Origin of the sequence: Haloferula helveola (assembly GCF_037076345.1) — a bacterium.
Classification (GTDB): Bacteria; Verrucomicrobiota; Verrucomicrobiia; order Verrucomicrobiales; family Akkermansiaceae; genus Haloferula; species Haloferula helveola.
In genome coordinates this window covers 461,371-922,743 of sequence record NZ_AP024702.1, presented here as the reverse complement: position 1 = coordinate 922,743, position 461,373 = coordinate 461,371, and the positions used below count along the sequence as shown (strand labels likewise).

344 protein-coding genes, 8 tRNA genes, 3 rRNA genes, 2 pseudogenes and 1 riboswitch (2 of these 358 cut by a window edge) are annotated in these 461,373 nt (G+C 62.9%); of the genes and pseudogenes, 189 read left to right on the top strand and 168 right to left on the bottom strand.

The window, feature by feature from the left end; translation table 11 throughout:
- The 3 genes from HAHE_RS03250 to HAHE_RS03240 all read right to left on the bottom strand — a co-directional run.
- Positions 1–318 carry the 5' end (the start) of a hypothetical protein gene (locus HAHE_RS03250; RefSeq protein WP_338688598.1) on the bottom strand. The gene continues 2,103 nt to the left of window position 1, outside the view, so 318 of the gene's 2,421 nt are visible here — the first part of the coding sequence; it begins with the start codon at positions 316–318; its stop codon lies beyond the left edge, outside the window.
- A 19-nt stretch (positions 319–337) separates the two neighbouring features.
- Positions 338–3,235 carry a BNR-4 repeat-containing protein gene (locus HAHE_RS03245; RefSeq protein ID WP_338688596.1) on the bottom strand — a complete coding sequence of 966 codons (2,898 nt, stop codon included), beginning with the start codon at positions 3,233–3,235 and terminating at the stop codon, positions 338–340.
- A gap of 61 nt (positions 3,236–3,296) precedes the next feature.
- Complete coding sequence (locus HAHE_RS03240; RefSeq protein WP_338688595.1) at positions 3,297–4,037, bottom strand: PEP-CTERM sorting domain-containing protein; 741 nt, start codon at positions 4,035–4,037, stop codon at positions 3,297–3,299.
- Positions 4,038–4,196: 159 nt separating this feature from the next.
- On the opposite strand from HAHE_RS03240, the gene HAHE_RS03235 reads away from it, so the two are divergent.
- Entirely contained in the window at positions 4,197–4,739 is a 543-nt protein-coding gene (locus tag HAHE_RS03235) for a sigma-70 family RNA polymerase sigma factor (protein ID WP_338688594.1), read from the top strand.
- Positions 4,736–6,343, top strand: coding sequence for a LamG-like jellyroll fold domain-containing protein (locus HAHE_RS03230; protein ID WP_338688593.1), 1,608 nt, complete (start codon positions 4,736–4,738; stop codon positions 6,341–6,343). Before HAHE_RS03235 ends, HAHE_RS03230 begins: the two co-directional genes overlap by 4 nt.
- Positions 6,344–6,447: 104 nt before the next feature.
- On the opposite strand, the pseudogene HAHE_RS03225 reads toward HAHE_RS03230, so the two are convergent.
- From HAHE_RS03225 to HAHE_RS03215, 3 genes and pseudogenes are all read right to left on the bottom strand, one after another.
- Positions 6,448–7,365, bottom strand: a pseudogene (locus HAHE_RS03225) (phosphatidate cytidylyltransferase); the annotation flags it as partial.
- Positions 7,352–7,987, bottom strand: a complete 636-nt coding sequence (locus HAHE_RS03220) for a lysophospholipid acyltransferase family protein (RefSeq protein ID WP_338688590.1) — start codon at positions 7,985–7,987, stop codon at positions 7,352–7,354. The gene HAHE_RS03220 and the pseudogene HAHE_RS03225, both read right to left, overlap by 14 nt.
- Positions 7,984–8,685, bottom strand: a complete 702-nt coding sequence (locus HAHE_RS03215) for a CDP-alcohol phosphatidyltransferase family protein (RefSeq protein ID WP_338688588.1) — start codon at positions 8,683–8,685, stop codon at positions 7,984–7,986. The genes HAHE_RS03220 and HAHE_RS03215 overlap by 4 nt, the downstream gene beginning before the upstream one ends.
- A 257-nt stretch (positions 8,686–8,942) precedes the next feature.
- Between HAHE_RS03215 and HAHE_RS03210 the strand changes: the two genes are divergently transcribed.
- A complete protein-coding gene (locus HAHE_RS03210; protein WP_338688586.1) occupies positions 8,943–10,001 on the top strand; it encodes a type IV pilus twitching motility protein PilT in 1,059 nt (352 codons plus the stop codon).
- 11 nt (positions 10,002–10,012) lie between these two features.
- The gene (locus HAHE_RS03205) at positions 10,013–11,065 is read left to right on the top strand and encodes a PilT/PilU family type 4a pilus ATPase (RefSeq protein WP_338688584.1); all 1,053 of its coding nucleotides are present in this window, start codon (positions 10,013–10,015) and stop codon (positions 11,063–11,065) included.
- Positions 11,066–11,245: 180 nt separating this feature from the next.
- Here the strand turns inward: HAHE_RS03205 and HAHE_RS03200 are convergent, their stop codons facing one another.
- The 5 genes from HAHE_RS03200 to HAHE_RS03180 form a co-directional block, all read right to left on the bottom strand.
- On the bottom strand, positions 11,246–12,061 hold the full coding sequence (locus tag HAHE_RS03200) for a 3-ketoacyl-ACP reductase (protein WP_338688582.1): 816 nt from the start codon (positions 12,059–12,061) through the stop codon (positions 11,246–11,248).
- A gap of 68 nt (positions 12,062–12,129) precedes the next feature.
- Positions 12,130–13,281: a Gfo/Idh/MocA family oxidoreductase gene (locus HAHE_RS03195; RefSeq protein ID WP_338688581.1), complete on the bottom strand. Its 1,152-nt coding sequence runs from the start codon at positions 13,279–13,281 to the stop codon at positions 12,130–12,132.
- Between the two features lie 71 nt (positions 13,282–13,352).
- The gene (locus HAHE_RS03190) at positions 13,353–14,165 is read right to left on the bottom strand and encodes a sugar phosphate isomerase/epimerase family protein (protein WP_338688580.1); all 813 of its coding nucleotides are present in this window, start codon (positions 14,163–14,165) and stop codon (positions 13,353–13,355) included.
- A gap of 77 nt (positions 14,166–14,242) precedes the next feature.
- Entirely contained in the window at positions 14,243–15,610 is a 1,368-nt protein-coding gene (locus HAHE_RS03185) for a hypothetical protein (RefSeq protein WP_338688578.1), read from the bottom strand.
- A gap of 85 nt (positions 15,611–15,695) precedes the next feature.
- On the bottom strand, positions 15,696–16,241 hold the full coding sequence (locus tag HAHE_RS03180; RefSeq protein WP_338688576.1) for a helix-turn-helix domain-containing protein: 546 nt from the start codon (positions 16,239–16,241) through the stop codon (positions 15,696–15,698).
- Between the two features lie 145 nt (positions 16,242–16,386).
- Here HAHE_RS03180 and HAHE_RS03175 point away from each other — a divergent pair, with 145 nt between their 5' ends.
- Both HAHE_RS03175 and typA read left to right on the top strand, forming a co-directional pair.
- Positions 16,387–17,349, top strand: coding sequence for an FAD-dependent oxidoreductase (locus HAHE_RS03175; RefSeq protein WP_338688574.1), 963 nt, complete (start codon positions 16,387–16,389; stop codon positions 17,347–17,349).
- Between the two features lie 124 nt (positions 17,350–17,473).
- Entirely contained in the window at positions 17,474–19,297 is a 1,824-nt protein-coding gene (typA, locus tag HAHE_RS03170; protein ID WP_338688572.1) for a translational GTPase TypA, read from the top strand.
- A 57-nt stretch (positions 19,298–19,354) separates the two neighbouring features.
- On the opposite strand, the gene HAHE_RS03165 is transcribed toward typA, so the two are convergent.
- Both HAHE_RS03165 and HAHE_RS03160 read right to left on the bottom strand, forming a co-directional pair.
- A complete protein-coding gene (locus tag HAHE_RS03165; RefSeq protein WP_338688570.1) occupies positions 19,355–20,353 on the bottom strand; it encodes an MBL fold metallo-hydrolase in 999 nt (332 codons plus the stop codon).
- A 32-nt stretch (positions 20,354–20,385) separates the two neighbouring features.
- Positions 20,386–20,751 carry a Dabb family protein gene (locus HAHE_RS03160; RefSeq protein WP_338688568.1) on the bottom strand — a complete coding sequence of 122 codons (366 nt, stop codon included), beginning with the start codon at positions 20,749–20,751 and terminating at the stop codon, positions 20,386–20,388.
- A gap of 107 nt (positions 20,752–20,858) precedes the next feature.
- On the opposite strand from HAHE_RS03160, the gene HAHE_RS03155 reads away from it, so the two are divergent.
- The 3 genes from HAHE_RS03155 (at position 20,859) to HAHE_RS03145 (ending at position 23,050) form a co-directional block, all read left to right on the top strand.
- Positions 20,859–21,545 carry a DUF4190 domain-containing protein gene (locus tag HAHE_RS03155; RefSeq protein WP_338688566.1) on the top strand — a complete coding sequence of 229 codons (687 nt, stop codon included), beginning with the start codon at positions 20,859–20,861 and terminating at the stop codon, positions 21,543–21,545.
- Between the two features lie 63 nt (positions 21,546–21,608).
- The gene (locus HAHE_RS03150; protein ID WP_338688564.1) at positions 21,609–22,007 is read left to right on the top strand and encodes a TM2 domain-containing protein; all 399 of its coding nucleotides are present in this window, start codon (positions 21,609–21,611) and stop codon (positions 22,005–22,007) included.
- 62 nt (positions 22,008–22,069) lie between these two features.
- Positions 22,070–23,050: an alkaline phosphatase D family protein gene (locus HAHE_RS03145; RefSeq protein WP_338688562.1), complete on the top strand. Its 981-nt coding sequence runs from the start codon at positions 22,070–22,072 to the stop codon at positions 23,048–23,050.
- A gap of 12 nt (positions 23,051–23,062) precedes the next feature.
- On the opposite strand, the gene HAHE_RS03140 is transcribed toward HAHE_RS03145, so the two are convergent.
- The 5 genes from HAHE_RS03140 to HAHE_RS03120 all read right to left on the bottom strand — a co-directional run bounded on the left by HAHE_RS03140 (position 23,063) and on the right by HAHE_RS03120 (position 33,717).
- Positions 23,063–23,791, bottom strand: a complete 729-nt coding sequence (locus HAHE_RS03140; protein ID WP_338688560.1) for a hypothetical protein — start codon at positions 23,789–23,791, stop codon at positions 23,063–23,065.
- A gap of 158 nt (positions 23,792–23,949) precedes the next feature.
- Entirely contained in the window at positions 23,950–24,486 is a 537-nt protein-coding gene (gene ilvN, locus HAHE_RS03135; protein WP_338688558.1) for an acetolactate synthase small subunit, read from the bottom strand.
- Between the two features lie 101 nt (positions 24,487–24,587).
- Positions 24,588–26,315, bottom strand: a complete 1,728-nt coding sequence (ilvB, locus tag HAHE_RS03130; RefSeq protein WP_338688557.1) for a biosynthetic-type acetolactate synthase large subunit — start codon at positions 26,313–26,315, stop codon at positions 24,588–24,590.
- A 374-nt stretch (positions 26,316–26,689) separates the two neighbouring features.
- Positions 26,690–32,344: a GDSL-type esterase/lipase family protein gene (locus HAHE_RS03125; RefSeq protein WP_338688556.1), complete on the bottom strand. Its 5,655-nt coding sequence runs from the start codon at positions 32,342–32,344 to the stop codon at positions 26,690–26,692.
- Between the two features lie 413 nt (positions 32,345–32,757).
- Positions 32,758–33,717, bottom strand: coding sequence for a DUF72 domain-containing protein (locus HAHE_RS03120; protein WP_338688554.1), 960 nt, complete (start codon positions 33,715–33,717; stop codon positions 32,758–32,760).
- Between the two features lie 96 nt (positions 33,718–33,813).
- Here HAHE_RS03120 and HAHE_RS03115 point away from each other — a divergent pair, with 96 nt between their 5' ends.
- From HAHE_RS03115 to HAHE_RS03095, 5 genes are all read left to right on the top strand, one after another.
- Positions 33,814–34,164: a hypothetical protein gene (locus HAHE_RS03115; protein ID WP_338688552.1), complete on the top strand. Its 351-nt coding sequence runs from the start codon at positions 33,814–33,816 to the stop codon at positions 34,162–34,164.
- 43 nt (positions 34,165–34,207) lie between these two features.
- Positions 34,208–36,295 carry a DUF455 family protein gene (locus HAHE_RS03110; RefSeq protein WP_338688550.1) on the top strand — a complete coding sequence of 696 codons (2,088 nt, stop codon included), beginning with the start codon at positions 34,208–34,210 and terminating at the stop codon, positions 36,293–36,295.
- A gap of 379 nt (positions 36,296–36,674) precedes the next feature.
- Positions 36,675–40,790, top strand: coding sequence for a beta strand repeat-containing protein (locus tag HAHE_RS03105; RefSeq protein WP_338688549.1), 4,116 nt, complete (start codon positions 36,675–36,677; stop codon positions 40,788–40,790).
- A 198-nt stretch (positions 40,791–40,988) separates the two neighbouring features.
- Positions 40,989–49,595 carry a DUF6288 domain-containing protein gene (locus tag HAHE_RS03100; protein ID WP_338688547.1) on the top strand — a complete coding sequence of 2,869 codons (8,607 nt, stop codon included), beginning with the start codon at positions 40,989–40,991 and terminating at the stop codon, positions 49,593–49,595.
- 173 nt (positions 49,596–49,768) lie between these two features.
- Positions 49,769–51,853, top strand: coding sequence for a prolyl oligopeptidase family serine peptidase (locus tag HAHE_RS03095; protein ID WP_338688545.1), 2,085 nt, complete (start codon positions 49,769–49,771; stop codon positions 51,851–51,853).
- Positions 51,854–51,893: 40 nt separating this feature from the next.
- On the opposite strand, the gene HAHE_RS03090 is transcribed toward HAHE_RS03095, so the two are convergent.
- From HAHE_RS03090 to HAHE_RS03075, 4 genes are all read right to left on the bottom strand, one after another.
- Complete coding sequence (locus HAHE_RS03090; protein WP_338688542.1) at positions 51,894–52,940, bottom strand: zinc-dependent alcohol dehydrogenase family protein; 1,047 nt, start codon at positions 52,938–52,940, stop codon at positions 51,894–51,896.
- 59 nt (positions 52,941–52,999) lie between these two features.
- Positions 53,000–53,839, bottom strand: a complete 840-nt coding sequence (locus HAHE_RS03085) for a PP2C family serine/threonine-protein phosphatase (RefSeq protein ID WP_338688541.1) — start codon at positions 53,837–53,839, stop codon at positions 53,000–53,002.
- 4 nt (positions 53,840–53,843) lie between these two features.
- Positions 53,844–54,656, bottom strand: a complete 813-nt coding sequence (locus HAHE_RS03080) for a serine/threonine-protein kinase (RefSeq protein ID WP_338688539.1) — start codon at positions 54,654–54,656, stop codon at positions 53,844–53,846.
- Between the two features lie 112 nt (positions 54,657–54,768).
- Positions 54,769–56,016, bottom strand: coding sequence for a sialate O-acetylesterase (locus HAHE_RS03075; protein ID WP_338688537.1), 1,248 nt, complete (start codon positions 56,014–56,016; stop codon positions 54,769–54,771).
- Positions 56,017–56,143: 127 nt separating this feature from the next.
- On the opposite strand from HAHE_RS03075, the gene HAHE_RS03070 reads away from it, so the two are divergent.
- The gene (locus tag HAHE_RS03070) at positions 56,144–56,311 is read left to right on the top strand and encodes a hypothetical protein (RefSeq protein WP_338688535.1); all 168 of its coding nucleotides are present in this window, start codon (positions 56,144–56,146) and stop codon (positions 56,309–56,311) included.
- Positions 56,312–56,352: 41 nt separating this feature from the next.
- On the opposite strand, the gene HAHE_RS03065 is transcribed toward HAHE_RS03070, so the two are convergent.
- Positions 56,353–58,950: a fused MFS/spermidine synthase gene (locus HAHE_RS03065; RefSeq protein ID WP_338688532.1), complete on the bottom strand. Its 2,598-nt coding sequence runs from the start codon at positions 58,948–58,950 to the stop codon at positions 56,353–56,355.
- A gap of 358 nt (positions 58,951–59,308) precedes the next feature.
- On the opposite strand from HAHE_RS03065, the gene HAHE_RS03060 reads away from it, so the two are divergent.
- Entirely contained in the window at positions 59,309–60,874 is a 1,566-nt protein-coding gene (locus HAHE_RS03060) for a hypothetical protein (protein ID WP_338688529.1), read from the top strand.
- A gap of 11 nt (positions 60,875–60,885) precedes the next feature.
- On the opposite strand, the gene HAHE_RS03055 is transcribed toward HAHE_RS03060, so the two are convergent.
- Positions 60,886–63,642, bottom strand: a complete 2,757-nt coding sequence (locus HAHE_RS03055) for a DUF6288 domain-containing protein (RefSeq protein WP_338688526.1) — start codon at positions 63,640–63,642, stop codon at positions 60,886–60,888.
- Positions 63,643–63,906: 264 nt separating this feature from the next.
- Here HAHE_RS03055 and HAHE_RS03050 point away from each other — a divergent pair, with 264 nt between their 5' ends.
- Positions 63,907–64,257 carry a hypothetical protein gene (locus HAHE_RS03050; RefSeq protein WP_338688524.1) on the top strand — a complete coding sequence of 117 codons (351 nt, stop codon included), beginning with the start codon at positions 63,907–63,909 and terminating at the stop codon, positions 64,255–64,257.
- A 194-nt stretch (positions 64,258–64,451) separates the two neighbouring features.
- On the opposite strand, the gene HAHE_RS03045 is transcribed toward HAHE_RS03050, so the two are convergent.
- Positions 64,452–65,555 carry a hypothetical protein gene (locus tag HAHE_RS03045; RefSeq protein ID WP_338688521.1) on the bottom strand — a complete coding sequence of 368 codons (1,104 nt, stop codon included), beginning with the start codon at positions 65,553–65,555 and terminating at the stop codon, positions 64,452–64,454.
- Between the two features lie 12 nt (positions 65,556–65,567).
- A complete protein-coding gene (locus tag HAHE_RS03040; RefSeq protein ID WP_338688519.1) occupies positions 65,568–65,837 on the bottom strand; it encodes a MoaD/ThiS family protein in 270 nt (89 codons plus the stop codon).
- A 137-nt stretch (positions 65,838–65,974) separates the two neighbouring features.
- Between HAHE_RS03040 and HAHE_RS03035 the strand changes: the two genes are divergently transcribed.
- The gene (locus HAHE_RS03035; protein ID WP_338688518.1) at positions 65,975–66,565 is read left to right on the top strand and encodes a TetR/AcrR family transcriptional regulator; all 591 of its coding nucleotides are present in this window, start codon (positions 65,975–65,977) and stop codon (positions 66,563–66,565) included.
- Between the two features lie 63 nt (positions 66,566–66,628).
- Positions 66,629–67,369: an SDR family oxidoreductase gene (locus tag HAHE_RS03030; RefSeq protein WP_338688516.1), complete on the top strand. Its 741-nt coding sequence runs from the start codon at positions 66,629–66,631 to the stop codon at positions 67,367–67,369.
- A 63-nt stretch (positions 67,370–67,432) separates the two neighbouring features.
- On the opposite strand, the gene HAHE_RS03025 is transcribed toward HAHE_RS03030, so the two are convergent.
- From HAHE_RS03025 to proC, 5 genes are all read right to left on the bottom strand, one after another.
- Positions 67,433–68,356 (bottom strand): sugar phosphate isomerase/epimerase, encoded by a 924-nt coding sequence (locus tag HAHE_RS03025; RefSeq protein WP_338688514.1) that lies wholly within the window; start codon positions 68,354–68,356, stop codon positions 67,433–67,435.
- 91 nt (positions 68,357–68,447) lie between these two features.
- Positions 68,448–69,125, bottom strand: a complete 678-nt coding sequence (gene rsmI / locus HAHE_RS03020) for a 16S rRNA (cytidine(1402)-2'-O)-methyltransferase (RefSeq protein WP_338688512.1) — start codon at positions 69,123–69,125, stop codon at positions 68,448–68,450.
- A 55-nt stretch (positions 69,126–69,180) separates the two neighbouring features.
- Positions 69,181–69,687 (bottom strand): LPS assembly lipoprotein LptE, encoded by a 507-nt coding sequence (lptE, locus tag HAHE_RS03015; RefSeq protein ID WP_338688510.1) that lies wholly within the window; start codon positions 69,685–69,687, stop codon positions 69,181–69,183.
- Positions 69,688–69,715: 28 nt separating this feature from the next.
- Positions 69,716–70,642 carry a tetratricopeptide repeat protein gene (locus HAHE_RS03010; RefSeq protein WP_338688508.1) on the bottom strand — a complete coding sequence of 309 codons (927 nt, stop codon included), beginning with the start codon at positions 70,640–70,642 and terminating at the stop codon, positions 69,716–69,718.
- Positions 70,643–70,685: 43 nt separating this feature from the next.
- Positions 70,686–71,486, bottom strand: coding sequence for a pyrroline-5-carboxylate reductase (gene proC / locus HAHE_RS03005; RefSeq protein ID WP_338688507.1), 801 nt, complete (start codon positions 71,484–71,486; stop codon positions 70,686–70,688).
- A gap of 84 nt (positions 71,487–71,570) precedes the next feature.
- On the opposite strand from proC, the gene HAHE_RS03000 reads away from it, so the two are divergent.
- Positions 71,571–73,259, top strand: coding sequence for a hypothetical protein (locus HAHE_RS03000; protein ID WP_338688505.1), 1,689 nt, complete (start codon positions 71,571–71,573; stop codon positions 73,257–73,259).
- A gap of 13 nt (positions 73,260–73,272) precedes the next feature.
- On the opposite strand, the gene HAHE_RS02995 is transcribed toward HAHE_RS03000, so the two are convergent.
- Both HAHE_RS02995 and HAHE_RS02990 read right to left on the bottom strand, forming a co-directional pair.
- Complete coding sequence (locus HAHE_RS02995) at positions 73,273–74,502, bottom strand: 4-hydroxy-3-methylbut-2-enyl diphosphate reductase (protein ID WP_338688504.1); 1,230 nt, start codon at positions 74,500–74,502, stop codon at positions 73,273–73,275.
- 64 nt (positions 74,503–74,566) lie between these two features.
- Entirely contained in the window at positions 74,567–75,265 is a 699-nt protein-coding gene (locus HAHE_RS02990) for a TIGR02206 family membrane protein (protein ID WP_338688503.1), read from the bottom strand.
- Positions 75,266–75,337: 72 nt separating this feature from the next.
- Here HAHE_RS02990 and rlmB point away from each other — a divergent pair, with 72 nt between their 5' ends.
- Entirely contained in the window at positions 75,338–75,916 is a 579-nt protein-coding gene (rlmB, locus tag HAHE_RS02985; RefSeq protein WP_338688501.1) for a 23S rRNA (guanosine(2251)-2'-O)-methyltransferase RlmB, read from the top strand.
- Complete coding sequence (locus tag HAHE_RS02980; protein WP_338688500.1) at positions 75,913–76,719, top strand: hypothetical protein; 807 nt, start codon at positions 75,913–75,915, stop codon at positions 76,717–76,719. The genes rlmB and HAHE_RS02980 overlap by 4 nt, the downstream gene beginning before the upstream one ends.
- Here the strand turns inward: HAHE_RS02980 and HAHE_RS02975 are convergent.
- The 3 genes from HAHE_RS02975 to metX all read right to left on the bottom strand — a co-directional run bounded on the left by HAHE_RS02975 (position 76,706) and on the right by metX (position 79,858).
- The gene (locus HAHE_RS02975) at positions 76,706–77,422 is read right to left on the bottom strand and encodes a ZIP family metal transporter (RefSeq protein WP_338688499.1); all 717 of its coding nucleotides are present in this window, start codon (positions 77,420–77,422) and stop codon (positions 76,706–76,708) included. The genes HAHE_RS02980 and HAHE_RS02975 overlap by 14 nt on opposite strands.
- Positions 77,423–77,431: 9 nt before the next feature.
- Positions 77,432–78,559, bottom strand: coding sequence for a hypothetical protein (locus HAHE_RS02970; RefSeq protein WP_338688497.1), 1,128 nt, complete (start codon positions 78,557–78,559; stop codon positions 77,432–77,434).
- A gap of 153 nt (positions 78,560–78,712) precedes the next feature.
- Entirely contained in the window at positions 78,713–79,858 is a 1,146-nt protein-coding gene (gene metX, locus HAHE_RS02965) for a homoserine O-acetyltransferase MetX (protein WP_338688494.1), read from the bottom strand.
- 91 nt (positions 79,859–79,949) lie between these two features.
- On the opposite strand from metX, the gene HAHE_RS02960 reads away from it, so the two are divergent.
- A complete protein-coding gene (locus tag HAHE_RS02960; RefSeq protein ID WP_338688492.1) occupies positions 79,950–80,513 on the top strand; it encodes a DUF1802 family protein in 564 nt (187 codons plus the stop codon).
- 300 nt (positions 80,514–80,813) lie between these two features.
- On the opposite strand, the gene HAHE_RS02955 is transcribed toward HAHE_RS02960, so the two are convergent.
- Positions 80,814–82,241: a sulfatase gene (locus HAHE_RS02955; protein ID WP_338688490.1), complete on the bottom strand. Its 1,428-nt coding sequence runs from the start codon at positions 82,239–82,241 to the stop codon at positions 80,814–80,816.
- Between the two features lie 116 nt (positions 82,242–82,357).
- Between HAHE_RS02955 and HAHE_RS02950 the strand changes: the two genes are divergently transcribed.
- Positions 82,358–83,323 carry a lysophospholipid acyltransferase family protein gene (locus HAHE_RS02950; RefSeq protein WP_338688488.1) on the top strand — a complete coding sequence of 322 codons (966 nt, stop codon included), beginning with the start codon at positions 82,358–82,360 and terminating at the stop codon, positions 83,321–83,323.
- Positions 83,320–84,531 carry a polysaccharide deacetylase family protein gene (locus tag HAHE_RS02945; protein ID WP_338688487.1) on the top strand — a complete coding sequence of 404 codons (1,212 nt, stop codon included), beginning with the start codon at positions 83,320–83,322 and terminating at the stop codon, positions 84,529–84,531. The genes HAHE_RS02950 and HAHE_RS02945 overlap by 4 nt, the downstream gene beginning before the upstream one ends.
- Here the strand turns inward: HAHE_RS02945 and HAHE_RS02940 are convergent.
- Positions 84,497–85,132, bottom strand: coding sequence for a class I SAM-dependent methyltransferase (locus HAHE_RS02940; protein WP_338688485.1), 636 nt, complete (start codon positions 85,130–85,132; stop codon positions 84,497–84,499). The genes HAHE_RS02945 and HAHE_RS02940 overlap by 35 nt on opposite strands.
- Positions 85,129–85,911, bottom strand: coding sequence for a glycosyltransferase family 2 protein (locus tag HAHE_RS02935; RefSeq protein WP_338688484.1), 783 nt, complete (start codon positions 85,909–85,911; stop codon positions 85,129–85,131). Before HAHE_RS02935 ends, HAHE_RS02940 begins: the two co-directional genes overlap by 4 nt.
- A gap of 94 nt (positions 85,912–86,005) precedes the next feature.
- Here HAHE_RS02935 and queD point away from each other — a divergent pair, with 94 nt between their 5' ends.
- On the top strand, positions 86,006–86,371 hold the full coding sequence (queD, locus tag HAHE_RS02930; RefSeq protein ID WP_338688481.1) for a 6-carboxytetrahydropterin synthase QueD: 366 nt from the start codon (positions 86,006–86,008) through the stop codon (positions 86,369–86,371).
- Between the two features lie 59 nt (positions 86,372–86,430).
- On the opposite strand, the gene HAHE_RS02925 is transcribed toward queD, so the two are convergent.
- Complete coding sequence (locus tag HAHE_RS02925; RefSeq protein ID WP_338688478.1) at positions 86,431–87,378, bottom strand: hypothetical protein; 948 nt, start codon at positions 87,376–87,378, stop codon at positions 86,431–86,433.
- A gap of 206 nt (positions 87,379–87,584) precedes the next feature.
- Here HAHE_RS02925 and HAHE_RS02920 point away from each other — a divergent pair, with 206 nt between their 5' ends.
- The 3 genes from HAHE_RS02920 to HAHE_RS02910 all read left to right on the top strand — a co-directional run bounded on the left by HAHE_RS02920 (position 87,585) and on the right by HAHE_RS02910 (position 90,829).
- Positions 87,585–89,045, top strand: coding sequence for an arylsulfatase (locus HAHE_RS02920; protein WP_338688475.1), 1,461 nt, complete (start codon positions 87,585–87,587; stop codon positions 89,043–89,045).
- A gap of 94 nt (positions 89,046–89,139) precedes the next feature.
- Entirely contained in the window at positions 89,140–89,457 is a 318-nt protein-coding gene (locus tag HAHE_RS02915; RefSeq protein WP_338688473.1) for a hypothetical protein, read from the top strand.
- A gap of 91 nt (positions 89,458–89,548) precedes the next feature.
- Positions 89,549–90,829 (top strand): AI-2E family transporter, encoded by a 1,281-nt coding sequence (locus tag HAHE_RS02910; protein ID WP_338688471.1) that lies wholly within the window; start codon positions 89,549–89,551, stop codon positions 90,827–90,829.
- 29 nt (positions 90,830–90,858) lie between these two features.
- On the opposite strand, the gene HAHE_RS02905 is transcribed toward HAHE_RS02910, so the two are convergent.
- From HAHE_RS02905 to HAHE_RS02890, 4 genes are read right to left on the bottom strand one after another with little or no spacing between them, the layout of a single operon-like run.
- Positions 90,859–91,731, bottom strand: a complete 873-nt coding sequence (locus tag HAHE_RS02905) for an NAD-dependent epimerase/dehydratase family protein (protein WP_338688468.1) — start codon at positions 91,729–91,731, stop codon at positions 90,859–90,861.
- Between the two features lie 57 nt (positions 91,732–91,788).
- Positions 91,789–93,261 (bottom strand): DUF7133 domain-containing protein, encoded by a 1,473-nt coding sequence (locus HAHE_RS02900; RefSeq protein ID WP_338688466.1) that lies wholly within the window; start codon positions 93,259–93,261, stop codon positions 91,789–91,791.
- Positions 93,258–94,733, bottom strand: coding sequence for a c-type cytochrome (locus HAHE_RS02895; RefSeq protein ID WP_338688464.1), 1,476 nt, complete (start codon positions 94,731–94,733; stop codon positions 93,258–93,260). The genes HAHE_RS02900 and HAHE_RS02895 overlap by 4 nt, the downstream gene beginning before the upstream one ends.
- A gap of 46 nt (positions 94,734–94,779) precedes the next feature.
- The gene (locus HAHE_RS02890; RefSeq protein ID WP_338688461.1) at positions 94,780–96,120 is read right to left on the bottom strand and encodes an N-acetylmuramoyl-L-alanine amidase; all 1,341 of its coding nucleotides are present in this window, start codon (positions 96,118–96,120) and stop codon (positions 94,780–94,782) included.
- 56 nt (positions 96,121–96,176) lie between these two features.
- On the opposite strand from HAHE_RS02890, the gene HAHE_RS02885 reads away from it, so the two are divergent.
- From HAHE_RS02885 to HAHE_RS02825, 13 genes are all read left to right on the top strand, one after another.
- Positions 96,177–96,989 carry a TIGR00282 family metallophosphoesterase gene (locus HAHE_RS02885; RefSeq protein ID WP_338688459.1) on the top strand — a complete coding sequence of 271 codons (813 nt, stop codon included), beginning with the start codon at positions 96,177–96,179 and terminating at the stop codon, positions 96,987–96,989.
- Between the two features lie 226 nt (positions 96,990–97,215).
- Positions 97,216–97,290 (top strand) — tRNA-Thr (locus HAHE_RS02880).
- A 40-nt stretch (positions 97,291–97,330) separates the two neighbouring features.
- Complete coding sequence (tuf, locus tag HAHE_RS02875) at positions 97,331–98,515, top strand: elongation factor Tu (RefSeq protein ID WP_338688457.1); 1,185 nt, start codon at positions 97,331–97,333, stop codon at positions 98,513–98,515.
- 120 nt (positions 98,516–98,635) lie between these two features.
- Positions 98,636–98,711, top strand: a tRNA-Trp gene (locus HAHE_RS02870).
- A gap of 38 nt (positions 98,712–98,749) precedes the next feature.
- On the top strand, positions 98,750–98,980 hold the full coding sequence (locus tag HAHE_RS02865; protein ID WP_338688454.1) for a preprotein translocase subunit SecE: 231 nt from the start codon (positions 98,750–98,752) through the stop codon (positions 98,978–98,980).
- Between the two features lie 36 nt (positions 98,981–99,016).
- Entirely contained in the window at positions 99,017–99,586 is a 570-nt protein-coding gene (nusG, locus tag HAHE_RS02860; RefSeq protein ID WP_338688451.1) for a transcription termination/antitermination protein NusG, read from the top strand.
- A 42-nt stretch (positions 99,587–99,628) separates the two neighbouring features.
- Positions 99,629–100,057: a 50S ribosomal protein L11 gene (rplK, locus tag HAHE_RS02855; protein WP_338688448.1), complete on the top strand. Its 429-nt coding sequence runs from the start codon at positions 99,629–99,631 to the stop codon at positions 100,055–100,057.
- Between the two features lie 90 nt (positions 100,058–100,147).
- Positions 100,148–100,849 carry a 50S ribosomal protein L1 gene (gene rplA, locus HAHE_RS02850; RefSeq protein WP_338688446.1) on the top strand — a complete coding sequence of 234 codons (702 nt, stop codon included), beginning with the start codon at positions 100,148–100,150 and terminating at the stop codon, positions 100,847–100,849.
- 14 nt (positions 100,850–100,863) lie between these two features.
- Positions 100,864–101,376, top strand: coding sequence for a 50S ribosomal protein L10 (rplJ, locus tag HAHE_RS02845; protein ID WP_338688444.1), 513 nt, complete (start codon positions 100,864–100,866; stop codon positions 101,374–101,376).
- Between the two features lie 140 nt (positions 101,377–101,516).
- Positions 101,517–101,903, top strand: coding sequence for a 50S ribosomal protein L7/L12 (gene rplL, locus HAHE_RS02840; RefSeq protein WP_338688442.1), 387 nt, complete (start codon positions 101,517–101,519; stop codon positions 101,901–101,903).
- Positions 101,904–102,096: 193 nt separating this feature from the next.
- A complete protein-coding gene (rpoB, locus tag HAHE_RS02835; RefSeq protein ID WP_338688440.1) occupies positions 102,097–106,041 on the top strand; it encodes a DNA-directed RNA polymerase subunit beta in 3,945 nt (1,314 codons plus the stop codon).
- Positions 106,042–106,082: 41 nt separating this feature from the next.
- A complete protein-coding gene (gene rpoC, locus HAHE_RS02830; RefSeq protein ID WP_338688438.1) occupies positions 106,083–110,243 on the top strand; it encodes a DNA-directed RNA polymerase subunit beta' in 4,161 nt (1,386 codons plus the stop codon).
- 115 nt (positions 110,244–110,358) lie between these two features.
- Positions 110,359–111,483, top strand: a complete 1,125-nt coding sequence (locus HAHE_RS02825; protein ID WP_338688436.1) for a glycosyltransferase family 4 protein — start codon at positions 110,359–110,361, stop codon at positions 111,481–111,483.
- Here the strand turns inward: HAHE_RS02825 and HAHE_RS02820 are convergent.
- The gene (locus tag HAHE_RS02820; RefSeq protein WP_338688433.1) at positions 111,457–112,758 is read right to left on the bottom strand and encodes a DUF1552 domain-containing protein; all 1,302 of its coding nucleotides are present in this window, start codon (positions 112,756–112,758) and stop codon (positions 111,457–111,459) included. The two genes, HAHE_RS02825 and HAHE_RS02820, sit on opposite strands and share 27 nt — an antisense overlap.
- A gap of 54 nt (positions 112,759–112,812) precedes the next feature.
- Positions 112,813–115,089 (bottom strand): DUF1592 domain-containing protein, encoded by a 2,277-nt coding sequence (locus tag HAHE_RS02815; protein ID WP_338688430.1) that lies wholly within the window; start codon positions 115,087–115,089, stop codon positions 112,813–112,815.
- 127 nt (positions 115,090–115,216) lie between these two features.
- On the opposite strand from HAHE_RS02815, the gene HAHE_RS02810 reads away from it, so the two are divergent.
- From HAHE_RS02810 to folP, 5 genes are all read left to right on the top strand, one after another.
- The gene (locus HAHE_RS02810; RefSeq protein WP_338688427.1) at positions 115,217–116,287 is read left to right on the top strand and encodes an NAD(P)-dependent oxidoreductase; all 1,071 of its coding nucleotides are present in this window, start codon (positions 115,217–115,219) and stop codon (positions 116,285–116,287) included.
- Positions 116,284–117,024 carry an alpha/beta hydrolase gene (locus tag HAHE_RS02805; protein WP_338688424.1) on the top strand — a complete coding sequence of 247 codons (741 nt, stop codon included), beginning with the start codon at positions 116,284–116,286 and terminating at the stop codon, positions 117,022–117,024. The genes HAHE_RS02810 and HAHE_RS02805 overlap by 4 nt, the downstream gene beginning before the upstream one ends.
- 375 nt (positions 117,025–117,399) lie before the next feature.
- Positions 117,400–120,819 (top strand): hypothetical protein, encoded by a 3,420-nt coding sequence (locus HAHE_RS02800; protein ID WP_338688422.1) that lies wholly within the window; start codon positions 117,400–117,402, stop codon positions 120,817–120,819.
- A 14-nt stretch (positions 120,820–120,833) separates the two neighbouring features.
- Positions 120,834–121,760, top strand: a complete 927-nt coding sequence (locus HAHE_RS02795; protein WP_338688420.1) for a hypothetical protein — start codon at positions 120,834–120,836, stop codon at positions 121,758–121,760.
- Positions 121,761–121,778: 18 nt separating this feature from the next.
- Complete coding sequence (gene folP / locus HAHE_RS02790; protein WP_338688417.1) at positions 121,779–122,657, top strand: dihydropteroate synthase; 879 nt, start codon at positions 121,779–121,781, stop codon at positions 122,655–122,657.
- Here the strand turns inward: folP and HAHE_RS02785 are convergent.
- The 4 genes from HAHE_RS02785 to HAHE_RS02770 all read right to left on the bottom strand — a co-directional run bounded on the left by HAHE_RS02785 (position 122,654) and on the right by HAHE_RS02770 (position 126,488).
- Positions 122,654–123,247 carry an ACP phosphodiesterase gene (locus HAHE_RS02785; RefSeq protein ID WP_338688415.1) on the bottom strand — a complete coding sequence of 198 codons (594 nt, stop codon included), beginning with the start codon at positions 123,245–123,247 and terminating at the stop codon, positions 122,654–122,656. The two genes, folP and HAHE_RS02785, sit on opposite strands and share 4 nt — an antisense overlap.
- Entirely contained in the window at positions 123,244–124,791 is a 1,548-nt protein-coding gene (locus HAHE_RS02780) for a xylulokinase (protein WP_338688413.1), read from the bottom strand. The genes HAHE_RS02785 and HAHE_RS02780 overlap by 4 nt, the downstream gene beginning before the upstream one ends.
- A 174-nt stretch (positions 124,792–124,965) precedes the next feature.
- Complete coding sequence (locus tag HAHE_RS02775; RefSeq protein ID WP_338688412.1) at positions 124,966–125,724, bottom strand: hypothetical protein; 759 nt, start codon at positions 125,722–125,724, stop codon at positions 124,966–124,968.
- Positions 125,721–126,488, bottom strand: coding sequence for a hypothetical protein (locus HAHE_RS02770; RefSeq protein WP_338688409.1), 768 nt, complete (start codon positions 126,486–126,488; stop codon positions 125,721–125,723). The genes HAHE_RS02775 and HAHE_RS02770 overlap by 4 nt, the downstream gene beginning before the upstream one ends.
- Positions 126,489–126,722: 234 nt before the next feature.
- Here HAHE_RS02770 and HAHE_RS02765 point away from each other — a divergent pair, with 234 nt between their 5' ends.
- Positions 126,723–127,118 (top strand): hypothetical protein, encoded by a 396-nt coding sequence (locus HAHE_RS02765; protein ID WP_338688406.1) that lies wholly within the window; start codon positions 126,723–126,725, stop codon positions 127,116–127,118.
- Positions 127,119–127,137: 19 nt separating this feature from the next.
- On the opposite strand, the gene HAHE_RS02760 is transcribed toward HAHE_RS02765, so the two are convergent.
- On the bottom strand, positions 127,138–128,961 hold the full coding sequence (locus HAHE_RS02760) for a hypothetical protein (protein ID WP_338688403.1): 1,824 nt from the start codon (positions 128,959–128,961) through the stop codon (positions 127,138–127,140).
- A 230-nt stretch (positions 128,962–129,191) separates the two neighbouring features.
- Positions 129,192–130,457, bottom strand: a complete 1,266-nt coding sequence (locus tag HAHE_RS02755) for a DEAD/DEAH box helicase (protein ID WP_338688402.1) — start codon at positions 130,455–130,457, stop codon at positions 129,192–129,194.
- 250 nt (positions 130,458–130,707) lie between these two features.
- Here HAHE_RS02755 and HAHE_RS02750 point away from each other — a divergent pair, with 250 nt between their 5' ends.
- The 7 genes from HAHE_RS02750 to ppk2 all read left to right on the top strand — a co-directional run bounded on the left by HAHE_RS02750 (position 130,708) and on the right by ppk2 (position 137,146).
- The gene (locus tag HAHE_RS02750; RefSeq protein ID WP_338688401.1) at positions 130,708–131,940 is read left to right on the top strand and encodes an MFS transporter; all 1,233 of its coding nucleotides are present in this window, start codon (positions 130,708–130,710) and stop codon (positions 131,938–131,940) included.
- 83 nt (positions 131,941–132,023) lie between these two features.
- Entirely contained in the window at positions 132,024–132,185 is a 162-nt protein-coding gene (locus tag HAHE_RS02745) for a DUF1328 family protein (protein WP_338688400.1), read from the top strand.
- Positions 132,186–132,209: 24 nt separating this feature from the next.
- Positions 132,210–132,359, top strand: coding sequence for a hypothetical protein (locus tag HAHE_RS02740; protein ID WP_338688399.1), 150 nt, complete (start codon positions 132,210–132,212; stop codon positions 132,357–132,359).
- Between the two features lie 39 nt (positions 132,360–132,398).
- The gene (fumC, locus tag HAHE_RS02735) at positions 132,399–133,793 is read left to right on the top strand and encodes a class II fumarate hydratase (RefSeq protein ID WP_338688398.1); all 1,395 of its coding nucleotides are present in this window, start codon (positions 132,399–132,401) and stop codon (positions 133,791–133,793) included.
- A 67-nt stretch (positions 133,794–133,860) separates the two neighbouring features.
- Positions 133,861–135,246, top strand: coding sequence for a cytochrome-c peroxidase (locus tag HAHE_RS02730; protein WP_338688396.1), 1,386 nt, complete (start codon positions 133,861–133,863; stop codon positions 135,244–135,246).
- A gap of 46 nt (positions 135,247–135,292) precedes the next feature.
- Positions 135,293–136,303 carry an NAD(P)/FAD-dependent oxidoreductase gene (locus HAHE_RS02725; RefSeq protein ID WP_338688394.1) on the top strand — a complete coding sequence of 337 codons (1,011 nt, stop codon included), beginning with the start codon at positions 135,293–135,295 and terminating at the stop codon, positions 136,301–136,303.
- Positions 136,304–136,348: 45 nt separating this feature from the next.
- Positions 136,349–137,146 carry a polyphosphate kinase 2 gene (ppk2, locus tag HAHE_RS02720; RefSeq protein WP_338688392.1) on the top strand — a complete coding sequence of 266 codons (798 nt, stop codon included), beginning with the start codon at positions 136,349–136,351 and terminating at the stop codon, positions 137,144–137,146.
- An 11-nt stretch (positions 137,147–137,157) separates the two neighbouring features.
- Here the strand turns inward: ppk2 and HAHE_RS02715 are convergent, their stop codons facing one another.
- The 3 genes from HAHE_RS02715 to HAHE_RS02705 all read right to left on the bottom strand — a co-directional run bounded on the left by HAHE_RS02715 (position 137,158) and on the right by HAHE_RS02705 (position 141,480).
- Positions 137,158–138,261 carry a M20 family metallopeptidase gene (locus HAHE_RS02715; protein WP_338688389.1) on the bottom strand — a complete coding sequence of 368 codons (1,104 nt, stop codon included), beginning with the start codon at positions 138,259–138,261 and terminating at the stop codon, positions 137,158–137,160.
- Positions 138,262–138,266: 5 nt separating this feature from the next.
- On the bottom strand, positions 138,267–139,655 hold the full coding sequence (locus HAHE_RS02710) for a hypothetical protein (protein ID WP_338688388.1): 1,389 nt from the start codon (positions 139,653–139,655) through the stop codon (positions 138,267–138,269).
- A 109-nt stretch (positions 139,656–139,764) separates the two neighbouring features.
- Positions 139,765–141,480, bottom strand: a complete 1,716-nt coding sequence (locus HAHE_RS02705) for a peroxidase family protein (protein ID WP_338688386.1) — start codon at positions 141,478–141,480, stop codon at positions 139,765–139,767.
- 125 nt (positions 141,481–141,605) lie between these two features.
- On the opposite strand from HAHE_RS02705, the gene HAHE_RS02700 reads away from it, so the two are divergent.
- From HAHE_RS02700 to rrf, 7 genes are all read left to right on the top strand, one after another.
- The gene (locus tag HAHE_RS02700; protein ID WP_338688384.1) at positions 141,606–142,328 is read left to right on the top strand and encodes a response regulator transcription factor; all 723 of its coding nucleotides are present in this window, start codon (positions 141,606–141,608) and stop codon (positions 142,326–142,328) included.
- The gene (locus HAHE_RS02695) at positions 142,325–143,893 is read left to right on the top strand and encodes a HAMP domain-containing sensor histidine kinase (RefSeq protein WP_338688382.1); all 1,569 of its coding nucleotides are present in this window, start codon (positions 142,325–142,327) and stop codon (positions 143,891–143,893) included. Before HAHE_RS02700 ends, HAHE_RS02695 begins: the two co-directional genes overlap by 4 nt.
- 544 nt (positions 143,894–144,437) lie before the next feature.
- Positions 144,438–145,961 (top strand): 16S ribosomal RNA (locus tag HAHE_RS02690).
- A 233-nt stretch (positions 145,962–146,194) separates the two neighbouring features.
- Positions 146,195–146,270 (top strand) — tRNA-Ala (locus tag HAHE_RS02685).
- Between the two features lie 43 nt (positions 146,271–146,313).
- Positions 146,314–146,390 (top strand) — tRNA-Ile (locus HAHE_RS02680).
- Between the two features lie 286 nt (positions 146,391–146,676).
- Positions 146,677–149,507: ribosomal RNA gene (locus HAHE_RS02675) — 23S ribosomal RNA — on the top strand.
- A gap of 257 nt (positions 149,508–149,764) precedes the next feature.
- Positions 149,765–149,880, top strand: a 5S ribosomal RNA gene (gene rrf, locus HAHE_RS02670).
- Together the 16S, 23S and 5S rRNA genes with 2 tRNA genes alongside form the textbook arrangement of a ribosomal RNA operon.
- 149 nt (positions 149,881–150,029) lie before the next feature.
- On the opposite strand, the gene HAHE_RS02665 is transcribed toward rrf, so the two are convergent.
- Complete coding sequence (locus HAHE_RS02665; protein WP_338688381.1) at positions 150,030–150,698, bottom strand: hypothetical protein; 669 nt, start codon at positions 150,696–150,698, stop codon at positions 150,030–150,032.
- 140 nt (positions 150,699–150,838) lie between these two features.
- On the opposite strand from HAHE_RS02665, the gene HAHE_RS02660 reads away from it, so the two are divergent.
- Positions 150,839–151,339: a hypothetical protein gene (locus tag HAHE_RS02660; RefSeq protein ID WP_338688379.1), complete on the top strand. Its 501-nt coding sequence runs from the start codon at positions 150,839–150,841 to the stop codon at positions 151,337–151,339.
- A 6-nt stretch (positions 151,340–151,345) separates the two neighbouring features.
- Here the strand turns inward: HAHE_RS02660 and lptB are convergent, their stop codons facing one another.
- From lptB to HAHE_RS02620, 8 genes are all read right to left on the bottom strand, one after another.
- Positions 151,346–152,086 carry an LPS export ABC transporter ATP-binding protein gene (lptB, locus tag HAHE_RS02655; protein WP_338688377.1) on the bottom strand — a complete coding sequence of 247 codons (741 nt, stop codon included), beginning with the start codon at positions 152,084–152,086 and terminating at the stop codon, positions 151,346–151,348.
- Positions 152,087–152,106: 20 nt separating this feature from the next.
- Complete coding sequence (locus HAHE_RS02650) at positions 152,107–153,417, bottom strand: hypothetical protein (protein WP_338688376.1); 1,311 nt, start codon at positions 153,415–153,417, stop codon at positions 152,107–152,109.
- Between the two features lie 7 nt (positions 153,418–153,424).
- Positions 153,425–154,249 (bottom strand): 3-deoxy-8-phosphooctulonate synthase, encoded by an 825-nt coding sequence (gene kdsA, locus HAHE_RS02645; protein ID WP_338688374.1) that lies wholly within the window; start codon positions 154,247–154,249, stop codon positions 153,425–153,427.
- 25 nt (positions 154,250–154,274) lie between these two features.
- Positions 154,275–154,538 (bottom strand): DUF1844 domain-containing protein, encoded by a 264-nt coding sequence (locus HAHE_RS02640; protein WP_338688372.1) that lies wholly within the window; start codon positions 154,536–154,538, stop codon positions 154,275–154,277.
- Positions 154,539–154,608: 70 nt separating this feature from the next.
- On the bottom strand, positions 154,609–155,547 hold the full coding sequence (gene nadA, locus HAHE_RS02635; protein WP_338688369.1) for a quinolinate synthase NadA: 939 nt from the start codon (positions 155,545–155,547) through the stop codon (positions 154,609–154,611).
- A gap of 51 nt (positions 155,548–155,598) precedes the next feature.
- Positions 155,599–155,898: a hypothetical protein gene (locus tag HAHE_RS02630; RefSeq protein ID WP_338688366.1), complete on the bottom strand. Its 300-nt coding sequence runs from the start codon at positions 155,896–155,898 to the stop codon at positions 155,599–155,601.
- 94 nt (positions 155,899–155,992) lie between these two features.
- On the bottom strand, positions 155,993–156,601 hold the full coding sequence (locus tag HAHE_RS02625) for a polymer-forming cytoskeletal protein (RefSeq protein ID WP_338688364.1): 609 nt from the start codon (positions 156,599–156,601) through the stop codon (positions 155,993–155,995).
- 51 nt (positions 156,602–156,652) lie between these two features.
- Complete coding sequence (locus tag HAHE_RS02620) at positions 156,653–157,591, bottom strand: tetratricopeptide repeat protein (protein WP_338688361.1); 939 nt, start codon at positions 157,589–157,591, stop codon at positions 156,653–156,655.
- Positions 157,592–157,742: 151 nt separating this feature from the next.
- Here HAHE_RS02620 and lpxB point away from each other — a divergent pair, with 151 nt between their 5' ends.
- On the top strand, positions 157,743–158,870 hold the full coding sequence (gene lpxB, locus HAHE_RS02615; RefSeq protein ID WP_338688359.1) for a lipid-A-disaccharide synthase: 1,128 nt from the start codon (positions 157,743–157,745) through the stop codon (positions 158,868–158,870).
- Here the strand turns inward: lpxB and HAHE_RS02610 are convergent.
- Together HAHE_RS02610 and HAHE_RS02605 are read right to left on the bottom strand one after the other, a co-directional pair.
- Positions 158,848–159,135, bottom strand: coding sequence for a hypothetical protein (locus tag HAHE_RS02610; RefSeq protein WP_338688358.1), 288 nt, complete (start codon positions 159,133–159,135; stop codon positions 158,848–158,850). The two genes, lpxB and HAHE_RS02610, sit on opposite strands and share 23 nt — an antisense overlap.
- An 8-nt stretch (positions 159,136–159,143) precedes the next feature.
- On the bottom strand, positions 159,144–159,764 hold the full coding sequence (locus HAHE_RS02605; protein ID WP_338688355.1) for a RibD family protein: 621 nt from the start codon (positions 159,762–159,764) through the stop codon (positions 159,144–159,146).
- 77 nt (positions 159,765–159,841) lie between these two features.
- Between HAHE_RS02605 and HAHE_RS02600 the strand changes: the two genes are divergently transcribed.
- From HAHE_RS02600 to HAHE_RS02590, 3 genes are all read left to right on the top strand, one after another.
- Complete coding sequence (locus HAHE_RS02600) at positions 159,842–160,210, top strand: glutaredoxin (protein ID WP_338688354.1); 369 nt, start codon at positions 159,842–159,844, stop codon at positions 160,208–160,210.
- Between the two features lie 46 nt (positions 160,211–160,256).
- A complete protein-coding gene (locus HAHE_RS02595; protein ID WP_338688353.1) occupies positions 160,257–161,546 on the top strand; it encodes a glycosyltransferase in 1,290 nt (429 codons plus the stop codon).
- Positions 161,547–161,643: 97 nt separating this feature from the next.
- The gene (locus HAHE_RS02590; RefSeq protein WP_338688352.1) at positions 161,644–170,061 is read left to right on the top strand and encodes an SDR family NAD(P)-dependent oxidoreductase; all 8,418 of its coding nucleotides are present in this window, start codon (positions 161,644–161,646) and stop codon (positions 170,059–170,061) included.
- Here the strand turns inward: HAHE_RS02590 and HAHE_RS02585 are convergent.
- Positions 170,046–171,416, bottom strand: a complete 1,371-nt coding sequence (locus HAHE_RS02585) for an MBL fold metallo-hydrolase (protein WP_338688350.1) — start codon at positions 171,414–171,416, stop codon at positions 170,046–170,048. The genes HAHE_RS02590 and HAHE_RS02585 overlap by 16 nt on opposite strands.
- A gap of 114 nt (positions 171,417–171,530) precedes the next feature.
- Here HAHE_RS02585 and HAHE_RS02580 point away from each other — a divergent pair, with 114 nt between their 5' ends.
- The 31 genes from HAHE_RS02580 to map all read left to right on the top strand — a co-directional run bounded on the left by HAHE_RS02580 (position 171,531) and on the right by map (position 195,906).
- A complete protein-coding gene (locus HAHE_RS02580; protein ID WP_338688348.1) occupies positions 171,531–172,148 on the top strand; it encodes a class I SAM-dependent methyltransferase in 618 nt (205 codons plus the stop codon).
- A gap of 119 nt (positions 172,149–172,267) precedes the next feature.
- Positions 172,268–172,342, top strand: a tRNA-Met gene (locus HAHE_RS02575).
- A 96-nt stretch (positions 172,343–172,438) separates the two neighbouring features.
- Positions 172,439–175,630: a DUF1553 domain-containing protein gene (locus tag HAHE_RS02570; protein ID WP_338688346.1), complete on the top strand. Its 3,192-nt coding sequence runs from the start codon at positions 172,439–172,441 to the stop codon at positions 175,628–175,630.
- Complete coding sequence (locus HAHE_RS02565; RefSeq protein ID WP_338688344.1) at positions 175,627–177,093, top strand: DUF1501 domain-containing protein; 1,467 nt, start codon at positions 175,627–175,629, stop codon at positions 177,091–177,093. Before HAHE_RS02570 ends, HAHE_RS02565 begins: the two co-directional genes overlap by 4 nt.
- Positions 177,094–177,219: 126 nt before the next feature.
- Positions 177,220–179,469, top strand: coding sequence for a sialate O-acetylesterase (locus HAHE_RS02560; RefSeq protein WP_338688342.1), 2,250 nt, complete (start codon positions 177,220–177,222; stop codon positions 179,467–179,469).
- 373 nt (positions 179,470–179,842) lie between these two features.
- Complete coding sequence (gene rpsL / locus HAHE_RS02555; RefSeq protein WP_338688340.1) at positions 179,843–180,223, top strand: 30S ribosomal protein S12; 381 nt, start codon at positions 179,843–179,845, stop codon at positions 180,221–180,223.
- 28 nt (positions 180,224–180,251) lie between these two features.
- On the top strand, positions 180,252–180,725 hold the full coding sequence (gene rpsG, locus HAHE_RS02550; protein ID WP_338688337.1) for a 30S ribosomal protein S7: 474 nt from the start codon (positions 180,252–180,254) through the stop codon (positions 180,723–180,725).
- A 37-nt stretch (positions 180,726–180,762) separates the two neighbouring features.
- Positions 180,763–182,904: an elongation factor G gene (gene fusA, locus HAHE_RS02545; protein ID WP_338688334.1), complete on the top strand. Its 2,142-nt coding sequence runs from the start codon at positions 180,763–180,765 to the stop codon at positions 182,902–182,904.
- A gap of 42 nt (positions 182,905–182,946) precedes the next feature.
- A complete protein-coding gene (gene rpsJ / locus HAHE_RS02540) occupies positions 182,947–183,255 on the top strand; it encodes a 30S ribosomal protein S10 (protein ID WP_193212347.1) in 309 nt (102 codons plus the stop codon).
- A gap of 50 nt (positions 183,256–183,305) precedes the next feature.
- A complete protein-coding gene (gene rplC, locus HAHE_RS02535) occupies positions 183,306–183,947 on the top strand; it encodes a 50S ribosomal protein L3 (protein ID WP_338688330.1) in 642 nt (213 codons plus the stop codon).
- Positions 183,948–183,980: 33 nt separating this feature from the next.
- Positions 183,981–184,589, top strand: coding sequence for a 50S ribosomal protein L4 (gene rplD, locus HAHE_RS02530; protein ID WP_338688328.1), 609 nt, complete (start codon positions 183,981–183,983; stop codon positions 184,587–184,589).
- A gap of 22 nt (positions 184,590–184,611) precedes the next feature.
- Complete coding sequence (gene rplW, locus HAHE_RS02525; protein WP_338688327.1) at positions 184,612–184,896, top strand: 50S ribosomal protein L23; 285 nt, start codon at positions 184,612–184,614, stop codon at positions 184,894–184,896.
- 40 nt (positions 184,897–184,936) lie between these two features.
- On the top strand, positions 184,937–185,779 hold the full coding sequence (gene rplB, locus HAHE_RS02520) for a 50S ribosomal protein L2 (protein ID WP_338688324.1): 843 nt from the start codon (positions 184,937–184,939) through the stop codon (positions 185,777–185,779).
- Positions 185,780–185,801: 22 nt separating this feature from the next.
- A complete protein-coding gene (gene rpsS, locus HAHE_RS02515; RefSeq protein WP_338688322.1) occupies positions 185,802–186,071 on the top strand; it encodes a 30S ribosomal protein S19 in 270 nt (89 codons plus the stop codon).
- A 21-nt stretch (positions 186,072–186,092) separates the two neighbouring features.
- On the top strand, positions 186,093–186,812 hold the full coding sequence (locus HAHE_RS02510; protein WP_338688319.1) for a hypothetical protein: 720 nt from the start codon (positions 186,093–186,095) through the stop codon (positions 186,810–186,812).
- Between the two features lie 42 nt (positions 186,813–186,854).
- Positions 186,855–187,241 (top strand): 50S ribosomal protein L22, encoded by a 387-nt coding sequence (rplV, locus tag HAHE_RS02505; RefSeq protein WP_338688316.1) that lies wholly within the window; start codon positions 186,855–186,857, stop codon positions 187,239–187,241.
- A gap of 27 nt (positions 187,242–187,268) precedes the next feature.
- Positions 187,269–187,982 carry a 30S ribosomal protein S3 gene (gene rpsC, locus HAHE_RS02500; protein ID WP_338688314.1) on the top strand — a complete coding sequence of 238 codons (714 nt, stop codon included), beginning with the start codon at positions 187,269–187,271 and terminating at the stop codon, positions 187,980–187,982.
- Positions 187,983–188,017: 35 nt separating this feature from the next.
- Positions 188,018–188,437 (top strand): 50S ribosomal protein L16, encoded by a 420-nt coding sequence (gene rplP / locus HAHE_RS02495; protein WP_338688312.1) that lies wholly within the window; start codon positions 188,018–188,020, stop codon positions 188,435–188,437.
- 22 nt (positions 188,438–188,459) lie between these two features.
- On the top strand, positions 188,460–188,663 hold the full coding sequence (rpmC, locus tag HAHE_RS02490; protein WP_338688310.1) for a 50S ribosomal protein L29: 204 nt from the start codon (positions 188,460–188,462) through the stop codon (positions 188,661–188,663).
- A gap of 32 nt (positions 188,664–188,695) precedes the next feature.
- Positions 188,696–188,965 carry a 30S ribosomal protein S17 gene (gene rpsQ, locus HAHE_RS02485; RefSeq protein WP_338688308.1) on the top strand — a complete coding sequence of 90 codons (270 nt, stop codon included), beginning with the start codon at positions 188,696–188,698 and terminating at the stop codon, positions 188,963–188,965.
- A gap of 40 nt (positions 188,966–189,005) precedes the next feature.
- The gene (gene rplN / locus HAHE_RS02480) at positions 189,006–189,371 is read left to right on the top strand and encodes a 50S ribosomal protein L14 (RefSeq protein ID WP_338688307.1); all 366 of its coding nucleotides are present in this window, start codon (positions 189,006–189,008) and stop codon (positions 189,369–189,371) included.
- A 25-nt stretch (positions 189,372–189,396) separates the two neighbouring features.
- Positions 189,397–189,621, top strand: a complete 225-nt coding sequence (gene rplX / locus HAHE_RS02475; protein ID WP_338688305.1) for a 50S ribosomal protein L24 — start codon at positions 189,397–189,399, stop codon at positions 189,619–189,621.
- 68 nt (positions 189,622–189,689) lie between these two features.
- A complete protein-coding gene (gene rplE / locus HAHE_RS02470; protein WP_338688303.1) occupies positions 189,690–190,265 on the top strand; it encodes a 50S ribosomal protein L5 in 576 nt (191 codons plus the stop codon).
- Positions 190,266–190,295: 30 nt separating this feature from the next.
- The gene (rpsH, locus tag HAHE_RS02465) at positions 190,296–190,694 is read left to right on the top strand and encodes a 30S ribosomal protein S8 (RefSeq protein ID WP_338688301.1); all 399 of its coding nucleotides are present in this window, start codon (positions 190,296–190,298) and stop codon (positions 190,692–190,694) included.
- A 27-nt stretch (positions 190,695–190,721) separates the two neighbouring features.
- Positions 190,722–191,261: a 50S ribosomal protein L6 gene (gene rplF, locus HAHE_RS02460; protein WP_338688299.1), complete on the top strand. Its 540-nt coding sequence runs from the start codon at positions 190,722–190,724 to the stop codon at positions 191,259–191,261.
- A 23-nt stretch (positions 191,262–191,284) separates the two neighbouring features.
- Positions 191,285–191,641 (top strand): 50S ribosomal protein L18, encoded by a 357-nt coding sequence (rplR, locus tag HAHE_RS02455; protein WP_338688296.1) that lies wholly within the window; start codon positions 191,285–191,287, stop codon positions 191,639–191,641.
- Positions 191,642–191,659: 18 nt separating this feature from the next.
- Entirely contained in the window at positions 191,660–192,352 is a 693-nt protein-coding gene (gene rpsE, locus HAHE_RS02450; RefSeq protein ID WP_343218195.1) for a 30S ribosomal protein S5, read from the top strand.
- Between the two features lie 41 nt (positions 192,353–192,393).
- Positions 192,394–192,849, top strand: a complete 456-nt coding sequence (gene rplO / locus HAHE_RS02445; protein WP_338688293.1) for a 50S ribosomal protein L15 — start codon at positions 192,394–192,396, stop codon at positions 192,847–192,849.
- Positions 192,850–192,952: 103 nt separating this feature from the next.
- Positions 192,953–194,458, top strand: a complete 1,506-nt coding sequence (secY, locus tag HAHE_RS02440) for a preprotein translocase subunit SecY (RefSeq protein ID WP_338688291.1) — start codon at positions 192,953–192,955, stop codon at positions 194,456–194,458.
- A 7-nt stretch (positions 194,459–194,465) separates the two neighbouring features.
- On the top strand, positions 194,466–195,128 hold the full coding sequence (locus HAHE_RS02435) for an adenylate kinase family protein (protein WP_338688288.1): 663 nt from the start codon (positions 194,466–194,468) through the stop codon (positions 195,126–195,128).
- Positions 195,112–195,906, top strand: a complete 795-nt coding sequence (gene map, locus HAHE_RS02430; RefSeq protein ID WP_338688286.1) for a type I methionyl aminopeptidase — start codon at positions 195,112–195,114, stop codon at positions 195,904–195,906. The genes HAHE_RS02435 and map overlap by 17 nt, the downstream gene beginning before the upstream one ends.
- A 28-nt stretch (positions 195,907–195,934) precedes the next feature.
- Here map and HAHE_RS02425 read toward each other — a convergent pair whose 3' ends face one another.
- Positions 195,935–196,960: an N-acetylmuramoyl-L-alanine amidase gene (locus HAHE_RS02425; protein WP_338688284.1), complete on the bottom strand. Its 1,026-nt coding sequence runs from the start codon at positions 196,958–196,960 to the stop codon at positions 195,935–195,937.
- Between the two features lie 187 nt (positions 196,961–197,147).
- On the opposite strand from HAHE_RS02425, the gene HAHE_RS02420 reads away from it, so the two are divergent.
- Positions 197,148–198,212: a hypothetical protein gene (locus HAHE_RS02420; protein ID WP_338688282.1), complete on the top strand. Its 1,065-nt coding sequence runs from the start codon at positions 197,148–197,150 to the stop codon at positions 198,210–198,212.
- Between the two features lie 3 nt (positions 198,213–198,215).
- Positions 198,216–199,805 carry a hypothetical protein gene (locus HAHE_RS02415; RefSeq protein WP_338688280.1) on the top strand — a complete coding sequence of 530 codons (1,590 nt, stop codon included), beginning with the start codon at positions 198,216–198,218 and terminating at the stop codon, positions 199,803–199,805.
- An 11-nt stretch (positions 199,806–199,816) separates the two neighbouring features.
- On the opposite strand, the gene HAHE_RS02410 is transcribed toward HAHE_RS02415, so the two are convergent.
- Together HAHE_RS02410 and HAHE_RS02405 are read right to left on the bottom strand one after the other, a co-directional pair.
- Positions 199,817–200,710, bottom strand: coding sequence for a thiamine pyrophosphate-dependent enzyme (locus HAHE_RS02410; RefSeq protein ID WP_338688278.1), 894 nt, complete (start codon positions 200,708–200,710; stop codon positions 199,817–199,819).
- Between the two features lie 13 nt (positions 200,711–200,723).
- Positions 200,724–202,493, bottom strand: coding sequence for a 2-oxoacid:acceptor oxidoreductase subunit alpha (locus HAHE_RS02405; RefSeq protein WP_338688275.1), 1,770 nt, complete (start codon positions 202,491–202,493; stop codon positions 200,724–200,726).
- A 144-nt stretch (positions 202,494–202,637) separates the two neighbouring features.
- Here HAHE_RS02405 and HAHE_RS02400 point away from each other — a divergent pair, with 144 nt between their 5' ends.
- The gene (locus tag HAHE_RS02400; protein WP_338688273.1) at positions 202,638–204,299 is read left to right on the top strand and encodes a GH39 family glycosyl hydrolase; all 1,662 of its coding nucleotides are present in this window, start codon (positions 202,638–202,640) and stop codon (positions 204,297–204,299) included.
- 52 nt (positions 204,300–204,351) lie between these two features.
- Here the strand turns inward: HAHE_RS02400 and HAHE_RS02395 are convergent, their stop codons facing one another.
- From HAHE_RS02395 to HAHE_RS02355, 9 genes are all read right to left on the bottom strand, one after another.
- Positions 204,352–207,990 (bottom strand): sulfatase-like hydrolase/transferase, encoded by a 3,639-nt coding sequence (locus HAHE_RS02395; RefSeq protein WP_338688270.1) that lies wholly within the window; start codon positions 207,988–207,990, stop codon positions 204,352–204,354.
- Positions 207,991–208,079: 89 nt separating this feature from the next.
- Complete coding sequence (locus HAHE_RS02390; RefSeq protein ID WP_338688267.1) at positions 208,080–210,032, bottom strand: cadherin repeat domain-containing protein; 1,953 nt, start codon at positions 210,030–210,032, stop codon at positions 208,080–208,082.
- A 23-nt stretch (positions 210,033–210,055) separates the two neighbouring features.
- Positions 210,056–210,601 (bottom strand): PEP-CTERM sorting domain-containing protein, encoded by a 546-nt coding sequence (locus tag HAHE_RS02385; RefSeq protein ID WP_338688264.1) that lies wholly within the window; start codon positions 210,599–210,601, stop codon positions 210,056–210,058.
- 389 nt (positions 210,602–210,990) lie between these two features.
- Positions 210,991–212,565 (bottom strand): LamG-like jellyroll fold domain-containing protein, encoded by a 1,575-nt coding sequence (locus HAHE_RS02380; protein WP_338688263.1) that lies wholly within the window; start codon positions 212,563–212,565, stop codon positions 210,991–210,993.
- The gene (locus tag HAHE_RS02375; RefSeq protein ID WP_338688262.1) at positions 212,562–213,068 is read right to left on the bottom strand and encodes a sigma-70 family RNA polymerase sigma factor; all 507 of its coding nucleotides are present in this window, start codon (positions 213,066–213,068) and stop codon (positions 212,562–212,564) included. The genes HAHE_RS02380 and HAHE_RS02375 overlap by 4 nt, the downstream gene beginning before the upstream one ends.
- An 82-nt stretch (positions 213,069–213,150) precedes the next feature.
- A complete protein-coding gene (locus HAHE_RS02370; protein WP_338688261.1) occupies positions 213,151–213,507 on the bottom strand; it encodes a hypothetical protein in 357 nt (118 codons plus the stop codon).
- Positions 213,508–213,542: 35 nt separating this feature from the next.
- Positions 213,543–213,731, bottom strand: a complete 189-nt coding sequence (locus tag HAHE_RS02365) for a hypothetical protein (protein WP_338688258.1) — start codon at positions 213,729–213,731, stop codon at positions 213,543–213,545.
- A gap of 176 nt (positions 213,732–213,907) precedes the next feature.
- On the bottom strand, positions 213,908–216,727 hold the full coding sequence (gene ppdK / locus HAHE_RS02360) for a pyruvate, phosphate dikinase (protein ID WP_338688256.1): 2,820 nt from the start codon (positions 216,725–216,727) through the stop codon (positions 213,908–213,910).
- Between the two features lie 176 nt (positions 216,728–216,903).
- A complete protein-coding gene (locus tag HAHE_RS02355) occupies positions 216,904–218,526 on the bottom strand; it encodes an esterase/lipase family protein (RefSeq protein WP_338688253.1) in 1,623 nt (540 codons plus the stop codon).
- Between the two features lie 190 nt (positions 218,527–218,716).
- Between HAHE_RS02355 and HAHE_RS02350 the strand changes: the two genes are divergently transcribed.
- Positions 218,717–219,616 (top strand): YihY/virulence factor BrkB family protein, encoded by a 900-nt coding sequence (locus HAHE_RS02350; protein ID WP_338688250.1) that lies wholly within the window; start codon positions 218,717–218,719, stop codon positions 219,614–219,616.
- 6 nt (positions 219,617–219,622) lie between these two features.
- On the opposite strand, the gene HAHE_RS02345 is transcribed toward HAHE_RS02350, so the two are convergent.
- From HAHE_RS02345 to HAHE_RS02335, 3 genes are all read right to left on the bottom strand, one after another.
- Positions 219,623–220,849, bottom strand: coding sequence for a mechanosensitive ion channel family protein (locus HAHE_RS02345; protein ID WP_338688247.1), 1,227 nt, complete (start codon positions 220,847–220,849; stop codon positions 219,623–219,625).
- Between the two features lie 163 nt (positions 220,850–221,012).
- Positions 221,013–222,569 (bottom strand): FG-GAP-like repeat-containing protein, encoded by a 1,557-nt coding sequence (locus HAHE_RS02340; protein ID WP_338688245.1) that lies wholly within the window; start codon positions 222,567–222,569, stop codon positions 221,013–221,015.
- A 170-nt stretch (positions 222,570–222,739) separates the two neighbouring features.
- A complete protein-coding gene (locus HAHE_RS02335; protein WP_338688243.1) occupies positions 222,740–225,253 on the bottom strand; it encodes a pitrilysin family protein in 2,514 nt (837 codons plus the stop codon).
- A 118-nt stretch (positions 225,254–225,371) separates the two neighbouring features.
- Here HAHE_RS02335 and HAHE_RS02330 point away from each other — a divergent pair, with 118 nt between their 5' ends.
- A complete protein-coding gene (locus HAHE_RS02330) occupies positions 225,372–225,758 on the top strand; it encodes a hypothetical protein (protein ID WP_338688241.1) in 387 nt (128 codons plus the stop codon).
- A gap of 6 nt (positions 225,759–225,764) precedes the next feature.
- Here the strand turns inward: HAHE_RS02330 and HAHE_RS02325 are convergent, their stop codons facing one another.
- The 4 genes from HAHE_RS02325 to HAHE_RS02310 form a co-directional block, all read right to left on the bottom strand.
- On the bottom strand, positions 225,765–226,424 hold the full coding sequence (locus HAHE_RS02325) for a GDSL-type esterase/lipase family protein (protein WP_338688239.1): 660 nt from the start codon (positions 226,422–226,424) through the stop codon (positions 225,765–225,767).
- Between the two features lie 98 nt (positions 226,425–226,522).
- A complete protein-coding gene (locus HAHE_RS02320) occupies positions 226,523–228,157 on the bottom strand; it encodes an ABC-F family ATP-binding cassette domain-containing protein (RefSeq protein WP_338688238.1) in 1,635 nt (544 codons plus the stop codon).
- A 70-nt stretch (positions 228,158–228,227) separates the two neighbouring features.
- Positions 228,228–228,815 carry a hypothetical protein gene (locus HAHE_RS02315; protein ID WP_338688236.1) on the bottom strand — a complete coding sequence of 196 codons (588 nt, stop codon included), beginning with the start codon at positions 228,813–228,815 and terminating at the stop codon, positions 228,228–228,230.
- 39 nt (positions 228,816–228,854) lie between these two features.
- Positions 228,855–229,775: a hypothetical protein gene (locus HAHE_RS02310; RefSeq protein WP_338688235.1), complete on the bottom strand. Its 921-nt coding sequence runs from the start codon at positions 229,773–229,775 to the stop codon at positions 228,855–228,857.
- A gap of 85 nt (positions 229,776–229,860) precedes the next feature.
- On the opposite strand from HAHE_RS02310, the gene HAHE_RS02305 reads away from it, so the two are divergent.
- Positions 229,861–230,979 carry a hypothetical protein gene (locus tag HAHE_RS02305; protein ID WP_338688233.1) on the top strand — a complete coding sequence of 373 codons (1,119 nt, stop codon included), beginning with the start codon at positions 229,861–229,863 and terminating at the stop codon, positions 230,977–230,979.
- Here the strand turns inward: HAHE_RS02305 and HAHE_RS02300 are convergent.
- Together HAHE_RS02300 and HAHE_RS02295 are read right to left on the bottom strand one after the other, a co-directional pair.
- Complete coding sequence (locus HAHE_RS02300; protein WP_338688230.1) at positions 230,902–233,574, bottom strand: CHAT domain-containing tetratricopeptide repeat protein; 2,673 nt, start codon at positions 233,572–233,574, stop codon at positions 230,902–230,904. The two genes, HAHE_RS02305 and HAHE_RS02300, sit on opposite strands and share 78 nt — an antisense overlap.
- Complete coding sequence (locus tag HAHE_RS02295) at positions 233,538–236,336, bottom strand: S8 family serine peptidase (protein WP_338688228.1); 2,799 nt, start codon at positions 236,334–236,336, stop codon at positions 233,538–233,540. The genes HAHE_RS02300 and HAHE_RS02295 overlap by 37 nt, the downstream gene beginning before the upstream one ends.
- Before the next feature lie 178 nt (positions 236,337–236,514).
- On the opposite strand from HAHE_RS02295, the gene HAHE_RS02290 reads away from it, so the two are divergent.
- The 3 genes from HAHE_RS02290 to HAHE_RS02280 all read left to right on the top strand — a co-directional run bounded on the left by HAHE_RS02290 (position 236,515) and on the right by HAHE_RS02280 (position 240,023).
- A complete protein-coding gene (locus tag HAHE_RS02290) occupies positions 236,515–237,960 on the top strand; it encodes a right-handed parallel beta-helix repeat-containing protein (protein ID WP_338688227.1) in 1,446 nt (481 codons plus the stop codon).
- Positions 237,961–237,999: 39 nt separating this feature from the next.
- A complete protein-coding gene (locus tag HAHE_RS02285; RefSeq protein WP_338688226.1) occupies positions 238,000–238,839 on the top strand; it encodes a hypothetical protein in 840 nt (279 codons plus the stop codon).
- 155 nt (positions 238,840–238,994) lie between these two features.
- Positions 238,995–240,023 carry a serine hydrolase domain-containing protein gene (locus tag HAHE_RS02280; protein WP_338688225.1) on the top strand — a complete coding sequence of 343 codons (1,029 nt, stop codon included), beginning with the start codon at positions 238,995–238,997 and terminating at the stop codon, positions 240,021–240,023.
- Positions 240,024–240,089: 66 nt separating this feature from the next.
- Here the strand turns inward: HAHE_RS02280 and HAHE_RS02275 are convergent, their stop codons facing one another.
- Together HAHE_RS02275 and HAHE_RS02270 are read right to left on the bottom strand one after the other, a co-directional pair.
- Positions 240,090–241,163 carry a hypothetical protein gene (locus HAHE_RS02275; RefSeq protein ID WP_338688223.1) on the bottom strand — a complete coding sequence of 358 codons (1,074 nt, stop codon included), beginning with the start codon at positions 241,161–241,163 and terminating at the stop codon, positions 240,090–240,092.
- Positions 241,160–242,428, bottom strand: a complete 1,269-nt coding sequence (locus HAHE_RS02270) for an APC family permease (protein WP_338688222.1) — start codon at positions 242,426–242,428, stop codon at positions 241,160–241,162. Before HAHE_RS02270 ends, HAHE_RS02275 begins: the two co-directional genes overlap by 4 nt.
- 122 nt (positions 242,429–242,550) lie before the next feature.
- On the opposite strand from HAHE_RS02270, the gene HAHE_RS02265 reads away from it, so the two are divergent.
- Positions 242,551–243,855, top strand: a complete 1,305-nt coding sequence (locus HAHE_RS02265; protein ID WP_338688221.1) for a hypothetical protein — start codon at positions 242,551–242,553, stop codon at positions 243,853–243,855.
- A gap of 248 nt (positions 243,856–244,103) precedes the next feature.
- On the top strand, positions 244,104–245,153 hold the full coding sequence (locus tag HAHE_RS02260; protein WP_338688220.1) for a PA0069 family radical SAM protein: 1,050 nt from the start codon (positions 244,104–244,106) through the stop codon (positions 245,151–245,153).
- Between the two features lie 61 nt (positions 245,154–245,214).
- Here HAHE_RS02260 and HAHE_RS02255 read toward each other — a convergent pair whose 3' ends face one another.
- Entirely contained in the window at positions 245,215–245,844 is a 630-nt protein-coding gene (locus HAHE_RS02255) for a protein-L-isoaspartate(D-aspartate) O-methyltransferase (RefSeq protein ID WP_338688219.1), read from the bottom strand.
- Positions 245,845–245,939: 95 nt separating this feature from the next.
- Here HAHE_RS02255 and HAHE_RS02250 point away from each other — a divergent pair, with 95 nt between their 5' ends.
- Complete coding sequence (locus HAHE_RS02250; RefSeq protein ID WP_338688217.1) at positions 245,940–246,410, top strand: EVE domain-containing protein; 471 nt, start codon at positions 245,940–245,942, stop codon at positions 246,408–246,410.
- A 22-nt stretch (positions 246,411–246,432) separates the two neighbouring features.
- On the opposite strand, the gene HAHE_RS02245 is transcribed toward HAHE_RS02250, so the two are convergent.
- From HAHE_RS02245 to HAHE_RS02230, 4 genes are all read right to left on the bottom strand, one after another.
- A complete protein-coding gene (locus HAHE_RS02245) occupies positions 246,433–248,373 on the bottom strand; it encodes a hypothetical protein (protein ID WP_338688215.1) in 1,941 nt (646 codons plus the stop codon).
- Positions 248,370–249,302 carry a hypothetical protein gene (locus tag HAHE_RS02240; RefSeq protein ID WP_338688213.1) on the bottom strand — a complete coding sequence of 311 codons (933 nt, stop codon included), beginning with the start codon at positions 249,300–249,302 and terminating at the stop codon, positions 248,370–248,372. Before HAHE_RS02240 ends, HAHE_RS02245 begins: the two co-directional genes overlap by 4 nt.
- Positions 249,303–249,462: 160 nt before the next feature.
- Entirely contained in the window at positions 249,463–250,278 is an 816-nt protein-coding gene (locus HAHE_RS02235; RefSeq protein ID WP_338688212.1) for a hypothetical protein, read from the bottom strand.
- A gap of 34 nt (positions 250,279–250,312) precedes the next feature.
- The gene (locus tag HAHE_RS02230; protein WP_338688211.1) at positions 250,313–251,668 is read right to left on the bottom strand and encodes an LptF/LptG family permease; all 1,356 of its coding nucleotides are present in this window, start codon (positions 251,666–251,668) and stop codon (positions 250,313–250,315) included.
- Positions 251,669–251,740: 72 nt separating this feature from the next.
- On the opposite strand from HAHE_RS02230, the gene HAHE_RS02225 reads away from it, so the two are divergent.
- Positions 251,741–253,771, top strand: a complete 2,031-nt coding sequence (locus HAHE_RS02225) for an ATP-dependent DNA helicase (protein ID WP_338688209.1) — start codon at positions 251,741–251,743, stop codon at positions 253,769–253,771.
- A 97-nt stretch (positions 253,772–253,868) separates the two neighbouring features.
- On the opposite strand, the gene HAHE_RS02220 is transcribed toward HAHE_RS02225, so the two are convergent.
- Positions 253,869–254,579 (bottom strand): type I 3-dehydroquinate dehydratase, encoded by a 711-nt coding sequence (locus tag HAHE_RS02220; protein WP_338688207.1) that lies wholly within the window; start codon positions 254,577–254,579, stop codon positions 253,869–253,871.
- Positions 254,580–254,750: 171 nt separating this feature from the next.
- Here HAHE_RS02220 and HAHE_RS02215 point away from each other — a divergent pair, with 171 nt between their 5' ends.
- The 10 genes from HAHE_RS02215 to gyrA all read left to right on the top strand — a co-directional run bounded on the left by HAHE_RS02215 (position 254,751) and on the right by gyrA (position 272,102).
- The gene (locus tag HAHE_RS02215; protein WP_338688205.1) at positions 254,751–255,374 is read left to right on the top strand and encodes an Amuc_1102 family pilus-like protein; all 624 of its coding nucleotides are present in this window, start codon (positions 254,751–254,753) and stop codon (positions 255,372–255,374) included.
- Between the two features lie 60 nt (positions 255,375–255,434).
- The gene (locus tag HAHE_RS02210) at positions 255,435–257,291 is read left to right on the top strand and encodes an Amuc_1101 family PilM-like pilus complex protein (protein ID WP_338688204.1); all 1,857 of its coding nucleotides are present in this window, start codon (positions 255,435–255,437) and stop codon (positions 257,289–257,291) included.
- Positions 257,292–257,309: 18 nt separating this feature from the next.
- On the top strand, positions 257,310–258,302 hold the full coding sequence (locus HAHE_RS02205) for an Amuc_1100 family pilus-like protein (RefSeq protein WP_338688202.1): 993 nt from the start codon (positions 257,310–257,312) through the stop codon (positions 258,300–258,302).
- Positions 258,303–258,322: 20 nt separating this feature from the next.
- On the top strand, positions 258,323–259,384 hold the full coding sequence (locus HAHE_RS02200) for an Amuc_1099 family pilus-like system protein (protein ID WP_338688200.1): 1,062 nt from the start codon (positions 258,323–258,325) through the stop codon (positions 259,382–259,384).
- An 89-nt stretch (positions 259,385–259,473) separates the two neighbouring features.
- Positions 259,474–262,074, top strand: coding sequence for an Amuc_1098 family type IV pilus outer membrane protein (locus HAHE_RS02195; RefSeq protein ID WP_338688198.1), 2,601 nt, complete (start codon positions 259,474–259,476; stop codon positions 262,072–262,074).
- A gap of 58 nt (positions 262,075–262,132) precedes the next feature.
- Positions 262,133–264,058 (top strand): transcription termination factor Rho, encoded by a 1,926-nt coding sequence (gene rho, locus HAHE_RS02190; RefSeq protein ID WP_338688196.1) that lies wholly within the window; start codon positions 262,133–262,135, stop codon positions 264,056–264,058.
- A 66-nt stretch (positions 264,059–264,124) separates the two neighbouring features.
- A complete protein-coding gene (locus tag HAHE_RS02185; protein WP_338688194.1) occupies positions 264,125–265,594 on the top strand; it encodes a thrombospondin type 3 repeat-containing protein in 1,470 nt (489 codons plus the stop codon).
- Between the two features lie 66 nt (positions 265,595–265,660).
- Positions 265,661–266,734, top strand: a complete 1,074-nt coding sequence (locus HAHE_RS02180; RefSeq protein ID WP_338688193.1) for a hypothetical protein — start codon at positions 265,661–265,663, stop codon at positions 266,732–266,734.
- A gap of 147 nt (positions 266,735–266,881) precedes the next feature.
- Complete coding sequence (gene gyrB / locus HAHE_RS02175) at positions 266,882–269,437, top strand: DNA topoisomerase (ATP-hydrolyzing) subunit B (RefSeq protein ID WP_338688192.1); 2,556 nt, start codon at positions 266,882–266,884, stop codon at positions 269,435–269,437.
- 34 nt (positions 269,438–269,471) lie between these two features.
- Entirely contained in the window at positions 269,472–272,102 is a 2,631-nt protein-coding gene (gene gyrA / locus HAHE_RS02170; protein WP_338688191.1) for a DNA gyrase subunit A, read from the top strand.
- A 128-nt stretch (positions 272,103–272,230) separates the two neighbouring features.
- Here the strand turns inward: gyrA and HAHE_RS02165 are convergent, their stop codons facing one another.
- Together HAHE_RS02165 and HAHE_RS02160 are read right to left on the bottom strand one after the other, a co-directional pair.
- Complete coding sequence (locus HAHE_RS02165; RefSeq protein WP_338688190.1) at positions 272,231–272,659, bottom strand: NADH-quinone oxidoreductase subunit A; 429 nt, start codon at positions 272,657–272,659, stop codon at positions 272,231–272,233.
- Between the two features lie 135 nt (positions 272,660–272,794).
- On the bottom strand, positions 272,795–273,106 hold the full coding sequence (locus HAHE_RS02160; protein WP_338688189.1) for a hypothetical protein: 312 nt from the start codon (positions 273,104–273,106) through the stop codon (positions 272,795–272,797).
- 179 nt (positions 273,107–273,285) lie between these two features.
- Between HAHE_RS02160 and ruvA the strand changes: the two genes are divergently transcribed.
- Together ruvA and HAHE_RS02150 are read left to right on the top strand one after the other, a co-directional pair.
- Positions 273,286–273,879 carry a Holliday junction branch migration protein RuvA gene (ruvA, locus tag HAHE_RS02155; protein WP_338688187.1) on the top strand — a complete coding sequence of 198 codons (594 nt, stop codon included), beginning with the start codon at positions 273,286–273,288 and terminating at the stop codon, positions 273,877–273,879.
- Positions 273,876–275,153: a hypothetical protein gene (locus HAHE_RS02150; protein ID WP_338688186.1), complete on the top strand. Its 1,278-nt coding sequence runs from the start codon at positions 273,876–273,878 to the stop codon at positions 275,151–275,153. The genes ruvA and HAHE_RS02150 overlap by 4 nt, the downstream gene beginning before the upstream one ends.
- A 68-nt stretch (positions 275,154–275,221) precedes the next feature.
- Here the strand turns inward: HAHE_RS02150 and rpmB are convergent, their stop codons facing one another.
- The 4 genes from rpmB to HAHE_RS02130 all read right to left on the bottom strand — a co-directional run bounded on the left by rpmB (position 275,222) and on the right by HAHE_RS02130 (position 280,303).
- Positions 275,222–275,485, bottom strand: a complete 264-nt coding sequence (gene rpmB / locus HAHE_RS02145) for a 50S ribosomal protein L28 (RefSeq protein WP_338688185.1) — start codon at positions 275,483–275,485, stop codon at positions 275,222–275,224.
- An 81-nt stretch (positions 275,486–275,566) separates the two neighbouring features.
- Positions 275,567–277,897 carry an alkaline phosphatase D family protein gene (locus HAHE_RS02140; RefSeq protein WP_338688184.1) on the bottom strand — a complete coding sequence of 777 codons (2,331 nt, stop codon included), beginning with the start codon at positions 277,895–277,897 and terminating at the stop codon, positions 275,567–275,569.
- Positions 277,898–277,946: 49 nt separating this feature from the next.
- Complete coding sequence (locus HAHE_RS02135; protein WP_338688182.1) at positions 277,947–279,374, bottom strand: Gfo/Idh/MocA family oxidoreductase; 1,428 nt, start codon at positions 279,372–279,374, stop codon at positions 277,947–277,949.
- On the bottom strand, positions 279,371–280,303 hold the full coding sequence (locus HAHE_RS02130; protein WP_338688180.1) for a PmoA family protein: 933 nt from the start codon (positions 280,301–280,303) through the stop codon (positions 279,371–279,373). Before HAHE_RS02130 ends, HAHE_RS02135 begins: the two co-directional genes overlap by 4 nt.
- 263 nt (positions 280,304–280,566) lie before the next feature.
- Between HAHE_RS02130 and HAHE_RS02125 the strand changes: the two genes are divergently transcribed.
- The 5 genes from HAHE_RS02125 to HAHE_RS02105 all read left to right on the top strand — a co-directional run bounded on the left by HAHE_RS02125 (position 280,567) and on the right by HAHE_RS02105 (position 286,465).
- Entirely contained in the window at positions 280,567–280,743 is a 177-nt protein-coding gene (locus tag HAHE_RS02125) for a hypothetical protein (protein WP_338688179.1), read from the top strand.
- Between the two features lie 62 nt (positions 280,744–280,805).
- Positions 280,806–281,354: an RNA polymerase sigma factor gene (locus tag HAHE_RS02120; protein ID WP_338688177.1), complete on the top strand. Its 549-nt coding sequence runs from the start codon at positions 280,806–280,808 to the stop codon at positions 281,352–281,354.
- Positions 281,347–282,249 (top strand): hypothetical protein, encoded by a 903-nt coding sequence (locus HAHE_RS02115; RefSeq protein WP_338688175.1) that lies wholly within the window; start codon positions 281,347–281,349, stop codon positions 282,247–282,249. The genes HAHE_RS02120 and HAHE_RS02115 overlap by 8 nt, the downstream gene beginning before the upstream one ends.
- Positions 282,250–282,319: 70 nt before the next feature.
- Positions 282,320–283,417, top strand: a complete 1,098-nt coding sequence (locus tag HAHE_RS02110) for an alanine--glyoxylate aminotransferase family protein (protein WP_338688174.1) — start codon at positions 282,320–282,322, stop codon at positions 283,415–283,417.
- A gap of 99 nt (positions 283,418–283,516) precedes the next feature.
- Positions 283,517–286,465: a PVC-type heme-binding CxxCH protein gene (locus HAHE_RS02105; protein WP_338688172.1), complete on the top strand. Its 2,949-nt coding sequence runs from the start codon at positions 283,517–283,519 to the stop codon at positions 286,463–286,465.
- A 22-nt stretch (positions 286,466–286,487) separates the two neighbouring features.
- Here HAHE_RS02105 and HAHE_RS02100 read toward each other — a convergent pair whose 3' ends face one another.
- Positions 286,488–287,252, bottom strand: coding sequence for a sulfite exporter TauE/SafE family protein (locus HAHE_RS02100; RefSeq protein ID WP_338688171.1), 765 nt, complete (start codon positions 287,250–287,252; stop codon positions 286,488–286,490).
- A gap of 107 nt (positions 287,253–287,359) precedes the next feature.
- Here HAHE_RS02100 and recN point away from each other — a divergent pair, with 107 nt between their 5' ends.
- Together recN and HAHE_RS02090 are read left to right on the top strand one after the other, a co-directional pair.
- Positions 287,360–289,009 carry a DNA repair protein RecN gene (gene recN, locus HAHE_RS02095; protein ID WP_338688170.1) on the top strand — a complete coding sequence of 550 codons (1,650 nt, stop codon included), beginning with the start codon at positions 287,360–287,362 and terminating at the stop codon, positions 289,007–289,009.
- Positions 289,006–289,548 (top strand): ATP-dependent zinc protease family protein, encoded by a 543-nt coding sequence (locus HAHE_RS02090; protein WP_338688169.1) that lies wholly within the window; start codon positions 289,006–289,008, stop codon positions 289,546–289,548. The genes recN and HAHE_RS02090 overlap by 4 nt, the downstream gene beginning before the upstream one ends.
- A gap of 10 nt (positions 289,549–289,558) precedes the next feature.
- Here HAHE_RS02090 and HAHE_RS02085 read toward each other — a convergent pair whose 3' ends face one another.
- The 3 genes from HAHE_RS02085 to HAHE_RS02075 form a co-directional block, all read right to left on the bottom strand.
- Positions 289,559–290,638: a succinylglutamate desuccinylase/aspartoacylase family protein gene (locus HAHE_RS02085; RefSeq protein ID WP_338688168.1), complete on the bottom strand. Its 1,080-nt coding sequence runs from the start codon at positions 290,636–290,638 to the stop codon at positions 289,559–289,561.
- Between the two features lie 58 nt (positions 290,639–290,696).
- Positions 290,697–291,602: a 30S ribosomal protein S6--L-glutamate ligase gene (rimK, locus tag HAHE_RS02080; protein ID WP_338688166.1), complete on the bottom strand. Its 906-nt coding sequence runs from the start codon at positions 291,600–291,602 to the stop codon at positions 290,697–290,699.
- Between the two features lie 78 nt (positions 291,603–291,680).
- Positions 291,681–293,351, bottom strand: a complete 1,671-nt coding sequence (locus tag HAHE_RS02075; RefSeq protein ID WP_338688165.1) for a hypothetical protein — start codon at positions 293,349–293,351, stop codon at positions 291,681–291,683.
- A gap of 77 nt (positions 293,352–293,428) precedes the next feature.
- Between HAHE_RS02075 and HAHE_RS02070 the strand changes: the two genes are divergently transcribed.
- A complete protein-coding gene (locus HAHE_RS02070; RefSeq protein ID WP_338688164.1) occupies positions 293,429–295,462 on the top strand; it encodes a beta-N-acetylhexosaminidase in 2,034 nt (677 codons plus the stop codon).
- Here the strand turns inward: HAHE_RS02070 and HAHE_RS02065 are convergent, their stop codons facing one another.
- The 8 genes from HAHE_RS02065 to HAHE_RS02030 all read right to left on the bottom strand — a co-directional run bounded on the left by HAHE_RS02065 (position 295,463) and on the right by HAHE_RS02030 (position 313,117).
- A complete protein-coding gene (locus tag HAHE_RS02065; RefSeq protein ID WP_338688162.1) occupies positions 295,463–297,790 on the bottom strand; it encodes a hypothetical protein in 2,328 nt (775 codons plus the stop codon).
- Positions 297,791–297,852: 62 nt separating this feature from the next.
- A complete protein-coding gene (locus HAHE_RS02060) occupies positions 297,853–301,536 on the bottom strand; it encodes a glycoside hydrolase family 2 TIM barrel-domain containing protein (protein WP_338688161.1) in 3,684 nt (1,227 codons plus the stop codon).
- 81 nt (positions 301,537–301,617) lie between these two features.
- Positions 301,618–303,024, bottom strand: coding sequence for a DUF1552 domain-containing protein (locus tag HAHE_RS02055; protein ID WP_338688160.1), 1,407 nt, complete (start codon positions 303,022–303,024; stop codon positions 301,618–301,620).
- 19 nt (positions 303,025–303,043) lie between these two features.
- Positions 303,044–304,891: a DUF1592 domain-containing protein gene (locus HAHE_RS02050; protein WP_338688159.1), complete on the bottom strand. Its 1,848-nt coding sequence runs from the start codon at positions 304,889–304,891 to the stop codon at positions 303,044–303,046.
- Between the two features lie 66 nt (positions 304,892–304,957).
- Entirely contained in the window at positions 304,958–306,133 is a 1,176-nt protein-coding gene (gene galK, locus HAHE_RS02045) for a galactokinase (RefSeq protein WP_338688157.1), read from the bottom strand.
- 11 nt (positions 306,134–306,144) lie between these two features.
- Positions 306,145–310,047, bottom strand: coding sequence for a glycoside hydrolase family 2 TIM barrel-domain containing protein (locus HAHE_RS02040; protein ID WP_338688155.1), 3,903 nt, complete (start codon positions 310,045–310,047; stop codon positions 306,145–306,147).
- 141 nt (positions 310,048–310,188) lie between these two features.
- Entirely contained in the window at positions 310,189–311,817 is a 1,629-nt protein-coding gene (locus HAHE_RS02035) for a solute:sodium symporter family transporter (protein WP_338688153.1), read from the bottom strand.
- A gap of 142 nt (positions 311,818–311,959) precedes the next feature.
- Positions 311,960–313,117 (bottom strand): aldose epimerase family protein, encoded by a 1,158-nt coding sequence (locus tag HAHE_RS02030; RefSeq protein WP_338688151.1) that lies wholly within the window; start codon positions 313,115–313,117, stop codon positions 311,960–311,962.
- 223 nt (positions 313,118–313,340) lie between these two features.
- Here HAHE_RS02030 and HAHE_RS02025 point away from each other — a divergent pair, with 223 nt between their 5' ends.
- Genes HAHE_RS02025 through HAHE_RS02010 form a run of 4 tightly spaced genes read left to right on the top strand, consistent with a single transcriptional unit; the run spans position 313,341 to position 315,099 of the window.
- On the top strand, positions 313,341–313,793 hold the full coding sequence (locus HAHE_RS02025) for a GAF domain-containing protein (RefSeq protein WP_338688149.1): 453 nt from the start codon (positions 313,341–313,343) through the stop codon (positions 313,791–313,793).
- A 30-nt stretch (positions 313,794–313,823) separates the two neighbouring features.
- The gene (locus HAHE_RS02020; protein WP_338688148.1) at positions 313,824–314,288 is read left to right on the top strand and encodes a protein jag; all 465 of its coding nucleotides are present in this window, start codon (positions 313,824–313,826) and stop codon (positions 314,286–314,288) included.
- Entirely contained in the window at positions 314,285–314,749 is a 465-nt protein-coding gene (locus HAHE_RS02015; RefSeq protein WP_338688147.1) for a DoxX family protein, read from the top strand. The genes HAHE_RS02020 and HAHE_RS02015 overlap by 4 nt, the downstream gene beginning before the upstream one ends.
- 2 nt (positions 314,750–314,751) lie before the next feature.
- Complete coding sequence (locus tag HAHE_RS02010) at positions 314,752–315,099, top strand: acyl-CoA thioesterase (protein WP_338688144.1); 348 nt, start codon at positions 314,752–314,754, stop codon at positions 315,097–315,099.
- A gap of 10 nt (positions 315,100–315,109) precedes the next feature.
- Here HAHE_RS02010 and HAHE_RS02005 read toward each other — a convergent pair.
- The 3 genes and pseudogenes from HAHE_RS02005 to HAHE_RS01995 form a co-directional block, all read right to left on the bottom strand.
- Positions 315,110–315,919: pseudogene (locus tag HAHE_RS02005) on the bottom strand (IS5 family transposase); the annotation flags it as partial.
- Between the two features lie 40 nt (positions 315,920–315,959).
- Entirely contained in the window at positions 315,960–316,769 is an 810-nt protein-coding gene (locus HAHE_RS02000) for an alpha/beta hydrolase (RefSeq protein ID WP_338688142.1), read from the bottom strand.
- 58 nt (positions 316,770–316,827) lie between these two features.
- Complete coding sequence (locus HAHE_RS01995) at positions 316,828–318,570, bottom strand: ABC transporter ATP-binding protein (protein ID WP_338688141.1); 1,743 nt, start codon at positions 318,568–318,570, stop codon at positions 316,828–316,830.
- A 137-nt stretch (positions 318,571–318,707) separates the two neighbouring features.
- Here HAHE_RS01995 and HAHE_RS01990 point away from each other — a divergent pair, with 137 nt between their 5' ends.
- The 3 genes from HAHE_RS01990 (at position 318,708) to HAHE_RS01980 (ending at position 320,660) form a co-directional block, all read left to right on the top strand.
- The gene (locus HAHE_RS01990; protein ID WP_338688140.1) at positions 318,708–319,535 is read left to right on the top strand and encodes a hypothetical protein; all 828 of its coding nucleotides are present in this window, start codon (positions 318,708–318,710) and stop codon (positions 319,533–319,535) included.
- Between the two features lie 35 nt (positions 319,536–319,570).
- Complete coding sequence (locus tag HAHE_RS01985; RefSeq protein ID WP_338688139.1) at positions 319,571–320,386, top strand: hypothetical protein; 816 nt, start codon at positions 319,571–319,573, stop codon at positions 320,384–320,386.
- 70 nt (positions 320,387–320,456) lie between these two features.
- A complete protein-coding gene (locus HAHE_RS01980; RefSeq protein ID WP_338688138.1) occupies positions 320,457–320,660 on the top strand; it encodes a hypothetical protein in 204 nt (67 codons plus the stop codon).
- A 19-nt stretch (positions 320,661–320,679) separates the two neighbouring features.
- On the opposite strand, the gene HAHE_RS01975 is transcribed toward HAHE_RS01980, so the two are convergent.
- On the bottom strand, positions 320,680–321,120 hold the full coding sequence (locus tag HAHE_RS01975; RefSeq protein WP_338688136.1) for a 23S rRNA (pseudouridine(1915)-N(3))-methyltransferase RlmH: 441 nt from the start codon (positions 321,118–321,120) through the stop codon (positions 320,680–320,682).
- Between the two features lie 111 nt (positions 321,121–321,231).
- Here HAHE_RS01975 and HAHE_RS01970 point away from each other — a divergent pair, with 111 nt between their 5' ends.
- Positions 321,232–321,537, top strand: coding sequence for an EF-hand domain-containing protein (locus HAHE_RS01970; RefSeq protein WP_338688133.1), 306 nt, complete (start codon positions 321,232–321,234; stop codon positions 321,535–321,537).
- Between the two features lie 12 nt (positions 321,538–321,549).
- Here HAHE_RS01970 and HAHE_RS01965 read toward each other — a convergent pair whose 3' ends face one another.
- Positions 321,550–323,130: a glycine--tRNA ligase gene (locus HAHE_RS01965; RefSeq protein ID WP_338688130.1), complete on the bottom strand. Its 1,581-nt coding sequence runs from the start codon at positions 323,128–323,130 to the stop codon at positions 321,550–321,552.
- A 97-nt stretch (positions 323,131–323,227) separates the two neighbouring features.
- On the opposite strand from HAHE_RS01965, the gene HAHE_RS01960 reads away from it, so the two are divergent.
- Complete coding sequence (locus HAHE_RS01960; RefSeq protein WP_338688128.1) at positions 323,228–323,800, top strand: DNA-3-methyladenine glycosylase I; 573 nt, start codon at positions 323,228–323,230, stop codon at positions 323,798–323,800.
- Between the two features lie 199 nt (positions 323,801–323,999).
- Here HAHE_RS01960 and HAHE_RS01955 read toward each other — a convergent pair whose 3' ends face one another.
- Together HAHE_RS01955 and cls are read right to left on the bottom strand one after the other, a co-directional pair.
- The gene (locus tag HAHE_RS01955) at positions 324,000–325,418 is read right to left on the bottom strand and encodes a DUF4139 domain-containing protein (protein ID WP_338688127.1); all 1,419 of its coding nucleotides are present in this window, start codon (positions 325,416–325,418) and stop codon (positions 324,000–324,002) included.
- 62 nt (positions 325,419–325,480) lie between these two features.
- Complete coding sequence (gene cls / locus HAHE_RS01950; RefSeq protein ID WP_338688126.1) at positions 325,481–326,914, bottom strand: cardiolipin synthase; 1,434 nt, start codon at positions 326,912–326,914, stop codon at positions 325,481–325,483.
- A gap of 576 nt (positions 326,915–327,490) precedes the next feature.
- Between cls and HAHE_RS01945 the strand changes: the two genes are divergently transcribed.
- The 12 genes from HAHE_RS01945 (at position 327,491) to aat (ending at position 337,962) form a co-directional block, all read left to right on the top strand.
- A tRNA-His gene (locus HAHE_RS01945) sits at positions 327,491–327,565 on the top strand.
- Positions 327,566–327,579: 14 nt separating this feature from the next.
- Positions 327,580–328,158 carry an HNH endonuclease gene (locus HAHE_RS01940; protein ID WP_338688125.1) on the top strand — a complete coding sequence of 193 codons (579 nt, stop codon included), beginning with the start codon at positions 327,580–327,582 and terminating at the stop codon, positions 328,156–328,158.
- Between the two features lie 87 nt (positions 328,159–328,245).
- Positions 328,246–328,302: transfer RNA gene (locus HAHE_RS01935), tRNA-Phe, on the top strand.
- 159 nt (positions 328,303–328,461) lie between these two features.
- Positions 328,462–329,235, top strand: a complete 774-nt coding sequence (locus HAHE_RS01930; protein WP_338688123.1) for a slipin family protein — start codon at positions 328,462–328,464, stop codon at positions 329,233–329,235.
- A 45-nt stretch (positions 329,236–329,280) separates the two neighbouring features.
- A complete protein-coding gene (locus tag HAHE_RS01925) occupies positions 329,281–329,862 on the top strand; it encodes a GNAT family N-acetyltransferase (protein WP_338688121.1) in 582 nt (193 codons plus the stop codon).
- Position 329,863: 1 nt separating this feature from the next.
- Entirely contained in the window at positions 329,864–331,390 is a 1,527-nt protein-coding gene (locus HAHE_RS01920; RefSeq protein ID WP_338688118.1) for an RtcB family protein, read from the top strand.
- A 2-nt stretch (positions 331,391–331,392) separates the two neighbouring features.
- Positions 331,393–332,154 (top strand): hypothetical protein, encoded by a 762-nt coding sequence (locus HAHE_RS01915; protein WP_338688116.1) that lies wholly within the window; start codon positions 331,393–331,395, stop codon positions 332,152–332,154.
- Between the two features lie 10 nt (positions 332,155–332,164).
- Entirely contained in the window at positions 332,165–332,560 is a 396-nt protein-coding gene (locus HAHE_RS01910) for a DUF2721 domain-containing protein (protein WP_338688115.1), read from the top strand.
- 29 nt (positions 332,561–332,589) lie between these two features.
- Positions 332,590–334,338, top strand: a complete 1,749-nt coding sequence (locus HAHE_RS01905; RefSeq protein WP_338688114.1) for an arylsulfatase — start codon at positions 332,590–332,592, stop codon at positions 334,336–334,338.
- A 32-nt stretch (positions 334,339–334,370) separates the two neighbouring features.
- A complete protein-coding gene (locus tag HAHE_RS01900; protein ID WP_338688112.1) occupies positions 334,371–335,945 on the top strand; it encodes an MGH1-like glycoside hydrolase domain-containing protein in 1,575 nt (524 codons plus the stop codon).
- 44 nt (positions 335,946–335,989) lie between these two features.
- Positions 335,990–337,387: an exodeoxyribonuclease VII large subunit gene (gene xseA, locus HAHE_RS01895; protein WP_338688109.1), complete on the top strand. Its 1,398-nt coding sequence runs from the start codon at positions 335,990–335,992 to the stop codon at positions 337,385–337,387.
- Entirely contained in the window at positions 337,384–337,962 is a 579-nt protein-coding gene (aat, locus tag HAHE_RS01890) for a leucyl/phenylalanyl-tRNA--protein transferase (RefSeq protein ID WP_338688107.1), read from the top strand. Before xseA ends, aat begins: the two co-directional genes overlap by 4 nt.
- A 33-nt stretch (positions 337,963–337,995) precedes the next feature.
- Here aat and HAHE_RS01885 read toward each other — a convergent pair whose 3' ends face one another.
- Positions 337,996–338,646, bottom strand: coding sequence for a hypothetical protein (locus HAHE_RS01885; protein ID WP_338688105.1), 651 nt, complete (start codon positions 338,644–338,646; stop codon positions 337,996–337,998).
- Between the two features lie 136 nt (positions 338,647–338,782).
- Between HAHE_RS01885 and sucC the strand changes: the two genes are divergently transcribed.
- Both sucC and sucD read left to right on the top strand, forming a co-directional pair.
- The gene (sucC, locus tag HAHE_RS01880; RefSeq protein ID WP_338688103.1) at positions 338,783–339,964 is read left to right on the top strand and encodes an ADP-forming succinate--CoA ligase subunit beta; all 1,182 of its coding nucleotides are present in this window, start codon (positions 338,783–338,785) and stop codon (positions 339,962–339,964) included.
- A gap of 37 nt (positions 339,965–340,001) precedes the next feature.
- Entirely contained in the window at positions 340,002–340,898 is an 897-nt protein-coding gene (gene sucD, locus HAHE_RS01875) for a succinate--CoA ligase subunit alpha (protein ID WP_338688101.1), read from the top strand.
- 285 nt (positions 340,899–341,183) lie between these two features.
- On the opposite strand, the gene HAHE_RS01870 is transcribed toward sucD, so the two are convergent.
- The 3 genes from HAHE_RS01870 to HAHE_RS01860 all read right to left on the bottom strand — a co-directional run bounded on the left by HAHE_RS01870 (position 341,184) and on the right by HAHE_RS01860 (position 346,286).
- Positions 341,184–342,851 (bottom strand): hypothetical protein, encoded by a 1,668-nt coding sequence (locus tag HAHE_RS01870; protein WP_338688099.1) that lies wholly within the window; start codon positions 342,849–342,851, stop codon positions 341,184–341,186.
- Positions 342,852–342,995: 144 nt separating this feature from the next.
- Positions 342,996–344,510: an alkaline phosphatase PhoX gene (locus tag HAHE_RS01865; RefSeq protein WP_338688097.1), complete on the bottom strand. Its 1,515-nt coding sequence runs from the start codon at positions 344,508–344,510 to the stop codon at positions 342,996–342,998.
- Between the two features lie 234 nt (positions 344,511–344,744).
- Entirely contained in the window at positions 344,745–346,286 is a 1,542-nt protein-coding gene (locus HAHE_RS01860) for a cryptochrome/photolyase family protein (RefSeq protein WP_338688095.1), read from the bottom strand.
- A 153-nt stretch (positions 346,287–346,439) separates the two neighbouring features.
- On the opposite strand from HAHE_RS01860, the gene HAHE_RS01855 reads away from it, so the two are divergent.
- From HAHE_RS01855 to HAHE_RS01845, 3 genes are read left to right on the top strand one after another with little or no spacing between them, the layout of a single operon-like run.
- Positions 346,440–347,627 carry a cysteine desulfurase family protein gene (locus HAHE_RS01855; RefSeq protein WP_338688094.1) on the top strand — a complete coding sequence of 396 codons (1,188 nt, stop codon included), beginning with the start codon at positions 346,440–346,442 and terminating at the stop codon, positions 347,625–347,627.
- Positions 347,628–347,646: 19 nt separating this feature from the next.
- Positions 347,647–348,549, top strand: a complete 903-nt coding sequence (locus HAHE_RS01850) for a glycoside hydrolase family 16 protein (protein ID WP_338688092.1) — start codon at positions 347,647–347,649, stop codon at positions 348,547–348,549.
- A gap of 55 nt (positions 348,550–348,604) precedes the next feature.
- Positions 348,605–350,617 carry a thioredoxin domain-containing protein gene (locus HAHE_RS01845; RefSeq protein ID WP_338688089.1) on the top strand — a complete coding sequence of 671 codons (2,013 nt, stop codon included), beginning with the start codon at positions 348,605–348,607 and terminating at the stop codon, positions 350,615–350,617.
- Here HAHE_RS01845 and HAHE_RS01840 read toward each other — a convergent pair whose 3' ends face one another.
- Positions 350,618–353,245 (bottom strand): MGH1-like glycoside hydrolase domain-containing protein, encoded by a 2,628-nt coding sequence (locus tag HAHE_RS01840; protein ID WP_338688086.1) that lies wholly within the window; start codon positions 353,243–353,245, stop codon positions 350,618–350,620. It lies immediately after the preceding gene.
- A 169-nt stretch (positions 353,246–353,414) separates the two neighbouring features.
- Positions 353,415–355,022 (bottom strand): choice-of-anchor I family protein, encoded by a 1,608-nt coding sequence (locus tag HAHE_RS01835; protein ID WP_338688084.1) that lies wholly within the window; start codon positions 355,020–355,022, stop codon positions 353,415–353,417.
- 245 nt (positions 355,023–355,267) lie between these two features.
- Here HAHE_RS01835 and HAHE_RS01830 point away from each other — a divergent pair, with 245 nt between their 5' ends.
- The 5 genes from HAHE_RS01830 to eno all read left to right on the top strand — a co-directional run bounded on the left by HAHE_RS01830 (position 355,268) and on the right by eno (position 360,255).
- Positions 355,268–355,798: a sigma-70 family RNA polymerase sigma factor gene (locus HAHE_RS01830; protein WP_338688083.1), complete on the top strand. Its 531-nt coding sequence runs from the start codon at positions 355,268–355,270 to the stop codon at positions 355,796–355,798.
- The gene (locus HAHE_RS01825) at positions 355,785–356,240 is read left to right on the top strand and encodes a hypothetical protein (RefSeq protein ID WP_338688082.1); all 456 of its coding nucleotides are present in this window, start codon (positions 355,785–355,787) and stop codon (positions 356,238–356,240) included. Before HAHE_RS01830 ends, HAHE_RS01825 begins: the two co-directional genes overlap by 14 nt.
- A gap of 9 nt (positions 356,241–356,249) precedes the next feature.
- Positions 356,250–357,038, top strand: a complete 789-nt coding sequence (locus tag HAHE_RS01820) for a PDZ domain-containing protein (RefSeq protein WP_338688081.1) — start codon at positions 356,250–356,252, stop codon at positions 357,036–357,038.
- A gap of 67 nt (positions 357,039–357,105) precedes the next feature.
- Positions 357,106–358,944, top strand: a complete 1,839-nt coding sequence (locus tag HAHE_RS01815) for a GreA/GreB family elongation factor (RefSeq protein ID WP_338688080.1) — start codon at positions 357,106–357,108, stop codon at positions 358,942–358,944.
- Positions 358,945–358,956: 12 nt separating this feature from the next.
- The gene (gene eno / locus HAHE_RS01810; RefSeq protein WP_338688079.1) at positions 358,957–360,255 is read left to right on the top strand and encodes a phosphopyruvate hydratase; all 1,299 of its coding nucleotides are present in this window, start codon (positions 358,957–358,959) and stop codon (positions 360,253–360,255) included.
- Between the two features lie 58 nt (positions 360,256–360,313).
- On the opposite strand, the gene HAHE_RS01805 is transcribed toward eno, so the two are convergent.
- The 8 genes from HAHE_RS01805 to HAHE_RS01770 all read right to left on the bottom strand — a co-directional run bounded on the left by HAHE_RS01805 (position 360,314) and on the right by HAHE_RS01770 (position 377,791).
- The gene (locus HAHE_RS01805) at positions 360,314–365,110 is read right to left on the bottom strand and encodes a cadherin repeat domain-containing protein (protein ID WP_338688078.1); all 4,797 of its coding nucleotides are present in this window, start codon (positions 365,108–365,110) and stop codon (positions 360,314–360,316) included.
- Positions 365,111–365,288: 178 nt separating this feature from the next.
- Entirely contained in the window at positions 365,289–365,735 is a 447-nt protein-coding gene (locus tag HAHE_RS01800; RefSeq protein ID WP_338688076.1) for an RES family NAD+ phosphorylase, read from the bottom strand.
- Positions 365,722–366,174: a type II RES/Xre toxin-antitoxin system antitoxin gene (gene parS / locus HAHE_RS01795; protein ID WP_338688074.1), complete on the bottom strand. Its 453-nt coding sequence runs from the start codon at positions 366,172–366,174 to the stop codon at positions 365,722–365,724. The genes HAHE_RS01800 and parS overlap by 14 nt, the downstream gene beginning before the upstream one ends.
- A gap of 79 nt (positions 366,175–366,253) precedes the next feature.
- Complete coding sequence (gene thiC / locus HAHE_RS01790) at positions 366,254–368,305, bottom strand: phosphomethylpyrimidine synthase ThiC (protein WP_338688073.1); 2,052 nt, start codon at positions 368,303–368,305, stop codon at positions 366,254–366,256.
- Positions 368,306–368,356: 51 nt separating this feature from the next.
- Positions 368,357–368,470, bottom strand: a riboswitch (TPP riboswitch).
- Between the two features lie 46 nt (positions 368,471–368,516).
- Positions 368,517–369,947, bottom strand: a complete 1,431-nt coding sequence (locus HAHE_RS01785) for a DUF1501 domain-containing protein (protein ID WP_338688072.1) — start codon at positions 369,945–369,947, stop codon at positions 368,517–368,519.
- 7 nt (positions 369,948–369,954) lie between these two features.
- A complete protein-coding gene (locus tag HAHE_RS01780) occupies positions 369,955–373,038 on the bottom strand; it encodes a PSD1 and planctomycete cytochrome C domain-containing protein (RefSeq protein WP_338688071.1) in 3,084 nt (1,027 codons plus the stop codon).
- The gene (locus tag HAHE_RS01775; protein WP_338688069.1) at positions 373,035–374,495 is read right to left on the bottom strand and encodes a DUF1501 domain-containing protein; all 1,461 of its coding nucleotides are present in this window, start codon (positions 374,493–374,495) and stop codon (positions 373,035–373,037) included. The genes HAHE_RS01780 and HAHE_RS01775 overlap by 4 nt, the downstream gene beginning before the upstream one ends.
- A gap of 17 nt (positions 374,496–374,512) precedes the next feature.
- Positions 374,513–377,791: a DUF1553 domain-containing protein gene (locus HAHE_RS01770; RefSeq protein WP_338688067.1), complete on the bottom strand. Its 3,279-nt coding sequence runs from the start codon at positions 377,789–377,791 to the stop codon at positions 374,513–374,515.
- Between HAHE_RS01770 and HAHE_RS01765 the strand changes: the two genes are divergently transcribed.
- The 4 genes from HAHE_RS01765 to HAHE_RS01750 all read left to right on the top strand — a co-directional run bounded on the left by HAHE_RS01765 (position 377,765) and on the right by HAHE_RS01750 (position 381,515).
- Entirely contained in the window at positions 377,765–378,499 is a 735-nt protein-coding gene (locus HAHE_RS01765; RefSeq protein ID WP_338688064.1) for a hypothetical protein, read from the top strand. The genes HAHE_RS01770 and HAHE_RS01765 overlap by 27 nt on opposite strands.
- A 69-nt stretch (positions 378,500–378,568) precedes the next feature.
- Positions 378,569–380,002, top strand: a complete 1,434-nt coding sequence (locus tag HAHE_RS01760; protein ID WP_338688061.1) for a DASS family sodium-coupled anion symporter — start codon at positions 378,569–378,571, stop codon at positions 380,000–380,002.
- Positions 380,003–380,054: 52 nt separating this feature from the next.
- Positions 380,055–380,849, top strand: coding sequence for a protein-disulfide reductase DsbD domain-containing protein (locus HAHE_RS01755; RefSeq protein WP_338688059.1), 795 nt, complete (start codon positions 380,055–380,057; stop codon positions 380,847–380,849).
- A gap of 63 nt (positions 380,850–380,912) precedes the next feature.
- On the top strand, positions 380,913–381,515 hold the full coding sequence (locus HAHE_RS01750; protein ID WP_338688057.1) for a thioredoxin family protein: 603 nt from the start codon (positions 380,913–380,915) through the stop codon (positions 381,513–381,515).
- A 52-nt stretch (positions 381,516–381,567) separates the two neighbouring features.
- On the opposite strand, the gene HAHE_RS01745 is transcribed toward HAHE_RS01750, so the two are convergent.
- Complete coding sequence (locus HAHE_RS01745) at positions 381,568–382,479, bottom strand: M56 family metallopeptidase (protein WP_338688055.1); 912 nt, start codon at positions 382,477–382,479, stop codon at positions 381,568–381,570.
- Complete coding sequence (locus tag HAHE_RS01740) at positions 382,476–382,847, bottom strand: BlaI/MecI/CopY family transcriptional regulator (protein WP_338688053.1); 372 nt, start codon at positions 382,845–382,847, stop codon at positions 382,476–382,478. The genes HAHE_RS01745 and HAHE_RS01740 overlap by 4 nt, the downstream gene beginning before the upstream one ends.
- 105 nt (positions 382,848–382,952) lie before the next feature.
- Here HAHE_RS01740 and HAHE_RS01735 point away from each other — a divergent pair, with 105 nt between their 5' ends.
- Both HAHE_RS01735 and HAHE_RS01730 read left to right on the top strand, forming a co-directional pair.
- Positions 382,953–383,768, top strand: coding sequence for a hypothetical protein (locus tag HAHE_RS01735; RefSeq protein WP_338688050.1), 816 nt, complete (start codon positions 382,953–382,955; stop codon positions 383,766–383,768).
- Positions 383,769–383,819: 51 nt separating this feature from the next.
- A complete protein-coding gene (locus HAHE_RS01730; protein WP_338688047.1) occupies positions 383,820–384,317 on the top strand; it encodes a hypothetical protein in 498 nt (165 codons plus the stop codon).
- Here HAHE_RS01730 and HAHE_RS01725 read toward each other — a convergent pair.
- The gene (locus HAHE_RS01725; protein ID WP_338688044.1) at positions 384,295–384,924 is read right to left on the bottom strand and encodes an outer membrane lipoprotein carrier protein LolA; all 630 of its coding nucleotides are present in this window, start codon (positions 384,922–384,924) and stop codon (positions 384,295–384,297) included. The genes HAHE_RS01730 and HAHE_RS01725 overlap by 23 nt on opposite strands.
- 104 nt (positions 384,925–385,028) lie before the next feature.
- Between HAHE_RS01725 and HAHE_RS01720 the strand changes: the two genes are divergently transcribed.
- Positions 385,029–387,401, top strand: a complete 2,373-nt coding sequence (locus HAHE_RS01720) for an MMPL family transporter (RefSeq protein WP_338688041.1) — start codon at positions 385,029–385,031, stop codon at positions 387,399–387,401.
- Between the two features lie 66 nt (positions 387,402–387,467).
- On the opposite strand, the gene HAHE_RS01715 is transcribed toward HAHE_RS01720, so the two are convergent.
- The 9 genes from HAHE_RS01715 to HAHE_RS01675 form a co-directional block, all read right to left on the bottom strand.
- Positions 387,468–388,028 (bottom strand): hypothetical protein, encoded by a 561-nt coding sequence (locus HAHE_RS01715; RefSeq protein ID WP_338688039.1) that lies wholly within the window; start codon positions 388,026–388,028, stop codon positions 387,468–387,470.
- 175 nt (positions 388,029–388,203) lie between these two features.
- The gene (locus tag HAHE_RS01710) at positions 388,204–389,568 is read right to left on the bottom strand and encodes a hypothetical protein (protein WP_338688037.1); all 1,365 of its coding nucleotides are present in this window, start codon (positions 389,566–389,568) and stop codon (positions 388,204–388,206) included.
- Positions 389,569–389,634: 66 nt separating this feature from the next.
- Positions 389,635–390,384 carry a glucosamine-6-phosphate deaminase gene (gene nagB, locus HAHE_RS01705; protein ID WP_338688034.1) on the bottom strand — a complete coding sequence of 250 codons (750 nt, stop codon included), beginning with the start codon at positions 390,382–390,384 and terminating at the stop codon, positions 389,635–389,637.
- Between the two features lie 118 nt (positions 390,385–390,502).
- The gene (locus tag HAHE_RS01700) at positions 390,503–392,653 is read right to left on the bottom strand and encodes a tetratricopeptide repeat protein (protein ID WP_338688032.1); all 2,151 of its coding nucleotides are present in this window, start codon (positions 392,651–392,653) and stop codon (positions 390,503–390,505) included.
- 114 nt (positions 392,654–392,767) lie between these two features.
- Entirely contained in the window at positions 392,768–395,941 is a 3,174-nt protein-coding gene (locus tag HAHE_RS01695; protein ID WP_338688030.1) for a PKD domain-containing protein, read from the bottom strand.
- An 84-nt stretch (positions 395,942–396,025) separates the two neighbouring features.
- Positions 396,026–396,715 carry a RadC family protein gene (radC, locus tag HAHE_RS01690; RefSeq protein ID WP_338688027.1) on the bottom strand — a complete coding sequence of 230 codons (690 nt, stop codon included), beginning with the start codon at positions 396,713–396,715 and terminating at the stop codon, positions 396,026–396,028.
- A 37-nt stretch (positions 396,716–396,752) separates the two neighbouring features.
- Entirely contained in the window at positions 396,753–397,748 is a 996-nt protein-coding gene (locus tag HAHE_RS01685) for an ABC transporter permease (protein WP_338688024.1), read from the bottom strand.
- Positions 397,738–398,667: an ABC transporter permease gene (locus HAHE_RS01680; protein WP_338688021.1), complete on the bottom strand. Its 930-nt coding sequence runs from the start codon at positions 398,665–398,667 to the stop codon at positions 397,738–397,740. Before HAHE_RS01680 ends, HAHE_RS01685 begins: the two co-directional genes overlap by 11 nt.
- Entirely contained in the window at positions 398,664–400,565 is a 1,902-nt protein-coding gene (locus HAHE_RS01675; RefSeq protein ID WP_338688017.1) for a peptide ABC transporter substrate-binding protein, read from the bottom strand. The genes HAHE_RS01680 and HAHE_RS01675 overlap by 4 nt, the downstream gene beginning before the upstream one ends.
- A gap of 195 nt (positions 400,566–400,760) precedes the next feature.
- Between HAHE_RS01675 and HAHE_RS01670 the strand changes: the two genes are divergently transcribed.
- From HAHE_RS01670 to HAHE_RS01620, 11 genes are all read left to right on the top strand, one after another.
- Positions 400,761–402,053 (top strand): ABC transporter permease subunit, encoded by a 1,293-nt coding sequence (locus HAHE_RS01670; RefSeq protein ID WP_338688015.1) that lies wholly within the window; start codon positions 400,761–400,763, stop codon positions 402,051–402,053.
- 1 nt (position 402,054) lies between these two features.
- A complete protein-coding gene (locus HAHE_RS01665) occupies positions 402,055–403,608 on the top strand; it encodes an ABC transporter permease subunit (protein ID WP_338688013.1) in 1,554 nt (517 codons plus the stop codon).
- Positions 403,605–405,788, top strand: coding sequence for an ABC transporter substrate-binding protein (locus tag HAHE_RS01660; RefSeq protein ID WP_338688011.1), 2,184 nt, complete (start codon positions 403,605–403,607; stop codon positions 405,786–405,788). The genes HAHE_RS01665 and HAHE_RS01660 overlap by 4 nt, the downstream gene beginning before the upstream one ends.
- A complete protein-coding gene (locus tag HAHE_RS01655; protein ID WP_338688010.1) occupies positions 405,781–406,794 on the top strand; it encodes an ABC transporter ATP-binding protein in 1,014 nt (337 codons plus the stop codon). The genes HAHE_RS01660 and HAHE_RS01655 overlap by 8 nt, the downstream gene beginning before the upstream one ends.
- Positions 406,791–407,828: an oligopeptide/dipeptide ABC transporter ATP-binding protein gene (locus tag HAHE_RS01650; RefSeq protein WP_338688009.1), complete on the top strand. Its 1,038-nt coding sequence runs from the start codon at positions 406,791–406,793 to the stop codon at positions 407,826–407,828. The genes HAHE_RS01655 and HAHE_RS01650 overlap by 4 nt, the downstream gene beginning before the upstream one ends.
- A gap of 8 nt (positions 407,829–407,836) precedes the next feature.
- Complete coding sequence (gene hisC, locus HAHE_RS01645) at positions 407,837–408,958, top strand: histidinol-phosphate transaminase (RefSeq protein ID WP_338688008.1); 1,122 nt, start codon at positions 407,837–407,839, stop codon at positions 408,956–408,958.
- Between the two features lie 37 nt (positions 408,959–408,995).
- Positions 408,996–411,947, top strand: coding sequence for a hypothetical protein (locus HAHE_RS01640; protein WP_338688006.1), 2,952 nt, complete (start codon positions 408,996–408,998; stop codon positions 411,945–411,947).
- Between the two features lie 4 nt (positions 411,948–411,951).
- Complete coding sequence (mnmE, locus tag HAHE_RS01635) at positions 411,952–413,292, top strand: tRNA uridine-5-carboxymethylaminomethyl(34) synthesis GTPase MnmE (protein ID WP_338688004.1); 1,341 nt, start codon at positions 411,952–411,954, stop codon at positions 413,290–413,292.
- Positions 413,289–413,984 carry an NAD-dependent deacylase gene (locus tag HAHE_RS01630; RefSeq protein WP_338688002.1) on the top strand — a complete coding sequence of 232 codons (696 nt, stop codon included), beginning with the start codon at positions 413,289–413,291 and terminating at the stop codon, positions 413,982–413,984. The genes mnmE and HAHE_RS01630 overlap by 4 nt, the downstream gene beginning before the upstream one ends.
- 91 nt (positions 413,985–414,075) lie before the next feature.
- Complete coding sequence (locus HAHE_RS01625) at positions 414,076–416,736, top strand: hypothetical protein (RefSeq protein ID WP_338688000.1); 2,661 nt, start codon at positions 414,076–414,078, stop codon at positions 416,734–416,736.
- A 100-nt stretch (positions 416,737–416,836) separates the two neighbouring features.
- Positions 416,837–416,924, top strand: a tRNA-Ser gene (locus HAHE_RS01620).
- Between the two features lie 1,094 nt (positions 416,925–418,018).
- Here the strand turns inward: HAHE_RS01620 and HAHE_RS01615 are convergent.
- From HAHE_RS01615 to HAHE_RS01590, 6 genes are all read right to left on the bottom strand, one after another.
- Positions 418,019–418,987, bottom strand: a complete 969-nt coding sequence (locus HAHE_RS01615) for a hypothetical protein (RefSeq protein ID WP_338687998.1) — start codon at positions 418,985–418,987, stop codon at positions 418,019–418,021.
- Positions 418,988–418,999: 12 nt separating this feature from the next.
- Positions 419,000–420,352: a DUF3987 domain-containing protein gene (locus HAHE_RS01610; RefSeq protein ID WP_338687995.1), complete on the bottom strand. Its 1,353-nt coding sequence runs from the start codon at positions 420,350–420,352 to the stop codon at positions 419,000–419,002.
- 153 nt (positions 420,353–420,505) lie between these two features.
- A complete protein-coding gene (locus HAHE_RS01605) occupies positions 420,506–420,703 on the bottom strand; it encodes a helix-turn-helix domain-containing protein (protein WP_338687993.1) in 198 nt (65 codons plus the stop codon).
- 69 nt (positions 420,704–420,772) lie between these two features.
- Positions 420,773–421,303 (bottom strand): hypothetical protein, encoded by a 531-nt coding sequence (locus HAHE_RS01600; protein ID WP_338687990.1) that lies wholly within the window; start codon positions 421,301–421,303, stop codon positions 420,773–420,775.
- A gap of 322 nt (positions 421,304–421,625) precedes the next feature.
- Positions 421,626–426,608 (bottom strand): DEAD/DEAH box helicase, encoded by a 4,983-nt coding sequence (locus HAHE_RS01595; RefSeq protein WP_338687987.1) that lies wholly within the window; start codon positions 426,606–426,608, stop codon positions 421,626–421,628.
- An 11-nt stretch (positions 426,609–426,619) separates the two neighbouring features.
- The gene (locus HAHE_RS01590) at positions 426,620–426,946 is read right to left on the bottom strand and encodes a hypothetical protein (protein ID WP_338687985.1); all 327 of its coding nucleotides are present in this window, start codon (positions 426,944–426,946) and stop codon (positions 426,620–426,622) included.
- Between the two features lie 114 nt (positions 426,947–427,060).
- Between HAHE_RS01590 and HAHE_RS01585 the strand changes: the two genes are divergently transcribed.
- Both HAHE_RS01585 and HAHE_RS01580 read left to right on the top strand, forming a co-directional pair.
- Positions 427,061–427,390 (top strand): hypothetical protein, encoded by a 330-nt coding sequence (locus HAHE_RS01585; RefSeq protein ID WP_338687983.1) that lies wholly within the window; start codon positions 427,061–427,063, stop codon positions 427,388–427,390.
- Complete coding sequence (locus HAHE_RS01580; RefSeq protein ID WP_338687981.1) at positions 427,390–427,698, top strand: hypothetical protein; 309 nt, start codon at positions 427,390–427,392, stop codon at positions 427,696–427,698. The genes HAHE_RS01585 and HAHE_RS01580 overlap by 1 nt, the downstream gene beginning before the upstream one ends.
- 19 nt (positions 427,699–427,717) lie before the next feature.
- On the opposite strand, the gene HAHE_RS01575 is transcribed toward HAHE_RS01580, so the two are convergent.
- Both HAHE_RS01575 and HAHE_RS01570 read right to left on the bottom strand, forming a co-directional pair.
- A complete protein-coding gene (locus HAHE_RS01575; RefSeq protein ID WP_338687979.1) occupies positions 427,718–429,055 on the bottom strand; it encodes a hypothetical protein in 1,338 nt (445 codons plus the stop codon).
- A 476-nt stretch (positions 429,056–429,531) separates the two neighbouring features.
- On the bottom strand, positions 429,532–434,541 hold the full coding sequence (locus HAHE_RS01570) for a beta strand repeat-containing protein (RefSeq protein ID WP_338687977.1): 5,010 nt from the start codon (positions 434,539–434,541) through the stop codon (positions 429,532–429,534).
- Positions 434,542–434,807: 266 nt separating this feature from the next.
- On the opposite strand from HAHE_RS01570, the gene HAHE_RS01565 reads away from it, so the two are divergent.
- Positions 434,808–437,855, top strand: a complete 3,048-nt coding sequence (locus HAHE_RS01565; protein ID WP_338687975.1) for a sensor histidine kinase — start codon at positions 434,808–434,810, stop codon at positions 437,853–437,855.
- Positions 437,852–438,502: a response regulator transcription factor gene (locus HAHE_RS01560; RefSeq protein ID WP_338687973.1), complete on the top strand. Its 651-nt coding sequence runs from the start codon at positions 437,852–437,854 to the stop codon at positions 438,500–438,502. The genes HAHE_RS01565 and HAHE_RS01560 overlap by 4 nt, the downstream gene beginning before the upstream one ends.
- Before the next feature lie 14 nt (positions 438,503–438,516).
- On the opposite strand, the gene HAHE_RS01555 is transcribed toward HAHE_RS01560, so the two are convergent.
- The 5 genes from HAHE_RS01555 to HAHE_RS01535 all read right to left on the bottom strand — a co-directional run bounded on the left by HAHE_RS01555 (position 438,517) and on the right by HAHE_RS01535 (position 447,246).
- The gene (locus tag HAHE_RS01555; protein WP_338687971.1) at positions 438,517–442,116 is read right to left on the bottom strand and encodes a hypothetical protein; all 3,600 of its coding nucleotides are present in this window, start codon (positions 442,114–442,116) and stop codon (positions 438,517–438,519) included.
- Positions 442,117–442,199: 83 nt separating this feature from the next.
- Positions 442,200–442,628 carry a response regulator transcription factor gene (locus HAHE_RS01550; RefSeq protein WP_338687969.1) on the bottom strand — a complete coding sequence of 143 codons (429 nt, stop codon included), beginning with the start codon at positions 442,626–442,628 and terminating at the stop codon, positions 442,200–442,202.
- A 50-nt stretch (positions 442,629–442,678) separates the two neighbouring features.
- Positions 442,679–444,547, bottom strand: a complete 1,869-nt coding sequence (locus HAHE_RS01545; protein WP_338687966.1) for a SulP family inorganic anion transporter — start codon at positions 444,545–444,547, stop codon at positions 442,679–442,681.
- 10 nt (positions 444,548–444,557) lie between these two features.
- A complete protein-coding gene (locus HAHE_RS01540) occupies positions 444,558–445,646 on the bottom strand; it encodes an LptF/LptG family permease (RefSeq protein WP_338687963.1) in 1,089 nt (362 codons plus the stop codon).
- A 55-nt stretch (positions 445,647–445,701) separates the two neighbouring features.
- Positions 445,702–447,246, bottom strand: coding sequence for a Na+/H+ antiporter NhaC family protein (locus tag HAHE_RS01535; protein WP_338687961.1), 1,545 nt, complete (start codon positions 447,244–447,246; stop codon positions 445,702–445,704).
- A 180-nt stretch (positions 447,247–447,426) separates the two neighbouring features.
- Between HAHE_RS01535 and HAHE_RS01530 the strand changes: the two genes are divergently transcribed.
- The 3 genes from HAHE_RS01530 (at position 447,427) to HAHE_RS01520 (ending at position 451,032) form a co-directional block, all read left to right on the top strand.
- Positions 447,427–448,047: a D-Ala-D-Ala carboxypeptidase family metallohydrolase gene (locus tag HAHE_RS01530; RefSeq protein ID WP_338687960.1), complete on the top strand. Its 621-nt coding sequence runs from the start codon at positions 447,427–447,429 to the stop codon at positions 448,045–448,047.
- Between the two features lie 132 nt (positions 448,048–448,179).
- Positions 448,180–449,526: a Trk system potassium transporter TrkA gene (gene trkA, locus HAHE_RS01525; protein ID WP_338687959.1), complete on the top strand. Its 1,347-nt coding sequence runs from the start codon at positions 448,180–448,182 to the stop codon at positions 449,524–449,526.
- 15 nt (positions 449,527–449,541) lie between these two features.
- A complete protein-coding gene (locus tag HAHE_RS01520) occupies positions 449,542–451,032 on the top strand; it encodes a TrkH family potassium uptake protein (protein WP_338687958.1) in 1,491 nt (496 codons plus the stop codon).
- Positions 451,033–451,041: 9 nt separating this feature from the next.
- Here HAHE_RS01520 and HAHE_RS01515 read toward each other — a convergent pair whose 3' ends face one another.
- Genes HAHE_RS01515 through HAHE_RS01490 form a run of 6 tightly spaced genes read right to left on the bottom strand, consistent with a single transcriptional unit; the run spans position 451,042 to position 455,350 of the window.
- Entirely contained in the window at positions 451,042–451,488 is a 447-nt protein-coding gene (locus HAHE_RS01515; RefSeq protein WP_338687956.1) for an XAC2610-related protein, read from the bottom strand.
- Between the two features lie 23 nt (positions 451,489–451,511).
- The gene (locus tag HAHE_RS01510) at positions 451,512–452,315 is read right to left on the bottom strand and encodes a hypothetical protein (protein ID WP_338687954.1); all 804 of its coding nucleotides are present in this window, start codon (positions 452,313–452,315) and stop codon (positions 451,512–451,514) included.
- Positions 452,312–453,550 (bottom strand): thymidine phosphorylase, encoded by a 1,239-nt coding sequence (locus HAHE_RS01505; RefSeq protein ID WP_338687952.1) that lies wholly within the window; start codon positions 453,548–453,550, stop codon positions 452,312–452,314. Before HAHE_RS01505 ends, HAHE_RS01510 begins: the two co-directional genes overlap by 4 nt.
- Positions 453,547–453,948, bottom strand: coding sequence for a type II toxin-antitoxin system death-on-curing family toxin (locus HAHE_RS01500; RefSeq protein ID WP_338687951.1), 402 nt, complete (start codon positions 453,946–453,948; stop codon positions 453,547–453,549). The genes HAHE_RS01505 and HAHE_RS01500 overlap by 4 nt, the downstream gene beginning before the upstream one ends.
- Positions 453,945–454,166 carry an AbrB/MazE/SpoVT family DNA-binding domain-containing protein gene (locus HAHE_RS01495; protein WP_343218228.1) on the bottom strand — a complete coding sequence of 74 codons (222 nt, stop codon included), beginning with the start codon at positions 454,164–454,166 and terminating at the stop codon, positions 453,945–453,947. The genes HAHE_RS01500 and HAHE_RS01495 overlap by 4 nt, the downstream gene beginning before the upstream one ends.
- Before the next feature lie 29 nt (positions 454,167–454,195).
- A complete protein-coding gene (locus HAHE_RS01490; RefSeq protein ID WP_338687947.1) occupies positions 454,196–455,350 on the bottom strand; it encodes a phosphopentomutase in 1,155 nt (384 codons plus the stop codon).
- Positions 455,351–455,544: 194 nt separating this feature from the next.
- Between HAHE_RS01490 and clpB the strand changes: the two genes are divergently transcribed.
- Positions 455,545–458,118, top strand: a complete 2,574-nt coding sequence (clpB, locus tag HAHE_RS01485; protein ID WP_338687945.1) for an ATP-dependent chaperone ClpB — start codon at positions 455,545–455,547, stop codon at positions 458,116–458,118.
- Positions 458,119–458,230: 112 nt separating this feature from the next.
- Positions 458,231–458,695: a hypothetical protein gene (locus tag HAHE_RS01480; protein WP_338687944.1), complete on the top strand. Its 465-nt coding sequence runs from the start codon at positions 458,231–458,233 to the stop codon at positions 458,693–458,695.
- A gap of 194 nt (positions 458,696–458,889) precedes the next feature.
- On the opposite strand, the gene HAHE_RS01475 is transcribed toward HAHE_RS01480, so the two are convergent.
- Both HAHE_RS01475 and ilvC read right to left on the bottom strand, forming a co-directional pair.
- Positions 458,890–460,590 (bottom strand): MFS transporter, encoded by a 1,701-nt coding sequence (locus HAHE_RS01475; RefSeq protein WP_338687942.1) that lies wholly within the window; start codon positions 460,588–460,590, stop codon positions 458,890–458,892.
- Positions 460,591–460,923: 333 nt separating this feature from the next.
- Positions 460,924–461,373: the 3' end of a ketol-acid reductoisomerase gene (gene ilvC / locus HAHE_RS01470; RefSeq protein WP_338687940.1), read on the bottom strand. The gene runs 597 nt beyond the window's last position; the window shows 450 of its 1,047 coding nt (coding positions 598–1,047); the start codon falls outside the window, past its right edge — the gene reads right to left on this strand; the stop codon is at positions 460,924–460,926.

Sequence of the window (461,373 nt, the reverse complement as noted above, 5' to 3'; positions counted from 1 at the left end):
GAAAAGCCCCCAGCGGAAGTCGGCGTTGGCCGCGCCTGACCCGAAGCCTCCGATAAAGATCACATCGTAGCTGATCGTGATGGAGTCGTTTTCGGCGGCCAGCGTGACCGGTGTGAAGCGCCCGATCAGGGCCGATGAGTCGGCATCACCGTCGGACGCGTCCCCGACGATCGGCACGGCGAGCGTGCCACCGAGCGACGGCGTGTCGTCGACATCCGGATTCGGGCTGGTCTCGGAAAGCGCCCACTCGAGGACAGTTTGGGCGGATAGCGAGGTGATCAGCGTCGTGGTCAGGGCTGCAAGGACGGGTAGTTTCATGTCAGGTGGGTATTTTGGTTCAGGGAAGGCTTACGCTGGCGCGGTAGAACGCCCGGACGGCCGGAGGCGATGGATCGGAAAGCGAGACGGGTCCGTCGGCGGCGAGCGGATCGGTCGCGGGGCCGACGGGGGTCCAGGTGATGAGGTCGGTCGAACGCCAGAGCTGGTAGATGCGGCCAGCTTTTCCGGACAGGTCGAGGTCGACCGGTCCGCCGTCCGGTTCGCTGAAAGTGTCGATGGCAAAGAAGTCACCGCCGTCGAATGCATCCGTTCCCGCCACGACCTCGTCGGAGTCGGCCTGCCCATCGCTGTCCGAATCATCGTCGTCGCTGCCGACCTGCTGCAGGGCGATGCCGTCGTACCAAGTCCGGCTGTTGGTGTCGGCGTCGTTGGCGAACTGATCGACGAACACTTCGACCGATCCGGCGGCTGGAAGAGTAACCCGGCCGACATAGCCTCGGTAAAGGCGACGGCTGGATTCCGAGTCGAGCACCGTGGTGTCGAACTCCGAAGCCGGCGCGTGTTGGGAGGACTTCCTTTGGAAAAAGGCGAGCGAGTCCTCAGTCAGACCGGCCATGAGGTCAAAGTCGTCGTTGGAGAGAGACCAGAAGCAGGCGAAGACGTCGTAGGTTCCCGGAGCCACTCCCGGGACGGTCGTCTTCAGAACCGGGCAGTCCTCGGCATACGGAACGGATTCGTTGGCGGTGAAGATCGTGCCGTTGTTGCCAAGCGACGGGTTCGTCCGGAGGTGCCACTGGTTGTCGTCTGCTCCGGCGCTGCTGCTGCTGGTGGTGTAGGTCGTAAGCGGGCTCCCGTCGGCCAGCGTCGTGTTCGTCAGATCGGCGTCGGTGTAGTGGAGGAGTGGCGCGGAAGACTCGGAGGGACGGTCCAGCCACGCGACGAGCGCGCAGTCCCAGCCGTTGTTGTTGGCGTTGAAGAACCAGCGGTCGTAATAGCCGCGCATCCACATGACGCAGGTATTGTCCTCGTCCCATGGCACGACCGACACGCGGAAGTTGTGGCACGACGAATCGCGGGTGATCTGGGTGTACTGCCAGGTCGCTCCGCTATCGCTGGTTTCGGCGCGGAAGATCTCGAAGTTGCGCCGGCCGTCGGCTTGCGAAACCAATGGCGCACCGGTCGCCGGATCGGCATTCGCGCTGAAGAAGCAGACGTTGGCATTCTTCGGGTTGATGGCGGAAAGCGGCGTGCCGCGGTGGGGAGTGCTGCCGTCCTGCTGGAGCGTCACGCTGAAGTCGCCGGTGAAACAGAGGCGGTTCACGATCCATGTCCCGCCTACGGGATCCCAGTGGCCGTAGAACTGGCGGAGGTCGGTGCTCGATCCGTTGCCATTCGCCCGCCATGTCCCGGCGAGATTGCCCGCGGCGTCATACTCGAGGTCGCGCGGCCACAGTTCTTCCATCGAAGTCCCGTCGTCGAGGTCGCCACTCATCATGACGGAGGTGTAGGAGCCGACCGGTGAGGCGCTGTTGTCGAAGATGTCGGCGTCCACGATCGATCCGTCCATCTTGTGGTTGCCGCCGTCTTTGATGTAGCCCGACCAGATGTTCTGCCCCGAGTTGTCCTCCGACGAGATCCACCAGATCGTGTCGACGCCGTTGGTGGCATACTTCGGGTAAGGCCGAATTTCCGGGTCGTCCTGACCGGTGTGCCTGCCGCCCCAGTTCCAAGTGACACCCAGATCGTCCGAGTAGATGAACCAGCGGTCCCAACTGTCGGCGAGATCGTTGCGGAAGAAGTTGTAGAGCCGCCCTTGTCCGGTGCCCTCGGCGCTGAGGTAGATCAGGTTGTGATAGGTGACGTCGTTGGGCTCGCTCGCTCCATCGGCCACACTTCGCTCGTAGATTTGCTCCGGGTCCCATGCGGTCGCGTCGCCGGGGTTGGTCGAACGCCGGATGTGGATCTCGTTGTTCTCCGAGTGCGATGACCAGGCGCTGACGTAATGGCCGTCGGGAAGCCTGATGAACGCCGCGGTGTTGTGATCGTCCTTGTCCTCGGCGGTATCGCCCGAGCCGATGTTGGAGGGTTCCTTGATCGGTGGAGGGCCGAGGAGAAAGGGCGTCCGCTGGCCGGTCGTGAGATCGAACTGGGTGCCGACGATGTCGCCGACCGAGCCGAACCAGTCCTTTCCCCGAACTCCTCCGGCAATCAGGCGGGGGAAGTCGATGATCGCCCGTTCGTCGGTGTACCATGTCCACGCGGCGTCGGGGTCGATGGAGATGAGCGTGCCCTCGATCTGGTCGGGCGGATCCGGCGCGGGTGGCGGTGTGCCGACTTCGTAGCCGATGCCTGCGAACCAGGTCCGGTCGTTGGAAGTGCCCGTGGAGGAGGCGGGAAAGTCGTCGATGAAGACCTCCAGCGACCCGTCGGTCACCTCGACCTGTCCGATCAGGCCGTAGAGCAGCGTGCGGCTCTCGCCACCGCTCGGCGGGGCGACATCGAAGCTCAGCGTCGCGGCGTCCTGTCCGGCGGTTCCTTTGGCTCCGGCCCGGTCGAAGATCGGGTTGGTATTCGGAGAAGGTGAAAAACCGGCCCGGATCGGAAAGTCGCCGGACGTGGTGACCGGGTAGTAGAAAACGTAGACGTTGTAGAGTTCATTGGGAACGGCGACCGATACCGCGATCTCGGCGCAGTCCTCCGCCACGGCGCTGCCGCTCGTGGCTTCCCAGATGCCGCCATTTCCCTGGGCCGATCGAAAGCGCCACAGGCCGTCATTGGTGGCGGAGCCGTCGGCTACGGTTCCTCCAGTAGTTCCGTCATCGCCATCGGCCCACGTGGCATCGCCTCCTCCTGAGGCGTTGTCGGTGTTGGCCAGGGTGGCGTCCACATAGGTCACACCTGCGTGAGATGTGGTGGCCAGGGAGAGGGCGAGGGCGATCGCGAATCCAGACTTCATGGGTATCGATTCAACCGGGGAGGCAGGGTTTGGATCGGTCTGCCCTCCGGACTGGCAATCGTCATCGCGGGCGTCGGCGGATGAGCAGGGTGAAGGCGCCCAGAACTCCGAGAAGGGCCGTCGAGGGTTCCGGAACGAGCTCGTAGCCGACGCCGTCGAAAAGCGTGCGGACCTGGGCGGTTGAGGTCAGGCCGGTCGTCGGTTGTGAATGGTCGACATAGACCAGGACTGTCGATCCGCCGCTCACGACCGCTTGGCCGACCTGCGCCGCGTGGAGATTCCAGGTGTTGAACAGGGTGGCCGTCGAGGGATCGGTTCCCGAGTAGGAGTAGCTCGATGCCAGGGCTGCGACGGTTGCGGCTTCCCCGTTGATGAGCGGATTGTCGGCGCCGTAGGTCGTCAGGTTGCCCGAGGTCAGGCCGGCGTCGATGTTTTGCGTGTTGTTGACCGAGTTGGGGTCGTCCCAGAAGAAGACGTAGATGTTGTAGGTGCCGTCGGCGAGACCCGGCAGCTCGATGGTGAGTTCGGGGATGGTGTCGCCCCCGTCCTGGCTGCCGTTGTCGCGGGCGTGGAAAATGGTGTCACCGACCCCGCGGCTCGCACCCGTGCGGAGGCGCCATTGATCCTGATCCTCGTCCGAACTGTCGGTGAGGTTGAGCCAGGCGGTGTCCCCGGCCGAACCGCCGGTCTCGTAGGTGTTGCCCGAGGCTCCGTGGACCGCATCGACGTAGGTGATGGCGGCGCTGAGTGAGTGCGGGATGAGTCCGGCAATGAAGGGGAGAACCAGGTTTTTGAGTCTCATTCATCTGGGAAATACCGAGCGGGAGCGCATCATTACTGGGGATCCGAAGAAATTTTCGGTCTGGCGGCGTGGCTGGTTACCGCAGGCCCGATTGTCAGGAATTTGCGGATAATGTTTGGCGCGAGACCGGTATAGTCAGGTGGTTCGTTCGCATTTTGTATGGATCCAAGAAGTTCCAAAGACGACGAGATCGTCCAACTGCTGGTGAAGCACCAGAACGCCTTGCGGGCGTTCCTGGTCTCCCTGATGCCGGGACGGACCGACATGGAAGACGTGATGCAGGAGACGTCGCTGGTGATCTGGCAGAAGCGCGACGAGTTCGAGCCGGGGACCGAGTTCAAGGCATGGATGTTCTCGGTGGCCCGCTTCCGCGTCATGGCCTACTGGCGTGACCAGAAGCGTCGTCGCGAGTCGGCGATGCCCGAGGAACTGCTCAACCGGCTGGCGGAGCAGGCGGCCGAAGAAGGCTTCGAGGGAATCGAGAAGCGTTCCGAGTTTCTCGGCGAGTGCATCCAATCCTTGCGTCCCGAAGACCGGGCGCTCGTCCTGCGACGGCATTTGGCCGGTGCCAAGCCGGGCCAGCTGGCGGAGGAAATGGGCCGCACCAGCAACAGCGTGCGGGTTTCGCTCCATCGGATCCGGAGCATCCTGAGGCACTGCATTCGCCGCCGGACCCATCTCGCGGAAGGAGGTGCCGCGTGAGCGAGCAGGATCCCCATCCAACCGAGGTCACTTCGAATTCGCTTTGGCGGGTGATCGGGGACTTCGAGAACGGCGCCCTTTCGCCAGAGGAGGAAGCGGAGCTGTTCGGGATCCTCGAAGAGTCACCACAGGCGAGATCGCTCTATCTTTCCTACTTCGAGCTCTCGGCCCTGTTGCAGATCAAGGCGGAGACGAAGAAGGAGGAAGGCACGCTGCCGATGCTGCCGGGTGCCCGGGTGCAGAAGAAGGTGCTCGGTTATTCGGTGCTCGCTGCCGCTGCGGTTATCATGCTGTTCGCGGGTATCGCGTGGTTGGTGGTGTTCGGCCAGCCCGATCCGAGGAAGGTTCCGCTCGCCGCGTCCGAAGGCAGCGCATGGTCGATCTCGAAGGCAGGCGAGACGGCGGACGGGGCACTCGAAGTCGTGGAAGAAGGATGCTCGCTCACGGTGTCGTCGGGGACCCTGACGGTGGATCTGGAGTCCGGAACGCGTTTCGTGATCCAGGGGCCGGCTTTCGTCCGCTTTCCGAAGCTGGAGGAGCCGGAACTCGAGCAGGGCTGGCTGTGGGCTGATACCGGCGATGGAGCGGAGCCGCTTCGCGTCGTCACTCCTACGATGGATTTCGTAGATATCGGAACGCGTTTCGGAGTCCGGGTGCGCGATGATCTTCAGGCGGAACTGCATGTCATCGAGGGAATCGTCGAGGCCCGCTTCCGCAAGGACGGCAGCCGGAGCAAGGTGCTCGCAGGAACGACCGGCATCTTGTTCGAGGCGGACGGTAGGAGCACGACAGTGCCGCTTGCTGCCGATCCTTTCCCCGGGCTTCCCGCGCTGCTGAATTCCGGGCCGACCTACGCCACCACCGTGATGGGGCAGGCCCCGCGCGGGTACTGGCGCCTTGACGAGAAGGTGGTCGGAGAGGCAGCCAACGAGGTCGAGGGCGGAACCACCGGGATGTACGCGGGATCGGTCGACCCGGCTGCGGCGGGTGTCAGGCCGGCTTCGGGATTCGACGGGTTCGCGAAGGACAACCGCGGGGCGTTTCTGCCCGCCGACAGCGACCGCTCGCTTCTCTACAGTCTCGACTCGCCCGAGGGGGTGTCACCCAAGGAAGGCTCCGTCTCGTTCTGGTTCCGGCGCAATCCGGACATCGGCCAGGCGGAGGTGCTCTGGTATGCCGGCGTTAACCAGGGGCGCGGGCTCGGGCCTCAGGAGGAAATGCACGCCTACCTTTCGGAATCGGGTCGGGTGCAGTTCTTCATGGAAGCGGGGGATCGCGATGTGCTTCTGTCGTCATCGAGGAGTTCGGCTGACGGCCAGTGGCATCACGTGGCGGCGAGTTGGGGTCCCGGTGCGGTGGAGCTTTACGTGGACGGCAAGCTGGCGGCGCGCGACGAGGAGTCGAGGGTCCGCCCGGGCAAGAGCCTGTCGGGGATCAACGTCCGCTTCGGCAAGACCGGATCCGGCTTCACCACTTTGGAGAAGAATCTCGTCCAGTTCCGCGGATGGGTCGACGAGGTCGCGCTCTGGAGCCGACCGATCACCGGGACCGAGGTCAGCCTTCAGTATCAAGCGGCTGTCGGTTCGGGTTCAGCCGGACGCTGACGGCATCGGACGTTTCCGGTCGGGATCGATCACTGCCAGAGGTGGAGGATGTTGTCGAAGACCTCGAATCGCCCGTGGGCCTCGTTCATGTCGGTGCTGAGGTAGTAGCCGCAGACGTGGAAGAAGAGGGGAGCGGCGAAGAGCAGCGAGTCGAGGCGGTCGAGTACGCCACCGTGTCCTGGGATCCCTCGCCCCCAGTCCTTGGCTCCGAGGGACCGCTTCACGGCCGACATCACGAGTCCGCCGAGAAATCCGGCGAGCACCAGCAACGCCGACATCGCGGCGGCGGCACCCGGATGGAATGGAGTGGCCCACCACAGGGCGGTGCCGATCCCGGTCGCCGCGAGGCCGCCGAAGATCAGTCCTTCCCGGGTCTTTGACGGGCTGACGCTGGGCGCGATCGGGTGCTTTCCGAACAGCTTGCCGAAGACATACTGCATCACGTCGCTGATCTGAGTGACCAGGACGACGAAGAACAGCAGCTTGGCATTCTGACCCTCGTATCCCGGGATGGGGAGGTAGAGGAGCATCGGCAGGTAGCTGAGGAAGTAGATGCAGGTCAGCACGCCCCATTGGATGCGGGCGGTCCTTTCCAGAAAGCGGTCGGTGTCGCCGCCAAGCGCACTCCGGATCGGGATGAAGACGAACGAGTAGACAGGAATCCAGATCAGGAACATTCCGTACCAAGGAGCCCAGGCGAAAAGGTAGTGCAGCGGCAGGACGATGAAGAAGACGAGCGCGAGCGTGCGGTGGTCGCCGCGCGGTGTGGGTGAAAGCGTGAGGAACTCACGCAGCGCCAGAAACGACAGCAGGGTGTAGAAGCCGAACACGCCGGTGCGGCCGAGGGCGAGTGACGAGCCGAAGACGAGCATCATCCACCACCACGCGCGAACCCGCTGGCGAAGGTTGATAAGGGTCGGAGTCGGCTCGCGTTTGCGGCACAGCGTCTCGGTGATCAGCGAGGCGATCACCAGGACGGCGACGACGCCGCCAATCAGGTACAGGAGTTCAGGATCCTTCATCGGGGGAAATGGTCAGATTGCCGCGGGAGAGTTCGATCACGGCCATGCGCGAGCGCTGGAGGAAGTCGGACTTGTCCTCACCGGGCGCGGGGCCGGCGATCGGTTCGCCGAATTCGACACGTCCCATCAGCGGGATCGGGACGTGCTCCCCCTTTGGCAGGATGCGGTTCAGGTTCTCGAGATACACCGGTACGAGCTCGATTTCCGGATGCCGCGACGCGAGGTGGTAGAAGCCCGGTTTGAAGGGTGCGACATGGCCGCTTCTGCTGCGGGTGCCTTCGGGGAAAAGGATGAGGTCGGCATCGTTCGCCACGGCTTCGTGCATCAACTCGACCGGGTTCTCTTTTCGCATCCGTGCCGGGTTGCGGGGAATGAGGACCGCGTTGAAAACCCGGTCCGCCAGACAACGGCGGAGCGCGTCGCCTTCCCAATACTCCGCGGCGGCGACTGGCCGCGTGCGGGCGCGCAGGAGCTTCGGCAAGGCAGACCAGATCACGACGAAGTCGAGATGCGACGAATGGTTGGCGAAGTAGAGGCGGGGTGCGGCCGGGACCGGAAGGTCACTCGCCAGCCTCACGCCGGTGGCGAGTCGGGTGAGGAAGGAGAGGGAGGCGCTCTTCATGATTCCCGCTTTTTCAATTCGGCGGCGAGCCGCAGGGTGCGGCGGAAGAAGGTCAGCATGGTGCCGATCGCGATGACGGCCAGAGCCCACCACATGATCCGTCCATCGGTGGCGCCCAACGGCTGGATCGCGGTGAGGATGGCGGCCAGGGTCAGGATCGCCATGCGGTGCGGCTTGGCGCACGGGCCGCAGAAGTCGTGTCGGCCGGTAAGCGAGGCACCGACCGCACGGATGTAGGCGGTCATCACCGCGGCGCAGCCCGCAGCCGCCCCCAGCAGGTCGGCATGGTCCTCTGAGTGGCAGATCGCGAGGCCCGCACACCCGAGCAGGATCACGTCGGCGAAGCGGTCGGGGATCTCGTTCCACAGCTCGCCGGTCGGAGTCTTGTGACCACCCTCGATCGCGACCATGCCGTCCATCAGGTTGCAAAGCAGCCGGAGCTGGATCATGGCCGCCCCGACGAGCCAGAAGACGACCCAGGCGCCTTCATCCTGATGTCCGGCGATGATGAAGGAGGCGCCGCCGAGAATCGCGAACACGAGGCTGGTGGCGGAGATGGCGTTCGGTGTGATGCCGGCCCGGCTCATCGACGCCGCCAGCGCGTGCGCCCAGCGCGTCGAGCGGGTTTTCAAAGGCCGGCGGCTCTCCGGGTCCATGCTCCCCAGCCTGTCAGCCGGGGGAGGCAGTGACAAGTTCATGGGGAACCATTGTCGGGGCGAGGGGAACCACGAATGGACTCGAATGGACACCAATTTTCCCTCAGGCATCGCGTCGTGATCGGCAGCAGTGGAGCTTTGTTGTATCGTAGGCGTATTGTTGGCCGGTCTGGCTGTGATTCGTGTCCATTTGTGTCCATTCGTGGTTCGTATTCTTCACGAGGGTCCCTCCAGGGTCGCGCAAGACATCTGCTATTCCTCCTTCCCGTCGCACCGGGTTTTGTTAGCTTCGCCATCGCATGCATGCGTCGATTCTTGAGCTCCTCACCACTGCCTTCACGGGCGGCGCGAGCGATGTGTTCCTGGTGGAAGGCGAGCGGCCGCGGGTGAGGAAGGACGGCGAGGTGATCATCGCCCACGGCGAGCCGATTGAGGAGGAAGCCATCGCTGGCGTCTGGCGCGAGTGCGGCATGGATCCGGATGAGGACAACGACGGGGACGCCAGCTTTGTCGTGCCCGGAGCAGGCCGTCTCCGGGTGAACAGCTACCGCACCTTGGGACGCATCGGCATGGTGTTGCGCCCGATCAAGAGCGAGATCCCGGACTTCGAGGAACTCGGTCTGCCTGGCGAACTCCTCACCAAGTGGCTCGGTCGCCGTTCGGGACTGATCCTCGTTTGCGGCCCGACCGGCTCCGGCAAGTCGACCACCGTCGCGGCCTGTCTCGAGTGGATCAACCGCAACCAGCAACGTCACATCGTGACGATCGAGGACCCGATCGAGTACCTTTTCGTCAACCAGCAGTCGTTCTTTTCCCAGCGGGAAGTGCAGCGCGATACCAGCGACTTCGAGACCGCTCTGCGCCAGGCGTTGCGTCAGAATCCGGATGTCATTTTCTTCGGTGAGATCCGTGATGCCGATTCGGCGCTTGCCGCGCTGCGTGCGGCCGAGACCGGGCACCTGGTGATTTCCACGCTCCACGGGTCGGGCGTCTCCGGTGTGCCGGTGGCGATGGAACGGCTCACGCGGATGCTTGATGCCGGGAGTTTCGGAACGACGCAGCTGCTCGCCCGGCAGCTGATCGGGGTGATCGCCCAGCAACTGCTGCCACGCCTTGATGGCGGACTGGTCGCGGTGCTGGAGTACTTCGAGAATGTCGCCGTGACCCGCAAGTTCATCACCGAGGGGGCGTTCTCCGAGGTGCGCGATTACCTCGACCGTGCCGACGGCAGCACGGCCTGTCCGTTCCTCCGCTACCTTGTCGCGGCGACGAAACAGAACATCGTCGACGTCGATGTCGCCCGTTCCGCCTGCGACCGGCCCCAGGACTTCGATCGGGCTATGCGTGGCATTTCCTGACCCATTTCACCATGAGCGAAGCCAAAGAGATCACCGACTACCTCCGCGAAACCGTCGAGCTTGGAGGTTCCGACCTGCACCTTTCGGCGTGGGCGCCTCCGGCCGCGCGAGTTTCGGGAAGCCTGAAGCCGCTGGAGGATTTCCTGTTCGATCCGGAAACAGTCGGTCGACTGATCGACCAGACGTTGAGCGAGGCGCAGCGGACGAAGCTCGAATCCGAACTCGAGCTCGACTACGCCCTCGCGCTCGAGGGGGTGGGGAGGTTCCGGGGCAACGTGCACGTCGTCCGAGGTGGACACGAGGCGGCCTTTCGTTTCATTCCTGAAGAGATTCCCGAGTTGGATAACCTCGGGCACCACGATGTGGTCGGACAGATCTGCCAGCTGCGACGCGGCCTGGTGCTCGTGACCGGCATTACCGGATCGGGCAAGACGACAACGCTTGCGGCGATGATTCGCCGGATTTCCGAGACGCGCTCCGGGGTGATCGTGACGATCGAGGATCCGATCGAGTATGTGTTCAGCCACAACTCCTGTCTGATCAAACAGCGGGAAGTCGGGCACGACACCAAGGGCTTCCCGGTCGCGCTGAGGCAGGCGCTGCGTCAGGATCCGGACGTCATCGTGGTTTCGGAACTCCGTGACCTTGAGACGATCCGCATCGCCCTGACCGCGGCGGAAACGGGCCACCTGGTGCTTGCGACCCTGCACACCCTGGACGCGCCGCAGTCGATTGACCGGTTGGTCGACGTGTTCCCGGCGGATCAGCAGGCACAGATCATCACGCAGCTTGCGGGTGTGCTTGAGGGAATCATTTCCCAGCGCCTGATTCCGCGGGCCGATGGGCAGGGCCGGATCCTGGCGTCTGAAGTTCTCAGGGCGAACCACGGCATCCGGGCGTGCATCCGCGAGAAGAAGTTCGAGCAGATCGTCGGTCTGATGGAGATCGCCTTCCGGGATGGCAACCGGACGATCGACCAGTCGATCATGGGTCTGCTCCAGGCCGGCTACATCACCGCCGACGAAGCGCTGCTCCACGCGAGGGAGCGGAAGAACTTCGAGTGACCGGAGGCATGGACCGCGCGAGCTCACTCGCGCATCTGCCGGACCGATGGGGCGCGAGTGGGCTCGCGCGGTCCTCGCCCGTGGCTCCGCGGCCCCCTGAAGGGGGAACTACGAACCCTCGTCGCGGGTCACTGGGGTTTGTAGTTCCTCCTTTAGGAGGTCTTCCGCGGAGGTATCGGATCAGAGCCGCGGAATCGTCAGGCCGCCGTCGATCATGATCGTCTGACCGGTCGAGTAGGGGAAGTCGCGACGTGCGAGGGAAGCGACCGCCTTGCCGACATCCTCGGGGAATCCCCAGCGCGGAGTGACGCAAAGTCCATCCGCGATCAACTTGTCATACTTTTCCGTCACGCCGCTGGTCATGTCCGTCTTGGTCACGCCGGGGCGGACCTCGTAAACCGGCAGGTCGAACTCGCCGAGCCGGGCAGCGAATAGTTGCGTGACCATGGCGAGCCCGGCCTTGCTGACGCAGTACTCGCCGCGGTTGGTGGAGACGACCGTCGCGCTGATCGAGTTGACGTTGATGATGCAGCCTTCGAACGATGCATCCGCCTGCTTCTGGTCGATCAACCAGTTGGCGACTGACTGTGTGAGGAAATAGGGGCCTTCGAGATTGATCGACATCAGGCGCCGGAAGCTGTCGAGAGAAGTCACCAGCACGTCCTTGCGCTCGGTCGGCGCAACGCCGGCATTGTTGACCAGGACGTTGAGCGCGCCGAACTCTGCACGGACCTTCGCAAGGATGGCTCCACGACCTTCGCCGGTTCCGACATCCCCTTGGCAGTAGATCACTTCGGGGGCTCCGGCTGTGCGGATCTGATCGAGGACCTCGGTGACCTGGTCTTCGGGCCGCATGCCGTTGATGGCGATGCGGTGTCCTTCCTTGGCGAGAGCGAGGGCGCAGCCGAGGCCGATGCCGCGGGATCCGCCGGTGACCAAGGCCGCCTTCGGCGGAGTGCCGAGTGGCGAGTGAGAAGTATCGAGTGGGGTAGGCATCGTTGGGGAAATGGACCGCGAGCTTCAGCTCGCATGGGCTCCGGGGCGAGCTGAAGCTCGCGGTCCCGTCAGGGTTTCAGCTCCGGGACCTCGACCCAGCGCCGTTCTTCGCTCGACTGCAGACCGAGTTCGGCGAGTTGGACGCCCTTGGCGCCTTCGAGGAGATTGTAGTGCCATGGCTCGTCGAGGACGACATGGCGCAGGAACATCTCCCACTGGATCTTGAAGGCGTTGTCGTAGGTTTCCTGCTCGGGGACCTTGCTCCAGCCAGCGTAGAAGTCGATCGGCTGGGGGATGTCCGGATTCCAAACCGGTCGCGGGGTATTGCCGTAGTGCTGGATCCAGCAGTCGCGGAGTCCGACAATCGCCGAACCCTTGGTGCCGTCGACCTGCATGGTCAGGAGGTCGTCGCGGCGCACACGCACGTTCCACGACGAGTTGAAGTGGCACACGACGCCGTTCTCGAGTTCGAAGGTGCTGTACGCCGAGTCGTCGGCGGTGCACTTGTAGGGTTTTCCGGCCTCGTCGATCCGCTCGGGAATGTGCGTCGAGGCGAGGGTGGAGACGCTCTTCACCGGACCGAACAGGTTGTCGATCACGTAGCGCCAGTGGCAGAGCATGTCGACGACCATGCCGCCGCCGTCTTCCTTGCGGTAGTTCCACGACGGGCGCTGAGGGGGAACGGTGTGGCCCTCGAAGACCCAGTAGCCGAACTCGCCGCGCACCGACATGATGTCGCCGAAGAATCCGTTCTCCTTGAGGCGCATGAATTTCACGAGTCCCGGGAGCCACAGCTTGTCCTGCACGACGCCATTCTTCACGCCGGCATCGCGGCAGATCTTGTAAAGCTCGTAGGCGTCCTCGGTTTTGATCGCGGTCGGCTTTTCGCAGTAGACGTGCTTGCCGGCGGCCGCGGCCTGCTTGACGGCGTCGAAACGGCGCAGCGTGCTCTGGGCGTCGAAGTAGATCTCGTAGCTCGGGTCGTTCATGACCGAGTCGAGATCGGTCGTGAACTTCTCGACGCTGGTCTTTTCGATGAGGGCCTTGAGCTTCGTTTCGTTGCGGCCGACGAGCACGGGGTCGGGCATAATCGTCTCGGTTGGCGAAACTTTGACTCCGCCCTGCTTGATGATCGCGTCGATCGAACGCAGCAGGTGCTGGTTGGTGCCCATGCGTCCGGTGACGCCGTTCATGATGATGCCGATGCGATGTGTTTTCATTGGAGTGTGGAGTGCGGGTTTGAAACCCGGTCTGCGTTGGGTTCCGGGTGCGGGTTGGAAACCCGCGCTCCTTATTGAACGTGCTGTTGGTAGGCTTGGATGATCTTTTGGAGGTAGTCGTCGGGATCGTGGGACCACCAGCGGTCGGAGAAGATCTCGACCTCGATCCAGCTGTCGAAGCCGGTCGCTTCGACGTCGCGGCGGATGCCCTTGATGTCGATGCAGCCCTCGCCCATCAGGCCGCGGTCGTTGAGGAGGTCGGTGGTCGGGGTGAGCCAGTCGCAGACGTGGAAGCCGATGATGCGCTGGCCGGCGCGGGCGATTTCCTTCTTCAGGTCGGGATCCCACCAGAGGTGGTAAACGTCAGCGGCGATACCGATCTCGGGTGGGGAGCCGAGGGTGTCGATGAGGTCGTTGGTCTGGCCGAGCGTGTTGATCGCACTACGGCAGTCGGCGTACATCGGATGGAGAGGCTCGATCGAGAGCTTCACGCCGGTTGCCTTCGCGTGTTCGATGCAGGCGGCGAGACCCTCCTCGATGTGTTTCCTTGACTCGGAAAGCGGAAGCTCGGTCTTGGCACCGCAGACGAGCACGACCTGCGGGGCGCCGATGGCGGCGGCCTCGTCGAGCGCGCGGAGGTTGTCGTCGATCGCCGATTGTTTCTCCTCCGGGCTCAGGTGGGGGAAGAAGCCGCCGCGCACGAGCGAGACGGCGCTCAGACCGTGGTCGTCGAGGATCTGGCGGGATTCGGTGAGCGGCCGGCCATCCAGCCACTGGCGCCAGACGCCGACGCCTTTTATGCCGGCCGCCGCATATTTGGCCGCGGCGATGGGGAGATCCCACGATTTGGTGGTGATCGTGTGGATGGCGAGGCGGTCGAGCATGGGAGGGGTGGGAGGGTTTGGGGAGCAGGATGCTCCCCGCACGGACTGGAGCGGGACGCTCCAGCCACGGCCGCGGGTCAGGCGAAGTAGGTGAGGTAGGGGCCGCCGTTGATCAGGCGCTGGAGGTAGACGGCGAGTTCCATGGCGTGGTAGTCGCCCCACATGCTGCTTTCGCCGTAGGGGGCCTTGTCCGGGTCGGGGCGGTTGTCCCAGCCGTTCGGGTGGTGGTAGATGCTGTGAAGCAGGAGGCCTTGGTGGGCGTCGTCGGTGGACAGGTAGGGTTCCCGGAACAGGCTCCCTGCGGTGACGAGGCCGGCGGTTTCGTAGCGGTCGGCTTTCCCGTCGTCGCCCTTGCTCCGGAGGTAGCGTGACAGGCGGAACAGTCCTTGGGCGGTGATCGCGCTGGCGGTCGAGTCAACCGGCTCCCATTCGTTGAACGGATCGGCGGGCTTGCTGAGATCGAGCTTGTGGGAGTTCGGTCCTGCCTGATCCCAGTAGGAAATGCCGTCGGCCGGAGTGTTCTCGATGAAGTTCTCGGCGATCGCGATGGCGGCCCGGAGCATCAAGGCCTCCCAACGGGCGCGGCCGCCGAACGGTTCGAGCGCCTTATCGGGAAGAGTGGCAAGGAACTCGAGTTCCTCGGCGAAGCCGACGGCCGCCCATGCCTGACCGCGGGTCCACGTGGAGAAGCCGGTATAGCCCTGCTGGGAGTTCGGACAGCGGTAGGCGCCGTCCTTCGTATTGAAGATCGCCTCGTGGGTCGTGCGGCCCGGAACGTCCCAGATGTCGCGGCCCTCGCCGTAGAAGACGGAGAAGTTCGCGGTTGATTCGATGTGCAGCAACGCGCGCTCGAGTAGCGAGATCGGCTTGTCGCCCTCGCCCATCAGGACATGGCCGAGCTGGTGGGCCTGCATCAGGATCCGGCAGGAGCGGATGGTGTCGACGAATAGCGAGTGCGGGCCGTTGAAGGAGTGGATGAAGCCGCCTCCCTGGCGCTCGGTCCAGCGCGCGGCCTGGACGGCGCCGCTGACCTTGATGGCGAGTTCGTAGAAGTGGCGTTCCCACTCGTTCTCCGGAATCCGTCCCTCGAGCATCAGCCTACGGAGGTTGCCGTAGGTCGAGAGGTTGTTGAACCCGTGGTCATGCACGCCGATGTGGCTGACGTGGCTGGCCATTTTCTCGACGGTGCGGTTGCGACCGGACTCGAGGCTGTTCTGGTCGCCCGTGGCGTCGAAGTGGAGGATCGCGATGCCGTAGCGGAATCCTTCGGTCCACTCGGTCCAGCCGCGGGTGGTGTACTTGCCATCGACGGTGAAAACCGGAGAGCCTTTCGACTCGTCGTATCCCGCATCGATCGAAGCGACCTTCTTGCCGGCCAGTTCGAAGACGCGTTCAAGGGCCGGCGAGAGACTTTCGAGGGAAGGAGCTTGGGTGAGGTCGATCATGGTTTGGGCCGCCGGAGGCGGCAGTGGCGAGTGATTGGTGGAAAGTAGAAAGTGGGAAGACAAAGGCCACGGCACCGACGCTCTGCTAGAAGCGGTGCGTTTTGGTCAGGTGGGCGATGATGAGCTCGGCGTCTTCGAGGATCTCGTAGGTGTGAGGAAGGACGGCGTCGAATTTGAGGGCCTCGCCCGGACCGAGCGTGTGCTGCTCGTGGCTGAAAGCGATGTGGACGCGGCCCGAGCGGACCCAGCAGATCTCGTAGTCGTCGCCGTGAGCCTCAGGGTGCTGGAGCGATCCGCCGGCGGTGGCAGTGGCGTGAAAGAGGTCGACGCCTTGGAAGGCGATCTTCTCGAAGTCGAAGGGGCCCGATCGGTAGCGGTGGACGGTTTTCCTGTGGGCGGTTGGGGATTCCGCAAGGGAGAGGAGGTCGGATGCGGAAAGCCCGAAGACGCGGGCCAGCCGGTGGAGGGTCTCAAGCTCGACCAGGTTCTGGTTGCGCTCGAGCTTTGAGAGACTAGCGATGGACAGTCCTGACCGATCGGAAACCTGCTGCAGGGTCAGGCCGGCCTGCTTGCGCAGATCGCGGATGACCGAGAAGTCGAGGGAAAGGGGGCTGGTTTCGGTGGTGGCCAACGAGATGTAAAAAACAGCAGCATTTTTATCGGTAAAGAAAAATCTTGTGGAGCCGGATCGATTTGCATGGAGGTGGGGCGCGACTGGGGTCGCGCGGTCCTTGCCGATGCTCGCCGGGTGGCGGCCGATGGGCTAGGGGATGGCGATGTCGGACGCGGTGGAGATTGTCGGAGCCGGGCTCGCCGGGTGCTGTCTGGCGTGGCGCCTGAGGGAGCGCGGGGTGGAAGCGCGGCTGGTGGACGACGGCCGGAGCGGGGCTGCGTCGAAGGTGGCGGCGGGACTGGTGAATCCGGTGACGGGGAAGAATTTCGAGCCGAGCTGGAGGATCGGTGAGTTCCTTCCTGAAGCGGTCGAATTCTTCGAGCGGGCGGGCGCGGAATTGGGGCGTCAGCTATGGTTTCCGCTGCCGGTGGTGCGGCTGGTCACGGAAAAGGACTGGAAGAAGGTCGCGGGGAAGCTGGATCGGCCGGATGTGGAATCTTGGGTCGAAAGGGTTGATGAGGAGGTCGACGGCTGGCGGGCCGCGGTGGTGTTGAAAGGAGGCGGGCGGGTGGATGTCAGTGGATTTTGCGAGGGAACGCGGGCGGCGTTTGAACATCGAACCCCGAACGTCCAACCCCGAACGTCGAAGGTTGTGAGATGCGGCGGTGTGTTTGACTTGGAGGCGGGAGTGTTGGGCGAACACCGAAGCGCGAAAGGCGAGATCCTGACGGTGAAGATTCCGGGTCACGATGGTTCGCGGATCCTGATCGGGGGTGGAGGTTGGCTGGTCCCGGTCGGTGAAGGGCTCTTCAAGGTGGGCGCGACCTACGAGTGGGATCAACTGGACGGCCAGCCGACGCAGGCGGGCCGGGAACGGGGCGAGGAAATCCTGCGGGCCTTGGGCGTGGGGGATTTCGAGGTCGTCGACCACGAGGCGGGGGTCCGGCCGATCGTGCGGCGCAGCATGCCGCTGATCGGGGAGGTGAATGGCGAGGTGGTGTTCAACGGCTTGGGGTCGAAAGGCTCGCTTTATGCGCCCGGAGTGGCGCGGAGGCTGGCGGAGTGGCTGGTGGACGGGGTGGAGATTGACGGGGAGTTGGATGCGGGGAGGTGGTTGGGTAGTTGAGAAGAAAAGGAGCGGGACGCTCCTGGCACGGACTGGAGCAGGATGCTCCAGCTACCTTGTGGCTTGCCATTTCGGGGCTTTGGTCCCATAGGGCCGCCGCAATTTCGCCGAATCCGCCGACGCCATGTCCTTGAATATCAGAAACCTCGCCATCATTGCCCACGTTGACCACGGGAAGACCACACTCGTGGACCAGCTCCTGCAGGCCGGGGGCACCTACCGGGACAACCAGGAGAAGCAGGAGCGGGCGATGGACTCGATGGACCTCGAGCGCGAGAAGGGGATCACGATCAAGGCCAAGAACACCGCCATTCTGTGGGAGGGCTACACGATCAACATCGTCGACACTCCGGGCCACGCCGACTTCGGTGCCGAGGTGGAGCGGGTGATGAAGATGGTCGACGGTGTGCTGCTGGTGGTCGATGCGACCGGCGGACCGCAGGCGCAGACGCGCTTCGTGCTGCGAAAGGCGCTCCAGGAAGGCCTCAAGCCGATCGTGGTGGTCAACAAGATCGACCGTGAGCTGGCGACGCCGATGAAGGTCCACGACATGGTGCTCGAGCTGTTCCTCGATCTCGATGCCTCCGAAGACCAGTTCGAGGCTCCGTTTCTCTATGGCTCGGCACGCGACGGCTACTTCATGGACTCGCCGGACGACGAGCGGAAGGACTGCGTGCCGCTGCTGAAGAAGATCGTCGAGTATGTGCCCGAGCCCGATGCCAGCGAGGACGCACCGTTCTCGATGCTCGTTTCGAACATCGACTGGGACGACTACGTCGGCCGTGTCGCGATCGGCAAGGTGCTCGGCGGCACCGTGAAGAAGGGTGATAACGTTTGGCTGCTCCGCAAGGACGGCACCAAAGTGCGCTCGAAGGTGATGAAGACCTTCTCCTACTCGGGCCTCGCTACGCAGGACTCGGAAGGCGGCAGCGCCGGAGGAATCGTCGGGATCGCGGCCGGAATCGAGGACATCGACATCGGTGACACGCTCGCCGCCAGCGAGGACGCAGAGCAGCTTCCCTTCGTTGCGATCGACCCGCCGACCGTGCAGATGGAATTCTCGATCAACGACGGACCGCTGGCCGGCAAGGACGGCAAGCACGTGACCTCACGCGCGATCTACGACCGCCTGATGCGCGAGGTGAAGACGAACATCTCGATCCAGGTTGAGGAAACCGGCCAGGCCGGCGTGTTCAAGGTCTCCGCGCGCGGTGCGATGCAGATCGCGGTGCTTGTGGAGACGATGCGCCGGGAGGGATTTGAGGTGCTCGTCTCGCGTCCGACCGTGATCTACCGCCGGGACGATGACGGACAGCTGCTGGAGCCGTTCGAGACGCTTTACGTCGAGGCGCCCGACGAATACTCGCAGGCGATCCTGAAGGCACTCAACAACCGCAAGGGGATGCTTGAGAACATGGAGGTCGAGGCAAGCGGCCGGACGCTGATCCAGGCGAAAATTCCGACCCGTGGGATCATCGGTTTCGAAAGCGAACTCGTGACCCTGACCTCAGGCCACGGGATCATGAGCCACCTTTTCGACGAGTATGCTCCGCATGCCGGGGAAATCACGACCCGCATCACCGGGACGCTGGTCTCCATGGAGAAGGGAGTCACCACGACGTATTCGCTGCAGGCGCTCGAGGAGCGGGGCATCCTGCTCGTTGGTCCAGGCGAGGAAGTCTACACCGGCATGCTGGTCGGTGAGAACCCGCGCGCCGACGACCTTCCGGTCAACCCGGTGAAGGAGAAGCACCTCGACAACATGCGTTCGGCCGGCAAGGACAAGACGTCCAAGCTCAGCCCGCCGAAGAAGTTCTCCCTCGAGCGTGCGATCGAATACATCGAGCAGGACGAGCTCGTCGAAGCAACTCCGAACCACCTGCGCCTGCGCAAGCGGATCCTCGACCCGCACGAGCGCAAGCGGATGGCGAAGGCTGCCAAGGCCTGAGGAGCGCTTGTTTTGTGACCCGCGGCATGGATGAAGCGGCTTGAAAAGCCGCTCTCCTCATTGCTGCCAGCGCCATGCTTCTGGCCACCAGCGGTAGCCGTTGGCTTCCGGGAGGATGTGGCCGATGCCGGGCCACGGAAGGTGGAAGCCGAAGCAACGGGTGCGCTTGGCGGCAGCTTCGGCCCAGAACTTCTTGCGGGTCACGACCGACTGCTCCGGGTCGTGGTCGAAGGCGATGGTCCAGTTCGGATCCGCGAACATCAGCAGGTGGTGATGCGCCAGATCCATCAGGTGCAGCAGTTCGTCATCGCCGGACGTGATGCGGAAGCAGGCATGGCCGGCGGTGTGTCCGGGAGCGGCATGCACCGTGACCAATCCGCCGAACAGCTGGTCTCCATCCTTCAGTGTCTCGGTGTTGGGCTCGAGGATGTCGAAATACTTGCGCGCGTCGGCGATCATTTTCGGCAGCGGCCCTTTGGCGCGTTTCGATTTCGAGAAATCGGGTTCGTTCGCCCTCCAGAAAGCCAGTTCATCCGGAAGCACGTGGAAAGCGGCATTGGGGAAAGCCGGCTTGCCGTCCGCCACGAAGCCATTGAGGTGGTCGGAGTGGGCGTGGCTGAGGAAGCCGGCGGTGACGTCGTCCGGAGCGATGCCGATCGATTTCAGACCGTCGGCGAACCAGCCGAGGCGCGGGCGCACCGGTCCGCCGAAGCCGGCATCGAAGAGGATAACCTCCTTATCCTTCCTGAGGACCAGCACATTGACGTAAAGCGGCAGTGCCCCCTCGGGCTCACCATGGTTGCCCATGACCTCACGCATTTCCGGATGCGCTTCCCGCGGCCACATCAGATCGAGGCCTTCGCCAAGCATCAGATTGGCGTCGGAAATCGACCACGCCTCGACCTCGCCGATCAGAAAAGGATAGACGAAGGGGCTGCGGAAGGGAGAGGCGTCCGGTGGTCCGGGAGGATTGGCGGCCGCCGCGTTTTGGCTGAACGAGGCGGCGAGGCCGGCGAGCGATGTGCCGATGAAGGTGCGGCGGTCTGGAACGGGCATGGCCCAGATTACGCCGCCGCGACTCCGGTCCTTTACTTGCTGACAAAGTCGAAGACAAAGGCGTCCTCTAGGTGGGGCCTGAGTCCCTTGACGAATTCCTGATGCGCCTCGTGCGGCAGATAGACGTCGAGCCCGGCCTTGTCCTTGAAGGTCACGATGAAGCCGTGGGTGAACCCCTTGGCTTTCTTTTCCGGGCTGATGTCGGTGCCCCACTCGAATCCGGTGATCGTGTCGATCTTCGAAGGCAGCGCGGCGAATTCCTTCTCGATCCGGGTGATTTCCTCGGCGGGCGTGCCTTCCTTGAATTTGAAGAACACGAGGTGGCGGTATTCGCTTTCGGCACGCGAGAATCCGGCGAGAGCGAGCAGGGCGACAACTGGCAGCAGGTATTTCAACATGCTCGCAGCCTCGGAAAGCGCGGCGGTTCTGTCAACCGGCCCGCTCAGGCGGACTTGCGGTGCCGGAATCTCCCGCTCAGGATCGCCCCATGGATACTCCTCCGCCGATGGCACCCACATCCGCCCAGCCGAAAACCTCCGGCCTTGCGATCGGGGCGCTGGTTTGCGGGATCCTCGGCTTCACGACGGCCGGGCTTTCCGGGCTGGCCGGAATCATCATGGGCCACATCAGCCTTTCGAGCATCAAGAAGTCCGGCGGAGCGCTGTCGGGCAAAGGGATGGCGATCGCAGGCCTGATCTGTGGATACCTGAGCTTCTTGATCCTTCCGGTCGCGGTGATCGCGGGTCTAGTGAGCCCGATGATCCTGCGGCAGAAGCAGGTGGCCGAGCGGACCGTGGTCATCAGCAACGTGAAGACGCTCGGTCTCTCGATGATCTCCTTCGAGCAGGCGTTCGAGGGCTTTCCGAAGGACGCTCTGGCGGATGAGGTGAACAAGCTGACCGGAGCGACCCTGCCGATGACCGGCAGCGATGTGCTGAACCAACTCGAGGCCTATTCCGTCGAGAATCTCTCGGAGTACCTGACCGTTCCCGACTATGCCGAGGGGAACTGGACCTACTTTCCTGATGCGGGTCTCTCCGATCCGCTCCTCGTTTCACCCGAGATGAAGGGCAAACTCGTCGTGCTCTACCCGGATGTCTCGGTATTGGTGGAGACCTCTAGTGGGCCGTTGGGCCAGTCGATCGAACAAGGGACCAGCGGCGGTGTCGAGATCCCCGCGATCCGGAAATGACGGGTTCCAGAATCCGTGGGTCTTTCCAATGGGCGCCGGACTCTTTCCGACGATGATCAGGACATGACAACGGCACCCACCCACAGCAAGGCGGTCGGCTACATCCTCTGGATTTTCGGATTCACCGGGTCGCACAGGTTTTATTTCGGCAAGCCGATCAGCGGAACGATCTGGTTCTTCACCGGTGGGCTGTTCCTGATCGGCTGGCTCATCGACGTCTTCCTGATTCCGCAGATGGAAAGGCAGGCGGCGAACCGGTATGCGGTCGGAAAGTACGACTACTCGGTTGCCTGGCTGTTCCAAACCTTCATCGGTCCGCTGGGCATCCACCGCTTCTACCTCGGGAAAATCGGCACCGGAATCATCTGGCTCCTGACGGGAGGCCTGTTTTTCATCGGCTACCTGTATGACTTCCTGACGCTCAATGGTCAGGTCGACGAGCGGAACCGGGAATCCGACTGAGCTTCCGGGCCTGTCACCAGCGCGGGCTTGCCATCCGCAGCGCGGGGGACTGAATGGCACCGATGAAAGCTCTCCGGTTTGTTCTCCTGTTGGCTGCGGGTGCCTTGTCTGCCGACGAGCCACCGATCCCCGCCTCGGCCCCGGTCGGGGAGATGGTCTTCGTGTCGTGCTTCAAGCAGACCATGGAGGCGCCGGCCTTTGAAGCGGCCGCCGCTCTGAAGCCGGATGTGTTCGTGTGGATGGGCGACAATGTCTACGGTGACACCGAGGACATGGCGGTTTTGCGCGCCAAGTATCAGGTCGCCCGCGAGCATCCGGCATACGCCGCGATCCGGGCGACTTCCCGCGTGATCGGGACGTGGGACGATCACGACTACGGAGCGAATGACGCCGGCAAGGAGTATCCGATGAAGAAGGAGGCGCAGCAGGTGTTTCTCGACTTCCTCGACGTCCCGGAAGCCAGCCCGCGCAGAACGCAGGAGGGCGTCTACAGTGTCGCCGACTTCGGCCCTCCCGGTCAGATGGTGCGGGTCATCCTGCTCGACACCCGGTACTTCCGCGATCCGGTCGGCTCGGATGGAACGATTCTCGGCGAGGCCCAGTGGCAGTGGCTGGAGAAGGTTCTTTCGGGCAGCACGGCCAAGGTAAACATCCTCGTGTCATCGATTCAGGTCCTGCCAAGCGAGCACCGGTGGGAAAAGTGGGCAAACTTTCCGAAGGAGCGGAAGCGTCTACTGGATCTGCTTGCGAAGCCGGAAATGCCTCCCGTGCTTCTCATCAGTGGTGATCGCCACGTGGCTGAACTCTCGCTCGATTCCCAGACCTGTGGCTACCCGCTCTACGAGATGACTTCGAGCAGCCTTAACCTTCCCCTTGGAAAAGGTGACGAGCCGAACCGCTACCGTGTGAGCGAGTTGTTCCGCCCTTCGAACTTCGGCACTGTCAGCGTCGACTGGAGCCGGCCGGTGCCGGTGGTCACGGCTTGCGTCCGGGATGAAGCCGGGCGGCCGCAGAGGGCGGTCAGTCTCACGCTGGAACGCTGAGCAATCAAAAACTCAGGCCGAGCGCCGGCGGCGCAGAAGCCCGAGCAGCCCGAGGCTGCCGAGCAGCGCGATCCCAGGCTCCGGAATGGACTCAATCATCACGTTGTCGAACGCGATGTCCTCGTCTCCGGAATCGAGGTCGATGGTGATACGGAGGTCGAGCGAGCTTCCGGTTCCGGAAATCGTCGAGAAGTAGCGGGTGAAGCTGTCCGTGATGACGGCTCCGTCCCCGATTCCATCGAAGTCGGTATCGATCAAGGGGGCGGTATTGAAGGTGGTGCCGTCGTTTTCGATCGCGAAGAGGTTCTGGAATCCTCCACCGTCGATTTGGAACTCCACGAGCACAAAGTCGTCTGCGCTGTCCCAGTCCTCGTTGGTGCCGTCGTCGTCCTCGGCCCAGAACGCCGAGAATCGCAGATTCCCGTATCCGGTGATGTCGATACCGGTCCACGTGATCGTCGCCTGGGCTCCGGCCGCGTTCGGATCGCCAGTACCGTTGGCGTCCATGTCCTGGCCTCCGAAGTAGCCGCTGCCCTGGAGATTGGAGTAGACTATGTTCGTTCCCACCGAGATTCCGTCGGGCGCGACCCGGCCGAAGTAGTCGTTGGAACCGTCACTCGTTTCCGAGATGCTCGTCGTGTAGCCCACGGTCGAATCCTCGAAATCCTCAAGAAGCAGGGTGACGCCGGGAAGAACCGAGGGACTGGCTGCGACGGCAAGGGCGATGAATCGGAGGTTCATGAGGGGAGTAGTAGGGAGTCTAGGCATCCCAGCGGAGCAGCCATGGTGCCGGGAAGGGGATCTCCGTCACAAGACTGTGACTTCGCCCGCTTCGGAAGCACGGAAGATGCCACTTGGGACGCTCTTTGAACGTCGCAGCGGCGGTTCTTCGGAGCTCCTCAGGTCACCACCTCGCCGCGGGCCATCACGACCTTGCCGGTGCGGACCGTTTCGATGATCTCGAACTGCGAGAACATCGCCACGGCGGCGTCGATCTTGAGGCTGTCGCCGTTGATCATGACGATCATCGAGGTCGGCGTGAGGTCGACGGTCTTGCCGCCGAAGTGCTCGCAGATCTGGAGCGCCTGGGAGCGGTCGTCGGGCGAGCACTTGAGCTTGATCAGCACCAGTTCCTTGGTGACCGAGTCGTCGCTGGTGTGCTCGAAGCAGTGGATCACGTCGATCAGCTTGCTGACCTGCTTGATGATCTGGTCGAGGCCGTCCGGGTCGCCGGAAATGCCGATCGTCATGCGCGAGTAGCGGATGTCGCGGCCGCGCGAGACGACGAGCGAGTCGATGTTGAATCCGCGGCGTGCGAAGACCTGGCAGATCCGCATCAGGACGCCGGCCTTGTTGTTGACGAAAACGGAAAGGGTGTGGGTCGCCGTGTCGCTATTCGGCGCCACGGGCGTGTCAGTGGTGACGATGGTGCTCATGGGAAAATCGAAATCTTAAACGTTAAACTTCAACAGGGTGAGGGCTTTTCCGGGTGCCAACACCTTCGGGTTTGGAGTTTTAAATTTGAGGCTTCCGACCGTCAGGTCGAACCGGTCGGCTTGGCCATCTTGGTCTTCGGCGGCTCGGTGAGCATGTCCTCGAGCGCGGCGCCGGCCGGAATCATCGGGAAGACGTTGTCGGTCTTCACGCACTCGGCGTGGATCAGGATCGGTCCCTCATTGTATTCGAGTGCCTTCTCCACCATCCGCGAAACGTCGGCCGGGCGCTTGATGTTCACGCTCGGGATGCCGTAGGCGGCGGCGAGCTTGCAGAAGTCCGGGTTGCCGGCGAGGTCGACGCCCGATTCGCGGTTCTCGAAGAACAACTCCTGCCACTGGCGGACCATGCCGAGGTAGTGGTTGTTCAGAACGACGATCTTGATCGGCAGCTTGTGGATGGCCGCGGTCGCGAGTTCGAACAGGGTCATCTGGAAACCTCCGTCGCCGGAGATCGAGATCACCGTCTTTTCCGGGCAGGCGAGCTGGGCGCCGATGGCGGCGGGGAAGCCGAAGCCCATGGTGCCGGCACCGCCCGACGACAGCCACTCGTAGGGCCGGTCGTTGAGGAAGAACTGCGCGGCCCACATCTGGTGCTGGCCGACGTCGGTCGAGACGATCGCCTTGCCTTCGGTCTGCTTGTAAAGCTCCTGGATGACCTGCTGCATCCGCAGGCCGCCCTGTTTCTTGAAGCCGAGCGGGTACTTCTTCTTGTAGCCGTTGAGGTTCGCGAGCCACTCGCTGGTTTCGAGCTTCGAGGTCCGCTTGTTGAGCTCGCTGAGCGCTGCCTTGGCGTCGCCGACGATCTGCACGTGAGGCACGATCATCTTCGCCATCTCGGCGCGGTCGATGTCGATGTGGATGATCTTGGCATTGCGGCCGAACATGTGCGGCTTGCCGATGATCCGGTCATCGAAGCGGGAGCCGACATTGAGGATCAGGTCGGCTTCCACCATCGCCTTGTTGGCGTAGGCGGTGCCGTGCATGCCGAGCATGCCGAGCGAGAGGTCGTGGGTTTCCGGGAACACGCCCTTGCCAAGCAGGGTGGTGGTGACCGGGCAGCCGAGTTTTTCCGCCAGCTCCATCAACTGCTCGCCGGCGCGGGCGATCATCGCACCTTGGCCGGCGAGGATCACCGGACGCTTGGCGTGGGAAATCATCTGCACCGCCTCGTCGACCGCGTCGCTGTCGATATTGAAGGCCTCCTCCGGATTGTAGCCGGGCAGGTCGATGTCAGGATCAAGGTCGCCGTTGAACTCGCCTTGGGAAATGTCCTTCGGGATGTCGATGAGCACCGGTCCGGGACGGCCGGTGGTCGCGATGTAATGAGCCTCGCGGGCGATCTTCGGCAGGTCGTTGGTCTCCTTGACGAGGAAGTTGTGTTTCACCACCGGCATCGTGATGCCGAAAATGTCGGCCTCTTGGAACGCGTCCTTGCCGAGCATCCACGTCACCTGCTGGCCGCAGATCACGAGCATCGGCACCGAGTCCATCTGGGCGGTCATCAGGCCGGTCACGGTGTTGCCGGCGCCGGGGCCGGACGTCACCAGCACCGCGGCGGGCTTGCCGGTCGCGCGGGCGTAGCCGTCGGCCATGTGCACCGCACCCTGCTCGTGACGGACCAGAATGAACTTCATCTTGGTCTTGACCGTTTCCAGCGCGTCAAAGATGGGGATGGCCGCACCTCCGGAGTATCCGAAGATGTATTCGATGCCGAGATCGTCGAGGGTCTTGATCAGGGCCTGGGCGCCGTCGAGTTGCTCCTTGCTCATGAAAGTTGGGGTTGCAGGGCGAAAGAGGGGGTATTTGCCGCCGATTTACAATGCGAAAATTGGCGATTCGGGTCCAAATGTTGGAATTGAATTAGCGGATCGTGCTGAAAGTTGAGGATTTTCGGTGAAGTTGCCGATTTCGCTCTCTGATTGGAGTGAAAGTCTAACGAGAGAACTTGAATCGGTACTGACGGATCCCGATGGTCCGCCTGCGTGGTTCGTAGTTCCCCCTTCAGGGGGCTGCGGAGCCACGAGCTGCGGAGGATGGGGGCCTGAGTCACGGGGAACTCGTCCCGCCTCCAGCCTCCTGAAGGCGGAACTGCAAACCCCGGTCGCGGGCCGGGTTCATGGGGACGGGCGTTTCACCACTTCCCCTAGGGCGAGGGGACCGGAGTGATCGCCTGATAGAAAGCCGCCGGGGCAGGGGGGGCGGGGTCGGTGAAGACCACGATGCCGTCGTCTCCCGCCACCGCCGTCGACAGGATGAACCAGTCGACGAGGTTCAGGCTCCGCTGAAACCCGTATTCGACCCCCGGTGTGAGGTGGAAGACGGCCTCGACCTGACCGGCGCCGGGCATGCCGCCCGGAAGGAAGCTGATCAGGTCACTGCCGTCGGGGTCGATCGGTTGGTAGGTGACCGACACGGAAACGGCCCCGACGACCGAGCCGCCCTGTCCGTCCTCGATCGTGACCGCAAAGCTGTCCGATCCGTAGAATCCTGGAGGCGGGGTGTAGGTGAGATCGGAAACTCCGAGGACGACATCGCCGTTTTCCACGCTGGGGTCGGCAGCGGATATGAGGTCAGGAGTGCCGCCGTCCAGGTCGCTGGCATTGGCAAGGATCGAGGCGATCGGGATCACCGCGCTGGTGCCCTGCTGCACGGCGAATGTGTAACCGCTGAAGGTGGGCGGCTGGTTCGCTCCCGAGACTTCAAGAACTGCGGTCTCTGAGGTGGTGGATCCGAGATTGGCCCCTGTGACGACCACCGAGTAGGAACCGGGATCGCCTCCGTCGACCGATGTCAGTTCAAGCCAGGCGGCATTGGTTCCGACCGGGGAGCCGTTGTGATACCACTGGTAGTTGAAGGGGCCGTCGCCTTCGACGATGACCGAAAAGGTGACGTCTTCGCCCGCGGCGACCGAGCGGTCGCAGGGGTGGACGAGGATCGTCGGTGCGGGGCCGGTGGCGGTGCCGCCCGGATGGACGAGCACGTAGAGATTCCGGGTCGCGTAGCTGGCGCCGTTCTCGGTCAGGGTCCAGTCGAGTCGTGACGGGTCGCCGGTGTTGTTGCCGATTCCCATTTCGCTGGCTCCACCGGAATTCGCGCCCCAGTTGTTGTAGGCGAAGAGCGTCTGTGAGGCGCCGTGGTTGTGGACCTGCATCGATCCGTGACCTCCGGGTGTCATGGTGTCCCCGAAGTCGTAGTCGGCACCGCTGGCACCGGGGATTCCGAGCGCGTTGACCTCGTCGTAATTCCCTCCCCAGAACTCGATGTTGCCGGTAGCGATGCCGTTGCCCGTGATGATGCCGGGAACGTTCGAGGCCACGTTCATGTTCGTCACGATCTGCTGGAAAGGCGTCGAGGTAACCTGGGAACTCGGGACGCCGGTCTCCGCGATCGCCGTCGTGTGCGGGTCGAACGAGGCGTAGACCCAGTCGCCGTCGAGCTCGAAGAGGTAGGCGACCCTGTCGAACAGGATCTCACCGTATTTCGCCTCGTCGACGCCGTAGGTGACCGCGTTGAAATTCCAGCGCGGTTTGGTGACGGGGACATCGAGGTGGTAGATCAACTCCATTCCGGGATCCGGCACGTTGGCCAGAATCGCAGGCGCGTCGTAGGCGGTGAAGTCGACCGTCGAACCCGGAACGATCTCGGCTCCCCCGGTCCGGTCGCGCACGCCGGTGACCTCGACCGTGTAGAGCGCTCCGGCGACTTGGGCGGCGGTGGTGACGGCGATCTCGCGATTCCCGGGAAGCAGGGTGGCACCGGTGATCGCGGGACCTCCGTCGATGAAGAAGTGGGCGGGGTCGGCGGAGTCATCCGTCAGCTCGCGGTCGAAGCTCACGATAAAGCGGTCGAGCGTGGTCGATCCGATCGCATTCTCGATTTCCGGAGCGCCGTCGGCGGGTAGGACGAGCACGTGGAGCCTGCGGACGAGGTCGTAGTCGCCGGCGTTGTAGGTAAATGTCCAGTCGGGGTCGTTGTTGGTCAGGGCGGGATTGGTGCCGATGCCGACGGCCAGTTCGTTGGTCGTGTTGCCGTTGTTGCCCCACTTGTTGAGGGCGAAGACCGTCTCGCCGGCTCCGGGATTGTGGATCTGCATCGACCCGTGGCCGTAGCCGGTTCCCGCACCACCGTCACCGAAGTCGAACAGCGCGCTGCTGGCACCGGGAATGCCGACGTCGTTGTTGGCGTTGTAGTTGCCGGGCCAGAACTCGAGGTTGCCTTGCAGTCCGCTGCCTTCGGTGACGTTGGGGCTGTTGGAGATCACCGTCATGTTCGTCACGTACTGCTGCCACAGCGCGCCGGACGCGACCGTCGGGACGCCGATTTGCCCGCGGTTCTGGGTGAAGGGATCCATCGAGACCCAAACGAAGGTGGGTTCCGGATCGCCGGTCTTCTGGAGCTCCATGTAATAGGCGACGCGACTGAATGCAGCGCTACCGAAGCTGTTGTTGAGCGTGTAGTCCGTGAAGCCGGCACCGGGCACGGCAAGGTTGCCGAGCTCCGGAATGTCCAGCGTGTAGACCAATTCGTATCCGGCGGATTCCGGGACGTTCGTGGTGACTTCGGCAGGCAGGTCGGACGGCAGCACCAGCACGTGCAGCGTGCGCTTGATGTAGCTGCCGGCGTTGTCCTCAAAGGTCCAGTCGGTGCCGTTGCCGGGGTTCGGGTCGTTGCCGATGCCGAGGCAGAGTGGATTGCCATCGACACCGAAGCGGTTCAGCGCCCAGAGGGTCTGCGCAGCGCCATAGTTGTGTACCTGCATGCAACCGTAGCCGACGGCCGTGGTGCGGTTATCGCCGAAGTCGAAGGTGCCGCCGTTGGCGCCTGGAACTCCGAGGGAGTTCCCTTGGTTATAGCTGCCGGGCCAGAACTCGATATTGCCGGTGCCGAGTCCGGTGCCGGTGACGATGCCCGGCTGGTTGGAAAGGACATCGAGGTTGTCGACATACTGCTGGAAGATCGCGCCGGACGCGTCGGTCGGGACGCCGATCCGTCCCTTGTCCTGGGTGAAGGCGTCCATCGCGGTCCAGATGTACTCGGTGGTGACGCCGTCATCGAGTTCGAGGAAATAGGCAACCCGCGAGAAGGTTCCGGGCTCGGCGCTGCGATCGATCGCGTAGCGGTTCGCGCTGTTGAGATTGCCGGTGGCTGGAATATCGAGCGAGTAGACCAACTCGTAACCGTCCGCCGCCGCACCAACGCTGTCCGTGATTTCCGGCGGAAGCGCTGCCGGAAGCACCATCACGTGGAGGGTGCGCTTCGTGTACTCCGTGCCGGCGTTGTCGGCGAAGGTCCAGTCGACGCCACCGTTGGTCGGACTCGGGTCGTTGCCGATACCGACGCAAAGCGGATTGCCGTCGACGCCGAAACGGTTCAGCGCGAACACCGTCTGCCCGGCGCCGTGATTGTGAACCTGCATGGACCCGTAGCCCGGGCTGGTGGTGAAGTTGTCGCCGAAGTCATAAGTTGCTCCGCTTGCTCCCGGTATCCCCGCGGTGTTTCCCTGATTGTAGCTGTTCGGCCAGAACTCGATGTTACCGGTCGCAAGGCCGAGTCCGGTCGTCAGTCCCGCTTTGTTGGAAATGATGTCGAGGTTGCTTACGAGTTGTTGGAAGCGCGCACCGGTGGAAACGGTGGGCACCCCGAGCTTGTCCTTTTCCTGGGTGAAGGGATCCATCGAAACCCAGACGTAGTTGGTCGTGGCGCCGGACTGCAGCTCCATGTAGTAGGCAACGCGTGAGAACGATCCCGGCTTGTCGCTGTTGTCGATCCGGTAGGCTGCGGAACCGAGCGCGTTGAAGTTGCCGGTGACGGGAATGTCGAGCGAGTAGACGAGTTCGTAGCCGTCCGCCGCCGCGCCGACACTGGCGACGACTTCGGCGGGGAGCGCGGCGGCCGTGACCGCGATGCTCGAGCCGGGTGCGATCACGTTGGCGTTCTGTGAGGTGTCGCGGAGGTTGTCGGCGGTCAGAGTCAGCGCTGCGGCGGGCAGGGGAGTGGTGTTGAGGATGACCGTGCGCCGGTCGTCTCCCACGCTGACGCTCAGGACCGATACGCCCTCGTCGACGGAGAAGTTCTCCGGTAGCAGCGTGTCGTAGCGGATCGGCTCGCTGAAGGTCACGATGATGCTTTCACCGTCGAATCCCGCTTCGGCGGAAACCAAGGTCGGTGAGGTGAGGTCACCGGTCGTGCGAACCAGAACCTGCAGCTTCTTGATCGTGTAATCGGCGGCGTTGTCGGCAAAGGTCCAGTCGGGGTTGCCGGACGGTTGGTTGCCGATGCCGACGCAGGCATTGCCGGCCGCACCGCCCCAGCGGCTGAACGAGATCACGGTCTCCGCGGCGGACGTGTTGTGGATCTGCATCGAACCGAAGTCGCCGGGCGAGATGTTGTCACCGAAGTCGTAGACTGCGTCGCTGGCACCCGGAACGCCTGCTCCGTTGGGCGCCTGGTAGTTGGTCGGCCAGAATTCGAGGTTGCCGGTCAGTCCTTCGCCGACATCCACGCCGGGGACGTTCGAGACGACATTCAGATTGCTTACCGACTGCTGGAAGGTCACCCCGGTGGCGAGTGTGGGCACCCCGATGTGTGCGGCGTCGGTGTCGAACGCGTCCATCGAAGCCCACGCATACTGGAGTTCGCCGCCCGGAGTCTGGAGCTCCATGTAGTAGGCGACCCGGTCGTAGGTGCCGATGCTGACGTGGGTGTCGACGCTGTACGGCACGGGCGCGATCTTGTAGTTCGCGGCGTTGGGGAGATCGAGCGAGTAGACGAGAGTGTAGCACTCGGACTCTTCGACGTTGTTGTCGTAACCCGGCGCGATCTGACTGACGAACTCGGCAGTCGACGCGGGGGCGATCGTGTTCGGAACCGGGGCGACGTCCTCAACGTTGCTGACCGTGAGCGTGTAGGTGGTCGAGGGAGCCAGCGGATCGGTCGTCAGGATCACGTCCCGCTCGTTGGAGGCGAGCACGGCGGAGATTACGCTGATGCCTCCGTCGAGTGAGTAGTTCGCGGCGTTCTCGGCGGTCGTCGGGTCGAGCTGCTTATTGAAATTCACCACCACTTCACCCGGCGATGGTGTGGCGTGGACGCGGACGAGTTCGGGTGCGACACCGTCTCCCGGATTCAGATAGGCATCGACCGCATCGAACCACGCCGCCGCCATCTTGTCGTAGCCGTTTTGGTCCGGGTGCAGGTTGTCCGGCATGTCGCTGAGCGGCACTTCGGAGCGCATGTCGAGGAACGAGACCAGATTGCCGGCCGCGATCTGGTCGTTGACGACGTCCTGCACGAACGGATTGAACTGGCTCTGGATGTCGGTGTTCTGCGGCTCGCCCCGTTCCATCAGATTGGTGACGATGATGTGGGCGTCGGGGCGCAGGCCCGCCATCTTGGTGATCAGGTCATCCAGTCGGTTGATCGCGTTCGGCGTGTCGAAGTTCTGGCCGAAGTCATTGGTTCCGATGTGCAGCAGGATGATGTCCGGGCTGATCGTGCTGAACCATGTCGGTGCATTGGCATCGAGCTGGTCGATGCGCCAGCCGCCGTGTCCTTCGTGTTCCTTCTCGACGAGCAGCTCGCTGTTCACAGTCAGGCTCCCGACGTAGTCGATATCGTAGCCAGCGGTGGTGAGCAAATCGTAGAGCGGGCCGCGGTAGCCGCCGGTCCCGTCGGGGCTGTCGAACGAGGAGCCGTTGGTGATCGAGTCGCCCATCGGCATGATGCGGATGACCGGGACGGCTTCGGTCAGAACGGGGGCAAGGCCAAGCGCGAGCGCAAGCAGGAAGGCTGCTTTCATGGGTTTTCGGAGGATTTGTTGAGCTGTGGGTTTATGCGGCCCGGATTGGATTCAGGCGCGCATTTGAGCAGATTGGGTCAGCATGCCGTGGCAGGTCCATCCCAAAGTAAGTGCGCCTCGCTCTGTCGCTCTCACCCCGGTCTGGAGGCTTGCCACGGTGGTTCGTAGTTCCCCCTTTAGGGGGCTGCGGAGCCCTGTGCAGCGGAGGATGAGGTGTTTTGTGAGTCACCGGAAACTCATCCCGCCCCCGGCCGCCTGAAGGCGGAACTACAAACTTCAGTGGCGGGGGTGCGGGACGGATTCGGGGGTCGGAGAGGGTGGCGCATGCCGCGACTTGGAGTGGCGCCGAAAAATCCTTTCCCGTCGGGAGCGCCTAAAGGCGGAACTACGAACCCCGGTCGCGGGCCTTGGCGTTACTTCCCGGCTAGCCCCTTCAGCGAGTCCAGCAGCGCCGCGATGGTTTGCAGCGAGTTCCCCTCGAGTCGGTTGTTCACGTAAACGTAGCCCTTGCGTTTCTTCGGCTTCTTTTCCGATTCGAGCACGAATCGCTCCGCCGCCTCGCGGGCTTCGGGCCGGACTTCCTGGGTCCGGTCGTAGGGCTGAAACGACTCGACCGCTTCCTTGTAGCGCCGTCCGGGCTTGAGCAGCAGGCGCATGCCGCAGGCGGCTGAAAGGGTCGACGGACTCCGGAGATCGAGCTGTTCGCCGCTGGGCGGCATCCGCTCCCAGTGGTTGTAGACATGGCCGACGCTTCGCCGGTCGAGCAGGTCGAAGTACTCGGGCCGCAGTAGCGACGGGTTGCGAAGCTCGACTCCAAAGTCCCACTCATCGGTCGGCAGCGCGGCGAGAAAGCGGTCAAGGGCGTCGAGGAAGTCGCGGCCTCGCTCGAAGTCGCCCTTTCGGAAGCGGGTGAACTCGAAGATCAGCAGCCCGGTCTTCTTCCGGTAAGGTGCCAACGGCTTCAGGAAGGACTGGAGAAACACGCCCGCATCGAGAAACACCGGATTCGTCTTCCCCGCGTGGCTGCCGTGGCGGGGGAGGTTCGGGAAATGGCGGGTCGTGACGGTATCGGTGACCTTGTGTGAAAAGCGGAAGCCGTCCGGCACCTGGTCATGGATCCCGGCGAGGAACTTTGGATCGGGAAAGCGGTAGAAGGAGGCGTCGACGCAGACGCTGGAAAAAACCTCCGCATATTCTGCCAGGCATTCGCGTTCGAACCGCGCGTTGCTGAATTTCGAACGGGTGAGGTAGCGCTGCTCTTCGTAGAGCTGGCCCAGCCAGCCGGGGTATTTCCACGAAGAGGTCCCGAGGAAGACCCCGTCCGCCGCGAGGGACGAGAGCAGGTCCTGCTGATCCGGGGAGAACGGCGACATGGGGGCAGGAGAGCATTGTCTTGCCGGGTGCGCACGCCTTCGTTAGATCCTTACCGACCGCCTTCCCGAGGAAGGCGTCCCATAACCCCAAAGACTATGTTCGAAATCATCGCTCAAACCAGCGCTCCGGCGCCCACCGAGATTCCCACTCCCAGCCCGATCGCATCCATTCTCGCCCTCCTGGTCGGGATCGGGATGTTGGTCTGCTGGATCATGGAGATCATGGCTGCGTTCAAGAAGGAGGAGAAGCCCACGATGGGCATCATCTCCCTCGTCGGCGGCCTGCTGTGCACCCCGCTGATCCCGCTCATCATCGGTTGGATCAACGCCAAGAAGTGGGGCATTCAGAAAATCATGCTGATCTGGACCATCCTGATCGTCGTCTTCGGCATCCTCTATGGCACGATCTTCGCGAGCATGATGTCGAGCTTGCCCACCCAACCGTAAGTCGATGACTTGCGGCGTTGCCGGCGGGCGCTAGCCTGCCGGCATGACGACCGTCCGCGAATTCGCCGAGCGAGTGCTCTTCGCGGATTCGCTGGACGACAAACTCGCGCCACCTCCGGCCTCCGGTCTGGAGGACTTGCGGCGCGGTGAAGCTCTTGAAACGCCTTCGGCCCCCGGTCGGCCGGAGGCGTTGCGTCTTTCGGGGCGCGGCGTGCGTGTCGCTTTTCCCAAAGCATCGGGCATCGATGACGACCGCGAGCGCGGCAAGCTGCTCCACTTCTTCGCCAACCACGAGCTGCTGGCGACGGAGCTTATGGCGCTGGTGTTGCTAAAGTTTCCCGACGCACCCGCGGAGTTCCGGGCCGGGGTGTTGAAGACGCTCAAGGAAGAGCAGATGCACACCAAGCTCTACCTGCGCCGCATGGCCGACTGCGGGGTGGAGTTCGGCGACCTGCCGGTGAACGGATTCTTCTGGAACATCGTCGCGCCGATGGCCACGCCGCTCGACTACGTCACGAGGCTGTCGCTCACCTTCGAGCAGGCGAATCTCGACTACTCGAAAGCCTTCGCGCGGGTCTTTTCGGAATCCGGCGACGCCGAAACGGCGGCCATCCTCGAGCGCATCCACCGTGACGAGATCAGCCACGTCCACTACGGTCTCGAGTGGTTCCGCCAGTGGAAGGCGAGGGGGGAGAGCGATTGGGACGGCTTCCGGCGCTGCCTCACCTTTCCTCTCACGCCGGCGAGGGCGAAGGGGATCCCGCCGTTCAATGCCGAGAGCCGCCGGTTGGCCGGGCTTGATGAGGACTTCATCCGACGGCTCGAGGTGTGCGAGTTCTCCCGCGGACGTACCCCGGTTCTTCATTGGTTCAATCCGAGTGCCGAGTCCCACGCCCGCGCCGCGGCCATGGGCAAGCGCTGGCAGCCTGACAAGGTATCGCTCTCCCTCGAGCACGATTTGGAGGTATTGATGTTCGCCTGTTGTCGTCGCGACGATGCCCTCCTCATGCGTCGCCCGCCCTCGGTCGAGCATCTCGCGCGACTCAAAGCCGCCGGTTTCGACCTCCCGGAGATCATCAAGGAGCGGGACCGTTCCGGTCCCGATTCCCCCGAGCCGTCCCGCAAGCTCTCCGGCCTCCGCCCGTGGGCCTGGTCGCCTGATGCCTCCGAGGCGCTGCGCCGATTCGCCGGCGACGTCGCTCCGGGCATGGAGCATCCGTGGCGGGAGCCGCTTCCAAGCGAGTGGTTTTCCAAAGCCATCGGTCTCAAGCTTGAGCAAGCCCTCGGTCCTGTTCCGGAGACGGGCCAGTTGCTGCACGATGCGGAGTCGGTGACCGAGGCGATCGCCCGCCATCTCAGTCCTTCCTCCTCGTTATCGTCCTCCTGCTCGTCCTCGAATCCGAACCCGGTGAACGAGAACGAGAACGAGAACGAGAACGAGAACGAGGACCCGACGACGCAGGCTCTGCTGAAAGCGCCTTTCGCCTGCTCCGGCCGGGGCCATCTCAGGGTCAACTCGCAGAGCCACCCGGAGAAAACCCGAGGCTGGATCGACAACACGCTTGCCGCCCATGGCGCGGTTGTCGTCGAACCCTGGCTCGACCGCGTGCTCGATTTTTCCGCGCTCTACGACGCGAAGCCGGGAGGGGCCGTGGAACTCCTGGGCTTCACGGTCATTGAGAACGATCCGGCCGGCCGCTTCGTCGGCATCCGGGTCGGTCCCAAGTGGGGAAACCTCATCCCCGAGTCCATCGCGGCGTTCCTCTTTCGTGAAGCCCGTGTCCTCGATCTCTACGGCAAACGGCTCCCGCCTCTCCTCGCCGACTTGCTCCCGGGCTACGAGGGTCCCCTTTGCATCGACGCCATGGTCCACCGCCGTGCCGACCGGTCATTGGCGTTGAAACCGATCGTCGAACTCAACGTCCGTTTCACCATGGGGCGCTTGGCTTGGGAATGGATGAAACGCAGCGGCAACCAGCCGTGTCGTCTTCGGCTCCTACGAAAGGCCGCAATGTCCGCCGCTGAAATCGAAGCGATGTCGACAGGTCGCAATCATCTTCTGAACGACCCAACCCGGGCCGAACGGTTTCTCGCCGAATGGTCCGTCGGCTTCGCGGCTCCGGACGAGTGATCCGGCTCGTTTTCTTTGGGATCGGTCTTGGTCAATGAGCCCGGTTCAACCCCCGGAAAGATCGATACGTCGGGGGTTTCGGCCGGCTGGCCAGTGACGGGATCCACCTATTTTCGCAGTCCTCGGAATCGCGAACACGCCGGTCATCGATGGGGTAGGTAAAGTGCCTTATGGCGCAAATAGGTGGTGGGAAAACGCGAAAAGGAGGGTTGAGGTAAAATGCATGATGGCGCAAATGAGCGCGAGTTATACGCAAAAGGGAAAAGGTTAATTCTGGCCTCATGAAGTCTGGCGGACAGTATGCGAGTTGGTAGTGCCCTGCGAAGCTCATTCTACTATGAAGCTAGTAGGAATCTCCCGGATAAAGCCAACCAGTACCATGAGAAAAATCCCAATTGAGAAATCTAGCGCAAAGAGCCTCGCTCGGGTCGCGTCGCTCGGCACCGCGCTTCTGGCGCTCTCCGCGCACGGGCAGGGCGTGATTGAAGTCGGCGGGGCCGGAGTCATTGGAGACACGGCCCTCGATCCCGGTTCGGTCATTCCAACCGAGACCTTGGGGAAATGGTCCGCGAACGGCGGAGATGGGAATACCTTTTCGTATCTCGAGAGCCCGACCGTGGTGGTCGCAAACAGCGGTCAGGTAACGCTAACCTTCTCCCATCGCTACAACTTCGAGTCGGGCTGGGACGGCGGCGCCGTTTATGTGAACGTGAACGGTGGCGGTTTCACCCAGGTGCTCTCCGGGGACTTCTCCTCGAACGGTTATGACGGCACTACCGCCGCTTCGGTCTGGGGTGCGGAGGAGGTCTTCACCGGAACGTCCACCGACTACGCGGTTCCCACGCTGATCACCAGCGTCGCCAGCTTGGGAACCCTCACGGCAGGAGATACTGTGGAGGTCGAATTCCGCGGCGGCTGGGACGCGAACACTTACCCCGCGGCTCCCAACTGGGAGATCGGTACGGTCAACATCGCCGACACCGGGGCCACACTGCTCGATGTGGATTTCGCCGCCGACGGCCCGGCCGGCTTCACCGCTTCGGCCGACGGTACGGCGTCGAGCCCATGGTATTACCCTCCGGCAACCCATCGTTTTGAGATCGATGCTGACCTGCTCACTTCGGACACCTACTCTCCCAATGGAGCCGAGACGGTCATTGATCTGAATGGCGCCAAGATCGAGGTGGCTCTTCTTTCCGGCACGTTGGATAACGGTGACACCTTCACACTCTTCGACACCACCGGCAGTGTAACCCTCACGGGTTCCGTCGGCACACTGACGCTGCCGCCCGGCACTTGGGACACCTCAAACCTGGAGACGGATGGCACGATCACCATTCTCGATACGGCATCTCCGCTGATCTACGAGCCCTTCGCGGATCTGGATTCGACGTTGAGCGGGAATACTCCCGGTCTGGGGCTGACCGGTACGTGGAATGCCGAAGCGCTCGTGGCGGACAGCAGCCTGACCTACGGCAAGCTCGGCTACCAGGGCGGGCGTGCCACCGCCAACCCCGCTGTGGGCAACGGGATCATCAACAACGAGATCAGCCCGGGCAGCACCCTGACCGACGCGGGCCTGATGAATGACGGAGCCACGCTCTGGGTCAGCGCGCTGATCCAGAAGCATCCGGACACGAGCGCGTCGACCAACGAACGGACGACGTATCTTGCCCTCGGCACCGGGGGTGCCGACGGCTTCGACCGAATCGGCGGCAACACCGGCAGCGGCTTCACCTTCGTGGTGAACCAGGGCAACAACGGCACTTCGGACCGTCTCCAACTGTGGAACAACGACAGCGACGGCAGCGGCGGTGCCGAGAAGCGGACCCCTTCCGGGGTATCCTGGGGCCCCGAGGGATCGACGGTCCTCGTGGTCGGCAAGATCACGTGGGGTGCGTTCGATCCCAATCCCGGGACCGCCGTCGATAATGACATTTTCGAGGTGTATATTCCGGACAAGGACCTGAACCTGGGGCCGGTGGTCGCCACGCTGACCGCCAATTTCGACCAGCTCGGCACCGTCAACGCGGACAACGCCTTCGATACGATCAGCATCGCGGGCAAGCGCGGAGGAACCGGTCAGAACAACGTTCCCGAGTTTGACGAGCTCCGCTTCGGCGCGACCTCCGCGGACGTTCTTCCGCTGGACTTCGTGGCGCCCGGGCTGGTGTCGACCGACAACGCGTCGGGAAGCAGCATCGAGCGGGTCGCCACTTTCGACGAGGAGATCTACATCGGAACCGGCGACATCCGCATCGTCAACGAGACGACCCCGGGCACGACGACGATCACCCTGCCGGATCCGCAGGTGGTGGTTGACGGCAACACGTTGACGATCACCCCGGCGGCGCCGCTGCCGGGCGGTGACACCTACCACATCGAGATCGATGCCGGAGCGCTGACCGACCGCAGCCTGAACCCCTTTGCCGGGATCTCCGACCCGGACACGTGGGAGTTCACCGTGGATGACACGCCTCCGAGCGTGACGACCTTCGCGGACAACACGCACCCGCTGCCGATCCTGACCAACGTCTCCGGACGCCTGGTCTACACGGTGACCTTCAGCGAGCCGATCGACGCGGGTTCGGTCGAGACCTCCGATTTCGGTGCGAGCGCCGGCAGCGTGCCGGTCACCGTCGACGCCGTGAACGCCACGGGTGACCCCGCGGTTTACGAGGTCGAGGTATCGACCGGCGGCACGTCGGGCAGCCTGACCCTGGAGATCGTGGCCAGCGCGGTGATCTCGGACCTCAACGGCAACGACCTCGACACGACGACGGCGATTCCCTCGGACAACACGCTGACGGTGAACGATCCTGTGGCCAACGCGGGGAGCGTTACCAACGACTTCCAGACGACCATCGCGTCGCAGCTCAATCCGAACACGACGGGGAGCGGCGAGGGCCGCTACTTCCACGTCTCGGTCAATGAGGACAATCCGGGCACGGGCTGGTACTGCGCCAACGATCCGACCGGGACACCGAAGCCCGCGGGAGTGCGCAACTACACCGGTCCTGTTATCGCCTACAAGATGCTGGGCAACAGCAACAACAGCGTCAGCGGCACCGCCGGAGAGGGGGGCGAACCCGACCGCATCACCTACGAGACCGATGACCTGACCTTCGACGGCTTCGGCCAGCAGCAGATGAGGCTGTGGACGGGGAACGATCCCGGTGCGGATCTGGCGACCGGCGACGGAACGGGCGCGAGCGGTTTCGCCAGTGTGGGCAACTACGGCTACCGGGACTGGCAGGGAGCGAAGGGTCTGGTGGATATTACCGGTCTGGCCTCGGGGTCGGTGCACATCTACTACGGCGCGTACAACTCGACGCCGACGCTCAAGATCATCCTGCACGACCTCGACAACGTGGGTGCGGACATCGTGATCGACGACGCGCACAGCGTTCTCGGAGGAGGCAACGGCGATGCGGCCAACAACGGGGAATACTACGTGGCGGAGATCGATTTCGTGACCGACGGCGTGTACGACGTGCTCGAGTATGAATGGTATTCGAGCAACGGCCGCGGACTCGGCACGGTGCTGACAGGACCGGATGTCGTTTCCGGCGACGACTACACCACGTGGGCGACGATCTACGCGCCGGCTGACCTCAGTGATCCGAACGGCGACTTCGATGGCGACGGTCTCAGCAATGACTACGAACGCCAGTTCGGCCTCGATCCGACCGATGGGGGATCGGTGAATCCCTTCACGACCCCATTTGACCCGGCTGGCGTGACAAGCTTCAGCTTCACCCGTCGGGACAACGCGCTGACGGGACTGTTCACGAGCATCGAGACGTCCTTCGACCTCGTAATGTGGACTGAAGACACCGGTGCAGTCGTGACCGAAGCCGGTGCGCCGGACGGGAACGGGATTGAAGTCGTGGATGTCACGCTGAGCCCCGGGCTGCTCACTTCGCCCCGCCTGTTCGTGCGGGTGAATCAGAACGAGGGAATCCTCCTCTCGGAGAACTTCGAGGGCGGCGACGGCGGATTCACGGTGTCCACAGCCCAGGGAACGTCCTGGGCGTGGGGAGCACCCAATTCCAGCGGCTTTGGTGGTAGCGTGACCGAGGGCTACGGCATGTCGACGAATTGCTGGGGCACCAACGTTGGCAACCCCGGTTACTACCTCGACCCGACCACGACGCGCCTGCGCTCCCCGGTGATCGACCTGACTTCCGTGGCTGATGCGGAGGTGACGTTCGCGGAGGCGCTCGACCTCGAAGCAGGCGACAGCGCGGTGCTCAACATCATCGACGATACCACCGACACGGTGATCGCCGCCGCGATCTACACCGCAGTCGACGGGGACACCAACAATGCAGATTGGGCCCTCGCCAACGGAGGAACACCGATTGCCATTCCGCCGGCAGCCCTTGGTCAGCCGGTACGTCTGGAGTGGGTGCTCGTCGGATTCGGTGGCGCCTCCGACGACTACCTCGGCTGGTACATCGACGATGTGACCGTTAAGGAGGTTGCTCCATAGTCGCGGCGGTCCAAACCGTTGTTGGAACACTGAAATGCCATTCACTCGGCGGCCTCCAGATGGAGGCCGCCGATTTCTCTCCCGGCGCAGGCGCCCATTAAAACAGAAACACCCCTCGAGTCCCAACCGTTTGCACCATCCTGTGCGGCCATACCGTCGGTCCGGGCTTCGGGATCCAAACAAAACACCCATACACCCATGACCCGCTCACGGAACCGCGTCGCCGGCCCCATCGCAGTCATTGCCACCCTCTTCCTTGGCATCACCTCGGTCCCGGCCGCCCCGCCGGACCTGACCGCTGGTGAACTCATTCCCGACAACCTGACAACGACTTGGAATCTCGGTCCGACCGGAATGCGGGGTTGGGTCTACTACGACACCACCGGGGGTGGAATCAACGGATCGGTCGAGAGTCGGCAGATCCAGGTGCGCGAAGTGGATGCGGGTTCGCCTGCGGACGGAGTTTTCCTGCCCGACGACCTCATCCTGGGCGCGAGCGGAACCGCTGCGGCCCCTGCCTTGTTTGGCATTGATGCGCGGAGAGCTCTGGCTGCGGCGATTGCCGACGCCGAGGCGCAGACGCCGGCCGACCTCCAGCTGATCCGGTGGCGCGCCGGGGTGCAGACTACGGTCACCCTGACCCTGCGCACCATGGGCGCCTACACCGCCACGGCGCCCTACAGTTGTCCGAAGTCGGAGAAGATCCTCGAGGAGGGGATGGACTACTACTACAACAACGAGAGCTCCGGCAGATACCGGATGGGAGTCTTGAGTCTTCTTGCCGCGCAGGATGACTTCTTTCCGGACCGGGCTCTCTACCTACAGGCCGCCGAGACCGAGGCGCGGGCGCTGATCAAAAGCGCGTCCGAGCTCGATGACTTGCGGAACTACACGGCGTCCACCGCTTACTCGGCTCCTTGGGGCCGGGTTCACGAGCTGATCCTTCTGGGGGAATACTACCTGATCACCGGGGACGCGCTGGTATTTCCGACGATCGAAGCCCTGGCCATCAACCTCGCCAAGGGAGTCAGCCACTACGGCACGATGGCGCACTCCCTCCGGCAAGGGGCGTATGATGCATCAAACCCGTACCGCCCGGTCAACACCGGCTACGGAGTGGTCAACTCGGTCGGAATGCCGTGCCTGCTCGGGGTGCAGTTGGCGAAGCAGTGCGGTGTCAATGATCCCGCGGTCGACGAGATGATCGATCGGGCGAAGATGTTCTACGCCTCTTATGTGAACCGGGGTTCCATACCCTATGGCGAGCACGAGGCCTACGATCCCAGGCACGAGAACAACGGCAAGTGCGCGCTGGCCGCCATCGTCCTGGACAACGATCCGGTCTACGAGGATCAGGCCGAGTTCTTTGTGAAAATGGCGTTGGCATCCGGCGATACCGATCGTGACGTGGGGCACACCGGGGCATTCTTCAACTACCTCTGGGCGCCGATGGGAGTGCAAAGGGGCGGCCCGTCGGCGGTCCAGGAGTACTTCGGCAAGATCAGCTGGATGCTCGATCTGCACCGCCGCTGGGACGGTGGATTCGATTACGATTCCTTCAGCGAGAACCGCGCGCCGAACGGAAGCGAGTACTACAACTTCCGCATGAGCACCGCCATGCTGCTGACCTACGCGCTGCCTTTGGAGAGTCTCCACATCACCGGGCGGGACAGCACCGGCGCGCTGGCCCTTACCGCGGGCCAGATCACGGACTCCATGGATGTCGAGGACTACGACGCGACCGCGCGGACCACCGCGGAGCTGGTGGATGATCTCGGTGTCTGGTCGGCCAAGGTCCGCCGGTTGGCGTCGGAAGAACTCGGAGGGAGGACCATCGACACCGCCACCCGCGACGATCTCCGGGCCAAGGCGCTGGATTTGGGAGGGACCTCGCGCTACGGAGCGATCCAGGCCATCGGCGAGACCGATGACACCGGCTTCACGGGCCAACTGGTATCCCTGCTCGAAGACGACGACGGCTACGTCCGGACCCTCGCGGCAAAGGCGCTCCACAAGTTTCACGGCTCGCACAAGGTGCCCTACCGGTCCACGATGATGACCACGCTGGTTTCCCGCGCCCGGGCCGCTTTCCCTGCCGACCCCGATGATCCGCTGCAACTCGATCAGGCGGCGTTGATCACCGCCATTTTCGGAGGCGGGGCTTTCGCCAACAACCGGTCCGAAATGGACACTCTCATCTCCGAGGTGGGAAGCGGACTGTTCTTCGACGCCCTGAAGGTGGCTGCGCGACATCCGACCGGGAATGCGCGCGGGCGAATCAGCAACCTTTTCAAGGTGCTCACTCCTGCCGAGGTGGAACTGATGGCGCCCGAGTTGGTGGACATGGTCGCCCTTGAGTCGCCCGCCGACCGGATGTTCAGCCTTGGCGTTCGCAACGAGGCGATGCAGGCCATGGCGAGAAGCCTGGTGGCGGAGGCTGTTCCAGCGGCGATGCGCGCGATGGACAACTCGAACGGGTGGGGCGGCTTTCATGAGAACCTGCTGAACGGGCTGGTCTTGTATGATGGTTCCTCGACCTTGGTGACCCCCGACCCGGATGTGGTCGCCTTTGCCCAGCGATACCTGACGGGAGGCACGGTGGAGGAAGCGCAGGCGGTGCTCGATGCCATCGACGCCGACCCGACTCCGTCGTCACCGTTCGTCTTCAAGAGCATCGCGTCGGCCGCGGCCGATGACCCGACCGTCGATGTCACCGCCAACTGGACCACGCTGCGGGTGACGGCGACCGACCTCGCCGAGGGCGACAGCATCTTTACCTGGACCCAGACCGCCGGTCCGGGAGCGGTGACCATCACGCCGAACGGCACCGACGCCACGGCGAGCGCCGTTTTGTTCGATGGAACGACGGGAACCTATCAGTTCGAGGTGACGATGTCCGACTCGCGCGGGCTCACCGAAGCCTACGAGACGGTGACCGTTGATCTCGTCGATTCGGGCGGCCCCGATGTGACGCCGCCCTTCCTTGATCCCGCGATCTGGTCGAGCGCCCCGGCACCCGCCGGCGATACGTCGATCACCATGACCGCGATGACCGCGGTTGACCCGTCGGGTGTGGAGTACTACTTCACTTGTACTTCCGGAGGAGGAAACGACAGCGGTTGGCAGGACAGCCCGAGTTATACCGATACCGGCCTGACGCCGGGCACGACCTACGGCTATACCGTGACCGTCCGCGACAAGAGCGCGGCGCAGAACACTTCGGCGCCTTCCGAGGAGTCCTCCGGGACGACCACCGGAACGGCCCCGCAACCGCCCCTGAAGGTGTTCATCCTTGCGGGCCAATCGAACATGGAGGGGCATGGTGAGATGAACCCGGCCTTCTCCCAAGGGACGCTGGATTACCTCGTCACCAACGATCCGGCCAACTACGGGCATCTCAAGGACGGTGCCAGCTGGGCCTTGCGGGACGATGTCTGGATCTCCTACAAGCGGGGCGGCACGACCTTGCTGAATGGCGAACTTTCCGCAGGCTACGGTGTCGCAGCCGACACCATCGGCCCGGAACTGCAGTTCGGGGTGGAATTGGGCGACTATCTCGGGGAGCAGGTGTTGCTCATCAAGACCGCCTGGGGCGGCAAGAGCCTGTATGTCGATTTCCGTCCCCCCACTTCCGGGTGGAGCGTGAATCCGCCCGTGGCGGCCGGGGATCAGGGATTCTGGTACCAGCAGATGATCAGTGATGTCACTGATGCGCTCGCCAACCTGTCGACCTACTTCCCGGATTACGCGACCATCGGCAGCTACGAGCTTGCAGGGTTCGGATGGCACCAGGGATGGAATGACCGCGTCAACGGAACCGCGGTGGCGGAGTACGAGGCCAACATGGAGAATTTCATCAATGACGTGCGCACGGATCTGGCCGCCATCCACCCGAGCGGGGCCGACATTCCCTTCGTCATTGCCACCACCGGCATCGGCGGGCCTGGCGAAACCGGCACCAATGCACTGGCATTGATGGATGCCCAGCTGGCGATGGAGGACTTCGTCAAGTATCCGGCGTTTGAGGACAATGTCGCGGTCGTCGACACGCGGGAGTTCTGGCGGGAAGCCTCGGAGTCACCTGCCGACCAAGGCTACCACTGGAATCGAAACGCGGAGAGCTACTTCCTGATCGGCCAGTCGATGGCCACCCACATGCGGGTGCTGCTGGACGGTGGAGACACCACACCACCGGACCCGAGCCCGTTGACCTGGGCAACCACGCCGACCGCTGCAGGCGAGGGGGAGATCACGATGGCCGCAACCACCGCGACCGACATCATCGGGGTGGAGTACTACTTCGAGGAAACCTCCGGCAATCCAGGTGGGGATGACAGCGGCTGGCAGAACAGTCCGACCTACCTGGACACCGGACTCAACAACTCGACGAGCTATTCCTACCGCGTCAAGGCGCGGGACAAGTCGCCGGACCAGAACGAGACCGCATGGTCGACGGTGGAATCCACTTCGACCACTCCGGCTGACACCACCGCGCCGACGCCAAACCCGGTGACTTGGGCCATTGCTCCAACGCCTCTCTCAAGCCGCGTCATCACGATGACTGCCACGACTGCGAGTGACCCGAGCGGAGTGGAATACTACTTCACCAACACCACCATCAGCGGCCACGAAAGCGGTTGGCAGGACAGTCCGAAATGGACGGACGTCAACCTCGACCCATCGACCAGCTACACGTATGAGGTCAAGGCGCGCGACAAGGCGGTAGCGGCGACCGAGACCGCTCCTTCGGCGCCGACTGTCGCGACCACTCTCGCCCCCCCTCCACCCGGGCCGTTGGTTTACGAGCCCTTCGACGATCTTGACCCCACCCTCAACGGCAATACTCCGGGACTCGGCTTGTCAGGCACCTGGAGCGCGGCGTCGGCCGTTTCGCCGGGTAGCTTGTCTTACGGCAGCCTCGCAACTTCGGGCGGTCGGGTGACGACCGGAGGTGGGCAGTTCCAACAGAACGGAATCTCGCCCGGCACCACCCTGACCGATGCCGGCCTGATGGTCGACGGCTCCACCCTTTGGTTCAGCGCGCTGATCGTGAACTACAATTCCGATCCCGCTCCCACGACGGACAACCGGACCTATCTTGCTCTCGGCACCGGCAACGCCGACGGCTTCGACCGGATCGGAGGCAATGCGGGCAGCGGTTTCACCGTGGCTGTGAGCAAGGTCAGTCCGGGCGGGGTTACGGCCCAGGCTTGGAACGACGGCAGCGATGGCACCGGTGGGGCGACGAGAGGCTCGACAGTGACCGTTGCCGACAACGCGACTTTCCTCGCGGTTGGGAAGATCACATGGGGGGAGTTCGGCGTCGAAGATGATGTGTTCGAGCTTTATCTGCCCGGCACGGACCTTGTTCAAGGTGCACCGATTTCCACGATTGCCGCGGATTTCGATCAGCTTGGCGTGGCGGATCCCGCGAATGCCTTCAATACGATCTCCTTCACCGGTGGTCGTCCGAATCTGGGCGTTCCCGAGGTCGACGAAATCCGCTTCGGCGCGACCTATGCCGACGTGGTGGTCGACGTCAATGACACCACCGCGCCGACACCCGATCCAATGACTTGGGCAAGCGTGCCTGTTGCGCTGGGCGAAGACCAGATCAGCATGACCGCCAGCACGGCGAGTGACGCGAGCGGAGTGGAGTATTACTTCGACGAAACCTCCGGCAATCCCGGCGGAACCGACAGCGGTTGGCAGGACAGCGCGACCTACATCGACACCGGCCTGGATCCGTCGACGACCTATTCGTATCAGGTCAGGGCGCGCGACAAGTCGTCCAACAACAACGAAACCGGAGTGTCGTCACTCGAGTCCGCTACTACGACCGTCGTGGACAACATGCCGCCGACACCTGACCCGATGACGTGGGTGTCGGTTCCCGCCGCGACCTCCGATACAACGATCACCATGACCGCCAGCACGGCGAGCGACCCGAGCGGGGTGGAGTATTACTTTGAGGAGACCACCGGTAACCCGGGTGGTGACGACAGCGGCTGGCAGGACAGCGCGGTCTACATCGATACCGGTCTGGATCCGTCGACCACCTATTCGTACCAGGTCAAGGCCCGCGACAAGTCGCCGGACCAGAACGAAACCGGATTGTCACCGCTGGAGTCCGCGACCACCGACGCTGCCACCGGGCTCCCACTCGTCTACGAGCCGTTTGCGGACCTGGATTCGACGTTGAGCGGGAACACTCCCGGTTTGGGTCTTACCGGCACGTGGAATGCCGAAGCGCTCGTGGCGGACAGCAGCCTGACCTACGGCAAGCTCGGCTACCAGGGCGGGCGTGCCACCGCCAACCCGGGTGTGGGCAACGGAATCATCAACAACGAGATCAGCCCGGGCAGCACCCTGACCGACGCGGGCCTGATGAATGACGGAGCCACGCTCTGGGTCAGCGCGCTGATTCAGAAGCATCCGGACACGAGCGCGTCGACCAACGAACGGACGACGTATCTTGCCCTCGGCACCGGGGGTGCCGACGGCTTCGACCGAATCGGCGGCAACACCGGCAGCGGCTTCACCTTCGTGGTGAACCAGGGCAACAACGGCACTTCGGACCGTCTCCAGCTCTGGAACAACGACAGCGACGGCAGCGGCGGTGCCGAGAAGCGGACCCCTTCCGGGGTATCCTGGGGCCCCGAGGGATCGACGGTCCTCGTGGTCGGCAAGATCACGTGGGGTGCGTTCGATCCCAATCCCGGGACCGCCGTCGATAATGACATTTTCGAGGTGTATATTCCGGACAAGGACCTGAACCTGGGGCCGGTGGTCGCCACGCTGACCGCCAATTTCGACCAGCTCGGCACCGTCAACGCGGACAACGCCTTCGATACGATCAGCATCGCGGGCAAGCGCGGAGGAACCGGTCAGAACAACGTTCCCGAGTTTGACGAGCTCCGCTTCGGCGCGACCTCCGCGGACGTTCTTCCGCTCGACACGGTCGCACCGCTGCTGGTTTCCACCGACAACGCGTCGGGAAGCAGCATCGAGCGGGTCGCCACCTTCGATGAGGAGATCTATATCGGAACCGGCGACATCCGCATCGTCAATGAGACGACGCCGGGAACGACGACGATCACCCTCCCGGATCCCCAAGTGGTGCTTTCGGGCAACACGCTGACGATCAGCCCGACCGGCGGACTGCCCAGCGCCACCTACCACATCGAGATCGATGCCGGAGCGCTGACGGACCGCGCCCTCAACCCCTATGCGGGTCTTGCCGATCCGGACGCGTGGGAATTCACCATCGACGACACGCCACCGAGCGTGACGACCTTCGCGGACAACACGCACCCGCTGCCGATCCTGACCAACGTCTCCGGACGCCTGGTCTACACGGTGACCTTCAGCGAGCCGATCGACGCGGGTTCGGTCGAGACCTCCGATTTCGGTGCGAGCGCCGGCAGCGTGCCGGTCACCGTCGACGCCGTGAACGCCACGGGCGACCCCGCGGTTTACGAGGTCGAGGTATCGACCGGCGGCACGTCGGGCAGCCTGACCCTGGAGATCGTGGCGAGCGCGGTGATCTCGGACCTCAACGGCAACGACCTCGACACGACGACGGCGATTCCCTCGGACAACACGCTGACGGTGAACGATCCTGTGGCCAACGCGGGAAGCGTTACCAACGACTTCCAGACGACCATCGCGTCGCAGCTCAATCCGAACACGACGGGGAGCGGCGAGGGTCGCTACTTCCACGTCTCGGTCAATGAGGACAATCCGGGCACGGGCTGGTACTGCGCCAACGATCCGACCGGGACACCGAAGCCCGCGGGAGTGCGCAACTACACCGGTCCTGTCATCGCCTACAAGATGCTGGGCAACAGCAACAACAGCGTCAGCGGCACCGCCGGAGAGGGCGGGGAGCCTGGGCGCATCACCTACGAGACCGACGACGTGACCTTCGACGGCTTCGGCCAGCAGCAGATGAGGCTGTGGACGGGGAACGATCCCGGAGCGGATCTGGCGACCGGCGACGGCACGGGCGCCAGCGGATTCGCCAGTGTGGGCAACTACGGCTACCGGGACTGGCAGGGAGCGAAGGGTCTGGTGGACATCAGCGGTCTGGCGTCGGGGTCGGTGCACATCTACTACGGCGCGTATAACTCGACGCCGACGCTCAGGATCATCCTGCACGACCTCGACAACGTGGGTGCGGACATCGTGATCGACGACGCGCACAGCGTCCTCGGAGGAGGCAACGGCGATGCGGCCAACAACGGGGAATACTACGTGGCGGAGATCGATTTCGTGACCGACGGCGTGTACGACGTGCTCGAGTATGAATGGTATTCGAGCAACGGCCGCGGACTCGGCACGGTGCTGACAGGACCGGAGGTGGTCGCGGGCGATCCGTTCGCGGACTGGTCGGTGCTGGACGGAGCGACGGGCGTGACCTTCGAAGGCGACGCCAACGGCGACGGGGTGAAGGACGGCCTCGCCTTCCTGCTCGGTGCGGCCAATCCGAATGTCGACGCCAACGCGGCGGGCCTGCTGCCGACGGTGACCGAAACCGCCGGCGGACTGGAGCTGAACTTCAGCTGCCTGCCGGTCGCCGACCGCGGCACGGCGAAGCTGTATGTGCAGCACGGAACCGACCTTGGCACATGGACGCCGTCACCGACGGGAGTGGAAGTGCGGGACGCGAGCGGGGGACCTGCCAGCAATGTGAGTTTCACGGTGACGCCAGGCACTCCGCTCAACAGCGTGACGGCGACCATTGATGCGGCAGCCGCCGGGGGAGGAGGTCGGCTGTTCGGCCGCCTGCAGGCCACCGAGTAATCCGGTTGCCGGCATGATCGAATTAAAACGCCGGTCCCGCTCCATGGGGCCGGCGTTTTTCATTTCGGAGGAAAATCCCGCACGCCGTGGCCGAGGTGCGGCATCGACTGCGCCTGAAAAAGTCGGTCCTTGGCCGTGACGCCGCCCGTTTCCATGCCAGAGTCCGGCAGTCCATGACCGCCGCTTTGATCGCACTTGCCACCGCCATTTCCTACCCCGACACCCGGACCGAAGAGACTGTCGAGACGCTCCATGGCAGCGAAGTCGCCGATCCCTACCGTTGGCTCGAGGACGACAATTCCGAGGAAACGAAGGCGTGGGTGACGGCACAGAACGAGGTTACCCAAGCCTACCTTGCCGACCTCACCCAGCGTCAGGAGATCCACGATCGTGTCGCCGGGTTGCTCAATTTCGAGCGCATCGGGACACCGCGGGAGTTCGGCGGGCGCTGGTTCTTCACCCACAACTCCGGTCTGCAAAATCAGAGCGTGCTGAAGACCTCGGCGTCGCTCGGGGGTGAGCCGGAGCTCTTGCTCGATCCCAATACATTGTCCGAAGACGGCACCGTCTCGCTCGCCGACTGGGCTCCCAGCGAGGACGGGAAGCTGCTCGCATGGGCACTGTCCCGTGGCGGTAGCGACTGGAACGAAATCCGGATTCGCGACGTGTCGACCGGCAAGGATCTCGATGACCATCTGCAATGGGTGAAGTTCAGCGGGATCTCGTGGCTGCCGGACGGCTCCGGATTCTACTACAGCCGCTACGATGCTCCGGGGGACAATGCCGAGCTGACCGCCAAGAACGAGAATCACCAGTTGTGGTTTCACAAGGTCGGCACACCCCAGTCCGAAGACCGGCTGGTTTACCGTCGGAAGGACCACCCCGGTTGGGGGTTCGGGGGCGGTGTCACGGATGACGGCAAGTTCCTCGTGATCCACGTGTTCGACGGCACGTCGACCAGCAACCGCTCGTTTTACCAAAAGCTCGGGGGGGAAGGCGGCGACGGCGAGATCGTCGAGCTGCTGAAGGATGCCGATGCCGCCTACGGTTTCATCGGAAACGTCGGCTCCCGCTTTTTCTACCGCACCAATCTCGATGCCCCGCGCTACCGGGTCATTGCGATCGATATCGAAAAACCGGCTCGTGACGGTTGGCAGGAAGTCATTCCGCAGACGGCTGAAAACCTCGACGAAGTCTCGCTCGTTGGCGGTCATCTTGTCTGCGGATACCTGAAGGACGCCCGCAGCGTGATTCGAGTGCACGACCTCGAAGGCAAGCACGTGCGCGATGTTGATCTTCCGGGGCTTGGCTCGGCTGGCGGGTTTCGTGGCCGGCTCGACGACACCCACACCTTCTATGGCTTCAGCTCGTTCACCGACCCCGGTGCCATCTACCGCTACGAGATCGCCTCCGGCAAAAGCGAGTTGTGGCGCAAACCTGACATCGACTTCGACGGCTCGGGCTACGTGGCGAAGCAGGTCTTCGTTCCGAGCAAGGATGGAACCAAGGTCCCCGCATTCATCGTTCACCAAAAGGGGATCGGACTTGATGGTTCCAACCGCGCGTTGCTCTACGGATACGGTGGCTTCAATATCCCGATGACTCCCGGGTTCTCCGTCAGCCGCGCCGTCTGGCTCGAACGCGGCGGAATCTTTGTCCTCGCCTGCATCCGCGGGGGTGGCGAGTACGGCAAGGAATGGCACGAGTCCGCGATCAAGCTCAAGAAGCAGAACAGCTACGACGACTTCATCGCTGTTGCCGAGTGGCTGACCGAGAACCACTACACTTCCCGTAAAAAACTGGCGATCCAGGGCGGGAGCAATGGCGGCCTGCTCGTCGGGGCCTGCATGACCCAGCGCCCCGAGCTGTTTGGCGCATGCCTGCCGGCGGTTGGTGTCATGGACCTGCTCCGCTTCCACAAGTTCACGATCGGCTGGGCGTGGAAGCGCGACTACGGCGATCCCGAGGACCCCGAGGAGTTCGCGAACCTGCTGAAGATCTCGCCCTACCACAACCTGAAGCCCGGCATCCGTTATCCCGCCACGCTCGTCACGACCGCCGATCACGATGACCGCGTCGTCCCTGCCCATAGCTTCAAATTCGCCGCCCGTCTTCAGGCGTGCCAGCCGTCCGACGCCCCGCCGGTCCTGATCCGCATCGACACCAGCGCCGGCCACGGCGCCGGCACCGCGCTCGACAAGGTCATCGATCTCGCCGCGGACCAGTGGGCATTCCTTGAGGCGAACCTGAAGGACTGAGTGGCGGACTCATAGGCCTGACTCCGGTGGTCGGGGCAGCCTACTCGAATCGCTCGACCAGCGTGATGCCCGGGGCGCCTTGATGACGTCCCATCGCCTCAAGTGCCGCAGGCACCTCGTGAAGCGCGATCGAGCGGGACACCAGTCGGGCAGGGGACAGCCGTCCGGACGCCACCATTTCGAGCATCTCCGGATATCTCGATGCCGCCATGCCGTGGCTTCCGATGACTCTCAGCTCCTTGGCGATGATGGACGGCATCGGCAGGGCAGGTGCGGCGTCGTCGCCGAACATCAGTCCGATCTGGATGTGCCTGCCACGCGGTGCGAGGGAGTGGATCGCCTGAATGCAGGTTTCGCGGCTGCCGATCGCATCGACCGCCACGTTCACGCCGCGGCCGTGGGTCCATTCGGCGATGCCCTCCAGATCACCGGCATTCAACACATGGGCGGCGCCGAACTCCCGGGCTTGCTGCAGGGCCTCGGTGCGCAGGTCGATCGCGATGACTTCGGCTCCAAGTGCCGCGCCGATCATGACTGCGGAAAGACCCACGCCTCCGCAACCGAAGACGGCTAGAGTTTCGCCGGGCCTCAGCGCGGCTTGGTCGGCATGAGCGAGAGCGCGGAAGGCGGTGGCGAAGCGGCATCCGAGAGAGGCGGCCTCGCCAAAGCCGACGGACTTGGGAAGTCCGACGAGATTGTGGTCCGCATGCGGCAACGCGACCAACTCGGCAAACACGCCAGGTCCGGAAAAGCCTGGCTGATACTGACTGGGGCAGACCTGCGAGTTTCCGGAAGCGCACTCGGGGCAACTACCGCAGCCACAGGCGAAGGGGGCTGTGACCCGGTCGCCCGGTTGCCAGCGTTCCACTCCTCGTCCGACCGCGACGACCGTCCCTGAGAACTCATGTCCGGGAATATGGGGAAGGGAGCGTATGTCCGCATCATGCCCTTGCCATGCATGCCAGTCGCTGCGGCACAGGCCGGCCGCCTTCACCTCGATCACTACGCCTCCCGGTGGCGGGCTCGGCTCCGCGACCTCGGCCAGTTCGAGGGGCTGAGCGAACTCGCGGACCTGGACACATTTCATGGCTGCAGTCTCCCCATGTCAGTCTGTCGGCGGCGAGCCGTGATTCCGATGAATGATGATCAACCTTTTTGCGAACGGTCGCGGCGGTAGGCGATCAGGCTGAGGTCGTCCGGCTTGCCGGGCTGCCCGGTGTCTTCGGAGTTCATCCGGGAAAGGGCGAGTTCGACCAGCCGGGCGACACCTTCCCGGAGCGGACCCTTGCGGATGGATTCGATGATCTCGCTGACGGTCAGGTTGTCGGTGAGGCCGTCGCTGGCGACGAGCACGGTGTCGAAACGAGCCAGCTCCAGCGGGGCACCGAGTTCGATCCTCATCTCGGGCGAGCCGACCATGTTCGAAACCAGATGGAGCTCGTCGTGCAGCAGCGCTTCGTCCTCGCCGAGCAGTCCGGCCTCGACCGCGAATCCGACCGGAGAGTGGGACACGCTCCGGAGCTTGAGTTTTCCGCGCTGGCCGACGACGAAAATGCTCGAGTCGCCGATGTGGTAGCCGCGCATCGCGGTGCCGGTGATCTCGACCGCCGCCAAGGTGGTGCCGGAGCCGGGCAGGTCGCGATGGATCTCGGCGTTGGCGCCCTCGATGCCGTCGAGGATGGCCGCACGGACCGGCTTCGCAGGGTCGGGCGGGGTGAATTGCGCGGCCAGCTGACGGACCAAAGCCGCAGCGGCCGCTCCGCCTTGGCGAGTGCCCCCCATGCCGTCGGCGACGACGAGCAGGTGCGACTCATCGCCTGCTCCGAGAATGGCGGCGGCGTCCTGGTTGATGCGGTCGGGCACCGGACTGGGGCGTGACAGGATCACCGCCGTGCCACCCGGGAGCTTGAGGGTCTTCGGTTCGTCGTAGTCGGCTTCCACAGCGAGCACCGGGCCGGCGGGATCCTTGGTCGATGCGCGGCTCACGGAGTTAGCGGAGGATGAGGGCGGTCTTCCGGGTTTGGCGATAGGCTGCCAGGAATGCTCCGGCATCCCGGAAACGCTTGCGCGGCTCGACGTCGAGTGCCCTTTTCAGCAAGGCGATGAACTCGGGCCGCGCCTTGCGCCGGAGCCGGTCGTAGCCCTTCGCCGGCCACTTGAAAGGATACTCGGGGACGTGCCCGGTGATCATCCGGTGGAGCAGCAAGCCGATGGCAAACACATCCGAGCGGGTCGACGCCCGCCCCATCGCTTGCTCTGGTGCCATGTAGCCGAGGGTTCCCGAACCCGAAGCGTTGAGGGTGCGGCGCGCCTGACGTGCGATGCCGAAGTCCGCCAGTCGCAGTGTCGGTCCCGGGAATACGATGAAGTTCTCCGGCTTGATATCGCAGTGGATGATGCGGCGGGCGTGCAGCGCGGCGAGGCCTTCGAGGCAGTTCTCGATGAACGTGCTCAGACTGGCGGAGGCGATCCGGCGGGTAAGCCGGTCGGCGAGGCTTTCCTGTCCGAGCGGATAGGCCATCACCAACAGGTCATTGATGTAGCTCGCATCCTTCAGTGAAAGCAGGCACGGGTGATCCACGCTGGCGGCGAGACGGGCCTCCTTCAGGAAACTCTCGATGAACTCCTCGTCGGCGAGATGAGGGTGGGGGATCTTCAGCGCAACGCGTCGCGCCTCGATCGTGTCGAGAGCCCGGTAGAGAGTCGCGTAGTGACCCTCGGCGAGGACTCCCTCAATCCGGTATTTCCCGAGCCGCGACTTGGTTCGCAGACGGGGTATGGGGAGTTTTTTGCGTAGAGCCATCGCGTCTCGGTCACTGTCGTGATGATGCCGGATCGGCAGGGTCCGGTGCAAAGACGAAATCGGACCTCGAATGCCGGCGGGGACCGCCATCCCCAACGAAGCGGAGGAAACTTCAGGGAGCTTCCTTGTCGCGAATCATGGCCAGGTTTGCTTCGGCGAGAGACTTCCCGATCTGGGCGAAGGTCTTCGCGCAGCCGAGATAGTGGTAGCCGGCGTTGGAGGCTCCGCGTTCCCATAAAGCGACCTCGGCGGGGCTGATGAGCTCGGCTTCGAGTTTCTTCAGATATTCGTTCTTCTGCTCCTGGGTCATCTGGCCGTCGGCGTTGGCGTGGTCCTTGTGCTTTGAGTCGAGGAAGTAGCGCATCTGGTTGATTTTCCCTCGCTTTTCCTCGATGGCGCCGAGTTCGTCGGACCAAAAGGGGGCCGTTTCCACGGCGCTGACGTTCCCTTTGAACTCGGGCATGCCCGCGGGCGCCGCCATCGCCTTGCGGAAATTTGTCATGCGAGGTGACTGATCCTTGAGCCCGCCGACTCCCATCACGCCGATCACGAAGGGCAACTCCGGCGCCTCCAGGTCCTTGCGCACGTCGCGGATGAACTGCGCCAGAAGTTCCGAGTAGAGGTCGAACTGATCCGGCTGGTTGTGTTTCGGGTAAACGTGTCCGTCGACCATGTCGTTGAAACCTTGGAACCAGACGAATCCCGAGAGCTCGAACCCTTGACCGGGATCGTAGTCCGGACAGACCTGTTTCGGGTCGGCGAGCACCTCTTTCACGTGCTCTATCATCAGTCGGTAGTAGAGTCCGGTCGCCGTTGCTTTGTCGGCCTTCCATTGCTCGAAGTCCTTCGGGATTCCGTGGCCTTCCTGTTTCGGATAATTCTCCAGCTGGAACGAGCTGAGCTCGTAAGGCCCGGAACCGGGAGGCCGGAAGTCGGTGTGCAGGCTCTTGCCGCCCCATGCGGCCTTGATGATGAGGACCGGCTCATCGAATGCCGCGTCCATGGTCAGCCCGAAGCCGAACTCCGGTCCGATCTTGTCGCCGGGCTTGGTGGGATCCTGTCCCCACATCGATCCGTAGCCCGCCGTCAGCCGCCCATGGAGGTCGAAATTCTTCTCTTTGGCACCGGTGAGGTAAGAGATCCAAGCACCGTCGCAAACGGTCGGCTTCCCGTCGTCTCCGCGCATGGTCTTGAGCAAGGGCGCGGTGGCCGGGTCGTCGCCGATGTAATCGAAGGTCGAGACCTTGGCTGTGCCCTCCATATTCGACTGTCCCGCGAGGATGAAGACCTTGAGCGGTTTCGCCTGCAGGCCCGATCCGGCGAGCACGAGGGATGTCAGAAGCGCAGTGGCCCGTTTCATGGCGGCCATTCTTCCTTTCGGTGCCGGGGCATGTCAAAGCGTGAGAACAGGCGGGCGCGACCGCTCATTCACTCGACTTGCCACGTTCGCCAGATCAGACTCCGACAGACGATCAACAAACGAAGTGATGCGAGTTGAGTACAGGATCTTTCGCGGCACGCTGGCCACTTGGGACACGCTTTTTCAGAGGGCGGCCGAGTTTGCCTCGACGGTCGGACCGGAGCGTCTGGTCACGATTTCGCATAGCGCGGATCACTCCGACGGCGTGGTGACGGTTTGGTATTGGACGGATTGACCTCCTTCCAAGTTGCGCATCCGGAGCGGCGTCCGGATGGTTCAGTCCGTGGCCGGTATGCCCGGATCCCTTGCCAGCCAGTGGCCGAGGAATGTCTCCCAGTTTTGGATCCATTGCTCCTCGTCGTCATGAACCCTGGCGATCCACGCGCGGTGGAAGGCGGAGCCCGCGAGGGGGAGGTGGCGGTTCGAGGGGCTGCGGGAAGAAAGGAAAGGATCCCCGGTGGGAGGAGTCCGCTGCTGGAGTTGGTCGATGATCCCGGCGAAGCGGGCCTCGAGAAATTGCGGCCGGTCGGCATCGGCGGGTTGGTGCAGGGAACGCGGCGTGCCGAACTCGATGACGGGACGGTCGTCGGTGTTGAGCGGATACCTTGAGAAGAGGTCGGCAGCCGCGCTCAGGTCGCCGCCGTAGAAGAGGGTGATCGTCTGCGGATTGATGGGCAGCATCAGGTTCTGCAGGTCGAGATGTGAAGCTCCCTCGACCGCCATGATCTTGTCGCGTTCGGCATGGAGTGAGCAGGCCGGCAGCGGGGCGGAATCGACGTGGCCGATCATGGCCGCGATCTCCGCGCCGGGCTGGAAGTTTCCGCGCCACAGGGAGACCTGAGGAAATACGTCGATCATCGTACGTGCGATCGTCCCGAACTCCCGCTCGGACATCTGGTAGAGCGGCAGCCACTGGACGAAGACGCCGCCCGGCTTGAGGCGATCGCGGACGATCCGGAAGTGCTCGCGGCTGTAGAGGTTTCCGGACCCCCGGCGGTAGGGGAGGAAGAGGTCCGCGATGATCATCGAGTAGCGCTCGGGATTTGCCAGCAGGTGGTTGCGGCCGTCGCCGATGATGATCTCGGCCCGCGGGTCCTCGAATAGGCCGTTGGTGAGATCGAAGCCCCGGGTGGTCGCGCCGGTGAAGTACTTCTCCGAAGCGTTGACGACGTCGGGCGAAAGCTCGCAAGCGACGACCCGCTCGACCTTCGCAAAGTCGTCGCGGTTCAACGCCTCGCCGGCGGTGACGCCGGTTCCCATGCCGAGGAAGAAGACGCTGTCGGTATCCGGCCACGCGAGCAGGGGGATTCTCGCCTGGAACATCTGCGAGCCGTAGGCCGCGGTGGAACCGAGGCTGTAGTTCGAGTTGATCCGGATGCTGAGTCCGGTTTTCGGGTCGTTTGCGTCTCCGGTGACGCTGACGGTGCCGTCACTTCCTTCCCACTTCTCGACAATCGGTCCCGCAACTTCCGCGCCGGACGGGGAGGGGAGTTTGGAGGGATCCAGAGCGGTAAAAACCACCACGAGCATGACTCCGGAGGCGATCCGCGCCGAGATCGAGGCGGCGCTCGCCCGGGAAGGCGTGATAAAGGCGGCAACGAGGTAGACCGAGGCGATCACCTGGACGGTGCTCCACAGCCCCAGCCACTCGAGAAGCAGAAACCCCGCGGCGAGTGAGCCGAGGATCGCTCCGATCGTATTGATGCCGGCAAGCCGCCCGATGCTCTTCCCGGCGTGGGTCATTGATGCCTCCTCTCCCTTCATGAGAAAAGGGAACACCGCTCCGAGCGGCAGGCAGGCTGGGCCGATCGTCGCGAATCCTGTGCCAAAAAGCCGGAGCACGTAGCCGGTGAAGGTGTGCCGGGTTTCAAGCATGGTCATGTTTCCCGTGATATTGATCGAAAGCAGGGGAGTCAGGGCGAGGGCGATGCCGCCCAGCGCAAGCAACCAGAGGAGCACCTGTGCGGGGGGCATTCCGCTGCGCGCCAACCGCGAGGCCAGCCACGCACCGAGCGAAAGGCACGTCAGCACCACGATGAGGACCGTCGCGAAACTGTAGACCGAATTCTCGTGGACCTGGGCCAGCATCCGCGTCCAAACGACCTCGAGTGCCAGAAGATTGAAGCCGGAGACGAAAGCCAGAGCCGAAAGGAGAAGGCGTGGCAGCGGCTTGCCCATCGGTTCGAGGTTCGCCGACGCCACTTTCGTGGATGCGTCCTCCGAACAATTGGCAAAGGCCGGTTGGTGCGAAAGACGTCGGGCGATGAGCGCGGTCACTACCGAAATTGCCATGGCGGTCAGGCAGGTCACGCGAAGTCCGAACCAGGCGACGAAGACGAATGCCGTAGCAAACGCCCCGCAGGCCGCACCCAGCGTGTTCACCGCATACATCCGGGCGGTGATCGTTCCGAACAACTCCCTGCTGCGGATGGCGGCCTGACCTAGGACGGGCAGCGTGCCACCCATCAGGAACGATGCAGGGAAGACCATCAGCAAGGTGGCGATGACTTTGAAGGCGGCGAGAGCTGCCCCGCTACCGACGAGGGGATAGACCCGGGGGACGACCGCAGGTGCGACGAGGACGATGATCCCCGCGAGCGCGATGCCCCATTCCAACCGGGAGTAGGTGCGCATCGGAGAGCACACATGCCGGGAGCGTCTGCCCCAGTGCCAGGCACCCGTCGCGAGTCCGCCGAAGAACAACGCGAGGGTCAGCGCCGCCGCCTGTGAAGTGCTGCCGAACAGGAGTCTGGCCTGTCGCATCCACAGAATCTGATAGGTCAGGCAGGCGAAACCGGACAAGCCGAGCATCAGCCAGAACGCTGCCCCGAGGGGATGGGCGACGATCCCGTCCGAATTTTCGGCGGTTTTCACGCAGTCGGCTCCGCGGCTCTCCGGACTGTTCTTCCGGCGTGCCGAGGCGGAGGGATTCGGTGAACGCTTGCGCTGCATACGGGCCTCAATCGGGTAAAGCGTCTGACCCGTTTTCGCCAGAGCCCGTACCGGATGCAATGTCGGTGTTCACGGCGGAAGGCTATCACCGGGTCGAGTGGCCGGCAACGTCCGTGGACTTCCGTTGGCTGGGTAGGGGGGACGGCGTGGTGGAGGGCGACCTTGATCCTGTGGCGGGATTTGGTAGGTACGGTTCTCGTCACCATCGTCACTCGGGAGTTCTTTTCCTGTCAACCGGGCTCGCCCGATCGTTCGTAAGCTCCCGAGAACCTTTGAGCCAATGAAGCCAACCTTCATCCCCCTGTTTGCTATTCTTGTCATCGGCGGCACCGCCGCAGCCCTTCCGCCGCTCGATAGCGACATCCATGCCTGGTTCGTCGCCGATGCCGGTGTCACGACCGATGGCACCGAGGTGCTCGAGTGGACTGATCAGGTAGGGGGATTTACGATGACGCCGCCGATCGACGGCCCCGAGTTGCTTCCAAATCAGGTGAACTCGCTTCCGTCGCTGTATTTCGATGGCTCGACTCAACTCACGGGTTCGCTGGGTGCCACACCGCTTAGCTCCGCTTCGATCTTCGCGTTGTTCCGCTGCACGCTTGAGAACGGAAACAACGACTACGTTTACACGCTCGGCACCGATGGTGGCAGCGGAAGCCAGATGGCGCTCTCACGCGACACCGGCAACCGGGCGTATCACTATGACGGAGCTCTGGAGAACCAGAGTGTCAACGGAGCGATGCCGGGGGACACGTGGTTCGTTTCCTCGCAGATCTTCGGAGAGGACGGGCCGAACAGCCACGATCTCTATCTCAATGGTTCCGCGGTCGTCCGTAGCAACGCGAGCGGACCCTACTCCGCGAATGTTACGGGCTGCGTGATCGGCAATTGGTCTTCCGGGCTTTATCGCCATGTCGGGGACCTGGTCGAACTCATCGTCTACGACCGCACTCTCAGTGAATCGGAACGAACGGAGGTGGAGGAATATCTCCGCCAGAAGGCTTCCATCCCGGCTTTCTTCAAGCCGGAGGCGGAAGTGCTGAGTGACTGGGAAGTCATCCAGTACGAGTTGGGCGCCCAACCGGACGCGAACTGGACCTTCGATCTCGGAGGCACCCGTGCCGACCAGTCGACGAATGCGGACGCCTCCATTCTGCTCAGCGACATCGACGTCGCCTACAAGGTCGTTTGGGGTCAATTCGGCTCGGGAAGCGCGCCGGATTTCATGGGCTTCGTTTTCGGCTATCAGGACCGGGGCCACTATTACCTGTTCGATTGGAAAAAGACGACGGACAGCTATCTCAGCTTCGGCGCCGCCACTTCCGGCATGCGCCTCACCGCATTTCATGTTGATGGGGCCGATCCGTCGGGACGGGACTTCTGGGCTTCGGATATCGCGGCCAACACCACCGTCCTCGAGCAGAACAACATCCCGTGGGCCGACGGCGTGGATTACGATTTCTCGTTGAGCTTCACGCCGGGTGCGTTCACGATCCGTGTCTGGGAAGGGGAGACGGTCATTCAGACATGGACCGTTGCCGACACCACCCACACATCCGGGCGGTTCGGATACTTCATCAACTCGCTTCAGAACGTCCGCTTCGGGCAGGTGTTCTCCCACGATATCGGACCGGTCTTCATCGACGGTATCGACCGCGCCGGAACCGATTTCTCGCTTCGTTGGTCGGGAGGCGAGCCGCCATACGTGCTCGAAACGAGCAGTGCTCTGGACGGATTCACCCCGGCGACCGGCCACCTCTGGGACCGGTTTCTCACGCTTCAGGCGCCGGGGCCGAGAGGTTTCTACCGGATCCGCAGCATCGGGTCCGAGCTCTCGGCTCCGTGAGGTGCGGCACCCTACTTCTGTCTGACGTAGACGTGGTAGCCGCAGTGCCAATCAGCCGGGACACCGGCGGTCGCTTCCTCCTCGGTCTTCGGAATGGCGTTGAAGCCGCCTTTTTCGACGACAAGGAAATCGACGCCGTCGACGGTTCGCACCTCCATCTTCAGGGCCTGGTCTTCGTTCACGCCGATCAGCATGTCGCCGGACCAGAAGTAACCGCTGAAGAACTTCGACCTTCCGACCTTGCCTCCGTCGGCGAGCTGCAGGATGTCCTTCGGGTTGTCGACCTTGGTGGGATCCTTGCCTTTCCTTCCTTTCAGGTAGGCCTTGATGCGATCGTCGACTTCCGAGGGCTTCGACGGCTGGGGCCAAACCGCCCATGCCCATGTGCCGACGATGTCCGGGTTCTTGCTGAAGTTGCCGTCGTAGGCATACATGTCGGACGGTTTGCCGCTGATGTGGGAGGCGACCGTGGTTTTCGGCAAGCGCCGGACGAATTCCATGCCGTCGGGGACCTGCTGGAGGATCGTGCCGATCCGCGATCGGACGGTTTGGGCGCCGCGGTTCATCACCGCACCCGTGTTGGGTTCGGTGAGAACGTCCGGGAAATCCCGGTAGGTTTCCTTCAGCAGGGGTGAGGCGAACTCCTTCACCTCCGGGCTGGCGGCCTGCACGGCATCGGCGATCGCCTTCAGGCTGCGGTAGGACGCGGAGTCCACCCGAAGGGCGGCAGCTTTCTTGATGATCACCGGAAGCACGGCCTTGTAGTGCTCGGGAGCGGTAGCGATTTTCGCCAAGGTACACACGGCGGCTGTCTGTAGCCAGGAGGAGTCGTAGTCGAGGAACTCGATCAGGCGGTCGCGGTGTTTGGCGATGACTTCGGGCTTGGCCCGCGCCAAGGCATCGATCGCGTGGAGCGCAACCCACCACGACTCGTCGGGGTTCTCGATCATCCTTCCCGCCAGATCGTACATTTCCGGTGTCACCTGATCCGGCGGGAGCGGTCGTCCCTTGAACATGCCGGTGAGTGCCAGAAGGCCGGCCTGGCGCAGGCGGGGGTCGTCCGACTTGAGAAGCGGCACCACCATCTCGGTCTTGCCGCGTTTCACGACCTGGTCCATCGCGATACTGCGCAAATCATACTCGGGATGCTGGATGTAGCGGATCAGGGTTTCATCCGTGAGGTTGGGATCGCTCAGCTTGTTGAGCACGGCGAGCGAGGCATCTGTCTCGACCTTTTCGTTCTCGAGGTCCTCGGTCGTCAGCGTTCCACCGGGGATCGGTTCGATCGAGTGGAACGTGTCGTCCGCCTCGTTGCCCCAAGGGCGGGGGAGCTCGAAGGTCTTGGCCCACTTGCTGCGCGGTGCGCCGAAGAGTTGCAGGTGCTTGCGCGGATAGGTGTAGGTGAGCGCGAAGTATGTGCCCCATGCCCGGCCGCCTTGTGACTCGGTAGCGGAGCGGTCGTAGCGGTCGTCCATGCCCGCGATTCCGATGCTGCCGTCGAAGCGGCGGGAGAGATCCATCACCCAGCGACGGGTGTCGAGGAACGAGCGGTAGGGCGTCGGGCGCTTCTCGCGCATCTTGCTGATCGCCGCGTGGTGCCAGATCTCACCCATGCCGCCACCGGTGTGGGCGGCGTGGAACCAGTTGGTGGCATAGAAAGCCTTCATCGCCGAGTTGTCGCGCGCCTTGGCGTAGACCGAGTCCTCGCCTTTCGGGTCGACCATCGCCGCGGCGGTCAGGCCGATTGCCAGTCCGCTGGTCTTGCCGTTGTCGCGGAAGCCGCCTTCCGGGAGCGTGTTGCCGTAGGCGACGTTGCCGTGTCCGGCGAAGCGGTAGAACTGGGTGAAGGCCTCGTTGAACATGTATTCGTCCACTTCGACGCCGCAGAGTTTGGCCATCAGCAGGAAGGTCATGCAGTTCACGCCGGACGCATGCACCTGCCCGGTGCCGACCGAGTAGGTGAATGCCGCCGGTGCGCCGCGACCGCTCCAGCCGCCACTGTACATGTTGACCCGGAGTTCCTCGGTCATCTGCTTGATCACCGGCAGCACGCTCTGGTCGCCGGTGCGGAGGTAGTATTCGCAAAGCCCCGGGCCTTTGTAGCCCTTCTCCCAATTCATGCCGCCGATGGTCTCGATGTCCTTCATCCAGCCCTTGACCACCTCGAGGTCTCCCTCATCACCGGTGGAGAGCAGGAACAGGACGGAGCCCCATTGCGGCTTCTCTTCCTTGGCGAGGACCTCGGCAAGTTGGCGGACGACCTTGTCCGACTTCGGACAGTCCATCGGCCACGTTTCGCTGTAGGGTCCCGTCACCGGAATGTTCACGGTGACATCACCGACATCCTTGATCTTGAGGACGACCTTGCCGTCCTTGGCCTCGGCCTCGGTGATGAGGTCGCCGAGGATCACCCGCGGGTCGATCTTCTCGAGCACGCGGCCGTTTATGCTTTCGATGATCTGACCCTTCTCAAGCTTGCCGGTTTTCTCGGCCGGCGAACCCGGTTCGACGTTGTGGATCTGCATCGTCATCCCCGGGCGGACCAGATTGATGCCGATACCCACCGGTCCGAAGTTCCGCACCAGCCACGGCTTCTTGTCGGTGACTTTTGGGTAGGGATTGAAGAGCGGAGTGGTTTCGGGCGTGTAGTAGCCATCGTCCTTCGCCATGAAGTCCTGCGCCCATGAGGTCGGGGCGATTGAAAGCGCGACAGAGGCGGCGCCAGCGGCGGCAATTGCGGAGAAGGATCGATTTCCTGTCATCTTCATGGGTGAGACTCTTGGTGGGTGTGGATTCCCGGGTTCGCAAATCGGAGGGAAATGCCGCAATTGCACGACTCATCCTCCCTTTGGCGGATACTACCGATCGCGGTCGGCATGGGAAGGAAAAGGAGCTTTGAAGTCGAAACGGGAAGGGGCTGCCGGTATTGGGTGGCTATCCGCAGGGGAGTGAGGCATCGGTGATGCGTTCTTGTCACCACCCTGCGGTCTTTCCCACGCTGGAGCCTGCCGGTGAGGTCGGCATCGAGTGACATGATCAAACCAATCGGAATACTTCTTGGCATCCTGCTGCTTGCGGGATGTGCGTCCGACGAGCACGACGCGATGCCCGACGATCCGATGCGGGTGCTGAAGACCCGCTCGGATGTCCCGCCCCCGACTCAGGAGATGGCCTCGCGCTCCGGTCACTCGCTGGAGCATCTTCGCCGGGGTCATTCGGTTTTCATGGTCAATTGCACCCGCTGCCACGAACCACGGATCGCGGTAGAGACGGGGGAACCCAGTTGGCACCCGACGATGCGCGGCATGTCATGGAATGCCGGACTCAAGCCGGCCGACGAGACCGCGCTGATCGACTACGTCCGGGCGGCCGCTCGCGAGTGAGGGCAACGCCGTCGTCGAAGGCCAAGCTGGCCTCACTGTTCGTACTCCAGCCCGGTGGAGGGCCGCCGGAGGATGGCCGATCAGAAGAGGTTTGAGGGTTCGGGAACGAAAAGCGAGAGGGCGAGTACGGCTGCCTGTGTCGGGGTTATCCGTGTCACCATGACGCCCACCCGACGGGGAAGGCTGCCTCACGCTCAGGCAAATCTCACGCAGTAGATTGGCGGGAGATGGGCGCTGAGATGCTGCCAGGAATCTCCCTGATCCTCCGATACCCAAAGCGAGCCGGTGGTCGACCCCATGGCGAGCCGGTGTCCTGTACGGTCGACGTCCAGTGCATGACGGAAGACGATGTCGTAGGCGGGCGTCTCCGGAAGCCCCCGTTCAAGCGTTTCGAAGGTGCGGCCACCGTCCCGGGTGCGCGTGACGACGAAGCGGGCGTCAACCGGGTGCCGGAATTCGTCCTTCTTGGCGGGCACGAACCAAGCGGTGTCCGGGGCCTCCGGATGGACCGCCACCGCGAAGCCGAAGCCGGACGGCTTCACGTCCCGGATTTCGTGCCACGAGCGGGCTCCGTCGTCGGAGCGGTAGATGCCACAGTGGTGCTGGACCCAGAGCCGGTCGGGAGCCGAGGGACACTGCACCATCCGATGCGGGTCCTGGGCTTCGGGGTCCGCACCGCCCTGGTCTTCGGGGACGAAATCAAAGCGCATGCCGTGGGCTCCCTGGGCCCACGACTCGCCACCGTCTTCCGTGCGCCAGACGCCCCCGCACGAGATCGCGACAGCGACTTTCATCGGGTCGTCGGGGTGGACGCAGATCGAGTGGATGCCCGGCCAGTCGTAGCCCCCGCCCGCCCATTTCGCGCGTTCGGGTCGATCCCACAGGCTGCGGACCAGGCTCCAGCTTTCGCCCTGGTCGGAGGATCTGAAAAGGCCTCCCGGCAGGGTGCCGCACCAAAGCTCACCGGTCCTGCCTGCCGACTCGAGGCACCAGACTTTCTCCAGCGACCACGGGACCGGGGTGTTGCGCCAAGGATCGAGAATGTCGGGAACGTCGTCGGGTTTCTCCGGGTAAGCCGGAGCGTCGAGTTCTTCCCACGATGAGCCGCCGTCGGCGGAGCGGTGAAACTTGGTTCCGAAGTGCCCGTGCTCGACCGAGGCAAGGATCACACCTTGGTGGTGGAAGAGCATCGGGACCTGGATGCCGAGGAAGGACGCACCGACGGGCTCCCATCCCGAGCTACGGCGTTCGTAGGAGAAAAGGCCCTTGCGGGTGCCGATGTCGATGCGGTCGCTCATGGTGAGTGGGGTTCAGCCGCCCGACAATGCCTGCATGAGGAAGATCTCGCCGTCGGGCGGCAGCGGATCCGAAAGGGTCGCGCGGTCCTTCACCGACTCGCCATTGACGAATACGGCGACATGCTTCCGCACGGCACCGCGATCATCCAGCAGGTAGCTGCGGAGCCTCGGGTGTTCGGTGAAAAGCGATTCCAGAGCCTCGCGAACCGTGTCTCCTCGGACTTCGCCCGGCGTGATGCCCACATGGGTCTGGAGGTGCGGCGACATGCTGATCGAAGCCATCTGTCACCTACCACAGCGCGTGCCGCATTCCAGGTCAAGGCGCGTGCGAAGGTGATGACCGGGCGTGATCGGTCGTGCGTCGGGCGCCTCAAAACTCTTTATTGACCGATCGGTCTAGGTTGCTAACCTGCGCCCAGATGAAGCCCGGCCCGCTCAAGCAGTTCGATCCCGACCGGGCATTGGTCGAGGCGATGCGTGTTTTCGGTGAGCGCGGGTATGAGGCGGCTTCCCTCAGCGAGCTCACCGCCGCGATGGGCATCGGTAAGAAGAGCCTCTACGACACCTTCGGAAACAAGCGGTCGCTCTTCCTCCAAGCCCTTGAGAAGTATACCCAGATCAACACCGAGCGGATCCGGAGTCTGCTGCTGGCGGAGGGCTCGCCCATCAGGAACCTGAGGAGTTTCATCGAGCAACTGAGAGTCCAGCATTCCGAGCCGGGCAGCCGGGGTTGCCTGATCGGGACCTGCATCGCCGACTTCGACGACGGCGACGAGCAGGTGTCCGCAGTGTTCGACCAGAAGTTGCAGCAGATTGAAGCGGTCTTCGCCGAGGCTCTTGAACAGGCGCGTGAGGCCGGGGAGCTGTCTCCCGAAACCGACATCCGGGACACGGCATCGATGTTGGTTTGCCTCACCCAAGGGTTGGCGCTCGTGGGACGTGTTAAAGGCTCACCCGAAACCGTCGACCGTGCCTGTACTGCGATGAACAACCTGCTCGCGAACCTCTGATCTCTTTTTTGCCTGAACCTAGACCGAACGGTCAAAACTACACCAACGAACAACAACCAGACCATGAATACCATTGAGAACAAGAGCGTCCTGATTACTGGAGCGAACCGTGGAATCGGCAAGGCGATTGCCGAAGTGTTCCTCAAGCGCGGAGCAGCGAAAGTCTATGCCGCAGTGCGGGACGTCGGATCGGCACAATCGCTCGTCGATGAATTCGGCGAGCGTGTGCAACCTGTCGCATTGGACCTTTCGGATGCGGCTTCCATCGAGCAGGCGGCCCGGGTTGCTTCGGATGTCGATATCGTCGTGAACAACGGCGGTGTGCTGAAGACCGCGAAGGTTCTCGAGAGCGGGGCTTTCGAAGCCTTTGCTTTCGAGATCGACGTCAATGTCTATGGACTCATGAGGGTGGCCCAGGCTTTCGCGCCGGTGCTTGCCGCCAATGGTGGCGGTGCCTTCGTGCAGCTCAATTCGGTGGCTTCGTTCAAGAACTTCCCGGATTTTGGCACCTACTCGGCGTCGAAGGCGGCCGCCTATTCGGTGACCCAATCACTGAAGGACCTGCTCGCCGCGCAGAACACGCAAGTGATCAGCGTTCACCCCGGACCGATCGCTACCGACATGGGAGACGCGGCCGGACTGAGCGAGATCGCCGAACCCGCCGAGCTGGTCCCTGAGGCGATCCTCGAAGCCCTCGAAAGCGGCGCGTTCCATGCCTATCCGGATTCGATGGCGAAGCAGGTCGGTGCAGCCTATGCGAGTTTCGCCGAGAACGTGATCGAAGCGGAGATGTCGGTTGGCTGAACCCGTCCGATCCAAGCGCCGGGGACGCTCGATGCCGAAGTGGTCCCGGCGTTCTGCGGCGCCTCAGCGATCCGGGAACAGATGCTTCCAGACCGCCAGCGCCTCGCGGATTTCCTCGGACTTCCGTGTCGGCGAGAGTTCCCATGTCAGCGGAGCACCTTCGGGGAAGAAGCCGAGCAGCGACTTGTAGTCGAGCTCGCCGGTGAAGGGTACGCGGTGGTCGCGGGCCGGCCACTGAACGTCGTGCACGTGGGCGCCGATCAGGTAGGGCGACATCCGTTTGAGCCACTCCGGGTGATCGAGCAGTCCGAGGTTGTGCTTGAGCTGCACGTGGCCGAAGTCGTGCCAGTAGCCGACGTTCGGGTGATCCTTGAAGTGTTCCTGAAGCTGTTCCATCTCGCGCTCGGTCGGCATGTCCTCGAAACGCGACCGCGACTCGACCGCCAGCTTCACTCCGAACTCCGCCGCTTTGTCGGCAAGCGTTTCGAGCGTCTCGATCGCCCGGCGGTAGTACAGGGGCGCGACCTTTTCCCGTTTTTTCACGAAGGCGATCCGCTCGGCAGCGAACTCGGATGTGTCGCGTAGCCCGTCGGAGACCATCGCGGTGAGCCGCTTGGTCCACTTTCTGGGATTCAGCGGAACCGATCCCATGTGCAGCACGACATACTGCGCCTTGAATTCGGCGGCGATCTCGAGCGTCCGGAGCGTCATGTCCATCGCCCGCTCGCGGTCGCCGGCGCGGTGCGATGTGAACTCGTAGGCGTCGGGCGCGTCGATCATCACCTCGACCGGCGACGGGAAGTAGTTGTGAACGCCGACGCAGGTGAACCGGCCGCCCTCGAAAGCCTTCCGTATCCCCGGAAGCTTGGCGATCGTCATGCCATGGGACAGCTCGATGTGGGAAATGCCGAACTCGACGATCTCGTCGATCATCGCCTCGCCGTCGTGGTGACGGGAGTTGTTCCAGCATGTCGAGAAGGCGAGCACTGGCGGAGGCTAGGCCTCCGAAGTTCCAAGTGAGAAGTGCCAAGTTCCCATCGAACTCCGTGGCGACGCCGCGTTGTTGTGATTCTGATCTTCAGGCACCGGCGATCAGGAAGACGATCTCTCCTTTCGGCGGGTGGGCACGGAAGTGTTCGAGGAGTTCGGGTGCGGTGCCGCGGTGGAAGGTTTCGAATTTCTTGGTGAGCTCGCGGGCGACGCAGCATCGGGCGTCGGGGAGATTCTCGGCGAGCAGTTCGAGGGTCGAGAGCAAGCGGTGGGGAGACTCGAAGAACAACGTCGTGCCATCGGCTTCGGTAGCGGCTTGCATCATCTTCAAGCGCTTGCCCTTCTTGACCGGCAGGAAGCCGTGAAAATGGAAGGCATGGACCGGTAGGCCGGAGCCGACGAGGGCGGTCAGAACCGCCGACGGACCGGGCAGCACTTCGAAATGAACATCAGCTTCGAGGCAGGCCTGGACGAGGCGGTAGCCGGGGTCGGAAACCCCTGGCATGCCGGCATCGGAGACGGCGGCGATGATTTCGCCGGACTGTGCGGCGGCGATCAATTCGGGGATCCGCCGTACTTCGTTGTGCTCGTGAAGCGAGACGAGCGTCTTGCCCGAAATGTCGAGGTGGGAGAGGAGCTTCGACGTGTGCCGTGTGTCCTCGCAGGCGATGCGGTCGGCTTTCTCCAGCGCTTCCACGGCGCGACGGGTGATGTCACCGAGGTTCCCGATCGGAGTGGGGACGAGGAGGACGCGGCCTTCAGGCATCGGGGGCGGTGTTGATGCCGGCTTCGTGGATGCCGGTTTCATAACCGGCGCTCCTTCAGAAGCCGTTGGCGATGCGCGAGACAAGCGCTTCGCTGGCACGCTGGAGGGCGTCGGGAAGGGCGTTGTTTCGCGAGGTCTGCAGGTTCGAGTCGACGAAGAACCGCGAGGTGCCGCTCGACGTGCCGGTGGCGAGGACCTTGTTCGGGTCCGCCGCGTCGCGGAGCGTCCAGTTCAGGGTCACGGTGTTCTGCAGTTCCTCGGGGCGGAGCGTGTCGAGCCGGGCGGAACGGATCTGGACGTAGTCGATCAGGTGCACCGTGCCCTCGAGGACGGCGTCGGCATCGGCGCGGGAGGCGATGCGATAGGTGCCGTCTTCGACGAGCGCATCGGCCACCGAGGAAGTGGCGATCGCTTCCGCACGCGGGTGGAGCGTGTCGTTCTTGAACATCGGCACCGCGATCGAGCGGACGTCCTGGAGCACGGCGGGCTTGGCGCCGTCGAGCTGGTAACCGGCGCAGGAAACGAAAGCGATCGGGAGGAGCAGGGCGAGCAGGCGGATCATGGGAAACGGGGAGTGGGAGGCCGGTGGATCAGTTGCCGCCGAGGGCGCTCAAACGGGCTTGGGCCTTGTCGTGAAGCTCGCCCGACTTCGTTTTCCGGACGACTTCCTGATAGTAGTATTTGGCCGATCCGATATCGCCCTTCTTCTCGTAGAACTGGCCGATTTCGTAGGTGTTCTGCAGGTCGCGGCCGCCGATGTTCGAGATCTTCTGGCGGGCCTCGCCGGCGCGCTTGTGGCCCGGGAACTGGCTGAGGTAGTCCTCGAAGGCCTCCTTGGCGCGGGCGAGGTTGGCTTGGTCCTGATTGCCGTCGCGCGCCTCTTCCAAAAGGATCTCGCCGATCCGGAACTGGGCTTCCGGAGCTTCGGGGGAGGTGGGGTAGTTTTCGACCACCGCCTGATAGGCCCGGACGGCTTTGGCGGTTTCGCCATCGCTGGCGTAGATCTCGCCGATCCGGTAGCCGGCCTTGGCGGCCACGGGCGAGCGCGGAGCGTTGCCGGCGACCTGCGAGAGCATCTCGGTCATCTTGTTGACCGAGAGTTTCGACTTCAGTCCGAGGAAGCTGTTGCGGATCTGGCCGTCGGCGGCGGCGAAGGCCATCGACGACTGACGGTCGAAGGCCTGCTTGTAGAAGCCGCTGCCCTGACGCTTGGTCAGGAGGTCCTGATAGGCTTCGAAGGCGTCGAGGGTTTCACCTTCCTGCTCGAGAAGCTGGGCCTGACGGAAGCGTGCTTCGGGGGCGCGGTCGGCGTAGGGGATCTCGTCGGCGATTTCGTCGTAGATCTTGATCGCCTTGCCGGACTTGCCGGCGTCGTCGGCCGCCTTTGCCTCTTGGAAAAGCGCCTCGGCGCGCGGGTTGTCGGCGGCGCCGGCGCCCACCATCGGGGGGAGCTCGGAGTCGCCGCCGCAGGCAGACAGCAGGGCGGCGGCGGGGAGGACGAGGAGGATTTGGCGCATGGCGGAACGCTAAGCGGTGCCGGGGAGGGGCGGGAAGCGAAAATCAGGCCTTTCCCAGCTCGGCGGAGCGTTGCGCCGCCATCGTCACGGCCTCGATCAGTGCATCCCGCACTCCGCCCGCTTCCATGGCTGCGAGGCCGGCGATGGTTGTGCCTCCTGGCGAGGCCACACGGTCCTTGAGCACCGCGGGATGGTCGCCGGTCTCAAGCACCATCGTGGCGGCGCCGCGCAGCGTTTGGGCGGCGAGTTCGAGAGCTTGGGCGCGTGGCAGGCCGCAGCGGACGCCTCCATCGGCAAGCGCCTCGATCATGAGAAAGGCGAAGGCTGGTCCGCTCCCGGAGAGCCCGGTCACCGCGTCGAGCAGGCTTTCAGGAACTTCATGGGCAATGCCGACCGAGCCGAGCAGGCTACGGGCGGCGGATGCGTCGTCGGAGCTGGCTTCGGTGCCCAGTGCAAAGGCGGCTGCGCCCTCGCCAACGAGAGCCGGGGTGTTCGGCATGCAGCGGACCACGCGGAATCCCGCGGGACTGTGGGACTGGAGCCAGTCGATCGAAAGGCCCGCAGCGACTGAGATGAGCAGGGCGCCCGAGGCTCCTCCATCGGCCAGTTGCCGTAGTGCGGCTTCGGCCTGATGGGGCTTGGTGCAGAGCAGGAAGGTGTCGCAGCCCGACAAACCGCCGATCTCCGCCACGGTCGAAGCACCGGTGGTCTCGGTGAACGCCTCGGCGGAGGCCGGGAACGGGTCGTAACCGAGCACGTCGCCCGCCGACACCGCCTTGGCGCGGATCGCTCCGCCGACCAATGCCGATCCCATTTTCCCGCAACCGATGACACCGAGTTTCATGTTCGCGATGCTAACGGTCCGTCCGGGTCCGGCCAGCGTTCATTTTGCTTGGTGCGGTCCCCGCGGGCTCGCATCGTCGCCGCCATGCGTGGATGGATTCTGCTGCTCGCCGCTGCGATGCCGTGTTTCGGACAGGAGCCGGACTTGGCTCCGGAAGACGTCCTTCCGGAAGTTCCCAAGGCGACCGAGGTGATTTCGGAAAAGGTCGCGACCCTGCCGCCACCGAAGCCGCCCGCGATCACCGATGCCGGTGTGAAGATGGCGATCACGGCGAGTTCGAAGGAGGTCGAGCAATCGGTGCGCTACGGCATGCACTGCCTCCAGACCGGTTGGGACTTCGAAGCCTACCGGCATTTCTGCATGGCGGTGAACGGTGACTCCGACTGCCTGATGGCGCACTGGGGTATCGGAATGTCGCTGCTGCACGGAAGCGACGGACTGCAGGAGGAACTCGACGCCGCGATGACCCGCATGCTCGCGCTGGTCGACAAGGGGGTTGGGACCGAACTCGAGAAGCGCTACGTCTTCGGTCTGGTCAACCTGCTGACCAAGGGCACCCAGGAAGCGGCGAACGCGTTTTCCGCGGCGGCCGAGGAGTTCCCCGGTGACCCCCAGATCGTGCTGTTCAAATCATTGCTCGGTCGTGGCGGTTACGACGCGCTCGGGGACCCCACGCCGGACGAACTCCGCGCGGAGAAGGATGTATTCGAGCAAACCGAGAAGCATCCCGATGCCTCCTATCTGAAGTATGCCTACCTTGCGATGAAGGCCGAGGCGGCTTCGCTGGAAGACGACCTGCCGATGGCGCGCAAGCTGTGCGAGGGAGACTCCGAATATGCGCCGTATTTCCATCTGCTCGGCCACTACGAGTGGCGTTGTGGCAACCACAGCCGCGCTGCCCAGGCATTCGGTCGGGCGGCCGATCTGTATGCCGCGTGGATGAAGGCGACCGGACTCAAGGCGGTTGACTGCGCGCTTTGGACCAAGGCTGAGAGCTACCGTGCGGTAGCCTTGGCTTCGAAGGGCGAGTACGAGACGGCCTTGGCGGTGGCGGATGGGATCGCCGCGATCCCGGTGCCGCTCGAACTTGCCCACATGTCCGGCGCCCGGATGCTGATGTGGGAGGGAAAGACCCTGCCCGTGCGGATCCTCATGAAGCGCGGCAAGCCGGGTGACATGAAGCGCGCGGCAGGCGTGCTGCCGAGCTTGGACAGCGTCAAGGGATACGGGAAGAAGTCGCTCGCCCTCTGGTCCTATCAGGTCCACTCGTCCGCCGTCGCAGGGCGTCTGGCACTTGAAAACGGTGAGCTGGATACCGCGCGGGAGGTCACCACCAACATCACGGGAATCGGGGAGAACTTCGTCCGGACACGTGAGATCGCCGCTGCCAACGGGGAACGCTCGCACTGGCTGCGGGCCTTCAAGGCGTTCGAGGTGATGGCGAGCGAACTCCGGGGCCTGACGGCGATGGCGGGGCCGGATAAGGACCGCGGCAGTGCCTTCAACTGGTACAGCGCGGCCGCCGACCGGCAGGTGCGCTCCAGCCTGATGATGCCGCCCTCCGTTCTCTTGCCGATGGAATACCGGCTGGCGGAGTACTATGAAGATCGTGATGAGCCGAACAAAGCGATCGAGTCGCTGCTGACCGGGCTCGACGAGTATCCGAACGACTGGGAGTTGCTGAACCGCCTCAAGGCCCTCTTCGCGAAACAGGGGATGAAGGACGAGGCCGCCGAGGTGGCCGCCCGTATCGAGGCGATGCTGAAGGAGTGAAGCGGGCCGCCTTTCAGGCGGCGCGCACTTCGTCTTCGGAGATCCCCCGCATCCCGAACACCCGAATGATCGCGTCCTCGATCAGGTTGTTGGGGCACGATGCTCCCGCGGTGATGCCGACGACCGCCGGCCCGTCGCCGAGCAGGGCTTCCGGGTAGCTGCTCGCGACCTCCTTCTTCTCGTGGAGGTCGTAGTGGACCAACTGCTCGAGCGAATCGAGGCACTTCGAGTTGCGGATGAAGAAGGTCGGCAGCTGCTGCTCCGCGATTTCGACGAGGTGGCTTGTGTTCGAGCTGTTGTAGCCACCGACGACCAGAAGCAGGTCCATCGGCTTGCGAAGCATCTCGAAAAGCGCGTCCTGGCGCTCCTGGGTGGCGCCGCAGATGGTGTCGAAAAACTTGAAGTTCGTCTCCTCCGTGTCGCGGTCGATGACTGCCTGGCGCACCCGACGTTGGATCTCTTCGGTCTCGCTCTTGAGCATGGTGGTCTGGTTGGCCACCCCGACGCGCTTGAGGTGCTGATCGGGATCAAATCCGGGCGACAGCGCGCCTTTGAAGCGGTCGAAGAAGGCGTCACGATCGCCACCTTCGCGGATGTAGCGGCAGAGGAAGTCGGTGTCATCGAGAGTGAGCACCACCACGTAGTGCCCGCTGCCGTCCTCGCCGAGTGCGCGCGAGGCGGTCGCCTGCGTCTCCTCATGGCCGGCCTTGCCGTGGATGATCGAGGTCATGCCCTCGTTGACGTAGGTCCGGACGCGGCGCCAGACCTTCATCACGTCGCCGCAGGTGGTGTCGACCACGTAGCAGCCCTTGTCGGCGATCTTCTCCATGAAATTCGTCGGGGCGCCGAAGGCGGGCACGATCACCACGTCCTCCGCCTCGAGGCGGTCGTAGTCGTCGGAAAGTTCCTGCCACGGCAGCGAGACGATGCCCATCTCGCTGAGCTGCTTGTTGACCTCGGGATTGTGGATGATCTCGCCAATCAGGAAGATGTTCTGCTCGGGGAACACGCGGCGGGCGGCGTAGGCGAGGTCGATCGCGCGCTCGACGCCGTAGCAGAAGCCGAACGACTGGGCGAGGCGCACTGTGGTGCTGCCGATGGTCAGCTCGCCGCCGTGGTTCTTGATCTTCTCGACGATCGATGACCGGTAGTGGGCCTCGACCTCGGCGGTGACCTTTTCCATCACGTCCGGACGGCGGACGTTCACGCGCTTGCGTTTCTCTTTCCCGGCGGATTGCGGCATGCGGAAAGGGTAGGATCGATGTCCGAACTTCCAAGTGCCAATGCGTGGCACCCGTGCCTACGGGCTAAAGGGCGGTCTTCCGGTCCCGCACCGGCAGGGCGAGGAGCAGGAAAAGGAGCATCGCGATCAGTTCCAGCCAGAAAATGTACATCGGGTGCGGACCGAGGTGGTCGAGAAGGCTCGGATTGATGGGCTTGCGGGCGAGAAAGCCGAAATTAGTATCCAGCATGGCGTTCACCGCCACCGCCACCACGACATAGAGATTCAACCAGCCGAATGCCTTGAGCGGGCTTTTCCACCACGGGATTTCAATCCGCCAGCCAAGCACCAGCGGGAGGTAGAAGGCCGCCGTGATCACCGCGAAGTGGTGGATGAAGAACGACAGGAACGCAGGGTGCGGCCAACCGATGTCGATCGCCGGTGTGGCGACACCTTGGACCGTTCCCGCGAGGCCCCAGAAGTAGGTGAGCATCGCGAGGGTCCGGTTCCGCGTGATCAGGGCGAAGCCGGCGAGGATGGCGGCGAGGTCGCAGAGATGGAGCGGCACGACATTGTCTATGTCGGTTTCGCGCTGCACGTGGGACCATGCCCAGCTGCCGAAGCCGACCGCCGTCAGGTTGAGGAAGGCGAGAACGGTGCGGGTGATTCTCTCACACTGCCCGCCTCGTCGGCCCAGGATCACGAAAACGGCCATCGCAGCAGCCCCGATCATGACGGTCATGCCATGCTGGGAGGTGAAGGGAGCGAACGGCGGCTCAGGCATGCGAAAGCGTAGAGCGGATGACCGCATCGGGAAAGCTTGCGGATGGGGCGGGCGAGTTTCCATGCTGCCGCCGTGAAACCCCGCCGTCACGGAAAGGAAGCCCGCGAGAACCGCCACGTCCGGCCGGCGACCGAAATCGCCGTGCCCTCGATGCACGAGGAGGACCTCATGCGGATCGTCGCGGAGAAGGACGCGCCTTTCCTGCTGGTGCTCGATTGCGTGCAGGACCCCCACAATCTCGGTGCGATCCTGCGGACGGCCGACGGCGCCGGAGTCGATGCCGTGGTCGCGCCGAAGGACAAGCAGGTCGGGATCACGGAGACCGTCCGCCGGGTGTCGGTCGGGGCTGCCGACCATGTGCCCTTCGTTCAGGTGACGAATCTCGCGCGGACCATGGAACGGCTGAAGGAGGCGGGGCTTTGGTTCGTCGGGACCTCCGACCGGGCGGAGAAATCGCTCTACGAACTCGATCTCAAAGGTCCGCTGGCGCTGGTACTGGGTGCCGAAGAGAAGGGGATGCGCCGGCTCACTGAGGAGAACTGCGACTTTCTCGCCAGCCTGCCGATGGCCGGGAAGGTCGAGTGTCTTAACGTTTCGGTCTCTGCCGGCGTGTGTCTCTATGAGGCGGTGCGGCAGCGTCACGCCGGATGAAAGAGCCGGTCCGCATCCTGTCGGATCTGCATCTCGGGCATGCGGCATCAACCATCCGCGACGCGGAGGAGCTACGGCCGTTGATTGCGGGCGCGGGCACGGTCGTTTTCAATGGCGACACCTGGCAGGAGCTGGCGTCCGCTTTCCGGCCGAAGTCGGAGCGCTTGCTGGCGGATCTCAAGGACCTCTGCGCCGAGCTCGGGGCCGAGCCGGTTTTCCTTTCCGGAAATCACGACCCCGGCTGGCCGGGGGCGGGTTGGTTGGAAATCGCGGGCGGCAAGGTGGTGGTCACGCACGGCGACGCGGTGCTTTGGTCGGGCTCCCCATGGAGCCGCGAGGCATTCAGCCGCGGGGCCGAAGTTCGGCGGCTGTGGGAAGAACACCGGGGGGCGGAAGACGACGCGGGCGAGCGTCTGCGGCTGGCACGGGAAGTGGCCCGAACGCTCAAGGCGGCATCGGTGCCAAAAGGCCGGTCGTTGTTTCGGCGGGTCATCGATGCCATCAGTCCGCCGCGCCGGGCATGGGAAATCCTCGCGATCTGGTTCCGTCACGGTTCGGTGAGCGCGGAGTTCGCAAGGCGCTATTTCCCTCAGGCCGAGTTGATCGTGGTCGGGCATTTCCACTGGCCCGGCATCTGGCGAGGGGATGGCCCGGTGGTGATCAACACCGGCGCCTTCGTGAACCCACACCCGGCTTGGTGGGTCGAGTGGCACGACGGATGGCTGCGCTGCGGCCGGGTGGTGGCGGGGCCTCCGCGACAACTCGGCGAGGTGACCGGGGTGTGGCGCTTCAGCCCGGATTGAGGAGAAGCTCGCCGATCAGGCCGAGGAGGAAGCCGGCGACGGCGCCGAGCGGGGGCGTCCAGTGGCGGGCGAGCTTGGCCTGCGGTGCGATGTCTTGGAACACGAGGTAGAGGATGCCCCCGGAGGCGAAGAGCATGATCGCCCCGATCAGCGCGTCGTGCCCTGCGAGCAGATGGTAGCCGGTGAGCCCGCAGATCGGGCCGAGCAGGGTGAGCATGCAGAAGATGAGCAGCACGTGGCGTGTCGAGTTCCCCGCATGCCGGACTTCACGGAAGGAGTTGAATCCCTCGGGAAGGTTCTGCAGTGCGATCAGCAAGGCGAGGACGAGTCCGGCACTGCCGCCACCCGCGGCGGCAGCACCGAGGGCGAGCGCCTCGGGAACGAAGTCGGCGAGCATCGCCGTGAGCTGGGCGGCGGGGCTGCCGTTCTTTGCCAGCCGTAGGTCGAGCCCCATGAATGCGAGACTGCCGGTCACCATCCACAGGGCCACCTGCCAGACCGGCACGGCTTTGATGCCTTCCGGGACGAGCACAAGCGCCACTGCCGCAAGCAGGGCGCCGCCGCCGAAGGCGATGATGAAGTGACGGAGCTCGTCCTTCATCCAGCGCGGCTGGATCGACTCGAACGAGGCCAGCAGGCCGCCCAGCGGAATGGTTGCTCCCGCCAGCAGGGTGAGGAGGATGATCGCGAGTTGCCCGTCCACGGCCGCAGTCTACTCCGGATTGGGGAGATCCTGGAAACGGGAAACTTTCCAGAAGCCGCGGCTACCCGTGAACTCGACCGGGCAGGTCATCGGACCGGGGGCTGTCGCGCGCATGCGGGCAACCTCGCGCCATTCGCAGAGATTCGAAGTAAAGTGGATCACGTAGTTCCAGCCGGTGTCGCCGTCGAAGACGATGTCGCCGAACTGCGGAGAGTAGGGCTGAAGGTCGGCGGCGATTGCGATGATCGGTTGGGCCGCCAGCACCTCCCGCCATCCGCGGTAGCTCTGGATGTCCACGGCGTCGGCGGGTCCGTAGGCGATTTCGAGCTGCTCCATCATGTCATGGAACGCGGGAACGTCGGGCCAGGTTCCGGGGACATCCGACTCGATGCCGACCCGGACATTCGGCACGTTGGCCAGTTCCCATGTCACGCCGCTGTCGATGTTGGAAAAGGTATCGCGGTCGAAGGGCATCAGGGAAATGCCGGTGAGCTCGGCCGAGATGTCGTCGAACCACTGGTCGCGCTCGGCGGCATCGGTCCAGCCGATCGAGCCGCCGGGGTAGGTGTCGAACCATACCGGAAGATCCGCGTAGATCGGAAAGGTCGGCATGCCGGCATCAACGAAGAGCTGGCGAACGGCGGCGTAGGTGTCGCGGAGGAGGAAGAGATAGTCGCGTTGCTGCGAGTCGGTCAGCGAGCCCCACTCGGGAAGCGCCTGCGGCTCGATGTCGAGATGGAGCGCGTCGAATTTCTCCGCCGCCAGCCGCCCCGGGGCGTTGTTGAAATCGATAACCCGCTGCTGGACCTTGTCGAGGAAGCTGGCGTGGTTGGCGGGGAAGATCCACGTGTTCTCCGACATCAGGAACTGCGACTGGATGCCTTCGGCCTGAAGCTTGGCGTTCCACGCCGCGATCGTGGCTGCCTCCGAAACGGGACGGACTCCGTAGCTGCCGTAGACCCGCTTGATCGAGCGGGCGTTGAAGAAGGCGATCGTCTGGTTTTCGAGGGTGTTGTTGCCGACAATGTTGGCCGAGCCGTAGGGGCTGCTGCTTGCCGCCCAGAACCAGAGCCCGCGATGTTTGGATGCGCTTGCCGGGAGGATCAGCAGAGCGAGGAGGATGGATCGAAAGACCACGATGGGAGCCTAATGCGGTCGACCCGTGCCTGTCGAACAGGTTCGGGATGGACCCTGGCTGTGGACCGCGAGCTTCGGCTCGCCCCGGAATTCAAGCCACCGGGCCAACGGGGCGAGCTGAAGCTCGCGGTCCATATTCCAAAGCACATCACCTCACTGCGCCAGGATCCACTGGATGTGGGGCGTGTAGAGGTGCGGCTCGAGGAGAAACGAATCGTGTCCCTTGTCCGAGTGCACCGTGATGTGCATCGGGTCGACTCCGGCCTCGCGCAGATGCGTGACAAGCTCCGCCTGCTCCTCGGGATAGAAGCAGAAGTCCGAGTCGATCGAGAACACCAGCCACTTCTGGTCGGCCGCCGCGCAACGTTCGAGCGGCTTGGCCGAGGTGTCGGAGGAAGCTTCGCCGGTCGGGTTGAAGTGCGACCAGAGATCGATGATTCGAAGGTAGGTGTTGGCGTCGAAACGCTTCACGAACTTCTTTCCCTGGGCGAGCATGTAGCTCTGGAACTGGTCGCGCACCTTGTACCACGCGAGCATCTCCTTTTCCGGGATGACATCGCGCCGTGCCCGTCGCTCGAAGGCATCGATGTGGACGAAGGTCTTGTGCGAGATCATCCGGGCCAGCGCGAGGCCGTAGTCCGGGCGACCGTTGTCGTAGTAGTTTCCACCGTTGAAGAACGGGTCGTTCTCGATCGCGAGGATCTGCTCGAAGAGAATCAGGCGGTTGAGAACGGTCGTCTTGTAGCCGGATGCGATCGAGATCACCCGTTGCACCCGATCCGGAAGCAAGGTGGCGAAGCTGAGCGCGACGAGTCCACCGACCGACGGGCCGACGGTGGCGTGCAGCGTTCCGATGCCCAGCGAGTCGAGCAGGCGGGCTTGGAAATCGACTTGGTCGGCCGCGGTGACCTGCGGGAAAGAACCGCCGTAAGGTTTGCCCGTCCGGGGGTCATCGGACGCGGGCCCGGTCGATCCGTAGCAGCCTCCGAGATAGTTCGCGCAGATGATGAAGTAGCGGTCGGTGTCGAGTGCTTTGCCGGGTCCGATCAGGTCTTCCCACCAGCCGTTGTGCATCTCCGGTTGCCAGAGGTCGCCGACCCCCGGGATCTCCGGGTTGCGGCCGCAGGCGTGGTGGCTGCCGGAGAGGGCGTGGAAGAGCAGGATCGCGTTCGACCGGTCCTCGTTGAGCTCACCCCAGGTCTCGTAGGCGATCGTGACCTCCGGCAACTCGCCTCCGGAACGCAGCCGGAACGGCGCGTCATCGCGAAAGGTGAGGAACTGGGTGGAAACGTCGGCCACGGGGAGGGCTGTCTAGGGTGTCGGACCCGCCGTGCCAAGTGTCGAAAGCGCGGGCTTTGACTTGCACCGGGGTCCGTTCCAGACTCGCCGCATGGCGAAGGGATTCAAGGAATGGCAGGTCATTTGCGACGCGCTGGCCAGCGGCCGGCAATCGATCATCCTGCGGAAGGGCGGCATCCACGAGGGCCGGGAGGGCTTCTCCTTCGGGGCCGAGTCGTTCTTTCTTTTCCCGACCCGCTTCCACAACCAGGACCAGTTCGTGCGCGAAGGGGCGGTCGATCCCAAACCGGAGTGGGAGGTCGGCGAGGAGATCGCGGTCACCCACCACTGCGACGCGTTGTGGGCGAGGACGCTGACCGACTGGGGGCAGGTCGCCGCCCTCGAGCCGTTCCACATCTGGACCGAGGAGACCGTCCGCCAGCGTTTCGATTGGGAAGGCAAGGGGATGGCGACCGGGAGCATCCATGTGGCGCTGGTGAGGGTGCGGCAGCTTGCCGAGCCGTGGGTGTTTCCCTACGAGAAGAAATACGGCGGATGCCGTAGCTGGATCGACATTCCCGAACCTCCCGACGGCTGGGATGCGAACTGCGGCTTCACCATGGGCGACGACGCCTTCGCGACCCTCGATGCCAAGCTGCACGAGGTGATTGGGTGAGATCTTCCACTCCTTGTCGAGACGCGCTTTCGGCCGGTCGGAGCCCCGGAGGGGCGTCGGCATTTAGCCACGGGGTTCACCCCGTGGTATGGGTTTGAAAGTCATTCAAGCTCCAGAGGAGCGCAGGCGAAGTTCGGTGTCGCCAGCAATGACCTCCCCGCCAACGCCCCTCGCGGGGCTGAAATTCCCCGATCGTACGGAAACCACGGGGTGAACCCCGTGGCTAAATGCCGACGTCCCTTCGGGACTGTCCCTCGGCCCGCGCCAGGGTGGTTCGGCACGGTCACATGATCGCAGTTCTCAATCCCAAAACGTGCCCTCGGATTCGAGGGACTTTTGGAAGGCATCAAGCACGCTCTTCAGTTCCGAGACTACCTCGGGCTGTTCCTTGGCGCGGTCGATGCGCTCGGAGGGGTCGACCTCGACGTCGAACAGCAGCGGTGTTTCCTCCGATGCGGTGAAGCCGTAGTTGTCGCCCGTTTGCGAATAGAGCTTGGTGTGCAGCTTCCACGGACCTTTGCGGGCACCGTAGATGCGGTTGTCGCCGGCACCGGTGTAGACGAACGAGAAATTGGCGACTTCGCCCGGAAACGTCACCGGATTCAGGAACGGCCGGAGGTCGCGTCCGTCGAGCGTGCGGCCTTCCGGCAGCGGCTCGCCGGCGAGCGCGAAGGCGGTGGGCAGGATGTCCATGGTCGAGGCAGGCGACTTTACGACCGTCGCCGGGGGAATGGTGCCGGGCCAGTACCAGACGCCCACCTCGCGGACCCCGCCTTCCCATGTCGAGCCCTTGCCGTCGCGGAAGGGGAGGGCGGATCCGACCAGAATCCGGGCTTCGTCGTATTTCGGATGCTTCGCCGTATCCTGGAAACGAATCCATGGGCCGTTGTCCGAGCTGAGGATCACCAGGGTGTTCTCCGCGATGCCTTCGCTCTCGAGGGTCCCGAGGATGGCTCCCGTCATCGCGTCGATCTCCTCGATGCAGTCGCCATAAAGTCCGCGCTTCGAAGTGCCCTTGAACTCGTCAGAAGCGAACACCGGGAGATGCGGCATGTTCGGAGCGACGTAGAGGAAGAACGGTTCGTCCTTGTGGCTCTTGATGAAGTCCACGGCGCGGTCGCGGTAGCGTCGGGTCAGGTTCTCGTGAAGCGGTTGCTTCGAGCAGATGTCCTTCTCGATGATTTCGTATCCGCGGACCGGATCGTTCCCCTCGGGATTCGATCGGATCAGATTCGCGCCCGGGTCGTAGTCGTTCGAGACATTGGTGCCTTCCCAGACGTCGAAGCCGTGGGCGAGGGGAAACGAATCCGGGGTCAGCTTGTTGCCCTTGTTCGGATTTCCCAAGTGCCACTTGCCGAAGAAGCCGGTGGCGTAGCCGCGGTTCTTGAGTCCTTCAGCGAGCGTGACCTCCTTCGGGTGAATGTGCTTCTTCGACCCCGGTCCGAGGACCCAGGTGCCGAGTCCGGAGCGGGCCGGGTTGCGGCCGGTCAGCAGTGCATAGCGCGAGGCCGAGCACGCGGGCGAGGCGGCGTAGAACTGCGGGAAGTTGGCGCCTTCCGCGACCATCCGCGAGACGTTGGGCGTGTGGATCGTCGGATTGCCGGTGTGTGAGAAGTCGCCGTAGCCGCAGTCATCGAGGAAGATCATGATCACATTCGGCTTCTCCAGTGCGGGTCGGGCGAGTGCGGGGAGACTGAATAGCAGGGGCAAGATCAGCAGGGTTCTCATGGGCACGGTCGGAAGGCCCCCTCCTACGTCGGATCGGACGCAGATCGCACGAAAAAGCTCGGTTTCCGAGGAAAGCGCATCGTCGGAGGGCGGTGCGGGAGCTTGCGGAAGTCGCGGTGGATCGCTTTTCTCAGCGGGCGTTGACGGAGGATCAGGAAAAAGGGGCGTGGAAAGAACGATTCGGGGTCTTCGGGGATCTGCCGACCCGTTTCCTGATCAGCGGGCTGAAGGTCGCGCCCTGGTTTCTCGAACCCCTTCTGGTCGCCGTCTGGACGTTGGTGTTCTTCGGTGTCGCAGGTGAGCAGCGGCGGGCGGTGGCGGCCAACCTGAAGGCCCTGTTTCCCGAGTGGGGCTCGCTGCGTTGTTTGGGAGGTGCCTACCTCGTGTTTTGGAACTTTGCCGGGACCTACGTCGATGCGATGCGCTGCGAGACCAAGACGGGCGAGGTCGACTGGGAGATCTCGGGCGAGGACTGGGCGGGACAGGTCGAGCAGATGTCGGACGGCTGCATCATCCTCACGGCCCACATGGGCAACTACGACATGGCCGCACCGGTGTTCTCCGAGAAATTCGGCCGACCGGTGTACGCGGTCCGCGCCCCGGAGCGGAACCCCGAGATGCAGAAGATCAAGGAGGCGGAACTGCGGCAGAAGGAAAGAGAGAACCCGCTCTTCCGGACCCTCTACAACAAGGGCGGTGACATGCTCGGCGTCGAGCTGGCGCGACTGCTGGGCGAGGGCAACGTGGTGGCGGTGCAGGGCGACCGGGTGATCTTCGAAGTCTCGCCGATGGAGGTCGAGGTCGAGCCCGGCCTAGTGATGGGGATGCCCCGCGGGCCGCTGTTCCTCGCCCAGATGTCGAAGGTGCCGGTGTTCCCATTGTTCATCCTCCGCGACGGCTGGAGACGCTACCGGGTCCAACTTTACCCTCGGCTCGAACTGCCGGCCCGACGCCGGGGTGCCGACGCGGACGAAGCGGCGAAACTCTGGGCGAAGGCGATTCTGGAAGCCGTCCGGCCGAACTGGTCGCAGTGGTTTGTGTTCGAGCCGGTATTCCGGCGTGAGGAAGGAGGCGCGAAGTGAGAGCGGAGTTGGATCTTGGAAAGCCGAACCGGGCGGTTTCGCCGTTGTTCCGCCTCGTCGGAGGCCCGGATGGCCCCCCGGAAGGGGATCGGACGAAACGCGGCGCCTACCCGGGAAGCAATCCTTTGGAATGCTGGACACTCGGCATCATATTTCCAGCTGTGGTGGGGGTCGCGGTGTTCGACGCGCTGTGGCGTCTCGGTGGCGCGTGGGTGGCATCGCTGCTGGTCGTTCCGGCGGTCTTCGTGTTGCTGCACGTGCTGGCTTTCGGGCTGCGTCTGCGGAAGCCGGACCAGGCATTCTGGGGTTGGGTGCTTCTTTTGACGCTGTGGGCCGAGTGGCTGGTGTGGCGTGGCGGGGACACCCCGGTGCGCTGGGTCGCATGGGGCTGGATCGGCTTCGTGATCGCCCAGTTCATGGCGGTCGGCGCGTTGCTGTGGAAGCGGCTGATGCTTGTGGCCGGGTCGGTGGGAATCGCGATTCGGATCGCGATCTTCGTGGTCGCGCATTTGATCATGGGCGGGTTGCTCTGGAAGTTCGGCTGGGTTGCGGCGTCCGCTGCGGCTGTGGTGTTTGCGGGGTGCTGGGCGTGGGGGACGTTCCGGACGTCGAGCCGGCTATTCGGTCCGCTTGCCACCCGTATCAAGGACGGGCGGATTCTTCTGACCTTCGACGATGGCCCCGACCCAAATGACACGCCCGCCATTCTCGACCTGCTCGACCGCCACGGCGTGAAGGCGGTCTTCTTCGTGATCGGCGACAAAGTACGGGAGTTCCCCGAGTTGGCGCGCGAGATCGTCGAGCGCGGCCATGAAATCGGCAACCATACCATGACCCACCCCCAAGGCCGGATGTGGGGCTTGGGGCCCGGGCGTACCCGACGGGAGATTTGTGAATGTCAGGACGCGGTCGAGGAAGCGACGGGCGTTCGGCCCCGGTGGTTCCGGGCGCCGGTCGGGCACCGGAATTTCTTCACCCACCCGGTCACCCGCGAACTCGGACTCGATGTGGTCGCATGGAGCCGCCGGTCATTCGATACGATCCAGCACGATCCCGACAGACTCGTCCTGCGCCTTACCGAAGGTGTCACGGACGGTGACATCCTGTTGCTTCACGAGGCCACGCCGGTGGCGGTGGATTTCGCAGACCGGGCGCTGGCCGAACTCGACCGGCTCAGGCCTTCTTCAGAACAATCAGGTGATTGTTGAACGGAGTGGAGCCCCACAGCGGTGTGATCTCCACCTCTCCGTGGGGTGACAGCGTTTCGCGGAAGTCCTCGGAGGTCGGGTAGTGGGTCGGTGCCGCCTTCATCCAGAAGGTCGCCTTGGCGAGGACATCTCCCGCAACCGTCGCCTTGAACCGCAGCGACTCGTCACGGACGCACGAACGGATCACCAGTTTGCCGCCCGGTGCCACCCGGTCGGCGGCGAGCCCGAGCAAGGTCCGGATTTGCTCCGGACTGAAGAACTGGAGGATGTCGAGGATCGTGACGTTGCCGTGGTGTTCCGGAAGCCCCTCGCGGGCGTCGTGGAAGGCGAAGCTCAACCCGCTGGTGCCACGGTCTTCGGCAAGACGCTGGGCTTCGGCGATCTTGCGATCGTCGTAGTCGAGCGAGTGGATCGGAACCTCGAGCCCGTGTTCGCGAAGGTAGAAGGCGAGCACACCCAGACCACATCCTAGGTCGAGCAGGGGAAGATCGCTGCCCCGAAGCTCATCGAGCACCGCCTCGTAGAGCGGATCCGAGCGCAGCTTGGCGGCGACGTAGTGCTTGTCCCAGTGGCGCCGGAAGTGTCGATGGACGGGATTCATGCCGACGGGGGCGCCTGGGACGGGCTGAGGTGGAGCAGGGGGTTGTTGCCGCGCATGAAGAGCCATGGCGCCCGGGCGAGGAAACCGGCGAAGAGCCGAAGATGCATCCAGGTCAGCAGGGTGTTGTCGCGGAGGTAGCGGAACTGCGAGACCCCGCCGTCTTCCGGATCGATGTAGCGGACCGGAGTCGGCAGGTTGATGAGTGGCACGCCGTGCCAGCAGAGCCGGACGGCGACTTCCGGATCGAAGTCGAAGCGGCGGGCGAAACGCGTTTCCTCCAGCACGCGGATCAGCGGCTGGATCGGGTATAGCCTCATGCCGAAGAGCGAATCGTCGATGCCCCAGCCAAGCGTTTCGAGGTTCGCCCAGAAGTTCGACAGCTTGCGTCCATTGACGCGCAGTGCTGGGGCGGAGTCATCGAAGACCGGGCTGCCGAAGACCGCGGCTTCCGGGTGGCGTCGGCCGATCGCGACGAACTTCTCCACCGAGTCGGTCGGATGCTGGCCGTCCGCATCCATCGCCAGCGCATGGGTGAAGCCGTCTTCCGCCGCGAGCCGGATGCCGTGCAGGACGGCGGAGCCCTTGCCGCGGTTTTCCGGAAGTCGGTGAACGATCAGGCGGTCGTCGAGATCCTCAAGGTCGGTGTCCGAGCCATCGGTTGAGCCATCGATGACGACCGTTACCGGGAGAGAAGTCGTGAGCGCGGCCTCAATGGTCCGCCGGAGGATGGGCCCTGTGTTGTAACTGGGAATCAGCAGGGTGAAGCGCGGCTCGGACATCGGATGACGGTTTCTATGGACCGGGGAATGGCGGGGCAAGTGCCGAGGGCGCGCACTTGCGGTGGGGAGTGGCGGCTGTCAGGTTCGCGGCGCGATGCGAGCGCGACTGACCAAGGAATTCCGCTTCGAGGCGGCCCACACGCTGCCAAGCCTGCCGGAGGGGCACAAATGCCGGCAGATGCATGGCCACAGCTTCAAGGTCGAGATCTCGATCGAGGGCGAGGTCGATGAGGAGATCGGCTGGGTCTACGACCACAAGCGGATCTCGGACGCCATGCGCCCCCTCCTCGACCAGCTCGACCACGGCTACCTCAACGACATCGAAGGACTCGAGAGCCCGACCATTGAGCGGCTCGCCGCGTGGTTCTGGCGCAAGCTTGAGGTGGATCTACCTGGGCTGACCGAAATCGAGATCTTCGAGACGCCGACGGCCCGCTGTTCGTTCCGGGGCGAATTCTGAGGTAGGGACGAGCAACTTTGCTCGTCCGTCTAAGTTGACCTCAGGTCCGCCCGCTCGGATTACTCCGCCTCTTCTTCGCCGCGGTTGCGGCGCTGCTGCTCGAGAAGTGGCCCGAGGTTGCCCATGCCTTCGACCACCTGCTTGAAGCCGGCTGTCATCTGGCGGGTGGAACGGATCGCCTCGTCGGCGGCCTCGAGATCCATGACGGGAAGCTGTGTGATGTCGGTGCGGGATGGCTCCTCCGAGGCAGCTTCTTCCTCCTTCTTGGCTTGGGATTCCGCGAAGGCGGCCGCCTGCTCCTCGTCGAGCAGCGCTTCGAATCCACTGCGGAACAACTCGTCCTCCATGGGCGATCCGCCTCGGAAATTGTTTCGATCCAGCGGGTTGATGATGTCGCCGAGAGCATCCGCATTGGCTTCCTGAAGAGCGGCGTAGTCGGCTTCGCTGAGCTCGTCACGGGAGCGCGCGTCGCCGGCGAGCAACATGCCCATCAGGGCGGTCGGGTCCTTACGGAGGTCATTCACCGACGACTTGGTTTTCTCCAGCTCGCGCTTGCGGAAATCCTTCATCAGCTCGGCGGCCTGCTCTTCCTGTTCCTCGTTGAGTTCGACCCCGGTGCCGCGGAGCGCCCAGCGAACGCCGCCCCGGCCTCCACCGAAGTCGCCGCTGCGGCCCTCGACCATCATTTCGCCCATCGCGATCACGTCATCGAGCAGACCGACGACATTCTCGGAGACGTGGCGGGCCAGCTTGGTGCGGGATTCGCCGTACTGATCGACCAGTTCCGACTGTGCCTCCTCGCGTGCGCTCCTCGCCGAGGCCTTGGGAGGCATGTCGGGCTGGAATTCCCCATCGGATCCTCCAGTGGTCCCGCGCGGTGGGATGTTCTCGGTGGTGGACCCGCCCGAATCGTCGGTGTCCCCGGAATTGCCGGAGTTCATGGCGATGGCGACGACTCCGATCAGGAGCACGGCGGCTCCGGCGGCGATGATTGCGTTTCGTTTCATGTTGGGGTTCGGGAAAAGGGGGAGAGCTCGGGGTTGCGTCAGCTGTACGCTAAGCCAGCGACGACGGTTACGCTTTTCCGTCAAAGATTTGCGATTTCACCGCAAATTGCCATTCCCGGTTGAGAAAGCCCGGGTCGGTGGCGTAGATGCGGATCATGCCCAGACGGAAAACTCATTATTTGGCGGTATTTTTTGCATCGATTGTCTTGGCGCAAGCAAATGCGGCCGAGCGACCGAATGTCGTCTTCATCCTCGCTGACGATCTCGGCTACGGCGAACTCGGGTGCTACGGCCAGAGCAAGATCCCGACTCCCAACATCGACCGGCTCGCCGCCCAGGGCCGGCGCTTCACCCGCCACTACACCGGGGCGCCGGTCTGTGCTCCGGCGCGTTGCGTGCTGATGAGTGGCAAGCACCTCGGGCATGCCGAGATCCGGGGTAATCTGCAGGCCAAGAAAAACTTTCCGCAGTTCAATGAGGGGCAGCATCCGATCACCGAGGGCGTCGTGACCTTGGCCGAGGCCTTCAAAGAAGCGGGCTACGCCACCGGCGCGATGGGCAAGTGGGGTCTCGGGCCGGTGGGGAGCACCGGTGATCCCAACAAGCAGGGGTTCGACCTGTTCTTCGGCTACAACTGCCAGGCGGTGGCCCATAGCTTTTACCCGCGCTACATCTGGAGGAACGACGAGCAGATCGAGATCAATCCGAACCCGATCCCCGGCCACAGGAAGAAGCCGACGGGAGAAGTGAAGCTGGAGGACTATCAGGCCGAGCAATACGCACCCTACCTGATGATCGACGAAGCCGAGGACTTCATTTCCAAGCATAAGGACGACCCGTTCTTCCTCTATCTGGCCTTCATCGAACCTCACGTGGCGATGCACCCGCCGGAAGAGGCGGTCGACCGGTTTCCGAAGGACTGGGACAATGAGGCGTATCGCGGTCAGTGCGGCTACTTGCCCCATCCCCGTCCGCGCGCGGGCTATGCCGCGATGATCAACGATCTCGACCGATACGTCGGTCGGGTCATGGAGGCTCTTGAAGATGCGGGTGTGGCCGACAACACGATTGTCGTTTTCACCTCCGACAACGGCACGACGCATCCGGGCGTCAAGACCACCCACTTCCATATCGGCGGTGTCGATGCCGACTTCTTCAACAGCACGCTCGACCTCAAGGGCTGGAAGGGAAGCGTTTACGAAGGCGGCCTGCGCGTGCCAATGATCGTCCGCTATCCGGGCAAAGTCGACGCCGGCAGCACCAGTGATACGCCGGGCTACTTCGCCGACTGGTTTCCGACCCTCGCCGATGCGGTCGGGCTGAAGAAGCCGGACGGTCTCGACGGCCAGTCGCTGTGGCCGGCCATCACGACCGGCAAGGACGGAGGCGAGCGCAAGCCGATGGTTTGGGTCTATCCCGAGTATGGGGGACAGGTTGCGGTCAATTTCGGCCACATGAAGGTTCTGCGTCGCGGACTGAAGCGGAAAAACCCGGATCCGTGGGAGGTCTACGACGTGGTCAAGGATCGCGGTGAAACGAAGAACCTCGCCGCGGAACACCCCGAGTTGATCGAGCGGGCCGCCAAACTGCTCAAAGAGCAGACCGACGAGAACCCGCTGTTCCCGCTCACGCCGCCGACCTTCGAACGATCGGCCGCATCCGAGTAGAGGATTTCCTGAAGACCGTTTCTTGCTCTGCGGCGGGGATGGGGCATGGTGTTAGTGGAAGGGAGGCTCTCTTCCTCAACCCCAACCCCCGACCATGAGCAATTCACCTTTCGAAGACAAACGGGCCGCCGATCTGCTGGCGCGAGTCAAAGACGATCTCGCAAGCCTGAGGATGGATATGAAGCATCTCGTCCGTCACACCGGCCAGCACACGCTGCCGACGGGCGTGCGGGAGCTGGTGAGCAGCGGTCGCAGCTACGCGCGGGACGGGATCGAGCGCGTCAGCCGAACCGCTCGCGAGCATCCGGCGGGAGTCTCCGCGGGTGGCCTGCTGCTGCTGGGCGCGGTCGCCGTGGGCGCCTATCTGCTGATCAAGGGCGACTGTTGCGGCCGCGACGAAGCCGACGATTGAGGCCTCCTTCCGGGAGCCGGATGACCGGTTGACCGTCGATGGCGATCGGTGGGCGGGGACGGTTGGTCCGCGGCGTGCGATAGGAGATCGCATGCCGAATGAGTCCAGCGAACCGCAGTCCGATGCCGATGAGGAGAGTTTTGGCGACCGGCGGACGCGATGGTGCCGGCTGAAGGAGTCGGTCAGCCTGATCAGCGTTTCCCAGGTCGGCCTGTTCCTTCTGGTCGCCGGCTACGTGCTCCACCACAGCCGGGTGGTGCTGCTTCCGGTGGTTCTGGCGATCCTCGCCTCGCTGGTCCTTTACCCGGTCTACCTTGCGTTTCGTAAGCTGCGTCTGCCGAGAATCGTTGCTTCCAGCGCAACGGTGGCTGGGCTGGTCGGGCTGGTGGGCTTCGGTTCCTACCAACTGATTGAGCCGGGAGCGCAGTGGATGGAGTCGATCGATGGTGAGGTCGTGGCGACCCGCGTTCAGGAAGTTTTCCGGCCGGTGAAGGAGGTTCAGGACGGTCTCAAGGAGGTTGCGGACAAGGTCGAGCGGGTGACCAAAGCTAAGACTCCACCGAAGGATGACGATGCAAAAAGCAATGCTCCGGAGGATGAGGATTCGCAAAATGCAACAAACGAAGAGCCTGATGAGAAGCTGGCTGTGGTTTCGGTCGATAAGGAATCCGACAAACCCGAGTCGGAAGTCGAAGAGGAGCAGTCAGCTCCTGCTGAGGAAGAGCCCGAACCCGAGCCGGTGACGGTTGAGATTCGGGAGGATCCTCTCGAAGCCGTTGTGTCGACCCTCCAGGACATCGGTCTGGGTCTGGTCGCGTTCCTGTTTCTGGTGCTTTTCATCCTCGCCTACGGAAACCGGATCATCCGCTGCCTCGGCGAATCGGAAGGGACGGGAATCATCCTCGATCGGATGGGTAACGACGTCTCCCGCTACCTGTTCACCATCACGCTGATCAACTTCTGCCTCGGGACGGGTATCGGGATCGCGATGTGGTTGCTCGGCATGCCCAACCCCGCGCTCTGGGGTGTGCTTGGGATGCTTCTCAACTTCATCCCCTACGTTGGCGCGCTGATCGGGACCGGAGTGGTATTCCTCGCCGCCGCGGCGAGCTTCGACACACCGGGCGCCGTGTTGATCGTTCCTTGTGTCTACTTCGCGCTGACGGCAATCGAAGGAAATGTCGTCACGCCTCTTGTTCTTGGAGAACGCTTCCGCCTGAACCCGCTGGTGGTGTTCCTCTGGATCTTCGCTTGGGCGGGCTTCTGGGGGATCGCGGGCATGCTGATCGCGATGCCGGCACTGGTGAGCTTCAAGATCGTCTGCGAAAACACCGCCACCTTGGAACGCTTCCGCAAAGTATTGGAAGCCTAGTCGGACACTCACTCGTCCGCCCCGCAGCTCTACCCGATCTTAAGAGTGTCCGCGACGCTCCCGGCGGCTTCGAGGAAATCGGGGTGCTGCAGGTGCCAGCCGGCGGAGACGAGCTTGGCATTGGAAACCCGCTTGTGGGTCCAGCCGCGTTTGCGGTTCGGATCGCGCGGCGCGGACGGAGGCATTGGCCGGTTGAAGCGCTTGGCCAGCGCTTTGAAGGTCGCGAGTTGGCTGCGCGGATTCGAATCGCTGACATTCCAGATCCCGGACGGCACGGATTGGGTTGCAGCGTGGAAAATCGCGGCAGCCGCGTCGTCGCGGTGGATTTGGTTGAGAATCCGACGTCCGTCTTCCTCGAGCGTCGCCTCACCCGAGAGGAACTTTTTCAGAATGACGCTCCGTTCCGGGCCATAGATGCCCGAGAGGCGGAAGACGATCCCCCGGCCATCCAGCACGGTTTGCTCCGCTTCTCGAAGCAGTTTCCCGGTCTCGCGGTCCGGTTCGGCAGGGGAGTCCTCGGTCACTTCGGAGCCGTCGGTCTGCGGATACACCGAGGTCGACGAGGTGAACAGCAGGGGCACTCCGGGGAAGCTGGCGAGCAAGTGGCGGCAGCCTCCAAGATAGACGGCGCGATAGGAGTCCGCACCACCCCGGCCGGAGGAGGCGCAGTGAACGATGAAGTCGGGCGGGGCGATCGAACCAGCAAGTTCCGCGACGCTCTCGGCGGATGCTAGATCGGCCGAGCGCTCGTCGAGCAACGGGGTCGCCGAGCCGTGATCGGCATCGCTCCTCGACACGGCGGTCACATGCCAGCCGGCGGCAAGGAACTCCCGCGACACGGCCCGGCCAAGATAGCCATGGCCGCAGACGAGAAGATGGGGGTTGGAAGATTCAGGTTTCAAGATGCCCTGGGCAGCGTCCACCCGTCTTCGGCATCTTGAAACTGAAATCTTGTCTCCTCAGTTCGGAATCTCGTTCAGCGTGTACCAAGCGGTCGGATGCCAGAGCTTGGATCCGGACTTCGATTTCACGCCTTTGGCATCGAGCTGGTGGACATGGCCCTTGACGCGGCCGTCAACGGTCAGGGCGACCGTCATGCCGTCACCCGAAACCTTTGCAGCGGTGATCTTCGGGGTCGCCTGGTCGACTTCCGGCGATCCGTATTTCGACTGGTAGATGTAGGTCCACGCCTGCATCGAGTAGGAAGCGGGGTCGCCGGCGGTGGAAGGATCGACGGGCTCGGTGAAGGTCAGCGTGAAACCGTCGGGGGTCGCCAACATGGTGTGCATCTCGAAGGGAACGGTCCCGTTCCAGCGGGCCCGTTCGAAGGTGAATGGCTTGCTGCCGCGCGATGCCCAACCGCGGTTCGAGCCACCGACGAACAGGGTGCCGTCTCCGTCCAGACGCATCGGGACGATCCCGGCTTCGAAACCTTCAAGGAAGTGGAACACGGCGCCTTGATAGATGCCGTTCACTTTCTCGAGGCAGACGCGTTGAACCTGCGAATGCGTTTGCTCACCGACGAGGACCTGGCCGGCGAAGGGTCCGAACTTGCCCTCGGTTCCATCCGTAATCACCGCGGTCGGCGACTGCCCGACCTTGCCGTGCGGAAGCACGACGGCGGGTGGCACGAACTCGGGAAAGCGTTCACGCTCGGTGGTGATGCGTGAGCCGTCCTTCGGGTCCGGTGGGGCGGGGAGGTCGGCGAGCTTGTGGAACTTGTTGCCGGTCGGGTTCCCTTGGAAGGATCCGGGGCGCAGCCACTTCAGCGACGAAGAGCCGTTCCAGACACCCTGGTTGTCGGTGTAGAAGGTGTCGCCCGCCGCATTGAAGCCGATGCCGCCGGGGGAACGGATGCCCGAACAGGTCGGGATCATGTCGCCCTCGGGGGTGACCCTCACGCACCAGCCGCGCCAGTCGGAGCGGGCGTGGAACGAACCGGTTAGACAAAGCACGACCCAGATGTTGCCTTCGTCGTCCGGCGTGCTGCCGAATGCATACTCATGATAGTCGCCGTTGATGCCCCAGTCGGAGTTGATCGTCTGGAAGCGGTCAGCAAGTCCGTCACCGTCGCTGTCCGTGATGCGGGTGACTTCGGGGCGCTGGGTCAGCCACAGAGAGCCGTCCTTCCAGAACATGCCAAGCGGTTCGTGCAGGTTCTGGGCGAAGCGCTTCCAGGTGACTTTCGAGAGGTCGGATCCATAGGCGCCTTCGCAAATCCAGATGTCGCCACGACGGGTGGCGACGGCGACCTTTTGGTCGGGCATCAGCGCGATCGAACCGACCTCCATCACCTCTCCGGGCGGAAGGGGGATCTCTTCGCGGAGGTAGAAGTCGGACTGCTGCTGGGCCGATGAGGTTCCGACGGCTGCGACAGATGAGAGCAGCGCGCCCGCGGCGGCATTTCGGAGAGTAGGGAGCGAACGTGTCATTTCCACAAGTAGGTAAGGGTGGCGGCCTGGTCGGCGGAGAGTTTGATGACGAGTTTCTTGTCGGCGAGTTCCGCCGTGGCGCCCTCAACCTTGAGTTCGAGAGCCCCGGCGACGGTCCAGACGCCTTTCCCAGCCGCCTCGATCGGCAGGTTTTCGGCAAGCGTCAGTTCGACCGGAGTACCTGAGCCTTCGGCGGAGATGGCGCGGACCAGCATGCGGTCCCCGCCTTTGATTGAATCACGCATCGTGAGTCCGTCGACCGTGACGACGAAGGTCGGATTGCCCTCCGGATCCGTGCTGTAGCCGCGGAAACGGCCTGGACGCGAGTAGGCGGGCGAGCCGGTCAGTTTCAGCAGGCTTTCGCCGGCGGGCGGTTGGTTGCCCTGGCCGCGGTTCGTCCAGTGGCGCCCGCCGTCCATGAAGGCTCCGGTCCAGACGAGTTCCGGGGCAAGGTGGTCGGCGCTGTAGGCGAGGTTCACGCCCTGCGGGAAACCGAAGCCGATCGCGCGGGGTGTCGTGCCTTCGATGAAGTTGCGGTAGGTGGCGGTATGGCCGCTTGTGGGAGTGATCGGAATGTCCGGCCACTTCTTGTTGTTCTTCTGCTTCGCCTTCTCCTTGCTGAGATAGTTCATCTTCATGCCACCGGCTTTCCAGTAGAGGCTGATGCCTTCGACACCCTCGATTTCGCGGTACTCGAGCCGGAAGGGGTTGGCCCCCTTCTTGAGCAATACCCGGCCCTCGCGGCCGCGGCCCATCGGTCCGGCTCCCTTGATCTCGACAACCACCTTGCCACCCATGATCAGGCGGGCTTCGTCATCGGAATCGAGACCGAAGGTGAAGTCGCCATCCTTGTGGGCGTAGAGCTGACCTTCCCAGACAACGCCGTAGTGGTCCTTGTGGTTGATCTTCTCGAGGGAGATCAGTCCGTCCTGCTCCTCCTCGACCGCCTCGGGCGTCAACGAATCGAAATCCGGGAACTTGTTCCATCTGCCCTTGTAGATCTTGGTCGTGAGATCGCGGAGATACTGCTCCTTCTTCGGCAGCGGATACTTCTTGAGCAGCTCTTTGGCCGTCCACGGCTTGTTGCGCTTCTCGGTCGCGGCGCGGATCTTCTTCACCATCGCGGCGTCCACCTTGCCTCCCTTGTTTCCCCACGAACTGCGCACGTAGGTCAGGATCGCCGCGATCTGGTCATCGGGTAGGACCGCGCCCTGAGGTGGCATGAGGAGGTTGTAGGTCTTGTCGTCTACCTCCACCTCACCTTCGAGTCCGTGGAGCACGATGCTGATCGAGCGACCCGGATCACCTTCGACCCATTCGCTGCCCGCGAGCGGGGGAAACTGACCACCGGTGGCACCTTCTCCATTCGGGGCGTGGCAGGCCGAACAGTAGGTGGTGTAGAGCTGGCCGCCGTCTTGGGCCGTGGTTGCGGCAAGTGGCAGGATCGCCAGTGCGAGGATCGTCCGTAGCATGGTAGGCCATTTAACGGCTTCGTGCTCCCGCGACTTTCGGCGGTTTTTATCCGGCCGGCCGGGCGTCGCGATAGTAGTCGGCCAGACCGCCCGCGACGGCATCGGCGTATTCGCGGAAGATGGATGGTTGGGGCTTCCCTGCCACGGGCCGCCGGCCCTCGAAGTCACCGGCCTGAATCCGGGCGTAGTCGGCCTTCGAATTCATCACGTAGGGCTCGAGGAAAACGACCGGACGGTTGTAGAGGCGGTTGGCGAGGAGGTTGCGTGCCCAGAGGTAGGGATTGCCGTCGATGTTCACCGCGCGGCGCGAGTCGATTTCGTAGAGGTAGGGAGGAAGCTTGCTCGCTTCGACGAAACGGCTCGCGACCGACTTCGCCACTGCGGTTTCCTCCGGGTGGATCTTTTCAACGATCTTCCGCACGATCTGGTAGCGCTGGTCGGCGAGGCCGACTTCGTCGTCGGTGTAGGCGCCGTTGAGAAGCAGATGGAGGTGGTGGCGGTTGACCAGAGTCGGCTTGGCCGGGTTTCCCCATCCCTCGGCATTGAAGTGCAGGCAAAGGACGAGGTCGGGGCGCAGCCGGCGGTTCACCAGGTCAGCACGGGCCCGGATTTCGGCTGTCCGGTAGAAAAGTCGCTCGGCGAGCTGGCGGGGGGTGTCGGGCTGCATTTCCCGCGCCTTTTCCATCAGGGTCTCGGGCCGGTAGTCGGTGACCGGTTCGGTGCTTTCCCTGACGAGCTCGACCTCCGCCCCAAGGGCTTCCAGACGGGGTTTGAGGAGTTGGGCCACCAGCAGGGTGAGGTCTCCTTCCTTCACAGGAATCTCGCTGTCGATCTGGAACCAGCGTTCCTCGATCTTCGCCCAAGGGCCACCGATGTGACCGGGATCGATCGCGATCCTCAGCCCGTCGAGCGGAAGCCCGGGTGGTGCCGGGCCCAACTCGGCTGCCGCTCTCCAATCGCGCGGATTCTCGGATGCGAGACCCGGTTTGGCGAACCGCAGTCGGAACCGCTCGTCGGGTACGCCGGTTTCGATGAGCACGTCCGACTCGCCGATATGGAACCACTGCCGCCAAGCCGGCGAAACGGTGAATACCTCCTGAAGCATGCTGGTGAACTCGGATCGGGTCACGGTCGACTGCCATCGGTTGAGTTCGTTCCAATCGGGAACCTCCGCCAGATCGGAGAGCGGCGGGCGCTTTGGCGGCACCGGTGGGGTCGGAGTGGTTCCCCCCTTCGGCTCGGGCTGGCCGGCTGCGGGTGCGGGCAGCTCGGGTTGCTTTGCGGGATCCTCCTTTTCCCCCGAGGATTCGAGCCAGAACCAAATGCCTGCCCCGATGGCGATGATCCCCACCAGCAGGAGCGGGACGATGGAACGGGCGGCCTTCATCGGGAATTTACTTGGCTGCCGGGGAGTGGGCGGCTGCGATGAAGGAACAGCACATCATGGATGCCTTGCGAATGCTTTTCCTCGGGGACGTGGTCGGGGAGCCGGGAAGACGGGCGGTGATCGGCGAATTGCCGTCACTCAAGAAAGAACTCGGTCTCGATTTCATCGTCGTCAACGGCGAGAACGCGGCCGGTGGCCGGGGTATTACTCCGAAAATCGCGATCGATCTGCTTCGCGCCGGAGCCGCCGTCATCACCACCGGCGATCATGTCTGGGATCAGCAGGAAATTGTCGATTACTTTCCCACCGAACCCCGACTGTTGCGCCCGATCAACTACCCGGAAGGGACTCCCGGCGCGGGTTCGGTCGTGCTGGAGACGCCCAAAGGGCCAGTGGCGGTCCTGCAGGGTCAGGGCCGGACCTTCATCCAGCCTCCGCTCGAGAATCCGTTCCTCCTGCTGGAGCAGGAAATCGAGCGACTCAGGGAAAAGGGGATCCGGATGATCTTCGTCGACTTCCACGCCGAGACCACCAGCGAGAAGATCGCGCTGGGGTATGCGCTCGACGGCAAGGCGTCGGTGGTCGCGGGCACCCACACCCACGTCCAGACCGCGGACGACAGGATTCTTGCCGGCGGCACGGGCTGCCTGACCGACGCCGGGATGTGCGGGCCTGAGAATTCGGTGCTCGGACGGGCCGCCGAATCCGTGGTTTGGCGGTTCCGGACGGGCATGCCCACCCGCTTTCCCGTGGCCAAGGGACCGGTGCGTCTTTGTGGCCTCGTGGCGGACCTTGATCCCGAGAGCGGAAGGTGCCTTCGCATCGAACGGTTTTCACGTCGGATCGACGCTTCGGAGGACGAGGGTTGAGCCCCGCGCGGAGAGGGGTCGAAAGTCGGCTCAGAACCCGCTGGAAGCCCCGAAAATCAAGGCTTCCCGAGAAAAAGCCTTTCCTCCGATATTTTTTTTGACAGGGTGGTCGGCTTTGTTAACGTCCGCCCGCTTTTCCCGGGGGGCTGCCACGGAACCCTGACGTCGCCGGATTCGGCCAGTCAGGCGGAAGGACGGTCAACCGGGTTTCGCATCATAGCCGAAGGCTTGTGTAGCTCAGGGGTAGAGCACACCCTTGGTAAGGGTGAGGTCGGGGGTTCAATTCCCCCCACAAGCTCCATCGGTGCATCCAAGACCAGCAGTCCGAATCATCATCCATTATGGCCAAAGAAGCATTCACGCGGAACAAGCCCCACGTCAACGTCGGGACCATCGGTCACGTTGACCACGGCAAGACCACCCTCACCGCAGCAATCACGAACACCCTCGCCGAAACGGGTGGAGCCGTCGCCAAGGCGTACGACGAAATCGACGGTGCACCGGAAGAACGTGAGCGCGGAATCACCATCTCGACCGCACACGTCGAGTATGAGACCGAAAACCGTCACTACGCGCACGTCGACTGCCCCGGCCACGCCGACTACGTGAAGAACATGATCACCGGCGCCGCCCAGATGGACGGTGGTATCCTCGTGGTTTCCGCCGCGGACGGCCCGATGCCCCAGACCCGTGAGCACATCCTGCTCGCCCGTCAGGTGGGTGTCCCGGCTCTCGTGGTCTTCCTCAACAAGGTCGACATGGTCGACGACGAGGAGCTCCTCGAACTCGTTGAGATGGAAGTCCGTGACCTCCTCTCGACCTACGAATTCCCGGGCGACGACATTCCGATCGTCAAGGGTTCGGCACTCAAGGCTCTCGAAGGCGACGCCGACCACAAGGCCAACATCCTCAAGCTGATGGAAGCGGTCGATTCCTACATTCCGGAGCCGGAGCGTCCGATCGACCAGCCTTTCCTCATGCCCATCGAGGACGTGTTCTCGATCGAAGGTCGCGGCACCGTCTGCACCGGCCGTGTCGAGCGTGGCATCATCAAGAAGATGGAGGAAGTCGAGATCGTCGGCATCCGCGACACGCAGAAGACCACCGTCACCGACATCGAAATGTTCCGCAAGCTCCTCGACGAGGGTCGCGCGGGTGACAATGTCGGCCTGCTCATCCGTGGTCTCAAGAAGACCGACGTCGAGCGCGGTCAGGTGATCGCCAAGCCCGGTTCGGTGACTCCTCACAAGAAGTTCACCGCCGAGATCTACGTCCTGTCCAAGGACGAAGGCGGCCGCCACACCCCGTTCTTCTCGAACTATCGTCCGCAGTTCTACTTCCGCACGACCGACGTGACCGGTTCGATCAAGCTCCCCGACGGTGTGGAGATGGTCATGCCCGGTGACAACGTCAGCCTCGAGGTCGAACTGATCACTCCGATCGCCATGGAGAAGACCATGCGCTTCGCGATCCGCGAAGGTGGCCGCACCGTTGGTGCGGGCCGCGTGGGCGATATCCTTGACTAATCACCGGTCAGGACCCCAAGTTGCCGGTCCGCCCGGCGGCAAAGGACCTGGTCTTACTTTCGGGGCACCTTGGGAATTCGTTTCCGGGGTGCCCCGCCATCGCCTCAACCGGGAAGCAAGACGGCAGTAGCTCAATTGGTAGAGCATCGGTCTCCAAAACCGAGGGTTGCGGGTTCGAGTCCCTCCTGCCGTGCCACTTCCTCCTGAAACGCCTTAACGTCCCAACGACCTCAAATGTTCGCGAAAGTATCCCGCTTCATCGGTGAAGTGAAAGGTGAGCTCCGCAAGGCCAACTGGCCCTGGGAGTCCGATCCGAAGATCAAGGGCTTCAAGAAATACAGGGAGCTCGTTGATTCGACCGTGGTCGTACTCATCGCCACCATCCTGCTCGCCGGATTCGTGGCCCTTTGGGACATCATCCACACCAACGTCATTTTCTTCCTCACCAGCCTCGGCAGCAAGTAAGCCGCCGGTCTGAAGAGACAGCCATTTTTCAAACTCATGCCCGTCATTCCTCCAGCAGAGAAGCAGTGGTATGTCGTTCACGTCCTCTCCGGTCAGGAGGGGAGGGTGCGCGACCGCATTTTGCGCCAAGCCGAAGCCGAAGAGCTCGGCGACTGCATCTTCGAAGTGCTGGTCCCGATGGAAATGGTTTCCGAAATCCGTCGCGGCAAGAAGACGGAGACGAAGAAGAAATTCTTCCCCGGCTACATCATCGTCAACATGAACCTCCTGACGGAGGACAACCAGCTCGTCGAGAAGACCTGGTACTTCATCAAGGAGATGGAAGGCGTGATCGGCTTCGCCGGCACCAAGGACCGTCCGATCCCGATGCGCCAGCGCGAGGTCGACGCGATGCTTTCGCAGATCAAGGAGCGCGAGGAGAGCGTCCGTCCCGCGATCAGCTTCGAGGTCGGCGATACCGTCAAGGTCGCCGACGGCCCGTTCGAGAGCCAGAACGGCGTGGTCGAGGAGATCGACCCCGAAAAGGGCAAGCTGCGCGTCTCGGTCACCATTTTCGGCCGAGCGACGCCGGTCGAACTCGAATACTGGCAGGTCGAGCGCGCCTGAAGCGCCCCGTTTTCAAAACCACCACCGTAACACCTCAGCATCATGGCCAAGGAAATCGTCAACGTCATCAAGCTCCAGATCCCGGCTGGAGGCGCCAATCCGTCCCCGCCCGTCGGTCCCGCCCTCGGTCAGGCCGGTGTCAACATCATGGGCTTCTGCAAGGAGTTCAACGCCGCCACCCAGGCCCAGGCCGGTGAGGTGCTGCCGTGCGTGATCTCCGTCTACAAGGACAAGAGCTTCACCTTCATCACCAAGAAGCCGCCTGCAGCCAACCTTCTGAAGAAGGCCGCGGGTATCGCGTCGGGTTCGGGTGAGCCGAACAAGAAGAAGATCGGCAAGATATCCAAGGCCAAGCTGATGGAGGTCGTCGAAACCAAGATGCCCGATCTCAACACCAACGACCCGGAGGCAGCCGCCCGCATTCTTGCCGGCACCGCCCGCCAGATGGGTCTCGAAATCGAAGGCATGTAATCCCTTTCCGTCCCGGTTCGCCGGGACACCGGAAACCCGCAGGAGGGCACCGAATTCCGTCGGAGTCCGATCGCACTGCAAAATACCGCAATGTCCAAACACCGCAGCAAACGCTACCAGAAAGCCGCCGCTCTCGTCGAAGAGGGCAAGACCTACGGACTCGAGGAGGCCGTCGGAACCGTGAAGAAATTCCCGGCGCCGAAGTTCGACCCGACCGTTACCGTTTCCTTCCACCTCGGCGTGGATCCCCGCAAGAGTGACCAGATGGTCCGCGGATCCGTGTCGCTGCCTCACGGCACCGGCAAGAACGTCCGCGTTGCGGTCTTCGCCGCTGGCGCCGCCGCCGAAGCCGCTACCGCGGCCGGAGCCGAGCACGTCGGATTCGAAGATCTGATCAAGAAGGTCCAGGAAGGCTTCACCGACTTCGATGTCGCGATCGCGACGCCGGAAGCAATGACCGAAGTCCGCAAGATCGCACGGGTCCTCGGCCCCCGCGGTCTCATGCCGAACCCGAAGACCGGCACCGTGACCGACGACACCGCGAAGGCCGTCAACGAGGTCAAGGCCGGCCGGATCGACTTCAAGCTCGACAAGAACGGCAACGTCGCCGGTTCCATCGGCCGCGCCTCGTTCAACGAAGCCGCCCTGATCGAGAACGCCCAGGCATTCATCGACAGCGTCAAGCGCGCCAAGCCAGCTTCGGCCAAGGGCAACTACATCCGCAGCGTCACCGTCGCCGCCGCCATGTGCCCGGGAGTGCCGCTTGAGTCGTCCCTCTTCGCCACCAACTGATTCCCACCACCGCCATGAATCCCGACAAGAAAATCATCATCGACGAATTGCTCGAGCGGGTGAACACCTCGCCCTTCGTGCTTGTGGTGGAATACACCGGCATGACCGTGCCGCAGTTCTCGGAACTGCGCACCCGCCTCGCCGCCTCCGGCGCCGAGTGCCATGTTGCGAAGAACACCTACATGAAGAAGGCGCTCGCCGAAGCGGGTCTCCCTGATACGGGCGACGCGCTCGCCGGCCAGACCGCCTTCGTCACGGGTGAGTCCGACGTCGCCGCCGCGGCCAAGGTTCTCAAGAGCTTCGAGAAGGAGTTTCAGAAGCCGGCGATCAAGCTTGGCATCCTCGATGGGGATATCCTCGACGAGGCCCAGGTCAAGGCGATCGCCGAACTTCCGTCCCGCGAGGTCCTGCTTGCGACCCTCCTCGGCGTCATCAACGCCCCGGCTTCCAAGCTGGTGCGCACCATCAACGAGCCCGGTTCCTCGCTCGCGCGGGTCATCCAGGCCAAGTTCAACCCCGAAGGCTGAACCGAAACGATCTGAACGGATGGTGGCGGGCTCTCCGCTTGTCACCTGAACACATAATGGTTCCTCGTCGGTCCCCGCAGCTGCGGGGCTGAAATGCCCGGAGGCTTCCGGACGCGACGATACCGCACTGGAGAAATACAATGGCTGATATTGCTGCAATTGCTGAAGAACTCGGCAAGCTTACCGTTCTGGAAGCTGCCGAACTTGTGAAGAAACTCGAAGAAGAGTGGGGCGTTTCCGCCGCTGCTCCTGTGGCTGCTGTCGCAGCCGGCCCTGCTGCCGGTGGTGACGCTGGTGCCGCTGCCGAGGAAAAGACCGAATTCGACGTCGTCATCGCTGAAGCCGGTGGCAACAAGATTGCCGTCATTAAGGCAGTCCGCGAAGTGTCGCCCGGTCTTGGCCTCGCCGACGCCAAGAAGCTCGTCGAAAGCGCTCCCGCCACGATCGTGGAAGGTGCCGCCAAGGACGCCGCCGAAGAAGCGAAGAAGAAGCTCGAAGAGGCTGGCGCCAAGGTCGAGCTCAAGTAAGCCCCTGCGGTTTTGTGATTCCGGAGCCGTCCTCGCGGTGGCTCCGGAATCCTGCCCCGGCAGCGGCGAAAGCGGCCGACAACCCGACCGTTTCCGCCGATACCGGACCTCCGTTCCATCTCCTGAAAATCTGATCGCCCGCCCGTGAATACGGCCGGGCTCAACCCGCACTCCGCACCTAACTCCAGAAACCATGGCCGACCGTCTCCAATTCGGGAAAATCGAGGAAGTGATCGACGCTCCGAACCTCATCGAGGTCCAGAGCCGTTCTTATGAAGACTTCCTGCACAAGGATGTTGCTCCCGGCGACCGCGCCGATACCGGGCTTCAGGCCGTGTTCCGCGAAGTCTTCCCGATCAAGAGCTACGACGAGGCGATCGAACTCGACTTTGTCGCCTACGACATCGAAGAGCCGAAAATCACTTCGCTCGAAGCCCTGCGCAGTGGCGAAAGCTTCTCCGCCGCTCTCTACGTGACCTTCAAGCTGAAGGACGAGACCGGCGTCAAGAAGGAGCGCGTCTACATGGGCGAGCTGCCGATGATGACCCGCCGCGGCACGTTCATCATCAACGGCGCCGAGCGCGTCATCGTCTCCCAGCTGCACCGCTCGCCGGGCATCTGCTTCGAGACTTCCCAACACCTCAACGGCAAGACCCTTCACTCGTTCCGGATCATCCCGGACCGCGGTTCGTGGCTTGAGGTCCAGTTCGACACGAACGACCTGCTCTACGTCTACCTCGACCGCCGTCGTCGTCGTCGCAAGTTCCTCGCGACCACTTTCCTTCGTGCCCTCGGTTTCCCCACCGACCGCGACATCGTCACCCATTTCTACAATGTCCAGAAGCTGAAGCTGAAGGAGGACATGGACGAGCAGGAGCTCGGACACATGGTTCCCTTCGAGGACATCCTCGACGGCGAGGTGATCGTGGCGAAGGCCTACGAACCCCTCACGATCGGCATCGTCCGCCAGCTTCTCGCGCTCGGCCACAAACAGGTCGAGGTGATCGACGGCCGTGAGGACGAGATTCTCCTCAAGTCGCTCCGCAAGGACCCGGCTCATGATGAGGACAGCGCGCTCAAGGACATCTATCGCAAGCTGCGTCCCGGTGATCCGCCGACCGCTTCGAACGCCCGCGCGCTCCTGAAGCGTCTGTTCTTCGATCCGAAGAAGTACGACCTCACCCGCGTCGGCCGTTACAAGATCAACAGCAAGCTCGAGATCGGCGTCGATTCCGACGAACGCATCATGGTGTCGGAGGACTTCCTCGCCGCCGTGAAGTATCTCCTTCGCCTCAAGAAGGGCGAGGGCGTGATCGACGATATCGACCACCTCGGCTCCCGCCGCGTGCGTGCCGTCGGTGAACTCCTCGCGAACCAGTGCCGCGTGGGCCTCGCCCGCACGGAGCGTCTGGTCAAGGAGCGGATGACCCTGTTCGACGTGAATATCGAGGGCATGACCCCACAGAAGCTCATCAACCCGAAGGCCCTGTCGGCTGTGGTGCGTGACTTCTTCGGCCGGTCCCAGCTTTCGCAGTTCATGGACCAGACCAACCCGCTGGCCGAGCTGACTCACAAGCGCCGCCTTTCGGCACTCGGCCCCGGTGGTCTGAACCGTGACCGTGCCGGCTTCGAGGTGCGTGACGTCCACCCGTCCCACTACGGCCGGATCTGCCCGATCGAGACCCCGGAAGGTCCGAACATCGGTCTGATCAACTCGATGTGCACCTACGCGCGCATCAATGAGTTCGGTTTCATCGAGACGCCCTACCGACGGGTCAAGAACGGCAAGGTTTCGAATGAGATCGAATACCTCACCGCCGACCAGGAAGAGAAGTTCCTCATCGCCCAGGCGAACAACCCGATCGAGAAGACCGGCAAGTTCCTCAACGAGAAGGTCACTGCCCGTGAGGCGGGTGGCGAGTTCATCGAAGTCGACCCGTCCGCGGTCGACTACATGGACGTTTCACCGAAGCAGCTGGTGTCCGTTGCGGCAGGCCTGATTCCGTTCCTCGAGCACGATGACGCGAACCGCGCGCTCATGGGATCGAACATGCAGCGCCAGGGTGTGCCGCTCCTCGTTTCCGAGTCGCCGCTGGTCGGCACCGGCCTTGAAGCCAAGACGGCGGAGGATTCCCGAGCCGTGGTGGTTTCGGAAGCCGACGGCATCGTTGCCGCCGCCACCGCGGAAATCGTCGTCACCACCGAGGATGGAACGCTCCCCGTCGCTGACGAGAAGTTCCTCTCTGACCCGGAGTCGGTGAAGACCAACGTGAAGAAGGGAATCTTCGCTTATCCGCTGCGCAAGTTCATGCGCTCGAACGCCGGCACCTGCATCAACCAGAAGCCAATCGTCAAGAAGGGCGACAAGATCAAGAAGGGCGACGTTCTCGCCGACGGTCCGAACACCGAAGACGGCGAGCTTGCCCTCGGCCGCAACGTGCTCGTCGCGTTCATGCCGTGGAACGGCTACAACTTCGAGGATGCCATCGTGATTTCCGAGCGGGTGGTGAAGGAGGACGTCTACACCTCCATCCACATTTCCGAATTCGATGTCGCCGCGCGTGACACGAAGCTCGGTCCGGAAGAGATCACCCGTGACATTCCGAATGTCGGTGAGGAAGCGCTCAAGAATCTCGACCACGACGGTATCGTCCGGATCGGCGCCGAGGTGAAGCCGGGCGACATCCTGATCGGCAAGATCACTCCGAAGTCCGAGACCGAGCTTGCCCCGGAAGAGCGCCTGCTGCGCGCGATTTTCGGTGAGAAGGCCGCCGACGTGAAGGATACCTCGCTGCGTGTTCCTTCCGGCTGCACCGGCATCGTCCAGGACATCCGGATTTCCCAAAGCGGCATGCCGCGCAAGAAGGCGGAGAAAATCGATCCGGCCGAGCTCAAGAAGCAGCTCAAGAAGATCAACGACGAGCACAAGAAGAAATCGGACAAGCTGACCGACGACCTGACCGAGAAGCTCTCGGACATCCTGCTCGGCGAGAAGATCCCGCTCGACGTGGTCAACGCCCAGACCGGCGAGATCATCATCCCGGCCAACCGAAAGATCACCAAGACCCTGCTGCGCAAGCTGGCATCGGTCCACGATCACATTGAGATCGATCCCTCGCCGATCCGGAACAAGATCCTCGAGATCATCGGATCGTTCGAAGGCCGCTTCCAGGAACTCGACACCGAGCGTGAGCGCAAGCTCGACCAACTTGAGTCGGGCGACGAAGTCGATCCGGGCGTCATCAAGGAGGTGAAGGTCTTCATCGCCGCCAAGCGCAAGCTTTCGGTCGGTGACAAGATGGCCGGTCGCCACGGAAACAAGGGTGTTGTCGCAACCATCGTTCCCGAGGAAGACATGCCTTTCCTTGAGGACGGCACTCCGGTCGACATCTGCCTCAACCCGCTCGGCGTGCCGTCGCGGATGAACGTCGGGCAGGTCCTCGAGACCCACCTCGGCGTCGCCGCCAAGGCGCTCGGATTCAAGGTGGCTACTCCGATTTTCGATGGTATTCCGGAAGCCAAGATCTGGGAGTTCATGTCGGAGGCCAAGAAGGTCGACGGTGTGAATTTCATCGGCGACAAGGGCACGGTCCGGGAAAGGAAGAAGACCGAACCCGAAGGCCGCGGATTCACCTGGATCGGCGACGGCAAGGACGGTTCCACCGGCGGTAAGTCGACCCTCTACGATGGTCGCACCGGCGAGGCCTTCCACCAGCCGGTGGTTGTCGGATACATCTACATGCTGAAGCTCGGCCACCTTGTGGCTGACAAGATCCACGCCCGTGCGGTCGGTCCCTACTCGCTCGTTACCCAGCAGCCGCTCGGTGGTAAGGCCCAGTATGGTGGCCAGCGTTTCGGGGAGATGGAGGTGTGGGCGCTCGAAGCCTACGGCGCCGCCTACACGCTTCAGGAACTCCTCACCGTGAAGTCCGACGACGTCCAAGGACGGACCCGGATCTACGAAGCCATCGTCAAGGGCGACAACAACCTCGAAGCGGGAACGCCCGAGTCGTTCAACGTCCTCATCAAGGAGATGCAGTCGCTCGGACTTGACGTCCGGCCCGGCAAGCTCGGTTCCGAGCTCGGCGCCGTTCCGAAGGAAGGCGACGACTTCTCGCTCGACGACCTCACACTCTAATCGCCCGAAACCCCGAGACCTAACTTTAGATTCCCTACATCATGAGCGTTGATACCAACCTGCGCGAACTTTTCGGAGTCGACGAGCGTCCGGACACCTTTGACCAGGTGTCGATCACGGTCGCGTCGCCCGATGTCATCCGGTCCTGGTCGAAAGGCGAAGTGAAGAACCCGGAGACGATCAATTACCGGACCTTCAAGCCCGAGAAGGGCGGCCTGTTCTGCGAACGAATCTTCGGTCCCACCCGGGACTGGGAGTGCGCCTGCGGCAAGTACAAGCGGATCAAGCACAAGGGTGTCGTCTGCGACCGCTGCGGCGTCGAGGTGACGCTGAGCCGTGTCCGCCGCGAGCGGATGGGCCACATCGAACTCGCCGTGCCGGTTTCGCACATCTGGTTCTACAAGTGCATGCCGTCGCGCATTGGCTTGGTGCTCGACATCAGCGCCCGCCAACTCGAGCGCGTCATCTACTACGAGGACTACATCGTCACCGAGCCGGGCAACACCCCGCTCGAGCGCGGTCAACTCCTGACCGAAACCGAGCTTCGCGAAGCCGAGGACACCTACGGTGAGGAAAGCTTCCGTGCCGGCATGGGTGCCGAGGCTCTTCAGGACCTCCTCGGCCAGGTCGATCTCGTCGAGCTGCAGAAGCAGCTTGAGGAAGAGCTCGAGGCGACCCGTTCGAAGCAGAACAAGAAGAAGCTCTCGAAGCGTCTCAAGATCACCCAGGGTTTCGCCGGCTCCAAGTCGCGCCCCGAGTGGATGATCATGACGGTCCTTCCCGTGATTCCTCCGGACCTTCGTCCGCTGGTTCCGTTGGAAGGTGGCCGTTTCGCGACCTCCGACCTCAACGACCTCTACCGCCGGGTCATCAACCGGAACAACCGTCTCAAGAACCTCCTTCAGCTCAAGACTCCGGAGGTCATCATCCGCAACGAGAAGCGCATGCTTCAGGAAGCGGTCGACGCGCTGTTCGACAACGGCCGTCACGGCCGTGCGGTCACCGGTGCCGGCAACCGTCCGCTCAAGTCGCTCAGCGACATGCTGAAGGGCAAGGGCGGTCGCTTCCGTCAGAACCTCCTCGGCAAGCGGGTCGACTACTCGGGCCGTTCGGTGATCGTCATCGGTCCCGACCTCAAGCTCAACCAGTGCGGTCTTCCCAAGAAGATGGCCCTGACGCTGTTCGAGCCGTTCATCATCCGTCGCCTCAAGGAACTCGGCTACTGCCACACCGTCCGCTCGGCGAAGAAGATGATCGATCGGAAGACCACCGAGGTGTGGGACATTCTCGCCGAGGTCACCAAGGGGCACCCGGTCATGCTCAACCGCGCCCCCACGCTGCACCGCCTCTCGATCCAGGCTTTCGAGCCGAAGCTGATCGAGGGTTCGGCGATCCGTGTCCACCCGCTCGTCTGCACCGCCTACAACGCGGACTTCGACGGTGACCAGATGGCCGTGCACGTGCCGCTCTCGGTCGAGGCCCAGATGGAAGCGCGCCAGCTGATGCTCGCGCCGAACAATATCTTCTCGCCCGCGTCCGGCCGTCCGATCACGACGCCTTCGCAGGACATCATTCTGGGTTCGTATTACCTGACCTGGGCGCCGGTGCGCACCCAGAAGGATCGCGAGAAGCAGGAGCACCTGCCGCTGTTCGAGAACTCTTCGGAAGTCGAGTTCGCGATCGCTTCGCGCAAGATCGGCTACCACACGTGGATCCGCCTCCGCAACCCGGACACCGGCACCAAGACGGTCTTCGGCGACAGCGAGAACAAGATTATCGAAACCACCCCGGGCCGCGTCCGCTTCAACGAGATCTGGCCCGAAGGACTCGGCTTCATCAACAAGACCGTTGGCAAGAAGCAGATGGGCGACGTGATCTGGCGTTGCTACCAGGTTGCCGGTCAGGCCGGAACCGTGGAAACCCTCGATGCCCTCAAGGGCCTCGGCTTCCGCGAAGCGAGCCGTTCCGGAACTTCGATCGGTATCGTCGATATGGTGATTCCGGAAGAAAAGCCGGCGGTCATCAAGGACGCCTACGAGAAGGTCGAGAAGGTCACCAAACAGTACCGCAACGGTGTCATCACCGATGGCGAGCGCTACCAGAAGGTGGTCGACATCTGGACCCACGCGACCGACACGATCGCTGCCGCGCTCTACCGCAAGCTCGAGCACAACGACGGCAAGGGCATCAGTCCGCTGTTCATGATGGTCGACTCCGGTGCACGGGGCAACAAGTCGCAGATCAAGCAGCTCTCCGGCATGCGCGGCCTCATGGCCAAGCCGTCCGGTGAGATCATCGAACGTCCGATCACCTCCAACTTCCGCGAGGGTCTGTCGGTGCTCGAATACTTCATCTCGACCCACGGCGCCCGGAAGGGTCTGGCGGATACCGCGCTCAAGACCGCGGACTCCGGATACATGACCCGGAAGCTGGTCGACGTTGCCCAGGACGTGATCGTCACCGAGCACGACTGCTCGACGGTCAACGGCATCATTGTGCAGCCGATCTACGACGGTGACGAGGAAGCGGCTTCGCTTGCGACCCGCATCTACGGCCGCGTCTCGTGCGAGACGGTCAAGGATCCGGTCACCGAAGAGGTGATTGTGAAGGTGGACGACCTGATCGATGAGAACAAGGCAGCCGCCATCGAGCGCATCGGTTACGAGAAGCTCAAGATTCGTTCGGTGCTCACCTGTGAGTCCGAGCGCGGATGCTGTGCCAATTGCTATGGTCTCAATCTTGCCACCGGCAAGGAGGTCAAGATCGGCGAGGCCGTCGGTATCATCGCCGCCCAGTCGATCGGTGAGCCGGGCACCCAGCTGACCATGCGGACGTTCCACGTCGGTGGTGTGGCGACCTCGGCCTTCAAGCAGCCGATCATCAACGCCCGCAACAACGGCTCGGTCGTCTACAAGGACCTCCGGGTGGTTGAGAGCGCCGAAGGCAAGTGGGTTGTTCTCAACAAGAACGGTTCGCTCTCGGTCCGCGACAAGGACGGCCTCGAACTGGAAAGCCACAACATCGTCATCGGTTCCGAAATCGAGATCAAGGATGGCGACGACGTGAAGAAGGGCGCGACGATCGCGACCTGGGACCCCTACAACGTGCCGATCATCACCGAGAAGGCCGGTAAGGTCGAATTCCGCGACATGATCTCGGGCATCACCGTCCAGTCGGAGACCGACAAGGAAACCGGCAAGAAGGGCATGGTCGTTACCGAGCACAAGGAAGACCTTCACCCGCAGGTGGTCGTCGTGGACGACAAGACCGGCGACGTGCTGGCGAGCTACTCGATTCCGGTCGGTGCTCACCTTTCGGTCAAGGAAGGGAGCAAGGTCGGAGGCGGCACGCAGCTGGCCAAGACCCCGCGTAAGGTGGCCCGGACCAAGGACATCACCGGTGGTCTGCCCCGCGTTGCCGAGCTGTTCGAAGCTCGCAAGCCGAAGGATGCCTGCGTCATCGCCAAGATTGACGGTGAGATCTCCTTCGGAGGAACGGTCCGCGGCAAGAAGAAGGTCATCGCGACCGATCCTGAGACCGGCGAGTCCGTCGATCACCTTGTCCCCATGGGCCGCCACATCATCGTGACGGACGGCGACCTCGTGAAGCGCGGCGACCAAATCACCGAAGGACCGGTTTCTCCGGAAGATCTCCTCGAGGCCTGCGGCGCGCAGGAACTCCAGGAGCACCTCGTCAATGAGGTCCAGTCGGTCTACCGGGTGCAGGGCGTTGAGATCAACGACAAGCACATCGAGATCATCATCCGCCAGATGCTGCGGAAGGTGAAGATCACCGAGCCGGGCGACGCCGATCAGTTCCTTTGGGGCGATCAGGTCGACCGCACGACCTTCAACCAGGTCAACGAGGAGATCGTCGCCAACGGCGGTAAGCCGGCGGAAGCCGAACCGGTGCTGCTTGGTATCACCAAGGCTTCGCTCGAGACCGACTCGTTCATCTCGGCGGCGTCCTTCCAGGACACCACCCGGGTGCTCACCGAAGCGGCGACGCTCGGCAAGATCGACTACCTCAGCGGTTTCAAGGAGAACGTGATCATGGGTCACCTGATCCCGGCCGGAACCGGCTTCGAACGTCACCGCGAGAGCGACATCGAGTTCACCGTCGAAGAGCCCGAGCCGATCATCGAGGAGAAGCCCGAGGAAGAGGAAGGTGCCGCGGCATCGTCCGAGGCCGAGAGCGCCTGATCCGCTTCGACTGAATCATCATCCCAAGGCCGGCTCCGTGCATTGCGGAGCCGGCCTTTTTCGTGCGAACGGATCGCAGTTGGACAGGGATGCGTTCTCCCTGTTAGCTGGGTCGATGGAGATTTCGAGCCCGCGGGTCCTGATGCTTGGGTGGGAGTTCCCCCCGGCACTGACCGGGGGGCTGGGTGTGGCGTGCGAAGGATTGGTCGGGGCGCTCGGATCGATGGTTCCGTTGCGGCTGTGGTTGCCGGGCATGGCCAGTGGTAGCGGGGGTGCGGAGGTGTCGCCATTGGATCCCTACGCTGGCGGGGGCGGGGCCTACGGGAGTGATTTGGCCCAGCGCGTGAAGAGTTTCGCGGAGTGGGCGGCGGATCGCGCCGATGCGGGTGAGTTTGATGTGATCCATGCCCACGACTGGATGACGATCCCGGCGGCGTGGGCGGTGCGGGGAAAGACGGGGCGCCCAATGATTCTTCATCTCCACTCGCTGGAGTTCGACCGGGCGGGCTCCGGTGGGAGCGGATGGATCCGGCGGATCGAGCAGACAGGGATGAGAACCGCCGACCGGGTGGTGGTGGTCAGCCGCTACATGGCGGAAGTCTGTGTGCGCGAATACGGGATCGGGCCAAGGCGGCTTGAAGTGGTTCACAACGGAGTGACTCCGGTGGAAACTTGGAAGGTGGATACCGGATCTCCCAAGCTGCTGTTTGTCGGCCGATTCACCGATCAGAAGTCACCCGAGGTGTTCGTGAGGATGGCGGAGCGAGTGGCGAGGCGGATTCCCGAAGCGACCTTCGTCATGGCAGGCGATGGTGAGTTGCTCGATCCGATGCGCCGGCTTGCGGCGGAACTCGGTCTCGCCGGCCGGATCCGCTTTCCCGGTTTCCTACAGCGCGGTCAGCTGAATGCAGAATTGGCGACCACGAGTCTGCTCTGTTTGCCGTCTCGGTCCGAACCGTTCGGATTGGTAGCGCTTGAAGCGGCTCAATTCGGCGTGCCGACCGTAGCTTTTCCTCAGTGTGGTGCGACCGAAGTCCTTGCCTCTTCAGAGATCGTGAAGAAACCCGGGCCCGACGCGATGGCGGATGCCGTTTGCGAGTTACTCTCCGATCCGGAACGGCTTGCTGGCCGGGGCAGGCAAGCTCGGGCCGAAGCCGCCGATTCGACTTGGGCCTGTGCCGCGGAGCGGTTCCTCAGGATCTACAGAAGCCTGTCAAATGGCCTGCAGAACTCCGGTTGAATCGCCGATCCGTCGCGCATCGACGTTCATCCTCTCAAGAAGCGAGAGATACAGGTTCGTCATTGGGGTCCCTTCCGCCGCCTCGATGAGTCGGCCCGGATTCAGGGTGCCGTTGCCGCCGCCCGCGAGAATCAGGGGGAGGTCGTTGTGGTTGTGCCGGTTCCCGTCACCGATTCCGCCACCGTAGACGATCATCGAGTGGTCGAGCAGGTTACCATTTCCTTCACGGGTGCTCTTCAGCCGTTCGAGGAAGGTGGCGAACTCTTCGATGTAGAAGCGATCGATTTGGGCGATCTTTTCGAGGCTCTCGGGGTTGCCCCGGTGGTGGGACAGCTCGTGGTGGCCGCTGTGAATGCCCAGCTCGGGGAATGACCGGTTCGAACCGTCGTAGGCAAGCATGAAGGTCGAGATCCGGGTCGAGTCGGTCTCGAAAGCCAGGGCCATCAGATCGAACTGGAGACGGATGTGCTCCCGATAGGATTCGGGAATGCCCTGCGGACGCTTGTCCTCAGGAATCTCCGCGCGGAAGCGCTCCGCGTTCTCAATCCGTTTCTCAATGTCTCGGACGGCGGTCAGGTATTCGTCCATCTTGCCCCGGTCGCTGGCACCGAGCTTGCGTTGCATCCGTTTGGCGTCGTCCTGGACGAAATCGAGGATGCTCTTGCGGTAGTTCCTGCGGCGCGCGTCTTCCTTCGGATCTCCGGAGCCGAAGAGCTTCTCGAACACCAGACGCGGGTCGCGTTCGGCCGGCGCGGGAGTGTTTTCGTCGAGCCACGAGAGATTGTACTGGTACGCGCAGGAGTAGCCGGAGTCGCAATGGCCGGAGCGTCGGGGCGGGTCGGTCGAGAGTTCGAGCGAAGGAACCCGGGTCTGGTGACCGATCTGCCGAGCCGCGAGTTGGTCGACTGAGATGCCGACCTCGATATTCGCACCGGCGGTCTTCCTCGCCTGGCAACCGGTCAGGAAGGTGGCGTTGGCGCGTGCATGATCTCCGGCGCCGTCACCGTTCGCGAAGGCCTTGTCGTGATCGAGATGCCGGATCACCGACAGTTGGTCCTTCACCCCGGCGAGAGGCTGGAGGGACTCCGACAACTTGAAGTCCCGACCGCTGCCCGAGGGCATCCACTTCGCGAGGTTCACGCCGTTCGGAATGTAGACGAAGGCCAACCGGGTGGGGTTGGCCGGGGCGGCTCCACCGATTGCGGCGAATGAGTCGAGCGAGGGAAGGGCAAGCGTGGCCGCGATCCCTTTGAGGAAGTTTCTTCGGCTGTGCATCACGGGCAGTGGTGTCGGGTTGGGGAAGATAACGGAACTCTGGGTTGAAATCGTTCAGCCCTCACCGCGGCGGAACTGGAACGGGACGGAGCGGATGACGGCTTTGACCATTTCCCGGGCACCTCCGCCGGCGGCCTCGGTCTCGCGGACAATCGCATCGATCGCCGGCTTGTCATACCAATCGGTTCCGCGACCGAGGGCGTAAGTGAGCATCTTGGAAGCCACCGAGCGGTGGAAGTCACTGCGGTGCTCGTCGAGGAGGATCCGTCTCAGTTCTTCGCTGCCTTGGAACTTCCGCCCGTCGGCGAGTTGGCCGGATGCGTCGATGGGCCGGCCGTTCTCCTTCATGCGGTAGGAACCGTCACCGTCGAAGTTTTCGAGCCCGAAGCCGATCGGGTCCATCAGGGCGTGGCACGAAGCGCACCCGGGATCCTCGCGGTGCTTCACCATCTGCTCGCGCAGGCTCAGGCTGTCGTCATGGCCCCCGTTGGCGGTGAGCGACGGCACGTTCGGCGGGGGCGGGGGAGGTGCCTGGTCGAGGAGGTTCTCAAGCACGTACTTTCCTCGCAGGACGGGCGACGTCCGTAGCGGGTGGGATGTCACGAGGAGAAACGAGCCATGTCCGAGGATGCCGCGGCGGGGCGTGTTCTTGAGCGAGACCTTGCGGAACTCGTTGCCTTTGACGCCGGCGACTCCGTAGTGCCGGGCGAGAGGCTCGTTCAGGAAAGAGTAATCCGCGGAGAGAAGGTCGGCGAGCGGGCGGTTCTCGCGGATGAGATGCGCGACGAGGAGTTCCGTCTCCATCCGCATCGCCGCTTTCAGGCGAAGGTCGAACCTCGGATAGGACTTCCGCGAGGGGCGGGCACTCCTCAGGTCGCGCAACTGCAACCACTGTCCGGCGAAGTTCTCGACCAGCTGATTGGCTCGCACCGATTCCAGCATGCGATCGATCTCCGCCGGAAGGTTCTCTCTCAATTTGCCTTCATCCGCGAGCCGCATCAGATGCTCGTCCGGCATCGTCGACCATAGGAAGTAGGACAGCCTCGAGGCCAAGGTGTGCTCGTCGATCCGGTGAATGCGCTCGGCGTTGTCCGGCTCGGGCTGGGGTTCGTGCCGGAAAAGGAAAGCAGGGGAGAGCAACATTGCCTCGAGACCCTGCCGGATGCCTTCCTCGATGTCCCTGCCTTCTTCCTTCGCGAGTCGTACGAAGTGGAGGTAGCGCTCCGCTTCACCGTCTTGAGGCGGCCGCCGGAAGGCCCGTCGTGCGAAGCGTTTGAAAATTCCAACCGCCCAACGGTCTTCATCGGCGGAGTCGCCAGGTCTCTCACCGAAAATTCTCACGTGGCTTGCCGGTTTCGGCTCGCGGGGACCGTCGAGAGGTCCGGTCACGCGGAGTGCCTCAATCATCAGATTACGGTCACCGCCGTCGCCCTGCGAGCGGTCCTGATAGAAGTCGTTGGTGAATGCGGCGGAGATCCGTAGCGGAGTTCGGTCGGCGACGCTTACCTCGGTAGTGTGCTCCCGCGGTTGGTCGACGGGCGCATCCACCTCCCATTCCTTCACCACCTTGTCACCGAGGCGGAACTCCATCTTCGCGTGCTCGCCGCCCGCCCGGGTCTCACCCGCGACGATCGTGATTTGGTAGCGGCCTGCGGAGGGGAAACGGAATTCGCTGAACGCGGCACCGTTCTGGGTCAGGAAGTGGCCGGAGTCGCTGCGGTGGCCGTCGCCCCGCAGTTCGCCCCCCGGCAGGGTTCGGCTCGGGAACGGCATGGGGCCCGTGTGGACCGCCTTGTCCAGCCCGACTCGCGCCGCCTCGAGGAAGCGTTCGAGGTGGGCCGGCGAGAGGGTGAGGACATCTCCGATGTTGTCGAAGCCGTAGCCGGAATCGTCGGGCGGGAGGAGGCTCCGGACATCCACCCGAATGCCGAGCAGGTCGTTGAGCGTGTTCTCGTATTCCGTTCGGTTCAGGCGACGGAGAGTGACCCGACCGGGATCGGGATTCTCCGGGTCTACCGGGAAAATCGCTTCGTCAATCCAGCGAACGATGGTTTCGCGTTCCTCGACCTTCGGCTGGAACTCATCGACTGGAGGCATCAGGCGCTGCTCAAGGTGGGTGCGGATGCGCTTCCAGCGCTCGCGGTCGGCCACCATCGACTCGATGCTGTCGAAGTCGTCGAAGGTGAGATCGCCTTTGCTCACTCCGTCGCCGTGGCAGTCGAAGCAGTAATTCTCCAGAAGTGGCAGCACTTCCTTGTCCCAACTGTCCGCGGGCGTCCCGGCCCGAAGCAGTCCGGGCAGGAGAAACAGCGCGATTCGAAGCGTGTGCACGGGGAATCCTTACGTCGGTTGATCGTCAATCCTCACAGCCCATCAGGGCATTCTTGAGGTCGCTCTCTGGAACTGCTGGGAGCTGGGAAAGTCGTGCTTGTTCCCTGCTCAAGCGGCATGCAGGTCGATGGAGTTGCAAGGATTGTGCCATCCGCAACGCAACTGCTGTGGCTGCACGGTTCGCAGCAGTGACGCGCGCTCTCGACGCATTCTCAACCGGGAAAGCGCAGTCGGGCTTTGCCGGGTGTCCCCGGCAGTCGCCGTTTCTCGCAATCCCCGGGTGGACAGTCGCGGGCAACCGGCACATGGTCGCCCCATGTCACAGCTGAAAATCGGAGTGGTTGGCCTCGGGAGGATGGGTGCGAACATGGCGCGCCGGATGAAGGATTGCGGCCATCAGGTCGTCGTGGTTCATGATGTGAGGTCGGAGGTGGCTGCGTCGGTGGCGGACGAGCTGGGAGCGAACGCCGCTGCGGATCTCGCGGAGGTGACAGCAGCAGCCGACGTGGTCTTCACCGTGGTGACGGATGACGAGGCCATGCGCTCGATTTTCTCGACCGATGCCCTGCTCAAGGACGCCGAAGGAACGGTTTTCATCAACTGCGCGACGGTCAGCCCGGCGGTGCACGCGGAAGTGGGGGAGCTGTGCGAGGCGCACGGTGCGCATTCGCTTGAAGCATGCATGGCGTCGAGCATTCCGCAGGCGCGGGAAGGAACCCTTTACCTCATGATCGGCGGAGATCCCGAGGTGTTCGACCGTGTTGAACCCTTGCTCAAAGATCTTGCCAAGTCGCTCAGCTACATCGGGACCACCGGCAAGGCCGCCCAGGTCAAGGCGCTCGTGAACATGGTGATGAACATCAACACCGCGGCCCTTGCCGAAGGTCTGGGCCTCGGGGCAGCGCTGGGACTGGACCTTGAGAAGCTGTGTGAGGTGTTCTCGCAGACCGGTGCCAATTCCAGAGTCCTCGAGACCGACAGCGAGGACATGCTTGCCCGGGATCACGATTGCTTTTTCTCCGCCGCCCATGCCGCAAAGGACAGCGGGATCGCCAATGATCTGGCGAAACAAGCCGGTGTCGAGGTGCCGCTTTCCCTCGCAACAGAAGCCCAGTACCGGCGCCTGATCGAACTTGGCAAAGGAGAGTTGGACAAATCCGCGGTGGCCGAACTGACTTTTCCCGGACGAAACGAATGAGCACCGACCTGGCAACGATCGAATTCTCCAATCGGCAGGGTGAGCGGCTGGATGCCGCCTTCCATCCGGGCAAGCCGGATCGCGGTCTGGTGATTCTCGGTCATGGCGTCACCGGCAACAAGGATCGCCCCCTGCTCGTCGGAGTGGCCGAAGGTCTGTCGGCTCTCGGCTGGCCCTGTTTGCGCATCTCGTTTTCAGGCAATGGCGATTCGGAAGGATCCTTTGGGGAGGCGACGGTCACCAAGGAGAGCGAGGATCTCCGCGATGTTCTGGACCAGCTGCCGGATGACCTGAAGATCGCTTACTGCGGCCACAGTATGGGGGCGGCCGTCGGCCTGATGACGGCGGCGGTGGATCATCGGATCCGTGTGGTCGTCAATCTCGCTGGCATGATCCGGACGGAGGAGTTTCTGGAGCGCGAATTCGGCGACGTCGAACCCGACGAGGGCTGCATGTGGGATGAGCCGGGTTGTCCCTTGTCGCGCGGCTACGTGGACGACATGGAGTCCATCGGAGATCTTCTGGACGAAGTCGGCGGCCTCGCTCGTCCTTTGCTACTGATCCACGGGACGGCGGATGATGTGGTCCTGCCGGAAGACAGTGAGGAGGCATTCGAAGCCGCATCGGAGCCCAAGAGTTTGATTCGCATCGAGGGCGCGGGGCACTCCTTCGAAGAGTCCGGATACGAACCTTTGGTCTCGGCAATCCACGAGTGGCTTGGCGAGCACCTTCGCTGATTTCGGGCGAGGGATTCCGCGGGGATCTACGCAGATTTGGCGTGGAATGCCTGTTTTAGCGTGGATTACCGATATGGGTGAGTCCATTCGCTGAGATTTGGTCTGGCGATTGCTACCGCGATCCCGCCCGTAGGATAGGGGAGGATGCAGTCGTCCTCCCCCGCGACTCGTGTCGTTGTGGGCGCATTCTCAACGGAACACATATGAGGGTCAGTGTCAGAAATCACGGTCCTGGATGGCTTTTTGATCAATCATCCAGAGAAACAGCCCAATCCCTACAAATCCGCAACCTCACTTGAGTTTGCGGGTTTGAAGTGGCAATATTTGGCTCTAAGGGAGCGGATTCCTGAGGAAAGTAGCTGTCTTCGCTAGAAAATGAATTCATTTCGATTTCGTGGATACCGGTCGCGCAAGGCGAGCCGGAAGGGTTTTGCCTTGGTCGTCACCGTCACGCTGATGGTGCTGATGTCATTGCTGGCGGTGGGGCTTCTGAGCTTGGCAACGATCCAGACGCGATCGTCGCGCAACGGCGAGGCCCAGGCGCGTGCGAAGGCGAATGCTCGGCTGGCTCTCCAGATCGCCATTGGCAAGCTTCAGACTTATGCCGGTCCCGACCAGCGGGTCACCGCGGGCGCCGAAATCGTCGCGAGCGACAACAACCCCCGCTGGGTCGGCGTGTGGCGCAGCAACGAGGATGAGGAACTCGGCACGCCGCTGGTCGATTGGTCGCGACGCGACTCCGCGCTAGTTGATGCCCGGCAGGCGCGTCGTGTCGGCTCGAATGATCTTTTCGAAGGATGGTTGGTCAGTGGCGAACCTGGCGATGATCCGGATTCGGCCTCAGGACCGACGATTGAGTTGGTGGGTTCCGGTAGCGTCGCGCGTGCGGAAGACGAGGTCAGCGTGCCGCTGGTTACGGTGACGGACAGTCAGGGCCAGCCGGGATCGTATGCTTTCTGGTGCTCGGACGAGTCGATGAAGGTCAGCCTGAACGTTCCCTTGGCCGAACCGGGCGACGATCCCCAAGGCGTCGAGCCGCCGGAGCGGTATGGCATTGAGGATCTCGCGGGGCTCGATGGCTACCGTGGACTGCGGGACGAAGATCTGCTCAAGCTGACCGATTATCGTCAGGCGGAGCTCGCCGGTATCGGTGATGCGGCGGCACTGCGCGAAAATTTCCACTCCGCGGGCAACCGCGCGTCTGCTGTTCTTGCCGACACGCTGCGCGGCGGCCTCAAGCGGGACCTCACGGTGTTCATCGAGGATGGTGAAGTCGAAAGCCTCGGAGACAACCTGCCGGCGCTGACCGAAAACTCTCCGCTTCTGCAGGGCGAGAAGCGAAAGGTCCAAGGTCCCAAGCTCGGGGTGTTGCGTTCCTTCGCCAAGCTCGCGGAGCGGGGGTCATCGGGAGATGTCGAAGTCTCGGCCAGTCCGAACCTCGTTGCGGGTGACAAGTTCGGAGAGATTCCCGACCTGACGCGCTACACCGGTCAGCCGGTTCACCCCGTCATCGCCCAAGCCGAGATTTACACGCGGGTGTGCTACGTCCGCGGTTACATCACGATGCATTTCTATCCGCGGGTCGTTCTGTGGAATCCATACAACGCTCCGTTGAAATCGCAGTCCTACACGCTCGATTTCAATCAGTGCATCAACGACTCGATGACCATCGAGAAGCGCAACGGTTCGACGACCGATGTCGGTGGCCGTGCTTACAACCCGCGGGGGAACAAGGGCGACCGCCTGAGCTTCACCATCGAGGCGACGGCCTTCGAACCGGGAGAGGCCCTCGTGTTCTCCGCCAAGCCGGGTGGGGGCACGCTTGCCGGCCGGGCCACTCCTCTGGTGCAGCGCGACGCGACCGGGAACAACGTGCTCAGTGCGGAGATTGATCCGAACCAGCTCACCAATTTCTATCTGGTCCTGGGCAACCGGCTTTCCGGGGTTTCGTCGCGGGACCTGCCCCTGTATGCGAACCACAACCGGGGAAGTTACTACTGGGTCGACATGATGGACTGGTGGGAGCGCAATCCGGACAACGGCCTCAAGATCAGCCTCCATCTCGGAAGTGCGAACAGCTACGGGGATCGTCTCGATCTGCCGCTCCTGCAGCTCATCGACACCGACAACTGGCGCCGTGGCTACGAGGGCGGTTTCAACAACGGCCGTTGGAGGGTCGGAGGTGTTGAGCCGGTCTACGACTACGAGCGCACCGCCGACTTCGAACCGTGGACCCGTGGGGTTTACGGCATCCGCTACAAGTGGTGGGTCGAGCGCAATCCCTACAATTATGCCGGAACCGGAGGCCAGCGGTTCTGGGGAGCGGCGGTTACCGCCGACTACAACGTGCGCGCCCCATTCTGCCATCGCAGCCCGTTCGACGCGGTGACCGACAATGGCGAGGAGCACCACTGGTACATGTGGGGACCCTACACCTGCGACCGCCAGCAAGGGCTCCCGTTCGTGTCTCCGGAGCGTGCGGCCCACGGTGGATCCAACGGCTTCCGCGGCAACCCGTTCTTCGGTGGCGCGTCCAGCCAGCCCTCAACGGTTTACCCGATCTACGACCTGCCCACGGACGGGGAGCGGATTGTTTCTCTGGGGCGGTTTCAGAATGCCCAGCTGACGCCGTTCATCTGGCACACCAGTTTTCCTATCGGAAACTCGTGGGTTCCGCCGAACCTGACCCGCCGCGAACAGAGCACCGACTCGTCCCGTGTGATGGACACCGCGTGGGACGACTACGTGCCCCACCTTCCCGAGTGGATGAAGCAAGGGAGGGACGAGGATGAAGAAGTCATCTACGACCTTGCCTACGAGGCGAATCACGAGCTCTGGGACCGATATTTCCTGAGCGGAGCCACGGCCGATGAAAAACGCCGGTTCTCGGTCAATCCTTCCGCTTCTCCGCTGCCCAACTCGCGGCTTGTGCCGATCGCCGGTTCCACAGCCGAAGCCGAGCGTCTCGACAATTTCTACCAGGCTGCTTCCGAAATGCTGCTGGCCGGCGCGTTCAACGTGAATACCACCGACGTCGACGCTTGGCGGGCGTTGTTCGCGTCGTTGAAGGACCGCGAGGGCTCGGGAGCGAGCTTCCCGCGATTCCAAGATCCCGAGGACGACGAACACGATCCGACCGATCCATACAATCCGAAGGCCTGGAGCGGTTTCCGTTCACTGAGCGACGAACAACTCGACTCGCTCGCGACTTCCCTCGTCAATCAGGTAAAGCGGAGAGGGCCGTTCATTTCGGTCAGTGATTTCGTCAACCGGCGGTTGGCGCGCGACCGCGGCCGTGGATCCGAGCACGGATTGATGGGGCCGCTGCAGCAGGCGATCGAGGATGCCGGGATCAATGAAGGGTTGGAAGGTGGAGATGTCGCAATGCTCTCGACCGGCTACGGCAACGCGTCCTACGAGCCGGGATCGAAGTCGGACGAGTGGGCGCCCCAGGAGCATCTTCGTTCATCGAAGGCCGTGGGTATGCCGACCTACCTCCAGCAGGGTGATCTGCTTCAGCCACTGGGTTCGATGCTAGTCGCCCGCGGTGACACATTTGTGGTCCGGGCCTACGGCGATGCCCGTAGCGAGGATGGATCCAAAGTGGTGGCGCGCGCGTGGTGCGAGGCCGAAGTGCAGCGCCTTCCCGGCTACGTGGTGAGCACAGACCCGGCGGAGGAACCTCCGTTCGATGCCGACGGCCAGCCGAATTCGCAGATTTCGGAAGCCAGCCGCCGCTTCGGTCGCCGCTTCGAGATCGTTTCCTTCCGTTGGCTGAATTCCACCGAGATCTGACTTCTTCCGTCGCGATGATTTTGCGCCTTCTTGTTTTTGTCTGTGGTCTCAACCTGGCCTTCGGGCAGTCGCCCCCGCCTCCACCCCCGCCGGAGGAGGGCGAGGACCAGAAGCCTCGGAGAAATATCGATCTCAGCGAGGTTCCGATTCCGGAGGCTGATCGGGAAGCACGCGAGCCCGACTTGACGTCCGCCGAGAGGAAGGGGATTCCGATTCAGATCGCCGTGGTCCCGGTGGGCTTCGTGCCGCCGCCGATCATGACTCTCGATGAGAACGGCATGCCGAAGGAGACCTACAGGAATCCGCTCGAATACCCACCTGTGGTGTACCACGTGAAGACCGAGAAGGGCACGATCCGGGTGATGGGTTCGCAGAACCAGGTGGGTCCGCCAACCCGGATTCCGCGGACTTCGGAGGTGTCGTTGTCATATGAGGTTCCGCTGGGCGATGGCGAAGTCCGGGAATCGAAGGATCCCGACCTCCGCGCGATCGCGGGCTTCGGTGTTCCTCCCGGGGCCACCCATCTTGTCGTCATTCTCTGGAAAGATCCGAAGTCGAAGCTCTGGACCAAGCCGAACTTCCGGGTGATCGACGTTTCTCCAAGCTCCCTGAAAAAGAATGAAGTCGTCGTGGTCAATGCCTCCGGGCGTGATCTGGCCCTGCATCGTGGCGATGCGCCCTTCAAGATCGATTCGGGCTTCATGGGCACCGTCGAACTCGGAATGAATGCCGACGGCCAGATGCCGCTCATCGTGGCGGCCCAGAGCGGTGCCGACTGGGCGCAACTCTCGAAGACGCTGGTGGGTCCGCGCGAAGACGAGCGGGTTTTCCTCATCGCGTGGCGAGCTCCCGCAAGTCCGGCCCAGCCCAGCGGCGTCAGTGTCAGCTATGTCCGCAAGCGGTTGAAAGATGCCGAACCTTTTGTGGCTCCCGAGAGGTGACTTGGCAATGGTTCACCGTTGGTCGATTCTGACCGGGTGATCTGGAAGCTTCCGCATCGCGAAGTCCGGTTTCCCCGCCGTCCGCTGGTGATGGGAATCGTCAACGTCAACGACGATTCCTTCTCAGGCGACGGTACGCTCGTCATCGAGGACGCGCTCGGGATCGCACGAGCTCATGCGGAAGCCGGGGCGGATATCATCGACGTCGGGGCCGAGAGTGCCCGGACGAATCGAGAGGCGGTAGCGATCGAAGAGGAAGTCCGGCGTCTGTACGGGTTCTTTGAGCGGTGGGAGTTGGTGGTTGCGGAAGCGGTTCCGAGAGATTCCGAACAGGTGTGGCCACCGGTTATTTCGGTGAACACGTGGCGCCCCGAGGTCGTCGAGGCCGTGCTCGGACAGGGAGTGGAGCTGATCAATGATATCGGGGGACTTCCCGACGACCGGAATGCCCGGCTTTGCGCGAGAACCGGAGCTTCGCTCGTGATCATGCACACCGTAGGTGAGCCGAAGGTCCCACACTTTCACCAGAGCTGGACGGATGTGGTCGCTGCCATGGAGCGCTTCTTCGATGAGAAGGTCCTGATGGCGGAAAAGGCGGGGTTGGCTGCGGAGCGCATCGTGCTTGATCCCGGTATCGACTTCGCGAAGCAGCGTGATGACAACCTCACGGTCTATCGCGATCTCGAGCGCCTCGGGCGTTTCGAGCGTCCGTTGCTGGTTCCCGTGAGCCGGAAGACGGTCATCGGCGAGGTGCTCGACCTTCCCGATCCGGTCGAGCGCGATGCCGGCACGGTAGCTTGTGCCGCGGCGGCCGTCCGCAGAGGAGGCTCGATCCTGCGCGTCCACAATGTCGAGGCGGTCTGGCAGTCCTTACGGGTTCTGACGCAGCTGGCCTAGTCGAGTTGCTCTTTGCCCAGTGCTTCGATGTATCCGAGGAGGTCGGGCAGAAAGCTGTCGAAAGTATCGAAGATGTCATCGCGGCGTCGGTTGAAATCGACCATCGCGGTCGCGATCGCGGCACAGGCAGGCCGGCGCTCGGCCACGCGATTGAAGACTTCCTGAAGTCCGGAGCCGGTCCCATAGTGGCCCAGCCAGTCGTCGTTGATGCGGTCTTCTAGATTCCCGGAAAGCTCGATGGGCAGCCATGACGAGTTTTCCTTCAGTTCGTCGTAGAAACCGTCGAGGAAATCGCGAAGGGGTTTCGGATGCCTGCTTTCCCATGTGGTCGCCAGCACATGATCGAAGCAGATATCGAGGATCGCGTTCGCGAAACGGCGTCTCGGTCCGGTGAAAAAGTCACGGGCGCGGCAGACGGCCGGATGATCGTCGGTGAACCGGTCGATCTTCCGATGCCGCACGATGCCGGCTACCACGCGGTCCGGCAGCGGGATCTCCTCGGGGGTCCCCGTGATGAAGTCGCCCAGCAGGTTTCCGATGCGCGAGGCGGCATGGTCCTCGGCGAGAAACAGGTGGGCGAGATAGTTCATCGATCCGTCACCGAGGAAAGAAGGTCCCGATAGGTTTGGAGAGCGCCGTCGTAGACGGGTGCAAGAGAACGGTCGGGTTCGATTCGCGAGTCTGCGGCGGGTTGACAGAAGGTCGCGGTCAGTTCGGCGAGGCTTCTTCCGCAGGCGTGGCCCGCCCGGAGTGCGGCGCCGAGTGCGGCGCCATTCGCGACGGCGAATCGTTCGACGGGAGCCTGGAAGATGTTGGCGATCAATCGGGCGATGCCGTCGTTCTGCGAGGCGCCCCCGGTCAGGCGGATCAATGTGGGCTGCTCCCCGAGCCACTGCGAGTGAAGCCGCATGTTGAGGAACTGGCCCTCGAGCAGAGCCCTCACTTCGACCGGTGCGGGTTGGTCGGCCGGGAAACTGCGGGTCGGTCCGGCGAAGTCGTGACGGGGTGTGATCTCTGGGCCGAAGAAGGGAAGCATCACCCGGCCATCGTTTCCGGCAGGTGTCGCCGAAAGTCCTTCGGTATCGAAGTCGGCCCACGAAAGTCCGAGCTGGTCGCGAAGGGTCTCGCGAGCCAGCGAGCCGTTGAGGAAGCAGATCAGGGACATGAACCCGCCCGCCGGATTGCCGAAGACATGCCCGAAGCCCTTGGGATCGGTCACCGGTTCGGACATCGCGGCGAAGAATGTGTCGCTGGTGCCGAGTGAGATCACGAATGTGCCCGGTTCGGTGGCTCCCATGCCAACCAGCGAGGAAGGATTGTCGCCGGTGGAGAGGATCACCTTGCACCTACTGGAGAATCCGTATTTGGAAACAAAGTAGTTCGAGATGGTTCCGGCAACCGTCGCCGATGGCGCGGTGGGCGGAAGCTTCGCGCCCAGTCCGGGAGCGGTGGCGTCGAGCAGGCCGGGGTCCCAATCAAGAAGGCGCAGGTTGAGCAGGTTCATCCCGGCTCCGTCTCCATGATCGATGGCGACGGATCTCCCCGCGAGGAGGGAGCCGACGAACGAAGATACCAGATGGATGATCGAAGTGCGCTCGTAGCCGGCGGGATCCTGCTTGAAGAAGCGCCGGATCTGGGGGCCGGTAAAACGTTCGATGGCGATCGAACCCGAGCGGGCGCAGACCTCGGCGTTTCCACCCGCCGCTGCGGCGATTTCGGCGCACTCCTCGGAAGTCGAGGTGTCCATCCAGATCGGGGCGGTCGCTCTCGACAGGGCCGGAGAGATCTGTTCGACCAAAGCCTTGGCGGGATCGAGGGAGCCGAGTCGCCGTTCGAGGCTTTCATCGAAGTAGACTGATCCGTGCTGTTGTCCTGACGCTGCGACCGCCTCAACGGATGACAGGTCAAACGTCTCCGAAAGCTTGGAAAGCAGGAGATCCAGAGCCTCCATCCACATCCGGGGGTCGGCATGAACTTCACCCTTCTCTCCGCCCGGGATGAAGCCGCTCGGGCTGCCGTAGGACGGGAGGTCGGTGCCGAAATTGACGGACGCTTCATGAGTGATGACCCCATTGGAGGGGTCGATCACCATGGCCGACAACGACTGAGTGGAGGAGTCGAGACCGAGGAACATGCTGGTGATCAAAGGATCCCGCGGCGGTCGCTTCCAGTCATTATCCTGACAATCCTGCTCGGGGTTCTACCGGGAACGGGCGAGCCCGGCTGCGCGGGATTCACAGGCCGAGTTCGTCGCGGAGGTCCTGGAACAGGTCATCCTCCTCCGGTGGCGGTGGTGGTTCGGGGCTTTTCATCGTTCGAAAGGCCCTTCGTTCGCCGCCGTCTCGATGGTTGTATCAGGCAGGTTCTCGCCGGCGCTTTCGGCCCAGTGTTGGAGGAAGAACTTCTTCTCGTCCGTCAGGAACCGGTCGGAGGTTCCGAGAATCGGCCGCAGTGAGGTGGTCAGTTGGAGAGTCACGAGGAGGAAGATGAAGCACCAGATCGCCAGCGGTCCCTTCTGCTTTGCTCCATGGACGCGCAGGGCCGTAAGGATGAAGCGGAACGCGAAGACAAGCGCGACCAGCCAGGATCCGACCGACAGTGTGCCCATGAAGCCGAATGAGCGCGTGCCTTGGGTGAAGATCCAGACGGCGGGTGCGAAGCCGAGCAGGAGGAGCCCGGCGAGAGCGAGCATCGCGCCGAGGAGCGAGCCGAGACGCCCAGCGGATGCTGTTGAGCCCGCGAGGCAGGAGAAGATGTACAGGCTGGGATAGCAAATCAGGCCCGCGAAGAGCAGACCCGCACCAAGCTTGAGAGGAGCGGCCCAGAGTTGCTCATGGTAAGCGAAGGTCCCAAGGACGAAGCCGAATACGAGCATCGAAACGAGGGCCATGATGCCGAGATTGGCGAGTGATCTCGGACGCTCGATGCATTCGTGCCCGGCGAGGTCGGCCGGTCGCCGTAGCAGTGCTTCGAAGAGGTCCCGGAGTTTGGAGCTGTCGGGCAGCGGATGGGGTGCGGGAGCCGACGGTTCGGAGCCGGGGATCGGAGGCGGATTGTCGTTGTTCATGATGTTTGGATTCGGGTTCGGTGATGATGGATTCGAGCGAGAAGGAGGGTGCCGGTGACGACGGCGATCATGCAGGTGACCGCGAAGGCTCCCGGATCGAGAGACGCGTAACTTTTGCGGGCCGATGCGAGGACCGCCTCGTAGAAGCTGCCCCGCATCGGATTTGGGCGGAGGAAGGCAACCTCCAGCGAAGGCGACCCGAAGAAGGGCCGGAAGATCCACGAGAACTGGGCACCGATGAATGCGTTGCCTCCGAGCCAGGCGAGAAGTGTGGCTATTGCCACGTGGCGGGACGTGCAGTGCTCGCGCAGCAACTGACCGAGCCGGATCACACCGATGGCTCCCGCGACCGCGATGAGGGAAGTGTGGGCGAGAAGGTATCCGGCATGAGCCGATGAGGCTTCGGGAGAGTCCGGCGGAGGTGCGTTGAGGGCGAGAAAGAAGGTGACCGGCGCGACGGATCCCAGAATCAGGCCTGAAATCGCGAATGCGCCGAGCAAGGCCTGCAGCGATTGCCGGAATCCCAGTCCGCTGCCGAGAAGCAAGCCAAGCATTCCGTTGAGCATCCCGTTGCATCCCAAGGTGCAGGCGATCAGGAGGGGCATCTTGATCGCCACATACAGGCCCATGACCGGGGATCTCCAGAATCCGACCGTGAGTCCGTAGAGTGCGAATCCGAGAGCGGTCACCAACCCTGTGCGGGCCAGATCCCGTCGGGATGCGCGCTTGAGGGTTTCGATCGGAGGATTGAGGAATTCCCGCATTGGACCTCGCCATACGAATACGGCCAGGTGAATCCCTGATGAAGGGGCGGTGCTTTCGGTGTGAACTCAGTGTTCCAACTCCGGCGGGGAGCTCCCAGAGCCTTCAGACCTTGCTCCGTGATCGCGTAGCAGACGTGGTGACGATTCCGGGTTGTAATCCCTCCACGATCAGGGGGAGAAGCCGGCAGGAGTGTTTCCGACGGTTGCCTGAGCGTTCCCAACCACCTCAGAGCTATGAAGATTCAATCACTTCGTCACCGCAGCCGTGGAGTGACCTTGCTGGAGCTGACCGTCATCATCCTCGTCCTGCTGTCGCTGGTCACGATCCTGTTCGTCGGTGCCCGTGCGTGGAAGCGCGGGTCGGAGCGCACCGCGTGCCTGATGAATATCCGGATGGCGCAGCAGGCCACCCGATCCCTGCAGAATCTCTGCGATCTTCCCGAAGGTGCCACCCTCGACATGGCGGAAGATCTTATCGGCAGCGGCAACTTTATCGAGATCGAGCCGATTTGTCCGGGCGGCGGAACTTACGAGTTCGCCAAGCAGTTTCCTCCAATCGGAGTTCCGGCGCTCGCCTGTTCGCTGGCCGCCGCCGCTGACCACCAGCCACCGTCCTCCGTTGGCTGGTGATCGCCGAGTCTCTCCTTGATCAAGGCTCGGGGAACTCCTGAACAAAGAACATCCGGGGATTGGAACCCGTGTCGATCAGGAGTTGCAAGGTCACCACTTCGCGGCTGCCGGTCGTTGTCGTGGACGAAACCGAGTAGTCGACACCGGGAACCATCGTCGTCCATCCTCCGAGCGTTGACGACATTTTGTAGACCGGGGTGACGTCAGACGCGTTGGTCCGGTGCGAGAAGACGAGTTGGTGGCCATTGATCGCGGGCATCGCATCGGAGTCGTGCTCCAAGGTCGGATCCGCTCCGAGTGCGTAGTCGAGGAAATTGCTGAGACCGTTTCCGTTCTCGTCACCCGAGGTCGAGAGGGCGGGGAAGAGTGACGTGAACGAGTCCTGCGTGTTCACGAAGATGCCCTCGTAGGCTCCGAGGTCGACGGTCACGTTCTGGATCCTGTCGTTGCCGGCGAGGTCAGTGAGGATATCGGCGATGGTTTCCGTTCCGAGGCCTGAGCCATCGAGGTCGGCGCTGTTCAGGCCCGCGTTTGCCGCGGCGGATCCGGATCCGAGGCGGAGGTCACCTGTGGTGGTCGGAGCGGTCGCGGGGTCTGTCGGTGTAGTGAAAACGGGATCGGCGTCGAGGTTGCCGCCGAGATCAGAACCCGCCGTCGCATTCCACGAGGTGCTGCCACCGGTGTTGGCGACAATGGAGTGTGAAAAGGAGGGGGTGGAGTTGAAGTTCGTTACCGATGCCGCAAGGACGTTTGTGGCGCCAGCCGCGGAGTTGTTCCAGATGACGCAGTTGTTCAGGGCAGGGTTCGAGTTGGTGCTGTGGTAGCAGGCTGAGCCGGCTGCCTCGGTTCCGCGGTTTCCTGTGATCGTCACATTGGTGAAGACCGGAGTCGCGAAAGAGATCGCGTAGTAGGCGGATCCGAATCGGGCTTGGTTGCCGGATAACGTCGAGTTGAAGAGCACGGGAGGCCCGGCGGTTCCGGAGTTGTTGAAATAGAGCGCACCACCATTCTGGCCTGCGGAGTTGCCACGGAACATGCAACGCTCAAACCTGCTTGAGGAAGCGTAGTTGAAGAACGCGCCTCCATAGTATCCGGAGTAGTTGGAGTCGAATTGGCAATCGATGAACTCGGGAAGGGACGACGCGCTATCCACCGCGCCACCGTAAGTGGAGGTCTCGTTGCCAACGAACCGGCACCCCGTGAACACCGGAGCACACACGCCGGGCGACAGTGTGCTGAGGCTGACGGCTCCGCCCGATTGACCAGACTTGTTCGCTGTGAACATGCAGTGGTTGATGGTCGGCGATCCGCTGTTGATACAGACGAGTCCGCCACCCCGGTTCTGAGGAAAGCTATTGGCGTTGCCACCACGGATCGTGAGACCGTCAAGCACGGCAGACGCGTCGGTGCCGGTGCCGGTGACCACCTGATAGGAGTTGTCGCCGACGTTGGTGAAGCCGGGTGCATCATCGCCGAGGAGGTCGCCGGAGAGAACGGTGCCGTTGGTCTCGGGGTCGGGGTTCCGGGCCGACAGGTCGGACTCGCTTCCGCTGAAGCCCCCGTAGATCGCGACTCCGTTGAGGAGAACGAAGCTCTTGGTTCGGTCTGTCCCGCCAGGATCGGGAGTGTAGGTTCCCTGCGCGACCCAGATCTCATCGTCGCTGGTGGTCAGGGCGGCGGCGGCGAGCGCGGATTGCAGGTCTTGGAAGGCAAGTTCCCAAGTGCTGCCGTCGCCACCGGGATCGGCGGCGGCATCAACGTGGATTCGGGCGGTGTCGGCCGACTGGGCGACGAGGATCGAGGACACGGTGAGACCGGTCACTGCAAGTGCTAGCTTGTTCATCGGATCAGGTGGGAAGGGCCTGCCGGGGGGGCGCGGGGGACGCGGAAGCCTAGGAGTTACGGAACACTAGAACCTCTTAAAATTTTAAAAAAGTCAAGCATTGTTCCAAAAGAGTCTCGTGGAGCGACTCCCAATCGCGTAGGCGTCTCTCGAATACGGCTCGATCGAGCCCAGAGCGACGCTCCCGGCCAAGTGCCCCCGGCGGCATCTCCAAGCGGGGAACGCTTTGCTCAGCGCCTTTCCTGAGGCCGTCGTCTCCTCCCTCCCCGGCGGCGGGATCGGGACGGGCGTTGGCCCGTACCGGCATCCTTCTTCGGGATTCTGCGATTGGCGTGCGAATCCGCAACCCCTGCGAGGTGATCAGGGTGTGAACTATCGATCGGGATACTCATCCGGATGAGATTCTCGATCTGCCGGAGTTCCTTCAGTTCATCCGCTGTGCAGAAAGACAGGGCTTGGCCGACGGCTCCGGCGCGCCCGGTGCGGCCGATCCGGTGGACGTAAGCCTCCGGTTCCTTGGGGAGATCGAAGTTCACAACGAGAGTGACGGCTTTCACATCGACCCCGCGGGCGGCGACATCCGTGGCAACGAGCACCGGGAGGCGACCGTTGCGGAAGCGCTCGAGGGTGCGGTCGCGTTGTGGCTGCGAACGGTTGCCATGGATGGCCTCGGCATCGATGCCGGACTTGCTGATGAATTTCGCAAGTTTATCGGCGCCATATTTGGTGCGGGCGAAGACGATACTGAGTTCGCCGGACTTTCGGGCCTTGAGGAGTTCGACGAGTTGGGGCCGCTTCCGCTCCGGTGAGAGAAAGCGCAACTGCTGCTCGACCTTCTCTGCGGTTGTGGTTTCCGGTGCGATGGTAACGCTTGCCGGATCCCGGAGAATGCTGTGAGCGAGCTCGACAATCGACGGAGCCAAGGTCGCCGAGAAGAAAAGGGATTGTCGTTTTGCCGGAAGGTGGGAGACGATCTTCCGGACATCCCTCACGAAGCCCATGTCGAGCATGCGATCGACTTCATCGAGGACGAAGAACTCGACTGCGGACAGGTCGACGAATCCCTGATCGACGAGATCGAGAAGTCGACCGGGGCAACCGACGAGAATGTCGATCCCCTTGCGCATCGCCTGAACTTGGGGGCGCTGGCCGACACCGCCGTAGATCAGCGTATGACGGAACCCAAGGCCGCTGCCGTAGGTTTCGAGGCTCTTCCCGACTTGGGTTGCGAGTTCGCGGGTCGGAGTGAGCACCAGAACGCGGGCTTGCTTGGGTCGGGTCCGCTTCGGGTTGTCGTGAAGCTTCTGAAGAATCGGCAGTGAAAAAGCGGCGGTTTTGCCGGTTCCGGTTTGCGCGCAGCCGAGGAGGTCGCGGCCTTTAAGAAGCAACGGGATCGCCTGCGCCTGGACAGGTGAGGGGGTCGTGTAGTTGCGGTCAGCGAGTGCACGCTGAATGGGGGCGGCCAATGGTAGGTCCGCGAAGCGGGTGATATTCATAATTTGGGATTGCCGCAGGCCGGGGTTCGGCGCGTCGGCGGGACGATGAGGAATGGAGGGTGAAGCCGCGTCGGATCCCTCATCGAACGGGGACCGGAATCGGTTGCGGAACTTCGGATCGTCCGCGCGCCTCCCGGTGGGGAGGGCGGCCGAGGCATAGCGGGGATCCGCCGCTTGGCAAGGACCAACCGACATTTCCGGCGTCGCACTTGGCGGACTCCGGGACGCGGTTAGGATGAGGTCCTTCCTGATGTCGGACCTTCAACCCAGCCAGAAACGGGCGGCGGCACTGATTGTGGCGGCCCAGAGTTGCACCAAACTCGGTGACGTCCTGACCAACCCGAAGACGGTTCTTACCTGGCTGCTTTCCTCCCTCGGGACGTCGGGGGCGGTCCTGTCGATGCTGGTGCCGGTTCGCGAATCCGGTTCGATGCTTCCTCAACTTTTCGTCTCGGGGTGGGTGCAGCGATTTCAGCGGCGGAAATGGGTGTTTGCAGGTGGGGCGATCGGCCAGGCGGTATGCATCGCGTCGATGGGAGCCGCTGCCTTGGTGTGCCCGCCAACCGCCGCCGGCGTCGTCATCGTCGTGGCTCTGGCCGGCTTTGCTTTCGCGAGATCGTTTTGCTCGATCAGTTCGAAGGATGTGTTGGGGCGAACGATTCCGAAGGGTTTCCGCGGTCGAGTCGGCGGCCTGTCCAACGCGATTTCGGGGGTGCTGTCGGCAGGAGCGGCGGTGGCGCTGCTGGTCGGGCCGGAGCGTGATGCCACGCGGTTCCTCGCCTGGCTGGTTCTCGGAGCATCGATGCTTTGGGTCCTCGGTGCCGCGGCCTATGCCATGGTGAAGGAACCGGTTCCGGAGTCGGAGGAGTCCGGCGAGCAACCGGCTGCAACCATCGGCTCGAGACTCCGGATGGTGCGTGATGACCGGAGGTTCCGACGGTTTGTGATTGCCCGCAGCCTGCTGTTGGGGAGCTCGCTGGCGTCGCCACTTTTCGTCGTGCTGGGCCATGGCGGAAACGCATCCATGGGGGCGCTCGTCGGTTTTCTGGTCGCGTCGGGTGTCGCCAGCGGAACCAGTTCGTTCCTTTGGGGCAAGCTGGCTGACAGGGCGGGTCGCCTCGCCATGGCATTCGGTGGCGCTGTTGCAGCCTTCGTGGGCTTCAGCGCCATGTTGATCGCTTGGCGGGCGCCCGGGTGGTCCGGGCATTTCCTCGTGTGGCCATTTCTCTACCTGCTCTTCAACATCGGCTACGCGGGGGTGCGGCTCGGCCGGAAGACCTGGGTTGTCGACGCGGCGGAAGGGGATAGGAGAACGGACTATGTCTCGGCCTCGAATACGCTGATTGCGGTGATCATCCTGATTGTCGGCGCCCTTGCGTCGCCCCTGCAAGCGTGGTCTCCACTGGCCCTGCTCGCCGTCTACTCGGTCTTTTGCGCCGTCGGGGGGCTCGCGGCCTCAGGTCTGGCGGCGGAGAGAGATTAGTCCGTGCCTGAAAGGGTTTTCCATGCAAGGTTTGAAGTGGGTCCGAGATTTGGACGCACTCGAAAACCAACCAACACAAGGTCATGCTACGATGGGCTCTTATCTTTCTCGTGGTGGCGATCATCGCCGCCGTCTTCGGATTTGGTGGCATCGCGGCTGGAGCCGCGGAAATCGCCAAGATCATTTTCTACATCTTCATTGTCCTGCTGGTCCTTTCCCTGATCCTGAATGCAGTCAAAAGATAGTGAACCGTTGCCACCCGATTACCGATGAAACGACTCCTACTCATTCCCATCGCCGTGCTGCCGTTTTTCGTGGCTGCGTCCTGTAAGGAGAAGACTCCTGAAGAAAAGGCCGCCGAGGCCATTGAAGACGCGGTCGAAGAGATCGGTGATGCCATCGAGGAGGCGACCGATTGATAGAGTCCGGCATCCTGAAGTCGCTTCGGACGGTTCGCCATGAAGACGCGTCTTGAATCGGACAGTCTCGGGTCGGTTGAAGTCAGGGAGGACCGCTACTGGGGCGCTCAGACCCAGCGGTCGCTCACGAATTTCCCGATCGGTTCCGATCGCATGCCGATTCGGTTGATCCATGCTCTCGGGCTGGTGAAGCGCGCCGTCGCCGAGACGAATCGGGAACTGGGACTGATCCCGGCAGACATCGGCAGGGCGATTGCCGATGCCGCTCAGGAAGTGTTCGACGGCAAGTGGGACAAGCACTTTCCGTTGTCGGTCTGGCAAACGGGCTCCGGTACGCAGACCAACATGAATGTCAACGAGGTGGTTGCGAACCGGGCCAACGAGATTCTCGGTGGGGAACTTGGCAGCAAGGACCCGGTCCATCCGAATGACCACGTCAATCGGTCCCAGTCATCGAACGACGTTTTCCCGACAGCGATGCATATCTCGGCTGTTGCAGAAGCTCGCCGGGTTTTGCTGCCCGGGCTGGAGATGCTGCGGAGGGCGCTGGAAGCGAAATCCGGGGAGTTTTCCCACATCGTCAAGACCGGCAGAACCCACTGCCAGGACGCCACGCCGCTCACCCTTGGGCAGGAGTTCAGCGGCTACGCGCGGCAGGTCGAATTGGGAGTGGTGAGGGTAGAGGCAGCGCTCGCCGGACTTCACGAGCTCGCCCTCGGAGGAACCGCGGTGGGAACGGGCCTGAATACGGTGGAAGGGTTCGCCGAGCGGGCGATTGCCCGTCTCGCCGAGCTCACGGGAGAGCCGTTTGTTCCTGCCGGGAACCGCTTCGAAGCCATCGCCGCCCACGATGCGGTGGTGGCCATGTCGGGTGCACTGAAGTCGGTGGCTGCCTCGCTTTTCAAGATCGCGAACGACCTTCGCCTGCTCGGATCGGGTCCCCGGTGCGGCTTGGGAGAACTTGAACTTCCGGCAAACGAACCGGGATCATCGATCATGCCGGGTAAGGTCAACCCGACCCAGTGCGAAGCTCTGACCCAGGTTTGCATCGAGGTGATGGGAAACGATGCGGCGATCGGGATGGCCGGAAGTCAGGGACAGTTCGAGTTGAACACCTTCAAGCCGGTGATGATTCACAATCTTCTGCGTTCCATCCGGTTGCTGGGCGACGCGTCCGCCAGCTTCACGGAGCGATGCGTCGAAGGGATACGGGCCAACGAGACCCGTATCCGGGAGTCGCTCGAGCGCAGTCTGATGTCGGTGACGGCTCTGGTGCCCGAAATCGGCTACGACAAGGCGGCCGAGATCGCCAAGGCTGCGCACCGGAACGGAACGACGCTCCGGGAAGAGGTGCTGGCGAGTGGGGTTGTCGACGCGAGCCGTTTCGACCGACTGATGGATTTCGAGGCGATGACCCGGCCATCGCCGGATTAACCCGATCTTAACAAAAAAGGTCCCTTTCCGCATCATCGCTTCACGCCCGGGTATTGCACTTGGGGTCATGAAAACCCCAACCGCCCTCTGTCTTGCCGCCATTTCCGCTGTTGCCTCGGCCGCCGAAACCGCCGAGGGGGTCCTCGACCTGACCCGGCCCGAGGCCTACGCGGACCAGCCGGTTCCGGCGTACATCAATCGGGACAACACGCCGCCCGGGAATCCGATCACCGATCTCGGGGCGACGTTGGGACGCGTGCTTTTCTACGACAAGCGGCTGTCTCGAAATGATTCGATCTCCTGCTCGTCCTGCCATCAGCAGGAACACGCGTTCTCCGATCTGGCGATTGCCAGCACGGGTGTGGCCGGCACGACCGGGAGGCACTCGATGCGACTGGTGAACTCCCGCTTTGCCGCGGAACGTCGGTTCTTCTGGGATGAGCGGGCGGTGACCTTGGAGGACCAGACGACGAGGCCGATCCAGGATCACGTGGAGATGGGCTTCAGCGGCGCCGATGGCGATCCGGGATTTGCCGACCTCGTGGACAAGCTTTCGTCGATCGAGGAATACCAGGTGCTCTTCACTGCCGTCTATGGCGACGAGGGCGTGACCGAGCAACGCGTTCAGCAATCGCTCGCCCAGTTCATCAGGAGCATCCAGTCGTTTGACAGCAAGTACGACGAGGGTCGTACGATCGTCGGCAATGACGGGCCGCCTTTCCCGAACTTCACGCCCGCCGAGAATCGCGGCAAACAGCTCTTCCTCGCGCCTCCGGGGCAGGGCGCCGGCTGCGCGGGTTGCCACAGGCCGCCCGAGTTCGATATCGATCCGAACTCCGGGAACAACGGGGTGGTCGGATCCTTCTCGGGCGGAAACGACTTCGCCGTCACCCGCTCGCCAAGTCTGCGTGACCTCGTCGACGAGAACGGAGCCCCGCACGGCGGCTTCATGCACACCGCGCAGTTCGCGACCTTGGCGCAGGTGATCAACCACTACAACGCGATCCCGGCGGTAGTCACCGGACTTGACCGGCGTCTGACCCGCCCCGGTGGTCCCGGCCAGCCACCGCAGCCGCAACGTTTGAATCTGACGGTCCAGGAGCGGGGTGATCTGGAAGCGTTTCTTGAAACCCTCACCGGAAGTTCCATTTACACCGATCCGAAGTGGTCGGATCCGTACGGGGCGGACGGCTTGCTCTCTCTGGTGGTGCTGCCTTCCGAAGGGTTGGGCATCCAGTTCGCGGGATCCGGAGCTTCCCGAGGTCTCACAGTCCGCATGACGGGAGTCCCGAATGTCGATTATGTGTTCCAGTGGAGCAATCAACTCGACAGCTGGAACTCGTTTCCCGTCACGGCTGACCCGAACGGCAACGTCGTGGTGGCGATTCCCGCACCCGAAGGTCAGCCCAACGGTTTCTATCGTTTTGCTTACGAACCCGAGGCCGCCGAGTAAGGAATTCCACTTGCACCACCGGCCATGAGTTGTCTGGTGGCGCGGAATGACGGGAGAGGTCGCGATCATCGGAGCCGGAATGTCGGGCCTTGCGGCAGCCCACTCGCTGGCTTCAGCGGGAATCCCGACGCGGGTATTTGAAAAAAGCCGCGGGTTCTCGGGACGAGCCGCAACCCGAAGACGGGCCGGTTGTTGCTACGATCACGGGGCCAACTTCTTCCGACTCGATGATCCCGTTGTGGCCCGGCTCGTCCGGGATCGGCTCCCCACCGATGACCTGGTCCGGATCAAGAAGCCGGTCTGGGTCTTCGGTCACGATGGCAGGATCCGGGAAGGGGACCGGGTGGAGAACGCCGAGCCGGCCTGGAGCTATCGCCAAGGCATCAGCACTTTGGGGAAGCTGCTCCATGCGGCGTCCCCGGGCTCGGTGGTCGAGAGGGAGTGTCGGGTCGGCCGTGTCGAGCGCTCGTCCGGAGCTTGGCGGATCCGGGACGAGTCCGGGCAAGAGAAGGGCGAATTCGCCAAGGTGCTCGTCACGGCACCCGCTCCGCAGGCACGAGAACTGGTTGCCGGCAGCGGCGCCGAAATCTCCTTGGCTGGGATCGACTACGCGCCCCAATTCTCCTTCGTGCTCGGCTTCTGCCGGGAGGTCGAACCCCGGCGATCCTATCACGCACTTCTGAATGAGGATCGCCGCCACGCGATCGCATGGATCGGCTTTGAAGAGGACAAGGCAGGGCATGTCCCCTCAGGACAGACCATTCTTGTCGTGCAGATGTCTCCCGATTGGACGATGCGCAACATGGAGGTGGATCGAGAGACACTCCTGCCTGAGGTGATGCGGGAATTGCGATCCGTCCTGCCCGTGCCTGATCCGGAGTGGTGGGACAGCCAGCGCTGGCGCTATGCCCTTCCGAAGAAATCGTGGGACGCGTCTTCCCTGAAGCCGCTCGAGGATGACGGGTTGTTCTTTGCCGGCGACGGTCAGGCCGGGAAGGGGCGGATTGCCTTGGCGATTCGGTCGGGCATCGACGTCGCCGAACGCATGCTGGTGTAGGTTTTCAGGCTGACATGCGACGGCATCGACCTAACTTCGTTTCCTATGGGCAAGGAGCACGACGATCCGCTGGACAAGAAAACCTACAAGAAAGAGCTGCGCCGTTTGCAGATCGAACTCTGCAAGCTCCAGTCGTGGGTGGTTGAGACCGGCGCCAAGATCGTCGTGATCTTCGAAGGTCGCGATACCGCCGGGAAGGGCGGTGTGATCAAGCGCATCATGGAAGAAGTCAGCCCCCGGGTGTTTCGCGTGGTGGCGCTTCCCGCGCCGACGGAGAAAGAGCAGACCCAGTTCTACTTCCAGCGCTATGCCGCGCACCTGCCGTCGGCGGGTGAGGTCGTGATCTTCGACCGGAGCTGGTACAACCGGGCCGGTGTCGAGCCGGTCATGGGCTTCTGCACGCAGGAGGAGTACGAGGAGTTTCTGCTGATGTGCCCGTCTTGGGAAATCGGTCTGATCCGGTCCGAAATCCGCCTGATCAAATACTTCCTCGTGGTCAGCCACGATCAGCAGTTGGAACGATTCGAGTCACGCATCGAGGATCCGACCAAACAGTGGAAGCTCAGCCCGCTGGATGTGAAGGCAAGGACCCATTGGTACGACTACTCCCGCGCCTACGACCGGATGTTTACCGCGACCGACACGTCCCACGCTCCGTGGCACCTGGTCCGTTCGGATGATAAGAAGCGAGCCCGATTGAACTGCATCTCCCACCTCCTCGATCAAATTCCTTACGAGGATGTGCCAAAGGAGAAAGTGGAGTTGCCGCCACTTCAGGATTCCAAGGGTTTCTCCGACGAACTGGTGTTGAAGGAGCGCAACTTCGTCGAAGAGAAGTTCTGAGACGCGGCGTCTCAGGCAAGCGAGCGCAAGATGTAATAGCGTGCGATCTCGTAGAAGGTCGCCATGCTCCGGATGTCGATCCACTCGTCGGCCGCATGGAGGTTTCCGACTTCGGGGCGGGCGACGATGGTCTGGACTCCCGCCTGACAAAGGAAGCGGGCGTCACTGCCACCCGAGGCGCGGACCTCGCGGACCGGTTCGCCGGTGATCTCTTCGGTGATATCGAACCAGAGCGGATCCGGGTTGAGCTGCGACGGTTCGGCGGCGACTACGGTTTCGAGAGTAACTTCCGGTCCGAGGATATCCTGCAATCGGTCCAGAATGTCGGCAAGTCGATGGGGTGGAGGAAAGCGCAGGTCCAGCGTGGCGTCGGCCCGGTCCGGGATGCAGTTCAAGGTCCGGTTCGGCGTGTGGAGGGTGGTCAGAGAACAAGTCGGCTGCCAGTGCTCGCCTTCAAGATTGGTTGGGATGGGGAAAGCCGCCGGCAGCCGGGCGAGTGCGGTCGCGAGGCGTGTGGCCGCGTTGTCTGAGAGCCACGGGCGTGCGGCATGGGCCGCCTTTCCGACAGTGTGGACGCGTAGGTGGGCGATGCCCTTCTCCTCGACCGTTACATTGTGGATCGAGCCGCCGTCTGGTACGATCGCATGTTTCGCCCTCAATCCCGCCTCCCTGACGAGATATCCGACCCCGTGCTCGCCTCCTCGTTCTTCGTCCGAGGTAATCACCATGCCCAGCGGGATCCCCGGCTGTGCCCGGTGAAGGTCACAGAAGAGTTTCAGCATGATGGCCAGGGCCCCCTTCATGTCACCAGCTCCCGGGCCGTAGAGCCTTCCGTCCTTGATATGCGATCGGTAAAGGTCGAGGTCCGGGTGTTCGATCACGTCGAGGTGGCCGATCATCAGAATCTCCGCGTGCTGAACGTCGGCGGGCAAGACCACCAGCGACTCGTAGTTTCCAGACTCATGGCGCTCGATGCGGATGTGGTCGAGCGGTTCCAGGTGATTCCGGAAAAACGAGAACGCGCGCGCCCGCTCCTGGGGCTGGCTGTCCGTACTCGGAATGAGAATCAGGTCGCGCGACAGGGCAACGAGGCGGTCGGTGAGGTCGGAGTCCATGGCGGTCAGCGGTCGCGGGTGTAGTCCCATGCGACGGGTAGGTCGTGGCGGGCGATTTCGAGCAGCTCGCGGCAGGACGGGACGTCTTCCGCGACGGCGAGGAACTGGCCTTTGCGAACGAGTCCGTCGGGTTCGAGGTTGAAGTTCACGGGGAGGATTCCCCTGCCGTTGTCCTTGGTGAACAACTCTGCGTGCGCTTGCAGCTTCTCGAGCAGGAGGGCGCCCGGTAGGGGGGTGGTGAGACGCAGGTTGCGCATCCTCCATGCGCCTCGGGGACGGAAGTGACGGGCAAGTACGGAAGGGTACGTCGCCCCGGTCACCCTGGCGTTGATTTCGCACACGTAGGCAACAAACGAGCCGTCATCGAGCAGCGTCAGCAGGAAATCGACGCTGGCAGCACCACGATAGCCCTGCCGGTGGAGCCATCGGGCGGCCTCTCCAGCCTGGCGGAAGAGTTCCCTCAGCAACCCGGGGAAGTCGTCGAGATAAGTCGGTGGCGATTCGTTGCCTTCGTGAACGCTCTCGTGTGCGCTGAGGATTTGCTCCGTCACGTCGTAGAGATAGGCGGAGTCGTCGTTGAGGAAGAGTTGAACGCTCGGGCTCAGTATTTCGCGGATGCCATCGCTCCCTGCCTCAAGCCACGCCTGGACCATGCAGGGGCCCTCATGGAAGAAGGCGCCGGGAAGCTCTCCGGGGTGTTCGTCGGTTGCCAGCCTGACGAGTCCGATTCCCGAAGCGCCGATCTGCGCCTTGGCCACCGCGTGGCGTCGGCCTTCGTTCCGAAACTCGTCCAGTGCCGCGGCGACCTCGCCGGTGTTGTTCGCGAGACGGGTGGGAAATACGGGTAGCCCGATCGATTCAAGATGCTCGTGGAGGAGAAGTTTGTTGTTTCCGCGGTGGCTCCCGGAAAGTGACGAGAGGGTGCGCTTGCCGAGAGTGGCCGCCAACAACGCGATGGTCTCGTCGGTGACGAACCCGTCGAGGATTTCGGCCCTTTCGATCATCAACCGGTCGAGCAGGGGGTGTCCGGCAGCTTGTCCGCGCGAGAGAAGGTCACCGAGGGAGACGAAAGCATTCCGCGGAAGGATTTCGAGGCGGGGCAACTTTAGTCCGATTGAGCGGAAGAAGTCCGTCAATGCCGGGTCCGGCTTGCGTTCGAGAACGAGGACATTCTCCCCACCGCCGAAGATCAAACCCAACACGGGTGCGAGACGACCACCGTAGGAGTCCACACAGCTGATCTCATCCTCAAGCAGTTTCGCTCCGCCGCGGTTTCCGAAGAACAGGGAGAGCAGATTGGCAAAGAAGATGACGCTCCGGTTCTCCCAACAGTTCGGCGTATAACCCTGTGTGGGAATCACCAGGGGGATGTCCGACTCCGGGATCACGCCCATGCTTCATGTTAGGCGAGGAACCGGAGGGTTGAAAGGATGAGTTTGGCCATGGAGCCCCCCGGCTTCGAAATGAAACCGGGGACTCTTTCTGCCGGGGGGTGAGCGGGATTCAACGCCGGATGGAGCGGCGTGGACCGCGCCCCGCGTCGGGCACGAGGAAGACATTGTCCTGCAGTTCTTCGCCGAGCTCGGTGTTGCGACGAATCACGGATGCGAGCGTCTCTTGCTCGACGAGAGCCAGAGTTTCCGGCTCAAGGGCACTCCGGTAGAAGAAGCGGTCGCCATCGCGCAACCGGATGAACTGCTCGGTCAGGATACGATGGAAGACCGGCCCGACCATGGCCTCGGGAACGTGCGGTTCGCACAGTCCGCCGACCCAGAGATCGATGTCTTCAACCGAAGTGTAAACCTCCGCAAGGCGGTCGGCGACGCGGCGGTCGGGATGCACGTCGCGGAAGTTGCGGGCCGGAGGCATGCCGAGTTGGCGCCGCGCGTCGTTGTAGGACGGAAGCCCGTGGTCGCGCCCGCGCTGGATATTGAGCGACGCCAGATCGAAGCCTCCGGCGCCCGGCGGTCCGAAGAGAAAGTTGCGCACGCCATCGACCAGTCGGCCGTCGAGCTCCTGACAGCGTTGGGAAGCGAGTCCGCGGAGCAGCGTGTCGATTCCTCCATCCTCGATGATCGATGGGTCAAAGAACGCCTCGGCGAGCTCGAGGTCGCCATTTTTATCTGTCGATCCGTCGGCGTTGATGCGCCGGATCGTGGTCGGCAGCAGGCTGTGGCCGAAGCGGTAGGCCGCGGTCGCGAATTCGTTGAGGATCGACGGGTCGAGCTCCGGCCTGAAGCCGCGATAGGGAGGCAGGGAGTCGGGCCCAAGCAGCAGCGGAAGGAATTCGGTGTAGGTGATGTGTTGCATCTCGGCGCCGACGATCATCCGCGCGAACTCGTAGACCTCGTCTTCCGTCGCCGACGGATTGGCTTCCCTGTAGGCCAGCGCCCAATGGTTGTGCTCGCGGACGAAGAGGGTGTGCATCGCGGTGAGCGCGGCCTGTTCGTTGGCTCGCACATCACCGGCGATGAACCAACGGGAAGAGGGCTCCGGTGCGTTGGCGTGCCCCCCTTCGTTGTAGGGAAGAAGGTCGCCGTGATCCGACGGAGTGGTCTTGAGCATGCCGGTGCCATCGAGGCGACGCAGGGCATAGGCGCGAACCGTATCCGATCCGTAGACGTTCGACGCATCGATGTAGGCGGTGATTCCGTTGATCTGTTCCCGGATGCCGTTGGGTTGGACGTAGAACGAACGATCGAGAGCAATCAGGACGTCTCCCGAACCGAACGGATCGAACCACGGGTCTCCAGCAGGCACGGGGATGTCGAAGGGCTCCGGAGGATCGAGCACCGGCGTTTCATCGATATCGTGATCGAGAAACTGACCCCACTGCCAGAGGAAGTCGGTCGCCCCCCGTCGGTTCGGTTGGTCCTCGTCCTGCGCGGCAACGGCATTGCTGATCTCCCGTGCCGACGGCCGCACGGCCCCGGCGGGCGTCCCGAAGCCATCGCTGTAGTCGGGTCGAAGCCGTCGACGGAACGGTTGGTCGACCATGCCCCATTCGGGGCGATCGAGGTGGTTGTTGCTGCCGTCGATGGTCCTGAATTCCTGCGGGAATATTGTGGCAGGTTCGCCGGGTGCCGGCTCGGCGAGTTTGGCCTCCTCCTTGGGGCGGGGCATTGGAATACCGGGAGGGCGATGCTCCGGGCTGCGGGTTCCTGCGACGACCGTGCAGCAGGTCGCCAGGGCAATGATGGGGATGGGCTTGGTATTCATGGCTCGGGTTGTTGCCTGGGTTCTCGCCAAAGGAAGTTAGGGAATGATGTCGGGGCCCGCGTCGTTCTGTTAAGCTTCCGTAAAAGTGGTCGCCACGGGTGGCAGACAACCGGCATGCTACCGGCATGGAAGGCCGATCAGGTTCAGGAGACCGACCGCTCCTTGTCATTGACGATGACCGAAAGCTGTGTGCCCTGATTCGGGACTATCTCTCTCCACTCGGTTGGACCGTGGAGATGCGGCACACGGGGCCCGAGGGGCTTGAGGAAGCCAAATCTGGGGACTACGATGCGGTCATTCTCGACGTGATGATGCCGGGCATGGACGGATTCGAGGTCCTTCGCGAACTGCGCAAGCATTCCAATGTTCCGGTGCTGATGTTGACCGCGATGGGGGAAGAGGCGGACCGGATTGTCGGGCTGGAGATGGGAGCCGACGACTATTTGCCGAAGACGTTTTCCAGTAGGGAACTGCTCGCGCGACTGAGGGCGGTTACGCGTCGGGCAGTCCTCGAGGATCCGGCTGCCGAGGAGCAGGTCGACCTCGTGGCGGGTGACCTCCGTCTGAATGAGTCGACCCATGTCGCGACACTGGGGGACGACGTTCTCGAACTGACCGCCTTGGAGTTCGCCATCCTGGCGACGTTGATGAAAGCGAAGGGCCGGGTGAAAACCCGGGAGTCGCTGCTGGAAGACGTTTCGGAACGGAGGTTCGATGTGTTCGACCGCTCGATCGACGTGCACATCTCCCAACTCCGCCGCAAGCTTGGCGACGATGCCCGGCATCCCCGCTATATCGTCACGGTCCGCGGTGTCGGTTACAAACTAGGTGACGTCGAGAGGTCATGAAACGCCGGGTCCAGTTTCCGCTGATGGCGAAAATGCTGATGTGGCTGCTGCTGCATCTGGCGGTGCTTGCCGGGGCCTTCGCGGTGTTTGTCGGATGGCAGCTCCAGTTGGGCTTGGATTCGTTGCTGAGTGGTGCATCCGGTGACCGGCTGAAGGCTCTCGGATCGGGGATTGCCGCCGAACTCCGGGAATCTCCCAGAACCGAATGGCCGGGAATTGTCGAATCTCACACCGAGTCCTACGGCGTTCAGGCCGTCCTGTTGATCGGGGTGCCCAAGCCCGTCGTGGGAGAAGGCATCGAGATTCCTCCGGATATCGATGAGAGAATGCGCAGCTTCGCCCGGGGCAAACCCGGAGGGGGTGGCGACGGTGCCCGGCCCCAGGGGCCCGGGGACAGGCTGGGCCCGCCGGGTTCGGGCGCTGATCGTCCGCTGCCGCCCCGTCGCGGTATCGGGCCGGACTCGGCAGGTCCGGGCCCAGACTCGGTGAGGCAGGGTCCGGATTCAACGAGGCAGGGACCGGAGACCCAGCCTCTGTTCCTCACTCGGGCGTCTTCAGGCGATGGCTACTGGGCGGGAATCGACCTGCCGCTGTTTCGACCCGGGCGGGACCGCCCGCTCCATGGTATGCTGCTCCTGCGTTCCGATGACCCGTCGGCTGGGGGCTTGTTCTTCGATCTTCGCCCATGGTTACTTGGCGGGTTGGCAGTGCTTGCCGTGAGCCTCCTGCTCTGGGCTCCTTTCGTGCTCGGAATCACGCGATACGCATCACGCCTTTCGAAAGTCACGGACCAGATCGCCCAAGGGCACTTCGAGTCGAGGGTGGGGAGGAAACGTCGCGACGAACTAGGCTCGGTCGGAGAGTCGATTGAACGCATGTCGGACCGCTTGGATCACCTACTGCGCGGCCAGAAGCGGTTCCTTGGTGATGTAGCCCACGAGCTGTGTTCGCCCCTTGCCCGGATTCGCACCGGCTTGGGCATCCTGGACCACAAACTATCCGCCGACTCCGAGAAGGAGCGTTTGGCCTCGATCGAGGAAGACGTCGAAGAGCTTTCCGAATTGGTTTCCGAGGTGCTGGCATTCACCCGTGCCGAGACCGCTCCGGAAAGCGTCAAATACGAGGCTGTGAAGCTCCGGGAAATGGTGGAGATGGCGATGCACCGCGAGTGTCCGGGGCATTCGGTCGAACTCGCCTTGCCGGAAGATCTGGAAGTATCGGCCGATCGACGTTTGCTCGGTCGGGCCATCGCCAACATTATGCGGAACGCCAATCGGCACGGCGGTGCCGATTGCAGGATCGCCGTCCGTGCCCGCAAGAGAAAGTCGTCCAATGACGTGCTGCTGACCATCGGAGACAGTGGCCCCGGGGTTGCTGCTGAAGATGCCGAGAAGCTTTTCGAGCCTTTCTTCCGTCCGGACACAGCCCGCACCCGCGAAGCGGGAGGGGTAGGGCTCGGTTTGGCGATCGTCCGTAGCGCGGTCGAAGCCTGCGGTGGCAGCATTCGAGCCGGACGTTCGGACCTGGGCGGGCTGGAGGTTCGGATCGAGCTTGCCGCGGTTTAACTACGATACTTACAGTAGTAGCAGGTGCTTGGTTGCAGGGGCTCGGTATCCGGCAGGTATCCGGACAGCAATTGGCCTCGGGGGCTACCCTCCCGGACGGGTTCGGAGGATAGTCCTGATCGGGGTGAAAACCGCCCATTGAGTGGTGGTTTGGGAGGTGTGAAAAAATCTCTCCGAAAGGTATTGACGGTCGGGGGCTGGGGTGTAGTTTCCCCCCCGCCGCGCCTCCGGGGGTGGCACGAGAGACGGAAGTCGATCGGAGCTTCGAGTGGTCCTTCGGGACGGGTCGGACGGTCTGATCGGCTTTTTAGTCCCCTCGAAGGAGATCTTTCACAGCGACGGCTCGGTATTCATGCCGTGTGGGTCCGGACGGGAAACCGTTTTCGGGTGGCCATGCGGGAAGGGGATATCGAGCGGAGAGGAAAAGGCTAAATTGTGTGCTGCGTGGATTGGGAAGGATCCCGGTCGCGCGGTTCGGTGAGGCGCCCCTTGCGGGTGTTTTTCACCGAGGTCAATTTGGCTGTGGAAACACAGCAATACGTTTTTTACGGAGAGTTTGATTCTGGCTCAGAACGAACGCTGGCGGCGTGTTTAAGACATGCAAGTCGTACGAGGGATCTTTGGAGCTTGCTTTGGAGATTCCTAGTGGCGCACGGGTGAGTAACACGTGAGTTACATGCCCTGCAGTGGGGGATAGCCCGCCGAAAGGCGGATTAATACCCCATGGTACCTTCGGGTTAAAGGTGGCTTCGGCTGCCGCTGCGGGATTGGCTCGCGTCCTATCAGCTTGTTGGCGGGGTAACGGCCCACCAAGGCTACGACGGGTAACTGGTCTGAGAGGATGATCAGTCACACTGGAACTGAGACACGGTCCAGACACCTACGGGTGGCAGCAGTCGAGAATAATTCACAATGGACGAAAGTCTGATGGTGCAACGCCGCGTGGAGGATGACGGTCTTCGGATTGTAAACTCCTGTCATCGGGGAGTAAGACCTGGGGGTCAATAGCCCACAGGGTTGATAGTACCCGAAGAGGAAGGGACGGCTAACTTCGTGCCAGCAGCCGCGGTAATACGAAGGTCCCGAGCGTTGTTCGGAATCACTGGGCGTAAAGGGAGCGTAGGCGGTTTGGTAAGTCAGATGTGAAATCCCGGGGCTCAACCCCGGAACTGCATCCGATACTGCCGGACTTGAGTAGTGGAGGGGTAGATGGAATTCTCGGTGTAGCAGTGAAATGCGTGGATATCGAGAGGAACACTCGTGGCGAAGGCGATCTACTGGACACTTACTGACGCTGAGGCTCGAAGGCCAGGGGAGCGAAAGGGATTAGATACCCCTGTAGTCCTGGCAGTAAACGGTGCGCGCTTGGTGTGAGGGGTTTCGACCCCCCTTGTGCCGGAGCTAACGCGTTAAGCGCGCCGCCTGGGAAGTACGGTCGCAAGACTAAAACTCAAAGAAATTGACGGGGACCCGCACAAGCGGTGGAGTATGTGGCTTAATTCGATGCAACGCGAAGAACCTTACCTGGGCTTGACATGCATCGCTAATCCCGTGAAAGCGGGTGAGTCTTCGGACACTTTGCACAGGTGCTGCATGGCCGTCGTCAGCTCGTGTCGTGAGATGTTGGGTTAAGTCCCGCAACGAGCGCAACCCCTGTGAACAGTTGCCAGCACGTAATGGTGGGGACTCTGTTCAGACTGCCCAGATCAACTGGGAGGAAGGTGGGGACGACGTCAGGTCAGTATGGCCCTTACGCCCAGGGCTGCACACGTACTACAATGCCCAGTACAATTGGAACCGATGCCGCGAGGTGGAGGAAATCCGTAAAACTGGGCCCAGTTCGGATTGGAGGCTGCAACTCGCCTCCATGAAGTTGGAATCGCTAGTAATGGCACATCAGCTACGGTGCCGTGAATACGTTCCCGGGTCTTGTACACACCGCCCGTCACATCATGGAAGCCGGTAGCACCCGAAGTATCTTTTATTAGGTCCTAAGGTGAAGCTGGTAACTGGGATGAAGTCGTAACAAGGTAGCCGTAGGGGAACCTGCGGCTGGATCACCTCCTTTCTAAGGAGAAGCTGACAAACCGTATCACGCGGTCCCTGCAGCAGGTCGAGCCCCGTGTCTTTTGGGCGCGGGGTTTGGACGGGACGCGAGTTCCGTCCGATTACGAACCGACAATGTTTATTCATGCCGCGCGGATCCGGACGACGTAGGTTCGATCCAGTGTCACGCAGCGCACGATTTTGCCTTTGCCTCTCCAAGTCCGGGCATCTCCACGCCCTCCGGGGCGGGAAAAAGGGGGTATAGCTCAGTTGGTAGAGCGCCTGCTTTGCAAGCAGGATGTCATCGGTTCGAATCCGGTTACCTCCACCAGCTTCGGCGGGCGACCGCCAGGGAGTGCAAGCTCCTGAAACAGGGGCCTGTAGCTCAGTTGGTTAGAGCACACGCTTGATAAGCGTGGGGTCACAGGTTCAAGTCCTGTCTGGCCCACCATCTCCCGATCGTTCCGGACCGGCGTCGCAAATGAATGCGGAGGACTTTTCCGCTCTTTGACATCCGCATGGAGAAAAGAAGTTTTTTCAAGACTGCAAAATAATACAATCGCTCTCTGAGAGCCATGATTGCGGTCCTTGGAAACACTCGATTTCCACAAAGACAAGAGATTGTCTTTTTTACGGCACGTCCCGGACGGTCTGACCGGACCGGGGCGCGTTAAAAGAACAGACAGCTGATCCTGCTGTTCGCTTTTTCGGTTTTTTCCGATTTAGAGAAAGCAAGGAATCAAGCTAATAAGGGCACAGAGTGGATGCCTTGGTGCTAACAGGCGATGAAGGACGTGATAAGCTGCGATAAGCTTCGGGGAGCGGCAAATACGCTTTGATCCGGAGATTTCCGAATGGGGTAACCTGGCGGAGTTAGAACTCCGTCGTCCCTTCCTGAACAAAATAGGGAAGGGCACGCGATACCCGGTGAAGTGAAACATCTCAGTAACCGGAGGAAAAGAAAGAGAATCGATTCCGTAAGTAGTGGCGAGCGAAAGCGGAACAGCCCAAACCGGGAGCTTGCTCCCGGGGTTGTAGGGCCCCGACATGGGACCGTTGAGGATAGGTGAAGGATCTGGAAAGTTCCGACACAGAGGGTGAAATCCCCGTAACCGAAATCCGAGACGGCCCTAGGGTGTCCCTGAGTAATGCAGCACACGTGAAACGTTGCATGAATCTGCGCCGACCACGGCGTAAGGCTAAATACTAGTTAGCGACCGATAGTGAACCAGTACCGTGAGGGAAAGGTGAAAAGTACCGCTGCGAGCGGAGTGAAACAGAACCTGAAACCCTGTGCCTACAAGGTGTCAGAGCCCCTTCGGGGGTGATGGCGTGCCTTTTGCTTAATGAGTCTGCGAGTTGGTATCTGTGGCAAGCCTAAGTCCTTCCGGGACGGAGGCGAAGCGAAAGCGAGTCCGAACAGGGCGAGATGAGTTGCAGGTGCCGGACCCGAAGCGGAGGTGACCTACCCTTGGCCAGGTTGAAGCGTCGGTAATACGACGTGAAGGACCGAACCGGTGAATGTTGAAAAATTCTCGGATGAGCTGAGGGTAGGAGTGAAAGGCTATTCAAACCCCGTGATAGCTGGTTCTCCTCGAAATGCATTGAGGTGCAGCGTCGCGTGCTGACCATCGGGGGTAGAGCACTGACAAGGCTAGGGCCCATACCCGGGTACCAAACCTTATCAAACTCCGAATACCGGTGGGTGGAGCGCGGCAGTGAGACGGTGGGGGATAAGCTTCATCGTCAAAAGGGAAACAACCCTGATCAGCAGCTAAGGTGCCCAAATAACGCTAAGTGGAAAGGATGTGGGGTTTCACAGACAGTGAGGATGTTGGCTTAGAAGCAGCCACCATTTAAAAAATGCGTAATAGCTTACTCATCGAGAGACCCTGCGCCGAAAATGATTGGCGATAAGCGTTATACCGAAGCTCTGGGTGTCATGCCTTTGGCATGGCGCGGTAGAGGAGCATTGTCAGTACGTTGAAGCTGGATGGCGACTGAAAGTGGAGCGCTGACAAGAGAGGATGCAGACATGAGTAACGATAAGACCGGTGAAATCCCGGTCCGCCGTAAACCCAAGGTTTCCAGGGCTACGTTTTTCGTCCCTGGGTTAGCCGGGGCCTAAGCCGAGGCAGATATGCGTAGGCGATGGACAGCGGGTTAATATTCCCGCGCTCGCGACCCTTAAACAGGGGGGACGCATGACGAATTGCAACCAGGTGATTGAATTCCGAGGTGAGGCTACGGCCGATCCGCATTGCATGAAGTTGTGCCAAGAAAAGCCCCTGCGTACGCTAAGCGACCCGTACCGTAAACCGACACAGGTGGGTGGGATGAGTATTCTAAGGCGCAAGAGTGAACCCTGGTTAAGGAACTCGGCAAATTAGCCCCGTAACTTCGGAAGAAGGGGTGCCCCTCTAGGGGGGCCGCAGTGACCAGGCCCAACCGACTGTTTAGCAAAAACACAGCATTCTGCCAAGACGCAAGTCCAAGTATAGGATGTGACACGTGACCAATGCGGAAAGATTAAGGTGAGGTGTTAGCTTACGCGAAGCTCCGAACCCAAGTCCCCGTGAATGTCGGCCGTAACTATAACGGTCCTAAGGTAGCGAAATTCCTTGTCGGGTAAGTTCCGACCTGCACGAATCGTGTAACGAGTTGGGCGCTGTCTCAACCAGGTGCTCAGTGAAATTGTAGTGGCGGTGAAGATGCCGCCTACCCGCAGAAGGACGGAAAGACCCTATAGACCTTAACTGTAAGCTGTCATTGGCTTTTTGATTTGCATGCTCAGCATAAGTGGGAGGCGTTGAAGGTGCCCTTTAGGGGGTATCTGAGCCATCAGTGAGATACCACCCTTGTGTATTGGAGAGTCTAACCCCGCGCCGTACAACCGGCCGGGGAACAGTGTCAGCCGGTCAGTTTTACTGGGGCGGTATCCTCCCAAAGAGTAACGGAGGAGCGCGAAGGTGGGTTCAGCACGGTTTGCAACCGTGTGTCGAGTGCATAGGCATAAACCCGCCTAACTGTGAGGCCTACAAGCCGAGCAGATACGAAAGTAGGCCTAAGTGATCCGGCGGTTGAATGTGGAATTGCCGTCGCTCAACGGATAAAAGGTACCTTAGGGATAACAGGCTGATTTCGCCCAAGAGTTCATATCGACGGCGAAGTTTGGCACCTCGATGTCGGCTCGTCGCATCCTGGGGCTGGAGAAGGTCCCAAGGGTCCGGCTGTTCGCCGGTTAAAGCGGCACGCGAGCTGGGTTCAGAACGTCGCGAGACAGTTCGGTCCTCTATCCTCTGTGGGCGCAGGAAAACTGAGGGGTTCGTTTCCTAGTACGAGAGGACCGGAAACGACGAGCCTCTGGTGCACCGGTTGTCGTGTCAACGGCATGGCCGGGTAGCTAAGCTCGGACTGGATAAGCGCTGAAAGCATCTAAGCGCCAAGCCATTCCCAAGATGAGTTTTCCCAGAAGGATCGTGGAAGACGACCACGTTGATAGGCTGTAGGTCGAAGCGCAGCAATGTGCGTAGCCGAGCAGTACTAATCATCCGTCAGGCTTGATTCCTCTTTTTCTTTGTCGGAACCGAAGGGTTTCCGATGGACCGCGAGGCTCACCGAAAGGGGAGCGGTTGAAGCGGTCTTGGAAAGGAACTTTCTTTCCCTCCATGCGGATGTCAGGGAGCGGCGAACGCCGCCGCCGGCCCCCGGGCCTGCCCGTGGCCGACCGCAACCCGGAGATCTCCAAACCCTGATCCGAAACAGACCCAATCAAGCTAAGGCAGCCAGAGCCGCGACCCTGACAAACGACAGGCAGGATCGAACTCTGGTGGCCATAGCGCGGTGGAACCACCCGGTCCCATTCCGAACCCGGAAGTGAAACACCGCAGCGCCGATGGTAGTGGGGCGATAGGCCCTGTGAGAGTAGGTCGCCGCCAGGTCTGTGCCCGGCATCTCCAGCAATGGGGATGCCGGGCTTTCTTTTGTACCCACGGCACGCCCGAACCCCGCCCCCCGAACCCCGCCCCCCGGACCCCGGGCACCAGACCACACCCACACCAAAATCAACGTTGCCGGGGGGTGCTGACGGCTAGAAGAGCCCGAGTTGGAGTCGGACGGCAGCGATACCGATAGCCGCCGCGAACATGCTGAAGATGACCATGATCACTCCCGATGCACGGGACTGCTGATCGAACCATGGGAACGTACCGTCGATGGTCTTGTTTTTCATGCTGCATAGCGACCATCCGATTCCGCCTCCCAACACAGCCAAGGCTGGAAGGCCGCAGGCGGCCAGAATCGCGAATCCGTATCCAGACAGCACGAGGAGTCTGGAAGCTTGGCGGCCCTGTTCCAAGAGCTTGAGTCGCTGGGCGGCTTGACGGTGGATTTCGTCGGCTTCAATGCCCCGTTCAGCCACCATCTTCCGTGCGTGGGCGACATCGAAAGCGCTCCACTCCGATTCGTGGGAAAGGATCTCGATCAAGTCCTCGTCCGAAGCGGTCAGGAGGTGGTGGTCCTCTGGCAGAGGCGAGTCGGCATAAAGGTTCTCGAGGCTGGAGCGCGCCGCGGGATAGTCGCTCTTTGCGACCGAGATGATGACCTCTGATTCACGGTCACTGCCGATCGTGGATAGATCGAATGTCGGGGCGGTGGACGACCGACGAAACTCGATTCCAGCGAGCTTAAGCGCGTCTGCAAGTTCTTTCAGAGGTTCGCCGTGGCGGAACCGCTGGAGTTCGATGAGGTCATCTTCCATTCAGTTTCGGAAGCTACGGGAGTGCAGGGTTCGCGCAAGGAGGATGAAGCCTGCACTGGTCGGGAATTCTCAGGACAGGCGGTAAAAGCTTGGATTTCCAATCGTGGCCGCTTGCAATCGGCGCTCCCAGAACTCCGACCGTGAAAGCGCACGAAATCTATTCCACCGTTGATCCTTCCGTTGTCACCCAGATGCTCGATTGGTTCCGAGACAACGACCGGAACGTTTACAAGTCGGCGCTCGCGTCTTTGGCACAGAGTCGGAAGCTGCGCCTCGTCTTCATCCAGAAGAAGCCGGTTCCCGAGCAGTATGCGTGGATTCTGAAGACCCTGAAGTCCAAGCAGTCGGACACGATCGGGGAGCACCTGATGCAGGCGTGGCTGATGGCAGGCCATCAGGACATGCTGGCAAAGTTCTGCGACGAAGTCGGAATCGAGCACGACGGCAAGGGTTCGGTTACCGGTGAACTTCCGGCCGAGTTGGATGCCGCCAAGCTTGATGCCGCGGTGGATGCCTTGCTTGCCGATTTCGACCCCAAGGTGGTCACGCTCTACCTGACGGTTTTCAACCTGCAGGTGCCGGGTGGCTGGCAGACGCTCACCGAGAAGCTCGACAGCGACGAGCGTCTGTCGCTGTCGTAAGCCGCCTTACATCCGGAAGTCCTCGCCAAGGTAGTGCTTCCGCGCGATCGGATCATTCACGAGAATCTCCGACGGTCCCTCAAGGATCACCTTGCCGTCGTGGATCAGGAAGGCCCGGTCAACGATCGAGAGGGTTTCGCGAACCGAGTGGTCCGTGATGAGGATCGCCAGTCCGTCGCGCTCGCGTAGCTCGCGGACAATGCTCTGGATATCGTCGACGGCAATCGGATCGATTCCGGCGAAGGGTTCGTCGAGCATCAGCAACTTCGGCTCCGTGCAAAGGGTTCTCGCGATGGCGAGTCGCCGTTTTTCCCCGCCGGAAAGCGTGATGGCGTCCGACTTGCGGACCTTGGTGATCTTGAAGCGTTCGAGCAGCAGTTCGGCTTTTTCGATCTGTTCCTTCCGATTGAGATCGGTCCGGGTCTCGAGAATGGCGAGGAGATTGTCGAAGACGCTCAGCTTGCGGAACACGGATTCCTCCTGCGGGAGGTAGCCGAGCCCGAGCCGGGCACGACGGTGCATGGGGAATCTGGAGATGTCGGATTCGCCGAACCTCACCAGTCCCGCATCCGGAGGGACGATTCCCGCAATCATGTAGAACGAGGTCGTTTTGCCGGCTCCATTGGGACCGAGCAGTCCGACGATCTCGCCGGGAGCGACGGTGATGGTGACGTCATCGACAACGGCGCGCCCGCCGTAGCACTTGCGGAGGCCCTCGGCGACGAGGAGCGGTTCGGCGACAGGCATGGGGGTGACCATCGGAAGAGTCAGCGTTTGGTTTCGATGAAGCCTTTCGAATCGCCGACGAACGAGGCATCGCCGGTTTCGAGATTGATCCGGATGTAGCCGTTCGGATCGACAACGCGGCCGTTGGCCGTGTCGGAAATCACCCAAGGTTCTCCTCCGCGAATGATGAGATCGTTGGTCTTCAGGTCCATCAGCATCTGCCGGCCGGAAGCTTTGGCTTTTTTGTCGCCCGGCTTCAACTGCTTGCGCTCCACGACGACCTGGCCGGTGGCGACGATACGGGTGGGATCGCCGAACTTCGCGGAACCGAAGACCTCGTCGCTTTTTCCGTCTTCTGTTTCGTCGGGCTTCTCTTTCGGGGCATCCTTCGACTCGGCTTTCTCCATGAACACCTTCACTTCGTCCGCTCCCACCAACGTGAATTCCGGGTGGTCGATTTCCACATCCTTGAGGAACACGAGGAGTCCCTCCACCGAATCGAAATAGATGCCTTCCTTGGCCTCGATCGAAGCGGGAAGTTCCATCTTCTTGTCCAACTCGGGGTCGGCAACCTTGGCGGTCAGGTCAGGCTTGGGACCGTCTTTGATCTCGACTGCCGCTTTCTTGAGGAAGGCCGAGAGCGTTTGATCAGCGGCCTTCGACTGCTCGGCGGTATCGCGAATCATCGCCGATGCCTCATTGGCTGCTGCCTCGGCTTCCGAGGATTTCGAAACGGCCAGGCGGTCCAGTCCGGTGAGTTCCTCATCGGACAGTTCCCCAAGGCCTTGGGCGTGCAGTGCGGCGGCGGCCATCATGGTGAGGCCTGACACGCCGAGTCGGAGGGGTGAGTTGGTGTTCATGGACGTGGATGTGTCGATGAGTGTGGTCGCTGTGGCCGGGCCCTTGAGGAAGCCCCTTGAGTGTTCGAGTTCGTAGACAATTCCGGTGCCCTTGGCGGTCAGGTCTCCCGATGCCAAAGTAACGGGTTCGGAGGAACGGAGAATCTTCTGGTCCTGGAGCTGGGCGGTCTGGAGATCGATGCCGCCCCGCAGGGACTGGTCAGCGTGGTAGAACTCGATCCGGACGGTCGTCGCGTTGATGAGGGTATCGTTTACCAGCTCAAGCTTGGCGGCGCGGAGGGTCGAACTGAGTCGCCGTTCCTCGTCGTACTGCGGAATGAGCACTTTCTGCAGAATGCTGCCTTCGACCAGCATCTCCATGGCCGGGAGCCCGGAGTCGTTTTCCTCCGCTTCCTCGAGATCCTGTGCGCTGAGTGCCGATCCATTCCCGAGCGCGCCGATGCCAGCAAGGAGCAAAGGCAACGGAGTCGGAAAGTAGCGACAGAGGATCATGGAAGGTTCAAGCGCCGTGGGCGGCGTGATGGACAGCAATCAGTCGGACGAGAAGATCCTCGAGAAATTCGAGCGGAATTTGGTTCGGGCCGTCCGAGAAGGCGTTTTCCGGATCCGAGTGGGTCTCCATGAATAGGCCGTCGATGCCGGTGGCGATGGCGGCGCGGGCGAGGACCGGCGCCAGTTCGCCGTCGCCTCCGGTGGCGCCTCCGAGGCCTCCCGGCCTCTGGACCGAGTGGGTGGCGTCGAAAATGACCGGGATGCCTTCCTTACGGATCCAGTAAAGGGAACGCATGTCGGCGACGAGGTTGTTGTAGCCGAAGGTGGTTCCCCGTTCGGTGATGAAGAAGTTGTGGCAGCCGAAGGCCCGCATCTTGTCGGCGATGTTGACCGTGTCCCATGGTGCCAGGAATTGGCCCTTTTTCACGTTCACCGCCCGCCCGGTCTTGGCGGCGGCTTCCAACAGGTCGGTCTGACGGCAAAGGAAGGCGGGGATTTGGAGCAAGTCGATGTGCTCGGCGGCGATTTCGGCGTGCTCGGCGGTATGGATGTCGGTGGTTACCGGCACCTTCAGCTCCTTGGAGATGTCGCCGAGGATCCGGCAGCCCTCCTCGACTCCCGGGCCGCGGAAGGACTTCACCGAGGTCCGGTTGGCCTTGTCGTAGGAGGCTTTGAAGATGAAGGGGATTCCGGTTTTGGTGGCGATCGCGTGCACCGACTTGGCCATCTCCCACGCGAATTCCTCACTCTCCAGCGCGCAGGGGCCGAGGATGAAGATCGGGAGCGGGCCGCCGACCGGAACGGAGCCGATTTGGAAGGGTTCGAAATGCATGGGGAAACTGGATCGGGGAAATGGCTCAATCGTCAGAATTCGCCGCCACTTTCTCGTAAAGTGGGCGGAGGTTGGCAAGGGCCGCCCGAAGCAGTTTTTCCTCCTCGGTCGTCAGGTTTCCGTCGGTCTTGACCTCAATCATCTCCAGCGAATCCAGCACCGAGCGGGCGGCGCGCAGGTTGAGGTGCTTCTCGCCGGTGGCCGGGTTCGGGATCTGGCCGAGGAAAAGCCCGGCATTTTGGGCCTGGAAGAGGACGAAGTCGTTGAAGCGCGGGTCGGCGGACGGCATGGGCGCAGCCTACGGCTGCGACGTTCCAAGTGAGAAGTGCCAAGTTCGAATCGAAGCGGCGCACGATCCGTCACTTCGACTGCTCGAGCATCCGCAGCAGCGGTGCTTCGGCGCGGGACCGGATGTCCTCGGGAAGGATCACTTGGGGTTCGAGTTTTTCGAGACAGTCGTGAAGCTTCTCGAGGGTGTTCATTTTCATGAACCGGCAGTCGGCGCAGGCGCAGCGATCGGTCGGACCGGCGATCAGGTTCTTGTCCGGAGCCTCCTTGCGGAGGCGATGGAGCATGCCGCTTTCGGTGACGACGATGATGTTCTTCACTGGAGCGTTCTTGCAGAACGAGACCATCTTCTCGGTCGAGCAAACCTCATCGGCGAGGAGCCGAACGGCCTCGGTGCACTCCGGGTGGGCGACAACGAGGGCATCGGGGTACTCGTCCTTGATGGTTTGGATCGAGTTGCGGGTGAACTCGACGTGGACGTAACACGAACCCTGCCAGAGATCCATCTTGCGACCGGTCTGCTCCATGACCCACGAGCCGAGATTGGCGTCCGGCACAAAAAGAATCGGGCGGTCCGGAGGAGCCTGTTCGACGATCCGCACGGCATTTCCGGAGGTGCAGATCACATCGCACAGCGCCTTCACGTGGGCGGAGCAGTTGATGTAGGCGATGACGTAGTAGTTCTTCTCCCGGTTCGCTTCGAGGAAGGCTTCGAGTTCCGGGCCCGGGCAGCTTTCCTCCAGCGAACACCCGGCGTCCTTGTCGGGCAGGACGACGGTTTTCGAAGGGTTCACGATCTTGGCCGTTTCCGCCATGAAATGAACGCCGCAGAAGGCGATCACGTCGGCGTCGGTCTCCTTCGCTCGGAAGGCCAAGCCGAGCGAATCCCCCACGTAGTCGGCGAGATCCTGAATGTCGCCCGTCTGGTAGTTGTGGGCGAGGATGACAGCGTTCTTTTCCTTCTTCAGGCGGAGGATGGCATCCTTGAGATCGAGCGCGGCGCTGGGCATGGGGAAACCTTCGAACATCGAGCATCGAACGTCCAACTTTGAACGTCGAAATCACTGCCCTTCGGGCATCACCCGGAGGACCCGGTAGTGCTTGGCCCGGCGGCCGAGTGCTTCGATCAACTGTTCCCGGCTCGGAGCGTCTCCTGGGCAATTCAGGACGAAAATCCGCTGATTGTCGGCGGGGCGCTCGTCATGCGGGAGGATTTCGACCTCATCGATGGAGGGCAGCTTCTCCCAGATCCGCTGGATGGCGAGTTGGCGGGTGCGGCATCCGGCTCCATCGACCGTGACCCGGACGTTCTCGGCCGAGGCGGGCAGCGAGATTGCGATGGCGATGAGAATGGCGCGCATCGGGCACTCTAGACCGGATTCGCCGATGCGAAAGCGGCACAAAAAAGCGGCGCGCCCCGGGGGAGCGCGCCGCTTGGGAAAATCAGGAGCCTGCTCAGCTCTTCATGCCCGCAAGATTGCCTTGCTGGGGCTTGTTCGAACCTTGATTGCCGCCTTGGGACTTTGAGTCGCCACCCTGCTGCTTCTGCTGGGGCTGCGAGGATCCGCCGCCCGAGGCCGGGGTCGAAGGCGTGCCCACGGTCGATTTGCCGACCAGGATGGCGCCGGCTTCGATCGAGAGGGTCTTGGCCTTGATGTCGCCTACCACTTCCGCGCTGGCCTTCAGGTCGACCCGGTCGGAGGCGATGATGTTGCCGTGGATCTTGCCGTAAACGACCACCGTGGCGGTCTTGATTTCGGCCTTGAGGCGGGCGTTCTCGCCGACCGTCAGGTTGCCGTCGGACGAAATTTCGCCCTCGATCTTACCGTCGACAACCAGGTCGTTGGTGAATTTGACGGTACCCTTGATCTCAACATCGGAGCTGAGAACGTTGCGAGTGGCCGATGGGGATGAGCTCGGCTGGGGAGCTGGTGCCGGGCTGCTCACAGGAGCCGAGGCAGGCGCGGATGCGGGTGCCGAAGGGGCCGGAGAAGCAGGTGCGGCGGAAGCCGGTTGGTCATCACTGGCGTCAGCGGGCTTCTGCCCGATGACCTTACGAAACATGTTATTGCTCACGGTTTTCGAATGAGGAGTTTGATAGGTTGATTGTCAATGTCATTCGCCCTCGGCGGGGGCGGAATCGTCAGTGCCGTCGGCAGGAGCTTCGTCCTCGTCGGAAGGCGGATCAGTCGGAGCCGTTTCTTCCGGCTCCATGGCCTCGTCTTCACCGCCGGCAGCGCCGCCGGTGAGGTTGTCGAGCAGGGGATTCGAACCACCACCGGAGAGGGGGTTGGCCGGGTCGAGCTCGATGGGGGTGGAAAGGTCCGGATCAGGAAGCCCGGCGTCGCCCATGTCCGGGTCGGTATCCGCAGGCCCGGTCGGGTCGGGCTCAGGCGCGGGCGGATCGATTTCCTCCGGCATTTCGAAGGAGACGAACTGGGCGGCCTGCCCGGCATTGCTGCCCAGCGGGTTGGCGGGGTAGTTATCGGTGGCCTCGGCGAGCAGCTTCTTGGCGCCATCGATATCGCCGCTCTCACGGGCGATTTCGGCAAGGGAAGTCAGCGCGTAGGGGGCGAGGTAGGACGCGGCCGGACGGTCGAGGATCTCCTGGAAAGCGGCTTTCGCGGCTTCGGTCTCGCCCTGCTCAAGCAGGCGGGCACCGAGGCGGGCGCGGGCCGGTGCGGTGGCGGGATGGTCCGGATTGGCGGCAATTTCCTCGCGAAGCGTCTCAAGCGAAGAGCTTTGCTGGCCCTCGTCCCACTGGAGGTCCGAGAGCAGCAGGGCGGCGGTCGGCGCCGACGGGGTGTCGGCGTGATTTTTGACCACATCCTGCATGGCGGCGAGGTCCTCGGCATCGACCAGTGCCATGCCGGCATCCAGGTGGGCGCCTTCCTTCATTCCCTGCATCACCACCCACACTCCGCCACCGAGGGCGAGCACGAGGGCGAGCAGGATCATCGACTTCTGATTGCGATCGAGAAAGCTCTCGAAGGCCGACGGGGCGTGGGAGATCTCGGCGATCGGTTTCGGGGTCTGCTCGGTGGGTTCTGCCATGGTGGTCGGGCGCGTTGCGCGGGCAGCGATTAAGGGGCGGGTTGAGGGGAAATCAATGACGAATTGGGCGGATCGGAAACGGGTTCGGAGGGGGTGGATCGCAAGTTGCGAATTGCGGAGCGGGAGGGGCCGCAGGTAGCGTCCCGCGCAGATGAGCGGATCCCTGTATGTCGTCGCCGGAGAGATGAGCGGCGATGCCCACGCTGCCGGCTTGCTGGAGTCGCTGATCCGGCTGCGGCCGGGCCTTGAGGTGGCCGGGGCTGGCGGGGCGAAAATGCGCGCGGTGGCCGGGGAACGCATCCGCGATTGGGTCGAGCAGGCCGGGGTGATGGGGGTGGTCGAAGTGCTGAAGCACTATTCGTTTTTCAAGAACAGCTTCGAGGAGATGCTCGGGGAGATCCGGGAAATGAAGCCGGATGTCCTGCTGCTGGTCGACTACCCCGGCTTCAACTTCCGCTTTGCTGCGGCCGTCCGACGGCATCTTCCGGAAACGCGCATCATCCAGTACGTCTGCCCGCAGGTCTGGGCGTGGAAGAAGGGGCGGATCCCGAAGATGGTCGAGCTGTTCGACGAGGTGCTGTGTCTGCTGCCATTCGAACCCGCGATCTTCGAGGGCACGGGGCTGAAGGCGACCTTCGTGGGGCATCCGCTGGTCGACGAGCTTGAGGCGGAGCGGGTGTCGGTCGAGCGCGACCCGAAAGTCGTCGCCTTGATGCCCGGCAGCCGGGCGCCGGAGGTCGAGAAGCTTTTCCCGATGATGCTTGAGACCGCCGAACGCTTGTACTCCCAAGACGACAGCCTCGTGTTCGAGGTTCCTGCGGCGCGGCCGTCGCTGCGGGCGCGGATGGAGAAGATGGCGGAGAAGATCCGGCTGGGGGACGCGCTGGTGATTCGCGACGGCGGAGCGCACGAGTTGATGCAGCGCGCCGCGTGCGGAGTGGTTGCGAGTGGCACCGCAACCGTCGAGGCCGGCTATTACGGCTTGCCCTACTGCCTCGTCTACAAGCTGGCTTGGCCGACCTACATGATCGCCAAGATGGTGGTGAAGATCCGCTTCATCGGGCTGATCAACATTCTGGCGGACGATGCGGTGATCGAGGAGTTCATCCAGAGCGACGCGGATCCCTGCGAGGTGGCGAGAACGCTCGAATGCTTCCTGTGCCAGCCCGACGAGGTCGAGGCCCTGCAGAAGCGGCTCGCCGAGACGGTCGCGTTACTGGGGGGCACGGGCGCCCACGAGCGCGCGGCCGGGGCGGTCAACCGCTGGTTCCCGGGCTGAGGGGCTGGCTCCAGCGCGGGTTCAGACTTGTCAGCGGCCGGGGACGCGATACATCGGGCGGCAGATGAAACTTTTCCACGTCTTCGCCGCCGCTCTGTTTTTTGCCGCCGTTTCCTGCGAGCGTCATGATTGGGAGGAGACCAAGGTGCTGCATGAACAGCACGGACACGGGGATCATGGCGATCACGCCGACCACAGTTCCGAAGGCGGCCACGCTGCTGAGGGCGATCACGCTGCGGAAGGTGACCACGCGGGTCACGATCACTGATCGGCTCAACCGGTTTTTCTCCGGTAGCTGAGAAAGCACTCGCCGGTGTTGCCGAGCGGAGTGAATTCGGTCAGTTCGAAGTGACGCGACGCTTCGAGGAAATCGCCGGGCGAGCCGGTGATTCCCGGCGCGTCGACACCTCCGAAGAGGGTATGACCTGCCCAGGTTAGGTGGATCTCATCGATCAGGTCCAACGTCGCGAGTTCGCGGACCAGTTGACCGCCGCCTTCACAGTGGAGACGCTTCACGTTGAACTCCTGAGCAAGGGTTTCGACGAATGCGGCGAGGGAGCCGTGGTGACCGTGTGTCCCGGGAATCTCGTCGGGCGCATGGTCAGTCCCGAGCAGATGGATCGGGCCACCGTCGCTGGCGAACAGCGGATGGCCCGGGTCAAACCTCCCCTTTGAGGAAACCACGCAGCGAAGTGGCTTCTGTGGCGCGTTCATCGTCATGCGATCGGATTCCAGCGTGCCACGGCCGACCATCAACGCATCGGCCGACTCCCTCAGCGTCTTCAATCGCTCGAAGTCCGCCCGCGACGTCCAGCCCGACGGACAGTGCTCCGCGCTGGAGATCTTGCCGTCGGCGGAAATCGCGAAATTGATGCTGATGTGGGGCCGGTTCATCTGGGCTCGGCTGGGCGGGTGGCGATGCCAAATCTATCGGGCTTGCGGTGAGGGTCGGCGTCGTTATCTTCCCCGCCATGAGCGAATCCCAACCGAAAATCACCGCTTACCTCAAGACCTACTGCGGCTGGAGCGAGGGCGTCCGCGCGATCATGCGGAAGTACGATCTGGAGTTTGAGGAGAAGGACATCATCAAGAATCCGGCATTTCGCTGGGAAATGGAACAGAAGAGCGGTCAGCCGCTTTCTCCCTGCGTCGTGATCGATGGCGTCATGCTCCCCGACGTTTCCGGCGAAGAGGTCGAGGCCTGGATGATCGAGAACGGCAAGATCGACAAAAGCGATACCGAAGCGGACGCCCCGACCAACTCCGCTTGCAGTGACGAGGATCACGAAGCCATGGCCCGCGGCGAGGTTCCGGGCGGCAAGGTGAAGTTCATCGACTGATCGGCTCCTCGGTCCCAAGACATTTCGCGGTTTCCCCCTCCCACGAATGCGGTTCCTGATCTCGACCCTCGGAAGTTTCGGGGACGTCGCCCCGTTCATCAGCATCGCGCTGGGGCTGAAGGAGCGCGGCCACGAAGTTCTTTTCGTGGTCAATCCGTATCATCGCAAGGTTCTCGAGAAGTGGGGCCTTGAGATGGTGCCGGCCGGTGACGCGGAAGCGATGGAGAGCCGCTTCCGGGATCCGCGGGTCAATCATCTGCTCCACGTGATCGATTACCTGAGCGAAGCGGCGACCGCCGAACTCAGGGAGCACTATGATGCAATCGCCGCCAACATCACGCCGGACACGGTGATCGTCTATCGCGGGACGATGCTGGCGCCCCGCCTGGTCGAAGAGAAATTCGGCAATCCGGCGTGCGGGGTCTACCTCACCGCCATCGAGTTGAGCGGTGTCGAGGACCGGCCCCAAGGGCTTGGGCACATCTTCAATCCGGTCATGCGGCACATGCCGGCCCGGCTGTTCAGCTTCGCGGAGAAAGTCTACTTCAAGCGCTTCATCGACCGTCCCTTGCTCCCTGCCGTCAACGGATTGAGGCAGGAGATCGGACTTCCGAAGGTCGAGGGCCACATCCGCAACTGGCTGATGGGCACGAGGATGACGATCGGGCTGTATCCGGAGTGGTACGGCTTCGGTGGCAAGCATCTCACCCCGAGTTTCCGAAATACCGGATTCGCGTTCCTGCCGACCGATGAGACCACGCCGCTGGATCCGGCACTGGAGGCCTTTCTCGCAGATGGCCCGCCTCCGGTCGTGATCTCCCGGGGCTCGGCTTTGCGCTACGCCGACGATCTCGTCGAACGGATTCAATCCGCCTGTCGCGAACTGGGGCAAAGATCACTGCTGCTTTCCTTCGACCATCAAGGCCCTCCCGAGGTTGACGGCGACCACTGCGTCTCCGCGCCGGTCTCGATCGGCCGCGTCCTGCCGCGCTGCAAGGCGCTGGTCCACCGCGGCGGGGTGGGGGCGATGGCCGACGCGCTCCGGTTCGGGATCCCCCAGCTGATCCTCGGCCAGTCGATCGACCATCCGGACAATGGCGAGCGGGTCACGCGACTTTCGGCCGGGCGCTGGCTGTTCACCCTGACCACGACTTACCGGATGATGGTGAGGGCGCTCGATGCGGTGGTGAACGACCCTGCGATCGCCGCTGGAGCCCGCGAGATCAGCGACCGTTTCGACGTCGACGGGTGGATGGAGGAAACCCTCGATCTCATTGAATCCATCGGCCCCGGGGAAGTATCGGGCAAAACGCAACCGGTATCCCGATCGGCATGAGGTTGGCTTCCTGCTTGCTCTGCCTCAGCGGCAGTCAGTAGAGAACTGGCGCCCCATCCCGAACTGCTGAACTTCAGTCCTTCACGGACATCCCTTCATGCCTCAAGACCCCGTCGCCATCGTTGGCATTGGCTGCCGCTTTCCTGGTCACTCAAACAGTCCCGAAGCCTTTTGGAACGGCCTTTGCAACCGGATGGACACGGTCCGGGTCCTGCCTGACGAGCGGTTCAACCAAGGCAGATACTTCCACCCGAAGGCCGGCATCGAGGGCAAGACCTACTCGAAATGGGGTGCCTTGGTGGACGAGTTCGACGCCTTTGACGCGTCGTTCTTCGGAATTTCCCCGCGCGAGGCCGACTTCGTGGACCCCCAGCAGCGGATGCTTCTCGAAACCGCGTGGCGGGCGATCGAGGACGGGCGGGAAGTGTTCGATTTCAAGCAGGGCAGGCAGATTGGTGTCTTCACCGGGGTCTCCACGTTCGACTACCACCTGATGCAGTCGAACCTCGACATGGGGAGCAAGACGGACATCTACGCGGCGACGGGCTCGGTCCACAGCATCGCCGCCAACCGGATTTCCTACGTTTTCAATTTCAAGGGACCGAGCGTGGCCGTGGACACGGCGTGTTCGTCCGCGCTCGTCGCCATCCACCTCGCCTGCGAAAGTCTGGCCCGCGGAGACTGCGAGATGGCGCTGGCAGGCGGGGTGAACTCGATCATCGGGCCGATCCCATATCTGGCGTTCTGCAAGATGGGCATGCTGTCGCCCACCGGGCGCTGTCGGGCCTTCGACTCGCGAGCCGACGGATTCGTCCGAGGCGAAGGGGCGGGGATGATCCTGCTGAAGCCTCTCTCGCAGGCGATCAAGGACGGCAACCGGATCTACGCGACCATTGCGGCGACCGCCTCCAATCAGGACGGACGCACCAATGGCATCACGGTGCCCAGTCCGACATCGCAGGAGGCACTCACCCGTGAGGCGCTGCTGCGCGCGGGCATCGAGCCTTCGAAGATCGCCTACATGGAAGCCCACGGGACCGGGACGCCGATTGGTGACCCGATCGAGGCTCACGCGCTGGGCATGGCGTTGGGGGATGGGCGGAGGTCCGACACCCCCTGTGCGATCGGCTCGGTGAAGGGAAACATCGGCCACCTCGAGGCCGGGGCTGGTGCGGCGGGGATCATCAAGGCCGCGCTCTCGCTCTACCACCGCCGGATTCCGCCGAGCCTGCATTTCAAGGAGGCCAACCCGAACATCGATCTCGAGAAGCTCAAGCTGCGGGTGGTGACCGAAGAAGAGGAACTTCCGAACGGAAAGGAGCTGCCATACGCGGGCGTCAACTCGTTCGGCTTCGGTGGTGCCAATGCCCACGCGATCCTGCAGGCGGTGCCGGCACGGAAGCCGAAGCCGCGCGTCGTTTCCAAGGCCGCCTCCGACAGTCCGGGGCTCTCCGGTTGGGCATTGCCGATTTCGGGCGGTTCGCCCGAAGCAGTCAGGGACATCGCCGGTCAGTTTGCTGAGTTGCTTGAGACGTCGGCGCCATCGAAGACCGCCGACATTTGCCTCACCGCCGCCACCAAGCGCGTGCACTTCCTGCACCGGGCGGTGGCGCTCGGGCGCACGCGAAACGACCTCCGTGAATCGCTGGAGCAACTCGCCAAGGGTGAGTCGTCCCCGGGTGTGGTCGAAGGCAACCCTCTCGAAGCGGACCATCCCGGTCCGGTGTTCGTTTTCTCGGGTCAGGGACCGCAGTGGTATGCGATGGGCCGCGACCTTCTGAAGCGCGAGCCGGTCTTCCGCGAAGTCATCGAGCGTTGCGATGCGGTGATGGGCGAGTGGGGTGACTGGTCGCTGCTCGAAGAACTCGGACGCCCGGAGTCGAAGTCGCGCATCAACGAAACCGCCATCGCGCAGCCGGCGATCTTCGCGATCCAGGCCGGTCTTTCGGCACTGTGGCAGTCGTGGGGAGTGAAGCCGGCCGCGACGGTCGGTCACAGCGTCGGAGAAGTGGCCGCCGCCCACGCGGCGGGCGTGCTGACGCTCGAGGAAGCGTGCCGCGTGATTTTCTGGCGCGGGGCGTGCATGGAAGCAACCCCGGACCGCGGGCGGATGCTTGCCGCCTCTTTGACCGAAGAGGAAGCGCTCGAGGTCATCGAACCCCATCGCGGCAAGGTCCACCTCGCTGCCATCAACGGGCCAAACTCGGTGACATTGTCAGGCGACGCGGCGCCTCTCGAGAAGATCGCGGCCGAACTCGGAGCACGCCAGGTTTTCAATCGCTTCCTCAAGGTCGGCTACGCGTTCCACAGTCACCACATGGCGGGGGCGAAAGCGCCACTCCTCGAGAAGCTCGGGACCGTCGATCGATCGAAGGCGACGCTCCCGGTCTACTCCACCGTGTCGGGTGGTCCGGCGACGGCGAAGACCTTCGATGCCAACTACTGGTGGCGAAACGTCCGGCAGGCGGTCCGCTTTGCGGGTGCCATTGACGGGCTGATCGGTAAAGGCTATCGCTTGTTCCTCGAGGTGAGTCCGCACCCGGTGCTGAGCGCCTCGGTCTCCGAGTGCTTCGAGAAAGCCTCGGCCCACGGCGCGGTCGTCCATTCCCTCGAGCGGAAGACCGACGAGAGCGTGGCGATGCTGCGCGCGCTGGGCCGGATGCACACGCTCGGAGCCGAAATCGGATGGCAAAGCCTCTACCCGAAGGCTGGCGATGATTTCGACCTTCCGGAAATGCCGTTCCGACGCGCCCACTACTGGGCCGAGCCGGTCCGCTACCGGGTCCTGCGCAAGGACGAGATCGTGCACCCCATGCTCGACGACCGCCTGCCCGCGGCCGACCCGACCTGGAACACGCGGCTGGATCTCGATGTCCACGCCTACCTTCGCGACCACGTCATTCAGGAGCACCCGGTGTTCCCTGCCGCGGGCTACCTCGAGGCCGCGATCGCCGCCGGCAGGGAGGTCTATGGCGACCAGCCGGTCCGGGTGGAGAATGTCGATCTGATCAAGGCCATGTTCCTGCCCGAGGGGGCGGAGACCACGGTTATGCAGTTCGAGCACAAGCCGGCGACGGCGGGCTTCGAAATCCGCAGCCGCACCGACGAACAGGACGACGACTGGACGCTTCACGTGAAGGGTCAGCTGCGGCCCGACACGCTGCCCATACCCGAAGAGCGCTTCGATCCGCAGGCGATGATCGAGCGGGCTGACAAGATCATCCCGCACGACGTCATCTATCGTACTTGCGACTTTGTCGGGCTCCACTACGGCCCGCTGTTCCGCGGAGTGAAGGCGATCCACTATGTGCCGCTCGACACGCTTGCGGAGATCGAGATCACCCGCGAGGTCGAGCGCTCGGGCAAGACCTTCCACCTGGCGCCCGCTCTTCTCGACTGCTGTTTCCAGTGCCTCACCTCCGCGGTTCCTTCGGACTTCGACATCATCCGTGAGACCGGCTTCATGCCGGTCTACTGTGAGTCCTACCGGCTCTTCCGTCGCCCGGAAGGCCGGAAGTTCTACTGCCGTGTCCGGATCACGCACCATGGCGGCAAGACGATCCGCGGAGACCTGATGATTCAGGACGAGGCGGGGGAGTTGGTCGCCGAAGTGAAAGGCCTGGAAGTCCAGGGTGTGGTGCGGACCAAGGAGTTCCGTGCGACGAGCCCGGAAGAGTGTCTTTACGAGAACGGCTGGATCGATGCGCCGCTTGAGGAACCGGAGGCCGAGGAGCCGGTGGTCCTGCCGGCGCCGGAGTGGCCTTCGCTCGACCGTGAGTCCTCCCGGCGTGTGCGCGGCGTTGAGACCGCGCTGGATCGCGCTGCCGCCACCTACCTTGCCGACGGGCTCGTTGCCTTGGAGAAGACAGGTCGCGGGGCGGGTCCGCTGGATCGGGTCAAAGCCGGACTCCGGCCCGTCGTCGAGACGTGGATCGAGTCCGCGAAACTGCCGAAGGGCAAGTCGGACCGGCCGGACGGAGAGGTCTTTCGCAAGCTTTTAGAGAAGTATCCGGAGGCCTATCCGGAAACCACTTTCATCGAGCGGGTCGGCACCGAACTGCCGTCGCTGCTGCGCGGCCGCAAGAAGCTGCCCGAGGTGCTCTCGCCGACCGGCTCGCCGGGACTTGAGGAACATCTTCTGCAGGACGCTCCGTCGTCGCGCTTCGAGCATGCCCGGCTTCGCGATGCCCTGAGGGACATGCTGTCCAAGTTGCCCGAAGCAACACCGCTCAATGTCCTGATCCTCGGTGCGGGTTCGGGAGGGCCGGTGGCCGAGTTGCTCCGCGAATTTGATCCGCATTGCACGCGGGTGATCTATGCCGACCCGGACGTCGAACGTTCGACTCTGGCGGAGCAGAAGTTCTTCGACCACCACTTCGTCGAGTATGTGACAAGCGGGCTCACGGCGAAGGGTGCGGGCTCCTTGTTCAAGGCGCAGCGTTTCGATCTGGCTATCGTGTTGGGTTCCGAAGCCGAAGCCGCGTTCACGGATTCGGGCTCGAAGCGTCTGCTGCGCTCGCTCCGGTCGGAAGGGCTTTGCCTTGTGCAAGCAACCGTCGATCCGCCGCTGTGGAGGGAGGTCGCATTCGGGCTCGACCCGGTCGTGCGCAGCCGCTTCCTGCCAGCTATAGCAGAGAGCCCGGACGAATTGTCCGGTCGGGCGGAGAAGCTCGGTTTCGAGTGCCTCGGTCTCCATCGGGAGCCCGCTTCCGGCACCACGATGCTTGCCCTTCGCGGGCCGCAAAAGCGTCCCCTCGCCAAGAAAGAGCCGTTCCCGTTCGAAAGGCTGCGGCACAAGCCGGCGACGGTGTGGGTGGTCTTCACCGACGAGGGCGCGGTGCTCGACCCGATCTGCGCGAGCCTCGGCGCCCACCTGAAGGACAAGGTCATCCGTATCCGTCGTGGCGATCGTTACCGGCGGATGGGTGACTCCGAGTACCGGATCCGTCCGGACGAGGTTCGCGATGCCGAGCGCTTGTTCCGTGAACTGGACCGGCGGTTTTCGTTGAGCCGGATCGAGATCGTCTTTGGCTGGGCGCTGGATGTTCCGGAAGGTGACTCGCTGTCCACCGAGGTGCTGGTGGATGCGCAGTCGGTGACCACTTCACCGCTACTCTCGCTTTTCCACGCGCTGCCTCCGACCCGCGAGGTTCTTCCGCGTTCGGTGATGTTGCTGAGTCGGGCTGGGCAGCCGGTCGGACTCGGAAAGACCCGCGTCAATCCCGTGTCGGGCACCGTGATCGGTCTCGGACGCAGCATGATTTCGGAGAATCCGAACATGCGGGTGCGGTTGGTGGATCTGCCGCAGGTGGTCGGCGAACGCGAGACGGCCGAGCTCCTCGCGGAGATCCGCGCGCACAGTTCGGAAGAGGAGGTCGCGCTGCGCCGCACCGGCCGGAAGGCGCTGCGTTTCCGTCGCAAGGACCTGGCCCGCAAGCGGCGTTCGTCCGCGTTGGCCGGGCACCGGCTCGAGATCCTGACCCCGGGCATGCTCGATTCGATGACCTTCATCGAGACGCCGCGTCGCAAGCCGCGCGCAGGGGAAGTCGAGATCGCGGTCAAGGCAGCGGCCCTCAATTTCCGCGACGTCCTGAAGTCGCTCGGCATCTATCCGTCCGACAGCGAGATCGACATGCTCATCGGCGACGAATGCTCGGGAGTGATCGAGCGTGTCGGTCCCGGCGTGACGGACTGGAAAGTCGGCGACCGCGTCATTTCCCTCGGTGCCGGCTGCTTCGGCTCCCACCTGACCGCGCCTGCTCCGCTGCTGTTGCCGGTGCCGGAAGGCATGACCTTCGAGGAGGCGGCGACCTTGCCGGTCGCGTTCATGACCTCGGTGTACTCGCTCTGCGAGATCGCCCATCTGAAGGCCGGCGAGACCGTTCTCGTGCAGGCGGGAAGCGGTGGTGTCGGTCTGGCCGCGATCCAGCTCGCGAAGGCGCTGGGCGCCGACGTGATCGCCACCGCGGGCAATCCGGAGAAGCGCGATTTCCTCCGCGGCCTGGGGGTCGAGCACGTCTTCGATTCACGCTCGCTGACCTTCGCCGATGAAGTCCGAGAGGTGACCGGCGGGCGAGGCGTCGATGTGGTCCTCAACTCGCTTGCGGGACTGGCGATCGAGAAGGGCCTTTCCTGTCTGGCTCCCTACGGCCGGTTCGTCGAAATCGGCAAGCGCGACATTTACGGCAACACGCCGGTCGGCCTGCGTCCCTTCCGCCACAACCTGACGATGTCGGTCGTCGATCTCGGAGACGCGATGAGCGACGGTGGCGCCCGCCTGCGGACGTTGCTGGGCGAGGTTTCACGGCTCTTCGCCGAGCAAGGCCTGCGCCCGCTTCCACACCGCGTGTTCCCGATGGATCGGGCGAAGGATGCGTTCCGCTGCATGGCCCAGGCCCGGCATATCGGGAAGATCGTTCTGTCGACGGAAGGGTCGGAGATCCAACCGGCCTTGCGACCGGTGCAGGGGACGCGGCCGTTCGATCCGAACGGTTCGTATGTTGTCACCGGAGGACTCTCGGGCTTCGGACGGGAGGTGGCTCTGGGCATGCTCGCGCAGGGTGTGAAGCACCTCTATCTGGTGAGTCGTAGCGGCAAGGCCGACGAGGCGCTGCAGGAGGTTATCCGTGGCGCGGCCGATGACGGGGTGAAGGTCCACGTCGAGGCAGTCGACGTGACGTCCCGCAAGGATGTCGACGCGCTCGTGCGCAAGATCCGTCGCAGCGGCCACCCGCTGAAGGGCATCGTCCACTCGGCCATGGTCCTCGATGACCAGACGATGGGCAAGATGACCCTGGAGCAGATGCAACGGGTCCTCGCGCCGAAAGTGCAGGGCACCTGGAACCTCCACGAAGCGACGCTCGGCGAAGACCTCGACAGCTTCGTCATGTTCTCATCGGTCAGTTCCGCACTCGGAAATGCCGGGCAGGGGAACTATGCCGCGGCGAATGCCTTCCTCGACTCGATGGCCCACTTCCGGCATGCGGCCGGATTGCCCGCGCTGACGGTCAACTGGGGCCAACTCGCCGATGTCGGTGTGGCCGCCGCCGATGAGTCCCTGAAGGAAAAGCTGACGCGTCAGGGGATCATCCCGCTGCCGCCGGACCGGGCGCTTGAGCTTCTCGCCAAGCTGATTGCCAACGACCACCTGCAAACCGGCATCATTCCGATCGACTGGAAGTTGTTCCGCAGCACGCACCCGCAACTCGAGCGATCGACGCGCTATGCGGATGTCTTCAGCGAGGCGGCGGACGATGGCGATGAGGTCGGTGCCCGTTCGGCGCGGGAGATCCTGCTCGAGACGCCTCCTGCCAAGCGCCGTTCGGTTCTGTCCGACATGCTCAAGGAGGAAGTCGCCAAAGTGCTCCGGACTTCGGTGTCGAAGATCCGTGACGACCGGCCGCTCACGCAGCTGGGCCTCGACTCGCTGATGACCTTCGAACTGCTGATGCGCCTTGAGAGCAAGTTCGAGATCTCCCTGCCTCCGGCCCGGATGAAAGAGGGCACCACCCTTGCGGATGTCGGGATCCACCTGCTGGAGCTCATTTCCGGCCAGTCGGGCGGCGAGATGGAAGCTGCCGCTGGCGGTGCCGGTGCCGATGCGGCTGAAAGTGAGGGTGACGCAGGCGGCGAGCGGGTTCTCGACCTTCCGCCGGCGTGCTTCGTTGACCTGAAGAAGACCGGGGATCGCGATCCGCTGTTCATGATTCACCCGGCTGGCGGACTCGTCGGACTCTACGACGGCTTGGCAGCCGGGCTGCCTGAGGACCTACCGGTGATTGCGATCCAGTCGCGGGTCTTTTTCTCCGACGGAGGCGAGTTTCAGAAGTTCGCGACGATGGCCGACGCCTATGCGGATGCGATCCTCAAGCGGCAGCCGGAAGGCGATATCCATCTGTTCGGTTTCTCGTTCGGAGCATGGCTGGCCCACGCTGTCGCCCGCCGGATTGAGAAGGCGAACCGGAAGGTTGCATGGATCGGTCTGGTCGATCCGATCGAGGCGATTCCCGGATTCTCGGAGGATCGCGAACACGAAATCATCGGCTGGCAGATCGAGGACTTCTCCGTCCTGCTCGGCGAACTTCTGGGCGAGGATGAGGAACTCGACGAGACGATGGTGGAGGAACTCCACGAACTGGTGATGGAGGTGATCGGACTTTCAAGTCGCGCACGCACCACGCGGATCCGCAAGTGGCTCGAGAAGCAGGGAAGCTTCGCCAAGGGCATCGGTCACCGGGTGATCGAGTTCCTCTTCGACGTCCATCTCCACCACGCTGGACTCGGTCGCGAGGCGAGCCTTGATCCGATCGCCACGAAGGTCCACGTCTGGCGCGGCAACCATCCGTGGGCGGGTGCGGTCGAAGGTCGGCCGTTGAGTTCCTCGGATGTGATCGAGGTGACGCGCGATGTGAGCCATTTCGACTTCTTCAGCGACCACGAGGCTGCACGCCTCGCCGGGGAAATCACCGAACAGCTCAAGCCGAAGGGGCGTCGCCGCGCTCAGGCTAGATCGTAGTCAACGCCGGGTTCCGGAATGATCGCCCGCGTCGAGGGCAGTCGCTCGGCGAGCTGCTGCTCGAACCACCGGCTCGCCTCCGGGTCGCCGTGGACGAGGAACGTCTGCCTGGGGCGGACCTTGAGGATGTAGTTCAGCAGGTCGTCACGCGTCGCGTGACCGCTGAAGTCGAAGATGTCCATCCGGGCCCGGAACGGCACCGGCGGATGTGACGGGTCCAGCACGATCTTGTCACCGTGGGCCGCGGCCCGGATGTGGCCGGCCGGTGAATCAGGGTCGGCATAGCCGACGAACAGCAGCGAGTTCTTCTTGTTCTCGAGGAACCCGGCCCGGGCGAAGGCGTTCGAGACCGTCTTCTCGGTCATCATTCCACTGGAAAGGCAGTAGATAGTCCCGGCCTCGGGTACGATGGGGGCTCGGTTGCGGCGGCGGCTGCCGGCCTTCAGATCCATGTCAGTGAGGATCCGGAAGTCATCATCGCTACGGCGAGTCTGGCCTTTGGCGAAGCGGTCGTAGATCACCGTCATCTTGGTCGAGAGCCCTCCGATCACCACCGGGGCTTTCTTCGGGATCAGTCCGCGGCGCTTGAAGCGGTGGATCATGGTCAGCACCTCCTGGGTCTTGCCCATCGCGAAGACGGGCACGAGCACCGTGCCGCCACGCTTGAGGGTGGCGGCGATCGTTTCCGCGAAACGCAGTTCCTCGGCCTCGCGGGTGTAGTCGACGTCCCGCGGGCTCGCTCCCCGGGTGGTCTCGATGACCAAGGTGTCGACCGGGTCCTCGGGAAAATGGGCGGCCTTGATCAGCGTCGAGTGCTCGAAATTGACATCGCCCGTGTACAGCAGCGTGTGGTCGCCGCTCTTGAGCGTGACCCCGACCGAGCCGAGGACATGGCCGGCGTCGTGAAAGGTCGCGCGGATCGTCCCGTCCGGATCGAGATCGAACGGTCTCTCGATCGCCCGTGTCTCGAGAGAGGCTTCGATTTCGTCGAGCTCCCGGTGGGAGAACAGGGGGTATTCGGTGATACCCAACTCGGTGCGCTTCGACTGCATCACGTTGACTGAGTTGTGAAGCATCGCGAAGCCGAGTTCGGCGCCGGCGGGTGAGAAGAATACTCGGGCTTGCGCCTGATTCCGCAGCAAGACAGGCAGCGAGCCGATGTGATCGAGGTGGGCGTGGGTGATCACCGCCGCATCGATCGTTCCCTCCTCGAGTCGGTCGAATCGCGGAACCGCATCCATGCCCTCGCGCTTCGGGTGCATGCCGGCGTCGAGGACGATCCGTGCCGAGTCGGTCTCAAGCAGGTAGGAGTTCGCGCCGATCTCGGCGGCGGGACAAAGGCTGCGGAAGAGCATTGCGGCGCACCATGGAGACGGCCTGCGAAATGTCGAACCCGGAATCTGGCCGCCGGTGGCCGTGATGGAAGGGTTTTGAGAATGCCAAAGGGATGCAATGTTGTCCGCAGGCGTATGGGACTCTACCGCAGCCAGATTTTCCCCCGCCTCTACAACGTGCTCATGGGGCTCGGTGGCTTTGACCGTTTGAGGGCCGAGCACCTGTCGACCGCCTGCGGTGAGGTGCTGGAGGTCGGTATCGGGACGGGGCGGAATCTCGGATACTATCCGGAAGGGGTCGACCGGGTCGTCGGTCTGGAACCCAACGCCGGCATGCGGAAGAAGCTCGAGGGCGCATCGCGACGAGCGTCTTTACGGCTGGAAGTGGTTGCGTCAGGTGCGGAAGCGATGCCGTTCGTGGACGGCCGGTTCGAGACCGTCGTTTCCACGCTCTCCCTATGCAGCATTCCCGATCGAGCCGCGGCGCTGCGGGAGATGCGAAGGGTAATGCGACCGGGCGGCCGACTGCTGCTGCTGGAGCACGGGCTGAGCCCCGATGTCCGGGTCGCACGCTGGCAGCGGCGGCTGAATCCGATCCAGCGCCGATTCGCGGCGGGCTGTGTCCTCGATGTGCCGGTGAAAGAAGAGTTGCAGGAGGCTGGCTTTGATGTGGCCGACCTGGCGGAGGGTTATCTTGAGGGTGAATCGAAAACCCACGGCTATCTCTATCGGGGTTGGGTGACCAAGGCCTGAGCCGTTGAGGATGCCGCCAATCCCCGCGTTTCCTTGCTCCGGGGGATTTTTCGGTTGTCAGTCCACCGTTCAGACTATAATTCCCGCGCCCCGCCCCGCATAGGGTCGGCCGGACAAATGGCAGGGTAGCTCAGAGGTAGAGCAGAGGACTCATAAGCCTTTGGTCGCGGGTTCAATTCCCGCCCCTGCTACCAGCTCGCTTTTGTGTCGTTCGACGACAGCTTGGGCTGGGAAAGGTGGTGTTTCCGGCTGATAGCGGTCAAATCCGATACCCGTAGTCGTAGGACTGCATGCGTGTTGTTTCGATCTTATCCGGCCTCTTCCCGTTGGTGGCCATGGTTTCCTGCGAGAAGTCCTCGCTCGAGGCAGAGGCGTCCGATGGAGAGTCAGTCGTAGCGCACGCCCTCGACGTCAGCTTCAATTTCGATGTCCGACCGATTCTCTCGGACAAGTGCTTCTTTTGCCACGGGCCGGATGTGGCGAACAACAAAGGCGGACTGCGCCTTGACCGGGCCGAGGACGCCTACGCGGCTCTGACGGAATCGGAAGGCTTCGCCATCATCCCGGGAGATCCGGACGGGAGCCAGCTCTGGCACCGTGTGAACAGCGACGACCCGGAAGAGGTGATGCCGCCGCCGGAATCGAAACTCGAGCTGACTTCCGACGAGAAACAGATCCTCAGGGCGTGGATCGAGCAGGGTGCGGAATACGAACCGCATTGGGCCTTCGTGCCGTTGCCGGCGGAGGTGGAAGTGCCGGAAGCGGGCGATGGCTGGGCGAGCAGCGAACTCGACCGGTTCGTCGCTGCCGGGATGGCACCTCACGGTCTTGAACCTTCGCCACCGGCGGACGGTTTGATCTGGCTCCGGCGGGTGACCTTCGATTTGACCGGACTCCCGCCGACGGTTGAGGAGATTGAGGCCTTCGAGGATTCCGGGATGGATTCCGCCTCGCGCGAGGCAGTAGTCGAGCGCCTGCTGTCGTCGCCTACATATGGCGAACGGATGGCCACGCCGTGGCTGGATGCGGCCCGCTATGCCGACTCCTATGGCTACCAATCGGACAACCTGAGCGTGTCGTGGCCCTACCGCGATTGGGTGGTCCGGGCCTTCAACGACAACCTGCCGTATGACGAGTTCCTGACCTGGAATCTCGCGGGCGACCTGCTTCCCGACGCGACACGGGACCAGCGGCTGGCGTCCGGTTTCAACCGTCTCCACCGGATGACGAACGAGGGAGGGTCGATCGCCGAGGAGTTCCTCGTCGAGTATGCGGCCGACCGCCTGCACACGGCGGGCACCGCGATCTACGGGCTCACGATGGAGTGCTCACGTTGCCACGATCACAAATATGACCCGATCACGATGCGGGACTACTATGGCATGCTCGGCTTCTTCAATTCCATCGCCGAGAACGGGCTCTACTCGCACGCCGCGGTAACGCCGTCGCCGTCGCTGCTGCTTCCCACGGAGGCGCAGGAGACGGCGCTGACTGCGGCCCGGACCAGGCTCGCGGAACTGGAGCAGGCCACCGAGTCCATTGCCAAGTCCCGCGAGCAGGCGTTCGCGGACTGGCTGGTGTTGCCCGCGAAGGAACCGGTCCTGCCTGATCTCGTCGGTCACTTTCCCTTCGATGTCGGAAACGACAACGAGCTGCCGAATGTCGCGCCCGGAGCCAAACAGCACGCCAAGCGCAACGGTCTCCCCGGTGCCGAGGGAGCGAAGGGCGGGGCGGTCGCGCTCAATGGCGACGTCGGCATCGTGATTCCCGGGTTTCACAAGGTCGACCGCTGGGATGCAGTGACCCATTCGATGTGGATCTACGACGGCGAGCGCAATGAGTCGCCGGTTGTGGTTTTGCAGAGAACTTACGGTACGGATGTCGGTTACAACGGCTACGACCTGATGCTGGAGAACGGCCACCTGTCGGCACGCTGGTTCCGGGTGTGGCCGGGTAACGCGGTTGGTATCCGGACGAAAACCGCGATCCCGGCGAAGCAATGGACCCAAGTGACTTGGACCTACGATGGATCCAGTAGCGCGGACGGGATCCGGATCTACATCGACGGCAGCGAGGTCGAGACGGAGTTGCTGGCGGACGGTCCGATGAAGAAGAAGGTCGGGATCGGGACCTACGGTCGCGGCGACTACACGATCGGCTCCCGCTTCCGGGATCTGGGTTTTGCCGGTGGCAGGGTGGACGACTTCCAAGTGTTTTCGCGCGCATTGAGTCCGGTTGAGGTGGCGGATCTCCACAACGGCAGCAGTCTCGCCTCAGCGCTCGCCGCGGGGAGAGCGGATGAGCTGCGGGACTACTACCTCACGGCGGTGGATGCCGAATTCCGGTCCCACCTTGGCGCCTTGCGCGAGGCACGGAAGGCCGTGGTGGATGCCGAGGAGGGGGTCGTGGAGGTGGCGGTGATGGAAGAGATCCGTCCGCCGAAGCCGACCTTCATTCTGGATCGCGGGGAATACGACGCGCCGACGGGAGACCCGGTGCCGCGGATCGTTCCGGATTTCCTGCCGCCGATGGACGACGAACTTCCGCGCGACCGGCTCGGGCTCGCGAGGTGGACGACCGACCCGAACCATCCGCTCACCGCACGGGTCTTCGTGAACCGGATGTGGAAGGAGTTCTTCGGGCGCGGAATCGTCAAAAGTATTGAGAACTTCGGCGTCCAGAGCGACCTGCCGTCGCATCCCGAGTTGCTCGACTGGCTGGCGCGCGACTTCGTCAGCAACGGCTGGGACGTGAAGCGCCTGTGTCAGCAGATCGTGCTCTCCTCGACCTACGGGCAATCGAGTCGAGCCAGCGCGGATGGACTCGAGAAGGACCCCGAAAATGTCTATCTCGCGAGAGGGCCTTCGCGGCGGCTTTCGGCGGAGATGATCCGGGACATGGCGCTGGCAGGGTCGGGTCTCCTGGAAGACACCCGCGGTGGGCCGCCCGTCTCTCCCTACCAGCCTGGAGGCGACCTTTGGCGCGAGTCCAACGGCATGAGCCCTCCGTTCCGCCAGAGCACCGGCAAGGCCCTGCATCGGCGGAGTCTCTACTCGGTCTGGAAGCGTACCGCGCCGCTGCCGAACATGATGGCCTTCGATGCGACGAGCCGCGAGGTGTGCACCGTCGACCGGGCCCAGACCAACACTCCGCTTCAGGCCTTGGTACTGCTCAACGACGTCCAGTTCGTCGAGGCGAGCCGCAAGCTGGCGGAGGAGGCATTGGCTGACGGAACCGTCGAGATCGATACCTTGATGCTGCGCTGGGCGGGTCGACCCCCGGACGACCAAGAGAAGGCCCTGCTCCAGGAACTCTACGACGAGCAGTTGGAGATCTTCAAAGCCGACCCCGAGGGTGCGAAGAAGCTCCTGAAGAGCGGCGAATCGCCAGCCGCGTCCGACGCCGATCCGGCCACACTCGCAGCCGCCACGGTCGTCGCCCAGGCCGTTCTCAATCTCGATGCCACCATTTGGAAACGATGAATGCTTCCCCGGATATCGACGACTTTCTCGGCATGACCCGCCGCCACTTCTTCAAGAAGAGTGCGGCGGGAATCGGCGGAGCGGCGCTGGCCTCGATGCTTCCCGGCAGGGGCGACCTGCTCGCGCCGGATTTCCCGGCGAAGGCGAAGCGGGTCATTTTCCTGTGCCAATCGGGAGGGCCGTCGCATCTCGACCTGTTCGATGACAAGCCGCTGCTGCGCGAAATGAACGGGCAACAGCTCCCGGAGCACGTGCGTGCCGGTCAGCGGCTGACGGGAATGTCCGCCAACCAGTCATCGATCCCGCTGGCCGGGTCGCAGTTCAAGTTCGCGCGTCATGGCCAGAGCGGTGCGGAGCTCAGCGAACTCCTTCCCCACACGGCGTCGGTCGCGGACGAGATCTGCTTCATCAAGTCGATGTACACCGAGGCGATCAATCATGACCCGGCGATCACCTTCCTGCAGACCGGGTCGCAGTTGTCCGGACGACCATCAATGGGTGCGTGGCTGTCCTACGGTCTCGGCTCGCTGAACAACAACCTGCCGTCGTTCATCGTGCTCGTATCGGCGGGGCAGGGGGGGCAGCCGCTGTATTCTCGGCTCTGGGGTTCCGGGTTCCTCGATTCCCGCTTTCAAGGCGTGCGTTTCCGTTCGGGAAAAGAACCGGTGCTGTATCTGACCAATCCCGAAGGGGTCTCGGCGGCCGGCCGGCGCGGCATGCTCGACAAGCTCGCGACGCTCAACCGGCACCAGTTCGACAAGGAACTGGATCCGGAGATCGAGTCGCGGATCGCCCAGTACGAGATGGCCTTCCGCATGCAGACCAGCGTGCCCGAGGTGACCGATCTGTCCGATGAGCCGGACTCGACTTTCGAACTCTACGGCAAGGACAGTCGCAAGCCCGGGACCTTCGCCGCCAACTGCCTGCAGGCGCGACGGCTTGCCGAGCGGGGTGTCAGGTTCATCCAACTCTATCACCAAGGCTGGGACCAGCATGGCAACCTGCCTGGAGGGATCCGTGGGCAGTGTGCGGAGACCGATCAGGCCTCCGCGGCCCTGATCAAAGATCTGAAGCAGCGCGGCATGCTCGATGAGACCCTTGTGATCTGGGGCGGCGAGTTCGGACGGACTTCCTATTCGCAAGGGGCCCTGACCAAGACGACGTACGGTCGCGACCACCATCCGCGCTGTTACACGATGTGGATGGCGGGCGGAGGAGCGAAGCCGGGTGTCACCCATGGCAAGACCGACGACTACGGCTACAACATCGTGGATGCTGCGGGGAACGTGATCCATCCGACCAAGCACCATGTCCACCCCGACGCCGTCCACATCCACGACCTGCAGGCAACGATCCTCCACCTGATGGGCATCGATCACCGGCATCTGAACTTCAAGTATCAGGGCCGCCGGTTCCGGCTGACGGACGTCCACGGGCATGTCGTGAAGCCGCTCTTGGCCTGAGCGGATCCGGAGGACGCGGAATCCGCTGGTTTCGGCGCGGGGACCTTGGCTACCCTGCCGGAATCGTCGGTTTATCCCCCACTTGGGTAATGGGCTGACGCGCGCCCCGGAACCTATCCTCCCGTCATGATGAAGCGGCTACTATCCGTTCTTGCGGTCTTCGCATGGGCAGGGATTGCGTCGGCGGAAGGCGAGAACCCGACCTTGTGGATTATCGGTGACTCCACCGTGCGCAACTCGACGCCCGGTCAGATGGGGTGGGGGGACTGTCTGGGCGAGCATTTTGACAAGTCCGGGATCGAGGTGGTGAACCGGGCGATCGGCGGTCGTTCGAGCCGCACCTTCCGGACCGAAGGTCGCTGGGACGCTGTGATGGCGAATCTTCGGGAAGGGGACTACGTGCTGATGCAGTTCGGTCACAATGACGGCGGCGAGATGTTTGCCGGCGACCGACCGCGCGCGTCGATCAAGGGCAACGGCGAGGAAATGGAGACCGGGACCGTCAAAGCGACCGGGAAAGAGGAGGTCGTCCGTTCGTACGGCTGGTATCTCCGCCGCTACGCCCGCGAGGCGAGGGAGCGTGGCGCCACGCCGGTCATTCTCTCGCTCATTCCGCGGAATATCTGGAAAGACGGCCGGATCACGCGCAACGGATCGGACTACGGTCTATGGGCCCGACAGGCAGCCTCGCAGGAGGATGTGGCCTTCATCGACTTCAATTCCCTGCTGGCGGACTCCTACGAGGACCTCGGGCCGGATGCCACTTCGGATCTCTTCTGCGGGACCGACCACACCCACACCGGCCCGGAAGGTGCCGCGTTCAACGCGGCAAAACTGGCTGCGGCGATCCGGGGTCTGGACGGGTGCCCGCTGGCGAGTCACCTGAAGCCGGTGGATCTCTGGATGCCGTCCGTTTTCTCCGACCACATGGTCCTCCAGCGCGATCTTGATATCCCCGTTTGGGGGACGGCGGAGCCGGGCGCGGAAGTGGAGGTCACGCTCGCCGGTGAGTCCCGGGTGGTGAGAGCCGGTCCGAAAGGCCGGTGGCGGCTCCGACTCCCTCCGCTAGAAGCCGGAGGTCCCTACCGGATGGTGGTCTCCTCGTCCGCCACACGGAGTTTTGAAGACGTGATGGTGGGCGAGGTCTGGCTGTGCTCAGGGCAGTCGAACATGGACTTCACGGTGGCACCCACCGAGAAGCGACCCTGGTCCGGAACCGCGAATTGGGAAAAGGAGGTCGCTGCGGCGGATTCTCCGGGGATCCGGATGTTCACCGCCGAGTGGGCGCTGCACGAATCGCCGCAGGCTGATGTCGCGGGTGAATGGAAGGTCTGCTCGCCGCAGGCGGTCGGTGACTTCTCGGCGGTCGCTTATTTCTTCGGTCGCGATCTGCAGGACGCACTCGACGTGCCCGTGGGGCTGATTGCCTGCGCGTTCGGGGGAAGCACGGCGGAGGCTTGGATCAGCGATGAGAGTCTCAGGGCCCATCCACAGTTCGAGCCGCTGCTCAAGGCCTACCGGGCGAAGTGCCTGCAGTTTCGCGACGATCCGGAGGCGATGCGCCGCTATGGGGCCGATCTGGAGCGGTGGAGGAAGGCGGCCGATGATGCGAAGGCGGCGGGCCGTAAAGCACCGAAAGCGCCCAAGCACCCGGACCCGGTGCAGGACCAGCACAACCCCGCGGTCCTGTTCAACGGGATGATCGCTCCGATCGTTTCCTACGGGCTCCGCGGGGCGATCTGGTATCAGGGCGAGTCGAACGTCGGCACCCGTGAGATCTATGGTCAGTTGCAGAAAACCCTGATCCATGACTGGCGATCACGCTGGTCAATTGGCGACTTCCCGTTCTACTTCGTGCAGCTCGCGGGCTATCGCGAACCGAAGACATCGCCCGCCGAGAGCAGTCTGGCGCAGCTGCGGGAGGCACAGGCTGAAGCGCTTGAACTGCCGAATACCGGCATGGCGGTCGCGATCGACCTCGGTGAGAGCGCCGACATCCACCCGCGGAACAAGCAGGATGTCGGGCACCGCCTCGCCCGGCTTGCCATTTCGGAGACCTATGGTGTGTCAATGGTCGCCGGAGGCCCGGTCATGAAGGACGCGGTGGTTGCCGACGACGTGGTGCGGGTGAGATTTGATCGTGTCGCCGGGGGGCTGATGGCGAAGAGTGGCCCGCTTCGCGGTTTCGAGGTGGCCGGCGATGACGGCGAATTCGTCTGGGCCACCGCCGTGATCGAGGGTGAGTCGGTGCTGGTGTCCCATCCGGACATCTCGGATCCCGTGCACGTCCGCTACGCATGGGCGGATCACCCGCAGCAGGCGAATCTCTGCAATTCGGAGGGGCTCCCCGCCGCCCCGTTCCGAACCGGCCGGTGAGCGATCGGAAATCCGAAGAGCCCGAATCGCTCGCGGAGAGCGGAATTCTGGTGGTTTTTTGCCGGGGTGCGGGAAACGTTCGCGGGTTTCTCGGGCGCACCTCGGGGGAAGGCCCTAAAAACCCCGGGAAAGCCCGGAAATTCGGGGATCCGAAATGCTCCGAATTTTCTCAAAATAGGGCTTGTCAGCTAAGGTTCGATGGCTAGATTCGCCGCCCCCACAGCGCGGCCTGCCATCGCGAAGGCGAAGCGGACCGCTACGACAATCTCCTAAACTATCGGGTGCAGCACCGGAAAATTGGCTCCTGCGAGGGAATTTCTCGCCGGTGGTCGGTGCGCCCCAAACGCAACTACCCAAACCCCGCAGGAATCATATGCCGACCATCAACCAGCTTGTCCGCAAGGGACGTCACGTGCCGGTCGAGAAATCGAAGTCGCCGGCCATGGCCAACTGCCCGCAGCGTCGTGGCGTTTGCCTCCAGGTGATGACCCGCACGCCGAAGAAGCCGAACTCGGCTCTCCGCAAAGTCGCCAAGGTCCGCCTGACCAACGGTTACGAAGTCATCGCCTACATCGGGGGTGAGGGCCACAATCTCCAGGAACACTCCATCGTCCTGGTCCGTGGCGGCCGGGTGAAGGACCTTCCGGGTGTCCGCTACCACATCGTCCGTGGAGCGCTCGATACTCTCGGCGTCGACAAGCGTCGCCAGGGCCGTTCGAAGTACGGCGCCAAGCGTCCGAAGGGCGACAAGTAATCTCCCGAATCCCAACTGACCTTTTACCATGTCCCGCCGCAAGCGAGTCTTCCACAAGCCCGATCGTCGCGATTCCCGCTACGACAGCGCCCTCGTCGGTCACCTCATTTCGAAGGTGATGCGTGACGGCAAGCGTTCCCTTGCGGAGCGCATTGTCTATGCCGCCATCGACAAGGCCAACGAAGGTGTCGACACCGTCGACCCCCTCGAAGTCGTCACCCGCGCGATCGAGAACGCCAAGCCGCGCGTCGAGGTCAAGAGCCGCCGTGTCGGTGGCGCGACCTACCAGGTGCCGCTTGAAGTTGCCGCCGACCGTTCCGAGTCCCTCGCTCTGCGCTGGATCGTCGGTTACGCCCGCGGCCGCAAGGGTACCCCGATGCACGTCGCCCTCGCCAACGAGATCAAGGACGCCGCCAACAACCAGGGCAGCTCCGTCCGCAAGCGCGACGATGTCCACAAGATGGCCCAGGCCAACCGCGCCTTCGCCCACTTCCGCTGGTAATTTCCGACCCTGCTGACGTTTCCACGTTTTTCCTACGATGACCGCGACCGCCAACCATCCAGATCGACCGTTTCCGCTCGAGCGGACTCGGAACATCGGGATTGCGGCGCACATCGACGCCGGAAAAACGACGCTTACCGAGCGCATTCTCTTCTACACGGGGATGATCCACAAGATCGGCGAGGTGCACGACGGTGCCGCCACGACCGACTGGATGGAACAGGAGCGCGAACGCGGCATCACGATCACCTCCGCCGCCGTTACCGCCGAATGGTGGCAGCGCGGGGAAGAGGGGATCGTGAAGTCCTTCGAGGAGGAGAAACAGCGGATCAACATCATCGACACTCCCGGACACGTCGACTTCACGGCCGAGGTCGAGCGTTCGCTCCGGGTTCTTGACGGCGCCATCGTCGTCTTCTGCGGGGTGGCCGGAGTCCAGCCGCAGACCGAGACCGTCTGGCGCCAGGCGACGAAATACAAGGTTCCGCGCCTCGTCTTCGTCAACAAGATGGATCGCGTCGGCGCCGACTTCGAGTCGGTCGTCGAAGAGGTGAAGGACAAGCTCGGCGCCAACGCCGTGCGCATCCTCATCCCGATCGGTTCGGAAGAGGATCTCCGCGGCCAGATCGACGTGGTCAACCAGAAGGCCATCCTCTACGTTGACGACGCCACCTTCGGTTCGACCTACGAGATCAAGGATCTCGATGGTGACCTGAAGGCGACCGCGGAGCTCGCCTACTCCGAACTCGTCGAGACCGTGGCCGGTGTCGACGATGCCCTCGCCGAGAAGTTCCTGATGGAGGAGCCGATCAGCCGCGAGGATCTCAAGCTCGCCATCCGCCGTGCAACCATCGCCAACAAGCTGGTGCCGGTTGCAGGGGGTTCCGCCTTCAAGAACAAGGGCGTTCAGTATCTTCTCGATGCGGTCATCGACTATCTTCCGAGCCCGCTCGAGATTCCCTCCGCGGTCGGCATGAACCCCGACGACGAGGAAGAACACATCACCGTTCCGACCGACGACAACGGCAAGTTCTGCTCGCTGGCATTCAAGCTCTGGGCAGACAAGTTCGTCGGCAAACTCGTTTTCTTCCGCGTCTACTCCGGCGTCGTCCGCAAGGGTGATACCGTATATAACCCGCGGACCCGCAAGTCGGAGCGCGTCGGTCGTCTGATCCGCATCCAGTCCGACCAGCACACCGATATCGACGCCTGCTATGCCGGCGACATCGCGGCCATGGTCGGCGTCAAGAACGTCCAGACCGGCGATACGCTCGCCGCCACCGGATACGACGTCGTCCTCGAGCCCCCGACCTTCCCGGAACCGGTCATTTCGATGGCCGTCGAGCCGAAGACCAAGGCCGATCAGGAGAAGCTCGCCAACGCGCTGGTCCGCCTCTCCGAAGAGGATCCCACTTTCACCGTCAAGACCGACGAGGAGACCGGCCAGACCATCATTTCCGGGATGGGCGAGCTCCACCTCGAGATCATCGTCGACCGCCTCCGTCGCGAGTTCAAGGTCGAGGCCAACACCGGCGCCCCGCAGATCGCCTACCGCGAGACCATCACCGGTGAGGCCGATGGCGAAGGCAAGCTCGTCAAGCAGTCAGGTGGCCGCGGCCAGTATGGCCATGTCCGCCTCCACATGCGCCCGAACGAGAAGGGCAAGGGCCTCACGATCGAGAACAAGATCGTCGGCGGCGAGATTCCGAAGGATTTCCACAACGCCTGCTTCAAGGGAATCGGCGACGCGATGACCAACGGCATCGTCGCCGGCTACCCGGTGGTCGATGTCCACGTCGACCTCCTCGGTGGCTCGTTCCACGAGGTCGACTCCAACGAGAACGCTTTCACGATGGCCGCCATCTTCGCGATGCGCGACGGTTTCAAAAAGGCCTCACCCATCCTCCTCGAGCCGATCATGGGTGTCGAGGTCTCGACCCCGGACGACTACCAGGGCGACGTGATGGGCGACCTCAGCCGCCGCCGCGGCCAGATCGGCGAGATGGAGTCGAAAGGCAACGTCGCCGTCATTCACGCATCGGTTCCGCTCAAGGAAATGTTCGGCTACTCGACCGCCGTTCGGACGCTTTCCTCGGGCCGTGCCTCCTACTCGATGACCCCGTCGCACTTCGAGCAAGTGCCGCCGAACATCGTCGAAGAAATCATCAACGAACGCTGATTCACAGCCCCTCAAGTCAACCCAGCCACACCTTCCGACGCCATGGAAAACCAGAAGATCCGCATCCGCCTCCGGGCATTCGACCACCGTGCGATCGACCGCTCCGCCCTGGAGATCGTCGAGACCGCCAAACGCACCGGTGCCAAGGTGGCCGGCCCGATTCCGCTGCCGACCCGTATCGAGAAGTTCAGCGTCAACCGCTCGGTTCACGTCAACAAGAAGTCGGCCGAACAGTTCGAGATCCGCACCCACAAGCGCGTCCTCGATATCGTTGATCCGACCGCCCGCACGGTGGACGAGCTGAAGAAGCTCAACCTGCCCGCCGGTGTCGACATCGCCATCCGCATCTGAGCCGGGATCCCGAATCCCCAATTTCCTAAATCTCCAATTCTCTTTTAGCCATGTCTCTCGGACTTCTCGGAAAAAAACTGGGCATGACTCGTCTCTTCGACGAGGAGAGCCAGTCCATGATTCCCGTGACCGTTGTCGAGGTCGGCGGAAATACGATCCTGCAGACCAAGACCGTCGAATCCGACGGTTACACCGCCGTGCAGGTCGGTTTCGACGACCAGAAGGAACAACGGTCCAACAAGCCTCTTGTCGGTCACTTCAAGAAGCACGGTTCCGACCCCAAGTATCTCGTTCAGGAATTCCGCCTCGCCGACGGTGAGGAGATTCCCGAAGAGCACCCGGGTGCGGAACTGTTCTCGGCCGGCCAGTGGGTCGACGTGATCGGCACCACCAAAGGTCGCGGATTCCAAGGTGCGGTGCGCCGCTACGGATTCGGAGGTCTCAAGCAGACCCACGGTTCGATGATGCACCGCCGGACCGGTGCCGTCGGCGCCGGCTCGACTCCGGGCCGCATTTGGAAGAACCAGCAGATGCCCGGTCACATGGGCACCGACCGCCGCACAGTGCAGAGCCTGAAGGTCGTCGCCGTGCGTCCTGAGGACAACGTGATCCTCATCTCGGGCTCCGTGCCTGGCCACAAGGGCGCCTACGTGACCGTCCGCCCCGCCGTCAAGAAGCCCGCCACCGCCTGAGCGGGAACCTGAACCCAAACACCATTTCCGACCATGTCCGCGAAAGTATTCACTGCTGACGACGCCAAGGCCGCCAACATCACGCTGGCGGAGGAGGGCAAGGGCTCCCAGGCCGTGCACGATCTCGTCGTCGCCTACCGCGCCAACCGCCGCACCGGTTCCGCCAACACCAAGACCCGTGGCGAGGTGCGCGGCAACAACAAGAAGATTTACCGCCAGAAGGGCACGGGCAACGCCCGTCACGGCGACAAGCGCGCCCCGATCTTTGTCGGTGGTGGCACGGTCTTCGGACCCCGTCCCCGCGACTACTCGAAGAAGGTCACCAAGTCGACCCGCCGCCTCGCCTTGCGCCGCGTGCTGGCCGATGTGATCGCCGAAGGCAACCTCAAGGTGCTCCCGTCCTTCGCTGTCTCCGAGCCGAAGACCAAGGCGTTCGTCGCAGCGGTCAGCGCCGAGGCGGATCCGAAGAAGGTCCTCATCGTCGCCAAGAGCTTCGATGACAACACCTACCTTGCTGCCCGCAACGTCCAATGGGCGCAGTTGGTGACCGCCGACAGCGTCAACGTCGAGGAGCTGCTCCACGCTAACACGGTGCTCCTCGTCGAGGACGCTCTGGAAACCCTCGCGGCACGCACCGCCTAACCGCTTTCCGAAGCAACGAACCATGAAAGACCTTTATCAAGTCATCAAGAACGTCCGCGTCTCGGAAAAGGCCACGATGCTCAACGAGCTCAACAACGAGGTTGTCCTCGAAGTTGATCGCCGTGCGAACAAGCTCGAGATCAAGCGCGCCGTGGAATCGCTCCTCGGCAAGAAAGTCGTAGCTGTCCGCACCCTGAACCAAGCCGGCAAGTCCAAGCGTGAGCGTCGGGCCGATGCCGGACGCACCGCCCACTGGAAGAAGGCCATCGTCCGCCTCAAGGAGGGCGAAAACCTCGACCTCGTCTGATTTTTTCAACCCGCTTTATTGCGCAACCCTCTAGCGAGCCATGCCTCTCAAAGAGTTCAAACCCCTGACCCCGCCGCAGCGCTACAAGGTGCTGCCCGCCTTCGAGGAAATCACCAAGAAGAGCCCGGAGAAGTCCCTGCTTACCCCTCTCAAGAAGAGTGGCGGCCGGAACAATACCGGACGCATCACCACCCGTCACATCGGTGGAGGTCACAAGCGTCACTACCGCCTCGTCGACTTCAAGCGTCGCAAGCACGACGTGCCGGCCAAGGTCCTCGGCATCGAGTATGACCCGAACCGCACCTGCCGCATCGCCCTGATCCAGTACGAGGACGGCCAGAAGAGCTACATCCTCGCACCGGTCGGACTGCAGGTCGGAGCGACCGTGCTTTCCGGTGAGAAGGCCGCGCCGAAGCCGGGCAACGCCCTGCCGCTTAGCGAGGTGCCGCTCGGAACCGCGATCCACAACATCGAGCTCACTCCGGGCAATGGTGGCAAGGTCGCCCGCGCCGCAGGCCAGCAAGCCATCCTTTCCAACCGCGATGGCGAATGGGCCCTCGTGAAGATGCCTTCCGGCGAGATCCGCCGCTTCAACGCCCGGTGCTACTGCACCGTCGGCCAGGTCGGCAACCGCGATCACATGAACGAGGTTTCGGGTAAGGCCGGCCGCACCCGCTGGCAGGGCACCCGTCCGACCGTCCGTGGCATGTGCATGAACCCCGTCGACCACCCGAACGGTGGTGGTGAGGGCAAGTCCAAGTCCGGTGGTGGCCGCCAGCACCTTCTCAGCCCGTGGGGTCACGCCAAGGGCGAGAAGACCCGCAAGCCGAAAAAGCCGACCAACACCTTCATCGTCGAGCGCCGCAAAAAGAAGAAGCGCTAACTCCGAACCGATCCACTGAAACATGTCACGTTCCCTTAAGAAAGGCCCCTTCGTTGACCAGAAGCTTCTGGTCAAGATCGACGCGGCTGTCGCTTCGAACGACAAGAAGCCGATCAAGACCTGGAGCCGCAAGTCGATGATCACGCCCGACTTCGTCGGCCTGAACTTCGCCGTCCACAACGGCAAGACCTTCGTCCCGGTGTATGTCACCGAGAACATGGTCGGCCACAAGCTCGGTGAATTCGCCCCGACGCGGATCTTCCGCGCTCACGGCGGCATCGGCAAAAAGTAAGACCTCGATCACCCTCGCGCCATGTCCTTCGCTTCCGTCATTCGTCCTGTTACCGTCGCTGCCCTCGGGTGGTTCGCGGGCATGGGCGCGTGCCCGGGTCAGGCGGAGGATTTCGCGGAACTCCAGAACCAGCTCGCCGAACTCCGGTTGCGCAACAAGGCTCTGGAGCAGGGGATCGCCGAGGCCAACCGGGCCGAAAAGGAGGCATCCGAGCAGCTCGCCGAGGTGCGCCAGCGCCTCGAGGCACTCGGACGGGACCTTCTCGACGGCGGCGACGATCGCCTGATCCAGGCGATGTCGGACATCCAGGTGCTCAACGACCGGGTCGCGCAGCTCGAAGGCAGCGCGATGCGTCTCTCCGGCACCGTGTCCGAATTCCTTCGCCAGGCCCTCGCTTCCGACCCGGATACGAGGCTTCGTGTCGAAACCGCCATGCGGGAGCTTGACTCGGTCCTTGGACTGAGGCAGAAGCCCGCCCCCAACGCTCCAACCAGTGGCACGGCAGGCCGTGCGACGGTGATGAGCATCGATTCGGAAAGCGGCCTGCTTGTCCTCAACATCGGGGAACAGCAGACCACCCGGATCGGATCCACCTACCGCCTCTACCGGGGCGACCAAGCCTACGGCACCGCAATCATCGCAGACGTCCGACGTCGGGTGAGCGGTGCCTTCGTCGAATCGCTCGAGCCCGGCCAAGGGCCCGTCCGCATCGGCGACCGTGCCATTCTCGAAACCGAATAATCCCGCCGCAAGGCCCCAGACAACCCTTCAACCGACCGTCCGATGGAAGTCAAGAGCACCACCAAGTTCGTCCGCCTCTCGCCGAAGAAGGCACGCGACGTTGCCCGTGAGATTCAAGGTCTCCCGGTGTCCGCCGCGCTCGACATCCTCGCCTTCACCCCGAAGAAGGCGGCCTTCCTTATCAACAAGACCCTCAAGACCGCCATCGCGGACGCCGAGAACAACTTCGCGCTCGATGTCGACAACCTTTACATCAAGGAAGCTGTGATCGGCGCCGGTCCCACCTTCAAGCGCTTCAAGCCACGTGCCCGCGGTTCCGCCGGCGGCATCCTCAAGCGCACCAGCCACATTTTCATCACCCTTGCCGAAACGCCCGAGGCCGAAGAGAAGCCGAAGCGCGTTCACGTTTCCAAGAAGGTCGAAGCCTGATCCCAATCCCCGACACCGAATTTTATCATGGGCCAGAAAGTCAATCCCATCGGATTCCGCCTCGCCGTCAGCAAGGACTGGCGCTCCAAGTGGTATGCCTCCGGCAAGGACTACGCCGAGAAGCTCCACGAGGACCTCAAGATCCGCAAATACATCAAGGACCGCCTGCAGTTCGCCGCCCTCTCGAAGGTCGTCATCGAGCGCGCCTGGGCGAGTGTCCGCGTCACCCTGCACACCTCTCGTCCCGGCCTGATCATCGGCCGCAAGGGTTCGGAGATCGAGCGGATGACCAAGGATCTCCAGAAGCTTTGCTCGGATGGCAACGTCAAGATCGACATCGTTGAGATCCGCAAGCCGGAACTCGATGCCCAGCTTGTCGCCGAACAGGTCGCCGTGCAACTCGAGCGCCGGATCTCGTTCCGCCGTGCGATGAAGCGCGCCGTCCAGACCACCATGGACTTCGGTGCCGACGGCATCCGGATCCGCTGCGCCGGCCGCCTCGGCGGTGCCGACATCGCCCGTGCCGAATGGTATCGCGAGGGCAAGGTGCCGCTTCAGACGCTGCGCGTGCCGCTCGACTACGGTTTCGCCGAAGCCCGCACCGTTTACGGTGTGATCGGCGTGAAGTGCTGGGTGAACAAGAAGGAGGACGCCGACAAGGGTCCGTCGCCGCAAGGTGACCGCCGCCCGCCGCGCCGTCCGCGCAACAACGCCCCGGCACCTGCCGCCCCTCAAGCCTGATTCCCACAACCCAAACTTTTTAGGAGGACCCTGTCATGCCTTTGATGCCCAAACGCACGAAGTTCCGGAAGTCGCACCGCGGCAGCCGCGCCGGTAACGCGCAGCGCGGAACTTCCGTCGCCTTCGGTGATTTCGGACTCCAGTGCCTCGGTCGCGGCTGGATGAGCAACCGCCAGATCGAAGCCTGCCGTATCGCCATCAACCGTTACCTGAAGCGGAAGGGAAAAGTGTGGATTCGTATCTTCCCGCACAAGTCGATCACCTCCCGCCCGCCGGAAACCCGGATGGGTAAGGGTAAGGGTGCCGTCGACGCTTGGGTCGCCGTGGTCCGCCCCGGCACCATGCTTTTCGAAGTTTCCGGTGTCTCGGAATCCCAAGCCCGCGAGGCGATGCGCCTTGCTTCCTACAAGCTCGGCGTCCCGACCCGCTTCGTCGTCCGCAACCAGCATTCCTGAAGCCTTTAACCGCGCTCCCATCATGGCATCGACCAAGACCAACGAATTTGCCGAGCTGACCGTGCCCGAACTCGAGGCCAAGCTCCGCGACCTCAAGGAGGAGGCGTTCAACCTCCGCCTCCAACAGGCCACCGGGCAACTCGAGAACTCGGCCCGGATCCGCATCGTGCGCCGCGACACCGCGCGCGTCATGACCTACCTCAAGGCCCGCCTGAAGCAGGCCTGAGCCGTCCTTAACTTCATCCCATTTCCACCGCAATGAGCGAGACCCAGCAGGACAGCCGTCCCCATCTCAGCAAGACCCGCGTCGGCATCGTCGTGTCCGACAAGATGAACAAGACCCTCGTGGTCGAGCACGTCGCGCGCGTTCCGCACCCGGCCTTCAACAAGATCGTCAAGAAGTCGAAGAAGTACTACGTCCACGACGAGAACGGTGAAGCCAAGATCGGCGACAAGGTCCGGATCGTGGAGACCAAGCCGATTTCCAAGACCAAGTGCTGGAAGCTCGAGGAGGTCATCTCCCACTGATCCAACTCTTCGCGAACCAACCATCCGCCTTTTTCACGCCATGATCCAAATGGAATCCCTCGTCTCGGTCGCCGACAACACCGGCGCCCGTACCGCCAAGATGATTGGCGTCCTCGGCAAGCGCTCGCGCAGTGCCGACGTCGGCGACATCATCACCGCCCACATCCGCGATTCGATCCCTACCGCCTCCATCAAGAAGGGATCCGTGGTCAAGGCCGTGGTCGTACGCACCGCCGCGCCGATCCGCCGTTCCGACGGTTCGATCCTGCGCTTTGACAACAACGCCATCGTCGTGATCGACAAGGACAACAACCCGCGCGGCACCCGGATCTTCGGACCCGTCGCCCGCGAGCTTCGCGAGAAGCAGTTCATGAAGATCGTTTCCCTCGCACCCGAGGTTCTCTGAAATTTCCCAACCGAATCCCTTTTCCATGAAGACACACGTCAAGAAAGGCGACGAAGTCGAAGTGATCGCCGGCAACCACAAGGGCAAGCGCGGCACCGTGATGCTCGTCAATGCCTCCAAGGAACAGGTCATCGTCGAAGGCGTCCGCAAGATCAAGAAGGCCGTCCGCCGCTCCGAACAGAATCCCGACGGCGGGATTCTCGAGGAAGACGGTCCCATCCATATTTCCAATGTGAAAAAACTGGGCTGAGCACCGACACCGTCGGGGCATCCGCCCGCGCTTAAGCGCAATCCAACAAGCGCTGACCCGCTGAAACCATGAGCACACCGCTACTACAGAAACACTACAAGGAGAAGGTTGTGCCGGCTCTCACCGAGAAGCTCGGCTACGCCAATCCGCACCAGGTGCCCCGCGTCGAGAAGGTCGTGGTGACCACCTGCATGGGCAACGCCCCCGACCGCAAGGTCGCGGTGGACGATGCCGTCCTCGAGATCGCCAAGATCACCGGCCAACGCCCGTCGATCACCTACTCGAAGAAGGCCGTCGCGAACTTCAAGTTGCGCGCCGGTGAACCCCTCGGTGCCCGCGTCACCCTCCGTGGCGAGCGCATGTGGGAGTTCCTGTTCCGCTTCATCAACGTGACCTCGCCGAACATCCGTGACTTCCGGGGGATCACCTCGAAAAGCTTCGACGGCCAGGGCAACTACGCCATCGGCTTCGCCGACCAGTCGATCTTCCCGGAGATCGAACTCGACCAGATCAAGCGCCAGATCGGTTTCGACATCATCATCGTGACCTCGGCCAAGACCGACGACGAGGGACGCACGCTGCTCAGCGAACTGGGTATGCCGTTCCGCGAAAACAAGCCCGCCGAGGAGGGAGCGGCCGCCTGAGCCGTCCCGCAGCACTAACATCACGATATCATGGCTGTTGTTTCAGATCCCATTTCCGATTTCCTGACCCGCTTCAAGAACTGCTGCCGGGCCGGTAACGAGGAATTCTCCGCACCCTACTCCCGAATCAAGGCGGACATCGCCAAGATCCTCCAGGAGGAAGGCTACATTTGGAATTACGAGGTCGTCACGACCGACGGGTTCCCCGAAATCAAGGTCAAGGCCCGCTACGTCGACGGCCGCCCCGTGCTTACCGACCTCAAGCGGGTCTCGAAGCCGGGTCGCCGCGTCTATGCCGGTGCCGATGACATCCCGCGCGTCCTCAACGGTCTCGGCATCGCTGTCGTTTCGACCTCGAAGGGCGTGATGTCCGGAGCCACCGCCAAGCGTTCGCGCCTGGGTGGCGAGATCCTCGCCAAGGTCTGGTAACCCCAACACGAGAAAGGAAAGACCACCATGTCACGAGTTGGAACCAAACCGATCGCCTTGCCCGACAAGGTGAAGTTCAGTGTCGCCGACCGCACGGTTTTCATCGAAGGCCCGAAGGGCAAACTCGATTTCTGCCTGCCGAACGGCGTCAAGGTCAGTGAAGAGGACGGCGCCGTCGTCGTCGCCCGCGAGACCGAACTGCGCGAGCACCGTGCCCTCCACGGCACCGTGCGCAGCATCATCAACAACATGATCACCGGCGTGACCGAAGGCTTCGTCAAGGAGCTTGAGATCCAGGGCGTCGGTATGCGGGCCTCGGTCAAGGGCAAGGACCTCGACCTCGCGCTCGGAAAATCCCACCCGATCCTCCACCCGATCCCGGCCGATATCTCCGTGAGCGTCGCCGAGAACACCAAGATCAAGGTGGAAGGCATCGACAAACAGAAGGTCGGCCAGTTCGCCGCCGAAGTGCGCAGCTACTACCCGCCGGAACCCTACAAGGGCAAGGGCGTCCGCTACGCCGGAGAACGCGTCCGCCGCAAGGAAGGCAAGAGCGTCGGCAAATAATAACCCGCACCATCCAAGTACCCATGAGTCAACTCAATCGAAAGGAAGTGCGCCGCCGGATCCACAAGCGGATCCGCCGCAAGGTTACCGGCACCGCCGAGCGCCCGCGCCTCGCCGTGCACTACTCAAACCAGCACATTTACGCACAGATCATCGACGACAACGCCGGCTCCACGCTGGCCGCGGCGTCGACCCTCGACAAATCCGTCGAGAAGGCCGCATCGAATGTTGCCTGTGCGACATCGGTCGGTCAGCTTCTCGCCGAGCGCGCGAAGGCTGCCAACGTCAGCGCCGTGGTCTTCGACCGTGGCGGTCACCTGTATCACGGCAAGATCAAAGCACTTGCCGACGCCGCCCGTGAAGCCGGCCTCCAGTTCTAATTCCCGACCCAATCTGTCATGGTGACAAGCAACGATTCAACTCCCGCCGCAAAGGAAGCCTCGGCTCCGAAACCCGAGCAAGGCGGCAATGCCGTCGGCCCGGTTTCCGGAACCGGCGGTCAAGGCGGCCAACAAGGCCAAGGTCCCGGTGGTCCGGGCGGCGGACGTTCCTTCGGTGGAAACCGAGGGGGCCGCGGCCCTCGCCGTGAGGAGCGTCCTGTTCCGACCGTCGATGGTAAGGAAGTGACCGAGAAGGTTGTTTTCATCAACCGCTGCGCCAAGGTCGTCAAGGGCGGCCGCCGCTTCAGCTTCTCGGCGCTCGTCGTCGTGGGCGACAAGGAAGGCAAGGTCGGACTCGGATTCGGCAAGGCCAACGAGGTCGCGGACTCGATCCGCAAGGCCAGCGAGGCTGGCCGCAAGTCGCTCGTCCCGATGAATCTGGCCGAAGGCACGATCCCGCATGAAAGCTACGCCGAATACGGTGGTGGCAAGGTGCTGCTCAAGCCGGCGTCCCCGGGAACGGGCATCATCGCCGGTGGCGGCGTCCGCGCCGTCTGTGAGGCGGTCGGCATCCGCGACGTCCTGGCCAAGTCCCTCGGTTCGGCGAACCACGCGAACGTGGTGAAGGCGACCCTCAAGGCCCTGAGCCAACTCCGCACCCGCGACCAGATCTTCTCGGCCCGCGGCAAGCAGAAGAAGGAATCCATCTGAGAAACTTCGAACTCCCAACGTCCAACGTTGAATCTCGAATTATGAAACTTCACACACTCAAGCCCAACAAGGGTGCCAAGCACCGCATCAAGCGGCTAGGCTCCGGCGAAAGCTCCGGCCTCGGCAAGACCTGCGGCAAGGGCAACAAGGGTCAGAAGGCCCGTTCGGGCGGCTCGGTCCGCCCCGGCTTCGAAGGTGGCCAGATGCCCCTTCACCGCCGCCTTCCCAAGAAGGGCTTCAACAACATCAACTTCAAGACGAAGGCTTCGGTCGTCAATCTCGCCCAGCTCGAGAAGAGCTTCGAGGATGGCGACACGGTCAACGAGGAGGCGCTCCGCGCCAAGGGTCTGGTGAGCCGCAAGTGCGACATCGTCAAGGTCCTCGGCCAAGGGCAGCTCGCCAAGAAACTGACTGTGGCGGTCGACGCGGTAAGCGCTTCGGCCAAGGAGAAGATCGAGCAGGCCGGTGGCACGGTCGAAACGCCGTCAGCCGAGTAAGCGTCGGTTTCTCCCGTCTATGATCCCGAAACGTTGAGGAAGCGCCTGTCCGCTTCCTCAACGCGTTTAACAGAACGACTCCTTTCCCCAGAACCCGACACCCATGATCTCCGCTTTCGCGAACACCTGGAAGGTTCCCGAACTCCGCGACCGCATTCTCTTCACCCTTGCCATGATCGTGATCGTGCGCCTCGGCGTGCACGTCACGCTTCCCGGCGTCGACACGACGGTGATCGACGCCTGGATCGAGGACGCGAAACAGAAGTCGGACGCCACGACGGCCGGCGGCCTGCAGGCGATCCTCGGCATCTTCTCCGGTGGCGCGCTCCAGCAGGCGGGGGTTTTTGCCCTCGGGATCATGCCTTACATCTCCGCTTCGATCATGATGCAGCTCATGACGGCGGTGGTGCCCAAGCTGTCCAAGCTGTCCCGCGAGGACGGCGGACGCCAGAAGATCACCCAGTATACCCGCTACCTGACGATCGTGATTGCCCTCGTGCAGGGCATCTTTGTCGCCAAGGCCCTGATCAATCCGGGGACCAATCCGCTGATGGGGGGTATCGGGGAGACGATCGACCGGCTCGGACGTGATCTCGTTCCGAACCCGACGGTGCTCTGGCAGATCATCACGGTGCTGACGATTGTCGCCGGCACGCTGCTCCTGATGTGGATCGGTGACCAGATGACCGACAAGGGTATCGGCAACGGCACCTCCATCATCATCACCGTCAACATCATCGCGGCGTTGCCGGGAGCCTTGTTCCAGACCTGGCAGTATTTCGTCGCCGATCCGGACGCCAGCAAGTTCCGGGTGATGATGCTCGTGGTCATGATCGCCATGCTGTTGCTGGTGATTGCCGGCACAATCGCGATCACCCAGGCCCAGCGTCGGATCGCGATCCAGTACGCAAAGCGTGTCGTCGGAAGGAAACAGTTCGGTGGCCAGACCCAGTATCTCCCGCTCAAGGTGAATTACGCCGGTGTCATGCCGATCATCTTCGCGACCGCGGTTCTCTCGCTGCCGACGATCATTCTCACCCAGATGTTCCCCGAGGCCGGCTGGTCGCGTTCTCTGCAGGAAGCGCTTGCAGGTGGAACATGGTTCTACGTGCTGGGTGCCATCTTCATCTTCTTCTTCTCCTACTTCTGGGTCGCGACCATGTTCCAGCCGTCTCAGATCTCGGAGGACCTCAAGCGGAACGGTGGCTACATTCCCGGAGTTCGTCCGGGCAAACCGACGGCTGACTTCCTCGATTTCACCATGACCCGCCTGACGTTCGCGGGGGCGATCTTCCTGACCTTGATCTTCGTCCTTCCTGTGGCGATCGGCAAAATCGTCGGTCTTCCGCCGGGTTCAATGGTCCTCCAGTTCTTCGGGGGCACCAGCCTGCTGATCTTGGTCGGTGTGGTTCTTGACGTGATGCGTCAGGTGGAGACTCACCTGCTTCAGCGCCACTACGACGGCTTCCTCCGCAAGGGCAAGCTGAAGGGGCGCTACGACCGGCTCTCGCAGTCGTCGGGTTCGACCGGCGGCACGGCGATCGTTTACCTGTGGGCCTTCATCGGTCTTCTGTTGGTGATCGGCGCGGTGGCCTACTTCGCTCGCTAAAGAAGCGATGGCGCTTCATTTGATCCTTCTGGGTCCTCCCGCTTCGGGCAAGGGGACCCAGGGGCGGCGGCTAGCTGCGGATCGAGGGCTCGACTACCTCAGTACGGGGGCGCTGCTCCGTGGAGTTCTGAAGGAGGACTCGCCCGCGGCCAGGGAAATCCGGCCCATCCTCGATCGGGGGGGCTACATTCCGGACGAGCTGATGTGCGGAATCATGCGCGAGTGGCTGGCTGACCATCCGGGTGGCTGGGTGCTGGACGGGTTCCCGCGGACACTGATGCAGGACGATTTTCTGGCTGCTTGGCTGGCAGAGCGAGGCGAGCGGGTGGATGCGGCGGTTGCCCTTGATGTTCCGAAGGACGAACTCATCCGCAGGATCGAGGGTCGTGTCGAGTGTCCCGACTGTCGTTGGAGCGGGCAGAAGGAGGAACTGAACGAGGGGCGGCGCTGCCCGAAATGTGGTGGAGCTGCGGGGCCGAGGTCCGACGACAATCTGACGAATTTCCTTTCCCGTTACGACGAATACTGCGAGCAAACCGTGCCGGTGATCGAACGTCACGATGCGGCGGGAACCCTGCTTCACTGTGATGCGACCCGCTCGGTCGATGAGGTCGCGGCAACGATTGAGGCAAATCTGAAAACCCTGACCAACGATGGCGAAACGGCGTAAAATCCGGATCAAGAACGCCCGCGAGATCGAGCTGATGCGGGCGGCGGGTCAGGTCGCGAGCGAGATCCTGCAGGAGGTCGCGTCGATGGCGAAGCCCGGCGTAACCACCGGGGAGATCGATGCCGAGGCTGCCAAGCTGATGCAGAAAAACGGCTGCAAGAGCGCGTTTCTGGGCTATCGGGGATTTCCCGGTTACACCTGCATCTCGGTGAATGAAGAAGTGGTTCACGGGATCGGCGGTCCCCGGGTGATCCACCCCGGTGACATTCTGAAGATCGATGTCGGCATCGTGAAGAACGGCTGGATCGGTGATAACGCGACGACGGTTCCGGTCGGCGAAGTTCCCGATGAGACGAAGCGTCTGCTGGCGGCGACCGAGGAGTCTCTTTTCGCCGCGATCGACAAGGCCCGGGCCGGTCTCCGGCTCGCCGAGTTGTGCGGGGCGGTGGAGGATCACGTGAAACCGTTGGGATTTACCGTCGTGCGCGAGTTTGTCGGGCACGGGGTCGGTCGAGAACTCCACGAAGAGCCCCAGATCCCGAACTATCGTCCCAGCGGAAAGACACCGATTCTGGAGCCTGGAATGATCCTCGCGATCGAACCGATGGTGAATGCCGGGTCGCCCCACGTCAGGATCCTGGATGACGGCTGGACCGTCATTACCGCGGATCGCAAGGCGTCAGCTCACTTCGAGCATACGGTATTGGTGACCGAAGGTGATCCGGAGCTCCTGACCAACCGACCCCGGACAGCGACGCCCGAGCTGCTCGGGATCTGAAGCAGTTTCCGCCTCTCGGCGGAAGTCCTCAACGTTGACCCGTGTTCGGTCGGGCGACCGCGAAACGGTATTTCTGCACCGCGTAGGCGATCGATTTGGCCACGGTCCGCTGGTAGCCGGAGTCGTGGATCAGCTTCGCCTCGTAGGGATGGGTCATGAACCCGCACTCGACCAGGATCGACGGGTGCTTGACTCCGCTGAGGACGCTGAACCGTGCCCGCTTGATCCCGCGGTCGAGGGTGTAGGATTTGCCGGTCTTCTTGTCCTTGAGCGTGCTGAGGAGGGTGCCGTGCACCGCGGTGGCCAATGCGACGTTGGCGGAGTCGTGGTGATTGCCGGTCTTCGGGCTGAAGTCGCTGGCCTTGAGTCCGCGGCCGTAGTGGGAGACGCCGACAGGTGAAAGGGTGAACGTTTCGATACCCCGGGCACCCGACCGGTTCGAACTGGTCGAGTTGTGGTGGATCGAAATGAAGATCGCGTTTTCCGTAATCCGGTTGGCGATGTCGACCCGTTGCTGAAGCGAAAGGTAACGGTTCGAGTCGCGGGTCATGATGACCTTGTACTTGTATTCCTTCTCCAGGTAATCCTTGAGGAAGCCGGCGACCTTCAGGTTGTAGTTGGCTTCGGTGCCGATGGAATTGGTGGCGCCCGGGTCCTTGCCACCATGCCCGGCGTCGATGATCACCGTCCGGAAATTCCCCGCGTTTTCAATGATGTTCGGGCGAAGCACCGGGTGGACGAGCTTCATCAGATCGATCTTCGAGAGCCACGCCTTCCCTCCCGAGCTTTCGATCGGGTAGCTGAAGACGAACTTCACGCCGTTCATGTAGCACTCGTGGGAGTTGGTGCTCAGCTTGATCTCGACGGCGTCGTCCTCGAGCACGATCGACTTGCCCGACTGGCTGAGGCGCTTGAATCCGTAGAATTCCTTCATCGAATTCACGCTGACGTAGCCCCGGCCATGGATCGTGCGCTCATCCCAGCCGGCGTGTGCCGTGAGGGCACAAGCCGCAAGGATAAGGGTCAGTCGGATCAGAAAGGGGAGCCGGCTCATGGGCGCGCAAATTGCTGCGGTCGCGACCGCCCCGGATCATTACCCGGAATCGGTCGATCTGACAAATCCGTTTTGAGGTGGCGTTAGATCGTTTTTTCCGCTGAGAATGCGGGAATCTACGGTGAATTTCTCGTGATCGGCCGCCTCGTGGCTTGCCGCCAGAACGCCGGAACCGGATGATGATCCCATGGAAGCTGTTTTGAAGCACGATCTCCCGGACCGCTTCGGTTCGATGCTGGTCAAGGAGATGCGCCAGAACATGAGGCGCGGCAGTTTCGTGATTCCGTTCCTCGCCGTGCACGCCTTGGCGGTGGCAGCGGTGATTGTCGAATTCCAAACCGGAGCCACCGACCGCTACTCGGATCTGGTGGGGATGCTGAATCTCGGTCTTCTTGGCACCTCAGGCCCGCTATGGATCGCGATCAGCCTCGTCTGCGCCCTGATCATGCCGCTTGGAGGCCTCGTGCTGATGGGGCAGGAGCTTGAGGAGGGGAACCACGAGTTGCTGCTGTTGACCAAATTGAGCCGCTGGAAGGTGGTCCGGGGCAAGTTTTTCAGCCTCTGGTCGCTCTGTGTCCTCACACTCTTTTCCCTGCTGCCCTATGTGATCGTCCGCTACCAGATCGGCGGTGTCGAACTGGTCCGTGACCTCGCCTGCACGCTGACGGTTCTGGCACTCTCGGCGGTGGTCTGTGCCGGTGCGATCGGTGCGTCTTCCTTCCGCGGACTCGGTGCACGCATGGCCACCATGCTGCTCTTCCTTGGCTCGGCGCTCGCCTCGGGTGGCACGGCGATCGCCGCGTGTGGTGCCGTGACCGATGAGGCCGGTGTCTTCTGGCACCTCAACGCGCTCGCGGCGACGGCCTGCTTCGTGATGATGGGCTTGGGGCTCGCGCGCTCCCGGCTGCGCCTCGTCGTGCATGCCTACGAAGTGAAACCGAGCTTCATGGTCGTGGGCCTCTTGTTCTTCACGCCCTTCGTCGTCGGAATGACGACGGCGATGACGGCCGGATTCGCAGGATTGGTGGGTTTGGTTGGAATGGGGTTGGTGGCGATCTATGCCGATGTGACTCCAAAGGCGCCCGCCTGGGTCAAGGCACCCGCCGCAAACGTCCCGGGCGCCTCTCCGCCCCCGGAGCCAGCCGCCGCTCCGACGGATGCCCCGGCCGCGTCCGAGGTGCCTGGCGAGGCCACTCCGAATCCTTCTCCCGCGACCCCTCCCAAAATGCCTGACTCCGCTTCGACGGACTGATTCATGATTGCTGCCTCCAAGGCCTTTGGCGCCACACTTTTCTTCTCAATTCTCTCATCATCGGCCCTGTTCGCCACCGATGCGGCGCTGACCAGCCCCGAACCGGGATCCACGCTGGCCAATTCGACAGTCACCTTCACGTGGACGGCCGGGCCGGGTGGCTATTATCTCTATGTCGGAACCTCAGTAGGAAGTTTTGACATCCACAATTCCGGATACATCGCGCCGGGAACGCTATCGAGGCAGGTCACAGGAGTTCCGACCGCAAGCCCGGTCTACGTGCGGCTGTGGTGCGAAACCTCGTCGGGAAGCGGACAGTACTACATCGATGATTACACCTTCAACACGGACATCGACGGCGACGGGATCCGCGATTCGATCGATCCCAATCCCGGGGTGGCCGACCCGATGGTGGTGCGCTCGGGTTCGGACCATATCCTGACCGTGCTGGGCTCCGGCCGGGTCGCCGTGATCGAGTCCGCCTCGCTCTTCGGCAGCACGTTCGATGACATGTCGACGACGGAAGCCCGTGGCGTGGCGCAGCGGGTGTATGAGCATTTCCAGGACGACTTCGACTTCATCATGATCGCGTCCAATCAGGCGTCCGTTCCTGGCGGGAGCTACTACGGGCGCTTCTACAACGCCCGCAATGACATCGGTGGAATCGGCAAGAGCACTTTCGACAGCACGGCGCTGTTCGGTTCGTCGGGCCAACTTCAGGGAGCGATCCACCTGACTTCGACCGGTGGCCTCATCGGCGGTCCGAGCCTGCATGAGCTGGCTCACAACTGGGGCAATTCGATGGCATCGGTTCCAACCGCGGTTGGAGGGCACTGGGGCTATTCCAATATCGGTGGCCAGCTCGGTGGCTGGGCACCCGGAACCTTGGAAAGTCTTGGTGGGAACCTCTACAGGGCGAAGAATCCGAGAACCCTCACGTTTCAAGGGTTCGGGGGGAATGCGAACGGTGGCAACTCGCTGCCCTACAGCCAGTTCGAGCTCTACACGATGGGGTTGATTGATGCGGAGGACATCACCCAGGAGATCAAGGTTGCGAATGGCTTCGCTTGGGCGGACTACGCCACAGGTCAGTTCACGGCGACCAGCATCACGAGTCTGACGATGGCCGAGGTCGTGTCGACCGATGGGGCTCGGACGCCGGACAGCAGCACGTCGCAGAAGGACTTCCGGGTTCTCTACCTCATCCTAACGGATGGGCCACTAACCCTCGGCGAGTGGGCCGACTTCGATGCCGATGTCGAGGTGTTCGCCCGAAATGCCGCGAGTGGTGGCAGTTCGTACAATTTCTGGGAGGCCACCGGAGGTCTGGCGACCCTGACGATGGATGGGTTGATCGAGAGTCTCGTGCCCGAGGAATTCCGGATCGATAGCCTCGTCTTTCTTCCGGGAACGCCCCGGACGGTTCGGGTCTCAATCATGAGTGAGCTCGGGAAAAACTACACGCTGGAGCATGCGACCACGCTGTCCGGTTGGATTGATGGAGCTTCGACCGCGGGAACAGGCGGAACGATCCAACTCGACCACGTCGTCGGGACCGCACCGAAGATGCAGTTCCGTGTTCGCGCCGATTGAGCGAGGCGGACTTAGCGCATTCCTGCGAACCGCTTCCGCATGAGGTCGCGTTCGGAGAGGTCGGGAGTCTTCGATCTGGCGTCTTCGATCCACGCCCACTCGAGCTCGTTCTTGGTCGGCCGTTTGGTCTCGTAAAAGACCCCGAACTTTCCGGGAAACTCCTCCTCGGCGAGTTCCATGGCTGCGGCGGTGGACTCCATGTCGCGCGATGATTCGTCGACCAGATCGAAGGTACCGCCCTTGCGCGGGTTTCCGGCATCGAAGGCGCCGGGGTAGAACATGGTGCACTCCGACAGCGTTTCGACGACCGCGAAACCGGGATGGAGGATCGCCCGCTCGAACATCTCGTTCATGTGCTTCACTTGCGCCGCGTGGGTGCGGGCGATGAAGGTAGCCCCGCTCGAAACCAGTTGGGCCATCGGGTTGATCGGGCGGTCGATGGCGCCACGGGGATCGGTCTTGGACCTGCGGCCGATCGGTGTGGTCGGAGACGTCTGGTTCTTCGTCAGTCCGTAGACGAAGTTGTCCATGATCACATAGGACAGGTTGATGTTCTTGCGCGCGGCGTGGGTCAGGTGGTTGCCGCCGATCGAGTAGCCGTCGCCGTCCCCGCCAAAGACGAACACGTGGAGATCGGGACGTGACAGCGAGATGCCGGTGGCGAGGGGCAGGGCCCGGCCGTGGATGAAGTGGATGCCGTGGGCGTTGACGAAGTAAGGGAAGCGCGACGAGCAACCGATGCCGGCGACGCAGACGATTTTCTCGTGCGGAATCCCGAGGTTGCCGACGACATTGAAGAATGACGCGAGCACGGCGAAATCGCCGCAGGCGGGGCACCAGGTCGGGTGATCGGCCTTGAGCTCCTTCTTGGTGAGCTTCTTGGCGGGTGGAGCGGTTTCGGACATGGGTTTGGCGGGTTTAGCGGAGAAGTTGCAGGGCGGCGTCCTCGATTTCCTTCACGCGGAAGGTCAGTCCCTGGACCTTGTTGAGCGACTGGATGTTCGGATTGCAGGTCACGGACCGCAGCAGCGATGCGAGCTGGCCGAAGCCGTAGATGCCGCAGTCGTTCATCTCGGGAACGAGAACGTGCGTGTAGCGGTGGAAGATGTCGGCCAACCCGTTGCGCAGCGGATGGATATGGCGGAGGTGGAGCGAGCCGACCCGGTGACCGGCGTCCTGAAGCCGCTCGGTGGCTTCCTTGATGGGGCCGAAGGTCGAGCCCCAGCCGACAAACAGGAGGTCGCCTTGCTCGTCGCCGAAGAAGTCCGGTGCGGGCAGCGAGTTCGCCAGCTTTACGAGTTTCTCGCGCCGCTTGGCGGTCATCTTCTCGTGCATCACCGGGTTGCCCGACGGGTGGCCCCATTCGTCGTGCTCAAGGCCGGTCACGACCGGGTAGCGGCCGTCGGGCGATGGGCAGCCCGGCGGTGCGTGGCGGGTGATCGCGTCTAGCGGGTAAGGTTTGCAGTCGGCCGGGCAGGTCGAGAGGTCGAGCATCGGCTCGATCCAGTGTTTCTCGAGGTCGGGTTCGGGAAATGCCTCGATGCGGGTGGCGATCGCCTGGTCGGAAAGGATGATGACGGGAGTCGAATACTCGCGCGCGATGCGGCAGGCCTCGATCGCCGTGTAGAAGCAGTCCTCGACGTCGCGCGGGGCGAGCACGACGCGTGGCGAATCGCCGTGGGAACCGTAGATCGCCTGCATCAGGTCCGATTGCTCGACCGAAGTCGGCATGCCGGTCGACGGGCCGCCGCGCTGGATGTTGACCACGACCAGTGGCAGCTCGGCCATCGTGGCGTAGCCGATCGCCTCGGATTTGAGGGAGAGTCCGGGACCGGAGGAGCCGGTGATCGCAAGGTGGCCGGAGTAGCTGGCTCCGATCGCGAGGGCGACCGCGGCGAGCTCATCCTCCGCCTGGATGAACATGCCGCCGTATTTCGGCAACTCGGAGCGGAGGGTTTCCATGATGCTCGACCACGGGGTGATCGGGTAGCCGGCACCGTAGCGGCAGCCGCCGGCGATCAGGCCGAGCGTGAGCATCGTGTTGCCGTCCGTCGAAATCCGGTTCTGCTCCTCGTTCTCGCCGGGAGCGAACGGCATGTGATTGATGTCGTGGACCTGCCAAGCAAAGCCGGCGTCGAAGGCGAGCAGGGCGTTGCGCAGAACGTCCTCCGACTTCTTGCCGAACTTCCGGCTGATGATCTGAACGAGCTTCTCGCGGTCGAGCTTGTAGACTGCGCACAGGGTGCCGAGGACGAAGATGTTCTTGCCGCGGTCCTTGGCGGATCCGCCGATCGCTTCGATCGAGGCGGAGGTGAACGGGATGCCGATGTGGATGATGTCGCGTTCCTCCTTCAGCTCGGTCACGTGGTCGCTGTCATAGAAGCAGATGCCTCCGTCGCGCAGCGAGTGCAGGTGGTTGTCGTAGGAGTCCTGATAGAAGGCGACCAAGGTGTCGGCTTCGTCGCCCGGATGGAGCACCTTGCCCGATCCGAGGTGGACCTGGAAAATGCTGGGTCCGCCGGAGATCGTGCTCGGGATCGTCATGTAGGTCATGACGTCCTGGGCGGTCGAACCCGCGAGCTGGGCGAGGAAGGCGCCGATCGACTGGATTCCGTCTTGGGAGTGTCCGGCGAGGCGGATAACGGCGTTGCGGAGCGCCTGGGGCGCGGAAGCGGATGCTTGAGACATCGGATCAGGGTTTCGTTTTTCTTAACCATTCCGTAGCGGTGGCGGAAGGAAAAACCGGGGCTTAATCGGACCCGGGATGTCCGCTGCCACAGGATGACGACATTCCGGATTTTTGGCCCACTCGGAGCGGGTTTCCATGGAACGATGAAGAGAGCGCTCCCGTTTCTTGCATCGGTCCTGACCGCGGTCGCGGCGGCCGAGGAATTCGAGGTGAACATCCGCGTGGATGCCGGTGGGTCGATGGGCCCGCTTGAACCGATCTGGCGGTTCTTCGGCGCCGATGAACCGAACTACGCGACGATGAAGAACGGCCGCGAGTTGCTGGGCGATCTCGGTGAGATGAAGCCGGGCGAGGTGTTTTTCCGAACGCACAACCTGATGACCAGTGGCGACGGGACACCGGCGCTGAAGTGGGGCTCGACGGGAATGTATGGAGAAGACGGGCGCGGTCGACCGATCTATGATTGGGAGATCGTCGACGGGATCTTTGATGCCTACCTTGAGAATGGCGTCCGACCCTATGTGCAGATCGGATTCATGCCCGAAGCGCTCTCGGTGAAGCCACAGCCCTACCGCCACCATTGGACACCGCGGGCGAAGTACGACGAGATCTATACAGGCTGGGCTTACCCGCCGAAGGATTACGCGAAGTGGGAGGAACTCGTCTTCCAGTGGGCGAAGCACTGCGTCGAGAAGTATGGCGAGGAGGAGGTGCTCCGCTGGTACTGGCAGACCTGGAACGAGCCGAATATCGGTTACTGGCGGGGAAGTCGGGAGGAGTTCTTCAAGCTGCATGACCATGCGATCCACGCGGTCCGGCGGGCCCTGCCCGGAGCGAAGGTCGGTGGTCCGGACGTTGCGGGCGGTCCGGGTGGCGACTTCCTCGAGGCCTTCATCAAGCACTGCATGGAAGGGAAGAATGCCGCGACCGGTGAAACGGGCACACCGATGGACTTCATTTCGTTTCACGCGAAGGGATGGCCGAAGACGGTGGACGGACGCGTGCAGATGGGGATTGCCAACCAGCTCCGCGACATTGACCGCGCCTTCGAGGTGATCGCGAGGTATCCGCAGTTGAGGAAGACGCCGATCGTCATCGGTGAGTCGGATCCGGAAGGATGTGCGGCATGCCAAGGGGACCAGCTCGCCTACCGGAACGGGACGATGTATTCGAGCTACACGGCCGCGTCGTTTCCCCGGAAACTCGACCTGGCACGCAAGCGGGGCGTGAATCTCGAAGGCGCATTGACTTGGGCCTTCGAGTTCGAGGATCAACCCTACTTCGCGGGATTCCGCTCGCTCGCGACAAACGGGATCAACAAGCCGGTCCTCAATGTCTTCCGGATGTTCTCGATGATGTCGGGTGAGCGTCTGCCGGTCGCCAGTGACGGTGCGTTGCCGCTTGATGAGATCGTTGAGAAAGGGGTGCGGGAGCGGCCGGATGTCGGGGCGCTCGCGGCTCGTGACGGGAAGAGGATCACGATCCTGACTTGGCATTACCACGACGACGATCTGCCGGGAGCCGAGGCGGCAGTGAGCATCACACTTGTAGGAGCTCCGGAAGGGAAGCCTGTGAGCGTGGCGCACTACCGGGTCGATCAGGAGCACTCAAACAGCTTCACGATGTGGCAGGCGATGGGATCACCACAGAAACCAACCGAAGCACAGGTCACGGAATTGAAAGCGGCTTCCGAGTTGGTGAAGCTCGACGATGGGATTGATCTCGTAGCCGAAGGGGGGGCGACTGCATTCAAACTCGATCTGCCCCGTCAGGGCGTATCCCTGCACGTGCTTGAGTGGGACTAGGAGATTCCGAAGCCCGTCAGTGACGAATGGCTACAGGATCGATTGAAGCGCTTTAGGGCGCGGCGCCGTCGGCGGGCGGATAGGACCGGACGCGGTAGAAGCCGGTTGCCGATGAGGGCAGCGGAAGGTCGCTGACCACGGTGCTGCCGCCGCTAGCGCTTCCTCCGATGAAGGTTTTCAGCGTGGTCCAGCTCCCGCCTTCAAGCGATTCGGAGAACTCGACATCGTAGAGGAGGTCGTCCCGTGACTCGAATTCGAGTTCGAGGGCGGTCTCGCTACGGGTCAGGCTCAGCACACGGAACGGTCCGACTTCCGGGAGTCCGAAGAGCGGGTGGAGTTGCTCGACGGGCACGACGCCGTTGGTGATCGTCAGTTCATCCATCCAGCCGTCGAATACCCGGTCGACCGCATTTGACGAGTTGAGGTGGGCGCCGATGATCAACGGGCCCGAGTTCGCCGTGCCCGTGGCGCTCGTCGCAACTACATCGACCTGATCGTCGAGTGTGAAACGGGCAGTGTTTGCCACCGGATCGAGGGCGACGCTCACGAAGTGCCAGTTCGTGTCCGGAATCGAGAGCTGGCTGGTGACGATGCTTGAACCAAGATGGAGGGCGAGATTGCCGTAGGTTGTCGCGTTGCCGTAGCTGCCGGCGGCCGCGAGGAACATGTAGTCCAACTCGGAGTCGGCTGATCCCAGCGGCTTCTTCACGGCCAAGGGTGCCGAACTTGCCGTGTTGGCGCCGGTTGGCAGGCTGCGGAGCTTCACCCAGGCCGATACGGTGAATGGGTCGCTTGAGCCGAAATCCAATTCGCGGCCGTCCGCGCAGGTCAGGTAGTCCTGCTGGCTTGCGTCGAATTCGAGGGATGCGGCGTTCGGTTCGCCGAGCAGCGGGTCGGTCGTGAAGGGGATTTCGCTTGAGAATGCCGGAGCGGAAGGTCCCGGAGCGGCGTCATGACCGAAGGGCATGCGGTCGGTGAGGTTGTTGTCAAAACGGAACATCACGCGGTCGCCAAGGAAAGCGTAGGGGTCCGCATTCTTCACTCGCTCGGTCATCAGCGCTTCCTCCAGACGGCGGAGGATCAGGCAGTGTGACGTTTGCTCGGCGAGGCCGGGTACGCCGTGTTCCGGCAGCAGTTCGAAAGGATTCTCCTCAAGGTCGAAAAGCTGTGTGACCTGGGTGGCGTTGTTTCCCACGTCGTAACGAATCAGCTTGAATCGTCCGTCGGTGACCGAACGCATACCAGGCTTGTCACCCCCCGCATAGAGGCCGTAAACGTAGTCGCGGTGGACGTCCGTCATGCCCTCGAGGACCGGACGAAAGCTGGCGCCGTCGTTGCCGTCGATCGTTGACGGTAATGCGATTCCCGCTAGATCGCAGAAGGTGGGGAAGGTGTCGTGTAGGTAGATCAGGGCATCGGTTTCGTTGCCTGCGGCAATACCGGGTCCGCGGACGATGAAGGGGACGCGCCATGAGTGTTCGTAGAGGTTCTGCTTTCCCATCAAGCCATGTCGACCGACGGCGATGCCATGGTCTGCCGTGAACACGATGTAGGTGTTGTTGATCACGCTGTCCGAGTTGTCGCCATCGCCATCCGGGTCCTCCAGTTTGGCCAGGACCCGACCGAGTTGTCGGTCAATCCAGTCGACGCATGCAAAGTTCCGGCCGATCTCGTTGCGGATGACGGCCTCGTTGCGGTATTCAAGCACTCCGGCGACATTGACTTCATCGCGTACACCGAAGTGCCCGTGATCGAATGGGTGGAAAGGATAGTTGGCGGGTGTGCCGAGTGTGGCGTTGACCGGCAAATGGTTGAAGGGAATCGGTGGAGCGGCGGGGTTTACAGTGAGGCTGCCGGGGCTGGTGGTGTTGATGCAGCCGTAGCGGCCGGTGAGGTTCGGGTTGGTCCGGGCATTGCGTTCGTCGTGAGGATGGGAAAAGCCGAGATACATCAGGAACGGCTTGCCGTTGGGTTGGTGGTTGGCGCGCCAGTGGTCGATATGCTCGAGGGTCCGATCGGCGTGCCATTCGCTGCCGCTGCCGTCCGTGTTGCCCCGTTTGCTCGCGTCGTTGACGATTGTGAACTCGTTGTTCGCCGTGGGGTAGCTGTTGCCGGACTTGCAGGTCCGGTAGGTGGCGTAGGGCAGGTCGGGCAAGCTGCTCCTGACGCCGCGATTGAATATCCCGGGAAAGGTCAGCGCGGCGGTCATGCCGTTGGTACGCTGCCAGGTACTCCGCCCGGTCATGATGCAGGTGCGCGAGGCGGTGCAGACCGCTCCAACCTCCGAGCCCATCAGGCGTGCCTGATGGAAGAGCATGCCTTCGTCGGCAAGACGGTCGATGTTCGGGGTGTCGATCACGTAGGGATTGCCTGATCCATCCGGTTCTGCGGGTTCGCTGCGGCGGTAGGCACCGACGGAAAAGGTGTCCTGGTCATCGGTGATGATGAACAGGAAGTTCGGTGGCGATGCGCTGACCGACGGAGTGGCGGAGGCTTCGTCGCTGGGTGCCGACTCGACCGCGTCGATATTCACCGCGGTAACGACGTAGTAGTAAGTGTTGCCATTGATCGCTGTATCGTCGGCGAATCCGCTGTTTCCGGAGGTGCCGATCTGGGAGTAGGGACCGCCGGGACCGGTTCCGCGCTTGATCCGGAACTCAAGGAAGCCGGGTTGGGTGTTGTCATCCCAGTTCAGCGTGACGAGATCGTTTCCCGCATTGGCGGTGAGCCCGGTGGGAACCTGTGGCGGATCGGGGACGAAGGCCATCGGCGTGGCCGAAGCCTCAGTCGAATCGGAGGAGACGTCGTCCTCGGTATTCTCCGCGGCAACGACATAGTAGTAGGTCACCCCGTTGGTCAGCCCGGTGTCGGTGAACTCACTTTCGCTTGGCGTGGCGCCGGGGACGTCGACGTAAGGGCCGCCCGGCGAGGTCGAGCGCCGCACGATGAAATTGGCGAAGCCGTACTGGGAGTTGTCGTCCCAGTCGAGCGCCACCTCCGTGTCGCCGGAGGTTGCAACGAGGCCGGTTGGCGTTTCCGGCGCAGGTGGGGGACCGCTCGGCAGCAAACGCAACTGGTACCCGCTGATGTGGGCACGTGCGAATCCCTGGGCCTCGGCGAACAATGTCTGTGACGTTGCATCGGCGGTGAAGCTGCCGATGACGAACTGGTCGTTCAGGTCCACATTGTTGCCCAATCCGTCGCCGAAGCGCATGACGCGTCCGTCGGTGGAGGCCCGGTCATCGACAAACCAGATCTGGATCTCGTATTCGGCACCGACGCTCAGGGCTCCACCGCCGATGCTGACGGTTTGGGATGCGGGAGCTCCGTAGTCGACGGTGCTCAGCATGGTATCGTAGCCAGGATCGCCACCATTCGTGCCGGAAGAAAGGTCCACTCCGGCGGCCGATGCGGGGTCCTCTGAGAAAATGGACTGGCTTCCGGTGAAGAGGACGCCGTTGATCGTCGTGTTGGTCAGCGGATCGCCGGTGGACAGGGCGTTGATGGCCTCGACCAGCGTGCCGTTGGTCGAGACGTCCGACGAGTTGCCGGCTCCGGTGGAGACCGCAGTGGGTGTTCCCCACACGATCGGGGCGGCGTGCAAGGTCACGACGTGGAGACTTGTGAGCCAACACGCGATCGCGACACGCATCGGACCGGGGTGGGGGTGGACGACGATGGAGCGGTCCATAGGGTGGGTTTCGGGCTTTGGAAGAGGGCTGCCGGGTTGCTGACGGGACTGCAATTCGCGTGTCTCCCCGGACGCCAGGGCATCGGGAATCATCGCTCGATGCGCATGAAATAGCTAGCCGGGTCTCCTGTAACGTCAACCGTGGCACTATAGACTCCAGCAGGACTTTCGTTGAAAACGGTGTCCGGCGTTTCGTCGATGAGGAAGGAAAGAAGGTCGGTGCTGGCCATGATCTTCCAGTCGGTGACACCGGGGTCGCCAAGGAAGTTGATGATGAAGGAATTGGCGGTGCGGCTGACGCCGGTGATCACGGCCGGGGGAGCAGCCAGCGAAGCAAGGGCGAAGCCGTTGATCGGATTGAATTTGTGCGAGGCATCGGACCAGATCCTTGAGGCTGAGATGGTGACGCGGGTTCCGGCCTCGATGCCGGTGAGGTCGAAGAAGTACCAGTCCGGAACGGGGACTCCGGTATTCGGGTCGTCCGGGCTGACGGTTAGCCATTCCGGGGCAGGAGGACCGGCGAGGGCGGCTTGCGTGGTGAAGGACTCCATGCCGTCGACCGCCACGGAGAACGGCACGTCGCGGAGGTTGCCGGTGGTGGAGTCGATAGTCGCCGCGGTTCCCTGGATTTCGGATGCTCCAACGCAAATGGCCAGCCGCAGACCATCAGGAACGGCTTCGTCGAAGGTGAGTCGGAAGATGTTCCTTGGAGTGTTATCTGCGAGTCCGGTGTTGTACAGCGAGCCGCAGCGGAAGGTTCCCCCGTCGGGATTCTCCAGTTCTGCGGTGATTGCCGGATTGATCGGGCTCGTCGGCTGGTTTGTGTTCCAAGCGGATAAGGACGAGGAGAGTTTCTCGAAGCGCACGGTCTGACCACTCACGGGAGTCTCGATGCCGGTATAGATCGCTCCGCCCCGCTTGTAGGTCCCTGCTTCGATGTCGTCATCGTCGGTGCCGACGAAGAGATAACCAAAGCTGCCATAGCCCGAGTTGTTCCAACTTCCGTTGCCGGAGGCGGAGCCGGCGGCAGCCACGTTGGCCGGCGGGCCGACGACATACACGTCCACGTACACCACGGTGGCGTCTTGACCATCGGAGGCGGTCACATCGAGGGGATAGTAAGAAGTAACGGTATAGTCGATCGTACCCGCGACGGTGATCTCGCCGGTGACGGAATCGATGTCGAAAGCGCCGCCCGGGTCCCCGGCGGTAATCGAGTATTCTATGGCGGACGGTCCAGTGTCCGGATCGGTGGCTGAAACGGTGCCGACGACGGCGCTCGGTGCGGATTCGTTCAAAACCTCGAACTCGTAAGAGCTCTCGTCGAATACCGGTGCCTGATTCGGAAGGACGCCGGGAGGACCCGTGACGAGAATCGCATTGAAGTGGACGTTGCCGAAGCCCAATGCGGTCAGGGTGAGATCCTGCGATGTGCCGGAAGCGCTGAAAGTACCGATGGCATGCTGGCCATATTCACTGGTCTGTACTCCGGCCGCAGGGTTTCCGCCTGCCAGATCGACCGGCGTGCCAATTCCATCACCGAAGCGCATGACCCGGTCGTCGGACGCCTCGCGCTGATCGTTGAAGAACACCTGAATGGTGTAACTGCCACCATCGAGCAGGCCGTCAAGTGTCAGGGTGCCGCCGGTGATTCCTGAGGGTGAGCCGTAGGAATCGGTCACAGATGCGATCACGGTGTCGAAGTCCGAATCGCCCGTCGACGAGATGGAACTCCCGCCGTATACGTTGTCCGCCACCCGTGCACGCGGATTCGGGCCACCGGCAGTGGCGGTGAATACATGGGGCGAGAGGGTTGTAAAATTGGCGGAGATGAAATTGTAAGTGGACGTTCCGCTGGCGCCTCCGTTGGTGATCGAGCGCGAACTGGAGCCCCCGGTAAGAGCGATTACGACGTTGCCCTCGATCAGGTTGGTCTTGCCGCTGGTGGCGACTGCAGGGCTCCAGGAGATGGGTGCGGCGGAAAGCCAGCACGAGCCGAGTGCACCGACGCAGCATGCGCTGATGGTTTTTCGGGGATTCATTGGGTTTTGGTTTTTTATTGGGTTCAGTGGCGACGGCGGAAGAACAGGACTCCCGCGAGAGACAGCATGAGCAGAGAGGAAGGCTCGGGGATCGCTCGGATCTGGTAGGCGGTGAGATGGGCGCGGCCGAAGCCTTGGGCCTCCGTGAGGAGGTCTTGCGAGGTGGCGTCTGCGGTGAAGGTGCCTACGGCATACTGATCATTGAGGAGCACGTTGCTGCCGTTGCCGTCGCCAAAGAGCATGACGCGGGAGTCTTGGGCAGCTCGGTCGTCCACGAACCAAACCTGGATGAGATACTGGTTCCCGATGACGAGGTTCCCATTGCCGACGCTGATGGTCTGGGATGCAGGCCCGCCGAATTCTACGTTGCTGAGCAGTAGATCGTAGGTGGCGTCACCTGCGTTGGTGCCGGCGGACAAGTCCGAAGTGTTGTTGGTGCCTGAGCCTGTTTCGGAGAACAGGGTGTTGTTTCCGAGGAAGGTGACGCCATTCACGGTGGTGTCGAAGCTGGCTGGCGTCTGGTTCGACGATACGCCGTTGAATGCCTCCACCAGTGTCCCCGTCGTCACGACATCGGACGAATTGCCCGGGCCCGTTGAAATGTTTGTTGCGGAACCCCAGGTGATGACTGCGGCACCCGCAAATGGGGAACAGCAGAGATACACCCCTAAGGCCAAGACGAGAGGTCGGGGAGACGGTGGATAGGTGACGGAAGACATGGGGAGGTGGGAAGTAATCATCCCTTCGATCAAGATACCGTGACCGTTCCTGCGGTTACGAAATCTGTGGATCTTTTTTGGATTCCGTCGCGAAACTGACGCTGGCACTCGCCCTACTATGAGACGAGGTAGGCCCCTCCAATACGGGGCAATCGATTCCCCAAATGTCGGAGTGACTCCACTGGATGCCGTATCCAGACCTTAAACAACTCCGATTCGGGCCCGGTCGTAAGGAAGCGTCAGGGTTTGCTCTCCTCGTAGATGCGGGCGAGTTCGTCGGAATTCAGCACGCGACGGAAGACTAGGACTTCGTCAATTCTGCCTTCGAAGCGGCGCCGCTGGGAAAGACGGGATATCGTTGGGCGAGTGCTTCCGTCTGCAAGACTTGTGCCCGGAGGGGTCTCGTAACTGGCCCGGGTCATTTCGCTCCACGAGCCGATCTGGAAGTCGCCGAAGTTTGGCGTCGCGCCCCGGCGCGGGATACCGTTATCACGGAGACTTAGGGTGATGCTTCTTCCGTCGACGAAAAGCGCGGCTTTTCCGGAAGCCGGATCGTAGGTCGCTGCGATGAACTGCCAGCGTCCGGAGGAGACGGTCCCGCGAGGCGATTGAAATGCTGCCGCTTCGTGAATGCCCAATGCCACACGGCGTTCTTCGGTAACTTGTAGGTGGATGTCCCCGTGCTCCCAACCGATCGATGTGACGAGGGAATTGATCCGATTGGAAAAGTGGGAGGCATTCAGCCACAGAGCGATCGTGAAGCCGCGGCTTTCGAAAGGCTCATCGAGGCGGGCCTCGACGGCGTCATTCGGCCGATCGAAAAGCAGGCAACCCTTGCCTTCGATACGGCCGCTGACCCGGCTTGCCCCGTAGACGACCGACTTGGGAAGCTCCGGGCCGTTGATCGCTTCGTTGGGGAGGACTTTGCCCTGCGATCGGTAATCGGTGAACGGAAGGTAGAACGCGAGGTCGGGGTGCGAGACCATCCTCTTGAAATGCACTTCCCAGCGACGGCGTGCGATTTCGGCAGTCGCGGCATAGGCGTCGAAATCCTTCTCGTCGGCAAGTTCGACGATACCGGCACGCAGTCTGAAGCCACCCTTCAAGGCCTGCTCGGCAGCCTCGTTGATGGCGAAGGAAGTTTTGCCGTCGAGAACATGGGCGACTACGGCGTCTCCGTCAGCCGAGACACCGAATTGGGTAGCCGGGAAGCCGCGGAAGCGGGTGTCGGCAACCGTGAGCCGGAGCGGTCCGGCATTGGCTGTGGACTCGAACCAGACGCGTCCCTGGTGCAGCTTGAGTCCCCCTGTATGGGAAATGGAAAACCGGGAAGGAGCCTCGATCACGAGGGTGATTCCGGGCGCAGGTTTCAACTCCACCAGTCCGGATTGGAGAGAGTGCTCCCCGGGACCGAGTTCGCCAGCGTCGGCGAGCTCGCTGCCGTCGGCGACCGCGTTGAAGCTTTCTCCGATCTCAAAGCTCACGGAAGCGGGGTCGGCATTGGCGGTGTCCGGTGAATGCCGGTCCCCCGTTCGGTTTCCGACGACCAAGGCGACCGTCAGAACCGCGGCGGCGCCGAGAGCGGCGGTGGGAAGGATCCAACGCCGTTTTTGGCGCTGTTGCACGGCCGGCACGCTCTGAAGTAGGCAGTCGAGTTGGTTGGCTCGGATGTAGTCCCGGCGGGCATCGGGGTCGTCCAGCAGCAACTCGCGCAAGTTCGAGACATCCTCGTCCCCGGCGCGGCCCTCCCTCAGATCGAGAAGCAGGTTCTCTATCCAGCGACGCCGGTGTTCGGGAGTGGGAAAGCTCTTCATGTCGCCAGCCGTTGGTCGATGCAGTGTGCCAGCTTTCTTCGGACGCGGAAGAGCGCTTGTTTCACCGAATTCGGATTGCCTCCGCTTTCCTCGGCGATGGACTGGGTGGAATGACGCTCATGGTAGAAGCGCCGGATCAACGAACGTTCCGAACCATTCAGGTGGGCGAGGCAATCTCGCAGGGCGTCGCGACGGCCATCGAACTGGCCGTCTGCGAGTTCAGCTTCGGCGGCAAGGGCTTCCAAAACCTCGGCCGTCAGCACGCTGGTCTTGTCTCGTGACCGGTCGCGTAGATACGCGAGGACCTGAAAACGGGCCACCGTGGAAGCCCACGCGCCGAAGTTGCTTCCGGCGCGGAAGTCGGCTTGCTTCCGCCAGAGAACGAGGTTCGTCTCCTGCAGCACGTCCCATGAGGCGGCCTCGTCACCGAGCAGCGAGAAGATGTAGCCGAAGAGCCGTTGCTGGCTTCCGGTGATCTCACGCGCGAACTCGTCGTTTTGCATGTCTTCTCAACAAAATACCGCCTGTGGGGCGGAGGTTACGAAGAGTTAGGTGGGGAATTCGCGGAGGATGAGCTCCGTATTCTCAGGTGCGAAGCCGGAAGGCCTCCACCGGCTGGCCGCCGACGAGGTGCTCTTCGATGATTCGGTCGAGGACATCCGGAGTGCACGAGTGATACCAGACACCCTCCGGGTATACGACCGCGATCGGGCCGCGGACACAGACGCGCAGGCAGTCGGCCTTGGATCGGAGAATGAGTGGCGCACCGCGTCCGAGGGCGGCGAGCCGTCGTTTCAGATGCTCCCACGACGCGAGACCGACCGCCGGGTCGCAGCACTTCGGCTTCGAGGCATCCGCGCAGAGGAAAATGTGGCACTCTCCGCGTCCGACACCCGCGGCGACCGCCGCGGTCCGAAGCTCTTCATCCAAGTCGGGGCTCACGGAACGAGCTTCCCGTCGTTCGCCGCGATGTCGAGTTAGGACTCCTCGGCGTCCGCCGGATCGTCTGCGATCAGTTCTTCGAGGGGGAATTCCTCACCGGATTTCCCCTTTCCGAAATCTGAGGTGTCGGGATCGGAATGGCGCTCGATGAAGCGGCGGACGATCGCATCGACTCCGGATTCGTTGGGTCCGGCTTGCGTTGGAGAAGAAGACGGGCGGGACATGATCCAACCATGAATCCGATCCGCTCGAAGGAGGAGCCGTCGCCGGTGACAAACATGTGGATGGTTCGGAAAACGAAAAAGCCGCCCCGGAGATCCGGGGCGGCTTTGAGAGGTAGGGACCCCGACGGAGTCGGGGCTTGTCCGCGGTCGGCCCAGGGTGTCCGACCCTTACCGAATTACTTCTTCGCGGCCTTGCGGGCGGTCTTCTTCTTCGTCGCCTTCTTGGCGCGCGGGACGGATCCGCTGTTGATCGCGGCCTGGGCGGCGGCGAGGCGGGCGACCGGCACGCGGTAGGGCGAGCAGGAGACGTAGGCGAGTCCGAGCTTGTGGCAGAAGTTCACCGAATCCGGATCACCGCCGTGCTCGCCGCAGATGCCGAGCTTGATGCTGCGGCGGGTGCTGCGGCCCTTCTCGACGGCGATCTCCATGAGCTGGCCGACGCCGGTGGTGTCGAGCGAAGCGAACGGATTCTTCGGATAGATGTCGTTCTCCGTGTAGCTGGTCAGGAACGAGCCCATGTCGTCACGGCTGACGCCGAGCGCGGTCTGGGTGAGGTCGTTCGTGCCGAAGGAGAAGAACTGCGCGTGCTTGGCGATCTCATCGGCCGTGACGGCGCCACGGGGGACTTCGATCATGGTGCCGACGAGGTATTTGAACTTCACGCCCTTGGCCTTCATCACTTCCTTGGCGACGCGGTGGATGATTTCCACCTGAAGCTCGAGCTCACGGGCGTAGCCGACGAGCGGGACCATCACTTCCGGTTCCACTTCGATACCCTTCTTCACGCACTGGGCGGCGGCTTCGAAGATCGCCTGCGCCTGCATCTCGGCGATTTCCGGGTAGGAGATCGCGAGGCGGCAGCCGCGGTGGCCGAGCATCGGGTTGAACTCGTGCAGGTCGTGCACGCGCTGCATGATGGTCTCCACCTTCACGCCCAGCTTGCGGGCGAGGTCCATCTGCTGCTCCTTGGTGTGGGGCAGGAATTCGTGGAGCGGCGGGTCGAGCAGGCGGATGGTTCCCGGCTTGCCGTCGAGGGCCTTGAAGATGCCAAAGAAGTCCTTGCGCTGGTGCGGCAGGAGCTTCTTGAGCGCCTTGCGGCGGGCCGGCTCGTTGTCGGCGAGGATCATCTCGCGCATGGCGTCGATCCGGTCACCTTCGAAGAACATGTGCTCGGTCCGGGTGAGGCCGATGCCCTGGGCGCCGAAGGCGACCGCGGTCTTGACCTGCTCCGGAGTGTCGGCGTTGGTGCGGACACCCAGCTTGGTGGCTTGCGCGCACCATTCCATGAGCTGGACGAAGTTCTTGAACTTCTCGGTCTTCTGCGAGGCCTTCTTGCCTTGGATGAGACCGGTGATGATCTCGGACGGCTCGGTTGCGAGCTCACCGCCATAAACGGTGCCGGCGGTGCCGTCGATGGACAGGTAGTCACCTTCCTTGAAGGTCTTTCCACCGGCCTTGACCGTCTTCTTGTCGTAGTCGATCTCGACGCCACCGGCGCCGCAGATGCAGACCTTGCCCATCTGGCGGGCGACGAGAGCGGCGTGCGAGGAAACACCACCGCGCGAGGTCAGGATGCCCTCGGCGGCGATCATGCCGCGAAGGTCTTCCGGGGAGGTCTCGACGCGGACGAGGAGAACCTTCTCGCCCTTGTTGGCGGCGGCTTCGGCGCGGTCGGCGTTGAGATAGATCTTGCCGGAAGCGGCACCGGGGCCGGCCGGGAGACCGCTGGCGACCACCTTGGCCTTCTTCACCTCGGCGGCGTCGAAGACTGGGGCGAGGAGCTGGTCGAGCTGGTCGGCCGGGTTGCGGAGCACCGCGGTCTTCCAGTCGATGAGCTTCTCTTTCACCATGTCGGCGGCGAACTTCAGCGCGGCGGCGGCGGTGCGCTTGCCGTTCCGGGTCTGAAGCATGAACAGCTTGCCGTCCTGGATGGTGAACTCGACGTCCTGGACGTCCCTGAAGTGCTTTTCGAGGATCTGGCGGACCTTGAGGAGTTCCTTGTAGGCCTTCGGCAGAGCTTGGGCCATGCCCGAGACGGGGTCGGGAGTGCGGACACCTGCGACCACGTCCTCACCCTGCGCGTTGACGAGGAACTCACCGTAGAGCTCGTTCTCACCGTTGGCGGGGTTACGGGTGAAGGCCACGCCGGAACCGGAGTTGGTGCCGGTGTTGCCGAAGACCATCGCCTGCACGTTGACGGCGGTGCCCCACTCGGCGGGGATGCCGTACTTGCGGCGGTAAACGATCGCGCGGTCGTTCATCCACGAGCTGAAGACGGCGCCGGCGGCTCCTTCGAGCTGCTCCCACGGATCTTCCGGGAAGCCGTGGCCGGTGCGGGTCTTGACCAGCTTCTTGAAGAGGTCGACGAGATTCTTGTTGTCCTCGGCGGTGAGGTCGGAGTCGACGATGTCCTTGCCGTAAACCTTGTGCTTGTACGACTCGATCGCGTGTTCGAACGGCTCGTGGTCCTCGTTCGGACGCTTCTGAACGCCGAGCACGACGTCGCCATACATCTGGATGAAACGGCGGTAGCAGTCCCAGGCGAAACGCTCGTTGTCGGTGGCCTTGGCGAGGGCGGCGACGGTGGCGTCGTTGAGGCCGAGGTTGAGGACGGTGTCCATCATGCCCGGCATCGAGTCACGGGCGCCGGAGCGGACTGCGACGAGGAGCGGGAAGCCCTCGGAGTCGCCGAACTTGTAACCCATGATCTTCTCCATGTTCGCCACACCGGCTTCCATCTGGGCGCGGAGGACCTTCGGATAGGTCTTCTTGTGGTCGTAGTAGTAGGTGCAGACCTCGGTGGTGATCGTGAAGCCGGCCGGGACCGGGAGACCGATGCGGGTCATCTCGGCGAGGTTGGCTCCCTTGCCGCCGAGCAGGGCCTTCATCTTCCCGTTGCCGTCGGCCTTGCCGTTGCCCCAGGTGTAAACGTACTTCGGTGCCTTCGCGGCAGCCTTGGTCGCCGCCTTCTTCGCGGTCTTTTTGCGTGTAGCCATCTTGTGTGGTGGATGTGTTTGCTTCCGTGGAAATACCGGCGGCGCGAGCAAAGTGTAGACCCCTCCGGCGCGGACGCGCGGAGCTTAGGGAGCGGGAAACCCGTGTCAATGAACGAGTTCCGACGGTTCCCGTCATCACCGGAACGCTTCCGCCGGGGCCGGAAACCGGCCGTTTCTCAGCGGCGGCCGTGGGGACGTCCGAGCGGGCGGAAGGGCTCCTTCTCGGGCGGGGCCTCGAGGTTGCGGTTGGCTCGGTAAGGAATGCCGGCATGGAGATGCAGAATGCGGCGCACTTCCTCGATGCCCTCGGGGTGCTGGTGGGCGCTGTGGTCCGAGGGAACGACCTTTTCCGAGACGGCACCATCGAGGTGAGAACTCCAGTAGGCAACCACGCCGTCGCTGGAGTCGGGGGTGTCGCCTTTGCCGCGGTCGCCGACGATCGTGTGGTAGGGGATCGTGGAGCGGATCGGGTATTCGTTGATCAGGCGGACGAAGCGATTGGTCGGCGAGAGCGTGTCGATGCTGCTCGGGAAGCGGTCGAGCTGGAAACCCGAGGCATCGAGGCTGAGGGAGGTGACCAACGTGTTTCGAAGGTCGGCGAGGGTGGATGGAAAGCGGACGAGTTTGACTCCGATCCAACCGATGATGTTGGTGGCTAGCTCGCTGCCGCGGTGAGGGGCGGAGATGAAGATGGCTCGGTCGATATCGTTTCGGGCGTTGAAGAGCAGCGAGTCCTCGAGGAGCTCCCGGCTGTAGCCGCTGATCGAAGTTTCCGACGGTGCCGTGCCGAACATCGAGCGCCAGATGCCGTCACCGACGTCGGTAACCATCAGCCGCGAAATCAGTCCTCCCATGCTGTGTCCGATGATCACGATGTCCTTGTGGCCCGGGTGGAGGGCGGCGACTTCGTCAAGTTGCTCGCGGAGCAGCGAGGCAGGCATCGGGTAGGGATAGCCACTCGGGTAGCTGAAGGCCCAGAACTGGTATTTCTCCCGGATTGCCGGATCGGCCATGAGATCGAAATACATCGGGGCGAACGAGGCGGGCGTGTCCTGGAGGCCATGGACGAACAGCACCGGGATTCGGTCGGGATCGTAGGGCTGGACCATCAACAGCCGCGCTGTGTCGTCGTATCGGGACGGATTGATCAGACGGGCGAGCCCGAGCTTGTCGATGCGTTCCTTGGAGAGTCCGTAGGCGATGTTGGATCCGAAGTCGGCTTTGAGCGGAAGGGTCCGTCCTCCGACCCGCACCTCAAGCGACTCGTAGGGATCGAGCAGGTCGACGGTCGCCTCGTTGCCGTTGAAGCGGACCACCGCGGTGACAGAACGGTAGGGGAGCTGTTTCTTGCGAAGGTTCTGACCGTTCTTCGAGAGGAATGCGACGAGTGGTGCTCCGATGCCCGGACTCACCGCTTCCTCGCGCGCGTAGCGACCGGTGAAACTCAGGCGGTCGCAAGTCACGAAGGTGCGGCCGGGGTCTTTGAGGTCGGCAGGTTCGGTTCCCCGGAGGAGATAGCGTGTCGATCCCGACTCGACTTCGAGCGACTTCTGCCAAGGGCTCACACCGGCCGCGATCAGGTGGTCGATGAGGCGTCCCGTCAGGTAATTGTATTCCGGAATCGCGCTGTCCTTGCCCGATACCACCGCTCGTGCGGCCACGCGGAGGGCGTCGAGAGTGCGCCCGGCTGCTGTCATCGGATCGGGCTCCGAATCGGCCGTGGCCATCAGCTTCTCCACGCTGACCGTCTTAGGCTCGGCGGGATTCGCCGTCCCTTCGTGCACGGAGATCGGTGCCACGCAGCCGGTGAGAATTGCGAACGGAAGGGCAAAGAGGGCGGTTCTGAAGTGCGGGGCCATTGGGTGGGGTCGCGGTTCGTTTTCGGAACATCGTCCAAAAAGGGGACCTCGCGGCCGGTGTCAAATGTCGAATCATCCGAACGGGCCAGCCGTCACTTGTGCGACTCCGGCATGCCGTTAGGGTGGGGAGGTGTGGGAAAAACTGAAGGAGCGTTTGGCTGAGGCCGGGAAGGCGTGGCTGCAGTACGAGTGCGCCTCTCTGGCGGCCGGAGTGGCGTTCTATGCCGGGCTCTCGCTTTTTCCGCTGATGCTGGCGCTGATCGCCGGGGTCGGTTATTTCTTCTCGTTCGTCGAGAGAGGTCGTGACGCGAAGGAGCAGATCATCGCCACCCTGTCCCAGCAGGTCTCCCCGCAGATGGGCGAGGCGTTGGGACATATCCTGGGCAAGGTCGGTTCCGGCGCGCTGGTGACCGGCCCGGTTGCCGGGGTGATGCTGTTGTTCACGGCCTCGGTTGTGTTTTTCCAAATCGACCGAGGGTTCATGCGGATCTGGGATGTCCGCCAACGCAAGACCCCGAAGAGTCTGGCGGCGGCCCTGCGGCGCATGGCGGTGGCTCGGCTGCGCTCCCTGACGATGCTCTTCGGAACCGGACTTGTGGTGATCCTCGTTTTCCTCGCCGGCGTCACGATGCGGCTGGTGAACGGCGTCCTGCGCGAGTGGTTTCCCGCCACGGCGAGCCTTTCGTGGGTGGGATCGTCGCTGATCGGGATCGCGGTCAACACACTGGTGTTTTTCCTGCTCTACCGTTTCCTGTCGAAGGAGCGGCCGAGGACCCAGCTCTGCCTCGTCGCCAGCCTTTGCGCGGCGGCCCTCTGGGAATGTGGCAGCGCGCTGATGGGGTTGTTTTCGTTCGGCAGCAACTTCAGCGTCTACGGAGTGATCGGCTCGTTCCTCGTGGTGCAGATCTGGATCTACTACAATGCGATGGTTCTCTTCGCCGGCGCGGTGCTGGTGCGGGTCGGCATGCGCCCGCTCGACTCCTTGCCACCGGTCGTCAGCAAGTCCGAGGCTTCGGTCGAGGGGCTTTGAAGTGTCTCAGCCAGCCTGGTGCAGGTGCACGTCGGTTTGCGGGAACGGAATGCTGATGCCGTTGGCGTCGAATTCCTCCTTCACGCGCTTGGTGATGGCCCAATAGACCGCCCAGTAGTCGGAGGTCTTCGCCCACGGCCTGCAGATGAAGTTGACCGACGAATCGGCAAGTTCGTGCATCCGGATGACCGGTGCCGGATCTTCCAGGGCGAGTTCCGTTTCCGAGACGATCTTCTCAAGGATACCGTGCGCCTTGTCGATGTCGTCCGAGTAGCTGATGCCGAAGATCATGTCGACCCGCCGCGTGTCGGCGCCGGTGATGTTGGTGATCGTCTGGCCCCACACGCTCTTGTTCGGAACGAGGATGATCTTGTTGTCCCAGCTGCGGATCGTCGTGTTGACGAGGCTCACCGAATCGACGCTGCCGGAAACGCCACCGATCTCGACCGCGTCGCCGACATCGAAGGGCTGGTAGATCATCAGCATCACGCCGTTGGCGAAATTGCTGAGGGTGTCCTGCAAGGCGAAGGCGATGATGAAGGCGCCGCCGCCGATCAGGGCGAGCAGGCCGCCGACCTTCACGCCGAGTGTGGCGAGTCCGACGATGATGCCGATGACGAGGATGCCGCGACGGACGACCTTGCCTGCGAAGCGGTCGAGGAGCTGCGAGCTTCCCTTGTGCTTGTCCATGGCCTTCGAGACCAGCTTGGCGGCAAACGACGCGACGATCGCGGATATCAGCACGATCACTCCGAAGATGCAGAGCTTCTTGACCCAGTTCACCGCGCCGTCCTCGGCTTGGAGCCAGCGGCGGAAGGCCGAAATCAATCCGGTCGGGTTGTCGACATTCATCTCGGCGCCCTTGATCGCGACGAGGTAGGCGCGCATTTCCTCGGGGTCGCCGCCTTTTGCCTCCCATGAGTCGAGGACCGTGCTCAGCCGCTTCATGAGTTCGTCTTCCTCCTTCCGGAGCACCTCGATTTCCGGACTGTCGCCGGCGCCGGAGGAAATCTGTGCCTTGGCGATTTCCGTCGACTTCGCCTTGAGCAGGTCACGCCATGCGGTGGCCTCGACTTCGAGATCCGCGACGGTCAGCGGAGTGAGTTCATACTTCAGCGTCTGCAACTCGATGGTCGGGTCGCCGACCGTGGTGGCTGCCGGCTCGTCTTGGCCGAAGAGCGGAGTGATGAGCAATGAAAGGGAGCAGAGGAGGAGAAGCGGCTTCGTGAACATGGCAACGGTGTCGAGTTTGACCTGAGAGGCTCCAGAGAACCTCCGATCAGTAGCCACGCAAGCGGATTCCGGGCCAGTCCGGCCGGGAGTCCTCTGCGGCAAACGCAACGACCCGGGCGGTGAGGCCCGGGTCGCGCGAAGATCGGCTTTGGCCGGCAGGGTGTCAGTCCCGGTCGCGATGCGCGAGCGCCTGAACCGTCGCCTTGTGGATGGCCTTTGCCTCATCCTTCGAAATCAGCGCTTCTTCCTGGAGTTCCTTCAGCAGATCGGCGAGCGAGGCCACGTATCGACCTTGGTTGCCGAGTTCCTCCGGTCCGGGGAGGGCGTCGAAGCGGTCGGCGAGCGTTGTTCCGTCCTCGCCGATCCGGTTTTCGACCCCGCTTTCGCCGCCTTGGACGGCGATGGTCGGACCGACGTTGGAGTTCGGCACCGCGTCCTGACTGTCGGGAATGCCGTCTCCGTCCGAATCGGGATCGCTCGCCACGCTCCAGAAATGCGCTCCACCCCGACCTCCGGAAAGCGGGTCGACGAGCCACGGTTCACCCACGGCGAAACCGAAGCCCGGAAGGACCGCCAGCGAAAGGCCGAGACCCGAACGGGCAAGGTCCGAGTTCTCTGCAAGGATCACGGATTGGTCGGCTCCGGAAAACACCCGGAACCCTCCGAAGGTTTCGAAGCCGTCGACTTCAAAACCGGGCGAACCGACGAGCCAGTCGGAAGTTCCGTCGGCGTCGATGTCGATGCTGCCGCCCGCCACCAGCGGTTGGAAGGCCGGTTGGGTGGGGATCGAAAGGTCCACGAGGATCGAGAGATCGACGCCGGATGCCACATAGCACGCGCCGCCGGAGTAGGAACCGATCAGGAGATCTGGGTAGCCGTCGCCATCCACATCATCCACCGACTTCAGGGAGCTGCCGAGGCGGTCATAGAATCCGACACCGGTAATCTGGGCGGCCTCGCTGCGGTTGCTGCTGCGGATCAGGCTCACACGACCCCCGATGCGGTAGTCCGGACTCCCGACAGCAACATCTGGTTTTCCGTCGCCATCGATGTCCCCGACGGTCGCAAGGGTCATGCCGAACGAACTCGCCGCGTTAGTTGAAGAAACCGTCCACAGACTGGCTCCGTCCGCCCCGGAGAGTAGTTCCACAGACCCGAGCCCGCCGTTGGCACGGGGAGCACCGACGAACAGGTCCTCACAGCCGTCGCCGTTGTGATCGCCAGCCGGCGCGAGAGCCGAGCCGTAGTAGGAGAAGGATGGTCCGAGCAGTTGGAGTAGCGGCGCATGGTCGGCTCCGGAGAAAATCGAGAGAGCGCCAGCTCCGAACGATTGTCCTGACGCGCCGACCGCGAGATCGGCGATTCCGTCGCCATCGGCATCGAGAGCAGCGATCGCGGAACCGAAGCTTTGGGAAGGGGTGGGAGTCCCGCTCCATTCGTGGAGAATCTGTCCGTCCGCTCCGCTGACGAGGTAGACCGTCCCGGAGAAGAAAGCGCCTCCAACGTTTGCGCCGGGGTCGGCGACCGCGAAGTCGACGATGCCGTCGAAGTCGCGATCGCCGACCGCGGCGAAGCTGGTGCCGAGCAGGAAGTTCTGGTTCGCGGGTGCGAGTGAGAACTCAAGTTCGGCGGATTGAAGTGCGAGGATTCCAGGGATCCCGGCGAGGGCGACGAGCGCTTTCCGAGAACCCGCCATCAGGGAGAGATGAGGCGTTTTCATGGTTGTAAGGGTGATCACCACGGTAGCCTAAAAATTTAAAATAAGTCAATAGTCAGCCTGAATGTTAAGGTATGTTGAATATTAAGGATCAGTGAGTTGGCAGGCACGGTTGTCCCTGCCGAACCGTTTGCGCGGTGGAATAGGAGTCGGTGCGGAAGGCCGATTGGGACTCAGGCTTCCGGAGTCACCCGGATCAGCACCGGCTGGCGATGGGCCAGAAGATCCCGGGCTGCATCACGGACTTCCTCCGCAGTGAGTGCCGCGTAGATTTCCGGGAGCTCGCGGTGATGACACGCCGGAAGGCCGAAGAGCAGGTCGATCGCGGCGTGACGGGCGACAGCGCCGGGCGACTGTTGGTCGAGCGCACTGGCCGAGAGCACCGTGGAACGGACGCGCTCAAAGGCGTCATCCGGAATGCCTTCCGCAGCGAAGGACGCGACTTGCGAGCGGAGCTCTTCTTCGGCGAGTTCGATCTGACCGGGATCGGTGGCCATGTAGAAGGCGAAGAGCCCGGTATCGTGGCCGTGAAACTGGGTGGCGCCGACCTGATAGGCGAGCCCGAGTTCCTCGCGGATCCGGGTGAAAAGGGGACCGGCCATGTCGCTGCACCATTCCTGGAGAAAGCGCAGCGCGTGACGGTTCGGTCCGAGCGCGGCCGCTCCGGGGTAGCCGAGTGCGAGGACGGCCTGCTTCTTCGGAAGGTGGAATACTTGCTCCGAGGGATCCCGTACTTCGGACGGATCCGGGTGCCATGCGTCTCCACCCGGGATGGGATCGAGCGCTTCCGCCAGGATCTCTTTGGCAGTCGCGGGATCGAAATCGCCGGCGAGGGCGACCGTCAGGTTCGGACCGCGGAAGTGGAGCGAATGATGGGCGGCGAGCGTGAGGCGGTCGAGGCCGGCGACGGAGTCCTCCTCGCCGAGGGTCGGAACTCCAAAGCCGTGGGAGCCGAAAAGGTGGGCGCGGAGTTGCCGGAAAGCGACGGACAGCGGGTCGGTGAGGGCTTCGCGGACGGCTGACAGTTGGGATGACCGTTCGCGGTCGATGGCATCCGAGGCCAATGCCGGTTCGGCGAGAATCTCGCCGAACAGGGGAGCGAGCGTGCCGAGGTCCGGACTCAGACCGGCGAGTTGCACGAGCAGCGAGTTGTTGCCGGCGCTGGCGCCGACCGATGCGCCGAGTGACTCCAGCTTGTCGGCGAGTTCCTCGGCGCTGTGACGCCGGGTCGCCTGCGGAAGCGTGGCGGCGAGAAGCCGGTTGAGACCGGCGGTGGCCTTGGTCTCGGATGCCGCACCGGCCCGGACCGCCGCCTGCATGGCGATCACCGGAACCTTCGGATTCGGCAGAAGGGCCACGGTTGTGCCGTTGGCCAGCGTGAAGGTCTCTGCTTCCGGTGCGGTCTTGCGGCCGCGCCGGGAGGTGGATGGCGCCGGAGCGTCCTCCGGGTCGAGGATGGTCAGGGTTTCGCCCGACTCGACGAGTCGGGCGAGCGCCCGTCGGATGTCGGCGGCGTTCACCTTCTCGAGCTCGCCGAGATAGCGGCGGGTGAAATCGAGGTCGCGTGCCTCGTGCCAGTTGGAGGCGAGATCGGTCGCACGGCCGGAGGCGGTCGTGAGCGAGCGGAACTGCGATGCCGCAACCTGCCTTTTGGCGCGGGCCAGATCGTCTTCGAGGGCGGATTGGGAAAAGGCGGCGAGTTCCTCGCGCACCGCCTTCACCAGCTCGTCCCGCTTTCCGGGATCGGCTTCCGCCGAAACACCGAACAGCCCTTCGCGCGCGGGACCTGTCCAGGACCACGCGGAGATGTCGAGGGCGAGCTCGCGGGTTTGCCGGAGTGACCGGTAAAGGTGGGCGGCGCGACCCTTTCCGAGCATGACGGCGGCGAGGTCGAGCGCGGGGACGTCCGGGTGGCCGAGTGGCGGAACCTTCCAAGTCATCGAGATCTTCGAACTTGGGATCGCGAAAGTGTCGCGTGCCTTCCGGGGACCGAGTTGGGACGGGTCCTCGGCGAGGAAGGGGTCCTCGCCGCCGACGCGTTCGATGCCTGCAACGAGCGACTCGACGAGGGAGCGCGTCTCCGTCTCGTCGAAAGCTCCCGAGATGCACAGGCATGCCCGGTCGGGCGAGTAGCGGCCGGCGTGATAACTACGAAGGTCATCGTAGGTGATGGCGTCGAAGAGGTGCCGGTGGCCGATGACCGGATGCCGTCGGGGATCCCGGACAAAGGCGGTGGAGAAGAGCAGTTGCTGGGCGCGGTCGTCGGGGTCGTCGAGTCCCATGTCGATCTCGCGCCGGATCACGTCCTTTTCCCGCTCGAACTCCGACTCGGGCAGGTGGGGGCGGAAGACCATCGCGGTCAGCACGCGGAGGAAGTCGCCGAGGCCGGTCGAGGGGCCGTCGATGTAGTAAACCGTGCGGCCGAAGGTCGTGTAGGCATTCCAGTGGCCGCCGGCGGCCTGCACGGTTTCGGCAAGTTCCGAAGGGCCGAATTCTCCCGCGCCCTTGAAGACCATGTGTTCGAGGAAGTGCGACAGCCCGGAACCGAGCAGGCGGCTTTCGTGGATAGACCCGGTCTCGACCCAGAGCTGGGCGCTCACGACCGGAGCGTCGTCCGACGGGTCGAGGATCAGGGAGAGGCCGTTGGCAAGCGTGTCGAGCGAGGCGGTGGTCGGCGGGAAATCCATGCGCCGCTGAACAGGGAGCAAAGTCGGCGGATCGGAAAGCGGAAATTCCGGTTGGCCGGCCCGGCACGGGATTTCGGTTGTGCCGGGGAGAGCCCGGATTCTAACTCCGCGGCGGAGCATGAGCGAGAATCCCTACAGCCCGCCGCGCAGCGATGATGATCCGGGTGCGGGGATCTTCGACCGTCACGCCCTTGTCGACATCGTGAAGGGGTGGGAGAAGCTCCGGATCGCCTACAACCTGATCCTGCTGGTTCCCGGCATCCTGGTGATGGTGGTGTGGATCGGCCGTCAGGGCATGCCGCCGGTTCTCGCGGTGATCGAGGCGGTGATCATCGCGATCGGCGCCAACATGGCCTTCCTGCTCGGTCCGGCCGCGGAACTCTACTTCCGCGCGATCTTCCGCAAGGGGGAGTCGATCGGGAGGGGACGCCTGCTGATCTTCGGGGCAGGGTTGGTGATTTCGGCCGGCGTGTTCGTCCTCGCGTTTCTGCTCGGGACGGTGTGAGGCGGGTCACTTCGCTTCCGGGAGGAGCGGGGTGATGAGTTCCTTCCAGATTTCGTAGCCCTTGTCGCTCATGTGCAGGCCGTCCTTGGCGAAGAGCGAGCGGTCGAAGGTTTCGTCCTCCTCGATGAACCGGTCGGCAGTGCCGGGCACGTAGGTGATCCGCGGGTCGGCGTCGGCGATTTTGGCGAAACGTCCGTTCATCGTCCGTTCGATCTCGAGGATCGACTTGCGGGCCGGGCTGGGGCGGATGGCCAGGATGATCAGTTCCGCTTTCGGAGAGCGCTTGAAGAGGCGTTCGCGCAGTTCGTTGAAGTCCTCTTCGACCTGCTCCGGCGGCTTCTTGGCCCAGACGTCGTTGGTTCCGCAGTAGAACACCACCGTCGACGGTTCGTAGCGCAGAAGGACGCGATCGAGGTAGTGGTTCATGTCCGAGATATGGGCGCCGCCGAAGCCGCGGTTGAGCGCTTCGATGCCGGGAAAAACCTTCGGGAGCTTCAGCATCCGGATGCTCGACGATCCCGCAAAGACGATGCCGCCCTTCTTCGGAGGGGACTTCGCGTCTTGGGCATCGAAGGCGTCGATCTCCTTGGCGAAGCGGGCCGGGTCGGGATCGGGGGCGGCGATGGCGGAAACGGCGAGCGCGAGGAAGGCGATGAGGCGGAGCATGGGGGAGCGATACGTGGCGCTTCTCCTGAAGATTCAGGGAAAGTGCGCGGTCAGGAGACCGCCATGTCCAAGGTCGGCGCCTGGAAGACGCCGCTCCTTTATGATGCCGTGACGGCGCTGCGGTCGTCGTCGAGACCGGATTTCTCGAGGAAGTAGTCGTAGCCGCCGGTGTAGCGGGTGAGGATGCTGTGTGAGTCGTCTTCCGACCGGCTGATGTGCAGCGTGGTTTCCGCGAGGTGGCGGATGAAGTGCACATCGTGCGAGATGAAGACGAGCGTGCCCTCGTAGGACTTCAGCGCGTTGACCAGCGAGTCGATCGAAAGGATGTCGAGGTGGGTCGTCGGCTCGTCCATCAGTAGCAGGTTCGGCGGGTCGACGAGGAACTTCACCAGGTTGAGACGCGACTTCTCGCCCCCGGACAGCACGCCGCAGCGCTTCTCGACATCCGCTCGGCGGAACAGGAACGAGCCGAGGATGGCGCGCGCGTCTTCCTCGCGGAGTGTCGGGCAGGAATCCATGACCTCGTCGAGGACGCGGTTCGATTCGTTGAGCGTGTCCGACCGGTGCTGCGAGTAGTAGCCGAGCTTGGTCAGGTAGCCGACCTCCTTCTCGCCACCCGTCAGTTCGAGTTGTCCGGCGAGGATCTTCAGCAGGGTGGACTTGCCGGCGCCGTTCGGGCCGACCAAGACGATCTTGTCGCCGCGCTCGACGGTGAGATCGAGGCCTTCGTAGATCTTCTTGTCGTTGCCGTAGGAGAAGTCGGCCTTCTTGAGCTCGACGACCTTCTGGTTCGACCGCTCCGGTTGGGGGAAGGTGAACTTGAAGGGTTTGCGCGGAGCGCGGGGCTTCTCGATCTTGTCGAGCTTTTCGAGGAACTTGATCCGCGACTGGACCTGCGCGGCTTTCGATCCGACCTGGCGGAAACGGTCGATGAATTCCTGGTGGCCTTCGATTTCCTTGCGCTGGTTGCGGTAGGCCTGGACCTTCTGTTCGTAGGTCTTCTCCCGCTGCTCGAGGTAGGACGAGTAGTTGCCGGTGTAGGTGATCAGTTCGGCGGCGTCGGGGTCGATCTCGACGACCGTCTCGACGATCGCGTCCATGAAGTCGCGGTCGTGCGAGATCAGGAAGATGGCGCCCGGGTAATTCGACAGGTAGCGCTGGAACCAGAGCAGCGTGATGAGGTCGAGGTGGTTGGTCGGCTCGTCCAGCATCAGCAGGTCGGGCTCCATCACCAGCAGGCGCGCGAGGTAGGCGCGCATGACCCACCCGCCGGAGAATTCGGAGGCGGGGCGGGTGAAGTCGTCCTGCTTGTAGCCGAGGCCGGCGAGGATCTTCTTGGCCTTCGGTTCAAGCTGGTAGCCGTTGTGCAGATTGAACTGGTCCTGGGCGTGCGCGTATTCCTTCGCCTCGATCGTGCCGGCCTTCTCGTGCTCGCGCATGGTGCGCAGGTAGCCGACCATCTCCGGATTGATGCCCATCGCGATCTCAAGGACCGTCTCGTCGCCCGGATCGCCCGCTTCCTGCTCAAGGCTGCCGACGATCGCGTATTCGTCGCGCTCCACCGTCCCGGAGTCGATGTCCTCCTCGCCGAGGATCATCTTGAAGAGCGTCGACTTGCCGGCGCCGTTCGGACCGACGAGGGCGATGCGTTCTCCCCAGTTGACGGTCAGCTCCGCGTCGCGGAACAGGGTGCGGCCGCCGAGGACCTTGGTGAGCTTGTGGATGCTGAGCACGCGTCGGGGGTAGGGTGGCTTCGGGAAATCATCAATCCCGAATCCTCCGAACTCGGAAATGGGGCGGAGCTCAGGGTGATTCGGCGGTGTCGAGCGATCTCAGTGACTTGGCAATGGCGCCCGGCAAAAGAGCCGGATCTTCGGGGAGGTCGGAGTCGACCACGGTGCCGTCGGCCCGGACTTGTCGCAGCGTGCCCGCCTTGAAATCTACAATCAGCTTGGGTGGTTCGACCGATTCGGCCTCCGACGCTTCTTCGGTCCGGACCACCGATGCCGGATCGATCAGCCCGTCGCTTGAGAGGGAATCGAAGGTCCCTTGGTCGGCGCCGACGAGGACGATGCGGGCGGTGGATCCGGAGCCGTCACCCGGATCGCGGAAGCGGTCGGGTCCGGTGAACAGGGGCGCGGCGAAGAAGAGGATCACGACCAGCGCCGCCACGGCACCGAAGGCCGGGGTGGCGAGGAAGCTCATCACCTGTTGATACCACGGCACCGCCGGTTTGGCCGCCCGTTGGGGGATGCGGCCCCGCAGCTTCTCCTCAAGGTCATCGAGAAGTTCCTCGGAAGCTTCGGGAAAATCCTCGGGCTCGCTGCCGTGGGCCGTCTGCATCAGTGCGTCGCGCACCGGGCGGAGATGTTCGGGAAGTTCGTCTTTCATGGCGGATGCGGCCTCAACCGCAGGTGGCGGGGCGGATTTTCACGGAAGCAGACAATCGCGAAGTTTTTCCAAGGCGGTCTCGATCCGGGCGTTGATCGCCCGCCGCCGCGTCGATGCCGAGGCGCCGGATTTGAGGCCGAGGGTGTCGGTGAATTCCGGGTCATCGACCAGATCCTGGATGGTGACCGATTGCGCGACGTAGAGGTCGAAGACCAACCGCCACTCGTCGGGTTCGAGGGCCTCCTCGCACTGGGCGTAGATCTCCTCGAATCGCGGTGGAGCGCCGCCTTCCGTCCCGGGGTCGGCGAACTGCATCGGCCGATCGGGATCGTCGGCCAAGGCATCCAGACTGGGTCCGGTATTCGTCTGGTTCCGCAGGGCCGAGCGTCGGCGGTGGAAATCGATCGACCGGAACTGCAGCATCCGGCTCTGGTAGGGGACGATCTCCTCGAAGACGGTCAGGTCGGTGATGGGGGCGCGGTTGTCGCTGCCGCGCGGACGGGCGAGCTCGGTGAGAATCTCAAGAAACAGGTCCTCGGCATCGGGCGGGCGGATGTCTTTCTTCGCCAACTGCGCGTAGGCGAGCGGGCGGAGCAGTGACGGGAGCTGGTTCCACTCCGAGTCGTGGAAGCCGCGATCGGCGTCGTGGCGCTGCAGACGGTCGAGGTCGAGGTTCTCCGGATACCGCGGGTCGGCGGGATCGTGATGCCGCTGCGGGTCCGCGGAACTCGTCCGTTCGGCGGCGACGGTGCCGGAGGCGTGGCGGCCGGTTTCTTCGAGGGCGGCGGCGAGAAACTTCGGCTGGCTGGGGTCCTCGGCATCGATGGCGGCATTCCGCAGCGCACGCTCGGCGACGCTGACCGCGAGTGACTTTTCGACAAGGACGCCCTCGACAGGACGCCGTGCGCGCTGGCAGCAGGCGCGCCAGCAGGCTTGGAGGAACGGACGGAGTTCGCTCATGAGTCGCGGGTAGAAGAACGTGGATGCGGGGTATTTGAAATTTGAATTTTGACAGCGGCGCGGATGGACTGCGGTTGGGATGGGCATGAGACGCTCCTTGCTGTGGATTTCGATGGTCACGCCGACGCTGGTGTCGGGCGACCTGTTTCCCGGCTCACCGGGAGGTCCGGAGCTGCTCACGCCCGGTTCCGCGACGTGGCAGAGCACCACCACGCCGCTCGGTGAGCGGACGGTTTACACGCTGACCGGCGACACCGTGCTTTCGTGGGGTTCGCTGCGGGTCGGGGCGGGGGATGAGCTGATTTTCGAGGGTTCGTCGGGCGTCGTGAACCTGCTGTCGGCGGGGGGCACTCACCGCATCGACGGCAGCGTGAGTGCCGAGGGCGCGATCGGGTTTTTCGCCGACGGCGGAAGCCTGCAAGTCGACGGCCTCGTGGAGGGGGCGTCGGTGACGCTTTCGGCACTAAAACTGGAGAGTGCCGGCGACTACTTCTCGGGCGGGGCGTACGCGCTCGACGGCGGGGCGGGTGGTTCCCGACGGCTGACGGTGGACGGTCAGGTGCGCGCGACCGGTGGCGATGTGGTGATGGCCGGCGAGATCGTGCGGATCCGCGGCGGCGCCACCATCGATGCGTCACAGGCGGTAAGGGTTGGTGGTGGTTCGCGGGTCGATGTGGCCGATTCCGGGCAGAAGCGACTTTCATCGATGGGCACCGGTCTCGTGCTGCATCTCGGAACGAGCCGCGCGGCGACGCTCGAATTGGTCGGTGTCCAGCAGGTCGCGAATGCGGGTCGGCTCGAGACGCCGGGTGCGAGCGGCAAGATTTTCCTCGAAGTCGGTCCCGGTGGGACGGTGCTGAACGAAGGCACGGGAGTGATTCAGGGGATCCTCCAGGTCACGGGCGACTTCGACAACGACGGGGTGATTCTCGGCGGAGACGATGGTGACCAGATCGGTGTGGTGAATTCTTCGCTGTCGCGACTCCCGGAAGTTCGTCGTCCGGACGGCAGCGTGGCGAGCAAGGCACGTGAGCTGAGCGTCGAGGCGCCGATGACGGCCTCCGCCGATTCGGGACGCGACCGCGCCAAGCGCAGGACGGTGGCGAGCCGTCAGAAGCCGAAGCTGCTAACCCGCCAGTCGTTTTTCGGCATGCGCGGCGGATCGACGGCGCAACCAAGCCGCGACAAAAAGCGCGAGCGGTAGGCTGGCGAGCAGCGCCTTCCACGGGAAACGGGAGGTCGTTTCCGGCGGTAGCTCGGCAAGTGGAAGTGGCGGGCCGTTCTGGACGATAACGAAGGGTGCGGCGTGGAGGACGGCGGTCTCGAAGTCGTCAACCGGCTGAGTCAGGAACCGGCGTTGGGTCTCCCACAGGGCTTGGGCCGGGTGGTCGGAGTGCTTGGAGAGGCGGTAGAAGCTTTCCATGAATGCGGGCGATGCCCGGTCGGAAACCGGCCACAGCGCGACCAGCACCTCACGGGCGCCGGCGAGTTGGAAAGCGCGTTGCAGACCGAGCACTCCTTCGCCGGCAAGCGCGGTTCCGGCACCGGATCGGCAGGACGAAAGCACCACGAGACGGGTGCCATGGAGGGGGAGCGCGGCAATCTCGCGCGGGAAGAGGAGGTCGTCCGCCGGATCGAGAAGGGGTGCGTCCGGAGAGCGCCGGGCAGCGCGAGGCAGTACGATCCCGGACGAGAAAAGCAGATCGGCCGAGCGGTCGAAGTCGATCGGAGAGAGGGGGTCGTGCGGGCCGTCGAGGAAGAATGAGTGCGTGCCGAGATGAAGCACGGCGGCAGGCATCTCTTTCGTGATGAGATTGGGCTCGGCGACGGCGTCGTCGGTGAGCGTGACGCTGCCTTCGGGCGCGAGACGTCCGATCCGCCGCAGTTCGTCGCGGGTGCCCGGCAGCGGGTCGAGGTGGTCGAGGATCTCGTCGAGTTTGGTGGATCCGGAAGTCTCGCGCGGTTCGAAGCGGGTGACACCAGCCAGCCGCCAAGGGGCGCTGTCGAGGCGCCGGGTCGGCGCGGTTCCCAGGAAATCGCGAGCGCTGCCGATGCTGACCAGCAGGTCGAAGCGCTCGCACATCAGTTCGCTTTCGGAATCGATGAGCGCGGCGAAGGGAAGGAAGTGGAGCGAGGCGTCGGGCGAGACGATCACGGTCGAGCACGAATCCGGGAGACCGAGCGGCTCGATGAACGACCGGTGGAGTTCGCGGAGGATGCCGCGAAGTTGCAAAGGAGGAGGCGGACGATCATTGCCGGAGAGCGTGTCCGCCTTCCAGTCGAGGCGGGAGCGAAGGGCGGAGAGCCAGTCCGCCAGTTCTTCCTCGGTTCCGAGAGGAGTCCATGCAGGCGGGAGGTCAGGGGCGTAAACGATGGCGCCGTAGCGAAGTACGGGATCCGCAGTGGTTTCAGCGTATCGGCAGAAATCGACGAAGACGGAACCGGGCGGCAGGGCGTTGCCGATCTCGGCGGCATCGGGTCCGGGGGCGGTGTCCTTTTCCCCAAGGAGGCTGTCGAAGAGCCGGTTCTTGGAAGCGGCGAGCAGCGGGGCGATAATCGCGGGATCGCCGCCGGCACAGGGCAGCGAAAGCAAATCGATGCGCTGGAGGAAGTTCAGTCTTTCGGTCTCGGTGCCGTGGGCGACGAGGCGTTCGAGGAGATCGAGCCCAAGGGCCGATGCGCGATCAATCAGCTCCGGCGCGTCCGGATCGGCGTTGAGCAGGGCGCAGCGGGCGAGGTTGCGTGCGGTCTCGGCGACCCGCAGGTGTCCGGGAGGGAGGTGGGCCGTCTGGAGTGCGGTGGCGCGCTCGAGAAGACGTCGGGCTTCGGGGTAGTCTCCGGTTTCGAGACGGGCGACGCCGAGGTTGTGAACCGGTCCGATCAGCGAAGCATCGTCGGTCCCGCTCGCAGCCTCCAGCATCTCGATGCACTCGGTGAAGGCGGCGATCGCCTCCTCGGGCTGCCCGGCGCTCATCGCGAAGGTGCCGAGGTTGTTGATGTAGGGAATGGCGAAGGTCGGGCGCTTGTCGCGATAGAGACGGCGGGCTTGGTCGGCGGCCTGTGCGAATCCTTGGCCGGCGAGATCGATCTCACCGAGGCGGAGTCGGGCGAGGGCAAGGTCGGATGTCAGTGCGATGCGGAACTCGCCGTCAGCCTCCGGGACGATCTCGAGCGCGGCGCTGAAGTGGTCGATGGCGCGCTGGTGACTGCCCAAGGTGTGGTGGTATCGACCGAGCCGGGCGTGCCGCCGTGCGAGATTCGCGTTGTCGTTCTCCGGGGTGGCTTTGAAAGCGAACTCGAGAAGCTCTCCCGATTCCTCGTAGCGCCCGAGTGTGAGAAGGATGAGTCCGAGTTGTTCCTGGATTCGAGCGACTCCTTCGCTGCGGCCCGGTTCGGGCAACTCGGCGTGGAATGCCAGTAATTCCCGGAGCAGGCTTTCGGCTTTGGCAGGGTCACCGAGGTCGGCGAGGGTCAGGGCGAGAGTTTCTTTCAGGTTCGCTTTCGTCGCGGGTTGGACGGCGAGTCCGATTCCTTTTTCCAGATGGGCGCGGGCTTCGTCGGGGAGGCCGAGCGCCCGCTCGATCGTGCCCAAGGCACTGAGCGTGACCGCCCATTGTTCCCGGTTCTCCTCGGTTGGATCGGCTGCATGTGCCGCTTCCCAATCGGCTGCCAGTCCTTCGAGTTCGGCTTCGGCGGCGGCGAGGTCGCCGGATCCGAGGCTGGCTTCGAGATCGGCGTGGGCCGACAACGCGAGCGCCAGAATCAGGGCGCAAACGAGATCTCGAGCCGATGGAAACATGAGGTGGTGGTGGGCGTGTCGGTCAGGGTCACGGGAATGCGGGAAGCCCTGCTGCTGCCGAAGGAATACGAGCCGGACGCGGTCGACCAGCTCGAGAGATCGGTGCACGAGGTCATTTCCCAGGTGGTGCCATCGCGCAGGGTGCCCGGGCTGGAGGAGTCGTGAAGTACGGCGGAAATCGTAAATGAGATCTCGGACGTCCCGCCCGAGTAGGTGATGTCGAGCGGTGAGGGCGAATCGCTGGTGCAGGGGTCGAAGCCGAGAACGAACTCGAGTCCGTCGTCGAGTCCGTCGCCGTCTGAGTCCGCGGCGGTGTCGACGGTCGCAAGTCCGTGCCAGTTCGCCCATGCGGTGAAGGATCCGCTGAAAGATGGACCGCCGGAGGAAAGCTGCGCGAGATCGATCGTTCCCGATGAGGTTTCGGCAAGGATCGCGGCCTCGAGTTCGGTCGGCGACTGCCATGGGTTGACCGACAGGTGCACGGCCGCGATCGCGGTGACGAGAGCGGACGAGGCGCTGGTGCCGGTGAAGGTGTCGTAGCTTCCGGAGAAAGGCGCGGTGTAGAGCACCGAGCGGACCGCGTCGCCGGGGGCGTGGAGGTCGACCGGCGAGCCGTAGTTCGAGATCGAGGTGGCGATGTTCGAAAGGTCGGAAGCGCCGACGCAGAGGATGCCCGCCCCGGCGTAGGCCTGCGGGACGTAGAGTGCCGCGTCGTCGGAGGCGTTTCCGGCGGACAGCACGATCGGAATGCCGTCGGCCGTCGCGAGCGACATCGCGATCGAGAGCGAGGCGCTGGTGGCGACGTCGGTGGAGCTTGATGCGATCCCGATCACCGCCGGAGTGCACGGGTAGTTGTCGGCGTGATCGTCGAGCACCTCGAGGATCGCATCGGCGAGGAGGGCCGAGGTGGTGGTGATCCCGTCCGGGTAGATGTCGTAGTTGACCAGAATGATCGGAGTGCCGGCGGCGGCGCCGTTGTCCGGGCCGGCGATCACGGACAGCGCCTGCGTGCCGTGTTCGAAGGTCGAGGAAGTTGTTGGGTCGCCCGCGCCGCGGATCAGGGTGGAACCGGCAATGCTGAGGTTGGAGTTGGCGGAGAACCAGCCGCCGAGTTCGTCGACGGCGGTATCGATCAGATAAACGACCACCTCGCCGCCGGTGTCGGGGAAGTCGAAGGTGTAGGGGCTGGGGGAAGACGGGTCGTTGAGGCGCGCAAGAGCCCAGCCGGCGTCAGTGTTCGTGCCGTTGGCGGCAAGAAACGACTCGAGTTCCCAGGTGAGGTTCGGATTGGGGTCGAGGTCGTTGATCTGGCTCGGCGTGGCGTAGGCGGACACCGAAATCTCGGTGCTGCTGTTGGCCACCGTGACGTAGGTCTGGAGGCCGCTCTGCTCGAGCAGGTTGGTGAGCTGAAGCAGGGTGGGAGGAGCGCCGCCGGCCGGTCGGAAAACGTAGAGCTGCTGGTTCGGGACCGGTGCGGCGATCGCGACGAAGCCCTGTGGGTTCGCCTGGTTGGGAAAGGTGGGCAACGGGGCGAAGGTGGTACCGTTTCCCGAATACTCGCCGACGAGAATGGCGAGGTCGCGGACCGGTGCGGCGACCGCGTTGGCGTTTTCCGTGGCAGCGCCAGTGCTACGGTGGAAGTCGTACAAGTCGCCGGTGCCGTCGACCGCCACCAAGGCAGAGTCCGCATTTCCCGTCTCGACCTGGTCCTCGATGAACCAGTTGCCATTGAATCGCGTCGCGAGCCACGCATTTCCCGCGGCGTCGATGTCGAGGTCAGAGGTGGTCAAGACCCCGGGCGCCTGCGCGATCCCGACCGGCGCGAGCCACAGCGGGAACCCGTCGGGGTGGATCCGTCCGATGGAACTGTGGGTGGCGGCGATGTTCGGGATGCCAGGGACCGGGTCGGCTTCGAACCGGGGTTGGGGATGGTTGCTCGCCCAGGTCACGCGGATGTCGCCGTCGGGTGCGACATCGAGGCCGCCCGGCGTGTCGACGCCCGGGCTGCCCATGCGGCGCTTCCAGATCGTTCCTCCAAGTCCGAGGTCGAGCTTGTCGAGCGAGATGTCGTTGCTGCTGGCGTGCGGGAGTTCGGTGAGGACGTAGGCGAACTCGCCTTGCGGATCGACGGCGATGTGATGCCAGCTGTCGGTGGCGGCGGGTGCCGGCGTCGACCATGTCTGCGAGCCGGAGTCGAAGCGTGCCGCGAGTGTGCCGGGGCCGGTGATGACGGCTTGGTCGGCAGGGCCTGCGACCAGGCTTACCGGAAGAATTCCCGGAGTTTCGTAGGCGTCGAGCCAGTCACCGGTATCGGGGTCGAGCCGGGCGACGAAGCCGACGGTGTCGCCGGGACTGGAGAACGATAGTCCCGAGCCGGTGAACTGAACGTTGTCGACGTAGAATCCGCAGACCAGCACCTCGCCGTCCGGGTCGATCGACAGGTCACGGAGGATGACCGTGTCGGAAGAGGCGGCCTGGGCTTTCCATGCGACATCCCACGGCGGTGTGTTCGTCATGCGGAAGACGATGCCGTCTCGCCCGGCCGGGTTGATCAGCGGGGCGCCGGGACCGATGTTGAAGTCATCGACGAAGTGCCCGCAGGCGAAGGCCCGCGCGGGGACGCCGGCGCCGCCATCGGGAAGCGCCTCGATGGAGGTGAAGACCGAGGTGTCGGCGAAGGCGCTGAGGGCAGCCTGCCACTCGAGTTGCTGGGCGAACGCGGAGCCGGCGAGAATCAGGGAGAGGCTGTTGACGAGTCTCATCGGGTCTTCAACCGGAGAAGGGGTAGGGGTTTGGAAAAGAAGTAGGGAATTTCGGCGATCCGGTCGAGTTCCGGATTTTTTTCACGCCGTTTGGAAATCGTGAAAACGCCCTGCGGTTGGGGGCGGCGTTGCGGGGAACAGCTCCGCCAATTGCTTCCACTACCAACCAAAGAAAAACATGAAAACGAACACATCCATCCGCTTCCTGATCCTCGGGCTCACATTGACGGCGCCGCTCGCGGTGCACGCACAAGGTCCGCTCTCGCCGCCGCCGTTCGGCAGTCTGCCGGCCAGCGACGAAGCTCTTGATTCAACCGGTGCGCCGAAGATCTCGATGAAGACGCTGACGCAGACCGATCCCGGCCAGCCGATCCCGAGCCTCGATCCCGGCGCGATCGACCTGAACGGTTCCGGGCCCGCCTACACGATCACCACGCCGGGTCACTACTTCCTCACGCAGGACCTCGTCGGCGACAAGCCGATCGTCATCGATGTCGAGGGCGTGACGATCGACCTACGCGGCTTCGAAATGCGCTACGTTCCCGGCGGTGCCGGCGCTCCTCCGGTGGCGATCACATCGGGTGCGAGCGGCATCGATCTCGGACGCATCACGGTCAAGAACGGCCGCATCGTCGGTGGCTGGACCGAGGGTGTCCACCTCGGCGGTCAGTCGCTGGTTCGCGACCTGCAGGTCGCGGGTATCGAAACCTTCGGTATCTACGTCGGCGGCACCAGCCGGGTGGCGGATTGCCAGGTGAAAGGACCGCAGGTCGATCCCGAACCGGGCGGACCGGTGACTCCCGGACCCCACTCGGGAATCTGGGCAGGCAGCTGTTCGGTGATCACCGGCAGCACGGCTCACGGGATTCTCGGGAAGGGCATCGAGACCGACACCGGCAGTACCATCGAGAACTGCACCGCTTGCGGCAACGTCGGCTGCGGCATCGTCGGGGGCAAAGGCAATACGGTTCGCGGCTCGACCGCCCGGCACAACGGCTCCACCGGCATCGACTTCGGCGACGGCTGCTCGATCGCTGACTGCGTGGCGTCCGACAACATGACCGAGGGCTTCAAGGTGCGCACCGGCACGACGGTTCAGAATTCGGTCGCGCGTTGCAACGGACTCGACGGCTTCCTTGCGGAGTCGGTCACCGGAGCCGATGGCGAGCAAGGTGTCGAGACAGCGGTGAACTTCCTGCAGTGCTCGGCCAGCCGGAACATCGGCGACGGTTTCCGCACCGGTATCAACACGCTCTTCTCCCACTGCACCGCGGACCACAACGGTCGTGACGATGGCGCACCCATCGACCCCGACGGTCCGCTGATGCCTCCGGCTCCGGACGGTGACGGCTACGATGTGGCCGATGGCTCGAAGCTCGAGAACTGCGTGGCGACGCACAACTTCAAGCACGGCGTCACCGGACTCCGCACCAACATGATCGCCAATTGCACGGTTCAGTCGAATGCCGGATTCGGTGTCGCGGTGCTCACTCCGGAGAACGTGGTCGTCCGCAACTACATCCGCGACAACGTCGTGGGTCCGATCAACCTGGCAGGTGGCAGCATCGCTCCGTTCGAGCTGCCGTCCGTGGGCACCAACCCGCACGCCAACTACGACTTCTGATCCGGCAGCGGGAATCGAAATTCGAACCTCCACAAGAAGATGAGAACGATCATTGGAATCCTCGCGGTCACTGCCCTTGCGGTGATCGCGGGGCGGGCGGGGTCGACGATCGACCCGACGGCCCGCCGCGGCTACGGCGCGAACATCGGCTGGCTCGACTGGCAATACGACACGGCTTCGCCCGAGGGCGTGACGGTCGAGAGCTACCGGCTCGAAGGAAAGATCTACTCGGCCAACACCGGCTGGATCGACACCGGAAGCGGTACTCCGGCAAGCGGCATCTACTACGCCCAGACGGGCGGAGAATGGGGAGTCAACCACGACGGCTCCGGCGGACTTTCCGGCTGGGCCTACGGCGCGAACATCGGATGGATCCAGTTCGATCCGTCGATCGCCACCCCGCCGCGGGTCGACCTGGTGACCGGTGCGATGAGCGGTGCGGTTTACGGAGCCAACGTCGGCTGGATCTCGCTCGACGGTCTCGTGACCTCGATCAGCATGGGCGAGGACAGCGATGGCGACGGGATCGCCGATGCGTGGGAATTCGAGATGCTGACCCTGGCCGGCAAACCGCTTTCGCTGACCACGCTGGGCGGCAAGGATTCGGACGGCGACGGAGTTCCGGATGTCGACGAATACGAAGACGACACCGATCCGTTCGATCCGACCGATTACCTCCGGATCACGTCGTTTTCCCAATCCGGTGGAATCGCGAGCCTGACGTGGAACGGCAGCCCGCGCCGACTGTCGGAAGTCTGGAAGAGCACCGACCTCAGCGCGTGGACTTCGACCGGCGCACCGTCGATCTCCTTCTCCGCCCTGGTTCCGACCGGGGGTGTGCCGAGGTTGTTCTTCCGAGTCGAGTCATCCCTTCCCTGAGACTCTCCCCCCAGAGGAAACAAAAAACCCGGAACTTGGGCCACGCCCGAGGTCCAAACGAAAGCCTCCGGTCCGCAACGGGCCGGGGGCGACGTGCGTCGGGGCGGGCCGTCCGTACTTGCGCAACGGTGTGGGTCCGGGTGAGAAGGTGGGGTGTGAAGCGACGCGAATGGTTGGTGCTGGCGGGTGGTGGACTGGTGGGCGGATGCGTGCCGTTCGGCGGGGGCGGTTCCGCGCAGAAGTGGGATCGAAAGACTCTCGAAAGTGCCGACGCCGTGGTGCGGCGGGGCGGCTGCAAAGGTTGGGGCGCATGGGAAGGTGGAAGCCTGCGGAAATCGTGGCGGACGCATGAGCGCGGTCCGGCATTGAGCATCACCAAGGCGATCGCCGGTCTGGCCTGTGCCAAGGCGGTCGGTGAGGGGTGGTTGAGTGTCGATGAACGGGCGGCGGACACTCTCGGCGAGTGGCAGGGCGCCGGCGGGAAAGAGTCGATCCGCGTGAGCCATCTGCTGCAGATGACGGCGGGACTCGAGGGTGGCGCGGGAGCGCTTTACCGTCGGGTGGTGGCGGACAAGGGCAAGTCGGCGCTGGCGCTTCGGCTTCAGGACTCGCCCGGGTCGGTCTTTCGCTATGGTCCGGCGTGCTGGGAGGTTCTCGGAGAGTTACTGCATCGCAAGGCGGTGGCACGGGGCGAGACGCTGGAGAAGTTGCTACACCGGGCAGTGATGAGGCCGGTGGGTCTGAGCAGCCCGGACTGGCGGTCCGATTCAAAGGGGCGCTTCTATCTTTCCACGGGTACCGAGTTGACCGTTACGGGGCTGGGTCGGTTGGGGCGGACAATCGGTGAGCTTCTTGGCGGGCGCGACTCGGCGGGGATTCCGGCTTCGGCCTACCGTGAGGTCATTCGGCCTTCCTCCGCGAATGCCATGTTCGGCGGGGGAGTGTGGCGGAACCGCCGTGCGTCGGGCGGAAACGCGATCGAAATCGAGGACGCCCTCGATCCGCCGAAGAGTAGTGGATTCTGGCGAGGCGCCTGCATCTCGCGCAGCCAGCCGTCATCGATGGTCGCCCTCGTCGGTTCGTCGGGACAGCGGGTGTTCATCTGGCCCGACGAAGGCCGGGTGGTCGCGCGCTTGGGCTTCTCGCGGAGTTGGAAGGACGGCCCGCTCCTGCGGGTGGTTTGAATGGACCGCGAGCTTCAGCTCGCATCGGAGGCACCGGGGCGAGCTGAAGCTCGCGGTCCATCCAGACTACTTCCTCTTGCAGACCTGGAAATTGGCGTCGCGCATCTTCATGTGATAGCCGGAGCCGAAGGGGATTTCTTCGCGCGGGCCTGCCGCATCGTAGGCGGCGGCGAGATCGGGCTGCTTCCACTTCGCGAACAGCGGGATGGGGCGCTCGTAGTTGCCGAGGAGCGTGACGTCCCAGCTATTGGAGTCGTAGTAGCGGTAGGGGATCCCCGAGTCGTCCTGGAGTATCGCGCGGCAATTGCCGAGCATCCAGTCGCGGATGCCCGAAAAGGAGCCGTCGTGCGGGAGGTAGGAAGCCGCCTTGAAATAGCCGGTGGCGCCCGAGTAGCCGTCGAGCCAGCCGCGGATCGCGCCGAAGCCGGAATTCGACAGGTCGGCCGAAACGTAGATGACCTTCTTGTTGCCGCCATAGGGCGAGCTGAAGTCGATCTGCACTCCGGACCGTCCGCCGGCGGAGATCGCCTGCACGTTCCGCACCTCGCCGCCCATCAGCGCGATGCTGGTCATCATGATCGGAGTCACCGAAGGCGCGTTCCGCATTTCCGCGGTGATGTAGTAACCGTGCCGGATCGGTTCCTCCATGACGGTGGAGATCCGGGAAAGGAAGGGCAGGGGATTGCTGCTGGAGACGTCGGGAACCGAACCGACCGGCTCGAGTCCGATCAGGACGTAGGTCGAGGCGCGCGGGAAGATCGACGACGCGTAGAGGATGTCCGGTCCTCCGAACGGGTAGACGACGGTCGAGGGCGAACCGAGGAGCGGACGCAGGTCGTCGTGGAAGTACTGTGCCTGACGTAGGCTCCGCTTCGAGCCCATCTTGCGCCAGATGTAGTCGAGCTCGAGAGCATGCGTGTGGTAGTCGCCGGAGTTCTTCTGGAAGGCCGAGAGATCCGCGCCGGCGCGGACGGGGCGTCCGGCCATGAAGCGGGCGATGTCGCCGTAGGATGCCTCGCCGGTGGCGCCACCGTAGTCGTTCGCGGGATTGAGCGCGGCCTGCGTCTCACCGCTGGGCGGCAGATCGGTGCTGCAGTGGCTGAGCAGGAGGGCGGCGATGGGAAGGGCGAGGCGTTTCATGGCGTCCGTCGATGGATGAAGTGGCCGATCAGGCTGAGGACGGCCACGCACGCGAGTCCGATCCCCGAAGGCCAAGGTTTGTTGATGATGGAATAGAAGAGGATGAAGGCGGTCATGGCGAGGAAAACGCCTGCCGGAAACCACGGACGGCGCCATCGTTCGTGAGGTCGCTCGAGCCGGAACACCCCGAACACGGTCAGCATCGTGCAGAGCGTCAGGCCGATGGTGGTGAAGGTGACGAGATCGTCAAAGCGGTTGAGGGTGACGAGAGCCAGCGCGAGTCCCGTCTGGCAGGCCAGCGCGAGACGGGGTGAGCCGTCCTTCGGATTGAAGAAGGCGAGGCCCGGGGTCGTGCGGCCCATCGCCGACAGCACGTGGGGTCCGGCCCACAGCAGGGCGCTGACCGAGGCGAACAGGCCGAGCGAGAAGAGCATCGAGATCCAACTCGCGGCGGACTTTCCGAACAGCGAGACCGCGGCGACTTCGCCGACCGGGATCACGCCGCGCAGCTCGCCGGTCGGGGCGGCTTTGAGGAAGGCGGCATTGAGGCCGATGTAGAGCACGGTGACCAGGCCGGTGCCGATGATCAACGCGCGGCGGACGGTCTTCGCCGGCTGGTCCCAGGTTTCCAGCCCATAGACCGCGGCATTCCATCCGCTGTAGGAGTAGAGGACCCACATCAGCGCGACCGCGAAGGCCGGGGAAACGGTTGCGGCGAAGTCGGCACCCGGATCGATCGGCCAGCGGATGTCGCCTTCGCCCGGGAGCAGGAAGGCGGCGGCGAGGAAGGCGAGGATGAGCAGCAATTTGATCGCGGTGGCGGCGGTCTGGACGACGGCGCTGGTCTTCGAGTCGACCATGTGCGCGGCGCTGCCGATCAGGATCACGCCGATCGCCGCGGCCTGGGCAGGGACACCGGGCAGGGACTTGTTGAGGTAGGCGCCGAAGGCCATCGCGGTGATCGCGGTGGGGGCCGCGAAGCCGCTGATCGCCGACAGCATGCCGGCCATGAAGCCGAGCGACGGGTGGTACATCCGGCCGAGGAAGTGATGCTCGCCCCCCGACTTCGGCAGGGCTTCGGCCACCGCCGCATAGCATAGGGCGCCGCACAGCGCGATGAGTCCGCCTAGCAGCCAGAGGTAGAGGATCTGCGGGCCGGAGTTCAGGTCGAGCAACTGGAAGCCGAGCGAGGTGAACACGCCGGTTCCGATCATCGAGGCAACGACCAGCGAGGTGGCGGGAACGGTTCCGGGCGGGCTTTTCAACGGCGGCATTCAATCGCCGCGGGCGCCGGTAGGCCAAGGAATTCGGGGCATGGCGGCAAATTGCGATGTTTTTTGGCAAGACGCCGGACGGGCTGCGGTTGGGGGCGGCGATGAATCTCCGCATGATCCTCTGTTCGGTGGCGACCGGGTTTCCGGTTGCCGTTTTTGGTCAAGGGGCGCTGACGCCCGACAGCCCGACGCCCGCACCGACGATGAAGTCGCTGCAGGAAATCTGGGACAAACTCTGTGAACTCGATGAGCGGGTCGGTGCGCTCGAGAGCGACGCGAGCGACGAAGCGTCGTCGATGGAGGACGCGCTCGCCGGTCTCGGCGAGGTGCTGGGTGCCACCACCCGATACAACTGGAGCGTGACGACGATCGACTCCAGCACCGACGATGTCGGCAAGTATGCCTCGCTGGCGATCAGCGGCGACCACGACCCGGCGATTGCTTACTACAATGCGACCGACCGCGACCTCCTCTTCATCGAGCAGGATGGATCGACGTGGGACAAGGAGACGATCGACTCCTATGGCTATGCGGGCGTACATTGCTCGTTGGCATTTTCCGACGACGGCCACGCGGGTATCGCCTATCAGGACGAGTCGGACGGCGCGCTGAACTTCGCGTGCCGGTATGAAGGAAGCTCGAGCTTCCTCGCTTACCGGGTGAAGTCGCCGGATGCCTCGCAGGTGTGGGGCACCTACAACTCGCTGGCCTTCGCGCCGAACGGACGCCCCTACATCGCGCACCGTGATCAGGATGCGCTGAAGCTCTACGTCAGCTACCTCGACCAGGCCGTGACCGAGACTCCCGGCGAGTTCACTTCGGCGAATTGGAATACCTTCAGCCTGATGGCCGATCTGAGCGGCTACCACCCGTCGTTGGACTTCAAGAGCGATGGCCGGTGGGGCATCTCCCACGGATTGCCCGGCGGGGGATACAACGTGCAGTTCATCGAGCAGAGCGCGAGCGGGTGGTCCTTCACCACGCCGGACTCGACCGCGCAGTCGGGGCAGTACACGTCGGCGAAGTTCAATTCGTCCAACAAGCCGGGAATCGCCTACTACGATCAGGCTTCGGGGTCGCTGAAGTATGCGTCGAAGCCGGGCAGTGGCTGGTCGAGCGAGACGGTCGACGCCTCGGCGAATGTCGGCAAGTGGTGTTCCCTGGCCTTCACCACCGATGACCGCCCGGCGATCGCCTACTACGACAGCACCAACGGGGATCTCAAATACGCCGAACGGAATTCGGACGGCGGTTGGAAGGTGTCGACGGTCGACAGCGACGGCGACGTCGGCCAATACGCCTCGCTGGCGCTGGGCCGCCTCGGGCGTCCATGGATCGCCTACTACGACGTCACCAACGGCAATCTGAAGTTCGCCAAGGCGAGTTCGCGGTCCTTCGTAGCGAAGTTTCCGCAGTAAGGCGGGTCTTCCAAGGCTTCTGATCTTGCGGATTGAGAACCGCGAATGGACGCGAATTCACGCGAATGGTCATGGAACGCATCGATCGCTTCGAGGTCGGGACCTCGAAGCCATGGACGAGGTGCCCGGCTCTCTCCAAGCAAGTATTGGCGTCCATTCGCGATCATTCGCGGTTCCGAATCCGAAATGGAAAGGTGACGAGGCCGGATTGCGCTTGAGCGTCGGGGAAACGGCCCGATGATGTTCGCATGAGCAGTCATCGTGGCCGTGGCTCGGACTCCAATCCCGCGAATCGCTTCGAGGCGATGCGTGTGGAGGTGGACGAAGACGCGTGGGTCGACGCCGACGAGCGTCCGCTGCGAACCGAGTTCCTGGCCGACGACTCGCGCTCGATCCTTGCGAAGAACGATGCCGAGGATCTTTCCTTCGACTACGGGGTGAATCCTTACCGCGGCTGCGAGCACGGCTGCAGCTACTGCTATGCTCGTACTTACCACGAGTATCTCGGCTACTCGGCGGGCTTGGATTTCGAGTCGAAAATCGTCGTGAAACGGAACGCCCCGGCCCTGCTGGAGGAAGCCTTGGCCAAACCCGGCTACCGGGTCGGGAAGATTTCGATGAGCGGCGTGACCGACTGCTACCAGCCGGTCGAACGGAAGCTGGAACTGACGCGCGGATGCCTCGGGGTAATGGCGCGGTTTCGTCAGCCGGTGGTGATCATCACCAAAAACGCGCTGGTGACCCGTGACCTCGACCATCTGGCGGAGCTCGCGAGGTGGAACGCGGTGGCGGTCTATCTTTCCATCACCACCCTTGATCCGAAGCTGGCGCGAATCCTGGAACCCCGGGCCGCTTCGCCGAGGGCTCGGCTGGAGGCGATCTCGAAGCTCGCCGAAGCCGGGGTTCCGTGCGGCGTCAGCGCGGCGCCGATGATTCCGGGACTGAATGACGACGAGTTGCCGGCGATTCTTGAAGAAGTGAAGCAGGCGGGCGGTAGTTTCGCGGCCTACTCCACGGTGAGGCTTCCCGGCGCGGTCGCGGACGTGTTCGGTGGCTGGCTCGACCGCCACATGCCCGACCGCAAGGACAAGGTGCTCGGGCGGATCCGTGCGGCGCAAGGCGGGGCGTTGAACCGGAGCGAGCCCGGAGCGAGGATGCGGGGGACGGGTGCCGGGGCGGAAGCACTGCGGACTTTGTTCCACGCGTGCTGCCGGCGGCACGGCTTGCGGCCGAGTCCGCCGGCACTGACGACCGAGCATTTCCGGCGGCTGTCGCCCGGGCAAGGGGAGCTGTTCTGAACATCGAACATCGAACATCGAACATCGAATGTTGAATGTTGAATGTTGAATTTCGGCAGGATCAGACCATCGGGACGAAGCGGACGTGGCTGTGCACTTCGGTCTTCAGCCTGCCGTCGGATTGCCGCGTGACGATGTTGAGCTCCTGCATCCCGCCTTCCGGTCCGATGGGGACGATCATGCGGGCACCCGGTTTGAGGGCTGCCGCGGGCTTTTCGGGCAAGTGATCGGGCGCGCAGGCGATCAGGATTCCGTCGAATTGAGCCGACTCGTCCGGCCAGCCGTCGAAGCCGTCGCCGACGTGGATTTCGAAGTGGCCGAAGCCGAGCCCGTCGAGCGTTTCGCGGGCGCGTTCTGCCAGTCTCGGATCGCGTTCGATCGCGCAGACGCGGTCGGCGATGTGAGCGAGGATGGCGGTCTGGTAGCCGCCGCCGGAGCCGATCTCGAGCACGGTGGCGCGATCGGGCAGCCGGAGCAGTTGGGTCATCAGCGCGACGATGTAGGGCTGCGAGATCGTCTGGCCGTAGCCGATCGGGATCGGGTGGTCGTCGTAAGCCAGCCCGTGGGACTCTTCGGGGACGAAGCATTCGCGCGGCACGGCCGCCATCGCATCGAGCACCCGCGGGTCGTCGATGCCCCGGGCCATCAACTGGTCGCGGAGCATCCGTTCGCGCTCGACCGAGTAGTCCATGGAGAAATGTGGACCCGGTTTCCCGCCAAATCCAGTCACCAACTCCTGGCAGGCACGACTTGCGCGTCGGGCGTTGCGGTCCATAGGGTCCGCGCGTGAAATACTGGCTGATCAAATCGGAGCCCGACGTCTTCGGGATTGCGGACCTGAAGAAGGCGAAGCGCGAGCCGTGGGACGGGATCCGCAATTACCAGGCTCGCAACTTCATGCGCGACGAGATGGAGATCGGCGACCTCGCGATCTTCTACCACTCGAACGCCAAGCCACCCGGGGCGGTGGGACTGGCGCGGGTCGCGAGCGATGCGTACCCGGATCCCAGCCAGTTTGACGAGAAGTCGAAGTATCACGACCCGAAGTCGAACCCGGATGATCCGCGCTGGATGCTCCGCGACTTCGAATTCGTCCTCGAGTTCCCGGAAATGGTCAGCCTCGAGGAACTAAAGGCCGAAAAGGCGCTGGAAGGAATGATGGTCACCCAGCGGGGGACCCGTCTTTCGATTACCCCGGTCACCGCCAAGCATTTCCGCAAGGTCTGTTCGATGGCCGGCGTGAAGGTGCCGAAGTAAACAGGGGGGCTAACGCTGGAGATCAGGGAGTCACGGTGTCGTATTGGTATTCGATGGTGGCACCGTAAAAGCGCAGGCCGAAGGAGCTTGTCGTGTTGAAGGTCATTTCGACGGATATGGAGTAGGCTGCTTCACTCGTGATGACCGGATCGGTGATCGTTATGTCCGATCGGGTCGTGATGGAGGGTGCCGCACTGGAGGTGGTTGCCCCCGTCAACTCCGCCAGCAGAGTCGTCGTTACCTCATCCGCAACCCGCTTTCTAAGCGCACCGTCAAAATTGGTGAAGTCATCGGGGGCGTCGTCGAAGAGGTGAAAGCGCACGGCGGTGACCGTGCATCCGTTGGGAAGAAATACCGGGGCGACAAATGCTATGGTGTCGTTTCCAAAGGGCGATATCCAGTCGCCGTTGTAGAAAGCGAAAGATGCCAGAGTTGGACTGAATGCCGAGGAAGGGATCTGAAGTTTTCCCGCCTTTGCTGATCCCAGTTTCAGATCTCCGCCGAAGGTTGCATCACCGTTGGTGGCGAAGGACACCGCCTCAGTGACAGCGCCATCGAAGTACTCGAGGCGGATCGAACTGTCGCCCGTGCCGCCGGTGGTTTCTCGCTCAAGGGTCCAGCGGTCGGTCTGTTTGCCGGTGCCGCTGTCCACCTCCACGAAATTCAGATAGGATCCGAGCGAGGACGCTTGCGTGCTGAGCAGGCTCAATCCCGCGTCCTGATCCTCGATGTAGACGTCCGCGGTGTCGCTCGCCGAATAGCCTGTATCCGACCCCCGGATGTGAAGCCGGGCCAACGGGGTGGCTTCCCCGACGCCGACGTAGCCGTTGTTTCCGGTGATCGTCATGTTCACGTTGGAGCCGTCCTTGAAGATGATGTTCTCCCCGGTGGCGGTCGCGAGCTGGGTCTCGTCGTTGACCGACTTCTTCAGCATTTCCCGGTAGGTGCCGGCGGAGTCCTTGGCTGAAAAAGCCACGTTGTTGTCCACCCGGACGCCGCCTCCGATCGCAGTCAGGGTCCCGCTGTAGCTCTCCGACCCGTCGCCGAGGAAATACTGGCTCAGGTCGGCGGAGGTTCCACCGCCACTGATCGACAGCGTGTCGCCCGCGAGTGAGAGGTCCTGGATCTCGTTCGTGGTGCTGGCATCGGCATCGTCGACGTCATCGATATTGTCGGCAAATCCGCCGGGGATGCCGGGGAGGGTGCTCCAGCTTTGCAATTCGTTGGTGTCGTCGGTGTCGCCGTCTTCCACGTCGTCCACTCCGTCCGCAAAGCCTGCCGGGACCCCCGTGAGCGAGCCCCAGTCGTTGCCCAGCAGGGAGGCCAGATCCTGCGACAGCGTGCCGCCTGCATCGGTCAGTTCCAGAGTCGTTCCGTTGAGGACGAGGGATGTGTTCACCTCGTTGCCGGCGTCATTGTCGAGGAGATCGGCCCAAGAGGCTGCGGAGCCATCGGTGGTGAGCACCTGCCCGGATGCTCCGCCGAGGTCGAGTTTGCCCAGGGTGATGCTGGCATCGGGCACCGACTGGGCGGTGGTGGCGTTCAAGGCATAGCCGGTGCTGGTGATGCGCCGGTCCGGAGTCAGCAGTTCGAACGGACCGGTGGCCATCTGCCCGAACCAGACCCGCAGTCGCACGTCGTCGTTGTCGGAGAAGACCGATGCCGGGATCGCCGTCATGTTGGCGATCGATGCATCACCAAGCCCGACGCCGTAGTGGCCGTTTGCCACAACGACCTCGACCGCAGCGGTGGGTTCGCCGCCGCCAGTGCCGGTCCCGTCGTTGCTCCAGTAGGTCGCGGTGCCGGCGGCATCCACCAAGGCGAACTTGAAGTAACCCAGCGCACTCCAGTTTGTGGAACCCACCGAGATCCGGCCCTGATGGCTCAGGATGGGTGGTGGATCGGCCGCGAAGCAGGCGGAAGCGGAGAGCAGGAAGAAGCAGGCAGTTCGGAGGGGGTTCATGGTGCGGTGACTTGGATTTTGTAGAATTTTCTCGCGGTGGTCGCGTTGGTGTCCTGGGCGGACCGGTCCGATTCCTCGCTGCCGACCACGATCGACGTGACCTCCTCGCTGAAGGGGCCGGAGAGGTCCCAATCGGCGAGGATGCGGTAGGTGCGGTTGGGGACGACCTTGTTGAGGTTGAAGGTGACCGTGTCATTGGCGGGATCGGCTCCGGTGATCGCGAACCGGAAGCGGGACGACCCGTCGGTGGGGTCGAAGTCGGTCAGCCACTCGAACTCGTTCGTGTCGCCGTCGTGATCGGCATCGACGGTCGGAGCCGCATCAGCATTGGGCGGCGCTCCGAAATACTGAACCTGCCAGGCGTCATCGAGTCCGTCGCCTCCGTAAGACTCATAGTTGTCCGGGTCCGAATTCCTGATCGTGAAGGTGGCCTGCTCGGTAAGGAACAGGTATTCGGCCTGCACGGTGGCTGGCGTATCTTCGAAAACCGCGTGCAGGAGGAAGATGTCCCCGACCTGGGAGAGGGGGCCGCTGACCACCGACCACGTGAACTCGTCGCGGCTCGGTTCAAGGAGCGAGAGGTCGTCCAGGTTGATCTCTCCATCGTATCCGAAGTACTGATCTTCATCGACCTCGCTTGGCGAGGGATAGAGATTGATCGACTTCATGTCGAAGAGCTGGCCGGTGAAGCCGCCACGATCGTCGACGAAGGACGGCGTGAAGGACGAGATGCCGCCCGTGATCGCGCCGCCCACGCTTGCGTCGAGGGTGACGGTGGCGCCGGTCGATCTGCCGCCGCTTTCTCCAACAGCGGCGTTCAGGTTCCGATAGCTGGTGCTGGTGGAGACGGAGTCGGGGATGTACTGGGCGTGGCCGGGGCTTGCCAAGAAGCCGAGAAGGGCCACCGCCAGCGCGCGCCTTCTGTGCAAGGAGTGGTTTCTGCGGGCGCAGCCGTTGCCGTCGGGTGCGTGGCAATGATGATCCTTCCGATACATTCCCGGGGTACTACGGGAACCTGCGGAATGGGGGCAAGCGGAAAGGCTGTTCCGGACCGACGGGGCGCGAGTGGGCTCGCGCGGTCCTTGGCGTTTACTTCAATTCGTCCGGTTCCCCGTTTTCGGGGCTGGCTTGTCCATCGGAGGCCGTCTCGTCCTTCTGCTCGTCCTCGTCCTCGTCCTCGTCGGTCTCGGTCTCGGTCTCGGTCTCGGTCTCGGTCTCGGTCTCGGTCTCGGTCTCGGTCTCGGTCTCGGTCTCGGTCTCGGTCTCGGTCTCGGTCTCGGTCTCTGCTTCGGCTTCGGCTTCGGCTTCGGCTTCGGCTTCGGCTTCGGCTTCGGCTTCTGCTTCTGCTTCTGCTTCTGCTTCTGCTTCCTCCGGTTCCGGCTCGGGGATGCGGCCACCGTGTTCCAGAAGGAGAATCACTTCCTCCTGCACGGTCTCGACCTCGGACAGCGGGATGTTGGGGTCGCGGATCAGGAAGGCCTCACCGGTCTTGCGGTGTTCGTAGACCCGCAGCACGCCGGTCGGGATGGTTTGGGCGTCGGTTTCGCGCAGCAGCTTCTGGCGCTCGAGCATGACCGCGAGGATGTAGCGGACGTTCTCGGTGTGCTCCTCGTCCTCGTCGACCAGCCGCCGAAGCAGCGTTTCCGGATCCTCCTTTTTCATCGGGTCCGGCTTTTCGTCATGGACCGGCGGCTCGTAGGTGCTGCGCCAGAAGGAGAACGCCTTTTCGGCCTCTTCGCCGAGTTCCTCCCAAGCCTCGAGTGTGAAGTCCTTGCGCAGGTAGCCGCTCGATTCCGGATCGGGAAACAGCGCGGTGATGATGGTTTCACCGAAACAGAAGGGCTGCTCGGTGACAGCGCACTGGCGTGCGCGGGATCGGATGTGCCAGGATTCTTGAAGGGCCATTGGTGGGAATGACGAATGGAGAGTCGCGGAAAGGTCAGGCCTCGTTCGGGATCAGGCGGCGGATCGTCTGGTAGATCGGTCGCCCGGCGAGTCGGCGGCGGAAGAGGTAGAGCGCGAGAATCCCGAAGACAAGGTTCGGCAGCCAGGCGGCGATCACGGGTTGAAGGTGGCCGGCGTCACCGAGGCTGAGGCAGAAGGTCGTGAGGAAAAGCAGACCGGCCGCGAGGAACACCGCGATGGCCACGCCACCGGATGTGCCGCGTCGGGAGAAGACGACTCCGAGCGGGGTCGCGAGCAGGACGACGATCAGGCAGTTGAAGGGCTGGGCGAACCGGTGATGCCACTGGGTGAGGTAGGGCGCCTTGGTGGAGGGCTTGCGGCCTTCGTTCGACGCCAGCCAGCCCGCGAGGTCGGGAATGCCCAGTTGGTTGGCCGGCAGGCCGGGTTGGATGATCTCCGCCGGGGTCTCGCGCCAGGTTTTCACCACGTAGGGGTTGGGCAGGTCGGTGCGATAGAGGGGAGGCGGTTGCGGGTCGCCCTCCGGGACATCGCGGACGGTGGCATCCTCAAATGACCAAGCACCGGTGCTGGGGCTCCACGATGCGGTGCGCGCGATGAGCACGCTCTTGAGTTTCGAGTCGGGCGTCTCCCGGACCACCCGGACCCTTTTGAGCGGAGCACCCTTCTGGTAGTCGGGCGGAAAGCTGCCGACCATCCACAGCCGGGGTTTCCGCGGATTGCGGAACATCACGACCTCGGCGGCGGTTTCATCGAGCCCGCGGGCTGTATCGAGGATCTTCTTCTCGGCGGCATTGGCGCGCGGCGCCCAGTGGTAGTTCAGCCCGGCGCAGAGGAAGGCGGACAGCAGTCCGGCCAGCATGAAGGGGAAGGTCAGTCGGGCGAGGCCGCGGCCGCTCTGGATCATGGCCACGATTTCCCGCGAGGACGACAGCCGGCCGAGGCAGAACAGCAACGAAAGCAGCAGGGCATAGGGCAGCAGGGTGACGGTGAGCTCGGGGAGGCGGGCCGCGTAGAGCCGGAGTGCCGTATTGGCGACGTCCTGGCTCGCCTTCATTTCCTCAAGGTTGTCCTGGAAGTCGACCAGCAGCCAGATCACCGCCAATCCGCCGAAGGTCACGGCGAGCAGCGCGAGGAACTGGCGGGTGACGTAGCGGGCGATGGTGCCGCCGAGGCAGTAGAATAGCGCGGCGACGGCCGGGATCATGCAAATGCCGGTCAGCACCGCCGGTCTCAGCTGGTGGGTCCAGACGTCGGCGTCGGGAAAGCTCGCGAGGTGTTCGTTGACCGCGGTCTGCTCGGCGGGGACCAGCTTGCCGGCCAGCGCGAAGCCGGCGCCGGCGAGCAGGATGGGGATGATGAAACGCCGCATGGTGAGCCTTGCGCGGGAGGATGGCGGGAATGGCGATGTTGTAAAGATCGCGACCCGCAACTTCGCGCTTGGATGTCCGCCCCGCTCGCCGCGAAATGCCTCCGCATGATCGGACTGGCGGGTGAGCAAGCGGTTCCGGAGGGGTTCGCCGAGGAAATCGGGCGTGCCTTCTCGCCGGGCGGCATGCTCGCGAAGTCGCGCGACTTCGAGTTCCGCCCCGAGCAGATGGAGATGGCGGTGGCCGTCGCGCAGGCGCTGCAGGAGCGTCGCTCGCTGGTGGCCGAGGCCGGCACCGGCGTGGGCAAGTCGCTGGCCTACCTGCTGCCCGCCGCACGCTACTCGCTGGAGAGCGGTCGCAAGGCGATCATTTCGACCCACACGATCAACCTGCAGGAACAGCTCGTCCACAAGGACATCCCGATCGTCCGCCGCCTGATCGACGATCCGCTGCCCGCGGTGCTGCTGAAGGGCCGGCAGAACTACCTGTGCCCGGCGCGGCTGAGCCGGGCGCGCCAGCAGACGGCCGACCTCTTCACCTCGAGTGAGAACGAGGAACTGGAGGCGATCGCCCGCTGGTCGGAGGGCACGAAGGACGGCACGCTCAGCGATCTCGACTTCCAGCCGTCGATGAAGGTCTGGCTGCAGGTTTGCTCTGAGGCGCACATCTGCACCGCCCGCTACTGCGGTCCGCGGGGGAACTGCTTCTTTCAGGAAGCCCGCAAGGCGGCCGCCGATGCCCGGATCCTGGTGGTCAACCACACGCTGTTCTTCGCGCTGATGGATACCGGCGAGTGGTCGGAGGACGGCCGTGCCCAGGGATTTCTGTTTCCCGATGACTTCGCGGTTCTCGACGAGGCGCACACGGTCGAGCAGGTGGCCGCGGTCCAGCTCGGGCTGCGGGTCAGCCAGGCCGGCCTGCGGTTCGACCTCCAGCGCTTGTACGACAGCCGTCGTAGAAAAGGCCTGCTGAAGAGCTACGGAAACGCTTCGCTGCTGCGCGCGGTCGAGGAGGCCCGGGTCGGTGCCGAGCGTTTCTTCGAGGCGATCGGCGGCGCGGTCTCGTTCGGCCAGTGGTCGAAGGAGTGCCGGGTCCGCGATCCGGAGGTCGTGCCGAATACGGCCGGCGCGCCGCTGCGGCAGCTCTGGCAGGAGATCGACGCGGTGGCGGAGCTGGTCGACAACGACACCAGCCGCAGCGAGTTGCAGGACGCGTCGCGCAAGCTGCGCGAGTTCCACGGGTCGATCGCGGCCTTCCTCGAGCAGAGCTCGGAGGGCAGCGTCCACTGGGTCGAGAAAACCGGGCGCGACGAGTCATTGCTTTCGCTGCACGCCGCGCCGGTGCATGTGGCCGACCGCCTGCGGCCGCTGCTTTTCGGCGAGGACAAGACCTGCGTGATGGCCAGCGCGACGCTCGGAGTCGGCGATCCGTCGCTCAAGTGGTTCCGTGGCCGCGTCGGCGCCGAGGAAGTCGAGGCGCGGGTCATTGGCAGCCCGTTTGACTACCAGCGGCAGATGAAGGTGAAGATCTGGAAGTCGATGCCCGAACCGAACGAGCCCGAGTACGCCAAGGCGCTTGTCCGTTGCATCGGCGAGGCGGTCGAGGCGAGCCGCGGCCGGGCCTTCGTGCTTTTCACCAGCTACCGGACCATGCGCGACGCCGCCAACGAACTGCGGGCGGGCTTCGAGCGCAGCGGCTGGCGGCTGCTGGTGCAGGGGGAGGGGATGCCGCGCCACCGGATGATCGAGACCTTCCGCGAGGATACCGACAGCGTGCTGTTCGGCACCGACAGCTTCTGGACCGGTGTCGATGTGCCGGGCGAGGCATTGTCGAACGTGGTGGTCACGCGTTTGCCGTTCGCCGTGCCGGACCACCCGCTCACCCAGTCCCGGCTGGAGGCGATCGAGGAAAGCGGAGGCAATCCGTTCATGGATTACTCGGTTCCCGAGGCGATCCTGAAGCTGCGTCAGGGAGTCGGGCGGCTGATCCGGACCGCTTCCGACTCCGGCATGGTCTGCCTGCTCGACAAGCGGGTGCTGAGCAAACGCTACGGACGGTTGTTCCTGCAGGCGCTTCCCGAGGCGCCGCGGGAAATCATCGGGTAGCGGGAACGAGCGTCAGCGGAGATGGAGCGCCGATTATGAAATCGGCTTCTTGGTCGGGTTCGGGAAATGCCGATTTCATAATCGGCGCTCCTTTCGGTCAGCCGGCCTTCTGCACCGACTCGATCGCTTCCTTGAGCCGGAGTGCGCTCCATTGCCCCGGTGCGGTCGGAGCATTGCCGAGGTAGCCGTAGTTCAGCACCGACCCGACCTGTGCGAAGAGCACCCTGGAGACTGGGGCCAGCGGCCCCATGCCCATCAGGGACACCGGATAGTCACCGCTGCGCTGCAGGAAAAGGGCGAGGGGTCCCAGCTGTTCCATCCGCCAGCCAAGCTCGATGGCGGCCTTGAAGGCGGCCGCGCCCGCCTGCCTCGCGGCTTTGCTGCGAGCCGAGAGTTCGGAAATCGAAGGCACTCCGTGGAAGTCGTGAAACGAGGCGACCCACGGGATTCCACGCTTCTCCAACTCGCCCAACAGCGGGCGCATCGTCGAAGCCGAAGCGAGCTCGATATCGACCAGAGATGCGTCATCGAGCGCCGCAAGGACGCGTTTCACCCGGTCGTCGGGCGTCAGCCCCGCGGCACCCCCTTCGGTCTGGCAACGGGCGGTGAAAAGGAGGGGGAGTTCGGCGAACTTCCGCCATGGCTTCTCCCCGATGGTGTTAGGGTCCAGCAGGTCGAGCCGGATCTCGACCAGATCGCAGGCTTCCGAGGCCTCTTCGGGGCTGACCCGCTCGAGGTTTTCGGAGTTGCCGATGCTGCCGACGACAAGCGGTCGGCCGGATTCGAGGACGAGCGGGGAACGGGCCACGGGCCGAGCGAAAGCGGGGGGCGCTCGGGATGTCAACCGCGCGGTCCACTTCCACCGTCGATGCACCGCGTTTCCTTTGTATATACCAAGGGTTTTTTTTGATTCGATTACGAGGTTTTATCTGGCCAATGCGGGGCACCAACTCCTAGTTCTCCAAAAACCAAAACCCGCATGAAAAACTTCCTATCGACCCTTCGTATGGCCGCGCTCGCCGGTGGCGCGCTGCTTTTCATCGGCGCCTCCGATTCGCTGAACGCCCAAGGCAAGGTCTCCGTCGGCAAGCTTGAGTTCGACAATCTTCCCTCGCCGGATCTCCAAGGCACCAAGAACAAGTCGTTCAAACCGAAGGACTGGCTCGAGGTCGAAGTCGGCATCACCATCCCGGCACAGAACAAGACGATGCTCGATTCGGGCTTCGTCGATCGCGTGCTCGTGAAATGGTACGTCGCGATCAAAGAGAAGGCGAGTGGCAGGCCGATGCTCCTGACGAAGGACATCAATCACATCAACGTGCCGATCGATGAGGAGTTCTTCAGCTCGGTCTATCTTTCGCCGAATACCCTCAAGCGCCTGACCGGAAGTGACCGCGCGGGCAAGAGTGCGGTCGAAGCCATCGCGGTTGAGGTGCTGCTCAACGGCGTGAAGGTTGCGGAGGAGAGCGAAAAGATGAAGAGCGGATGGTGGAACTCGCCGAGCCTTGCCCGCGGCGATCGCTTCCCGCTCCTCAACAAGTCCGAGACACCATTCAAGATGTACTGGTGGGACCGCTACGCCGAGATCGAGGAAGAGCGCTGATCCTTCCTCCGCCGCCCGGACCACGCCGGGACGGCCACGACATTTTCCAGACACTTCACTATGGCTGACAACCAGTCCACGATCGCCCTCAACATCGGTACCCAGCGGGTCAGCATGGCCGTCTTCGATACGTCGAAGTCGGGCGGGTTGGTCCTGAAACAGTACGACGATACCGCCATTCTCGCCGATCCGGCGACCGACACCATCCGCGCCAGCCAGATCCGGCAGGCCGTGACCGAGCTGGTCGCGGGCATGGGCGTGAAGGGAAAGGTCCGCTACTCGATCTCCGGCCAGTCGGTCTTCATCCGTTTCGTCAAACTGCCGCCGCTGGATGACGACAACATCGAGCAGCTGGTGACCTTCGAGGCCCAGCAACACGTCCCGTTCCCGCTCGAGGAAGTCGTTTGGGACTACGAGATCCTCGAGGCCGGTGGCGAAAAGGAAGTCGTCATCGTCGCGATCAAGGCAGACGCGCTCGAGGAAACCAACGAGGGCGTGAACGCGACTGGACTTGGCACCGCCGAGGTCGATGTCGCCCCGATGGCCCTCTACAACGCCTTCCGCGCCGCTTATCCGGACGTCACCGATCCGGTTCTTCTGATCGACGTCGGCGCCAAGACCAGCGACCTGCTCTACATCGAGGGCAACCGGTTCTTCACCCGCAGCGCCAACGTCGGAGGTGCCGCGGTGACCACCGCGATCGCGAAGGAGTTCAATGTTCCTTTCGCCGAGGCGGAAGCTCACAAGACGCAGGGTGGACTTGTTGCACTGGGCGGTGGCCACACCGAGCAACTCGACGAGGCCACGGCCGCGCTCGCGATGTGCATCCGCAACGCGATGACCCGTCTCGCGACGGAGATCCCGCGCACGACCAACTACTACCGCAGTCAGCACAACGGCAACGCGCCGAAGCACGTTTACCTCGCCGGTGGTGGTGCCAATCTTCCCTACGCCAAGGAGTTCTTCGAAGAGAAACTCCGCCTGCCGGTCGACTACTTCAACCCGCTGCCGGCGATCTCGATCGGCAAGGGCGTCGACACCGACCGCCTTTCGAAGGAAGCCCACACGATGGGTGAACTCGTCGGTCTCGGACTTCGCGGCATCGGCAAGTCCCAGCTCAATATCGATCTCGTTCCGGCCGCGGTCGGCGAGGCCCGCGCGGCCGAGAAACGCAAGCCGTTCCTGATCGCCGCCGCCGCCATCGCGATTGTCGGTGCGGCGCTGTTCGGTGTCTTCCAGATGCAGGCTGCCGGGAAGGCGATCGAAGCCAAGGACGATGCCGAAGCCCAGGCCAAGACCCTCAGCGGTCCGGCCAACGCCATCCAGAAGCAGGTCAAGAAGGAGGAGAGGCTCAAGGCGATCGCCTCGACCTACATCGAGGCCGACAAGGCCCGCGTGTTCTGGCTCGAGGCCTATCAGGAACTCGCCGCAGCTTTCGCCAGCGAGTTCGTGTGGATCACCGACTTCGATCCAATCGCCGGCTACAACCCGCTGGCGGAGAAGCCTGAAGGCAAGTCGGTGGTGAAGCTGGACTTCGGCACCATCGCCTACGGGCTGGGGGCGCTGGAGAACGTGTCGACGCAGGCACCGCCGCCGAAGAACAGCAAGGCGGAGAGGCCCGATCCCGTCGCGACGCCGGTTAACGCGGTCCGCCTGAAAGGCTATTGGCTGCAGAGCAAGGAGAATACCCGGAGCCAGAACATCGTCTTCGACCTCCTCGACAAGCTCAAGGAGAACGCCGCGGACGGCAGCCACTTCAAGTTCTCGATCACCCAGGGCGACGGCAAGAACACCAAGGAGGTCGAGCTCGAAAAGAGCCAGCTGGTCCCCACCAACGAGGCCGCGCCGGCCGAGGGAGAGTATGCGGCACCCTTCGAGATCATCCTCCCGCTGAGCGAACCCGTCCCGTATCGCTGATCCCCATTTCGAAGATCCATGAGTTTCCAGGATAACAAATTCCCGATCATCCTCGGCACCGTCACCGCAGTGGCAGCCGGAGGCTTGATTTTCTGGGGCATGAAGAGCGGCGGAAAGTACGCCACCGCGAAAGAGGAGTTCGATTCCGCCCAGGCGCAGATCGGCAAGATGCTGCGCGCCAACATCCCGCCGACCCAGGACAATGCGCGGGAGAAAGAAAAGGCGGTGACCGACTACGAGGCGAGCGTCGCCGACCTGCAGAAGGCCTTCGATCCGCTCCGTCAGCCGAAGCTCGAAAACATCGAACCGAGCGAATTCCAGAACGCGCTGCTGGCGTCCCGCAAGGACCTCATCGCGAAGTTCGAGGCTTCGGGAACCGAAATGCCGGAGACCTTCTTCCTCGGCTTGGGCAAGTTCTCCGACACTCTTCCGGCGAAAAAGGACACGGGAATGCTGAACTTCGAAATGAAGGCATTCGCGAACCTGTTGACCAAGCTGGCCGAGGCAGCACCGGACAAGTTCAAGAACGCCTACTGGCCCGGCCTGCCGAATCCGCCTCAGGAAGGCGACGCCGTGGTCGAGCACCCGATCGAGCTGACGTTCTCCGGCACCGAGGCATCGCTGCGGAAGTTCCTCAGCTCGCTCGATGACTCAAAGGAATACTTCTACATCGTCCGCACCATGCGGGTGAAGAACGAGCGGGCGAGCGCGCCGAATGCGTCCGATGCCCGCTTCGAGAAGCCGGAAGAAGCGCCGAAGCCGGCCGATCCGTTCGCGACGGGTGGCTTTGTATTCCCGGATGAGGATCCCGCTCCCGCGCCTGCGGAAGAGGACGGTGGCGCCGAGGGCGAGACCCCGGCCGAAGAAGAAACCCCGGCGCCCGCGCCGGAACCCGAACCCGCCGGTCCGACCGACAGCGGTGAAATTCTCAAGCAGGTGCTCGGCAGCGAGAAACTCGATGTCTTCCTCCGGATCGACGTCGTCCAATTCCTCGAACCCAAGACGCCCTGAGGCACCGAACCGAAATTTCCATGTCAAAAGCTCCCAAGAACATCGAAAAGATCCTCCTCGGCGCGGCCGTGGTCGTCGGTGGCGGACTCGCCGCGGTCGGCTTCATGAAGCTGGGCAAGGTTGAAGAGGAATTCTCGGACGCAGGCGGACAGCCGCGGCCGGGGGAGACCGCCGTGGTGGGTGCCGAGAAGGTGCCCGGCGTGATCAATTCACTCGCGAGCGACCGTACGATCGCCGCCGCGACCGTGCCTTCAGACCGACTCAAAGGTGGCGAGCGTCCGGTGGACCTGTTCATCGGCGTGCCGCTTTTCGCCCAGCGCGAGAATCCGAACGAGCCGATCGATCTGCTCAACAGCCCCGACGTCCACGACGAGATCCCCAACATCTGGTGGATCGAAAACGGCGTCTCTCCGAACTTCGCCGATTCGCCGCAGCGCGATGAGGACGGCGATGGCTTCTCGAACCTCGAGGAGTTCACCGCCAAGACCCACCCGGCCAACGATAACAGTCATCCGGAACTCGCGACCAAGCTGGCGTACGTCGGCGATGAGACGGTAACTTGGCTGCTGGAGTTCGGCTTCGAGGCCGGCGGCAAGTGGATCCCGAAAGTCGAGATTCTGGAAGGTGAAGGCAAGGGGCAGAAGAACCGGGTCGACTTCCAAGGTGGTCTTGAGCCGGGCGATACCTTCTTCGCGGAAGATCCCTTCAAGGACCGCTTCAAGTTCACCGGCATTGAGGAACGCAAGGTCCGGAACGAGCGCCTGAACGTGGATGAAACCCTTCGTTTCGGACTGTTCGAAGACCTCAAGGAGAACAAGAAGGGCGAGAAGTACGAAGTCCCGAACCGGGTGCCCAAGGCGCAGAAGCCCGATTACTACCACTACGACCGCACTGCCATCCTCGAGCTCAACGCCGTGGGCGAGGGGGGCAAGCAGTTCAAGGTCGAGGAAAACACCAAGTTCTCGCTGCCCTCCGGTGGTGAGGAGAAGAACTACCTGCTGAAGCGGGTCACACCCGACGAGATCGAGGTCGAGTGGGACGCCGATGGAGAAACCAAGTCCCTCGTCATTCCGAGGAAGTGATCTCCTGAAAATCTGCTGAAAGACTCATGACTTGCCCGAAAAATTCGCTTTCCAAACGCCGGGGACACCGGCAGAACCAACGCCCAACCATGCAAAAAACGCCAACGCATTCCAACCGCACCACCGTAGCCGCACTGATGGCGGCGGCCGCTGTGATGCCGGTCACCATGACCGTTGCCCATGCTGGCGAAGGATACTCCGGAGGTGGCTATAGCGGCCTCGCCGAAAAGGAGATGCTTCGTCGCCAGCAGGCGGTCGCCGAATCCGACCGTCTCCGTGACGAGGCCCGGATGGCCTACGCCAACAAGGACTACAAGGAAGCCTACGACAAATACACGCAGGCCCTCCAACTCCTTCCCGACGCGCCCCTTCTTCAGGACCGTCGCGACTTCCTCAAGGCATCGCTCGGTGACGCCGCGGTGGCGCTCTCCGAAGAGTACCGCCGTTTCGGCAAGTACGACGAGGCCCGCACGATGCTCGAGGCGGTGATCGAGGCCGATCCGACGAATTTCAATGCGAAGCGTGAGCTCGAGTGGCTGGACGATCCGATCCGGACCAACCCGGCCCTCACCGAGGAGCACAGCAAGAACATCGATAAGGTCCGCCAGGGTCTCTACATGGCCCAGGGCTATTACGACCTCGCCGACTACGACAAGGCGCACGAGGAGTACGAGAAGGTGCTCCGCGTCGACAAGTACAACTCCGCTGCCCGCCGCGGCATGGAGAAGGTCGCCGCCGCCAAGACGAGCTACTACCGTGCCGCCTACGACCAGACCCGCGCCGAGCTGCTTTCGCAGGTTGACGCCGCATGGGAAATGGCCGTGCCGCCGGATGCTCCGACCGTCGACTACCGCGAAGGCACCATCCCGACCCAGGGTGCCGGTGCGACCTACATCCTTCAGAAGCTGCGCAACATCGTCATCCCGATCATCGACTTCGAGGACACCTCGGTCGAAGAGGCGATCGACTACCTCCGCGTCCGTTCCATCGAGCTCGATACCTTCGAACTTGATCCGGACAAGAAGGGCATCAACTTCTTCATCCGCAAGCCGCGTGCCGCGGGCGGTGCTGACGACGGCCTTGAGGTCGGCGGTGGCGCTCCCGAGCCGGCGACCCAGCGGATCAGCGAGCTGCGCCTGCGCAACGTGCCTCTGGCCGAAGCGCTCGACTACATCTGCGAAGCGACCCGTCTGCGTTGGTCGGTCGATGACTTCGCGGTGACCATCAAGCCCGCGACCGAGGTCGGCGAAGACCTCTTCACCCGTACCTTCAACGTCCCGCCGGACTTCCTTAACCGGATCAGCAACGGCGGCGGTGACGAGGGTGGCGGTGTAATCGACGATCCGTTCGCTCCTGCCGGTGGTGGTGGCGGCGGAACCTCGCTGAAGCCCCGCATGAACATCGTCGAGGCCCTCAAGGCCAACGGCGTCAAGTTCCCGCCGGATGCCTCGGCCCAGTTCTTCGCCTCCAACTCGACCCTGTTGGTCCGCAACACCCCGACCAACCTCGACCTCGTCGAGCAGATCGTGGCAAGCACCGTGACCGACGCGCCGAAGCAGGTGAAGATCTCGACCAAGTTCGTCGAAATCTCCCAGGAGAACAGCGACGAGCTCGGCTTCGACTGGATCGTCACTCCGTTCGGACTCTCCGCCAACTCGGTGTTTGCCAGCGGTGGCACGGTCGGCAACGGCCAGGCCCGCACCAATGCCGACTTCCTCAGCCCTGTGGCTGGGGTGAACATCCCGGGTATCCCGGCGACTCCCGGTCAGAACGTTTACAACATCGCCACTGCCGGCAACCGCAGCGGTGACGGCGCGATCGCCCGCAACAGCATCGACGCGATCCTGAACAATCCGACCCGCACCGCCCAGAACGCGAGCGCCGCTCCCGGCATCCTCGCCCTGACCGGTCTGTTCTCGGATGGCCAGGTGCAGATGATCATGCGCGGCCTTTCCCAGAAGAAGGGCACCGACCTGATGACCGCTCCGAGCGTGACCGCCCGTTCCGGTGAGAAGGCGACGATCGAGATCATCCGCGAATTCATCTACCCGACCGAATACGAGCCGCCGGAACTTCCGAACTCCGTCGGTGGTGGCGTCAACAACGGCGGTGGCATCGGCCTCGGCGGTGGTGGCGGCAGCTTCCCGGTGACCCCGGCGACTCCGACCGCGTTCGAGACCCGCAACACCGGTGTGACGCTCGAGATCGCCCCGAACATCGGCGCCAACGACTTCGTGATCGACCTCAACTTCGCTCCAGAGATCGTCGAGTTCGAAGGCTTCGTGAACTACGGCAGCCCGATCCAGTCGCCTTCGACGGACCTGCTCGGCAACCCGACCACTGTCACGATCACCGAGAACCGCATCGAAATGCCGGTCTTCTCCAAGCGCAGCGTGAACACCGCGCTGACGATCTTCGACGGCTACACCGTCGCGGTCGGAGGCCTCATGCGTGAGGACGTGCAGAACGTCGAGGACAAGGTGCCGATCTTGGGTGACATCCCGATCATCGGCCGCCTGTTCCAGTCGACCGCCGAGAACCGGATCAAGAGCAACCTGATTATCTTCGTGACCGCCAACATCATCGATGCCACCGGTCGCCCGATCAACCGTGCTGCGGCCGCTCCGCCTCCTGGAGGTGGTGTCGATCCCGTCGGTGGCGGTGTCGGTGTGCTTCCTCCGTTGGACTGACGGTTCGGAGCCAAAGGAATTCACAAACGGGCGGGGGGCGATCCTCCGCCCGTTTTTCATGCTGACCGAAGCCATGCGGGTGCTTGCGCTGACAGGAGGGATTGCAAGCGGCAAGTCGACCGCTTGCCGCCTGTTCGCGGAGTTGTGTCCCGGGCTCGTCCTGTTCGAGTCGGATGCCTCGGTCCGGCGATTGTTGGCCGAGGACGCCAAAGTCATCGCGGACGTGACCGGGCGGTTTGGCGACGGGTGCCTTCTTGAAAGCGGGGGCATCGATCGCAGTGTGTTGCGGGGCCGGGTCTTCGGGGATGACGCAGCGCGCAGGGATTTGGAGGCGATTTTGCATCCCCGGGTAAGGGAGGAATGTCTTGAATCCCTCGAATCCGCGCGCAAACTCGGCGCGCCGTTGTTTTTGGCGGACATTCCGCTGCTGTTCGAAAACGGCTTCGATTTCGGGCAGGAAATGAATCTTCTGATCGCGGTGGGCGTGGACACCCAGCTCCGCCGGCTCAAGGATCGCAACGGTTTTGACGACGACCTCTCCCGGTCCATCCTCGCGGCCCAGATGCCGACGGCGGAGAAAATGAGCCGGGCGGACGTCGTTTTCTGGAACGAAGGCCCGCCGCGTCTGCTGCGCTCCCAGATCCAGCGCTTTCTGAATTCCCACTCCAACATGAGCGAAGAAACGCCCGACCCCGTCACCACTTCCGAGGAAGTTCCGTCCAAGCCGACGATGGTGATCGATATCAACGAGTTCCGCACCAAGCCGCTCGGTGAGTTGCAGGCCATGGCCGATGCCGTGCCGGGTCGGATGTCGGCCGCACCCACCAAGGCGCAGCTGGTCTTCGAACTGCTGAGTTTTCATGCCCGTGAAGGAGCCGATCTGGTGGGCGAGGGGATCGTCGAGCAGGCGAAGGAAAACTACGCGATGCTGCGCGACCCTTCGCGGAGCTTCCGCACTTCCCCCGACGACCTGCACCTGAACGGCAATCTTTTGAGTGAGTTCGGCATCAAGCCCGGTCACCGCGTCAAGGTCCGGGTCCGTTGCCCACGGGAGCGGGACAAGTTCCTGAGTGCGGTCGAGGTGCTGGAGATCGAGGGCAAGCCCGCCGCCGAGTTCGATCCGGGGAAGGATTTCGACAAGTTGACGCCTCTTTTCCCGGACGAGCGCCTGATGCTTGAGGCGCCGGGGCCGGCCGGGTTCAGTCCGCGCGCGATCGATCTGATCGCGCCATTGGGCAAGGGCCAGCGCGGCTTGATCGTCGCTCCGCCCCGCGGCGGTAAGACGATTCTCCTGAAGCAGATCGCCAAGGCGATCCGTGCCAACCACAAGGAGGTCGAGCTGATCGTGGTGCTTCTCGATGAGCGGCCGGAGGAAGTGACGGACTTCGAGGAGACCGTCGGCGCCACGGTTTACGCCTCCACCTTTGACGAAATGCCGAAGCGCCATGCCCAGGTCGCGGATCTGGTCATCGAGCGGGCCAAGCGGCTGGTCGAGCAGAAGCGGGACGTCGTTCTGCTCCTCGACAGTCTCACCCGCCTCGCCCGTGGCCACAATTCCGCCAATCAGGGAGGTCCGATCGGCTCCGGAGGTATCAGCCCGGTCGCTCTTCAGAAATCGCGCAAATTCTTCGGCAATGCCCGGAATGTGGAGGAGGGGGGGAGCCTGACGATCCTCGCCACCGCCCTGATCGAGACCGAAAACCGCATGGACGACGTGATTTTCGAGGAATTCAAGGGCACCGGCAACATGGAGGTGCGGCTGGATCGGGAACTTGCGGAAAGGCGAATTTTCCCGGCAATCCACATTCCCCAAAGCGGAACCCGGAATGACGATCGCTTGTATCATGCGGACGAGTTCCCGCGGGTCCTCGATTTGCGCCGCCAGCTCGCCCAACTGCCTGTGGGGGAGGCGATTGAGACCCTGATGAAGAATCTTTCAGCCACTCAAAACAACACGGAGCTCTTGCTACGGGGGCTTCGCTGAGAGTTGGCGTTTCGCGCGCGAGAAAAACACTTGTAAGGCCCCGTCCTATCAACGAATTTCCAGAAAATGATGAAGCTCAAAAAACTCACTCTCAGCCTCTTGGCCGGGAGCATGACGTCCGTCGCCCAAGCGGACATCGCACTGACCTTTTCAACCGGAGCGGATTACATCCAAACTTCGCCATTTGCCGCGAGTTTCCGGGGCGGCGATCTTGCCGTAACCCTGCGTGACGGCATCGTCTTCATCGACCCGGCCTGCGTGCTGGATCCATCGCCGGTGTTGATCCCGCCGAACCTCTTCTGCCCGCTCGGGACGACCGGTTTCATCGCGTTCGGTGATGCCGACGGAGATGGTCTGCGGGACGACCTGAGCTACTGGTCGATCACCGACGTGATCCCGGCGCTCGCCATCGCTCCGTTCAAGCCGGACGACTGCCGCCTCGAGGCCGGCCCGGTGTCGGATCTTCCCCGTCCGCTCGGTCCTTTCGCCGACGTCGGTCTGGTGGTGTTCTACAACCTGTTCGCGGACACGGTCCGGCAGTATGATGTCGCCCTCTACGATCTTCTCCGGGTTTATCCTCCGGGTGTGGCAGGTAGGGACCAGTTCGATGCTGAATTGGTCGAGGGTGTGTATACCTTCACTTTCCCATCGCTGAACCAGCCGGGTGCCCGCTTGGGATTGAATGTTGCTTACCAGGTCATCCCGGAAGCGGTCGACATCACGGCGATCTATCCGGACCTCGGTTTCAAGTTCCTCGGTGGCCGCTGGGACGGCATGGGCAATCGCCTGATGGATCCGCGCCTGCTCAACCGTGTGTCGTGGCAGGGTGTGGAACTCTCGAACACCTATCCGACCGACCAGTACCGCTTCTCCATCCGCGATAGCATCGACGAGGACATCATCACCTTCCCGCCCAGCGCCACACCAATCGCGCTGACCCTCAGCGAGGTGCTTCAGGACAGGGGCTACACCATTCCCCCGGGCTTCTACTCGCCGGGTGACACGGGCATCTGCCAGCTTCGCCTCGACCGCTTCCTTGGCACAACCCCGGTGACCTTTGAAACCTCGGTGCGTCTGTTCAATTTCCCGATCCGTTTCGTCGCCACCTATGCCGGTTTCCGAACCTTTGGTTTCGGTGCAGGCTCCGCAGCTTCGAATCTTACCCAAGCGAACCGGGACTTCGATGGTGATGGCTTTACCAACATCGAGGAATGGGCCCAAGGCACGGATCCAACCGATCCGCTCGACTTCCCGGCGCCTCCGGCCGAAGCAACCGTGACGATCGGCCCGGATGACTTCGTGACCTTCACCGTGAACAAGCTGGCCAACGCCCTCGCGAACTACTCTTTCCGTGTGTCCGAGGATGGCGGCGTCACGTTCCGCACGGTCAAGGCCAACGATCCGGACTGGGCGATCACGACCAACGACGACACGTCGCTGGTCATCACCGCGAAACGGTCGACCACCGACGCGGATCCCATCATGTTGGGTGATTTCATCGCCGAAGTGAGCGTCGGCGAAGTCACCATCAACTGATGGCTTCCCCGAGCCGCCTCTCCCCCCACGTCCGTCATTTCGCCTTCCCTTCCCAATCCGTCCTGCATGGAGTCGGTTTCGAGCGAGTTCATCGATACCCCCGCCGCTCTCGGAGCACTGCTGGCCGAGGTTGGAGATGAGCCCGTTTGCGCCGTTGATACGGAAGCTGACAGTCTTCACCGGTATCGGGAGAGCCTGTGCCTGATCCAGTTTGCTTGGGGTTCCCGCTGCGTGCTCGTTGATCCGCTTGCGATCGAGGATCTGGGAACCTTCTACGATTACCTGACCGGATCGACGGTCTGGATGCACGGGGCGGACTACGACATGACCATGATCCGCCGGGAGTGCGATCAGCTTCCGGTCAAGGTCTACGACACCCAGATCGGTGCCCGGCTTCTCGGTGTGAGAAAGTTCGGGCTGGCAAATCTGGTCGAGCACTATTTCGACGTCTCCCTTTCGAAGTCTTCGCAGAAGGCGGACTGGGGCAAGCGACCGTTGTCTCCGAAGATGGTGGACTACGCGCTCAATGATGTCCGCTATCTGCTCCCGATGGGTGAGATGATCGTCAAGGCTCTCAAGGAGTCGGGCCGGTTCGGCTGGTTTGTGGAGAGCTGCGAGTGGGCGAAAGCCAAGGTGCTCGAGAGGGACGAGTTGAAAGACGAGCCGTGGAGAATCCAAGGCGCCGGGCGCCTGGATCGGAAAGGGCTCAACTATCTCCGGTGCCTTTGGAACTGGAGGGACAGCGAGGCCGAGCAATGGGACCGTCCTTCGTTTATGGTCGTGACCAACAAGCAGTTGGTCGAGTGGAGCCAGATTCTCACGGCAGGCGGGCGCCTTGATCTTCCCCATCACTACCGTCCTGACCGCAAGCGACGGTTGTCGGCGGCACTGAAGGAAGCGGAAGCGGCGGATCCTTCGTCGTATCCGAAGAAGATGAAGGGGCTCAGAAGGCGCCGTGACCGGGATTTCGACCAGCGCGTGAACGATCTCATCGGCCGCCGCAACAAGATCGCCAAGGAACTCGATATCGATTCCTCGCTGCTCGGTTCCAGGGCGATGATCGAGGCTCTCGCAGCGGAAGACGAGGGCTACGAGAGCCAGTGGATGGACTGGCAAAAAGAGTGCTTGGGACTGGCCTGATTTTTCAAACTCGGAGCGGTTTTCCGGCGCGCTGTAAAATTTTGAAAATCAGCGGCTTGGGATTGCTCTGAGAAGCCCGAAAAATGTCCGTTTTGAGGACAATCGGCCTTGTCTCGAACCTCCGGATTTCGGACCTTTTGGGGGTTCATGTCCGACGAGTCCAAAGAGCCTGAAGAGGCCGAAACCAAGGTCAGTGGGGAGCAGCAGTACGGTGCTGAGCAGATCGACAAGCTGGAGGGTCTCGAGGCGGTGCGAAAGCGGCCCGGGATGTATATCGGTGACCCCGATGTCCGAGGCCTCCATCACTGCGTCTTCGAGGTTCTGGACAACTCGATCGACGAGCACCTGGCAGGCTACTGCAACCGGATCCGCATCTCGATCCATGTGGATGGCTCGATCAGCATCGTGGACGACGGGCGGGGCATTCCGGTGGACATCCACCCGAAGTTCGGAATTCCGGCAGTCGAACTGGTGCTCACGAGCCTGCACGCCGGCGGCAAGTTCGGCCAGGGAGCCTACAAGTATTCGGGCGGTCTCCACGGGGTGGGGGCGAAGTGCGTCAATGCCCTGTCCGACTGGTTCAAGGCCGAGGTGCGTCGCGAGGGCAAGGTGCATGCGATCGTCTTCGAGCGGGGGGTGACCACGAAGCCTCTCGAGGTGATCGGCGAGGTGCCTCAGGGCCAGACCGGCACGACGGTCACGTTCTTCCCGGACGCCACCATTTTCACCGATACGATCGAGTTTGAGTTCGAACGTTTGGCGAAGCGCCTGCGCGAACTCGCTTTCCTCAATCCCGGCCTGACGATCGATCTCGAGGACGAGCGTCCGGAGTCGGCCAAGAAGGACACGTTCTTCTATGCCAAGGGCATCGAGGAGTTCGTGATGCAGCTGGGTGAGAACAAGACCTTGGTGCACGCCGATCCGGTCGTTCTTAAGGGCAAGCGCAAGATCACGGTCGACTACGACGGCAAGGTGGTGGAGGACGATGTCTTCGCGGACGTCGTCTTCCAGTACAACGACAGCTACAACGATCAGATCCTCTGCTTCGCCAACTCGATTCCGAATGCGGACGGAGGCACTCACCTTACCGGCTTCCGCGGCGCCCTGACGCGGGCGATCAACCAGTATGCGAAGGCAAACAAGCTGCTGAAGGAGAAGGATCCGGCGCTCAGTGGTGATGACGTCCGCGAGGGCATCGTGTGCGTGATCAGCGTGAAGATGCCGAATCCGCGTTTCAGTTCGCAGACCAAGGACAAGCTGGTGAACGCCGAGATCGAGGGCGTGGTCGGCTCGATCGTGTACGACGGCCTCCAGACCTATTTCGAAGAGAATCCGAATCTGGCCAAGACGATCATCGACAAGGCGGTGAATGCCGCGCGTGCCCGGGAGGCGGCCCGCAAGGCTCGCGAAACGGTCCGGAAGTCGGTGATGTCAGGCGGCGGCTTGCCGGGGAAGCTGGCGGACTGCTCCGAGAGGGATCCTGCGAAGTCGGAAATCTACATTGTCGAGGGTGACTCCGCGGGTGGCTCGGCCAAGTCCGGCCGCAACCGGCAGACGCAGGCGATTCTTCCCCTCCGGGGCAAGGTGATCAACGTCGAGAAGGCCCGGCTCCACAAGGCGCTCCAGAACCGGGAAATCCAGGCCATGATCACCGCGATTGGTGCGGGGATCGGCGAAGGAGATCAGGAGGGTGCGTTCCAGCTCGAGAAGGTCCGCTACCACAAGGTCATTATCATGACCGATGCCGATGTCGACGGATCCCACATCCGGACGCTGCTGCTGACCTTCTTCTGCCGGCACATGCCGGAGCTGGTGAAGGCCGGATACCTCTATATCGCCCAGCCGCCCCTCTACAAGGTCACCCGGAAGAAGCGGGAGGAGTATGTGGCGGACGACGCGTCGCTGAACCGCATCCTCATTTCCCTCGGCTCGGACGACGTGCGGCTGCAAAAGCCCGGAACCGATGAGTTCGTCGAGAGCGACCTGCTCAAGGCGGTCCTCGAAGTGCTGGCACAGCTGACCCGTTACACGCGGACGCTGGAAGGACACGGCGGCAATTTCCGGGACCTGCTGGATGCGCGCGTTGACGGGAAACTTCCGGAGTACATGGTCCGGGTCCGGGAGGGCAACAACGAGGAGATCCACTACTTCGCCATCGAGCGCGACTTGCTCGCTTTCGCGTCGGAGAACCGGGACCTGCGGCTGTTCGAGGAGGAACTGTCCGAGACCGAGGAAGCCGAGTTCAAGGAACGCTACGGCTCGATGCCCCGGCGTGCGATGAAGTATGAGCTGCACGAGTCGCACGCGATTTCGAAGCTGCTGGCGCGCTTGCAGGAATTCGGGGTGCGGACGGATCCGTTCTTCGCGGACGACGAGCCGCTCTACGAACTGGTCGAAGGCGACGGCAAGGACACCGATCCGAGTCCGGTTTTCAATCTGTTCGAGATCCTCGACCGGGTGCTCGAAATCGGCCGGCGGGGGATGCGCATCCAGCGATTCAAGGGACTGGGTGAAATGAACGCCAAGGAACTCTATTCGACGACCATGGACCCCGCGACGCGCAAGCTGCTCCGGGTGCGGCTGGATGACGAGAACAACCTGGAGGCGGACAAGATGTTCGATGTCCTGATGGGTGACATCGTCGAGCCGCGGAAGCGGTTCATCGAAGACAACGCGTTGAACGTGCAAAACCTCGACGTCTGAGGCCCGGAGGCGAACCCAGAGACTTTCCAGAATAATGTCAGAGGAACAGATCAAGTCGATCAATGTGGCGGACGAGATGTCGAAGTCCTTCCTGGACTACTCGATGTCCGTGATTATTTCGCGCGCCCTTCCGGATGCCCGGGACGGGCTCAAACCATCGCAGCGGCGTTTGCTGTACGCTATGCACCACGATCTTTCCCTTACCCAAGGGAAGCCGCACCTGAAGTGCGCGCGGATCGTCGGTGAAACGATGGGTAAGTATCACCCCCACGGGGACGGAGCGATCTACCCGACACTGGTCAACATGGCCCAGCCGTGGACGCTGCGCGAACCGCTCGTCGATGGTCAGGGCAACTTCGGTTCGGTGGAGGGCGATGCCCCCGCGGCAATGCGTTATACCGAGGCCCGCATGACCCAGATGGGGTCGGCGATGATGACCGACATCGAGAAGGAGACCGTCGATCTTCAGGTCACGTACGACGAAAACTCGGTGGAGCCGGTGGTGCTTCCGGCGGCGATTCCCAACCTGCTGGTCAACGGCGGGACCGGTATCGCGGTGGGGATGGCGACCAATATCCCGTCCCACAATCTCGGTGAGGTGATCGACGGCGTCTGCGCGCGGATCGATGATCCGCAGATCACGATTGACGGCATCCGCGAGCACATCAAGGGGCCTGACTTCGCCACGGCCTGCGAGATTCGCGGGTTCAAGGGGATTGACAGCTACTTCCGCACCGGACGCGGCAGCGTGAAGATGCGCGGCACGATGGAGGTCGAGGAGAATGCCTCCGGTACATCGACCATCACCATCCGTCAGGTGCCGCACGGAGTGAACCGCGCGACCCTGCAGATCCGGATTGCCGAGCTCGTGCGGGAAAAGGTACTTACCGACATCAGCGGCATGCGCGACCTCTCCGACGAGGAAACGCGGATCGAGATCACTCTCAAACGCGACGCGCGACCGCAGGTCGTCGTCAACCAGCTCTACAAGCTGACCGCCATGGAGACCTCCTTCGGGGTCAACATGCTCGCGATCCACGAGCGCCGCCCGAAGCAGTTGTCGGTGCTGGACGCGCTGGACGCCTTCATCGAGCACCGCCGTGACGTCGTCATCCGCAGGACCCGTTTCCTTCTTAAGAAAGCCGAGGACCGCGCCGAGAACCTCGAGGCCTTCCTGTTGGCACTCGGTCACCTCGACGATTTCATCAAGATCATCCGGGAGTCGAGGAACCGCGACGAGGCCCGTGAACGTCTCAAGGCCTACGATTTCCCCATCGCGACGGCGGAGCGGTTGGGTGTGCTGATCCGCGATCAACCGAGCCTCGTGGGGGACCGCTACGTATTCACCGACCGCCAGGTCAACGCGATCCTGGAACTCCGGCTCTATCAGCTGACCGCGATGGAGCAGGACAAGATCAAGGGCGAATACGACTCGGTCATCGAGGAAATCAAGGACCTGATGGATATCCTTGCCCGCGAGGCTCGGGTGCTTGAGATCATCAAGACCGAGCTTCTCGAGATCAAAGAGAAGCACGCCACGCCGCGCCGGTGCCCGATCCTTCCGGACGAGGGTGAGATCGCGATTGAGGATCTGATTGCGAACGAGGGCATGATCGTGACCCTCAGCCACCGTGGCTACGTCAAGCGCACGCCCGCCAGCGAGTACCGGGTGCAGGGTCGCGGAGGCAAGGGGGTTCGCGGTATGGAAACGCGGGGTGCTGACGAGGACGACAAGGACTTCGTCGAGCAGCTCTTCTCGGTCCAGGCCCACGATTACCTGATGTTCTTCACCAACACCGGACGGGTGTATGTGGAGCGGGTCTACGAGATTCCCGAGGGATCACGGGCCGCGAAGGGGCGGAGTATCAAGAACGTTCTCAATCTGCAGCCTGAGGAAAGCATCGCGGCGATGCTGCGCCTTGAGCGGACGACGGATGACGATGGCAACGACGTCACCTTCCGTGAGGACGCCGGCTATGTGTTCTTCGCGACGCGCAGCGGCAAGGTGAAGAAGACTCCGCTGAACGACTTCAGGAACTACCGGAAGGACGGGATCATCGCGATCAAGCTGGAGGAGGGCAACGAGTTGATCGGAGTCCGCCTGACCAGCGGCAAGGACGAGGTCGTGCTTGTGACCCGCCAGGGCATGAGCTTGCGCTTTGTCGAGGATCAGGCCCGGCCGATGGGACGGGCGACCGCGGGGGTGACCGGGATCCGTCCGGTCGAGAATGACTACGTCGTCAGCCTGTCCCTCGTTACCGACGACGGCACGCTGCTGGTGGCGTCCGAGAAGGGGATCGGCAAACGCACCCCGTTCGACGAGTACCGCGTCCAGGGCCGCGGAGGCAAAGGCATCATCACGATGAAGGTCGGCGACAAGACCGGCGAGCTTGTCGGCGCGGTGGCCGTGACCAACGAGGACCAGCTGATGCTGATGACCTCGGGTGGCCAGAGTATCCGTATTCGGGTCTCCGAAGTTCGCGAGGCGGGACGGAACACGATGGGCGTGAAGTTGCTGTCGCTGAAGGGTGACGAGAAGCTCCAGGATATCGCCCGGGTGATCCCCGATGAGGACGAGGACGAGGAAGGGGAGTCCGAGGAATCGGAACAACCCGAGGCACCTGAGGCCGGATCGACCGAAGGCGACTCCGCCGACGAAGCTTGATCGCGTTAGACACTGCTCCTGCCTCGATCTAGCCCGCTGAACTGAGAGCGGGCGGATCGGGTAGGGCCGGTGTTCCGGGCCCTTGCCCTAGCGGTTGCCGGAGCGAAAGAAAGAGGATGAAGGTCCGTTCAGGCGGTCGCGCCTTCTTCGACCGCTGCCGCGGCGGGTTCGGTCGCGCCCTTGACCTCCGGCTTCCAGCTGAGCGCGCCCTTTTTCAGCGCGTAGACGTAGGCGAAGGCGAGAATGCCGGCGAATCCGGTCATGCTCACCAAGGCGGTCGCGTTCTGAGCGACGAGATCGCGGAATTGAACCGCCCACGGGTACATGAAGACCACCTCGATGTCGAAAATCACGAACAGCATCGCGACGAGGTAGAACTTCACCGAGAAGCGCGGAGCGCCTTCCCCGATCGGGAGCATGCCGCATTCGTAGGCGGTGTCCTTGGTGTCGTTCCGGCGGGCGGACTTCCCGAGCAGCACGCTGAGGGTGAGCGTGACGGCCGCGAAGCCTGCGGCCACGAGAATCTGGAAGAATACGGGAAGGAACTGGCTGCTCATCGAAGTTTCCGCGCCGTTGATAGGAAGAGCCCGGATGGCTGCCAAGAACGAAAAAGGAGGGTCTGGCCGGGCAAAGAAAAACCCGTGCCGGAACTTCCGGCACGGGTTTCAGGGGAAAGCACAGTGGGTGGGGAATCAATCTTCCTGCTGCTGCTTCGCGAGCCATTCGCTGGAAGCCTCGTGGACTCGATTGGTTCCTTTGTATTCTTTGCCGATTTTCTCGACCAGACCGCGGGTAACGAGGTTCTGGAGCTTCTCGTAGGCACGCAGGCGGAGCATCTCTTCTCCTCCGCTGACGGCGTTACGAAGCTTCAGGTTCTCGAACACACGCTCGAACAGGTCGTTGAAACCGAACACCTTATCTTCCGCGAGGACATTGCAGAGTTCATCCGTAACGTGATCTGGAAGCCGGCGTGAAAACCGGGTGCGTTTCGTGGTGGTTGCCATAGCGGCGGCAGGATAGCAGCAACCTGTAACAAAAGCGACTCAAAAAAAGGTAACGATTAAAAATAGGCCGAAATATTTTGCAATACAAAAATTTAAGACAATTTAAACAATTTTCATCGCTGTTCAAGGGGTGAGGGAAGGGGTTGACGCAGGCGGCGGGCGGCGCAAGCTGCCGCCCCATGATCGTCCGCTTGAGAGGGAAGGTGTGGGAGAGTTATCCGAACCGGTTGGTGGTCGACGCGGGAGGGGTAGGATACGAGGTGCTGGTGCCTTTCTCGAGCATGGACGGGCTCAAGCCGGTTGAGGGGCTCGAGGTCGATTTGCGCACCTACCACCACATTCGGGAGAACGGTCAGCAGCTTTACGGCTTCGCCAACGACGAGGAGCGTGACGTCTTTCTGCTCTTGATCGACCGGGTCAGCGGAATCGGTCCGGCGATCGCGATGGCGGTCCTCAACGGGATGCCGGTCAGCCGTTTCAAGGCCTGCGTGGCGTCCGGAGGGAGCGCCGAGCTGTCGAAGATCAAGGGCTTGGGCAAGAAGACCGCGGAGCGGATCATTCTCGAGCTGAAGGACAAGGTGGGCGTCGCCGAGACCTGGCGGGGTGTGGAGGCCGGTGAGGTGCAGCCGAAGGCGGCCGACGCGGAGCTGGCATTGGTGGCACTGGGCTACAAGCAGGTGGAAGCCCGTAAGGCGGTCCGGAAGCTGCTCGACGAGCGGCCGGATGCTTCGACCGAAGAGTTGGTGCGTGGCGCCCTGAAATCGATGACATGAGTTTGTCGCTGGAAGAAATTCGCGGCGCCCTTCCGGAAGGGGGATTGCACGAAGGTGGCTGGCGCTTCTCTCCGGAGCCGCTTAGGCTGACCAAGGCGGAGACGCGTTTCCTACAAGGGCTGGGTCATCCGCTGGCCCGTTTCCAGCACGCCTGCGACGAGATCTATCGCCGCAGTGCGGCAGGCTCCCTGCCGGGATGGATCGCCGAGCTGCTCGATACCGGCAAGCCGACATGGATGATCGAGCTTCAGCGCGAGGCAGGACGCCAAGGTCAGCGTCCGCGCGTGATCCGGCCGGACCTGCTGTTGCAGGACCGAGGATTTGCGCTGACCGAACTCGATGCCGTGCCGGGCGGAATGGGGATCACGGCATGGTTGTCCGAGCTCTACGCCTCCGCGGGTTTCGATGTTCTGGGAGGTGCCTCGGGGATGCTCGATGGCTTCTCGTCGATTCTCGGGGAAGGGGGCTCGGTGGTGATTTCGGAGGAATCGGAGGACTACCTGGCGGAGATGGAGTGGCTGGTGGCGAAAGCCGGAGGGGGGCGCAGCGTGGTGCCGGCGGCGGATTTCAAAGGGGGCGCCGACGAGGTCTACCGCTTCTTCGAATGGTTCGACTGGGAGAGTCTGCCCTTGTTCCGCTCCTTGGCGGAGGCGTCCGTCACCGGGGCGGTGAAGATGAACCCGCCGTGTCTGCCGCATCTGGAAGACAAGCTCTGGCTGGCGCTTCTGTGGACACCCGCGTTCAAGCCTCTCTGGCGCGACATGATGCGGGGCAGCCACCTCGACCGGATCCGCGAACTGGTGCCATTCAGTTGGGTGCTCGACCCGTCGCCCTTGCCGCCTCAGGCCGCTCTGCCCCGACTGGAAGTCCACTCATGGGACGAGGTCGCGGAGTTCAGTCAGAAGGAGCGGCAGCTGGTTCTCAAAATCAGCGGATTCCACGAAACCGCATGGGGGTCGCGCGGGGTATTCGTCGGACATGACCTGCCTGCGGCCGAGTGGAAGCAGCGCATCCGGCATGCCCTTGCCGATGCCGGCCAGCAGCCATGGATCATGCAGGAATTCCGGGAGACCCGGGTGGTCGAGCACCCGGTGTATCGGGATGACGGCTCGATCGAGACGTTTCGCGGGCGGGTCCGGCTCTGCCCTTACTACTTCATCGACGGATCCGGAGAGACGAGCCTTGGCGGCTGTCTGGCGACGCTTGCCCCGGCGGACAAGAAGAAGATCCACGGGATGCGCGACGCGGTGCTGCTGCCGTGTGCTCCCGCCTGAGGTGTCGGGTGGCGGACACGAAAAAGGCCCGGGTTGCCCCGGGCCTTTCGGAAAAGCTGGAATGCCGATCAGATGATGCCGGCTTGCTTGAGGGTCGCGTAGGCGCCGTTCTTGTTGATCGTCTTGAGCGCGCGGCAGGAGAGGGTCACGCGGACCCAGCGGTTGAGCTCGGGCACCCAGATACGCTTCGACTGAAGGTTCGGGGTCACCTTGCGCTTCACCACCTTGGTGACGTGACGGCCGATGCCGCCCTTTTTCTTGGCGAGACCGGAACGGTTGATTTTGCCGCCGGAGCGGACTCGGCTTCCTCGGATACTGCAGACGCGGGCCATGGTGGGAAAAGGGTTCGTGTTGAACGGGCGGCGAAGGATGCACGGGCGCCCCCGGCCGTCAAGGGAAATCGCGGCAACTGCTCAGCGCACTCGCTGGCCGGACTGCGGGTCGATCTCGATCGGCCAGCCCGGATACGGTTGGTTGTCAGGGGCGGCCTTGGCGGGCGACGCCCAATAGGGCCATGTGGAGAGGGTGATCCGACCGCTGGAGGTGTCGAAGGTGGTCACGCAGTAGCCGACCGCGCGGTCGAAGAGCCGGGCGGGTTCGCGGTCGATGTCCCGGGGGTTAGCGACGGCATGGAGGGTGATCGGATTGCCGAAGCCGTCGGTGAAGTCACCCAGCCATTTCGGGTCGTCCGAACGCCGGTTCTTGCCGGGCTCGGAGGGCATCCAGCGTCGTGGCCAGACGTTGGCGGTGGCCGGCGTCGCGGTCCACCAGGTGCCATCCTTCCATTTCTCGATCCCGTACTGGCCGGTGGTGGCGAGGTGCTGGTCGCCGGTGATGTGAAGGGCCTTGGCTTCCTTCATCAGCTCGAGCGCAAGATCACGCTTCTCGCGCGGCCAGCCGTTGGTGTCGAAGTCGGCCTTGGGTTCGTCGTCCGGTGCATACTCGCCATCCTTGTAAATCGGCAGGCTCGGAACGCGGGTATCGTCGTGGATGTCCTTCGGCAGGGTCTGCGGAGCGCAGAACGGCGACTGTGAAATGGCGAGCCGGAAGCTGGTTCCCTTGGCCGGGTTGCGCGCCCAGCGTCGCAGGAATGCCTCCTGCCGAGGGCCGAGCAGTTCGGCATCGGGGTGGGAGGACTCCGTCTTGGCGTCCCAGCGGAGATTGCGAGGCCATCCGTTTTCGATCTCCGCCACAGGCAGGAGGTCTCTGGGGGCTGACTTGAACTGACGGTCGGAGAGCACCGCGATATCCAAAGGCCCGTAAGCGAAGCGGGTGAAGTAGACGCTGATCCCGCTGCGGCACGGTGCCGGGTCGGCGGGCTCGGGGAGATTGCCGGCCTGACTGCGGTGGACGGCATTCACGAACTCGACCGACATCTTGTAGCCGCCGGAGTCCTGCGAGGGGTTGCCGTATCCGCGGCTCACATCGGCCGCCTTTCCGCCGGCTCCCCACAGGTTGCCGTGGAAGACATCGTGGTCGTCCGGGATGGTGATCGAAGGCCGGTTCCTGAGCAATTCCCGCCAGGTCCAGCCGTGCATCGCGTACTTGCGCAGGTACGACAGCAGGGCCCGATCGTTCGGCTTCTGGTCGTAGATGAGCCCGTAGCCGCCGATGCCCTCGTAGATCTGGTCGCCGTGGAACGTGATGAGATCGGGTTCCTGAGCGGTGACATTGGCGACGAGATCGTTGTGGGGGAAACCGGTCGCGTCGTTGCACGACAGCGAGGCGACGGTGACCTTTCCGCTTTTCGGCAGAGGTTGGATCGTTCCCGTCCATTTGGTTCCGGTCAGGGTCACCGTGAACTCGGTCGGCCTGTCGGTGGGGACGTTACGGACCCGGAAGAGCGCGGTGCGGGAATTGGGCTCGAGATCGGCGAGGACCTGCTCGCGACCCGGCAGGTCCAGGGTGGCTTCGAGTTTGGCGTTGCGGGAGAAAGGAGCCGCCTGGATGAGCAGTCGGAGCACTCCCGCGTTGTCGAGGGTGTAGGTGGACCACAGGATGGGACCGAAGGCACGTTCGGGACGGGCCACTATCTTGCCGCCGCTGAGGTCGACTCGCGAAAATGCGAAGCGGCCCTCGTCACCCCGGAGCTGGGAAATCGCGGGCAGCTTGGCCGGGCGCGGCTCGGTGAGTTTCACGGGCTTCGGAAGTTGTGTGGAAGCCATCAGCGCGACCAGTCCCTCAAGCCTCGAGCCGTGAACTTCGGTCGTCGCCTTGCCTACGATCTTCCCCGTGGCGTCGGTGACCCGGAGGGTGCAGCGGTAGAGATCACCTTCGGCGGGCTCCGCCTTGAATTCGAAATCAAGATTTCGAATCGGCATCGGTACCGTGGAGGTTTCCTCAAGGGCGGAACCGATGAAGGGTCGGCCGGTGAAGTCGATACCCACCGCAAGGCCCGAGCCGCTGACCGCGGAGTCCCGATAGTCGTTGAAATCGCCCTGACGTCCGACCTCGAAGCCGACATAGCCTTCTCCCCGGGTCTCGAAGGAGATCTGGTCGACGTTGGTCGTCAGCGTGAAGGCCTCACGAGCGGGGCCGATCTCTCCTGTCAGCACCACGAGGTTGCGGTTGCCGCCCGAAAAGCGGTTCTCGATCCGACCGTCGACCAGCATCCAGTCTTCGGAGGGATTTGCCCAGAAATCGCGACCGGGCCAGGGTCGTTCGGTTTGCGGCGAGATCACCGGAGCGACCCGATCGGCGGATGCCACGGTGATCAGCAGAACGGACAGAAGGAAGGGCTTCACGGCCGGAGGCTAGCGCCGCGATCGCGGGCAATGCAACACCCGCTCCGCATCAGATCGGGAGCTCGAAGCCCGAGCGGTAGGTGTCCTTGAGAAGGCCTGCCGCGCGGGCATTCCACGGCTCGGTGAGTTTCTCCTCGCCGGGAACTGTCTCGAGTTTCGGGCCGACCCGCATCGGGGTCTTCGAGAGATCGATGCCGTTGGCCGCAAGGTGTCCCTTCATCCGGTCGAGCGCGTCCTGCACGGCCGGGTCGTCGATGTCCGAGTCGTCGCCACCGGGAATCCCGAGCAACCACGAGATGTTCCCGAGGTGGGCGAGGGCCGAGGAAAGGTGGCCGCTTTCTGCGGAAAGCCCGGGGTCCTGCTTGCCACTGCGGATGGACTCGATCCACGCGACGAAGTGGGATTTGCTACCTGAGAATTTGCGCACTTCCTTGCCGTCGGAATCGACCGCAGTGCATCGGGCGCCGTGACCGCCGAGAAGGGCACCGCCTTCGTACTCGATGACGTTTCCGATCCGCTGGCCGCGGAATTCATCCATGCCCGACTTGTAGTCGAGGTTCTTCTTGGGAAGCCCCCGGACCTCGAAGAGGATGGGTGCGGCTTCGTAGTCCAATGCGACGATCTGGGTATTCGCCCATTGGCCATCGTCGTCGTGGCCGAACCGGTTGCCGAACGATCGGATGGAGCGGGGGAGGTCCTTCGGGTCGTCCAAGGCCCAGCGGCAGACATCGAGTTGATGGGGGCCTTGGTTGCCGAGGTCGCCATTGCCCCACGGGAACTGCCAGTGCCAGTCGTAGTGGAACTGCTTGCGCCGGATCGGCTGGAGCATCCGGGGACCCGACCAGAGATCGTAGTCGAGTCCTTCGGGGGCGAGCTGGGCGCCCTTGGCTTTGCCGATCGAGGGACGGGGCTTGTAGCAGAATCCCCGTGCGATCTTGAGCTTGCCGAGTTCGCCTCCACGGACCCACTCGAAGGCATCCTTCCAGGCCGTTTCGGACCGGCGTTGGAATCCGTGCTGGATGATCACCCCGAATTTCTCGGCGGCGAGGGCGAGCTGGCGGCCTTCCCAGACACAGTGGGAGACAGGTTTCTCAACATAGACGTGCTTCCCGTTCGCCGCGGCCGTGACCGAAATCAGCGTGTGCGTGTGGTTGGGAGTGGCGATCGTGACGGCATCGATCTCCGGGCTCTCGCAGAGCTTCCGGAAGTCGCTGTAGGTCGTGACCTTGACCGATTTCCGGTCGAGATCGCTGACGGTCTTCGCGAGCACCTCCGGATCGACATCGCACACCGCGACGAGCTTGGCGCCCTTCGCGCCGAGGATCTCCGAAACGTGGCTCTTGCCCCGTCCCCGCAAACCGATCACTGCGACGCGCAGCGTTTCGGAGGCGGGGGCTGCCTTCGCGTTCGGTGCGAACCAAACGGCGGTTGAGGCGAGGGCGGAGGTGCGGAGGAAGTTGCGGCGGTTCGGAGTCATGGGTTGAAGGCGCTCCATCTTTCCGGAAGTCCGGCCGACTCGACTGTGCCGTGATGAAGGACGACAAGGTAACGCAGCCGGAGGGTTTCGCCTTTCTTCAGCACATACTCACCGAGCTTGCGGTCCTTTTTCCCCTCGAAGTCGTGAATGCCGAAGGGGTTCGCGGCGAGCAGACCGTAGTCCCTGGCGTGCCACCACGTCGGGTGGCGGAGGTTGTCCTTGTGGTCGAACATCGCGACCACCGCCGGTTCGCCCTTTTCGTCGGGACCGTGGAAGGCGACCCACTTCGAGCGCTTGCCCCAGGTCTTGCCGTCCTTGCGGCCCTCGCTGTCGGAGATCCCACCTTTTGCCAACGATCCCTTGAGTCGGAGGGTGCGGTCGACCCGGACTGCAAAGGTGCCCTCTTTGGTATCACCGAAGACCGCGTCCGCCCCTTCGGCCGTGAGCTGGGAATCCACTTCGATGGTCAGGGTCTTGGGGTCGGTTCGCTCGAAGCGGTAACGACGCTTCTCGGTGAGCTGGGTCTTGCCGTCCGCCACCCACTCGAGATCGACGGTGAACGCGGCGTGCTTTTCACCGCTTTCGGTGTCGCTGGTGCCGGTGTGACGGATTTCCGGATTTCCCTTTCCGTGCCATGACCAGAAGTCGTGACCGTTGACCGCTCCGTGGCTGAGCCAGAGCGAGGTGTGGTGGGGGTGGTCGGTTTGCTCACCCTCGACGCCCTTTTTGATCGGCCAGTTGCGGGCGAGGTTGGCTCCCGAGGCGCTGGGAAGCGGATAAACGTAGGGGGAGCGGGCGGCGTAGTAAGCGGTGAGCGGCTTACCGTCCTCAAGGATCTCGACCTTGCCATCGGTGGATTTGATTTCGAAGGCGGCGTGGGCCGTCGCGGTGGTGAGCAGGGCGACGGCGATCAGGTGGGTTGAGCGCATGGGAGCATCCAAGGCGATCCATGGCTGGGATCAAGACCCCAGAATGGGGTATGCGGATGGGGTTGCAGGTTGAAAGTCGTTATTCACAGATAGTTAACATATCGAAAGTATCTAACTATAAGCGATTTATGGCTTGCAATGATATTGGGTTTTGTTTGTTTTCAACACGTTCACCCGCACCCGCATGGCTGCTGTGCCCGTGCCCCCCAAGGAACAGGCCGAACGGGAGTCGAGGTTCTCACCCAACCCCTACTCCAATCACCATGAGCCGTCAGGCCGTACAAAAAGTCGCCTTCATCGCGAAGGCCCCACAAGACCGTCAGGATCTCCACTGGATTCTCAATCTCGCCGACAAGATCGCCGAGCGCCCCGGGAGGCGTTCGTCCGAGGAGCGTCGGGAGTTGCCCGACAACGTGATTCCGTTTCCCGGATGCCGCTGACCGCGGACCTGCCGAATTTCGGTTGGAATAATTCGCCGCCCGGGTCTCTCTGACCGGGGCGAATGAGCGAATTTGAGGAACTGGTCGATGCTCACTACGAGCCGCTGTACCGCTTTGCCCTCTCAATGGCGAAGAACCGGGAGACGGCGGCCGATCTGGTGCAGCAGACCTTTTGCATCTGGGCACAGAAGGGTCACCAGTTGAAGGATCGCTCGAAGGCCAAGACCTGGCTGTTCACCACCTTGCATCGCGAGTTCCTCTCGCATGCGAGGAAGTCGAAGCGTTACTCCGACGAGGAGTTGACCGAGGCGGTGGCCGGGCGGCTGGAGGCGACCGAAGACGAGGCGGATCGCCATATGGACGCACAGCGGGCGCTCGATCTTCTCGGGGAGCTTGATGAGACCTTTCGCGCCCCGATCACCCTCTTTTACCTGCAGCAGCACAGCTACAAGGAGATCGCGTCGATTCTCGACATCCCGATCGGCACCGTGATGTCCCGCATTTCCCGGGCGAAAGAAACGCTGCGCAAACGGATGACCGCCGAGCCGGCGAGCGCGCCCCGGAACATCCTGCAGATCCAACCGGACACCTTGAAGAACCAACATGGATAAGGAAGAAGCCAGATTCATCCTGAAGTGTTTCCGCCCCGACGGTGCGGATGCCGACAATTCGGACTTCTCGGAAGCGTTGCGCATGGCCGCCGCCGACCGCGAACTCGGAGAGTGGTTGTCGAAGGAGCGCGCGAAGGATGCCGAGTTCTCCGAGGCGTTGTCGCGTCTCACCTTGCCCGACGGACTTCGCGAGGAGATCCTTGCCGGGCTGGCGGCCGAGAGGGGGGACTACCCCGAGAAGGACGAGTTTGATGGCTCGCTGATCGGCGCGCTGTCGCAGGTGGCTCCGCCTCGTGAGTTGCGTGGGGAGATTCTCGCGGCGATGGAGCGGTCCGTGCCCACAGCTCCGGAGGCTTCCGGTGCGCGCCGTCACTGGTGGCGATTCGGCGTGCCGCTCGCGGCTGCGGCCGGGATCGCACTCGCTTTCGTCATGTCCCGGCCGGGCAATCCGCCCTCCGGTCCGAGTGACGTTGTCTCTTCGGCAGTGCCGATTTCGCACGTTGAGGAGGCGGCGCTCTCCCGGTTGGGGACAAAGTTCAAACTCGACCTGAAGGAGGATGATCACAAGCGGCTGTTCCAGGCGATTCGGACGCGCGGCCGCGCCTGCCCGGAAGGCTGTCTGCCGAAGGGGTTGAGCGAAGTGCCCGGCATCGGCTGCATGGACCTCAACGTCGACGGCAAGCCCGGGGTCATCGTCTGTTTCCGTCGCGGGGAGGGCGACGAGGTTCACATGGTCGTGTTCAAGGCCGGCGATGTGGACGGAGCCAAGCTGCCCGGCGGTGCTCCGGCTGCCGAACAGCGCGGCAAGTGGGCGGTCGCCCGATGGAAGGAGAAGGGACGGGTGTTCCTGCTCTTCGGAGAGATGGAGGCCGAGCAACTGGACGAGCTTTTCTGAGTTCCGGGGCTTCCCGGGATTGACCTGGAGCCAATTCTCTGGGCCTTTTTGTTTAGGAAATCCTAAGCAAATGGCGCTTCCCGAGAGAATTCTGATGGGCCCCGGACCGAGCACCGTGCCCGACCGCGTGCGCCGCGCGATGGCGGCGCCGACCTTGGGGCATCTCGATCCACGCTTTGTCGAACTGCTCGATGAGACCAGTTCGATGCTACGGGAGCTTTTCCGGACCTCCAATGAACTGACCTTTCCGGTTTCCGCCACCGGCATGGGCGGCATGGAGTGCGTGGTGGCGAACCTGCTCGAACCGGGCGATCAGGCACTGGTTTGCATCAATGGCCTGTTCGGCGGCCGGATGGCCGACATGATGGAGCGCTACGGTGTGACGGTCCACCGCCTCGAGAAACCGTGGGGAGAGGTGTTCACGGTCGAGGAAATCGAAGCGGAGGTGCACCGACATCCGAAGGCGAAGGTGTTGGCGATCGTCCATGCCGAGACCTCGACCGGAGCGCATCAGCCTCTGGAGGGGGTCGCGAAGATGCTTCACGAAGAGGGCATGCTTTTGCTGGTCGACGTGGTGACGTCGCTCGGCGGACACGAAGTCGACCTGGACGGCTGGTACATCGATGCAGCCTACTCGGCGACCCAGAAGTGCCTCTCCTGTCCACCCGGGCTTGCGCCGGTATCGTTTTCTCCCGCGGCCGTCGAGGTGATGGAGCGACGGAAGTCGACGGTGGGGAGCTGGTATTTCGACATCGGCATGCTGGCGAAGTACTATCAAGGGCGTAGCCAACGGGCCTACCACCACACACCGCCGGTCAACTCGATCTACGGCCTGCACGAGGGTCTCAGGATCATTTTGGAAGAGGGGATTGACGCCCGCATCGAGCGTCACGCGAAGATGCACCGGCGCCTGCGTGCGGGTCTTGAGGAGATCGGTCTCGACTACCTTCCCGAGCAATCCCTCCACACGCTGAACTGCGTGCTGGTGCCGAAGGGTGTGGATGAATCCGGGGTGAGGGCGACGATGCTCGATACCTACGGGGTCGAGATCGGTGGAGGACTCGGTCCGCTGGCCGGGAAGGTCTGGCGGATCGGGCTGATGGGGCATTCGGCGACCCAAGCGAACGTCGACCTCGTTCTTGCGGCGCTGGTCGATTGCCTTGAATAGGCCCACGGCTTGCGAATTCGGGAAGGTGGCCTTGTGCTTTTCGGTTTCGCGCTTTTCCGGGGAAAGAGGGGCGTCGCGGGCACGGTAACTGTCCCATTCATGAAATCACCCGTCCGTTCGACCCTCAACCTCGCCCTGCTTTCGCTGGCAAGCGCGGGACTTCTCGCCACCCAGGCCGATGCCCAACTGCCGCTGCAGGACAACGACACCGTCTGCATCGTTGGCAATGGTCTCGCCGATCGCATGCAGCACGATGGCTGGGTCGAGACGCTGATCCAGAGTGAACTCGCGGACAAGAAGCTGAGCTTCCGCAATCTTGCCTTCACCGGCGACACGGTGACGTCGAGGCCGCGCAGCAAGGGATTCACCTCTCCGGAAGACTACCTGAGCCACTGCAAGGCGGACGTGGTCTTCGTCTTTTTCGGCTACAACGAGTCGTTCGCCGGTGACAAGGGGGTCGACAAGTTCAAGCAGGACCTTGGCGGAATGGTCGACAAGTATCGCGCCACCAAATTCAACTGTGAGTCAGCACCCCGGCTCGTGCTCTTCTCTCCGATCGCGCATGAGGACCTCCGGGATCCGCTGCTTCCGGATGGCAAGGCGAACAACGTCAATCTGGCTCTCTACACCGGCGCCATCAAGCACGTCGCCGAAGAGAAGGGAGTCGCGTTCGTCGACCTGTTCTCTCCGACCCAGGGCCTGTACTCGAAGGCCGACACTCCGCTCACGATGAACGGAATCCACCTTCTGCCTGAAGGCAACCGGCAGCTCGGCGAAGTGATCGCATCGGCGCTTGCCGGCAAGGAGGTCAAGGCGTCGCCTTCGATGGAACCGCTTCGGGAGGCGGTGCTCGACAAGAACTGGCACTGGCACAACCGCTACCGCGCGGTCGATGGAAATGACATCTGGGGTGGCCGCTCGGGCCTGAAGTTCGTCAACGGGCAGACCAACCGTGAGGTGCTGGCGCACGAACTCGACATGCTCGACGTGATGACCGCCAACAGGGATCCCAAGATCTGGGCGGTGGCGAAGGACCAGACTTACAAAGTGGATGATTCCAACGTGCCCGAACCGGTCGAAGTGATCTCGAACGTCGGCGGCGGCAGCAAGAGCTCGAGTGCGGCGAAGGAGGGTAGCGAGGAGTATCTCGACGGCAAAGAGGCCATCGCCAAGATGCACATGCCGGAGGGCTTCGAGGTGAATCTGTTCGCCGATGAGAAGATGTTCCCGGAGATGGCGAACCCGGTGCAGATGCAGGTCGATGGCAAAGGCCGGCTGTGGGCCGCGTGCTGGGGCACCTATCCGAAGTGGGAGCCTCTGAAGGAGATGACGGACAGCCTCCTGATTCTTCCCGACGAGGATCGCGATGGTGTCGCCGACAAGGCGATCGAGTTCGCCAAGGTCCACAACCCGCTTGGCTTCGAGTTCTGGGCCGGTGGGGTGATCGTCGCGTCCCAACCCGATATTCTTTTCCTCAAGGACATCGACGGTGACGACAAGGCGGACATCCGCATCGTCCTGGTGCAGGGGATCGGTTCGTCTGACACCCACCATTCGGCGAACAACTTCATCATCGGCCCGGACGGCGCGCTTTACTGGCAGAGCGGGGTTTTCCTTCAGAACAGCTTCGAGCATCCGTGGGGTTCGGCGCTGCACGCGACGGCATCGGCGATGTATCGGTTCGACCCGCGCCGCTACACGATCACGGTGCACGCCGGCAACAGCCCGAACCCCCACGGCACGAGTTTCGACCGCTGGGGCTATCATTTCGCCAACGATGGAACCGGCGGGCGGTCCTACCAGGTGCGTCCGAACGGCAACGGCTTCAAGATGTTCCCGCTGGTGAAGAAGGAAGTCCGTCCGGTGCCGGCCGACGCGATCGTTTCGAGCGCGAACTTCCCCGATGACCTCCAGCAGGACTTCCTCGTTTGCAACTCCATCGGCTACCTCGGCATCAAGCGCTACGAGCTGCACCGTGACGGCTACAAGGACGGCAAGACCGAGTTCAAGCTCGGCGAGGTCTGGGGGACGCCGACTGACAGTTTCTTCTACAGTGACGACAAGAACTTCCGGCCGACCGACGCCGAGTTCGGGTCGGACGGTGCGCTCTACATCGCCGACTGGCAGAACATCATCATCGGCCACATGCAGCACAACATCCGTGACCCGAAGCGCGACAAGAGGCACGGGCGCATCTACCGGATGGTCTACAAGGATCGGCCGCTGCAGGAGCCGGTGGCGATCGATGGCCAGCCGATTGCCGCGCTGTTGGAGAACCTGAAGCATCCTGTCGACGGAGTCCGGCACCGGACCCGGATCGAGCTCAGCGAACGCGAGCGGGGCGAGGTCATCGCGGCGGTGACCGAGTGGATGAAGCAGTTTGATCCTAAGAAGAAAGAGGACGCGCACTCTTTGCTGGAGGCACTCTGGGTCCACCAGCAGTTCCACGTGCGGAACGAAGGTCTTCTGGAAGCGATGCTCAATTCTCCCGAGCCGCACGCCCGGGTCGCGGCCGCAACCGTGAAACATCACTGGGGACCGGCGGATCCGACCAAGGGCAAGATGCCGACGCAGGTCGACGAGCAGGAGCAGAAGATCGAGGTCAAGGTGCCGGATCATCTTACCGGTGCCGACGCGGAAGCCTACAAGCTGGGCGCGGAGGTTTACCACCGTGATGCCCATTGTGCGACCTGCCACCAGCCCGACGGCAAGGGCATGAATCCGACTTACCCGCCGCTCGCCGGGACCGCTTGGGTGACCGGCAGCGACGAGCGCCTGGCCAAGCTCGTGTTGCACGGGCTTTGGGGAAAACTGGAAGTCAACGGCACGGTTTACGATCCGGCCAAGGGAGTGCCTCCGATGACCGCGTTCGGAGCTCTCCTGAACGACGAGGAGGCTGCGGCCGTCATGACGTATGTCCGGAATTCGTGGGGTAACAAGGCGGCCCCGGTGAAGCCCGAAACGGTGAAGAAGGCGCGTGCCGCGACCAGCGACCGGAGCATTTTCTGGAAACCCGAGGAGCTGCTCAAAGAGCACCCGATGGAGTGATCTGCCGGCACTGCCCGGAGGTTCAGGACTTCATCAGCAGGCTGAGGGCGATCGAGATCCCGATGCCTGCGACAATGAAACGGACGACTTTCGTGGGGACCCGCTGGGCGAAGTGGGCCCCGAGGAAGTAGCCGGGGATCGAGCCGATCAGAAGCAAGACGGTCAGGCGGCCGTCGAAGGCACCGGTCACGAGGAAGTAGACCATCGCGGCGGTGTTGCAGAGCAGGCCGAGCAGGTTCTTCAGCGCGTTCATCCGGTTCAGATCGCGCAGGCCGAGCAGACCGAGCCCGGCGAGCATCATGATGCCGATACCCGCGCCAAAGTAGCCGCCATAGACCGCGACACCGAACTGGAACGCGCCACCCCAGCGGGGCGGATGGTCCGGCTCGTCCGTGTCCGCCGCTTTCCGCAGGGCCCAGCGTCGGATCGGTTCGTTGGCGAGAAACAGCGCGGTGGCGCCGAGGATCAGCCATGGCACCGCGGTCTCGAAGGCGGACTCCGGCAGCTGGACGAGGAGGATGGCGCCGAGGAGGCCGCCGACCAGCGAGACAGTTGCAAGCGGCAGGATCCACCTGCTCACTTCGGCGAGTCGCCGCCGGAAGGCCCAGACCGACCCCGGCATGCCGAAGTAGAGGGCCACGGTCGAGGTGGTATTGGCCAGCACGGGCGGGAGGCCTGCGGCGAGCAGGGCGGGGAAGGTCAGCATGGTGCCGCCGCCTGCGATGGCATTGATCGCGCCAGCGAGGAAGCCGGCGACAAGCACGATCCATTCGGCGGAGCTGGGCACGCACCCATTCGAGGCCGATGCGGTCCCAGGCCAAGTGAAATCGTTGTCAGGCTCGCCGGTGTTGATTCGGCGGGTGGCATTGGCATACTCGCCGGTGAACGCCCGACATGCTCACCCTTCTTAAGATCCGCAACCTCGCGCTCGTCGATGAACTCGTCTGGGAACTGGGCTCGGGACTGGTGGCGGTGACCGGCGAGACGGGTGCCGGCAAATCGGTGATCGTCGGCGCGCTCAAGCTGGTGCTCGGCGAGCGGGCCGACAAGTCGCTGATTCGGACCGGCGAGTCGACCTGCACGGTCGAGGCCGTCTTCGAGTTGGGCGATTCCGCCGAGGTGGATGCGGTGCTGGAGGAGGGAGGATTGGATGTTTGCGAGGGAGGAGTGCTGATCGTGCGCCGGGTCATCGGGGCCAGCGCGAACCGGCAGTTCGTCAACGACTCGCCAGTGACCCTCGCATTGCTCAAGCGGGTGGGGGAGTTGCTGGTCGATCTGCATGGTCCGCACGACCATCAGTCGTTGCTTTCGACCGAGCGTCAGCTGGTGATGCTCGACGCCTACGCCGATGTCGATTTGGCATCCTACCGCAGCGCGTGGCACGCATGGCGCGAGAAGCAGTCCGAACTGGACGACCTGCGCGATGCCGAGAGCGCGGGCGAGCAGGAGCTTGAACTCCTCAGGCATCAGGTCGATGAGATCGATGCGGCCGAGCTGAAGCCGGACGAGGAGGATGACATCACCGACCGCTGGCGCCGGGCGGGCAATGCGAGCCGGCTCGTCGAGTTGTCGGGAGCGGCCGCGAACCTGCTCGGCGAGGACGAGAGCGGCATCGTCAACATGCTGGGCGAAGTCCAGCGGCTGGTGCGCGAGTTGGAGAAGCTCGATCCGACGATTTCGGAGAAAACAATCGGTCTTGAAAGCGCCGTGGTCGAGTTGGAGGAACTCGAGCGGTCTTTCCGGGACTACGCGGAAGAACTCGATCTCGATCCATCCGAAGCGGCGGAGCTGGAGGAGCGGGTGAATCTATTCGAGTCCCTGAAGCGGAAATACGGCCCGACGCTTGAGGCGGTGCTGGCCCATCGCGACCGTTGTGCCGAGTGGCTGGACTCGGTCGAGAACCGGGGAGAACGACTCAAGCGGCTTGAGGAACAGGCGGCGAAATTGCGGGAAGCGGTGGATGCCGCGGGCCGGCTGATTGGCACGCGCCGGAAGAAGGCCGCGCCACGGTTGGCCAAGGAGATCGCCGCCCAGCTTCGCGACCTCGGTTTCAAGCAGTCCTCGTTCGAGATCCGTCTTGAGGCGCGTCGGGATCCGGGAGTTTCGGGATTCGAAACGGTGGAGTTTTTCTTCGGGCCGAACCCCGGAGAACCGCTCCTGCCGCTGCGGCAGATCGCTTCGAGCGGTGAGGTCAGCCGGGTGATGCTGGCGGTCAAAAGTGCGCTGGCGGATCAGGATTCGACGCCGTTGATGGTTTTCGACGAAATCGACGCCAATGTCGGTGGAGAGATCGCGCGGGCGGTCGGACGCAAGATGGCGGTGCTGGGAGAACGCCACCAGGTGGTCGCGATCACCCACTTTCCGCAGGTGGCGGCTACGGCGGCGCGACATTTCGTGGTCGAGAAGCAGGTGACTTCCGGAAGGACGCGGTCGCGTCTCTTCCCGGTCACCGGCGATGCCCGGATTGACGAACTGGTGAGAATGCTCGGCGGCGGCGGAAGCTCGGCGCGCGACATGGCGCAAAGCCTTTTGGAAACGGCATGAGAAGAACACGCAAACCCGGATGCCACGTCGGACAGGTCCGCCATGACGGCCGCCCGGCGGGAGAAGTCGCGTCCGAGCTCGGGTTGCCGACCCGGCGGCGCCAGGCGGAGAAGCTGGTGATCGGCCGGCGCGAGTGGGTGATGCTGCCGGAGTTCGATGCGGGGCCCTTCCACGCCAAGACGGACAGCGGAGCGCGGAGTTCGAGCATCCATGCCGAACAGATCGTGTTGTCCGACGACTGCTCATCGGTCGGCTTTTTCACCCGGGACCACTATGGACGCCGTAAGTGGTGCGAAATGAAGGTCGGCGGCGTGAGTCGGGTCAAGAGTTCGACCGGCGAGGCGAAGCCGCGGATCTGGGTCGAGACGGAGCTCGAACTTCCCGGCGGCTTCCGCTGGCGGGCGCGTCTGACACTGGCCAACCGCAGCCGTATGCTGTGCTCGATGCTGCTCGGGCGGCGGGCGCTTTCCGGCTACTTCCTGATCGATACCGCGCGCGACCATTTGATGGGCATGTTCGACGCCCGCGGGGGACACTGAGCTCGGGCCGTCAGATCGTGTCGGTCAGCGAGTCGTAGGGCACCGGGTGGTCGTCCTCGTTGTCTTCGGCGGAAGGGAGCATCTCGGTCGACTTCGCGATGCGGTTCTCGGCGGTGCCGAGATTGTCGAGCGTCGCGACATGGAAGAGGCCATCGCCCTCATCGGTGGCCGCGTCATTGGTTCGACCGATGAGCACTCCCGCCTTGCTTGCAACGACGGGCGTGTCGCCCGAGCCGTGTGGGTCCGCGACGAAGCCGAGCTGGGTGCCGGCTTCCACCGCTTTGCCAAGCGCGACCAGCGGTGTGAAGATCCCGCCGGCGGGCGCGCGTTCCCAGAAGCTGCGGCGGGAGACGAGCGGTTTGTGCCGTTTTGGTGCGGGTCCTCGACCCGACAGCATCTCCATGCTCCGCATCACCGCGAGGATTCCCTGCACGCCGAAGCGGATGGCGGGCGTGTCGAGTCGCAGCGCTTCACCGGCCTCGTAGAGCAGGATCGGCTTGCCGAGTTGCTGGCAGGTGTGGCGGAAGGTGTTCTCGCGGGGCTGGCCGATGAGGATGACCGGCGGGCCGAAGGTCCGGGCGAGTTCGAGATCATCCGGAGCGTCCGGGCAGATGCGGATCTGGGGAAAGTTCGGTCGGTTGACCGCGCCGGTGTGCAGGTCGATGACGGCATCGGCACGGGGGACGACTTCCTCGACGAGCACCCTTGCGAGCCGGCCACCGAGCGATCCGGTGGCAGTGCCGGGAAACAGCCGGTTGAGGTCGCGTCGGTCCGGCATGTAGCGGGACCGGGTGACGAAACCCGGACGGTTGACGATTGGAATCGCAAGAAGGGTGCCGCGCAGACGGCGGATCCGCGGGTCGCGCAGAATCCGGCGGATGATCTCGGTGCCGTTCGATTCGTCGCCGTGGATCGCGGCGGTGAGCAGCAGGCAAGGTCCCGGGCGCTTGCCGTGGATCACGTGCACGTCCAGCCGCAGGACCTCCGAGGTCAGGAAAGTGCCGACCTCCAGTGACACGCGCTGCCGGGATCCAGGCGGGATCATCGCGTCGCCGATCGTGAAGGACGGAGTGGAGGGTTGTCGTGGCATCCGCCGGGCCAGAGTGGATGGAATGCCCACCCGGGTCGAGCGGCGAGCGCGTCTGCACTCAGCCTTGCCCGCGGGTCCGAGTCGAGCCGCTCTTGGCGTGCTTTTCGATGAATTCGATGATCTTGCCGGCCACGTCCTTGCCGGTCGCCTCCTCGATCCCTTCAAGGCCGGGGGAAGAGTTCACTTCCATCACCACGGGGCCGTGGTTGGAGCGCAGCAGGTCGACGCCTGCGACATTGAGGCCCATCACGCGCGCCGCACGAACCGCAGTCGAGCGCTCCTCGGGAGTGATCTTGATGACCGACGAGGAGCCGCCGCGGTGCAGGTTCGAGCGGAATTCGCCTTCGGCACCCTGACGTTTCATCGCGGCCACCACCTTGTCGCCGACGACGAAGCAGCGGATGTCCGCGCCACCGGCTTCCTTGATGAATTCCTGGGCGAGAATATTGGCATCGAGGCCTCGGAACGCCTCGATCACCGACTCGGCCGCTTTCTGGGTTTCGGCGAGAACGACGCCGACCCCTTGGGTGCCTTCGAGCAGCTTGATCACGATCGGGGCACCGCCGCAGAGTTTGATCAGGTGGCCGGTTGCCTTGGTGTCGTGAGCGAATGCGGTCACCGGGAGACCGATGCCCTTGCGGGCGAGCAACTGCAGCGAGCGCAGCTTGTCCCGCGAACGCGAGATCGCGACCGACTCGTTTGCCGGGTAGGTGCCCATCATTTCGAACTGCCTCACCACAGCGGTTCCGAAGAAGGTGTGGGATGCCCCGATGCGGGGGATCACCGCGTCGTAGTCCGCGAGCTCCTCGTCACCGAGGTAGATCTTTGGACGCATCGTGGTGATGTTCATGTGGCAGCGCAGGTAGTCGATCCGGCGCATTTCGTGTCCACGTTCTTTACCGGCCTCGATGAGGCGGCGGGTCGAGTAGAGCTTCGGGTTTCTGGAGAGTACGGCGATCTTCATCGGGAAAGGTGTGCGGGGGCTGTGCCCGTCACGCGACGGCTAGAGTCGCGATCCGGAAGCGTCAACGGAAAACCCGGATCAGGCTTGGTGCAAGGTGATCTGGGTGAACGGAATCGTCCAACCCTGCTCGTTGCAGACGTCGACGCAAAGTTTCTGGAGGCGCCTCTGGATGGCCTTGTAGCGTGGTGCCGCTTCACCGGTGAAGTCGGCGAGGACGGTGTAATCGAGAGACGAAGCGCCGGCGGCGCTGAACTCGACGTTCAGATTGTGAAGCACGTCGTGGCCGAAGGTCTCGATGAGATTGTTCTCGATGTATTTCTGGAAAATACCCGGAGCTTCCGTGGTGCAGAACTCCTGGTGGGCGTAGTCGATGCCGAAGACGGTGGTCACCCGGAAGCCGGTTGAGAGATTCTCCGGCGATAGGGAGAGGAAGTCCGCGGAGGGATAGACCTTCCGGCTGCCGCCCAGCTTGAGAACCGTGATGCGTTCGGGCGTCTGTTGTACGATCTTCCCGTAAACCTCGTCGCCGAGGACGACCCAGTCGCCCTCTTTCGTCGGAAACCACGGCTCCTTCTTGTCGGTGGGCCGCGAGTGAAGATCGCCCACTGCTCGGATCGGAAGACGCAGTGTGCCTCCTCCGAGCAGGGGATTGGTGAAATGGCAGTAGACACCGAGGCGGTCGACACGCCAGGGAATGCCGTCGTACATCATCCGTTCCCCCTCACGAACCGAACCCAGATTGAGCATCGTCCGAATCTGGTCGATGTAAGGAGGCAGGGAATTGCGCGAGGCGATGATCAGCCCGGCGAGGAGGATGGCCGCGATCGTCAGGAGCAACCAGTCACCCCGCAGGTAGAAGACGATCAGGGTGGCCGAGAGGGCGGCGAGAATCGAGAGGGCGGCTGCAGTCAGGTCCACCAGTCTCGAGGTGAATTTCAAACTGCCCTTGCGGTGGAAGGGGCTGATCCGTTGGAAGAGAAAGTAGAGCTTCCGAAGAACGATGAAGGTGACGAAGAACGCAACGATCGCGAGCAACACGTTGAGGCCCCGGCTCTTCCAGAAGGTCGAGAGGCCTTCGGAAGCGGCCTCGAGGAGGGTGGGGCTGTTGAGTCGACGTTCCTCCATCTTGGCCTCGATCACATCGATCCTGCCGTTCACCTCGTCCATGCGGTCTTTCCAATCATCCCGCGTCCGGGTGATCTCTTCCCGCAGGGCATCGCTGAGATTGTCGCGGTCGAGCAGCTCGTTGAGGCGCTGGATCGCCGAGTTGGCCAGGGCGGCCCGTTCCTGGGCGGCCTCCAGGTCATCGCGCAGCTGCTCCATCTCACGTGGAGCCGAGGTCGCGTCGCGGAGCTCGTGAAGGAGTGGCTGCAGGATCTCTTGGAACTCCTCGTTGAGCGTGACGGCTTCGTTGCGCTCGTCGAAATAGGCGGCTTCATCGACCCCCGATGCGATCGTGCGGAAGTTGTCGAGGAGTTCCTTGATCCGCGCCCTGTGCTCGGCAATTTCAGCCTCGATTTTCTCTTTTTCGGCATCGCTCGGCGCGCTCTTCAGCTGCTCGAGCAAAGCTTCGAGTTCCTCCTTCTCCCTCTTCAGAAGGGGCAGGGTGGACTCCAGTGCGGCGACGCTCTTCGTCTGGGCGGGAGGAACGTCTTTTTCCTGCGCTTGGAGCGACAGAGGAGCCGTCAGCAGAAGGATCAGGACCCCGATCCGGCGGAGGGTAAAACTGAACTCGGAAGGGAGACTCATAAACTCAGCCTACCATGAGTCCGGGAATGGAACATTGTCGAGCAAGGTTCTCGGGGAGTCATTTTATCATCTAATTGATGACATTAAGTGTTGAAGTGAAGGCGATCGCGACCTGCAGTCTGTCCATGACCACTCCCGCGATTCTTCTGATGTCAGCCGTGGCGGCCAGCGCCGCCTCCCTGATCCCGCTACCTGTTGAGGTTACCGATGGCGAAGGCGCATTCCTGCTGACGGAAGCGACTGCCATCCGGCACGATCGGGCTGTCGCGGGCGAAGCGAAGTTGCTTGCCGCAGACCTCGCCAAGGCGACGGGCCACGATCCCCAGACCTACGCCGAGGAACTGAAGATCATGCTCCACTCGGAGATCCGCCTGGATGTCGATGACAGCCTGTCCTTGGCCCCGGGAGGATACCGTCTCGAAGTGACGCCGCGCGGCGTGAGTGTGGTCGGGAAGGATGCGGCCGGAGTGTGGAATGGCACCCGGACGGTGATGCAGTTGATCGGCTGTGAGAAGAAGGACTCGCACGAGATCCCGTCGGTCTCGATTTCGGATCAGCCTCGTTTCGGATGGCGGGGCATGCACCTCGACGTCGGTCGCCACTTCTACCCGGTCGCGGACATCAAGGGATTCATCGACTGGCTTGCCTTCCAAAAGCTCAACGTTCTGCACTGGCACCTGACCGAGGACCAGGGCTGGCGGATCGAGATCAAGAAGTACCCGAAGTTGACCGAGGTCGGCGCCTATCGGGATTCGACGCCGCCCTATGGCAACCGGAACTCCGATGACGGCAAACGCTACGGTGGGTTCTACACCCAGACGCAGATTCGGGAGATCGTGGCGTATGCGGCCGAGCGGCACGTGACCATCGTTCCCGAAATCGACATGCCGGGTCACATGGCGGCGGCGATCGCGGCGTATCCGCAGTTCGGCAATTCGGACATTCCCGGCTACAAGCCGAAGGTGATGACCCGCTGGGGCGTCCATCCCTACACCCTTGCGCCAACCGAGGAGACCTTCGGATTTGTCGACGACGTCCTGACCGAGGTGTGCGAGTTGTTTCCTTCTCCGTACATCCACATTGGCGGTGACGAAGCGCCGAAGGGCCAGTGGGAGAAGTCGCCGCGGGTTCGCGAAATCATGAAGGCGAACGGACTGAAGAACGGGCACGATGTTCAGAGTTACTTCATCAAGCGGGTCGAGAAGATGCTGGAGAAGAAGGGTCGCCGGCTCCTCGGCTGGGACGAGATTCGCGAAGGCGGTCTCGCACCGAGTGCGACGGTGATGTCGTGGCGTGGCGAGCAGGGCGGGATCCAGTCCGCAAAGGAAGGCCACGACGTGGTGATGGCCTCCAACAGCCACCTCTACTTCGATCACTACCAGCACTCGGCTGGCGAGGAACTGGCGAAAGGCCCCGAGTTCGAGGCAATCACCGGATTCCTGCCGATCGCCAAGGTCTATTCGTATGATCCGGTGCCGGCGGCCCTGACGGCCGAGGAGGCGAAGCACGTCCTCGGGGTTCAGGCCCAGCTTTGGACCGAGTACATGAAGACCTGGGACAAGGTCGAATACATGGCTTTTCCCCGGATCGCCGCGCTCGCCGAGATCGCGTGGACGCCTGTCGAGAAGAAGAACTACGATGATTTCCGTAAAAGGCTGGACGGGATCATGAAGTGCTACGATGCGGCCGGGGTGAACCGAGCCGAGCCAATGGATCCTCCGAAGCGGGAGACCAAGGACGGGTCGACCGTTTCGACCTCACTCGGGATCTATCAGAACCACTGGCCGGAGTTGGCTTTCGACGGTCGCGAAAAGACGTTTTTTTGGGCCGACCGCGCGCTGAAGAAGGGGGATCACCTCACGCTTTCATTCAAGAAGCCAAGGTCGGGCAAAGTCCGGGTCGAGACCGGCGGTCCGGCGAGCCAGAATGGCGACAAGCTGGAGAACGGCGTGCTGCAGGCCCAAGTCGGCGAAGAAGTTTGGGAAGATGTCGGAGGTTTTCGTGACGGAGTCGCCGAGGGAACCCTGCCCGAAGGCACCCGGGCCGTCCGGGTGCTTGTGACCGCTCCGCAGACGAATTGGCTGATCGTTCACGAGATCGGGATCGAGTGATCAGGGGTCCGGGATCGGATACAGCACGCCGATCTCGCGGTCCGGGACAACGTGGAAGCCGTTCCCGTCCGATACACCGAACCGGATCCCGCCATCGGCATCCCGCTCCGCTTGCAGGATCACCACCTCGTGCCGTTCGTTTTTGTCGCCCGACTCCGGATGCCACCATGCATTGAGCGGAAGCCGGAATTCCGGCATGTTAGCAGGATTCTCGAGATGGAAATGTGCCTTGCCCTCGGAGACGTCCAGGGCGGTCGCGGCGCGTCCGAGCGGCGGCAGAATTGGTAGAAACCGGCCTCCGCTCGTGGCGAACCCCGAGCTGTCGTAGAGGTAGTAATCCAGTTCCCGGTAGTAGGGCAGATTTCGTCGGACCCGTTTGCCCAACGCCTTGAGGGCCTCATCCGAGGGCTCGTATCCTTTGTCCTTGAGGTTGCCCAGCAACACATGGAGTTGGCGGGCGGCGGCGTCGCAAATCCGGTCGTCTTCCTCCCACTCGCTGCGGTCTTCCAGCAAGCGGGCGAGGGCCGCGAGGCACCACGGATGGTAGAACATCCGCTCCTTCAAATCGTCGAAACTCGAGATCTCGGTCAGTAGCAGCTTCAGGCCGGTCTCCCGCCACGGGTGTCCGGCTTCGATGGTCTTCACCAAAGCATCGGCAGCCTTCGGGTCTTCGGCGTTGACCAACGCATCAAAGGCGGCCGGGTAGGAAAGCCGGTCATTGGCGCCGGGGGGGTCGAGTTCGCCTGCTGCGAGCTCCTTGGCGAAGGTGGCCAGCGTGTCGTGATCGCCGAGTTGGTCACAGGAACGCGCGATGAATGCTCGGATTGTCGGATCCGTGGCGATGGCCATGCGCTTCCGCAATTCGTCTACTGCGGCCGGATCTCCAAGTTTCCGGAGTGTCCACATGTAGAAGTCCATCGCGTCACGGCTCTCCGCCTTCACATCGACGGGCCGATCGCCACCGCCGAAGATGTTCACCGGTTCGTCATCGTCCTTCGCTTCACCGCGCCGTTTCGCCTCGCGTCGGATTCCCGCCAGCTCGTCGTCGAGTGCGGACAGCATCGCGGTGTGAATGGGAGGATCCGTGAAGCGTTTGATCCAAGGGTTATCGCCTCCTGGGTCCTTCCAGGAACCGGTCCAAACCGTGGTCCCGAGCCGCTGCTCGGCGAAGGGGGATGCGAGGTTGGACGCCGCCTCCCGACGTGCCTCCGGCAGCAATGATCGATCGGTCAGGATCTTCATCATCCGGCTCGGAAAATCCATCGCCCCGTAGGTTTCCCAGTAGGTTCGGAGTTGGCCGGCGACAGCAGCACGCCGGTCCGGTCCGCTGCTGGTAAGATTCGATCCGGTCGCCGCGGGGGAGTAGAACTCGGTCCGCAGGATCGACATGATCGCGACAAGTGCCGCCTCGTGAACGCCGAGGACGGTGCGGGACTGATGGAAGTCCCGCCAGAAGTGGACGGAACGGGTGAGCCGGTTGTCGGATTCGAAGCATTCGATCAGTTTGGGCATCGCGGGTTCCCCGATCCTGATGAGCGCCTGAACGGCAGCCGCCTCACCAAGGTCGACGCCGCCCGGTTGACCGCTTTGCATCACGTTGATGTCCTCAAGTCGTCGGATCCAACTGTCGATCTGAGCCTCTTCGGGCAGCTTGCCAATGGCTTCTTCGCCCGGAGCTTCTCCAGCTTCTTTCCGTCGACGCAGATCGGCAACCAAGTCGGCCGCTTGCGGGTAGGTTTCGCGTGTGAGGTCCGGATAGCGCTTCGCCAGAAACTCGCCGTGGGCGAGGGCTTCATCGTCCTGCTCCTGCATGAAGGCATGAACCATTGCCGCGAAATGAAACCAGACTCGCTGGCCTTGCCAGGTTTCGAGGGGAGAAGTCTCTTCGTTTTCGGGAATCAGCTTCGCCACCTCGGTCGCTTCCCTGTCGCGGCCGAGGGCTGCCAGCCAGGCCGCGTGGGGGATCGCTCCGCTGTTGCCGAGACCGAGGGCGTTCTCGCGCATGCGCGGAAACGGGTCATCCTCTTCCTCCGGGGCAGGCGGAGCGGGGATCGTCTGGTCGAGTTCGACAGGCTGCGGCTCCCGTTTGTCGTCGTTTCCCACGAGGAAGCCGTCATCGAGCATCAGCCGTTTCGACTCCTTGTTCTGCCACCCCGCGATGCGGCGTTCCTCGCGGGAGCCCCAGACGCCCCGGACGGTGTATAGAAAGCTGACCCGATCGTGGGTCTCGGGGTTGACGAACTCGGTTCCCACCGCGTCCGCTAATGGCTTCAGCGGGGCAGCGTGGAGCGAGCTGAGAACGAGCAGGGGGAAAAGGAAGCGCGCCATGATGGGTAAACGCCCCCGGCACGCTTCCTGTTCAATGCAAAATGCGGAACTTCTCGCAGCCCTCAGCGAGCGGGCTCGAGCACGAACTTCCAGGCATGCTTACCCGCGGGCTTGATCTGGTATTCCCCGAGCGGCCAAGCCCCCCATGAATTGATGCCTCCCACCCCCATCTGGGCGTGGTCGATATTCAGGGTGATGAAGTCACGAGACGGGATGTCGCTCGGGTGCTTCGGGCCTTCCAAGTCATCCATAGCGAACGGGTAAGCCGACATTTCCAGAGGCTCGCCAATTCCCCGGATCGCCAACCCCTTGCCGTTTGCATCGGTGAAACTCGCATGGCGGACGTCGGTCCGGTTGCCGGTTGCCTGTGGTTCGACGTAGGGGAACCAGGCGTCGGCGACATTCACGCTCCAGGATCCCAGGATGCCTCCTGCTTTGCGGTCTCGCATCGTTTCGTGAGGGCCGAGGCCATACCAACCCCAGGTGTTGAGTTCGGGAACAAGGCGGCACTGCATCCCCAGGCGCGGGATCGGGCCGAGTCCGTTGCCGACAGGCGTGACCTCGATCTGTGTGGAGACCCGGCCATGACCGTCGATGATGTAAATGACTTTGGCGGTCGATTTTCCCGCCGGTAGCGACAGGCCGAACTTGGCCGCAACCGTGAGGTCATCGCTTTCGATCGCTGCGGAAGTCACCTTCGCCCCGGCGCCGGCTTTGCGCCAAACGCCGCACTTGTTGGCGTAGCCATTCGCCCGATCGTTATCGGTGGGCGGGCGCCAGAAGTTGAGGTGGAGCGGGGCTGCGAGGAGGTTGCGGCCGCTTGCCTGGAATTGGTCGATGGTGCCCGTCTCCTCGTTGATCGTGACGGAGAATCCTTCTCCCGAGATCACGGAAATGCCCGCCTCCCTGCTGGCGATCTCCGGCGCGGGCTTGGAAGAACCGGAAGGTGGCAGAGTTGTGGCGTTGCCTGCCACCGGGAACTGCGCGCGGCTGACGACATGGCCGGCCTTTGCCCAGTTGGTGTCGCTTCCGAGGCGGATCTCCGCGGCGAACGCCACCTCGGCTCCCGCGGCGAGTTTGAAGGTCGGAATCGAAACGGGGATCTCCGCGGATTCGCCCGGGGTGATATCGGGCAGTTCGATCTCCTGATCGACCGAGCCGTCGCCGTTGGTGAGCAGACCGGTGAAAAGCCTGAGGTCGCCGAGGTCTTTGAAGAAGCGCTCGTTGTGGACGCGCAGTTTCGTGCGGTCGATCAGCTCGATCCGAACGTCCGAGTAAACCGCGGCAACTTCGGGGAGCTGCGGGGTCGGTTTGCGGTCGGAGGTGACGATGCCGTTGCAGCAGAAGTTGTCGTCGTTCGGCGCATCACCGAAATCGCCGCCGTAGGCGAAGAACTCACGGGTCTCGCCGGATGCCGCGAACTTGGTGAAGTCGATGTCGAGGACGGAACCCGGTGCGGCGAGGCGGTTCACCGGAAGCGCGTCGGCATGGAGACGGACGCGTCGGATCTCCCCATTGAAGCTGCGGTCGGGATGATCGGCATTGGTGGAAATTCCGAGCGGCTTGTCGGTCGGGGCAATCCCGCCGGAATATGGAGCCGACGCGATTTCCCGGCCATCGAGCACGAGCTTCAAGGTCTTGCCGTCGAAGACGCCTGCGAGGGTGTGAGGATTGCCGTCGAAGCCATCCGGCTGGGGTGCCGTGACCGCATGCCAGGTGCCTTGATAGACGAAGAACTCCAGGTCTCCGCCGGCGTTGATCTTCAGCGCCCACGATTGGTCGCTTTTGGTGACGATGTCGTTGTTGCCACCGTTTCCGCGTGGGGTGATGTCCGCCACCACCGTGAATGGTCCGGTGATTTCGATCGGCTTTGCGGATGCGACGGTCGCACTGCCGCGGGTCAGGCCGGCTTCGGCGGTGACTTCACCGCCGAGTACGACGGGAAGCTTCGAAGGAGATCTGTCGTTGACGGTTGGCGGCACGGGCCGTGTCTGCCGCAGGCCTTGGTCAATGAAGTCCCAGATGAAACCGCCTTGGAGCAGTCGCTCCTTCCTGAAGATTTCCCAGTAGTCCGCGATGCCGCCGGAAGAGTTGCCCATCGCGTGAGAATACTCGCACTGGATCAGCGGTCGTTGCTGATCGAGCGGCTTCTTCTCCTCGTTGCGGGCGTAGTTGATGCAGCCTTGCGGAGCCGCATACATCGGCGAGTAGAGGTCGACGTGGGCCGCCTGTCCGGCGCGCTCGTAGTGGACCGGACGGGATGGCTCGTGGTCCTTGATCCACTTCGAGGCGGCCACGAAGTTGACGCCGTCGCCCGCCTCGTTGCCGAGCGACCAGAGGATGATCGACGGATGGTTCTTGAAGGCTTCAACCATGTTCCGGACGCGATCGACGTGGGCGCCTTCCCACGACGGATCCTTGGCAAGTGACTCCGGGCCGTAGCCCATGCCGTGCGATTCGATGTTGGCCTCGGCGCAGACGTATAGGCCGAGTTCGTCACACAACTCGAAGAAGCGCGGATCGTTCGGGTAGTGGCAGGTTCGGATCGCGTTGATATTGTTGCGCTTGGCGATCAGCAGATCTTCCAGCATCTGTTCCTCGGTGATGTAGTGCCCGAGGTCCGGGTGGTGGTCGTGACGGTTCACTCCCTTGATCAGGATCGGCTTGCCGTTGACGAGCAGTTGGCCGTCCTTGATCTCGCTTCGCGAAAAACCGATCCGGGTGGCGTAGTAGTCGACCGGTTCTCCGTCGAGGTTCTTTACCGTGATCAGCAGGGAGTAGAGGTTGGGCTCCTCGGCGGACCACGGCTTCACTCCGCCGATTCCCGAGATGTGGAGCGGTTCGGTTTGTGCCGAGCTGAAGTCGAGGGGTGGTGCGATGGGCTTTCCTTCGGTGTCGAGGACCTCTACCGTGGCGCTGCAAGGAGCCGGCTTCCCGTCAGGTTGGCGGAGGTCGAGCCGGATGTTCATCTGTCCGGTCGCATAATCGTCCTCAAAGCCTCCCCGCACGAAGAAATCACGGAGTTGGAGTGCTGATGACGAGTGCAGATAGACATCCCGGAAGATGCCCGAGAGGCGCCAGAAGTCCTGGCACTCAAGGTAGGACCCGTCGGAGTAGCGATACACCTCCACTGCCAGGGTGTTCTCTCCGTCCTTGAGGAACTTCGTGATGTCGAACTCCGCCGGGGTCCGCGAGTCCTGCGAGTAGCCGACCTTCTCGCCGTTCACCCAGAGGTAGAAGGCCGACGATACGCCATTGAAGGTGATGAAGGTCTGGCGGTCCTTCCATGTGTCCGGAATCGTGAAGGTCCTGCGGTAGGACGAAACCGGATTGCGCTCGTTGTAGGCGGTGAAGTTCTTTGGCGGCTCGCCCATCACCCGGGGCGGGTCCTTTTGGAACGGGTAAGGATGGTTGCAGTAGATCGGTGTTCCGTAGCCGTGGAGTTCGACGTTCGAGGGGACCGGAATCGTTTTCCATGAGCTGTCGTCGAAGTCGGCCCTGAAGAAATCGGCGGGGCGCTTTTCGGGATGATCGACCCAGTGGAATTTCCAGTCGCCGTTGAGCATCTGGCACCACGGTGACTCGAGTCGCTTCTTCGTGAGGGCGCCCTCACGGGTGGGGAAGGGCATCGCGATCGCGCGAGGCTCTTCCTTGTTGATCCGGAAGACGTTCTGGTTCTCCCAATCGGGAGCGGCCTGGACAACTGACGGGAGTGCTGCGAGCAGCAGGGGCAGGATGGATTTCATGGTACGGGCGCCATGAATTCAACGGCACCCCGGACCTCCGGACAAGGGGAATGCGGAACCTGCGTTTTTCGGTCGCGAAGGTCAGCCGAGGTTCGCGAGTGGCGAGCTCGCATCACCGAGCGACTTGGCGTCCGCACCAGCCCTTTCCAGCAGTCCAAGCCACAGTCGGCAGAGCGGTGTGCCGTCGTCATAGACGAGGTGCCGGCCGGTCTTGAGCCCGGCCTTCGAGCCTCCGGAAATGACGATCGGGACGTTGCGCGGATTGTGGCTGTTGCCGTCGCGGATCGGCGAGCCGAAGCCGATCATGCAATGGTCGAGCAGGGTGCCGTCACCTTCCTTCAGTTCCTTCATCCGTCCGAGGAGGTAGGCGTACTGATCGACGTGCCAGCGGTTGATCCGCTCGTACTGGTCGAGCTGCCCCTTGTCGTTCTTGTGGTGGGAAATCTCGTGGTGCCCACCATTCACTCCGTCGAGGAACGAGAAGTTCCGGCCGGTGACATCGTTGCCGAACATGAAGGTCGAGACACGTGTCGAGTCCGACCAGAAGGCCAGTGCCATCAGGTCCATCATGATGCGGCAGTGCTCGCCGTGGTCGAAACGCGGACGCGAGTTAAGCTCCTCCTCACGCGAGGCCTTGCCCATCGCCTTCGAGATCTTCTTGTCGAGTTCCGAGATCTTGCCGAGCAGCTCCGGTGGAAGGTTTTCACCGGCGCCGAGGGTGTTGGCTTCCTGCTCGATGCGGCGTTCGACCTCGCGCACCGATTCGAGGTACTGCTCAAGCTTGGCCTTGTCCGAGGAACCGAGCTGCGACTGCAACCGGCGAGCGTCCTCGCGAACGAGGTCGAGGACGGACTTCTCATCCGCCGCCTGCTTTTCGCCGCGGGCGGAGCGGGTGCGGAAGAGGCGGTCGAAGGCGATGCGCGGATTGATCTCGCAAGGCAGGGGAGAGTTGGCGGCCTTCCATGCGATGTGGGAGGCGTAGAGCCGCGTGTAGTTGACGTTGCGGTCGATCCCGGTCGCGACCGGTTCGGTTCCAAGCTCGAGGGACGGCAGCTTGGTGTCGCGGCCGATCTGCCGCGCGGCAATCTGGTCCATTGAGATGCCGTTGGCCGAAATGTCGGAGCCGGTCGTCTTCGAGATCGTGGTGCCCGTCAGCCAGCCGCCGGTCTTGACGTAGTGGCCGTCGCCCGTGAACGACGCCTTGTTCTGGAGGCCGGTCAATACCAGCAGGTCCTGCTTGTGGGCCTCCAGAGGTTTGAGGATCGGTGAAAGCTCGAACGACCCGCCCTTGCCGTCGGGGGTCCAGCGGTCGGACCGCACGCCGTTGGGCATGTAGAGGAGCCCGAGTCGAACCGGTGCGGCCGTGCCGGTTCCGGCTGCCATCAGCGGGCGCATCGCATCGAGAAACGGCAGGGCGAGGGTGGCGCCGGCGCCGCGGAGGAAAGACCGGCGGGGCAGAAGCCAGCGTTGGGATTGGAGATTTGCCATGGCGGAATCGGGGTGGGTGCTAGCGGGTCGCGCTGCGGTGTTGGAAAGGGTGGGATTCGACGATCGCGAGGACCAGCGAGCGGGCCTTCAGTTTGTCTTTTCTCAGCCGGTCGACGAGCTCGGTGATGACGGGTTCATCGTAGTACTCGAGTTGCCGCCCGAGGGCATAGGATAGCATCCTCCGTGCGATGTTCTTCAGAAAAAGATCGTCGCTGGTGAGCAGCAGGTCTTTCAGCTCGGCGGGCGTCGAGAAAGTGATGTCGCCCGGCATGACGGCGAGGGAGTCAACCGGCTGCCCGTTGACGTCCTTGTCGCGCCAGCGGCCGATGGCGTCGAAGTTCTCGAGCCCGAAACCGAGGGGGTCGATCTTCGAGTGGCAGCCGGAACAACCGGCCTTGTCGCGGTGGAGTTCGAGTTGCTTGCGGAAAGAGAGCCCTTCCGCCGAGCGGTCATCGGCGGGGAGCACCCCCGCATTCTGGGGCGGGGGAGGTGGCGGTGTTCCAAGCAGGTTGTCGAGGATCCACACGCCGCGTTTCACCGGGCTCGTCCGGAGCGGCATCGAGGTCGCGGTCAGGATCGACGCCTGCCCGATCACGCCGCCGCGGTTGCGGTCCTTGAGCCGGACCATGCGCATCTCGTCTCCCGAAACGCCTGGAACTCCATAGAGGCGGGCGAGTTCACTGTTGAGGAACGTGTAGTCGGCATCGATGAGTTCGAGGACCGGCCGGTTGTTGCGGATGACGTGTTTCAGGAAGTCGACCGATTCGCGGTACATCGCGACCCGGAGCGAGGGTGTGAATTCGGGGTAGCGGTCGGTGTCCGGATTCGCCGTTTCCCGCAACTCATCGAAACCCAGCCACTGGCCACCGAAGTGGCGTGCGAAGAACTCGATCCGCGGATCATCGAGCATGCGCAGCGTCTGCTGACGAAGGACCTCGGGCTGCGACAGCTTTCCCTCGTCGGCCAGACGGAACAGCTCCCGGTCGGGCATGGATGCCCACAAGAAGTAGGAGAGCCGGACGGCGAGTTCGAAGTCGTTGAGCCGCCACTCGGCCTTGCCCGGTTCGTCGTGCTCGACGCGGAATAGAAACGAGGGATGGACGAGAAGAGCCTGGAGAGGGGCGCGCATCGCTTCCTCGAACGAGTCGCCGCGCTCTTTCGCCGTTTTGAAGAGCTTGATGAAGCGGTCGGTTTCCTCGTCGGTGATCCGTCGCCGGAACGCGAGAGAGCCGTGGATGGTGAGGTTTTCGCGGGCGGCTTGTTCCGGTGGTTTCTTGTCGTCCGGACGCGACAGCAGGATCTTATCGAGGTCCTTGGGTGACCCGTAGAGTGACTTCACCACCTTCCGCGAGGCGCCGAGGTATTTCTCGAGCAGAACCGGCGGCACGAACAGCGCGTCCCCGGTGTTGTTGAAGCCGGAGCCGCCGGCGCCGTCGGCGGGGAACCCCTGGCCGGCGAGGAAGTCGACACCAAACAGGTCGCGGACCGTGTAGGAATACTCGTCGCGGTTCAGGCGACGGATCGTCGGTCGGCCCGCCTTTCTGGGGAAGTCGCCCTTGGCGAGCTTCTTGCGGACGCGGTCGATCTCGGCGAGGAAGACCTTCCGCTCGTCCTCGGACGGCAACTCGTCGACGTCCTCCTCGGGCGGCATGTCCTCCCAGCGCACCGCTTCCGCGATCTTGTCGAGGAACTCATGGTGGCGAAATGCCGAGTCCGTTGAGGTCAACCCGTGGACCTCGACGCCGCCCTCCGGGTCGTTCGCTCCATGGCACTCGTAGCAGTGCTTTTCGAGGAAAGGCACCGCCTTGGTGGCGAAATCGTCGGCCTTCGCCGCGATGGCGAGGGCGATGACAAGGAGCGGGCGCATGGCGCTGAAAACGTGGCCCCGGTGGCCGAGTTTTCAAGGGATCGTGGCCGCTCCGGGATCCGCGGGTCAAAGCAGATGGGCTCCCAGCGACGGTCGTGACGCGAAGATCTCGGGTGCGATGCCGGTCGCGCTCTGGTACTCCTTCTCCAGTGTTTCCGCGATCGATTCAACGCGGGTGCTTTCACAGAGGGTAACGGTCGAGCCACCGAATCCACCGCCGGTCATGCGTGCGCCGATCACACCGCCTGCCCGTCCGATCGCCCGTGCGATCTCGACCATCGTGTCGAGTTCCTTGCAGGAGACTTCGAAGTCGTTGCGCAGGGATTCGTGGCTGGCGGCCATGAGCGGGCCAAGAGCCTCGAAGTCATTCGCTTCAAGTGCCTTGGCCGCGGCGATGGTGCGGGCGATTTCGCCGACCACGTGGCGGGAGCGGCGGTTCACAGGATCACCGAGGCGCTCCCAGTTCGCTTCGACATCGGCCATCGTCACATCGCGCCACGTGCTCTTGCCGATCACTGCCAGTCCGTCCTCGGTGTTCTTGCGCCTTGAAGCATAGCCGCCGTCGGACAGTTCGTGGTGCACCTTGGTGTTGGCGACGATGACCGTCAGGTCGGGATTTCCGAAGGGAACCAGCTCGGGTTCGCCCGAACGGCAATCGATCAGGACCAGCCGGTTGGCTTGACCGAAGGCGGAGGCGAACTGGTCCATGATGCCGCAGGGGACGCCGGCGAAGTCGTGCTCGGCGCGTTGGCACAGGAGAGCCTTCTCCTTGGTGTCGAGCACCGTATCGAGCAGTCCCTCGAGAAGGGTCGCTGTCGCGCACTCGAGGGCGGCGGAGGACGAAAGTCCCGCGCCGAGCGGAACGGACGAGACGATCGTAGCATCGAAACCGGGAATCGTATGGCCGCGGTCCTGGAACCCGCGGATCACTCCACGGATGTAGTTCGCCCACTTCGGCTGTCCCGGCTCCTTCTTCTTGTCGAGGTTCAGCGTGACCGGCTCTTCGCCGCATGAAACGATATGGGCCTCACGACTGGAGTTCGCCGCCGCGGCGACCACGATGTAGCGATCGATGGCGAAGGGCATCACGAACCCGTCGCAGTAGTCGATGTGTTCGCCGATCAGGTTGACCCGCCCGGGGGCCGCGGCGGTGACGGTCGGTTCGACGCCGTAGCGTTCCTGCAGTTCCGAGGCGGCGTCGGCCGCGAGATCGGCGAGAGGTGTGTTGAGTTGGAGCGGCATGGGAAGGAAAGTCAGTTCTCCTCGGACGAAGGTTCTTCGGTAGCGGACGGATCGGTCGATTCAAAGCCGGGGGGCTTCCGATAAATGCCGCGTCCGTGCCGGGTCGGGTCCGCTTCCTGCGAAGACAGGCGGAACGACCAGCGGAACTCGCCTTCTGGCTTGATGCGGTACTTTTCGAGCGGTTGCTGTCCCCACGAGTTGGTTCCGCCGACACCCATGTTGCGGCAGTCGATCCGGATCGTGTAGATGTCACCCGGAAGAACGTCGACACTGTGACGTGCGAGTTCAAGCTGCAGCGGGTCGCAGGGTAGAACCGCCATCTGGAGGAGTTGTTCCCCGAGCGCGTCCACCCTGAGACCGGTTCCTTTGAAGCGCGGGGTAATCTCCAGCCAGCGGACGCCGGTGCGCAGGCCTGCTTCCTGGGGATCGAGGTAATTGTGGAAAAAGCCGCTGACGGGTCTGCTGTGGACACCGGTCCAAGCGCCGGTATGGCGGTCTTCGTAGTTCTCTCCGGGGCCCGCGCCGAACCAGTGGCAGTCGATGTTCGTCGACGGGATGCCTGCCCTGAGTCCAACCCGCGGAATGATGGGGAGATTGCCACCCGAGGGTCGGAACGTTGCTTCGACCTCGACTTGACCCGATGGCAGGAACTTCCAGACGAGGGTTGCCGTGCTATTGCCCACCGGGACTTCGATGTCTGACTTCACGACACAGGCGTTGTCGCGCATTTCTGCCGCAACCGAAGTGGCGCTGGCCTTCGCGCCTGCTTCGCTCCAAGCGGACAGCCTCGACGGATATCCGGCTCCCTCGTCGTTGTTGGTCATCGGTCGCCAGAAATCCAGCTGCATCGGGCTCGCGAGTTGTTGAGTCGCTCCGGTCTTCCAAGACTCGAGCATTCCGGTCGATCGATCCACGGCTGCCTCGAATCTCTCGCCAGCGATGGTGATCCCGTCATCCCCGTCCTTAAAGGTTATCTCACCCTCGGAGGGGAGAGCCTCCGGTGGGGTCCGTTTGCCCCATGGCAGTTTGTGTTCGTCGAGGGCGATCGTGCCGCCTTTCGGAACTCCCATGGTTGCAGTCGTGCGGACGAAACGGATCTGGAGGGTCCAAGCGGAATCGTCCGTGGGTTTGACTCCGGTCGGGATGGTCACCTCGTGGGTCGATTGCGGTTCGACGGGGGGCAGTTCGAGCTTTCCGGAGGCAGCCATTTCTTCGTCCTTCAAGAGCACCCATAGGGCGGAGACGTCGTCGAGCGGGCGGAAGAACCGCTCGTTGAGAATCTTCACCTGCAGGTTCGGGGATGAGTCATCGATCATGGAAGTGTGAATCTCCTGATGGACCTTCCAGACCTCGGCGTGGTGGGGGTTCCGCGTGAGATTCGGCATCATGATGCCGTTGAGGCAGAATGAGCGCTGGCTCGGCCGGTCGTTGAAGTCGCCTCCGTATGCGTAGAAGGGACGGGTTTTCTTCTTGGCAGCATCTTCGGTGAAGCGGAGATCGATCACCGGTGCGGGTTGCTTGGCCGGATCAGCCGAAGGACCGAGAGCCTTCGCGTAGACCCTCGCGCGCCGGATCGACCCATCGAAGCGGCGGGTTGGCTTCTCGGTATTAAGTCCGACACCCAGATCGAAGCCATTGACATTGATCCGGCCGGAAGTGGGTTTGCTGGCGACCTCCTTTCCATCGATTCGGATGGTCATTTTCGCCCCGTCGTAGGTGCCGACCAGATCGTGGAACTCACTTCGCCAATTTTCGGGAAGGGGCGCCCTCAGGGTCTGCCAGTTGTCGGTGTAGACAAAGAACTCGAGATTGCTTCCGGACGGATCGATTTTCAGCGAGTAGGCGGTGTCGCCCTTGGTCAGCAGAGGGTAGCCGTCCGACGCGTTGCGGTTGTTGTCGCCGCCACCTTGGGAACGGGCACCGCCGAAATTGCCTCGCGCCTCAACATGCAGGGTGACGGATTCCGTCAGTCCGAGCTTTGCGGAGTCGGATGCGGTCAAGCCGCCACCGTAGAGCCCTTCATCTGTGGAGAGGGAGCCCAACAGTGCGGTCTTGTGCCCGTTGCCGGAGCGGTCCTCCACGGCGTCGTAGGCGTGCTTGATGGAGAAAAGCCCTTGGTCTTTCCAATCCCAGATGAATCCGCCCTGGAGCAGGCGTTCGGAACGGAAGGCTTCCCAATACTCCGCAAGATTGCCGGAAGAATTGCCCATCGCGTGATTGTATTCGCACTGGATCATGGGGCGCTGTTCGTTCAGCGGCTTCTTCGCTTCCTCTTTCGCGTAGCGAAGGCTCTCGGTAACGGGGGCATACATCGGTGCGAAAACGTCCACATGCGGGCGCTGACGGGCTTGCTCGTAGTGGACCGGTCGGGACGGGTCGCGCTCGCGGATCCACTTCGACATCTCTTGGAAATTCACGCCGTCACCCGCCTCGTTGCCCATCGACCACATCACGACGCAGGGATGGTTCTTGTCGCGCTCCAGACAGTTCTTCATCCGATCGAGGTGAGCGGGACCCCATGACGGGTCTTTGGCGAGGGGATTCGCATCGGGACCCCAGCCCATGCCGTGGGTTTCGACGTTGGCCTCATCGATCACGTAGAATCCGAGGCGGTCGCAAAGTTCGAGGAAGATCGGTTCGTTCGGGTAGTGGGAGCAGCGCACGGCATTGATGTTGGAGCGCTTCATCTCGAGGAGGTCGGCGATCATATCCTGCGGCGTTACGTAGTGCCCGGTTCGCGGATTGTGGTCGTGCCGGTTCACTCCCTTGAACAGGATCGGTTTCCCGTTGTGGAGGAAGTTGCCGTCTTTCACTTCATTCCTCCGGAAGCCGGTCTGCCCCGGGTGGATCGCGAGCACTTCGCCATCGGCGTTTTTCAGCGTGAGCAGGTAGGCATAGAGTTTCGGAATCTCCGCGGACCAAGGCTCGATGTCGGGCAGGCGGTCAGGTTTGAGCGAAAGGGTGCCACCGGAGAGTTTCGACGAGGCGCTCGCGATGGTCTTGCCGTCGCTACCCAGAAGCTCGAATTCCACACTTCCCGCGGGCTGCTCTCCGGAGAGATCCCGCACTTCGACTTCAACCTCGAGCGTTCCGGTCCGGTAGTCGTCGGCCAGCCCGGCCTTGACCCAGATATCCCGGACCTGCAGGGAGGCGGATGACCAGAGATAGACGTCGCGGAAAATGCCGGAGAGCCGCCACATGTCCTGGTCTTCCAGATAAGATCCGTCCGAATACTGGAACACCTGCACGGCCAGCGTGTTCTCGCCGGACTTGAGGAACTTGCCGATATTGAATTCGGCAGGGGTTCGGGAGTCCTGGGAATATCCGACATGTTCGCCGTTGATCCACAGGTGGAATGCGGAGTCGACTCCGTTGAACACGATGAAGGTTTCGCGGTCCTCCCAATCCTTCGGGACCGTGAAGTTGCGGCGATAGCATCCGACCGGGTTGCGTTCGTCTTCCGGAAAGTTGGTGAAGTGTCCGGGCGGGGTGCCCATTACCCGTGGCGGGTCGGCTTTGAACGGATACTCCGAGTTGGTGTAGAGCGGCACGCCGTAGCCATGGAGCTGCCAGTTCGAGGGAACCGGGATACTTGGCCAGGCGCTGATGTCGAACCCGGGCTTTTCGAAGCCTTCGGGAACCGCGGACGGAGTGCCGGCATAGTGGAACTTCCATTCGCCTTCGATGCTTTCTCCTCCGGAAGGTAAGGCACCCGAACGGTCATTCAACGATTGAACCCAAGGAGTGGGTTCCGGCTTCTTTTTCAGCAGCTCCGCCCGTTCAGGGTAGGGCACTGATGTCGCCCGCGGCGCTTCCTTGTTGATTCGGAAAATGGCTTGGTTTTCCCAAACCGGGGCGTCGGGTTGGGCGAGGACAGGGAGGGTCAGGAGGAGCAGGTAAGGAAGAACCTTCATCGGTCGGGTTTGGGGCGGGGTCGGGCGGAATCCTGATGGATTCGGGAGGGCGAGGCAAAGGGGAAGTGGGTCACCCCGGGGGCTGGCGGACACAAAAAAACCCGCCCGGAGGACCGGGCGGGTTGGCAGATGCCGGAAAGCTCAGAACTTCGCGAATGTCGAGTAGATCGCGATGACGATGATGACCAGGACGACACTCGCCCACTTGGCGCCTTTCCAAGGGGTCAGGTCGATCGGCGTGCCGCTCTCGAGTTTCCACGCGGTCTTTCTGGGGGCGACCGCAGCCCAGACCACCATCATCAGGATCAGGAAGGCGAAGGTGAAGCCGAGGAAGTGGAAGTTGTAGCGGAAGACCTTGTCGACGGCGGGGGCGACGCCCGGGACGAAATACTTGATGGCGATCATTGCCAGGCCCGTGACCATCGCGGCCGTCGCGGCCTTCGCCGGCACCCGCGGGTGGAGCATGCCGACCACGACCACCGCGAAGATCGGGATGAAGTAGATCGCGTTCATGTCCTGCAGGTAGGCAAAGATGCTGTCCTGGCCGGCCAGCAGCGGTGCGACGAACATCGCGGCGATGGCGATGGCGACGACGAAGATCTTGGCCGCCTTGACCATCTGCTGCTCGCTTCCCTTCGGATTGATGACGTGGTGGTAGAGGCCGATACTGAACAGCGCCGAGGTGCTGTTGAGTGCGGCGTTGAACGAACTCAGGATGGCGCCGACCATGACCGCCGCGAAGAAGCCGGTGAGGTGGGGAGGAAGGACCTCGCGGACGAGGGTGCCGTAGGCCTTGTCGTTCGAGACGCCGTCCTGGGCGAAGAGATGGTAGGCGACGATGCCGGGCAGCACGAGATAGACCGGACCGAGGAGCTTCAGGAGGGCGGTCAGCAGCACGCCCTTCTGGCCTTCCGCGAGGCTGCTGGCGCCGAAGGTCCGCTGGATGATCTGCTGGTTGGTGCACCAGTAGAAGAGGTTGAGCAGCGCGACACCGGTGAACAGGGTGCTGAACGGTACGCTGGTCTCCGGTGTGCCGATCGAGTTCAGGCGCTCCGGATTGGCTTCCTTGAGCATCTTGAAGCCTTCGGCGACACCGCCGCCGTCGCTGACGCGGTTGAGGGCGAACCACGCGATCATGAAGCCACCGACGAGCAGGCCGATCCCGTTGATCGTGTCGAGAACCGCGAGGGTCTTGAGGCTGCCGAAGCGCGAGTAGAGCGAACCCATGATGCCGATCATGAAGACGGTGAGCCACAGGATGACCGTGTCGGGCTCGACGCTCTTGCCGAGGATGTCGACCGGCTGGTTGATGCCGGTGAGCGCCTTGAGGTCGAGCATTTCCGACAGACCGACGGCACCACTGTAGAGGATGATGGGAATCAGCAGGAAGGCGTAGGCCAGAAGGAAGATCATGTTGGCCAGCGTCTGGGTCGAGCGGTCGAACCGGTTCTCGAGGAACTGCGGCACGGTCGTGATGCCCGACTTGAGGAAGCGCGGCAGGAAGAACAGCGCCATGATGACCAGCGCGATGACCGCGACCACCTCCCATGCCATCACGCAGAGGCCGTCTTTGAACGCCGCACCGTTGAGGCCGACCATCTGTTCGGTCGACAGGTTGGTGAGCAGCAGGGAGCCGGCGATGATCGGGAAGGTGAGCGAACGGCCGCCGAGGAAGAATCCGTCCGAGGTTCCCTTCTCATCCTTGCGGGTGATCAGGAAGGTGATGAACGCCGCGAAGAGCGTGAACGCGAGGAATGAGAGAAGCGTCATGGATGGGTTCGGGTGGATGGGTTCGGGGTGGGAGATTCAAATGGGGCCGGCCGGGGCACGGCAAGATTGGAATGTGTGAGCAGGGATGGGTTTGAAAAAGGCCGCCGGGAACTCCGACGGCCTCTTGGAAGTGGTTCGCGGATCACTCCGCAGTGAATTTGTGGACCATCACGTGGCGGTAAGTCTCGCCGGGCCGGAGCACGGCACTCGGGAAGCTCTCGTGGTTCGGGGCGTCCGGGTAGTTCTCGGTCTCGAGGCAGCAGGCGGTCCGGTGCGGGTAGGCGGTGCCTTCCTTGCCGACGCTTTTGCCGTCGAGGAAATTGCCGCCGTAGAACTGGATGGCCGGCTGGTTGGTGGTGATCTCCATCACGCGGCCGGTCTTCGGATCCTTGAGGCGGGCGGCCAGCGCGAGTCCGTCGGCATCGGGTTCGGTGAGCACCCAGCAGTGGTCGTAGCCGAGGCCCAGCTTGAGCGGTTCGTAGTCGGTTTCGACGCGGTCGCCGATCACGGCCGGCTCGGTAAAGTCCATCGGGGTGCCCTCGACCGGAGCGAGCTCACCGGTCGGGATCAGACCGGCGTCGGTCGGCAGGAAACGGTCGGCATGGAGGGTCAGGATGTGATCGTTGATCGAGGACTTCGGATCTCCCGACAGGTTCCAGTACGTGTGGTGGACGAGATTCAGCACCGTCGGTTTGTCGGTGGTGGCGCTGGCCTCCCACTTGAGCTCGTTGTCGTCGGTGAGCGTGTAGGTGACCTTTGCGGTCAGCTTCCCCGGATAACCCTCCTCGCCGTCGGCGGAGACGTATTGGAGAGTGATCGAGCCGGGCGCGGTTTCGGTCACCGTCCACATGCGTTTGTTGAACCCGACGTCGCCGCCGTGAAGGTGGCAGGGGATGCCGCCGGGGTCGTTGTTGGTGGCGAGTTCGTAGGTTTCGCCGTCGAGCGTGAACTTGCCGTGGGCGATGCGGTTACCGAAGCGTCCGACCGAGGCTCCGAAGTAGGGATTGGTATCGCCTTGATAGCCTTCGACCGAGTCGAAGCCGTGAGTGATGTCGGCGAGCTTGCCGTCCTTGTCGGGGGCGGTGAGGGAAACCAGCGTGGCCCCGAAATCCGTCACTCGGGCCGTCATGCCGTTCTTGTTGGTCAGGGTGTAGACCTTGGCTTCACGTCCGTCGGCAAGGGTTCCGAAGTTTTCCACAGGCAGGCTGGTTTGGGGTTCTGGGTTGTTCTCGGTGGAGGTGTCGCAGGAGGCGAATACGGCCACGGAGGCGGCAAGGAAAAGGCGCAATCGAGTCTTCATGGGTTGATTTCGGTTTGATGCGGGCATCACGCCGAAGTCCGGCGCTCTGCCTGTCTCCCGGATCGGGAGCCGTCCGCCAAGTCATTTCGCGGGCTGCGCAACCGTGCGGTAGAATTTCGCGACGCGGCGGTTGTCACTTGCCGATGCCGAGTGCCGTCAGCGCGATAAGGCCATCTCCCGGGCGCTTGCGTTTCCTTGGAGGGCACGGTGGAATGACGACAGGATGAGCTCAGAATTTGCGGATTGCGAACCGGCCGTGTGGTTGTCGTCGGTGTTGGAAAGCTTCGGATGCCAGACGGGCACCCTGCACCGCTCGCCGGACGGGAAGTGGCTTGATCTGGTGGTGGCGATCGGTGTGCCGGAGTCGCTGATGGGCACCATTTCGAAGATTCCCTTCGGCAAGGGGATCGCCGGTGCGGCGGCCTCGACCCGCGAGCCGGTGGAACTGTGCAACCTGCAGCAGGACCTCGGAGGGGTCGCCAAGGAAGGCGCCCGTCAGACCAAGGTCTCGGGCTCGTTGGCGGTGCCTGTCTTTTCCGCTGACGGATCCCGGGTGCTCGGCACCTTGGGCATCGGCAAGTTCGAGCCCTACGACTTCTCCGATGCTGAGAAAGCGTCGCTTGCCGCCAAGGCCCGGGAGGTCGCGGCCGCATGGGAAGCGGAGTCCGGCCATTGACCGACGCAGCGGGGTTGTTAGTTTGGAGGCATGAAAGCGGAGGAAGCGGCCAAGAAGATCCTCGATACGATGCTGGGACATCTCGATTTCCCGGTGAATATCGAGCTTCAGGAAACCGAGGACGGGCCGTGCCTCCAGATCCTGACGAGCGAAAGCCAGTTCCTGATCGGGCGCGACGGCGAGCGCCTCGATGATCTCCAGTACTTGGTGAACCGCATTCTCAAGAAGCACTTTCCGAACGCCAAGCGGATCAAGATCGACTGCGAGCACTACCGGGCGATCCAGGAGGATCACCTCGTGGAAGAGGTCAAGGGTCTGGCGGAGCGGGTAAAGGCATCGGGAAAACCTTTCAAGATGCGCCCGCTCAACGCGTATTACCGTCGGCTGGTGCACAACGCGCTGGTCGATGACGACGAAGTCGCAAGCTCGTCGCCGGGCGGCGATGACCGCCTGAAACGGATCACTCTCAAACCCAAGAAATCCAAAGACGCATGAAGCGCTTTCTGTTCGACTGCGGCACGCGAGACTCGCTCGCCTCGAGCGGTCTCCTCGTCCTCCGGGCCGCCTTCGGGCTGATGATGCTCATCGGCCACGGCTGGCCGAAGCTCGGGAAGTTCGAGGCGATGAAGGATGGCTGGGCGGTTCCTGCGATCTGGCCGCTTTCCACCATGTCGCCGCCGGTCAGCCTGGTGGCCACCCTGGTGGCGGAGATCGGTTGCGCCGCCTTGCTTGTGCTGGGCCTGGCTACTCGGCCGGCCGCATTCATTCTGGGCTTCGCGATGCTGGTGGCTGCGTTCCAGGTTCACGGCGGCGGTCCTGTGTTCCTGCCGGCCGACGGTGCCAAGGAACCCGCTCTCCTCTACCTGTTCCCGTGCCTGGTCCTGATCATTTCGGGAGCCGGCAGGTGGTCGGCTGACGGGTTGATCTACAAGGAGAAGAAGCGGAGATTTTTCTGAGCATGGAAACGCAACGGCTCGTTCTTCCCGAGGATCTCAACCATCTCGGCTTCCTGTTTGGCGGCCGCCTGCTGGCATGGGTCGATGAGGCGTGCTGGATCGCGGCGTCGCTCGAGTATCCGCATTGCCAGTTCGTCACGATCGGCATGGACCGTGTCGAGTTCCTGCACTCGGTCCGCGAAGGAACGATCCTCTCGATCCGCAGCGAGTTGGAGCGAGAGGGGACCACTTCGGTCACCTACAAGGTGGAAGTGGTGAACCGCCGCAATGCCGGAGCACCCCCGATCTTTTCGACCAAGGTGACCTACGTCAGCGTCGACGACACCGGGCGCAAGCGGCCCTTGCGCTAGGATCTGTTCACGAATTGCGTGCGATGATGAATGCCGCTACCAGATAGACCGCAGAGAAAAAGGTCTGAGAAAGCTTGTCGTAGCGCGTGGCAATGCGTCGGAAGTGTTTGATCTTGTTGAAGAACCGTTCGACCCGGTTTCGGCGGCGGTAGCGATTCCGGTCATACCGGATGACGCCTGCCCTTGAGTTGATCGGCGGGATCACCGCTTCAATGCCCTCGAAGTTCAGGCGCTCGCGGATGCGATTGGCGTCGTAACCCTTGTCGAGCATGGCTGCTTCCAGAACGTTCTCCGGCTGGAGGCTTTCGAAGAGTGTCTCGAACTGCCTGCCATCATGGGCCTGGCCAGGGGTAAGATGCAGCGCCACGCTACAGTTCTCATCAATGGTTGCTGCGTGAATCTTGGTGCTCAATCCCCCTCGAGAGCGTCCGAGAGCCTGATCGGAAGAGTTTTTTTTGGCGCTCCGGCCGCATGCTGATGAGCTCGGACTGTGGTGGAGTCCATCATCAGTTCACGAGCTCCGGCAAAGTGCCCGCCTTGCATTTCCTGCCAAAGGCGCTTCCACACACCACGCTCCTGCCACCGCCGGAAACGCATGTAGACGGCATGCCAATAGCCCAGTTCAGGAGGTAGATCGCGCCACGGGCAACCTGTCCGGTTCAGATAAAGAACCGCCTCCATGAATTCGCGATCACTCATGGCCGGTGGAGCTCCCGCACGCGAATGCTTCGCCTTGGTCAGAGCACTTTCAATCTGCTCCCAAATCTCGTCGGTGATCATGCTTCGAGGATGTCCAGCTGGCATCCGAAGCTTGAAACAAACGCTTCAGGAAAAGTACAGATTTAATTCGTGAACAGATCCTAGGGTGCGGGGATTTCCGCGACGAACGATTCGATCTCGTCGAAAACCCGGCGGCCGGCGATCGCGAACAGGTCGTTGTGGCCGGCGCGTTCGATACCGGTGAAACGCTTGAAGGTCGCGGGACTGGCCGTGGCCAGTTGCCTTCCATGGTCGGTTGGGATCACACCGTCGCGCAGCCCGTGGATCACCAGCAGCGGCGTGTCCATTCGGCGGACGCGCTTGAGATTCGGGAAGCGGTTGCCGGGAAGGATGTAGTTGGCAGGAGGACGGACGGCGAAGGTCGAAGTGAAGGGCGAGATCAGCACGAGGGCGCGTGGATCCTGCTTGGAAGCCAGCCACACCGACGGGCCACCGCCGACGGAGCGTCCGACGATCACGATGTCCTTGCCGGCGACCTGCTGGTCTTCGGTCAGGTAATTCCATGCCGCGTCGATCGCGCGCTCGCACGACGATTCCGTCGGTGATCCCGTCGAGTGCCCGTAGCCGGGATAGTCGTAGGCCAGCACTCCCCAGCCACGGCGGCGCCATTCCTGATAGAGGTCGATCGAACCGCCGATGTCTTCGGCGTTTCCATGCGAGTAGAGGACGGTCGGCTGACCCGGCGAGGCCGGGAAATGCAGGGCCCGGATGGTTTCGTCCTTGGTCGTGTCGAAGCTGACGATGCCCTCGGCATCGGCAACGTATCCGGGTCGGGGCGGGAAGAAGATCAGCTTGTCCGCCATGGTGCACGAGAACACCGCAAGCGCACACCAGATGATGGCGATGCCTCGCAGCAGGCGGAGCAGGGGATGAAGTCGCTTCTTGGCCATCGACCTGCAACAGATGCGGGCCGTCCCGCGACATCAAGCGGATTCGGACGGCATCCGCTCAGGCGGAGGCGGGCGCCTGTTGGTCGAGGAAGGACTTGCGGCAAAGTTCGGCGTATTTGCCTGCCCTAGCGAGAAGCTCCTCGTGGTTGCCCTGCTCGATCACTCGGCCGGCCTCGAGGACGTAAATCCGGTCGGCGTTCTGGATGGTCGACAGGCGGTGGGCGATAACGAACGCGGTGCGGTCACGCATCAGGGCGTCGAGCGCGTCCTGGATCTGCCGCTCGGTTTCCGAGTCGACCGAGGCCGTCGCCTCGTCGAGCAGGAGGATCGGGGCGTTCTTGAGCAGCGCGCGGGCGATCGACAGCCGCTGTTTCTCGCCTCCCGAGAGTTTCACGCCCCGCTCGCCGACGTTCGTGTCGAGTTGCTTCGGAAGTTCGCGGGTGAATTTGGCCGCGTGAGCCGCATCGAGGGCCGTCCAGATTTCGTCCTCGGTGGCGTCGCGCTTGGCCAGCAGCAGGTTCTCACGGACGGTGCCGTTGAAGAGGAAGGGCTCCTGCGTGACGTATCCCAGCCGCTCGCGCAGCGATGTCTTTGCAAGTGTGGCGATGTCGGTGCCGTCGATGGTGATCCGCCCCGAGCTGACCTCGTAGAAGCGGTTGAGCAGCGAGAGGACCGTGGACTTTCCAGCGCCCGTCGAACCGACCAGAGCGATCGTCTTGCCCGGTTCGGCATCGAGTTCGACCTCGTTCAGGGTCGGCTGGTCACCGTAGGCGAACGAGACGTTTTCGAACCGCACATGGGCTCGGATCAACTCGGGCAGCCGATCTCCGTCAGCCGCGTTTGGCTCGTCCTCGGAGTCCATGATCTCGAATACCCGATCGCCCGCGGCCCGCGACGAGAAGATCATTTGGTTGAGTTGGCGGAGCTTGGTGACCGGTTCGTAGAAGAGGCTGAGGAGCAGGAAGAAGGTCACCAGCTCGCCTGGCTCCATCCGTCCCTGAATGACCGCTACGCCGCCGAAGCCGAGGACGAGTCCGTAGCCGAGCATCCCGGCGAACGACATGCTCGGGTTGTAGATCGCCCACCACTTCATCAGGTAAAGGGTCGCCTTGCGGACCTTGTCCGACAGCCGGTTGAAGTTCGCATGTTCGTCCGCCTCGGCGGCATAGGATTTGATCTGGCGAATGCCGGCGATGTTGTCGTGCAGGAGGGAGTTCAGCGCGGATGTCGCGTTCCGCTCGGCCTTGTGACGGTGTCGGGCGTCCTTCGAGTAGATCCACGCGCCGACGATCAGGATCGGGATCGGCATGGTGGCCCAGAGCGCGACCTGCCAGTCGGTCAGATACATCACCAAGCCGACGGCAATCAGCTGAATGCCGGCCACCAGCCCGAGCTCGATGCCGTCGATCAGGACCCGCTCCATCGCGGTGACGTCCTCGACGACGCGGGTCATCACGTCGCCCGTGCGACGCGAGTCGAACCAATTGAGCGGCAGCCGCTGGATTTTCCGGTAAAGATCCGAGCGGATGTCGTAGATGACGTTCTGCTCGAAGTGGTTGTTGACGAAGATTCGGGCGCAATTGAGGCCGTCTTTGAGGAAAAAGCTGCCGATCCCCAGAAGCACCCACATCAGCAGCTCCCCGTGGCGCGCCGGATCTGGGAGGATGTCGTCGATCACGAATCCGGTGATCGAGGGGAAAAAGATCACCGCCACGGCCATCAGCGTGGCGCAGAAGAATTGGGCGGTCGCGAGGCCGGGATAGCGCTTCAGGTAGGCGAAAACTCGAAGGACGGAATTCATCGGGCGGCGCACCGTTGTGGCAGTGTCCATCCTTTGTAAAGCCAAGGCTCGCAATGAAGCATTTAAAGGTTGCCGGGGGAGGGCGCGGATCCCTAGTTTTCGCCTCCAAGAAGACCCAATCTTTCAAACAAAACCTTATGGCCAACATTTTTGCCATCATCACCGCCGTGCTCCTGGCGGCTTCCGCCTACCTCGCGTTCAAGAATAACGAGATGTACAAGGACGAGATTTCCGACCGCCAGTCGGAGGAAAGCCGCCTTGATACCAGCCGCAACCGCCTGACCAGTCTGAGGACCCAGCGCGACGACACCATCGCCGAGCGCACCGGGGTCGAGGAAGACACCGTGGTGAAGAAGGATCAGGAAGAAAAGCAGAAGGCGACCAACACCGGACTTCAGGACGACATCGACTCGAAGAAGAGCCAGGTCGAGGACAACGCCCGCAAGATCGCCGAGATCGAGGAGCAAACGAAGGAGCTGGGTGAGATCAGCGACATTGCCGCCAAGATTCGCCGCATGAAGGGTGAGATTGCTTCCCTCGAGGACGAGCAGGCCGACAAGGAAGCCACTCTGGCCCGACTGCTGGGCGAGAAGTCGTCCACCGAGGCGACCATTAGCAACTACAACACGGAGAACGAGGCGATCACCAATCAGCGTTCGTTCTTCGACAGCGCGCGGATCAGCGCGATCTACGCCCCTTGGGGTTTCGTCACGCTGAACGCCGGTAACGGCGCAGGTGTGGTGAGCGGCTCTTCGCTCGACGTCGTTCGCGACGGTGAGACGGTCGCCAAGCTCCGCGTCCGCTCGGTCGAGTCCGGCCGTGCCGCGGCCGACGTCGTCCCGGATTCGCTTTCCGAAGACATCACGCTCATGGTTGGGGATCGGGTGGTTCCCTCCGCTGCCGATGAGCCCGCCAAGCCGGAACCGAAGGAAGAGGCGGCCGAAGATGGTCTTTCCGTCGACTGAAGCCTGAGCCGCTCGAACCCCTTTCAAACAACCCAATGAAGGTCCTATTCTACATTCTCTCGGTGCTCGCCATCTGTGCGGCGGCCTATTTCTCGAACGTCAACAAGTCGAACTTCCTCGAGCAGCAGCAGGTCCGGAAGGACACGATCGCTCTGAATCGCCGGGTTTCGGCCGAAGGCGACAAGACCGAAGCCCAGCTGAAGGACGAGAAGAAGAAGCTTACCAGCGCGAAGGAGGAAAACGCCGAAGTGGTTCAGAGCATCGCCAGCCTCGAAGGCAAGGCGCAGGGCCTGAAGCGCGAGCTCGGCGAGATCGAAGCCGAACTTGAAGAGCAGGAGCAGACGCTCGCCGATGCCGAGAAGGCTCGTCTCGAGGTCGAGAAGGCCCTGACCGACATGGGTCTCCAAGGTCCGTTCACGATGGACAGCATTCAAGGCAATATCAAGTTGCTTGAGGACAAGCGCAAGGAGCTCACCCAATCGATTGGCGAGCTGGAGAACAACATCGGCGCCGCCGAGAAGTCGGTTGCTCGCAACCGCGACAACATCGATCGCCTTTCCCAGCGCAAGCAGGCCCGCAATCGCCGCATCGCCGCCAACGCCATGGAGTCGGTCATCACGGCCGTCGACCAGGACTGGGGTTTCGTCGTGGTCGGAGCCGGTAGCAACAGCGGCTTTAGCCCGCAGAAGCGTCTGATCGTGAAGCGTGACGGCCGCGTGATCGCCGAGGTCAAGCCCTCCAGTATCGAGGCCAGCCAGACGATCGCCGAAATCGACTACGAAACGGTAGTCCCGGGAGTCCGCATCCAGCCGGGCGACCGCGTCATCATCTCCAAGCCGGCCGCGAACTGAGCCGTCCTTCGGTCTGATTTTCCCGCCTCCGCGTGCTTGATCGCCGCGGAGGCTTTTTTATGCTCCCGCCATGCGCTTGATGAAGTTCCTCGGTTTGTTGTCGGTCCTCGGACTGATTCTCGCCCTCGGTTCGTGCACGACCAGCGATCCGGATCTGGACCCGAAACCGACGACCCCACAGTCGAGTTCCAGCCAGAATCCGTGGAATCGTCCGATTTCCGGTCAAGGTGGCGGCGCGATCGGTGGTGCGCTGCCGAATCAGATGCGTCGCTGATCCTAGCCGGATTCGTCGGTTATCGGTGATATGGTTCGCCGCGCTTGAGCGTGGCGACCCGGTAGAGCTGCTCAAGCAGGACGACCAGTGCCAGTTCGTGCTGGAGGGTCAGGCTCGAGAGTTGCCAGAGGTCGTCCGCGGCTTTCCGAAGTTCTTCGGTGTGGCCATCGGATGCGCCGATCAGGAACGACACCCTCTTGATGTCACCGCGCATTTCGAGGGAGGTCAGCCGCGATTCCCAGCTGGCGGTTTCGAGCGCCGTGCCCCGTTCGTCGAGCGCGATCCGATAGTCGCCTTCGGAGCGCTCCAACAGGGTGGCTGAGACGCTCTCGGAGTCGCCTGCCTTGATGTGGACCAGCTCGTAGTTCCCGTAGCGTCCCAAGCGCTTGAGATACTCGGCCACGCCCGCCTTGGCGTAGGCGAGAGCGGGCTTTCCGGCGACGATGATGCGGATGCGCACGGGGCGATCCAATGGCGCCGGACCGGCCAGACCAAGGGAATTGTTTCCGGGCGGGTGTGGGTCGAAGTCGAGGCTTGCGGGGCGGCGCGGGGCAGAGAATACTTAGGACATATGAAGTATCTGCTTCTTCTCCTTCCGGTATTCGTGTCGTGCACCGGAACCGATCCACATTCGGAGGTCGCCCACAACCGCAAGGTGATGGCGCTTCAGGAGAAGTTCGATCGCTTTGACTACAATGCCAACGGCAAGCTGACCCGCACGGAGATCGAGCAGGGACTGCGCGAATCGTCCGTGGAAGGAGTGACTCCCGCAGAGATCGACGCGTTGATGAAGCACTACGACATCAACGACGACGGCGGGATCTCACGCTGGGAGGCCCAGCACGCGATCAACTCGCCGCTTCCAGAGCACCAGTAGTGGCCTAAGCGGTCAGCGGATCCGCTCAAGCAGCCACGGCAGCAGCGCTTCGACCGGCAGGCGTTCCTGCTCCATCGAGTCGCGGTGGCGGACGGTCACGGTGCCTTTGTTCTCGTCGCCATTCTCGCCGAGTGTGTCGAAGTCGATGGTGATACAGAAAGGCGTGCCGACCTCGTCCTGGCGACGGTAGCGGCGTCCGACCGCGCCACCGTCGTCGTAGAAGACGGTCATCCACGGCTGCAGGGTCTTCTGGATCTCCTTGGCGATCCGGACCTGCTCCTCGTTCTTCTTCAGCAGCGGGAAAATGCCGACCTTGATCGGCGCCATGCGCGGCGTGAAGCGCATCACGGTGCGAGTCTCGGTCTTGCCCTTGTCACCGGTGACTTCCTCTTCGTCGAAGGCCTCGCAGATCAGGGCGAGAACGGTCCGGTCGCAGCCGGCGGACGGCTCGACGACGTGCGGGATGAAGCGTTCCTTGGTTTCCTCGTCGAAATATTCGAGCGGTCGACCGGAGCCCTCCTGGTGGACACCGAGGTCGTAGTCGGTCCGATAGGCGACTCCTTCCAGCTCCTGGATGCCGAACGGGAACTCGAACTCGATGTCGTAGGTCTTCTTCGAGTAGAAGGCGCGCTCGTCGTCGGGAACGTCGAGGATGTGCAGTTTCTCCCGGGGGATACCGATCTCCTCGTAGAAGCAGAGGCGGCTCTCAAGCCACTCGTCGGTCAGGCGCAGGCCGTCTTCCGGGCGGCAGAAATACTCGATTTCCATCTGCTCGAACTCACGGCTGCGGAACGTGTAGTTGCGCGGGTTGATCTCGTTGCGGAACGACTTGCCGACCTGTGCGATACCGAACGGCAGCTTGATGCGGTTCGAATCGAGGATGTTCTTGTACTGGCAGAAGATCGACTGCGCGGTCTCCGGGCGGAGGAAGGCGATCGCGTTCGGATCGTTGTCGTCAGCGGAAGCGCCGACGCGGGTCTGGAACATCAGGTTGAACTCGCGCGCCTCCGTGAGGAGGGAGCCGTTCTCCGGATTGAAACGGGTGGTTCCCGTGAGCTCCTCGCGTTTCTCCTCGAGCAGTTCGAGTTCCTTCGGCGAGACCTTCTTGTCGGGCATGAACTGGCCGTAGAACTGTCGTGCCGTCTTCTTGGCGGAATCGGGTTCCTTGCCGGTCGGAACGAGCACCGCGAACGCCTTGTCGGTGCTCCAGCCGGATGCCTCGTGTTTGGCACCGGAGTACCAAACGGCGGTGCCGTCCTGCGGCTCGATCTGGTCGGCGCGGAGGCGGGCCTTCGAGAGCAGGCAGTCGCACATCGGATCGCTGAAGCCATCGAGGTGGCCCGAGGACTTGAGGACCTGCTGCATGGTCAGGATGGAGCCGTCCATGCCGAGCACATCATCGCGCTCCTGTACGGTCTTGCGCCACCAGTAGTCCTTGAGATTGCGCTTCAGTTCGGCGCCCAGCGGGCCGTAGTCCCAGCAACCGTTGAGTCCGCCGTAGAGTTCGCCTGCTTGGAAAATGAAGCCGCGGCGTTTGCACAGGGAGACGATCTTCTCCATGCGTACGGGGTCGGTGTGGTCTTTGTTGGCCATGAGCTTGTCCGGGAAAGGTGGGCGGGGAGGAAATCAGCCCGACTCCCCGCGGGCAAGGCGGGATTGTGCGGTCTGTCCGGACGCTCCAGACTCCGGCATGGTCCGCTGTCCGTGGGTGCCGGAGCACCTTGATGCCTACGTCGCCTATCACGACACCGAGTGGGGCGTGCCGTCCCGGGACTCCCGGTATCTGTTCGAAATGATCTGCCTGGAAGGCGCCCAGGCGGGTCTGTCGTGGTGGACGGTGCTGCGCAAGCGCGACCGTTATCGCGAGGTGTTCCGGAATTTCGAGCCGGCCGAGGTGGCCCGGATGACCGACCGCCAACTGGAGCGGCTCGTTGCGGATCCGGGGATCATCCGTCATCGAGGAAAGATCTTTTCGGTCCGGCAGAACGCCCGGGCGTGGCTGGATCTCGCGGACAGGGAAGGGGACCAGGTCGGGTGGCTGTGGGGATTCGTCGGGGACGAACCCAAGGTCAACCGACCGAAGGTGATGGCCGATTACCCGACGACCTCGCCCGAATCCGACGCCCTCAGCAAGGCCCTCCGCAAGGCCGGGTTCAATTTTGTCGGCTCGACCACGATGTATGCCTTCATGCAGGCGGTCGGCATGGTGGATGATCACTCGGTCAGTTGCTTTCTCGGCGGCCCCGCAAACAAGGGTTCGTAGTTCCGCCTTTAGGCGGTCTTCTGGCGAGTGAGTTGAGCGGAGGAAGCGCAAGAAGGTAGGTACGCGACTGTGTGATCGGGCGGACTCGCCAGCCCCCTGAAGGGGGGACTACGAACCCTGCTGCGTGACTGGTGGGAGGGGTTCCGTCTGGTTGCCCTCGGCGACGGACGAGCGAGGCGCTCGTCCCTACCTAGAAGCATCACCAGGTGTAATGCGCCTTGAAGGTGATCTTCCTTTCCTCATCCGGCTTCAACGGCACTTTGAACTCGATCGTCTGGGCGTCCTTCTTCTCGAACTCCATGCTGGCGTCCCGGATCTCCCAGTTCGACCAACGCCAGAGGTGCTCGCGAACAAGGATGGTCTTCGGCTCTTTCGAGCGGTTCTTCACGACCACCTCGATCGTCTCGCGCATCCAGCTTTCGCGGTCCTTGCGCTCGAAATTGGTGATGGTCCGCTCGCCGACGAGATCGAAGGCGTTCCCGGTGTAGATGCTGAGTTCCTCGTTTCGTGGTGTGTGGTCGATGTTGTTCTCGCCGACGAACTCCAGGTTGCCGTCGGCATCGTCCGCCCGGTAGAAGCGAACCCGGCCGGCCGGAAGCGGCATGCCGAGGCCGCTTTCCTCGTTGTTGGTGAACTCCCAGAAGATCGCGACGTCCTTGGAAAACTTCTGTCCCTGAATCGGATTGGTACTGCGTCCGCCGTGGTAGCGCATGTTCACCGGATCATAGATGTAGGCCTTGCTGGCCTTGACTTCGGGTGCCCGGATGAATTCGACCTGCTTCGTCTCCTTGTCGCGGATGGTGAGTTGGCGGGGCAGGGTGTAGAGGTGGAAGTCGTCGAAGGCTTTCTCTTCCACATGACCCGCTCCCGCCTGATCGGCCCTCGCCATTTCCATCATCGCCCGTCGAACGGTGGGATCCGGCTGCATGATGTTCACATCGCCCGCCACCAGTTTCACCTTCGCATCGTTGAAGACCGTGCCGCTGTGGTTGCCGATGGTGATCCAGCCGGTCATCGTCACCGTCTCCCCCTTTTCCGGCGCCACCAGATTGTAGTCGGCTTCCCAGCGAAAGCCGTTGCTCAGGTAGGAAAGCTGGGCATCGAACTCGGCGGGCTCGGCCGCTGCGATCTGCCACGAGAGGGTCGGGCGAAGGATCGAGCCGTCGCCGAGCGTCGGGAAAAGCGGCTCGCCCGGGAGTTGGAAGCGGAACTTGCCGTCGACTTCGATGATCGGCTCCTGACTCTGGCCACCGGGAACGAAACCGGAACGGATAATCTTGCCCCGGACCTTCTCGACCCTGCCGTCCGGATAAGTCGTGCGGAAGTCGATGGTCTGGCCTTCGAAGTGGTTGAGCAGCAGCCAACGGTTGACCGGGTCGTTGCGGTAGCCTTGCTCGAGAATCGAGAAATCCGCCTTGCCGGCGGGATCACGGAGAACCACCGAATCCGGTTGGACCCGGGCGGTTGCGCGGTCGAAGCTGACGAATGTCTCACCGGCCCTGAGTTTCAGCGGGACCGTCTCACGGATGACGGCGAGGTCACGGTTGTAAATGGTCAGGGCGGTTTCGGCGGAGAGCAGCGGCGTCAGGGCCGCGGCGATGAGGAGTGTGGATTTCATGGTTATCCACCATTGAATCCCTGCCGTCCGTCTGTGACATGAAACTGAGGGAATCCACCCCGTCACAGGACCGGTGCCGCGAGACGGGCGGCCCTGCAGGCGAGCCGGAAGGCGACGTTGCGCTCCGTGAAGTCTTCCATCGCCACTTCCCGGGAGCGCTCGAAGTCGTGCTCCAGCATCTCTCGTAGGTCGCTGATGAATGCCCGGTCGGTCGTCACCGCGGTGATCTCGAAATTGAGCCGGAAAGACCGGTTGTCGAGATTGCCGGTGCCGACGAATCCGTATCGATCGTCGACCAGCATCACTTTCTGGTGAAGGAAGCCGGCCGTGTAGCGGAAGAGGCGGATGCCGTAGGGGAGCGCTTCCTCGTAGAACGTGAATGCGGCGAGCCAGACCATGAGGTGATCGGCTTTCTCCGGGAGCAGGATCCGCACGTCGACACCCCGCAGTGCGGCGGTCTGAAGGGCGGTCAGCACGCCGGCGTCGGGAACGAAGTAAGGTGAGGTGATCCACAGGCGGTCCCGTGCGCTGGCACAGGCCTCGGCGACCACCAACTGCCACGAATCGGCCGGGTCGGCGGGACCCGTCGGAAGAATCGCCGTGATCTCGTCGTGAGGCTGTGGGTCACCGTCCCAGTCGAGGTCCTCGATCCGCGCGTCGGCGGCCCAATTCCAATCCTCGAGGAATACGAGTTGGATTGCCTGGACGGTCGGGCCACGCAACTGCAGGTGGGTGTCCCGCCATGCTCCGAACTTCTCGTCCCGTCCCAGATACTCGTCGCCGACATTGAGTCCGCCGATGAAGGCCTCGCGGCCGTCGACCACCACGATCTTGCGGTGGTTGCGGAAGTTGATCTGCAGCCGTGACCACCAGAATCGGTTGGTGCCGAAGGAATGGCATTCGATTCCGGCGATCTCCATCTCCCGGAGATAGCTGTGCGGCAATTTGTGGGAACCGATCTCGTCGAAGAGAAAGAACACGCGAACGCCGGCTTTCGCACGACCGATGAGCGCTTGTTGGAACTTGGTGCCGATCCGGTCGTTCTTCACGATGAAGAAGTTCACGAGGAGGTAGCGTTCCGCCGATTCGATGGCGCGGAAGATGGCCTCGAAGGTCTCGTTTCCATCGATGAGGAGTTCGATGTCATTGCCCTTGGTGAAGGGTAGGCCGCCAAGTTGCTCCGCGGCCCGGCCGAAAGCGTCATCGGGTCTCAACTCAAACTCTTTCAGGTGGCCGTGCAGATTTTCATGAAGCGTCCGGAGATCCCGGTCCTCCGCCCGGCGGGCCCGGACGTAGCCGGAGAATCGCCTGCGCCCGGCGATCCAGTAGAACGGGATGGCGATCCACGGGACCACCAGCATGCAGACGATCCACGCGATCGTGCCCTGCGCCGTGCGCCCGTGGATCAGCACGTGAATGACGTGCACCACCCCGACCGCATGGAAGAGAAGCAGTCCGAGTGCGACGCCAACGGCGGACCATTCGATTTGTCCCACATCGCCAGCCTAGCAGCCGGGAAGGGGGAGGGAAGCACGAACGGGAGGGGTGCCGTGCGGGTGAAGTGATATAAAGATAAAGAAATCGATTGACCCGGATATGGTAAATCTATATCTCCCCGCCAACCCAATTCCGAACCATGTTGTATCAAGCGCCCATTACCGACTCGAATCTCCGCGATCTTTGCGGCGGGTTCACGGGTGCGTGCCTTCATGGATCGCGGCCATCCGAGAGTCTGCCGGCAGGTTGGACCGGACCGATGGTCGAAAAGATGCCCGGAAGCAGGGGGAGATCGCTCTAGCGGCTCCAGACAGCTGAAAATCAACGATTTCGCTGCCCTGCTTCCCAACGGAAGCGGGGTTTTTTGTGCTCCGAGATCGTTGGGAAAGGGCGCGGATCCCATCCCGATCTCTTCATGAACAGGTCCTGAGACCGAATCAGTCATTCCCACATCCATTCCCTCCGCGAGTCGGAGGCGTGCTCCAACGTTTTGTATCCAGGTGTTCGATAGACACCGAAGATATATCAAAACGATTACGGAAGAGTTATGCCTTCGAGGCGGGGGAAGATAAAACGTTGACCTTGGTGTAGCGGTAGCACCCCGCGTTGTGAGCGCGGCGGCGTCGGTTCGAATCCGTCAGGTCACCCCATTTTCTCCTAAGCCATGACCACTCCCGTTCTCCATCGTATCACCGTACTGATCCTCAACCGTCACTGGTTGGCGATCGACGCGACGACCCCGGCCTGTGCCTTCACGCACCTGGCTGCCGGCACGGCGCGGGCACTCTGGATTTCGAACGGATCGTTCCAGCCTCTCGAATGGGAGGACTGGACAGGCCTCGAAGTTCCGGAAGGTGTCGCATCGGTCGGAACACCCGGTCGGCGGGTCCGGATCCCGACGGTGCTGGTGCTCAACTGCTTCGATCGCGTCCCCATGGTCCGGCCGGTATTCGGGTTCCGGGGCATCTGGGAGCGGGACGGCGGACGGTGCCAGTATTCCGGACGGGAGCTCTCGCCGGGCGAGGCGAACATCGACCATGTCGTGCCGCGCTCGCGCGGTGGCGGCGACCACTGGGAGAACTGCGTGCTCGCCGACCGCCGGATCAATACGCGCAAGGGTGCGCGGACCCCCGAAGAAGCCGGACTGCGGTTGCTGCGGGAGCCGCGGATCCCGTCGGTGGTTCCGGCCACCATGAGAATCCGCAACTTCTGGAACATCGAAGACTGGAATCATTTCTTATGAATCTCGACGTCCGAAAGCGAAGCGGCCGCGAAGGGTTTTCCCGGATCGGTTCCGCACATCCGCCTCAGGAGGTCGCATCCCAACAGTAGCTCAGGAAGGTAGAGCATCGACTGAAACTCGACGGTCGCGGGTTCGACTCCCGCCAAAACACACGGAGGTCTCCCGTTCCGGTCCCGCAAGCGGCAGCCGCGGACGGGCCTTGTGAAGGCCGCCACTCCCGGATCGCCGCGGCGACCGGTGACGCGGTGCTTCCCGCCCGGAAACGGTGGAGCGGGAGGACCTCCAACCCTCATTCACAAACCAATGGAACCATTCACCACCATTCTCATCGTCGTGGGCGCGCTTGCGCTCACTCTCGCAATCATCGCACGGAACGTCTGGCTGAAACTGGTCACGACCGTGACGGTTCACCAGCACCAGGCGACGTTGCTGTTCCGCTACGGAAAGCTGCTGCGTCAGCTTGAGGCCGGCCGCCACCGGTTGGTCGGGGCAGGGCACGAAGTCCTGACTTTCGACACCCGTTGGAAGGACATGCCGATCCAAGGCCAGGAATTCATGACCGCCGACAAGGCGGGCGTGAAGGTCAGCGGAGTCGTCCGCTACCGGATCGCCGATCCGGTGGTCTTCCAGTCGGCTTCCGACCATCCGGTTGGTGCCCTTTACATCTCGGCGCAACTCGCGTTGCGTGACGGGATCGGAGGGCTCGACCTGGAAGCGGTGCTCGAACGGAAGGCATCCCTGACGGACGCGCTCACCGAGCGCGTCCGCAAGGAGTCCGCCGAACTCGGGATCGAAGTCTCGTCCGTCGCGGTCAAGGATCTCTCGATCTCCGGCGACATCCGTCGGGTCTTCACCGAGGCACTGACCGTGCGGCAGCAGTCGCTGATCAGCCTCGAAAAGGCCCGTGCCGAAGCGGCCGCAATGCGGACGCTGGCAAACGGCGCGAGGGTCTTCGAGACCCACCCGGCCTTGCTGCAACTGAAGTTCCTCCAGACGCTCGAACGGGCCGACGGAGGTATCACCCAGCCCCTCGCTCTCGGAGCCGCCGGGCAGTGGCTGGATTTCCTCAAAAAATGACAATCCCGGGGAGGGAGGCGCTCTTCCCTCCCCATTTTTCAAACCATGAAAACTTTTCTGACCGAACGGCTGCTGCTTCGCCCGATGCAGGTCACCGACGCGGAGCCGATCACCTGCTTGCTCCAGGAGAGGCGGGTCGTCGAAACCCTCGCTGTCGTGCCTTGGCCCTACCAACGCCATCACGCCGACGAGTGGCTCGTGCGCATCCTTGGTGCCCAAGAAGATGGCCGATTCCATACATTCGCGATCACGTTGCGCGATGGCGGCGAATTCGTCGGGGTCATCGGGATCCATCCGGAAGCCAATGGCTTCTGGGCCGAAGTCGGCTACTGGCTAGGCATCGACCATTGGGGCCGCGGCTACATGACCGAGGCCTTGCAGGAGATGATCCGGTACGGCTTCGAGGAACTTGGATTGCGGCGGGTGGAATCCCACCACTTCGCCCACAACCCCGCCTCGGGCCGCGTGATGCAGAAGGCCGGGATGAATTACGAAGGCTCCCAGAAGCTGAGGGCGGCCCGCTTTGACCAACTATACGACCGAGTGAACTACGGTCTGACCGATGACGAGTGGCGGGCCGCCGCCATCGAATTAAGAACTACGGGCGAGAACGCCCGAACCACCTGAAATGAAAATTCTGACACAAGAGGACCTGATTGCCGCCGGCTACCAGCCGGGACCGGTCTTCAAGGAGATGTTCGAGAAGCTCGCGGAACTCGAAGAGCGCGGGATCACGGACAAGAAGTACGCGCTGAAGCTGCTCGCCCGCGAGTTCGGCAAGCCGTCGCCGAAGGCGATGATGCGCAAGAAGGCGGCACCCGTCGCCGAGGCGATCCGGCCGGAGACCGACGACGAGAAGTCGAACGTCGAAGCGGTCCGTCGCAAGATGGACGAGCTGCTCAAGGTGCCGGTCATCGCGCGTGGCTCGATCATGCCCGACGCCTGCCCTGCGGGTGCCGGCAAGGCGGTGATCCCGGTTGGCGGCGCGATCGCGGTTGAGAACGCGATCATTCCGTCGGCGCATTCGGCCGACATCTGCTGCTCGATGTTCGCGACCTTCTACGATGCCCGTAGTGAGGTGGCGAAGGAACTCGACGCGCTGACCACGGCGACGCGTTTCGGCCAAGGCCATCGTCATCTCGATGACCTCGTCCACGACCCGGTCCTCGACGAGGATGTGTGGAGCAACCGTTTCCTCACCGGGATGCGTGACCGCGCCCATGCACACATCGCCGACCAGGGGGATGGAAACCACTTCGCTTATCTCGGTGAGGTGGATGTCGACCCGTCGATGCTCGCAATGCTTCGGCTGACCGGGCACGGCGAACTGGCAGCGAAGCTCGAGGCAAAGCGTTACCGCGTTCTCGTGACCCATCATGGGTCGCGAGGGCTCGGCGCGCACGTCTACAAGCGCGGCCAGGCGGTGGCGCTGAAGCACACCGAGCGGGCGGGGAACCATATCCCGCCTGCCGCGGCGTGGATCGATGCAAAGTCGCCCGAAGGTCGCGAATACTGGGAGGCCCTCGAATACGTCGGTCTCTGGACCAAGGCGAACCACCGCGCGATCCATCGCCGATTCCTCGAACGGATCGGCGGGGCGTCGGTCGCGGACGTCGGCAACGAGCACAACTTCGTGTGGCAGCGTGGCGACATGTATTTCCACGGCAAGGGGGCGACTCCGGCGTGGAAGGACAGCGACGGACGTCCGCAGCTCGGGTTGATTCCGCTGAACATGGCCGAGCCGATCCTGCTGGTGCTGGGCGGCGACCGCGAGGAGTTCCTCTCGTTCGCGCCGCACGGTGCCGGCCGGAACATGTCGCGCACGGCTCTGAAGCGGAAGTTTCCCGACGAAGCGTCCAAGCGAGCCGAGATCGAGCGTTCGACCGAGGGAATCGACGTCCGTTGGTTCTGCGGTCAGCCGGACCTCAGCGAAACGCCTTGTGCCTACAAGAACGCCGCCTCGGTGAAAGCCCAGATCGGCGAGTTCGGCCTGGCCGAAGTCGTCGCGGAGATCCGTCCGCTTGGCTGCATCATGGCGGGCGATTCCGGTCGCTCTTGGCGTGATCGGGAAAAGCCTCTGACGCCGAAACAGAAGCGCCAGATCCAGCACCGCAAGGATCGCCGTCGGATGAACCAGGACCTGCGCGAGTGGTGACGATGAGTCTGCGACGAGCCAAGCGCGTGGAGAAGGACTGCTTTCGAAAGAAGGTCCGGGCTCTCCATCGGGAGCGCCGCCAATTGTGGAGGGCGACCCGCGATGCCGAAGTGGTTCCGTTGGAGAAGCCTTACCAGCGGGGCTGGTTGCGTAGCTTCCGGTGGAGCGAGACCGCACGGGGTCGGAAGGACTTCGATGACTTCGAAGGCCTTCTGGCCCTTTTTCAGTGCGAGCAGTGGTCCCGCTTTTCCGACTTCCGTCCTCCGCGCTGGCTCACATGGACGGGCCGGATGAGATGGGCTCCCTATCTGAAGTTCAAACCGCGTGAGTTGCTTCGTCGCTGCGAGTCTCCGGGGTGGACCCGGTATTTCGAGATCTCCAGTCGCCGGCCCGTGGAAGGCAGCGGCCATCTCCGCTCGTTGATTGCGATCGGATGGGGCGGAGTGGTCCGCTTCAGCCATCCCGAGTGGCTGGTGCCACGGATCGAACCGTTCATGGTCACCCACCGGCGCATCGTGCAACCGGAGGCCGAGGCACGGCTTGCCGAGATCCAAAGGTGGATCGACCGACACGGAGGGGAGGCGGTCTTCATGCGTGCGCTGGAGGAACGAAGATGGCTTGAGATAGACGACCGGCATCGGCGGAGAGCCGAGGCGGACCTGAGGGAAGTCAGGGAGGAATTGGAAGGGCGCGGATTCATCCGCGCCTTTCGCGTATGGTTCCGGAGCGAGCTAAAGCTCGCGGTCCAATCCATCGCTGGCTAGACCGGGAGGCGTGACGCTTGAGATCTCCACGCCTGCGCTGCTCTTTCCGGCGATCAGCTTGCTGTTCCTGTCGTTCACCAACCGCTTCCTCCATCTGTCAGCGTTGATCCGTGAACTGCATCGCGACTGGCTTGAACGTCGGGACGACACGCTGATGGACCAGATCTCGAATCTCAGGAAGCGCCTCGTACTGATCCGTTGGATGCAGTTTCTAGGGGCGGTCAGCTTGTTTCTCTGCGTGACCGCGATGGTGCTTGTGGTCGCCGGGGTCCAGAAGATCGCGGTGCCCTGTTTCGCCACCGCCTTGGTCCTGATGGGCGGTTCGCTGGCGTGCCTGATGGTCGAGGTTTGGATTTCCGGAGGCGCCCTGAGAATCCTGCTCAAGACGATCGAGGATCGGAAGTAATGACTCCCCCGGTGCGTATGCCTCGGACGATGTTCCGATTCCTGCTCGCTCTCTTCCTCGTCGTCGCTGCCAGCGCCAAGCCTCCGAACGTGATCGTCATCCTCGCTGACGATCAGGGATGGGGGGATCTGAGCATGAACGGCAATCGGGACCTCTCCACTCCGCACATCGATTCGCTCGCGGCGCAGGGGGCGAGTTTCGACCGCTTTTTTGTTCAGCCCGTATGCGCCCCGACGCGGGCCGAATTCCTCACGGGCCGGTTCTTTTCGCGCACGGGCGTGCGGGGCGTGTCGACGGGTGACGAACGGCTGAATCCCGACGAACGCACGCTTGCCGATGTGCTCAAGGAAGCGGGCTACGCGACGGCGGCCTTTGGGAAATGGCACAACGGAACCCAACCGCCCTATCACCCCAACGATCGTGGCTTCGAGCACTACGAAGGGTTTACTTCGGGGCATTGGGGGCACTACTTCGATCCGTGGCTCGAGCGGAATGGCGAGCTGTTCAAGGCGGCCGGCTACATCACCGACGACCTCACCGATCGGGCCTTGAAATTCATGGGGGAGAATACCGGCGGTCCGTTCTTCTGCTACATCGCCTACTGCACGCCGCACTCGCCGATGCAGGTGCCCGACCGGTTCTTCGACAAGTTCGCCGACAAGAAGCTGGAGATGGAATACGGTGGCTTTCCCGGTCGCGAAGCGCACACCCGCGCCGCGCTGGCGATGGTGGAGAACGTCGATGAGAATGTCGGTCGCGTGCTCGACAGTCTCAAGCGGTCAGGCATCGCCGATAATACGATCGTGATCTACTTCTCCGACAACGGTCCGAACGGCCCAAGATGGAATGGCGGGATGAAGGGGACGAAGGGCAGCGTCGACGAAGGTGGCGTGCGGGTGCCGTGCGTGGTGCGATGGCCGGAGCGGATCAAGCCGGGCACTGCAATCAAGTCGGTCGCCGGTGCGGTGGACCTGCTACCGACCCTCGCTGCGGCGGCCGGAGTGTCGGTGGGTGCGGAGAAGCCTCTCGACGGTGTGAATCTGTTGCCAGCGTTGGAAGGGAAGGCAGAGACTCCGCAGGATCGTCTGTTGATCTCGGTCCAAGGTCGTGGAGAGCGGGCCCGATGCAGTGTGCGGAGCCAGCGGTTTCGCTGGGTGAAAGGCGGGGGACTTTATGATCCGATGAAGGATCCTGGACAGAAGAAGGACCTGACGGCGGAGTATCCGGATGAGGGGAAGAGGATGCGGGATTTCGCCACAAAGTATCTCGCCGAGGTCGCACCGAACCTGAAGAACGACCAACGACCCTTCACGGTGGGTTACAGTCCGGTGACCTGGCTTCCGGCGCGCGACGGAGTTCCGAAAGGAGGCGTGAAGCGTAGCGGGCGGGCTCCGAACTGCTCCTTTTTCACCCACTGGACCAAGCCGTCCGACTCGATCGAGTGGCACGTCAAGGTGGGCTCAGCCGGTCGATACGAAGCGATCCTACACTACACCTGCCCGGAGTCCGACGTCGGTTCGTCGATCGAGCTCTCGCTGGGCGATGCCAAACTGCATGCCACCATCACCGAGGCCCATGACCCGCCCCTGTATGGCATGGAAAGCGACCGCAGCGATCGCGGTGGGTCGGAGTCGTTCGTGAAGGATTTCAAGCCGATGCGGTTGGGTGAGATTGATCTGCCAGAGGGCGAAGGCACACTCCGGTTGAAGGCGATCGAGGTGCCGGGCGATTCCGTGGCCGAGGTGCGATGGATCGAATTGCGGCGATCCGAGGATTGAAGCGTGGCATGGGGAGCTGCCATAGGTTTTGCATGAAACGGGTGATTCTCGGTGCGTCGCTTCTCCTCGCGATCGGTTCTGCAACGGCCGCCGGGCTCGACGCTTATGTGGAGCGATTCAACCGGGAGGACGAAGAGCTCTATTCGAACATCCCGAACTCGGAAGCGCTCGCGTTCTTGCGGAAGAACATTCCGCTCTTCGAATGTCCGGACGAGGATATCGAACGCACCTACTACTTCCGCTGGTGGACCTACCGGAAGCACGTCCGCAAGACGCCCGAGGGCTACGTCGTGACCGAGTTTCTTCCGCAGGTATCGTGGTCTAGGAAATACAACACGATCTGCTGTCCGGCGGGACACCAGTTCCGCGAAGGGCGCTGGCTGCACGATGGCGAAATCATATCTGATTATGCCCGCTTCTACTTCGGCGGTGGTGGGAAGCCGCGGCAGTACAGCTTCTGGGCCGCCGATTCGGTGCTGAACTACTGCATGGTCCGTGGAGATGACACGCTCGCGTTGGATCTGCTGGATGAGTTGGTTGGGAACTACCGGGAGTGGGAGAAGGTCCGCCTGCTTCCAGACGGGCTGTTCTGGCAGATTGACGATCGCGACGGGATGGAAGTGTCTGTCGGTGGCAGCGGCAGGCGTCCGACGATCAACAGCTACATGTTTGGCGACGCGCGGGCGATCGCGTCGATCGCCACCAAGGCAGGTCGGCCCGAGATCGCGAAAGAGTTCACTGCCAAGGCGGAGCGCTTGCGTGAATTGGTCAACGAGCGGTTGTGGAGCGAGAAGGACAAGTTCTACAAGACCCTGCCGGGTAAGGGGAGCGCGGCGAGTTCCGAGGAGGCCGAAGAGTGGGTTGATGTGCGCGAACAGCACGGATTCACGCCGTGGTATTTCCATCTTCCCGAGAAGGGGAAGGGGCGCGAAGTCGCATGGCGGCAACTGATGGATCCGAAGGGGTTCCGCGCGCCGTTCGGCCCGACGACCGCGGAGCGGAGGCATCCCGGTTTCAAGATTTCCTACGAAGGTCACGAGTGCCAGTGGAATGGACCGAGTTGGCCTTTCGCGACGAGCGTCACGCTCACGGCGATGGCGAACGTGTTGAACGATTATCCGCAGCAGGCGATCTCGCGTCAGGATTACCTGGAGGTCCTCAAGACCTACGCCCGAAGTCACCAGCGGGAGAAAGATGACGGCAGTGTGGTCTGCTGGATCGATGAGAACCTGAACCCGCTCACCGGCGACTGGATTTCCCGCACCCGGTTGAAGTCGTGGAAAGACGGAACCTGGGACCCGGGCAAGGGCGGGAAGGAAAGGGGCAAGGACTACAACCACTCGACCTTCTGCGATCTCGTGATCACCGGGTTGGTCGGGCTCCGGCCGCGGGCGGACGATGTGGTCGAGGTCAACCCGCTGATCCCGCAGGACGGCTGGGACTGGTGCCGGATGAGCAACCTGCTCTATCGCGGTCGCCTGTTGACCATCCAGTGGGATCGCGATGGCAGCCGGTTCGGCAACGGCGCGGGGCTGAAAGTGTTTGCCGACGGCAAGCTGATCGCCGAAGCGGACGGGTTGCAGCGTGTGAGCGGCAAGCTCCCCTGAGCAGGCAAAGGCTCTTCGGGATTGATGCCTCCTCCCGACCGTTCATGATTTCCGGAGTGGATCTTTTCTCGCCGAACAAGCCGTCGGAACCGAAGGCGCTCAGTGTCACGCAGCTGGTGCGGCGGATGAAGAACCTGCTCGAGATCGAGCTGGGCGAGCAGTGGGTGGAAGGAGAGGTGTCGAACCTGCGCAAGCAGGGCAGCGGTCACTGGTATTTCTCGCTGAAGGACGAGCGGGCCCAGATTTCCTGCGCGATGTTCGGCGCGCGCAAGCGACCGGGAGCGGATGTGCTGGATGACGGAGCCAAGGTCCGGGTGTTCGCCGAACCGAGCGTTTATGAAGCGCGCGGGCAACTGCAGATCATCGTCAGCAAGGTGGAGCTCGCCGGCCAGGGGGAACTCCAGGCCCGTTTCGAGGCGTTGAAGCGGAAGCTGGAGGCGGAGGGGTTGTTCGCCGCGGAACGGAAGAAGAAGCTGCCTGCATTCCCGATGCGGATCGGCTTGGTGACATCCGGCACGGGCGCCGCGATCCGCGACATGCTGAACGTGCTCGAGCGTCGTGCGCCGTGGGTCGAACCGGTGCTTTTCCCGGTCCGGGTGCAGGGGAAGGGGGCTGAGCGCGAGATCGCCGAGGCGATCCGGCAGATGGGCGATCCGGAGAAATACGAGATCCCCCGCTGCGACTTGCTAATTGTCGGTCGCGGAGGCGGCTCGCTCGAGGATCTCTGGAATTTCAACGAGGAGATTGTTGCCCGTGCGATTGCCGATTGTCCGCTGCCGGTGATCTCGGCGGTCGGTCACGAGATTGACTTCACGATCGCCGACTTCGTGGCGGATCTGAGGGCGCCGACGCCGAGCGCTGCCGCCGAGCTGGCGGTGCCGGATGGCGACGAATTGCGAACCCGGCTCGGGACTTTGGGACGTCGGCTCTCGAGGCGTGTCGCCGAGCGGGTCGAACGCTTGGAGCTTGTGCTCGAGAATGCCAAGCGCGGCGTTCTTTCCCGCGGCGGCGAGCGGCTGCTGCGCGAGCCTGCGATGAAGGTCGATGCCCTGCGCGACCGGATGAATGTCGCGGCCCAGGCAGTCTGGCGCGAGAAGGTGATCGATGTCCGGTCGCTGCGACGCGCTCTGGAATCGCGGCACCCGCAGAGACTGCTGGCCCAGCAGGCGGAACTCGCCCGGGGACTTGCCGGCCGTCTGGCGCGTGCCGGACAGGCGGGCCTCGCCGACCGCGAACAGCAACTGAAGCGTCTCTCCGGCATGCTGCGCGCGCTTGGACCGGAGTCGGCCTTCGAGCGTGGCTTTTCGATCACCCTCGATGCCGAGGGGCGGGTCGTGCGCTCGGTCGATCAGGTGAAAAAAGGCGGGGAGTTGCGAACCAAGCTTCGCGACGGGGAAGTCGTCAGTGAAGTCAAGAGGACGGAGTCCGGCGGCGGCCAATGAACCAGCCGATCCCGCCCCAAATTCTGCTCGGCGCCTATGCGCAGGGAGTTTTCCCGATGTCGGACGATGGTGAGATCTCGTGGTTCTCGCCCGTCATGCGTGGTGTGATTCCGCTCGATGATCGCTTTCGCATTCCCAAGGGGCTGCGGCGGGCGCTGAAGAAGCAGCCCTTCGAGATCCGGATGGACACGGCCTTCAAGGAGGTGATGGAGGCCTGTGCGGAGCGTGACGAGACGTGGATCGACGACAACATCATCGCGAGTTACGTCATGCTCTTCAAACTCGGCTGGGCGCACTCGATCGAGTGCTGGGACGAAGACGGTCTGCAAGGTGGACTGTATGGCGTCCGTCTCGGGCGTGCGTTCTTCGGCGAGAGTATGTTTTCCCGGAAGACCGACGCGTCGAAGATCGCGCTGGTGCATCTCGTCGAGTGGCTGCGCGAAAAGGGAAGCATCCTCCTCGATACCCAGTGGATGACCGACCATCTCCGCCAGTTCGGTGGCTACGAAGTGCCGCGGGCGGAGTATCTGGCGATGCTCGACGAGGCTTTTCAGAGAGGGGAGCGGGAGACCTAGGGGCTTGAAGCGAAAGTCGCGGTCCCGGGTGATTCATTCGTCCCGTTCGGGTTCCTGGCTTCCAACCGGGTATTCACGGGCAGAGGCGGCCTCGTCGAAAGCCGCTCTCAAAAGCCGGGCCGCGGCACCGCTGGCCTTTTCGAGGGCTTTTTCCTTCAGCGCCTCACGAGTGGTGGCAATCGCGACAATCTCCTGAGGCTCCTTGGTCAGGTCCACGGTCGCTTCAAGGAACCGGGAGTCGATGATCCTGATCCGGTCCCATGACCACTTCGTGTAGCGGGTGCGTCCTTTCTTCAGTTGCTCGCGGCGTGGTTCTCCGGAGTCATCGATCCACTCCACTGTGATGTTCGCGATCGGCTCGCCCGACTCGCGCTTCACGACGACCGGAACCGTGCAGACGTTTTCCCACAGTTTGAAGCCACCGAAGACGGTGCCTCCCAAGAGGACGATGATCAGGTAGATCCAGAGTGTTCGGGCCCGCCTCTGCAGGAACTTGGGACGGGAAAGGTGTCGCTTGGACGGTCGCGGCCGCCTTTTGCCGACGATCCACAGGATTCCCCAGACGAGCAGCTCGATCAGGAGAGCCAGCAACTCGATGAGCGCGAACAGACCCTCCACGAGTGCGCCGAGCAACGCGACCAGTGCTTCGACGAGGGCTACCAGCGGAGTGAAAGGGTCATCCACCCGGGTTTTCTAGGCGCGGATTCGCGGCCGCGAAACGCAAATCCGGGAGCGTTCTGTGGAGAGAAAGCCTCCTCGGGCATTGAATCTTGACCGCCCCCGCGGCTCCCCCCAGCGTCGCGCCGGAAATTTCCGCGTCATGAATATCCACGAGTACCAGGCCAAGGAGCTGTTTGATCAATTCGGCGTGCCGAGCCCGAAAGGGAAGGTCGCCTCGACCCCGGAAGAGGCCGCGGAGGCGGCGAAGGAATTCGCCGGGTCGCAGCTGGTGATCAAGGCCCAGGTCCACGCCGGCGGACGCGGCAAGGGACACTTCAAGAACGGCTTCCAAGGCGGTGTCCACCTGATCGAGTCGCCCGAAAAAGCCGCGGAATTCGCCGGCAAGATGCTCAACGAGACGCTGGTGACCGTGCAGACCGGTGAGGCTGGCCGTCTGGTCCGCAAGGTGATGGTCGCCGAAGCGGTCGACATTTCCCACGAGTACTACCTGTCGATCCTGATGGACCGCGCCACCTGCCGGCCGGTGATCGTCGCTTCGACCGAAGGCGGGATGAGCATCGAGGACGTCGCCCACGACACGCCCGAGAAGATCATCCGCCAGTTCGTCCACCCGCTCCTCGGCCTGCAGGCCTATGAGATTCGCAAGCTGGCATCCGCGCTCGGGCTTTCCGGCGACATCGCCAAGCAGTTCGGCAAGCTGCTCAAGAACCTCTACAAGCTCTTCATCTCCTGCGATTGCTCGATGCTCGAGATCAACCCGCTGGTGACCACTCCCGACGGCCGCGTGCTGGCCCTCGATGCCAAGTTCGGCTTCGACGACAACGCGCTCTACCGCCACCCGGACATCGTCGCCATGCGCGACACCGAGGAGGAGGACCCCCGCGAGGTCGCCGCTTCCGAGTTCGACCTGAACTACATCGGTCTCGACGGCAACATCGCGTGCCTCGTCAACGGCGCCGGTCTCGCGATGGCCACGATGGACATCATCAAGCACTACGGTGGCGATCCCGCCAACTTCCTCGACGTCGGTGGTGGCGCCTCGAAGGAGCAGGTGGCCGCAGCGTTCAAGATCATCCTCGGTGACCCGAACGTGAAAGGCATCCTGATCAATATTTTCGGCGGCATCATGGACTGCAACGTGATTGCCGAGGGCGTGATCGCGGCCGCCAAGGAAACCGGCCTTCCGCTGCCGCTGGTCGTCCGCCTCGAGGGCAACAACGTCGAAGCCGGCAAGGCGGCGCTCGCGTCAAGTGGCCTGAACATCGTATCCGCCGACAGCATGGCCGACGGAGCCCAGAAGATTGTCGCTGCCGTAGGCTGAACCTCACCGCTTTTCCGATCCCAACTCCTTCAGAACGATGGCCATTCTCATCGACGAAAACACCAAGGTCCTGATCCAGGGCATCACCGGCAGCTTCGGCGCCCGTCACGCATCGCTTTCCCTCGCCTACGGCACCCAGGTGGTCGCCGGGGTCACTCCGGGCAAGGGCGGACAGAAGTTCGAGGATCAGGTCCCGATCTTCGACACCGTCGGCCAGGCCGTGTCCCAAACCGGTGCCACCGCTTCCGCGATCTTCGTTCCGCCGCCGTTCGCGGCCGACGCGATCCTTGAGGCGGTCGACGCCGGCGTGGAGCTGGTGGTCGCGATCACCGAAGGCATTCCGGTCATGGACATGATGCGGGTGAAGGAGGCGATGAAGGACTCGGGCAGCCGCCTGATCGGTCCGAACTGCCCCGGCCTCGTGACGCCGGGTCTCGGCGAGAAGAGTCACGGCGGTTGCCGGATCGGCATTGCTCCCGGCTACATCCACAAGCGCGGCAACGTCGGCGTGGTTTCCCGCTCGGGCACCTTGACCTACGAGGCCGTGTTCCAACTCACCTCGCTCGGCTACGGCCAGAGCACCTGCGTCGGCATCGGTGGTGACCCGATCAACGGCACCAACCACCTCGACGTGCTGAAGATGTTCAATGACGATCCGGAGACCGAGGCGATCATCATGATCGGCGAGATCGGCGGCAACGCCGAGGCCGAGGCCGCCCGTTGGGCGAAGGAGAACTGCAAGAAGCCGATCGCCGGATTCATCGCCGGTGCGACCGCACCTCCCGGACGCCGCATGGGTCACGCCGGTGCGATCGTCGGTGGCGACGAGGACACGGCGGAAGCCAAGAAGAAGATTCTCGCCGAGTGCGGGATCGCCGTCGCCGAAACTCCGAGCGACATGGCGACTACGCTGCTCGAGCGCTGGGGCAAGTGAACGTCCCCGTAGCGGGATCACGAGGTTCGCAGTTCCCCCTTCAGGGGGTTCTTCGAAGAACCTGTGGCTCGGCAGCCCCCTGAAGGGGGAACTACAAACACCCGTGGCGGGCTGCTGAGCCAGTTCTTACACCAGCTCCTGAAAGTGCTCTGACGCTTTTAGGATCACCTCCAAGGATAGTCGAAATTCTTTCCTTGGCGGCCTTGGCGGCCTTGGCGGCCTTGGCGTCTTGGCGGTTCCATCCACCGCCTTCGGGAAAAGGCCGCTCGTTCTCCGGAAATCGCGTTACTCCGGCCAGTCGAGGACGATGTTGTAGCGGAAGGTGCGGCTTTCCGGGAGCGTCGGGGTGTCGTCGTTGTCGATCTTGTCGTAGACGTTATTCGGCGGCGTGATCGTGGCGTCCTTGCCGTAGATGAAGTCCTGGTCCTCGACGATGCAGCGGTAGGCCTTGTTGAGTGCCAACGCGCGTTCGGGTGACGGGGCGAGAAGATCGTAAACGTCCCTCGCTTCGCTCAGTTTCACGCGGTCGAGACGGCCGTTGGTGAACCAGCGGGCGAGCATCTCGTCGTTGTTTCGGAACTCGCTGCCGCCACCGACGCGGGCCATGTAGGTCGCGATCTCTCCGGTCTCGTCGCCCTTGCTGGGTGCGTCAGGCATGCGTTTCAGGTTGATGTATCCCCAGCCCTTCGCGCCGTCGACCTTACGGGCGAAACTGAAGGTCTTGTCGATGGTCGAACCGATCGAGTTATGGCACCCCATGCAGGAGAAGTTCTCTTCGTAGGTGAGGGCCCGCAGGCGCCCTTTGGCATTCTCGATGAAGCCGCTGATTGCCCAGCCGCTGCCGTTGTCAAAGCCATAGCCGCCGAGAGAGATGTAGCCTGGGGTGTTGCCAGCTTCCTTCTCGAACGACTCCTCCTCATAACGCCGGGCATAGACCTGCTTCGGGTAGGCCTTGGCTTTCAGCATGTAGCGGACCTCCTTCATGCGCGTCGAGACTCCGATCTCGTCGCCCGGTCCGACACCGACGTAGCGCACGGTGTGGAGGAACTCGGTGCCTTGCGGGTAAATGTGAGAGTCGATGAACGATCCCGCGGCCGGTCCGACCCACGAGTCGAGCTTGGTGATTTTCGTGGCGGTGCCGAGCTCACCGTTCCCATCGAGGTCGGCGTTCACGATCACCTCGTCGACTGGCAGACACGTGATGGCATCAAGGCCTTTGATCTTCGCTTCGAGAATCGCCAGATTGGCGCGGTAGATGTCGCTCGAGGGAGCTCCCTCGGCATCGGTCCGGAAAGGTTCACCCATCCGGATCATGACGTCGTCGGTCGAGCCGTTGGTCGGCCAGAATGTGCTCGGCATCGGCTTGTAGTTGAAGCTGACCCAGCCGCTGCCGTCTTTGGCGAAGCCATTCTCATCGAAGGCACCGGCGCCGAGCTGAAGATTCTTCAGGTCGGGAATCCAGCCCTTGAAGCCTGCCTCTTTGAGCCGACCGGGCAGCTCGGTGTAGTTGTCCTCACCGATGTAGCCGAGGATTTCCTCGTCGCTGATCTTCGCGATGCGTCCGGTGCGGTCTTCGAGAAGGTTGTTCCAGTGGTTGGTGAGGCCGAGATCGCTGAACGAGTAGTCCCGCTGGAGGTCACCGTCGTTCATCACGTTTTCACGGCCCTCGATGGTGTCCTGGTGGCAGACGAAGCACGGATTGTGACGTGCTTCGTGCCGTGTGTAGCACTGGGGCGGAATCGGGGCTTCCGGATTGGAAATGTAGTGCTTCGGGTGGATCGGAGGAGTCTTCGGGATCACGTCGTCCGTGGTCCGGAGATACTCGATGAGTTCCTTGCGGAGCGCCTCCGGGTCGTAGTCTTTCGGATTGGTGGAGCGTGACTCGAACGGATCGCTGGCGTGGCAGATGCCGACCGAAACGAAGAGCAGGAGCGGGGAGATTCTGGGCTTCATGGGACGCGGAGGAACTTCCGAAAGGAGTTGCGGTATCGGGAATCCGGGAGCTGCAACGATTTCGAAACAGGAGCGGGTGAAGAGAGAACGGGGGCGGGTCTCGCGACCCGCCCCCGAGGTATCGAACTCAAACGAAAGTCAGAATCATTCGCCGAATGGAGCCTCGGCGGCGTCGAGCTGCTCGACGAATTCCTGATTCGGGATCGGGGTCACGTTGAAGATCCAGACCGCGTCACCGAATCCGTTCGGAACGTTGTCGAGGTTGGTGCTGTCCGGGTGCTGGACGCAGACCGCGAACTCGCTCTTGATGACGGGGTTCCAAATCATGCCGGTGGCTTCCGCGCCGTCGACCTGGATGGTCATGAAGTGGTCAACCGACTCGCCGACACCGTCGTTGTCGGTGTCGCGGACGAACCAGATGTCGCCACCTCCAGGAGCGCCATTCGGAGCATCTTCGATGATGTAGATGTTGCCGAGGGCATCGATCGACAGGTTGTCCGGCGAATTGATGACACCGGTGGTCGGATCGAAGCCGACGTTTTTCGGGGTGCTGGTCTCGCTGGCGAACACACGCACAATCGCTGCTCCGGAAGGGCCGTCATTATGGCCCTTGTGGCCCTTCTGGTGACCCTTGCCTTGGCTGTTGCCCGGGCGGTTCTCGAGCATCTCGACCGAGTAGACCGTCTGCTCTTCAGTCGCGGTGAAGTAGATCACCTCGTTGCCATTGGCGAGCTTGCCGACGGCCATGTCCTCCGGACGGCGGTAAGGGGTGCCGCCTGCGGCGTCAGCGGCGCCACGGCCGGCGCGGCCGGGATCGACGGTCGGGTCGGGAATGCCCGGAAGCGGGGTGCCGGTAGCGTCGGTCAGGGGAACCCACGTGGCGGAACCGATCCGGTCGGGAGTCCAACCGGTCGGGGCGTTGACCGAGGGATCGCCAAGAAAGGCATCCACGACGAGCACGAAGGTCTGGCCGACGGTGTAGTCGCCGGGGGTGGCCATCACGAACTTGTAGATCGAGCCGGCGCGGTCCTCATCGACGAAGTAGATGGTGTCGTCGAACTTCTTCGAGAAGTTGATGCCTTCGTGGGACACGCGGGGGAAGTTGGTGAGCACGCGGGTCTGGATCTGGTCGGCGGGGGCGAAGGGGTTCATCACCTCGACGACGCGGCCGAGGCCGGACCACTCCTCAGCGAGGAAAAGGGTGCCGTTCGGAGTGAAGCGGCAGGGATCGAAGGCGCCGTAGTCGTTGGCCCAGTTGCCGGTGCCGTCGCCACTGAAGAGAACTTCGCAGGAGTTGTCGTAGACGCTGTAGCGGGTGACACCGGCGCCGACGAAGGTCTCGTGAGGGATGAAGAGGAATTCGCCACTCGGATCGTAGGCAAGCATGTCGAACATCGACGCGCTGGTGCCGAGGCCGGGAACCCGGACAATCGACTGAAGCGGGCTGAGGACTGCGTCCTCGACCTCGCGCATGCTGACGGCATTCTTCTGGCTGATGCCGGTCGGGGTGACCCACGGCGAGGCGAGTTCCTCAAGACCGTTCGGGGGAACGACGAGGGCCGACTCGGTGAGCGGGGTGAACCAGGTGTCGGTGCCCGCAGCCGCGGTGCCGACGAGAGCTGCCGTAAGGGCGAGCTGGGTGCGGATGGAAGTTTTCATTCGGAATGAAGCATTGTTGGTTTGTTCGACGGGGATGCGGGCGGGGTGCCCACGCGCGTCGGTCGTCATGCATCATTTCCGGATTCAGGCCGCATCCTTTTCGTTGTGGCGAAATTCTCACGTGGCAATTACGTCGCTTCTAGTGGTTCCGGGGGCGTCCGGAAGTGACGAGTTGGTGACGCGGAAGTGGCAATGTTGACGGAGCCTCTCGAAGGCGCTCGGTTGGAGGGTTGGTCAGCTCGTCGGGCATCCTCCGTTCTTCCGGATTCGATCGGCGGCATCACTAATCTCTTCCTTCGTCTCGGAGTCGATCCGTTCCAGATTCCTGAGCTGCATCGTCATCCGCTGATTGCCTTGGAGGCGTGACTCGTTGCGGATGAGGAAGTCCCAGTAGAGGGTGGTGAACGGGCAGGCGTCGTCGCCCGTCCGCTTCGCCGGATCAAAGCGGCATCCAGAGCAGTAGTTGCTCATCCGCTGGATGTATTTGCCAGTGGCGCAGTAGGGCTTGGAGGCCATCGCGGCGCCGTCGGCGAACTGCGACATTCCGAGGGTGTTCGGAAGCTCGACCCACTCGACGGCATCGACGTAGATGCAGAGATACCACTCGTGGACCTTCCGGGGATCGACCCCGAGCAGCATTGCGTAGAGTCCGGTGACCATCAGGCGCTGGATGTGATGGGCGTATCCGTGCTCCAGGGTCTGGCCGATCGCCTGACGCAGGCAGTTCATCTCGGTGTTGCCATCCCAATAGAAGTCGGGCAGCGATTCCCCTGCATCGAGCGCATTGCGTTCGATGTAGTCCGGCATGTGGAGCCAGTAGATTCCGCGGACATATTCCCGCCAGCCGAGGATCTGACGGATGAATCCTTCGGTCGCCGCGAGCGGAGTCTTGCCGTCGCGGTAGGCGCTTTCCGCCGCCTCGATCACTTCCCTGGGGTGGAGGAGTTTCAGATTGAGGGATGAGGAGATCAGCGAGTGGTTGAGGAAGGGTTCGTCCGTCCACATCGCGTCCTGATGATCGCCGAAGTTGGGCAGCCTCTCTTCGATGAACGAGCGAAGCTGGGCCAAGGCGGAGCGTCGAGTGACCGGCCAGTTGAAGGATTCGAGGGAGCCGGGATGATCGGGGAAGGTTTTCTTGACGAGTTCGACAACCTCCTCGGTGATGGTGTCGGGGCGCGACTCGGTGGGGGTGGGAATCTCCCCGGGGCCGGCCTTGCCGAAGCTCTTCCGGTTCTCCTTGTCGTAGTTCCAATCGCCACCTTCCGGCTGGTTGCCGTCCATCAGGACACCGTGGCGTTTGCGCATCTCGCGGTAGAAATACTCCATCCGCAGCGATTTCCGTCCTTCGGCGTGTTTGCGGAAGTCATCGACCGTCGAAAGGAAGTGGGTGTCAGTGCGGATCTCGAGATCGGTGCCCAATCTCGCACAGCATCCCTCGAGAGACTTCCTCACCCGCCACTCGCCGGGCTCGACCATGATCACCTTTGCGGGGCAATGCTTTTCGATCGTCTTGGTCAGCTCGCCGGACAAGGTGCCCGAGTGGTCCGGTGCGTCGAGTTGGGTGTAGTCGACATGGTAGCCTTGTTTCTCCAGCCACTCGCGGTGATGTCGCATGGCGGAGAGGAACAGCGCGATACGCTGTTTGTGCGACGGGACATGAGTGGATTCCTCCGACGCTTCCGCCATCCAGATCCGGTCCTGTTTCGGGTCGGCATCGGTCAGGGCGGGGCTTTCGTGGTCGAGCTGGTCCCCGAGGATGACGATAAGGTGGCGCATGGGCAGGGGTAGTTTCGGAATGCGGCGTGTCCAGAGGCAATCCGGTGCGTTTCCGGGGGGGGAGCTGGACACCTGGGGCCGCCTGAAGGCGGAACTACAAACCACTGGAGCAGGCCGCTTGATGATGTCGGGAGACCACCCTAGGCTCCGGCCGTGATCTATCTCGATTCCAATGCGACCACCCCGATGTCACCGGGAGTGGTGGAGGCGATGATGCCGTGGATGACCGAGAAGTTCTGCAATCCGAACGCCTCGTATGCCGGTGCCAAGGAGGCGAGGAAGGCGATCGAGGCGGCCCGTGAACAGGTCGCCGCGCTGATTGGTGCGGAGCCGGACGAGATCGTGTTCACGGGCGGCGGGACCGAGAGCACCAACATGGCGCTCAAGTGGCTCGCCCGCTGGGTGGGGCGGAAGACCGGTCGCGTGGTGACCTCGGTCATCGAGCACAGTGCGGTGCTCAAACCGGTGCAGACCTTCGAGGATGTCGGATACGCGGTTGAGCGCTGCCCGGTGGATGCCGGCGCCAGATTGGATCTCGATGCCTTTTCGTCGGCCTGCCGCGCGGCACGCGAGGGTGGCGGTTTCGCATCGCTGATGTGGGCGAATAACGAGACCGGGACCATCCAACCGGTGGCGGATGCCCTGATCCATGCCAAGGAGAGCGGTCTGGCATTCCATACCGATGCGATCCAGGCGGTGGGTAAGATCCCGGTCGACGTCCGGGAGGTGCCGGTCGATTTCCTTTCGCTCAGCGGCCATAAGTTTCACGGGCCGAAGGGGGTCGGCGCGTTGTTCATCCGCAGCGGCTGCCGCTTCGAGCCGATGGTCCGGGGTGGCGGTCAGGAGTCCGACCGACGGAGCGGAACCGAGAATGTTGCCGGTATCGTGGGGTTGGGCAAGGCGGCGGAGTTGGCGCGACTGAGGTTGGAGCACGATCCTCATGGTCGGGTGACCGGCAAACTTCGTGATCTCTTCGAAGAGCGGGTGGTCGAGGGTTTGAAGGGTGTCACGGTCAACGGGGATCTGATCCACCGGTTGCCGAATACCACCCATTTGTCCTTCGAGGGGTGCGAAGCGGCGGGCCTGTTGATCCTGCTCGACGACAAGGGCGTCGCATGTTCGGCGGGGAGCGCCTGTATGACGGGAAAGATGAAGCCATCCCATGTCCAGAAGGCGATGGGCTTCTCCGACGCGAAGGCGAAGAGCAGCCTGCGCTTCGGTTTCTCCCACATGACCACCGAGGAGGAGGCTGAGAGGGCTGCAACCGACCTGATCGTCTCGGTGGAGAAGCTGCGCCGGGTTCAGGGTGGCAACACCGGACCGGTGGCGATCTATTCGTGAAGAGTCATCCCTCGGATTCATGAAACATCTCCTGCTTCTCTTCTTCGTCCTGCTGCCGCTGCATGCCGAGGAATGGAAACTGGTGTGGTCCGACGAGTTTGAGGGGACGGAGGTCGATCCGAAGAAGTGGGGCTTCCAGATCGGCAACGGTTTCTTCAACTACGATGCCAACCAGTGGATCCATGGCTGGGGCAACAACGAGTTGCAGTACTACACCGAGGACAATGCGGCGGTGCGCGACGGCAAACTGGTGATCACCGCGAGGAAGGAATCGCTCCACGGCTGCGGCTACACGTCGGCCCGGCTGAGGACGATGACCCGCGACGGCAAGCCGCTCTTTTCACAGTGCTACGGCAGGTTCGAGGTTCGCGCCAAATTGCCGAAAGGGCAGGGGTTGTGGCCGGCGATCTGGATGCTTCCGGATGACAATCCGTACGGCGGCTGGGCGGCATCGGGCGAGATCGACATCATGGAGGCCCGTGGCCAGGAGCCGGGCAAGGTGCTCGGGACGATCCACTACGGCGGCAAGTGGCCTGCGAACGTCCACTCCGGCGGCGAGCATGAGTTTCCGGAGGGCGAAGGCATTGACGGCTTCCACACCTACTCGGTCGAATGGGAGCCGGGAGAGATCCGTTGGTTCGTGGATGGCAAGAAGTTCTCGACCAAGCAATTCTGGTGGAGTGGCTCGAAGGGTGGCGAGCAGCCGAAGTCGGCGGCGGATCTGAATCCCTGGCCGGCGCCGTTCGACAAGCCGTTCCATCTTGTCATCAATCTCGCGGTGGGCGGGCAATTTCTCGGCAATCCCGATGCGTCCACGTCATTTCCCGCCGAGATGCAGATCGACTACGTGCGCGTTTTCGAGAAGCCCGGTGGTTACGGTGAGATTCCGGCGCGCGGCGAAGGCAAGTTGCCCTTCGAATGAGTGGATCGCCGGGTTTTCGGGCGACATCCCGGTGATCCCGCTACAGGGTCGGCCCATGCCGAACGCGTTGGCGAACGAAACTTCTCCCTACCTGCTCCAGCACAAGGACAATCCGGTCGATTGGGTGCCTTGGAACGAGGCCGCGTTCGAGACGGCCAGACGGGACGACAAATTGGTGTTCCTGTCGGTCGGCTACTCGACTTGCCACTGGTGTCACGTGATGGAGCGCGAGAGTTTCGAGAACGAGGCGATCGCGGCGGTGATGAACGAGCACTTCGTGTGCGTGAAGGTGGATCGTGAGGAACGGCCCGACATCGACGCGACCTACATGGCCTTCGTTCAGGCGACGACCGGGCAGGGTGGCTGGCCGATGAGCGTGTGGCTGACTCCGGACGGACGCCCGGTGGTCGGTGGAACGTATTTCCCGCCCGAGGACCGCTACGGTCGCGCGGGATTTCCCCGGCTATGTGCCGAACTGGGCCGGCTGTGGCGGGAGGACCGGCAGAAGATGGAGGCGAGCGCGTCGCGGCTGATGGAGCACCTGCGCAAGGAAAGTACGCCGGATGCCGTGGTTCGCGGGTTGCCGGGGGAGAAGGTGTTTGGGGACTTCATCGACCGCTGCGAGGCGATGTTCGACCCCGACTGGGGCGGCTGGGGTGGGGCGCCGAAATTTCCCCGTCCTGTCGTGCCGCGTCTGCTTCTGCAGCTTTCGGAGCGCTTCGGTCCGGAGACCGACGAAGGTGGTGCCTGCCTGCAGATGGTCGAGCGCACGCTGAGGGCGATGGCGGCGGGAGGGATGCACGACCACCTCGCCGGCGGCTTTCACCGCTACTCGGTCGATCGTTTCTGGCACGTTCCGCACTACGAGAAGATGCTCTACGACCAGGGCCAGATCGCTTTGCTCTACCTGGATGCGTGGCAGGTGACAGGTGAGCCGCTTTTCCGTGAGGTTGCCGAGGGGGTCTTCGAATACGTGCTGCGCGACCTTCGCGACGACGGCGACGCGTTCCACGCGGCTGAGGATGCCGACAGTGAGCCTGCCGCTGGAGGTCCCAAACGTGAGGGTGCCTACTGGACATGGGAGGCTACGGAAATCTCGTCCCTGTTGGATCCGAAGGCGGCGGCTTTGTTCTGTGCTGCCTATGGCGCTGAGGCGGAGGGGAATGCGAGGCCGGAGAGTGATCCGCACGGCGAACTTGAAGGGCAGAACACCTTGTTCCGGGCCGCCCCTGATGCCCTGCTGGGTGAACGATTCGAGATGGAGCCGGAGGAAGTTCGCGCGTCGTTGGAGCGGAGCCGGAAGATTCTTCTGGAGGCTAGATCGAAACGTCCTCTTCCGCATCGGGACGACAAGATCATCACCGCGTGGAACGGTCTGATGATTGCCGCGCTCGCCAGGGGGGCACGGGTGCTTGGTCGTGACGACCTCGAGCAGGCCGCCGTGGCGGCGGCGGAGTTTATCGAGCGGAACCTGCGGGGGAACGGAACAATGCTGAGAACCTGGCGAGGGCGTGCGGGAGAGGTTCCCGCATTTCCGGCGGACTACGCTTTCCTGATCTCCGGGCTTCTCGAACTGAACTCGCTGGAGCAGGGATCGCGCTGGCTGGAGTGGGCAATGGAGCTGCAGCGTGAGCTCGATGACCGCTTTTGGGATTCCGAAAGGGTCGGCTACGCGATGCGTTCCGAGCTTGGCGGCGAAACCCTGATGGCTTTTGTCGAAGACTACGATGGTGCCGAGCCCGCGCCGACGCATGTGGCGGCGCGAAACCTGTTGGATCTGGAGGCATTGACCGGCGATGCCGATTTCGGTCGCCGCGCCGAGTCGATCCTACGAGCGGGCTCGACCCGGCTGTCCAAGCAGGGCTTCACGTGTCCGGTTCTGGTCGGGGCGTATGACTCGTGGTTGCGCGGCGTTGTGAAAATGGAAGCCCGCGGCGAGTTGGATGCATCGCTGGCCGAGAGGGCCCGACAGGCATTTCTTCCGACCGCCGTCTGGACGAGGTCACTCGGGCCAGGTGAGATCGTTGCCTGTGAAGGTGAGGCATGCCGGCCGTGGCCGGCACCTTGATTACCGGCGCTCGCGTTGTTCGCGGATCAGCCGGACGACCAGCGAGGTCCATCCGGTCTGGTGGGAGGCACCGAGTCCTTCGCCGGTTTCGGCATGGAAGTACTCGTGGAAGAGCAGCAGGTTCTGCCACGAAGGATCGTCGGCGTAACGGTGGGCGTCGCCGAAGCAGGGGCGGCGCCCGTCTTTGTCGCCCTTGAATAGCCCCATCAGGCGCTCCGAGAGCTCTACAGCAATTTCGTGCAGATTGGCCTGACGGCCCGAGCCCTTCGGGAACTCGATGGTGAAGGAGTCACCGTAGAAATAGTGATAACGCTCGAGTGCCTCGATGATGAGGTAGTTTGTGGGAAACCAGATCGGGCCGCGCCAGTTCGAGTTGCCGCCGAACATGTCGGTGTCCGACTCGCCGGGGGTGTAACGGACCTCGTTGCGCCGACCGGCGTGCTCGAAGATGAACGGTTTCTTGTCGTGGGCCTTGGAAAGCGACCGGATGCCGAACAGCGAGAAGAACTCGTCGGGATCAACCAACCGCTCGAGGCACTTGCGCAGTCGGGACGAAGGCGGAATCGCGAGCAGGCAGCGGCCGGAGCCCTTCTCGCCCGGCATGCGCCGGACTTTCAGGAAACGCGCGAGTTCCGGATGTTTCGAGAGGAACCAGTCGACGCGGTGCCGGAACCCCGGAAGGCGTTCGAAGTGTTTCTGCTTCAGCACGGTGACCGCGCACAAGGGCAGCAAACCGACCAACGAGCGGGTGCGGAGCGGAACCGGCGGGGAGCCGTCGTTGAAGATCAGCTGGTCGTAGTAGAATCCGTCCTCCTCGTCCCAAAGGCCGCGGTCGTCGTCGGCATTGATGGCTTCGGTGATGTTGACGAAGTGCTCGAAGAACTTCGACGCGATGTCCTCGTAGGCCGGATTGTGCTCGGCCAGTTCGAGTGCCATGGTGAGCATCGTGAGGCAGTAGCCACCCATCCACGCGGTGCCGTCCGCTTGGTAAAGGTGAGAGCCGTCAGGCAGGGCGTGGGAGCGGTCGAAGACCCCGATGTTGTCGAGGCCGAGGAAGCCGCCGCCGAACACGTGCCGGCCCGCGGTGTCCTTGCGGTTCACCCACCAAGTGAAGTTCAGGAGCAGCTTCTGGAAGCAGCGTTCGAGGAAGATGATGTCGCGGTTCCCCTTCGGGTCGGCGATTTTGTAGACCCGCCAGACAGCCCACGCGTGGACCGGCGGATTGACGTCGGAGAAATTCCACTCGTAGGCCGGCAGTTGGCCGTTCGGGTGCATGTACCATTCCCGTAGTAGCAACAGCAGCTGGTGCTTCGCGAAGGAAGGGTCGATCTTCGCGAACGGGATCATGTGGAAGGCCGTGTCCCACGCGGCGAACCACGGATACTCCCACTTGTCGGGCATCGAGAGGATGTCCCGGGCGTGGAAGTGACGCCAGTCGTGGTTTCGCCCCCGCATGCGTTCCGGCGGAGGGGGCGGGGCGTTGCGGTCGCCCTTCAGCCATTCGTCGATGGCGTAGTAGTAGAACTGCTTGGTCCAGAGGAGTCCGGCGTATCCCTGGCGCGAGATCATCTTTTCCTCGGGGGTGGCTCCGTCGGGGATGATGCGTGCGTAGAAATCGTCCGACTCCGCGATCCGTTGCTCGAAGGTTTCCTCGAAGCCCTCCAGTCCCGCGATCCCGTTGTCGTCGGTGAGCTCGTGAAGCCGGCAGCGGATGGTCACCGAGCCGCCGGCGGGGACCTTGAATTTGTAGTGGGGGGCCGACTTGGTGCCGATGCGGCGTGGCGACACTGCCTTCTTTTCGCCGTGGACGATGAAGCGGTCGAAGCCGTCCTTCACGTATTTGCCCTGGGGTGCGATGCCAAAAACCGTCGGGTGGTTGGTTTCGTTCTCGGTGAAGAGCCACCGCGGTTCCTTGGGCGAGTCGGGCGAGTCGACGTGGAACCGGAACCTTCCCAGTTTGGGGTGGTGGGCGAGGACCGAGCCCTTGTCGTACTGGATCGTCGGTTTGGCGATCGGTTCCTCACGGGTGCCGGCCCATGACCAGACGTTGCGGAACCAAAGCGTCGGCAGGACGTGGATGTCGGAGGCCTTTGGGCCGTGATTGGTCACCGTGATCCGCCACAGGATGTCATTGGGCGAACGCTTCGCCACCTCTTGCATCACATCGAAGTAGCGCCCGTTCTTGAAGATGCCGAGGTCGGCCAACTCCAGTTCCGGGTCCTTCCTGGACATTGCCAGCGCCTTCTGTTGGAGCAGCGCGTAAGGGAACTCGGCCTGGGGATACTTGTAGAGCGCCTTCGTGTAGGAGTGGGTAGGAGTGGAATCGAGGTAGTAGTAGCACTCCTTGACGTCCTCGCCGTGGTTTCCCTCGTGCCCGCCCAACCCGTAGAGGCGCTCCTTGAGAATGGGGTCCTTGCCGTTCCAGAGTGCGGGTGCGAAGCAAAGGCGGCATTCGGCGTCACTCCAACCCTGCAGGCCGTCTTCGCCCCAGCGGTAGGCGCGCTTGCGGGCGTGGTCATGGGGAAAGGCGCCCCAGCTGAATCCGCTCGACGAGTAGTCCTCGCGCACGGTGCCCCATTGGCGCTCGCTGAGGTAAGGACCCCAACGGCGCCAGGGAGAATCCGCCATGACGGATTCCGCAAGGCGTTCGTGCTCGCGACTCATGTGGGAGGGAAGCCAGCAGAAATCCCGCCATCTGGCCAGCGATTCAAGGAATGACGGTTCGACGTCGGAAAAAGAAAAGGACCGGGCACCCTTGAGGATGCCCGGCCCGGTCGGGGGAGATTTGGGGAGGTGGTTACTCTCCGGCGCCGATCGAGTAGATCGTAGTGGTGCCGCTGACCTCGTTGGCGACGATCAGGAGCGGCTGGCCGGTCGGGCTTTTGGAAGCCGGAACGAAGTCGAGTCCTTCCGGTCCGAGATCACCCGCGAGCGGGAAGTTCGCCAGGTCGTCCTCGTCGAATTCGACTCCGAAGTCGCGGTTGATCGCGAAACCGGCGATCGAGACATCGGTCGGGTCGGTGATGTCGAAGACGATGATGGCACTGAAGCGCTCGAGTCCGACGAAGGCGTAGGTGCAATCATCGATGGTGCCGACCTCCACCGACTCCGGCTCGGCGCCCTTGGCGTCGGAACGGCTGTCGAAGCTGTCGTTCTCGTCGTGGGCGCAGTTGAAGTTCTCCGGGTAATTCTCCGCCAGATAGGTTTCGATCATGTCGCCGCTGTCGAAGACAAGATGGCCGTCGGCGTCGAAGATCGAGAACGAGCGGGTGCCGAAGTGGTAGAGCTCGTCGTAGTCGCCGTCACCGTCGATGTCGCCTTCGGTCGTGATGCCGTCGAGGCGGCCGATGTTCTCATCCTCCTGCAGGACGTCTGCCAGCGGGAAGGCGCTTGGATCGAGGTCGAGGTCCTTGATGCGGTCCTCGTCGATGTAGTCGCCCCATTCGCGGGCATCGCCTTCATTGGCGGTGAGGAAGTAGGTTTGCTCGCTACGTCCGAGGCCGAAGCGGCCCGGCGTGCCGCCGACGGTGTAGGTCGCGATGCCATCGGGCATGAACAGGCCGAAGACCGGCCAGTTCGCGATGTTGATCATGTCGTCCCGGTCGGACGCGTCGAAGGCGTATCCGAGCAGGCCGTGATTGATCCGGCCGAGGGGAAGGATCGAGTCGACCGACTTGCGGAGGAGGTCGATCTTGGCCACGGCGTTGTTCTCCTGGCAGCTGACGAAGGCGTATCGGCCTTCGATGGCGACGAACTCCGGTTCGAGGTCCTGGGCGATCGTGGTGCCTTCAGGGCCGGTGATGCGGACCCCGACGACGTCGGCTTCCGTGAGGTGGGAAAAGGTCACCTCGGTGTGGCGGCGTTTGCGGCCGCGCATCTCGATGATCGAGACCGAACCTTCCGGATCGAACGAATAGTCTTCTGTCGGCTCGGCCTCGTTGGCGACGACGATCATCCTGCCCGACTTGTCGTAGGTCAGCATGTCAGGCAGGTAGCCGACCGTGACCGCATCGAGTTCGACGCCGTCGGTGGTCAGGAAAACGACGGTTCCGCGTTGGTCCTTCGAGCTGGCGCCGACCGCCACCGCGATTTCGTCCACGCCTTGCCGCGGGTTCACCGACACGCTGTTCGGGTTGCCGTAGGCGGAGAGGTCCACCGACTTGATGAAGACCGGGACCGCGGGGGTGGAGATGTCGAAGATGTCGATGCTGTCCGAGTCGCCGTTGACGACAAACATGCGTTGGCTGGCGGCGTCGAATTTGACGATCTCCGCAGCAGAGGCATCGAAAAGCGAAATCGGGTCGCCGAGGCGAACGGTGCTCAGCGGGGTGAATTCGAGCGTTTCGCCGGCGGCGGCGTGGAGGGTAAGGGCGGCAGTGGCCGCGAGGGTGATTCTTGAGATCATGGATGGGGTAGGGGTTGGGTCCGATTCGGGATCCGGCCCGTCTGGCCAGCTTGCCCGTTCGGGCGCTTTCTGGCGCTTCGATGGGTCATTGCAGAAGGCACGGATCGTTCCGATATCGTCACGGGTCCAAGGGCGTGATGGGGTCGAAGGCCCTGGGGATCCGACCCTCCGGGCTCCCTCAAAATGGGCGGAATTCGCAAATTTTTCGCAGACAAGTCGACCTGCCCGCGGCATTTTCGGAGTGAATGGGATCGCGAGCATCGGCTGAATGGAAACAATGGCTGTCCGACTACGGGCACCGATTGCTTGCATTCGCCCGCGGTTGGGCTCCGGCTCAGGCGGACGCCGAGGACCTCGTTCAGGAGGCGGTGATGCGCCTTTGGGGGGTCCAGCAAGAGCACGGCGGACATCCGCCGGACCTGCCGCTGGCCTTCTCGACGATCCGATTCTGCGGTCTCAACCGCCACCGCTCCGACAAGCGGCGACGGAAGCGCGAGGAGTCGATCATCTACCTCAACGATTTCGAGGATGTCTGGCTCGACCCGTCGGTCGAGGAGGACGAGGAGGCTTTGATGCTGAGGGACGAGGTCGACCGCCTCAGCCCCAAGCTGAAGGAAGTGGTTACGATGAAGATCTGGGGCGGGCTGACTTTCGCGGAAATCTCCGAGAGTTTGGCCATTTCCCCGAACACCGCCGCGTCCCGATACCGGTACGCACTGGAGCAATTGGCGCTGTCGATGCGCCGCGTGAAGGAGGCCCGCCATGGAAACGCCTGAGCAGATCGAACGCGCGCTGATGGAGCGGCTGGTGCCGCGTGGCTTCAGCGACCGTGGAGCCGCCTCGCTCGACGAACTGATCGACGAGCTTGCGGACGAAACCCCGGCTCCGGGCCAGCGCCGGACGCTGTGGTGGGGAGCCGCGGCAGCCGTAGCGTTGACCGCCGGTGTGTCGTGGGGCGTCTGGCCGCGCGTGCCGGAGTCCGTGCCCGTCGTTGGGATGGGTGGGTTGGCGGAGGTCGAATTGCTTTCCGAGAGTGTCGGCGTGGTTTCCACGGAGGCGGACGACCGACTGCTGACCGATTCCGACGGCAGTTTGCTGCAGGCTTGGAATGTGACGGTGGTGAACGAAGAGCTCTTCCGGGATGAGCAAACCGGCCATGAGGTGCGGGTGATCCAACCGCGGGACGAACTGGTCCTGATCCCGGTGACCGCTTTCTGATTCGAACCGATGAACCTTTTCCAACGTCTTCTGATGCTCAGCCTGACCGGCCTGCCGGGGGTGCTGGTTGCGGACGAACCTGCGGATGCCCCCGCACCCCAACCCCGTGCCATCAAGGCACCGGTACAGCCCGGCCCACCCATGCCGTGGATCGGGCTGGAGGTCGGTAAACTCGAGCGTGCGATGCGCGCCCACGTCAGCGACGTTCCCGAAGGAGTTGGGTTCCTGATTACCTCCGTTACGGCCGACGGGCCTGCGGAGAAGGCGGGTCTCCAGCGTTTTGACGTGCTCTGGAAGCTTGAGGACCAGCTGCTGATCAACGAGGCGCAGTTCGGCACGCTTCTCCGGTTGCGGAAGGCCGGGGATGAGGTCGAGCTTTCGGTGGTCCGCGCGGGCCATCACGAGAAAGTGACGATCGAGCTAGGGGAAGCCCCTCCGGCCCCGGTGCTGGCGGAGATTCCCGCCGCCGAGATTCCGCTCTATCCTTCCGGCATTCCGGGAATGCCGAAGACCATCGTCTACCCGCTCGAACGCACCGCTGAAGTTACCCGTGAGGACGGAAGTGTGGCCAAGCTCCACTACAAGGAGGACGAGCCTCAAGTCCTGATCGTCGATGCGGAGGGGGAAACCGTGTATGACGGCCCGCTGCGTAAGGACGGCAAGTTCGCCGTGCCGGAAGAGTGGAATTGCTCGGTTGGAGCCCTGCTCCGGACGATGCATCGGGCCAAGGGAGACGGCTGGAAGCCGAGATCGCCCCGGCCAAGGGTCGTGCTTCCGCCGGGGAAGACCGACAGCTGACGGACTTGATCCGAAAATGCCCGGATGGGCCTTGCGTTTTCCGGTTCGGATTCGCAACGTCGCGCCGATGCATCCGGATCTGGAAAAACTGATCGAAGCTGGGAAAATCAACGACGCTCTTGCCGAGCGCCTCGATCAGGTCGCACCGGGACAGTTCATCCTCCACAATTCCTGGGGTGCGGGAAAGGTCGTCAGCTGGGATCTCCCCGCCAAGAAGGTGACGATCGACTTCGAGAGCCGCGACGGTCAGGTGATGGACCTCCAGTTCGCGCTTCAGAAGCTGTCGCCGTTGGAGGCCGATGACTTCCGCGCGAAGAAGGTCGAGGAGATCGAGCACCTCCGCGAGTTGGCCACCAGTGATCCGGTCGGACTCGTCGTGTTCATGCTCGAGAGTCATGGCGGCTCGATGACGGTCGACGCCATGGAGAAGCAGGTATCCGGCGCGATCGTTCCCGAGGAGAAGTTCAAGAAGTGGTGGGAGGGAGCCAAGCGTGCCTTGCGCGAGAGCAAGCGGGTGATCGTCCCGGCCCGTCGAACCGAATCGCTGAACCTGCGTGAAGGGGACCTCACCCCGGCCGAGGCCCTGTTGGCCGACTTCGCCGACGCCCGCGATCTGAAGGCGATGTGCAAGGCCCTCGAAGCGATCTCTTCGGACATCTCCCTGTTCAAGAAGGATGCCGAACCGCTGAAGCCGGTGATCGATCAGGTCGACGAGGCGGCGAAGAAGGGCACCCGTTTGCAGCTCGGTCCCGCGATCGAATTGCTTTCGATCCGTGACGAAGTCATCGGAGCTCTGAAGGAGCTGGAACTGGCAGCGGATGCTCTCCGCCTTTCCAACGTGCTGTTGGCCGAGGAAGGTCGGCTCGGCGACGAGATCGGCGGTCTCTCGACGGCCCGCCAGCGTGCCGTATTCGAAGTCTTTCCGGAGGCCTTCGAAGATCGCTGGGTCGCCATGATCACCGGCATCTTCGACCAGGTGGGAACCCGCGGCGTCGCGGAGATCGCCAAGCTGATTCACGAGAAGGAGAAGATCGCGGACCTCGAGGAATACATCCGTGCCGCTCTGGCGCGTCGCGATCTTGGTCCGGACGCCCTGATCTGGGTGGCCCGCGAACGGAAGGGCATGGCGGCGAATGTGTTCGGCCCCGAGGTCGGCGCGGCGATCCTGAACCTGCTCGAGACCGACCACCTTGCCGATGGCCCGCGGACCACGACCCGGCTTCAGAGTCTGCTGAGCGATGACAAGAAGTTGCTCGCCGACATCGTCAACACGATGGGTGCCACCGAGGCGCGCAACTTCGGCCGACGCCTCATGGAGTGTCCGGTTTTCAGTGATCTCGACCGCAAGTCACTGATGGCTCGGATCATCAAGGCCCGCCCTGAAACCGGCGAACTGGTGAGCGGTGATACCAAGAAGAAGGTCGAGAATCTGGTCGTCTCGTGGGAAAGCTTGGAACGCAAGCAGGCCGAACTCGACGACCTCATCCGCAACCGGATTCCCCAGAACACCAAGGATATCGCGATCGCCCGCTCCTACGGCGACCTTCGGGAGAACTTCGAATACAAGTCCGCCAAGGACATGCAGAAGGTCCTGATGCGTCGGAAGGGCGAGCTGGAACGCGAGGTCGACCTCGCACGAGGCAGTGATTTCAAGGGAGCCGACCCGTCTGCGGTCAACATCGGCACGGTTGTGTCGATGACCCGGGCGAGCGACGGTGCCAAGGTGACATACAGTGTGCTTGGCGCATGGGATTCCGATCCGGAAAAGAACCTCGTATCCTATCTGTCCGAGACCGGTGCCGCCCTGCTCGGGGCCAAGCCGGGCGATTCGGTCGAGTTCCGCAACCACGACACCGATCTGATGGAGTCGTGGACGGTGGACGAAATCAAGGCTTACAACCCCTGAATCATTCTTATCATGGACCATACGACCATTGTTGAAATCCGCGGCCGCGAGATCATCGATTCGCGCGGCAATCCGACTGTCGAAGTCGACGTCATCCTCGACTGCGGCGTGCGCGGCCGCGCCGCTGTTCCGAGTGGCGCGTCGACGGGCGAGCACGAGGCCCACGAACTCCGCGACGGCGACAAGTCCCGCTATCTCGGCAAGGGCGTGCTCAAAGCCGTCGAGAACGTCAACACGAAGCTCGCGCCCGCTCTGTGCGGCATGCTGGCGACCGACCAGGCGTCGATCGATGCCGCGATGCAGGCCATCGACGGCACCCGCAACAAGGGTGAGATCGGTGCGAATGCGATTCTCGGTGTCTCGATGGCGGTCGCCAAGGCCGCTGCCGAAGCCTGCGGCCTGCCGCTCTACAAGTACCTCGGCGGCCCGAACGCGAAGGTGCTTCCGGTGCCGATGATGAACATCATCAATGGTGGCTCACACTCCGACGCGCCGATCGCCTTCCAGGAATTCATGATCCGTCCGGTGGGCGCTCCGACATTCAGCGAGGCGATCCGAATGGGTGCCGAAGTCTTCCACAGCCTCAAGAAGGTTCTCCACGACCGTGGCCTCAGCACCGCGGTTGGCGACGAAGGTGGCTTCGCGCCGACCTTCAGCGGTACCGAGGACGCTCTCGACACCATCTCGCTGGCGGTCGAGAAGGCCGGCTACAAGGTGGGGGATGACATCAAGTTCGCCCTCGACTGCGCTTCTTCCGAGTTCTTCGAGGACGGCGTTTACAACTACGCCAAGTTCGAAGGCGAAGGCGGTGCCAAGCGCGGCTCTCAAGAACAAGCGGCCTACCTCGCCGAGCTTTGCGAGAAGTACCCGATCGACTCGATCGAGGACGGCTGCGACGAGAACGACTGGGATGGCTGGAAGGCCCTGACCGACAAGGTTGGCGACAAGATCCAGTTGGTTGGCGACGACCTCTTCGTCACCAACGTCGACTTCCTCCAGAAGGGGATCGACCTCGGCGTCGCCAACTCGATCCTGGTGAAGGTGAATCAGATCGGCTCCCTGACCGAGACTTTCGATGCCGTCGAACTGGCCAAGGAGAACCGCTACACCGCGGTCATGAGCCACCGTTCCGGCGAGACCGAGGACAACACGATCGCCGATCTTGCCGTGGCGACCAACTGCGGCCAGATCAAGACCGGCTCGATGAGCCGCTCCGACCGGATCGCGAAGTACAACCAGTTGCTCCGCATCGAGGAGGAACTCGGCAACGACGCGGTTTACGGCACCGGCAAATTCAAGGCCGGTAGCTGAGCTCGCAAGTGATTCTCACAAAGGTCCGCCGGATGGTTCCGGCGGGCCTTTTTTGTGTCTACTTCTCGGCGTCGGGCTCGGCACGGAATCTGACGAAGAATCTCCGGGCGGGCCCGAGCGGCACGGTGTCGGTGAACCGCAGCGTGCGGAGCGGTGGGGAACTCGAAACGAGGAAGCGGTTGGCGGTGGCGTCGCGCCACAGGGTGAGATCGAACGAGAACTCAACCCGGACGTCGAGCAGGTCCTCGACATCGCCATCGACGACCACGGTGATCGAACCGTGATCCGACCCGGAGACATCGACCGGCTCGAGGAGGAAGGGAGTCGGCAGGTCGGCGACGGCAGGATCCGTGGCGAGCCACAGCTCGAACAGGTTGATTCTGCCGTCCTGATCGGGGTCGGCGTCGTAGGCGATGATCGCCGGGTCTGTTTCTCCTTCGAACGGTCCCCCGACTTCGGTCAGTAGCGACTCGGTGATCTCTTCGTTGGTGTCGATCAGATCGTTGAGATCGACGGTCAGGACGATGTCCGAGTAGTTGAGGTTGTCGAAGGCCCGGATGGTAATGAGATGACTCGATTGCACCTCGTGATTGAGAGCTCCGGAAACGCGCAGTTCGCCGTTGACCGGGTCGATCGAGAACGGGACGGACGGGGTGCCGATCGAGTATTCGATGATCGCTCCTTCCGGGTCGTAGGCATGGAAGGTCGTGACCAGTGTCCCGACAGGCGTGTTCTCGTCGAGATTCAGATTCTCGACGAACGCGGTGTAAACCGGCGGTTGGTTCGGAGGTCCGTTCGGATCGTAGATGAAGTCCGTCAAGGTGATCGAGTTCGGCAGGTAGTTGACGATGAAGCTGGCGACACCATCGACCGTGTAGAGCCGCTCGCCGTCACCAATGTTCACGAAGACCCCGTTGACTCCGCCGGCGGCGGTTACGACGGTCAGGGTGTCGGTCGCCAGGACATCGGTCGGGCCGCCGAGGTAGTCGAGGCGCAAGGTCGAGCCTGTCAATTGGAGGACTCCCGAGGTCACGGTGAGAACATCGTGGTCCAAGGTGGCGGCAACCTCGATCCCGAGCGAAGTGCCGACGCCAAGAGTGGTGGTGCCGCCGATGGAAAGCGTGCCGGTGGAGTTCCCCGGGGTCACCGAGGAGAAGGTCGCGTCGGTCGGGCAGTCGACGAGACCGGTGCCCTTGAGAAGCGACTGGTCGAGAGAGAGCGATGTGGCTTCCAGAGTGCCGTCGACGGCTGTGGTGCCGGAGTTCTGGGTCACCGTTCCGTTCACATCGATCAGGCTCGTGGCACCCGCGAAGATGGTGCCGTTGATGTCGGAGATCGGCTCGACGGTCGCAAGAGTCCCTCCGTTCGTCGCCTGCAACGTGCCGCGGTTCTCCAGCGATCCGCCCCGCAGGTCGAAGTTGAGGCTCTCTGCCGGCCGGTTGGCATCCACCAGCCCTTCGTTGCGGAAGTAGATGCTGTTGGTTCCGATGGAGCCGGACCCTTCGATACGGTGCCCCGCTCCCTGAACGAGGAGGTGATTGATCTGTCCGGTGATCCGGTCGTTCGGATGGTCGAGGAAAATGGCGCCGGTGCCCTTGACCGTGATTTCGTTGCCAACTCCGGTTCCGTTGATGGAGAGGCTGCAGAGATTGACGTTCGCGTCGAGATGTACGCCGCCGTGGTTGGTGAAGTCACCGCCATCGAGGGTCAGAGTGAGTCCGTCGTTCACACTGACTGCCAGCTCGTTCGTGATCCGCCGGAAGGTGCTTGCCGCGGAAACGTTGGCAAAGTGGTTCTCGTAGGTGCCGACGGTATTGTCGGCGTGCAGGGTCAGATCCTCGAGGATGACACTGCTGAGTTCGAACAGGGCGTCCTCGGCCACCGAGTAAACGCCTGAATTCTGAGAGCGGTAGGTACCTTGGAAAAAGTGGATGGCCGCATTGTCGACCGCATGAAGCAGCCCTCCATCGTTGGTGAATGTGGATCGCGGACTGAGGTCGAGGGTCTGTCCCGCCGATGCTGAGACGATCTGCCCTTTGTTCACGATATCGATGCTGTTCAGGCCGAGTCTGCCGAAACCGGTGATCGTGTGGTCCGGACCATGGACGAGGAGGTGGTTGGTTTGTCCGGTGATGGTGTCGAGAGGGTGGTCGAGCAGGATCTCACCGGTGCCGAGAACGCCGACCTCGTTGCCCGAACCCGTGCCGTTGATCGAAATGGTGCTGGGGTTGGACCCGGCGAGTGGACTGACGCGGTTGTTGTTGATGAAGTCGCCTCCCAAGAGCGTCAGGCTGATGCCGTCGTTGATCTCAAGCGCCAGTTCGTTCGTCACGCGCTCGAAGGTCGATGTGTTGACGATCGTTCCGTGGTGGTCGAGCGGGTCAAAGTCGGTGTCGTCCGCCGAAAGCGTGAGGTCGGACATGGTGATTCCCTGGAAGACGAATCCGGCATCCTCGCCTACGGAATAGGTGCCGCCGTTGGCGACCGAATAGGATCCTGCGCCAAGGCGGACGGAAGTGGAGGGTCCCGCGTGCAGGCTGCCGCCGTCATTCAGGAACGTGACAAAGGGATCGATCAGGAGGTCTGTTCCGGGCAACTCCGCGAGGATCAATCCCCGGTTGACGATGTTCAGGCCGTTGGTGCCGATCTGGCCGCCTCCGCGGATCTCATGGTCCGGTCCCTGGACGAGAGTGTGATTGGTGGGGCCGGTCACGCGGTCCGTTGGAGAATCGAGGATGATGCTTCCGGTTCCGTTCAGTTCGACGAAAAGGTCCGTCGGATCCGAGAAATTGAGCGAGCTGTTGTTGGTCAAACCTTGAAGATGGACAGTGCGGTTGTTGGTGAATGACTCGTCGAGGGTCAGTGTCAGGCCATCCGCGACCGTTGTGGTGACATCGCTGACGATCCGGTCGAAGGTCATTGATGCGTTCACATCAAGCATGTGGTTGTCGGGGTTCGCGTCGAGGTCGTCCGCTTCGAACGTGAGGTCGGTCCACGTTCCGCCGCGAAGATCGTAGGTCGACCCGTCACCGATGATGAAACGACCACCGTTGGCGACCGCATAGCTCCCCGAGAAGAAGCGGTTCGTCGCTCCGTTCGATGCGGTTGTGGTGCCGCCGTCGTTGGTGAAGCTGACAAACGGGTCGATATCAAGCATTTGACCGCCGACTCCGTTCTCGATCGTCCCCCGGTTGATGATGTTCAGGGCGTTCGTACCCAGTCTTCCGAATCCCTCGATCCGATGGCTGGCGTTGTGGATCAGGGTGTGATTGGTGCCGCCGGTCAACTGGTCAAGCGGGTCGTCGAGAAACAGAGTGCCGGTGCCCGCCAACTCCATGGTCAGGTCACCGCCGCCATTGATCGAGAGAGTGCTGAAATTGGTCACGGCATCCAAGTGGATCTCCGTGCTGTGGGTGAATATGTCCTCCTGGAGGGTCAGCGTGCGTCCGTCGTCGACCCGGATCACCGCATCGCAGGTTCCCGAATTGAAGATGGAAGTCGCCGTGACCCGGACAAGGTGGTTGAGGGGGTCCGGGTCGGCGTTGTCGACGTCGAATACCGGGTCGAAGGCGGTGATGCCGTTCAGCTCAAGCGTCGAGCCGTCGCCGATCAGGAACCGCCCCGCGTTGAGGCAGGTGTAGTTTCCCGGGTTGAGCAGCGCGGTCGCGCCGCCATACGCCGAGAGGACCCCGCCGTCGTTATGCCACGTGGAAAACGGATCGATGACCAACGGGACCGATCCGTTGGTTGCCGAAACGGTACTTCGGTTGACGACGTTGAGGGCGTTCGCCCCGATTCTTCCGCCGCCGACGATATCGTGAGGCGAGTCGAGGGTGAGCGTGTGGTTGGTGGATCCGCCGACCTCGTCGAGGGCGTGATCGAGGAAGATCGTGCCGTTGCCGTCCAGCTTGATCTCCGACGTGGGAGAGCCTGTGAAACTCAGGCGGGTCAGGTTGACGTTGGATGCGAGCACGACCGGCCCGTTGTTGGTGAAGCCGCTTCCTGTGAGGGTGAGCGTGCGTCCATCGTTAACCGTCAGTGCCGCCTCGTTGCGGATGTTTCGGAAAGTCGAGGTGGCGTTGATGGTGAGTTTGTTGTCACTGGCGATGCCGTTGGTCTGAAGGACCTCGATCGCTCCGTCATTGAGGGTGATTCCGTTCACCAGAATCTCCGAGGCATCGGCCACCCTGAGTTCTCCGAAGCCAGTGTTGCTGTAGGTGCCCGGCTGAAGCTGGAGGATGCCGCCGGACGCCCAGAGGAAGCCTGCGTTGTTGAAGAAAGAGAAGGGATCGAGGATCAGGGGATTCCCGGGGGAGTCGGCGATCAGGAAACCGGAGTTCTCGAAATTCAGCGCGTTTTCTCCTACCGAGCCGTGGCCTTCGATCGTGTGTCCGCCACTATGCACCAACGTGTGGTTCGTGCCGCCGCCGACGCGGTCGTTCGGGTGGTCTAGTTTGATGGTGCCGTTGCCGGAGAGTTGCACCGTGAGATCGCCGGACGAGTCGTTGAACGCGAAGCGGGAGATGTTGATGTTTCCTCCGAGAGTGATGACGCCGTTGTTGTCGCCGACATCCCGAATCGTGAACGTGAAGCCGTCGCTGATCGAGAGATCGGCGCCCACTTGAGTCGTCAGGTCCTCAATGGTGGTGTTCGCATTGACGAACACCAGACCGGCACCGCCGCCCAGGAACGCGTTATAGGTGCCGGGACCGTTGTTCGGAACCGTGAGGATGTCCCAATTGACGAAGTTGTGCCATTGCTGGTCGGCGCTGCCGGTCCAGTTGGCGGTGGTTTGGGCGGAAGAGGTCGAAGCCAGCAGGGAGGCACCCGTGAGGGCAAGAATGGGGCGGAGCATGTCCAGTGAGGGCAGGGGGTTGGGGATTTACCGCGACACTCCCACACCCCCCGGAACGATGGCGAGGTCAAACCGGTGCACATTTTGCCAAAACCCGAGGACTGTTGCTTTTGTACGCATCATCGAATCGCAAAGTTGCGGATCGGGTCGCGACCGTCCTCAAGGTTCCGTCGCGACTTCAGGGCCAAAGCCGGTCGTCGAATCCGAATGGTTGCGGGTCTCCCGCCTCGATTTTCGAAAAATCCGGGTGGGAAGGGTTGAGCAGGAAGTTGAACTCCCCTGGAACGATTGCCGAGGGAACGCGGAGGGCGAGCGAGCGCCGGTTGGTGATCCAAGGATCGCCAGTGGCCCGCGGTTCGGTTGTGATTTCCGCAGAAATCACTCCGGTTATCGGTATCGAAGTCGGGATGATCACGAATGCCTTCGCACGGCTGCCGGGGGTGGTCAGATGCACGAGGGTTTCGAGCGCCGCCAGAGCCCTGCTGTTGGCCAGATAGACGACGCGTCGGCCAGGCGAATTCCACCGGCCGCCGAACTTCTGGGCGCCGTCACCGGAAAAGGCGGTGTCCACCCATCGGGGGGCCACGATCCGATAGGCGGTGATTCGCTTTTCAGAAGACGCCATGATCCAGCCTGCCGAGAAGATTCTCCACCTCCCGGGCGCCGAACTCGGTGTCGGCATAGGAGAGCGGACACTCGCCGGCGGTGCCGGGGTTCGCCGTCTTCAGCCACCCGCGGGCCGCTTCTTCGGTGCCGAGAACATCCATGGCGATGCCGAACAGGCGGGCGAAACGAACCACCCGCTCGCTCTCCGGGGTGCCGAGATGCCGACTCTTTTTTCGGCGGTTCAGGGTGGCGGGGGAGATCCCCAGTAGTCTGCCGAGTTCTTCCTCAGGGATCGCCAGAAGTGCGCGAAGTGCATGAAACTCACCAAATGGCAGGCCTTCCCGGATCCGAAGAACCATCGGCGTCAAGTCCGCGGGGCCTTCCCTAAGAGAGGAGGTGCCCACCTCGTCTTGCTTGGGCAGCAGGCTGCGAACGACCGGTGGATCACCATATTTCATGGGATCAACTTAGCCGCAGATCATCCGATGTCAATCAAATGAGAGAATGTGTTGTGTCAAGTGATCCAACCGACGAGGCCTAGCTCTTCTCCACGTAGCCGTGTTCCTCGGCGTACTTCCGGACGTCGGCGGTGATCTTCATCGAGCAGAAGGTCGGTCCGCACATCGAACAGAAGTGGGCGGACTTGGCTCCTTCGGCGGGAAGGGTCTCGTCGTGGAAGCTGATCGCCCGGGCCGGGTCGAGACCGAGGGCGAACTGGTCGCGCCATCGGAATTCGAAGCGCGCCTTGGAGATCGCGTTGTCGCGCTCCTGGGCGGCCGGATGGCCCTTGGCGAGATCGGCGGCGTGGGCGGAGATCTTGTAGGTGATGACTCCCTCGCGCACATCGTCGCGATTCGGGAGGCCGAGGTGTTCCTTGGGCGTCACGTAGCAGAGCATCGCGCAGCCGTACCAACCGATGTTGGCCGCTCCGATACCCGAGGTGATGTGGTCGTATCCCGGAGCAATGTCCGTCGTCAGCGGGCCGAGCGTGTAGAAGGGCGCTTCGTGGCACCATTCGATCTGCTTCTGCATGTTCTCCTGGATGAGGTGCAGCGGAACGTGTCCCGGTCCTTCGTTCATCACCTGGCAGCCTTTCTCCCACGCTCGGAGCGTCAGCTCACCCTGGATCTCGAGTTCCGCGAGCTGGGCGTAATCGTTGGCGTCGGCGATCGATCCGGGGCGCAGCCCGTCTCCGATGGAGAAGCTGACGTCATAGGCGGCGCAGATGTCGCAGATCTCGTCCCAATGGGTGTAGAGGAAGTTCTCCTCGTCGTGGTGGAGCGACCACTTGGCCATGATCGATCCGCCGCGCGACACGATCCCGGTCATGCGCTTGGCGGTGTGGGGGACGAAGCGCTTCAGCACGCCGGCGTGGATCGTGAAGTAGTCGACGCCCTGCTCGGCCTGTTCGATGAGCGTGTCGCGGAACAGTTCCCAGCTCAGGTCCTCGATCCGGCCGTTGACCTTCTCAAGCGCCTGGTAGATCGGCACGGTGCCGATCGGGACGGGGGAGTTGCGCAGGATCCACTCGCGGGTGGCGTGGATGTTCTTGCCGGTGGAGAGATCCATCACGGTGTCGGCGCCCCATTTCGTCGCCCAGCGCATCTTCTCGACCTCCTCGTCGATGGTCGATGCCACCGCCGAGTTGCCGATGTTGGCGTTGATCTTCACGAGGAAGTTGCGGCCGATGATCATCGGTTCGAGTTCCGGGTGATTGACATTGGCGGGGATGATGGCCCGGCCGCGTGCGACCTCATCGCGGACGAACTCGGGGGTGATGAGCTTGGGGATCATCGCACCGTAGGCCTGGCCCGGGTGCTGGTGGTTCATCGCGTTGCGGGCCACCTGCCGGTGCGGGTCGATCTCGGACGGGCGGGGCATGTTGTAGCCCTCGGGCGTCGCGCAGAGCTGCTTCAGGCGCTCGGAGGCGTCATCGGGAAGGTCTTGCGGATCCGGATAACGGTCACAGATCGTCTTGAACTCCTCCATCCGGCCCATGTTCTCGCGGATCGCGATGAACTCCATCTCGGGAGTGATGACTCCCTGGCGGGCATACCAAAGCTGGGTCACCGGATGGCCTGACGAAGCGCGCAAAGGCTTTCGCTTGAGGCCCGGGTATTCCTTCAGCTTGTTCTTCGCCGCCTTGTTCTCGTTGTATTTCTCCGCGTGGGCATCGGAAATGTAGCCGTTGTCCTCGGGTTTGATATTCCGGCCGTCGTATTCCTCGACATCGGCGCGTCCGAGGATCCAGTCGCGGCGCAAGGCGGGAAGGCCTTGGGTCACATCGCCCTCGAAGCACGGATCACCCCACGGACCGGAGCAGTCATAAACGCGGATCGGCGGATTCGGTTCGGTCCGGCCGTTCGGGTGCTCGGTGTCGGAAAGCCGGATCTCGCGCATCGGCACGCGGACGGTCGGGTGCACCGTTCCGTTCACGTAGACCCGGGAGGAGTTGGGGAAGACGGTCGGGTCCTTCTCGATCGCGGCGATCTCGTCGCTGTTGTCGATTTCCTCGATGAAGTTGCCGGTGTAATCGCCGCGGCGGTGGGCGTTCTCGGGCGTCAGTTCTTTGGAGTCGGGAGAGATCATGGGATTGCCTGTCGTTGGAATGAAGAAAGCCGCGTGAGTCACGCGGCTTTGAGGAGGACGGGATCGACTTCCTACGGCGGCGTGACCCGCGTCAGGTTCGGAGGGTCTTTCCCGCGCGTCGGAAAATCTCGGCCCGCCGGTCGCCGGACACCCCTGTCGTTGGACAGAGTGTGGCGGGGCACCGCGGGAAGTCAAGGTGGGGGCCCGCCCGTTAGGCCAGGATGTCCTTCACCACCCGTGCCGGCTCGACGCCGCTCAGTTTGAAGTCGAGGCCTTGGAACTGGTAGGTGAATCGGGCGTCGTTGATGCCGCAGAGGTGGAGCATCGTGGCGTGAAGGTCGTGGACGGTGACCTCGTTCTCGGCCACACCGTAGCCGAGTTCGTCCGTCTTGCCATACTGGACACCGCCTTTGATTCCGCCGCCGGCGAGGGCAATGGAGAACGCGTTGATGTGGTGGTCCCGGCCATTGCCCTGGCCCATCGGCGTCCGGCCGAATTCGCCGCCCCAGATGACCAGGGTGTCTTCAAGCATGCCGCGCTGCTTGAGATCCTTGATCAGGGCCGCCGAAGCCTGGTCGGCCGATTGCGCCGAGACGCCCATGTATTTCTCGATGCCGCCGTGGTGGTCCCAGCCACGGTGATACAGCTGCACGAAACGAACGCCTTGCTCGAGCATCCGGCGGGCCATCAGACAGTTCGAACCGAAGCTGCCGTCACCGGGTGTTTCCACGCCGTACATGTCGAGGATCTGCTGAGACTCGCCGCTCATGTCAGTGAGCTCCGGCACGGATGCCTGCATGCGGAAAGCCATCTCATACTGCGAGATGCGGGTGTCGATCTCCGGATCGATCCGCGATTTCCGCAGGTGACCGTTGAAGGCTTTGACCTCGTCGATCATCTGACGCTGGGTCGACTGGCAGATTCCTTCGGGATTGCCGATGAAGTGGACCGCGTCGCCCGTGGACTGGAACTGCACGCCTTGGAACTTGCTGGGAAGGAAACCGGCCGACCACTGGCGCGACGAGACGGGTTGGGGATTCCGGCCGCCCGGCGGCTTTGAAATGAGTACGATGTAACCCGGAAGGTTCTCGGTTTCGGCGCCCAGACCGTAGAGCATCCATGAACCCATCGACGGGCGGCCCTTGACGATCGAGCCGGTGTTCATGAAGGCGTGGGCCGGATCGTGGTTGATCTGCTCGGTGCGCATCGAGTTGATGATGCACAGGTCATCGGCGATCTCGGCGAGGTGCGGGAAGTAGTCGGATATCCAAAGACCCGACTCGCCATGCTGGCGGAAACCCTTCACCGGCCCGAGCGCGACCAGCTTCTTGCCCTGGAGCTGGGCGAGTTGTTGGCCGGCGGTGAACGAGTCGGGGAAGGCCTTGCCGTCGAGTTTCGCGAGTTCCGGCTTGTAGTCGAAGGTCTCCAAGTGCGACGGCCCGCCCGCCATGCACAGGTGAATCACCCGTTTGGCCTTCGGAGCGAAGTGCTTGATGTCGTCAAAGACACCCGGCCATGCCGACTCGGTGGCGCCGGAGCGCTGGGCCAGCGACGCCATCGCCATCCCGCCGATGCCGGCGAACGAGCGATGGAGAAAGGTGCGCCGGTTGATCGAGAGCGCGTGGTCCGGTTGGAGGAACATGGTCGGATCAGTAGCGGGTGATGGTTTCGTGGAGATTGAGGAGCAGACGGGCGGTCTGGCTCCATGCGGCGAGCTCGTCGCGGTCCAGGGCCGCCGGTGCATCGGTGATTCCGATCGAAAGATAGAGGTTCCCGTCGTCAGTGCCGTCCTTGAACTGGGTGAGTTGGGTTTCGAAGAAGGAGGTGAGGCGTTCCTTTTCGGTCTCGTCGGGGGATCTCGCGAGTAGCAGTCGGAACATCCGGTCGATTCTCTCATCGACACCGCCGGCTGGAAGCTCGGTCAGGACGCGGGTTGCCAGTCCCCGGGCCGCCTCGACGTAGACCGGGTCGTTCAAGAGAGTCAGAGCCTGCTGCGGGATGTTTGCCTGCAGGCGGTCGGCGGCGCATTCGTCGCGCGCCGGCGCGTCGAAGTTGGCAAGCGTCGGAAGCAGGAACGTCCGTTGCCAGTGCGCGTAGACCGAGCGGCGGTGCTGGCGGGAGTCGAGGTGGGCGGTGTAGTTGCGGACCGGGAAGTTCAGATTCGAGTAGTAGTTCTCCGGTTGGTAGATCCGGACCGACGGTCCACCGATGTGATCTCGCTCCAGCAGTCCCGCCGCTGCCAGTGCCTGGTCGCGGATAAACTCGGCATCGAGACGCCGGCCGGTCTGCTGGGCGAACAGTCGGTTGTAAGGATCGACCTCGGCGAGGTCTTCCCGCTGGGCCGCTGCCTGGCGGTAGGTGTTCGACCCGACGATCAGCCTCACGATGTGCTGCACGTCCCACCCCGACTCGCGGAACTCGACCGCGAGCCAGTCGAGCAGCTCCGGATGGGATGGCGGTTCGCCTTGTCCGCCGAGGTCATCGAGGATGTTGGAAAGCCCTCGGCCGAAGAACTGTTTCCAAAGACGGTTGACGAAGTGCCGGGCGGTCAGCGGGTTCTCATCGGCAACAACCCAACGGGCGAGGTCGAGCCGATTGAGTTTCCGGTCAGTTGGAACCGACTCGGATGGCAGGAAGGAAAAGACCGCGGGGTCCACGAGTTCGCCCGAGTCGTTCTGCCAGTCGCCGCGGGGCAGGACGCGGGTCGGGAACTCGGGCTTTTCGATCGACACCGTGACCAGTGTGCGCGTCCAGCCCGAGCGGCAGTCGCGGATCCGGTCGAGTAACTGCTGGGATTCGGTGGGCAGCTTGGTCGTCGGAGTGAAGCACAGATGGTAGGCAGCATTGCTTCCCTGATCGTCGGATTCGAGGGAATGCAGGAAAGGGGCCGTGAACGCGTCCATGCCGGGTGACGGGTCGAGCACGGGTGACTGCGAAACACGGATCAGACGGGCGGTGTTGCTCCCGAGAATGACCCGGAGGGTGGCGCCGGATTCGGCTGCCAAAGGTTGGTCGAGGCAGAAGACCGCGGTTTGGGTACGTTGGGTGAGCGAGTCCGGTCCCTCGTAGCCGGGTTTCGGCGCGGATTGCCATCCCGCCTTGGGGTCGAGGTCGTTGCGGTTGCGGTCACCGTGTTCGAGCCCACCGGCAAAGCCGTGCTCCCGATCGAGGTCCGCCTGTGCCCAGCGGATCTTGAGGTCGAGTGGCTTCTCTCCGGGACGGATGAGCTGCAGCTGGGGCTTCAGGGTGAAATGTCCACCCTTGTCACGGCCGACGGCGCCGCCATTGGCCGGATCGGGAAGCGCCTCCAATCGGATGCTGCCGATCGATCCCGCTCCGAGCGGGAAATCGACCTCTGTCCGTTCTTTGGGATCGGCCGGGCCAATGAACCGGACGGTGGAATCGTCCGCAATAAGTTCGGCGCCGGTCTTTCCGCTGGTGCGCGCATCGCCGGGTGCCAGTACCTGCCAGCCATCCGGATTCCGGGCGGCGAAATCGCGGAGTTCGGAAAGTTTGCGATCGCGATCCGGATCCTCCACGGCGTGGGCCGCGAGAATCTCCACCGCGGCTGTCTGCAAACCGGAGAGTTGGTTCAACAATGACTCCGAACGGACGATGCGTTCCGGCGTGTAGGCGTCGTTGTTGCCGTTGTATTTCGTGCCGCCGACATAGCCGTTGTAGACACCCCATTGTTGGACGTCGTCGAAGAACGCCGCGAGCGAGTAGAAGTCCTTCTGGCTGATCGGATCGTACTTGTGGTCGTGGCACTCGGCACAACCGGTTGTCTGTCCGAGAAAGGCGGCGCCGACCGCCCGGACCCGGTCGGCGGCATACTTCTTGAAATACTCCTTCGATTGGGCACCGCCCTCGCGCGTGACGAGATTCAAGCGGTTGAAGCCGCTGGCGATGTGCTGTTCGTCGGTCGCGTCGGGAAGAAGATCGCCGGCAAGTTGTTCGATGACGAACTCGTCGAACGGCTTGTTCGAGTTGAAACTACGGATGACGTAGTCGCGGTAGGGAAAGATCCGTTGGTTCTGGTCACCGTGGTAGCCGACGGTGTCGGCGAAGCGGGCGACGTCGAGCCACGGCACCGCCATGCGCTCGCCATACGCGGGATTCGACAGACAGGCGTCGATCACCTGGTCGGGCTCGATCGGATTTCCGGGTGACGGAGGTAGCCCGATCAGATCGAGGTGGAGACGCCGGGAAAGTTCCTCTTCCGTGGCCAGGGGTGATGGCTCGATGCCGGCCGCTTCCAGTTTCTTCAGAACGAAGGCGTCGATCGGATTGGCGACCCGGTCCGCGTGCCGCTCCGGCTTGGGGACTCCGGGCCGTTCGAGCGGCGTGTAGGACCAATGGGCCTCGTATTCGGCTCCTTCGCGGATCCATTGCTTGAGGATCGCGAGTTCTTCCTCCGTCACTTCCTTGTGGAAGTGGGGTGGAGGCATGACGATGTCATGATCCTTGGAAAGGATTCGTTTGATCACCGCGGAGTCCTCAGGCTTGCCCGGAACGATCGCGTATCCGTCGCCTTCCTTGAGTGCGGCGTAGGCACCCTCGGGCGTGTCGAGGCGCAGATCCGACTCCCGCTTTTTCTCGTCCGGCCCGTGGCAGGCGATGCACTTCTCGGACAGGATCGGACGGATGTCCTGATTGAATCCGAGCGGCGCGCCGCCGACGAATGTCGGAAGAGCCGCGAGAGGAAGGAGGATGGAACGGAGTCGGAAGGTCATGCGCAGATGTCCTTCACGACCTTTGCCGGGACCACACCGGTGAGGCGTTGGTCGAGGCCTTGGAACTTGTAGCTCAACCGGTTGTGGTCGAGTCCGAGGCGGTCCAGGATGGTCGCGTGCAGGTCGCGGATGTGGACGGGATTCTCGACGATGTTGTAGCTCATGTCGTCGGTTTCGCCGTAGACCTGGCCGCCCTTGATGCCGCCTCCCGCAAGCCACAGTGAGAAGCAACGGGGATGGTGATCGCGGCCGTAGTTGGTTTCGCTCAGACCGCCTTGGCAGTAAACGGTGCGGCCAAACTCGCCGCCAAAAACGACCAAGGTGTCCTCTAGCATGCCGCGTTGTTTGAGATCCTGCACCAGTCCGTAGATGCCCTGGTCGACGTCCTTGCACTGCGAGGTCAGGTCACGCGGAAGGTTGCCGTGCTGGTCCCAGCCGCGGTGGAAGATCTGCACGAAGCGTGTGCCGCGTTCGATAAGCCTGCGTGCCATGAGTGCGGAATTGGCGAACGTGCCGCGCGTCTTGCTGTCCTCGCCGTAGAGCTGGTGGATGTGCTCCGGTTCGCCCGACATGTCGGCGAGCTCCGGCACGCTGGCCTGCATGCGGAAGGCCATCTCGTACTGCTGGATGCGCGTCTGGATGGACGGGTCGCCGACGGCCTCGTACGACCGCTGGTTCATCGCGTTCAGGCCGTCGAGCATCGAGCGGCGCAGTTCGCGGGAGATGCCCGGGTTGTCCTTGAGGTAGAGCACCGGGTCTCCCTTCGAGCGGAAGGCGACACCGGCGTGCTTGCCGGGGAGGTATCCGGATCCCCACAGGCGTGCGGAGATCGCCTGGACATTGGCGTAGGGGGAGCTGTGGGTCGCGTGCAGCACCACGAAGGTCGGCAGGTCTTCGTTCATACTGCCGAGACCGTAGGAGAGCCATGAGCCGATGGACGCCTTTCCGGACTGCATCGAGCCGGTGTAGACCAATTGGTTCGCGGGCTCGTGGTTGATCGCCTCGGTGTGCATCGACTTCACGATGCAGAGGTCGTCAGCCATCTTCGCGGTCCATGGCAGCAGCTCGGAAATCCACGCGCCGGACTGACCGTGCTGCGCGAACTTGAAGATCGAGGGTGCCAGCGGGAACGCGGCCTGGCCGGAGGTCATGCCGGTGAGCCGCTCGCCCTGCTTCGCGAGGTAGTCCTTGAGGTCTTCCTTGAAGCGCTTCTTGAGCTCGGGCTTGTAGTCGAAGAGGTCGATCTGCGACGGCGCGCCGATGAGCGAGATGTAGATCGCCCGCTTTGCCTTGGGCGCGAAGTGCTGGACCGACGAGAGGTCGGGCATCGGCGAGGAGCTGCCGAGACCGCTGCGGGCCATCAGTGACGAGAGCGCGGCGACGCCGAGGCCGGTGCCGTTCTTGCGGAAGAACTGGCGGCGGTTGATCGCGGAGTTGTAGTCGAAAATGGAGTTCATGGAGCTCTGTGTTCCGTTCACTTGGTCAGGGCTTCATCGAGGTTGAGGATCTGGCTTGAGACGATCGTCCAAGCCGCGACTTCCGCAACCGGGAGGTCGGGGTTCGGCTCCGACTCGCCTTCGGAAATCAGGGTCTTGGCCGCCTCATTGTCCGCGGTGAATGCCTTGGTCGCATCGTCGAGCGTCTTGCGGACAGCCGCGCGCTCCTCGTCGACGAGCTTGCGGGCGATCAGCCTGGTGCTGATGAAGTCGAGTCGGCTGTCGAAGTCTCCTTCGGAGAGCGCATGCTCCGCGAGCCGCCGCGAGGCCTCGACGAACTGCGGATCGTTGAGGGTGACGAAGGCCTGGAGCGGCGTGTTCGTCCGCTCCCGTGCCACACAGGTCACCTCCCGCGTCGGGGCGTTGAAGATCTCCATCGCCGGGTGGGGCGCCGTGCGTTTCCAGAACGTGTAGATCGACCTCCGGTAGAGTTTCTCGCCCGTGTCCTGTTTGTAGTTCCGGGTGTTCGACTGCGGCATCGCCACCGCCGACCAGATGCCTTCCGGTTGGTAAGGTTTCACGGGTGGTCCGCCGACCTCGTCGATCAGGAGGTCGGACGCGGCAAGAGCCATGTCGCGGAGTTCCTCACCGTCGAGACGGAAACGGGGACCCCGCGAAAGCAGGGCGTTCGAAGGGTCGGTCTCCAGTTTTGCCGGCGGGATCGTCGCGGACTGACGGTAAGTCGAAGACATGACCATCAACTTGATCATCCGGCGGTAGTCCCAGCCGTTGTCCATGAACTCCGAAGCCAGCCAGTCGAGGAGTTTCGGATGGGTCGGGCGCGCGCCCATGATGCCAAAGTCGCCGACGGTTTCGACGATCCCGGTGCCGAAGAGTTGGGCCCACAGGCGGTTCATGGCGACCCGGGCGGGCAACGGGTTCTCCTTCGCTACCAGCCACTGCGCCAGGCCGAGCCGGTTCTTCGGCGCGCCCTCCGGCATCGGTGGCAGGGATGCGGGGGTGTCGGCAGTGACCTTCTCTCCCTTGTCCGAGTAGACCCCGCGGTTGAGGATGTGGGCGAAAGCTTCGGAGTCCTTTTTCTCCTCCATCACCAGCGAAACGGAGCCGCGGGAACGGATGTCGGCTTCCTCCTTCGCCAAGGCGTCGATTTTCTTCCGCAGTTCGATGGACGGGGGATCAATACTGGAAACGTAGTATTCGAACAGGCGGTCCATCTGCTTCTTGGTCCGGTTGTCCGCAGGTGTCTCGAGGATATCCCTGAGCAGGGCGTTGGAGGCGAGGTCGGAGATCTCAGCGGGTGTCAGCAGGCGCCGGTAGAAACGGAAGTCCTGCAGCGCCACCTTGCCCTTCGTGAGCTTGGAATCGTCGCCGTGGCGGGAGCCGAGACGCAGGGGAACCTTCGTCTCGATGGTGCCGCCGACGGTGTTCGGTTCGGTCGACGAGGGGACGCGTTTACCGTCGACGTAAACCGACAGCGATTGATGGCCGGACTTGGTGCCGTCGAAGGTCACCATCACGTGTTGCCAGCTCTTCTGGTTGAGTGCCTGCTTGGCGACGATCTTGCTCGCGGCATCGGGCCAGCGGTCGATGACATGCGCGGCCGGTTGCCCCGACTGCAGGTAAAGGTCCCAACCACGGTAGGCGGCATTCGGGTCCATCCGTGCGATGACCGCACCGGTCGGTTTGCCTTCGGTGTAGATGAATCCGCCGAAGGTCACTTGGTCGGAGCGTGAGAACGACAGGTGATCACCAAGATCGAGCGGCTTTTCGGAAATAACCGCAGCCTTGCCGAGGGGGGCGTCGATTCTCGGCAGCTTCGCCTGCCACTCCTGCGGCTGACCATCGAGTTCGCCGACAATTGACTCCTGCTCCGAAGCGAGCGGGAGACGGAGGGCGAGGGTGGAATCCACTTCGACGCCGCCGTCGATCTTCGCCGCGGCCAGCCACTGGTCGAAATCCTGACGGGCGCCCGAGCGACGCGCCTTCAGATCCTCCTCCGCCTTATTCTTTTCGTCGGCCAGAGCGGCGAAACGGGGGCGGTCTTCGTGAAGCGGGACAAAGACGTTCGGCGGATGCTCCGCATTGTTGCGGTCGAGCGCCGACATCGGCGTGTTCCGGAAGAAGGCATTGAAGGAGTAGGTGTCCTTCATCGAAATCGGGTCGAACTTGTGATCGTGGCACGAAGCGCAGCCCATGGTCAGGCCCAGCCAGACGGCACCAGTTGTGTCGGTGCGGTCCTGAGCGTAGATGGCGAGATACTCCTCGGCGATGGCGCCGCCCTCGCCGGTGGTTGGCAAGCAACGGTGGAAGCCGGTGGCCACCTGCTGGTCGAGCGTCGGATCGGGGAGCATGTCGCCGGCGATCTGTTCGATGGTGAACTCGTCCCACGGCATGTTCCGTTCGAGTGCGCGGATCACCCAGTCGCGGTAGGGCCAGATCGCGCGGTAGTTGTCGATGTGGATGCCGTGGGTGTCGGCGTAGCGGGCGGCGTCGAGCCAGTAGCGTGCGAAGTGCTCGGCACTTTCGGTGGTGGCGAGCAACCGGTCGACCTCGGCTTCATAGGCCGCGTCGATTCCTGATCCGGCGCTCTTCAGGAAGTTGTCGAGTTCTTCGGGAGAGGGTGGAAGCCCGGTCAGGTCGAAGTGAAGCCGGCGGTAGAGACGTGCCGGATCTTCGTCTGGATTCGGTTCGAGGTCGTGAGACCGCAGGCGGGCCTCCACGAACGGGTCGATGCCGTTGCGGCCCCAGTCGCTTTCCGGAACTTCCGGTCGCTCGACCGGAAGGAAGGCCCAGTGGTCCTGATACTCCGCTCCTTGGTCGACCCATGCCTCAAGCAGCGCGATCTGGGTCGCATCGAGCTCCTTGTGAGACTCAGGAGGAGGCATCACGGTGTCCTTGTCGGTGCTGTGAAGCAGCTTGACCAAGAGGGAGGCCTCGGCATCGCCCTTGATGATCACCGGCGTGCCGTTCTCCCGCGGCTTGAAGGCTTCATCCGCCAGATCGAGACGCAACGGTTCTTCTTCCGGGTAGCGGGTCTTTTCGTCGGGTCCGTGGCACTGATAGCAGTATTCGGAGAGGATGGGCTGGATGTGCTCGTTGAAGGTCACCTCATCCGGGATGGACACCGGTCGTGCCGACTCTTCCGATACCAATCCGGGTTGCTCGGGAGCTGTAGCTTCTCCCTTCTGGCCAGTCGCCTTGGAGGAACGGGTGCATTGGATGCAAAGGAACGAGGTCGCGATGGCGACCACTCCCAGAATCGGCCCCGGATGGGCGTTGAACTTTCGAAAAACCATGTCGATTCGTGTCAGAATAGGCGTGCGTTCGAGCCTTGGCAATTACCGGCGGCAGGAGCATCCTCTTTCACCCGGAAAAGCGGCAATCTCACCCGGAAAAGCGTCGCTTCCAACGTGCTGCGTGTGGTGAATGAAGATGTGCGGGAAAACACCGATGTACGGATGATCGAAGAATGTCCATTTTTGCCTTCTTCGGTATCCGATATGACCTATCGGAACCTGCGCAGCCTCGGGCAAAGACGCGATGCCGAATTCTACGTAACCGCGCTCCGCTACGCGCAGACGCTATGGAGCCGCGGCATGCCTGCTCAAGCGATCCTGCAGCTGAATCGGGCGTGGTCGGCCGAACTGGATCCGGAGGATCTCGTGCTGTCCGAGTGGCCGCCACCCTATCGGGCATTGACTTGGATGCTGGAGCGGCGACCTGCCGGTTGTTTCATCGGGAACCCGGTCAGGCATTTCCAGCATCTCGCCACGCGCGTCCGGGGCCGCGACGCCGAGATCCGGAGCTGGCGGGCCTGGGCCTGTTTTCGGTTGGCTGAGAAGATCCTGCCCGAAGCTGACTTTCCCCGGGATCAATTGCAGGCAGATCGGGAGGAGTTGGTCTTTCCTGACAGCGATAGGGTTCTTTCCGGGCTGAAGCGGCTCGGATGGGAAGGGGAGGCCGGCTTGTTGGGGGAGTTGATCCACGGGCAGAACAATCCATGACGAGTTTCGCGCAACTTCGGCGCAACCTTGGATCTTGTCCGGCGCGGGGTGTGCTCTCACGCTTTCACTATGTCTCTGGACACCCGCGCCCAGTCCTTCCGGCTACTCGGGCATTTTGATCGTGGCGAGCTGGCATCCATCCTGAAAACGCTCGGCTGCGCCGCGTTGGCCGCGGCCGTGGTGTGGGGGCCGGGTTGGCTCGGGTCCGACCTCTACGCCGACCTTTCGCCCGGAGGTCAGGCGGCGCTGGGGATCATGGTCTTCGCTGCAGGCCTCTGGGTGACCGAGGCAATGCCCGCCTTTGCGGTCGCGCTGCTGGTGATCGGGCTGCAGATCGCGATCCTCGGTAATCCCGGGGGGGTGTGGGCGCCGGCGGATTCGAAGGATGCGTGGACGCTTTTTGTGAAGCCGTGGTCCTCACCCACGATGTGGCTCTTCTTCGGCGGCTTCGTGCTGGCACACGCATGTTCGAAGACCCAGCTCGACCGTTGGATGGCGGGCCACCTCCTCGGACGCTTTGTCGGACGTCCTCCACTGCTGGTGTTGGGAGTCATGGCGGTGACCTTTGTCTTCAGCATGTTCATGTCGAACACCGCGACCGCAGCGATGATGGTGGCGGTGACGGCCCCGGTGATCGCCGGCTTGCCAGAAGGTAGCCGCCTCGGACGAGGCGTTGTGATCGCGGTGGCACTTGCCGCCAATCTGGGCGGAATCGGCACCATCATCGGCACGCCGCCGAATGCGATCGCAGCCGGTCAATTGGCGGACGGGCAGAAGATCGACTTCATGCGCTGGATGATGATCGCGCTGCCGCCGGCGCTGGTTCTTGCCGCATTGGGATATGGCGTTGTCTGGTGGCGCTGGATTCGCGGTGAGAAGGGCATCGAAGGCAGTCTCGATTCTGCGATTGAGGGTGACGACCGCCAGTTTCGGCACCGGCTGATCGTCATGCTGGTCTTCGCGATCACCGTCGGTCTCTGGATGTCCGAGTCAGTATTGGGAATCCCGTCGCCAGTCGTGTCGTTCGTGCCGATCGTCGTCTTCGCGGTCACCGGGGTGATCGGTGCCACCGACATGCGCCAGTTGCCGTGGGACGTGCTGCTACTGCTGGCCGGCGGTCTTTCGCTCGGAGTCGGGGTGAAGGAGACCGGGCTCGCCGCGTGGCTCGCCGATCAGGTGCCGAACACCTTGCCCCCGTTGGCGATTGCGGCGGTCTTCTGTTTTGTCGGACTGGTTCTCTCGAACCTGATGAGCAACACCGCGGCCGCGGCCCTTCTTGTGCCGCTCGGGGCGAGCCTGGTGGCGGCCGAAGACTCGAGGATCGTGATCCTTTCGGTGGCGATCGGATGCTCCGCTGCGATGGCATTGCCGATCTCCACGCCACCGAACGCGATCGCCTACGGTTCGGGGCGAATCTCTTCCCGGGATTTCCTGGTGCCGGGTCTCGTGGTCGGACTGCTCACTCCGCTGGTGGTGCTGTGGCTGAAGTGGACGGTCGGTTGAGACCGCTCAGAAACCGGTGGATGCGCCCGTCCTTCCGGATAGGTTGGGTGTCATGAAGACACAGACGATTGGAGCGGGTTTGCTGGCGATCGGCTCGGCGTTTGCCGGAGTCCGTTCGGGGCACGCGGAAGCCGAGCTGATCCAGACGAGCGAGGGATATCAGGCAGGCAAACCGGTCGAGGTCGGGATCCGGCTGAAGCTGGACGACGGCTGGCATACCTATTGGAGAAATCCCGGAGAAGGCGGCATGGCGCTGTCGGTCGATTGGAAACTGCCGGATGGCTGGGTGGCCGGCCCGTTGTTGCATCCGGTTCCGGTTCGTTTCATGACCGGCGAGCTTCCCGGTTACGGTTATGAGAAGGAGGTGGTGATTCCGGTTTTCATGACCGCGGGCGCATCGGCAAAGGGCCGGGCCGAGGTCACCGCCGAACTGAGCTGGCTGACCTGTGATGACTCCGCCTGCGTTCCGGGTGACGCCAGCCTGTCGATTTCATTCGAGCACGAGAACAAAGGGCCGGGACCGGGAGCCGGTGTGATCGCCAAGGCGCTGGAGAAAGTTCCGCAGCCGGTTGCGGGAAGTCGCTTGTCGGTGGATGTCGACAAGGACTCGCTTCGTTTGCACGTGGCGCTGCCCAAAGGTGTGGATCCGACCGGTTGCGAGGTGTTTCCCGCGACGCCTGCGACCGTGGATCACTCGAAACCGATCCGGCTTGAGGAGGTCGAGGGTGGTTGGGAGGCGACCGTGCCAGCGAACGAGTACGCCACGGGTGCGCCCGAAGAACTCGAGCTCGTTTTGTCGGGAGGCAGGTTGGAGAAGCCGTTGCTGCTCCGATGGACAGCTGAGTGACGAATTCCCGTTGGACATCCGGCTCAGCAATGGGAGGGGTCTAACTCCCCAATCTGAATTCCAATGAAAATGAAGAGCACGATGACATGGATGGCCGCGGCGATTGTCGCCTGCGGCGTTGCGAACGCGGTCGAACCCGGCGACACGGCTCCCGGATTCACCCTGCCGAGCGTGAAGGGCGAGGAAGTCTCGCTCTCCGACTACAAAGGCAAGGTGGTGGTCCTCGAGTGGATCAACTTCGGCTGTCCGTTCGTGAAGAAACACTACGGCAGCGGCAACATGCCGATGCTGCAAGAGAAGTATTCGGACGACGAAGTGGTCTGGATTTCCGTAAACTCGTCCGCCGAAGGGAAGGGCGGCTACATGCCTGCGGAGAAGCTCGGCGAGCGTGCCGAAAAGGAAGGGAGCAAGGCGGACCAGATCGTCCTCGATACCGATGGCAAGGTCGGCAAGGCCTATGGAGCGAAGACGACGCCGCACATGTTCGTGATCGGCAAGGACGGCAAGCTCGCCTTCGGGGGTGGAATCGATAACAAGCCAAGCACCAAGGCTGCCGATGTCGAGGGAGCTACCAACTTCGTTGTCGCCGCGGTCGATGCCCTGCTCGCAGGCAAGCCGGTCGAGACGGCGAAAGCCCCGCCCTATGGCTGCGGGGTAAAATACTGAGACCCGAATCTCCGAGGGGCCGACGCATAGTCGGCCCCTTATCGCGTACGGGTCACGGGTTCGCCGGAAACGGGTCCGCGGTGAGACGGAGAATGACCTCGCCACGATCGGGCGCCGGTTGCTCCGGTGGGGCGGCCCGGCGGCAGATCGCCGTTGTCAGCGCGCTGCCGATCAGCAGTGCCAATGCGAGGCCCGCCATCGTGCGCGAGGCCCGGCGAGGTCGGTCACGCAGCCGCTTGATGCGTTCGCCCAGAGCCGGTCCGGACATGGCCAGTGCCAGCGAGGGCGTGCGGGCGGCGGCCAGATCGCAGAGGGTATGGGAATAGGCCGAAGCATCGACGCCCGAGGCGACCACTGCCGCGTCGCAGGCGAACTCCGATTGGAGGGCATGGCGACGGGCCAGCCACCACACCAGTGGATTGAACCAGTGCAGCGCGCAGGCGAGGGATCCGAGCCAGCGCCAAAGGGGATCGTGTCGGGCGTGATGGGCGAGTTCATGTGCGAGCACCATTTCGCGCGTCGAAAGATTCCACTCGGTCCACGATGCCGGGACGAAGATGACAGGGCGGAAGACGCCGGCCGCGCAGGGGCTGGCGAGTTCCGGAAGCGACCGCACTTCCACCGCGCGGCCATGGCGGGTGGTCCGTTGCTCAAGAAGATTCGACCCTTTCCTCCACCGCTGCAGGGTCCATCCCGCGATCGCCAGACGGGCGAGGAGAACCAGCGAACCGAACGGCAGCACGAGTACCACGACGGAAACGGAATAGGATTGGGAGGCGATGTTCTCCGCTGCCGGCAGGATCGGAATCTTCGGGAGCAGGCTCAGCAGCGGAAAGGCGAGCAGAAGTAGCAACGCAAGCCCGCTGATCCGGCTGGAGTTCTCGCCATCGCGACGCCCGAGCGCGAGCACGGCGGTGGCCGCGACGAGGGAAAAGAGGATGGCGGCGATGGGTGTCGAAGTCATTCTTCCTGGCGGTCGATCAGTTCCCGGATGCGTTCGATCTCTTCCCGGCTGAGATTCTGTTCCGAAGGATCCAGCAGCGAGGCTACCAACTTCTCGGGTTTGCCGTCGAAGAAGGTGCCCAGCAACTGCTTTAGCGCCGACCGCTTCGCTTTCTTTTCGGAAACCGCGGGGCTGTAGAGATAGCGACGGGATTCCTTCCGGTGTTTGATCAGTCCTTTGTCGACCATCGTGGCGAGCAGGGCGCGCACTGCGGAATAGCTCGGAGGATCAGGCAACTCGTCCTGAATATCCTGCGCCGAGGCTTCTCCCAGGCGGTAGATCAGGTCCATGACCTGACGTTCCCGTCGGGCAAGGGCAGGTTCGCTCATGCGGGAAAACTAGCACAAGGTGGGGCCGGTTCAATGCACAAGTGCTAAAAAAACAGCACTAAAGGATTGACGGGGCCGCCGATGATATGCTGCTTTTCTAGCATCATGGGATTTGAGCTGTTTCGCAAGTTGGAGCCGGGTCGATGGGTTTTGCCGTTGGCGGTGGTGGTTTGGGTCTCCTCATGTAGGCCCAACTTCGTTCCTGTGGATGCCGAGTATTCGCCCGCTATGCCGATCTCGGCTGAAGCGCCGTCGGGTGCCAAGCCCAGGAATGCTCCGGTGAAGCCCGAAGAGCGGCCGGGGCTGGCGACGGGGTTCGGTGAGGAAGTCCGAGACGAATGGCACAAGCAGACATTCGTGCGGGCGTCACCCAAGCCGTTGGGAACCGATGTGATCTACTACAATGATCGTAAGGGGGTGGATGCCATGACCGGATACAAGTACAAGGTCGACGGAGCGCAGAAGGCGGCTGGCGAGGTGATCGAATGGGGGATCAAGGGCGGCTTCCGGTATTTGCCCAGCTACAAGTCAGGCGGCAAGAGGTTCACGGTCGGTTCGCCCGGAAGCAGCTATTTGATCTTCCTGAAGAACCGCTGCAAAAGCCGGCTTGAGGTGGTGTTGAGTGTGGACGGACTCGACGTGATCGATGGCAAGCCGGCGTCATTCTCCAAACGAGGCTATGTGATCGCCCCCGGCGAGACCCTCGAAGTCAAGGGATGGAGAAGCGGTTGGGACCGGGTCGCGAGATTCGAGTTCTCCAGTGTCGGCGGCTCGTACACGAATCGCCGTCACGGTGATACCCGGAACGTTGGAGTGGTGGGTTTGGCGGTGTTCGGCGAGAAGGGTGTCAATCCATGGACATGGATGCCCAGCGAGGTGCGCACCCGCCAGACCGCGAATCCTTTCGCGACCGCTCCCTGAGCGGAGAAACCTGTCACGATTCGGGTGGCTGCCGGCAATGGACCTGAAACGATGAATCTGCTCGACCGCCTGCAACTGTCATTCCGGTGCCCTGCCCATTGGGAGGAGATGGAAGGTGACGATCGGAAGCGCTTCTGTTCGCACTGCCGGAAGCACGTCCACAACCTCAGCGAAATGACCCGCGATGAGGCCGAGAATCTCATCTCGCGCGGTGGTGCCTGCATCCGGATGATCCGGCGGGCGGATGGCACGACGGTCGTGAAGGATTGCCCGAGGACCCGCTCCGCCCGGCGGCTGGCGTCACAAGTGGCGGGCGCGGGTCTCGCCGGAAGCGCTCTTGCTCTTGCCAGCTGCGCGAAGCGCGACGAGCGACCGCCGGTCATGGGTGAGCACCCGCCCCTCACCGGCATCGTCGCATTGCCTCCCGGTCCGCCGGCGGGGGATGAGGTCCTCTTGGGAGAACCGATCGCTCCGGAACCTCCGCCCCTCATGGGCCGGCCGAAGCCGCCGGACCACGGCGAAGGGCTCAGCGAACCTCGTAGCCGCTGAGGTCGACGTTGAATCTCGCTGCCGGAATATCCCGGTTGAACCGGCTGTTGCGGAAGATTGTTCGGATCCGCGACTTGTCATCGAGCTGGATCTCGAGTGCGCGCAGCTCGTTCTTGCCGGGGTCGATGTCGAAGAACACCCACGACACCTTGCCCCGCATGTTGCGGTCCTTCGGGCGGGTGGTGAGCTGGTAGATGCCTTGGGTGACGCGTGACTCGACGAGATCGAAGGACTTCCTGAAGCTCTCGAGTCCGCCATTGATTGAGTCGCCGGACAACATCGTGAATGAACGCGCCCGGGGCGAGTCGGCGTCGATGCTGCGGGCTTGCTTTTTTTCAACATCGACGAGAGTGACCTTCTCACCATCGGAGACAGCGATGGTCTTGGCGGGCTGACCGAGGTCCCAGCGCAGCTTTCCATCGCGGGTCATCGCCAATGTCCCCGGGGTGGTGACCGGATTCTTCAGTGCGGGAAGCTTGCGTTCCTGGGTGAAGTCGGCCTCCAAGGTCCGGATGCCGGCCTGTCGTTTCAACCACGCTTCGAGCGGGGCGGTGTCGACTTCGGCGCGCAGCGGAGCGAGCAGGAGCAGGGCGAGAAGAAAGCGCATGCCCCTAGGTCGTCGCGGGTGCGGCGCTTTGCCAAGGGGAAATCGGTGGATGCGGTCGAATTTGGTGCTTGGAACCTGAGGCCGCTTCCCGTGGTTTCGCGCTGATGCGGAAATGGTGGAAGGTTGCGCTTCTGTTGCTGCTGGCGCTGATCGGGGCGGCAGGGCTCGGGCGCATTCGGTTCGAGACCGATCCGCTCGCGGTTCTTCCGGATGCTATGCCCGAGGTCAGCGGACTTCAGGCTTTCCAGCGGGTCTTCTCGAAGAAGGGCGAGCTGATCGTGCTGCTGGAGGCTGATGACGAGATGGCAGGAATGCTGCCGGATCGGGCGGCCGAGCTGGGAGAACTCCTGAAGGACTCGGGAGCAAGCGACTCGGTGCGCTGGCAGCCGCGCTGGCGCGATAGTCCGGAAGGAATGGCCGAGTTGTTCGCCTGGTTGTGGCTTAACGGTGAGCCGGAGGAGTTGGAGACACTGGCTGGCCGTCTATCCGAGAAAGAAATCGCGGGTTCGATGGAGGACGCCATGGAACGGGTGGCGACCGCGCTGGACGGCATGGACATCGTCCAGTCGGCGCATGATCCCTTTGGGTTTCTCGATCACTCGGCTCTGCGGTCGTTTTTCGCAGCGTCCGAGGGCGGAGGTGAAGGATTCGAGAGCGCCGATGGCATGGCGCAGTTGATTTTTATCGACGCGCCACGTCCCGTAGCCGGCTACCGCGAGGCGGATGCCTGGCTGAGTGAGGTCAGGGCGGTGATCGACCCGTGGGCGGATGAGAACGGAATCCGGGCCGCCTATACCGGTGATCCTGCCTTCGAGGCGGAGATCGGTGGCGCGATGGAGGGCGACATGCGCGGCACTGTCGGGATCACCTCGGTGGTGATCGGTCTGCTATTCCTGCTCATGCAGCGCCGTATCGGTCTGCTCGCCGGCCTGTCGGTGACCTTGGCGCTGGTCTTCGTCGCGACGCTCGGGATCGCCGGCTGGGTCTACGGTGAACTCAGTATCATGGCGGCCGGGTTCGCGGCGATCCTGATCGGCCTCGCGGTCGACTATGGCGTTCTCATCTGCCAGGAGGCCAAGGTCTGCGGCCACGACCAGTTACCCATCTATCGGGCCACGGCCCGGTCGATCGGTTGGGCCGCGGCCACGACAGCAGCCGTGTTCCTTGCCCTCAACCTGAGCGGCTTGCCCGGAATCGCGCAGCTGGGAACGGTGGTGGGCATCGGGGTGGTTCTCGGGGCGTTGTTCATGCTCGGCATTTATGTGCCTTGGGTTGCTCGGGTCGGCGCGGGCCGTCCGGCGATCGGGCACAAGACCGCTTGGGTTCCGGGGCGTGTCGGTTCGCTGGCGCTGCTGGGTGGTCTGGCACTCGCGGCGCTCGTGGTTCTCGGAATTCGGGGCCTCCCCGGGGTGGAGTTCGACCGCAGCCTGCTGCGACCGAGAAACAGCGCCTCAATGGCGACCTTCGAGCGGATTCAGGAGCACTTCCCGGACTGGGGATCTCCGGCCATTCGATTGGTGGTCGAGGGCGACACCGATCAAGAGGTGAGCCGGCGGATCGCGAGTCTGGAATCTTCTCTGGAAGAACTGGCGTCCGAGCGTCCCGATCTGGTCGAGGCATTCGAGCTTCCATCGCTATGGTGGCCCGAACCCGGTCGGATGGCTGCCAACCGCGAGCAGATCGAAAAACTTGCCGAGTCGAAGGATCGGCTCATTGCGGCGGCGGATGCGGCCGGGTTTTCCGAAGAGGGGACGGCCCTCGGAAGGTCCGTCCTCGAAGCGATGGGCTCGGTCGGATCGTTGTCGGACGGCCGCATGCCGGACGGTGAGGCATCGGCCGAGATCCTGCGTGGTGTGGCAAGCCGTGCGACGGACGGCGGCGGGTATCTGTTGGGAACCTTGGAGCTTTCGGATCCGGATGGCCTCGGGGTTGAGGATCTCAAGGACCTGCGTCGTCTCGGAGGCGAAGGAATTCATCTCGCCGGGTGGTCTTTGCTCAAACCCGCAGTGTTGCCGCTGGTGAAGAAGGACTTGATCGATGTCTTTCTGCCGATGGCGGGACTGATGCTTCTCATGCTGACGCTGGTCTTCCGACGCGTGAAGGATGTAACAACCGCGGTGCTGGCAATGTCGCTGAGCGGCCTGCTGTTGCTGGCAGCGATGAGGCTCGCAGGGATTGAGTGGAACTTCCTCAACATCGCGGCGACGCCGCTGCTTCTCGGAACCGGACTGGACTATGCCATCCACATCCTGCTCGCCCTGCGTCGGACAGGAGGGAATGTCCGGGCGGTTTGGAACGGTACCGGGAAGGCGGTCCTGTTCTGCGGCTGCTCTACCGCGATCGGATTCGGATCGCTCGCGTTCGCCTCGATCGACGCCTTGGCGAGCCTCGGGAAGGTGGCGGTCCTTGGGATCCTCTGCTCGATGATCGTGGCGGTGATCCTGGTCCCGGGAGTCCGCGGCACGGCCGAGCGCTGAGTCCAAGCACGAAAAAAGCCGGCACCCTGAGGTTCCGGCTTTTCCGAAAAATGTTCCCAGCGTTGCTCAGCCCGGGATTTCCTCTTCCACCGGAGGCCGACGGAAATCGGTCGGAGTCGAGGGCGGCGGAACAATCACCGGCGGGATCGGCGGAATTTCGATCCGCGGGATGTCGAGAGGGTTGGGTGGGGTCGCGGCGGGCTTCACTTCGATACCCTTGCCCTTGGCGCTCTTGGCACTTTTGCCTTCCTTGCCGGCGGCAGGGTCGAGGCGGGAGAGGACTTCCTGGACTCGCGTGAGGGAATCGGGAGCGGTCGCGATCGCGCACTGGGCGATCAGGCGCATGTGCTCGGGAGCGGCGCGAACGGCGGTTTCCACCACGTAGCCGACAATCGCGTCGTCGCAGTTGGTTCCGATGATGGCCGCGCGAACGACTTCGCAAGCGCAATCGGGATAGGCGGCGACCTCCTTGTCGACCAACTTGAGGAGCTCAATCGGATCGACGGTGGCCCGCTCGGCCGTGGTCTGCGTGCGTGCAGCGATCGGCGAGCAATCAACCGGTTTTTCCGCGAAGGCGGCGGTGGTTGCGATTCCGGCCGCAAGCGTGATCGCGAGGGAGGTATTCATGTCGGAGGGTGGGGTGGGGTTGCTGTCGAGAGATGGCGCTCGCTCCTCCAAAATCGGGGACAGGAGCGGAAAAATCCCTGCGACTCGGCAACCCTAGCAGCTCCAAACCCCGCTTGGAAAGCAGGAATTTGGCTCCGGGTTCACGCTCCAGCGGGCCAACTCCGGGGATCCGGGATTACTCGAAAAAGCGTTTCAGCGCCTTCTGCTCATCGGGATCGAGCGACTCGCGCCAGACCCGATCGCCACCCGATCCGGTGGATTCGACGCTTCCGCCCGTCTGCGGCTTGGTCGGATCCTTGCTGACTTCGTGCTCGCCATCCTGCAACTGAAGCAGGTCACCCGGGAGCGAGCGTGAAAGGTCCTTGGCCTCAAGAGCCTCGAGGTCTCCGGTTTTCAGGGGATCCCCTTCCTTGCCGAGAACTCCTCCGGCGTGGCCCGGGCCGCGGTCGACGCCGCCTTTTCCACCGGGGCCGTCCTCTCCGTCCGGTCCGGGTTGCTGACCCTCGCCTCCGCCTTGGCCTTCGCCGTCCATGAGTTCGTCGAGCCATTCCTCGCCTTGCCCACCACCGCCGCCTTGACACTCTTTGCAGGCGCCACCGGCTTTCTGGAGGTTTTCCCGAAGCTGCTCGATCTGCTCCTGATTGAGTTGGCCGAGGTCGTTGGGATCGAGCTGCCGCAGCTGGTCGAGGAGGTCCGGGTTCGGCTTAAGGGCGCCGTTCTGCAAGCCTTGAAGAGCCTGATCGAACTGATTCATCAGCTGGTCCTTCTGCCCCTGCTGCATTGCGCCAGCATTCTTTTGCAGGCTGCCGAGAGCCCGATCCGCTCGCTCAAGGTCGCGGGACAACCGTTCGAGTTCCGACTCGTGCTGCTGTTTAAGCGAGTCGGTGGCTTCCAGAGAAGAGTGACTGAACCACTCCTCCTCGTCTTTCGAACGAAGCTCCTCGAGCTTCTTCTTGGTCTCCTCGAGATAGGCTTCATCGATGACATCGTCCTCACCGAGCCGGTCGAGGTCGGCCTCAATCTTTTCCCAAGCCATCGGTTCATCCGGTGTGGCTCCCGGATCCTCCCCGACCGCCGAAAGCGGAATCAGGAGACCGGCCGAGAGAAACGCGAGCGCCGCCACCGGCGGGATCACGACACGCTGCCAGTTCCAGGAGAGGCCGGGGTCGATGTGGTTCGGAAGGGCCGGCCAAGGAGCGACGCCCGCGCGGGCCGCTGACAGAGAGTTGCGCATCTGCATCGCCGCCTCAATCCGGACCATCGAAGCTTCGCGGTGTTCGAAACGGCGTCTCGCGAAAAGCCAGGCCGCGGCGGCGACGATGAGGAGTGTGCCCGTGGTCCAAAGGGAGAGCTGCCAGACCGGCAGATCGGGGAGCTGACGGCGCACCAGCAGCAGGGCGCAGGCTCCGGCGAGGCCCAGAATGACCAAGGGCGCGGCGAGGGTCTGGGTCCACCAGCCGAGGTTGACCTGGCGGGCCACCTTGTCAGCTGCGCGGGACCATGCGGCTTGCAGATCCTTGCTGGGCGTCTTTTCGGACATGCCGTGGAGCATACCCCGGAAGCGGCGCCGTGCGATGCGATTTTTCTGTGAAAAGCCCGGGAAGGCTCAGAGTTGCCCGGCCGCAGCCCGGTCGAGATAGAAGCAGGCGTCCGGGTGATCCTGAAGGAAGGAGGCGCTCACCTGATCGGTGACCGGGCCTTCGATAGCTTCACGGACGATGGCCGCCTTGTGGGCGCCGAAAGCGAGGAGGCCGATCCGGCGGGCGGCGAGAATCGTGCCGCAGCCCATCGTGATGGCGTGGGTCGGAACCTTGTCGAGCCCGCCGAAGGCCGGCGCAGCATCCTCACGGGTGACCGGATCCAACTCGATCCGGCGGGTGCGGCTGTCGCGTGGCGAGCCGGGCTCGTTGAAACCGATGTGGCCGGTCCGGCCGATGCCCAGAAGTTGGAAGTCGATGCCTCCGGCTGCTTCGATTGCCGCCTCATACTCGGCGCAGTGGGCCGCCACATCCCCAACCGTACCGGATGGGATGTGGATGTTCTCCGCAGGGATATCGACATGGTCGAAAAGCTGCCGGTGCATGAAGGTCCAGTAGCTTTCGGGGTGTTGGCGCTCGAGGCCGAGATACTCGTCGAGATTGAAGGTGATGACTTGGGAGAAGGAGAGTCCCTCCTCGGAATGCAGGCGGATCAGTTCCTGGTAGAGAGGGATCGGGGTGCTACCGGTGGCGAGACCCAGTACGACCGAGCGCCCGGTGGCGTTGGTTTCCCGGATGAGCTTCGCCAACTCCGCGGCCAACGACCGGCAGGCTGCGGCTTTGTCGGCGAAGATCGTGACGTTTGGGGATCGCGTCATGGCGCGGGGAAATGGGGGGCGACCGGAACAAAGTCAAAGGCAAAACGGCTATCAACCGCACGGAGTTGGCGGGAAACCGGTTTCCTCTGCCGTTTCCGGCCTCTTGGGCATGCCGGCTTCACCGGCTCAGCCGCTTCTCGAGATCCAGATTCGGAGGTGCGCCGAGCTCAAGCGCCTTCTTGTAGTGCTCGAGACCTTCCTTCTTGCGTCCCTGCCGGGCGCAGAGCGCGGCGATATTGTAGTGGGCCTCGGCGTTGGTCGGGTCGCAGGAGATCGCGATCTTGAAAGATTCCACTGCGAGATCGAAGTCTCCCGAAAGCGCCTGGATCTTGCCGAGGATCAGGTGGCCCTGCTCGTTCGACGGGGCAAGCTCGACCGCGCGTCGGGCCGAGATCGCGGCCTCCCGCTGGTCGCCGAGCTTGCTCAGCAAGTGGGCAAGCATGCGGTGGGCGTAAGGATTCTTCGGGTCGATTTCCGTCGCCCGGCGGAACATCTCCGCGGCACCGATTGTTTCCTCGAGCTTGTATTCCACCAATCCGAGCCGGCACATGGAAGTCGAGTCACCCGGATGGCGCTCGATGATCATCTCGAACGCCTCGCGTGCGGCTCGAAGCCGTCCGTTCTGGTAGGCCCGGACGCCCGCCTTGCGGTAGGGTTCCAATTCCCGGTCGAGGCCGGCGAGGCTGCGTTCAACCTCCGAGCGGGGTCGTGCGTAGGGCGAGATGATCACGCCATCGACCTCCTGGCCGTCAATGACCTTGAGTTCTTCCGGCGTCAGGTTGAGTTCGGCTCCTTGATAAGTCTCGACCGCGCGACGGATTTCGACATCGCCCGAGGCTTTCTCCTTCAGGGTGGCAAGCAGCATGTCACGCGCTTCCGACCGCTTCTTCTGAATCCGGAGCTGCTTATTGATGATCGATCGCAGCATCTCCGCCTCGCCGGGGTCGTCGGAGTTGTCGGCCAGGCCGCGGGCTTCCTGCTGGAGCCGCTGCTGCAACTGGTTGATCCGCTGCTGTTGTTCGTCCCGCTCGCGACGGAACTCCTGGATCCTGAGCTTGCTGATTGCGAGATCGCGGAGTGCCTGAAGAAGGTCGTCCTTGGTGGCGTCGTTGTCCTCCTGCAGCAGATCGAGACGCTTCTTGGCCTCCCGCAGTTCGCGGTCGAGAGCCATATTCTGGTCGATCACCTCCTGCAGTTGGCCCGCTTCATTGAGCTTGAGCAGCGCTGCCATCTGGTCTCGCTCCCGTAGCAATTCGTCGCGTTCTTCCTGAAGCTCGTCGAAGGATTCGCGGACTTCCTTGAGTTCCGCCTCAAGAGAGGTGATCCGGCGGTTGGCTTTTCCCAATTGATCGTCCTTGAGCCGCAGCTCGTCCTGAAGTTGGCGGATCTGTTTGAGTTGGCCGGCGACCACTTCGTTCGAGGTCTTCCGCTCGAGCTCAAGCTTGGCCTTGTTGTCCGCGACCTCTTGCCGGAGACCTTCGACCTGGCCGATCAGGCGCGCCCGTTCCGCCTGGAGAGCGTCGATCTGCGCCTTGGCTTCGCGGGTCTCGGTGCGACTCGCGTCCAAGGCGCGTCCCATCACGGCCTTCTCTTCCTCAAGTCCGTTGATCCGGCGGGCGAGGGCGTCGATTTCCTCCTGAACGGGTCCTTCCGCGACTTCCCGGCGGAGTCGATTGAGTTCGCCGCGGGTCTTGTGCAACTCGGCGATAGCGGCATCCCTCATGCGCTCGGAGGTGGCACGATCGCTGTCCCGGCCGCCTTCGGTCGCCCGGATTCGCTGCTGAAGTTCGTCAACCTGACGCTGAAGTTCGGCGATGCGGCGCGACTCAAGCGTCTCCACCGGCTGGGCGGGACGGATCGGTGCTTCGGGGATACCGCCGTTCAGCGGGCGCGGCGTTTCACCCTCCACCACTCCGGCGACCCGTGCGCCGCCCTCGAGTTCGGCAACGACGTTGTCGCGTTCCTCGCGCTCCTTCAGCGCCTTCGGCCCGACGACTGCGATGCTGTCGAGTGTCTTGGTCCTGCGGCCCTGGACCATCTCCCGCTTCCACATGGGGAAGGTTTTGGAAATGGTGTCGAAGAGCTGCTGGGCGCGACGCAGCTTTTCGAGGGCCTCGGAGTATTTCTCTTGGTCAGCCAGTTTTTCGGCGTCGCGAGAAAGAAGCCAGCCTTGGAAGTAGACGTCCGACGGATCGAACTGGGCCGGTGCTGGTGCAGGTGCGGCAGGCTGCTGGGCGAGGGAGGGGGAAATACCGGTGCAAGCCGCCACGGCGGCGGCAAGTAGGATCGGCCTCAACTCTCTGGCGCTCCGTGGCATAGCGGGCGGAGGCTAGGGAAGCCCCCACGCCGCCGCAAGAGGGAAAACCACGCGCGAAGGGAGCCCTCAGGGAGTCGCAAGCTCCATCCGGAGGCGGAAGAATCCGCGGTTTCCGGCGGGTGTTGCGAACTCGAACGCTTCCCGATTCCCGGGGACCGGGGTCACGCTTGCAGGCGCTGCGCCCGACCATGGTCCGGCGCCCGTCCGCTGGGCGATCACGTCCCAGGAACCTCCGAGATCGTTGTTGTGCTCGATCCGGTAGACCACATCGGAGGGAGGGCTCGCGGGAAGTGTGATCCGGAAGTTTGAGGGATCGGCCGGACCGACCATCGGGTAGCTGGCGTCGGCTGAATCCAGAGCGGTGCCGGCACCGTGCTCGTAGAAGTTGCTGCGGCCATCTCCGTCGGCATCCGCTTCCTCGGTTCGCATGGCGGGATCGGCGATGCCCGAGACTGCGGTCAGGAAGGGAGAGGACGGAGGTTCGGGAAAGGTGGTGACGGTGCCATCGAGTGTCGCCGAGATGAGGAACTCCTTGTCGTCGCGGCTGTCGATCGACCAGTTGGCTCCGTAGATCGCGAGGATGTTGGTGCCTTCCACGAACATGTCCGGAGCGATCGGAAGCTGGAAGACCGAGGGCGTCATGGCGGATGGGTCCGGCCGGTCCGACGAGGCGGCGGTGTTCCATGCCGGCGGACCGTTGGGGACGTTCGCCCGCGCAACCTCGTGGCCATTGATGTAGGCAATAAAGCCGTCGTCGTAGTTGATCCGCAGATCCATCAAGAGAACCGCGGCCGGGTCGGTGATTTCGAAAGGTACGCGGATGAGGCACCCGACCGAGTTGTCCTTCATGCTGGTGGCCAGATTCAGGTTCGAGCCGATCAGGGCGAGATAAGGCTGGTTGCCATTGCCCTTGTTGACGTCGAAGCCGGTGCCGAGCGAGCCTGGCGTCCACGCCGTGTCGTTGAATCCGGGAGTCTTCCAGGCGAGGTCGAAAACTCCACTCGTAGAGTTGGTCACGGTGGCGGACGCGGCGCCGGCGATGAAGGTCAGATCCTCGAACACCGCGGTCAGTTCGATCTCATCGAAGGTGCGGTGGTCGCCGTCATTCACGGTGAGGCGGAGGCGGGTCGTGGCCGCTGTTGGGAAAGTGAGGGTGGGGTTGGCTGCAGTGCCGGAAGAAATCAGCCCGTCACCCGAGAGGACGGTCCATTCGTAGCTGGGCGCGGCGGGGAGTCCGTCGTCGGAGATCGTCGGGTTGAGGGCAATCTGCTTTCCGTAGACATTGCCGTCGGGGCCGAGGTCGACGCCCGCGGCTTGGGCAGCATAGAGCGGTACTGCGCCCGATTCATCGACCGAGATCTCGATAGTGTCGGTTTCCACGTCGGGACCGGAAGTCGCTGTCAGCTGGATCTGATAGATGCCGTGCGTCGAGAAAGTGACGTGGGTCGAGCCGGCCGATGGCGACGAGTAGTCGACGATCCCTCCCGCGGGTGCGGCGACGGTTTGCCATGACAACGTCCCCGAGGTTCCTGCCGCTTCGAGGACCAACCCGGTGCCTTCGGGAAGGCTGACTTGGGCGGAGGAGGGGGAAGTGATCTCGGCGGTCAGTTCCATCGGGAGAGGCACCGTTCCGCTCACCGAGTAGGATCCGAGGCTGCCGTAGTCGCTGTAGCCGGTGGACGGGTCGTAGGCTCCCGCACCGCTGATCTCGATGAAGTAGGTGCCCGGTGCCAGCGTGGTCGAGATGCTGGCCTCCATTTCGAACGAAGCATTCGAATCGATGATCTGGGCTCCGGCCGCGTCGAGGAGGCGCATGCGGATGTCGAGGTTCGGATCTTCCGGATTGTTGTCGGCGTAAAGGAAGATGCTTCCTCCAGCCGTGCTGAAGCTGAAGACGTCGGCGTCGGTGTTGCGCTCGATGATGCCGCTGCAGGCGGCCGAATCGGTGCCGGACGTGGTCATCGGGGAGGCACTGCCGATATCGTTACCGTAGTCGTCGTCGCGATAGCCGAGTCCGTTGTAGGTCTTGGTGATGATGGCGAGGTCGTCTTCGGCGTTGTTGGCGCCGGCATACTCGCCCTTGCTCCACTGGCTGACGATCCGGGTGTAGGCGAGGCCCATGATGGGTGCCCAAGTGGTCAGCCCACTACCATGACCCTCGTAGTAAGCGGTGCTGCTGTTGCCGTCGTGATGCAGTCCGAGCACGTGCCCGGCCTCGTGGGAGGCGGCTTCGTGGCAATTCGACGCGATGTAGGATTGCGCGGCGGTGAAGACCCACGCCGGGGTGTCGCTGAAACTGCTGCCGAAGATGTCGGTGCTGGCCACGCCGCCGACGGCCGGATTGGTGCTGTACCAGTCCTTGTAGGGCGAGAAGATCACCATCGTCCGCCGGTTGACCGGATAGCTGTCGTAGACGCTGCGGTCGGTCGTGACGTTGACGTTGAACGGCCTGTAGTCCTCGGAGACCCGTTCCCAGATCAGGTCGATGTCGCTCAGGGTGAGACCGGACTCCGGGGCGACGATCGGATCGATCCCGCTGTAGGAGTTCCAGAACGTGCCGGTGACGTTCTCGCCGTCGAAGTCGAGATAGATGACGCCGTTGGCGCCGGGGAGGCTGTTCATCGGCGGAGCCACCACGGCTTGGGCCGGAGGACCGATCTCACCCTCTTCCGGGTCTGGCGCCGGAGCGGCGAGGAGTCCGCCGAATTCGTTGCCTTGAGGGTCGGTCGATGCGCAGATCATCGAGCTGAAGGGCAATTCGACCAGTTCCACTTCGTTGCCCTTGCCCCGGAGAATCCAGCCGTTGCCCGGATCGCGGGGGAGCATGCGGCCCTCCCATTCATCTCCGATCCTGCTGATGAAGAGGCTTTCGCCGTTGGGCAGTTCGAGCGACATCGTGATTCGTCCGTCATCGAATGCCTTGCGGCTGATCACCCGGGCTTGGGTCATGCCTTCGAGAGCGAAGCCCAAATCGACCCACTCACCCGGGTCGGCGGTCTGCCACCCTGTTCGGGCGGGAGTTTGCACCCGGCGGAGTGAAACCGGGCCGGAAGCATGGTTGCATGAGCCATCACAGCTGTGACCGGAAGCCTCATCCGAGGGATTGGCCGACTGCCGGTTTGCTGGCTTTGCCTCGTTCTTGCTGGGTTCGTCTGATTCGGAAGCCGGTCGTTGGGTGACCCAGAGGGCGGAAATCGCGAGCAGGCTCGCGCCGAGGATGAGATGAGTGGCTGGTTTCATCGGGAACGCCTAGGGGCAATACCCGAATATCAATCTTCAAACAATTTTAAAATATCTTAACCAAATACACGTGATCGCGTAGCGTTATCCAAGAATTCCGCCCTCTCGGAAGGAGAAGTATGGGTCCCGGCCGGGGGACGGTCGGCCGATGATCACATGGTCGATCAGCCGGATTTCCATGAGTTTCGCGGCCTCGGCGATGCTTCGGGTGAATCGGATGTCCGCCGAGCTTGGAGAGGGATCCCCTGAGGGATGGTTATGCAGCAGGGCGAAACCGTAGGCTTTTTGTAAAATTGCCGGCCTCAGGACCTCCCGGGGGTGGGCGGTGGTTTCGGTGAGGGTTCCGGAGCTGATTTCGACAGTGGCAAGGTGCTGGAGTCGGCTGTTCACGAGTGCCACGACCAGCTTCTCGTCTCCCAGCCATGCCAGTTGGGGACCAAAGCACTTGTGGATCCGTTCCGGCGAGTCGAGAGGCTTGAGCCCCGTCTGCTCGCGGGCGGCGCGGGCGCCGAGTTCAAAGGCGGCTGCCAGTTGGCAGGCTTTGGCGAGACCAAGACCCGGGCAGCGGACGAGGGCATCGATGCCGGCCGAGCCCAAGGCATGGAGGGAGCCGAAGTGGTTCAGGATCTCGCGCCCGACCTCGATCGCGCTCTTGCCCTTCGTTCCGGTCCGCAGGAAAAGGGCGAGCAGTTCGGCGTTGTCGAGGCTGGCCGCGCCGCGGTGGGCGAGCTTCTCGCGAGGGCGTTCACGGTCGGGCAGATCCCGGATCATCATGCTGTTTCTATGAACAGCATGATGCGTGAAGGCAAGATCAGTCTTTGGACGACTTCGGGTCGAGCGCGTCGCGCAGGCCGTCGCCGAGGAAGTTGAGGGCGAACAGGGTGGCCGCGAAGAACAGCGACGGGAAGAAAAGGAGCGGGAAGTTCGCGCTCATCCGGTCGGCTCCTTCCGCGATGAGGATGCCCCACGAACTGTTCGGTGGTTTCACGCCCAGACCGAGGAAAGAAAGGGTGGCCTCGAAAAGCATGATGCCCGGAATCGTCAGGGTCGTGTAGACGATGATCGGACCAAGCGCGTTCGGCAGGATGTGCTTGAAGAGGATCTTGAAGCGCGGAATGCCCAATGACTGGGCCGCCTCGACAAACTCCTGGCTGGCGATGCTCTGGACCTGCGCGCGGACGATCCGCGACACGTTGAGCCATGAGAGCGCGCCGATCGCGATGAACAACGGAACGAGTGTCGTGATCGGCTCCACCCACGTCCTCACCGCGAGTTGCCGTTTCATTTCGGCATCTTCACCGGCGATGAAGGCAACGACGTTGTCGGTGAGTTCCGATGTGTGCTCGGCGATCACCTTTCCAAGCAGGATCACGATCACGAGGAAGGGGAGCGCGTAGAGAATGTCGACGGTCCGCATCATGATGTCGTCGGTCCTGCCGCCGGAGAATCCTGCCACGGCGCCCCACACGACGCCGATGGTGACCGAGACCGCGGTGGTGACCAGGCCGACGAGCATCGAGATCCGCCCCCCGTAGAGAACGCGGGAGAAGATGTCCCGTCCGAGGTGATCGGTGCCGAACCAATGCTCGCCCGAGGGTCCGGCATTCTTGTTCGAGAGTTCCTGAAGGTTCGGGTCCTGAACGATCGGCGTGATGAAAGGCAGGATGATGCAGCAGAGCACGATGGTCGCCAGCACGTAGGCGGATACGACCGCAGCGCGGTTCCTGCGAAGCCTCGCCCAAGCGTCCTGCCACAGGGAGCTCCCCTTGATCTGGTCCTCGAGGGACTTCTGGTAATCAGTTGCCACGGCGGATCTTCGGATTGAGCCAGGCGCCGAGCACGTCGCTGGCGAAAATGGCGAGGATAATAAGGACTCCGAAGAGCAGGACGATGCTGGTGAGCACCGGTTCGTCCTCGTTCTCGATGGCCTTGATGAAGTGGGTGCCTAGGCCCGGGATGGCGAAGACAGCCTCGATCACCAGTGATCCCGAGACAATCCCCGCGAAGGCCGGGCCGATGTAGGCGGCCGCGGGAATGAGGCCTCCCCGCAGACAGTGGCGGATCAGGATGTTTTTTTCCGAGACGCCCTTCGCGCGGGCGGTCCGGATGTAGTCCTGGGAGAGGATCTCGAGCATGCCGGCGCGGGTTAGCCGGGAGAGGTAAGCGGCATAGATCAGTCCGAGGGTGAAGGCGGGCAGGATCCAGTGCCGGGGGTCGGTGAAGCTCCAGCCGATCGAAGGCAGAAGTTCGAGACGCCGTCCGAAGAAGTCGGCGAGCACCGGTCCGATCACGAAGGACGGCACGCAGATGCCGATCATCGCGATGCCCATGGCACCGTAGTCGATGGCGGAATTCTTCTTCCATGCCGCGATCACGCCGAGCGGCACACCGATCGCGAGGGCGGTCAGCATGGCAACACATCCGAGTTGGAAGGAAATGGGGAAGGCCTGCCCGATGATCTCGCTGACCTCACGGCCCTCCAGCCGCAGGCTCACGCCGAGGTTTCCCGAGGCGAGGTTCTTGATCCGCAGGAAGTACTGGGTCACCAGTGGCTTATCGAGACCGTAGTAGGCTTCCATACGTTCCCGCGAGTGTTCGGGAATCGCCCGTTCGCCTTTGTCGAAGGGTCCGCCCGGGAGGGCCTTGACGAGGAAGAACGTGATCGTCAGGAGGACGAACAGGACGAGGACGCCCTGACCGAGCCGACGTAAACAGTAACGGATCATGGTTCGAGACTCAGCAACTTGTAAGGATGGTTGTCGAGGAGCAGCGGGTGCCATCCCTTCACCTCCGGGCGGTGCAGGTAGTTCCTCGCGTAGAACGAAACCGGCAGGATCGGTTGTTCGGTCATCAGCAATTCCTCGGCCTTCTTGAGCGTCTCCAGGCGCTTTGCCGGATCGGCCTGCTTGGCCGCATCGGAGAGCAGGGCTTCGTATTCCTCGCTGCCCCAGCCGGTGTTGTTGTTGCCGTTGCCCTCGGTCCACATGCCGAGGAAGGTGGTCGGGTCGAGATAGTCGCCGACCCAACCGGCGGAGCTCAGGTCGAAGTCGAGATTCTGCTGGGCGGTGTTGTAGGAACCCCAGTCCATGCTCTGAATGTCGATGATGATGTTCAGGTGTTCCTTCCACATCGCCTGATAGGCCTCGGCGGCGGCGCGGGCGGTCGGCTTCGAGATCAGCATCGAGTAGCGCGGGAAACCCTTGCCGTTCGGGTAGCCGGCCTCGGCGAGCAGTTTCCTACCTTCCTCCGGGTTGAACGACAGCATCGTCTTCGGCTCGTAGGCGCCCATCTTCGGCGTCATCGAGTTGGCCGGAGTGTAGCCCTCCTGGATGTACTTGCAGACCTCCTCGCGGTTGATGCACAGCGACATCGCGCGCCGGACGCGCGGGTCGGAGAGGCCGGGCCGGGTGTTGTTGATCCGGATGAACGTGGTCGCGACGTACGGTTCCTGCCTGAAATACTGCGGATGGTTCTTCTTGGACCACTCGATGAGGTCGGTCGGGAGGGAATACATCGAGTGGAGTTGTCCGGACATGAAAGCCCGCGCCTCCGTGAAGGGATTCTCGATGGGGAAGAAGCGGATGCCCTTGAGTCCGACATTGCCGGCGTCCCAGTAATGCGGATTCTGTTCGACCTCGATCACGTCGTGGTATCGCCATTCCTTGAGTTGGAACGGACCATTGCCGACGAGGTTTCCAAGATCGGACCAGTCGGTGAAGCGGTCGGAGAGCTTGCCGAAGCGGGTTACCACGTGCTCGGGAACCGGGAACCAGGTGTAGTGCCGGCTCAGTGCCGGAAGGTAGGGGACCGGTTCCTTGAGTTTCACCGAAAGAGTGCGCTTGGCGGGCGCCGTCACGCCGACTTTGGCCATGTCCCAGAGGTCCTTGCCGGCGAACTCGAGCATGCGGTCCATCACGACCGACTGCTTCCCGAATCCATCGGGCCAGACGAAGCGGTCGTCAGTGTCCTCGGCAATCCACTCCAGCTTCTCTTTCGTCAGCGGGTCGAGTCCTTTGGCGCGGACGTAGAGCCGGCGCTCCTCGGCGGTCAGGTCGTCCCAGTCCTTGTCCTTGATGTCCTCGATGTCGACCGAGCCGTCGCCATGGAAATTGACATCCGAACAATCTTCCCACGGCAGCTCCGGTGTGGGGGAGATGCGGAAGAGGATCTCGCCGCGCATGTCCTTGTTGAACTCCTCGGCATGCTCGATCGGGAACAGCATGTCGACGTAGGGGGCGGCGAATTCCGGGGTGAGCAGGCGGCGGTAGGCGAAGACGAAGTCGCTCGCCTTGACGTCTTCGCCGTCGGACCACCTGCCTTCCGGTTGGAGTTCGAAGGCCCATTCGGTGAGTCCCTCGTTGTGGGTCCATGATGCCGCGGCGCCGGGCAACATCGTGTCGTCCTCGGAGGGGTGGTCGCCCGCGAGTCCCTCGAAGAGGGCGCCGATGATCTTGCTCTCCGGGACTCCGGTGACGAGTTGGTGGTCGAGCGACTTGGGCTCGGCCGAGTTGCCCATGAGGAGAATTCCGTCGCGGTTGGCCTTGTCCACCGCAGTCTCCTTGTTGCAGGACGCCACGACGAGGAAGGCGGCGGACAGGAGGGCGTTCAGCAGGCGGTGGGGCATGGCTTGCGGGGAACTAAGCGAGGGGCGCGCCAAATTGGCAGGGAAAAAGTTCAGGACGTGGAACCAACGCCGCCGATCTTGCCGCTTTTCCAACAAATTCGGCGAATCAGGTCCTTTCCGATGGAGGGGGCTTGCATGGCGGAAGGGGGTCGCTAGAACCACCCGGAAGCTGCCGATCCCTGACTCGCCCACCGCTTGAAAGCCTATTTCATCCGCCGCCTCCTGCTGGTTCCGATCACCTTGTTCGGAATCACGCTGCTGGTCTACTCCATCATGCGTCTGACACCCGGCGGGCCGGTCGAGCAGGCTCTATCGCGGCTCATGGGCAGTGGCGACTCGAAGCGCAGCCGGGCCGAGGCCGGAGCTTCGCTGAGCGCCTCGCAGGTGCTCGAGATCGAGGAGGAGTACGACGAGCACAAAGGGATCTTCCGAGGCTACTTCGAGTGGCTGGGCATGTTGCCCCGGGATATCGAGACGATTGGCAGGGAGTTCCCCGACGGATCCGATGAGGTGATCATTCCGCTGCCGGGTACCGTCCACGAGGTAACCGTCAGCAAGGGTTCCGGGGGACAACCGGAGATCGTGCCCCAGGAGGGGGTGGACACCTCGGCCTGGCGGGTGCGGCTGCTGACACCGGAGGATCAGGCGCGCCGGTGGGAGAAATGGGTGAAGGGTGTGGAAATCGGCAGCATGCCGAACTACCGGGCGGTGCTGTACAAGCCGAAGTTCGCCGGCCTGTTCCAAGGAAGCCTCGGTTACTCCCAGAAATACCAGGATCCGGTCTGGCAGATGATCGTCCAGCGGATGCCTGTGTCGCTCTTCTACGGAGGAATCGCGATGGTGCTCATCTACGGCATTTGTCTTCCGCTCGGTGTTCTGAAAGGGATCAAACACCGGAGCTGGCTCGACAACTTCTCGTCTGTTCTGGTCTTCGCCGGCTACGCCATTCCCGGTTACGCCCTAGGCGCGCTGCTGGTGGTCTATCTGGCCGCCAAGATGCGGTGGTTCCCGCTCGGGGGGTTCACCAGCGATAACTTCGAAAGCCTGTCGTTCCTCGGCAAGGTCAACGACCTTGCCTACCACGGCGTCCTGCCCCTCGCATGCTATCTCATCGGTTCGTTCGCGATGATGACGCTGCTGATGAAGAACAACCTGATGGATAACCTCGCCGCGGACTACGTGCGGACGGCCATCGCCAAGGGAACCGGCTTCCGGGTCGCGGTCTTCCGGCACGCGTTCCGCAACTCGATCATCCCGATCGCAACCACCTTCGGGGCGAACCTGACTATCTTCGTCGCGGGCAGCCTGCTGATCGAACGGGTGTTCGACATCAACGGCTTCGGCCTGCTCGGGTTCAGCGCGCTGCTTGAGTTCGACCGCCCGGTAACGATGGGCGTGCTCTTCGTGTCGGCCCTGCTGATGCTTCTGGGCAATGTCATCTCCGACTTCTGCGTGGCCTTGGTCGATCCCCGAGTGAGCTACAAGTGAGATGACGTTTCCCCGCAAAATCGGCCTGCTTCTGGCCCTCGTGGCGATCGCCGCGACGGCAGCCCACTTCTGCGGTCTCGAGCTGCCTAGCCTGCGGTGGTTCTATTCCTTCGACGGAGATCCGAACAAGGCGAATGACTCGTGGTTCGAAATGTGGAGGGCGGAGATCTTCGGCATCACCTTCAGTTCGCTGCTCCTGATCGCGGGAATGCTGCTGCTGGCGTTCGGCGGCGGTTTCCAATGGAATCCGCTGACGTTGCGCCGGATGGAGCGCTTCCGTTCGATCGGGCGGGGCTATGTTTCCTTCCGGATCCTCATCGTGCTGCTCGTGCTTGCGATGCTCGACCAGTTGCTGGTCGGAAAGCGAGCCCTGGCCGTGCGATACCAAGGTGAGTGGCACTTCCCGGCCTTCGTCGACCACCGCTACCCCGCCCACTTCTTCGGTGCCGAAGGGGAGGAGGAGACGAACTACCGCGAGCTCAAGGAGCGGCTATCGGATACCGATGCCGTGGTGATCCTCGCCCCGGTGCCATGGGATCCGACTTTCGATTCCGATGATGAGATGGAGCTGTCGCTTCCGATCATTGACGGGCTGATTTCGCGTCCGGACGGCAAGACGGCTTACAACGGCTACGCCTACCAGCACCAGAAGGACGACCCGACGAAGGTGATGCGCTCCGGCCGGGTGCGCGAAGGCCGGCTGCGGTGGGATGTCGAGGTCTTCGATGTCGATGGCGATCCGGTCGGTCGCGAGAAGTGGGAGGACGGACGGCTGGTCGAAACCACCGTGCCGGACAACGCCGAGCTGGCGGAGGAGGGCGGTTGGGTCCGCCGCATCTATCCGCCGCTGCCGCCGAGCCTTCAGCGGAAGCACTTCCTCGGCACCGACAAGAAGGGCTGGGACATCGCCGCGCAGCTCTACGGAGGTCTGCAGGTGATCTTCAAGGCGGCCATCATCTACCTCGCCCTGACCTACGGCATCGGGATCACCTTCGGTTGCCTGATGGGCTACTTCGGCGGCGTCTACGACCTCGTCATGCAGCGGATCATGGAGGTCATGAGCAACGTGCCCTTCCTGCTGGTGGTGATGATCATCTGCAACAACATCGGCCGCGACAACATCACGCTCGGCACCATCCTGCTGGTTTTCTGCATCTTCTCGTGGATCCAGATCGCGGTGTATCTTCGGACCTCGACCTACAAGGAGAAGGCGCGCGACTACGCCAGTGCCGCGAAGGTTCTCGGTGCCGGCACCGGCCGCGTGATCTTCCGCCACATCCTGCCGAACGCGATCTCGACGATCGTCACGCTTGTTCCCTTCAGCGTGTCGTCGGTGATCGCCGCCCTGACGGCCCTCGACTTCCTTGGTTTCGGGGTTCCGGACTCGTATCCGAGCTGGGGCCGGGTGCTGAACGACGGGGTTGAGAACCTCGGTTCCCCGTGGATCGTCAGCTCGGTGTTCGCGATCATGGTGACCCTGCTGTTGCTGATCACCTTCGTTGGCGAAGCGATCCGCGAAGCCTTCGATCCCAAGAAATTCACGACCTACCAATGATGCGACGTCTTCCATGGCTTCTCCTCTCCGCGCTGCCGCTGCTGCTCGGAGCCTGCCGGGAAGCGTCTGACGAGTATCCTCCGTACGATTGCACGGAGGAGCGGATGAAGTTCTACGAGCGCTACAACGAGAAGACCCGGGCGGATCTGGGCAAGCGCGTCGCGGACTTCGAGGAAGCCTTGAAGGGCGAGCTCACCGACGCCGAGCGCAAGGAGGCCGAGCAGCTTCTCGACGAAACACGCGAGCGGCTCAGGGATCCGGACTTCTTCCAAAGGAAGTCGGTTGAGGATCTGCCGGCAGATCTCGAGTGGGAGTTCGGAATGGACCAGCCGGAACTCGGCTCCGAAGAGGCGAAGAAGGGCGGGACCTTGCACAGCTACATCCCGGGAGGTACTTACCCGCCGAACATCCGGTCGTGCGGCAAAGAGGCGAACAACTCGTTCCGCTCGTACCACTGGGACGACATCGAGATGGCCCAGATCTCGCTGCATCCGAACACCAACAGGATCATCCCCGGCCTCGCCGACAGGTGGGCGGTGGGTGAGGACGGTCGCTCCGTGTTCTTCCACATCGACGATGAGGCGCGCTGGTCGGACGGCGAGGAGGTGACGTCGGAGGACTGGATGATGAGTTTCTATATCTACCTTTCCGACTACCTCAGCGTGGCCTTCTACAAGAACTACTACTCCGAGCAGTTCTGGGGGATCACGACCTACGGCAAGGACTACCTCTGCATCCGCAACGCGTTCCCAAAGCCGCTGGCGCCGTTCTGGGCCGCGATTCCTCCCTCACAGGCGGGATTCTACAAGGAGTTCGGTCCCGATTTCGAGGAGCGCTACAACTGGCGGCCGAGGCCGACCACGGGTGCCTACGTGATCCGCGAGGAAGACATCCAGAAGGGGCGCTCGATCTCGCTGTCGCTCGTCGAGGACTGGTGGGCGAAGGACCGGAAGTACTACAAAAACCGTTTCAATGTCGACCGGATCGAATACCGGCAGGTCCGCGACGAGGAGAAGCAGTTCCAGATGTTCCTCCAGGGGGATATCGACATCTACTACCTCAACGACGCCAAGAAGTGGTACGAGCAGACCGAGGTAGACGCCGCCTTCAAGGGATACTTCGAGCGGGCGACATTCTACAACGATTACCCGCGGGTCTCGAGGGGGCTTTACTTCAATCTGAGCAAGAAGCCGCTCGACAATCCGGACGTGCGGATCGGGCTGTCCCACGCGACGAACTGGCGGAAGGTCATCGATTTGGATCTCCGGGGCGACGCCGAGCGGCTGAATCTGCTCAACGAGGGCTTCGGCGACATTTCCAATCCGGACATCCGTGCCCGTGATTACTCGGTGAGGAAGGCGCGCGAGGCGTTCGCGCGGGCGGGATACACCAAGTCCGGACCGGACGGGATCCTGGAGAACGACAAGGGGCGGCGGCTTTCGTTCACCATCACGACCTACAAGATCCCTGCGGTCGAGGCGATGATGCTGCGGTTGAAAGAGGAGGCGCGCCGCGCCGGTGTGGAGTACAAGATCGAAGCGCTCGATCCGACCAGCGCGTTCCAGAAGACCTCGCGCAAGGAGCACCAGATCAGTTTCTCCGGTTGGGCGATCACTCCGCCGTTCCCGGACTACTACCAGCAGTTCCACTCCAAGGAGGCCTACATTCCGGGGACGAAGAAGCCCCGGCCGATGACGAACAACCTGTCGATCTTCGCCGATCCCGAGGTCGACAAGATCCTCGAGGCGAACCGCAACGCGAGAAGCTACGAGGTGATCAAGAACACCAGCCGCGAACTCGAGCAGATCTTCCACGACCGTGCGGTGTGGATTCCGTCGTACCAGCGGCCGTTCTACCGCCTCGGATACTGGCGGTGGGTGCGCTGGCCGGACGACTTCAACGTGCGGCTCGCGTCGGAGCCCGAAATGACGCACCTGCACTGGATCGATCAGGACATGAAGCAGGACACGCTCGCCGCGATGCGCGAAGGACGGGTGTTTGGTGAGAAGATTCTGCTGTTTGACCAATACCGGACCCTCAGGAAGCCGGAGAAGGGAACGCCGGAAGCCGATGAAGGAACGGACGCCGGCGGGGAGTCCGCCGCTCCGTCCGAAACCGACGGAACGGAGCGAGATGAAACGCCGCCGGCCGTTGAAGATGAGGAGGGGGCCGATGAGTGATTCGATTCTCGAGGTTCGCGATCTGATCACCGCCTTCGACACCGATGGTGGTCTTGTCCGCGCCGTTGACCGGGTGAGCTTCGATGTGCCCAAGGGCAAGACGCTCGGAATCGTGGGAGAGTCGGGCTGTGGCAAGACCGTGACCGCGATGTCGATCATCCGCCTGCTGCCCCAGCCGGCGGGCCGCATCCTTCAGGGCGAGGTGATGTTCAAGGGGCGGGATCTCACCAGCATTTCGGCGAGGCAGATGCGCAAGATCCGGGGTGGGGAGATCGGAGTGATTTTCCAAGAGCCGATGACCGCGCTCAATCCGGTCCACCGGATCGGCAAGCAGCTCTCGGAGTGCTTCCTCCTGCACAAGAAGATCAGCAAGAAGGAGGCTTGGGAGGCGTCGATCGAGATGCTGCGCCTGGTGCGGATCCCTGCACCCGAGCAGCGGATCGGCGACTACCCGCACCAGCTCTCCGGCGGGATGCGCCAGCGGGTGGTGATCGCGATGGCCTTGGCCTGCCGTCCGGATCTGGTCATTGCCGACGAACCGACGACCGCGCTCGATGTCACCGTGCAGGCGCAGATCCTCGATCTGATGAAGCGGCTCCAGAGCGAGCTGGGCATGTCGATGATCCTTATTACCCATGACCTCGGAGTGATCGCCGAGAGTTGCGACGAGGTGGTCGTGATGTACGCTGGCCGGGTGGTGGAGAAAGCTCCGGTGAAGGAGTTGTTCGCCAACCCGCTGCATGCCTACACCCGCGGGTTGTTGGCTTCGATCCCGCGGTTGGAAACCGAGCCCAAGTCGATCCTGCCGGTGATTCCCGGAATGGTGGCTTCGTTGCGGGATTTCGTGCCGGGGTGCCGGTTCTGCCAGCGCATGGAGCGCCGGGGTCCGACGCTGCGGGAGCGTCCGGAATTCATCGAGGCGTCGCCGGATCACTGGGTCGAAGCCTGTCCGATCTGTTATGCCGGCGCCGACGTTGCGCTTGCGGGAAAGGAGGAAGAAGCATGAGCGAAATCCTGCGGGTCGAGAACCTGAAGGTGCACTTCCCGGTGCACAGTGGCGTGCTGATGCGGCAGAGCGGTGCGGTGAAGGCCGTCGACGGCGTGTCGTTGGGAATCGCTCCCGGCGAGACCCTCGGGCTTGTGGGTGAGTCCGGTTGCGGCAAGTCGACGCTCGGGAAGGCGATCGTCCGTTTGCTGAAGCCGACCTCGGGCAGGATCGTGTTCGAGGGCAGCGACATCACGACGGCCGGGGTCGGGGCGATGCGTCCGATCCGCCGCGACCTGCAGATGATTTTCCAGGATCCGGTCGAGTCCCTGAATGCGCGACATAGCGTGCGGGAGATCCTCGAGGAGCCCTTCATCATTCATGGCGGGACGACACCCGCGCAGCGGAGGACCATGGTCAACGAGTTGCTGGACCGGGTGGGGCTCCCGGCAGCGAGTGCCGACCGTTACCCGTTCGAGTTTTCGGGCGGACAGCGGCAGCGGATCGGGATCGCGCGGGCGATCGCCCTGAAGCCGAGGATGGTCATCTGCGACGAGCCGGTTTCGGCGCTCGACGTATCGGTGCAATCCCAGGTTCTCAACCTGCTGCTCGAACTGCAGCGCGAGATGGGGCTTTCCTATCTCTTCATCGCCCACGATCTCGCCGTAGTGAAACACATCTCCGACCGGGTCGCGGTGATGTATCTCGGCAAGATCGTCGAACTCGCGAGTTCCGACGCCATTTACCAGCGTCCCAAGCACGCCTACACCAAGGCCCTGCTGTCGGCGATCCCGCACCCGGATCCGACGCGTGAGATCACGCGGGAATTGCTTGAGGGCGACGTGCCTTCGCCGATCGATCCTCCGAAGGGCAGCGCTTTCGGTCACCGGATCGGACATCCGCGCTACGACGAGACGATTGGTAAGGAACTGCCGTTGGTCGAGATCGAGCCCGGTCACTGGGTCGCGGCCGATCCCTGCTGCCTCGAGCCCGACGACTGGGAGAAGGTCGCTGCCGAAGGTGTTCGGGATTGCCCGACCGGGGCCGCGGGCTAGGTTCGGGCATGGGCATCGACTCCTTCGCCAACCGCTTCGTCTGCGACCTTCACGCCTACGAGCCTGGGAAGCCGATCGAGGAGGCCGCGCGCGAACTCGGCCTTGATCCGGCCTCGATCATCAAGGCGGCCTCGAACGAGAATCCGCTCGGGCCTTCTCCACTTGCAAAGGAGGCGATGCGGGCTGCCATCGAGAAGGCGCACATCTATCCGGATGGCAGCGGGCACAAGCTTCGCAGTGCGATCGCCGATCGTCTGGATCTCGGACTGGAGAACGTGGTGCTCGGAAACGGCTCGAACGAGATCATCGAGTTGCTCTGCCACAGCTTTCTGAATCCGGATGCCGAGTTGATCGCGGCCGAGCACGCCTTTGTCGTCTACAAGCTCATGGCAACCCTGTTCGGTGCTCGCTACGTCGAGGTCCCTGATCCGGGGTTCGTCCATGACCTCGACGGTATGGCCGAGGCCATCACCGACCGCACGCGGCTGGTGTTCATCGCCAATCCCAACAACCCGACCGGGACGATCGTCGGGCAGGAGGAGATAGACCGTTTCATGGAACGGGTGCCGGAGCACGTGGTCGTTTGCTTCGACGAGGCCTACTATGAGTTTCTGGAAACGCCGCCGGACACGCTGAAGTTCGTTCGGGAAGGGCGGAACGTGTGCGTCCTCAGGACCTGCTCGAAGATCCACGGATTGGCCGCTCTGCGGATCGGCTACGGGCTCGCTTCGCCGCAGGTCGCCGGAATCCTCCAGAAGGCGAGGCAGCCGTTCAATACCAACGCGCTTGCCCAAGCGGCGGCGTTGGCGGCGCTGGGGGACGACGAACACGTTCGCAAGACCTGTGAGATGAATCACGAGGGCTTGGCCTTCTACCACCAGGCTTTCGCCGAGCGGGGAATGAACTTCGTGCCAAGCGTCGCCAACTTCGTGCTGGTGGAGGTTGGCGATGGCGATGCCGTTTTCCAAGGCATGCTCCGTCGTGGCGTGATCGTGCGCGCGATGCGCAGCTACAAGCTGCCGGGCTGGGTTCGCATTTCCACCGGGACGGAGGTGCAGAACCGCCGCTGTCTGGAGGTCATGGATGAGGTTTTGGCGCAGATCCGCGAAACGGGTGAGATCACCGCTTGAGTGGGTGGCCTAAATATCTCACACTTCTTAACAGATCATGCAGAATCCGTCCGCAACCGACAACCAGCGGGAGTTCCGCTGCATTCATTGCAACGGCAAGATTCTGGTGCCCCGGAACCTGCCGCCGACATCGGGTCCCTGTCCTCATTGCGAGAAGGAAATCACGTCGCCCGGGCCGGAGATTGCTCCGGATCTGGATCCAATTTTCGGAAAGCCGATTCCGGAAGACGCCGCGGGTCCGAATCTTCCTCCTGTCGTCGCGGCCTCGGCGGCAGCCCCGATGATTTCGGCGGAGGACGAACGTCGTGCCGCAGCGGAGGCTGCAGAACGGGCGGCCGCTGCCGAAGCGGCTCGCCAAGCTGCCGCTGAAGCCGAGCGCAAGGCGGCTGAGGAAGCGGGGCGGAATGCTCGTGAAGAGGCCGAGCGTCTGGCCGCTGCAGAAGCGGAACGGAAGGCCCGCGAAGAGGCCGAGCGCAAGGCAGCCGAGGAAGCGGAACGGAAGGCCCGCGAAGAGGCCGAGCGCAAGGCGGCTGAGGAAGCGGAACGGAAGGCCCGCGAAGAGGCCGAGCGCAGGGCGGCTGAGGTAGCGGAGCGGAAGGCTCGTGAAGAGGCCGCACGTCTGGCGGCCGAAGAGGTGGAGCGGAAAGCCCGCGAAGAGGCCGAGCGCAAGGCAGCCGAGGAAGCGGAACGCAAAGCTCGCGAAGAGGCCGAGCGCAAGGCTGCTGAGGAAGCGGAACGCAAAGCTCGCGAAGAGGCCGCGCGTCTGGCAGCCGAGGAAGCGGAACGCAAAGCCCGCGAAGAGGCCGCGCGTCTGGCAGCCGAGGAAGCGGAACGCAAAGCCCGCGAAGAAGCTGAGCGCAAGGCTGCTGAGGAAGCGGAACGCAGAGCCCGCGAAGATGCCGAGCGTCTGGCAGCCGAGGAAGCGGAACGCAAAGCCCGCGAAGAGGCCGAACGTCTGGCAGCTGCAGAAGCGGAACGCAAAGCCCGCGAAGAGGCCGAACGTCTGGCAGCTGCAGAAGCGGAACGCAAAGCCCGCGAAGAGGCCGAACGTCTGGCAGCTGCAGAAGCGGAACGCAAAGCCCGCGAAGAGGCCGAACGTCTGGCAGCTGCAGAAGCGGAACGGAAAGCTCGTGAGGAGGCTGAGCGCAAGGCGGCTGAGGAAGCGGAGCGGAAGGCTCGTGAAGAGGCCGAGCGCAAGGCTGCCGAGGAGGCGGAGCGGAAGGCACGCGAAGAGGCGGAGCGCAAGGCGGCTGAGGAAGCGGAGCGGAAGGCTCGTGAAGAGGCCGAGCGCAAGGCTGCCGAGGAGGCGGAGCGGAAGGCACGCGAAGAGGCGGAGCGCAAGGCGGCTGAGGAGGCGGAGCGGAAGGAACGCGAAGAGGCGGAGCGCAAGGCGGCTGAGGAGGCGGAGCGGAAGGCACGCGAAGAGGCCGAGCGCAAAGCAGCCGAGGAAGCGGAACGCAAAGCTCGCGAAGAAGCCGCGCGTCTGGCGGCTGAGGAAGCGGAGCGGAAGGCACGCGAAGAGGCCGAACGGAAGGCTGCCGAGGAGGCGGAACGCAAAACCCGTGAGGAGGCTGAGCGCAAGGCAGCCGAGGAAGCCCAGCAGGCCGCGGCTGCGGAAGTGGGTCGGAGGGCTGCCGAGGCTGCAGAGAAAGAGCTTGAGAGAAAGGCCGCGAAGCATGCCGCCGAACAGGCCGAGCGCCGAGGCGCGGAGGAAAAGAAACAGCTTGCCGAAGAGCGCTTGGAGGCGCGCTCCGTTGAGGATGCGATCAAGCAGGCCGACACAACACCGAAACCCAAGGGTTCGGAGCGGGCGCTCGAACCGCTGCAAATTCTTCCTGATTTCTCGGCGACACCCGAGCCGGCTCCTTCGCCGCCGGTCGAGCGGGCAGCCGCTCCCGTCAAGGCCGCGCAACCACGATCCGTTGCGCCGGAGTCCGCATCGAAGCCGGACGCCGAACCGTCGGAATCCTCAAGGCCTCCATCGCCGGAAGCCGCGGACGACGGCAAGAAGGGCGAGTCCAAGAACCGGAAACGGAAGCTTTCGCTCGCTCCGCTGATCGTGCTCCTGTTGCTTGTCGCGCTTGCCGGCGGGGCATGGTTTGCCGCCAAGAAATTCCTGAATCCCGAGGTGGCTCCGCCCATCGTGATGGACGATCCCGGCGCGGCACTACGGGAAAAGGAGTACTTGGAGAAGGGTTGGGAGGCCGATGCTCGCGACGTTCTGCGGAAATTCCTCGCCGCCGAACGACCGGCGGGCAAGGCCGCCTACTCGATTGCAGGCAGCGATCTGCTGGCGGAGATGGAGGATTTTTACGAAGGGGTGCCAATCGATGATTCGGACACGCCGGCCAGTGCGTTCTCCGTTTTTCCTCTGGCCATGAAGGACCGCGAGCGAGGTATCTTCATGCTCACTTACGACCAGCCGCCGGTCTTCGAGATGACCGAGTTCTTCGCTCCGATCTCGCCACTGGAAGTGCAGTACCGTCTCAAGGAACCGGGTATGCTGCTGTCGGCCGTCGCGCGTTCCTCGAACTTCACCGCCGAGCCGCTCAAGGTGCACGTGCTCTACAAGCGCACGCCGGAGGGTCTTAGAATTGATTGGGAGACCTTTGTGCAGACCAAGTACCGCACGATGAGGGATTTCATCGAGCTGCCGATCGCGGGCCGGAAAGGGGTGTTCCGCGTGATCATCGCGGAGACCGTTCCCGAGAACCGTCAGGTGCCGCCGGGGACACGGACCTATCTGGTCACCGATCCGGCCTATTCGTCGGAAGATTCCGCGAGGGTCAATGTTCCTGTGGACTCCGAGATCGGTCAGGCGCTGTCGATCCTCAACTGGCGAGGCACCCGCGACGGGCATGCGATTTCGAAGACGGCGACGATCGAGTTGCAGTGGAGCGGTGACGAAACGCCCCAGTTGCAAATCAGCCGTTTCCTCTGCTGGGAGTTCCTCGGCGTCGGGGGCGAAGCGGTCAAAGGTTCCCGCTGATATCATGGCGGCGGGTGAAACCATCGCCGCTCTCGCGACCGCGGGTGGTACCGGGGCCGTCGCGTTGATCCGCGTTTCCGGACCCGATGCCGGAGCGGTCGTGTCGAAGGCCTGTGATGAGGACAGACCCTTTCCCGACCGCCGCGCGGTTTTGCGAACGATCCGCACTGCCGACGGTGGTGTGCTCGATCAGGTTCTTGTGACGAGATTCGAAGCTCCCCGGAGTTACACCGGTGAGGAAGTGGTGGAGGTCGCGACCCACGGTGGGCGTCTGGTGACCCGGCGGGTGCTCGAGCGCTTGCTCGAATGTGGCTCCCGTTCGGCGGCTCCTGGTGAGTTCACGGAGCGGGCGTTCCTCAACGGCAAGCTCGACCTCACGCAGGCCGAGGCGGTGATGGACCTGATTTCGGCTCAGAGCGATCTCGCACTGCGCGCCGCCCACGAACAACTCGAAGGGGGAATCGGCAGGCGGACGGACGAGCTGCGTCAGGACCTGATCGGAACGGTGGCCCAGCTCGAGGCATGGATCGATTTTCCCGAAGAGGACATCGACCCGGAGACCGGCGAAGCGTTGGTCGCGCGCATTCGGGCCGTTCGTGAACAGGTCGGCGCGCTGCTGTCGACCGCCGACCAAGGGCGGATCCTGCGGGAGGGTCTGAGGACGGTGATCTGTGGTCGGCCGAATGCCGGGAAGTCGAGTCTGATGAACGCCCTGCTAGGCTCGGACCGGGCGATCGTCAGTGAGACTGCGGGGACCACGCGGGATACGATTGAGGAACTGCTGGTTGTCGATGGAGTTCCGCTGCGCATGATCGACACGGCAGGCTTGCGCGCCGCGGGGGATGTCATCGAGGAGGAGGGAATCCGCCGCACGATGAAAGAGGCAGGCCGGGCCGATCTGCTGCTGATCGTGGTGGATGGCTCGTTGCCTCCAGCCGAGGCGATGCCGGCCGACTTGCCGTCGGTTTCGCGTTCGATCGTGATTCTGAACAAGGCGGACCTCGGCGAGGCAGCGGGATGGGACGTGCCGGATGCCGTGCGGGTTTCCTGTACCGACGGCAGGGGGCTGGAGGATCTGCGTCACCGGATTCGAGAACTGGCCGATCTCGGCGAAGCGGACTGGGGCGAGCACTCGGTCGCGATCAATGCGCGCCATCGTGATTGTCTCACCCGGACCGCGGCATCGCTCGATGCGGCCGAGGGGGCGTTGCTGGAAGGCGCCGACCCCGAGATCACGGCGCTCTCGCTGCGGGAATCGCTCGACTATCTCGGCGAGGTGGCGGGGCGGGTCGATACCGAGGAGATCCTCGGGTCCATTTTCAGCCAGTTCTGCATCGGCAAATGAGGGCAGTGGTGCTGACCGGGGCGGGGATTTCGGCCGAGTCCGGGGTGCCGGTTTTCCGGGGCGACGACGGCTTGTGGGAAGGCCATCGGGTCGAGGATGTGGCCACGCCGGAAGGATTCGCCCGGGATGCCGAGACGGTGCACCGGTTTTACAATGGCCGGCGCGCTCGTGTGCAGGAGGTGGAGCCGAATGCCGCCCACGAGGCGCTTGCCCGTCTTGCCCGGGAATGGTCTGGCGAGCTGACACTGGTCACGCAGAACATCGATGACCTTCACGAGCGTGCCGGATCGCCCGACGTGCTGCACATGCACGGGGAGCTGCTGAAAAGCCGTTGCAACGAATGTGGCGCGGTCAGATCCTGCACCGGAGATTTGTCCAGAGCATCGATCTGCGATGCGTGTGAAGGGATCGACTGCCTGAGACCGCATGTCGTCTGGTTCGGCGAAATGCCTTTCCATCTTCAGGAGATCGAGCGGGCGCTGGATCAGGCCGACTGGTTCGTCTCGATCGGAACCTCGGGCCGGGTGTATCCCGCGGCCGGATTCGTCCGCGTGGCGGCTGCAGCGGGGGCGCGGACCCTTGAGCTGAATCTCGATCCCAGCGAGCAGTCGGGGGTTTTCGACGAATCCCGGCTGGGACGGGCGGGCGAACTGGTTCCCGCGTGGGTGGACGAGCTTCTCGGCGCCGATTGAGACGATCCGAGAGGCGAGCGACGTTTGTCACGTAGAGCCCCCAAGATTCCGGGTTTGCTTTTCGTTCGAAACTCGGGACGCTTTTGACGTGATGAAGCTAGGGAAATACGTGCTGCTCCTCTCAGCGGCCGCCGTGACCGCCGGGGGTGGCGCGGAGGAGAAGGAAAAGGCCAAGGCCGTTTCTTTCGAGGAGCTGGTGCGTGATCTGGGCGACGAGCGCTACCCGGTCCGGGTCCGCGCCAGCCACGAACTCTGGGGGATGGGGGACAAGGTCGAGGCCCTGCTCCGGGAGGCTGCCGCCAGTGCCGATCCCGAGGTCGCGATCCGCGCCCAGGAACTGCTTCGAAAGATCCAGCTCGGAATTCTGCCCGACAGTCCGCCGGAAGTCGTCTCCCTGGTCGTCCGCTACGACTCGGCGTCGGCGCTCGAGCGGGAGAAGATCATCCGCGCGCTCAAGGGACTCCGGGCCTGGCGGCAGGTGCTCAAGATTCACGAGCTCGAGAAGGACCCTGATACGCTCCGACGCATCGCCTCGGAGATGGAGGGTGTTTCGGTCGAGGCGGCCCGCGAGGTGCTGACGGGGGACGAACCCGACTTTGACGAGGCCAAGGCCCTGCTTGAGATGGGCCGGCCCGAACCGCGGCAGTTGATGTCGCTGGCGGATTTCCATCGGGTCCGCGGCACGCTCGATGCCGAACTGGAGCGCGCCCGGAAGCTCGAGGGACAGGCCGGTCACCTGTGGCGCTACGCCTTGCTTTCCGCCAAGGGGGAGTTTGAGGAAGCGGCGGGCGAAGCCGAAGCGGCGGGTGACCTCAGGACGGCGGCCCGGTTGCGTTTGCTCGCCGGCAATCCGATCAGCTGGGTCCAGCAGGCGCCGGTTCCCCGCGGTGAGATTCCGCCGGACTCGATCGATGCCTACCGAAAATCGGTTGAGGGACTTTGGAACGGTCGGCCTCCTTCGGACCGTTTGCTGCGCGCGCTTGCCGGCGGGGTGAAGCACGAGCTTGATGACGAGAGCTGGCATTCGCTGTCGGTGCTCTACGCGCTCGGTCAATCGAAGCTGGCCGATCCGCTCTTCGCCAAGCTGTCGCCCTCGATGGCCTTCTTCCATTTCGACAATACCGAGCGGGTCAGCGAAGCGCTCGACGTGATCGGCATCGACCCGGTTGATCCCGATTATCTCAGCTGGATCAACGAGAAGTTCGAACGCTACCTGAAGGATCCCGACGATGCCGAATCGGAGGCCGAATTGCTTTTCAGCTTCGCGGGATTCCTCGAGCGTCGGGGTCTGAAACAGGTGCTCCTCGAGGGTTATGTCGAGCCGCTCACCAAGTTGGGGCGCGATGACCCAGAGCGGTTCATCCAGGCGCTGGGCGAGTTGTTCTCCGCCTACTCGTCTTTTCCGGTTTCCACTCCGGTGTTTCCCGCGGCGACCGCTTTCGCGGGCGATGACGACGCCCGATGGAGCATGGTTAGGACCACGCTTTTCGGCGACGGTGCGCAGGTGCGCGGAGTTTGGGACAGCTTCGAGACGTTCCAGCCCGACATGTCTCCGCGCGAGCGACTGGAACTTCTGGCGGCATTGCTGGGGCGGATCCCGGACGTCGGACAGCGAACCGCCGAATGGTGGAAATGGATCAGTGAATCCGCGGAAGAAGGGAAGAAACTGGATCGGGCGAATGACTACGGCCTGATGCTCGCGGTCGCGCTTTCCAATCCCGATGCAAACCGCTTCATCAAAACCGCCGAGCGGGTTCGCGAGGCGGGATTCTCACTCGATGAACTGGGTGTCTACAGCGATGAGTACCGCTTCGCCGGGCAGGAAATCCTCTGTCTCGGTGCCGCCGGAAAGTGGGAAGAGGTCGCAAAGCACTGGCAGGATCAGGTGGGTCACTTTCCATCGGATCCGATGAAGCTCGCCTATCTGGCGGGTGCCCTCCGCCGCGCCGGACAACCGGACGAAGCGGCCGACTACGATGACCGTGCCGAGCGCCTCGCGCTGGGTGATCCCGGGGCGATGCGTCGGATCGGTCAGGCCTATGCGAGTGCCGGCGAGTTCCAGCGCGCGGCCGATTGGTGGTTGCGTGCCGCCGGTGAGTCGGTCGAGGACGACGGGGAGTTCTACTACTCGGCCTTGCTCCTGATGGAAGAGGCCAAGTACGTCGGCAACTGGAATCTCGCGGCTTCACTGGGCGAGATGTATCTGCTCTATCAGGTGATGCGGGGTGACTCGTATGACGATCCGGCCTCGGTGATTCGCGGGCGGATGGAGGTGGAGATCGGTCGTTCGCTCGCCCGCCTCGGGGATTCCCGGAGCCAGTCCATCGAAACGCTCGACCGCTGCCACAAGAACGCCCTCACCGACGGTTCGATGGCGGACTACTTTTTCCCCGCCTTGCGGAAGGCGGGGCTGGGCAAACTCCATGACGAGTGGTTCGAAGATACGTGGGAGGCGTTCGGAAAGGTCCTCAATCGCTATCCCGGGAGCCATAACACGATGAACACGGCCGCTTGGACCGCATCGCGCGCCAACCGTCGGCTCGATGAGGCCGAGAAGCTCGTTTCCGGTGCCTTGGAGATCCTGCCCAACCAGGCCGCTTACCTCGATACCTACGGTGAAATCTTCTTCGCCCGCGGCAACCGCGAGAAGGCGGTCGAGTGGTCGGACAAGGCGATGTCCCGCGAGCCTGGTGATGACGGATTGCTCCGTCAAAACGACCGCTTCCGCCACGGCGACTTTCCGGCGGAGTAGGAAGGCCGAAGTCCGTTTCGCCAAATTGCGAAAAACGCGAACGCTACTTGAAATCCGGTTGGGGACGGCGTTGGCTCTCGGCACGACTCGATCGCACCTAGGAGAGGTGGCAGAGTGGTCGAATGCGCCGGTCTTGAAAACCGGAGAGCCTCCGGGCTCCGTGGGTTCGAATCCCACCCTCTCCGCCAGCCTAAAACCCTGATTTAAAAGGGTTTACGTAGATTTGGGGATCTCTGCGCTGGGCGAGCAATATTGTTCGTATGAACGCATGCAAATGCACCGATTGGCACCTTGTTGACGCCGATTTCGTCCCCATTTCGTCCCCAGCTTGGATTAACGGCAAGACGTGTAGCACTGCCGGACGCGCATCCAGCAGCCGTGCGCTCTCAACGTTTCGATGATCTCCTGCCGTGTCAGGGGGTGTTTTTGCCTGGCTTGCCATGGAATTTCCGAGCCTGAGCAGGCGCGGACCCATGCGAGATAGGCCAGTACGTCCGGGTGTCGGAAGAGGCGGTTTGCGCTGGCATCGATCCCGGAAAGGCTTCGGGCCTCGGGATAGGTAAGCCGATAGGCACGCCGTGCGTTTGGTTTGCTAAGGAATCCGCCTCCGCAGAGGTAGTGCTCCACGAATCGCTGATGTCGGATGGAGATTCCGCGGCCGATGACGGAGCGCCGGGGCGGGAGTTTCGCGGTTGGAGAATTGCTAAGTTTTCTGGCGACGATGGACGGTCTTCCGGTTTTGGGCTTGCGGGTCTCGATGGCGAGCCAGCCGAGTTCCGCAGCCTGTTCAAGTTCCCAGTCGTAGACTTCGAAGTTTCGGCGGAATCGTCGGACGGTCACCTCGTCACCTTCCTTTTGGAAAACGCGGAGAATGCGGTGGAGGCGGTCTAGCGAGAGCTTCAAAGGATGCATGCTCGGGTTAGGTCGTAGGATGAAACTGTCGGAATTTCCGGACACATACGCGCGCGTGTGACGGGGGGAGTGTCGCAAAAACCTCGTTAGCCTCGGTGTCGGTATCGGGGAAAACGTCTTGTTCGTCTCTCTGTCGGCGGTCGGTAGCCTCTAAAAGGATGAGACAGCCACTTTCGGAAGTTCCGACGTTCTTTGCCGGCGTGCCATGCCTTTGCGAAGCGTCCGGCGAACTCGGTATCCGCAGCGAGCCAACGGTAGAGTGTGGATCGGTGGACTCCTCCCGCCCTCGCGGCACCCTTCATAGTGTAGCCCAACCGGACCGCGTGGAGGATCGTCCGCTCTACTAAGTAGCGGTCGCGGATGGCTCGCTTCATGGAGCGGCACTGGCTGGATTCTGAAGCCAAAGGACCCGTGAGCTGCGGCCGGTGCCGGCGTGGATCTGGCCGGGGAGACGGCAGGGGTGTTCGGGGCGGCCGATGAGGCCGGCGTCGATGCCGAGCGGGGCTGAGGTGTGGCGCAAGCTGTCGAGAGCGATGGGACCCGGGTTGTGAAACCAGACGTGGAGACTCTTCCCGCCGGTGTGGAGGATGGCCGCGAGTTGCCAGTGGAGGAACTCGCGGAGCCAGCGGGTCAATGCGAGGGAGGCGCGCAGGTGGGCGCGGTGTTCGTCGCCGGTGCGTGGCTTGATGCCGTCGAAACCGTCGAAGTCGAGAACGGTGAATGGAGCGGATGCCACGTTGTCCCCTGATCGGGAATGGATGCCGGTTTTCCATGTGGCGGGGGTTGTCATCGGGCCGATGGGGTCGCCGGCATGAAGCCATTCGTCGCAGGTTCGCCAGTGGGCGGCGTGTTCGGGCTTGCCGCTGTGATGGACTTCCCCAGTCCAGAGAATCGAATGGGGCGGGAGAAGCGTGGCGAGGAAGTGGCGCGGGCAGGTTCCCACGCGGTCACAGTCGATGCGCTGGGGGCTGTCGTCCCAAAGGTCGGGTAGTTTCCATGCATAACATTCAACGAGCTCCTGGCGGTATTTGCGGGCTGTGTCGGCGAGGCGGTCGGCTTCGAGCTTGTGACGGCGTGCGGTTGCTCGGCGGGCGTGGTATTGTCGGCGCTGTGTCGGGTCCGGTTGAAAGTCGGCTTTGATGCCGGCGATGGTGTGGATGCGCTGGCGGTGCTCGCCATCACCGGGGCAGGCGGCGCAGGCGAATCGTTCGTCGGTGAAGACGGCGAGGTGATTGCCGGTGCGGTCTCCGCCGTCCTCGGCGCAGGCGGGGCAGCGGGCGGTGATCTTGCCGGAAGGGTGATGCCGGACCTTTTCGAGGAGGGCTAGATCGAGGGGCATGATAGTTGCGAGTCAGAGTTCCCCGGTGGTTTCCGCGGCAAACAGGTATCGTTCGAGCCTCCCTACCTTCTCCCCACGTCGGCAAAGCCCGCGGGTAATCAGATTTGGCACGATTTCATCGTAGAGTTGGCGGACAGTCAGGCTTCCGGCACGGCCGGAGTTGTTGGCGAACTTGCTCGTTAGTTCGCTCCGGGTGAGCGTGTGCCAGTCGTCTCCAGAGGAGAATCGAGAGTCAGTTCGAATACCGGCTAGGATAACGTCCGCTTGCTCTTCGATTGCTGCCCGGCGTCCAATAGTTTCCATTTCGTCGGCTGCATCGAGGCATGCTTTCTGATGCTCGAAGGCGATTTGAAGGGTTTCGTCTCGAATCGTTAGTCCGTCGCCTTCCTTCGTTTTAGCCCATCGTGCTGCCTCGAATATTCCGGCGAGTTTGACGGTTCGGGAGGCCGCTTCGGATAGCGCGGCCTGCTTCGCCTCGGCGACAGCATCGAAGCTGGTGATGGACTCTAGCGCGTCGCTGAATTGGGCGTGGATCTCAGCCCAGAGGAGACGCGCTTCATCGGACATGCGGAATACGCCGCTCAGCTTGGAAAGGTCCTGGAATGCCTCTGCGAGGGAGTCGATCGCGGCGGGAGCTTCGGGCCAAGCGATACGTCTCGCCGTCCGGAGGGCAACGTAGTAGCCGAAACGGCGGCGCAGGCCGGACGCGTTGTTGATGCCGGCGAACTTGGCCGTGTTTGGAGTGCCACCAAGGGCGAAGCTTAGTGTGGCGCGGGCGATCCGGCGATGCGCTCCGCCGTTCGAGTTCGCCTGGTTCCTGAAGGTCTGGCTCCACGATTTTCCGTCGTAGAGTTTCAGGTATCTGGAGGCCAGTTCCTTGCCTACTCCCTGCCGGTTCCAGTATTCCAGAAGCGTGTTTCCTTCGTCCTCGATCTGGAGCATGTGGGGTTCGGCTTCAAAGCGCTCGAAAAGGGCGGAGTCACTGGCGCTTCCCTCATGCAACGCTGACTCGGGCAGGACGTGCTTTGCGAGCTGCTCTGCCAGCCCGAATGAGGTCGATTTACGAATGCCGGGAGGACCGACGACGAAGTTGAACAGGTTTGGGTATTTGATGCCGGCGAAGTGCCAGTAGCAACCCGGTGTGAGAAGTCTGCCTGCCAAACAAAGCAGCGGGGCGACGGTGAAGCTATCCGGGGCCTCGCTGCATGCGCGGTTGAACCTGATAGCATCGGCAATAATCGAGTCTTCAGGTACCGGGTGAATCCTCGCTTTCTGGGGGGGTGGGGAAAATGGGGAAGCTGGGGAAGAACTGGCGGGTTCCTCAATATCCCCAATTTCCCCGGGGGCTGGATCGAGGGAGCGCAAGATCGATGAAGCGGTGACCGGCTTCGGCTGTGGTGAGTTGCTCACGGCGCAAGTCGAGGGTTGCGGGTGAACTCGTGGGCGCTACTCTATCGGCAGGATCTCAAGTCTGCCGGGTCGTCAGCGTGTTTCCCACGAGGTCGGCCCGGTTTCTTTTCAGCGGGCTTTGACGGTGCGGGAGGCGACAAACGCTTCGAGATCGGTGACGCGGAAGCGGACGGATCGGCCGATGCGGACGTGTGGAAGGCGTCCGTCGTTCTGGAGGTTCCAAACCTGACGCTCGGAGACGCTCAGGAAACGGGCGGCTTCGCGACGGGTGAGGAGTGACGGTGGGGTGGATTCAACAGGATTCATAGCTCGGCATCACCTTGCGAGAATGCTGAGAAAAAAGACATCCAGACGACTGGCCCCGCTTGTACCTCTTCAGAATTGGGCCAGAAAAGCCCGAATCAGACGGGTCATTTTGTCGGCGTCCATCTGTCGGGAGCGGTCGTCTTCGTCGGGGACTCCGGCGATGCGGTAGGCGTCTCTCCAAGTCGTCGAGTGATCGGGCGTGGAATCGGGGTCGATCCCGACGATGAATGCCCTGAGTTCGGTCTTGCTGGGACGGTGTTCGAGTTCTCTCTCAAGGAGAGGAGTCCACCGGATGATTTCGGCGGCGAGCCTGCGCGCTTGCGGGGCCTCGATCGTCTTCTTTCCCTCCACGTGATCGACCGCCTGAGCTAGGCCGCGGATTCGGTCCCCGTCCATGTCGAACAGTGCTCGATGCACGAGGGCCTCGACGACTCCCCGGGCCAACGATCGCTGGCCGTGGAGCACGTAAGTGTCGGGCTCATTGTTGCTCCATCGGTCAAACGGGCGGAGGAAGTCTTCCAATACCGTAACCCATTCGTGGGCGTAGGGTGAGATTCCTTTGGACCCTCCGGAGAACTCCAATTCAACGGCGCGGAGCATCGCTGAAGTCCGCTTCACCGACGCAACCCTCTGCGCGCTCGTTTCCTCTTGGAATGCCTCAACAACCCTTTTGGCGAGGGCGGTTCGATCCAATCGCCCCGCTTCCTCTGAAATTCCCGGCCCCCAGAGAACTCGATGGCCGATGTGAAGGATTGCCCGAGTCGAGGGCATTGATAGTCCTCCGTCGTGAAGCCAATCCGAAAGAAGGATCTCGTGAGCCCTCGGGTGGTTGAAGATGGCTTCGAGTTCGGCCAGTAGTTCAGCCTCTTCGGGCGCTAACTCCTGCGCGGGAGTCGAGGGTGTTTCCTCGGATGCCATGGCCTCAGCTTGTCCGCTCGTTCAGCGCCGGGAGGGCGGCGACGATCTTGTTGGTTTCGAGGGAGACGCGGGTGACGCGTTTTAGGAGGTCGATGATGTAGCGGGGGTCGTCGTGTTCGCGGCACCAGTCGTTGGGGTCGTTCTTGATGCCGCTCTTCTTGTCCACGGTGACTTGATAGCGCTCCATGATCCATTCGAGGGCGGGCTTGCCGTTGACGACGTAGTCGTAGGCTTCGAGCGGGATACCGGTGAGGGTGACCTTGCTGTTGTAGATGAGGCGGGTCTTGTCCCATTTCTCGCCCTCGGCCTTCTGCTTGGCGGTGGGGCGGGCGAAGGTCATTTTCTTCACCTTGTAGAGCTCCCACGGATCGAGCCCAAGTTGTTCGGTTTCCTCGTGGACGGCGGGGTGCGGGTCGATGGTCTCGTAGTTGAGGTGCCAGTGGGCGAGGTCGCGGCCGGCCTGGGTGAAGGCTTCGTAGTCGGCGCGTTCCTGAGTCAGCGGGATGCGGGGCAGCATCTTCTTGAGGTCGGCGGCGAAGCGCTCGCGGTAATCCTGCGAATGGAGGATGCCGTAAACGTAGTAAAAGACGTCCTGCTTGCTCACGTCCTTGCCGTAGGTCTTGCGGAACTCGGCGAGGATACCGTCGGTGATCGCGGACTTGCGGCGGTAGCCGTCGATGATCTCGCAGCCGTCGTCACCGCTGAGAAGGTCGAGTTCGCCGTCCTTGGCTTCGGCCTTTTCGTAGAGGTAGAGGGGGAAGCATTGACCGGTGTCATGGGCGTGGTAATTCGGCAGGCAATCACTTAGAAGGATTGAGAATCCCTTGGATGCTCCAATTCCTGAAACGACAATCACCAGATTTTCGGAATCCGGCTCAGGGAAGAGCTGGAAATTCTGGTAGACCATTTCGTTGAACGCTCGACTGAAATAGACGGCTTGCTTCGTGTAAGGTCGATATACGCCGGTCCTCGAACTTGTGGCGGTGTAGCTGTGCTTTTTACCTCGTGAAAGATCCGCTTTCAACGCTCTCGACCACGATATGCTTTTCGGATCGGCGTCGATGAACTTCTCGACCAGTTCCTTCCGCTTTTTTGGAGTTTCGGCCCCGTGCTTCTTTTCAAAGGCCGCTGCTTGTTCGGAGTAGAACTCGATCATGCGCCGCATGTTTTTGGCGGCGGCCCGCGCCGAGAAATTATAGCACCATGAATCGCGGCTGGTTAGAACGCCCTGAGAGTAGTTCTCGAAATACACCTGCGCTTTTGGATCGGATTTGTCTCCGAGGGGAGTGAACGCCTCAAAAGACGGGTCGCGTTGGTTGATCCAATCGGCTTCTGCATTGGGCCTGATCTTGCGCCATTTCTTCTCGCGGTGGAGGCCGTTTAGACTGGCAAACTTGGCAACGATGGCGAGTTTCTCCTCGCGGGTAAGGTAGTCGCCGATGTCGTGGTAGAAAAGCTCGCCGGGTGTGACCTTGGCGGGATTGCGGACGAGGATGGAGATGGCGACGGGGGTGCGGGAGCCGGAACCGAAGATCTTGCCGCCTTCCTGCCGGGAGAGTTCGCCGGAAGTGCGTTGATTGCCGCGCAGGTTGAAGACGTATAGCGAGGTGAATTCGTCCACGAGGCAGGCGCGAAGCCCGTCCATGTTGTTACTGTCGATGAACGAGCCGTTGGTGACGAAGCCGACGACGCCTTGTTCTCCGATGCGGTCGCTGGCCCAGCGAATTGCCCGGATGTAAGAATCGTAGAGATTCTTGACGAGGGTAGCATTGGATCTGGCGGCGTAGGTGTCACGAATCTGCTGGTCGAGGAACTCGTATTTGAGCCCTTTGTTGGCGTCGTTTTCGCTTTCCTGCTGAGCTGAATACGGCGGATTGGCGATCACGACGCGGATGGGGGCTTTCTTCTGGCGGGTTACCCGCTTGTTGTTCACGGGGAACATGGCGTCATCCATATCGGACTGCGCCGAGGCTTCGGTGAGCTGGAAGGTGTCGGTGAGGACGATGCCGTCGAAAGGGGTGTAGCCGGGTGGCTCGGGTTTCTTGGCCTTGCCCTCGTATTGCTTCTCCAAGGCGTCCTGCTGGAGGGTGTGGAAGGTTTCCTCGATGTTGATGGCGGCGATGTAGTAGGCGAGGAGTACGATCTCGTTGGCGTGGAGTTCCTGGGTGAACTTGCGGTGGAGGTCTTCCGGTTTGATTTTGCCGCTCTGGAGGAGACGGGTGATGAAGGTGCCGGTGCCGGTGAAGGGGTCGATGATGTGGACATCCTTGGCGGTGAGGGAGGACTTGAACTCGTTCTGGAGGACGTCCTCGACGGAGTGGATGATGAAATCGACGACTTCGACGGGGGTGTAGACGATGCCGAGGCGCTCGGACATCTTCTTGAACGCGGTGGCGAAGAACCTGTCGTAGAGTTCTAGGATGACCTTCTGCTTGCCCTCGGCATTGTCGATGCCGGCGGCGCGGGTGCGGACGGAGGCGTAGAATTTGTCGAGGCTAGCGGTTTCCTTTTCGAGCGCCTGATCGTGCAGGGCATCGAGCATGGACTGCATGGCCTGCGAGACGGGGTTGGAAGCCGAAAAGGCGTAGTCGGCGAAGAGAGCGTCAAAGACGGGCTTGGTGATGAGGTGCTGGGAGAGCATCTCAATGGCCTCGTCCGGGGAGATGGCGGGGTTGATGTTGCGGTGCAGGCCCTTGAGGAAGCGGTCGAAGGCTTTGACGTGTTTCGGGTTGCCATCCTTGAGGAGCTGCTGGATGCGGTCGGTGTGGCGCTGGGCGATCTTGGCCACGTCCTCGGCCCACTTGTGCCAGTAACGGCGCTCGCCGCATTTCTTCACAATGCGGGCGTAGAGGGCGTCCTTCCATTCCTGAAGCTGGTGGAAGAAGTCGAAGGTGGCTTGGCCTTCCTTCTTGTCGCTGACCTTATCCTTGCCGTCGCCGTCGGACTTCGAGCCGGTGTCGTCACCCGCGCCGCCACCTTCGCCGATGCCGATGACGCCGATCTGTGTCGGTGGCTTCTTGTTCAGCTCGATCTGGTTGATGGTGGCGTTGAAACGGTCGTCGTGGGAGCGGAGGGCTTGCAGCACCTGCCAGACGATGGCGTATTTCTTGTTGTCCTTGAGGGCCTCCTCGGGAGTGACGCCGGCGGGAATGCCGATGGGGAGGATGATGTAGCCGTATTGCTTGTCGGTGGCCTTGCGCATGACGCGGCCGACGGACTGGACGACATCGACGACCGAGTTGCGCGGGTTGAGGAACATGACGGCGTCGAGGCTGGGGACATCGACGCCTTCGGAGAGGCAGCGGGCATTGGAGAGGATACGGCAGCGGAGAGCGGGGCCGGGTTCCTTGAGCCAGTCGAGCTTGTGGGCGCGGGTGATGGCGTTCATGCCGCCGTCCACGTGGTCGGTTTGTACGTCGAGCAGGTTCTCCTCGTCGGGGTGGTCTGCCTTGTAGGACTCGACGAGTTCCTCGAAGTAGGCGCAGAAGGCCTTGGAGTCCGCGATGGAGCGGGAGAAGGCGACGGCGGTGCGCATCGGGGCGAGGTCGCCGTAAAGCTCCGCCTCGTCGGCGGTGGTGTGGTCGAGCTTCTTGGCTAGGCCGTTCCAGCAGCCGGTGATGCGGACGGCGTCGTCGAGGGCGAGGGAGTTGTCATTGTCGGTGATCTGCCTTTGGAAGGTCCGGTGGGCGTAGGCTTCGTCCACGGCGAGAACGAGGACCTTGTAATCGGTGAGGAGGTTCTTTTCGACCGCGTCCCCGAAGCCAAGACGGTGGAACTCGGGTCCATAGAGCTCTTCGTCGTCCATGGAGCAAAGCGTGGCGTCGGCATCGTCGGCCTTTGACTTCGTCTCGTCGCCATAGACTCGCGGGGTGGCGGTCATGTAGAGGCGCTTGCCGGCGCGGATGTAGTCGTTGTCGTGGATCTTGACGAAATGGGACTCGTCCTGATCGGCGAGGGTGACGCCGGTGGTGCGGTGGGCTTCGTCGCAGATGACGAGGTCGAAGTCGGGGAGACCCTTCTTTTGCGCCTCATGGACGGCGGCGATGGAGTGGTAGGTGGAGAAAACGACAGCGGTGCCACGGTTCTCCTTCGACTGCTTCCGCTTCTTGATCTTCCGCTGGAGTGCTTCCCACTGGCGAATGAGAGACTTGGTGTTGGTCGTGGCGGGGAAGGCGAGGTCGGTGACGTCGATTTCGGCATTGTCGTCGTCCTTCTGCTTGCGGCGTCCGATGTTGGAATCCGAGCAGACAGCCAACGCGTGAATCGGCTTCTTGGAGAATGCCGTCCACTCGCGGAGGGTTTGGGCGAGCAGGGCGAGGGACGGGACGAGGAACAGAACATTTCCGCCAAGGGCGATTTCCTCGGTGATGGCGAGTGAGGTGTAGGTCTTCCCGGTGCCGCAGGCCATGATGAGCTTGCCGCGGTCCTGTTCGGTGAAGCCTTCCTCGACTGCCTTGATGGCAGCTTTCTGGTGGGGGCGTGGCTCGCGCTTCTTCTGGAGCTTGAGCTTGTTGATGGCATCCAGCGTGAAGCTCGACCAGTCCACGGGGGAGGCGTCGAGATCCTGGACGCGGAGCTTCTGGATCGGCTTGCTCTGGTCCTTGATGGTGTGCTCGACATTCGAGCCCCATTTGTCGGTGGTGGAGACGATGATGCCGGAGCTGAATTGCTTCTTGCCGAGGGCGGATAGGAAGCTGTCGATGTCACCTTTGGAAAGCTGGTGCTCGGGGAGGTAGAACTTACACTGGATGCCGACGATGTCGCCGGTGGCCTCCTCCTCGGCGACGATGTCGATGCCGATGTCCCCGACTTCACCCTTCCGCGGCCATTCGTTCCAAAGCCAGACGTTGGAGAAGCGCTCCGCGTATTGGGGGTCGAGTTCGAGGTAGCGGCAGATGAGACGCTCGAACTTGTCGCCAAGGTCGCGGTTGTTGAGGGCGGCGTCCCGGAACTCTGCGAGGATGTCGTGGATGGTGGTGTCGGCCATAGGGAAGGGTGTCAGGGAATGAATTTCACGCCGGCAGGGGTCCAGCCGTCCGGGGTGGTCGAGCCCGAAGGATGCGGGTCGGGGGTGAAGATGAAGACGGTGCGGTGTTTCGCCTTCGGGTCGCCGGGTGGGTAGTAGTCGCGGCGGAACTCGGTGACGGTGCCGGATAGGAAAGCGGGGTCCTTCTTCCTGCGGTGGAAGTGGATCGGGTTTCCGATCGTTGCGCATGCCCGGTCTTCGGAGACGAGCCAGTAGCCGGACTCCATGACGCCTGGAGCAGTCTCGGCGGGTTGGGGGAACTCGGGGCCTTCCTGATTCAGAAGGTGGAGACTCGGCATGCTGCTAGACTGTAGGAGTGCCCTTTTAAGGTCAATGCGGAGTGGCAAGGGAATGCATGGCGGTGTAGCGTCGCTCTTGTGGAGAATGAGCCGATTTTGCCCCGACCGCTGGCGTTGAGTGAAGCGCTCGTCCGGAAATGGCTAGGGGATGATGGTGTCCGGCGCTGGCTCTTTGAAGGCAACGTCTGGGAAAGGATCACCTTAGCCATTGAGGAGGCGATACGTGAGCAGTATGGCGACGGGAACTCGCCTCCTGTGGAGCGTCTCCTCGATCCGTCGTTTCTCAGTCCGCTGGAGGTCCAGCGACTCCAAGCCGACAAGCGGGAGGTCAACGCACGATTGAAGGGAGCTTTCCTGCATCTGAGCCCGGCATTCAAGGATGCGGTTGCGGGCGAGGACCTCGCAGAAGACGGAGAACCCCACTTTCCTTCCGAAGCACGCTGATGAACGACGACCCGATTTTGCCTCGCCCGGTCCCGATGAGTGACGGATTGCTGCGCAAATGGTTGGGAGCTGGTGGGGCGGACAAGCTCCGGGATGCCGGGGAGCTTCAGAGCGGCCCTCAGCCCATGGTGGAGGCCGTGGAGAATGCAATTCGGCAGCAGTATCCTGATGGAAACTTTCCTCCCGCCGAGGAGTTACTGGACTTGGAGAGGCTCACCCCCGAGGAAGAGGAGGGGTTCCGGATCGGAGTCCGAGCCTTGGAGGGCTACATGGCCGGCTTGCGAGACGGCAGGCTGAAGGCTGACTGAATCGATGTCGGCTGGGCTTTCACCCTGCGGCGGCAAACGGCACGGCATCGTTGGGCTTGTCACCCGGCCGGATGGCGAAGAATGCCTTGGCCTCTGTTTCGAGTTTTGCGTCGCGGTAGTGGCGGGCGATCACGGCGGCGGAGTTCCCCATTTCATCGGCTAGGCGTCCCGTGTCCCGAATGATTGCTCCGCGGTAGGTGGCGAACGCGTGGCGCACCCCGTTCTCCAATCGAGGCACCTTCGCTGCGTCGAGTGCGGCGGCAATGCGCTTGTGATGTTGCCGGCGCCCGGTGCGCACGGCGGGTCCGCTCCGCAAGGGTTGGTCCGCAAGCCATCGCTTTGCGGCTGGCGGCAACGGGACCGCACGGGAGCGCCCGGTCTTGGTTTGACTGGGCTTGAGGATGAACTCGCCCTCCTGGTTGGGTTTGGAGAGGTCGAGGCTTCCAAGGTCAACGCGGGCAATTTCTGATGTACGAAGCCCACAGAATAGGCCGAGTGCTACCGATGCGAGCAGGTCGGTCTCGTGGTCGCGAAGATAGGCCAGCAACCGCTTGGTTTCCTCCGGGGTGTAGTGTTTCCGGTCTGGCTCGGGGACGCGAGGCGCGGTGATTTTGGCGACGGGGTTCGATTCGGGCAGCAGCCATCCGAAGAATGCGTTGAGGTTGGCGCGGTAGTGCTTTCGGGTTTGAGGGCTGGCCTTCGTCTTGGTTCGTCGGTTCGTCAGGCCGGCGAGCCATTGCTCAATCTCGTCGGCGGAGATGCTGGCGGCGAAGCGGTCGGCGAAGGATTCTTGGAAGCGAAGGAGCCGGGTCTCGTAGTCGTTTTGCTGGCGCTTCCCGATGCCGTGGTCCTTCTTGTGGGCGATGAAGTCGTCGATGAGCTCAGGGGTTAGCTTTCGGCCATCGGGGCGGGCGGTCAGGCGGGCGAGGGATTCCCGTAGCGTGTCGGCCAACGTCGGGACCGCTACGCCGCCATCGCGAAGACGTGCGGCTTCTCGCCGCCATGCCGTGACGGCAGCAACCTCGTCGCGGGAGAGTTCGCTAGTAAAGTTCCGCCCGTGGTTCTCAATCGCGATACTGCGCTTCTCGGCAAAGTCGCGTGCGGCTGTGAATGTCGGAAACTTCTTCCGCTTGGTGTTGCGGGTGCCGGCGTCGCTGATTTCGGGAAAGGCGACGATGAACGGTCGGCGCTCCTCCGCATTGAACTGGTAGCGGACATGCTTCAGCGGGCTTGCGAGCTGAACTTTGCCCCATGCCTCGGCGAGTGTCTTGGTGGGGAGTTCTTTGGAGTCATCTCCTACCCTAGCAACGTAGCCGTTGGGGCCGCGCTCGATCCTGAGTTTCTTCTTCGCCGGCATGCGCAAAGAGTGGCAGGGAGTGGCATCTTGAGGAAGTCAAATCCGTCCCCATTTCGTCCCCAAGGTTCTGAAAAGTTCTATTTTAGTGAGTGTTCGCCGGTCTTGAAAACCGGAGAGCCTCCGGGCTCCGTGGGTTCGAATCCCACCCTCTCCGCCAGACCCCGTCCCCGGCTCGCCCGGGGACGGGGTCTGGCGTTTCAGGGCTGGGCCGAGGGGGCTGACGAGCGCAGCGAGTCGGGTTTGAATTCGGAACTTGTCCGCCGTAGCTCGCAGAGCGAAGGAGGAAGTCGGCTGTGCCGACGGCATCCTTCCGGTGTCCGGCGGACACCCAATCTGGAATGGCCGGAGCAGAGCGACGGCAATCCCACCCGGTCCGCTATCGCCCTCATCTGCGACGGGATTTGCCGAAACTGAGGGTCAGAACCGACTCCAAACAGATTCGTGTGAACTCTAGCCGATCTTCGGTAGGGACGATTCTACTCGCCCTCGAGCACGAACCGTAGGAACCCCTCCCCAAGAACGCCCTGAGTCAGGTCCAACCGGAAGGTTCGGTAGCTCCAGCCGGTGTCGAGGCCGGGGAGGCCGGCGGAGTTGGCGGGGATGAGTTCCACGACGGTCGTATCCCATGTGGTCAGGTCGCCGGTGCCCTGGGCAGTGTAGGTGATCCCATCGATGGTGGCGGTGGGGCTGGGGCTGCCGGTGAAGACGGCGCCATCGCGGACGGGCACGGTGATGGAAAAGTAGTCGTTGCCGCCGTCATCGGTGAAGCCGGTGCGCAGTTTGCCCTCGTCGCTGCCGTTGCCGAGCGGGTCGGTGTTGAAGGCGAAGTGCTCGATGTTCGGGCGGCCGTCGCCGTTGGGGTCGTCAAGCATGCCGTCGTTCACGCCGAGGGTCAGGCCGTTGTCGATGGCCCATTGGTCATAGGTGGTCAGGGCGACGAGTGCGATGTTGTTCGTGGAGATGCCGTCATCGTGGGCGTAGCTGATGCCGTATCCGGAGGGGAGGCCGAAGACGGTGGAGAAAGTTCCACTACGGCTGCCGTAGCTGGCGATGATGTAGACGGGCTCGCTGAGTGCGGTGCCGACATCGAAGGTGATGGTGCCGCCGAGTGTCAGGGTGCCCGCGACCGCAAGGGTGTCCGTTTCCGTGCCGCTCATGTCACAGTGGTAGGTGCCCTCCAGGTCCAGGCCGCCGAGGGTGAGGGTTCCGGTTCCGTTGCCATCGGACGCGCCGGGGATGACCGTGCCGCCGGAGTTGACGGTCAGCGTGCCGCCGATGCTCCCGGTGCCGCCGCATTGTGCGCCACTGGCTACCTGCACCGCGCCGCTGCCCGTGCCGGAGCCACTGGTGTTGTTCACGATGAGTTGTCCGCCGGAGACCGTCGTGCCGCCGCTGTAGGTGTTCTCACCGGTGAGCCTGATCCTGTTCGATCCGGTCTTGGTGACGGAGCCGGGGCCGGTGGTGTGGTCCTCGATGATGCCTGCAAATTCGGAACTCGGCGCGCTGCCGCCGATGGTGAGGGCGGTGCCACCAACCGGGTCGGTCAGGGCGATGGTTCCGAACTTCTGGTTGCTTGGGGCAAACTCCTTGAGGGACACGTAGGCCTCGTCCACCACGAACATACCGCCGTCGGACTGCTGGAAGAGATCGCCGATTGTCAGCACCGCTCCGTCTTCCACCACCATGGAGCCGGGATTGCTGATTGAGTTGGTCAGTGAAACCAGCGTGGAGGGCCCGGTGATCGTCAGGGTTGCGCCATTGGTGAGGGATCCGAGTTCTGCGGCAGCGGTCGTGTTCCGAATGACTCCGGTGGTGCCATCTCCAAAAACGTTGAGTGAGTTGATGGTGCCCGCCACCCCGTCGAGGACAACGCCTCCGTTCTGGACCTTGATCACGCCGATGTTGTGGCCGGAGCCGCTCAGCGTCCATGTGCCGTTCCCGAACTTGTCGATGTCTCCGGTGCCCTCGAGGGTGTCGAAGGTGAGCGTGCCGGAGTAGGTCGTGCTGGAGTTGTCGCGGCCGACATCGAGATCGCCCGCCCCGAAGTCCGCGGGTCCCGTTCCTGAGAGGGAGCCGAGGCGGTAGTCGCTCGCCGTGGTGTCCGGGATGGTGAGTTGCCCGCCGCTGTCGATCGTCACGGCGCTGTTGCCGAGGGCAGTGAAGTTGCCTTCGGAGATGACCAGTTCGCCGCCCTCGATGAGCGTCGTGCCGCTGTAGGTGTTCGCTCCACTGAAGGTGATGGTGCCTGGGCCGGTCTTGGTAACGGAGCCGGGTCCGCTGGTGTGGTCATGGATGATGCCGGAAAACGTCGAGTTGGAACCGCTGGTGCCGATGGTCAGGGCAGTGCCGCCGGTGGGATCGGTCAGGGAAATGGTTCCGGTCTTGTTCGAGCCGAATTCGCCGAGGGACACGTGGCCCTCGTCCACCACCAGCGTGCCGCTGCTGGTTTGTGTGAACTGGTCACCGAGGGTCAGCTGGGCGCCGCCCTCCACCGTGAGGGTGGCGGATCCGCTGTTCACTCCGGCGTTGGAGATCAGCCCGCTGGGTTCCACCACCGTGGAGGCTCCGCTGATGGTCAGGCTGCCGGTGTTGAAGATATTGGTGAAGACATCGGCACTGGTCGTATTCCGGATGGTGCACGATTGATCCTCTCCGAGGACCCATAGATTGCCGAAGGAGCCGCCGGCCCCATCGAGGGTGAGGCTTCCGTTCCCCACCTGCAGGTTGCCAATCTGGTGGCCGGAGCCCGTCAGGGTCCATGATCCGGCGCCCTGCTTGGTCACGTAGCCGGAGCCCAGGGTGTCATCGTAGGTGAAGGCTCCGGAAAAGGTGGTGCTGGTGTCCAGCCTGCCGATATCCAGCTCTGCCTCGCCGAAGTTCACCTGACCCGCTCCGGCGAGGGAGCCGAGGAAGTAGCTGACGCCCGTGGTATCCGGAATGGTGAGTTGTGCGCCGCTGGCCACCGTCACGTCACTGTATCGCAGGGCGAGCCGGTTGCCTTCGGAGATGACCAGCTCGCCGCCTTCGATGGTGGTCGCGCCGCTATATGTGTTTGCTCCGCTGAAGGTGATGCTGTTCGTGCCGGTCTTCGTCACCGAGCCGGGGCCGCTAGTGTGGTCCTGGATGATGCCTGCGAACTCCGAGCTGGGTGCGCTGCCACCGATGGTCAGGGCGGTGCCGCCAGTGGGATCGGTTAGAGAGATGGTGCCGAAGTTGTTCGTGCCGAATTGTTCGAAAGAGACGTAGGCCTCGTCCACGACGAAGGTGTTGCCACCGGATTGCTGGAAGAGTTCGCCGATGGTCAGTACGGCCCCGTCTTCCACGACCATGTATTCGCTGTTGGATATCGAGTTGCTGATCTCCACCAGCGTCGAATTCCCGGTGATCGTGAGGGTGCCGCTATTGGTGAGGCTGGAGACGTCGGCTGCTGCGGTCGTGTTCCGGATGATTGCGGTCTCGTCATTTCCAATGACATCGAGGTTGCCCAAGCTGCCGGCGACTCCGTCGAGGACGAGACCTCCGTTTTGAACCTCGATTTTCCCGATGTTGTGGTTGGAACCGGTCAGCGTCCACGTTCCGGTTCCCCATTTCTCAATGACGGCCGTCCCCTCGGAGGTGTCGAAGGTGAGTGTGCCGGAGTAGGTGGTGCTGGAGTTGTCACGGCCGACATCGATATCCGCCTGGCCGAAATCGGCAGGGCCTGCGCCGGAGAGGGAGCCGAGGCGGTATTCGGCAACGGTGGTGTCCGGGATGGTCAGTTGCGCGCCGCTGTTGATGGTGACGGCGCTGTTACCAAAGGCATTGAAGTTGCCATCGGCGACGACCAGCTCACCGCCCTCGATGAGGGTCGCGCCGCTATACGTGTTTGCTCCGCTGAAGGTGATGCTGTTGGTGCCGGTCTTCGTCACCGAGCCGGGGCCGCTTGTATGGTCCTGGATGATGCCGTTGAAGGTCGAGTCCGCCGCGCTGCCGCCGATGGTCAACGCGGTGCCCCCGGTGGGATCGGTCAGTGAGATGGTGCCGAAGTTGGATGTGCCGAATTCTTCGAAGGACAGGTAGCCCCCGTCCACCACGAAGGAGCCGAAGCCGTTTTGCTGGAACACATCGCCGACCGTGAGCACCGCACCATCCTCCACCACAAAGTCCTGGGAATTGTTGGTCGGGCCAAGCACTTCCACCACCGTGAAGGGCCCTGTGATGGTAAGGCTTCCGCTGCTTTCGAGAGAGTTGATGTTCAGTGCGCTCGTCGTGTTCCGGATGATTCCGACCTGGCCGCTTCCGATGACTTCGAGCCGACCGATTGAGCCACTGGCTCCGTCCACGGTCAGGCCTCCGTCGCGGATTTCAATCTTACCGATGTTGTGGCCGGAGCCGCCCAACGTAAATGTCCCGGAACCCCGTTTGGTGAGGTCTCCGGTTCCTTCGACGGTGTCGAAAGTCATCGTGCCCGAGAAGGTCGTGCTCGAGTTGTCGAAGCCGAGATCGATATCCCCGGCACTGAAGTCCGCAGCTCCCGCCCCTGCGAGGGAACCCAGGTCGTAGGTGGCCCCGAGCGTGTCCGGAATGTTGAGTTGCGCGCCGCTGTTGATCGTCACGGCGCTGTCGGCCAGCACGTCCTGACTTCCATTGGGGATCTCGAGCGTTCCGCCGCTGACGGTCACCGGGCTGTCGTCGTCGAGCGTGCCGGAGAGAGTCCAAGTGCCGGTGCCGCCCTTGATGACGCTGCCGCCGCCGAGGGAATCGATGATGGAGCCGGAGTAGGTGGTGCTGGTGTTGTCCCCGCCGAAGGTGACGTGGCCGCCGTCGATCTCGGTGATGCCGCTGCCGGCGAGGGAGCCGACGAAGAAGCTGTCGCCCTTGCCATTGTCATCGAGGGTGAAGCGCCCGGCGGCGTTCACGACCACGGGGCTGTTGGCCAGCGCGGTGAATTTCGTCTGCGCCACGGCCAGGGTGCCGTCATTGACCGTGGTGGTGCCCGTGTAGGTCATGATGTTGTTGAGCGTCAGCAGGCCGTCGCCGTCCTTGGTGAGACCGGAGCTGCCGGAGATGACGCCATTGACGAACATGTAGGCGCCGCCCGCGAGATCCCAGGTGGAGGTGGGGCCGGAGAGGACGACGGGGTGCTGGAAGGAATGGCCGAAGCCGCTGGAGATGGTGACGTTGTCCAGAATCAGCGATTCGCTGCCGATCTCGTCCTCGAAGGTGTAAGCCGTCGCCGAATTGATCGAGACATCGCCCACGGTGCGGTCGGCGCCACCGAGGTCCACGGTGAATCGGGTGGCGTTTCCGGGAAAACTCACGTCGGCTCCGGATGCGGGAACGCCCGAGGGTGTCCAGTTGGGGCCGTTGCCCCAGTATTTGTTGGTGCCGCCGCTCCACGTCGATTGGGCTCCGGCCTCCGGAAACCCCAGAAGCAAGCCGGTAGTAAGAGTCAGAGCAGTCCGACGCAGGCCCTCGATGATTCGTTCCTGACTGAGAACACGCATGCGCCCACGGTTCCCAATCGCGTTTGAGGAAACAATTTCATAATTGTTAAGCTTCTGCAAAGGGCGGGACTGAGGCTGTCAACGGGCACCGATTGACTGCGGACCGGGTGAACCAGCTCGGTCCCGCCCTTCCAAGCGTGCCGCCTCACGCCCGCAATGCAGGTGATCGGAGCAAAAGTTCGTAGTTAGCTCCCCCTGCAGCCCGCCATCGGCCCGGCGTGATTTGGTTTGATGGGCTTTTAGCGAGTTGGGAAGGTGTGTGTCTGATGTGGCGGCGAATCCCTCTCGTTTCCGGCGGTCTGGCCGGTGTCTGGGCGCTGTGCTTGCCGCTTTCCGGTCTGGCGTGGGAACCGGCGACTACGACCACACCCTTCGAATTGCGGTGCGAGGTGCGTTCGTGGACGGTCGCGGACGGCTTGCCGCACCCGCGGGTGAAGTCACTTTGCCAGCTTCCGGACGGGCGCCTGCTGGTCGGAACCCAGAACGGGTTGGCCCGTTATGATGGATCGACGATGGCATCCATTGAAGGGCCGCTTCGGCCCGACCAGATTCCGCGGGTGTGGAATGTCTCGCGGGTTCACCGAACGTCTTCGGATGAGGTGCTGGTGGTTGGCCCCACCCGACCTTTCTCGGTGCTCGATGGAGATACCTTCCAACCGCTTGACGGTGGTCCGGCAGGTTGGATGGCGATGTGCGAAGACCGGGAAGGAGTGCTTTGGACGGTGGCGGGAAACTCGGCCACGATCGGGGTTTTCGAGCGACGGGACGGGACGTTCCGCAAGACTTCCGAGTTCAATTCTTATGCGGTTCCTCATGATCTCCGCCTCACGGACGACGGACGGATCTGGGGAATTCTCAAACTCAAGCCGTTGGAGGGAAACACCAACCTGTTCGAGTTGATCGACGGAGTGGTGACGCCCCGGCTCGTGCCGGCTGAAGCGGGACAGGGGCTTGAGTTCTTCGTGACGAAGGAGGGAAAGCTTCACCTGATGGGGTCTCGCGGGATTTACGCCTACGAAGACGGAGCGTGGAGTTCGGTGCGTCAGTTTCCTGGAGGGGTGACCTTCACCGGCGACAGGACCGTGTCGAATGCGGTCGAAGACCTGCATGGGGACCTGTGGATTGGCACGACGGGAGAAGGGCTCTGGGTTTGGGAGAGGGACTCTGCTCCTGCGAAGGTGGTGATCCCGGGAAGGCAGCTCTCGCGGTTGGTGTCCGATCTTCTCATCGACCGGTCCGGATCGATCTGGGTCGGTACGGATGCGGGCCTTTTCCAATTCTACCGGCCGCCGTTCGTGCGCTGGCCGGCTTGGGAAGTCCACCGGTCCTCGCCGGTTGGGGCGATGGCCGAAGACGGAACGGGCACGATGTGGTTCACCAGCAACGAGGACGTGTTTCATTTACGGCCCGGACAGTTCGCCGAAGTGGCACTCGGGGCGGTGGCGGTCCGACGAACCCATGTCATCGGATGCGACGCGGGAGCCATCGTGGTCGGATGGGGCGGGCCATTCTGGATGCAGACCGAACAGGAGATGTCCCATTTCGCACCGCATCCCTTCGCGCCGGAACGTCTGGGCTACATCGAATCTGTCGCCGCCACGCGAGATGTGTTGTGGGCGGTGTCGGGGTCGCTGCTTTCGCGGTTCGAGCAGGGAGAGTGGGTGTTGGATCATCCGAACGGGGACAAGAACCTCGCCGCGGAACCGGCAGTCGCCGCGACCGATGACGGTGAGTTGATCGCGTCGTTCCGGCCCGGTGGGTTTTTCCGGCGAAGCGCTTCCGGCGAGTGGGTGCCGCTCGGGCGTCCGGAGGGAAATGAGATTCTTCAAACGGTGGCTTTCGATCCGAACGGAGGTTTCTGGGCAAGGGCCGGGGCCACGACTCTCGGAAGGTATTCGGATGGGACGTGGAAGGTCTTCGAGCCTCAGGGCTTCGAGCTTCCCGCCCGCTTCGATATGGTCGACGACGGCAAGCGTTGGCTCTGGTTCTACGGTCCGGGAACTGGAGTGCTGCGTCTTGATCGCGATGCGGTTCTGAAGCACTTGGACGGTGAAACCGATGTTGCGATCGAGTCGCGGATGTTCGGTGTGGAGGATGGGTTGAGCACGACCGCATCCTTCAATCTCGGACACTCGATGATCGAGGCCCGCGATGGCCGGATCTGGGTCACGACGAGTGCCGGAGTGTGTGCCATGGATCCGGCGGTTTGGGAGGCGGAGTGCCAGCGCAGCACTCCTCCGTCGATCGTGTTGACCGGTGCGTTTGTTGACGACGAATCCCGCATGGAACAGCTCCGCGGTGGTCAGGAGATCTCGATTGCGGCCGACGCCCGACGGTTGCAGGTCGATTACCAGGGGATCGATCTCGTCGCCCCGGAGCGGGTCGGATACCGATACCGGCTGGTGGGCTATGACGACGGATGGGTGTCGGCGGGGAACCGGAGGCAGGCGATCTATCAGGACCTGCCCGCCGGGTCGTACACGTTCGAAGTGGTGGCGACAGGCAGGGAGGGCGCGGCCAGTCCAGAGCCGGTAGGCCTCGCGGTTCTCGTGGAGCCGGCGTGGTGGGAACGACCCGCAGCGCGTGCTGCAGCCGTGTTGTTGGTGCTCGCGGCGATCGCTCTCGCTTTCGCATTAAGGGAGCGGGCCGTGCGGGCCCGGGAGAGCAGGCGTGAGGCGTATTCACGGCAGTTGATCGCGACCCAGGAAGAGGAGCGCGCGAGGATTGCCGGAGAGCTGCACGACAGTTTGGGGCAGGAGATGCTGGTGCTCAAAGGCCGTCTGGAGCTGGCAGCGATCAAGCACCCGGACGCGGAGGAAACTCTGGAGGAGTTGTCGGGTGAGATCTCCGAGACCATCGAGCATGCCCGGGCACTCTCGCATGATCTGCGGCCTCCGAGATTGGAGCGGTTTGGTCTCTCGAAGGCTCTCGAGGCGCTCGGTGAGGACCTTCGGAGTGGAGCGAAGTTCGAGGTGGTCACCCGAGTTGACGAACTGAATCCGCGATTGCCCGGGGAACTGGAGATCGGGCTCTACCGGATCGCGCAGGAGGCGGTGGCGAACGTCATCAAGCATGCCGAAGCGAGCCAGGTGGGCATCACCCTGCATCGGGCGGGATCCGGCGTGGTGCTGGAGATCCGCGACAACGGGCGCGGTTTCGATCCTGCGACCGCCACGCAGCGGCCGGGGCTCGGGGTCAATGGAATGGGGGAGAGGGCGAGGTTGTTTGGAGGAGTCTTTCGTTGCGAGTCGAAGCCCGGAGGTGGCACGCTCGTCACCGTCACCGTCAAGTCACCCGGTTCCGGCAGATTGTGAGTTCGATTCGAGTCCTTCTGGCAGACGACCACCCGATCTTCCGGGATGGCATGCGGCTCATGCTAGAAACCGATCCATCAATCAAGGTGGTCGGCGAGGCGTCGAACGGAAGCGAGGCGTTGACGAAAGCCGCCGAGTTGAATCCGGACGTGACCGTCCTCGACATCAACATGCCGGACATGGACGGGGTGGACGTGGCGTCCGAGATCCGCAAGCGGGGCATCTCCTCCGCGATCATGTTCGTCACGATGGAGAAGAGCTCGATGGCGCTGCGTCAGGTTCTCGATCTGGAGGTCAATGGCTACGTGCTGAAGAACTCCGGCGCTCGCGAGATGATCGAGGCGGTTCGTACGGTGGCGGGTGGTGAGAAGTACTTCAGCCCAGCCGTGGCGCAGCTTCTGGTGACCCGCGTGCAGGCGGGGCGCGAGTTGGCGCAGGAGGTCGATGGCCTCTCCGAACTCACGCCCAGCGAGCGCAAGGTCCTGCAGCTTGTGGCCAGCGACCGAACCAGCAAGGAGATCGCCGCCGACCTGGGCGTCAGTGTCCGCACCATCGAGGGACACCGCGCCCGGATCACCAGGAAGCTCGGCCTCGCGGGCGCACACTCCCTGGTGAAGTTCGCCTTCGAGCACAAGGACAGGCTCTAGGCGTCTGGCAATCGTCAAGGTGTGCCGGCTTCGAAGTACATGAAGCCCTTCGGCAACGCCGACTTGGGCATCGCCAGCCGGAACGTGCGGTATTCCCAGTCCGGCCCGGACAAACCGTCGAAGTCGCCGGTGAGTGGTGGCATGCCGTCGGCGGCTGCAGGCGTTACCTCCTCGACCTCCAGGTCATCAACGGGACTCGCGAGATTGCTGTCCGCCGAGACCGAGAATACCACAGGGTTTCCCTCGATCATGATGAGCCCGCTCTTGCTGTTTCCCCCGGTGAGGATGGCTCCATTCGTCATCGGGAATGTGACGGAGAAATGGCTCTCACCGCTGACCGGATCGGTCACGAAAGCGTAGCGGACCTTGCTTTCGGCATTGAAACTGGAGCCCAGAGGATCCGTGTCGGTGAGATAGTGGAACGCGTTGGGCATTCCGTTGCCATTGGCGTCATCAAGAACCCCGTCGTTCACGCCCGGAGTCAGTCCGCGGGTGATCGCCCACAGGCTGTAGCCGGCAGGGGGGCTGAAGATCGTCACCTGGAGCGTGGAGGTGCTGATGCCGATCGCGATGTCGGTGGAAACGTGCGCGAGGTCTTCGGGAAGCTCGACGGACACGGGACCAAAAGTGGGGGAGCCCTGCGTGGTGATCAGGTCGAAGGTGTGCGTGCCCGGTGGCAGGTCGCCGGTCACCGAGACCGAGATCGAGCCGTTGTTGGTGAACGTGCCGGTGACGCCCGGAGTGATGGCATCGATGGCCGGATAGGTGCCGGTGTCACCCGCGGTCTCTTGGGTCGCCCGGGTCAGGCCGCCGATTTCGAAATTCAGCACGCCGCCCGTGTGGACATTCATCGAACCGGTGGAAACATGGCTGCCGTTCCGCAGCGTCAGCGATGAGGAAAGCGTGCCGGCCGTGGCATCCTGCACTTCATTCATCGAGATCGACGGCGCTTCCAGACTGCTTCCGTCCAGAGTCATGTCGGCGGTGATGCTGGTGGCCGTGTTCGTGCTTCCTCCCCGCAGCAGTCCCAGCCGGAAGGTCTCGCCGACGCCTGGCGGGCCGTGCGACACGTGGCTGTCGACAACTTCAAAGGCCACGTCCGAGATCACCGAGCTATCCTCCCGGACAAGCGCATAGGAGAATTGGAACTCGCCGGTGCCAGTCGTTTCCAAGTTAACATTTTCGAGCCGAACGGTGCCGTCGTTTTCAACATGTCCGGCGTCAGGCCCCGTACCCGAAGTGCTCGATGGCGCCACGGCGAAGTTTCCTCCCACCTCAAGGTTGGAGATGTTTCGGAAGGTGACGTCGAAAGTCGGTTGCGAGGACGTCATGTCCCAGGCGCTTCCGCCTCCGATCACGAGGGCGATCTCGCATTGGAGCGAGGTAATGTCCTCCACCAATGCCGTCGTGTGCTGGGTCAGGTCGATCTGCTGTGTCGGGAACAGAAACGGAAGGGGGTTTGAAATGTAGAATTGGTCCGCGATGAAGTTGGTGCATTGCCGGATCGTTGCGTTCGCTGTGGCGCTTCCGTTCACGTCGAACATGGCAGTGCCCACGGTGAGCTCGAAGATATCCGTCTCCTGGACCCCCTCGATCAGCAGGCTTCCATCGATTGCCCAAGGAGCGGCGCCGCTGCTGGGATCGTCGTCGGCGACGGTCAGCCAGTCGTAGACCCGGAGTTTCGAGAGGTTTCGGATGGTCAGGTCTCCCGAGCCCGTCTGGGTGCCGACGATGATTTCCCGAACCTCGAGGGTGTCCGGGCTGCCACCGTTCGATCCGTCAACCACCGCCGTGCCCGCGTTGCGGATGTAGGCCGCTTCATTGAGCGCGTCCGGCGTGTTCGTGGGATCCCAGTTCGCGGAGTCGAAGAAATCGGCAGGCCCCGTCACGTTCCAGTCGCGGTCCGTATCCCAGGGCTGAATGGTGATGGGCGGTGAGCTCGCGCTCAGGTCCACGGGATTTCCGGCCAGATCGGTGATAATGCCTCCCAGTGTGGGAACTATATCGCCGGGTGGCTGTGCCGGATCGCGCCACAAGTAGACCACTCCTTCATAGGTGGCAGGTCCGGTCTGAGACTGGGAAGCGTGTTCCCACTGCACATAGCCGGTCCCGGGTGCCGGGTTGATCTGGAGGTTCCCGAAGTCGAACCCCTGCACGGGTTCGCTGAAGGTGAACGTGAAGGTGACCGGTGCGCCGGCGGCCGGGGTGGTCGTGTCCGGGACGATGCTCAGGAGAGTGGGCATGTTGTCGGTATCCACGACTACCGGTGCACTCTCATAAATGCCGACCAGGCGATTGCCGGCGAGGTCTCTGATTCCCCCATAATTGCCGATCGATGGATTCGGGCGGATCCTCAGCCTGAAGCTGCCGTCTCCGCTGACACCCAGAACATCGAGGAAGGAGGTGGTGTAGCCGGCACCTCCATTGATGCCTGAAGCAGCGGTGGAATTGGTGCCATTGTGGAGGACCTCGGACTGAAATTCGCCAAGGGTGCCTTCGCCCATCGGTTCCGAATAGGTGAGTTCGAAACGGTAGGTGTCGGTTCCCGGAAGCACTTCCACGAAGTCGATGGAGGTAATCGTCGGAGATTCGAAATCGATCGGTCCGATCGTTGCCGTGGCTGCCGCGGTGGAGGGGTTCCCCTCGAGGTCCGTGACGGTGCCCGCGGGAAGCGTGATGCTGAGGTCGCCAAGCCCTTCGCCGTCGATAACTGTCAGGATGTAGAGGGAGGAAAAGCCGCTGACTACGGCTCCTTCGAACAGATCGAAGGAGAGGTTGGAAAGTGTGCCGGTTGTCGAGATCTGAAGGTCCTCGAGTTCGAAGCCGAACACGGGTTCCGAAAACTCGATCAAGAACGAACTGCCCAGGCCCGACTCGGGGGCCTCGCTTATCGTCACGGTCGGCGGACCGGAGAGTTCCAGCGAGCGGTTCCGCACCAGCGCGATGTTGTTGGTGCTGACCCCGTCGTCGTAGGCCGTGTCCAGTTCATAGCCGGGACCGTTTTTGAGCCGGAGACCGATGAAGGGATCGACCCCGTTGTTGAGCGTCCCGTAGCTGGCAATGACGTAAACGTCTTCCGTCAGGCCGGCCAGACCGGACGGAGTGCTGCAATCGATCACCATGTCGATGGTGTCGAACTCGCCCGTGACATGGAGATGGGAGCAGTCGGCGCCGTCGAGGACGACGTGGTAGGTTGCCCGGGCGGGATCGTCTCCGATCGTGATCAGGTCTCCGGTGACGGTAAGCGAGAGGAGCCCCGGGGCGATCGCGGGTTCTCCGCCTGCATCGGCGGCAAGGGTCAGGCTTCCGTCGATGAGACCCGGACCCGACAGGGTGCCGTCGGTCATGGTGAATGAGCCGCCCGGATCGACCTCAATGCTGCCGTTCAGGGCGATGTCACCCGCAGCAGTCATGGCAAAGGTCGAACTGTAGGATTCGTCGATGAGGATGTTGGCGGGGTCGGGTGTCCGACCGCTTGTGGTGGTCCAGTTGCCGGCGTCGAGGAAGTCGAGGTTGCCGTTGGAGTTGGTGAACTCGAAGATGATCTGGCCGTCAGCCAGCGCGGACGTCGAGATGAGGATGGCCGGAAGGATGGGGCGAAGGAGCGTCGCCATCGTGATTCGCCGTTTCCTCGGAGGAACGGCAGCATCTGGGGTGGGGCAGAGGCCCGCGTGTCGTGTGGTTTTCATGGGAGGTTTCATGCTTCGGTTTGGAGTTCGCGAATGAGGTGCGGGAGTTGGGAGAGCTTCGTTTTGAGCAGGAAAGCACGGGCGCCCGCCGCGAGCGCGAGCTCGTGCATGGCGGGGTCGTTGTGATGGGTGACGACCACAACGACCGCGTCGGGGTGCCGGCGCACGAGCTCGCGGGTCGCGCTGATGCCGTCCATCACCGGCATCTCGATATCCATCAGCACTAGATCCGGGCGGTGCTCTTCAAAGGCATCGAGGCCTTCGGCGCCGTTGCCGGCTTCGCGGATCTCGGGAATGCCGGCCCCGACGAGAGAACGGAGCAAGGACCTCATCTTCTCGTGGTCGTCGACGATGAGGCAGCTGGCGATGCTGGTGGCGGCGGAAGCCATACCACCCATGATGCCCGCGAACCCGGCTTCGTGGAGTTCGGGGACCACCCGTTTTCGTACGGGTAGTTCTACGTGTAGTGCGGGGGCGGACCGGCGTCCTAGGCCTGGCTCGGATCATAGAAGATCCGGATGTCGGCCTTCTGGCCGCCAAGCAGTTGCTGGGCGCGCTTGAGGGCGTCGCGGGTCGAGATGTTCGGGTTGCTGGCCCGGTACATGAAGATGTTGCTTTCGCCCGCCTCGCGGTCGGCGCCTTCCTGAATCAGCTTCAGGGTGCCCGAGTTCTTGAGCACCTTGTAGACCTCCTTCGGTGCGCCGGAAATCAGCACGTGGCGGTCCTGTCCGCGCATGAACTTGATCAGTTCCTCCAATGCGAGGACCGAGGTGGCGTCGAGGTGGCGGGCGTTCTTGAGTCGGAGGATGAGAACCTGCAGCGATGGATCGGCGGCGGTGCGCTGGACCTGGTTGCGGAAAAGCTCGGATGCGCCGAAGAAGAGGTCGCCTTCGACGTGGACGATCGAGATCGCGGGGTTCGGCCGCTTGCGTTTCTCACCCATCTCCCGGAGTTCGCCCTGTTCGCTGAACTCGTATTCGACGAGGTGCGGGCGGCTGGCGCGGCGGAGGAAGAGAGTGATCGAAAGGCCGACGCCGATGAAGATCGCGACGTGGAGCGGCGCGAGCAGGGTGGCGGCGAAAGTGGTGATGACGACGGCGGCATCATCGGGCGTCGAGCGCAGGCAGATGCGGATGTTCTGCGGGTTGACGAGGCTGACGCCGATCGCGACGACGAGCGCGGCGAGGACGGCCTTCGGAACGTAGTCGATCAGCGCGATTCCGAAGGACGGCAGCCAGGCGATGACCAGCGCGGCCATCAGCACGAGGAAGCCGGCGTACATCGAGGCGAAGCGGGTGAATGCCCCGGAATTGTAGTTCAGAACGGAGCGGGTGAGCGATCCGGAGGCCGGCATGCCGCCGGTGAAAGCGCAGGCCACGTTGGCGGCTCCGACCGCGAACATGTCCTGGTTCACTTCGGCGCGGTCGCCGGAGCGTGAAGCGAGCGACTTGGCCATCACGGTGTTCTCGAGGCAGGCGAGAAAGGCGACCGCGAAAGCCACACCGGTGAGCGCGCTGATGTCGTTGAAGATCTGCTTGGACCCGAAATCGGGGAGACGGGGGACCAACTCGGAGAACGTGAAAGTGGAGAAGGTCGCGACGCCTTCGAAGACTCCGCCACGGTGATGCACCAGAGTGCCGAACACGGCTGACGCGATCACCAGCGAGATGGAGAAGTTCGGCCATCGGGGTTTCCACCGGTTAAGGCCGAAGTAGAGGAGGCCGGTCGCGACGGCCATGACTAACGGCGGCCATTGGAGGTGTCCGAGAGAAGTGAAGAGCGCGGATGCGAGGCTGACGAAGTTGCTCGGCTCCGCTGCATCGACGAATGAAGCGATGCCAAGGATGTGCTTGAACTGGTTCGCCATGATAAGCACCGCGGCCCCGGTGACGTAGCCGACGAGTACCGAGCGCGAGACGAACTGCAGCAGATCGGCGACTTTCATCAGTCCACCGATCAGGCAGAACGCACCGACCATCAGGACCATCAGGGGAACGAGCTCCGCCTCGCGTGCTCCAAGTGCGGATTCCGCGGCGAAGAAGCTGAAGACCATGAACGCCGTGGCGTTGGTCGGGCCGAGGATGGTGTGGCGGGAGCCCGCGAACACCGGCGCTACCAGAGCCGCGACCGCCGAACAGATGATACCGAAGGAGATCGGCAGCTCGGCGATGGCCGCGTAGGCGATTCCCTGCGGTACCGCGAGCAGCGCGACGTTGGGTGCCGCGCCCATGTCCGCTTTGAACTTCGCGACATTGTAACGCCGGATTGGGCCGATGACGGCTTTGAAGTCGACGTTCCCCTCCCCGAAGAACTCGCGCACCCGTCGCTGGAACCGTTGCAGGGGAGACACGGACATGGGATCGATTCTAACGGAACCTCGCCCGGCGGAAAAGGAAGATGCCGAGCCCGAGGCAGAGCAGGTTCGGGATCCAGAGGACCCACTGTCCGTCTTCGGTCGGGTTTTCGATCATGGATCCGGCAAGGAAGTAGGTCACGCCGACGGCAAGACTCACGATCAGGCCGGTCGAGGTGTCCCGGCGACGTGCCTTGATGCCGAGCGGCACGCCGATGAAGGCGAATGCAAGACAGGCGAAGGACGAACTGTAGCGCCGCATCTGCTCGGCCCGGTAGCGTGCCCGGTATTTCTCAGGAAGCGTCGGCCAGGACGCGAGGAAATCGTCGATCTCCTTGTTGGTCATCGCGCTCGGCTTCGGCTTGCGACGGGCGTCTTCCGAGTAGTCGACGACCATCCACTCAAGGTCGCCGGACATCAGTGTGAAGTCTTTCGACGGTCCTGCCGGTCCATCCGAATAGACCCCGGTGAGGCGCAGCCGGATCTGCTGCTTCTCCTCGTCGACCACCGTCTTCGCGGTGTCGGCATGGATGTAGGCACCGCCGTCCGTGCTGTCGTCGTTGTCCTCCATCACGAAGATGTGGAAGTTGTGGAAGACGTCGCCCTCACTGCTTTCCGAGTCCACCTTGACGTTCTTGATCCGGCTCTGATCGACGCCGGCGCGGAGCAGCGAACGGGGATCTTGGATGATGGTACGGGTGACGATGTCCTCGACGCGGCGTTTCGCCTCGGGGGCGACCTGCAGGTTCAGCCACAGGCACAGCGCGGAGAAGGCGAGGCCGAGGATGACGACCGGAGCGGAGAGCCGGACGAGGCTGACACCCGCGGCCCGGAAGGCATTGAGTTCGTTGTCGGAAGACATCCGTCCGAATACCAGCAGCACCGCCGAGAGGAAGGCCCAGGGGACGGTGTAGATCAGCGAGACGGGAATGATGCCCAGCAGGAAGTCCCAAAGGACCCAGAGCGGCGCGCCTACCTCGACCAGCAGCGGTCGGATCTCCTTGAAGAGGTTGCCGAGGACCAGCAGGGCGCTCAGGAGCACGATGGCGAAGAGCGTACCGGACAAGATATGGCGTCCAATGTATCGGTCCGAAATCCGCATGGTGGCAACTGCCGCAGCTTGGTCAGGCGGGCGAGGCGTGTCGAGTGGCGATGATTCACGATCGGGAATTCGCCGCCTGCCTGCGGCTCACCCCGACGATGGCGAGAATCATCCCCAACGCCGAGATAGCCGTCGCAAGTGCCGCGTGAATTCCGACGGCGATGAGGAGATAGGCGGCGCCGGCCGCGGACGCCGCGGTCAGGGCGTAGGGAAGTTGCGAAATAACGTGGTCAAACGGGCGGCAGCCGGCGGCAAGGGCACTGACGATCGTGGTGTCGGAAAACGGGCTCGCGTGATCTCCGAACACCGCGCCGCCGAAGACGGCTCCGATGACGGCCGGCGCGATCGTGGGCGCGTCGGCTGGATCCAGCACCCCGAGCGCCAGCGGCATCAGCAGGGCCATCGTTCCCCACGACGAACCTGTGATGAAAGCCGTGGCCGCCGCGGTCGCGAAGACGGCGAGGGGCAGCCATGCGGTCGGAACGTGTTCGCCGAGCATACCTTTCACTGCTTCCGCCGCTCCGAGGGCCTCGAAGACACTGCCGAGGCTCCAGGCGAGGATCAGGATCACGATGGCCGGGAGCAGTCCCCCGGCACCTTCGACGGCGGCGGTTCCCGCGCTTCGTTCGTTGGAATTCGGATGGCAAAGCCACGCCGCGATGAGGCCGCCGATTGCGCCCGCGACGAGGGCGATCGGACCGGCATTGCCGCTCGCGGCCTCTCGCCATGCATTGAGGGAGAACAGACGGATCGGTTCACCCGACCAGATCTGGAATGACAGGGCGATGCACACGGCGAGCACACCAAGCGGAACCAGCGCACGCCATGCGGCGGAGTCCGGCCGGGGAGTGCCCGGGCCCTCCGGAGTCAGTGGCTGGAAACGTCGCATCGGTCCCGGTTCCCAGCGGACGAAGATGGCCAGAGGGACGAGCAGGAGTGTCAGCAAGCAGTAGGGGTTGCCGGGGATCGAGCGGAAATAGAGTTCGTAGGCGTTCAGTCCGGGGAGGTTGTCGCCGATCAGGGTGAGCTGGGTGGCGATCCAAGTGGAAATGAAGGCAACGCATGCTACGGGCGAGCTGGTCGAGTCGACGACCCACGCCAGCTTTTCGCGCGAAATTCCGGTCCGGTCGACCGCGTCGCGCGAGATGCGGCCGGTGAGCATGCTATTGGCGAGGCCGTCGAAGAAGCACAGCAACCCGAGCCCGTAGATCGATCCGAGGACGCGTCGCTCGGGGGTCCGGGAGCCGCGGAGCAGTTTGCCGAGAAGGCGCTCGAAGCCGCCGGACGACTCGAGGATTCCGGCGAAGGCCCCGAGCAGAAGGGTGAAGACAAGGGCGCTGATATGCCACGATCCGCCAAGGGCGGGAAACAGGTGGTCGGCGAAGATCACCCGCACGGCTTCAAGCGGGTTGCCGCCGGCGATGATGATCGAGCCGGCGACTACTCCCGCCGAGAGGCCGATGGCGGCCTGCCGGGTGACGAGGATCACGGCCAGCGCCGCGACCGCCGGCCAGAAAGGGGCGATCCCGGAAAATGGGGTAGCCAGAGCCAGCGCGATGCTGAGCAGAACGAGGCCGAGCCAGACCCAGAGCGTACGCATGCGGCAGTCTCTCCGGACCCGCCGGGAAGGCAAGACCTCGACTTGTTAGCGAATGTTAGGGAAATTCCTTGATGCTCAGGCAATTGGCGGGTTTCCTCTGCGCCAACTTTTCCGGAGATCCCCACGGAATGACCGCTGTCGGCATGCGGTGTGCTTGCCGGCCCATCAAAATACCCACACATGCCAGAAGCAAAGATCCTGACCGACGTCCCCCAAGAATTGAATCTGAACCGCCGCAAGGTGATCGGAACCATTGGCGTCGGCGGCCTCGCTCTGGTCGCCTCTTCCACTCCGGCCTCGGCCTTCTTTTTCAAGAAGAAGGAGAAGGTTGATCTTTCGGGATTGCCCGCGACATGGGTCCGGATGCAGGGCAAGAATCTTGAAGACTATGCCGACTACCTCGCGGGTCTGCGGCTGGATCGCCTGACCCCGAGACAGGTCATCGATGCCCATGCCAAACGCCGCGGTTCGGTGTGGAACTCGCTTCCTCCGAAGCAATACTGGCGGAACATGGGTCCGACCCTGAAGGCGGTCGATCGTGTCGCGTCCCATCTTGGGCAGCCGGTGAAGGAGATCGTTTCGGCCTACCGCTCACCCGCCTACAACGCCCGTTGTGCCGGTGCGAGCCGTGGTTCGTGGCACCAGGCCAACGTCGCGGTCGACGTGAAGTTCCCGGTGCGGGCTTCCAGCGTCGCCTCGATGGCCCGCAGCCTCCGATCGAAGGGCCACTTCCGCGGCGGTGTGGGACGGTACTACTCGTTCACTCACATCGACACCCGCGGCCAGAACGTCGATTGGTGACCGATCGTCGGGATCGCCAGCGGTTCTCCCTCCGTTCCTAGCAGGATTTTCCGCTGGTTTCGCGGACCTGCGTCCTGTTGAGTTTCCGGTGTGCGGGGCACCCGGGGAATGGGTGTCCATTCGCCTTCTGACATGAATATCATCATCGTCGGTGCCGGAGAAATCGGCCGCCACTTGGCCACCTCCCTTTCGAAAGAGGCCCACAGCATTTCGGTGATCGAGTACGATCCCGGCCTCGCAGCGGATCTCGAGCAGTCGATCGACGCCAAGGTTGTAGGCTCGGACGGGACGAGCGTGAGTGCCCTCGTCGAGGCCAACGTCGGCGAGTGCGAGCTGTTCCTCGCGCTTACCAGTTCCAACACGGCCAACCTGGTCAGCAGTTCGATCGCGAAGAAGATGGGTGTCGAGCAGGTCGTCTGCCGGGTTCATCCGAGCCTCCAGCGCGAGGAATGGCTGTTCGACTTCAAGGGAACTTTCGGAGTCGACCATCTGTTTTCCTCCGAGCGCTTGGCAGCGATCGAGCTCGCGAAGTTCATCCGCAATCCGGATTCGCTGGCCGTTGAGGAGATCGCCCGCGGACGGATCGAACTCCAGCAAGTGGTGGTCGATGGCAAGTCGGACGCGGTCGGCCGGTCGCTGGTCGACCTGAAGGCTCCCGAGCGGACCCGGATCGCGATGATCAGCCGCGGAGCGGAGCATTTTGTGCCGACGGCAGACGCCGTGATCGAAGCGGGGGACATCGTGACGATTTTCGGTGAACCGAGAAAGCTGCGGACCCTGGCCGACCGGTTGCAGAGGAAACGTGAGGAGCGCGACGCCTTGCGGGTGGTGATCTTCGGCGGTGGGGAATATGGGTTCTCCTTGGCCCAGATGCTCGAGAGTTGGGACTGCCGGGTCCGGATCTTCGAACAGGACGAGGCGATCTGCCGGAACCTTGTCGACCGGCTTTCGAACACGACGGTGATCCATGCCGACGCGACCGTGGTCGCCGAGTTGGAAGAGGAGCAGATCGACGGTGTCGACTTTTTCGTGGCGACAAGCAACAGCGACGAGGACAACGTGATGACCTGCCTGCAGGCCCACACCCTAGGCGCGAAAAACTGCCTGACCCTGATTCACCGCGCGGACTACGCGGCGGCCATCAGTTCCTCCGGCAAGCACTTCGGCATCGCCGCCGCGGTCAGTCCGAGGGATGCCACCCGGAGGGACATCGAGAGGTTCATCACGTCGGACCAGTTCCACCTGGTCAAGAAGCTGCCCGGGGCGGAGATCATCGAGATGGGTGTGCGCAAGGGATCGATCGCGGCCGGCCACATGGTCAAGGAAGTCGACTGGCCCGAAGGCTGCGTGCTGGTCGGCCTGATGCAGGGCACCCACTCCGACGTCCCGGGACCGGAAGATGTCGTGCAGGCCGGCGACCACATCTACGCCGTTGTTTCACCGAAGGCCCGCAAGGCATTCGTCAAGCTCCTCTCCTGATTCCGGGCCTGTCCCATGAATTACCGAATCCTCGCCAAGGTCCTCGGACTGCTGTTGCTGCTGCTGAGCGTGTCGATGGCGGCGTGCGGGTTGTTTGCCGGTCTCGATGTTGTCGCCGGCGACCACGAGGCGATGGTTGCCCTCTTCACATCGGCCGGGGTGACTTTCCTTGCCGGGACGATCCTCATCTTTGTCGGGCTCGGGAAGATCGAGAAGATCCCGAGGCGGGAGGGCGTGGTCATCGTCGGACTCGGCTGGGTGCTTTCAGCCGTTTTCGGATCGCTGCCGTATCTTCTGTGTCCGCCCCACCTCGGTTGGAGCGGAGCCGTATTTGAAGCGGCGTCTGGTTTCACGACGACGGGGTCCACGGTCATCACCGATCTTGAGAAGTGGCCCCGTGGTCTCCTGCTTTGGCGGGCGGTTTCCCAGTGGTTGGGCGGCATCGGTATTCTGGTGCTTTTCGTCGCGGTGCTTTCGTATCTCGGGGTCGGATCGAAGTCGCTCTTCCGGAACGAGTCGTCGTTCCAGTCCGGCGAAGCTTCGACCGCGCGGATCCGGGACACGGCAATGACCCTGCTCAAGATCTACTTCGTGATCTCGATCGTCTGTGTGATCGGGCTCAGAGCCTGCGGGCTCAGTTGGTACAACGCGGTCAGCCACTCGATGACTGCCGTTTCCACGGGAGGCTTCAGCCCGCACAATGCGAGCATCGGCTACTATTCGGGCTGGGGTAATGGCTGGGCGATCGAGCTCTGGATCAGCGTGATCATGCTGATCTGCAGTCTAAACTTCCTGATCTTCGCGGTCGTCGTCCGCAAGCGGTGGGACCGGGTGAGGGAGCAGAACGACGTCCGCTGGTTCATCGGAATCTGCGTCGTGGTGAGCCTGGGAATCGGGATCGGACTCAGTCTGGACGATCGCTACTCGATCGGCTTTGTGCAGGCGCTGCGCGAAAGCTGGTTCATTGTCGTTTCAATCGCCTCGACGACCGGATTCGGCGCGACCGACTACGAACTGTGGCCCGCGTGGTGCAAGGCGTTGCTGGCGATCCTGATGGTGGTCGGTGGCTGCTCCGGTTCGACAGCGGGAGGCATGAAAGTGAACCGTCTGGTCGTGTTCCTGAAGTCCTCCGCCCACGAGATCATCCGCGCTTTCCGTCCGAACCAGGTGTTCCGTTTGGTCGTCAATGGCAACCCGATCGACGAAACGGCACGGGCCCGGACGACGTCGTTTGTCGCGCTCTACCTTCTGATCATCGCGCTTGGCGCGGTGGTCGTCGGGATGCTTGAGGCCGGGCAGGGGATCGACTTGGAAACCTGCCTCGCCGCGGTGCTTGCTACGCTGTCGAATATCGGGCCGGGTTTCGCCGACCTCGGCCCGACCGAGAACTTCTCTGATCTTCGCGATCCGACGCTGACCTTCCTGGCCGGGTTGATGATCCTCGGCCGTCTCGAGCTTTTCGCGATCCTTGTTTTGTTCGTGCCGGCCGCTTGGCGGCGCTACTGATCCGGAGTGTTACTCGGCCCAGTGGGGTTTCGCGGTTTCAATCGAGACGACGAGCGGCTTGCCTTCCTTGATGACCGATTTGGCAAGGACGTAGTGGATCTGATCGCCGATGGTGATCGAGTCTTGGCGCTCGTTCCGGACATACTCGAACTTCTCGCCGGTCCACCGATACACATCGGCGACGAAGAGAGCCCCGCTGTGACCTCCGGTGAACTGGCAACGGACCTCTTCGGCCTTCGGGTCGGGAGTCGGATAGATGGTCCCCGACAAAACCGCGTCCTTCACATGCTTGCCGGACTTGGGGTCGAAGATGAAAACGTCGAATAGCGACGACTTCGAATTGGAGAACGTCAGCACCCGGTAGTCCTCGTGCCCGTCGAAGTTGAAATCGAAGGGCTGCTTCGGATTGGCTTGGGAAACGACGGCGGTCAGCAGGAGGGCGAGGATCGGTTTCATGACGGTGGGTCGTGGAATGAGGATTACGGGTCGGCGGAAGGATAGAGATCGCGGTTCGAGGCTTGGAATTCGGGTTTCAGACGCAGCGCGAGGGACGAGAGATCGACGATCTTCCACGGACCGAAAACCCATCGGCCATCCTCGCCGTTGTGGCCGATTCCCACAAGCAAATGAACCGCGTCTTTGGTGATTTTCAGGCTGCGGTCCTTCGGTTCGAAGTAGAAGCTGCGGAAGCTGCTGTCCCACGAGGTATTCTCCACCAGTTTGGGATCGAGGTAGAAGACTTCTCCGCTTTGCTCGTCGGTGACCTGGAGGTCCGGGTAGCCACTCCGTTGTTCTTCGCCGTCCCTGTTGGGCGGGATGGTGCAGGCGAGACCGTCGACGGCATCGAGTTCGGCCTTCAGCGCGTCCTCGAAGTGTCGGGACACCTCGTTGATGCGGCGTTCCTCAAGGGCGGCCGAACCCGGTCGCGCCAGTTCTTCGGTGATTTTTCCGAGTGCCTCGCCGAGGGCGTCGAGGATCCGTTTGTGGGACGGTCGTTCCGGATCGAGGCGGAGCACATGGCATCCGGAACTCGCGTGGATTACCGTCGGAAACCGGAAGCGTCGCTCGCCGAGGTCCTCCTCGATCAGCTGGCGAACCAAGGCGGCATCGCGGCGCTCGGCTTTGATCTCGGCACTGGCCTCGGCGATGGAATTCAGCTCCTCGATGCGGGGGGACGACGGACGCTTGGCAGGGCGCGTGAGGTTCCAGATGAAGACCCCGGCGAAGCCCAGAAGCACCAGCAGGGCGGCCGCTCGGACGAGAGGGTGGGGTTTGGGCTTCATGGTTCGACCTTGATGGCTTGGTCCAGAAGGGCCTCGGCGAGATCGAAGTCGACCTTGTTGCGGGCGTGGATCCGGCAGAGGGCTTGGCCCTGATGGACCGACTCGCCGCACTTCACGAGGCGGTCGAACCCGACCGCGTGATCGACGCCGTCGTCGGCCCTGGAGCGTCCGGCGCCGAGTTGGAGGGCCGCTTGACCGACCAGGCCGGCGTCGACCGTTACGATGGTTCCCGTATCAGGGGCCGGCATTTCGCGGATCACGGGAGCTTCGTGGAGTTCGCCGAGCTTGCCAAGATCACCGGGCTTACCGCCTTGCTTTGCCACCAGTTCGTCGAACTTGGCCCGCGCGATCCCCGAATCGAGGAGCTTCTCCAGATCGCTTCGCGGAACATCGACAATCGCCTCGGTGAGATCGAGCACGAGTGACCTCAAGTCTCCCGGTCCGCCGCCATCGAGGCAGTCAATGGCTTCGATAACCTCGAACGAATTGCCGACGGCTCTCCCCAGCGGTTCCGACATCGGGTTGAGCAGGGCGCGGACATCGACCCCCATTTCCCGGCCGACCGCGATCATCGACTCCGCCAGCGCCGATGCCTCTTTCTCTGTCTTCATGAACGCGCCGGAGCCGAACTTCACGTCGAGGACCAACCGGTCCAAGGACTCGGCGAGCTTCTTCGACATGATCGAAGCGGTGATCAACGGAATCGACGGGACTGTTCCCGTCACGTCGCGGAGCGCGTAGAGTTTCTTGTCGGCCGGGCAGAAGTGCTCCGTTTGGCCCATCATCACGACCCCGATTTCGTCCAATTGCTTCTCGGCTTCGGGAAGGCTCAGGTGCACGTTGAAGCCCGGGATCGACTCGAGCTTGTCGAGCGTGCCGCCCGTGATGCCAAGGCCTCTGCCCGAAACCATCGGGATGCGTGAGCCAGCGGCGGCGACGAGCGGGGCGAGGACCAGTGATACCTTGTCGCCGATGCCGCCAGTCGAGTGCTTGTCCACGACCGGAGAACCCTTGGTGTGGGTGAAGCGGTCGCCGCTCTCGAGCATCGAGGTCGTGAGCGCGGCGGTCTCTGCGGCGTTCATGCCTTTGAAGAACACCGCCATCGCGAAGGCGGACATCTGGTAGTCGGGAACATCGCCGGTCACGTAGCCATCGATCAGCCCGCGGATCTCCTCCGGCTTCAGGTGTTCTCCGTCACGCTTGCGGCTTATCAGGGTGGGGATGTGGGGTTTCATTCGATCGGTGCGGTGTTTTCGCGAAGCCAGCTGGCGAAGTCCGTTTCGGATACATCTCCCGAGGCGAGCGACAGGTAGTAAGGATACTTCTCGTCCTCCGAAGCGGTCGGAAGGAGGCCGTTGCGAACCAAGAAGGTTTCGCATGCCATCGCGCTCGTCCGTTTGTTGCCGTCGATGAAGGGATGGTTCTTCGCAAAGCCGAAGGCGTAAGCGGCGGCCAGTTCGCAGAGATCGGGCTTGGGATCCGCATAGTGCCACTTGTCGGCTGGCCGGTTGAGAGCGGAGACCAGCATTCCCTCGTCCCGGATCCCATCCGATCCTCCGTGCTCGGCAAGCTGGCGGGAATGGAGCTTGAGAATGAACTCCAGCTTCAACCAGATCGGCTCCGATTCGGTCATTGCGCGAGTTTCCGGAGTAGATTCCGATTCTCACGCATCAACTTCTCCGCAATCTCCATCTGGCGTTCGACCTCCTCATCGTGAGCCGACAGTTCGACTCCATTCGGCGTCTCGGTGACAAACAGGGTGTCACCCTTGCTCACGCGAAGCTTCTCCAGCAACTCCTTGGGCAGGATGACTCCCGCTGAATTGCCGATCGAGGTGATCTTGAGGCTCATGTTCATGCCAGTATGTTATAACGGATGTTTTACCGCGTCCAGCTTGCCGTTGGTGTGAAAAAGTCCTCCAGAATCCGCGCAACGAGACCGAAATCGCTCGCTGTCAGGAGATCATCCGGTGCGTTCAGCGTCAGCAGGGGAACCTGTTCCCGAGTGTGATCGGTGCCGGTGTGGTGTGGATCGTTTCCGTGGTCGGCCGTGATCAGAAGGAGGTCGGGGGCATGGAAGTCGGCAAGAAAGCCTCCGAGCCATCGGTCGAACTCGATCAGGGCTTGGGCATAGCCCGTGGGGTCACGCCGATGGCCGTAAAGCATGTCGAAGTCGACGAGATTGGCGAATACGAGATGCGGGGAACTTCGCTGCTCACGCCACAGGCGCTCGATGGTGGCCATGCCGTCGGCGTTTGATGTTGTGGGATGGGACTCCGCGATCCCGGACTGGGCGAAGATGTCGGAAATCTTGCCGACCCCGACGGTTTCGACTCCTGCCGCTTCGAGTCGGTTGAGAATCGTCGAAGGAGGAGCGAGCGAGTAGTCGTGCCGGTTCGACGTCCGCTTGAAGGTCTCGGGCGAGCTGCCGACGAACGGTCTGGCGATGACCCGGCCGATCCGAATCTCACGTTCGTCGAGGATTCGTCTGGCGGTGCGGCAGAGCGCCTGCAGTCGCTCGAGTCCGAACACCGCCGGATCTTCATGAGCGGCAATCTGCAGAACCGAATCGGCGCTGGTGTAGAGAATGGGTTTCCCGCTCGCGAGGTGCTCGGTGCCCAGTCGTTGGATGATCTCGGTGCCTGATGCCGCCTCATTGCCGATGAACCGGCAATTCCCGGCCTGCTCCAAGGCGGAGACGAGGTCGTCCGGAAAGCGCTCGAAAGTCGCGAGTGCGGCTTCGAGCGGAGCTCCCATCAGTTCCCAGTGACCGGTCGTCGTATCCTTTCCCGTGGATTGCTCGGTGAGGTGGGTGAATTGTGCTCCCGGCAGCAAGGGTGGGGAGGGAAGGGGAAACTCCGGGTCGAGGTCGTGCAGCACCTCGTGAAGACCGAGTCCGGCGAGGCTCGGCAGAGCGAACCCGGGGATCCGCTCGAAGAGATGGCCGAGGGTGTTCGCTCCATCGTCGCCGAAAGCCGAGGCGTCCGGAGCGTGGCCGCAACCGACCGAATCGAGAACGATGCAGAGAGCTCTCACGCCCTCAGTCTCCGGGGTTGATCAGCCGCTGGCAAGAGCGCTCAAGGACGGTTCAGCCTGGTTTGGACATAGTGATAAAATGGCGCAAAGAATTTGAATAAAGAAATTGCTATGGCATCCAAAGCGCAGAAACCGGCAACTGGCGCGGAGCGCCTGCTTGCGAACCAGGACAAACTCACTACAAATCCACCAATATGGGACTCGATAAGATCACCACCAAACTTCAGGAAGCGCTTCAGTCAGCCCAGCGGCTGGCATCGAAGTCGGCGCACCCGGAGTTGAAAAGTATTCACGTGCTGCTGGCACTGCTTCAGCAGGAGGGCGGCATCACCGTGCCGATTCTGCAGAAGGCTGGCGTCGACGTGACCCAACTCAAGGCGGCCGTTGCGGCGGCGCTTGCCAAGGAACCGAGCCAGCAGGGCGCGAGCGCCCAGCCGCAGCTCAGTTACGGGCTGCGCGCGACCCTCGACAAGGCGGACGAGATCCGTGAGTCGATGGGTGACGAGTTCCTTTCCGTAGAGCACTTCCTGCTCGGAGCTCTCACCGCTGATTCGCCCGCGGGCAAGTTGCTGACCGAAGCCGGCTTGAACGAATCGAACGCCAAGGAGGCACTCGACAGCATCCGGGGTTCGCAGAAGGTCACCGACGAGAATCCGGAGGGCAAATACCAGACCCTTGAGAAGTACGGCACCGACCTGACCGCGCTGGCCCGTGAAGGGAAGATCGATCCGGTGATCGGGCGCGATCACGAGATCCGCCGAGTGCTCCAGGTGCTTTCCCGCCGGACCAAGAACAATCCCGTGCTCATCGGTGAACCCGGTGTCGGCAAAACCGCCATCGTGGAAGGGCTCGCACGACGCATCGTGTCGGGAGACGTGCCCGATGCGATGAAAAACAAGCGGATCATTTCGATGGACCTCGGTGGCATGCTGGCAGGTGCGAAGTACCGCGGTGAGTTCGAGGATCGTCTGAAGGCCTTTCTCAAGGAAGTGACCGAATCCGAAGGCGAGATCGTTCTCTTCATCGATGAGCTCCACACCATCGTCGGTGCGGGTGCGAGCGAGGGTGCGGTGGACGCTTCGAACCTGCTCAAGCCTCAACTCGCCCGCGGCGAGCTGCGGACCATCGGAGCGACCACGCTCGATGAGTATCGCAAGCATGTGGAGAAGGACGCGGCCCTCGAGCGGCGATTCCAGCCGGTGATGGTCGGAGAACCTTCGGTTGAAGACAGCATCGCGATCCTGCGCGGACTCAAGGAGCGCTATGAGGTGCACCACGGAGTGCGAATCCAGGATGGTGCACTGGTTGCGGCGGCGGTGCTTTCCGACCGCTACATTTCCGACCGGTTTCTTCCGGACAAGGCGGTCGACCTCATGGACGAGGCCGCCTCGCGCCTGAAGATCGAGCTGGATTCGATGCCGACGGAGATCGACCAGATCGAGCGGCAGGTGATGCAGCTCGAGATGGAGAAGAAGGCTCTGGAGAAGGAGAGCGACAAGGCCTCGGAGGCGCGGTTGGCCAAGGTCCGTGAGGAGCAGGCGAACCTGAAGGAGCAGTCGGCCGGACTGATGGCCCAATGGCGCAACGAGAAGGAGGTCATCGACCGTGTGCGCGAGCAGCAGTCGAAGATCGATTCGCTGAAGACCGAGGCCGAGCAGGCCAAGCGGATCGGCGACCTCACTCGCGCGTCGGAGCTGACGTATGGCCAGATTCCGGATGCCGAGAAGGCGCTTGATGAAGCGCAGAACGAACTCGCCTCGCTCCAAAGCAGTGGCGCGATGCTCAAGGAAGAGGTGACTGAGGAGGATATCGCCCGCGTGGTTTCTTCGTGGACCGGGATTCCTGTCAGCCGCCTCCAGGAAGGCGAGAAGGAGAAACTGGTGCACATGGAGGATCGACTCGGTGAACGGGTGGTCGGTCAGAAGTCGGCTGTCCAAGCGGTCTCCAACGCGGTGCGCCGCGCACGGGCCGGGCTGCAGGACGAAAACCGCCCGATCGGTTCATTCCTGTTCCTCGGTCCGACCGGTGTGGGTAAAACCGAGCTGAGCAAGGCGCTCGCCGAGTTCCTGTTCGATGACGAGAGCGCTATGGTCCGCATCGACATGTCGGAATACATGGAGAAGCACAGCGTCGCGCGTCTCATCGGAGCGCCTCCCGGCTACGTCGGCTACGACGAGGGCGGCCAGCTTTCCGAACACGTACGACGCAAGCCGTATTCGGTGGTGCTCTTCGATGAGATCGAAAAGGCGCACCCGGATGTGTTCAACGTGCTGCTCCAGGTGCTTGATGACGGACGGATCACGGACGGCCAAGGCCGTACGGTCGACTTCCGCAACACGGTGCTGATCATGACCTCGAACGTCGGTTCGCAGTTCATCCTCGGGGAGGAGAATGCGGAGCAGCGTGAGGCCAAGGTCATGGAAGCCCTGCGTGCTCAGTTCCGGCCCGAATTCCTCAACCGGATCGACGAGACGATCATCTTCGACCGCCTTGAGCGCGACGAGTTGACGACGATTGTCGATCTGCAGCTCGAGCGCGTCCGCCAGCGTCTCGCCAAGCAAGGGCTCGGACTAGCGCTGACTCCGGCCGCGAAGGAATTCATCGGCAACCAGGGCTACGACCCGGTCTATGGCGCGCGGCCGCTCAAGCGGGCGATCCAGCGGCACCTTCTCGACGAGCTCTCGCTGGAGATCCTCGACGGCAAGTTCGTCGACGGCGATGTGATCGAGGCCGACGTCAAGGACGGGGCGGTGGTCTTCAGCAAATGAGGTAGGGGAGACCGCCCGTTCGTCCGTCGGGCGGCCGACCAGCGGACGAGCGAAGGCCGCTCGTCCCTACCATGGGCTTGTGCAGGGCGCGGCGGGATGGTTTTTTCCCGCCGTGCACCTGCGCTTCACCGAAGACGAACTCGCGACGCTGATCGAGATGGTTACGCTGGCCGCGAGTGTGGCGTCGTGGAACCACCGGCCGGGTGCGGATGAGGGTTTGGGTGCCTACGAGGCACTCGAGAACAAGATTCTCGAGAAGGCGAAGCATGCGGGACTCGGCGATGTGGTCGAGTTCGACGAGGAGAAGCAGCGGCACCAGGTCACGATGGACTTCCAGGCCGGCTCGTTTTTCCAGGAATGTTACGACGAGTTCCGCAACGAGAACTTCTGGGAGGAACTGGTCATCCGGCTGGCCGATCGGGACCTTGCCAAAAGCATCGGCAAGGAGGCTTGGGAGAAGCTGACCGAGGAACAGCGCCGGGAGCGTACGTCCGAGATCGAGAAGAACTACTGGAAGGAGTTCGAACGCAACGGGATCGACCGGGTGGCGGTCATCTTCCCGCCCGGAGAGGGCTGACGGGAGGCGGCTTGATGGCGCTGTTGGGAGGCGGGACGCCCCCGTCCCGCAATCGAGGAGGTTGGAATCCGGGTCAGATGTCGAACGGGAGGGAACGAACCTCACCCTTGCGGGACGGGGGCGTCCCGCCTCCCATGAAAAAGGCGCGACCCCGGTGGAGGTCGCGCCTGAGATGGTTTGAGAGCGGAGTGGTTCTAGAATTCCGATGGCCCTTGGGTGCCACCTGCAGCCTTCTCCGGAGAAATGGTCAACGGCTTATAGCCGCCGATCGCGCGGAAGTAGAGCATCAGCAGCAAGTAGATCACCGCCATCGCCGCGGGGATCAGCGAGTCGTATTTGAGCACCTTGCGGTTGCCCATGATGTCCGACTTCGCAATGACCTCCTGATCGGTGGTGATGGCTTCGGCTTTCGCAATCACGTCCTCTTTGGTGTTTCCACGTTCGACAGCGACCTTGGCGGCATAGGCGTCCTTCGCAGGATTGAGGACTTTCGGATCGATCGGTTGCACGGGCTCGAAGGCGAGGAACTCGCTCGCCGGACCGGCACTCTTGACCTGCTCATAGAGGGCCGCGTCGGTCTCCTTGAGCTCGCCCGCGGAGAATCGGTCCCGCGCATAGCCGAGGCCGGGACCGCCAAGCAGTCCGACCGACAGCATCCCGATGCCGCCCATCAGGCTCATCGCGACCGCGCCGGTTTGGGGGAAGCGGTCACCGATCACCGCGAGCATGGTCGGCCAGAAGAAGGTCTTGCCGATGGCGTAGACCAGCAGGGCGCCGAACGCGGCTCCGAAGGAATCGACCGCGCTGACCAGATTGAGGCCCGCGACGGCGAGGAGGGAGCAGATGAAGAGCAGGCCGATAGGTTTCACGCCGGCCTTGCTCTCGATGAAGTGGGCGCAGAATCGGAGGCCGAACATCACCAGTGAGGTGAAGACGAAGAGGATCTTGCCTTGCTCGGGATTGAGGATGGTTCCGGTGATGTTCTGGATCCAGCCGTCGGTTCCGAGCTCCACGCTGCCGACGAGGGCATGGGCGATGAACAGGACGAAGATCAACCAGTGGCCGATTGCGAACTTCGTGAGGGTTGCGACCCAGCCGAGGAGGGCCAGGGCAACGATGGCGGAGAGTACGTTCGAGAGCAGTTCGTTCAGGCCGATCAGTCCGCCGAAGAAGTCACGCCGGAGGAAAAAGAAGAGCAGGGCGGAAACGATGAGGGTTCCGAGGATGCCGACATCCTTGAACATTTCTCCGAGCTTGAGGCCCTTGGCCGATGCTTCGGACTTCGGATACTTCTGTCCGAGAAACATCACCCCGTAGACAAGGGTCGGGACGAGGTAGAGGGCGAGCTGCCACTTCCAGTCCCAAGCGTTGTCACCCGTGCCGAGGGTCCAGCCGATGACGCCGCCGAAGACCATGCCAAGCGGCCATGACGCGTGAAGAATGTTCAGATAGTGCGTCCGGTTCTTCGGGTAGAGGGTTGCCACGAGCGGGTTGGCGACCGCTTCGAGCGTGCCGTTGGCCAGGCCGAACAGGAAGGTGCCCCAGTAGAGGAATTGGTAAGCGGTCTCACTCGACATCTCCGGCTTCGCCGCGAACGTCACGAAGGCCGAGAGGACGTGAAGTAGGAATGCGGTGAAGACCAGTTTCCCGTATCCGACTTTGTCGACGACGATACCCCCGATGATGATGCCGAAGCAGAAGCTGATGAAGCCTGCTCCCAGGCTGATCGCCCCGAGCTGGGCTCCATTGAGATTGAAGGTGGTCTCCCACGTGCCGAAGAGTCCGCCCCGGACACCGAAGCCGACACCGGCTGCGAGAATGGCGACGAAGCCGGCCCATAGGAGCCGGTTGGCGTTGGGCGCGATGGGTTGGTCTGCTGATGTTGAATCACTCATGGGTTCGCTGTTTCGATGGTGGGGTAGGGTCTAACGACGTCAGAAGATGCTGGCAAGCACGCGGTTTGCCTTCAGAGCAGGCGAAAACGCGTCGGAAAAGCGCGTTCTGTCGGTCATGTCGGAATTTGTTCGGGGAAGGGGCAGGCCCTGTGGGAAAAGGTAGGGTTGAGGGAAGGCGGACGGGTTGTTTTCAGATACTGCTGAGCGGTCGGAGACCGCCGGGCCCGGGGTATGGCGCTTGGAAAGCGCCACTCCATGAAAAAACCCGGACCTCGTGAGAGGCCCGGGTTTGGGGAAGGAAGAGCGGCACCGGGAAGGAGCCGCTCCTTGAAGTTACTTGGAAGCCGAAACGTAGCTTGCTTGGGCGGCGCCCTTCTTGAGCTTCTTCTGCTTGATCCAGCTCATGGTCGAGCGGAGGCGCTCACCGACCTTCTCGATCTGGTGCTTGGCTTCCTCGCGGCGGATCCTGTTGAAGTTCTTGCAGCCGCTGTCGGCCTCGGCGATCCACTCCTTGGCGAACTTGCCGGACTCGATCACCTTGAGCTGCTTCTGCATGCGCTTCTTGACCGAAGCGTCGATGATCTTCGGACCGACGGAGACGTCGCCCCACTCGGCGGTTTCCGAGATCGAGAAACGCATGCCGGCGATGCCGGACTCGTTCATCAGGTCGACGATCAGCTTCAGTTCGTGGAGGCACTCGAAGTATGCCATCTCCGGCTGGTAGCCTGCCTCGACGAGCGTCTCGAAGCCTGCCTTGACGAGTGCCGAAGCACCGCCGCAGAG

Coding starts and splice junctions, on each gene's coding strand:
- HAHE_RS03040 (WP_338688519.1), bottom strand. CDS start 65,837: ATGGCTTCGATCAGCATGTCGCCGCACCTCCAGACCCATGTGGGCATC.
- HAHE_RS03125 (WP_338688556.1), bottom strand. CDS start 32,344: ATGAAAGCAGCCTTCCTGCTTGCGCTCGCGCTTGGCCTTGCCCCCGTT.
- HAHE_RS03145 (WP_338688562.1), top strand. CDS start 22,070: ATGAAAGCTCTCCGGTTTGTTCTCCTGTTGGCTGCGGGTGCCTTGTCT.
- HAHE_RS02090 (WP_338688169.1), top strand. CDS start 289,006: ATGAGAAGAACACGCAAACCCGGATGCCACGTCGGACAGGTCCGCCAT.
- HAHE_RS01605 (WP_338687993.1), bottom strand. CDS start 420,703: ATGAATCCTGTTGAATCCACCCCACCGTCACTCCTCACCCGTCGCGAA.
- HAHE_RS01830 (WP_338688083.1), top strand. CDS start 355,268: ATGGGATCGCGAGCATCGGCTGAATGGAAACAATGGCTGTCCGACTAC.
- HAHE_RS02565 (WP_338688344.1), top strand. CDS start 175,627: ATGAATGCTTCCCCGGATATCGACGACTTTCTCGGCATGACCCGCCGC.
- ilvB (WP_338688557.1), bottom strand. CDS start 26,315: ATGAGCAAGGAGCAACTCGACGGCGCCCAGGCCCTGATCAAGACCCTC.
- HAHE_RS01760 (WP_338688061.1), top strand. CDS start 378,569: ATGTCTCTGGACACCCGCGCCCAGTCCTTCCGGCTACTCGGGCATTTT.
- HAHE_RS02705 (WP_338688386.1), bottom strand. CDS start 141,480: ATGAATACCAAGCCCATCCCCATCATTGCCCTGGCGACCTGCTGCACG.
- HAHE_RS03215 (WP_338688588.1), bottom strand. CDS start 8,685: ATGAACTTGTCACTGCCTCCCCCGGCTGACAGGCTGGGGAGCATGGAC.
- HAHE_RS02715 (WP_338688389.1), bottom strand. CDS start 138,261: ATGGACTCCGACCTCACCGACCGCCTCGTTGCCCTGTCGCGCGACCTG.
- HAHE_RS02745 (WP_338688400.1), top strand. CDS start 132,024: ATGCTACGATGGGCTCTTATCTTTCTCGTGGTGGCGATCATCGCCGCC.
- typA (WP_338688572.1), top strand. CDS start 17,474: ATGTCCTTGAATATCAGAAACCTCGCCATCATTGCCCACGTTGACCAC.
- HAHE_RS03090 (WP_338688542.1), bottom strand. CDS start 52,940: ATGAAATGTGTCCAGGTCCGCGAGTTCGCTCAGCCCCTCGAACTGGCC.
- nusG (WP_338688451.1), top strand. CDS start 99,017: ATGCCCGTCATTCCTCCAGCAGAGAAGCAGTGGTATGTCGTTCACGTC.
- HAHE_RS01925 (WP_338688121.1), top strand. CDS start 329,281: ATGAAAACTTTTCTGACCGAACGGCTGCTGCTTCGCCCGATGCAGGTC.
- HAHE_RS03165 (WP_338688570.1), bottom strand. CDS start 20,353: ATGCCCGTTCCAGACCGCCGCACCTTCATCGGCACATCGCTCGCCGGC.
- HAHE_RS02725 (WP_338688394.1), top strand. CDS start 135,293: ATGACGGGAGAGGTCGCGATCATCGGAGCCGGAATGTCGGGCCTTGCG.
- HAHE_RS01745 (WP_338688055.1), bottom strand. CDS start 382,479: ATGACTTCGACACCCATCGCCGCCATCCTCTTTTCCCTCGTCGCGGCC.
- HAHE_RS02150 (WP_338688186.1), top strand. CDS start 273,876: ATGAGTTTGTCGCTGGAAGAAATTCGCGGCGCCCTTCCGGAAGGGGGA.
- HAHE_RS02180 (WP_338688193.1), top strand. CDS start 265,661: ATGGAGTCGGTTTCGAGCGAGTTCATCGATACCCCCGCCGCTCTCGGA.
- HAHE_RS01860 (WP_338688095.1), bottom strand. CDS start 346,286: ATGCGCCACCTTATCGTCATCCTCGGGGACCAGCTCGACCACGAAAGC.
- HAHE_RS01535 (WP_338687961.1), bottom strand. CDS start 447,246: ATGCGTACGCTCTGGGTCTGGCTCGGCCTCGTTCTGCTCAGCATCGCG.
- HAHE_RS03010 (WP_338688508.1), bottom strand. CDS start 70,642: ATGCGCCAAATCCTCCTCGTCCTCCCCGCCGCCGCCCTGCTGTCTGCC.
- HAHE_RS02770 (WP_338688409.1), bottom strand. CDS start 126,488: ATGCGGGAATTCCTCAATCCTCCGATCGAAACCCTCAAGCGCGCATCC.
- HAHE_RS02215 (WP_338688205.1), top strand. CDS start 254,751: ATGAAAAACTTCCTATCGACCCTTCGTATGGCCGCGCTCGCCGGTGGC.
- HAHE_RS02130 (WP_338688180.1), bottom strand. CDS start 280,303: ATGCGCTCAACCCACCTGATCGCCGTCGCCCTGCTCACCACCGCGACG.
- HAHE_RS03060 (WP_338688529.1), top strand. CDS start 59,309: ATGAAGCCAACCTTCATCCCCCTGTTTGCTATTCTTGTCATCGGCGGC.
- rpmC (WP_338688310.1), top strand. CDS start 188,460: ATGGCATCGACCAAGACCAACGAATTTGCCGAGCTGACCGTGCCCGAA.
- HAHE_RS02315 (WP_338688236.1), bottom strand. CDS start 228,815: ATGAAAGACGAACTTCCCGAACATCTCCGCCCGGTGCGCGACGCACTG.
- HAHE_RS02865 (WP_338688454.1), top strand. CDS start 98,750: ATGTTCGCGAAAGTATCCCGCTTCATCGGTGAAGTGAAAGGTGAGCTC.
- HAHE_RS01965 (WP_338688130.1), bottom strand. CDS start 323,130: ATGGCCAACAAAGACCACACCGACCCCGTACGCATGGAGAAGATCGTC.
- HAHE_RS03100 (WP_338688547.1), top strand. CDS start 40,989: ATGACCCGCTCACGGAACCGCGTCGCCGGCCCCATCGCAGTCATTGCC.
- HAHE_RS01970 (WP_338688133.1), top strand. CDS start 321,232: ATGAAGTATCTGCTTCTTCTCCTTCCGGTATTCGTGTCGTGCACCGGA.
- HAHE_RS01845 (WP_338688089.1), top strand. CDS start 348,605: ATGCCGAACGCGTTGGCGAACGAAACTTCTCCCTACCTGCTCCAGCAC.
- HAHE_RS01655 (WP_338688010.1), top strand. CDS start 405,781: ATGAGTGATTCGATTCTCGAGGTTCGCGATCTGATCACCGCCTTCGAC.
- HAHE_RS02425 (WP_338688284.1), bottom strand. CDS start 196,960: ATGAGCCGGCTCCCCTTTCTGATCCGACTGACCCTTATCCTTGCGGCT.
- HAHE_RS01640 (WP_338688006.1), top strand. CDS start 408,996: ATGCAGAATCCGTCCGCAACCGACAACCAGCGGGAGTTCCGCTGCATT.
- HAHE_RS02580 (WP_338688348.1), top strand. CDS start 171,531: ATGGGACTCTACCGCAGCCAGATTTTCCCCCGCCTCTACAACGTGCTC.
- HAHE_RS02105 (WP_338688172.1), top strand. CDS start 283,517: ATGAAATCACCCGTCCGTTCGACCCTCAACCTCGCCCTGCTTTCGCTG.
- rplX (WP_338688305.1), top strand. CDS start 189,397: ATGAAGACACACGTCAAGAAAGGCGACGAAGTCGAAGTGATCGCCGGC.
- HAHE_RS01565 (WP_338687975.1), top strand. CDS start 434,808: ATGTGGCGGCGAATCCCTCTCGTTTCCGGCGGTCTGGCCGGTGTCTGG.
- trkA (WP_338687959.1), top strand. CDS start 448,180: ATGAATATCATCATCGTCGGTGCCGGAGAAATCGGCCGCCACTTGGCC.
- HAHE_RS01595 (WP_338687987.1), bottom strand. CDS start 426,608: ATGGCCGACACCACCATCCACGACATCCTCGCAGAGTTCCGGGACGCC.
- HAHE_RS02600 (WP_338688354.1), top strand. CDS start 159,842: ATGAGCGAATCCCAACCGAAAATCACCGCTTACCTCAAGACCTACTGC.
- HAHE_RS02995 (WP_338688504.1), bottom strand. CDS start 74,502: ATGCCGCAATCCGCCGGGAAAGAGAAACGCAAGCGCGTGAACGTCCGC.
- proC (WP_338688507.1), bottom strand. CDS start 71,486: ATGAAACTCGGTGTCATCGGTTGCGGGAAAATGGGATCGGCATTGGTC.
- HAHE_RS03175 (WP_338688574.1), top strand. CDS start 16,387: ATGTCGGACGCGGTGGAGATTGTCGGAGCCGGGCTCGCCGGGTGCTGT.
- HAHE_RS03110 (WP_338688550.1), top strand. CDS start 34,208: ATGACGACCGTCCGCGAATTCGCCGAGCGAGTGCTCTTCGCGGATTCG.
- HAHE_RS01725 (WP_338688044.1), bottom strand. CDS start 384,924: ATGCGCTTTCTTCTCGCCCTGCTCCTGCTCGCTCCGCTGCGCGCCGAA.
- xseA (WP_338688109.1), top strand. CDS start 335,990: ATGATTTCCGGAGTGGATCTTTTCTCGCCGAACAAGCCGTCGGAACCG.
- HAHE_RS01545 (WP_338687966.1), bottom strand. CDS start 444,547: ATGTCCGTGTCTCCCCTGCAACGGTTCCAGCGACGGGTGCGCGAGTTC.
- HAHE_RS02120 (WP_338688177.1), top strand. CDS start 280,806: ATGAGCGAATTTGAGGAACTGGTCGATGCTCACTACGAGCCGCTGTAC.
- HAHE_RS02650 (WP_338688376.1), bottom strand. CDS start 153,417: ATGATCCTCTGTCGCTACTTTCCGACTCCGTTGCCTTTGCTCCTTGCT.
- HAHE_RS02960 (WP_338688492.1), top strand. CDS start 79,950: ATGGCGAAGGGATTCAAGGAATGGCAGGTCATTTGCGACGCGCTGGCC.
- HAHE_RS01765 (WP_338688064.1), top strand. CDS start 377,765: ATGGGCGTTGAACTTTCGAAAAACCATGTCGATTCGTGTCAGAATAGG.
- rpsG (WP_338688337.1), top strand. CDS start 180,252: ATGTCCCGCCGCAAGCGAGTCTTCCACAAGCCCGATCGTCGCGATTCC.
- HAHE_RS01930 (WP_338688123.1), top strand. CDS start 328,462: ATGGAACCATTCACCACCATTCTCATCGTCGTGGGCGCGCTTGCGCTC.
- HAHE_RS03000 (WP_338688505.1), top strand. CDS start 71,571: ATGCGTGGATGGATTCTGCTGCTCGCCGCTGCGATGCCGTGTTTCGGA.
- HAHE_RS01720 (WP_338688041.1), top strand. CDS start 385,029: ATGCGGAAATGGTGGAAGGTTGCGCTTCTGTTGCTGCTGGCGCTGATC.
- HAHE_RS01625 (WP_338688000.1), top strand. CDS start 414,076: ATGAAGCTAGGGAAATACGTGCTGCTCCTCTCAGCGGCCGCCGTGACC.
- HAHE_RS02405 (WP_338688275.1), bottom strand. CDS start 202,493: ATGTCTCAAGCATCCGCTTCCGCGCCCCAGGCGCTCCGCAACGCCGTT.
- HAHE_RS02040 (WP_338688155.1), bottom strand. CDS start 310,047: ATGAAGGTTCTTCCTTACCTGCTCCTCCTGACCCTCCCTGTCCTCGCC.
- ruvA (WP_338688187.1), top strand. CDS start 273,286: ATGATCGTCCGCTTGAGAGGGAAGGTGTGGGAGAGTTATCCGAACCGG.
- HAHE_RS01735 (WP_338688050.1), top strand. CDS start 382,953: ATGGGATTTGAGCTGTTTCGCAAGTTGGAGCCGGGTCGATGGGTTTTG.
- HAHE_RS02695 (WP_338688382.1), top strand. CDS start 142,325: ATGAAACGCCGGGTCCAGTTTCCGCTGATGGCGAAAATGCTGATGTGG.
- HAHE_RS02235 (WP_338688212.1), bottom strand. CDS start 250,278: ATGGCCCTTCAAGAATCCTGGCACATCCGATCCCGCGCACGCCAGTGC.
- HAHE_RS02230 (WP_338688211.1), bottom strand. CDS start 251,668: ATGCGGCGTTTCATCATCCCCATCCTGCTCGCCGGCGCCGGCTTCGCG.
- HAHE_RS02255 (WP_338688219.1), bottom strand. CDS start 245,844: ATGGACTACTCGGTCGAGCGCGAACGGATGCTCCGCGACCAGTTGATG.
- HAHE_RS02900 (WP_338688466.1), bottom strand. CDS start 93,261: ATGACACGTTCGCTCCCTACTCTCCGAAATGCCGCCGCGGGCGCGCTG.
- rplJ (WP_338688444.1), top strand. CDS start 100,864: ATGAATCCCGACAAGAAAATCATCATCGACGAATTGCTCGAGCGGGTG.
- rplR (WP_338688296.1), top strand. CDS start 191,285: ATGAGTCAACTCAATCGAAAGGAAGTGCGCCGCCGGATCCACAAGCGG.
- HAHE_RS02275 (WP_338688223.1), bottom strand. CDS start 241,163: ATGAAACGCCTCGCCCTTCCCATCGCCGCCCTCCTGCTCAGCCACTGC.
- HAHE_RS02810 (WP_338688427.1), top strand. CDS start 115,217: ATGGAGTTGCAAGGATTGTGCCATCCGCAACGCAACTGCTGTGGCTGC.
- HAHE_RS03050 (WP_338688524.1), top strand. CDS start 63,907: ATGATCAAACCAATCGGAATACTTCTTGGCATCCTGCTGCTTGCGGGA.
- HAHE_RS02410 (WP_338688278.1), bottom strand. CDS start 200,710: ATGTCCGAAACCGCTCCACCCGCCAAGAAGCTCACCAAGAAGGAGCTC.
- HAHE_RS01825 (WP_338688082.1), top strand. CDS start 355,785: ATGGAAACGCCTGAGCAGATCGAACGCGCGCTGATGGAGCGGCTGGTG.
- HAHE_RS02135 (WP_338688182.1), bottom strand. CDS start 279,374: ATGACTCCGAACCGCCGCAACTTCCTCCGCACCTCCGCCCTCGCCTCA.
- HAHE_RS02665 (WP_338688381.1), bottom strand. CDS start 150,698: ATGGAAGATGACCTCATCGAACTCCAGCGGTTCCGCCACGGCGAACCT.
- HAHE_RS03075 (WP_338688537.1), bottom strand. CDS start 56,016: ATGAAACGGGCCACTGCGCTTCTGACATCCCTCGTGCTCGCCGGATCG.
- HAHE_RS02955 (WP_338688490.1), bottom strand. CDS start 82,241: ATGAGAACCCTGCTGATCTTGCCCCTGCTATTCAGTCTCCCCGCACTC.
- HAHE_RS01520 (WP_338687958.1), top strand. CDS start 449,542: ATGAATTACCGAATCCTCGCCAAGGTCCTCGGACTGCTGTTGCTGCTG.
- HAHE_RS01540 (WP_338687963.1), bottom strand. CDS start 445,646: ATGCGGATTTCGGACCGATACATTGGACGCCATATCTTGTCCGGTACG.
- HAHE_RS01820 (WP_338688081.1), top strand. CDS start 356,250: ATGAACCTTTTCCAACGTCTTCTGATGCTCAGCCTGACCGGCCTGCCG.
- HAHE_RS02210 (WP_338688204.1), top strand. CDS start 255,435: ATGGCTGACAACCAGTCCACGATCGCCCTCAACATCGGTACCCAGCGG.
- rplW (WP_338688327.1), top strand. CDS start 184,612: ATGAAAGACCTTTATCAAGTCATCAAGAACGTCCGCGTCTCGGAAAAG.
- HAHE_RS02420 (WP_338688282.1), top strand. CDS start 197,148: ATGGAAGCTGTTTTGAAGCACGATCTCCCGGACCGCTTCGGTTCGATG.
- HAHE_RS02010 (WP_338688144.1), top strand. CDS start 314,752: ATGGAAACGCAACGGCTCGTTCTTCCCGAGGATCTCAACCATCTCGGC.
- HAHE_RS02595 (WP_338688353.1), top strand. CDS start 160,257: ATGCGGTTCCTGATCTCGACCCTCGGAAGTTTCGGGGACGTCGCCCCG.
- HAHE_RS01955 (WP_338688127.1), bottom strand. CDS start 325,418: ATGAAATCCACACTCCTCATCGCCGCGGCCCTGACGCCGCTGCTCTCC.
- HAHE_RS02060 (WP_338688161.1), bottom strand. CDS start 301,536: ATGAAATCCATCCTGCCCCTGCTGCTCGCAGCACTCCCGTCAGTTGTC.
- HAHE_RS03080 (WP_338688539.1), bottom strand. CDS start 54,656: ATGGCTCTACGCAAAAAACTCCCCATACCCCGTCTGCGAACCAAGTCG.
- rpsE (WP_343218195.1), top strand. CDS start 191,660: ATGGTGACAAGCAACGATTCAACTCCCGCCGCAAAGGAAGCCTCGGCT.
- HAHE_RS01630 (WP_338688002.1), top strand. CDS start 413,289: ATGAGGGCAGTGGTGCTGACCGGGGCGGGGATTTCGGCCGAGTCCGGG.
- HAHE_RS03105 (WP_338688549.1), top strand. CDS start 36,675: ATGAGAAAAATCCCAATTGAGAAATCTAGCGCAAAGAGCCTCGCTCGG.
- HAHE_RS02750 (WP_338688401.1), top strand. CDS start 130,708: ATGTCGGACCTTCAACCCAGCCAGAAACGGGCGGCGGCACTGATTGTG.
- HAHE_RS02730 (WP_338688396.1), top strand. CDS start 133,861: ATGAAAACCCCAACCGCCCTCTGTCTTGCCGCCATTTCCGCTGTTGCC.
- rplK (WP_338688448.1), top strand. CDS start 99,629: ATGGCCAAGGAAATCGTCAACGTCATCAAGCTCCAGATCCCGGCTGGA.
- HAHE_RS02915 (WP_338688473.1), top strand. CDS start 89,140: ATGAGCAATTCACCTTTCGAAGACAAACGGGCCGCCGATCTGCTGGCG.
- HAHE_RS01835 (WP_338688084.1), bottom strand. CDS start 355,022: ATGATCTCAAGAATCACCCTCGCGGCCACTGCCGCCCTTACCCTCCAC.
- HAHE_RS02185 (WP_338688194.1), top strand. CDS start 264,125: ATGATGAAGCTCAAAAAACTCACTCTCAGCCTCTTGGCCGGGAGCATG.
- HAHE_RS03240 (WP_338688595.1), bottom strand. CDS start 4,037: ATGAGACTCAAAAACCTGGTTCTCCCCTTCATTGCCGGACTCATCCCG.
- HAHE_RS03160 (WP_338688568.1), bottom strand. CDS start 20,751: ATGTTGAAATACCTGCTGCCAGTTGTCGCCCTGCTCGCTCTCGCCGGA.
- HAHE_RS03200 (WP_338688582.1), bottom strand. CDS start 12,061: ATGCCTACCCCACTCGATACTTCTCACTCGCCACTCGGCACTCCGCCG.
- HAHE_RS02990 (WP_338688503.1), bottom strand. CDS start 75,265: ATGCCTGAGCCGCCGTTCGCTCCCTTCACCTCCCAGCATGGCATGACC.
- HAHE_RS01800 (WP_338688076.1), bottom strand. CDS start 365,735: ATGGCGTCTTCTGAAAAGCGAATCACCGCCTATCGGATCGTGGCCCCC.
- HAHE_RS03055 (WP_338688526.1), bottom strand. CDS start 63,642: ATGAAGATGACAGGAAATCGATCCTTCTCCGCAATTGCCGCCGCTGGC.
- thiC (WP_338688073.1), bottom strand. CDS start 368,305: ATGATCTCTCCCGACTCCAAAGAACTGACGCCCGAGAACGCCCACCGC.
- HAHE_RS02605 (WP_338688355.1), bottom strand. CDS start 159,764: ATGAACCGGCCCCACATCAGCATCAATTTCGCGATTTCCGCCGACGGC.
- HAHE_RS03140 (WP_338688560.1), bottom strand. CDS start 23,791: ATGAACCTCCGATTCATCGCCCTTGCCGTCGCAGCCAGTCCCTCGGTT.
- rplO (WP_338688293.1), top strand. CDS start 192,394: ATGAAACTTCACACACTCAAGCCCAACAAGGGTGCCAAGCACCGCATC.
- rpoB (WP_338688440.1), top strand. CDS start 102,097: ATGGCCGACCGTCTCCAATTCGGGAAAATCGAGGAAGTGATCGACGCT.
- radC (WP_338688027.1), bottom strand. CDS start 396,715: ATGATGATCCGGGATCTGCCCGACCGTGAACGCCCTCGCGAGAAGCTC.
- HAHE_RS02200 (WP_338688200.1), top strand. CDS start 258,323: ATGTCAAAAGCTCCCAAGAACATCGAAAAGATCCTCCTCGGCGCGGCC.
- mnmE (WP_338688004.1), top strand. CDS start 411,952: ATGGCGGCGGGTGAAACCATCGCCGCTCTCGCGACCGCGGGTGGTACC.
- HAHE_RS02290 (WP_338688227.1), top strand. CDS start 236,515: ATGAAAACGAACACATCCATCCGCTTCCTGATCCTCGGGCTCACATTG.
- HAHE_RS03205 (WP_338688584.1), top strand. CDS start 10,013: ATGAGCGAAGCCAAAGAGATCACCGACTACCTCCGCGAAACCGTCGAG.
- HAHE_RS02325 (WP_338688239.1), bottom strand. CDS start 226,424: ATGCTCCGCCTCATCGCCTTCCTCGCGCTCGCCGTTTCCGCCATCGCC.
- HAHE_RS01510 (WP_338687954.1), bottom strand. CDS start 452,315: ATGAAGCCCAAACCCCACCCTCTCGTCCGAGCGGCCGCCCTGCTGGTG.
- HAHE_RS03235 (WP_338688594.1), top strand. CDS start 4,197: ATGGATCCAAGAAGTTCCAAAGACGACGAGATCGTCCAACTGCTGGTG.
- HAHE_RS02805 (WP_338688424.1), top strand. CDS start 116,284: ATGAGCACCGACCTGGCAACGATCGAATTCTCCAATCGGCAGGGTGAG.
- HAHE_RS02625 (WP_338688364.1), bottom strand. CDS start 156,601: ATGTTTCGTAAGGTCATCGGGCAGAAGCCCGCTGACGCCAGTGATGAC.
- ilvN (WP_338688558.1), bottom strand. CDS start 24,486: ATGAGCACCATCGTCACCACTGACACGCCCGTGGCGCCGAATAGCGAC.
- HAHE_RS02195 (WP_338688198.1), top strand. CDS start 259,474: ATGCAAAAAACGCCAACGCATTCCAACCGCACCACCGTAGCCGCACTG.
- HAHE_RS01780 (WP_338688071.1), bottom strand. CDS start 373,038: ATGACCTTCCGACTCCGTTCCATCCTCCTTCCTCTCGCGGCTCTTCCG.
- HAHE_RS02025 (WP_338688149.1), top strand. CDS start 313,341: ATGAGCTCAGAATTTGCGGATTGCGAACCGGCCGTGTGGTTGTCGTCG.
- HAHE_RS02390 (WP_338688267.1), bottom strand. CDS start 210,032: ATGAATCCCCGAAAAACCATCAGCGCATGCTGCGTCGGTGCACTCGGC.
- HAHE_RS01940 (WP_338688125.1), top strand. CDS start 327,580: ATGACCACTCCCGTTCTCCATCGTATCACCGTACTGATCCTCAACCGT.
- HAHE_RS01985 (WP_338688139.1), top strand. CDS start 319,571: ATGAAGGTCCTATTCTACATTCTCTCGGTGCTCGCCATCTGTGCGGCG.
- ppdK (WP_338688256.1), bottom strand. CDS start 216,727: ATGGCTACACGCAAAAAGACCGCGAAGAAGGCGGCGACCAAGGCTGCC.
- HAHE_RS02785 (WP_338688415.1), bottom strand. CDS start 123,247: ATGAACTATCTCGCCCACCTGTTTCTCGCCGAGGACCATGCCGCCTCG.
- HAHE_RS02165 (WP_338688190.1), bottom strand. CDS start 272,659: ATGAGCAGCCAGTTCCTTCCCGTATTCTTCCAGATTCTCGTGGCCGCA.
- HAHE_RS02590 (WP_338688352.1), top strand. CDS start 161,644: ATGCCTCAAGACCCCGTCGCCATCGTTGGCATTGGCTGCCGCTTTCCT.
- rpsJ (WP_193212347.1), top strand. CDS start 182,947: ATGGAAAACCAGAAGATCCGCATCCGCCTCCGGGCATTCGACCACCGT.
- HAHE_RS02935 (WP_338688484.1), bottom strand. CDS start 85,911: ATGTCCGAGCCGCGCTTCACCCTGCTGATTCCCAGTTACAACACAGGG.
- HAHE_RS03035 (WP_338688518.1), top strand. CDS start 65,975: ATGAAGCCCGGCCCGCTCAAGCAGTTCGATCCCGACCGGGCATTGGTC.
- HAHE_RS02510 (WP_338688319.1), top strand. CDS start 186,093: ATGTCCTTCGCTTCCGTCATTCGTCCTGTTACCGTCGCTGCCCTCGGG.
- HAHE_RS02755 (WP_338688402.1), bottom strand. CDS start 130,457: ATGAATATCACCCGCTTCGCGGACCTACCATTGGCCGCCCCCATTCAG.
- HAHE_RS02285 (WP_338688226.1), top strand. CDS start 238,000: ATGAGAACGATCATTGGAATCCTCGCGGTCACTGCCCTTGCGGTGATC.
- HAHE_RS02075 (WP_338688165.1), bottom strand. CDS start 293,351: ATGAGTCTCCCTTCCGAGTTCAGTTTTACCCTCCGCCGGATCGGGGTC.
- HAHE_RS02940 (WP_338688485.1), bottom strand. CDS start 85,132: ATGAATCCCGTCCATCGACACTTCCGGCGCCACTGGGACAAGCACTAC.
- rpmB (WP_338688185.1), bottom strand. CDS start 275,485: ATGGCCCGCGTCTGCAGTATCCGAGGAAGCCGAGTCCGCTCCGGCGGC.
- HAHE_RS02885 (WP_338688459.1), top strand. CDS start 96,177: ATGGATGCCTTGCGAATGCTTTTCCTCGGGGACGTGGTCGGGGAGCCG.
- gyrB (WP_338688192.1), top strand. CDS start 266,882: ATGTCCGACGAGTCCAAAGAGCCTGAAGAGGCCGAAACCAAGGTCAGT.
- HAHE_RS01990 (WP_338688140.1), top strand. CDS start 318,708: ATGGCCAACATTTTTGCCATCATCACCGCCGTGCTCCTGGCGGCTTCC.
- HAHE_RS02085 (WP_338688168.1), bottom strand. CDS start 290,638: ATGCCACGACAACCCTCCACTCCGTCCTTCACGATCGGCGACGCGATG.
- HAHE_RS01915 (WP_338688116.1), top strand. CDS start 331,393: ATGAGTCTGCGACGAGCCAAGCGCGTGGAGAAGGACTGCTTTCGAAAG.
- galK (WP_338688157.1), bottom strand. CDS start 306,133: ATGCCGCTCCAACTCAACACACCTCTCGCCGATCTCGCGGCCGACGCC.
- HAHE_RS02260 (WP_338688220.1), top strand. CDS start 244,104: ATGAGCAGTCATCGTGGCCGTGGCTCGGACTCCAATCCCGCGAATCGC.
- HAHE_RS02245 (WP_338688215.1), bottom strand. CDS start 248,373: ATGAACCCCCTCCGAACTGCCTGCTTCTTCCTGCTCTCCGCTTCCGCC.
- HAHE_RS01505 (WP_338687952.1), bottom strand. CDS start 453,550: ATGAAACCCCACATCCCCACCCTGATAAGCCGCAAGCGTGACGGAGAA.
- HAHE_RS02775 (WP_338688412.1), bottom strand. CDS start 125,724: ATGAACAACGACAATCCGCCTCCGATCCCCGGCTCCGAACCGTCGGCT.
- HAHE_RS01665 (WP_338688013.1), top strand. CDS start 402,055: ATGACGTTTCCCCGCAAAATCGGCCTGCTTCTGGCCCTCGTGGCGATC.
- HAHE_RS02765 (WP_338688406.1), top strand. CDS start 126,723: ATGAAGATTCAATCACTTCGTCACCGCAGCCGTGGAGTGACCTTGCTG.
- HAHE_RS01755 (WP_338688059.1), top strand. CDS start 380,055: ATGAAGACACAGACGATTGGAGCGGGTTTGCTGGCGATCGGCTCGGCG.
- sucD (WP_338688101.1), top strand. CDS start 340,002: ATGGCCATTCTCATCGACGAAAACACCAAGGTCCTGATCCAGGGCATC.
- lptB (WP_338688377.1), bottom strand. CDS start 152,086: ATGCCTGTCGCCGAACCGCTCCTCGTCGCCGAGGGCCTCCGCAAGTGC.
- HAHE_RS03190 (WP_338688580.1), bottom strand. CDS start 14,165: ATGCTCGACCGCCTCGCCATCCACACGATCACCACCAAATCGTGGGAT.
- HAHE_RS02630 (WP_338688366.1), bottom strand. CDS start 155,898: ATGCGCGCCATTCTCATCGCCATCGCAATCTCGCTGCCCGCCTCGGCC.
- rplA (WP_338688446.1), top strand. CDS start 100,148: ATGTCCAAACACCGCAGCAAACGCTACCAGAAAGCCGCCGCTCTCGTC.
- HAHE_RS02305 (WP_338688233.1), top strand. CDS start 229,861: ATGAGACGCTCCTTGCTGTGGATTTCGATGGTCACGCCGACGCTGGTG.
- HAHE_RS03030 (WP_338688516.1), top strand. CDS start 66,629: ATGAATACCATTGAGAACAAGAGCGTCCTGATTACTGGAGCGAACCGT.
- nadA (WP_338688369.1), bottom strand. CDS start 155,547: ATGCCCAGCGCCGCGCTCGATCTCAAGGATGCCATCCTCCGCCTGAAG.
- HAHE_RS02710 (WP_338688388.1), bottom strand. CDS start 139,655: ATGGGCGTGATCCCGGAGTCGGACATCCCCCTGGTGATTCCCACACAG.
- secY (WP_338688291.1), top strand. CDS start 192,953: ATGATCTCCGCTTTCGCGAACACCTGGAAGGTTCCCGAACTCCGCGAC.
- rplV (WP_338688316.1), top strand. CDS start 186,855: ATGGAAGTCAAGAGCACCACCAAGTTCGTCCGCCTCTCGCCGAAGAAG.
- HAHE_RS02795 (WP_338688420.1), top strand. CDS start 120,834: ATGATTTTGCGCCTTCTTGTTTTTGTCTGTGGTCTCAACCTGGCCTTC.
- HAHE_RS02895 (WP_338688464.1), bottom strand. CDS start 94,733: ATGCTACGGACGATCCTCGCACTGGCGATCCTGCCACTTGCCGCAACC.
- HAHE_RS02560 (WP_338688342.1), top strand. CDS start 177,220: ATGATGAAGCGGCTACTATCCGTTCTTGCGGTCTTCGCATGGGCAGGG.
- HAHE_RS01710 (WP_338688037.1), bottom strand. CDS start 389,568: ATGTCCGAAAAGACGCCCAGCAAGGATCTGCAAGCCGCATGGTCCCGC.
- HAHE_RS02345 (WP_338688247.1), bottom strand. CDS start 220,849: ATGTTCACGAAGCCGCTTCTCCTCCTCTGCTCCCTTTCATTGCTCATC.
- rimK (WP_338688166.1), bottom strand. CDS start 291,602: ATGAAGATCGCCGTACTCTCCAGAAACCCGAAGCTCTACTCGACCCGC.
- HAHE_RS03070 (WP_338688535.1), top strand. CDS start 56,144: ATGCGAGTTGAGTACAGGATCTTTCGCGGCACGCTGGCCACTTGGGAC.
- HAHE_RS02330 (WP_338688241.1), top strand. CDS start 225,372: ATGAGCGAGAATCCCTACAGCCCGCCGCGCAGCGATGATGATCCGGGT.
- rpsC (WP_338688314.1), top strand. CDS start 187,269: ATGGGCCAGAAAGTCAATCCCATCGGATTCCGCCTCGCCGTCAGCAAG.
- HAHE_RS02780 (WP_338688413.1), bottom strand. CDS start 124,791: ATGTTCCTCGGTCTCGACTCCTCCACTCAGTCGTTGTCGGCCATGGTG.
- HAHE_RS02015 (WP_338688147.1), top strand. CDS start 314,285: ATGAAGCGCTTTCTGTTCGACTGCGGCACGCGAGACTCGCTCGCCTCG.
- HAHE_RS01580 (WP_338687981.1), top strand. CDS start 427,390: ATGAACGACGACCCGATTTTGCCTCGCCCGGTCCCGATGAGTGACGGA.
- HAHE_RS02400 (WP_338688273.1), top strand. CDS start 202,638: ATGAAGAGAGCGCTCCCGTTTCTTGCATCGGTCCTGACCGCGGTCGCG.
- HAHE_RS02740 (WP_338688399.1), top strand. CDS start 132,210: ATGAAACGACTCCTACTCATTCCCATCGCCGTGCTGCCGTTTTTCGTG.
- HAHE_RS02035 (WP_338688153.1), bottom strand. CDS start 311,817: ATGACGCTTCTCTCATTCCTCGCGTTCACGCTCTTCGCGGCGTTCATC.
- HAHE_RS01775 (WP_338688069.1), bottom strand. CDS start 374,495: ATGAACTCCATTTTCGACTACAACTCCGCGATCAACCGCCGCCAGTTC.
- HAHE_RS02070 (WP_338688164.1), top strand. CDS start 293,429: ATGACATTAAGTGTTGAAGTGAAGGCGATCGCGACCTGCAGTCTGTCC.
- rpoC (WP_338688438.1), top strand. CDS start 106,083: ATGAGCGTTGATACCAACCTGCGCGAACTTTTCGGAGTCGACGAGCGT.
- HAHE_RS01905 (WP_338688114.1), top strand. CDS start 332,590: ATGTTCCGATTCCTGCTCGCTCTCTTCCTCGTCGTCGCTGCCAGCGCC.
- HAHE_RS02380 (WP_338688263.1), bottom strand. CDS start 212,565: ATGAAGAGCTTTCCCACTCCCGAACACCGGCGTCGCTGGATAGAGAAC.
- queD (WP_338688481.1), top strand. CDS start 86,006: ATGCGAGCGCGACTGACCAAGGAATTCCGCTTCGAGGCGGCCCACACG.
- HAHE_RS03115 (WP_338688552.1), top strand. CDS start 33,814: ATGTTCGAAATCATCGCTCAAACCAGCGCTCCGGCGCCCACCGAGATT.
- HAHE_RS02620 (WP_338688361.1), bottom strand. CDS start 157,591: ATGGCAGAACCCACCGAGCAGACCCCGAAACCGATCGCCGAGATCTCC.
- HAHE_RS01715 (WP_338688039.1), bottom strand. CDS start 388,028: ATGAATACCTCCCTCGCGATCACGCTTGCGGCCGGAATCGCAACCACC.
- parS (WP_338688074.1), bottom strand. CDS start 366,174: ATGAAATATGGTGATCCACCGGTCGTTCGCAGCCTGCTGCCCAAGCAA.
- HAHE_RS02820 (WP_338688433.1), bottom strand. CDS start 112,758: ATGCACAGCCGAAGAAACTTCCTCAAAGGGATCGCGGCCACGCTTGCC.
- HAHE_RS01500 (WP_338687951.1), bottom strand. CDS start 453,948: ATGACCGAATCGGAGCCGATCTGGTTGAAGCTGGAGTTCATTCTCAAG.
- HAHE_RS01570 (WP_338687977.1), bottom strand. CDS start 434,541: ATGCGTGTTCTCAGTCAGGAACGAATCATCGAGGGCCTGCGTCGGACT.
- HAHE_RS03185 (WP_338688578.1), bottom strand. CDS start 15,610: ATGATCGACCTCACCCAAGCTCCTTCCCTCGAAAGTCTCTCGCCGGCC.
- hisC (WP_338688008.1), top strand. CDS start 407,837: ATGGGCATCGACTCCTTCGCCAACCGCTTCGTCTGCGACCTTCACGCC.
- gyrA (WP_338688191.1), top strand. CDS start 269,472: ATGTCAGAGGAACAGATCAAGTCGATCAATGTGGCGGACGAGATGTCG.
- rplE (WP_338688303.1), top strand. CDS start 189,690: ATGAGCACACCGCTACTACAGAAACACTACAAGGAGAAGGTTGTGCCG.
- HAHE_RS01650 (WP_338688009.1), top strand. CDS start 406,791: ATGAGCGAAATCCTGCGGGTCGAGAACCTGAAGGTGCACTTCCCGGTG.
- HAHE_RS02000 (WP_338688142.1), bottom strand. CDS start 316,769: ATGGCCAAGAAGCGACTTCATCCCCTGCTCCGCCTGCTGCGAGGCATC.
- HAHE_RS01840 (WP_338688086.1), bottom strand. CDS start 353,245: ATGGCGGATTCTCCCTGGCGCCGTTGGGGTCCTTACCTCAGCGAGCGC.
- fumC (WP_338688398.1), top strand. CDS start 132,399: ATGAAGACGCGTCTTGAATCGGACAGTCTCGGGTCGGTTGAAGTCAGG.
- ppk2 (WP_338688392.1), top strand. CDS start 136,349: ATGGGCAAGGAGCACGACGATCCGCTGGACAAGAAAACCTACAAGAAA.
- map (WP_338688286.1), top strand. CDS start 195,112: ATGGCGAAACGGCGTAAAATCCGGATCAAGAACGCCCGCGAGATCGAG.
- HAHE_RS01960 (WP_338688128.1), top strand. CDS start 323,228: ATGGTCCGCTGTCCGTGGGTGCCGGAGCACCTTGATGCCTACGTCGCC.
- aat (WP_338688107.1), top strand. CDS start 337,384: ATGAACCAGCCGATCCCGCCCCAAATTCTGCTCGGCGCCTATGCGCAG.
- HAHE_RS01870 (WP_338688099.1), bottom strand. CDS start 342,851: ATGAAGCCCAGAATCTCCCCGCTCCTGCTCTTCGTTTCGGTCGGCATC.
- HAHE_RS01740 (WP_338688053.1), bottom strand. CDS start 382,847: ATGAGCGAACCTGCCCTTGCCCGACGGGAACGTCAGGTCATGGACCTG.
- HAHE_RS02265 (WP_338688221.1), top strand. CDS start 242,551: ATGATCCTCTGTTCGGTGGCGACCGGGTTTCCGGTTGCCGTTTTTGGT.
- rpsS (WP_338688322.1), top strand. CDS start 185,802: ATGTCACGTTCCCTTAAGAAAGGCCCCTTCGTTGACCAGAAGCTTCTG.
- HAHE_RS01815 (WP_338688080.1), top strand. CDS start 357,106: ATGCATCCGGATCTGGAAAAACTGATCGAAGCTGGGAAAATCAACGAC.
- lptE (WP_338688510.1), bottom strand. CDS start 69,687: ATGATCCGCCTGCTCGCCCTGCTCCTCCCGATCGCTTTCGTTTCCTGC.
- HAHE_RS01530 (WP_338687960.1), top strand. CDS start 447,427: ATGCCAGAAGCAAAGATCCTGACCGACGTCCCCCAAGAATTGAATCTG.
- HAHE_RS02295 (WP_338688228.1), bottom strand. CDS start 236,336: ATGAGACTCGTCAACAGCCTCTCCCTGATTCTCGCCGGCTCCGCGTTC.
- HAHE_RS01865 (WP_338688097.1), bottom strand. CDS start 344,510: ATGAAAACTTCCATCCGCACCCAGCTCGCCCTTACGGCAGCTCTCGTC.
- HAHE_RS02375 (WP_338688262.1), bottom strand. CDS start 213,068: ATGCAAAACGACGAGTTCGCGCGTGAGATCACCGGAAGCCAGCAACGG.
- recN (WP_338688170.1), top strand. CDS start 287,360: ATGCTCACCCTTCTTAAGATCCGCAACCTCGCGCTCGTCGATGAACTC.
- HAHE_RS02395 (WP_338688270.1), bottom strand. CDS start 207,990: ATGGACCGCTCCATCGTCGTCCACCCCCACCCCGGTCCGATGCGTGTC.
- HAHE_RS02800 (WP_338688422.1), top strand. CDS start 117,400: ATGAATTCATTTCGATTTCGTGGATACCGGTCGCGCAAGGCGAGCCGG.
- clpB (WP_338687945.1), top strand. CDS start 455,545: ATGGGACTCGATAAGATCACCACCAAACTTCAGGAAGCGCTTCAGTCA.
- HAHE_RS02435 (WP_338688288.1), top strand. CDS start 194,466: ATGGCGCTTCATTTGATCCTTCTGGGTCCTCCCGCTTCGGGCAAGGGG.
- HAHE_RS01900 (WP_338688112.1), top strand. CDS start 334,371: ATGAAACGGGTGATTCTCGGTGCGTCGCTTCTCCTCGCGATCGGTTCT.
- HAHE_RS01575 (WP_338687979.1), bottom strand. CDS start 429,055: ATGCCGGCGAAGAAGAAACTCAGGATCGAGCGCGGCCCCAACGGCTAC.
- HAHE_RS01590 (WP_338687985.1), bottom strand. CDS start 426,946: ATGCCGAGTCTCCACCTTCTGAATCAGGAAGGCCCCGAGTTCCCCCAA.
- HAHE_RS02050 (WP_338688159.1), bottom strand. CDS start 304,891: ATGCGCCCGCTCCTTGTCATCGCCCTCGCCATCGCGGCGAAGGCCGAC.
- nagB (WP_338688034.1), bottom strand. CDS start 390,384: ATGACGCGATCCCCAAACGTCACGATCTTCGCCGACAAAGCCGCAGCC.
- rpsH (WP_338688301.1), top strand. CDS start 190,296: ATGGCTGTTGTTTCAGATCCCATTTCCGATTTCCTGACCCGCTTCAAG.
- HAHE_RS02310 (WP_338688235.1), bottom strand. CDS start 229,775: ATGAGCGAACTCCGTCCGTTCCTCCAAGCCTGCTGGCGCGCCTGCTGC.
- HAHE_RS02890 (WP_338688461.1), bottom strand. CDS start 96,120: ATGAAGGCCGCCCGTTCCATCGTCCCGCTCCTGCTGGTGGGGATCATC.
- HAHE_RS02115 (WP_338688175.1), top strand. CDS start 281,347: ATGGATAAGGAAGAAGCCAGATTCATCCTGAAGTGTTTCCGCCCCGAC.
- HAHE_RS02585 (WP_338688350.1), bottom strand. CDS start 171,416: ATGCTCTTCCGCAGCCTTTGTCCCGCCGCCGAGATCGGCGCGAACTCC.
- rplP (WP_338688312.1), top strand. CDS start 188,018: ATGCCTTTGATGCCCAAACGCACGAAGTTCCGGAAGTCGCACCGCGGC.
- fusA (WP_338688334.1), top strand. CDS start 180,763: ATGACCGCGACCGCCAACCATCCAGATCGACCGTTTCCGCTCGAGCGG.
- HAHE_RS02640 (WP_338688372.1), bottom strand. CDS start 154,538: ATGCCGTCCGCCGACCCGCGCTTCAACGACTTCGTCCTCTTCCAGGCC.
- HAHE_RS02225 (WP_338688209.1), top strand. CDS start 251,741: ATGTCCGCCCCGCTCGCCGCGAAATGCCTCCGCATGATCGGACTGGCG.
- rplL (WP_338688442.1), top strand. CDS start 101,517: ATGGCTGATATTGCTGCAATTGCTGAAGAACTCGGCAAGCTTACCGTT.
- HAHE_RS01750 (WP_338688057.1), top strand. CDS start 380,913: ATGAAAATGAAGAGCACGATGACATGGATGGCCGCGGCGATTGTCGCC.
- lpxB (WP_338688359.1), top strand. CDS start 157,743: ATGAGCGGATCCCTGTATGTCGTCGCCGGAGAGATGAGCGGCGATGCC.
- HAHE_RS02340 (WP_338688245.1), bottom strand. CDS start 222,569: ATGAAAACGCCTCATCTCTCCCTGATGGCGGGTTCTCGGAAAGCGCTC.
- rpsL (WP_338688340.1), top strand. CDS start 179,843: ATGCCGACCATCAACCAGCTTGTCCGCAAGGGACGTCACGTGCCGGTC.
- HAHE_RS02205 (WP_338688202.1), top strand. CDS start 257,310: ATGAGTTTCCAGGATAACAAATTCCCGATCATCCTCGGCACCGTCACC.
- HAHE_RS02110 (WP_338688174.1), top strand. CDS start 282,320: ATGGCGCTTCCCGAGAGAATTCTGATGGGCCCCGGACCGAGCACCGTG.
- rplN (WP_338688307.1), top strand. CDS start 189,006: ATGATCCAAATGGAATCCCTCGTCTCGGTCGCCGACAACACCGGCGCC.
- HAHE_RS02160 (WP_338688189.1), bottom strand. CDS start 273,106: ATGGCAACCACCACGAAACGCACCCGGTTTTCACGCCGGCTTCCAGAT.
- HAHE_RS01920 (WP_338688118.1), top strand. CDS start 329,864: ATGAAAATTCTGACACAAGAGGACCTGATTGCCGCCGGCTACCAGCCG.
- HAHE_RS02030 (WP_338688151.1), bottom strand. CDS start 313,117: ATGAAGACTCGATTGCGCCTTTTCCTTGCCGCCTCCGTGGCCGTATTC.
- HAHE_RS01770 (WP_338688067.1), bottom strand. CDS start 377,791: ATGGTTTTTCGAAAGTTCAACGCCCATCCGGGGCCGATTCTGGGAGTG.
- HAHE_RS02415 (WP_338688280.1), top strand. CDS start 198,216: ATGATTGCTGCCTCCAAGGCCTTTGGCGCCACACTTTTCTTCTCAATT.
- HAHE_RS02335 (WP_338688243.1), bottom strand. CDS start 225,253: ATGGATTTCCCGCCGACCACCGCCTCGCTCGACACGCTTGCCAACGGC.
- HAHE_RS01850 (WP_338688092.1), top strand. CDS start 347,647: ATGAAACATCTCCTGCTTCTCTTCTTCGTCCTGCTGCCGCTGCATGCC.
- HAHE_RS02570 (WP_338688346.1), top strand. CDS start 172,439: ATGCGTGTTGTTTCGATCTTATCCGGCCTCTTCCCGTTGGTGGCCATG.
- rpsQ (WP_338688308.1), top strand. CDS start 188,696: ATGAGCGAGACCCAGCAGGACAGCCGTCCCCATCTCAGCAAGACCCGC.
- HAHE_RS02300 (WP_338688230.1), bottom strand. CDS start 233,574: ATGTTTCCATCGGCTCGAGATCTCGTTTGCGCCCTGATTCTGGCGCTC.
- HAHE_RS01475 (WP_338687942.1), bottom strand. CDS start 460,590: ATGAGTGATTCAACATCAGCAGACCAACCCATCGCGCCCAACGCCAAC.
- eno (WP_338688079.1), top strand. CDS start 358,957: ATGGACCATACGACCATTGTTGAAATCCGCGGCCGCGAGATCATCGAT.
- HAHE_RS01555 (WP_338687971.1), bottom strand. CDS start 442,116: ATGGCGACGCTCCTTCGCCCCATCCTTCCGGCCATCCTCATCTCGACG.
- HAHE_RS02055 (WP_338688160.1), bottom strand. CDS start 303,024: ATGGCAAATCTCCAATCCCAACGCTGGCTTCTGCCCCGCCGGTCTTTC.
- HAHE_RS01660 (WP_338688011.1), top strand. CDS start 403,605: ATGATGCGACGTCTTCCATGGCTTCTCCTCTCCGCGCTGCCGCTGCTG.
- HAHE_RS01615 (WP_338687998.1), bottom strand. CDS start 418,987: ATGCCCCTCGATCTAGCCCTCCTCGAAAAGGTCCGGCATCACCCTTCC.
- HAHE_RS03155 (WP_338688566.1), top strand. CDS start 20,859: ATGGCACCCACATCCGCCCAGCCGAAAACCTCCGGCCTTGCGATCGGG.
- HAHE_RS01995 (WP_338688141.1), bottom strand. CDS start 318,570: ATGAATTCCGTCCTTCGAGTTTTCGCCTACCTGAAGCGCTATCCCGGC.
- HAHE_RS03150 (WP_338688564.1), top strand. CDS start 21,609: ATGACAACGGCACCCACCCACAGCAAGGCGGTCGGCTACATCCTCTGG.
- HAHE_RS01495 (WP_343218228.1), bottom strand. CDS start 454,166: ATGAGCCTCAAGATCACCTCGATCGGCAATTCAGCGGGAGTCATCCTG.
- HAHE_RS03245 (WP_338688596.1), bottom strand. CDS start 3,235: ATGAAGTCTGGATTCGCGATCGCCCTCGCCCTCTCCCTGGCCACCACA.
- rplB (WP_338688324.1), top strand. CDS start 184,937: ATGCCTCTCAAAGAGTTCAAACCCCTGACCCCGCCGCAGCGCTACAAG.
- HAHE_RS02980 (WP_338688500.1), top strand. CDS start 75,913: ATGAAAGAGCCGGTCCGCATCCTGTCGGATCTGCATCTCGGGCATGCG.
- HAHE_RS01515 (WP_338687956.1), bottom strand. CDS start 451,488: ATGAAACCGATCCTCGCCCTCCTGCTGACCGCCGTCGTTTCCCAAGCC.
- tuf (WP_338688457.1), top strand. CDS start 97,331: ATGGCCAAAGAAGCATTCACGCGGAACAAGCCCCACGTCAACGTCGGG.
- HAHE_RS03210 (WP_338688586.1), top strand. CDS start 8,943: ATGCATGCGTCGATTCTTGAGCTCCTCACCACTGCCTTCACGGGCGGC.
- HAHE_RS01680 (WP_338688021.1), bottom strand. CDS start 398,667: ATGATCCGTTACTGTTTACGTCGGCTCGGTCAGGGCGTCCTCGTCCTG.
- HAHE_RS02925 (WP_338688478.1), bottom strand. CDS start 87,378: ATGAAACGAAACGCAATCATCGCCGCCGGAGCCGCCGTGCTCCTGATC.
- kdsA (WP_338688374.1), bottom strand. CDS start 154,249: ATGCATTTCGAACCCTTCCAAATCGGCTCCGTTCCGGTCGGCGGCCCG.
- HAHE_RS03045 (WP_338688521.1), bottom strand. CDS start 65,555: ATGAGCGACCGCATCGACATCGGCACCCGCAAGGGCCTTTTCTCCTAC.
- rplF (WP_338688299.1), top strand. CDS start 190,722: ATGTCACGAGTTGGAACCAAACCGATCGCCTTGCCCGACAAGGTGAAG.
- HAHE_RS01785 (WP_338688072.1), bottom strand. CDS start 369,947: ATGTTCCTCCAACCGGACCACGCGCTCTCGATCAACCGGCGCACCTTT.
- HAHE_RS01600 (WP_338687990.1), bottom strand. CDS start 421,303: ATGCTCCGCGCCGTTGAATTGGAGTTCTCCGGAGGGTCCAAAGGAATC.
- HAHE_RS02700 (WP_338688384.1), top strand. CDS start 141,606: ATGGAAGGCCGATCAGGTTCAGGAGACCGACCGCTCCTTGTCATTGAC.
- sucC (WP_338688103.1), top strand. CDS start 338,783: ATGAATATCCACGAGTACCAGGCCAAGGAGCTGTTTGATCAATTCGGC.
- rplD (WP_338688328.1), top strand. CDS start 183,981: ATGTCCGCGAAAGTATTCACTGCTGACGACGCCAAGGCCGCCAACATC.
- HAHE_RS02760 (WP_338688403.1), bottom strand. CDS start 128,961: ATGAACAAGCTAGCACTTGCAGTGACCGGTCTCACCGTGTCCTCGATC.
- HAHE_RS02365 (WP_338688258.1), bottom strand. CDS start 213,731: ATGTCCCGCCCGTCTTCTTCTCCAACGCAAGCCGGACCCAACGAATCC.
- HAHE_RS02910 (WP_338688471.1), top strand. CDS start 89,549: ATGCCGAATGAGTCCAGCGAACCGCAGTCCGATGCCGATGAGGAGAGT.
- rsmI (WP_338688512.1), bottom strand. CDS start 69,125: ATGCCTGAAGGCCGCGTCCTCCTCGTCCCCACTCCGATCGGGAACCTC.
- HAHE_RS01730 (WP_338688047.1), top strand. CDS start 383,820: ATGAATCTGCTCGACCGCCTGCAACTGTCATTCCGGTGCCCTGCCCAT.
- rho (WP_338688196.1), top strand. CDS start 262,133: ATGCTGACCGAAGCCATGCGGGTGCTTGCGCTGACAGGAGGGATTGCA.
- HAHE_RS03220 (WP_338688590.1), bottom strand. CDS start 7,987: ATGAAGAGCGCCTCCCTCTCCTTCCTCACCCGACTCGCCACCGGCGTG.
- HAHE_RS02125 (WP_338688179.1), top strand. CDS start 280,567: ATGAGCCGTCAGGCCGTACAAAAAGTCGCCTTCATCGCGAAGGCCCCA.
- HAHE_RS03095 (WP_338688545.1), top strand. CDS start 49,769: ATGACCGCCGCTTTGATCGCACTTGCCACCGCCATTTCCTACCCCGAC.
- HAHE_RS01980 (WP_338688138.1), top strand. CDS start 320,457: ATGCGCTTGATGAAGTTCCTCGGTTTGTTGTCGGTCCTCGGACTGATT.
- HAHE_RS01805 (WP_338688078.1), bottom strand. CDS start 365,110: ATGCTCCGCCCCATTCTTGCCCTCACGGGTGCCTCCCTGCTGGCTTCG.
- HAHE_RS01675 (WP_338688017.1), bottom strand. CDS start 400,565: ATGCCCCACCGCCTGCTGAACGCCCTCCTGTCCGCCGCCTTCCTCGTC.
- HAHE_RS01695 (WP_338688030.1), bottom strand. CDS start 395,941: ATGAAACCAGCCACTCATCTCATCCTCGGCGCGAGCCTGCTCGCGATT.
- HAHE_RS02065 (WP_338688162.1), bottom strand. CDS start 297,790: ATGGCGCGCTTCCTTTTCCCCCTGCTCGTTCTCAGCTCGCTCCACGCT.
- rplC (WP_338688330.1), top strand. CDS start 183,306: ATGTCTCTCGGACTTCTCGGAAAAAAACTGGGCATGACTCGTCTCTTC.
- HAHE_RS03195 (WP_338688581.1), bottom strand. CDS start 13,281: ATGAAAACACATCGCATCGGCATCATCATGAACGGCGTCACCGGACGC.
- HAHE_RS03120 (WP_338688554.1), bottom strand. CDS start 33,717: ATGTCGCCGTTCTCCCCGGATCAGCAGGACCTGCTCTCGTCCCTCGCG.
- HAHE_RS02020 (WP_338688148.1), top strand. CDS start 313,824: ATGAAAGCGGAGGAAGCGGCCAAGAAGATCCTCGATACGATGCTGGGA.
- HAHE_RS02825 (WP_338688436.1), top strand. CDS start 110,359: ATGGAGATTTCGAGCCCGCGGGTCCTGATGCTTGGGTGGGAGTTCCCC.